We start from the raw sequence: 461,373 nt of genomic DNA, 5'->3' as shown, positions 1-461,373 counted from the left end.
CCCTTGATAGCTTCCACTGCTTCATCGGTGGAAACGACTTTGGAAAGTCCGATGAGCAGACCGAGCATTATGGTGTTTGCAGTGGGAAGTCTGAACTCAGCTGCAATGCTGTCAGCGTCAAAGGTGAGCGCACCGCCGATACTGTTTTTTGAGTTCACTATTATCTTGCCTGTGGGCTTCAGAAGTCCCTGAAGCTGCGGACTGTACAGTGTATCGTCGATTATGACGATGTAGTCAGACTTCTCGGTCTGACTTCTGTCCACAACGGGCTTGGTGTCGAGCTTTGTGAAGGCTCTTACGGGAGCGCCGCGGCGCTCCGGGCCGAATGACGGAAAGGCGAGTCCGTACTTGTTTTCGTCATCTATCGTATATGCTGCACCCAGCAGCTTTGCGGCAGTGAAAGCGCCCTGACCGCCGCGTCCGAGCCATATGATCTCCTGCATATTAGTTCTCCTATCGTTTTAGTATGTTTTAATTATACACCTGTCCGCAAAAAAAGTCCAATACAGGACTTCTATTTGAGGCAATAGATTCTGTCTATATCAAGGTGAGCCGTTGGCTTTCGGATATATATTTTGCCGTTTCGACGAGAATGACGTTTTTTAGCGTGATATAGCCTGATTTTGTTAACAGCTCCCATGGCCAATAACTGTGTATAGACAAATTTTATAGCCGAAACACTTGAAAAAGTTCTGCTGATATGTTATACTTAGTATATAAATAGGAATTATATACTAACAGTGAGGTGACGTTAAATGAGAGTATCATCAAAAGTTGAATGCGGTATAATCGCATTGGTCGATATAGCTGTCAATTCGTGGAGTGAAAATGCTGAAAGCATAGTCAAGGTGAATGCAATATCTCAGCGCAACAATATCTCTGCAAAGTATCTGGAGCAGATAATACCGCTGCTCAAACAGGCAGGACTGCTGCGGAGCATTAAGGGGTCAGGCGGCGGATATACGCTCTCGCGGGAGCCGTCGAGCATAACTCTTAATGAGATCGTTGATGCGCTTGACAGCAGTATTCTCGCGTCATCTGAATTCAACGATCAGCTTGATGCCAGAGCAACAGAAACCATCGCTGAGTGTTTATGGGAGCCTGTCAATGATTATCTCAGGAAGTTTTCCAGAAACCTCACGCTGAAAGACCTTGCCGATAAATTAACTGAGAAACAGAACGAGCAGCTTGAACTGATGTATTATATATGATATTAAGTCCCGAGGGAGCAGACAGTAAGCTCCTTCGGGACATATTTTTTATTATTACAAAAAAACAGCTCAGAATCGCTCTGAGCTGTCTGCATTATCAGTCATTGAAAAGAGGTGTGGAGTAGTATCTGTCACCGCTGTCGGGGAGCAGTGCTACGATAGTCTTGCCCTTGTTCTCGGGTCTCTTGGCAAGCTCTAAAGCTGCGTAGTAAGCTGCACCTGCTGAGATACCAACGAGTATGCCCTCCTGCTTTGCGATGAGCTTTGAGGTCTCAAATGCGTCCTCATTCGCTACTGCGATGACCTCGTCATATACATCGGTATTGAGAGTCTTTGGAACGAAGCCTGCGCCGATACCCTGTATCTTGTGGGGGCCTGCTGTACCCTTTGAAAGCACGGGAGAATCCTGCGGCTCAACTGCAATTACCTTAACATTGGGGTTCTGGGATTTGAGGTATTCGCCTGTACCTGTTACTGTACCGCCTGTACCTACACCTGCAACGAAGAAATCTACCTTTCCGTCGGTATCGTTCCATACCTCGGGACCTGTTGTAAGTCTGTGTATCTCGGGGTTGGCTGGGTTCTCAAACTGCTCGGGAACGAAGCTGTTTGGAGTTTCCTTTGCAAGCTCCTCAGCCTTTGCGATAGCGCCCTTCATGCCCTTTGAGCCCTCTGTAAGAACGATCTCGGCACCGTAAGCCTTGAGGATATTTCTTCTCTCAACACTCATGGTCTCAGGCATTGTAAGGATTATCTTATAGCCCTTTGCAGCTGCGATAGAAGCAAGACCGATACCTGTGTTTCCCGATGTTGGCTCAATGATAGTGGAGTCCTTTTTAAGGAGTCCCTTCTTCTCAGCATCCTCGATCATAGCCAGAGCGATCCTGTCCTTGACGCTTCCTGCGGGATTGAAGTATTCGAGCTTTGCAAGCACAGTTGCCTCAAGCTTCTGTGAATTCTCAATGTTTGTGAACTCCACCAGGGGAGTATTACCGATAAGACCTGTAGCACCCTTATAAATTTTTGACATAATAATTTCCTCCTTCTGATAGCAACTTTATAATTCCTATCTGTTAAGTATATTATATACCCTGATAAGAAAAAATGCAATACCTTTTATAATTGTATTTATTTATCCTGAGTTATAGATTGAAACTATAACTTGCAAATAGAAATGCACAGACTTTTCAGCCTGCTCTTACTGTGGCTATTGCATCGCAGCTCTCATTTTCACCGAGGAGCTTATGGCGGAGACTGATCAGATTGTTGAGCTCTGAATAACGCAAAAAAGGAAGATACCTCAATTCGGGGTATCTTCCTTTTAATATTATAAGAGTAATTACCTTCTGAACTTTAATGCAAATCCAAGACCGATAAGAAGAACCAGTGCGGAAGCTCCCAGCAGGATATACGCTGTGGTATTGTTCTGTGAAGCATCGCCCATAGGGGAAAAGCTTCCCATATCAGGTCTTTCGCCGCCTCTTGAGCTTCTCTCCTTGTCGGGAGCAGCATTGCCGCTTTCCTTATCGGGAGCTGTTTTTTCCTCGTTCACGGACTCATTTTCAGCCTCGGTGACCTTTTCATCAGCGTCACCGTCGTCAGCCTTTTCGGAATTGCCGAAAGGTGCAGCTCCGTCGGGCATATTGCTCGGGTCAAAATCATCGGGCATATTGCTCGGGTCGAAGTCACCCGGCATTCCGCCGCCGAAATCAGGCATATTGCTTGGGTCAAAGTCGTCGGGCATATTGCTCGGGTCGAAACCGTCAGGCATTCCGCCGCCGAAGCCCTGCGGAGGCTGACCGCCGCCGAAGCTGCCACGTCCGCCGCGCTTGGAGGAGCTGCTGTCTGAGCTGTCCTCATTTGCGAGGAACTGTATATTGCTGAGCATAGTTACAGAAAATGAAGAAGTATCAACTGTCTGCACTATCTCGTCTTTTTCTGTCTGCTCTGATACAGCGGACTTTCCTGAGCTTCTCTTCCTGCCTGACTGTTCCGAGCTTGCGGAAGTATCAGACTTATCGGAGCTCTCGCTTCTGCCGAAGCCGCCCTTCTGACCACCGCCGAAACCGCCGTTTCCGCCCATAGAGCCCATGTCTGAGGTGTTCAGACCGTCTGTGTCGATATGTGCGGAGCTGTCTTCCTTCTGACCTGCTGTTGTTGAGGGGATAGTGCCGTCAAGCTGTCCGAGGACGCTCTCCTCACGGAGAGTGCAGAACTTTGTGATAGCTTCAACGCCTGTTTTGAACTCGTCGTAGGTGCAGAACTTTGTGGGATCATTTTCAACGTACTTGTCGATGAGAGCAGCTGTTTCGGAGATAAGCTCCTCAAAGTCAACGCTGCCAAGGAATTCGCTGAAAAGCTCATGGTACTGCTCAGTATATTCCTCATTGTCGAATATCCATGATACCATAGGTCTGTCGCTCATGCCGTTTGATACGGGAGTATCGATAGGCGAATTAACGGAAGAGGAAGCATTTCCGCCCATGAATGAACCGTAGGCAAGGTTGTAGTCCCATGGGATCATTGAGAGCTGTCCGTCCTCTTCGTAGAGGTAGTAGTTGTGTATCATCTGACCTGTGTAGCTGTCGCCGTTAACAAGGAAATCATGAACTACAAAGTATCTGATGACTTCCTCAACGTCAACTGTGCTTTCAAGGTCTGACTGCTCCAGAAGCGCTTTCAGTGAACGGATAAGGCGCTTCTTGTCAGCCTTGTCAACTGCTGTCTTTGCGTTATTGAAGATATTTGAGTAGCTGTCGATATCGTCGTCGGTATACTTCAGCTTTACGTCGTCGCTGCCCATGCCGAAGCCGCCGAAACCGCCCTTGCCGCCGTCGGAGTTTTCTCCGTCGCCGCCGAACATCTTTGAGGGATCGAAGTCGCCGAAGTCCTCGGGCATATTCTCTGGGTCGAAATCAGGCATCTCTCCGCCAAAGTCGGGCATATTACCGAAGTCCGGCATTTCACCGCCAAAATCGGGCATACCGCCGCCGAAGCCTGATGATGAGTCTTTATTATCGTCTGATTTGTCGGAGCTGTCTTTATTTTCGCTCTCGTTATTCATAAAATTCCCCATACTAAAGTCTTTGCCGTTTCCTCTGCCGCCGCCGAAGCTAAGTGCATCAGGCTTGTAGAGGTCGCCGTAGTTGCTGCCGTAGTTTCTTTCAAGGAATGACTCCTCGATAGCTTCCACAGCAAGATACAGTCCCCAGTCCTCACCGTTGACTGTGATGTAGGCGTAGCTGCAAAGGGGCGAATCAACGCCGAAATCATACATGAGGGTATAAGCCAGATAATCCTTCATGTAGGTATTATCCTGAATGATGTTGTTAAGGCAGAGCTTGTCAAGTCCGTGGTAGGTCTTGCCGTTTTCGTACTGGTCAAACTCTATCTTGAAGCTGTAACGGCTGCTGTTCATGTTCTTTACTGAGCTGAGGGAGGTATTGCCCTTGGCTCTGATACCAACATTTTTCACTGCTTCTCCGTCGATGACCAGATTGCAGGCTGAGTATTCCTCGCTCTCGCAGCCCTCGATGAAGCCGTCCCAGTCATTCATGACTATGTCGATGGTATGCACCCTTGAATGATCGAACAGCCTGTTCTCATAGCCGATGGCATGGGCTGTGGACTTTACGCCCAGAGCCTGACCGTTGCAGAAAATAAAGGCTATAACAAGAGTCAGGACCGTGACCGCGATGCATATCCTGTCTATGTTCTTATGTGCTGACATTATATCACACCCTTATCCCATGTAGTCGCCGTTGTAGCTTACGAGAACTGCGCTCTGTACACCTTCCATATCAGCAAGAGTGTTTACGAAATCTGTATTGTCGTCCTTGAGTCTGATCTCCATATTGAGCTCTACAGAGCCCTTCTGAGCAGTCTTGCTCTTTACAACGCATCTTTCTGTCTTGCCGTCGAGGAATGCCTTAGCCTTTGTCTCGCTGTCGTGACCGTCGCAGCGGATAACTACGATGTATGGGTTCTTGTGAGCCTTGCGGTTTACGAATACAAGGAGGATAACGCCGATGATGACGCTGCCGATAACTGCAAGCGGTATCATGCCTGCTGCAAGGACGATACCCACTGCGATAGACCAGAACAGGAATGCGATATCAAGGGGCTCCTTAATGGCTGTACGGAAACGGACGATAGAAAGTGCGCCCACCATACCAAGGGAAAGAACAACGTTGCTTGTAACTGCCAGGATAACAACTGTGGTTATCATTGTAAGTGCAACGAGAGTAGTACCGAAGCTTGCGGAGTACATAACTCCCGAATAGGTCTTTTTGTAAACGAGGAATATGAACATTCCCAGACCGAATGCAAGAATAATGGCGATAGCCATATCGAGAATGCTGACGCTGGTCACATTGTCGATAAAATTAGACTTGAAGATATCACTGAAACTCATAATAAATTACTCCTTTATGTTTTATCCGTAGATTCGACAGGCTGCGTATTTTGAAAAAGCTCCCTCGCGCCTGTCTGCAAGGGCAACTGCATCTCTGATTATGTCGGGCAGGAAGCAGTCCCACTTGACTTCGAGTATGATAGAGTCCGACACCGGAACTGTCACACAGTCGGGGTCAAGGAAATCCGTACATCTCATGCCGCCGCGCACGTTGTAGTCCAGCGTGACGCGGACATTTCCTGCGGGATAGATGAATGGTTCTCTGGTGTAGTCCACGATAGTTTTCGGAGCTATGCCCTGGGACTTCATTTTGGAGTAAAGCTCCCGTATGAGCTGATGCTCCGAATCAAGCATCCACTCCGTATCACCGTCAACTATGCTCTGCGCCTGCTGCGCTGTTAGGGGAGCGCTCTGCTTGTTGCCAAGGTGGTCTATCTTGCTTTTCTTTTCAAGATGAATGACCGAGGTATCACCGTTGTAGTATCTTATGCGGAATTTCTCACGGCGGCTCAGACCGTTGACCTTTTCCATAAGAGCCTTGTCTGCAAGATTATCGAAGTAAAGGCTGCGGATAAAATATTTTCCGTCTATGGCATGTGGATCATGGTATGCAACTGCGCTGAGTCTGTGGCGGATCGTTATCATGTCCGAGTAGTTTATCTCATGCTTTATCTCATGTCTGAGATCCATAGTTTTCACCTCTTTTCTTGTTATAGGCACGCACACAGACCAATGAAACGGGCGACCAAGCCTGCGTGCGTTTCATCCTATGCTTTAATTATAACTGTGAACGCTGAATTGAAACTGAAAACGGGTGTGAACAGGGTAAAACCCAAGTGAAAATTAAGTGAAATAATGGCAGTTGTTCATGATTTCAGCTTGAATTCAGCTATTTGTTGTATTATAATGTTATTAAAGGCTTTAAGGGGGAAACCAATATGAAAATACTTATAATAGAGGACGAAAAGGTACTTGCAGATTCGCTGAAGCTCATGCTGGAGTCTAAGGGCTTTGAAGCAGAGGCAGTCTATGACGGCGAAAGCGGCGAGCAGTACGCTATGCTGGGTATCTATGACCTCATAATCCTTGACATAATGCTGCCGAAAAAGAACGGCTATCAGGTGGCAAAGGCTGTCCGCAGCAAGCACAATACAACGCCCATACTTATGCTGACTGCCAAATCAGACGTTGATGACAAGGTGCAGGGACTTGATACAGGTGCGGACTACTATCTCACCAAGCCCTTTGACGCAAGGGAGCTCCTCGCCTGCGTGAACGCACTTCTCCGCAGACAGGGCTCACAGGTGAACGAGCTTGCCTTCGGCAATACCCGACTTGATATGGAATCGGCTTCCCTTATATGCGGCGAAAACAGTGTAAGGCTGTCCGCAAGGGAGTTTGAGGTCATGCGCATACTTATGACCTCGGGAACGAACCACATCTCAAAGGAGACCCTGCTGACCAAGGTATGGGGCTACGACTCCAATGCTGTTGAGAACCATGTGGAGGCATATGTGAGCTTCCTGCGGAAAAAGCTTGTGAGTATCGGCTCAGATGTGCGTATCGAAGCCATGAGGCGCTTAGGCTATCATCTGGAGTGTGAAGAAAAATGCTGAAACGGCTGAGGATAAAATTCATTGCAGTAATAATGAGCATCGTAACGGTGCTGTTCATTGTCATATTCGGATTTGTGCTGCATTTTACCACGCAGAATATACAGCGTGAGAGCATACAGATGATGCGGGCCATGGTATTCCGCCCGCCTGATGCAGTGCCCATGGGCAGACCCGATAATATGCCCGATAATATCCGCCTGCCCTTATTCACGGTGAATATATCCGATGACGGCAAGCTCACTGCATTCGGCAGCGACCTTTTTGACCTGAACGATGAGACCATGCTGAAAAAGCTGGTTGACGCTGTTGAGGAGAGAAAAAAGGATACGGGCATACTTCCCGACTATGACCTGAGATACATGAGAGACGAAAACGGCTTCAGAAAAGCCATAGTTTTTGCGGATATATCCAGAGAAAAGGCAATGATAAAGGGCTTTATCAGAAATTCCCTGATAATAGGACTTATAGGCTATGCAGCCTTTTTTGTAATAAGCTTGCTCCTGGCGAAATGGGTGACGAAGCCCGTTGAAAAGACATGGAATGAGCAGAAGCAGTTCATAGCGGACGCTTCCCACGAGCTGAAAACTCCGCTTACGGTCATAATGACAAACGCGGAGATGATGAGCGACAAGAGCTACTCCGAAAGCGACAGAGACGGCTTCACAAAAAATATCCTCTCTACGTCAAAGCGCATGAGGGGACTTGTGGAAAGTCTCCTTGAGCTTGCAAGGCTTGACAATAACAGGGCTGCCGTGAAGCTTGCCACCCTTGACCTCAGCAAGCTCATAAACGACAGTATACTGCCCTTTGAGCCGCTGTTTTACGAGAACGATATGGAGCTTGCAACTGATATCGATGACGAGATAAGCGTAGAGGGCGACAAGGACAAACTGAGACAGGTGATGAATATCCTGCTGGACAATGCCCTGAAATACTCCGACCCTGCGGATAAAGCCACGGTAAAGCTGAAACGTCAGGCTGCGAACTGCGTCCTGTCTGTGTCGGGGCTGGGAACACCGCTGACAAAGGAAGAGCTTGAGAACATCTTCAAGCGGTTCTACCGCGTAGATCAGGCAAGAAACGACGGTCAGAGCTACGGTCTGGGACTTTCCATTGCCGAGAGCATAGTCGCTGAGCATAACGGCAAGATATGGGCTGAGAGCAGTAACGGGTACAATACCTTCTATGTATCTCTGCCTCTCACAGCCAAACAGGAATGACCCGAAAACGCCGAAATTAAGGGAGAAAAAATTTTTTTGAGATTTTTTTGAAAAAAAGGTGAGAGTTTTTGCATTCTCATACGTCTAATAAGTGAACGGAAAAATAAAGGGGATATCTGTGCCCCTCCGATGCCCTGCATATATATCTTTCACTGCATAAGTGATAAAGGAAGCGGGATGATATTTTGGATTATACTATCAGCATAACAAACAAATGCAATCTCAGATGCAGCTATTGCTATGAAAGACATCTGAACACGGAATACGGCTGCATAAACGATGAGACAAGAGACAGGATCGCAGATTTCATAAACAGCCGCGCCAATGCGGGAACGGTCTATCTTTTCGGCGGAGAGCCTCTGCTTTACAAGGATACCGTAAAGTATTACTGCGAGAATATAACCGCAAAGGAGTTCGTCATCACTACTAACGGTACCCTCCTTGACGAGGAGTTCATAAAGTGGTGTGCGGACAGAAAGGTCATTATCAATATGTCCCATGACGGCAGGGAGTGTACCGACCGCGGCGCTGATACTGCGCTTCTTGACGCCAATCTGAAGCTGCTGCTGAAATATCAGCCCGAGACCCTTGTACAGCTTGTCTATACGGAGCAGACGCTGCCGAAGCTTTACGACAATGTCATGTACCTTAAAGGAATGGGCGTAAAAAAGGTATCTGCTGCAATGGACGCCTTCCTCGTCCCCGATGATCCCGACAGCTTCGGCGACGTTTTAAGGGAGCAGTGGCGCAGGATAGCCGAGATACCCGATCTTTTCCTGTATGAGCTGGCTGTAAAGAAGAAAAATATCAAAGAAAACAAGCGGAGTCTTTGCGAGATATGCAAAAAGAAGATATTTATAAACTGGGACGGCACCTTTTACCCCTGTGTACAGTTCCAGAACATACCCGAATACCGCTGCGGTGATGTTTTTGTGGGCATTGAAGCCGAAAAGGCAAGAAAGGAGCACCCCGATTATTCAATGGTATCGGAGAGGTGCAAAGGCTGCGAGATAGCTGAATACTGCCGAAATTCCTGTGCCTGCCGAAAAATGGCTACAACAGGCACTGTAAGGGATATTTCGGAAGCAGCCTGCATGGAGGAGCAAGTGCATATCCTGACAGCGCTTGAAATAATATCTAAAGAAAACGGAGGTAAGGAAAAATGAGGAAATTTACAAAAGAGATAGCATCGCTCTTAGCGACTGTAACTGTCAGCGCTTCTGTAAACGCTGCCAATATTCAATCGGAAGAGCTCGTCGTGCAGCTTGCAGGTCAGGCAGTGAATCCCGACAGCATATCAGAGCCTCTGTCCGAGGAAATCCCAGATACCGCAGGTATAGTAGCTCCCCCTGATATATATACAGAGCCCGAAACAACTATACCGCCGCTTATGGGAGACATTGCACCCGAAACTACTACCACCACAACAACTGTGCCGCCGCTCATGGGTACTTTTGTTACAACAATGCCTACAACGACCACAGAGACGATACCGTCGGTGGCAGGCGGATTCTTAGAACCTGCTACGACCACCACCACAAGCACTTCTTTACCGCCGTTTGTTGGTACAATGACAGCTGCAACCACTACAACGGTTGTGACCACTACCACCACTTCTGAGGAAGAAATACCGCCTCTTATGGGAGAGATGGCATATGTCCCGGGCGACGTAAACGGTGACTATGAATTCAATGTTGCGGATATCGTAGCGCTTCAAAGATATATCCTTCATATGCCCGAGTCAAATATCAATGACTGGTATATGGCAGATCTTTGTGAGGACGGAGAGATAAACATATTCGACCTTGTGGTAATGAGACGCGAGCTTCTCCGTCATATGAGATACAGCGATACCTCGGTCTTTGACAAATAATGTGTGTTCATGACTGCTTTAAGCAAAAAAACGTCCCCCTTTTTGATAAAAGGGGGACGTTTCATTATTGCTGCTTTCAGCGGATATTTAATTCAGAGGCGAATAATCGCCGAAGGAATAGCGTCTGCCGACTTCTGTCCAGTTCTTGGAATTGAAGTTGTTTACTGCGGCGTTATATTCCTCCTCGCTGACATATTCATTGTCAACGTCATAGTAGTATTTCTGCGGATCCTCGGGATAAGCAAATTTACTCATTTGCTGTACATGCTGTACATAATGATCCTCGAATTTGCCTATAAACGCAGAGAATGAATCTGAGAAGTACTCCTTATTGATGCCCTCGGAAAAGCCGATGAGATTCTCGTCTTTGCACAGCAGGAAGGTACCGTTTCTGCCGAAGTTTTCAACAACTATATTGCCCACTATATGTGCGGAGCCGTCCTCGAAATAGTAGATATATGAACCGTAGTTGGTATTTGCCGAGATCAGGAGCTCGGGAGTTCCGTCGCCGTCCAGATCCTGAAGATCCCAGCGTGAATCACTGTTGTACTGGTCGGAGTTCATAAAATCCTTCAGTACGTATCTGTATGCAATATCATAGCTTGAAGCGACGCCGTGTGTATCTTCATATTCGCTGCGCAGCAGACGTGCCGCATAGCCGTTGCCGAAATGAAGCTCATAAGGCTTGGATTCCACATAATAAGCGCCATTCGCCTTGAAGTTATTGCCTGAGAAATCAAGCCTCGGTATTTCTGTGCCGCCTATTTCCTCAATGAATTCTGTGATCTTTCCTGTAGTGACTCTGCCGTTATTGTCGGTATATGTGTAGGTCGCATCGCTGTTTATCTGTACTGTACCCTTGGTTTCGATGGAATTCTGATCACTGAGATCGTTTACGCTTGATTCCTGATACTTCCATGTTCCCACGAAGCGGTCGATGAATGATGTATCGGTGTTTTCGCCATTGGCTGCGTCTGTATTTGTTACTGTTGCTGTATCTGCCGATGAAGCAGTTGTAACTGTTGTGACCTTGATGGTCGAGCCGTTTTTGTCTGTGGAAACTATATTTGTACCTGTTCCTGTTGAAGATGTGACTGTGACAGCAGGTGTCACACCGCCGCCTCCGCTGGGCTTGGTGTTCCTTTTCAGCATTACCGTGCTTCCGATAGCGATGCCTGCGATGAGCAGTATGGAAGCCGCTGTGCTCAGAGGAGCAAGCCATGCAGGTCTCCTGCTGTGCTCTACGCCCTCTACGGTGTCGTTTTCAGTCATTTTTATATTTTTATCTCTCTTTGTTCCATTCTCTTCTGCCCGCATTTTTATGAACTTCTTTTCGCTCTTGGCAAATATCCTATCCAGCTGTTCATCTGATATTTCGGGGCATTTTTCGATAAGTCTTTCCATTGGATCATTCTCCGCATTCTCAAGAATATCGAATATGTTTTTCTCTTTCATTATTGCTCCCCCTTATCTTCCGATTCCGACTTCCGCAAGCTTAGTGCGCAGCTTGTCCATAGCGCGGGAGCATCTCTGTCTGACTGCCGTTGCAGTCATGGAAACGCTCTCTGCTATTTCCTTGGAATTTCGGTTATAGTAGAATTTCTGTATAAGTATGGTCGAATCAGGCTCTCCCAGTTCATCTATCTTATCGAGGAGCACACGGCGGAGTTCCGAGCGGTCAACGCGTTCGTCAACGCTGAAGTCCGAGACAAGCTCTCTCATATCGTCCTCGTCGGTCTCGGATATATGGCTTCCTCTTGCGGTAAGGCTGCGGAAGTAGTCGATCGCCTTTCGTTTTGCTATAGTTGCTATAAGAAATTTTATGTCATTTTCATATGACAGATCATACTCACATTTCATAAAGAGATCGGCAAAAACGTCGCTGACACATTCCTCTATATCTTCGTTTGTGCCGCAGCCTCTCAGCTTATTGTAGGCGATAGCATAAACGTATCTGCCATATTCCTTGACGAGAGCTTTATGACAGTCGACAGGTGATCTCTGCATCATTGCTGTCAGTTCTCTGCTTGTCATTTTCATTCCTCCTGCGATTTATTTTGTAAGATCGGCCTTTCATAAACAACAATCGGAACCGTGTATCCAAGTGTTACATTGCGGGCATTATTTTTGAAAAATCATCATAACTTAATTGTATCAGATTAGCAGGCGAGTTTCAATAAAAAATGTTGTAAATATGCTTTTTGAAAAATTAACACTTCAACTATTGAAATTGTTCATGGTATTGGTTATAATGTATATATGAGCAATGCGGCAAAAATGCTGCGTACTCAAAAAAGGTATCCGTTTCGGATACATGGGAGGGTCAAACATGAGAACACACAAAAAAAGCATTCTGTCTGCTCTTGTCTCGGCGGCGGTGCTTACTGCAAGCTTTCCGATGCAGACTGCCAAAGCAGATATCGTCATCGACCACGATTGCAGCGGCGTTGACAAGGGCTACTACTACGAGATCAAAAACAACGACAAGGACAGCCAGCCCGAATTCCTTATTGATGTGCTTGGCGGTTACAGCTGCAATTGGGATAACGATGAGGACTTTATGGTACAGCGAGGGCCTAAGTTCACCGAGCCCGTAAATTATACCGAGCTGAAGAATTACAGCTGCAATTTCTGGAAATCCGTGGACATTGAAAAATTCAAGGACGAAGATGAGGGCTATGTAAGGTTCGGCTTCAGAATGAAAAATACCAAGGGCGATACGTTCACCATAATGGAATATGAGGACGTGGCAAGCAGCAAAGTGCTGAGCACCGAGGACGGATACAGTGAGATCGGCACCTGCTATGCAAGAGAGGCTCTTAATTATAATAGTATAACCGATATGACCAAGAAAGAGTGGTACACTATATACTCAAAGGAAAATGAGGACAATACCAAGTCGGTAATATGCAGCAGAAAAGTCCCTTTCAGCAAGGGAGACTATCAGAACCTGTGCCTTTCCGATATACTTCAGGCAGTAGCTGATGCAGGCATTGATCCCGGAGATCTTACAGGCGTGAACATCTTTGTTGAGGGGGCTCACTCAAAGGGCAGCGCAAGAGTTTTTACAAGCTATTATAAAGGAGATACCAGACCTGATAAAGTCTGGGAGGACTGGGAAGATCCCGAGGCTCCCATTATTTTAAAGGGCGGAGATTACGGCATCCGCACAGGATATTATTACAAGCTTACCCAGCTGAGAAATGGCGGATATATGGAAGTACTTTCACCGTCCCTTTTCAAGGCAGAATGGGATTCAACAGATATGCCATACCATTATGACGGCCCCACATTCGGACGCGGCAAGAGCTACGATCAAGGGCAGTCCTACAAAGCTGTTTCGGGTTCATCTGTGGATTATACCATGAATTTTGATGCTGAGGGCTCTTATTTTGTTGAGACCTATGCGAGAATGGTCGGTCCTGATCTTCCCGAATACGAACTTGATACAGAGGTACATATCGTAGATGCCATCAATGAATGGGTCAAAAGAGACTGGGACGAGACGATCGGTGAAGTGACCGCTGACGGCAAGAAATATGAGGCACATGAATGCTCGGTCACTAAGATCGGTACGGGATCGCCTCAGAAAACCGAGACCTACTATTTCATAAGCGAGGACGCCGAGGAAAACGGCAAAAAGGGAACAGTTACCGTTAAGCACGACCTTGCACCGTTTATGGAGTTCCTCCATGATCACGGAGCTATTCTCGGTGAGCCCGACTGTATACTTGTCCGTCTGGACGGCGATGTATCAAAGGGTACCGCAGAGCTTGTGAAGAACGAGGTGACCATACCCGACTTTATTCCCGATGACCATGAATATGACAAGGAAAAAAGAAGGATAGCTCTCGGCGGCATTAATACCGAAACTACCGTATATGGTGAGGATTACAGGATCGTAGGCTCGGAATCGACCATGAAGGGCTTCAAGGGCGAAAAGATAGACTGCGATTGGCAGCTTATCCCGTCGAAAAGCCCCGGAGTTGATATGGATGAATCTCCTCGCCGCTTCTACATCGGAGGTGAAAGGATACAGAATTCGGACGGCTCTATCGGCTATATCGAAAAGGACAGCCTGCTCATAGATTATGAGATAGATATGGGTGAAGTGACCTCAACGAAGAAGAAGCCCGCATGGATCATCGGCGGAACTATAATCTGCGGCAAGATCTTTGATAATGTTGAGCTCACCGAGGACGATTACAGTTCTACTACCATAGTTGTTGCAGATAAGTGGGACGGAGATCCTCTGAATGCACTGGGACCGCTGTACAGTACTCACCGTGATGCCGAGGAGTTCGGTGTTATCGAGTCAAACGGAGTAAAATATGATGCGGTGAAGATACTTCCCAAGGACAAGAGCAAAAACTCTCCTTACATCGTGCTTATGCGTCAGGAGCAGTTGGAAGCTGTCGATGCTGCTGATGTTCCCGAGGGATACAGCCGTTATGCAGGAACTATAGACGCAAGGGATATCGTTGATAAGATAAACGACCTTGGCTACAGGACATTCAGCATTGGCTCAGCTTATTTCTCACTTACGACAGTCCGCAATGAGGGCTCTGCTACAGTCGGAAAGGCAGAATTAAGACGTGTACCGAGTGATGATACGGTATTCACTGCCGAAGATGTTCAGAAGCTTTCCGATTTTATTCTCGGAAAAGACCCGTATATACCGTACCTGACGAGCTACGATCTGAACGGTGACGGCGTATGGGATTCATTTGATCTTTGCGCTATGAGAAAAAGAGTTGAAAAGTAAAAAACAAAGCAGGCATAAAGTTAATCTTTATGCCTGCTTTTTATGTTGCATGAGATCATTCTTCCTCGGGTACCTTTATCTCGCCCACGATCGGTACAGGGTCAATGCCCTGCTTGGTGTAGTAATCCGAGAGAGCTGCGCGGACAGCCTGCTCAGCCAGAACAGAGCAGTGTATCTTGACTGCGGGAAGTCCGTCGAGAGCCTCCACAACAGCCTGATTTGTCAGCTTCAGCGCGTCATCGATGGATTTGCCCTTGATGAGCTCGGTCGCCATTGAAGATGTGGCAACTGCCGCACCGCAGCCGAATGTCTTGAACTTAACGTCTGTAATGGTATTATCGTCTATTTTGAGATACATCTTCATGATATCTCCGCATTTTGCGTTGCCGATCTCTCCGACGCCGTCTGCGTCCTCGATCTCACCCACATTTCGTGGATTTGAAAAATGGTCCAGAACCTTTTCACTGTACAGCATAATATATATTCTCCTTTATTATTCGTAATCTTCGCCCTTCATCATTCTTTCCCATACGGGAGACATAGCACGCAGGCGCTCAACTATTTTCGGCACTACTTCAAGAATGTAGTCAACGTCATCGTCGGAGACGTCCTCCTCAATGGAAAGGCGCATAGAGCCGTGAGCAACGGCGTGTTTGAGTCCCAGAGAGAGCAGAACGTGGGACGGGTCAAGTGAGCCCGATGTGCAGGCAGAGCCAGATGAAGCACAGATACCGTTCATATCCAGCATGAGCAGCAGGGATTCGCCCTCGATGCCCTCAATGGAAATATTGAGATTACCGGGCAGGCGCTTGTCCCTGTCGCCGTTAAGACGGGTGTAGGGCAGCTTCAGTATGCCGTCGATAAGCTTGTTTCTGCGTGGAGTGATGACAGCAGCCTTTTCAGCGATATTGCGTGTTGCAGCTTCAATGGCGACTCCCAGACCTACGATAGCGGGAACATTTTCCGTACCTGCACGCTTGCCGCGCTCCTGACCGCCGCCGTGGATAAGGTTGGGGAGTATCAGTCCCTTGCGGACATAGAGAGCGCCGATGCCCTTCTGAGCGTGTATCTTGTGACCTGAGAGGGACAGCATATCTATGCCTTGCTTGTGGACGTCTATCTCAACGTGTCCCACAGCCTGAACCGCATCAGTATGGAAAAGCACGCCCTTTTCCTTGCATATTGCGGCTATCTCGTCAATGGGCTGGATAGTGCCTATCTCGTTGTTTGCATACATTATAGTAACAAGGGCAGTATCCTCGCGGATAGCATTTTTTATATCCTGCGTGTCGATGAGTCCCTTGTCACTGACGGGGATATAAGTCACCTCGAAGCCGTGCTTTTCAAGGTATTCCGTTGTATGGAGCACAGCGTGGTGCTCGAATACAGATGTGATGATGTGTTTTTTGCCCTTTTTAGCCATGAGCTCCGCAGTGCCCTTGATAGCCCAGTTGTCGGACTCGGAACCGCAGCTTGTGAAGTATATCTCGCGGGGCTCTGCACCCAGAGCCTTTGCCACCTTTTCACGGGCGGTCTCAACTGCACGCTGAGCGTCGCGCCCCAGCTTGTAAATGCTTGAAGCGTTGCCGTAGCCCTCACGGAAATGGGGGAGCATAGCTGCGAGAACTTCCTCCGATACCGCTGTAGTAGCGGCATTGTCGGCGTATATAAAACGTTTTTCCATATTTATCCTCCGGATCGTTTGAAGTATTCCTATTGACTTAGTATATTATAGCATGAAGCTTTTGGAAATGCAAGGGGTGTTACCCCTGTGAAACAAAACACGGCTGATGTTTAATTCCACGTTTTAGCGCAAAGTTGAGAGTTGAGAATTGAGAGTTGAGAATTGAGAGTTGAGAGTTGAGAGTGTAGGGGCTGGCGTCCTCGACAGCCCGACATTCTCCACACGAATTATGAATGACAATGAGTAGGGGCGAATATCTTCCGTCCGAAATGCAGTGAACGACCATGACCTGACAAAGGAACACAGTCCCTTTCTTACTGTAGTATAATAAGTAAAAGCAGAATTTTTAGTTATAGGCAAAACCTATAACTGGGTATCGGAATTATATGTTGGACAAATATATAATTCCGATGTATAATATAGACATACCAAACGAAAGGAGAGGTACAATGAAACAACTGAATATGCTTGACCGTCTCCGCTCTATCGTCAGAGGAACGGACCGAATGTGCGGTCAGCGATGTATCTGACAATTTTTAAGTGCGAATAAATCATTAAAAATCATTAATTATGAATATAAATTCTTATTTTTCAGGAGGAAATTACAATGGCTAATAATAAATTACATTTTGAGACACTTCAGCTTCACGTTGGACAGGAGCAGGCAGACCCTGCAACAGACGCAAGAGCAGTACCGATCTATGCGACTACATCTTACGTTTTCCATGATTCACAGCATGCCGCAGACCGCTTTGGCTTAAAGGACGCAGGCAACATCTACGGCAGACTGACAAACTCCACACAGGACGTTTTCGAGAAGAGAATAGCAGCTCTTGAGGGCGGTATCGCAGCTCTGGCAACAGCTTCAGGTGCAGCTGCTATCACATATACGATTCAGGCACTTGCCAAGGCAGGAGAGAACATCGTAGCTTCCAAGACTATCTACGGCGGCACATACAATCTCCTTGCACATACACTCCCACTTTACGGCATAACAACAAAGTTTGCAGACCCAGACGTTGAGGGCAGCTTCGAGGCGGCTATCGATGAGAACACAAAGGCGCTCTACATCGAGACTCTCGGCAACCCCAACTCCAACGCTATTGACATTGAGAAGATAGCAAAGATAGCACACGCACACAATATCCCTCTCGTAGTTGACAATACATTCGCAACTCCATATCTTGTGCGTCCTATCGAGTACGGCGCAGACATCGTTGTACACTCCGCTACAAAGTTCATCGGCGGTCACGGTACAGCTATCGGCGGCGTTATCGTAGACAGCGGCAACTTCGACTGGGCAGCTTCAAAGCGCTATCCATGGGTATCCGAGCCCAATCCAAGCTACCACGGCGTAAGCTTCACAGCAGCAGTGGGCGCAGCTGCATTCGTTACATATATCCGTGCAATACTTCTCCGTGACACAGGAGCTACAGTTTCTCCGTTCCACGCATTCATCTTTTTACAGGGACTTGAGACCCTTTCGCTCCGCGTAGAGCGCCACACAGAGAACGCAAAGAAGATAGTTGACTATCTTGCAAAGCACCCACAGGTAGAGGCTGTTCACCACCCCTCACTCAGCTCCGAGAAGAGCCATGAGGTATACAAGAAGTACTTCCCCAACGGCGGCGGCAGTATCTTCACCTTTGATATAAAGGGCACAGAGGACGACGCAAAGAAGTTCATCGACAACCTTAACATATTCTCGCTCCTTGCAAATGTAGCAGACGTTAAGTCACTGGTTATCCACCCTGCTTCAACAACACATTCACAGCTCACAGAGGCTGAGCTTGCAGAGCAGGGAATCAAGCCCAACACGATCAGACTCTCCATCGGTACAGAGCATATCGACGATCTTATTGCAGCACTTGACGGTGCATTTGCAGCCATAAAGTAAAAAAACGAGCCCGAAAGAAGCAACCTCGCGCTTCTTTCGGGCATTTCTGTTTTTACGCAGCTAATATTATAACATTTTTTTAAGATTTTTTCAATCAACAACACATACAATATTTTCGGGGAATTATTGTGAGTTTTACCGCTTTCAAAAACTTGATTTTGGTAATAAAATGAAGTATAATAATAGTATAAAGTGCTTGCGGCAAGCCTCTCATTATGCCTCTAAGCACGTATCGTACATATGTATTCGCAATAACAGCAGCATTATGATATGCTGTAAAAACATGAAAAGGAGTTATATTATTATGGCTTTTAAAGTAATGGGCGTAACAGCAGGAAGAAAAGACAGCAACAGTGAGATATTGACCAAGGAAGCTTTGCTTGCCTGTCAGGAAATGGGCGCAGAGGTATCCATGATCAATTTAAGAGATTTTGATCTTCTTGACTGTACGGGCTGTACATCATGTACCATGGGTATGTCCATGGGAAAGAACACAGGATGTTCACTGAAAAACAAGGACGATAAGGACAAGATAATGAAGGTCATGCTGGATCAGGACGCTGTAATATTCTCAGCTCCTACATATGCTCTCATGCCCTCATCGCTGTTCCTTAAATTCATGCACAGAAACTTGGCTTATGAGGCAGCATTCCTCACCAAGATAGGCGCTATCGCACACCGTGACCGTGTCGGAGCTATCATAGCTGTAGGCGGTTCTTACCGTTCATGGCAGTCTCTTGCCCTTGAATGTATGCAGATAACCACAGTAACAAACAGCTTCAAGGTAGTTGATATGTATATGGCAACTGCTGTTCCTGCACCTGCACAGGTGCTTCTCCACGAGGAAAAGCTTGCCCGTGCGAGAGAGATAGGACAGAATGTAATGAAGGCTCTGAATACTCCTCCTGCCGAGCGCAAGTGGCTGGGTGATCCGGATACAGGCTGGTGTCCCAACTGCCACAGCAACAGTCTCTGCCTTGGCGATGTTCAGTGGAAGGGTCTCAGATATCCTATCGAATGTACTGTCTGTGGAGCAGGCGGCGACCTTGAAAAGACTCCCGACGGCAAGTGGAAATTCGTTATCGCACCAAACGGTCTGGAGCGTGACCGTACCACAGAGGAGGGACGCGGCATACACTGTGACGAGATCGCAGAGGTGCAGGGCGGATTCTTTATGAATCCCGAGAATATGGGCATAGTTGCACAGAAGCTGGAGAAGTACAAGAAGATACAGTTCAAAGGTTTGGAATAATTACAAGAGGGCGTGATTAAGATCACGCCCTTTTTGCGTAAATAAAAAAACTTTGATTATTTTGGCTGTTAGTGTTGCTTTATTCGGGTTTATATGTTACAATAAAAAGGCTGTGAGCAACAGCTCCGTTGTTCATAAAAAGTTTACATTTTTCTCCGCACATTGTATGGGCTCCATACGTTAAGCTTTATGGCGGAGCGGAAGATGTTTCTTCCACAATGATCAGAAAGAGGAATCCAAATGATTATACATACATCAAATACAGTGCAGGAGCTGTCTGCGTAATGGCTTATAAGATCAAAAAGGAAAGAGTCGTTCTGGCGGCAGGCATCGCTGCGGCAGTATTGATCGTAATGATGGCAGTCATAATTGCTATTGCCTTAAAGGGCGGAAGATCAGAAAAGAACAGCGTGTTCTCTGAGCAGACCACAACTGCTGAAACTACCCTTACCACAACTTCGACGGTCACGACAACGATCATGACAACTACTCAGCCTGTAACTACTATCGCCCATATCGACGAACCTGAGTGCAGGGGCGCAGCTCTTTATGCTATGGGCGGAAAAAAGATGCTCTACAGCGACCATATTGACGATAAGGTGGCTCCCGCGAGCCTGACCAAGCTGCTGACAGCGGCTGTTGCGCTGAAATACGTGAATGCCGAGGCAGTATTCCGGGTAGGCTCAGAGCAGGCGCTGGTCCATGAAAATTCCAGCCTCTGCGGAGTTGTCTCAGGTGACGAGCTGACCCTGCGGGACCTTATTACGGGCCTTCTGATGTCGTCGGGCAACGACGCGGCGTACACCATAGCTGTTTCCACAGCCCGTGCTCACAGCCATGACCCCGATATGACCGATTACGAAGCCGTTGATTATTTCTGCGGCATGATGAATTCTTTTGCGGAGTTCATAGGCATGGAAAAGAGCCATTTCAGTACTCCCGACGGCTGGGACGACGCCGATCAGTATACCACGGTGTCCGATTTGCTGATACTGACGGAATATGCTCTGTCAGTGCCTGAGATAAGCGATATAGTGGGAGTTTACAGCAAGGATGTGGTCATTTCCTCGGGCAAGCCCCTTTCTTGGACGAACTCCAACGAGCTGCTTGATCCCAACGGCCCCTATTACACTGAGGGTGTTTGCGGCGTAAAAACAGGAACCACAGATGTTGCGGGAAACAGTCTCATTGCAGTTTACAAAAAGAACCGCAGGACGTATATCTCGGTCGTTGTTGGCTGTAATACGGACGATGAGCGATATCAGCTGACTAAGGAGCTTCTTTCACACTGCGAATAACGAAAAAAGTATGCTTTAACAAATAACGGGATTCCAAAGGGAGTATACTCCCTTTGGTCAGATCAAGAGCTGACAGCCCTTGCAGGGTTCGGGGCAGCGCCCCGAATACGATAGGCGCTCCGCAAGGGTGAATTTCAAAAACAGTCCAGTGGACTGTTTTTGAAAGAGGGACGCCCTGCAAGTGAGGGCGTCCCTTAAAACTGATATTCGATAAAAAAGGCGTGATAAAATATCACGCCTTTTTTACATATTAACAGCGGCCGTATAAGCCGTAGAAAAAGCAATTTGCAGATTGAAACCGCCTGTATATGCATCGATGTCGATGACCTCGCCTGCGAAATACAAGCCCTTTACCAGCTTGGACTCCATGGTTTTGGGATTTATCTCCTTTGTGGAGATGCCGCCGCTGGTGATGATAGCCTCGTCGATAGGTCGGAAGCCCGAAATCCTTACGGGAAAGGCTTTTATAAGCTCCCCGAATCTGCGGCGCTGCTCCTTTGTTATGCCGTTTATCTTCTGCTCGGGAGCTATTCCTGACAGTCTTACAGCTACGGGTATGAGCTTTGCGGGCAGGAGCTTTCTTATGCCGTTCTGGAAGTCGCGGTTGAGGTTCTCCGCAAAATCCCGCTGTATCCTTGCGTCAAGCTGCTCAGGTGAGAGGGCAGGCTTCAAGTCTATGAGGAGCTTGTACCTGTTTGGCTGCATATCACGTATATGGGAGCTTGCGCTGAGCACCAGCGGTCCCGAGACTCCGAAGTGAGTGAAGAGCATTTCCCCCAGCTCACTGTATATGCATTTTTCGCCGTCCATGAGCTTCAGGGTGACATTGCGCAGAGAGAGTCCCATCATCTCGGCGCAGTATTTGTCTGGAGAGGTGAGAGGTACAAGGCTTGGCTTCAGCTCCGTTACAGTATGCCCCAGAGCTTCTGCGAGGGTGTAGCCGTCGCCTGTGGAGCCTGTGGCGGGGTAGGACTTTCCGCCGCAGGCAATAAGTACAGAGGGTGCAGAATACTCCTCGCCGCCTGCCTTAACGCCGCAGACAGCTCCGTTTTCCGTGAGTATCCGTGTAACGCGCTTGTTTATCACCTTGACGCCCAGCTCTTTCATTTCTCTCGCAAGGGCGTCGGCGATATCGTTAGCGCAGTCGCTGACAGGGAAGACCCTGTTTCCGCGTTCGGTCTTTAAAGGCACTCCGAGCTCTTCAAAGAATCCCATGGTGCTTTCTGCGTCGAAAACTGAGTAGGAGCTGTACATAAAACGAGGATTTACAGGAATATTTTTCATGTGTTCCTCAACAGAGCTGTTGTTGGTCACGTTGCAGCGTCCCTTACCTGTTATGCGCAGCTTCCTGCCCAGCTTTTCGTTTTTCTCAAAAAGCGCTACCTTTTTCCCGAAGCGAGCCGCCTGTACCGCTGCAAAACAGCCGGCTGCTCCACCGCCTATAATAATGATATCGGTCATCTTGATTTCCTTTTGAACGTGCCGTATGCGCGTTTGAATAAATATCCTTTTATTCGGGCATTATACTTTCGGAGGTGATATTATGCCCCATAAAACGGACGAGGACGTAAAAATATACATTCCAAAGGATAATGCTGCTTCCGCAGAGGACAAGCCTCAGCCTTCCTCCTTACAGTCTGAGCAGCGTCCGTAAAAGACGGTCTGCGAATAATCAATGGAGAAGCCGTGCTCTCTCTCGATATGCTCTGTAAGCTCCGCAAGGTGGCTGCAGTCGAGATGAATGAGCTTGCCGCAGCCGAGACATTTGAGGTGAAAATGGCTGCGGCACTTTTCTTCGTCCTCTATATACTGATAGCAGGCGCTTGTCTTGCCGTCAAATGCATACTTGCGCACCAGTCCCTGTTCAACGAGACGGTCCAGCTGCCTGTATATGGTGGCAACTCCCACAGGAGTTCCTTCAGCCGATAAAAAGGCACTTATTTCCTGTACATTTGTGTGCTTTTCCTTGTTGTTTATCAGATATGTGAGCAGATTCTCCTTCTGCCTGGTATTATAGCCTGAATCCTTCTTCATTACTGCCTCCGTCCAGCCGTATAATGTTCTGTTAATTCCGATTATATCACGATTTGGCTGACTTGTCAACGGCGAAATACAGCTTTTTTCATTAAAATCTCCCGCAATTATTGGTGAGAGCACATTGCGGTTATATGTTGACATTGTAGCAAAATGGTAGTATAATGTATATATTAATGGTAAAAAGTATATATAATGTGATTAATATGCTTTTGCCAAATATATTATTGGGGGGAACATTATAATGTTCAAAAAGAAAATAAAAACATTGATAAGTGTGGCAATGGCTGACTTAATGCTTATGGCATCTGGGGTGAATGCATATGCTGTCAGTCTCGGAGATATCAACAGCGACAATGCGATAAATGCTGTCGACGCTTCCGATATACTTGCGGAATATGCCCGCGTGTCCACCAATCAGAAGTCTCAGTTCACTGAGGAGCAGCAGAAAGCGGCAGACGTTGACAACAACGGCTTTATCAATGCCGTAGACGCCTCTCAGATACTTTCGTTCTACGCTTATAGGGCTACAAGCGGAACTATGGAGTTTGAGGCTTATCTGAAGAATCCGCCTGCCACCACAACAAAAGCAACTGCAACAACAACGACTACCACCACTGCTACAACTACTACGACCACCACAACGACCACTGCCCCTGTAAAGGATACAAATATTGTGGGCGAGTGGGCTATGGAAGACTTTTCAAGTGATAGTATAGGCGCTTCGGTGCTTGTTTTCAAAGAAGACAAATACGGCAGCCTGTATTATGACACATCGAAATTGATGACTATCAATAACGACGGACTGACCATAGAGGACTCTACTATCCCAAGCGTATTCTTCTCAAGAGATAATGATATATTCATTATCCTTTACCGCGGACACAAGATAATGGAAATGAAGTGCCTTGAACAGGGTGAGGGATATTACGGAAAATACCACCTGTATGGCGGCGAGTTATATGATTCTCTGGTAGAAAACCTCACAAGCGATAAGGACATGGATCCAAGTACACTGGATTTGTCTGTTGTCTTTGATGAAGGCTACAGTGAGGTGTGGATAAACAATGTATTCAAATATGAGAATACAGATATTACAATAATATTCAGTGAGACCAACGGTTTCTTTGAAATGGAAGGCAAAGAGGGATATGTGTATTACACTATCGATGGTGATACCCTTACCATCTGGGACGATGAAACTGTTGAGCCCATTACATACAATAGAGTAAAAAAATAATATCTGATATCATTTCAGGGGGGAAAATACAATGTTCAGAAAAACAATAAGCAAAGCTTTAAGTATAGTTATGGCAGATGTCATGCTTATGACAGCGGTCTTTACAGCTTCCGCAGCAGGTCTCGGCGACGTTACGGGTGACAGTGCCATAGATGCGGTAGACGCTTCGGAGATACTTGCGGAGTATGCCCGTAAATCGACAAATCAGGCTTCAACGCTTACAGAGGAGCAGCAGAAGGCAGCTGACGTAGACAAAAACGGCAGCATCAATGCTGTGGACGCTTCACAGGTGCTTTCGTTCTACGCCTATAAAGCCACAAGCAGCGGTGAGACAGTGGGCTTTGAGGAGTTCCTTGTTGATCCGCCTGCCACCACCACAAAGGTCACAACAACTGCTGTAACGACAACGACAACAACTACTGCCACAAAGGTAACTCCCGAAGCTGCACTGGTAGGCAGCTGGCTTCCAGAACCTGATGAGGGAGAAGAGCCCGATTCCGATGGAGAGGGCATTGCTTTCACAGAGGACGGACATATCTCCATGTTCTTTGACACATCGGAAAAGTTCATTTTCCGTGAGAACGGACTGCTCTATAATGATAAGGTATATCCGTATGATATGCTGAAATGGGACGGCGATAATGTTTCTTTGACCGAAGATGATAAGACCCTGTTCGAGATGAGACGCACCGAAAAGGGCAGCGGCTATGACGGAAAATACGTTGTTTACGGCGGCGATATGTATCAGGGCATGCTGATAATCCTCCTGCTTTTGCAGACCAAGGACATAAGTGCTATAACCATTACTGCGGAGTTCAGCGGCGACCACAGCGAGATGTGGCTCAATAACTTCATGGAGTATAAGGTGGACGGCAATACTATTGAATTTGTACTGCCTGTTGAGGGCGATGCTGAACAGAAAGGCAATAATAAGCTGGAGTTCACAGTGGACGGCGATACTCTTGCCTTAACATCAAAGTCTGACGATAACTCAGAGCCTAAAACGGTTATTCTTCACAGAGTAAAGTGATATAAAAAGAGCAGTTGAAAAACTGCTCTTTTTTTGTATAAGGGTGTGAGGTTTCGGCGCTTTTCTTCGTGTAATATATGAATGGCAGAGAAATGCCAATTTGGAAAGGAGTATCTCAATGGATAACGGTGCAAGTAGCTACCGCCGTTTCCGCGAGGAGGGCGACAGGGAAGGGCTCGCCGAGATAATCAGATATTACAAGGACGGTCTTATATTATATCTGTTCAGTATCGTGGGAAATATCCATACAGCCGAGGACCTTGCCGAGGACACATTTGTGCTTCTCGGTACGAAAAAGCCCCGTGACAAGGGCGGCGGACAGTTCCGCACATGGCTGTATACCATAGGGAGGAACAAAGCTCTGGACTACCTCAGGCGCAGCAAACGTCACGCCGAGATATCCGTGGAGACTGCTCCCCAGCTAATGAGCGACGAGGAGAGCCTTGAGGAGGCATATATCCGCGAGGAGCGCAAAATTGCCGTTCATCACGCGATGCGGTCCCTCAGTCCCGAATACAGGCAGGTGCTGTGGCTCATATACTTCGAGGAGTTCAGCAATAAGGAAGCCGCGGCGGTAATGAAGAAAAGCGTCCATAACGTAGAAACTCTGGTTTATCGTGCGAGAAAGTCGCTTCGGAAACAGCTTGAAATGGAGGGCTTTGAGTATGAAAACATATGAAGAGATGAAAGATGAGGTTTTCCGCCGCGTTGATGATTTTGAGGCGGAGAAAAAGCGCAGAAGAAAGTTGTATATAAGAGCGGCTGCAGCTGTACTTCCGCTGTGTGCCGCAGGAGGGGCTGTGTTCGCACTTTGGTGCGGCGGAGCTCTCAGCAGGGATAACACACAGAGCGGTCTCTCATTAAATGCTATTGCCGAGGTGGACAGCTTTGACGTTACCTGCGCCGATGACGCTCCCACAGAGAAAATGACCATGGTGACTGCTGTGGCTGTATCAGGTGTGGACAAGCCAAAGGAAAAGACCGCCGAGAATGTCACGGGAGCTTCCGACAGTGAGGTGAAGCCCGATACAGAAAAAGAAGCGGACAAGGATAATAATGCTCCAGAGGAGCAGCCCACAGAAGCTCCCAAAGTCACTGCTGCGGAGTCTCCTAAAGCAACGACAAAAGCTACAACAGCAGCAAGGACGACCACAGCGAAGCGGACTACAGCTCCCGCAAGAACCACCACAAGGGCTGTTGAGACAACAGTTCAAGAACCTGCTACTACTCAGCGTGAAAGCAACAGTACAAATGTGTTCCCGATAATAAGGCTTTATAATTCAAATGGTTATGACAATTCTCAGTACACAGAGATGAAAGCCAATGAGGTCGTGACAATAAAAACAGATTATGATCCTCTTATGAGCAGTCTTTCGGGAATAGGCATATTACTTGAATTTGATTCCAACGATTATTTAATTTCATTATCGACCAACGAAGGTCATTTTTCAATTTGGGATATAGAAGCTGGAAGCGGAGTTATTACAAATGTTGGCAAAACACATTATGTAGGCAATAGCGGTTATATTTTCTGGACGCCTGATAACATGGATATAAAAGGCTCTGAAACAGAAATAATAATAAGCGGAGATGCGGGCGGAGAGAGAACAGAGCTTGGAAAAATTTATATCAGAAAGAAGGATGACCATACATTGTCAGCCGTGTTGAAGTGACATGTAATGACAACAAAAATGCACGAATTATCCCGAATGTATAATCGAAACAAGAATCAACCCTCTGCAAACCACCTGTATACGCGATTTTGTCCACAAATCTTTGTTGAACACGGTTCCAAAGATGGAATAATTATACAATTCGTTTAGTCAATTTTGTAGCAGAATACCGAATATGATTAACAAAATGTGACATTTCAAAAAAAGGTCTTTACAAATCGCCCATTTGAGAGTATTATAAGTACATAATTTATTTTTTATTTAGGGGGTCTTTTTTATGAGATTATTTGCAATGATGGGCGAGATTTACGACGACGTGGTGACCGGCAGAAACACCTACATGTACGACGACGATTATGATTGTCTGTACCTGCCTGTAAGCAAGGAGTACGTAACTCACACACTGGAGAAAGAATGCAACGACTGCGGAGTTCTGATCTTCACAATGGATCACGACTTCAACTACACTCTTGACAGCATTCTTATCGACAACGACGAGCAGCCGCGCGACCTGAGAGAGGAGATAGCCGAGTACGTTGATACCTACGAGATCAACGAGCAGTACTACGAGCTTAGCAGTGCTCTCTCCCACGTGTTTTGCAGAATTAATTGAATCAGAAGATGATTGAAACAGAAGGACCGCCTGCATATAAGGCGGTTCTTTTTGTTATTGTAAATATATCTAAAACGGGTGCGCACTTTTTGTACGTTTATACCTTTATTATTAAGCAATTGTAACTTTTGGAATTATGTATTGCATATATAGTATATGTGGTATATAATTAACATATAAGCTATATTATTATTTATTATATCTAAATAAGGAGTGTGGGTTTATGAAATTCAAGAAGATAATAGCAGGTATAATGTCAGGCATATGCTTAATATCGGGTTCGGTTTTTCCTGTTACAGTAAATGCAGCAGATTATAAACTTGGCGATTTAAATAATGATAGCAAAATCAATGCTGTTGATGCCTCGGAAACACTTTCGGAGTATGCCAGAACATCTACAAACAAAGAAAGTGAATTTACCGAGACGCAGAAACAGGCGGCTGATGTAAATAAAGATGGAAAGATAAATGCAGTAGATGCCTCGAATATTCTTTCTTATTATGCCTATACATCAACGAGCGGTACTATGGATTTTGAGGAATATCTTATAAATCCACCTATTTCAAAGGATAAAGTCCCAGGAAAAGTTCCTTTTAATATAAATGATGTTCCGCAATATAAAGATAAACCTTATGTTACTGTGAATAATAATAATCCATTTTTTGATGTCCACAATTATGCAGCTACTTCATTTGAATATTATAGTCCATTAGATAATCTGTCGCGATGCGGAATATGTATGGCTTGTGTTGGTCCTGATCTCATGCCTACAGAGGCAAGAGGGGAGATAGGTAGTGTTAAGCCGTCTGGCTGGCAAACTGTGAGATATGATGATATTATCGAGGATAAATATCTCTATAATCGTTGTCATCTCATAGCTTATCAATTGTCTGGGGAAAACGCTAATGTATGTAATCTTGTAACAGGTACACGATATCTTAACACAGAGGGAATGCTTCCTTTTGAGAATAAAACAGCAAATTATGTTCTTTCTACTCATAATCATGTAATTTATAGAGTTACTCCTGTTTTTGTAGAAAATGAGCTGGTTTGCCGTGGAGTATTAATGGAAGCATATTCTCTTGAAGATAAAGGCGACGGTATATGCTTTAATGTTTTTTGTTATAATGTTCAGCCAGGTATTGAGATAAATTATTCTAACGGCGAAAGCAAGGCGATTGGCACTGCCACAACAACTACAACAGCGACTACCACCACAACCAAAATAACAACTAAGCTTACAACAATAAAAGTGACGACTACAACTAAAGCAACAACTGCCAAGCCTATTGTTGTAACGACAACCTACATTCAATCAGGTTCAAAATATGTTGCAAATACAAATTCTCATGTTTTTCATTATGCTTCATGTTCATCGGTAAATAAAATGAAAGAAAGTAACAAATGGTATTTTAACGGTTCGCGAGATGAATTGATAAGGCAAGGATATACACCATGTCAGAAATGCAATCCTTAAAATGAACAAAAAAGAGCAGTCCAAGCGGACTGCTCTTTCGTTATATTCAGTAATAAATTACTTCATAGCCTCTTCAACAGCAACTGCGCAAGCAACTGTTGCACCAACCATCGGGTTGTTGCCCATGCCGATGAGTCCCATCATCTCAACGTGAGCAGGAACAGAAGATGAACCTGCGAACTGAGCGTCAGAGTGCATACGGCCGAGAGTATCTGTCATACCGTAGGAAGCAGGGCCTGCTGCCATGTTGTCTGGGTGGAGTGTACGTCCTGTACCGCCGCCTGAAGCAACTGAGAAGTACTTCTTGCCAGCGTCAACGCGCTCCTTCTTGTATGTACCTGCAACAGGGTGCTGGAAACGTGTTGGGTTAGTTGAGTTACCTGTGATAGAAACGTCAACGTTCTCCTTCCACATGATAGCAACGCCTTCTCTTACATCGTTAGCGCCGTAGCAGTTTACCTTAGCGCGGAGACCGTTTGAGTAAGCCTTGCGGAATACTTCCTTGACTTCGCCTGTAGCGTAGTCCATTTCTGTCTCGATGTATGTGAAGCCGTTGATACGAGCGATGATCTGAGCAGCGTCCTTGCCGAGACCGTTGAGGATAACGCGGAGGGGCTTCTGACGAACCTTGTTAGCCTTCTCAGCGATACCGATAGCACCCTCAGCAGCAGCGAATGACTCGTGGCCAGCCAGGAATGCGAAGCACTCTGTGTCCTCTTCGAGGAGCATCTTGCCGAGGTTACCGTGGCCGAGACCAACCTTACGCTGATCGGCAACTGAACCGGGGATACAGAAAGCCTGGAGGCCCTCGCCGATTGCAGCAGCAGCGTCAGCAGCTCTCTTGCAGCCCTTCTTTATAGCGATAGCGCAGCCTACAGTGTAAGCCCACTTAGCGTTTTCAAAACAAATAGGCTGGATACCCTCAACGAGCTTGTAGATGTCGAGTCCCTTAGCCTTGCATACTTCAGCACACTCCTCGATGGAGCTGATGCCGTATTCTTTAAGAACAGCGAGGATCTGTTTCTCGCGTCTCTCATATGATTCAAATAAAGCCATTTTACAAGTCCTCCTTAGTCTTTTCTCGGATCAACGATCTTAACAGCGTCAGCAACTCTGCCGTACTGACCCTGAGCCTTCTCAAAAGCAGTGTTAGCGTCATCGCCTGCCTTGATGAAGTCCATCATCTTACCGAAGTTGATGAACTTATAGCCGATGATCTCGTCGTCCTCATTAAGAGCGAGGCCTGTTATATAACCGTCTGTGAGTTCGAGGTAACGCGGACCCTTCTTGAGAGTACCGTATGTAGTACCGATCTGTGAACGGAGACCCTTACCGAGGTCCTCAAGACCTGCGCCGATAACGAGACCGCCCTCAGAGAAAGCAGACTGTGAACGACCGTAAACGATCTGGAGGAAGAGCTCTCTCATAGCTGTGTTTATAGCATCACAAACGAGGTCTGTGTTAAGAGCTTCAAGAATAGTTCTGCCGGGAAGGATCTCAGCAGCCATAGCAGCTGAATGAGTCATACCTGAGCAGCCGATAGTCTCAACGAGAGCCTCCTGGATAACTCCTTCCTTAACATTGAGTGTGAGCTTGCAGGTACCCTGCTGAGGTGCACACCAACCGATACCGTGTGTAAATCCGGAAATATCCTTGATCTCCTTAGCCTTTACCCACTTTGCCTCCTCAGGAATGGGAGCAGCGCCGTGAGCAACGCCCTGTGCGATTGGGCACATTGTTTCAACTTCGTGCGAATAAATCATTATAAATACTCCTTTCGGTTTTTAGGAAGCCCATTATTGACCGCATGATGCGGCAATACCTGTCCTTACGGGCGCTCTGCACAGATATTGTGCGAAGATATCATTGAGTGTGCAGAACATACCTATATAATAATACGACTTTTTCGCTGTAAAATCAAGTCCTTTTTACAAAAAACTTTGTCTGAGGGGCAGTTTTGTTTCAAAATTACCGAAAAGGCAGCTTTTTCCGTGTTAAAAAAATAACACTCCGACAAGCGCTTGCAATTTTTGTCGTTTTGGAGTATAATATAAATCATAATTTACGTTTGTAGGGGCGGATATTATCCGCCCGAAATGTAGGGGACGGCGTCTCGACGTCCCGTTTGGTAGGGACGTTTTCCGAAAAACATTAAGGGACGCCCTCTCTTGCAGGGCGTCCCTCTCCCGAAAACAATTCACTGGATTGTTTTCGGGATTCACCCTTGCGGAGCGCCTTCGTAAAGTTTCGCTGTTCTTTAAAAGCTGGGAACAGCGACCAGAGGCGCTGCCTCTGGACTCTGCCAAAGGAACACAGTCCCTTTGGAATCCCGTTCATATCCTCAGGAAGTTATTACGTTAAATTATGATTTAAACAAGGAAGGTATAAATATGGATCATGCTGATAAAGCCTGCGAGCTATTTGCAGGCGGACTTAACTGCGCTCAGTCGGTATTCGCTGCTTTTTCGGACGTTACCGGCATGGACAGGGAGCTTGCCCTGCGCCTTTCATCGTCCTTCGGCGGCGGAATGGGCAGACTTCGTGAGGTATGCGGTACCTGTTCGGCTATGTTCATGATAGCAGGCATACTCTACGGAACAGGTTATAGCTTCACTCACGAGGACAAGACCGAGCATTACAAGCGTATACAGGAGCTTGCTGCCCGTTTCAAAGAAAAACATGAAACTATAATATGCCGCGAGCTTCTCAAAGAGCTCAGCGTTACAAGCTCTCCCGAGCCCGAAAAGCGCACAGAGCAGTACTACAAGGTGCGCCCCTGCGTCAGATTCGTGCGCACCGCTGCGGAGATACTTGACAGCTATATCGCGGAAAATCCGCCTAAATACTTAAATGAATAAATAGACTTAGTTTGCTGCGATTACATTTATATATGTTGTTAACAATTTATATATTGATATTATTCTGATTTTGGTGTATAATAATTTGTATAACAACTTGAGGGGAAGTGATAATAAACATGGATTCCCGAAACGACACGTATTTTCTTAGAGAATTCGTTGCCAGCCATAAGCAGATCTTTGAAAATGAAAAAAGTCAGAAGATCATATATTCGTTCAGTAATATGTCTTGTATCTGCGCTCATATGGCATATCTGATAATGTTCTATATTCTTGGAGTACGTGAGCTTTTTCTGTTCAATATATTCAGTGTTGCCTTCTATGTGACACTTCAGATCATTATTGCACTCGGTAAAAGCGGACCAAAATTCCTTTATCTTGCGCTGATAGAAATTATAATCCATGCCGCAGTCGCGACACATTTTCTTGGGTGGCAGCCTGATTTTGCGATGTTCTTTATCCTGATAATCCCTGCCACGTTCCTGACGTATACCCAAAGGATATATATTCCGTTTATTATCTCCGGCGTCTCAATGGGACTGTTCCTTTATTATAAAATCACAATGGATTATAATGCGGAAGTGAAGTATATATTTGATGATAACAGCATTATAAAAGCAATCCAGATCATGAATGCTGTCATAGGTGTTTTTGTAATGCTTACAGGAGGAGTTTCCAATATCTTTATACGAGAGTATAAGGAATTCCAGATAGTGGAACAGAGAGAGACCTTCAGAGACCTTGCCTCAAAGGATCCACTTACTCATCTTTTCAACCGCCGTGCTATGAATGAGCATATACGCGCTATCAGAAGGGATTGTCCTCCGCGAAGCCAGTATGTGATCGGTATCGGTGATATCGACAACTTCAAGAGAATAAATGATACCTACGGACATGATGTAGGCGATAAGGTGCTTGTTTACGTATCAAATCAGTTCATCAACTTTATCCCCGAGGGCGGCTACGCTGCAAGATGGGGCGGTGAGGAGTTCCTCTTCGTAATACCCAATGCAAGCATTGAAAAGGGCGTCGCCTTTACCGATAAGATACATAAGATGCTCCGTTCCCATGTTTTTGAGATAGACGATGTTGAATTCGGAGTTACAATGACCTTCGGCGTCAGCAAGGGAATCCCCGTCGACAAGATAGACAACGTAATAACAACGGCTGACAAACGCCTTTACAAGGGCAAGAACAACGGCAAGAACCACACGGAATTCACAGATTAAAAGCTCCCGTAACGGGAGCTTTTGTCATATATATGGTCAGAAAAAATGCTTGAATGTGCCGTAAGCGAGCTTGCGAGCGTCGTCGTGGAGAGGGTGCACAGGCGCTGTGAAAGGCGAAAGGACTTCCTTGCGGAAGTCCTTTTTTGCAGCATTCTCTCTCATAATGCTGCTCTCAATTTAGAAAGAGAGGGATATAATAAAGGAGTAAGAGGGAATTATTCCTTTATTTCTGTAGGGAGCTTGTCGACCAGCTTCAGCAGATACTGCTGGATAGCAAGTGCGTCGTTGTTTGTAACACCGTCGCCCACGTTGCAGCAGTCTGCGTTTTTGAGACCCTTTTCGGTGATGTGGTGCGTGTCTGTACCGTTTACGCCGAATTTATTGGGGTTAGCCAGCTCCTGCATGATGATAACTACGTCAGCAAGGTCTACGCCGCCGTCACAGTTTGCGTCGCCGTATAAAATATCGCTGCCGTTAGCTGTAGTAGTTGCCGCAGCAGTAGTTGTTGTTGTGCTGTTACTGGCTGTAGTCGTTGTGGTTGCCTTTGATGTGGTAGTTGTCGATACTGCGGGAGCTTCGCCCTGTGCGTACTCATAAACTACCTGTATGCTGGAATACTTGACTTCTACCTTGTCATCTGCGGAGGATTCGCCCTTTTCTGAAGCGTCCCACCACTTCTGGAGCTCTATCTTGCCGTCGGCGATAGTAGCTTCAAGGTCTTCTGATACCTTGTCAGCGCCCTCGCCTGTGGTCTTTGTGAGTATGCCGTCGAACTTTACTGTAGCGGATACCTTATTGCCAAGAGGCATTGAGTAATCCTTGTATGTCCAGAAGTTCTCGCCGTCCTTGGAAACAGCGTTCATGCATACTGCGCAGCCTGCTGTAGCCCAGCTTGAACCTGCGCTTGATGTAACAGCGCCGTTGATAACTATCTTTGAGAGGTGCTTTGCGTCCTCGATAGGTACTACTACGAAGCCCTTGTCGTTGGTCATGCCCTCGATATCTGTGTATTCCTTTGTAACGAGATCAGTCTTTGTTTCCTCATATGTCTTGAGGTCGCTGAAAGCGTCAGCCTTGTCGGAAACAACTACCATAGCTGCTGAGAATGCAGGGAGGTCAACGCTTACGCTGTTGTCCTTGATATCCTTTACGATGTCAATGAGCTTTATCTTCTCGTCGTCGCCGTAGATAGCATAAACAGCTGCGGACTTGTAGTCCTTTTCAGCGTTTGTGAGGTCGATAGTTGCATTTTCCTTTTCTGTCATGTTCTTGTTTGTGACCATAACAGTTACCTTGGAGTCGTCCTTAGCGTTTACAGCTGCGTATGTGCTGGACTTGGAAACGTCCTCTGTCTTTGCAGGGATAAGGGTATCGCCGAAGCAGCCGCCCTTGCCGTCGTAGTTGGTGTAAAGGTTGATGCCTGCTACGATGAAAGGCTCGCCGCCCCAGAGCGTAGCGAAGTAAACGCCCTGATCGGCGTAGCAGCCAAGAGCCTCCACCTGAGCGATAGTGCCCGAGGTATCGTCGCCGCCGCCGAAGTTATACTCTGAGATACCAAGCTTAGTTCCGGGATAGTACTTGTCGATGGAAGCCTGTATAGTTGGGAGTATCGGTACGTTTTCCATGCACCACTGACCTATCCAGCTGTTCTCAGCGAAGCCCTTTTCGTAAAGGGTACGAACTGACTGAACTCTGTCCTCAGCGCCCTTACGTGCTGACTCTGAGTAGTAGTGGATATCCAGAACATCAAGGAGTCTTGTGCCTGCCTCCTCGGAAGCCTTGTGCATATCGTCAAGGTAGCTGTCAAGGTACCAGTGATAGTTGTTGGCAGCCTTTACAGTTTCCCATTCGGTGTGCTGATCGTCGTCATCGAGGTGGTCGAAAGCAGTGTATCCGTACAGTGCAGGACCGAATACCTCTGCGTTGGGGTCAAGCTTCTTGACGTTCTTAGCCATTTCTATGGACTTTTTGCTGAGCTCCTCGATAGTAACAGGCTCGGGGTGCATTCTGCTGTGGGTGTCGTTCCAGAGAACAGGCTCGTTGTCAAGGCTGTAGCCCTGAATACCTGTTGCGGACTTGGAATCGCCCAGCTTCTTGATGATGTAGTTTACGTACTCGTCCATGTAGACTACGCCGTCTGTGAGGTCTGGAGTATCTGCAAAGTCAGAGCCCTTTGTGAGGACTACCTTGTTCCAGCGGTCTGAGGGAGCTGTCTCCTCCTCACTTACGGGACCGTTTTTGTCAGCGGAAACATAGCCTGCAAGCTGGAGAGTTGTCAGCTTGTAGCCCACATTGTTCTTGGCTGCGTCCTTTGAGAGCTGCTGAACGCAGTCTGCGGGATCGTCGGACTCCGATAGGTTGGTGTCCGAGCTGTGCTTCCAGTCAGAGCCTGCGTTTGAAGCATTTGTCTCCCAGTTGTAGGCGGTCATACGGTTGCCTCCCTGACGTACAGAATTGGTCTTTACGTCCTTGAGAGAGGTCGTATACTGGTTCACGCCATAGATGAGAGGGGATATTTCCTTTCTTTCGCCTTTCAGGTCAACGGTTATCTTCATGTCATAGCCGTCAGCCGCATTAACGGCTGACTGAGGGATGCCGTTCATGGGCGCTGTGAGTGTGCAGCCTGTAACAACGCAGGCTGCAAGAAACGCTGCTGTTTTTTTCATATGTTTTCCTCCGTTTTTGTTCCGCCGCAGTGCAGGACGGCGGTATTATCACAGCTTTCGCTGTTTTTGCCTATAATTCGCCTTCGCTCCACCACGGTACCTGCGGGACTACCTCGTCCTGTTCGCCGTTCTCACGTCTGAAAGCTCCCTGAGACCACTCCTCCACATTGGGGTCCATATATTTCAGATAGTTGGTAATGGTCTTGGCAAGCACGAGGATCAGTGTAAGGGGTATCTGGTGTGTGTAGCCGTAGAGTATGACAGGACTGTCGTTGAGGTCGGCAGAAACACGCCATACCAGGCCGAAGCGGTCAAGCCTGTCGATGATGTGCTGGACCTTGTCGGCGGGTATCTCCAGCTTTTCCGATATCATTGCCACCGAGAACATCTTGTTTCTCACGCTTGCGCCGAGATAGCTGATAATGCTTATGGCGTCGCCGTCCGCAAGGGTATTGAAAAGCCTTATCATGTTGGTTGTGTCGCCAAAGTAGGAGTTCACGCCGTTTTCGGGAATTTCAAGGAAGCAGAAGTAACGCAGGTCCTCGCTGATACGCGACAGTGCTAACTCGCGGTCAGTCTTGAGACCTGCGTAGGTCTCATGCTCATAGCTCTCCCGAAGCCGTCCTACTGTATCGGTATTGGGATTGCAGGCACAAAGTGCAGAGTACATGATACGCATGAACTTCTCAGAGCGCTTTTCAGGCGGAGTTGCGCGGAGCTCGTCATCAACGAGCTGTTCGATGTCCCTGCGGCTGTCTGTTATCTTTACGCCGAACAGGGAGTCAAGAGAAGTATTGAGCTCCTTGGCAAGCTGTGGAAGGAGCTCGCCGTCGGGGTAGCTGGAGTTCTCCCATTTGGAAACTGCCTGAGGGGAAACGTTCATACGCGAAGCAAGCTGCTCCTGAGTGAGACCCAGTTCCTTACGGCGTTTTACGAGATTTATTCTGAAAATGCTTTTCTTGTCCATGGTACACCTCCCGCTCTCTGTGCTTTCTACAATCTATTGTATCACTACTCGCGGTTGAATACAAGCGAATAATAATAGACAGAATACAACCATTGGTTGAATTTGTAAGAAAAATCATTCAAATCAAGGTGAGCAGCAGTTATATTTCTTTTCTGATTCAAATATCAGTTCATTTTTACAGTAAAGTATAGCCATTGTTGAAAAAAAGACCCCGAAAACGACGAAGACTGAACGTAATACTCTATATAAAGCATCACAGTCGGTCGGACCGTTTTCGGGGTGTATCTTATTCCGAGCACATTCTTTCGAGTATCTCAGCGGCGTCGGTAACGCAGCCTCTGCATGAACGCAGGGGAGCGCCTGTGAGAGCTCCTTTGAGCTCACGGCATATCACCGAGCGGTTCAAATCAGTAAATTCCTTTTCAAAGGCTTCAAGCTTTTCGTCCGCACTGTCGGGGAAACGCTTGGAAAGCACATATTCCGCAGCGAGAACAGCTCCGCATTTTCCCATTTTTCCGCCTGCAAAGGGTGCAGCAGCGGCTTTTGCCTCCTGCTCGCTCATGCCTGCTGTTTCGGCAAAGGCGCAGAGCACGGAAGCGGAGCAGCTGTAGAATCGCTTGTGGTTTTCCACTGCCTTGCTGGCTTTTTCTGCCATGTTCAAACCTCCTCCAGCAGCAGGGTGCTGCCTTTTTTCAGTTGATTTTCTGTGAGGAAGCTGTCGGCGAGCCTTATGTGCTTATCGAGACCGTTTTCGTCCCGTATGAGTACAGTACACATGAGCTCCTCGCCCTCTGGAATGCCCTCGCAGCCGTAATCTTCCTCGTATATCTCGATTATTTCGTATCTCATGACAGCTCCTCCGTTCTCGGGACTTGATGAGAATATTATACCCTGATATGCGGGATTTGTCAAATACGGTCAGAACTCAACAGCTGCGGTGAATTTCTTGTCCTTGCAGTCCACCTTGACCCTGAAGCCGTTCTGTGCGGCAGCAGCCGAGGCTATGGCAAGTCCGAGACCACTGCTGCTCTTGTCGCTGCGGGCTTTATCGCCCTTGACGAATGGCATCAGCAGGTCCTTGGTGTCGATGTTTTCCGCAACATCGTTGACAACGGTGAACCGCTTCTTATTGGAAGTTATTTTAATGCTTCCGCCGTCGCGGGTGTACTTCACGGCGTTGGAGATAAGATTCTCAACGGCTGCCGCTAAGGTATACTCGTCGGCAGTTACTTCGCATTTGCCCTCAATTTTCAGGTCTATACTTCTCTCCTCGAGGGCGGTGCTGTATTTCTCCGCGGACTTCTCCGCAAGAGCCTTTATATCGACTTTCGTTTTGTTCAGTTTCTTTATCTGTTCGGTCTCGCTGAGCTGCAGTGTTTTGGCGATGATGTCGTCGGTGTAGGAAACGTTGTTCATAATGGAGCTCAGGTATTTCAGCTCTTTCCCGTCAGCACTGTTCCGCCGCATCTCCATGAGGTTCTCGGCATAGCCGCCGATGACCGCAAGGGGAGTTTTCAGGTCGTGGGCGAGGTTGTTGGTGAGAGCTCTCTGGTAGTCCTCAAAGGCGTACTGAGCCTTGTTCTTCACGTTTTTGCGCCAGCATATGAGGAAGGCGATTAAGGTCAGCAGCAGGAAGAAAAGTGCTACGAAAATGCAGTACATCTTCTTTGCAAACTCTGTCCACACATTGACCTTGTAATCCGAGAAAAGAGTATATCTTTCGCCGTTTATCAAAACGCTGCTGTGGGTCATGGATTCGTTCATGACAAGGTCGTAATCGCTTTCGTAAGTGTGACCTGACATTCCCTTGATGAAATGACTGCTTATGGCTTCGTCTACCTTTTCCTTTTCAATACCCCAGATGTTTTCAAAGGTACACCTCGGATAAGTAAACTCGTCCGAGGAGCTGGACTTGTCTGCTGAGAATTCCATGAGTTCATAGCCCTCAAGATAAGCGCTGTCAACATCTATTACTACTTCCTCTGTTCCTGTTTCTTCTGCTTCATCATCATACTCATTATATTTGTCTTTATAGTAGAGGTTTTTGACCTGAATAACATGAGGTATCATCTTATGCTCTTGCAGATCAACGTAAGCGCTGGTTATATCATAGGAATATGCGATGTGATCAGAGTATCTTGAATCCAGATGATTTTTGATAAGCTGCTGAAATGCGGGGATATCTGTTTCCTCGGGATCGCAGTATAGCCATTTGTTATGCTCGTGATTCTCGTCAAATTTTATGATGCAGAACATCTTTGCGGCATTTGAGATGAGCACGTTTCCGTCCTTGTCTATGATAGCAGTAACGGCTTTTCCGTTTTTATCATATGAAGTTACTCCTGTTTCAGGCAAAGGGAATCTGTAGCCGAAAAATTCACTGATATTCAGTGTGTTATAATATGTTCCCAGACACATTTTCATTCTTAATGAATTGATAGTGCCGCCCATTTTATCATTTTTATCCTCGGTCGCAACTGCTGCTTCCATTATGGTACTGTTTAATTGATCCTGCTGGCTCTGCGCCTGCTCGCAGGCTATCCTTTCCGTTGCGTAAAAAAGCACGAATGAGAATATCAGCGTGAATACCACAGGGAATATCATTGCCTTTGCAAACATCTTCCGGAATGTGGTGCGCTTGGGTCTGCGCTTGAAGAGCTTGTTTTTCATTTTGCTCACTCCTTTGTCAGCTTATACCCCCGTCCCACAAGAGTCTTTATCTGTGGACCTGCGCTGCCGAGGGCTTTTCTCAGTTTCTTTATGTGATTATCCACTACGCGGTCGCTGCCGAAGTAGTCATAGCCCCACACCTTGTCAAGGAGAGTGTCGCGGGTGACTACCCAGTTCTCATGCTCTAAAAGATAGCGCAGGATAGCGAACTCCTTTGGCGGGAGCTCTATTTCCGCACCGTCTGCAAAGCAGCGGAGAGTTCGGGTATCAAGGCTTATGCCGCCGCAGGTGATAACAGTATTTTCAGCGGTGCCCGATGCGCGTCGCACAAGGGCTTCACACTTGCTGTAGAGCACCGAGAGCAGAAAGGGCTTTACGATATAGTCGTCGCAGCCCAGATCGTAGCCGCTGAGGATATCCTCCTCGCGACCGCGGGCGGTGATGAATATAACGGGGATATCGCTTCTCATGCGCAGCTGTCTGCACAGGGTGAAGCCGTCGGTCTCGGGCAGCATTATATCCAGCAGCACCAGATCGTAGCCCTCAAGACCGTTCCTTATAAGGTCGAAGGCTTCGCCGCCGCTGTTGACTGCATTGACCGATGTTCCTTTAGTTTCAAAGTAGTTGCATATGACCTCACAGATGTCGAGGTCGTCCTCTACGAGAAGAATCTTATCCATAGCACGTGCTCCCTTTGTGTTCTGAGCTCATTATAGCTCGGTGATGTATCCTTTGTGTGTCCTTGAAAGGTTTTTTGTGTAACTTTTGGTCATACAAATTCAAAAGTCTCATATCAAATATTGTGATTCAATTATAACCCCTTGACTGCAAGATGTCAATTTTTGAACAGCTTTTGAATAAAAAAATAACATTTTTTGAATAAAACCGCAATTTTTGATATGGCTTAATCTTTTATTAACAATTTTTAGCTTGTCTTTTTTATGAATTTATTATATAATTTAGTCATAAATCCCCGATCGGCTCATGCTTTTCAGTTGATTACAGAAAAAAGGGGGAAATATAAATGATTTTTAAAAGCTCTAAGCAGTTCATAACGGGAACGATAGCAGCAGCCCTGTGCGTTACGGCTGTGTCGCTGAACTTCTCGCCCAATCTCAGTTCTTATGCTACTTCCGACCAAGATGAACAATACTATATTGACGGCTACCACTATGAGTTTTATAACATGAGCCAAATCGGAGAATGCTCCTTTGAACCCGACTACGAGGGCGGTTACAGCGCAAGCTGGAACGGCATCGAGAAATGTAATTTCTACAAGGGTCTCACATTCGAGGAGGTACCGAAATCCCCTGAAAGTGTCGTAATAAACTACGACATGGATTTCGAGCCTGAAATTGACGAGAAATCGCCCGAGGGCGGTTCCCGTGTGGAGGCGTATGGCTGCCTCACCCCACAGAGTATGCTGTATAACATCGAATACTCTATCGTGGATTATCAGTGCAATTTCAACGGCAAAAACTTTGCCGAAGCTTCGGAGATGCAGAGTATCGGAAGCTATGAGGTTAATGGTCTCGTTTATGACCTCTATTGCAAGAAAGCTCCGAAAAACATGTTTTCTCCCGATGCGGGCACAGTAAAGTATCTGAGCGTGCGCCGCTACAACGGCATCGGAAGCGGTGCCTGCGTAACGCTGAGAAGCTCTATCGATGTTACGAAGCATATCGAGGAATGGAACAAGCTGGGTATGGAGGAAAGTGCCGTATGCAGCGTTGTGCTCGATGTTAATGCGTGGAAATCCTGCGGCAAGGCGACGCTTAACAGCTGCGAGATAAATATTGTGGAAAAGGAAAGGGAAGCTTTCCCCGAGGACGGTTATTTTTATAATGCGGACCAGAAGAATCCTGTGGCGGATTATGAGATGACCTCCCTCGGCGGAGGCGGTTTCTCAGCAAGCTGGGAACCACTTTCAAATACAACATTCAAAAAGGGAAAGAACTTTAATGAGGATCCTGTGGACTTTACCGAGGAGGACTGCATTATTGCCGATTACGACCTGAGTTGTTCTTCTTCGGGCGGCAACGCCTGCGATGTTGCAATTCACGGCTGGATCGATGATTATGCAGGCGACATGTGGAAGGACGAGTTCAATATTGTTCTTGCAAGAAAGAACAATGATTTCCCTGTGAATTACAAAAAGATCATTGACATGCAGAACGTGGTAGAGCTTGGCACTGTCAATGACAACGGAAGAATATTCAAGCTTTACCGTTCTATACCGCTCCATTTCCAGGGCTACGGAAATGCCAACGAGCAGCCGCCCTATGCAAGATATACCTACTGGAGCGTTGTCGAGAACTACGATATGGGCACTGCCGAAAATGCAAAGCTCACAGGCAGCGTAGACATCAGGAAGCACCTCGATGCTTATATGGAAGCTGCTGCAAAGGTGGAGAAGGTGGACTACCTTTATGAGGTATCCCTTAACGTTTCCACTATGAATCTGGGTACTGATTCGCTGAGCGGAAGTGCTAAGGTCAACAAGTTCGACCTATATGTGGGCAGTGACATGGGCAGAAACAATAAGGTCTCCTTCTACAGCTGGAGCGATGCTGAGAGCGGAGCTTACAATATGACTCCCAACGGCTCGGGCGGATTCACCTCTGAGTGGAACGAGAGCGACGATTACAAGTCCTTTGTCAAGAAGCTGGAGACCACCTCAAATATCAGCATGGAAAAGTTCTCGGTGGACTATGACGCCGATCTTGAGATCGAAGCCGATAATGATACCGAGTGGGCTCTGTGCGCAAGCTGCAAATCAGGACAGTCCAATCTGGAATATTATGTATTTGAGGCTTACGGTGAGAATTGTGTGGTAAATGACAATACACTGCCCTATACGTTCCTGAAAGACCATGCTGTACTGAAAAGGAATACCGCTATCATCAACGGCGCAAAGTATGATCTATTCTATCTGCGCTACAAGGTTGGAAACGGCGGCATCGGCGGCTATGATATTTACCGCTGTGTAAGCATCAAGTGTGACGCTGCTGTCAAGAAGGGCGAAGCTATCCATGTGAGCGGAAGCGTTAACTGGGCTAAGCATATCATGGCTTGGGACAGCGTAGGCTTCCCGACGACCGCTATCGACCGCTGCGAGGTATTCTTTGAGACAAACAGCCCCAAGGGCTCATTCAGCCTCAATACATGCACATTCAATATCAATGCAAAGGAAGCTCCCCACCAGCTTTACAGCGGTGTGTCAGGCGACCTGAACATGGACGGCGCAGTAGATGCTTTTGATATCATCGCATGCAGAAAAGCTATCATCAGCGAGGACTACAGCGGATATGACGTCAAGGCAGGCGACCTGAACGGAAACGACAGGCTCGATGTGGGCGACCTCATTCTGCTGAAGAAATTCGTCCTCGGTATTGGAAACGAATGATACTTCTACCTCTTTAATAAACAGAAAGTCTCCTTGTAATGAGGGGGCTTTCTTGATTTTTGCAGCAAGACGAGTCCTTGACAAAGGGCTCGTTTTATATATAAAAAGCGCAACAAATGATGTTTTTGGTATATTTTTGCCGTTTTTGTCCAAAAAAATATAAAAAATCAGCATTTTTGCATTGAAATTTCCTGCGCAATGTGGTATAATAATATAAATTTGTAATAAGTGTTTGTGAAAAATGTAAATTGATGAACACAAAGGGGGTGCACCATGAAAGAGCTGCTTGAAACTCTGTGTGATAAGTTTCTGCTCAATCTGGGGCTGTTTACCGATTTCTGCCCTCTGGAGAGGGATATCCTTTATCCTGTATGTGCAAATGTTATGTGCACTGCGGACACGGAGTTCGACCTTGAAAAATACAGGAACAGCATGGCTCTTATAAAGGAAAACAGCAAGATGCTGTCAAGCTTCCGCAGTACCATAAGACCGCTGATAGCGTCGTGGCTCTCTGTAAGCGGCGACCCGCGGGGCGGCATGGAGAGATGTCTTGAATGCTACGATATCCTCAGGAAGTACTTTACCAATTCCGAGCACCTTGCTCTTATGGCGGTAATGCTCCAGAGGATAACGGACAAGAGCAATGCGGAGGACTACATAAAGCGCGGCAGGCAGATCTACGACCGCATGAAAAAGGAGCACCGTATCCTCACCACCAAGGAAGACGTGGCTTTTGCCATAATGCTGGCTTTTTCGGAGAAGTCCGACGACGAGCTCATCGAGGATATGGAGGAGAGCTACAAGCTTCTGAAACACAGCGCCGATAAGAACAGTATACAGACTGTGTCACATGTGCTGGCTATGGCGGGCGGAAAGCCTGAGGAAAAGTGCGCCAAGTTCATGGAGCTTTATGACAGTATGATCAAAAAGGGACGCAAATACGGCAAGCATTATGAGCTTGCAATGCTGGCAGCACTGGCTATGACAAAGTTTGACAGTGGGGAGATACTCAGCGATATAAGCGACGTTGAGAATTTCCTTTCCGAGCATAATACCATTGCCGATTTATCCGAGTTCGGCAGGAGCGAGCCCGTTAGCCATGCGTTCATGCTGCTGACCACAGCCTATGCCAGCGATGAGAACGTGGGCGACCGAAATGAAAGACGAGCGCTCCTTGCAGCAAGACAGGCTGCACTGTACTCGGTAATGGTATACAGCATGATGACCGTTGCCCCTGTTGTGCCCGAATAGCGATAAACTTAAAGCAGGAAACGATATAACTTAAAACCAAGAGGAGGACCACGATGAAAGCCGATAAATATATCATAGCAGAAAACAAGAAAACAGACATCAGAAAGCTTCCTACCAACAGCAAGGAAGACAACGTTGAAAAAGAAGATATAATTGCTAAATACGAGGCTAACAAGCAGGAGCTCATTGCCCTGCAGGATAAGTTCTACGCTGACGGCAGAGAGGGACTTATCGTTGTTATACAGGCTCTTGACGCCTCCGGTAAGGACTCGGCTATAAAATACGTTTTCAGCGGAATGAATCCCATGGGCGTAAAGGTGCATTATTACAAAGCTCCTACCGCAGACGAGCTTGCTCATGACTATCTCTGGCGTATCCACAATAATATACCTCGCAGGGGAGAGATAGCGGTTTTCAACCGCAGCCACTATGAGGACCTCGTTACCGTGCAGGCTGAGGAGATATGGAAGAATTACCATATGTCCGACCGTGTTCTTGACGATACAAAGAAGAAATTCTTCGGAAAGCGCTATGAGCAGGTGAACAACTTCGAGGAGTACCTCTATGAGAACAGCTACCGCATGGTCAAGATATTCCTTCATGTTTCAAAGGAAGAGCAGACAGGTCAGCTTCTTGAGCGTATCGAGCTTCCCGAAAAAAACTGGAAATTCCGTGCAAACGACCTTAAAGTCCGCGACAAGTATGACGCATACCTCAAATGCTTCAATGATGTTATCAATGAGACCTCAACCAAGCACAGTCCGTGGTATGTTCTGCCGGGAGACCAGAGGTGGTACACCAGATATCTCATTACCGAGATACTTCTCAGTGAGCTGAAAGCCTGCAAGCCCGAATATCCTGCACTTCCGCCCGAGGAAGCCGAAAAGCTCCCTCAGTGCAGACAGATACTTGCGGACGCTATGGCTGAGTATGAAAGCGCAAAGGATGAAAAGAAGCCGGACGAGCCGAAGAAAAAGTCCAAAAAGAAGTCGAAAAAGTAAAAGATCAGCCCCTGTTTTCGCAACGACAGGGGCTTCTCTATATAAAATAGCAATATTTGCGTTATTTCATCGTATAATCACATATTATATGTTGACTTGACAAGAAAAATATGATATAATTTTTTGTGTATATAAATTATTTATATTCTTTTATATATTTTTTTATATTTTATTTTCAGGGAGGAAGCTATGGGAAACAGTGAATACCGCAAGACTATTGATTATATACTCGACCTTATCAGAAGCGGAATGCTGCAGGTAGGGGACAAGCTTCCGACGGAGCGCAGTATATCGGAAAAGCTCGGCATAAGCCGAAATACTGTCCGTGAGGCGCTCAGGGGACTTGAGATACTTGGTATAGTCAATGGAAAACAAGGCTCGGGAAATTATCTTACGGATAATATCTCTGATTCTATCGCCTCTGCGATGGATATCATGCTTCTGATGAACAGGACTTCAAAAGAAGAGATATGTTCTTTCAGAAGAAGCATGGAAAAGACCGTGTGCAGCTACCTTGTTGCAAAGGGCTGCAGCTCGGAAAACAAGCTTAAGATCGTTGCTGCTCTCAACAGGCTCAAGGATTCCGAGGGCACTGAGGAGCAGACTGTGGCAGACAGGGATTTCCACTATTCGCTTATTTACGCTACGGAAAACAGCTTCTGGATAACCTTCATGAATGCTGTATCAGAGGTGTATATGCGCTGGATAGATGATTTTCTCACAACTGCCGACCACGATGTGCGCATGAGACTTCAGGATGCCCATGAGAAAATAGTACAGGGCATCATTACGGGTGATATCGAATTCTGCTTCCGCGCCATCGATACACACTATAATATAATAGACGAGAGCTTCGGCTAAGGAAAGGATTAGTATGAGGAAAAGAGGGTTCTTTGCCGCTCTTATGGCGGCACTGGTTGCTTTGAGCGCTGTTTCCTGCAATAATGAGCTCCATGTCGATGAAAGCCAGAAGACATCGGGCGTGCAGGATACAACTTCGGCAGAAGGGGAAAAGGGAACTGAGTCGGCTGAAAAAAATACAAATGCCAACGATCTTAACTCATATATCACAGTAAAGGAGTCAAAACCTGCACTGTGGAAGGTAACAGACCCCAATAACGGCAATTCACTTTATATGTTCGGGATGGTTTACTTCATGACCGATAATACACTGCCCCTGCCCGACTATGTTATGGACGCCTATAAAAACAGTGATTCCGTAGCAGTCGAGTTCGACATGAGCAACATGACTCAGGATATGGAAAGCATGCAGGAATTCTACAGTCATATGGTCTATACCGATGGTACCAGCATAACCGATCATATCTCCGAAGAGACCTATAATAAGGCAAAGGAGTATCTGTCAAAGTATTTCTTCTACAATAATATGATGGACGGCTATTCCGCAAGCTTCTGGGCTTCGCAGGTAAATGCAGTAGCTGTGGGAAATGTTAGGAATATTCTCATGGAGACGCTTGATTCGAGATTTGTCACTATGGCAAAAATGGAGAACAAAAAGGTGATAAGCCTTGCTGATGCAGATTCTCAGCTGAGAGCTATGGACGCAGGTACCGACGAGCTGTCTGATTTTATGATAAGCGATACTATCAGACGTGCAGAGGATATAGGCTTATTCACAAAAACTCTTGCCGAGCAGTACAACCAATGGGCAAGAGGTGACGTCGAGCCTCTTGCCGAGGAGCTCTACTGGCTCGACCGTTCGTCTGATCTTGACGACGACTACGAAGACTATCTTGAAGCTACTCTTTACCCCAAGAATGAGGCGATAACCTCTAAGGTGGAGGAGTTCCTTGCAGAGGGTGACAAGCCCTTTATCATCGTGAATATCACAAGCTTTGCGGGAGAAAAGAGCGTTGACCGTGCCCTTTCAGCTGAGGGCTACAAGGTCGAAAGAGTGGACTGAATGTCAGATATTACTAAATCAAACAAAAAAAGCGCCGAATGGTTTTCAAATTCGGCGCTTTTTTATAAATCTTCGCGGAGCCCCTTGACATGGGACAAAAACTGTATTATAATGTTATAATGTATCAATATGGAATAGTATCGCTATTTTGCAAGATATTATAGCATACAAAGCAGTGACTTGTCAATAGTTTCTGCAAAAATTTTTCTGTGGTACGATAGCAACAAACAGATCTGCTCTGCTTACACTGTGTGGGTTGGCATAGCAGCAAAAAAATACAAGGAGGTTCCGCCTATGGTGAATGTTACACCTAAGCAGCTGGGAAAGAATGTCAGAATGAGCTTCGGTAAGATTACCGAGCCTCTGGAGATGCCGAACCTTATCGAGGTGCAGAAGAACTCGTATAAGTGGTTCAAGGAAGAAGGTCTTCGCGAGGTATTCCGCGAAATGACTGCTATTACCGACTACAACGGCAATCTCGTCCTCAACTTCAAGGACTACCGCTTTGACGATACTCCCAAGTACACTCTCGCAGAATGTAAATCAAGAGGAGCTACCTATCAGGTCGCTATGAGAGCGACTGCGACCCTTGCAAACAAGGAAACTGGCGCTGTCAGCGAAAGTGAGATCTATATGGGTGACTTCCCCCTTATGACAGACAGCGGTACCTTCGTCATAAACGGTGCAGAGCGTGTTATCGTATCACAGCTCGTCCGTTCCCCCGGTGTTTACTACTCCTTCACCAAGGATAAGACGGGTAAAGACCTGTTCAGCTCACAGATAATCCCTAACCGCGGTGCGTGGCTGGAGTATGAGCAGGATTCAAACGACGTTGTTTACGTCCGCATAGATAAGAATAGAAAGATCCCGCTTACTACATTCATCAGAGCTCTCGGCGAAGAGGGTACTGACGACGAGATCTTTGAGACATACGGCGATGATGAGCGCCTCAGACAGACTATCCTCCAGAAGGATCAGACAAAGAACCGCTCAGACGCCCTCATAGATGTATACAAGAAGCTCCGCCCCGGCGAGCCTCCTACGGTCGAAAGTGCAGTAAGCCACCTCAACAACCTCTTCTTCGAGGCTAAGAGATATGACCTCTGCCGTTTCGGACGCTACAAGTATAACAAGAAGCTGGGCATAGCTTCACGTCTTTCGGGCAGAACTCTTGCACAGCCTATCATCAACGAGATGACAGGTGAGATACTCGCAGACGCAGGTGAAACTCTTACCTACGACAAGGCTTGCGAGATCGAGCAGGCAGGCGTTTACAGCGCATTCGTAAACGTTGAAGCCAAGGAATACTACACCGACGAACGCGGTGAGACAAATATCCGCATGGTGGAGAAGACTGTCAAGGTCATCGGCAACGGCATGGTAGATATCAAGGGCTACGTTGATTTCGACGCTGAGAAGTACGGCATCAACGAGAAGGTATCCTTCAGCGTCCTCAAGGATATCATGGACAATGCCGCTGACGCTGACGAGCTTGAGGAGACTATCAAGAAGAAGGCTGACGAGCTCTCACCAAAGTACATCACACTCGACGATATCAGAGCTTCTATCAGCTACTTCCTCAACCTCTGCGAGGGCGTTGGTACTGTTGACGATATCGACCATCTGGGCAACAGACGTATCCGTTCAGTCGGCGAGCTCCTCCAGAACCAGTTCCGTATCGGCTATACACGTATGGAGCGCGGTATCCGCGAGAGAATGAACCTCCAGACTCAGGACGTGAATACTCTCACTCCTCAGACCCTTATCAATATAAGACCTATATCTTCGGCTATGAAGGAGTTCTTCTGCTCCTCACCTCTGTCACAGTTCATGGATCAGAACAACCCTCTTGCCGAGCTTACTCATAAGAGACGTCTTTCAGCTCTCGGACCCGGAGGTCTTTCAAGAGACCGTGCAGGATTTGAGGTACGTGACGTTCACTACAGCCACTACGGAAGAATGTGTCCTATCGAGACTCCTGAAGGACCTAACATCGGACTTATCTCCTATCTGGCTACTTTCGCAAGAATAAACGAATACGGCTTCATCGAGGCTCCTTACAGAAAGGTAGACAAGGCTACAGGCGTCGTTACCGACGAGGTAGTTTACATGACTGCCGATATGGAGGACAACTTCGTTGTTGCTCAGGCAAACGAGCCTATCACTGAGGACGGAAAGCTTGCAAGACCCCGTGTAAACGCACGTTTCCGTGAGCAGATCCTTGAGTGCCCAAGAGAAAACGTTGACTACATGGACGTATCTCCTAAGATGGTCGTTTCAGTTGCTACCTCCATGATCCCGTTCCTCGAAAACGATGACGCGAACCGTGCTCTCATGGGCTCCAACATGCAGAGACAGGCTGTTCCGCTTCTCAAGACAGAGCGTCCCTTCGTTGGTACAGGTATGGAGTACAAGGCTGCCGTTGACTCGGGCGTATGCATTGTTTCCGACTACGACGGAAAGATCACTTATGTTGACGCTGACAAGATCACTATGGTGGATACCGACGGCGTTGAGCACAAGTACGAGCTCATCAAGTTCAAGCGTTCCAACCAGGGTACCTGCGTAAACCAGAGACCTATCGTCACAGCAGGCGAAGAGGTCAAGAAGGGTCAGGTACTTGCAGACGGTCCCGCTACAGCAGACGGAGAGATCTCCCTCGGTAAGAATGCCCTCATCGGCTTCATGACTTGGGAAGGCTACAACTACGAGGACGCTGTACTTCTTAACGAGAGACTTGTAAGAGAAGATGTATTTACATCTGTTCATATCGAAGAATATGAGATCGAGTGCCGTGATACAAAGCTCGGTCCCGAGGAAATAACAAGAGATATCCCCAATGTGGGTGATGACGCACTGGCTAACCTTGACGAGAACGGTATCATCCGTATCGGTTCGGAGGTCAATTCAGGCGATATCCTCGTTGGTAAGGTAACACCTAAGGGTGAGACAGAGCTTACCGCAGAGGAAAGACTTCTCCGCGCTATCTTCGGTGAGAAGGCAAGAGAAGTACGTGATAACTCCCTCAAGGTACCTCACGGTGAATCGGGCGTTATCGTTGATGTAAAGGTATTCACAAGAGAGAACTGCGACGAGCTCTCAGCAGGCGTAAATATGCGCGTTATCTGCTATATCGCTCAGAAGCGTAAGATCACTGTCGGCGATAAGATGGCCGGTAGACACGGTAACAAGGGTGTCGTTTCACGTATACTTCCCGAGGAGGATATGCCATTCCTTCCTGACGGTACACCTCTCGACATCGTGCTCAATCCTCTCGGCGTTCCTTCACGAATGAACATCGGACAGGTACTTGAAGTACATCTCGGTATGGCTTGTAAGGCTCTGGGCTGGCACATCATGACTCCTGTATTCGACGGCGCTCACGAGGACGATATCCGTGAGTGCTTCAAGATGGCAAACGACCACGCCATTGAGCATAAGGACGATATGTTCGAGCTCAAGGCTATGGATAAAGTTATCAACCCCAATGCTCTGGAATTCACAGAGGATTGTAAGTTTACCCTTTACGACGGACGTACAGGTGAAAAGTTCGATAACCGCGTAACGGTGGGCTATATGTACTACCTCAAGCTCCACCACCTCGTTGACGATAAGATACACGCTCGTTCAGTCGGTCCTTACGCACTGGTTACACAGCAGCCTCTTGGCGGTAAGGCACAGTTCGGCGGACAGCGTTTCGGAGAAATGGAAGTTTGGGCTCTTGAAGCTTACGGTGCAGCTTACACCCTTCAGGAGATCCTTACAGTCAAGTCTGATGATACTATCGGACGTGTCAATACCTACGAGGCTATCGTTAAGGGACAGAACGTTCCTACTCCGGGTATCCCCGAGTCCTTCAAGGTTCTTATCAAGGAAATGCAGTCACTTTGTCTCGACGTTAAGGTACTTGATGAAAATCAGGAGGAGATCGACCTCACTCAGAACTTCGACGACGAAGATCCAATGCCGCCCCGCGGATCCTACGATGATGAGGATACAGGCGACAGCTCAGACTTCAGTGAGAGCGATCTGGGCGATGCAGGCTTCGGTATCGAAGGCGAGGACGAGGACGGCGATCCTGATCTCGTTGACGGCTTCGGCGACGAGTTCGATGAAGATGAGGACGAATTCGGCATCGGTGATGATGACGATGAGGATGTTCTTGATCTTGGCGACGACGACGGTGACGGATACAGCTTCGATGACGAGGATTGATCACAGGTAAACGAATAAAAAAAGCGGATACGAATAATGATTGACCACGGCGCTGCTCCTGAGTTATACGGAGCAGGCTGCGGTGCATGATTCCGAATTCAAATTCCGAATTAATAATCAGGAGGTAGCAGTTTGGAATTTACAACTTTTGAATCGATAAAGATAGGTCTTGCGTCACCCGAGCAGATCAGAAGCTGGTCTCACGGCGCAGTTGAAAGACCTGAAACTATAAATTACAGAACCCAGAAGCCCGAGCGCGACGGTCTTTTCTGCGAAAGGATCTTCGGACCTACAAAGGACTGGGAGTGCCACTGCGGTAAGTTCAAGAAGATACGCTTCAAGGGCAAAATATGCGACCGCTGCGGCGTTGAGGTAACAAGAGCAAGAGTAAGAAGAGAGAGAATGGGCCACATCGAGCTGGCTGCTCCCGTTTCTCACATCTGGTACTTCAAGGGTACACCTTCCCGTATCGGACAGGTGCTTGAGGTGTCTCAGAAGAGACTGGAGGAAGTTCTCTACTTCACAAAGTATATCGTAACAGACCCCGGCAATACAGAGCTCCTCAAAAAGCAGCTCCTCTCCGAGAAGGAGTACCTTTCATATTTAGAGAAGTACGGCGACGACTTCAAGGCTGAGATGGGCGCTGAGGCTATCAGAAAGCTCCTCAACGAGTATGATCCCGCAAGATACGATACTCACAAGCAGAGACTCATCGAAATGGGCAAGATATCTCTCGGCGGCAAGAAGATCGAGTGCTACAACAAGCCCACAGAGTGTGAGTGCGAGGAGTGCCAGAAGTTCAGAGAGCTGGAGGACATCGACTGGAGAAACAACATTGAGATCGTTGCTGACGACCTCAAGGCTGAGCTGGTCGGTCTCCCAAGCGGTCAGAAGAAGGTAAAGCTTCTCAAGAGACTCCAGATAATCGAGGCATTCCGTCTCTCAGGCAACAAGCCTGAGTGGATGATACTCAGCGTAGTTCCCGTTATACCGCCTGATATCCGCCCTATGATAATGCTGGACGGCGGACGCTATGCAACATCAGATCTTAACGATCTCTACAGAAGAGTTATCAACAGAAACAACCGTTTAAAGAGAATGTTAGAGCTTGACGCTCCCGACATCATCGTAAGAAACGAGAAGCGTATGCTTCAGGAAGCTGTTGACGCTCTCATAGACAACGGCAGACACGGCCGACCTGTTACAGGTCCAAGCAACCGTGCTCTCAAATCTCTTTCCGATATGCTCAAGGGTAAGCAGGGACGTTTCCGTCAGAACCTTCTCGGTAAGCGTGTTGACTACTCGGGACGTTCGGTTATCGTCGTAGGACCTGAGCTCAAAATGTATCAGTGCGGTCTTCCTAAGGAAATGGCACTGGAGCTCTTCAAGCCCTTCGTATTAAAGAGACTTGTTGATAAAAAGGCCATCGCTAACATAAAGAGTGCAAGAAAGCTCATCGACCGTGCAGACAACAAGGTTTGGGACGCACTTGAGGACGTTATCAAGGATCACCCTGTAATGCTCAACCGTGCCCCCACGCTCCACAGACTTGGTATCCAGGCATTCGAGCCTATCCTCGTTGAGGGTCGTGCTATCAAGTTCCACCCGCTGGTATGCTCAGCCTTCAACGCTGACTTCGACGGCGACCAGATGGCTGTACATCTTCCTCTTTCCGCAGAGGCTCAGGCTGAGGCACGTTTCCTCATGCTTGCTGCAAACAACCTGCTGAAGCCTTCAGACGGTAAGCCTGTTGCCGTTCCTTCACAGGATATGGTACTGGGTTCTTACTACCTGACCATGGATAAGCCCGGTGAACCCGGCGAGGGCAAGGTATTCCGCGATGTTAACGAGGCACTCATGGCTTACAATGAGCATGACGTATCCCTCCACGCTAACATCAAGGTAAAGATCACAAAGGATATCGGCGACAAGAAGGTATCCAAGATCATCGACGCTACAGTAGGACGTCTTATCTTCAACGAGAATATCCCGCAGAATCTGGGCTACGTTGACAGAACCAACTCCGACAAGCAGTTCGACCTTGAAATTGCATTCCTCGTTGGCAAGAAGCAGCTCTCCGACATCATCGAGCGCTGCATAAAGATACACGGCACAACAACTACCTCCGAGGTACTTGACCGTATCAAGGCTCTCGGTTATAAATACTCCACAAGAGCAGCTCTTACCGTTGCTGTCTGCGACGCTTCTATCCCGCCACAGAAGAAAACTATCCTTGCTGAGGCTGATGCAGAGGTCGCTGAGATCACAAGCGAGTACGAGTACGGCTATATCTCCGCACAGGAGAAGTCCAAGAAGGTCATCGCTCTCTGGACTGATACAAACGACAAGGTTACTGCCGCTCTGAAGGCAAACTTTGACCGCTACAATCCTATCTGGATGATGGCTGACTCAGGTGCCCGTGGTAGTATCTCACAGATCAGACAGCTTGCGGGTATGCGTGGACTTATCGCTAATACCTCGGGCGGCGTTATCGAGATCCCGATCAGAGCTAACTACCGTGAAGGTCTTAACATCTTAGAGTACTTTATCGCGTCACGAGGCGCGAGAAAGGGTCTTGCCGATACGGCTCTCCGTACCGCTGACTCAGGTTACCTTACACGTCGTCTTGTTGACGTTTCTCAGGACGTTATCATTCGTGAGGAGGACTGCGGAACTACAGACGGTATCGAGGTATTCGAGATCAAGAACGGCAACGAGATCGTTGAGCCGTTTGAGGAGCGTCTTGTGGGAAGATTCCTCTCTGAGGACCTCCGCGACGAGTCGGGCGAGCTTATCGTATCACGCAATAAGCTCATCAATGACGCTGACGCTAAGAAGATAGTTGACAGCGGCATCGAGAGAATAAAGATACGTTCGGTTCTTACATGTAAGTCAAGAACAGGTGTATGCTCAAAGTGCTACGGTGCAAACCTTGCATTCAACAATATGGTATCAGTTGGTGAGGCTGTCGGCGTAATCGCTGCTCAGTCCATCGGTGAGCCGGGTACACAGCTTACCATGAGAACCTTCCATACCGGTGGTGTTGCTTCCGCCGACGCAGAAGATATCACACAGGGTCTTCCCCGTGTTGAGGAACTCTTCGAGAGCAGACGTCCGAAGGGCGCAGCTATCCTCTCCAGAATCGATGGTAAGATACACATCGAAGAGGTCAAGACCACAAGAAATATCATCGTTACCAACGATGAGACAGGCGAGTCCGAAAGCTATATGATCCCCTACAACCTCAAGATCAGAGTTCAGGAGGGCGAGGTCATCGAAAAGGGCACACGTCTTACAGAAGGTAACATCTATCCCGCTGATATCCTCAATATCCTCGGCACACAGGCTGTTCAGAACTACATCATCAATGAAGTTCAGAAGGTTTACCGCTTACAGGGTGTTGATATCAACGATAAGCATATCGAAGTTATCGTTCGTCAGATGCTCCGCAAGATCAAGGTAGAGGAAACAGGCAGCAGCTATCTGCTTCCGGGTACTCTTGTTGACAGCAAGGAGATCGACGCTATCAATGAAGAGCTTCAGGCTCGTATCGATGCAGGCGAGTACGATGTACAGCTTGTTCAGACAAGTCCTGTTCTTCAGGGTATCACAAAGGCTTCATCAAATTCAGACAGCTTCATGTCGGCTGCATCATTCCAGGAGACTACAAAGGCTCTCACAGACGCAGCTATCAGAGGTAAGAGCGACCGACTCCTCGGACTCAAGGAGAACGTTATCATCGGTAAGCTCATACCCGCAGGTACAGGTATGGAGTGCTACAGAAACGTTGAGGTCGTTAAGAACGAAGGCTACGGGGAGCACAATACAACAGCTCCTATGGCAAACCAGATATAACTTCAAAGCTCCCGAGGACAATTCTTCGGGAGCTTTTTATCATGTAGGGGCGGATATTATCCGCCCGTTAAATGATCATTTGCGGGACGTTGTCACAAAACTGAGCATATCATGTCCGCCAAATGCATATAATGCAGTGAGGTGAGATGTATGAAGAAATTCTTTGCAGCTGCCTGTGCGGCTGCTTTTTTGTTATCGTCAGGCTGCTCAGCCATGCCATTAGAGAGCAGCTCCGAGACACTGATAGGCTCAGTACCGCCTGCCGCAGAGCCCCTGAGAAATATTCCGCTGAACTATTCGGAGCAGGTGGGAATGTGGCTGCCGTATGTGAGATTTCCCGAGATAATGCAGGGGAAAAGCGAGGAGCAGTTCCGAAATGCTGTTGCGGAGCTGCTTCAGGACGGAGCTGCCGAGAGCGTGAATACTTTGTATTTTCACGCTCACCCTAACGGTGACGCCTACTACCGCTCGGAGATATACCCCGACGGAGCTTTTCTCGACGGGAACTACGATCCTCTCAGGATAGTCATCGAAGAAGCCCATAAACTGGGAATATCAGTCCATGCGTGGATAAATCCGCTGCGCCTGCAAACAGAAGAGGAGATGTCAGCTCTGCCCGACGACTTTATTATAAAAAAGTGGATAAATGAAGGGGAGCCATATGTTAAAGCCGTTAACGGGCGCTGGTATCTTGCTCCTGCCTATGCAGAGGCGGTCGGGCTACTTGAGGATACTGTCGGCGAGATACTGGATAATTACGACGTTGACGGAGTCCACATCGATGATTATTTTTATCCCACCACTGACGAGGATTTTGACCGCGAAGCCTTTGAAAGCAGCGGCAGTACTGACCTTGAGGCGTGGCGTACAGAGATAGTCAGCCGATATGTCAAGGCGCTCCACGACACTGTGAAGTCCCGCGATAACAGGCTGCTTTTCGGTATAAGTCCACAGGGAAATATCGACAGCGATTACAGCTCTCAGTATGCAGATGTAAGACAGTGGGGAAGAGGAGAGGGCTTCTGCGATTATATAGTTCCGCAGCTGTATTTCGGCTTTGAAAATGAGTGCTGCCCATTTCTGCCGACCCTTGCTCAGTGGGAAGAATTGGTGAATGGGGGAGTTTCGCTGATAGTTGGACTTGCTCCATATAAGCTCGGGAGAGAGGACAAGTGGGCAGGCGCGGCGGGAGAGCTGGAGTGGATAAACGACTCCGACATAATAGATAAGCAGATAGCTGCCGTGAAAGAGTCCTCAGCAGACGGATATGCGCTGTATTACTGACGCAATAATTGCATGGATATGCTGTTTATCGCGGATAATTTGCAAAATATCACGGCTGATATTGACTTTTTGCCTCAATTGTGATATAATAATTATATGCGGGGCATTAGCGCAGCTGGGAGCGCATCACACTGGCAGTGTGGGGGTCAGGGGTTCAAGTCCCCTATGCTCCACCAATGAAAAAGCCTATGTTTAGCCAAAAACATAGGCTTTGTTTTTTGATATTATGCATTGAGAAAGTAGAAAATAGTAGATTTCCGTTAAGATTTCCGTTACGGGTATCAGGAATAGCATCTTGTAACGTCAAATGCTGAAGCAATCACATAATAAAAAATAAGGCTCTCTATTACGGAGAGCCTCAATTCATTAGACCTCATCATCCTTGTGCCTTTCAAGCTTGAGTTTATCCTCAAGAGCATTAGATGCGATCTCATCTGCGGACTGAATAGCGTGAATATATATCTTACTTGTCGTAGCGATGCTGGAGTGTCCCAGCCTTCGTGAGACAGTCGGGATACTTACGCCCTCAGCAATCAGAAGCGTTGCATGAGTATGTCTGAGTGAGTGCGGCGTAAAGTACGGCAGATCATTACGTTTTACGAACTTCCGCACCCAATCGCTGACGCTGTAGGGATTCATAGGCGTTGAATCAACCTTAGTGAATAATCGGTCGTTCGTGACTATTTGCGTACTGCCATCAGCAAGAATGATCTGTATTTCGTCCTGCCAGTAATCATCAAGCTCGTTTCTTCGTTTCTGCCAATACTGCTGGTAATCACGAAGCAGATTTAACATTGTATCCGACAGCTTGATAGTGCGGTATGAAGTATCGTTCTTAGGAGACTTTGTAATTATCCCCATATGGTCTACTGCCTGGCTCGTCCTTCGTATATGTATGACTTTCTTCTCAAAATCTATATCCTTCCATTCAAGTCCGAGCAGTTCTCCTCTGCGGATACCACTGTAAATAAGCAGATACATAATTGTCTTCCATTTGATAGGTTCGTTCTCAAGCAGCTCCAGAACGTGCCTTACCTGTTCATCATCAAGGAAAGCAGCTTCCTTGCGTTCCAGCTTTGGAGCCTTCATATGGTTCCTGTCGGCGATGTTGAAGGGGATAAGCCTGTCACGGGTTGCCTGTGCCAGTATTGTGCTTATGAGCTTATGGTAGTGGAGTATGGTCTTGTCTGACAAGCCTCCCGTATCAAGATGAAGCTCAAACAATTTCTGAACTGGGGCATTCAGCCCCTTAGCTATTTTTTCTGCCGAATTGATACTGATATGACCATCAGGTTTGCAGACAGCGCAGATTGTTGCAGAGGAGACTCCGCATAATGCAGCGAACTTATCCTTAGATAGCTGCATTTCCTTTCTTATATCATCTATCTTGTCTGAAACAGCATAAGCTCCTGTTCGCTTGACACCGTTTTCGCGCAGATTGCTATAGAACATCTGTAAATGGCGAGATTGAAGCTTTATGAGCTTGATATCGCCAAGCGCTTCTTTTATGTCTCTGAACATTCCTCTGTAGCACTCATATGTTTTAGGAGCGAGCTGTGGCGGACGGTTCATCTCCAACCATTCTTCGCCGTAGTCGCCGAAACGCATATTACTGTTGTAATATTGTCCTTCTTTGACGGCGTCCTCAAACTTAACGATCTGTCTTTGCAGTTCTTTCTCAATCTGCTTATCGCTCATGCCATCTGGTGGCTTCCATGTCATAGACCTTTCGATTTGTTTACCGTAGCAGTCGTATCCATCATATGTTCGGATATAATATGCAATTGTCCCCTTCTTTGAGACGTGTTTCTTATAGGTCGCCATTATGGACTCCTTTCTATGAATAAGGGGCGTTCCGTAAAACGCCCCATGTTTAGCCTTTAAGCAGTTATTTTTCTGATTCTTGACACAGGCTCGTCCTGAGTGAGAGTATGAGTATCAAGATACTTCATAAGCGCTTCCCAGTTAACAAGTATCGAACGTCCAGCCTTAACTGACGGAATTTCTCCACTGTTGACGAGGGTTAGCAGCAATCTGCGGCTGATTCCGATATCGTGCTCGTTGCAGAGCTTAAAGGTCTCGTTTATGCTATTCATCTTCTTCATAAAAGTTTCTCCTTTCACTTGACCGAAAAGGTCATTTATCGTATAATTATTGTATACAGTGCGCCCGCTCAGGGCGCAACCAGTATTAACTTATTTTATGCCATACTCCTTCTTGAATTTCTCATAGAGCGGCGTGTCGATGAACTTGATAGCCTTTGCGTGTATAACTACAGGCTCGTTCACACCGTCTTCTTTGTTGTATAGTTCCGCGCAGAGTATGATATCTCCGATACCCATGTAACCGAATCCAGCCTCAGTCGGATTCTTATATCCGAGCTCAGTAGCTATTCTATCGTGGGATTTTGCCGGCTTAAAGAAAATCTTTATACCAGCTTCTTTAACCACGTCAATAGCGTGACTGCTTGTTGAGATATACTGCTGTGTCATACCTACGAATTTGGTATTGAACTTTCTTCCTTGCGTCAATATAGTATGCAGTGGACCGCCTTCAGCAAAACACTGGTCTTTGATTTCATCAATTACTATGCTCAGCGGAACGGTGTCGTGCTCTCTTTGCCACTCGAAAGCCGATGCTATCATTTCATCGAGCAATGAGTGAACGTTGTCGCCCGACTCGTTCCCGAAGGACACAACTGGAATCCTCTTTGATTTCTCAAAGAATTCTGCCCATCCACGCTCCTCGAAACCGATATGATCGATATCGTCAAGCGTAGAGCTGATAAGGCCGAACACATGATGACCTGTCTTGCCGCCTCTTTTTAGTGTATTACGGAGCATATCTGTAGTCACCGAGGAAACTTTTGGATACCTTTTAAGCATGTCCGAAATAATGCCTGTAAGCTCCCTTGTTTCCTCCTTGTCGAGTTTGCCTGCGATAGCTTTGATAAAACTGACGATGCGGCGCTTCTTAGCTGGAAGTCCAAGACAATCTCCGATACACAATGGGTTTACCGGTAGCTTTCTTCTACCAGCAGCAACTTCGATAAACTCAAAAAGCGCATCGACGACCTCAGCAGGCAGTGCCCTGAGGACCTCATCACGAGTGAAGGAGTCACTTACATCGCATACAAGCATCCTGCTCCCGAGCATAGCTAATGAGGGAAGCAGATTCGTAGCACAGAATGACTTTCCTTTTCCGCTTTGACCAGTGATAGTGGCCGAATCGTTAAATTTATTGCCGAATGATATATCTTTTCCAATGTAGCTTCCATCGGCAGTTATGCCAAGCGGAAGAATTTGGTTTTTCTCAAAATCGATATACTCAAGAAGGAACTTCTGATAATCGGCGAGATCGAGCCTTCTACGGTTCTCTGTATTGATGAGTTTTTTGCTGATACCATAGGTATACAGCATATACGGCTCACCATTTGAGTTTTGAACGTGAAATCTGTAACACTTGCTATTCTGATCGTTGATATTCAAGCAATCGTTTGCCTTCAATGACTCAGTAAGCGAGTTAACACTGTGAAGCTTTAGCTTACTGTGAGCAAGCTCCTTGACGACTTCAGTTTCGAGGTAGATGTAGTCGCCATCAACAATAACCGAGTTTTTGCCTTGGTTAATGACGATATACTTAGTACGCTTTATGAAATTGAAGCTCCCGCTGCATATCTCATCATTCAGGCATTTACCGAAATCAGTGAGGATCATCTCATCAACAGTTGAACCGATCTCTTTGTAGGAACTAAGCCAGCTGACTACTAACTGTTCAACAGCTGTACCAAAGAAGGGTTCATAAAAACTATCATAAACTCTTGCTGATGTTACAAGTGCTATATACAAATTTCTTCTATTGGGTGGAATGCTTTCTGGAACAGAGAATGATACTTGAGTATAATTTTCACAGTAGGAATCTTTAAAATCACTGTAATTTCCTTCGATTTTCGATAAGTATCCCGCATCGTTCCACTCAAGAGTATTTTTAACATACCTTGGCTCAATACAGCATGTAATGTTGGGAATTTTCAACGTACAACCAAGATCAGGTCGTACCTGCGCGTCAGAGTATTTTGACAAAACCACTGGAACGACATCAAGCTCCTTAGAAACTACTTTGCGTTCCATAACTGATAAAGCTGCTTTTCGCTTATCTACTTCATCAGCTTTTGTATCGTCCACAATTAGCGCAATACAGTCGTTGAGCAGTTCCACTTTCTCTTCAAGCTTCTGTGGCTTTTCTCCTAATGTGAGTACCTCATTTGAAGAAAAGGTATCATTCTTAATAAATGCCGAAATCAAAGGAGAGTTATTTTCAGATGATTTAATCGTAATGATTTGATCAAAATCAATCCCTAAACGCCTTGAAAAAGCACCATTGTAGCTTGTTATACGAAATAAGTATAACAGCTTTTTGGAAATTCCGAATTCGAATATTGAATAAAACCAATTTTTGGCTTCTTTTGCGTAATCATCGCTTTTTAGACGACGTTGCGGTCTTTCAGCATTTAATATGCTTTTGGGAAGCGTTTGATGTAATGCCTTCGGATATCTTTCCTTCGATTCATATGTAGCAGATATACCAGGCTTCAATGACCAACCACGTTTTTTTCCAATTGAAATATACGGAGCATTTTCCGATTTTACTAAAATCAAGTTATGTAACAGACGATTGCTAAGGTCGTCCATTTTCTTGTTTCCATGTGATGGTATTTCAAAGTATTGCAGAAGCTTCTTTCTGCGAATATTATTTTCAGGAATAAATACCTCTTTTATATCAGCCATTTTTTCCTTACAATACTTGACGATTCTACCGCTGTTAGTTCCATCATCTGATGCAACAGGTGTTACATCAAGAATCATTACCTGTAAAAGCGGGATTGTATTGACGCTTTTACCATTTACTATTTTCATGTAGCCCCACGCGTTTTCTAGTGAATTTGAGAAGAAAATCTCATATTCTAAATTTAGCTCTTCGCCCGAAGTCTTGATGAGTTCATCGAAATTAACAAAGCTTCCCTTTGCCATGCTGAAGACTTTTTGTCCCTTAAGGAAGGAGACATTACTTTGTCCCATTAACGAATATTGTTCCTGAGGAATTTGTTTTCCTGTGCACATATTTCGTGCTCCTTTCAAAATATTTTTTCAGTTTTCTCAAACGCAGGTGAGAATTTCAATGTTGTAAAAAAACCGCTAAATCTTGTCCGAAAAAGCTGATTTTAATTAAGCGCTATATTTTTCACCTGCTTTTATGAGCAAACCTGTTTTTTTTCGGACTTATGTGTCCTAATCAAATTATAAGAAAAAATGGTCTGAATGTCGATTAAACAAGAATATACAGAATCATACAATTACAATTGTATTGATTGGAGGGAAATAATATGGATTTCGGAGAGTTCGTTAATGCTTTTGGCACTGGATATCGTAAAATGATTGATCGTGGTACAAATAAGAGCCTGACTAAGCCATATTTTTGTAGAGATCTTCTTTGCAGTATTACAAAAGACGAAAAATTAGTATTGTATATAGATGGCATTCAAGACAAAGCCCATGAGTATGGTGAGTCAGCTTTTCAAGCATTCTATAGAAACGTAGATCGAAGATCATTACATCCAATTGCCGAGGGGATAATAAATGGTAATAACATTGATAAAAACAAGTTTAAGCATTTTCTTGAGGACTATGTTGAGAATTATGATAAAGAAAGACTGGTAACGGATTTTGAGAAGTATCTTCCTTCTACTTCCTTTTCAACACTCTTTGATGATATAACTAACGAGTTCGTTAAAATTCTTAGAGAAGAAGCAGCTATACCAGATAAAAGACGAAAAGAGCCTGTATCGCCCAATAATGCCAATCGCAGCAATGAAAGCGAAGACTCTTTAGAAGTGAAGATGGGTATACTGTTAGAAAAACTTATTGCAAACGGGCATGAAATAGCGGAATTCAAACCAACTGGTGTGGGCGATGACATTAGATATTCAAGGTTAAAAGATGCGTTGACAAATGATTTTGAGAAGTTATTAGCGCTCTCAAAGATATTGCCCCAAAACACAAGCAACGATACTTCTCCAGTTATTAATGACATACGCTGTTCTATTCAAAGTCTAAAGGCGGAAAATTTTATTCTGTCGACTACTGAATTTATGATAACATCACGTAAGAATTACCACATTCACAGGCTAATCGATCTATTATCACAATTGAATGATAATAATTAGAATGTTGCCTTTCCCATGTTGAGGCAAGTTCCTATGGATATATTTGTCGTAATATTTATCGTAAAACTTGACATCATATTCTTTGTAGTGTATAATATAAGTAGAAAATTGAAGGGAGATGATTTTATGCCGAATATAGTTCCGATTTCAGATCTCAGAAACTATTCCTCTGTGTTGCAGGACGTTGCGGTTGGTTCTCCTGTTTACCTCACCAAAAACGGCAGAGGCTGCTATGCTATTGTTGATATAGCTGAACAGGAAGAATACGAACGCACTAAGGCGGCACTCAAATTAATGTGCAAGCTTGACGAGGGCAGAAAATCTGGCGAACAGGAAGGCTGGATATCTTCTGACGATGTAAGAAAACATTTTGGAGCTAAACGCACATGAATCAAGTAGTTTATTCACCGAAGGCTTTGGCTGATCTCGATGAGATATTTGCTTATATCTCAGACAAACTCGCTAATCCAATAGCTGCAGAAAGCATTGTTAATGGTCTACTTGATACTGCGGATATACTTAAAGATCACTCCGAGATAGGCAAGCCTCTCTACTTCTCAGATGACATTTTCAGCGGTTACCGATATCTGATCTATAAGAATTATCTTGTATTCTACCGAAGCAGCAATGATACTGCTTATATCGATCGCGTCCTTTACGGAAAGCGCGACTATATCAGCTTGTTCATCAAAGACTTGGTAGATGATAATGAATAGTAAGAGAGAAGAGCCTCCAAATTAGGAGGCTCATTCATCTTTATAAATGTTTCCACAACCTGTAATAATTCGACCGCGAGATTCCCAGCTCCCGCATCGCCTCCACAGGTCTTTTGTTTCCGCAGCGGACTTCCGCCATTACCTCATGCCAGTTATCAGGTAGAGGCTTTGACGGGCGCCCGAATCGGACGTTTTTCTTCTTAGCAGCTTCTATGCCTTCACGCTGACGAGCTCGGATTTTGTTGCGTTCATTTTCAGCTATCGAACCGAGTACTTCTATCAATATTGCGTTTATCATGTCAAGCACCCAAGCCTGCTGCGGCGGGAAGTCAGTAAGCGTTGTGGGTATATCTAGTATCTTGACTCTGACGCCCATATCCTTGAAGTGCTCCAGCTCTCGCTTGATGTCAGCTTTATTTCTGCTTAGCCTGTCCAGTTCCTTGATAACAAGTGTATCTCCCTTGCGGAGTATCTGACGTTTGAGATACTGATACCCTTCACGCTCGGTATCCTTTCCGGAAGCCTTGTCGATGATGATGTTCTGCTCAGGAACGCCGAACTTGGTGAGTGCTTCAAGTTGCCTGTCCTCGTTCTGACCTGTGGAAGATACTCTGGCATAGCCATAGATCCTGTTGTCCATTTTACCTCCTGACTGTCTCAAAAAGTGGTGGCAACTTTCGGAACGTTTCAAAAGTCAGAATACCACCTTTTGAAACTGATTTTGGCCTGTTTTTTGAGTGTATCAAAACCTATACTTTTCAGAACACTCCGCAATACTGTTCATATAAACTTTCACCGGCCATATACTTTACATCCCTGACAGCCTCTTGGAACATACTATTATCCATAAGAAATTCTGCCACCTCGTCTGCGCTATAGCCATAATCGAGGAGTAGGATCACGTCATTCTCATCAACTCCGAACATGTGCGCCATTTCTACTAGTGTTTCTTCGTATGTGGAAAAGTAATCTTCGTAATCTTCGTACCACCACTTACATCTTGAATAGTGAGTATATGTCGGAGCTGGCTGAAACTGTGAGCGTGTAATGTTGCCGTTCTTGTCGATTTTGACGATATCACCCTCATCAGTCTCGATGCGTTCAGAAGCGAATTTATGCAGTCCGACACGTTTAAGTGCATTCTTCATAATGCTCTCCGTACTTGCATAAACGTATAGTCCGAGAGAAGCGAAATGCAGCAAGCATAACGGATTGGAGCCTTTCACAAGATACAGAGAGTTATTATCATCAAGCAGACTGAACGTGAAACTGCCATACACAGCCTCAGCCATGTATCTAAGGGAGTCGAAGTCAAGTTTATGCTGAGACTCGATAAGCTGCACTGCTATGTACGAATCTGTCTCAATCGTGGTAACAGGAAGCTGCTTTTCTTTCCGAAGCTCCTTATCATTATAAAGTATACCATTGTGGGCAAAGGCAAAGGCTGTGTCACCTGTGTTACCATAAAATGGGTGATTATTCGCATTGTTCTTTTCATTACCCTGCGTCGCGAGTCGAGTGTGACCGAGAACAGCTCTTGTGCCTTCCGGCGGATTGAAGTGCAGTTTGTGAGCCGCTTTCGGGCGCTTATAAATAACTATCTGACCGCCATTGACGTAGCTGATTCCGGAAGCGTCCGTGCCGCGTTCTTCAGCAGCGTTTGCTAATGCCTGTGTAAGCTTGCGGAGTACCTTATGGGGGATAATGCCCTGATAATCGAGCCAACCAAATAAACTGCACATCTTATTCGCCCTCCTTATAATTTACGTCAATATGCTGTATATTCTTCTGGTTGAGGGAATCCTCTAAGATTTCGCCAACTCGATCGAGCAGCAATGTAGCTGTGAAAAGTGCAACAAGCTTAATGATTTCTCCAGCAGGTCCTCCTGTTGGTATCTTTTTTATTATTTCTATAGGTTTCATTATACTTCCTCCTGTATTTCGATTTCTTCATTTATGTAGAGCCTGCGTTCTTTCAGGTACTGTATAAGCTCAGGTTCATTTATCGTATCTACGAACTCACTCCACGACATATTTGCTATACCTTCATCTGAAAGACTGATAGCAAGGTCACATATTGCGTTTACTAACTCCAAAGCCGCAATCAGCGTATTGTATTTGAGTGTACCACGGAAAAGCCTGAACTCTATGGTTGCCCAGTTCATGAGGTTCACAGCTGCATATCTGCCGTTGTTTCCTTTCTTAGCTTTATCCAATATTTCACGTCCTGTCTTTTCAAAGCCGTAGCGTGCTGCCCACCTACTCATCGAATACTCGCTTCTACGGCTGAATTTCAGCATCTCCGCCCAGTGCTTCTCAACGAAAAACAGTATGTGAGATATCACTAATTCCTGTTCATCAGTTGTTTCACCGAGGCAGCTGCGGTTGACATGGATATGCAGACCACAGGTCGAGGTCTGATGGCTCCTGTAGCCCATACTGATTGCCTTGGTCATGATCTCCTGCCAGCAAAAGCTCTTATGGTAATTCAATGTCATAGGATGAGTGACTATCTCCATGCCGTCGTCAAGGCTGCCATCGCCCTTGATGTAGATGTGTTCTCCGTCCTTATTAGCGATTGTCAGTATCTCATCGGCATTATCCCTATCCTTGCCCGCACCGTCTATCTCAAGCTCTACGCCGAAAAATCGGTTCGAATCATCTCCGTAGAATATTGGTTCAGGCTTGAACCCATATTCATGGATGCTTCTATTTTTATCTACTTCGTCGTCGTAGCAGTCACGACAATAGATATAACCGTCAAGATGATAAGCATCATCTTCGCGTAAAAGAGCATCACAGCAGGAGCAGCGAGTGTAGTGATTCTCATAGCAGTAACGGCAAAGATTGCTGCATTCATCGCCGTAGCTATCATCAATCCAGATGGTAGCCCCACACCTGTCACAGGTAGTAGTATGCTGTTCTACGCAGTCTGTGCATACTATATCCCCGTCGATAGTCTCATAATCCTCATCTTCGCCTATTACTGCTCCGCAGTGGGAGCAGTATAAAACTTCTCTGTTATTATCTTCCATTTTGATTTACCTCCGTAAAAACAACAATAGCCAGGCCCGAAGGCCTGGCATTACTTTTTAATATTCCTCTGCTAATAACATAGTGCTATGGGAACCGTCATCGATTATGTACAGCTTGTTGGTTATAGGTGAATCCGACGGTAATAGATGCACCCTTTTGAATTCTGGTTCTTCCGAGCTGTGGGTTATAGCCTGCATAGGACCTGACGCACTTAGTTTGAAGACCTGAAGATAGTCCTTTGGAGCAGGCATGTTGTCAACACAGCCCCATAGGAACAACTGTAAATCGAGTGGGATAGTGCTATCAACTCCGCACGTAAGATAGCGTTCATTATCGAACATGGTTACTCTCCTTTCTTGAAAATAGTGATATGGTGGTGATAATAATTACTACCATAGAAACAATATATATTTCGTTATCAAGAATAATAGAGAACCTAAGGTTGCAATTGAAGCTTAAATATGGTATAATCAATGATATGCATTAACTATTAGAAACGGCTTGAATCTTAGCATTATATATCGAATACTTTTCACTCTTTGAAAGGAGTAAACTATGAAGAAAGCACTTACACTGCTACTGTCCTTGACATTAATTGTATCAACAGTTTCCTGCGCTGGGAAAAGCCGGAACTCAGAGCCTGTTATGCCAACGGAAGCAGAGACTACAAATACGACAACATCAGAGAATATACCCCAAACAGAACCTACTACAGAAAATGCAACAAAGCCCACAGTTGAGTACTACGACGGACTTATATGCTCGGATAATATGACTGATAAGGAAAAGGAAAAGTCAAGCTTCCGCGAATTTACGCTGATCTATCCCGAAAAAGCCTTCAACATAGGAGGCTATCGCAGTACATACAATATTCCTCGTGGTACAGCATCTAAAGAATTCAAAAATATAAAGGAAATTGAGAACAGCTTTCGTGAGCTTAGATTATACGACGAGGAACTGGACATAAATTTTCTTGTCCATATAATACTACCGCCAAATTACGATGAGGATCGTGAATACCCAGTTTTTTTGATCACCGACGCACAGTATTGGCTGATAAATGTACCTGATATGTGGCAGCTTATCAGCAAAGGCGAAGCCGCTCCTGTTATATTCGTTACTCTCGGCCATGATTATGATTCAAACGGTGAAAGTGATCCTGAGCGATTTAAAGAGTTCGCTGTAAATCAGAAAAAGCTCCTTGATTTCATAACTGACAACCTTATGAGTGTTATATCCTTGAATTACAAAACAGACAATGGCAGAAGTGTTTTCTTTGGCCATTCTCTTGGCGGTCTTTTTGCTGATTATGCACTATGCAATTCAGATAAGTATGAGTATCAACCCTTTGCAAATTACATAATCGCAAGTCCGGCGGTATGGACGTATCATTATGACATAAATGTATACGATATAGAAAACATTTCGGACCCTCATGCTTATGAAAGAGAATTTGACTATTTTGAACGAAACGAGTCTATGGACAAAAAAGTGTTCATATGTGCTGGTGAAAAGGAAATATACAAATTCAATGCCCCAGAGCTAGCAACTATCCCAGAGGAATCAAAGTCTCTGTACGAAAGGCTGAATGCTCGTGGCGTTAATACGGAGCTTATAATCTATGAAGATGGCTATCACACCAATTATGTGGAAGATATGCTGAAGGACTATCTAAAGCAGAACTTTCCGCCCGAAGCATAAATATAAAGGAGAAACCAATAAAATGAAAAAATTCACAGCACTTATTCTCGGCAGCTTACTTACTGTATCTTTCGCTTCATGTAGCAAAAGTGAACCTGCCCCTGCACTCACAGAACAGACAACTACCGAAGCAGCAGCTTCCGAGACCACAACAGAAGCCGTGACCGAACCCACTACCGAAAAGGCGACCAAGCCCACAGTTGAATACTATGACGGGCTTATCTGCTCGGATAATATGACCGACAAGGAAAAGGAGCGGTCAAGCTTCCGCGAATTCACGCTCCTTGATCCCGAAAAGTGTTTCAGTCTCGGTAAATTCGGCAGAAACCGTTATTGCCTTGACCCAGACGAATTAGTAAGTGTAAGAAAAATACAGGACAGCTTTCATGAACTTGCAATTTATGACGAACAGCTGGACACGCCGTTCCTTGTACATATAATCACACCGCCGAATTACGACGAGAACAAGGAATATCCCGTATTCTTTATTACAGATGAGATATACTGGATGGAACTTATCCCTATAATGTGGAACATGATAAATGAGGGTGAAGCTTCTCCGGTTATATTCGTTACTCACGGATATGAATACAGTATAGACGGCAACGCAAACGAAACGCGCGTTGATAAATTCACCCTGCACCAGAAAGAGTTCCTTGATTTTATCACAGACGACCTGATGAAAACTATTTCTCTCAATTACAAAATTGACGAATCGCGCTCTGTTTTATTCGGGCACTCCAGCGGAGGCCCGTTTGCAGACTACGCCCTCTGCAATTCCGATAAATATGAGTATCAGCCCTTTAAGAACTACATAATAGGAAGTCCGGCGTTTAGCGATTCTTATTATGATGATAATCCATATAAGGGCGATATTGATCTGAGCATTATCAAAGATCCTTATGCATTTCAAAGAGAATTCGACTATTTTGACCGCAACGAAACTATGGATAAGAACGTGTTCATATGCGTGGGCGAAAAAGAAGATATCGAAGTAGACTGCGGTGACGGCGATGATATGGTAGAGGGCTCGAAAGCGCTCTATGAAAGGCTCAAAGCTCACGGCGCCAATGTGGAGCTGAAAATATATGAGGGCTGTTTTCATACCAATTATATCCGAGGTATGATGACGGATTACCTAAAACAGAACTTCCTACCGAATGATATAACATGAATTCCACATTAAAATAGGCGGCTCGAAAGCCGCCTTTATCTATATATTCTCTTGCGCAGACTCGCTATTTTATTCTGCTGAGTCTGCCTTTTTTTTACGATATACACTCTTTCAGATATATCCATGAGTGCCTTATCGTTATATGAATCGGTAAAGAAATAATCTATACGTTTATCTCCATATAAAGCCATATATCCTTTAACTTTGTTCTCCCCGAAATTAAGATACGCAACTTTCATCTTGTCGGTATCAAGCCTGCTGCTAATGATATGGTCGGTATTGATAAGATCTCGTATACCGTTTATCAGGAAGTCAGGTCCTGCTGTTATAATTACATCTTCGCTATTTATTTTGCTGAGCATCTTCCTGTCCAGTTTGTATCTGTTCTTCTACCAGAAGCCTTCTACAGCACCGTATAGTTCTTCCTTGCTGCGGATAACATTATTCAGGAAGTCATTGATAGCAGCAACGATCTTTCTCTTATTAACCAGACATAGTTTGTACTTTATCAGGTTTATGAAGATCTTAGGCAGGTAAAGAATGATCTTCCTGTTGTTCTTTATCATGTATAAGGCAAGATCAACTGCACTCTCTCCGTGATATAGGGTATTATCAAAATCAAAGACTTTCAAAGTATTCTTCCTCCAGAATCTATTGAGTTCATTATATCATACTCCAAAGGAAAATGCAAAAATAGACTGAGTATTTTTATTCCGAAATTTGTACTACTATGTAAATTCCGTATTACGTTTATTCTATACTTATATCCTGTAATTAATATATTTAATATTAAGATGTATTCCTAATGGGTATAGTCCGAGAGTATAGAAACAACATCTACGGAATTAATAATATGTTAGGAGTGATCTATATGTCAGATCATAATGAAAAAAACAATAATAAAGCACCAAAGGATCCCATGGTACCTTTACCGGTGAAAGTACCACAGTCTTTGTATAATGAGCTTGATAAGAATGCTAAGGATAAGGGTATTTCCTTTTCAGAAGAAACAAGATACAGACTCAAGCATTATCCAATCCCACTTACACCAGCTTTGATGTATGATCTGGAGAATGCTAAGAACAAGAAGTATGAGGATCTTAAACCCAATATGCCACAAGAGGCATTAGAAGTATACGAGGAGGTCAGAAAACTATGGAATATATTAAAGTGATAAAGCACACTAATGGCGACGATAAATGCTTGAAAAACGTCGTAAATTACCCGATTGGAAAGGATCAGGTGCTGAAAGAAGGCTTCGGAATCAATCCTAATGATTCTAAAGAAGCCATGCGCCAGTTCCAGTCCGTTGCTAAGTTCTGGGACAACCAAGACAAAACGCCTGTGTTTCACTACATGACAGCGTTCACAGGCGAAACAGCTCCAACTGCTGAGAAAGCAATGGAACTCACAAAAGAAATATTTAAAGATATCACCGATTCTCATCTTGCTGCAACCGGTACTCACTACAAGGACAGAGAGTGGAATTGGTATCATAACCATACAGCAGTGAGTCCTACAAACATAAACGATGGCTCAATGTTGTACGCTGATAATAGCACCAATTTTGCATTGGCTCAGAATATGGCTGATGTAACCGGTCAACCTACCAAACTTATTATCAGAAAAGAGGATGGAACAGAGGTTGAAATTCCTAAGGTATTCGTTCCTCATGACTATGAGGATTGATTCTTAAACTGAAATAGATATATATAATTATTGCCCCACCCAAAAGTACAGCTTGTATTATATACTTAACTTCCGGCCTTTGTGCCGGAAGAGCTGTTCTTTACTATGTTATAATTAACTACTGCAACATTTTTTCTCGAATACTTGACACTTATGCTGTGATGTGCTATTATACTCGTAAGCTACCGACTAATAATTCACCAGTGAGGTGGTATAGAACATGATCAATAACAAGCTGACTATCAATGGCCATAGGATATCAAAAGAAGATGATATCATTGCTTTTCTTCATGAAAATCATTTTTCCTGTGAAATAGAGGATTATTGTTTGGAAGTTGAATTTTCACCTGATAGAAACGCCTTTATTGGATGGCTCAACGGTGACGAAGAAGTATACTATTTTGACAACGGTAGCGGAAATACAGATAGTGTTCCTTTGATAATCAACGTATGTCCGGAAGAACGTATGATGTGTTATGACAGGAATGTTTTGAAAGATATTGTTCTGTATTTTTGTGAAACAGGTTTGCGCCATCCTGGATATCACTGGATACAGGATCAGTTTGGATATTAAGAATACCGAGACAAAAACATGTCTGATATCAATTATAATCGCAGGCGTGAAGGTTGAGGAGGAGTACATGAAACAATACATCGTTGATGCATTCACGGATAAAATATTCTCGGGAAATCCTGCTGCTGTATGCGTACTTGATAACTTCCCAAGTGAAGAAATCATGCAGAGTATAGCTGCTGAGAATAACCTATCCGAAACAGCGTTTGTAATAAAAGAGAATAATCGGTATCATATCCGCTGGTTCACTTCTAAAAGCGAAATAGACTTCTGCGGACATGCTACTCTTGCTACTGCTTTTGTCCTCTTCAATTATCAGGAGCAGGATTCTGATACACTCAACTTCTACGGCCAGATCGGTGAGTTTACCGTATGCAGGTCTGATGATATGATAAGAATGGAGTTTCCGGCTTATAAACTGGAACATATAGAGATAACTGATACCATGATCGAAGCTCTCGGTACTATACCTCTTGCTGCATACAAGGACCGAGATATACTGTTCATTCTCAGGAATGAAGACGAAGTACGAGACTTACAACCGGATATGGAGCTTATCTCCAAACTGGACGGAGCTTGTGTTGCTGTTACTGCAAAAGGTTCCGAATACGACTGTATATCCAGAATATTCGCTCCCAAGTATGGTATGAATGAAGATCCAGTGACCGGTTCAACTCACTGCATGATTGCTCCATACTGGTGCAAACGTCTGAACAAGCCCAATATAACGGCATTCCAAGCTTCCAAACGTACAGGTATCCTTTACTGCGAGTGTGCGGGAGATATGGTTATCATCTCTGGTAAAGCTGCACTCTTTTCCGTTAGTGACATTTTGTGATTAATATATTACCGCTGCCTTCGGGCAGCGTTCTATTTTTCGCTTTTTCTATACATATATTATTTATTAGAAGATCAATGTTACATTTCAAAACTGTAATGTTTCGTAAGTTTCAACACAGGACAAATGTCTTTTCATGAAGTATAATAAGATCATGGAAACGGAGATACTCCGAATACACGAAATCTTTTATACCGAAAGGAAGTATTTATCATGAAAAAGTCAGAGATCATCGTATTTACAATTTTTAAGGTTATATATGTTATGAGTGCTATCGCAGCTATTTATAACTATATTATGGATTTCATCAGCCCCACAGATACATATTGCAGCTTATCTTCAAATGATTTTGTATCTCTTATCGCTATGACAGGTGTACTTGCTCTTATCCTGAAAAAAGAGTGTGAAGCCAAGCAGCAATAAGTATGCATACTAACAGCTGTTGGTTATTTCATAATTATTATTTTATCATATTGACATCTGCTTTGAAGTGTGATAAGATATTAGCACAGGCAAAAATAAGACGTTGTATTTGAATCATTATACCTACGGGTGTAGTGTATCCAAATATAACGTCTTTTTCTTATTTCAGCAGCTTGACAAGTTCGTCGGGAAGGACGCACAAATAGAGCGCCGGGAGGCACACATAAAAAAATCTACTACTTGTTTTACTCACTCATACGTAAACCCTTTGTGAGGAGGTATTTTGGGGTCAACAAGAGATAACCATCACGATTGACGTTGCCTTGCCTAAAGGCAGAACAGGAGGAAAATATGAATAATACATGGAAAGCAACAGGAAGAAAAGTTGTTGTCAGTGACTTTGAAATGTGTCCTATTGATCCACTCGAGTTCTCTTTTCAGCAGATGCCCAAGTGCTATGGTCAGATGATCGTAGACACAGAGGCAAAAACTATCACATTTAAGCGCACAGGAGGCTCAGCCCCCGGCATATACCAAGTTCTTGTGGCGATGTTTATCAACAAGCACTGGACTCGTATCATGAAGGATCCTGCCAACAAAAAAGATATACTGACAGGCTTTCTGCTGTTTTCGTCAAACGGCAACATCTGCTATGCTGCTCACAAAGGTGAGAACGGCTTGCCTGTAATTGATAAGAAGCTGAATTATCGGCGCTATTTCATTGAAGAATTGACTTTGACTATGTCGGAATTCTATCACCTTCTTGAGGATGAAACATTGGTAACATGCTTCTTTTGCAGCAGAAAGAAGCATATTCATCAGCTAGCCAAGGAGTTCAGCTTCAAGTACATATCGCCACAGGAAGCACAGGCACACGCAGACCCAGATGAGTTATTTGAGGATTATGATAGCGCAGGATTTGGCTTTGAAGAGGACGATGTAGACGAGTTTAATATTTTCAACTTTGTTTCCGGCTACGAAGAATCGGATAACGATGCGGATGACTTCGAGTTTGAGGATTAATCTTGTTGAGCTGAAGTTTTAAATATAATAAGAGGAGCCTCCCCGTCAAGGGGAGGCCATATATGGCGCTATAAACATACAACAGAAGCACAAACATTGGAAAAGATACTGATACTGTGACTAACTGTACACAGATATAATCATAAAAAGGCTCGCTATAATGCGAGCCCTTTCACTATTCAATTATGATTATCGGATGTTTTGTACTATCAAGCCAGTTCAGAATAATAAGCATATCATCCTCAGGTACAGCCACACAGCCTGCAGTATATTCACCTGTCATACAATGTAGGAAAATAGCTGAACCTTTATATGGAACTATCGGTTCCATATTATAATTTATTACTACGGAATACTTATATGAATCAGGGTAATCAATAAGATGTTCAGCACTGTTCCAAGTGATATTATTGCTTTCAGTCCATTGATTATAAAGTGGGGATGTGGAATCATCTACCCAATAGCAGTTATCATTTATCTTCCTATATTCGACGTTCAATCTATTCATAGACTGGGTACCAAAAGCAAATCCAAGTGAGAATATACCTTTAGGAGTACAATAGTCTCCCTCATGGCTGTTTGCTGATACACCGTTTTTGCCAACGATGCCACTTGATTCAAAAAAGCAATCCCATGAACCGCTTTTAATTTCATATATTTTTACAGAACATGAACTGCCACTTGAATCAACGGTTATTACTTGCTTTGAACTGCCCATTTGTTTTGAATTTAATCCATGCTTTTCAAGGTATTCACTAAATTCTCTTCAATAGAAAGTTATATTGTTTTCATTTACCCAGCCGTAATAATCACCGTCATCAGCATCATAAAGTTCGTACCAATAAACAGAACCATCATAGTATGCATTTACTGCAACAATATGCCAACCGTCTGTTAAATCATGTCTTTCGTATGTCGCTGAACCGCCATCTATTAAGTATGATCTTGTAAGACCATCAACTTTATTTCCACTTGGAGAATATATATTTCCATATTTGTTACACGAAGTGATTGCTTTAACGTTACTTGATTCACGCGTATAGGTTGCACTTACCATATCACCTGCAATACTACTACTGTTATATGGCGTAACATTGACTACTACTTTAGTTACTCCACCAGAAAAACCTGTTATACGGATTTTTTGTTCCGAAGAACTTCCGCTTCTTGGAGAAGGATTTTGGCTATTTGGACCGTATTCATAGCTATCATAAGTATAATATGAATAGTCACCTGAAACGCTCAGATATATCTCGACTCCTTCATATAATCCTCGTTCTGCAATAAGTTGTGCTGATATATAGGGTTTTGGAGCATTAGTTGTTGTTATAAGATTATTGATATCTGCGATATTCGAGATAGGCGTTAAGGACAGTTCAATACTTTTTCCATATTGAGAGCGTAATTTTTCGTATTCGTCTGATGAAATTGAAGAAGAATTATGGCTGTATGTTTGATTAGCTAGATTACATTCAAAACTATCAACACCATCCAATTTTGTACCTCCGCTGTATTGTGAGAAAGATTCATATACTTGTGAACCGGCTCCTTCAATAGATGTCATGTGCAAATAACCTTTATCAGTAAAAATTAAAGCAGGAGGACGTAATGCACCATAAGTTCTAATTAATTCAACATAATGATTATCTATTATCCCATATATACCAGAACCATTTCCAGATTGTATTAATAATTCTGAAATATCATCACCGTTTAAATCAATAAGTGAATAATTTGCATCATTTACTGTAAATATTGATGAATCAATACATTCCTTGATTGCATCTATATATTGTGGATACTTGCTTATTTCATTCGAAGGATATTCTTTAATTTGTAATGCAGATGATTCAGTTGTAATTGCTGTAACTGTAGTTGATGCGATAGGCGTTGTCTTTGCGTTGTCGGTTGTTGCCAAATTACTTTCTGTTACGACTGCTGCTGTTGATTCATTGCTATCTGGAACTTTATTATCGGTTTTATTTTTCATCAACAACATACCGCCTAAAACCCCAATTCCTAAAAGCAAGATTCCGATTACTCCTACAAGGACGTAAATGACAGGAGATTTCTTCTCCTCTTCATAATTAAATTGCCTTGTATTGAATGATGCTTGAGGAATTTGTGTTAAAGCTGAACCTGTAGACGAAAGATTAACACCATTTCTTTCATTATCACCTACATTATCATATTCATTAATAGAAGTATTCATGTCAGAATTGTATAACGCATTTTCGTCAGTGTTGTTTTTATTATTAGCTGCAAAGCCAGTTGCTCTGTCTTTCAGTCTATTAAAAATTGAACCAGCTTTTTCTTTGGCAAAAGCTACCTTTTCTGAAGCAATGTCTGAGTTACCATAATCAACGGCTTTTTTTGATAGCTTTGATATTGCTCCTCCTGCAAATTTGGCAGCCGCAATGTGCGCACCTGAAACGGCTCTTACAGCAGTTTCAGTATCTTTACTGTCTTCATATGTCTGGCTAGTAGTCTCATTATTTATTAAAGGAATGCTTTCATTGGAGGTTTCCTTATAACTCCCGTAGATCAATTCATAATTGGTCATAAACATATCGTTGCCACCTCCGATACAAGGTATTATTAATCCTTAAAAAAGATTATCACATCTGCTTGAAAATAATTATGTCGTCCCCATATTACGCCCCATAACAAGTATTGAGCACAACCAAGTCTTCTACGGATATTAATAGGGTGGATTCCAAGAAGCTTCCATCCTTCAGCAGCTTGTTGGTTTATTACCTGTTCATACTCCGCATTTAGCTCTTGAGCTACATGATTTTTTAACCTGCATGGATGTTCAATAGTAATTGTTTTGTACTGCATAAATTCTACCTCCTTATGGTTCGTCAACGCCACCGTTAGGATAACGACAGCGTAATATGCGTTTTATCCCTCTTATAAAGCCTTTTAACGCTCCATATTTAATGACTGATATCCTCATATATTCAGAGCAACATGGCTCGAATAAACATGATGAACGTATTGTTTCTGGGGCATACTTCTGATAAAGATTAATAATAGTCAACAATAATTTCTTACCCAGTACGGCAAAGAATACAATTGCTGCTAATAACAACATCAAAGCAAATATCCAAGCGGAAATATTAGTTAAATAACGTATAGCAATCATAGTCACTGAAACTATTACAATTATGCTCAACAGCAATAATGCATCTTTCCAGACTTTTGTTTTATGACGGAAAACTATCTTCTTTGGTTCTTCTAAAGATTTTTTTACTTGAGTAAGTATTATTTGCTCGTCTAACTGAGTATTATGTTCCGGCATCTCGCCGGAATAGTTTTCGTAGATTTTATAATTACACTTCATAATTCTGAAAATATACTAAATAGGCATATTAGTAGGAAACGGTTGTATCTTACATAGTAATAATATCATTATTTTTAGATAAATTCAAATACATTTTGTTAACAATATACATATTTGTGCTTTTTGTATGTTTATACAATCTTAAAACATGTATGTTGTATAATGTGACAAGAAAAAGGCAAAGCGTATGCGACAACAATAGAAGAAATTGAAGATGCTGAGACCTTAGGCTTTTGTTTTGAGTATGATAATGTGGATGAATTCAACATTTTCAATTTTGTATCTGGCTACGAAGAATCTGCCATAGATGCAGATGACTTTGATTTTTCTGATGATCTGGATTTTGAGGATTGATTTTATGGAATCAATATCTTTTATCAGGAATTTGTTAATTATTGAAAATAAAAACTGTATGGTTGACTAATCTGGATATTAAGCTATAATATAATTAAGATCAGCTTTAAGGAGGGATTGCTTATGCTGACTAAGTTCTTGTGTCTGCGTCATGAAGGTGACTCTAAAGCTAACATCCGTAGATGGAGCAGCGCCTATGACGAAGACGACATGGATTACGATACTTTAGCAGATTTGCTCGAGGACTGGATGTAATCCATGAGGACTCTTATTATATCAACTATCATAGAATACTGAAGCTAATGCACAGGCTTATATTGTTATACTTTATACAGCACTGACGTAGTGAAATATGTAAAGGCGGGTTTATCACCCGCCTTTATTGCTCTTTAACGGTTCTTATAATCTGATACATAAAGATATTATAATATCAATAAATAGTTAAGAAGCAGTGGTATTGCCATCAGATTGAAGTTTCTTATGAAGCTCGTCAGCTTTATCCCCAACTTCACCTGCCCTTTCAAGGATAGCTTCCCACTTTGCCTTGGCTACTTCAAATTTTTCGGGAGAAGCTGCTGCCATTTCATCATAAGCGCGATCAGCTTCCAAAATAAGAGCATTGTACTCATCTACCAGACGATTGTACTCTTCATACATCTGTTCATGAGATTTTCCAGTACTTACATTATCCGAAGCATCAACAGCATTTTTATTAAATTCTGAAATATTATTTATATGAGTAAAGCTTATCTTAAGTTGTTGACCATACGAAGAAATGAGTTTATCATATTCTTCTCTGGATATGCTTTGTCCCTTATGAGAATATGTTGCTTTTGAGGTGTTAAATGAAATGCTATCAATAGTTTCTAATCCTTTACCGCCGCTATATTTATAATACGTAGTACCGCCTTCACCGTTACCAGATATCGATGTCATACCAATACAACCGTTTTCGTAAATAATAACTCCTTTTACAAGATTAGCTCCCCAGAACGGAGTCAGATTAACTGCTTCATCATTATAGATGGAATAAATATCATAATTACCTGCAGATATAACTAATTCTGGAATGTTATCCGAATTAATATCATATAATGCATATCCAACATCCGAAACATTATATATGCCTTTATACATATTTGAGCTAATATTATTCTTAAAAGCATTGATATACTGAGGATACTTGCTTATATCACTCGCAGGATATTCTTTGATCTTTTTTTGCTCAACAGTCTTGCCTTTTTTTAAGTATTCTTCAAATGAAAGAATATCTGATTGAGTGGTTGATACATAAGCATAGTAGCTCAGGACATTGGAGGCGTCAACAGCATTTACAACTCCATTACCGTCTGCATCAGCAGCTGACATCTGTACATCTGATAGTCCACTTGGCTTATTCGTAGACATATTTGCGTATGCTGTAAGAATAGAAGAAGCGTCAACTGCGTTTATTTTGCCGTCATCGTTGACATCACCAAGTGTATATACAGGTGTCGGTTCTTCATCTTTAATTTTGATATATCCTTGAACGATACCTTGGGTAAATACCCATGCTTCCATTAACTGCCCTTCTTCATCATTAGGCAAACGAACAAACTGGTCACCAATTCCATATTTTATCTGAATTGGATAAACATCACCTGGTTTACAATCAGAAGATATTGTTAATGGAAAAGACAAGATAATACCATCTTTTCCTTCGTTGTCATTCCCTGCAAATGATATAAATAATTCTTTATTTTTATCACTGGGCTCTACACCATAATTAGCCATTTTTTCTAAAGCAGAACCAAAGACGACTTTATCCTTACCGCCAGCAAATATTAGTCGTTCATCCCAAATTACTCTTAACATTGCTCCTGCGTATTCATTTTCAGCATTTTTAATTGATAATGCTATTGTCTGAGTTGGATTATCTCTTGCTTCCTCAATTGAAAGTTCTATTCTGCTTAATGACAGTATTGGCTTAACAGTTGCTTTTTTAGTATCATATTTCTCAAAAAAGCTAAGATCGCCAACAGCAGGTCCTGTATCTGCATAAGAATCATCCATTGGTAAAGGAATTGCTTCGAAATAATTCCCGTTTTTATTAGCATATTCCTCAGCCGTAGAACCTCTAAAACCATATATTTTTGACGACTTTGGAATAGCATCGATACCAATTATACATTGAGAATTCATTATTTTAATTGAGCCTAAATGTTTACCATTACTACCAGATGAATAATTAAACGCTTCATAACCGATTTCGGTAACAGAAGCTGGAATAATAATTGATTCTAATCTATTATTATAAAATGAACGTGGACCTATATTCTCAACAGAATCTGGAAATGTTAACTTTTTAAGGCTAAGACAACCATCAAACGCTCCATAACCAATCTCTGTAACAGTATCTGGAATGTTAATAGATTCAAGCTGCGAACACTGGCAGAATGTATCAATTTCGATTTTTGTAATAGAATTTGGTAAATTAACTGATTTAATACTTTGACAGTAATTAAACGCTCCTTCATCTATTTGAGTTACAGAATTTGCGATTTTTACAGATTGAACCTTGGGCAAGAAAAAGAATGCACTTTTACAAATACTGGTAATTCCATCTGAAATTACGATTTTTTTAATAATATCTCGATTTTTATCCCAAGATGTAGCTTTATATTCTATTGCTCCTGTACCATTGATATATAGCGTTCCATCTTCTTCGATTATAAAAGTTGCATTTTCTCCGCATTTGCCACTAAGGGCGTTATCTGAAGATGTAGTAGTTGTTGTTATTCTTGTTGTAGTAGTTGTTGTTGTAGTTTTTTTCTGAGTAGTAGTTGTTGTAGTTGTTGTGGTGGTAGTGGTATACGCCATAAAGTCCGTGTTAATATTTTCAAAATATTTTTCTCTCTCTACATTTAACCAAATAATATTGTCGTATTTAGTCTTTTCTGATTTATACGTTGATTCAGATACTTTTTGCTCATTAATATAATATGTCGGTGGCGTGGTACTTCCACTAACCATAAATGAATCAACATTTTCAATAGAGCCATTAACTATTTTGGAATATGTATTATAGACATATCCCCCGGCTCCACCGCCACCGCTACTATATATCAGATTTTTTTCAGGAGAGTACGATACGAAGCCTGCTCGTGGTAAAGTCATAAGCTTAACAACTTTAGAATTATAAAAAGTATATAACTCAGAATATGCAGCAGTTACAGGCTGATAATTGATAAAAAGCTCAGGAATGCCATCGTTATTCAAATCTCGTATTGCATATGTGGAACACATACTTTCACCATATACCGCCTTGCTACAATAATTTCCCTCTTTAACAATACTGGTCAGCTTATCTTTATACCCTTCCTGCCATGAATTGTAGTTTAGAGCTAAATCATCATCAGAATTTATGTCCTCAAAATATTTTTCTCTTTCTACGGTGAGCCAAATAATACTGTCATATTTGCTTTTGGCTGATTTATATGTTTCCTCAGTTACTTTTTGCTCATTAATATAGTATGTCCATGGCGAGGTGCTTGCGCTGATCATAAATGAATCAACATCTGCAATGGAACCATTATTGATTTTTGAATATGTATGATAAACATAGCCTCCGGCTCCACCGCCACCACTGCTATATATCAGATTTTTTTCTGGAGAGTACGATACAAACCCGCCTCTTGGTAAAGTCATAAGCTTAACAACTTTTGAATTATAAAAAGTATATAACTCGGAAAATGCTGCGGACGCAGGCGAATAATTGATAAAGAGTTCCGGTGTCCCGTCGTTATTCAAATCGCGTATTGCATAAGTGGAACACATACTTTCGCCATATACTGCCTTGCTACAGTAATTTCCTTCACTCATAACAGTTTTTAGTGTTTCCTTATAGCCTTCCTGCCAAGAACTATAAGTTTGATTATTATCAGCAGCAACTGCTATGCTATTTTGCATTATGGGTGCTCCAGCGAACACAGCTGTTGAAGTTACGGTAATAACCGTAGACAATACCATAGATATTATTCTCTTAAATTTCATAAATGTTCCCCCTTAAATAAAGATTAGATATCAAGTATATTCTGTTATCTCAATACCATGACTAGTAACGTATCAATCGATCTTAAATACCCCCATCTGCTATAAATTGTCTGCTAGCATATCCAAAATAGGTTATTCCATTTTCTGAATAACTAACATAACACCAATTGTTATTTTGTCCAAAAATATTTATATATGATGACTTTGGCATCTGAATAATAATCTCACTGTCAGTACTAGGTTTAGCTCTTAAGTTTAATGCTCCCTCTTCAGTCCAAACCTTTCCCAACGCTGGATCGTAAGGGCCATTAGAGAAAAATATAAAGTCAGAAGGCGCTTCACTTGTATCATAGGAAGTATAATTATTGGGCTTAATACTATCCGTGGATTGAAACTCTGTTATATTTGTTATTGGTGTGAGATTGATTGCCACTTCGGTTCCTATTTGTTCTGGACTTGGATCTTCGTATTCACCATTAGTTCCGCCATTAAACTTGTAATATGATATGCTACTCTCTCCCTGTGGAGTTAGAGATTTAACAACAAGATATCCCGTATCGGTTAATGCTAAAGACGGAGAACGAGGAACAGTATAAGTTTGTATTAACTCCGAATAAGTATTACCATTAATGGAATAAACACCATACAATGCAGTGTTTATTATCATTTCAGGAGTGTTATCACCGTTAAGATCATATAAAGCGTATCCTGAGCTTTTAGCATCAAACTTGTTTTGATCAATTCCGTCCTTTATCGCAGAAATATACTGCGGATAATTGCTAATATCGCTTGCAGGATACTCTTTGAGCACCTTTTGCATAGCAGTCGTTATCACGGCTGCAGTTGCTGTAGTTTCTGTCTGTTGCGCAACAGTTGTTGCGGCTCCTGTTGTTATTGTTGTTACAGGAATATTATTTGTAGAAGAAGTGATCGTGGAAGATACACTTTCAACTGCAGGCGTAGTAAAATTGTTGTTGCTGTCTTTATTCTTTATAAGCTTCATTCCGCCGAAAACACCTAATCCAAGCAACAGAGTTCCTATGACACCGCAAAGAATATACACTGTCGGAGATCTCTTTTGTGATTCAATGACATAAGATGTATTGAACTCGCTATCGCTCTCTTTAAACTGCGTATTCCTTGGAGATGAACTTTCAGTTTCAAGTTTTGACGTTGAAGCAGATTCTGAACGCTCTATCGTTTGTTTTGTCTGATTGATTTCTAAACCGTTTTTCATAATAAAACCTCCTGTAATTACCCATAATTTTTCTTGAATAACTTTGCCTTTTTCATGCTATAATAGTATTGACGGCTTGTATGCCGTCGCAAATTTCTCGAATTTGCGACTTCTATTCCATGGTGTAATTATAACATATTTATTTAATAATAATGATAATATTTTATGAACAATACACACATAGATAGTTTTTTGTAGTATTATACAATTATGACTACCTGCTATTGTATAATATTTCACGTGCAAGAGGCTATAAATCGTCATATTTCACTTCCTTTATACTAAACGGAAAATACAATTATCGGGGCATCAGCCCCGACATCTTTTTTGCTCTTTTTCTTGAAAATTTAACAATTATGTGGTATAATAATGCTAAATATTGTTTATTCTGATACAAGGGGTATAGAACATGGCAAACGAAAGATTTACAGTAGTTGGAACAAATATCGCTGAAAAGGCGTCTATGATATGGAACGTAGCGGATATGCTGCGCGGACCGTTCAAGCCGCATGAGTACGGACTCGTTATACTTCCTATGACAGTGGTGAAGCGTTTTCACGACTGTCTGCTCCCTACACATGATGCAGTACTGAAGTAGTACGAAAGCAAGAAGAACTTCGCAGTTATCGAGGGCTTCCTCACAAAGGCTTCCGGCTATCAGTTTTATAATACAAGCAAATACACATTCGATCTGCTCTGCGCTGATCCTGACAACATCGAGGCTAACTTCCGCGACTATCTCGCAGGATTCTCCGCCAATGTACAGGACGTGCTTGCAAAGTTTGATTTCAATGCTATTATAAACCGCATGGTGGAGAGCAACACCCTCTATCTCGTTATAAAGGAATTCAACTCTCAGAAAGGCTATCTAGGTCCTGATAAGATAAGCGCAGTTGACTGCGGCTATATGTTCGAGGACCTTGTAAAGCGTTTCTCTGAGTCCTTCGGCGAGGAGGCAGGAGCTCACTTCACCAGCCGTGACGTTATCTACCTCATGACAGACCTGCTCCTCTCGGACGCTGATCTCTCCAAGAACGGCACAGTTACCGTTTACGATATGGCTATGGGCACAAGTCAGATGCTCAGCTGTATGGAGGAGCGTATCCACGACCTCAACTCCGATATGGACGTAACCTGCTTCGGTCAGGAGTTCAACCCCTCCACATTCGCTATTGCAAAGGCTGATATGATGATAAGAGGCGGAGATCCCAACAATATGCGTTACGGTGACACGCTTTCCGAGGATCAGTTCAGCGGATACCAGTTCCAGTACATCATCTCAAATCCGCCTTTCGGTATCGACTGGAAGAGAGAGCAAAAGGCTGTTGAAGCGGAAGCTAAGAAGGGCGAGCTGGGACGCTTTGCTCCGGGACTTCCGAAAATATCCGACGGTCAGCAGCTCTTTGTACTGAATGGCCTTTCAAAGCTGGCACAGAACGGCAAAATGGCGATAGTACAAAACGGTTCTCCGCTGTTCTCAGGAGACGCAGGCAGCGGTCCTTCCGAGATTCGCCGCTACATACTTGAAAACGACTGGCTGGACGCTATAATCCAGCTCTCCACGGATATGTTCATGAATACGGGTATCAGCACATATATCTGGGTGCTGAGCAAGAACAAGCCTGCCTACCGTGCAGGAAAGGTGCAGCTCATCGACGCTTCTCACTGCGGAGAACAGCGCAGGAAGTCTATCGGATTCAAGCGCTATGACGTTACCGACCTCTGCCGTGAGCTTATCGTGAAGGCTTACGGCGAGTTCAGAAATGACGAGATATACGGCGACAAGAACGGCGTTTACTGCCACAGCAGGATATTCGACAACGAGGAATTCGGCTATAACAAGATAGTTGTTGAGCGTCCCGAACTTGACGAGAACGGTCAGCCTGTGCTGAAAAAGGGCAAGCCTGTTGCAGATGCTTCAAAGCGTGACACGGAGAATGTTCCGCTGAGGGAGGATATAGACGAGTATTTCGCCCGTGAAGTCCTGCCTTACGCTCCCGATGCGTGGATAGATACGAAGAAGACGAAGGTGGGCTATGAGATACCCATGACACGCTATTTCTATGAGTATCAGGCGCCTGAAAAGGTGGAGGATATAATGGAAAGGCTCAGCGGTATCGAAGCGGATATACAGTCGAGCCTTGACGCTCTGTTCGGGGGTGAAAAGGCTTGAGACAGATGAAAGACAGCGGTGTTGAATGGATTGGGGAAATACCTGAGAATTGGGATACCATTAAAGTTAAATATGCATCTTGGTTGAAAGGAAGAATCGGTTGGGACGGTCTGAAATCAACAGAATATACAGATACAGGAGCCTATTTAATTACAGGAGTTAATTTCAATAAAGGTGTAATTGATTGGGATAGTTGTGTTCATATCACAGAAGAACGCTTTCGTGAAGATTCTGATATTCACATAAAAGAAGATGATTTATTAATCACAAAAGACGGAACGATTGGAAAAGTTGCTATTGCTAAAAACTGTCCCGAAATGGTTTCATTGAATAGCGGTGTATTACTTATTAGAAACATCTATGATTTTAAATATCATGACAAGTATATGTATTATGTATTACTCTCCGATGTATTTTGGAGATGGTATACATTAAGCCAAACAGGACAAAGCACAATAAAACACCTATATCAAGAACAATTTTACAATTTTGAATTTACATTCCCACCTCTCCCCGAACAGCAAGCAATCTCAGCCCACCTCGACCGCCAATGCGCTCATATCGACAACATCATCGAGAAAACAAAAGCCTCTATCGAGGAATACAAAAAGCTCCGTCAGGCTGTCATCACACAGGCGGTGACAAAGGGCGTAAGGGGCGACAGACCGATGAAGGACAGCGGTATTAAGTGGATCGGGGAGATACCCGAGGAGTGGAGTATTTTAAAATCTTGGTATACAATGGAATCATTAGGAGATATTGACCATTTTATGCCTGAGTCAACAGATAATGGTAAACCATACTTGATGATTGGTGACTTAAAAGAAAAATCGAGCGAAATATGCTTTGATAAGTGTAAGAAGATTTCTGATGAAGATTTTGATAATCTTGCAGTAAAATATAAACCAGTGAACGGCGATATTATATTTGCAAGATATGCAACAATCGGAACGGTAAGTTATGTGGATACAGACAATGATTTTCTTGTTTCATATGCTTGTGTTACAATAAGACCTAACGCCAAAAACATGACAGGAAAGTTCATGTTTTATTATTTCAAATCAAGTATTTTTATTGAAGATATAAGAAGGTTCATTAACTCAAATACACAAGGAAACGTCGGCAAAGATTCATTAACTAAATTTCATATGATTGTTCCATCAATTATTGAGCAAAAAGAAATAGCCGCCTACCTCGACAAAAAATGCACCGAGATAGACAGCCTTATATCAAAAAAAGAACAGTTCCTCATCGAGCTGGAATCCTATAAAAAATCCATGATATACGAATATGTCACGGGCAAAAAGGAGGTGCCGCAGTCATGAGTGTAGTCGAGACCAACGAAAAACGCTTTGAATCCGATATCGAAGCCGATATGCTCGCAGGCGGATATACAACCAATATCGACACATACGACGCAGAAAACGCCCTCTACCTCAATACGCTGATACGCTTTGTCAAGGCTACTCAGCCTAAGTCATGGCAGCGCTTTGAGCTCCAGAGCGGCACTCCCGAAAAGTTCGCAAAGGCTTTCCAGTCGGCAGTCGATATGGACGGACTGCTCGCCGTTCTGCGTAACGGCTTCAAGCACAGGGGCATTCCGTTCCGTGTGTGCTACTTCAAGCCCGAATCCACGCTGAATCAGACCGCTGTGGAGCAGTATGCCGCCAACGAGATAACCGTCAACCGCCAGTGGTATTTCTCCGCCGAGAATAAGAAGTCGGTGGATATGGTCATCGCCGTGAACGGTATTCCTGTTTTCGCATTTGAGCTGAAGAACCAGTACACAGGTCAGGACATCGAGAACGCCAAGCGGCAGTGGATGTTCGATCGTGACCCGAGGGAGCTGTGTTTCCGCTTCAATAACCGTATCCTTGCGTATTTCTGCGTAGACCAGCTCGAAGCCTGCATGACTACAAAGCTCGCAGGCAAGAACACTTTTTTCCTGCCCTTCAATCAGGGCAGCAATGGTGCAGGCAATGACGGCGGCAAGGGCAATCCGCCCAATCCGAACGGCTACCCGACAGCGTACCTTTGGCAGAATGTCTTTCAGAAAGACAGCATGATGGATATTTTGCAGAAGTTCATGAGCTACCGCAAGGACAAGAAGCTCCTGCTGTTTCCCCGTTATCATCAGCTTGATGTTGTACGCAGCCTTATCGCTCATGTGCGGCAGTTCGGTGCAGGTCATAATTATCTGATACAGCACAGTGCTGGCTCTGGCAAATCCAATTCAATCGCATGGACGGCATACAGACTTGCGGCTCTCTTCAATGACGAGGACAAGCCTGTTTTCTCAAGCGTTATCATTGTTACCGACAGACGAGTGCTCGATGCACAGTTGCAGGAGACTATCTCAGGATTCGACCATAAGCTCGGTGCTATTGAAACAATCGACGAGAAGAAGACCTCGAAGAACCTCCGTGACGCTATCAACGACGGCGTGAGAATTATAGTCACGACCTTGCAGAAATTCCCTGTGATATATCAGGAAGTGGACAGCGTTGCAGGCAGGAACTTTGCTGTTATCGTTGACGAGGCTCACTCCTCGCAGACAGGCAGTTCCGCTCTCAAACTGAAAAGCGCTCTCGCCGATACAGAGGAAGCTCTCCGTGAGTATGCAGAGATAGAGGGCAAAGCCGAGGACGAAATCGACCGCACTGATAAGATAGTGGAGCAGATGATATCCCACGGCAAGCATAAGAACCTGTCCTTCTTTGCGTTTACTGCAACTCCGAAGGCTCAGACACTTGAAATGTTTGGTGAGCCATATCCCGACGGATCCTTCCACCCGTTCCATATATACAGTATGCGTCAGGCTATCGAGGAAGGCTTCATACTGGACGTTCTCAGCAACTACATGACTTACAGTACCTGCTTCAAGATTGCCAAGAACACAACTGAGAATCCTGAGCTCCCCGAGAGCCGTGCAAAGAAGCTCATCAAGAAGTATCAGACGCTGCACCCGTATAACATCAGCCAGAAGTCAGCTATCATCGTTGAAACTTTCCATGAGACCACACGATATAAGATAGGCGGCAAGGGAAAGATGATGGTAGTAACTGATTCGAGACTTGCTGCTGTACGCTATTTCCATGAGATAAAGCGCTACATAGCTGAGCATGGCTATGATGATATGGACGTGCTCACAGCATTCTCAGGCTCAGTCAAGGACGGCGAAAACGAGTATACTGAAAGCTCACTCAATGTCCGCAAAGACGGCAGCCATATCTCTGAAACGCAGACAAAGGCTGAGTTCCATGATAACTTCAACGTGCTTGTAGTTGCAGAGAAGTACCAGACAGGCTTCGATGAGCCTCTGCTGCATACAATGATCGTTGATAAGAAGCTGAAAGGTGTAAAGGCAGTACAGACGCTCTCACGCCTTAACCGTACCTGCACTGGCAAGATAGATACGTTTATACTGGATTTCGCCAATAAGAAAGAGGAAATCCTTGACGCTTTCCAGCCGTTCTATCAGGAGACCTTCCTCGAACAGGAGGTTAACGTTGATCTTATCTACCAGACGGAACGGGAGCTGCTGAATTACGCTATATATACTAATATAGATATAGAAGCGTTTATTGAGGTATGGAATAAGTCCGGCGGTCAGGAATCAACATCAATGGGCAAGATGACAAGCGTACTGAAGCCTGTTGCTGACAGATATAACCTCAAGAACTCTGAGGAAAGGTATCAGTTCCGCCGTCTTGTTCGTAATTTCATAAAGTGGTATGGCTATATTACCCAGGTAGTCAGAATGTTTGATAAGGATATGCATAAGGAGTATCTCTTCCTGAGATATCTGCTACATTTGCTTCCGGCAGAACCTGCTGATCCATGCGATCTTGAAGGTAAGCTGGAACTGGAATACTACAAGCTACAAAAGACATTTGAGGGTAATATACAGCTCGAACAGCTTGATGGAGAGTATATTCCTGCCAAGCAGAAAGCCGTAGGAGGAAAACAAAAGAAAACGCCTCTTGACGAGATACTTGAACAAATAAATGAGAAGTACAAGGGACAGTTCACAGATGCAGATAAAGTCATTATCGATGCACTGCATCAGAAGCTCAAGAAGAATATTAAGCTACTCAGCTCTGCAAAGACAACCGATCCTGTTATCTTCACAGAGAGTATCTTCCCTCAGATCTTCGGAGATACAGCTATGGAGAGCTATACAGAGTCTCAAGAGAGCTATGAGTCTCTGTTCAAAGACAAGAATAAGTATAACGCTATTATGAGTGCTTTGGCAGGAGTTATATATCGTGAGATGCGTAAACAAAATCCAGATAATCCGAATCAATGATATATCTATGAGATCGCCCTTACGGGCGGTCTGAAGTATACTAACCATTTAAGGTGGTGGAAATATGGCTCATTATGATAATTTAAAAGATTATATTGCTGCTAATAAAATTGATGTTATTGAACATGGGATAGAAAAGCATATCAAATCTCGTTACAGCATTGAAGTCAGTAATATAGTTAAAGATATCATTATACATACTCTCAGCTGTACGAATATTACTCATGAAAGCTTAACAGTTAGGATTGGCGTGTCTGTTAATATAAATAATTGCAACAATGAAGATATCACCCAATATTATAATATTTCATTGCAGAGTAATATAGAGAAAAAACTATCTGATTTACACGTTATTGATATTAAGGAAGTACCTTATAGCGAATTACAAACTGAAACAATCCAGTCTTTATTTGGTCTGATTGACTTTGAGGATTTAGACTTAGAAACTGTTGCAGAAACAATATATACATCTTATATTTCAGATAGAATAACTCGTAATGATAATAATAGCTTATATCAATTCCCATTAAAAGAAGTATTAAGCAAATATCATTTATTAATTAATGTTGCTGATCTTCCTGTTGGGTGCTTAGGAAGGTTTTTCTTTACAAATTCAACAGCGTGTATTTCAGATCCCAAAGCCCCATATAGTCATTCAAAAAATAGTGATATTACAGGAAGAACCATATTAATTAGTCGAAATTATTATAACGAAAAAGAAGGTTGTCTCGACTTAGTCACTATTTCACATGAAATAGTACATTGTTTTCTCCATTGGCCATATTTTCAAATATACATGATTCTTGATGAAAGTGACCATTTGGAATGTTCTTCTGTATCGATTAATTATGATGATAAGAATGCTTCCTTTGATAAAGCATATCATTACGCAGAATGGCAAGCAAATGAACTTTCAATACGACTGATTATGCCTAAACATTTGGTAGAAAAAGCAATTTACGAATTCTCAAAAAGTGTTCCAGATACTTTTTTCAGCGATAATGTTCCAAGAGATCAATATTATCATTCTTTATTATTTGATCTTTCTGAGAAATTTAAAGTATCTCCCTCTATATGTAGAAAGAGAATGCGTCAATTAGGTTATGACATCTTTGACGGAATATATATCGATTTAGGTAATAAGATAAACAAGCAGCCTTTTATATTTACTCCTGGAACACTGAAGGATGACGAGAGCTTTATTATTAATCAAATTAATTACGAAAGGCTAATTGATACGAATAAAACATTCGCTGAGCTGATAGCGACAGATAGATACATTTATCTTGGTTATGTAGTCTGTCTTAATGACAGCAAATATGTTGAAAAGAGCAAGAACCCGTACTATCATGATTTTGAACTTACAGAATACGCTCGCGAACACGCTGATGAATGCCTTATAAAATTTAGCTATAAGTCATCAAAGAATACTAAGTACAACTCTAAAATTTATGGAGAAACTTTTCTGAATAACATCCCTGAATTCTTTGAAGAGGAACCAGAGTCTTTTGAATTATGTAAAGCTAATAATGGACCAGATGAAGAATCCATGAAAAAAATTGAAGAATACAATAATATCATGAATGAATTAGCAAAATATAAAACATTTGGTAATACGCTTGTTTATCATATGAGAAGAATATCTATAACTAAACCAGATCTTGCGTCTGAAATCAAACTTTCCACAACAATAATAGACGACTATTGTAGAGGGGAAAAAGAACCTGACCCAAGGAATGTCATGACGCTGTGTATAGGATTAAATTTAGAAAAGGATTATATTTATGATATGTTTGCAAAATTAAAAAACAAATATGATATCAATGCAGATACAATGCAAAACAGAGCTTACAAGTTCATTATTAATAACGGTTATGTTGAACATGGATTGACAGAATGTAATAAAATTCTTCGTGTTTTTGGACAAAAACCACTTCCATATCATAGCAAAAAAAAGTCAAAATAGAGAACTTAAAAAACTTTTAGTTTTTTTATAAACGCGATATAACTGTAAAAGCGGTATGTAAAAAAATAATACATACCGCTTTCCCCAATTTTTCGTAATTGCGGAAAAACTTTAAGTTGGTTTTGCGTCTTGACTATTGACCTGTATAAGATGTATTATGTATATGGAAGCAAAACACTTCCTATACTAAATTGAAAGGGGGCAAAAAAATGGGAAAAGATTGTTACGATGTGAGAGATTTTCAATCTCTTGAAGAACTCGATGTTCTTGTAGAGCAGCATAGTTCTTCAGTACCTAAGTTTTACAGACAACCTGCTATTGAATTGATGTCTTTTTGCAGGATAGATGGAGAGGTTATCTGTGGCGGAAATCATATGTCAGAAGATGACTTAAGCGGAAGATATATAGATTTCTTGTTTAGGTATCTAGATCTTGAGCTTTACATAAATGAAGAACTTTCTGATGACGTAAATAATGTCAAAGAAGTTCTTATGTACCGTAAGGATCTTAGAGACGCAATAACTTGTATAGGTAAAAAGATAGGTTACTGGAGAAGAAATATTCCAACAAGTAACTACACTGAACAGAGTTTGGCATTAATTAACTCTGCGCTAACAGATGATTTTAAGGAAAACTATGCATTACGGGTTACTTTTGAAAAATTCGAATTACTCAATGTACGAGATGATGAAATATTCTATACTGTTAATTCTGTAAATGTTATCAACTTCATTGAAGAACTAAAACAGATAACAGGCCATATTATGGAAAAATATGGCCTGTTCCTCACATTTGTGGAAGACGATAAATAAACAGAATTAGTATTATAAATACTTGCTCCCACTTTTGTGGGAGCTTTTTTTACGACTATTATACCTTGACTATTATAGTCTATTATGATATAATATAATAGAACGTACATTCTGTTTTGTGCTTTGAGAGGTGATCTTCATGTGTATGTCACTGCGTATAGAGCCAAGAGAAATGGCTGAGGTTCTAATAAAGATAAGAAAAATGTCCTTTGCTCAGGAAATGTCGCTTAAACTCGGAAAGAGCTTACTTATGTCCGGCGACTTGTACCCAGCCGATATTGCACCTGTACTTGCACCGAACAAATACGGGAACATGGCTATATTTCCTATGGCATGGGGATTTACACATCAAGCTATGTCTAAGCCTCTTGTAAATTGCCGTGTAGAGACTGCTGATAGTAAGCCTTTGTGGCGGGATTCATGGTACAGACGAAGATGCGTTATTCCTGCATCATGGTACTATGAATGGGGATATCCAATATATGAAGACGATAGCCGCAGCATTGTTGAGCATCGCAATACCAAGAAAATCAAGTTCGCTATTCAGACTGAAGGCTCAGAAATCACTTATATTGCAGGGCTGTACCGTTATGAGGAACACAGCGGTATGCAGGTACCTATGTTTTCTATCCTCACCAGAGAAGCAGCAGGTACTGTAAGAGATATCCACGGCCGTATGCCGCTGATACTGGATAAGGAGAATATACTTGACTGGATACGACCTGACGGAGATCCCAGTACTATAGTTGAGAAAGCGCTGACAAATATTGTCTTTGAAAAGGCTGTGGAGTACCATAGATCCCCAAATGAGTTCATTACAATGTAAGATAAAATATCTTTGATGGCGGCTTTATGCCGCCTCATTTTATACACTTGAACAGGCTGAAAACGTGGAGTATAATACTTCCGCATGATAACATATGATATATTTTGTTTACAAAATATTCATTCAATTATGAAAATATTATGGTATAATATCACATATAAAGAATTTGATCATCTTCATATTATATAAATTCTTTATAAAAATTAGGGGGGAAGGACTGACAGTTATGCTTAGACGTGTTACAATGAGACAGCTTAGTATAGGTTATAACTGCGCCCTTTCAAAATTAAACATGGTAATACAAGCGTATCACATGAGATAGGTTCTTTTGTGGTGCGCTTTTTGTGTTATCTAAAAATAAGGAGGTATGTATTTTATGAGAAACACATGGAAAAAGACAGCGGCATTCCTGCTGGCGTTCACACTGGCGGCAGTACCGCTTTCGCAGACAGGAGCTAAGGACGGACTTTTCGGCGGCAGAAGCATTGTTGCTCATGCGATTTCAGACATCATGGGAGATTGGATTCACGTTTTTGACCATGACAGCGGAACCCTCAGCAGCGACATGGCCTGCACAGATTTGGAAGTCTCTGACCATGCCACGCTGACTATCAATAAAGGTATTACTCTGACATTGAATATTAATGATTATTTTGAGCTTTTTGATAACTCCAAAATAGAACTTCACGGCGAACTGGCAGGCAGCGTTAGCGGCGACTATGATTGGGGTGAGGATTCCTACATCAACGTCTATCTTTCCGACGGCGCAAAGTACACGGTCACAGGGCTGTCGTGCGAGGATGGAGACAACTACCTCCGCTACTACGGCTACGACGCTGCGACGGACGGTAACGGTACAGTCGGCGTAAAGAACGGTGATACAGCCGTTACTTCCGAATCAATAGGTTACAAAACGACAACCTATACTTATACTGCTACTCCTGCAAGCGGCTACAAGTTCAAGAACTGGACTAAGGGCGCAGGCGGCGAAGTAATCGGTACTGACGCAAGCATTGACGTAACTTGTGAGCAGAACGGACAGTATCAGGTTTATGCTAACTTTGAAGAAGATGTTGTTGCTCCTACAATGACCAACGCAAGCGTTACTCTCGGTGATGACCTCGCACTGAATTTCTACGTTGACAACATCACCGACGCAACAGGCTACACAGTTATGTTCGACGGCGTTTGCGACGAGAACGGCACAGAGGTAGCTCTTACCGAAAAGGACGGAAAGTTCTTCGCAACTGCCAACGTAAACGCTAAGGACTTCAAGGAGAACATCGCAGCTACTCTTTACAAGGACGGCGTGGCTACAGATGTTACATTGACAAGCTCGGTAGACGCATACCTTACAGCACTTCTTGCAACTGACGGTCTCGATGACAAGACAAAGGCTATGGTAACATCTGCACAGCTTTATGGTCTGGCTGCTGACGAGTATTTCAACGAAACAGACAACAACGTAGCTACAAGAATTGCTGCATATATGACAGCAGCAAATATCAACGACACAGCTCTGAACACGGCTCTTACGCCTTATGCTCCTACATTTACTTCCGATGACGCAAAGGTGTCAATGGTTCTCAATTCAAAGATAAAGCTCCGTGTTTACAGCGATAACGGCGCAAGCGAGAACGGCTTCGGCAAGTATTCCGAGGCAGCAGGTCTTACTCCGCTTACACTGGCACAGCCGCAGGCTATCGACGGCTTTACAGTTTCGGGCTATACATGGGTTTACCGTGTACTGAACAACACCGCAAGCGAAGCTAAGGACGTCAACATGGCAAAGGCTCTGTTCGCTTATATGACAGCTGCGGAGGCTTTGAATGCACCTGCTGTTCCTGCAGCAACCCCCGTCACCGCCATCACGCTCAACAAGACCGCGACGACCATTCAGGCCGGCCAGACCGAGACGCTCAGTGTCAGCAGCGTGACACCCGATGACGCTACCGACAAGACTGTCACCTGGAGCAGCGACAACGAGGCCGTCGCCACCGTCAACGCCACGACGGGCGAGGTGACCGCCGTAGCCTTAGGCACAGCCAACATCACTGCCACGGCCAACGACGGCAGCGGCGTGACGGCCACCTGTGCAGTAACCGTGGCTCCCGCCACCATCACCGTAACGTGGAACAACGATGATATAACCGGAACCGACACATATGGAACTTCTTTCACCAAGGACGGTGTCACTATAACTGCCGACGAAATATACTTCCCGTATAAGAATTTCATGAATGGCGGAACATTTACCACAACCCTCGGCAACTTCACCAAGATTGAAGTGACTACAGGGATTTGGGATGCATCAGGCGCAGGCTGGATTGGCAGCACCTGGACCGGCAATGCCTCCAGCGTATCGTTCAGCGACAATATTGTGGGCAATGGCATGGGCAATACTAAGTTTGTGTTCACCATTGCGCCGACGAACTGAACGCTCCCCGCTCGGGCGAGTCAGCGATTCAGCCCAAGCGAAGCTAAGGACGTCAACATGGCAAAGGCTCTGTTCGCTTATATGACAGCTGCTAAGAGTCTGGCTACATGATCGTTTATGACAACGCTTCCACAAAGCGCTATGTAAGACTTATAGAGGCTATTTAAAACTATATCTTGTTCCTGCCGACCAGTGCTTTACGGTTCGGCAGGACAATCCCAATAAACGAAAGGAGTAACCTCACATGGAAAAGTACATCACACCAGAGGTGGAGATCGTAAAATTCGATAACGAGGACGTTATCACAACAAGTCCTGCTACCGATCCTAACGAAGTAAATCCTCAGTAATAAAATATACAACAGGCAGTCCATGCGGCTGCCTGTTGCCATACAAGGAGCATCTATGAAAAAACTGATACCCTTTTTCCTTGCAGCATTAATGCTTACGGGCTGTAATGGCGGTAAAGACACATCGTCAGCACCCGTGGAAAAGCCTGCGGTCACATCAGCGGTCACGGAAGCCACTGAGCCAGCGACCGAGATTACAGCTGCGGCTGCAAGCACAAATACGACTACAAGTAAAGTAACTAAAACTATAACAGAGGGAACGACTACAGTGAAAGAAACGTATACAACTCCCGAGGTGGAGATAGTGGAATTTACAACGGAGGACGTTATCACCACAAGCGGTAAAAGTGCAAAGGTAAACGATGACGGCTCTATAGATCTGCCGATAATTCAATTGAATTAGTAAATGAAAATTATAGGCGGCTTTATGCCGCCTGTTTTTGTCTTCTCAGTTAGTAGATTAGGTTTGTGATCTCGAAGACCGCGGAGCATTCAAAATCGTTGTTATAGCTATGCGAACCGCCCTTCGAGGCGGATCTGTTTTACATATTTACATTGTATCGATGATATGCTATAATAGGGGATAAGAAACGAAAAGGAGCTATATATGGGACAGAAAGAGATTATCGACAGGGACACTTACCGAAAGATCAAGAAAATGAACCGTGAGGAACTTACAAAGTTCATTCTCCAGTATGGTGATGAGTTGCTCGGAGAACAAGGCAAAACAATTGATCTTCCCGCTCTTGAAACAGAGCTTAGTAAGATAAAGGGTATCGGCGGTAAGCGCCTTGAAGAGATAATGACCGTTATAGAGAAATTCCTAGATGTATAATATGTTTTGAATAAGAGGACACTGAAATGAGCAACATCGTAATACTAGTTGGGAGTATGAGAAAAAACGGCAATACATCTCGTCTGGTACAGAGCTTTTCCGAGGGTGCGAAAAAGAATAACAATGTAGAGATTATATCCGTCGCAGACTACGATGTGAATCCGTGCATAGGTTGTAACAGCTGTTTTACACGCGAAGGTAACAAATGTTTCCAGAATGATGATATGTTACAGATATACGAAAAGCTGAAAAATGCGGACATTGTTGTTATTGCGTCGCCTGTGTATTTTTACGGTATCAGCGCACAGCTGAAAGCTATCGTGGACAGGCTTCACACTCCCATGCGGAATACATTCCACATCAAGAAACTCGGACTGCTCCTTGTGGGAGCAGCAGAACTTCCGAATCTGTTTGACCCGGTAATCATGCAATATCAAATGGTGCTGGACTTCTTCAAGCTCGAAAGTATCGGCACAGTGCTTGTACGAGGAGTCAAGGACATCGGCGACATTGAAAACAATCCTGCTTTGAAAGAAGCGTATGAATTGGGCGATTCGATGTATTAAAATTGGAGTAGAAAAATGAAATACGCAGAAGTACAGAAAATAGCAAAAGATACGATAGAATTCATAAAAACTAAGATAACCGCAGGAATGAAACTCACGGATATCAGACAACTTTGCGAAGATAAAATGCTCGAATTAGGAGCTGATTCGTTCTGGTATTGGGACATAGGAGCTTTTGTATTTGCAGGAGATGAAACAACGGTTTCTGTTTCGGGCAGAGAATACGTTACTTCCGACAGAATTATAGCTTTAGATGATATCATAACAATAGACCTCAGCCCTCAGAACAATAACATCTGGGGCGACTATGCCCGTACTTTAATAATCGAAGACGGAAGTGTAGTTGATGATATAAACAATATCCGCAATGATGAATGGCGTACAGGTCTGCTTATGGAGGAAGAGTTGCACAAAGAGCTCATAGCCTTTGCGACACCGCAAACTACATTTGAGGAGCTCTATTACCATATCAATAAGCTTATCACAGACCGTGGTTTTATAAATCTTGATTTTCTCGGCAACCTCGGACATTCTATCGTAAAGGATAAGAATGATCGTATATACACTGAGAAAGGCAACAAAGCTCTTCTTTCATCAGTGGACTATTTTACATTTGAGCCGCATATAAGCGTTCCAAACTCGAAATACGGATATAAGAAGGAAAACATCTATTACTTCAAGTCAGGCAAACTGATTGAATTATAGGAGAATAATATGATACTCAAAGCACAAGTAAATGACCTGCAAGAGATATTACAGCTTCAATATCTTGCATATCAGAGTGAAGCAGACCTGTTCGGGAATCGTGATATTCCTCCGCTGAAACAGACTATCGATGAAGTCGTTGAGGAGTTCAGAAGCGGCACTATTCTGAAAATGTTAGATGATAATAATACTATTATCGGTTCAGTACGTGCAAGAGAAAGCGACGGAACAGTTTATATCGGCAAGCTGATGGTACACCCTGACCACCGCCATAAAGGCTATGGAACAAGGCTTCTGTCCGAGATAGAAAAATGCTTTCCCGATAAGCGGTATGAGCTTTTCACAAGTACCCGCAGTCTTGATAATATCCGCCTTTATCAGAAGCTGGGCTATTCTATATTCGCACGAAAAGCCGTAAATGATGAACTCGAATTTGTGTACATGGAAAAATGAAAGGAGCACAGCAATGGTGCTGAGCGACAAAATTGATGCTCTCATGGATAAGAAAGCATACCTGATAGACATATTCCCGAAAACGGTTCCGCAGAAGGCGGATAACCGCTATTTTGCCGTTGAGAAATTCTTTCAGCAGAACAGGTCTGAGTTTGAGCTAAAGCTGACCTCTATAATACTGAAGCTCTATTGCTACTATAATCTCACTGTCGTTATAGATGGCAATATTACTGAAAATCCACAGGTAGAGGAGCTGACTGTACTGCTAAAGAAGTGCTTCAGCGGAGAGTTCGGATATATCAACATAGTTCTGGCTGAGTGCGAGGCTATGCTATCGCTTAACTATGGGGACTTGTATATGACTGCATACAATGTCAGCGGAGAATTAAAGGAGCTTCTTGCACAGCTTGTCAATGCTGAGGGACTTTTCTTTTACGAAGCTCCACTCGACAACTTTGGAGAAGAATAATGCAAACAATTGAGATTAGCGGCAGGACCTGCCATATCATAATAAACGGAGCCGACCTTCCCACGATTTGTTGGGGTGAGATGAAGAATAGCTCCGAGACTATCGAAAAAGTCCTTACGTTGTGCGAGGACGTGATGTGCAACTATATCGTTTACGAGGTCGAGGATTGGAACTCAGACTTCTCACCGTGGGAGTTCACTCTCAACAAAAAGATGTCATTCTCAGGCGGTGGACGTAAAACACTGGATTGGCTTCTTAATGATTGCATTCCTTACTGTGAAAAAGAGTACGCTCTGACGGGCGAGCGCATTCTCTGCGGATACTCGCTGGCGGGACTTTTCAGCCTGTGGGCATTTTACGAAAGTCAGGCTTTTGGCGGAGTTATCAGTTGTTCGGGTTCGCTGTGGTTCGGGGAATGGATAAGCTACGCCGAGAGACATATCGCTCCACAGAATAGCTCCGTATATCTCAGTCTCGGCAACCGTGAGGAAAAGGCTCGTGACCATGTTATGACAACTGTGGGCGACTGCACTCGCAGGCAGTATGAGCTTGTGTGCGGTGATAAAAACGTGTCCCGACACATTCTTGAATGGAACGACGGTGGACACTTCAATGAGCCTGAAAAGCGCATAGCTAAAGGCATAAAATGGATAACTGGTGAGGTTTGATATGGAATTTGATTACTATAGTCCAAGCGATGAAAGCAGGAGCTGCGTTGTGAGAACAATGACAAAGCTCACAGGTAAGGAATACGGCACTGTCAAGGCAGAGCTTACTGCTCTTGCACAGGAACTTGGATATGAAACATATAATGACGAAGCTGTTTTTGGGCAATACATGGCAGAACACGGCATATATAAAATACAAGAATATGTTGATACGACCGTAGGAGAGCTCGAACTGAAAGAAGGTTCTTACTGTGTTTATAGTACAAATCATAAGGGATTCTTTCACTTAATACCGGTTGTGAATAATGTGATATATGATAGAAGAAACGATAGCATTGAGCTTTATGTGATAGCTGTGTATAAAAAGGAGAAAGTATGAATGACTCATTCAAAAACAAGGTTGCTGTAATAACAGGCGGCGCAAATGGTATCGGTAAGTGCATAGTTGAGGAGTTTAGCAAGAACGGTGTAACAGTATGCGTGATAGATAAGGCCGAGGGCGATCACTTTGTCGGTGACATCTCTGACAAGTCCGTGCTTGAAAAGTTCGCGGAGCAGGTCATATCAGAGTACGGACACATCGACTACCTCATCAACAACGCACTTCCGCTTATGAAAGGTATTGATGAGTGCAGCTATGAGGAATTTCAGTATGCATTGTCAGTGGGAGTGACTGCACCGTTTTACCTGTCTAAGCTGTTCGCGCCCCACTTCAACAAAGGCGGTAGTATCATAAATATCTCCTCATCACGTGATCGTATGAGCCAGCCTCAGACCGAGAGCTATACTGCTGCAAAAGGCGGTATCGCAGCACTTACTCATGCACTTGCTGTTAGCCTTGCAGGTAAAGTGCGTGTGAACTCTATCTCCCCGGGGTGGATAGATACGTCATATAAGGTTTACGAAGGGCGCGATGCCTATCAGCAGCCCTGTGGACGTGTGGGAAATCCGCTTGATATTGCTAATATGGTGCTGTTCCTCTGCTCCGACAAGGCCGGCTTCATCACAGGCGAGAACATCTGCATTGACGGAGGCATGACCAAGCAGATGATATACCACGGCGACAATGGTTGGAATCTTGAGTTAGCTGATGAATAATCGAGGCAATAATATATTTAACCAAATATGATTGAGCTTGTCCCCGCGGAAGCGGGGATGTATAGATAAAAGTTTCAATATGGTTAGTTGATTTCGAAATTCTGAAAAATGGATTTCCAAAAATTTTAAAAGTGGAACATTTCGAAAATACTGCTCCATTATTTTTATCGAGCCCAAATAAAGAGGTGATAATTTGAACGTTAGAAAAGCATTCAATACAGTAGTAGATATGTTGATGTATCTGCTTTTGCTCATTCAGATGCTATATGTATTCACAGGAAATATTATTCACGAATTTCTTGGAATCGGCTTCTTTGTATGCCTGATAATACATATGATCATAAAGCGGAAGATGCTCCCGAGCCTTTTTAAATTCAAAGATAAATCTAAAACAAGAATCATTGTGAACATCGTGACAATTCTCCTTACAGTAGTTTCGGTAATACTTATGATCAGTTCAATGGGAGTATCAAGAACTATTTTTCCGAGTGTCCATTTTGTCGACGACGTTGATCTGCATATATATCTTGCAACGGCTGTTCTTGCTCTAGCAGTCCTTCACGGAGGCATTAAATGGATTAGGATGGCAAAGAAAAAGAAGAAATTGGCCGTACTTGTAGCAGTTGGATTTATCGGATCTATAGCTATAGGTCTTGCAGTGGTTCCTTATTTAAACAGGCATTTCAATAAAGTACAGATAAAGTATTCAGAAAAAATACATGGTGAAAAGATCAAATGGAAAAGTTCAAAGCCGCTTGTTGTTTACTTTACGCGACTTGGCAACACCGACTTTGAAGATAATGTTGATGCTGTATCAGGAGCTTCACTTCTTCTTGCTGACGGCGAGCTTATGGGGAGCAATCAGCTTATTGCAGATATGATAGACGATGTCATAGACTGCGATGTTAAAACTATTACGATTACCGGTGATAAATATCCTTCAAGTTACAGCTCGACTGTGTCAGTCGCCGGGAAAGAACTCAAAAATGAGGCGCGTCCTGCAATAGAACCGATTGATACTAACGGTTATAATTCGATAATTCTGATATATCCGTTGTGGTGGGGAACTGTACCTATGCCTGTTGCTTCTTTCCTTGAAAGCTGTGATTTCAGCGGAAAGGATCTTTATCTTATCGCAACTCAGGGCAGCAGCGGCTACGGAGACAGTGTAGATGATATTGAAGATATGGCTGAGGGGGCAGATATTCATAAGGTGATGAGCATTTATTGCGAGGATATTCCTGATGCAAGAGAACGTATCGTAAAATGGCTGAAAGAACTGAATAATTAGTTTTCAGTTGCCGGAAATAACGCCAGATGTTTTGGCCAATATTTTGCGATATCCATAAATCTCTAAGTCTCACATGAAAGAAGAAGCCGAGAATACTCTTGCTAAATATCGTGGAATAATAAACATTTCTGGTTCAAGCCGTTATGCCACAAAATGGTGTCCACAAATAAGGATGGCGGATTTGATGATGCTCAAAAGGCGGCAGCAGACGTAAACCATGACAGTTTGATAAATGCTGTTGATGCTTCGTGTATTCTCTCATATTATGCATATACATCTACCACAAAGGAAGAAATCATGTCAGTTGAAGAGTATATGAAGAAGAAATAAAATTTGACCGGCTGATGAAGGCTATAGAATGCTAACATCAGTCGGTTTCTATTTTTAATATAGAATTATATATATACTGTGCCGCATTCGTGGCGGCGAGTATTCTTATCCCTGTATCAATTCATACAATGAAAATATGTTTCTTTATACAAAAGCTCCCTGTTTTTCAGGGAGCTTTTGATCAAATATCAGTGACAAAAGGTGTTATGAGTATCATTAGCATACATACAGGGCAGATGAACTTTATCATTACATTGTAAAGAAGCTTTGAGCGGAAACGCTTTTCCCCCAGCATTACCTCTTCCTCTATGTATCTTACCTTTGCAACATAGCCTATGAGTATGCATGTAAGGAAGGCAAGCACAGGCATCATAATGTTGTTTGTGATGAAATCAAAGAAATCGAGTATCTGCATTCCAAACAGCTTTATCTCTGACCATGCACTGTAGCCGAGTACAGAGAGCATACCGAGTATGAATGTTGCAAAGATGACTATAACACAGCTCTTTGTACGGCTGAATCCGAATTTCTCGATAACAACGGCTGTAACTGTCTCCATAAGTGATATGGAGGAAGTAAGTGCGGCAAGAGTTACCAGAATGAAGAATGCTGCACCGATGAATTGTCCCGCAGGCATTGTTGCAAATACCTTTGGAAGGGTATTGAACATGAGTCCGGGACCTGCGTTAAGTGAAGCACTGTCGCCGTTTGAAAAGATGAATACGGCAGGAACGATTATCATACCTGCAAGTATAGCCACGGCTGTGTCAAATATCTCTATCTGACGGACTGAGCCTTCAAGCGAATCTTCCTTGCGCATATATGAGCCGTAGGTCACCATTATACCCATTGCTATCGACATTGAGTAGAAAAGCTGTCCGCAGGCTGCTGCAATTGTCTGTAAAAATTTAGCAGGTGTGAAGTCATTAAGATTTGGAAGAAGATAATATTTAATTCCTTCGCCTGCACCGTCAAGAGTAAGGGTGTATACCGATATAGCAACGATAAGCAGAAGCAGTACGGGCATCAGAAATTTGCTTACTTTTTCAATGCCCTTTTCAACTCCGAGGAATACCGCAACAGATGTGAGCAGCAGGAATATTATGAAAAATACAGTCGGCTGCGCAAAGTTGCTGATAAAGTTATTGAAGAAAGATATGCTTTCTCCCGATGCTGTGATGTATTCAGCTGTTGAAGCCTTTTCGCCTCCGCCTGTAATGAATACAGACATATATTTCAGTACCCAGCCTCCGATAACGCAGTAATACGGTAAAATAAGTGCAGGTATCACGGCAGCAAGCAATCCGAGAGGTGAGAACCGCTTATCCACAGCCTTGTATGCGCCGATTACGCTTTTGCCTGTTTTTCTGCCGATAGCTATTTCGGTGAGCATGAGCGTAAAGCCGAATGTTATTGCAAATACGAGATATACCAGCAGAAATACTCCACCGCCGTATTTAGCGGCAAGATATGGGAATCGCCAGATGTTTCCGAGACCAACTGCCGAACCTGCCGCAGCAAGTATAAAGCCGATTTTTGAGCCGAAGCCTCCTCTTTCTGTAGCCTTGTCATTGGTTTTCATAAGCATTGTCCTTTCATTATGTCATTAGCTAAATACAAGTATAATTATAGCATCATTATGCAGAAAAATCAATCTCGAGAACAGATAAAAGAAAATCGGGGCATAACGCCCCGATAATTGCATATCCCATTTTTTCTTCATGTAGTCAGTGAGATTGACTGGGCTCTTGTATGTTGCTGTACAAACATCGGATAAGATACTACTGATTCGATCAACTGTACAGGGAGATGTAAGGGGGGGGGTATCCAATTTGCATTAGTGTAAAACACTGTATACAAAAAAGAGCAAAAGGCTGATAGGAAGCCCTGCGAAAACACTGAGTAGCGTCGTGATGCACGCCTTTGTATTCCAGACAGCCAGCATGCGTTTTCCAATCATTACTGCACCGGCAGCCAACACGATAAATACGAATAATGTTGCAATCAGGACAATTTTCTCAGCTATGGTCACAGTGGTGCCAGAATTGCCGAACAGGCTCATGTGGTCAAACAGAATCTTCGCAATTATATAATCCGCAAGCAAAAAGTAGATTGTCGAAATTCCAAGGATAATAATACTATAACGAAACGGCTTCATGACAAGCCTCCCTTCTTTCGATGCAAAATGTCAATTTTGCGCAAAATTCTTAAAATATTATAACACACGGCAAAATCCAAGTCAATAGATGATATCGATTATGAGAAGTGATCTTATGGGCATCCTGTTAATGTTATATATAAAAGCGCCTCCCATTAACGGGAGGCACAAATATAAATATTGAATGTAATTATATATACGGATATTTGTAGGGATATGTTTATGACTTGATCTCACTACCGCCCCATTCAACGACTGTAAAACCTGTTCGCTCAAAGGTTGATAACTGCTGCGGTTCGATATCAATTGCCTCCTCCAACGGAACATACGTCATGAATACACGGAGCATACTGTCGGGTGTAGGTGTGATGTTCAGTTTGGCTGAATCCGTATATACATCGCCTTGGAATGAAATGAGATTGTATTTATTATGCTCCATAAGAGGCAGCCAGTATACTATGAACTCGTTCATTTCATCTTCGGTCAGTCCCATATATGAGAGCTTTTCCTTGAGAAAACTCTCTGTATCGCTGCCTGCGACGCAGAAGCCCTTCGAGTAATCAAATCTTGTACGTGCATTCACGCTTTCCCAGAAAAGATACTTGTGATGTGTGCCGTCTGCCTTGTTAAGGAGTGAACCGTCGGGGGATGCTGTTACATCCCAGCCGTTGTTGTACCTTGGGTAGGTCGTATAAAGGTCTGAAGAAGTCAGTTCAAGCTCAACGTGAACGTCGGTCTCCTCCTCCGGATAAAGGTATATCACAGGTTTACCCCAGTTGAAGCCTACGGTGACAGGATCGATTCCTTCATTTAAATTTACCCATCCATTCTGTCCGTTATATTCCGTAAAGAACCATACATCTTTCATATCCTGAAAACCGATCTCGCTGATCTGTGTTCCTTTTGGGATAGAAGCAACAGCTTCATAGCTTTCATCAGGACCGCGGTATAGTTTTACTTCATCTCCCACAACATCATAGAATGCTACAAAACCATTACGGTTATCAGGTTCAACATACTCCAGGGAAAGTTTATTGACAAGCTCTTTTCTCATAAGACAGAGATCGTATATATCCCATTTTCCGTCACCGTTAAGGTCGTAATCCTTTCCTGCTGGAATATCTGATGTTTTGCCGAGTACGAAATCGCTCAGATCATTCAGATCGCTATCAGTGTAAATAACTTTCTTCTTATTCACCTTATCGACATCTGCCGAATTGATCACAGCCGCCCCTTCGTTGCCATAGACCTCCAGAGAAAAATAAGCGTCCCAAATGTCATATGTCTCGATGCCGAGTCCGCCAAGCTTTCTGGCAATATCTGCCGCGTCAATAGTGCCTGTATATTGATTTTCTGCCCCCGGGACTGACTCAAGCTGATTCTGCCTTTTGAGGAGAATAAACTGAAAATTATCCTCCTTTACCTCAGGAACAGTAAGTATAACGTCATATTTCACGTCGTTTGATTCGATAACGCCGACCTCCTGAGGATCGAGGCAATCATTCTTTCTGCCTGTAAGTTCTCCGTCCCATTTATCAGCAACGATGATCTCACAGCCGTCATATTCATCAGAAGGAACTGTTCCGAACATTGCTTTTTCGTTGTAGCATCTTATCCTTGCACCTGCGCTCCAGTAATGGCCTTCCTTTATCGCTGTTATGTCACCCATGCTGACGCAGTAATTAACGAGCAGGCTTTCATTGTTTCTGACGCCGTACTTCCTGTTCTCGTCCATGATATCATTGAGTCCGACATAGAAATTACGGGGATATTCGTAATCGCCTGACGCGAATGCAGGAGCTGTATAACGTCCCCAGCTGCAGTTGATATCCTCGCCTGCATAGCCCTTCATAGTCATAGAATCGCCGTTCTTTCCGTAAACAAGCCCATTCACAAAGATATCATTATGGAAACGGCTGCTGTCTATCCTTCTTGTCTCTCTTTCAAACTCACCGCCGTCTGCGGCAAAATCAGGGAAAGATACATCGCATTTTACAAGCTCTGCGGTTCCCTTGGACACACCGCCGTTCAACTGAACCACAAGAATATCGGGACAGCCGATAGGATCACCCTTATCGTAAACATACTTCATATACGGAGCCATGTCATGCTTTGCAGTAACTGTTCCTTTTATTCCGTTTGCCTCAGCGTCCTTGCTGATAAAGTAATACTTTCTCGTAAATCTCGCCTTGCCTGTGCCGATCATACCGACTGAACCGTCATAAACGTCGTATTCCATACCTTCCGCACTGAATTCTCCTATCTTTTCAGCCCTTTCCGACGGCACCCAGTTTTTGCTGCAGGCGTCTACGATATAGAATTCGTTAAACAGGTAGTATTCCGGCATTTCAATACTTGAAAACTTAGCTGCGGTACTTACCGAAAAATCGCCCTCAGCGTCGAAATTCATGGTATACTCCATAGAAGAACCCGAGACAGTCTTGTAGGACTGTCCGCTTTCGTACTGCTTTCCGCGCTCAAAATACGGATCGTTTTTGTACCTGTTTTCCCTTGAATCCCATTCAGCCTTAAAACAAGACGGTGCAATGACCTCCATCCTGTCATCGGAGAATCTGCTGTTCATGCCATAATAATAGCCTGTACGTGCTCCGTAATCGTAATCCTTGACGATAAGCGGAGACGACGCATCTTCATACTCGTCGGAAGCTATCTCTGGCATATTCTCTATAGAAATATCATACATGTATACCGTAGCCTCGCCCTTGGAATACGAACTTTCCAGAAACAGACCAATGTCCGTTATCTCTCCGAGGTCGTAGCCTGCCGCAGCTATAGCGTCCAGCTTATCGTTGATATTTATTCTTCTATCATCCTCGATATCGTTATTCACATCCATAGGTTCGTCTCTGCGGCACAGGAAGGTACTGCCCTTACCATCATCATTCCTGCGCACATAAATACTATATGCCACATCTATAGATTCCCCGTCTGTGGGACCTAAAACGCTGTAATCGTTAAGTGCTTCCTTTGAAACAAGTTCTCCTATTTTCTTGTATCCGCCCTGCTTTTCGGTAATGCTCTTCTTATCAGGCGAAGAGTCGATTTCAAGTATGTCAAATACGTCGCCTTTTGAATTGTGGAGCCTTATGCCGAATCTTACATACGACTTTCCATCAGCGCTGAAACTCTCCAAATCTATTCGCTTCCAGTATTTGTAACTTATGGCTCCCAGGTCTGAATATTCGACCGGTGAAGCGAATTTCAAAGCTCTTCCGGCTGAAAAATCCTCATCGTTATCCCAGCTGCACTTATAGTTGCCTCCGGGCATGATCATGAATTCGGGCTGACTGTCCTTATCATTATTTGCTATCTCAAAGTAGTAGCCCTTGTCGATACCGCTGCAATCATGGTCGATAATGATATCTGCATTGACAACATTAAGCGATATGTTTGCAGTACACAATGCCGCTGAAATAACAGCGGATAAAAAGCCTTTTGTGTGTTTTCTCATAATAATTCCTCCCATGCGCCCTTAACGGATACCCATAATATTATACAAATTATACACCGTTTGTGAAATATAATCAAGTATTATATTGCGAATTTCAGGGTAAAACGATTGATCTCACGACTCTTGAGGCAGACCTCAGCAAGCTCAAAGGTATAAGCATGATTAAATGTATTGTGCAGATTCAATGCTTCCGAATACATTCGCTGTTCATCTGAATAAATCATACCGGGAATTACAATCTTAAACTGAAATGGCTTCCGGATTTGTTAATAGAAACGCCATATTACTACAGACCTTACATCGAGAAGCTCTGCAAGGACAAGGAAGTGGGCGACGTTGACTTTGACGGCAGTGTAAACGCAATCGACGCAAGCTATGTTCTCAGCTACTATGCAGAAACAGCTGTAAATGCAGAGATCAGCAATGTTACTGTGGCTCATATGGAGTATATGGCAGACATCAATTCAGACGGTGCTGTAAACAGTGTGGATGCTTCCGAGATACTCTCAACTTACGCATCAAATTCAGTTAATGGCTGATACAAGCCATACAAAAATTATCCCCGTGCGGATATGACTTAAAAAGAGACCTCACAGTTTCATCTGTGAGGTCTCTTTTTTATTCCTTTACTTTTCCTGCTTTTAGTCTTGTTAAGTAATCTTTTGTCTCGGAGGATATTACTCCCGAGAGCAGGATTATCGCTACAACATTAGGTATTGCCATAAGACCGTTGAATATGTCCGCCAGATTCCAGACTGCTTCAACAGCAAGGTAAGGACCTATGAAAACAGCGGCGATGTACACCCAGCGATATATTCCTGTTATCTTTTGGTTAGCGCCTGTCAGATAAGAAAGGCAGCGCTCCGAATAATAGTTCCAGCCGAGTATGGTGGTAAACGCAAACACTGCAAGACAGGACATGAGTATGAACGAGGATATTCTCTCGCTGAACGGCAGCCCGTAGTCAAATGCATCCATAGTTATCATAACGCCTTTAAGTTCAGAGGTATTGTGGCTTCCTGACATGATTATGGCGAGACCGGTCATTGTACAGACAATGATAGTGTCGATGAATGTACCTGTCATAGTAACAAGACCTTGACGTACAGGCTCGTTGGTTTTGGCGGCAGCGGCTGCAATAGGTGCAGAGCCGAGGCCTGCTTCGTTTGAGAAGATACCTCTTGCAACACCGCTTTTCATAGCGTACATCATTACAGTTCCAGCCGCACCGCCTGCGGCAGCTTTAAGGCTGAATGCGCCTTTGATGATAGATGATAATGCCGTGGGTATCTCTGTTATATGGCAGAAAATAATGATAAGACAGCAGCCTGCATAAGCGATTATCATTACGGGGACTACTATCTCTGAAACAGTGGCAATACGCTTGATGCCGCCAATAACGATAAGTGCGGTCAGCAGAGTTATTACAGCACCTGCAATTACGGTAGTCCAAGTGTATTCCATGCCAAATACAGAAACTGTATGACTTTGCTGCGGGTCAAAAAAATTATTTGCAGCTGATGTGATACCGTTTATCTGGGTTATAGTACCTATTCCCATGATACCTGCAAGGAGCCCGAAAATTGCAAACATTTTACCAAGCCATTTCCATTTCTTTCCGAGTCCGTTTTCAATATAATAGAAAGGACCGCCGAGGATATTGCCGTTTTCGTCCTTGATACGGTATTTTACCGCAAGCATTCCCTCTGCATATTTTGTAGCCATACCGAAAAATGCGGCAAGCTCCATCCAGAACAGAGCTCCTGAACCGCCTGCCGAAATAGCCGTTGCGACTCCGACTATATTGCCTGTTCCGACGGTAGCCGAGAGAGCGGTGCAAAGTGCCGCGAAGCTTGATACTTCACCGTTGCCTTCCTCTTCATTCTTCACCATGTACTTCAATGCCTTGCCAAGTTTATGTACCTGCAAAAATCTCAGTCTGAATGTAAGTAATATTCCGCAAGCCATGATGAGGATAATAAGCGGAAGTCCCCATACATAGCTGTCGATCTGACTGATTATATCGTTGATCTTATCCATTGACACATCTCCTGTCTTAAACTTCGTTAAAATTATATCATGCTTTTGCGTGAAAGTCAACAGGATAAATGTACAGACGTGGATTTTGTCCGTAGTATTTCCATATGCCATGATATTAGCTAAGAAATAAGTAACCGTAAAAACGATATCCGCCCGTTATTTTACGAGCGGATAACTTGTTTATATTCATTTATCTGATATGTTTACGATTTTATCTTGCTGCCGCCCCATTCAACGACTGTAAAGCCTTTTCTCTCAAAGGTCTCAAGCTGCTGAGGTTCGATATCCACGGCTTCTTCAAGAGGAACATAAGCCATGAATACACGCAGCAGGCTGTCAGGTGTTGGAGTTATGTTCAGCTTTGCGGAATTTGTATACACATCGCCTTGGAAAGATATGAGATTATACTTGTTATGCTCCATTAGCGGCAGCCAGTATACGATGAATTCGTTCATTTCTTCCTCTGTAAGTCCCATATATGTGAGCTTTTCCTTGAGGAAGCTTTCTGTATCACTGCCTGCAACACAGAAGCCCTTTGAGAAATCAAATCTTGTACGGCAGTTTACTGCGTCCCAGAACAGATATCTGTGATTTGTACCGTCTGCCTTGTTCACAAGCTTTCCGTCGGGATATATCACTCATTCAGATATTTTACACTAAGACACATCATTACGACTTTTTCGTATAGCAAATAAAATACACGCTCCGATCAAAACACCGCTTGTATTTAGTATCACGTCATCAATATCTGTATGCCTTTCTGTACATAACAACTGGGAAAGCTCAATAAAGATAATAAAACAAATACCGGCAAACACAGTTTTTTTGATACTATCAAGCTTTCTAAAACAGATAGGCCATACTATTCCTACTGGTATAAACATTGCTATGTTCCCGATAATATTGATAAGCCATCCATCATATCTGTCAAAGAAAAAAAAGAACGGGATTAAACTTATCATGTCAGACAATGTAGTTGAAAATCCAATCGTTAGAGTACCTATTTTCCCGTCAGCAAAATGTAACGGGAAGTATACAAATCTTGCAATAACTACAAGGCATATGTATACAAGAAGCATCTGAAGTTCGCGTTTTACCGAAAACTTCTTGAATCTGATCGCAATTATGAATCGCACAAGTATCCAAATGAGAGTTATAAAAATAAACATCTGTAGATAGGAAATCTCGATCATAGTCACTACCGCATCCTTCCTTTAGCAGATAGCTTGATAAATCCAGTTTTATCGTATTAACCTGCTTACTATCCATATTATACACTGCACTATAGCCCAAAGTCAAGGATACATATAAGGAATACTGCTAATTGAGTATTTCTTTTTCGCGTATTTACATTGCATCAGTGATATGGTATAATAGGTTACAAGAAACGAAAAAGGAGCTATATATGGGACAGAAAGAGATCATCGACAGGGATACTTACCGAAAGATCAAGAAAATGAACCGAGAGGAGCTTACAAAGTTCATTCTCCAGTACGGAGATGAACTGCTCGGAGAACAGGGCAAAACTATAGATCTTCCGGCTCTTGAAGAAGAACTTAGTAAGATCAAAGGTATTGGTGGTAAGCGCCTTGAGGAAATAATGACTGTTATTGAGAAATTCTTAGAAGAATAAATATATCAATGATTTATTGGACGGCTCTACGCCGTCCTTTATTATAGCAATAAATGGTTTGACAATTCATTGACAATGTGATATAATACTTAAAGTTTATTATATGGAGGAATATACAATGCGGTTTAAGAAATTTTTATCATTCGCCTTAGCGCTCACCCTCTCATTCGGCGCTTTGCAGACATTTGAACGTAACGTTCCCAATTGTTTTGCGGAAGAAGATGAAGACGATAGTACCATAAATTATTTGAATTGTATCCAATTCAATAAAGAAACAGGTATAATGAAATTATATGGTAATGTTGATAAAGACGCTGTACAGAGCTTCAATAACCAATATGCTGATTCACATCCTGATTCCAAAATATATAAAAGACATGGTGTAAAAACTATAGTTACAGCTCCTGGAGCAGTTCTACCAGAAGATAGTTCTTATCTATTCTCTTATTTTACGGAAGCAACTACTATAGATCTTAGTTATTCAGATACAAGTAATGTTACAAATATGGAAGATATGTTTTGTCACGATAAGGAAGTCAGAACAATAAAAATGCCTAATATAGATACATCTAAGGTAACAAAAATGAATGCTATGTTTATTTGGTGTCGTGAGTTAAAAACCCTCGATTTGACAAATCTTGACACTTCAAATGTTACAACTATGGAAGCAATGTTTGCTGGTTGTACATCTTTAGAAGATTTTGATTTAAAAAACATAGATACTTCAAAAGTCAGAAATATGTCAAAAATGTTTCAAGATTGCGAAAAAGCCGTATTTATTGATTTAGACAATTTTGATACATCAAATGTTACAAATATGAGCTATATGTTTAGTAATTGTAAAGAACTACAGTTTGCACCCATTACTCAAACAGATGGCATAACAGGTGAGATTATTGGCGGTTTTAATACTTCTAAAGTTACAAATATGAGTTATATGTTTGAAAACTGCGAGAAGTTTGAACCAATAAATTTGCCTGGATTTGATACTACAAAAGTTCAGAATATGGAAGGAATGTTCAAGGGTTGTAAATCAATAAAAGAAATTGATCTTTCAAATTTCAAGGTAAACAATGTTGTAAATATGAGTTATATGCTCTCAGATTGCACAGGGCTTGAGCAGGTTAATATGAAAGACTTTATTCCTTCGCATAAACTCACTACTACAAGCTATATGTTTTCAAACTGCTCTTCTCTTGAAACAATATATGTCGACAATAACTGGCCTGAAAGCGTTGTAAAAAGTGTTATTTTTACTGAAAATATGTTTCTTGACTGCAAAAGTTTAAAAGGCGGCAATGGTACAAAATATAACGAAGCATATACAGGCTGTCAGTATGCCAATATCGATACAAAGCATAATCCTGGTTATCTTACAGCATATGATCCTTCTTTGACTCCTTTGGATGGAAGTGGGCATCTCGGTGATGTAAATAACGACGGAAGAATAGACGCAACTGACGCTTCTGATGTCCTTTCAAAATATGCAGAATATGCTGTTAGCAGAAAAACTCCCTCTGCTTATGATCTATATAAGTATGATGTAAATGGTGACGGTAAAATAGATGCTGTTGATGCTACATATATTCTTTCTTATTACGCATACAAGCAGACAGGCGGAACAGATTCATTTGTAGATTACATGAAAAATCACTGATTTATGAGGACGGCTTACGCCGTCCTTTATATATAATAGTATTTGATGTATATCCGTGTGACACTCGTGTGACAAACGTTGTATTTTTAGTTGATTTCATGTCTTTTCAGATTCATGTATGCAGTTTAAGTAGAAAACAGAACTAACGAAATATGCCTGTATCTCGATGCTCAACCGAAATACAGGCATAAATAAAAGTGGTGAGACATGAGGGATTTGAACCCTCATTTTTTTTAAATAGAAAATATCATTGATGTTAAAATACAGATCGATGTTCGTATCATTCATCAATTTTTTTGCCTTTATAATGAGGAAAACCTAATACATGAGGTTTATCATCAAGCGGAACATAATTATCACTATAATCTCTTGCATCGAATAATTCCGGTGCATATTCCAATTCATCTGCAGGCAACTTAACAAGGAATTCATTATTACCTAGCTTTACATTGCCTTCATCATCAAGGCAAGTATGACATTCATAATCATATGTGACTCCTATTCCTGCCTGTGAATTATTTCTTGTCAGATTAGTTTCATGGAAAATGATCTTGTCTTTTTTCTGTTCGCAGGTAAAATAAGAGATCACCCCTTCGTACGCATCCCACTCAATTCCTGTTTTCTCATCAAAAAAAGTATAGAACATTCCTTCAAACCTGTTATCATACGGAAGATCAGCATCCCTTTCTCCGTATCCTACCTCATATACTCCTTTTTCCAGCCATATGAAGTCCTCATCGTTATCTATAGAAGTCGTTGTAGTGGTTACGGAATTTGTTGTTGTTATAATTGTTGTAGTTGTAGTATGAGATGTAGTGACAGTGGAACCTGAAGTCGTTTTTACTGTTGTCGTAACAGCAGTTGTTTCTGCTTCATTTTTTTCATATTTTGATGTGCTGTTATTCTGCGAAGCACAGCCGCATAATAAAGATAATGAAAGTGTAAATATTAAAGTCTTTTTCATAGTATAAGCCATCCCTTATTGTATTTATGCTAAAAGAATTATACCACAAATTTACATAATTGACAATGCGTTTATTGCTTTTATGATGTGTATTTACATTGTATCGGTGATATGGTATAATAAAACGAAAAAGGAGTATATATGGTACAGAACGAGATCGTTGATAGGGACACTTACCGAAAGATCAAGAAAATGAACCGAGAGGAGCTTACAAAGTTCATTCTTCAGTATGGAGACGAGCTTCAATGAAATAAAAATTATTAGGACGGCTTTACGCCGTCCTTTCTTTGTGAAAATGCATATGTGATTATTTAAATGTTTTTTTGCCTTATCATACTATTGAAAGTCCCCCATAAATGTGATAAAATATTTTTTTGGAAAAAAATGTCCTACTTGATATCACAAGTACGAGTGTATATAATGAAAGCGATCGCTGAACTGAATAGGAGGAATACATATGACAGATCAGAAGTTCAAGAAATACATGGAACGATCTCCGGAAGAGTGCATGAGAGTAGTTTTCGATGAATACTGCAATTATGTATACGTAATAGCTGCAACTAAACTAAAAAACTGCGGTACTACGGAAGATATAGAGGAATGTGTGAGTGATGTTTTTACTGAGGTGTTCAAAAGGATAAATTATATTGGTGAGCGCAATGGCGACCTGAAAGGATTTATCGGAGTTATCGCCAAACGCAAAGCAATAGATATGTACAGAAAACTTAGTGTAAAAGCTGATAGGACCATATCTACTGATGATGAAGGATTCATAGAAATATCGTCCGGAGAAAACATAATAGAATCTACTGAGATGTCAGAACGTAATTCCATCTTACTTAATAAAATAAAAGAATTAGGCGAACCTGACACGACGATCATAATAAAGCAGTACTACTACAATATGACAGTAGCTGAAATAGGGAAAGCAATTTCAATGACAGCAGCCGCTGTACAGAAACGAAGCGTTCGTGCAAGAAAAAAGCTGAAAACGATGCTTTGTGAAGTCGGCATAAATTATTGAGGAGGAACATGTATGAAAAAGAACGATGAAATGTTCAATGAATTCGACATTGATCTTGAAACTGCAAACAGAATTGCGAAAGAGTACCCGTCCCTGTCAGATTCAGCCAGAGAGAGGATGTTTAATATGACTAAGGAAAAAATGAATATATCAAATTATACTGATGAGGGAAACAATAACAGCGTATATGGTGTGGAAAGATACAATCGTCCAAGATGGATAAAATTTGCAAGTATGGCAGCGACATTTGCTATAATCGCAGGCGGCATCGGAGGCGGAGGATATCTGCTCCGCAATATGAAGAAGCCGGTTCCGGCTGTAAGCTCATCATCAGAGACAGAAGTTACTACTACATCTTCTGTAACAACAAATGTTACCACAACTACAGCAGTTGCTGAGACAACTACAGCGACAACTGAGTCAAAGAGACTGACTCCTGAAGAGGCAGCGCATAAGCTTACAGATAGTTATTGGGATTATGAGTGCTTCTTTGATAGTGTTGCACATACAAAGGCTGATTATGATGCTGAAAGCTTAAAGTTCAATTACACTATGCAGTATGCTGGATATACACCTGATATTGAGCTAATATATTACAAAACTATTGATGAAAGACTTACAGAGAAAACTATGGATGGTCTGAAGGAGCTATACAATACTTATTATGGTAAAAATTATGATCCATTCTATTCTGTAAATGCTGAGTACACAAATAACTATGAGTTATTCGGACCTTCATTTACAGCAGATACTCTTCCTTCTGACGGCAAATTGGATCGTGCATATACCTACATCATGTATGAGGGTGAATTATACCAGTATTGTCCGGGTAAAGGCTATTTTGGCGGTTATTATTGGACAGATGAGCAGATAGATATATCTGATGTTACAGAAGGCTCCTTTACATTGAATAGAAAATTTAAAAATGATGGAAATGAGGTATATGAGCCATCAAAGGGCGAAGTAACATTCAGAATAGCATTCGATGAAGATGCTCAGGATTGGAGAATTGAGCAGAAGGATGTTGAATATGAATACCAAGATAATTCCACAACAACTGAGACTAATTCTACATCTATCGAATAAGCTGCACATAAGCTTACTGATGATTATTAATCAGGGCAATGGTGCTCGTCCGAATGAAGCGCCATTCAGCTTATAATACATAATAAGGAAGCCCATTACGGTAATGCCATTAAGCTAAGAAGACAAAGTAAAAGAAACAGTAGTATGTTTAATGTAAGAAGACATACTACTGTTTCTTTTATAATATACACTTCTATAGCATATAAAGTCAAGGAATCATTTGTTTTCAAACTTCTATTGAATAACACTATGCGCTATAGGGTCGCTTTTTTATATGTGTTTTTCAGTACTTTTGAGTTAGACAGCATTGAAAGTTACTTGTTGAGTTCTGCCTTTACAGTTTCATATTCCAGAGTTGTTTCCGTTTCGGGAGCGCCTGTTACCAGAGATACTATGATAATAGCTGCAAATGCGCAGAGGAATGCAGGAAGAAGCTCGTATATTGCAAGTACGCCGCCCATAGGAGCAATTGCGAACTTCCATACGAATACCATTACTGCACCTACAATAAGTCCTGCAATAGCGCCCCATTTATTTGAACGCTTCCAGAAGAGAGCTGCAAGCATTACAGGTCCGAAAGTCGCACCGAAGCCAGCCCATGCAAAGGATACTACTCTGAATACCGAGCTGTCCTGATCCCATGCGAGCGCAACGCCGCAGACTGCGATAACGAGGAGTACAACTCGTGCAACCAGCATAGAAGCCTTATCGCTCATTTTTACATTGAATACGCCTTTAAGGATATTCTCTGACATTGATGATGAAGCTGCAAGGAGCTGTGAATCAGATGTGGACATAGTACATGCAAGGATACCTGCGAATACAAGTCCTGCAATAACAGCAAGTCCCACATGATGCTCGCTCATGTACTGAGCTATCTTGATAACAACCTTTTCGGAATTGCTGCCGTCAAGAGCTTCAAGCTTTCCGCTGTCTGAAAGAGCGTTTCCGATAAAGCCGATGACTATAGCGATACCCATTGAGATAACTACCCATACAGAAGCAATTCTTCTTGAAGTCTTTATCTTGTTTTTGTTCTCGATAGCCATGAAGCGGAGGAGTATATGCGGCATACCGAAGTAGCCTAGTCCCCATGCAAGAGTAGAAGCTATGGTGAGAAATGTATATTTATCTGCTGCGCCTGTTTCTGTATTATGGATATGGCTCAGAGATAAATATCCTTTCAATGAATCGGCATTTTCAATAACATTGCCGAATCCGCCTGCTGCATTGATACCAAAGATGACGATGCTTATAAGGGCAACGGTCATTACGATACTCTGGATAAGGTCAGTGGTACTTGCTGCAAGGAATCCGCCTGTACAGGTATAGGAAATGATAATAGCAGCACTGATTATCATTGCAAGATGATAATCCCAGCCAAACAATGAGCTGAACAGTTTTCCGCAGGCAGAGAAGCCTGAAGCGGTATAGGGAACAAAAAAGATGAGGATTATGAGAGCCGAAACGCCCATTAGTATCTTGCTCTTGTCCTTATATCGCTCAGAGAAAAAGTCTGGGATAGTGATAGCACCGCAGCGCTGGCTGTAGACTCTCAGCCGCTTTGCTACAAAGAGCCAGTTAAGGTATGTACCGATAGCAAGTCCGATAGCAGTCCAGCCTGCTTCAGCTCCACCTGTGAGATAGGCGACTCCGGGAAGTCCCATGAGGAGCCAGCTGCTCATGTCTGATGCCTCTGCACTCATTGCAGTTACCAGAGGTCCAAGCTTACGTCCGCCGAGATAGAAATCGCCAACGTTTTCGTTTTTCTTTGAGAAGATAAAGCCTACTGCGACCATTAGAATGAGATAGGCGATTATCGTCCCGATAATGATGATGTCTGTCGTGTTCATGTCTTACTCCTTTATATTTTATTATACGCCCAAAAGTAATTATTATCATTATATCTCATATTTTTCAATAAGTCAACATATTCCATGATATATCGGGAGCAAACAGCGTTATGGATGCAGAGAAATACTTGTTGCCTATACAGGTAAAAATGACAAAAAGTTGATTTTAAAGGAAAGCTCCACGCCGTCCCTTAATTATAATAGTATTTAGCGAATATTCGTGCGACAAACGCTGTGTTTTTAACTGATTTCATGCAATATGGTAAATTGAGAAACGTTTCCAGAGCGACAAAGAAAGCCTTAGGAATCCAGCTGATGGCTGACTTGAAGTTACAGTCTTACTGCCTTTGAGCAGTCCTCAGATCTCTTAAGTACTTCTTAATATCTTTTGCTGTATAATTGAAACAGAAATACCGTGAATGTCAATCAATGTAACGTCATACAGCATTTTTGACAAACCCTCATGAGTACATCTGTATAAATAGCCCAAATATTATATTTTAAAAATACATGCTTGACATTGACGTTACGTCAAGTGATATAATAGTTGCATAAACCAGAAGGAGAAGAAATCAATATGGGAACTACTGAAAAAAATATATCAAAAAACAAAGCACTCATCATTTATATCATTGCTTTTTACACAATATGGGCACTATATGAATTTTTCGGAAAACCTGTCATAAATGACCTTATTCCTGGAATAGTCAGTTCAGAGATCGTAAAAGAGGTTGTTATCAAAAATCTTGTATGGATACTTCCGGCAGCACTTCTTGTACATCATTACAAAGACGATGTCTATATCGGGCTCAAAGAGATGTTTACGACAAAGGTGAAATGGCTGCATTATCTGCCCGTATTCTTGCTCTTTGTGCTCTATCCTCTTGTCAGTGCGTATCGTATGAAAGGTTCATTATCTCTAAGCAGCGATTTTGGTGCAGAACAGGTCATAGATTTTTCATTTGTCGGCATCACAGAAGAAATGGTCTTCCGCGGCTGGCTGCTAAATGCTATGGTCGGCAAGAACAAAAAGAATCAGTGGAAGGCGATACTGCTGAATTCACTGATGTTCGTGGCAATACATATCCCGACATGGACCATGCAAGGCATACTGGGAGATGCTTTTCTTCACTTCGGTTTTGTTTATATCATCATTCTAAGTATCATATTCAGTATAACTTTTTTGAAAAGCAGAAATATTCTCATTCCCGTGGCTCTGCACATGATATGGGATTTTCTGCTGAATATGTTCTGATGAATGTAGCAAAACTGAAAAACATAAACGGAGTCTGCAAAACTCACGGACGATACTGTAAACAAAAGGAGACGAAATAAATATGAAAATAAAATCAAAGAAAAAGAAAATCATATTATGCTGTTGCATTTCTTTGATACTGCTGTTGTTATTGGCGGCTGTCTATATTTTTCAATTTACGGGGTTAGGATATCGAATGTCAGTTCCGTACCGCAGTTCCTTTGAAAAAGTAGCAGATAATATTTATGTCAACAAAAACTATTCCGGTAATATCAAAGAAGCTATTCAGCTCACGGAAGAAGCATTGGAACGGGACAGAGCATTTTTCGGAGAATTACAATGTACCGATACAACGATCATAATTTTCTGCGATGATGATAAGCTGCTTTCAAAGCTTGACGGAGATCATGATACGAAAACCTCATATACGAAGAAAAACTACATTTCTGTTTCAGATGAATACCTTAATATCGACATAATAGCACATGAACTCACTCATGCAGAGCTGCACACTCGTCTTAATGTGAAAGCACTGAAAAGTATTCCCACATGGTTTGAAGAGGGACTTGCCACGCAAAATGATTATCGTGAGCAATATGGGCTGAAGGCGTGGATTGAACAGACTGATAACGGAAAAAACACGGTTCCCCTTGAAGATATGGATACAGGTTCTGAATTTTATGCAGATCCTTTAGAGGACAGGCGTTTCCGTTATCTGAATGCGAAACATGAGGTAAGCGTTTGGATGGATACGCATCAGCAGAAAGGCTTGCTGGAATTACTCGATAAACTGAACAAAGGCAAAGACTTTGATTCCGTTTATTCCAGATAATTCTTAGTTTCACAGAGTCATTGGCTCAGAAATCATTTGATAATTCATAAAAGGAGATTATTATGAAAAAAGTAATAAAAAAGGTCTTTAAGGTGATCGGCCGGATGTTCCTTGTTCTGCTGATTCTCTTTGTTATTTTAACGATCATCTTCGCCTTCATGAAAAAGTCATTGCGTCAAAAGAATATGGATATTCTTAAAGCGGACGGCTTCGTTAATCTTGTTTCCGCAGGCGACTTCGACATGAACGTAAATATCTTCGGTGACGGGAAGTATAAGATCATTTCAATGCCTGGAAGCTGGGATGCCACCTTACCTATTGAAATGAAGAAACTATCCGGGTATCTCGATGATGATATATCTATTGTTGCTGTGACCCGTCCGGGCTACGGCATATCTGGCGAGACAAAAAAAGATGTCACAACAGAGTATATAGTTGAAAGCACACGTACCGCATTGAAAAACGCAGGTGTCGAAGCACCGTACATACTTATGGCTCATTCCATGAGCGGCCCATATGTGACATACTGGGAGAACAAATATCCCGAAGAAGTATCGGGAGTTATATTTAATAACAGCATCAGCCCTGCTAATGAAGAAATGCCTGAAGAAGGCCTTCCGAAATTCATGCGGGATGCAGCCGTTACAATCGGCACGTTTGCGAACAATACGGGCTGGACGACAGTGAAGAATGCTTTATTTGCAGAAAAATATGACGAGTACGGCGAATACTCAAAAGACGCTCTGGCATTCGAGAAGGCATCTGTCCCCAATTACGGAGAAGTAAGGAACTACAATGTCAATATGAGAACAGCGTGGGATTCCATACAGGCAAACGACATTCCTAAGGTGTACATAACAAACGATTATGAAACGCTTGAAGATGCAAGAGAATACCTGATGTTCCTCTATGGAGAGGTCGATGAAGAACTTGCGCAGGAGCTTTTTGAAGAAAGCCAAAGTGAAGAGCATAAAGAACACAGGAAAAAAATAAGTGAATACTGTAAGAGCCTCGGCAACTGCGAAGAAGTGAATATCCCCGCAAGTCATGACATATCCGACCTGAAACCGGAAGAATTCGTAAAGGAAATTGAAAAGCTGATAGACAGAATAAAATGATATAGTTATGACAGCCACTGCCCGCATTGGGGCAGTGCTTATTTATGTAACTATTATCACAAGACAAAAGTCATCGCAGCCTGTTGTGTGATTTCTGTCTTATGCAATAAAAATCATTCATGCCTTTTTAAGTTGATCAATGCCTTAATAACTAAAGGCCAACAAACTGTATACGTATTGATAATCTGCATCATATATGTTATAATTGTATAAATCAGTGCGAAACGGAGGTTGCTTGTATGCCTTTCAGAATCATAAGGAACGATATAACAAAGATCAAAGCCGATGCCATAGTAAACGCTGCAAATGCATCATTGCTGGGCGGAGGCGGAGTTGACGGTGCTATACATCATGCGGCAGGTCCGGAATTGCTGGCGGAATGCAGAACTCTCGGCGGCTGCAAAACAGGAGAAGCCGGAACTGCCATATCCGCAAGGCCAGAATAGTTTTTCGATATACTTAGAAACAAAGATTTCTCGACATCAGTAAGATAAGGACTCGTTTGAATCTGATTGATCGAATTTTTACGAATATCCTGTGCTGATGGCATTGTTTCATCGTCTTCCGCTAAAAGTTGATACCGGACATAAGGTGGGTTCGTAATCACCAAATCCCATCCTTCGTTAGTAACTAATTCAGGGGTTTTGAATGCATCACCGTTTACTATAGTTGCATTTGGAACTCTTTCAGTGCAATCTTTGGCGACTGTCTCGTCGATTTCGACTCCAAGCATTAGTGGAACTGAAGTGCAATGTTGAACGGACATAAGCATATCTCCGATTCCTACCATCGGATCGACAACTGTTTTCCACTCTTGATTCTTTGGTAATAATGAGAAGAGCATATCTGCCACTTTTTCACCAGAGAAATATTGACCAAAACGTTTTTTATGTAATGCATTGAATTGAGTTTTGCTCATATAATTTCACCATCCATTACGATAATGGAGTTATATATGGGACAGAAAGAGATTATCGACAGGGATACTTATCGAAAGATCAAGAAAATGAACCGAGAGGAACTTACAAAGTTCATTCTCCAGTACGGGGATGAGCTGCTCGGAGAACAGGGAAAAACAATTGACCTTCCTACTCTTGAAGCAGAACTGAGCAAGATCAAGGGTATCGGTGGTAAGCGCCTTGAAGAGATAATGGTAGTTATAGAGAAATTCTTAGATGTTGAATAGGAGTAATGGTATGAAAAAAGTGCTTTTAGCAGCCATGTTATGTATGGCATTATTTGCGGCATGCAGCGATAATAACAGTTCGGAGTTTCCTGAAGGAGGAAAAGTTCAAACAACTACCACAACAGCTTTTTCTTCTACGACTGCTACTACAACAACTTCGACTGTAACAACTACAACAGTTACTACTACAAAAGCATTTCAAGCTGAGCATTCCGTGACATTTACGCCGAATGATCTTGACATTATCCAATTAAAGGAAGACTATAAGATTGAAGAAGGGCGTAAAAGCTCTTATCGTGAAATGCGTGATGAATACTTATCACGGCTGATAGAAAGCGGAAGTGAAATACCTGTGTACGTCGGTGACATAGCCGTGGATCATAAGAATAACTGTGTTTATGTTATTGGAATATACGACTGGTGTACTATGGAAGAGCCATATTTCGGAGATGTTGCTGTATTTCGCATAGATGAGCCTACAGGAGATATAACTCAGTGCTGCCGCAAAAAGATATCAAGTCCGGGTTGGAAAAATGGTTTTGGACTGTTTAATGTGCGTGGAAAGACCTTCATGGATTCAACAATGGGCTTATATCTGGTTGATGAAGATAACAATGAATTCAAAACGCTTGATTCAAGCTATAATCCGCAGGTTTCATCTCTTTATGTAAGCAATGAACGAGTAATTCTTCAGGAACCTGTTATGAATGAAGAAAGCAATACATTTGACGTTCACACTTATGAGTATGATTTTGATACAGATACTATGATTGAAAAAAATATTGATGCTGAGGAATTAAAGAGACTAGGTGTTCGATTAAATTACGATAAAAATGACATAAATGTTGAATACGAATATGCAATTCCTGAAAACCATTACTCAAAAACGAAGATAAAAGTAGAATGGTAGTAAAAACCATAGCTTCGCATTATATCTCCTTCAACAATCGCACGGTAAATGAAAGTACTGCTCTTACCACTTTTTTCACGCAAACTATTTTTCTGAAGCTCAAAATCTTCACAGCCGAAACTGTGTGCAAAATGGTATGAATGATAATATTAGATAATGTGAAGGTAATGTGAAAATCCGGGAATTCTTACTGCAAAACCGTTTCCGTTATATTTCCGTTATTGCAATAAAATTAGATATGTATTTGATACAAATCATGGAATAGCTGCTGTTTGAAAATGGCTAAATATCAGGGATTGCGGATTGTAAGCAACATAATGAAATTAAATCATTCTATTCTGGCAGTGTGGGGGTCACGAGTTCGAGTCTCGTATGCTCCACCAACATAAAAGGCTATAAATAGGCGTTTCTTTAGCAAAAAGAAACGCCTATTTATTTTAATATAATGCAAAAGTGTAAAGAAAGTGTAAAGATTCGATCATTAATAAGATCAATATCGTTTGCAGAAATCTACTGAAAGAAAAATAGAACGTAGTACTCGATTGGATTTTAGCGATTTTTGACTGCTGTTTATATCAACAATGACAGATTAATGACACTTTATATTTGGAAATGAAATGCTAAAGGAGGCGAAGTTATCTTTTCTTCGCCTCTTTTTAGTTGAGATATTTTTGATTCTTGTTTATTGTATAAAACGCACAAAATGCGATAATAATTTTTGAGGGAGATATGTTGGATTAATCACTTGACAAAACCGTCGAACTGTTGTATACTGTTCATATAACATATAAACAGTTGGCGTGAAAGGGGGCGACGAATTGAAAATCTACCAGAATTCAAGCGAGCCGATATATAAACAGATTGCTGCACAGCTGCGTGAGCAGATTCTGACAGGGAAGCTTAAAGCCGGAGATCCGCTGCCTTCAATCCGCGTTCTGGCACAGGACTTAAAGATCAGCGTGATCACCACTATGAAGGCCTATGAAGAACTTTCCGGAGAGGGCCTGGTTACCTCTTCAAAGGGAAAGGGATACTATGTGAATGCACAGGATGAGCGGATGCTTAAAGAACAGCATATGCGGCAGTTGGAAAAGAATCTTTCAGATGCAATTAATTCTGCAAGGATTGCCGGGATCGGACTTGAAGAAGTGCAGCAGACTCTTGAAATGCTTTGGATCATGGATGAGGGGTGATAGTATGAACTGGGTCATATGGTATCTACTCTTTATTGTTCTGTTTGCTGCTTATGCACAGCGTAAAAGACGAATGCAGCAGTTGCTACACAAACGTATGATGCAAAAGAAATCCGGAAAGGAAGTATGGAAAATGAACGAGCTTATGAAGAAATATATCGGTACTGAAGTCATTATTTCCACAGGCTTCAGCTCCACAAGCGGTACACTTACTAAAATTGAGGACGGTTGGGCAGAGATTGAAACCAGCACTGGCAACGAGATCATTAATATTGAATATATATCCAGAATCAAGGAATATCCTCACGGTAAAAAAGGAAAGAAGTCTTCCGTTCGGGCGTTTTTTGAAGGATAAGGAGCATTAGATATGAATAACGTGGTTGAGATAAATGGCATTACAAAACAATACAAGGATTTTACACTTGGCGAGGTTCACGCTGAGATCCCATGCGGATTTGCAACAGCACTGATCGGTGCGAACGGCGCAGGCAAGACTACACTGATTGATATTCTCTGCGGTGTAACGAGCAAAGCAGGCGGTGAAGCTGTCTATTTCGGGGATATGACCAATATAGACGACGATAAACTTCGTAACCGGATCGGGTACTGCTCCTCGGCAAACTTCTTCCCGCTTGACTGGACATTAAAAAAAATCGCAGATTCCATGGAACTTGGTTTTGACAATTTTAACAGGCAACGCTTTACGGAACTATGCAAGCGCTTTAAGCTTGGTGACCCGACAGACAAGAAGCAGAAAAAGCTCATGAAGCTTTCTGACGGCAATAAAATGCGAACCTATCTTGCTGCGATACTTGCAAGAAATACAGAACTGCTTGTGCTGGATGAGCCTGCATCATCGCTTGATCCGCTTGCACGTGATTTGCTCTGTGACCTGTTCAGGGAATATCTGAATGAGAGGGACGGCGAACGCTCCATTCTGTTCTCGACGCATAATATCGCCGATATGGAGTTTGCAACAGATTATGCGATCTTCATGTCAAACGGAAAAGTCATTGAGCAGGGCTTTGTTGAAGATTTGAAGCAGAAATACATTCTCATTCATGGTGATGCCGAAAATGCAGATAAAGCAAAGCCTTTCATGCTATCCTTCTCAGGCGGACGGACAGGCTTTGAGGGAATCGCGCTTGCAGAAAATGCAAAAATGCTCATGGCATACGATACTGCAATCGAAACACCCACATTGCAGCAGCTCAGTGTTGGTATCCTCAGAAAGGCGGAGGAAGATGAAAAGTAATTTGCTGACGCGCTCTCAGGCATATAAACTCTACACTGGAAACAGTATGGGAAAGGCAACTCTGATATTGAGTCTGATTGGCATACTGAGTTATCTTGCAAGTCTTCTGTTTATCTTTCTGACGTCATGGATTTCCAAGCACAATGCTTCAGATGCAATTCAGGAATTGAGTGGAACAGCTGTCGTAAACATATTTCTTACGATAGATGCTGGTATCATGCTTATGATAACAGGACTGATGAATTATGACAAACATAATCCCGGTGGAAAGTATTTTCGTTCAGTCAACGGCGGTTTTGATACGTACCGTAAAATGAAGAATGCTTCTCTCATAGTCCGTATCTCAGCACTCATCTCTGTCATGATCTTCGGCGCACTGACAGATATTTTTGGAATCATCAAACTCACAAACGGAATCGGTGATGTTGTATATATCGGTGCATTTCTTCTGATCAGTGTCGTACTTGTGAATTTCATGGGGCTCATCAAAAATCCTGCTGTTAGGGGATTTCTGTCACCGTTCGTTGTTTTTGCGGCAGGACTGTTCGGCGTGATATTGACAAGCGTTTTTGACGGAAATATCGGCATAGCACTTGCAGTGGCAGCGGTATCAATTCTGCTTATAATCATTTCTCAGAAAATTATGCTCAACGACTACAAAAAAAATCATTGGAAATAAAAAAAGGAGATTTGGAAATGAGCAAGATCTCAAGCGCATTAAAGCTATACATAAAAGCAGCAGCAAACCCATTTATCATCGGCTTCGGGTTGTTTATGATGATCGGAATGTCGATAGCTTTTATTGTTGCCCCCGACGCTGTCGGAAGCAAGGACTACATATCTATGCTGGAAGCGATTCAGATGGGAAATGTCGGAATAGTCTGCATGGTCATCTATGCAAATACAAAGATAAAGCAGAACAAGTTTTACAGTTCATGTAATTGTGCAAAGGAACTATTTGTATTCGGCCCGGTTTTCGTTGCCATAGTCCTGAATGTATTATATAACGCAGTGCTAGCGGTGTCAGCATATATCAATCTTGGGACGGTAGGACTCGCTGATTTGCTGGTATTTAACACGGTAAGCAGTGTACTGTTGATTATTATTTGCGGATCCCATGGCAAAAAAGATGTACCGTTTATAGCATTGATTCAAATAATCTCATATGTGGCTTTTATGTTGTTCCCGATTATATTAAAGATAGCATCGCGATTACAAGCTGTATTGCAGGCAATGCTGGGTCTTCCCCTGATAACATCAGTAATAATCCATCTAAGTGGCTATGTTCTTGCTGTTATTGCTACAATTGCAATTGAAAAATACTGGTGGAAAAAGGGCGACAAGTTCGTTATGCCGAATCAGGCGATGATGAATGCATTAGAAGGGGCGGAAAAAGAATAAGTCACGGTGATATTAATGCCGTTGATGTTTCATATATTCTTTCATACTATACATATAAATTCAAGGATTGCCTTGTATTGAAAAAAGTTTTCAACATAAGAAAAAGTTTTCAACAATAAGAAAATGTACAAACAAACCTTATATATTAGCAGAGCATATTAAGAGCGAAGAATATTACAAGCTTAAACTTTGGACTTGCAATTTCACGTTCAAATATCTAACCTGGATATAAAGGTGTGCTTGTATATTATATTATTGGAGGAACTATTTATGATGTTGCTTTTAAGGAAGAGAGATGTTTCTGCTTCAACAACTATCGACGATGATGTATGTGCCGAATACAGCCAAACTGTTTCTCTCGACAAGGTTAGAGAACTTCTTCAGCAGGTTAAACAGCTTAATAACTGTAGGTTAAATTTTAGGCTCAAAAGAGATGGAAACATCGTTTTGAGAGTTAACGACGTTACGTATCAGACCACAGATGATTAAGTAGATATTACATTCGCAAAAAATGCATGACGAAAAGACAGATCCGAGATCTGCCTGAAAAAAGATTGACATAATCGAAGAATTATGATAGTCTGTAGTTGAAGGGAATACAAAGCATTCAGATGCATGAGGTTATAGCCTTTTACATCATTATTTGCACGATAAAAAGTATCCTTATCATCAGGATCAGTAGGAATATGTATATCAGAACCGTCCACAGCATAAAGCCTGTAGCCGTGAAAGAAACTGTTCTGAGAAAATGCTTCATTGAATTTATGGAACAGATACTGAAAAGCAGCAGGAAGTATTTTAGCTCTTCTCTGAACGATAGCAGACACAGATACCATTTTTGAATCATAATCATAGAATTCTACAAGCTCCTTGCCAAGTGTCTGGCTGCCCATTCCGAGAATGAATCTCAATGTTTTTGAGAAAGACAGCTCACTTTTACGAACAAAATCTCTCTTAGGATCAACTACGAAATCAGAGTTATTTTTCTCCATGTTGCTGATAAGAGTATTAAGCTTGTTTTTGACGATATTACAGTATTTTTGCACGGTAAAACCTCCAATCAGATGTGTATATCTGATTAGCTGCGCCTCACATTTTTGGCTATTTGTCAATACCTTTTTGCAAAAATTTACATTATACATAAAAAAATAATCACAGGTTCTTTTTGATTCCTGTGATTATTTTACTTTTCCTTAGCTTAATGACATTACCCTCACGGGGACTCTCGATATCATTTTTTTATAAGTTTTGGATCTATCATAATACTAAGCTCATTTGTTTTGCAGGTAATCTTGACGTAAAGTGTCTTATAATCTCCTGGCGTTTTATTCCGAAGCAATTCAGTCAGCTCACACAACGGCTCGGCAATCGGCGTGAGCGCCAAATTATTCACGCCTCCTTTCAGTTTATGCGCAATATAGTAGGCTTTGTCGAAATCACCAGCTTCAAGCGCTTCTCCGAGTGCATCTGAGGAAAGCTCCTGAACGATTATACCCACGAGACGAAGATACAGAGCTTCGTTACCGGCGCAGCGCGACAGACCTGTTTTCGTATCCGCGCCATATTCCTGAAGTCTTTCAACAGTTAGCATACGTGTTCCTCCTTTTTCAGTTCATTGATGATCAATTTTTCAAATTCTTCTTTTGGAAGCGGACGGGAGAAATAATAGCCCTGGATAATATTGCAGCCCATAGCTTTCAGCTCGGCATACTGCTCAGCTGTTTCCACGCCCTCGGCGATCGTCGGTACTTCAAAGGATTTTGCAAGCCCGATCATTGTTTCGAGGAGTCTGGTATCCTTCTGCTCTTTGAATGCACTGCGTATGAACTGTATATCCAGCTTAAGAGCATCTATCGGCATATCGATCAGCATACTCAAAGAAGAATAACCGCAGCCAAAATCATCCATTTCGATGTAAAAACCAAGCTTTCGCAGATTTTTGACTGTTGTAATGATTTGATCGGTTTTTTCCGTATATGCCGATTCGGTAATTTCAAGTAAAAGGTTTTCAGTGGTCAGTCCGTTCATTTCAGTGATATTCAGGAGCTTGTCTGTCAGTTTCGGGTCGTACAGATTGATACGGGATACGTTTACCGAGACAGGCAGGGTAATATTCAAGTTTTCCTTCCAGTCTTTGATCTGTGATGCGACCTGCGACCAGACGTAGTTATCAAGCTCCTGGATCAGTCCGTTTTTCTCAAACAGAGGAATAAACACACCGGGACTAACCAGTCCAAGCGTCGGATGTTTCCAGCGTACCAGTGCTTCCGCGCTGCTTAAAACCGGAACGTCCTGTTTTACATCGAATTTTGGCTGATAGTATACGACAAACTGCTTTTCACGGAGTGCTGTGTGAAAACCGTCGATCAGCTGTTCTTCAAGGATCTCAGCTTCACGCATTGAATGATCAAAGAAGCCGATCGGAGCATTCAGATGATCACGGGCGGTATCTGCCGCCATTTTTGCGCGGTCAAATCTGCGTTCTATGTCAACATTTTTATCAGCATTGACGTAAACGCCCATTCTGAGACGCACACGGTTTCCGCTTATACTGTCCTCGTCGAGACAGGCAGACAGACGTGCGAGCAGTTCTTCGTAATTGTCTGTGTGTATGCAGTACATCATAAAGGTATCTGCTACGCTTCGGCAAACGATGCCGCCAATCTCATCCAGATATGACATTGCATTGTTTGCGATTTTTATCAGAAGCTCGTCTCCGCTGGCTTTTCCGTAACGGTCGTTGTATGTATGAAAATGATTGACGTCAAACACGATTGCATCCGTCGGCGTGTCTTTATGATACAGGTCTAATTGTGCGGCATAATGGTAGAAAAATTCCTTGTTATAAAGTCCCGTCAGCTGATCTCTTTCTGTCAGGCGGATGGTCTCCCGATCCTCAGACAGCTCTATTGTTCGAAGTATGCGGGCAAGGATCACTTTAGAAGCAGGATATGGCTTCGGTATAAAATCTATTGCTCCAAGTTTCAGACATTCAACCTCCGCCTCGTTGTCCGATGTCATCACAATGACGGGAAGACGGGAATATTGGGGATCTTTTTTTATCCTGCTAAGGACATCGATACCCTGAATGCCGGGAAGATTGAGATCGAGCAGAATGATACTGAGCGTTTCATACTGATCTTGAATGGTTTCCAGCGCTTCCTCTCCGGTTTCAGCGATTACGATTTCATAAACATCACCAAGCGTCGCCTTCAGCGTTTCCTGATTTACATAATCGTCCTCAACAAGTAAAATACGTCTTCTTTCTTCAGATATACTGAAAGCATTTTTAGCATTCATAACTATGCTCCTTCCTATTCAAAACTTCCATACATTGCGGCGGCTTCATCTATAGTAAGCTCGCCTTTTCCGACCTGAAATGACGCGACACGCATCTGGACCGTGAGCGGATCCGTGATCCCGAGCATTTCCGGTGAAATAATGCGATCGGATGGTACCTGGCCGAAAGGAGCGTAAACCGAATCAAAGGACAGATCCGTGGCAGGCGTCATCAGACGCTTCAGGGATGCCATATTATTCAGCTCTTCTTTTGTGATCAGAAATCTCATAAATTCATTTGTCATATCCGGATGATCACAGTTCTTGTTGACAGAGAACTCGATGGATGGACTGTCAATAAAGTATCCGCCATCATCTGTCAAAGGTATCGGCGAAAATGTATATTCAAAAGGCTCATTGGTGAACGCTTTCGACTGGCTTTCTCGTTTCTTCGTGCCGGATACAGTATCCCCGGTACAGATCATCATCGGTACATCGCCTTCAAAAAAACGCAGGATCACCTGGGTGTAGTTGTCTTCAATTTCATCACACGCATTGAGATCAATACATCCGTTTCGTATCAGCTGTTCTACTGTGTTCAGTGCCGGACGCATATATTCTCCTGCCGCAGGATCTAATGCATTGGCAAGTTCAAGGGCTTCCGGGTTCGATGCAAGTGTGGCTGCAAAGGCAGGATAAGCGACCGTGTTCATAAAACAGCCGGAGGACTTGAGACTGTAACCCATCATGGGACTGGTGTAACCTTTGCTGTGGAATGCTTCGCACACCGTCAGCAGCTCTGTCCATGTTGACGGGACGCTGAGACCTTCTTTTTTGAACAGATCGTTGTTCACCAGCATACCATAAGTTCTGGAAAAAACAGGTATCATCACCACTTGGTCATCTTTATCATGGTTGATCAGACCGGAGCGAATGCAGTCGAGATTCAGCGACAGCTCAGGGTCAGAAAGATCCTCCGCAAGTGCAAACATCTGATCGTATTTTGTGTTTCCTTTCATCCCGGCATTGGAGAAGAAAATGTTGGGCGGGTCATTTCCTTGCAGTGCCATCGATATCGTATTGTTATAGTCATCCAGTTTCACATAACTGAGTCGTACATTCGGATATACTTCGTTGAAGCGGTCAAACTCCGCTTCCAATGCTTCAAAGTTATCATAGCTTCCCGCTACTGTGATGCTGCAGCTGGTATTTGTATCGAGATGCGGAGCAAATCCGGCGGCGGATTTTTCATCCGTTTTGCTGCCGCATGCCGTCAGGGATACAGCTATGATTATAGCTGAAATCATGCAGGATAGCTTTTTCATACCTTTTTTTCCTCCTTAATTCTGCGAATCTCTTTGATTACGAGTTTAATGTCTACTGGTTTTGAGATATGTCCGTTCATACCGGAGTTCAGACATTCGGTGACGTTTTCGGAAAACGCATCCGCTGTCATAGCGATGATAGGAATGGATGATGCCCACGGATCATCCAGCGCGCGGATATTTTTAGTGGCATCGAGCCCGTTCATCTCCGGCATTTGTATATCCATAAAGATAAGATCATAACTTCCTTCTGCTGCAGATTTGATTTTTTCGACGCAGATACGTCCGTTTTCAGCACGTTCTGTATTGATCCCATACATTTCCAGGAGGGCTGAAATGACTTCCCAGTTGACATCAAAATCCTCTGCGATCAGGATGTTCATTCCATGCAAATCAGAATAGTCATTCTCAGGCTCAGCGGATTTTGCACCTGTGCCGAGAACATCGTTGATTGTATCGTAAAGCGTGGAGCGAAACAGAGGCTTGCTGATGAATGCGTTTGCGCCGGCTTTCTTCGCAGCACCCTCAATATCTGTTCTGTCATAAGCGGAAATCAACAGGATTGGGATGTCCGGCGAAACCGTCGAACGAATGCGGCGCGTCATTTCGATGCCGTCGATATCAGGCATTTTCCAGTCGAGTATCACAATGCTGTAATCCTGTTCAGTTTCGTGCCGATGCGAAATCATTTCGAGAGCTTTGGACGCACTTTCCGCACAGTCGGCAGTCACTCCGAGTGATTTAAGCGTATCGGCTGCGGTTTCCAGCAGTATCGGATCATCATCCACGATCAGGACATCCATCGGCTCAAGCACCATATCTTCTCTTTGTCGTTCCGCAATTGGAATATCAAGTATCACGGTAAATGTCGTTCCTTTTCCGGGTTCGCTCTGGCAGTTGATCGTGCCGTTCATAAGATCTACCATTTGCTTTGTGATGGCAAGTCCGAGTCCGGTTCCTTGAATGCTGTTTACACGACTGTCTGTCTGGCGCGAAAACGGCTGATACATATTTGCCATATACTCCGGACTCATTCCGATGCCGGAATCGGATACGATATAGGTCAGCTGCACACATCCGGGTTTCTTGCTTTCATCCTCGCGCATATCCACGCTGACATGACCGCCGGGTTCTGTGTATTTGATGGCGTTGGAAAGGATGTTGATATATATCTGATTCAGCCGAAGCTGATCGGCGTAGAGATATTCTTTTTCCATCCGACTGATGCGGAAGTGAAACTCGATGTTCTTTTCCTTGATCATCGGCTGAGAAATGTTCACAAGATTTTCCACTGCCTCGACGATAGAGAAGGTTTGCGGGCTGAGGATCAGTTTTCCGCTCTCGACCTTGGAAATATCAAGGATATCATTGATCAGAGTGAGCAAATGATTGCTCGCCAGCGTGATCTTTTGCAGATTCTCACGGACTGATTCCGTATCGTCGAGATTCTTTTTTGCGATCGTTGTCAGACCGATGATCGCGTTCATCGGCGTGCGGATATCATGTGACATCGTTGAGAGAAAATCTGTCTTTGCTTGGTTCGCAAATGCCGCTTCTCTTGCTGCTGCATGAAGTTTCTGATTGAAGTAAAGCATAACTGTCAGATCAAACACGAACAGGATCAGAAGACCGACTGAAACAATTCCGACCAGCATCCAGTTTTCAGTGTTGACGTTCAGCTCATTCATCGGCATAAAGCTGAGAAGCACCCATTCCGCTTTTGAAGCGATCGGAGTATAAGCGAGGATACATTTCTCGCCGCGGGAATTATACATAGAAAATGAACCGGTTGAAGAAGTGATTTTTTCAAATATCTCCTGTGCAGCAGTATCACCGGAATTGTAAGACCTGTAAAACTCAAAGAAATTGGAATTTTTGAAAGAATGATCCTTGATGATATAATTGCCGTCCGCATCAATCATGGAAAGCTCTGCATTTTCATACTCTTCCTGAGGAAAGATCCATTTCTGCTCCAATTCTGATATTGGCAGTACACGCAGCAATATGGCGTCTTTGGGAACATCGGTATCCGGATCGTAAAGGGTTATAAGATTGCAGAACGCCAGAGATTGTTCGCCGTTGACCGGATTCGTATATGCACGGGAGATATTAATGGAGCTTCCGATGTCAGAGATCCAGCGCACATCTTCGAGGAGAGACACCCGCGCATAAGAAACGCTGTAATCGTCAGGGGCGTCCTGCCTTGCTTTTGAAGAGAGCCCGGACAGCGAATCAAGAAACACAATATGGGCAGAAGCGTTAGGAAGCACATGAGAGATCCGGATGAAGGAAACGGCTTCGTCAATTGTCATGTTCCTGCTGTTGATATAGCGTGCCCACACATCGCAGATGCGTTGTTCGCCTTCAAGATAATTCTCAGTGACACGTTCCATCGCGATCGTGGTATTTTCAAAATGTTCTATCTGTCTTTGCGCTGTGTTTTGGCTCTGAGTATTGGAATACAGAACCACAAAGATCAGCATAGCAATCATAATGAACACGTTAACAATAATGACCATAGTTTTTTTCATAACGTATTCCGCTCCTAAATAATCTTACTTCCATGCCTCTTAGTAAAAGTTGTTTCGGAGGCTTATTTCTGATAAACGATAATGACAGTCAACATAAGTTTCTTACCAGATACGGCAAAGAACATAATATTGATAATTATATAATGGAATAGTTTTATCTTATATAGAAATAATATCATAATGTTTGAATTGATTCAAATATATTTTGTTAACAATGCACATATTTTCGTTTTTTGTATATTTGTACAATCTTAGAATATGTCTGTTGTATAATGTGACAAGATAAAAACGCTCTAAATAATGATACTTCAATTGCTTTATACTCATCGGATAATCCAATAACAGGAGCACCAAGTTCCGAATAACTATATTCTTCTTACACTTACAAAGAACCTAGATTAAGCGTAATTCATATTAATCTGAAAAGACCGCAGATTTATTTGCGGTCTTCATTATAACAAAAAGCTCTCACAGCCGAAACTGTGAGAGCCTTATTGTTTTTATTCAGATATACATCTGATTTCTTGACGGCCTTTATCTTAAACCCGAGAAATTCAGAATAGTGTCTTTTAAGATTTGTTATCTTAGACTTCTGTGGATTTACCTCTAGTTTAAGAACTTTTGCCAACCATGTTGTAACAGCTTTATAAATAGACTCAGCTTCATTGTGGCTTCTGCACAGCACCTTAGTAAGAGTGTTCAAGTTGTACCCCAAAACAGCAAATTGCATTTTATCGTGACAGAATAAAAGCGTGGCAGAATAAATAAAGAACATAGGCGGCTATCTTATGCTGATAGTCGCCTTAATTATTATTATGTACTAATTGTAGAAATGAATTATGTATCATCACACTTTTATTACAATTAAAGAAAAATCAAAAAGCAATTTGCATGTCAGCAGAGGCGATTATTAAGATGTTTTGCATTGTTGATCCTTAGAATTCAGCATAACAGTATCAAAATCCGAAATATAATTGTTCTTTTCAGAAATAGAATTCTTTAGTACTATAGGCATATCTATAACATCTATACCTATATCTGTATCAAAAATCAAATCAATAGATACAAATGGATCACTAAATACATCTGAGATTACTTTATCATCAAAAAAGATTCTATTCCACCCTTCAGAAGCTATACTTGCACAGTTATGTGTATAAACGTTATAGTAATTATTCTTGTTCCAATACTCTATGATTTTATCTAATTGTTTTTTGGTTATTGGTTTTTTGTAACCATAGGATGTTCCCCATGGTGTAGCTTTACTTAAATAACCGTCATCACTAAACTCCCAATTGATATGGATTTCTCCAGCATATGATTCTATTGTATTTTGATATAATAGATGAATAACTTCTTTTATTATATATATATATGGGTCAAGTGCAAAAATAAGATCGGCTCGATTTGGTTTAAAGCTTAGTATTAAATCTTCTGCCGATGAACCAATGCTTATTACCTCGTTTCTATTAATTTTCAAATTTTTGTATATAGTATCAATACCTGAAAGATTCATTTCTGTATTTACAGCACTTTTGAATAACAACCATGAATGTCCAAAATCAGTGATATATTCATGTTGACCATCAGCACTGGCGACAGTCAGATAACCTACTACACCACCATATAATCCAAAATCAAAAGGTGCACTATCTTCGTTATCAGGTATTCCGTCATTATCTGTATCAGGATCTACTGGACTTGATTTCAGTTTAACAGTAGTTTTTCCATCTTTTGTCTCAATTGAGATTTCATCACCGTTCTTTAACTTATCACCATCGAAATCATCGCCGCCGTTTTGTATTTCATCGTATGTTTTATTATCGAATACGCGAGTTCCTGAATCTGTTCTGAGCTTACCTTCACACATCGTCTTTGTGTAGTAATCAGAGATGCCATCGTTATTAATATCTGAGGTATAATCAATAGTTTCAGACTCTACTTCATGAAAAACATCATCAAGATCAGGAATATCATCTTTTTTAGCACCTGCTGTTGCATAGAAATATTTTCCGCCTGTTTCTGAAGCTACCTGTCTAAGTACAGATTCTGTTACATCACCCATGCCTATGGTATATATTGATATTCCTGAAACATTCGCGGTTTTAATCAGTTCATCATATGGATAGCTTATCTTGGTATCTTCTCCGTCGGTTAAAAATACGATATATTTGTATTTTGCGGTAGATTTTGAGAATAGTCTTATAGCTTCATAAAGTCCGTCTGAACCGTTAGTTCCTGATTTAGAAGTAAAGCCAAAATCATATTTAATAGAGTCAATAGCGTCTGTTACTTTGTTTTTGTCACTTGTAAGACTGCAAACAACGTCTGCCTGTTTAATGAATTTAACTACTCCCGCTTTATCTTTGTCAGTGCGAAGTTTTTCAACGAATGATTTACAAACATCACGGAAGAGCATATTCGGATCGTTCCACTCCATACTCATTGAGTAATCAACAACGAATACTATATCAAGTGAGGCATCAGGGTTATAGTTCATTTCGCGTGGCTTGATCTGATATTGCCAGGCTTTTTCAAACGCAATGCGGTTGAGGAGAATGTATTTTGAGAAATGGCTCAGCTGAGCAGTAGCTGTATTGCCTGAAACAGTAGTTTCAAGTGCTTCGAGTTCCTGTGTTTCCTCGTTGAAGTAATAGATTACAGGCTCAAATTTATCATCATCTGTGAGAGCTTCATCAAAGGTGAAGCTGAGTTTAGCGCTGATAAACGGGTTACCATCTAGAGTAAAGTCGTATGCAGGTGATGTGTAGCCAGGAATTGTATCATTCAGAAAAACATTGCTGATCTGCTCTGCTTCAAATTCAGCAGCATACTTGCCCTCGCATTCAAGCTCTATGCTCATAGCGCCATCAGTCTTTTTTATAACAAATGACTGATCAGCATTAAGCGGATCAAAGCCATTAGTCTTTTCCCAACCATCAGAAGCGCCGTCACCGTCGGTATCTTCATTTAGCGGATCAGTTCCGATAGCTTTTTCTTCACTGTCGGTAAGATCGTCCTCATCAGTATCAAACTTTAGGGGATTTGTTCCGATTTTGAACTCGTTTATATTGATTATTCCATCGTTATCTGAGTCCTCGTCTTTATCTAAGACTCCGTTACCGTCTGTATCCTTCTTTCTCGTATCAGTATTAAGGAACATGATCTCCTGATAATCAGTAATACCGTCATTATCGGTGTCCATTGTCTGATCGTTACTCTCAAGACAGTCCGGCAGACTGTTGCCATTCTTATCTATTTCATTTGTCCACATGGCATATATTGTTGTATCAGCGTTAACAGGTGTGTCAAAATCATAGATCTGCGAGAGTGATTGGTCAGCATACCAGCCAGCAAATGAGAAGCCATCTCTAACAGGTGTCTTTGGCTGTACCGCAAAGTTGCCTGCCGCTACTGTTTGATCTGCTATCTCGCTGCCGCCGTTTACAGCAAATGATACTGTGTATGAAGCAGCTGTATCTGTTTCAGGAACTGTAAAGCTCATTTCAGCTTTTACTGTATAAGCATTACCGGATACCTTTATTGTCTTATCTATGCTTATAGTTGTCTTATCAGCCGAAAATGCATTGAGTGGTGATACTGAAGTAATGAAGCCTGCACATATCATAAAACTCAGGATAGTTCTTGAAGCCTTTCTGTTCTTCCTGAGCAGAAAAGAACCTGCTCCGAGAGCGAGCATAATAAACAGAATCGTTGAGATATGGCTGTCATCACCAGTCTTGGGACTATTTACCTTTTGTAAAGCCGTAGGGCCATTTTTTACAAGAGTTATTTCCTTTTTGAACTGTTCACCTGACTTCAGAGTAATGTTTCCTGAAGTCAGTTCACCTGATTTAAGCTTTAGCCCCTCAGGAATAGTAAGTTTTACACTTGCACCGTTAATATCATATGTATTTGTATTCTTGGCACTAAAAGTAAACTTCATATCGTCTGTGTTGGAAAAGACTTCCTTATTAGACATGAGATCAGTTTCAATCCCGTCTGAAACAGCGTTTGATGCTGCGAAAGCAGTAATCGGGATATTGAGCGTAAGCATAAATGCTATAACGATTACCGCAATTAGTCCTATTTTTTTGTTCATTTTTTTCTCCTATATATCATTATTTTGTACAAGCATTTCCAAACTCTTGCAATACTATTTTATGTTTGTGATAAACGATTTGTCAAGTCGATTGTTGCTGTATTCTGTGACATCTTCTCGTGACTTCTTATAGTAACAATGACAGATTAATGACACTTTTGCATTCAGTTAAATAAATAAGCGTTTTCTCATATAGAAGAAACGCCTATTTACCACTATTTGCGTGGAGCTGATGATCGGACTTGAACCGACGACATACGCCTTACCAAAAAAAATTGGCAGAAGTGGCTTTTTATTGCTGTAGCAAAGCATTGAACCCTTTTTAAAAATGTGATAAAATATTTTTTGGAAAAAATGTCCTACCCGATGTCACAAGTACGAGTGTATATAATGAAAGCGATCGCTGAACAGAATAGGAGGAACACATATGACGGATCAGGAGTTCAAGAAACACATGGAACGATCACCGGAAGAGTGCATGAGAGCAGTTTTCGATGAATACTGTAATTATGTATATGTTATAGCTGCAACTAAACTCAAAAGCTGCGGTACTGCGGAAGATATAGAGGAATGTGTGAGTGACGTTTTTACTGAGGTATTCAAAAAGGTAAATTATATTGGTGAGCGTGAAGGCGACCTAAAAGGATTTATAGGAGTTATCGCTAAACGCAAGGCAATAGATATGTACAGAAAGCTTACTGTAAGAGCTGACAGAACCATATCTGCTGATGATGAAGTGCTCAGAGAAATATCGTCGGGAGAAAATATAATCGAATCTTCTGAGATGTCAGAGCGTAATTACATCTTATTCAATAAAATAAAAGAATTAGGCGAACCTGACACAACGATAATAATAAAACAGTACTACTACAATATGACGGTAGCTGAAATAGGAAAAGCAATTTCAATGACAGCAGCCGCTGTACAGAAACGAAGCGTCCGCGCAAGGCAAAAGCTGAAAAAGATGCTTTGTGAAGTCGGCATAAATTATTAAGGAGGGATATGTATGAAGACTAAAGAAGAAATGTTCAATGAATTCGACATTGACCTTGAAACTGCAGACAGAGTTGCGAAGGAATATCCGTCCCTGTCAGCTTCAGCAAGAGAGAGGATGTTTAATATGACTAAAGAGAAAATGAATATAACAAGCAATGCTGATGAGCCAAATAAGAACAGTGTAAAGGGCGTAGAGAATTACAATCGTCCAAGATGGATAAAGTTTGCAGGCATGGCAGCAGCTTTCGCTATAATCGCAGGCGGTATCGGCGGAGAAAGCTATCTGCTCCACAAAATGAATAAGTCAGTTCCGGGCTCATCATCTGTGACAGATACGACTACAACATCTTCCGTGACAGAGGTCACTACTACATCTGATGTGACAACAACTGTTACCACAACTACAGCAGCTGCCGAGACAACTACAGCAATAGATGAGTCAACTCCTGAGGGGATTGCACATAAGCTTACAGATAATTATTGGGATTATGAGTGCTTCTTTGATGTTACTGCACGTATAAGGGGGGATTTTGAAGGTACTGACAGTTTAAAGCTTAACTGCACTATGCATTATGACACGCTGACATCTGATGCAGAGCTGGAATATTGTAAGACTACTGATGAAAGACTTACAGAGAAAACCATGGACGGGGTAAAGAAGCTGTACAATACTTATTACGGCGAGAATTATGATCCGTTCTATTCTGTCAATGCTGAATACACAAATAACAATGCATTATTCGGGCCTTCATTTACAGCAGATACTCTTCCTGCTGACGGAAAAATAGATCATGCATATACATATATCGAGTATGAGGGTGAATTATATCAGAAATGTTTCCATAAGGATTATATTTTAGGTAATCACTGGTCAGACGATCAGACAGAGGTAACTGATGTGACAGAAAACTCCTTCACGCTTAAAAGAAAGTTTAATAACAACGCAAATGGAATGTACGATGAAACGCACGGTGAAGTAACGTTTAAAATAGCATTCGATGAAGCTGCTCAGGATTGGAGAATAGAGCAGAAGGATATTGATTATGACTATCCAAGTACTTCAGCAGTTGTAAACTGATCCTATAGCTGTGAAATAAGCGGCATATGAGCTTACTGAAAAATCATAAATATTAAAAATAAAGAAGCTGTTCGCAAAGAACAGCTTTTTTTGTAAAATTAAAGTATGTTAGTTATCCTCTAAAAATCGTTGACAATGTAGTATAAAAAGCTTATAATATTTATAAAGGAATCCATATTTTCATTGTATTATGGAGTGATAAGCTTATGGCTCATATTAAAGCAAATAAAAATAAAGCTGGAAAAGTAATCAGTTATCGAATTTGGGCTTCGGATGGCTATAATGGAAACGGAGGACAACGTCTTAAGAGTAAGACATGGAAAGTTCCTACAGATATGACTGAAAAGCAAGCAGCAAAAGAAGTTGAAAGAATAGCCATACAGTTTGAAGATGAAGTAAAGAATGGAGTTGTTGGTTCTCAGAGAAATTTAAAACTTTCTGACTTTATTCCAATGTATCTTGATGTGAAAAAAGATATTCTTGCTCCTCGTACATATGAAACATATACGAAAATCTGTAGTAATCTTATCTTACCGTTATTAGGTCATATAAAGCTCGTAGACATTAAGCCTGCTCATGTACAGCAATTCATAAAGTATATTCAGAATAACAGTAATACAAAGCCGTCACCGTCCACTATAAAGCGTAAGCTTGCTGTACTGCAATCGGTATTACATCAAGCTGTCAAACTCGGATTAATTCAGACCAATCCTGCTAACGCTGAAAGGCTTACAATGCCAAAGGTGATAACTCCGAAAGTGGAGATATTCACAAAACAGGAAGCTATCGAAATGTTATCATGTTTGGAAGATGAACCTTTACAGTATAAAGCTATTGTTTATCTTGCAATAATGAGTGGAGCACGTGAAGGAGAACTGACTGCTTTGAAATTCAGTGACGTTGTTTTTATCAATAACAGAATCACTATTGAAAGAGCCGCTTATAAGCTTAAAGGCGAACCGATAACAACAAAGCCGCCAAAGGATAACGATGTTCGAACAGTTAAAATAGATGAATACACCATAGATCTTATACGCCAATTAAAGGCAGAAAAGGAGCGGGAACGTCTGAGACTCGGTACTGCTTGGGAAGGTGACGAATGGCTGTTTACAACATGGAACGGTTCAATTATGCACCCTGCAACGCCATCACATTGGTTTCGGGATTTCTTAAACGTCATGGACTTAAACATCGTAAATTTCACGCTCTGCGCCACACATCAGCTACACTTCAATTATTAGGCGGTGTAAATATCAAACAGGTATCTGGGCGATTAGGTCACGCCGACTTGAGAGTAACCAATCAATATTTGCATTGCCTTTCAGAAGCAGATGAAGTCGCCGCTAATGTATTACAAGAAATGCTTATAACGAAAATAGAAAAAAAGGATGACATTAAAGATAACACACACCAATTTGAGGAAATCAATGAAGAAATATCATAAGAATTATACGAAATATAGATTAATGTCGATGCTAAAAAGTGTAAAGAAAGTGTAAAGAATGATATAAAAAACTATAAAACGAAACAAATGATTATGAGAAGATTTGTGATGCATTTCACGTAATATTGGCAAATATCTAAGAATATAATTATTGATAAAAGATAACATGAGTCTCTGGCAGTGTGGGGGTAAGGGGTTCAAGTCCCCTATGGTCCACCAGATTTAATGACGAGGAAATGGCTTAAAATAGCCGTTTCCTCGCTTTTACTTTTAGACGAAAAATGGCTTTGTCCGCTATTTGTCCGCTACTGCTCATTTTAGCAGCAGAAAAAGCCGATAATCAGCCCTTTTGAAGAAAGCCAAAAACACAGTCCATTGCTTCAGAAACTCTTGCCTGTGCTGTCTGGAATACATGGGAATAAATATTCAAAGTTGTAGCTGAATTACAATGTCCTAATGCCCCCGAAACAGTTGTAACGTCGATCCCTGCTGAGATCATAGATGAAGCAGCAAAGTGTCGGAATGAATGTATTCCATAAAACGGCAGCTCATTTGCGTCGCAGAGATCGCGCAGCCATTTATACGTAGTATGGCTTCCCATTGTCTCACCGTTCCACCTCGTGAAGATACGGTCGGTATCTACCCATTTGTCACCAAGTCTCAGGGCTTCGTCTGCTTGCTCATCTTGGAGATCACGAAGCATTTCAATGATCTGAACAGCTATCTTCAGAGTACGCTGTGAACGTCTTGTTTTGGTAGTATCCGTATAAGTACCTACGCCTGAGACATAGTTTGCAGTTCTGCGGACACTTATCGTGCAATTATTAAAATCAACATCTTTCCATTCCAAGCCAAGCATTTCTGCGCGTCGGAAGCCGCTGTAAGCAAGGAGAAAGAAGAAAACCCGGTATTTCAACGGCTGATCCTGCATGAGCGAAAGAAGTTTCATCATTTCTTCCTGAGAATATATCTCTTTCTTTTTGGACTCGCCTTTAGGGATTATTACCTTACTGCACGGGTTGTCAGAAACCAGTCCTGAGCGTATGGCATAACTAAATACATCTGAGATAAACGTGAGGTGGTGTATGATCGTTTTTCGTGAAAGAGGTTTTCCTGTATTTATATTGGCTCCTTCTTTGGCAAGTGAATTTATAAAGCCTTGAATGTGACGAACTGTGATTTTATCAATGCGGAGATGACCGAGCAGGGGATATACACGATGAGTGATATTTCTCATTCGATATAATGTGGTGTGGCGGAGATTAAGATTTGCATATTCTTCAAACCATTCCTCCGCAAGCTCCTGAAACTTAATTGCAGAAGTTTTGTAGCCGTAGTTGCAGGCTTCTTCAAATAAAGTTGCCTGTCTTTCTACCTCTTTCTTTATTTGCTTTGGTGTCATTCCTTTTTCGGATTTCCAGGTCATGGACTGCTCCATGTGTTTACCGTTAATATCGTAGCCGCAGCTTACCCTTATAAGGTAGCTGTCGCCGCGTTTCTTTATGGTTGCCATAAAATACCTCCTATATTTATGACATACCCTTGTACATATATAATCTTACCGTAATATGATATATATGTCAAGTAAGTTAGTGTGTCTTTATGGGGCGTGTTATTGTTTTTAGTATCTTTCGCTGCACTCGGAGAGGAAAAAACTATAAAGCCTTGTAATTATTGAGTTCTGTAAGCACTTCTCTGATCTTATCCTCATCTTTACTTTCATAGGCGATATTGTACAAGCTTTTGTCCTCTTTATTGGTGAAATAGGCGAATAAAATGTCTGAGTTAATCAGTGTGTCAAGCTGTGCCTTTGTCAGTTTCGCCTTATAGCGCAGCTTTTTTCCGCTTAGTGCAGCATTCTTTTTGAGCTTAGCGTATATCCAAGCATTTTTCTTCTGCGGAGTCTCGTCAATCTGCTTGTCTTTTGACGGATAAATAAGCTTTTTTATCAGCTCTGCCTTTTCAGGGAGAAAAGCGACATTGAACCTATCACCCTTATCAAAATAAGCGAATTTTATACAGTTATCCTCCAGTATCTTCTTCTGTTCCGCTGTTATGACAAGATACTGGAGCTTTTCGTTGTTTTGTGCAGCTGTTTCCTTTAGCTCCTTATACATGAGCTGATTTTTGATACGCTGGCTCTGATCGTCGAGCTGTTCGGACTTGCTCTGCATTTCAAGCAGCTCCAACAGGAACTTCCTGTCCTTATCCTTGATAGTGATAGTTACGCTGCTGTCAGCTCTGCTGAGCTTTGCTGAATACAGTATAGTTTTGCAACATCTACATGACGTGAAATATGTCCAACAACGATACTGTCAAGCATTGCACCATAAAATGCTGATACACAACCTAAAAGAAGTACATATGGATTATCTGTACAACAACCTGCAAGTGTTGAAAAATCAGTTAAAGCATCGGTAGCTAATTTTAAATTGTTGATTTTTTTTTTTTTTCAAGTATTGATTTCCATATATCACGAATGTATATTACTGCAACTATCTTTTCTCCTGGATCTAACTCCTCATAGGTGAATGTTTGATATTCTAAATTATTATCTTTTTGTAATAATGTTTCTTTTCCCTCTTGAATAAGCTTGCCGTTTTTATACTTGTTGAGCTTTACAGTCTGTTTAGCGCTCAATAATCAGAGAAATCCATTTCGCTGTTATCCCATGTCTAATTACCGCACTGAAAAATGCAGGCGTCGAAGCCCCGTATATACTCATGCCGAATTCAATGAGCGGTCCTTATGTGACATACTGGGAGAACAAATATCCCGAAGAAGTATCAGGAGTTATATTCTGTAACAGCATCAACTCGGCGGAGGAGGAAATGCCCGAAGAAGGAATTCCGAAATTAATGCGAAACGGATTTGTCGCGATCGGCGCTTTCGCCAACAAGACAGGCTGGACAACAGCAATGCATGCTTTGTTTGCAAAAGAAGATGAAAATTATTACGGTGAATATGCAAAAGATGCTTTAGCGTTCAAAAAGGCGTCCGTTCCGAATTTCGGAGAAGTAAAGAACTATAACATCAATATGAGAACAGCATGGGATTCCATACAGGCAAACGATATCCCGAAGGTGTACATAACGAACGATTATGAAACACTTGAATATGTAAGAGATTATCTGATGTTCACCTACGGTGAGGTCGATGAAGAACTTGCACAGGAGCGTTTTGAAGAAACTCAAAGTGAACAGCATAAAGAACACAGGAGAAAAATAAGTGAATACTGCAAGAGTTTCGGCAACTGCGAAGAAGTGAACATCCCTGCAAGTCATGACATATCCGACCGAAAGCCAGAAGAATTTGCAAAAGAAGTTGAAAAGCTGATAGGCAGGACCAAATGATATAGTTATGATAAGATAATGCTCCTGAAACACTGCTTATATGAAGAATAAATGATCATTGAGGACGGCGTAAAGCCGTCCTTTTTTTATTTATGGATTTCAAAATGCATGCAAAAAAATCTTTTCTTACCACTTATATCACTTTCATTATCTCTGTGCTGTTAAGCCCGCACCGATACGGTCAGAATTTGATCCCGTTTAAATCAAACCAATTGTGTAAATTTACATTACGATTGGTACTACCAAAAATACTTCGCGGTACATAAATTACAGTATATACAGAAACTATAAGTACAGTGTGCTTTTAATACTACAAAATGTACAGATAATATGAACATTTTTTAAACAAAAGTGAAACTGTTCTTTTATAATTGGTACTGTTTTTTGTAAAAATATACAAAATTATTCACTTACCGCCTTGCTAAGTTAAAAAAATACTTTACAAATATACCCCTATATGATAAAATTAAGTGTAATATTATTTTTGAGGACATTCAAAAATAATATGATCTGAACGAAAGGGGGCTGCTTTATGTGAGTACGATCGCAAAAGAAGTAACAGGAAAAGGTAACAGCAAAGGATTTTACGTATATACAATCATCCGAAAGGTATTTATATACTGTTTGTCTATTTTTATTGTTGTTGCAGCTGTTTTCTTTGCGGCAAGCAAAAGCCCGAATAAGTCGATTCTGGGTTTCAGGTATTATATTGTACTTACTGACTCGATGGTTCCTGAGTTTTCAAGCGGAGATATGGTCTTTGTAAAGCGTACCGATGCTGAAACGATAAATGAGGGCGATATTATTACTTTCAATCCTTCAAGCGGAAGTGATGCTTATCTGACTCACCGAGTTACTGAAAAAATAGCCGATTATGAAAATACAGGCGTGATCTGTTTCAGAACAAAGGGTGACGCTAATGATGCCGAAGATACCTTTCTGATTGATGAGAGCCGAGTTATAGGAAAGGTTCAGTTCCACATACCTAAGCTCGGGAGAATAGTCAGGTTCGTGCAGCTCAGGTGGTATTTTATTTTGCCATTGATCGCGCTGCTGTTTGTATTTTTCAGGATGATGAAGTATTATTTTGACCTGAAGGGGAAAGAGAACAGCGATCAGATAGATCAAAACAATATGACAGAAATTAAAAACAATTAAAGTAGGAGGATTAGGTATGAAAAATGACGTTTCCAAGAAGAAAACTTCTAAAGAAAAGAGAGTGCTGATAGCTGCATTATGTATTGCTGCTTCTGTAATTGCAGGAAGTACATTCGCATGGTTCACTTCTCAGGATGAGGTTACTAACCGTCTGAGTGCGAAAGGCGCATACAATACGTCAATCACTGAGACATTCACTCCCCCGGAGGATATTGTGCCTGGTCAGGAAATCAACAAGGATGCCGGAGCTGTCAATACGGGCAATATTGACTCCATAGTAAAGATGACGCCCAGTGCAACGATCAATCTGACCTATGATAAGCCGACAGATCTGCCGACTGATTTCACAGGTTTTGTTGAACTCACTGCGGAAGAAGCAAAGGCAATGCAGTCAGGCGGAATGCTAGCATTTACTGGTGGAACGGCATTAGCAGCTGTTTCTGATGCAACATCCATGACTGTCAGCGGTAAAGCTGGAACTGCTGCTTCTGCAACGGATCCGCTTGCCGTGTATGATGCGGCACTTGAAACCGTGCAGGTAAGCTCGTCTACGTTTGTGCCTAATGCTACGGGATACTATGTCTTTAAGCGTGACTTTGAGCCGGAAGGCACACCGCATTATTCCGGGTATTATGCTGTAGTGGCTGGTGCAGATGTAACTTATTATGCACTTCAAACACAAACTGAAACAGACACTACTCAGACAACAGGTTCACAGGTTGTTTCGACTCCGTATATCATTGAAGCGGATGCGGTTGCCACCAAAGCACCTAAGCTGCTCAAGACTACCACTGTGACCGACAAGGCAGTTACGCTTGCGTATGATGCAACTACACCAGGCAGTGAAGTAATCAAGGCTTCTTATACGCCTGATGGAGAGACTACACCTATCACCTTTACGATCAATCTCCAGAACATTGGTAATGGTACGGTTGCTGATAAGTGGCAGAATGTCGGCGGAAGCAATTCGTCTGCCGGTGCCTTCTATTATACGAATGACCTCGAGTCCGGTACGACATCGACTATGCTGGTTGATTCTGTTGTATTTGATTCTACGAATACATTTGCGTACTCGACACTTGACTTCGACCTGGATCTTAAGCTGGATAGTGTTCAGGTTGTCACAACGAATGAGGGTATTGAGGTGCTGCCGGGTGCAACTGCTGCTGGTTCTCAGCAGGCGATCCTGGGTGCAAAGGCAACTGCAACAAATTCCGGAAAAGAGATTAACACCATTGCGTGGGCTGCTACCACCTGATCACCGGATCTTAACAACTAAATTCTAATATGTAAAAGGAGGGAGGCTGGCTTGATGCGTGCAAAGAAAAAGTTTGCGGTGCTTGTAGGCAGTCTCCTGCTCCTTTTCTGCAACAGCCTCACGGCTTTTGCGGAGGTCACTTTGCCCGAAGGCGCGGTAAAGGGACTTCCGGAGAGGCTGACTGCTATGGATTCCGGCGGCAATGCTGTCAATTCAGAAACAGGCGAATACTTCTTCCGCGTAGAAAACATGGACTATGGTGTGGACTATACCAAGGAGATCCAGCTCATGAATCTGCGCGATGATAAGGCATATCATATATATTTCTATGTTGAACCTTTGTTCAAGGACGGCGAGATCGACCTTGAAAATGGCTGCGATTGTACATTCTGGCTGGACGGTCAGGAGTTTTATAAAGGAAAAGTGACGGGCGAACCCGACAGTGGTTATATCGACCTGAGAAATGAGGTCTATGACTGCGGTCTGTATGATCCGGGAGACAGCCATACGCTGAAATGTTCTGTGATATGGAACGACCTTGATGTTCTGGTCGGTGCGGACAATGGGCACAGGCTCGTTGATATCGATGGTGAGCATGTTTTGGTCGGATCACAGAATGCGGGCTATGTTGAGGGTGAGATAGAGTTCAAGTGGATATTCTATGCCGCTGTTGATGAGGACTATGTTCCTCCTCATACAGGACTTCTGGCTGCAAGCAGCAGATCATGGCTTATTGCAATAGCTGTTCTTGCTGCGCTGACAGGAGGAATGACACTGCTGGTATTGTTGAAAAAGAAAAGGAAGGACGCTCCGCACAATTGTCAAAAGGTGACACCTGATGAAGGTTAAAGCTGCATTAGCTGTTGTGTTTTTGCTGCTATGTGCAGCAGCGTACTGTGCATATCGGTATTATAAGGAAGATGTACTTCCTCAAAAGCAGATAGACGATGCTTATGATGAAGCGACAGAGCTTTTCGGACAAATAAGACCTGAAACTCTTAAGGCAGAAATTGATGCCGAGGCGGTAAATGATGATCTTCTCAGCAATGCTGAAAAAGTCAGCAACAGAGTTGTTGGCTGGATAAACATTCCCGATACGCATATTGATTTTCCCATCGCACAGGCAGATGATAATGATTTTTATCTTCATAACGGCTTGGACGGAACATATAATTATGAACTTGGCTGTCCCTTTCTTGATTATCGGTGTGAGTCTGATTTCAGCGGTTTCAATTCCATCGTATATGCACATCACATGACAGAACAGCGGATGTTTGCGGATATTTCATTGTTTTCAGACAGCCGATTCATGGAGGAGCATCCCAAAGGATATCTTACACTTCATGACAAGGTTTATGGTGTAAAGTTTTTTGCGTATATGAATGTTTATCCCACTGCACCTGTATACACTTCGCTTTTTATGACTTCTTCAGAGAAAAAGGAATATCTTGAATATATCTTAAAGGAGTCAAAGTACACGCAGATGACCGAAACCGAAGAGCTTGATGAAAATTCAAATCTGCTGCTTCTTTCAACCTGTACTTATGAGTATAAGGACGCAAGAGGCGTACTGGTCGGTATTATAGAACCTAAAATTGAAAAGCAGGAATGATCCCCCATGATATATCCTGTTGAAAATCAGAATTTGATCAGAGCATATCTGTGATATATTTATTATAAGTTAGACAAGGAATGATCGCCCGTAAAAGGCGGTCTCACATAAACTCGCACTTGATTCTGATGGGGGAATTGGGTGCGTTTTTGTTATTATCATGACAAAAGGCAGAAAAATATTCAATACGATCTATAAGATCATCTCTACGGTCGTTATTACTGTCGGAGCGATCATAATGATCCTTTATTTGTGCGGTATTCGGCTGTATCACGTAAAATCAGGCTCGATGGGCGAGCTTCTTCCTGTCGGGAGCGTATGTTTTGTAAGCACTTATGTCGGTTATGAGGATATAAAAGTCGGAGATGTCATATCCTTCCGTGTAAGTGACGATATCCGCGTGACACACAGAGCCGAAAGAATAACGGCAGATGGCATCATAACCAAGGGTGACGAAAATTATACGAATGATCCCGATCCTGTTACCAAAGACAACTACATTGGAAAAACAGTTTTTGCGATACCTCATTTAGGAGCGGTTTTGGGATTTTTCCGTACAATGGGCGGAATGATAGTACTTGGTATTACAGGAGTACTGATCATAGTTTCAGGTTTATTCTACAAGCAAAAATAATAAGAAAGGAGAGAATATCTGTGGAGCGTATCATGAAAGGTATTGATCGTTTTTTTCATGGAAATAAGCGTCAGATGCTGACGGCGGCTGCATTGCTGCTGATCGTATGCGTATTGCTTCTGGCAGGTATTTTCTCTTATTTTCATAGTGAAGACACCGTCACTAACAGACTGGCTGCTAAAAACGGCTCGGTAGCGATACAAGAGCCTAACTGGGATAATACGGGAAAGTTCGATGCAAAGTCCTCGGAACCCGGTATGAAAATAGCCAAAAATCCCATGGGATATAATGAAGGTCAGATATATCTTTATATCAGGCTTAAAATGACAATAGAGCTTGAAAGTCTGAAAGACGATGAAAAAGCTCTGAAAACACAGGAGTATAAGGACAATTATCTTACTGCGGATAATGATATCAGAAGATTGAAAACTATTGCAGAAAGAATAAAATATGTCGTTGATGATAACGTACAGCAGTTTATAGAACTGGATACAACTGACCCTGATGTGAAGAACTGGTCTATCACTGCCTGCCGCAACAGCAGCTTTGGATTTGAACCGAATAATCAGTCAGATGATGATAACAAGCTCGTATTCTATTTTTACTACACAAACGGACAGAAAGACAGTGACGATAATGAGCTGATGTGTCGTGTAGCACCAAATGAACTCACAAAGGAGCTTTTCCACCGTGTGGATATCCCTGAATACAAAAAGGACTATCTCGGCGTTTTTGATCTGCCGTATAAGATAACAGTTCAGGCTGAGGGTATCCCTGTAGAAAGCGCTTTACCAATGCTTGTTGATGATGCAAAGACTGAATTTGAATATTATGAAAGGTAGAGGGCGTAATGCTTGAAAAAATAACAAAACGAGTTATAGGCGGCATTGTAGCTGCTGTCATGGCAATATCAAATGTTTCGCCTATCGTACCGATATATGCTGATGAAGATATGCGGGCGACAGTCTGTGAAGAAACAACAGGCGAATTTGATCTTGAGCATAAGAGTATTGAGCTCTATCCTGATGAGCAGAACGAAGAAAAGACTGTTATGCTGGAAGGTCTTATGCCTGAGGGTGCGGAAGCACAGGCTGTTGACGTCTCAGATGAACATGAGGGAATTGCGGCTTATGAAATCACCATAACCGCAGGCGAAAGCGAATACCAGCCAGGTGAGGAAAATCCTATCCTTGTTGAGATCAGTGATCCTGTTATCCACGACAGTGACTGCCTGCAGCTCTGGCACATCAGAGATGACGGCGAAAGAGAGCAGATCTGTGATTTCTCTGTTGAGGAAGGCAAGATAAGCTTTTATGCGACTGGTTTTTCGGTATATCAGATTGTGGAAGATGCAAATTTGGTACCGGTATCTTCAAACGGAAGAGGCTGGCGGAAAATTACGGATGTTGCTGATTTGGCTAATTATGGAGAAGGAAGTAGCGGACTGTACATTAGTAGTACAAATGGTTTCTATTTCACTAATGAGACCTATAAACCTAAAAGTAATGAACCCCGAACAGGAATAAAAAAGACTTTTAACAGTAATCATAAAGGTACTACTACTGATGAGGCAATAGGATTAGGAGCAGTTCCGTATTATTTTCAAAAAGTTGAAGGAACGAATAATCAATTCTATGTATATTGTAGAAAAGCAGGAAACACCTTATATGTTGCAAATAATAATAATAATTATCTTTTGCTAGTTGACGAAAACAATAAAACTTCATTTACAGTAACTAATAATGGAAATAATTTTTCCTTTCAAAGTACTGGATATGATTATTATTGGAATATGCAAGGAAATGATAATGGAAACGGTTTTTGTTCATATTCGTCTGCTACAGATTTAAATCTTTGGTACTACGTCCCATTAGCTCCCGATCCCTACGAACTCAACGGCAAAACCTACGGTCTGATGCACTATGTCAGCGGTGCAACCGGTCATGCACTCATGGCATCAGATAACAATGCAATGGAACTGCTTGCCTACGTTATCCGTCAGAATGAGGCGGGAAATCCGGAAACAGTCTATGTAGCAGAGGACGCGGATATCTCAGAATGGAAGTTTGAAAATGTTGTGGAGGACAGATATTATATCTATGCGGATTTTGGAGACAACAGAAAATACCTGAAAATCCCCAGTGAAGGTGATTATCCTTCGTTTGTTACAGTCTCGACCGGTGATCCGATTCCGGATGGACTGGAGATTCAGGTTGTGCCGAATAGCAAGGGTAAAATCAAACTTGTAGCGAACGGAAAAAGCATCAAATTAAACACCGTATCTGATGGTGCAGGCAATGAAAGAGCAGTGTTCCAGAGTGTGGACGCAAGTCAGGGGGAATACATAAATCTTGTAGACCTCACCGAGCTTCCTGAGCATAACAAAGTTGTGACATACAAGGCAAGAGAAGTTAGCGTCAGCGATGTCAAGGACGGAGAAGAACTCATTATTTATACCCGTGTTTGGAACGATACAGCAAAGCGTTATGATTTCTATGCACTGGCAGATGACGGAACGCTTGTGCCTTGCTATGAGCGCGGCGACAGCATCATGTGGCTTTCCGGCAAGCGCAATACTTTGATCTGGAATTTTACAGAATACCACTATGATTATACGAATACCCCGAACTATTACTATGAGTTGTATAATCCCTATTCTCAGAAGTATGTTGCGCCGATCCGTCCGAACGCCAGCTTATTGGAAGGACAAGTGCTGGGAGACGAAAAGATCGGTATCAATCTGCCCGGCAGAAAAAAAGGCGATTTTTACACAGACATTCTGGCATGGGATGATGTGAGCTATTCTTATTCCGGTCTTGGCATAACAGCTGATGGTAAGCAAACCGAACCAACCACGCGCCATCTGGCGAGTACATTTTATTTTGCACGACTTGTTGATATGAAGAACGATCTGACAGAGGTTGCAACGGTCAATAACAATGACTACGGCATCACCATGAAAATGGTCAACTTTGATGAGCTCAGCAAGGAGCAGGCTCTGGCATATGTGAATGCATCGGCGGCTGAAAACGGCCTTTCGTCCACGACGATCGGAAACTACGGAACTTCAGTGAGGAGCCGTTTTACATGGGAATACCTCGGCGGTATTAGTAACGGCGGAAAAGACAGTGTGCCAAGACAGGGATTACTGTCAACAAACCTTGTGAACGGCTACCCCCTTTCTAACATCGAAACTTATCACAATGTGCAGGCTTCCGGCATTCCGAACCAGAACTATAATCAATCCATTGCCCCCGCTTTTGCAGATGCAACGACTGTCAACCATCTGTTTATCCAAAGCATCCTGGACCAGAGCGGTTATTTTGAATATGACAGCTGTCAGAATTATGCCACGCTGAAACAGGGTGACACAACCGGAACGGATTTCTATGTTTCCAAGGAAATCGGCACGCATGATGCGACGAAAAAGTCTTCATTGCAGCACGGTCAGTTTTTTCCGTATGATGATATCGATATGGATACTTACGCGACCGTGAATAATGAGAATCTATACACTGCAACCCTGGACTCGCTGGATGACAACGACCCGCGAAAATTCGAAAAGCTGCATCTGATCGAATCTCCGGACTATTATTTCGGCATGGAGCTGGAAGCAAGCTTTACACAGACACCGGACGGCAAAGACAACTGGGGGCATGATATTATTTTTGAGTTCACCGGTGACGATGATTTCTGGTTCTATGTTAATAATGAGCTGGTCATTGATCTCGGCGGTACGCACTCTGCACTTGCCGGAAGTGTAAACTTTGCAACGGGTGATGTTGTTGTAAACGGCGTTAAAACAAACCTGCGTGATGTGTTCATTAATAACTTCCGTACACGGTATCAGGGTGTGCTGGATTCGGAGGCGTATGTAACGGACCTCAATGCATTTCTGGACCAACATTTTGACTGGGATCCAAATAAGAATGAATATGAAAAAGTATTCAAAGATTACACCAAACACACCATGAGAATTTTTTACATGGAACGCGGTGCCAGTGCTTCTAATCTGCATATGCGCTTTAACCTGAGCTATGTCAAGCCGGGCGACGTTGTGCTGACCAAGGAGATTTCTGGTACAGATGACCTCGATTTTGAAATGGTTGAATACCCGTTCCAGATTTATTACCGGTTTAATGAAAATGGCGAAGAACATATTCTCGGAGATGAAACAGATGACACACAGGACGCTGCCGTTTTCATCACCTATGAAAACTCGACAAAAACCGTTGAACGTTTACAGACCTATAAACCGCCCGGTTCAATGTCAGCAGCACCTTATAAATCCGTATTTTTTGTCAATCCGCAAAACAAAGCAGTCGTTCATTTTCCGACAAATACCTACCAATATAAAATCGTTGAATGCGGTATGGATAAGGATATCTATGACCAAGCAACGATCAATGGTGTCGTATTGGACGCTACCAACGTCGGAGGCTCCAATGCTAATCAGCCAAGCGTGCGTCAAAACGGAGACAGATATGATTATGACAGCGGCTGGATGACCGTACAAACACAGGGCTTTGCAACATATAATAACCGTGTTGATCCGAGTGGTTTGCGCAGACTGAGGTTTACCAAAGAGCTTTACGACAATGATTATACGTATGCCGCAAACCTTTCCAGTGATTACAAGAATAAGCACAAAATGACGGCAGAACAGGATCCCACAACCTTTACGTTCCGTTTGTATCTTTCCAACGGTGTATCGGATGAACTGCCGCTTGCGTATATGGTGAATTATCGCGTGCTGGATCCGGAAAACTATTATTGTACGTGGAACAGTCTCGAGCAGAAGTTTGATAGGTATGTCTATAATGGAAATTATATCAAACTGGACGAACTTGACACACTTCTGGAATCGTTCTCATCAAAAGAAGAAAAAGATGCATTCCTGAGGAAGATGACATTTGAATGTTCCATGAACGGTTCGATCTCCAAGATTCCGGCATGGTATACGGTGGAAGTTCCTAATCTGCCTGTTGGACTGACCTTTATGGTTGAGGAAAGAGATACCACAACAGAACGTCCGCTTGGTTATGAGCGCGTGATTTATGAGCGTGAAGCCGGTACGTATAATCTGCTGGAGTCAGGTGTGGAAAACAAGGGAAGAATCGAAAAGGACAAATCTCCGATGCTCCGCGTCATCAATCAGAGAGGCTACGAGCTGCAAGCAGTCAAGGAATGGAGTGACAAGGACTTTGTAGCCGGCCACGATAACATTTTCATGGCGCTGTATGTTAAAAATGAAAGCGGAGGCTATGATCTTGCTTCAGGTTATATTACCTCTCCGGTCAGAAGGCTTACTTCACCAAACACCGAAATACGCTTTTTCATGAATCGACTGGGTGATAAATCTCTTAATGATTTTGCGATATTTGAAGTCTTACTGACGAATGATAATTACACTGTGGATGAAAAGGGATTTGTAACACTCGGTTCGGGTACAGAAGTAGAACCGATTGAGAATGGAGGAATGAAGCTGATCATTCCCTCAGCCGACAGAATCATTGAAGCAAACAGTACATTTGCCGTATTTCAGAATGTCGAATTCCTGGATACAGACAATGCTTCCGACTGGTCTGTTCAGAAACAGTTTGACACACAGTCCAATCTGTACGGCGACCGTTTAATCAAGGCAGGTAATGTTCCGAACTACCTGCTCGGAGCGGAATATCTGCGCACAGCTGATGATTCCAAAAGTTGTACCGGTAATCTCTGCACATTTACAGCAGGTTCAGATGCAGATATCTATGTGGCATGGGACGATCGGAGCGGTCCGAAGCCAAGCTGGTTGAACGGTTGGGTGACGCTGACAGACACCTTTACAACTGCAACAACACCTCCCGTTACAATGACACTTTTTAAAAAGACTGTCAGTCAAGGCGACACGGTCACACTTGGCAGCAACCTCGGTGACAGTACACCAACAGTCAGCTATCATAGTTATGTTGTCCTGGCGGTCCCAAAATACAGCGAAGGAAGGATTATCAATCCGAAGAACAACTGGAATGCCAACTGGACGATTCAGAAAGCTTTTGACAGCAGTTCGTTCCCTTACAATGACAGGAATGTCAGAGTGGATGACGACGATTTCCCGGAAAAATATACCGGTGCAGAGTATTTGCGCACAACCGCAAGTGCCGGATCATCAGAATTACAAGTAAAAACCAATTCGGTCGTCTATGTTGCTTTGGATTCTGAAGTCACTTCGCTTCCTGATTGGCTGAGCGGCTGGAAAATAACGAATGATACGATCAAAACTTCAAACGGAAGGACGATGGTGCTTTACAGCAAAGACAGCAGCGAAAACGATATTATATCGCTTGGAGGCAACAGCGTGACCGGCGATAAAAATCCTTATTTTGTTCTGGCACTTCCGAAGTATACATATGAAACAGAGTACAACATAGGCAGTCAAACAAATGCGATGACTGTTCTCAAAGGGACAGCAAACGCCGACGATATCACAGGGCTTTACAGCAAGGATGCAGATAATCAGTATCATCTTGCAGCAGCCTCGGAGCGTCCGGTCAGAAAATTGCAGTCAGATGAGATCAAGTATTACTTACAGTCTGACGATACTGCAATAGATCAATATAAGATCTACAAGCTGGATCTGTCCGGCTATAAATTTACAGTGGATCAGAACGGCACCGTAACGGTAAATGAGGATGACATCAATATAGGTGAAGTGCAGGAGACAACCTATTCATCACCTGATATCAATGGAAAGGCTAAGATCACAGCGACTTACAATTGGGCTTCCTCGGAGGAAAACGGTGTTTTCGTTGCACTTTATCATAATACGAACGGAACATGGAACCGATACACTGAAACTGAGATCAAGAGGCTCATTTCGCCGGTTTCAAAAGTAAGCTATACTGTGAATCTCCCGACAGATCTTCCCGAAGGAACAACTGCAGAACAATATCTGCAAAATTTCAAGGTCTTTGCGGTGACGATAGCCGGAAACGGTTATCTTATTGATAAAGACGGATATATGACGCAGATCAGCAGCAGCGGCTCCGCGGAAGAGACGTTCAGCGAAAGTCAGGTTCAGATGATCGAACAAATCACCGCAACGCCTGTAACCTTTACAACCCGTGAAGATACGATCAGCAATACCCGTCAGGGTGGCGTAGAGATTGATCTGTATAGAATGGGTACAAGAGATGTGCCGTCAAATCATATTGGCGGTAATCCGGGAATCGCCCTTCAAGGCGGTGTCTTTGAATTGTATCACGGGGATGAACTTATCGGTACCTATGTCTCAAACGAAAGAGGCAGAATCACCGTTATGTATAATTATGTACAGGACGATTATTATACCCTGATACAGACAACGGCACCAAAATCTTATATCGGTTTGCAGGAACCTGTTGTGTTTAAAGTTCGTGAATCACCAAATAAAGAAGTCAATGTTTACAGAATAACGGACAGCGAAAGTCCTGCGTATGAAACTGTGAATGATGCGTGGAGAAATTATCACTTTCCGATGTCAGAAGGCGACAAACTTGTTGCTTATATTGACGTCTACAACAAACCGTTTATATTGCAGGCGATCAAGGTCGACAGCAAGGAAGTTGACGGCGAGGGCAATCCCAAACCCATTCAAGGTGTGACATTTGCGCTGTACCACGGTGTCAAAGGTATTGACGGCTGGACTCCCGGCTCAATCGTGAAACCGGTTGAAACTTACGGTAACTTGATGACAGATGAGAATGGACATATCGCCAATATCTCTCAGGCACTTGAAGAAGGTGTCTATTTCTTGAAGGAAGTCTCTGCCAAGAGCGGATACAAATTATTAGATCGCTATATCAGGATCAACGTGACAGAAAATGATGTTGACATCGGCAACGGACAGGACGATCCGACCGCTCATGTAGTTGTTGAAGGTTCGGTCACAACGGTCACACTTAACAGCGGTATCAAGCTGATAAAAACCGATGATGATAATTCAAGAACCTGTAAGATCATAATTCCAAATGAAAAAGCGCAAAGCGATTACTATTTCGACATCGAAAAGATCATTTTCGTGGATAAAAACATCCATGACAGTGATAAAAAGCAGAAATTTGTATTCAGAGTAGATCGTTTCGATGAAAATGAGACGGCTTTCACCGACCCGAATATCAGGGGAACGTTCTATGTGACACTCAACTGCAACAAGGAAATGGTATATACAGCTGATGATAACATTACATTAGACGGAGCGAATTATAATTATAGCTTCTTCCATGAGGATGATACCGTTTCTCTTACAAACTCTAAATTCCGCACTGCTGACAGCTATGTTGAAAAACAGTATACCGCAGAAGGGAAAGCCGATAACTATGATTATCCGGCAGCAATATGGAACGGCAGAAAAACGGTACGTGTTATGAAAGAGGGAATATACCGTATTTCCGAAGTTGATAAATGGTCATCAACAGATTATGATCTCTGGTATGGTTCAAACCGTTATAAAGGTTATGGCGACGGCACTCACGAAGAGACGGTCATAACCAACGGTTTCCGTGACAGTACGACAACAGGAAGTATGGCTTTGCCTGCCGCTGATAAGAGTTGTGTATACATAAATGTAAAAAATGTCAGAGCAGGCGAGTTCGATACAGCTTCAAAAACACTGGACAGCAAAATTGTTTGGCGTCCGACAGCCAGCTTTACAAACAGCGAAACTGAATACGCATATCTCAGTTCACAGGCATATGCTGACAACACTATTTCACGTTAAAGAAAGGAGGAGCGTTTAATGAAAAAAAAGAAAAAATATGTTGTTATAATAAGCAGTATCATATCAGTTATGTTGATCGCTCCTCTTATCGCATATGCAATACTGTATAAAAGTGATGAACGGAAAAATGAATTCAGAGCTGCAAAAGCAGATATTCAGGTCAAGGAAGGCGACAAAAGCGACGACGATCTGATAAATGAAGATTATACCTGGACAGCCGATGGTGATATCTATAAAGTTGATAAACCTGTTCAGATCTACGATGTCCGTGACAATAACGATGAGTACCTGCGTGTAAGATTTGTACCGATGTGGTATGATTCAGCCGGCAACATATGCGGTGGTGCAGAGGATTTTTCTGATTACAGCAAAACAGAACTGGAAAACAATGAACTTAAATTCAAAAATTCATCCGGTACTACGCTTCTGACATTAAAGCTATCTACAGAGCCTGTCTGGAGTGACAGCTGGGAATATAAATCATCAGATGAATGTTTCTACTACAAAGGTGAGATCAAATCAGGTGACGTATCTGAAAAGCTGCTGTCAGAAGTTCAGATACCTAAGTCTGTCTATGAAAGTACAACAGAATATACTTTGCATATAGAGGTCCTTGCAGATGCAGTGCAGACCGAAGGAAATGCAAAAAAGGACAGGCGCTGGTAAACAAAAGGCTGCGGATAGAAATTGCTTCTATTCGCAGTTTTTTGCATATATAATGGATTTACGGTGCTCTCAAGATGTTTTTATTCTGAATCCTTGGTAACAGAAAAAAATATTCAGCTTTCAGTATTTAAGTATAAGATCCTCCTTATAAATACAAAGTAAACGTCATGCTTTCCCGTAGTCTCATCTGTTTTGCAGTTCTGAGTTTTCCATGTCTGCCAGCCGCCTGTTTCGCTGACATCAAGCTTACCTATGAGCCTGCCGTCTGAACTGTCAGGACGAACTTCAAGTGCTGCCCTTGCACTGTTAGAGACGATACGGAAGCAGCGCTGAGCAATTCTCATTTTCAATTTTAATGTATCCATTGACAATAAACAGAATAAATGATAGATTATAATTAAGAGAAAACCAATACGTTATATATTTTTTATTTTAACTTGAAAAACACTTAGTCTTTTCACACTCTCATAACGTCTAATATGTAAGAGCACGTGATCTGACACGAAAGGAGCCAGAACGATGGATAACGGTGAAAGTAGCTACCGCCGTTTCCTTGCAGGTGATGACAGTGGTATGGTCGAGATCGTCCGCGAATTCCGAGACGGTCTTATGCTTTACCTCCGCAGCTATACCGATGATATCGGTTCTGCGGAGGACTGTATGCAGGACGCATTTATAAAGCTTGCCATTAAGAAGCCGAAATTCAACGGCAAAAGCTCTTTCAAGACATGGCTTTATACTATCGGCAGAAATATTGCCGTTGATCATAAACGACGTTTGCTGAGACGCAAAAACGTATCACTGAACGAATGCATTGAAATTGCAGATGAGGCCGATCTTGAACGAAGTTACCTTGTGACAGAGCAAAGGATAAATCTTCGTCATGCGATATGCAGGCTTAAAGAAGACTATCAGCAGGTGCTGTATCTGACCTATTTCGAGGACTTCAGCAACGAGGAGACCGCAAAAATAACGGGCAGATCGGTCAAGCAGATAAAGAATCTCCTGTATAATGCAAGGAAAGCACTCAAAACAGAACTTGAAAAGGAGGGCTTCAATTATGAAAACATATGAAGAAACAGCTCAATACATACTTGAAGTCCGAAACGAACATGAAAAAAAGATAAAGCGCAGGAAAGCGCTGGCAATGCGCATTATACCTGCCGCTGCGGGTATTTGCAGTGCTGTGGTGATATGCTTTGCAGCTTTGAAGAATAACAGAAAGCCTATCGACCTGATAACTGACGAAAGCGTTATAACAGGCGGTTCTGTCTCAGTTGTCACAACAGTTCCCCACGGCACAGAAGAAGCAGTCACAACACAGATATCGACTGCTCAAACAATTACCCAAACAACTGCTGAAACAACTGCTAAAACGACCGCTGAAACAACTGTATCTGCCGCATCTGTCACTGCCGCAAAAGCGACAGTACAAGTTGAGCAGAGCTATGCAAAAACTACCAATGTTCTGACTGCGGCAGCCACATCCGCTGTGCATACCACAGCGGCGTCAACTACCTGTGTTACCGCGACCATGACCGCGGAGACAGTCACTGCTGATGTCACAACGCAGGTGACGACAGAGGAGCCGATCAACACAGGAGGCTGGCATTGGAACGGTAACGGAGACGGTGACTGGAACTACGGCGGCTTCGGAGGATTTGGCGGCGGAGGAAACGCCGGAGGCGGCGAGGGAGGCGGCGAAGACAGCGGCGAGGAGCAGTGGCTGCAGCTTCCCATAAACGAAAAGTACTGCTATGCCTATATCTATGGATATGACAGCGTCTATGTCAACCTGTACATGATATCTCCCGAATATGCGGGAGAGCGGATAGACAGTGCGGATATGCTCAGCGGTCAGATGATAGGGGGGCAGCAAATGCAATGCTCAGCAGATGTATACAGCGTAAACGGCATTGCCGATGCAAGTGCTGTTGCTGTAAAATTTGAGGGGAATGAGGGGTATTACTTATATTACAAGCCAAATGCAGATCTGTATAAAATAACTCAAACTGTACCACAGGCATAATAATTAATGGAAGGATGATTTTTATGAAAAAAAACAAACGAATTATTGCCGCAATGATAGCAGCATTAATGACAGCCTCATCGTCTTCGTTGGTCTTGGCAAACGCAGACAATGCTGACAGCGAGGACGGATACACTGTAACTCTGGACGCTGTTACAGAAGATACGGGCAGCGAATACACTTTTGATGACATGAAGAAAATGTCAGAAGATGAGATATCTGCACTTTTTGCCGCAAAGGGTATGACAGATGAAAAGAAATACTCCGTATGGACTAAAGAAAAGGTTGCAGAGGCTCTTGAAGAATGTTCTATTATGATAGTGCTCAGGCCCGAAGCGACATTTGTGAACTCAGACGGAGAAACTATAGTCAACGAATCCGCCGATATTGAAGAATTGACAAAAGATGACGGCTGTATCACAGAGCAGATATATTACATTGCCAACTCAGTCGGTGTGCCAAACAGCGAAGTATGGCTTTTGGACGGCCACGGCTGGAAGATACGGACAGAAGAAAACGCTGAGGGCGGCAAGATATACAGAAGATATCTGAGCTTCGGTCTGTATCCTGCTAATGCACAAGGTCCTGACAAAAGCAATATGCTCATAGCTGCCGCACTGAACTATGTCCAGCTCAGCCCATGCTATGAGATCATTGAGCTTGAAAGCAAAAATGCAATTATAACAGGAGATGTTCCCGCTGTAGTTAAGGGCGATGCAAACTGCGACGGTGATGTCGATATGGCGGACGCAGTTCTTATAATGCAGGCTCTTGCAAATCCCAATAAGTACGGCTTGGACGGTACAGCAGATAATCATCTGACAAAACAGGGCGAATCAAACGGAGATATGAACGGTGACGGACTCACAGTCGGCGATGCACAGGCAATACAGAAAAAGCTGCTCAATCTGAGTTCTGCAACTATCGATATACCGTCTTCAATGAGCACAGTCCGCCTTGATGACAAGGTAAACGTACAGGCATCGGAAGGAAAAACTGTTGATGAAGAATTTGCAGCCGCAGAAATGAATCTCGGTATCGAGCTGCTGAAAAAGAGCTTTGCTCCCGCCAAGGCAGGCGAGGAGAACCTGCTCATCTCACCTATGTCCGTCTCGGCAGCTCTTGCAATGACTGCTAACGGAGCTGACGGCAAAACACGCAGTGAAATGGAGAAGGTGCTCGGAAACGGCCTTACTCTCGGTCAGATAAACGAGTATATGGCTTATTACCTCAGCAAGCTCCCCAATAATGAAAAAGAAAAGGTGTATATCGCCGATTCCATATGGTTCAAGGACAAGCCCTCATTCAAGGTATATGAAGACTTCCTTGAGCAGAACAAGAAATACTACGGTGCAGAGCTGTACAAGGCGCCCTTCGACGATAATACAGTCACAGACATAAATGACTGGGTAAGCAGAAACACCAACGGCATGATACCGTCTATACTCAGAAACGGAGACCTTGAACCCACCGAGGAAAAGGAAATGCTCATGATGCTTCTGAATACTCTCTATTTCGAGGCAGACTGGCAGCAGCCATACACTCATGCAAACAATGATATTTTTACGGATATCAATGGGGAAAAGCGTACCATAAAGTCTCTTGTCAGCAAGGAGTACGAATACTTCGACCTCGGCGATGCCGATGCTTTCAAGAAGCCTTATGCAGGCGGTAATTACAGCTTTGTGGGAATACTTCCGCGTGATAATGATATAGTTGAATATGTAAATAAACTTGACGCAGAGAAGCTCTTTGATGGGCTGAAGGAATGTGAGGATCCTGAGTCCGTGGACCTTTATACAATGATACCCAAGTTTGAGTATGACTACGAGAAGTCTCTCAACGATATACTCAAAGAAATGGGCATGCCCACAGCCTTTGGCGGAACGGCTGATTTCTCAAAGATAAACGACCTTTCCGTTGACGGTGCTCAGGCACTGTGGATAGACAAAGTGCTCCACAAAACAAAGATAGAGCTGAACGAAAAGGGCACAAAGGCAGCAGCCGTAACATCTGTGGGATTGTATGGCGGCGGAGGTATGCCTGATCTGAAAAAAGAAGTTTTCATTTATCTGAACAGACCATTTGTGTACATGATAGTTGATAAGAACAATGTACCGTTATTCATCGGTGCTGCAACTCAGCTCGGAGAAAAGTGATCTTATTCGGAGAAAAATGGCGAGATGTTCAAAAATCGACAATAATCGGCTTGTATTGTTATAGTAAATGATGTAAAATTATTATAGAAAACTCTATTCTGATATTATCTGTTTTTTTATGGAGGTGTATTATGGCATTGAATTTTTTTAGACGGGCTGCTTCGGCAGTCACAGCTGCTTTATTTCTGACGGCTGCTATACCGACAGTTTCGCTTACGGCTAATGCGAAGCTTTCGGGAATAACAAGTAATGGAAGTACCAATGCAGACAGGACCGTCGGTACCATTGATAAGCTTGGCGCATGTAACTATGCAAAGATAGTTATGGAAGCTCCTGACAGCACACTTGAATTCAAAAATATCACCGAAAATGATCTGCAAATACAGAAGATCATAAATTACGCAGGAACTGTCGAAGCAGACGGCGAAACATATCTTGTAGCCAGAAAAAAGGGAAGTATAATGTACAATACCACCCTTGCCGAGATAGAGACAGATCATAATGATTACATATTCTATCATGTATGCAGTGAAGAAAGCCTCCCTGCCGAAGGCTTTGCATTTCCTTTTTATGAGCTTATACAGAGCGCAAAGCATTTCGGGCTCGTAACGGGTAAACTGAGCAGCGCAGTTCTTGACGGCAGCAATTATGACTGTAACTGTGAGCTTTCCGCACTGCAAAACAAGGACAAGGAGATCTCATGCAAGGTATACTCCGAGATCTCAAAGCGTTACATGGGTTATATCATTTTGGACGGCTATGATTTTTATTCTCCCGAGTATTATGTAATGCGCGGAAGTGAAATGACCGCCCGTCCGAATGGCTGTTTTACCATAAACGCCAAGGAATACGAATTAATGTATACTGAAAACTGTGTTGACTCGTATGTGGAGAAAAATCTGTCAAGAACTTCCGCATATGAACTGAATGCCAAAAACAATATCACCATTGATTATCGGGTCAGCGACAGCCTTGAAGGTAAATACGGTATCGTGTATAAATTCTATTTGCATGATATTGATCCTGACAAGCGCATATCATTCAGTATAGCCGAAAAAGTATCGGGCATGAGTGTGGAAGAGCTTTTCGGGAGCTATGAAAAATCCATGGGCATAGGCAATCAGCTTTCGTTTGTTAATGCTGAGCTTGTAAAGACATATACTGCCAACGGGCATGAATACGACCTCTATAAGGGCTTATACAGGTACAGAGGAGAATTCAGTTCTTACAATGAGGAAAGCTACATTGCAGTCAGAAAGGATACAGGCGATTCTGCATCTTATGGCAGCAGCATTGACGTTTATGCGCATATGAGCAACACAGAGGAGCTTTCTCAGGGTACAGAAGTATATTCCGTTGAGTTCTCCTTCCACAACTGCGGTGCAGCAGGTACTTTAGATCTTACGCGGAATGATATAAGCTTTGGCAGCGGCGAAGCTCCCGCAGCAAAGACGTCTGATCTGCAAGCCTATGAATATGTTTTCGAGGACGCAAATATACAGAACGTGAGCGTCTCGGAAGAATACTGCTCTGTCACCCTTACAGTGAGCGATCCGAGTTATGAGGCGAGAGAATGGGGCGGCTTTGGAGGAATGTCCTTTATAGAGCTATTCTTCTGTCCCAATACCTTGCCACCTGATACAGACCCCGATGATACCGACTGGAAAGCTGATATCATAAAAAAGAATCGTGCTCTTCTCTCGATGCTGCACGAGGGCTCTAAAGCTACCATAAGTGTATTTTCGTACAGTTACTTTCCTGAATTAGTAAGCCGTCAGTATAAGAGCGGCGCAGTATATAATTTCGAGGGCGTGATATCGGTAAAATCTCCCGATATTCATTACTACGGCGATATCAACGATGACGGTGTTGTTGACTCATATGACGCGATCGTTTACAGAAAACAGCTTTCAGGCAATACCACTGAAAAGCTCAATAAGGATCAGCTGCTCAACGGCGATATCAACTTTAATGGTGTAATAGACGGTGACGACCTGCGGCAGTTGCAGGATTACCTGCTCGGTATACAAAAAGAGTTCAATGCAGTTACCGAGATCGGCAGCATACGTCTTGACGATAAAGTAGATGTCTTAGCCTCCGAGGGAAAGGTTTCCGACGCTGATTTTGCATATGCGGAAATGGATCTGGGCGTGAAACTGATGAAAAACTGTTTTGATCCTACTCAAACGGGAAAAGAGAATTTCCTTATATCACCTGTTTCAATATCCACAGCCCTTTCAATGACTGCAAACGGTGCTGACGGCAAGACGAGAGATGAAATGGAAAAGCTTCTCGGAAGCGGTCTGACAATAGATCAGATCAACGAGTATATGGCATACTTTATGAAGGAGCTTCCCGACAAGCAGAATGAAAAGGTTTACCTTGCAAATTCCATATGGTTCAAAAATACCGAGAAATTCAAGGTGAATGACAAATTCCTTGAGACAAATAAAAAATACTACAGTTCTGAGATATACAAGTCTGCATTCGACGATTCGACCGTCAAGGACGTGAACAGCTGGGTAAATACCAATACAAAGGGCATGATACCTGTTATCCTTAACAAAGGAGATCTCGAACCCAAGGGCGATATCGAAAAGCTGATGCTGCTTATCAATACCCTTTACTTTGAGGCAGACTGGTCAGACAAATATACCACCACCTACAGCGGAAAATTTACTGACCTTAATGGCGCTGAGCATGATGTCACAAAAATGAGCAATACCGAGTATGAGTACTTCGATCTCGGCGATGCAGATGCTTTCAAAAAGCCTTATGCAGGCGGAAATTACAGCTTTGTAGGAATACTTCCGCGGGATAATGATATAGTTGGATATGTAAACAGCCTTGACTCGAAAAAGCTCTTTGACTCTCTGAAGGAATGTGAAGATCCCTCGGAATATGATCTCACTGTTATAATGCCTAAATTCAATTACAGCTTTGATACCTCACTGAAAGATGTACTTGAACAAATGGGAATGACTACTGCTTTTGATCACAATACGGCTGACTTCACAAAAATGTATGATGCAACTGTTCCATACGCTCCCATTCTTTATATCGGCGATGTGCTGCACAAAACAAAGATAGAAGTGACTGAAAGCGGCACAAAGGCTGCTGCTGTAACTGTCGCAGGAATGGACGGCTGGGGCGGTATGTCACCGCAAAAAAAGAAAGAGATCATCATTGATCTGGACAGACCTTTTGTATACATGATAGTCGATAAGAATAATATCCCGCTGTTTATAGGTGCTGCTTCCATGATCGAGGAATGAGCACTCCAATTTATTTCGTATAAAACGAAAAAGCCTATGTTTAGCAAAAAACATAGGCTTTTTTTATTCATTGATCGATCGCAGCTTACTGTACAAATAACAGGCTGCTGCTTTCTGAAGTATTATAATGTTCCTTTTCCGTCAAGAAGATACTTCTGTATCTTCAGTGCGTCGCTTACTGTAAGTCCTTTAACGGTCGTGTCGACATCGCTGTTTTCAACGCCCTGCTGGGTTATGTGAAGCTTATGTGTGCCGTTCACGCCATACTTGTTGGGATTAGCCAGCGCCTGCATGATAAGAACAACATCACCCATATCTACTGAGCCGTCGCAGTTGGCGTCGCCCTTGAGTCCTGTCTGGGGAGAGGTTTCCTCTTCATATTCTTCTTCAAGGATATTGAAGCTGAACTCCTTGTGTCTTATCTCACCGTCGAAGCCGTAGTTGATAACGAGGTTTGCTTCGCCGCTTTCCTTAGACATGAAAGTGAGAACGATATTGCCGTTTCCGTCAGTTGACTTGTTCACATCAAAGATATTTGTTCCTGATGTTGTGATAGAAGCGGGATCAACATTTTTGATTGTGACTGAGTATGGTTCACGTCTTTTATATGTGTCATTCTCAACTGAGAACCTTGGGTAGTTCTCGTCCTCATATTCTTCTTCAAGGATATTGAAGTTAAACTCCTTATGTCTTATCTCACCGTCGAAGCCGTAGTTGATAACGAGATTTGCTTCTCCGCTTTCCTTAGACATGAAAGTGAGAACGATATTGCCGTTTTCGTCAGTTGACTTGTTCACATCAAAGATATTAGTTCCTGATGTAGTGATAGAAGCGGGATCAACATTTTTGATTGTGACTGAGTATGGTTCACGTCTTTTATATGTGTCATTCTCAACGGAAAATCTTGGGTAGTTCTCGTCCTCATATTCTTCTTCAAGGATATTGAAGTTAAACTCCTTATGTCTTATCTCACCGTCGAAGCCGTAGTTGATAACGAGATTTGCTTCTCCGCTTTCCTTAGACATGAAAGTGAGAACGATATTGCCGTTTTCGTCAGTTGACTTGTTCACATCAAAGATATTAGTTCCTGATGTAGTGATAGAAGCGGGATCAACATTTTTGATTGTGACTGAGTATGGTTCACGTCTTTTATATGTGTCATTCTCAACGGAAAATCTTGGGTAGTTCTCGTCTTCATATTCTTCTTCAAGAATATTGAAGCTGAACTCCTTGTGTCTTATCTCACCGTCGAAGCCGTAGTTGATAACGAGGTTTGCCGCGCCGCTTTCCTTAGACATGAAAGTGAGAACGATATTGCCGTTTTCGTCAGTTGACTTGTTTACATCAAAGATGTTTGTGCCTGATGTTGTGATAGAAGCGGGATCAACATTTTTGATTGTGACTGAGTATGGTTCACGTCTCTTGTATGTATCATTCTCAACGGAGAACCTTGGATAGTTCTCGTCTTCATATTCTTCTTCAAGGATATTGAAGCTGAACTCCTTGTGTCTTATCTCACCGTCGAAGCCGTAGTTGATAACGAGGTTGGCTTCGCCGCTTTCCTTAGACATGAATGTGAGAACGATATTGCCGTTTTCGTCGGTTGACTTGTTTACATCGAAAATGTTTGTGCCTGATGTTGTGATAGAAGCGGGATCAACATTTTTGATTGTGACTGAGTATGGTTCACGTCTTTTATATGTGTCATTCTCAACGGAGAACCTTGGATAGTTCTCGTCTTCATATTCTTCTTCGAGGATATTGAAGCTGAACTCCTTGTGTCTTATCTCACCGTCGAAGCCGTAGTTGATAACGAGGTTGGCCTCACCGCTTTCCTTAGACATGAAAGTGAGAACGATATTGCCGTTTTCGTCAGTTGACTTGTTTACATCAAAGATGTTTGTGCCTGATGTTGTGATAGAAGCGGGATCAACATTTTTGATTGTGACTGAGTATGGTTCACGTCTTTTATATGTGTCATTCTCAACGGAGAACCTTGGATAGTTCTCGTCTTCATATTCTTCTTCGAGGATATTGAAGCTGAACTCCTTGTGTCTTATCTCACCGTCGAAGCCGTAGTTGATAACGAGGTTGGCTTCGCCGCTTTCCTTAGACATGAAAGTGAGAACGATATTGCCGTTTTCGTCGGTTGACTTGTTTACATCAAAGATGTTTGTGCCTGATGTTGTGATAGAAGCGGGATCAACATTTTTGATTGTGACTGAGTATGGTTCACGTCTTTTATATGTGTCATTCTCAACGGAGAACCTTGGATAGTTCTCGTCTTCATATTCTTCTTCGAGGATATTGAAGTTGAATTCCTTGTGTCTGATCTCACCGTCGAAGCCGTAGTTGACAATGAGCTGTACCTCGCCGCTGCTTCTGGACATGAATGTGTAAACAAGGCTGCCGTCCTCAGCAGATGATCTTTGGAGCTCCACAAAATTCTGACCGCCAAAGGTGATCGAAGCGGGATCAACATTCTTAATGATCACCGAGTATGGCTCGCGTTTTTTGCAGGTTTCCTTTTCGACGGAAAAGCTCGGCGCCTTTTCATCTTCATTTGTTACCCCAACATTGTCCTCTTTTGCTGCATCAGCTGCATAAGTCTTGCCGATGTTTCTGCTGCCTTCTGCAAATGACGTATATGCTCCCCCAATGAGCACAAGCGCCGTTACAGCAGCAATGATTCTTTTGATTTTCATACTTTTTTCTCCTTTTATATCATTAGCCTTGCGGCTTATCTTGTATTATATATGTAATTTACCATAAAAGCAATATCTAACATATGAAATTTACATTCTCTTAACATTTATAATTGCATTGTGCTGTAAAAAAATATACTTTTAAAATTTCTGTTTACTAATATTTGCTTGATAAAATAACTTTTTATGAATATGTACTGACTGCGGTATGATATTTTTATTGTGAATTTATAAAAAATCTGCACTTTATTCACTTTGGGTATAAGTTTGAAAACAGGGGCTTTTCTCAGGATACCCGTTATCACTTAGATTACGATTTTATATGAAAGCTGAGAGCAAAAATAATGTGAGTCCCTTGACATTTAGGCTAACATAAAGTATAATATACTCATTAAACAAATCAAGTGTGTTGTCTCAAATAATGACAATACCCGATGGGAGACATGAGATGATATGAAGCATTTATCACTAAAACTGCTTGCTGATACTGTCAGCAGCAGGAGAAAGGCATTAGGCATTTCTCAGGCATCTTTAAGTGAAAAAACAGGTATCAGCCGTACTATGTTCACAAGACTTGAGGCAGGAGAGTACAGCCCGTCTGTGGATCAGCTCCTTGCACTTTCGGAGGTCCTCGGCTTTAACTGCAGCGACCTTTTTGCTGAGGATACGGCAGAGATAAAGTATACTGAGCGAAAGAAGATAGCTGTGGCGGGAACAGGCTATGTGGGACTTTCTCTTGCAGTTCTCCTATCTCAGCACAATGACGTTACAGCTGTTGATATCGTGCCCGAAAAGGTGGAAAAGCTTAATAAACGTATCAGCCCCATACAGGACGATTATATAGAGAAGTATCTTGCGGAGCATGAGGAGCGGGGACTCAGTCTGAAAGCAACAACAGATGCAGAAGCCGCTTATAAAACATCAGACTATATTATCGTTGCCGCACCTACCAATTATGATCCCAAGACCAACTTTTTTGACTGCTCTGCCGTTGAAAGCGTCCTTGAGCTCATAAAAAAAGCCACAGCCAAGCAGAAGAAAAAGCCGACTGTAGTCATAAAGTCAACTATCCCTGTGGGGTATACGGTCCATGTAAGGAAAAAACTTGGCATGGACAATATCATATTCAGTCCCGAATTTCTCCGCGAGTCAAAGGCACTGTATGATAATTTGTATCCCAGCCGTATCATTGTGGGTGCTGATGAAAAGAACATGGCAGCTGCACAGGAATTTGCGGCAATGCTCCAACAGGGAGCTGTAAAGACCCATATCCCTGTACTCTATATGGCTACAACAGAGGCGGAAGCGACCAAGCTTTTTGTTAACACGTACCTTGCACTGCGCGTCAGCTACTTTAATGAGCTGGACACATATGCAGAGGTCAAGGAGCTGAATACTGCCAATATCATCAAGGGCGTATGCCTTGATCCCCGCGTGGGTGATTTCTACAATAATCCGTCCTTCGGCTACGGCGGTTACTGCCTGCCAAAGGATACAAAGCAGCTGCTTGCGAACTATCAGGACGTTCCACAGAATATGATGACTGCCATTGTTGAGTCCAACAGGACGAGAAAGGACTTCATTGCAGACCGTGTCCTCGAAAAGGCGGGATATTACAGCTACGGAAAGAACAATGAGTTCGACAGCAGCAGGGAGAAAAATGTTGTTGTGGGCGTGTATCGCCTTACAATGAAGAGCAACAGTGACAATTTCCGCCAGAGCAGCATACAGGGCGTTATGAAGCGCATCAAGGCAAAGGGCGCCACTGTTATCATATACGAGCCGACTCTTGAAAACGGAAGCACCTTCTTCGGCAGTCTTGTAGTCAATGATCTGAAAAAGTTCAAGAAAAAGTGCGGCTGCATAATCGCTAACCGCTATGATGCAGCTCTTGATGATGCAGCGGAAAAGGTATACACCAGAGACCTTTTCAGAAGAGACTAAAGCCTTTGATTTAATGGGAGATGAGATAATGAAGATAAAAAACTTAGTAGTTTCGGCTATCGCAGCTTTAACAGTTGCCGTTAACTGTGTGCCGACAGTGTCCTCGGCAGCAACAGTGGGTGATGTTATAGCCTATGCTTATCAGGTGGGAATGCCCGAGGATATGATACAGCAGTATATAGCAATGGGCAGCGGACGTGAATGGACATCTGAGCAGTGCGATCAGGCAATAGCCGCTCTAAGCACATGGGCTGCCGAAAGAGACAGTGCCATAAGCGGCGGAGACCAGTCCCAGCAGACTGTTCCCGATCCTGTTGAGCCCGAGGTATTCGAGGAAATGTCCATAGAGGAGAAGCAGGAGTATATCACAGCTGTTCCCAGCGAGCAGAAGCAGGAATACCTTGATGTTATGACCAATGACGAGAAGAATCAGCTTCTTAAAAAGCTTGATACCTCGGAGCAGGTAGAGGTCATTGCGGGTATGCTGGGCTTTGGGGATCCTTTCGGTATCAATTTCTCCATTGAAGATGTATCGGACGGCTCTGTGATGATAAGTGCAAGAGACGACGACAATAAGCTTGTGGGAGTAACTGTTCTGGGAGATTCCGTTGAAAAGACAGGCATCACTTATCCTGTGCCCATACTTGCTGCACTGGGAGCCATACTGCTTTCAGCTCTGGGTATAGGTGTACTGATAAAAAAAGGCAGGTGCGAGTGATGAAGAAAAGATCACTTCTGCCGCAGCTGCTAATGCCGCTGCTTGTAACGGTCTTATGCGGCGGAATACTGTTACTTCTCTCCATAAAGCCTTATGAGAAGGCGGAGACCTACCTGAAAGTTGCCTTTATGGACAATAACAGCGTTGTCCCACAGAGCGAGGGCATTGCGGGACTGAACATCGTTCAGACCGATATCGATACGGAATACAGCGGAAAGACCTATGAAAAGGGCGATGTTGTCTATCCCGAATACGGTACTCAGTATGCCGTCATCGAATGTGAAGCCGCTGATATATTCGCACCTGTTTACTGGGGCAACGGAGCAGAGCTCCTTGACCGCGGAGGCTGCAACACTCCGTCATCTGTGGTGGCAGGCGGAGAGGGAAATACCGTTATCAGCGCTCATGTGAATACTTTTTTTGCTGCTCTCAATAAAGTCAAGGTCGGGGACGAGGTAAAGCTCTACACTGATTACGGACGCTTCACATATACCGTATCTGAGCTTATTGAGTTTGGTTCCACCGATAAGAAGTACCTCAAAAAAGGGGACAGGGACATACTTACCCTTTATACCTGCGAGGACAATCTGCTTGCTGCTTCTGATAAGCGTATCGGCTGTATATGTGAGCTGAAAAAGCGCGAGTTCTACAATGAGCCGAAGGAGGAAAAAAGCAATGAAGAGTAAGATAACTTCGGTCCTCAGGATACTTGTGTGCATATTAACGGTATTCACTGTTATGGGAACTTTCGGCGTCATTATGGCGGATAAGCTCTATACCACAGAGTACCTTATCTCTCAGGCAGAAAAGACCAACACCTACGAAAATGCATATAACTCACTGATGAAGCGCTTTTCGGACAACTACAGCGTATCCAATATCCCCATAGATGTATATGAAAAGTCCTTTTCAGCTGAGTGGATGAAATCTTCCATAGACGAAAAAATAAGGAGCAGCTTTGAAAACAGGGAAGCAGTCATCGACTTTACGGGAGCCGAGGAGTGCATCACAGAGTATTTTGAAGAATATGCTCACGAAAAGCACGTTATAAAAGATGATATATACGAAGCCAAGCTTGCCGAAGCAGTGAGCTTTGCAAAGAAGACAGCTCTGAACGAAGCCGATGTGTATTCTCTGGACGTAATGAAAAGGGCGGGCATCACAGGAAAGCTGTCAAGGGCAGTCAGTCTGGCGAGAAAGTATAAATACGCATGCTTCGGTGCTCTGGCAGTTCTTCTCATTATCATGATACTGCTGAAAAGACCTATATACTGGGCAGGTACGGCGCTTTTTGCCTCGGGTATACTGCTTGCCGTTCCTGCGACGGTGGTCATAGCCAACAACATGATAGGTAAATTCTCTCTGAAAAGCTTTACCACCTACACCCTTGTGACGGGAACGCTGGATTCCGTAGTTGAGATCGTGCAAAAAACAGGCTTTATAATTCTGGCAGCAGGAATTATTCTTATTGCCCTGTACTGTATTTTCGGCAGGGGCGAAAAAGCAGAGCCCAAGCCCGAGAAAATCAAGGCATAAGGTCTGAATAACAGCCATAAACAGGCGCTTTCCGTACACAGGGAGTGCCTGTTTTATATTATGTGAGTAATGGCAGTGCCATTAGCTCTAATTTTTAAATGATTGTAAATTTTGGAAGACTTTGTTTAAATGACTTGAAAAAAACGCATAAAAATGATATAATATGTACAAAGCTTTATTTTGGTGTAAAGGAGGGAGTAAAATGATCGAAAAAGGCAAGGGCTGCTTATGGATAAACGACCTGCTGCGTGATCTTAAAAGCATCACATCGGACAGCGACAGGAAGTCGCTCATAGAAAGATACCGCAGTGAGCATCCGGGCGCGGCTGAGGCTATGATAATAGATGATGCCAACAGCCTTGCAGAGGAGCTTCTCCGCCTTAAAGCCGGCGGCAACGACCACAAGCTGGCGAGCCTTTCGGAGGTTGAACGCGCAGAATTGCAGGAAACAGAGCATATCATCGACGAGAACCTTTTCGATTATTACTTCCAGCCCATTGTAAATACCAAGGACGGCGAGATATTCTCCTACGAAGCTCTCATGCGCCCGAAGAGCACCATGAAGCTCACACCCTACCATATATTGAAGTATGCGGGACTTGTCAACAGGCTCCCCGATATAGAGCGAGGAACATTTCTGAACGTCCTTGGCATTATAGATATGCGAAAGGACGATTTTCTCGGCAGGTCCGTATTTATAAACAGTATCCCCGAAGCAAAGATGAATATGGACGATTTCAGGCATGTAATGAAGATGCTCCTGAAGCACGCGGATACTGCGGTAGTTGAAATGACGGAGCAGTCCGAGATAGACGATGAGAGCCTTGAAGCCCTCAAGGAGAGATACCGCAATATGGGCGTAAAAATGGCTATCGACGACTACGGCTCGGGCTATTCAAATGCAGGTAATCTTCTGCGCTATATGCCCAACTTTGTCAAGATAGACCGCTCACTGCTGACGGATATACAGAACAGTCCGAAAAAGCGCCATTTCGTAAGAGAGATAATCCACTTCTGCCACGATAATGACATACTTGCACTGGCAGAGGGAGTTGAGACCGCTGAGGAGCTACATACTGTCATACTCCTCGGAGCAGACCTTGTGCAGGGCTATTTTACTGCAAGACCTGCCCCTGAGATAATCGGTTCTATCCCCGAGGACATAAAGCAGATGATAAAGCGCTTCCATCAGGAGCGGGAGGACGGTATCGGACAGCAGGTATACATCGCCGACATCTCAGAGCGAATCATTCTCGGCAGACTTGCCGAGTCAGGCATGAAGTGCATTGTCGTCGGTGCAAACGGCAGCGGCGATATCAGTATCGAGGGCAGCTCTGAGCTTGACAGCCAGATACGCATTGAGACCCGAAAGGGCTACAGCGGCAGGATAACTCTTGAAAATGCATGGCTCAACAGTATAAGGAACAAACCCTGCATAGATCTTGGCGAGGACAACGATGTAACTCTTGTGCTCAACGGCGAAAACAAGCTGGATATGGGCGGAATACGTGTTCCGCAGTCCTCAAAGCTGACTATAGCAGGCGAGGGCAGGCTTGAAATAAACGTAAGCGGCAAGGCGTTCTATGGTATCGGCAACGGAGCAGGACTTCTTCACGGCGAGCTTGTCTTTGAACAGTCGGGCAGAATAACCGTAAACGCTCAGGGCGAGAACGGTGTGGCGATAGGCTCGGGCAACGGCGGCATCATAAGGATAAATGCAGGTCAGTACAGACTTAATATACAGGGCGACATCAATGTGGGCATCGGAGCTCTTTATGCCAGCAGTGAAATGGTCATACACGACTGTGATATCGGTATGGAGATGACATCGGCAAGAGGAACGGCGATAGGTTCTATCGGAAAGAGCGATGACATCACCATATTCAAGGCGTCTGTGAAGATATTCATATCGGGCGTGGAGCTTGTGGGCATAGGTACTCTTGACGGCGAAAAGACAAGCCTTTCTATCAGGGAGGCAAGCTGCTTCATAACTGTCAAGGGCGAGCGCTGTGCAGCTGTGGCTTCACTTGAGGGAGAAACGGAAGTTGATATACAGCAGGCTGCGATAAGTCTGACAGCGGCGGGCAAGCAGACTCTGGGAGCAGGCGGCTTTACAAAGGATACGACGGTACATGTCAGTGAAGCCGAGGTGCATATAAAGATAGATACGCCCATGAATATCAGCGAATACATAGAACGTGACGGTATCAGCTTTGAAGGCACTCTGTTTGAGGTCATTCACAACGGCGAAGAATACATAGTATTAAAATAAGAGCATAAATATTACTGGAGCGACTGACGTCGCTCCGTTTTATTGTAAAAATATAAAAATATATCCTTTTCTGTTACGCTTGAGCTGCGGAGTGGGAATAGATATTATGAAAGCCAAAACAATGCATTGCTAAGTTTTCAAGAGGTGATAAACTATGACAAATGAAGAACTACAAAATGCAGCACGCGAATCCAAGGAAAAGGCTCAGCGCATTATCTTTGATGAGTATTTCAGCTATGTCTACACTATTGTTTTCAGCAGGCTCCGCGGCTGTGCAAGCCGTGAGGACATTGAGGAGTGTGTGGGAGACGTTTTCTCGGATATATACATATATTATGAGGAGAACAAGGCAGGCAGCGGCGATATCTCGGGATTTGTGGGAACTGTCGCACGCCGTAAGGCTATAAGCGTTTTCAATCGGCTGACGCGGCACACTGTATCTACGGTATCCGTTGACAGCGATGAAGCCGCAGCCATTGAAGCTCCCGACAATACTGTTGAGACCGTGGAGCGCAAGGAGCTCCGCACAACGCTGCTGAAATGCATAGAGCGTCTCGGGGAGCCCGATTCGACCATAATCATGCAGAAGTATTTCTTCATGCGCAGCTCAAAGGAAATAGGCGAGCTTGTATCCATGACGCCCGAAAACGTCCGTGTGCGCAGCGGCAGGGCTCTTGACAAGCTCAGAAAGCAGCTGGAAACTTTAGGGATAAAGGAGTGTAATATATGAACGATAAGGAACTCGGGCTTGAAGTTTTTGAAAAGGCAGATGACGAGGAAATGAAGCGTATTGCTGCTGACTGTCCTGCTTCCGATGCAGAAAAGGAAAGGATGTTTAAATTGAGCCAGAAGATATACAGCGAAAAAACAAACGAGATAAGTGAAGCTCCCGCCGAGGTAGTATCAGGCGTTGAGCAGTATAAAAAGCCCATTTGGCACAAGATAGTTTCCGCGGCAGCTGCCCTTGCACTTGTTGCGGGACTGGGCACAGGCGGCTATTTGCTTGCAAGACGCAGCGGCGGAAACAGTCAGTTTGCAGGCGGTGATATAACTCTGTCCGATGCGGAGTCCAAGGTGAGCAATTACCCATTCGGAGAGATAGACAGGGTGCGTATGACCTGTTCGGCTATAGCGCCTGCTGTTATAGAGCTTGAACCTGAAAAGGTCTCAGAGCTTGCTTCACTCCTTGAAGAAGAGTCATGGGAGGAGACCGATGAACCGAACATGGCAGACGGCGAGTATTATATGCTGTTCTTTTATAATAACGGCAAGTCATATGAGCTTATAATAATGCCGCACAATAATATTCAGTTTGATACTCTTGTTGCTTCGGACGGAAAGATTTACATCGGCGGCAGTAGAATATACGATTTCCTGCATACTATAAAGCTTGAACCCGATGATTTCTTGTATGATATGGACGATGATTCTGCCGAGGAGGTTATCAAAGAGGTCTGGACATTTGGCAAAAAAGATATCACCATTGATGAGAGCTCAGTTAATGACGAAAAAAAGCCGATACCTGACTTTACTGCTATGAACATTGAGCTTGCAAAGGAACAGCTCAAGGAGTTGGGATTTAATTCTCAGGTGAAGAAAGAGAAAAACTCCGAAATACAGCCCAATTATGTCATAAAAACAGAGCCCGAAGCAGGTACAGAGCTGAGAAAGGGCGGTACAGTCACTCTCTATGTAAGCCAAGGCGCAGAGGACGAGAAGATCACAGTTGACGACTTTACAGGAAAGGATATTGACGAAGCAGTAAATAAGGCGGTATTTACAGGCGGTAATGTATCATATTTCTCTGTTCCCTCTAATGAAGAGGAAGGCACAGTAGTTGAGCAGTATCCTGCGGCAGGCACTGAGATAACCAAGGATACAGATATAATACTATATGTTTCAGAGGGCTCAATAACTGAGGGCGAGGTGGCTTACAGGTTCATTATCCCCAAGGATACTGTGCTTGGAAGCGGAAGATACTCCATTGACTTTATTTATGAAGATGAAGACGGCAAGATCAATGCAGTGACCGCAGGTACCCATGAATTAACGCCTGATGTACCTGTCTTCCTTTATCGTATACAGGGAAAGGGCAACGGCAAAAAGGTCACAGCAGTCATTACAGACGAGAAAACAGATAAAAAGGCAAACCTCGGACACTATATCTTTGATTTCGACAACGGCACATATACTATAGAAGATGAGGATATAGAGGGTGCATTTGAAGCAACAGGATATTAATAAGCAAAAAGGGAAGCGAAAGCTTCCCTTTTTGTAGGGGCGGATATTATCCGCCCGATAAAGTAAAGCGGGCTGTCGGGGACGCCAGCCCCTACAATGTGGCTATTTTGAGTTAGCGAATGTAGGGGACGGCGTCCTCGACGTCCCTAAACCGAATATTATCTCGCCTGAGAGCTCGCGCAAGCGGGCTCTTTTGTTATATTCCTACAAACGGCGGTATAAAGTTCATATGAACTCTTGTGCAAACGTACAATGTTGCTAAAAATCACAATATTGTATTGACAAACAATATTATACGCGATATAATATTGTCAGAGCTTAGATATTACAAGTGCTTATATATTACAGGCACTAAAATATTACAGGCTATCAAATAAGCGAAAGGAGAAGGACTATGGGTTTTTCTATCAATGCAGGGCTTCTCGACGCTATGGTGCTCTCGATCGTTCAGAACAATGACACCTACGGCTATGAGATAACCCAGTACCTGCGAAAGGCTGTGGACATTTCGGAGTCAACACTTTATCCGGTCCTCAGACGTTTGCAGAAAGGCGAGCTCCTTGAAACATACGATAAGGAGTTCATGGGAAGGAACAGGCGCTATTACAGGATAACGCCACAGGGCAACGATTCACTTGAGGAGTACCGAGAGGAATGGCGGAGCCACAAGAAAAAGATCGACAGTATTTTATTGAATGAGGGAGCTGAAAGCAATGAACAAACTTGAATTTCTAACGAGATTGAGGAACAGCCTTGAAAGAGGCGGTATGCCTGCTGATGATATAAATGACGCACTTACTTATTATGAGGAAGTTTTTATGGACGCAGGCTTTGGCAAGGAAGAGGAGACTGCCGCTTCCATGGGTATCCCCGAGGAGGTCGCCGGCAACATTCTCCGCGAAGCAGGTATCACACCGCCTCCTGCACCTGTTGCTGCTCCACAGAATATGGGCGGAGCTGCACAGCCTCAGCAGAAGAAAAAGGTATCAGGCGGAACGATCGCGCTGAGCATAATACTTGCAGTGCTCACATTCCCAATATGGCTGCCTGTACTTATCGTGGCAGTAGTAATGCTTTTCGTTATCATCGTGGTTCTCTTGTCACTTATAGTTGCGTTTATCGCAGCAGGCATCGGTCTTATCTTCGGCGGTTTCGGAATGATCTTTGAAGCACCTGCCGTAGCGCTTATGTCATTAGGTGCAGGATTCATCATAACAGGACTTGTGATACTTCTTTTCAAGCCTGTTTTCGGAGTAGCTATACCTGCCTGCGGCAGAGGGATCAAGAAGCTTTTTACATGGGTAGGCGGTTTATTTAAAAAGGGAGGAAAAGAAAATGTATGAGAATAATAATGGGGTAACACAGGAAGTTCAAGCAGCTCCTGAGAAAAAGAGCGGCGGCAACTGGGTATGGATAACATTCCTGCTTTTAGGAGTTGTTCTGCTGGTGATCGGAATAATCCTCTATAAAAACACTAATATCAAAGAGCGTGCAAAGCTCAAGGACTACAGCCAGAGCTACAGCGCTTCAGAGGTGAAGAGATTCGATCTTGATATAAGCTGGGCTGATCTCACCATAGGAAAGAGCAGCGATGAAAAGATACATGTTGAGGCAAGAAATGTTCCCGAGGGGTTTACAGCGGAAGTAAAGGGAGACACGTTTTCTGCGAAGACAGAAGATAAGAAGATGAATGTTTATCTGCTTCCAAGCTGGCTGAACGACGATGATAACAATACTGTTATAGATATAAAGCTCCCCGATAAGGAGTATGAGAGCTTCGTTCTTGATCTCGGCGCAGGAGAGGTCACAGTATCCGATATCGTCTGTGGAAAATTCAGAGTTGAAGGCGGAGCAGGCGAGATCACCTTTGAGAGTGTAGAGTGCGAGACAGGCAGCTTTGAGTGCGGCGCAGGACAGGTAAATATCAATGACATGCAGTGCGCTGAAACTCTTTATGTTGACGGCGGCACAGGCGAGATAGACATTACCAAGTCCGTACTGGGCGGCTTAAAGGTCGAGCAGGGCGTGGGCGAGTTAAATTTCTCGGGCACTATCAACGGTGACGTAGAGGTTGACGGCGGCGTCGGAGAGATAAACCTCAACCTTACAAATCCCGCAAGCGACTTCACGGGAAGCGGCAGCAAGTACAAGATGGATATAGATACAGGCATAGGCTCAAATACAGTAAACTATGATGTTTCACACTGAAAGCTATGTTTGACCACACAAAGATAAAAAAAGGCGACCGTGTCCGACACCGTCTTTTCGGCACAGGAACAGTCACCGATACCCTGCCGCTGGGCGGCGACACGGTAGTTACCATTGAATTTGACAACGGTACTACAAGAAAGCTCTGCGCGGTGATATCCGCACTGGAGAGCGCAGAAACTCCCGAACATGATATAGATGAATATACCGGATAGTCAAGAAGCCTGTGTCCCAATGGATACAGGCTTCTTTGTGCTTATTTTACTAAAATCACAAGCTGCATTTGTGCATATATACGATGTTTGAAATTTTTTTTTTGAAATTCAACCTGTTTGCGTTGAGAAATTCTTCTTTCCGAAGTGTATATGGAAGCGATTCCAAATATTGCGTGATCGTAAAGGCTGAAAACCATATTTCGGAAAGGAGAAAAAATGAAAGGTCTGTATGAAATATTCAAAACGGTCAAGCTCCTGACCGACCGCGCCTGCATACGCAGGTGTTATTTTACCACGGAGAATATGAGGTACTGCACTGACAGCGGTGAGATGTATCTTCTGAAGGAGGGCTTATAATGGCAGTATATCACGGAGCATACAGCGGATCTGAGATAGACAGGCTCCTTGCAAAGGCGGACAGCTCCGATGTATTTTCGGAGGAGCGTCTGAACGGTATGTCCTTTGAGCAGATAACCAAGGAGGACTACGACGACCTTGAGGAAAAGGACGCCGACAAGGTCTACTTCGTCTATGACACAAAGGGCAGGGTAAAGCAGTATATAGGCGAAGCCGAGCTGGGCGGAACATCTGTCACCGCAGGCTCGATAATCCCGAATATCAAAAGTCATATGAATATGGTGACAGGAACAATTACGGAGGTGCAGTAATATGGCAACAGTATGGACGCGGACTTTAACACTGGCTGAAATGGGAACGATACTCGTTCCGTATCTCAGGGATAATTTTACATGGGCAGGCGGAACGGAAACAAGCGGTCAGTACACATATTTTTATATCAACGAAGCCAAGACCATAGGCATTCGTTATTTTCAGGGCACAAATGGCATACAGGGTTCAAAAATAGCTGTTATCTTTAATGGCTCCTATTACCATGAAACAGAGCTTTACCCTAACGGCACATTTGAGGTAGAGATAACGGCTACAGCGCTTATATTGAGCTATATCAGCAATTCCAACTCGATAAGTGCGACAAACTGCGAAAAGATAATCATCTGCAATGCGCATAACAACAATAGCGACGCTGATGAACAGATAATGATCTATCTTGCTTCAAAGAGCTCATCGAATGTATCGGCTATGTACGCAAGCGACGTTACAACGCCCGCGGATATGGCGGAGCAAAACGGAAACGCAAACACAAACGCCAAAACTACAAATCTTATCCCGTTTTACAGTACAGCTTCCTAATTCATCACGACTGATGTTTTAAAGTCGCTGTGCGAGGACATAGGCTCGTGGTATTTCGGCAATGTTATGGTCAACAATAAGGCATACCGCATGAGCGGAAGTGTATTTGCACTTGATGAATAATAAGCAATGAAAAAAGTCCCGAAGCTGTCTTCGGGACTTTTTTGTATAATTTACTGCTCTTCGATCTCGGTAGCGGCACCGATAAACAGAGGAACGTTGTTCTTGTCAACGATCATGTAAACGAATGGCTTGTCAAGGTATATATTGACCTTTTTCTTTTCGATAGGCATAGCGCTTCCTGCCGCCATCATAACAGCTGTTACCGCAGCAGCCTTTGTGCCCTTTTCGGTAACTTCTATCCTTGTCTTGTGTGCAACGTCGTCGATGTACAGCGGGTCTGCATTTTCAACTGACAGGTCGTTTATCTTTGAGAAGTCTGCCTTTTCCATACTGAATGCAGTGGGCATGCCAATTTCAGAAAGCACTTTTTTCAGTGATTTGCTGTAATTGTACTTGAACTTGGGTATCATAACATTGAGCTCGATAGTTTCGGGATCTTCATATTCCTTGAGTCCCTCAAAGAGCTTTTCTGCGTCGAGGTCGTTTACGTATTCAACGATGTCCTTCTCCTTGGGCATGATGCCTACGAAGCTGTAATTGCCGCCTGCATACGACTTCTTGAAAGCGTCGGCGTCGCCCAGGTCAAAGTACTGATACTCACGGCTGAACATCTTCTTGATGGGGTGTTCTTCTCCGTTGAGGTCAGTGAACTTTCCGTCAACAGAGTTTGTATACGGAGAGGACCATTCAGCCTCAAAGTAAAGAGTATTGATGAGCATCATCAGTATTTCCTTCTGATCTGTAGGCGTAAGATCGCCTTTTTTCAGTATAGACGGGATCATTCCCTGAGTATTCTCGTTTACCCAGCTGTTTACGTCTTTGACTGTGGAATCATCAAAAGCAGCCTTATAAAGCTGTGCGTTATAGTATTTCTTGTTCTGTTCGAGGAAGCTGTCATAGACCTTGAATGAGGGCTTGTCCTTGAACCAGATAGAATCTGCCACAAGCACCTTCTGCTTTTTCTCGTTGGGAAGCTTGCTTATGTAGTAAGCCATATACTCGTTGAGCTGATCCATGGTAAGACCGTTGCCCAGTACCTTCTCCATTTCGGTCTTTGTTTCGCCGTCAGCGCCGTTTGCGGTCATGGCAAGGGCTGCTGATATTGAGAGAGGTGATATAAGAAGATTTTTCTCGTCAGGATTTGTAGGCTCGAAGCACTTCTTGAGGATATCCACGCCGAACTTCATCTCAGCGGAAGCAAATTCGGCGTCTGTTGCCTTGCCCTCCGAAGCCTGTACATCAACGGTATTGTCAAGGCGTATGCTTCCGATATCGGAAACGCCGTTGAATTCCTTTGTCCTGCCGAGGAGGTAATCCTGAACAGCCTTCAGGTCTTCCTCGTCGATCTTGTCGTCCTTGTTTATATCGCCGTTGAGGAACTGTGCCTCACTGAGCTTGTCTGTGAGAGTTCCTGCGATCTGTTTTCTGTAGGTGACAGAGTCAAAGCTGTCTACAACTCCGTCATCGTTGATGTCGCCGTAGTAGTGTATGCCCAGAGACCTGACTGATGACAGGAAATCCATGCCAAATACTTTTTTGTCCGATGAAGAGCTGCCCCAGTAGCCGCCCTCTTTATCCAATTCAGCCTGCAAAGCGTCAGCCTCATCCTTGTCATAGGTGGTGAACTTTAATGTAACGATATCTTCCTCGTCGAACAAATCATAGTTATTGCAGGTGCGTGCCCATAGATCATAATACTCCTTGTTTTCCTCGTCATTCGGACTGATACCTCTGTCTATAGGTGAGCGAAGACGTATCGTTATGCGGTCGTAATAATCGACATAACCATTTCTCTGAGGAAGGATATCAAATGCCAGATAATATATATCCTTAGGATCGCTGCTGCTGAAATGTTCGTCGGGAATTATCTTATAATAGATATAAGCGTCCTTGACCTCGACTTCATATGCTTCATTTTCGTAGTATTCTTCCGCAGCGGCAGCCTTATTGCTGCTCATCAGCGGCGGAATGTTTCCCACAGCTCCCATAGCCAGTGCAAAGCTCAGGATACCTGCGGTAAGTTTGGATAATTTTTTCATTTTTCCCATAGTACATTACTCCTCCCATAATGAATTGGATATAATATCCATAGTAACAGTATAACACTAATACAGTCCAATGTCAATTTATAATGGCTATATTGCAACAAAAAACAGTGAAATTGATATATTGTGCCGAGATGTATCACGGCTTGCTGCAAAACGTCATGTATACCCGAGCGCAGAAGCATCATCTGATAGGAGCACTGAAAAGCCTGACATAAAAGAAGCGCCGTATTCATAATTAATACGGCGCTTTTATATGCTTTTATTCGTGATAGTAAGAATCGATACCGAAGTATTCCTCAAGAGTAAGACCGCTATTGTGGATAGCATACGAAAGGTCAGTACCGACATAGCGGATATGCCATGATTCGTACTGATAGCCTGTTATGCTCTGTTTGCCCTGTGGGTAGCGGAGTATGAATCCGAATTCGTGGCAGTGGTTCTCCAGCCATATAGCCTCGGGAGTTCCGATAAAGGAGTCGTCTATCTGGTTTACGTCGATAGCAAGTCCTGTCTGGTGCTCGGAGTATCCCGGACGTGCGGAGTATGTATCAGCAACAGCTTGTCCGTCGCGTGCAACATAGTTGTTGTAAATCTGAGCCTGATAGTCGTATGAGCGGAAGCCCGACGAGAAGTATATATTCAGTCCCTGCTGAGCCGCTGCACTTGCAAGCTTGTTGAACTGAGCCTGACAGGTGGCATCGATACCGGGATTGAAGTCCGCAGGCAGACTGTAGCTCTTGTTTGCTATGAGAATGCCGTTTATGTAGGTGAGTCCCGGGATATCGTACTGTACAGGCGCAGGAGCGTAATCGGCGTCGCCCACAGAGGGTGCTTCCTGTACCTCTGCACTTGCTTCGGTGACAGTTTCGGAGCCGTCTGTGGCAGCTGCTGCGGCTGTTGTAGTTGTATCAGCGGCAGTTGTGAGCTCTTCGGTATTTGTATCGGCTGCGTTCTCGGAAGTTGAAGCAGTAGGCTGCTGAGGGATAGGGAGACTTGAACGCTCTCCTACCTTGCCGCAGGCTGTCATTGAAGCAGCTGTCATTAATAAAAGTGTGAGTTTTGATAATCTTTTCATTTTATATCTTCCTTCCGGCATAGAACGAAGCTATGCGCTGTCGGCTGTTTTGATCCGTCATAAAGAACAATCGGAACATGTATGAAAAGTGTATCATACCGACAAATATTTTTTTATATTGACAAAAAATCTTCTGTGCTTATATCTTACCACATTATTTTTCGGCTGTCAATAGTATTGAAAAATGTCGCTTTATATGAAAAAGGGCGGATTTTAGGCTGCTCTCCTTAGCGGAAAAAAGTGGGCTACCGAGTCGTAAAGTAACGGCTCATATTTGGTAACCTGCGAATCCGCCAAAGGGGGCTCCCCTTTACCCGCCCTTTTAGTTTTTAAGGGACGCCCTCTCTTGCAGGGCGTCCCTCTTTCAAAAACAGTCCACCGGACTGTTTTTGAAATTCACCCTTGCGGAGCGCTTCGTAACTGTGGGGCTTTGCCCCACACCCCACAAGGGCTGTCAGCCCTTGACCTGACCAAAGGGAGTATACTCCCTTTGGAATCCCATTCATATTGTGCTGTAAGTGATTTTTTGATTGGAATGTTGCTATTGCTCGATATATATCACAAACTCCATTTCCGAGGTCTCCTCGATACGCCGCACATGAACGCTTCCGCCCAGTGCCTTTGCGGTCTCATGAACAACGTACAGTCCTATGCCGCAGCCGCTTTTGTCGGCGGCATTTGAGCCCCGCCAGTAGCTTCTGAACACGTAGGGCAGCTCATTCTCGGGGAGCAGCTCTCCTTTGTCGCGCACTGATATGCAGAAAGAGTCGTCCTGCTTCATCATCTTTACGCTTATGCCGTTTCCGTCGCCGTATTTCATGGCGTTTTCAAGGAGCTGGCTCACAGCGCGGTACAGTGCGTACTTGTCGCTGTCCATTATTGGAGCATTTATACATTCCACAGTGAATGGTATCCTGAGCAGAGCCATTCTGTCCGTATATTCGCTGCGGACAAGGTCTGCAAGCTCCGAAAGAGGGAAGAGCTCCTTTTCGATATCACAGCCGTCGCAGGAGGCTTCCGAAGCGGTCATGAGCTCGGCTGCCATGGACTCTATCTTGGCAGTGTTGCTGTCTATCTTATCGGCTATATCCGAGGACATTCCCGTGTCGGAGTAAAGCCCCGTCCTTACAGCGTCGGTGTAAAGTCGGATATTTGCCAGCGGAGTCTTTACGCCGTGGGCTATGGAGCTGACAAGCTTCTGGTGCTCTCCCTCAAGCATATGTATCCTGTGGCTGCTGGCGGCGAGAACGTCCGTCAGCATATTCATTCCCCAGACGTATTTGCCGAAATATCGGCTCTTGCTTTCGGGGAGCTTCTGTATGTCGCGGAGTCTTGCAAGCCTTTCGGGGTAGTCGGAAAGCCTGCGGAATGGCTTGAACACAGCAAAGTGAATGAATATGACAGCGCCTGTGATGAGCAGGAAGCATACTCCGATGATAATATTCAATATCCGCCTGATGTTTGCGAAAACATCGTCGGAGCAGGTGTACTGCACAAAGCCTGCAAGCTCATTGTCTTTGCCGTAGATACTGCAAACGGCACATCTCTTGTCAACAGACGTATAGAAGGTGTTCTCGCTGCTGCTGAGGGGGATAAAGACTATGCTTCGGGGAGCGCTGCTGCCGTAGGTCTTTTTCCATGCGTCAGTCCTTTCGGCGATCAGCTCCTCGGGAGAAGCACCGCTCTCAGCCATTGTGTCGGATATTTCGCGGTTTATCCTGTTTACAGCCACATTGCAACGTTTCAGCTGCTCTTTCATGGCAGCATTGAAGCACATATTAAAGCCTGACGCAAGCACTGCGAAAAAGACGGTTATCATTATAAGTGTACGGATAAACTTTTTCATTGGCTGTCACCGAATTTGTAGCCTATTTTCCACACTGTCCGTATGAGCTGGGGAGAATTTGGGTCCTGTTCAAGCTTTTCGCGGAGCCAGCGTATATGGACGCTGACAGTGCTTGGCTCGGTGAAGCAGTCCATGCCCCATACAGCGTTGAAGAGGGTGTCCTTGCTGACAGCCTCCCCCTTATGCTCCATGAGGTAGCGCAGCAGCTCGAACTCCTTGGCGTTGAGTTTAAGCTCTTTCCCGTCACGGGTGACGGTGCGGGAGTTAGGGTCAAGGACTATGCCGCAGCAGGTGAGACAGCTGCTCTGTGTATCATCGGATCTGCGCTTTATGAGAGCCTTTATCTTGGCGGTGAGCACCTTTACGGAAAAGGGCTTGTCGATGTAGTCGTCCGCACCTGTTTCATAGCCCAGGAGCTTGCTGTCCTCATCGGTTATGGCGCTCATCATAAGTATAGGTATATCGCGGCTGTTGCGTATGGCGGTGCAGGTCTCGTAGCCGTTCATCCGGGGCAGCATAACGTCCAGCAGCACCAGTCTGAACTCCTCTTCTTTAAGCAGCGCAAGGGCGTCCTCGGCAGCTTCGCAAAGCCTTACCGAGAAGCCCTCTTTTGCTATGAAATCATTTACGAGCTGACCGAGCTCGGGGTCGTCTTCAATAATAAGAATGTCGGTCATATATTTAAATTCCTTTGCAGATCGTATATCAGTGCCAGCTTCCAAGGTCTATGAACTCGGGGGAATCCTTAACGCCGTCTGTTCCCGTGAGTACAGCCTGCATGGTATCTGTGGAGTAGTCGGCGATGAGCATATGCACAAGTCCGCCGCTGCGTATGCGGTTAAGGTCGTTGTCAGTGCTCTCGCAGGTCATGAGCTCCTTGAAATGGCCGAGAGTAAGTCCTGTCTGACCGCAGAAAAGCTTATCGTAGCGCTTCCAGCGAATAAGGTTGTTCTCTGTCTGAATGGCAGAGGTCACGTTATCATTTGTCACGAAAGCGTTTACGGCACATATATAATTGGGGTCGCTCCAGGGGTAGCATTTGTGGAGCTGTGAGGAGCTGTCACGTATGGCTGAGGCGAATTTCAGTTCTGTTTTTTCCTTATCGTCCAGCTCGTCCATGAAGGAGGAGAGCTGTTCCTCATTTAAAGCTAAGAGCTCAGCAACGAGAGCGTCCTTTTTGTCTGTGGCGATAACGTTCACGCAGTAGGGATACCTGCAGGCGTTTTTCGTGAGGTATTCCGCAGCATCTCTTGCAGTGGTGAAGTTTTCAAGGGCATATCTCATGCCGTAGGTGTAGCTGGTCTTGTTTTCGCAAGTATATTGTATCATAGATTCGCTGCCCACGTCAAGCTCTCCCAGCATTACGCCGTCATCGTTCACGGCAGTGAGTATGGTTAGAAAGCCCAGATATGTAAGGGAAGTGAAGCTCTTGCTGCCGTTTTTCATATGTACAAGTGTGTGGGCTTGGCAGATCTGATTATCGCTGCCAAGCTCCCATTCAAGGATACGTGCGGTAATGCGTTCGCCCGTTGCCGTTGCGCTGCCGTTTGCTGATATGGCGCTGCATGCTGTACCGCGGAGAGCGTCGGGTATGAACTGCATGAGCACAGCTTCATCGCGGCTGATGATGCCGTCCTCGATGAAGCCCTCCGAAGTGCCGCTCACTGCATCTGCAAAGCCGTCAAGCTCCTGTCTGTAGTCCTCGGGGAGAGAGCTGTAAAATGCGTCAGTACGCTTCTCTATGCCCGAATAGTCACCGTTGAGGTGAGTGAATGCAGCCCTGATGTTCTCATAGAGGTAGGGCTCAACTATGTCTGCGTAATCGGGAAGAGCGAGAAGCAGAGTTTTTCCGTAGGCGGCACCCACCTGCGCGGGAGAGCCCTTTTCGTAGTCAAGGGTAACATCGTAGTAGCTGTCCTTGCACTCGATAACGCAGAGCCCGTCGCTGCTGCGGACTGTCCTGTTGGTCTTTTCCTTTGTGGGAGCTGCTCCCTCATAGTGATTGTCTATGTATATATCGGATATGGGGCGGAGAGTGCTGGGACCCTGCTCGGGGACAACGAAGTCCTCATAGCCCCTGCGTCCGCAGCCTGCTGCGGCGGATAATATAACAGCGGCAGCAGTTAACAGGGATAATGATCTTGTCTTTTTCATAGTCTGCTCCTTACCAGCCCCGCTCCATGAGCCAGCTGCTGAGACAGCGCTCTCTGCTTGAGAGCTCTGATTCGTCCGTGAGCTTTCCCAGCTCTATCTCGCCCTGTATATCGCCGTCCATGAGATACAGCACCTTGTCGCTCATGGCTGCTACCTTAACACTGTGAGTTACCATCATAATGCTTGTGCCGTCGCGGTTGGCGGCAGTGAGCTCACGCATTACGTCGGCGGCAGCCTTTGAATTGAGAGCACCTGTGGGTTCGTCCGCAAATATGACCTTGGGTCCGTTGATAAGGGCTCTGCAAAGGCAGGCACGCTGGAGCTGTCCGCCCGATACCTCGCTGACCTCATGCTCGGCAGTCTCGATTATATCCAGTCTGCGCATGAGAGCTTCGGCACGCTTGTTGGCTTCACTGCGCGGCATACCCGACTGGTACGCGGGGAGTACTATATTGTCGAACACGCAGAGCTTCTTCATCATGTACATCTGCTGGAAGATGAAGCCCATTTCCGTAAGCCGCAGCCTTGACATCTCCTTTTTGTTCAGTGTGCTGATATCCTTTCCGTTGAATTCCACCACTCCCGAGGTCATATTGTCCATGCCGCTTATTGTGTACAGCAGTGTGGACTTACCGCTGCCGCTGGGACCCATGACGGTGACGAATTCGCCCTCGTTGAGCTCAAAGTTGATGTTTCTCAGTACATTGTTGCTGTTTTTCTTGATTATATATGTTTTGCACAGGTCCTTTACCTGCAGGACTTTGTTCATCTGAATGCCTCCGTTATTCCTCGGATATTTTCCATATGCCGATGTTTTTTATGCTTCTTAGATTGATGATGGCGGTGAATAGCACCGCAGCCGTTATTATCAGCGGTATGACTATGAAGCTTACGGGAAACTCGAAATACAGCTTCATTCCCGTTACCTCGTACTGCGTCATGAAGCTGCCGAATAATAAGGAGCCCCCCGTCCACAGATAAAGCTCTCCGAGAGCTATTGAGACGGCGAGAAGTATTATCATTCTCAGCAGATACCATGCCTTAATTGAGATATTGCGAAATCCGAGGCTTTTCAGCAGAGCCGTCTCGGGGACTTCCTCGGCCACGAAAATGCTCATGTACAGGTAGGTTATGAGCATCAGCACAAGGACTACAGCTCCGCCGATGACGAATTCAAACAGCTTGAACAGCGTATCGAACCGAGCTACCTGTTTTCTCATAGCCTGTAGTCCTGTCCTGACATTGTCCCCGCCGAAGAGCTCTTTCATCTGAGCTATGACAGCAGGCTTTTCACTTTCGGGGGCGTCGATAACAAAGCCTGTAAAGGTGCTCCACCATGTATAGCCGTTATCGTATTCGTCGCCCATGATGATTATGGGATCCCCGTCCTCCATGAAGTCTACAAGAGCTGTTATTACTATCTCTCTTTCGTTCTCGACGTAGCCTGTTTTGTCCTCATTTTTTTCGTTTATGGTGAGCTTAATGACGTCGCCCACGTCTATACCCAGCTTAGCGGCAGTGTATGCGCTCATTGCGGCTTCGTTTGCAAGCCTCGGCGCGGAGCCGCCCTTGCGGTAGGTGACTTTTTCGGGCTCGCCCTTTTTCCAGAATATATCAAAGTACTTATTCTTGTCGTCGTTTTTCATGTATCCCTCACCTGCATACATCGTGTCGATATGTGCAGGGATGCCTGCCTCAGACAGTCTTTGGTTTATCACCTCTGTATATATCATGCCTGTTTTCTTGCATTCATCGTTGATCTCGTCTTCCATTTCGTCGGAAAGGGTCAGAGAGAAGTCATAGCCGTGATACAGCCAGTACTGTGTATACCTCGTATTGATGACGCTGTTTCTGGTATTGAATCCCAGAAGTATTATAACTGCTCCCAGAGAGTATGATATCAGCAGGAAGATATAGCGCTTGAAGCGCATGAGTATATCCGTAAGTGCTACGAAAAACGGCACAGACATTTTCTTTCTCCTGTGCAGGAACATGGGGAAGCGCTTGCTGAATCGCTCGCCGCGGTTCTCGCCGTGGATAGCGTCGATAACGGAGATCTTTTTTATCCTGCCCATTACAAACAGTGAGAAAGCTATCATAACTATGATTATAACGAGGACTGAAAGTACTCCTATGAGTATCATCTCCCAGCGCTCGGGGAGAATGCAGTCGGGTCCGAACATATTGACGAAAGCGCCTGCTGCGGGCAGTCCTGCTATAATGCCCACAATGCCGCCGAGGATAGCGAATGCGATATATTTTGCGGCAAAGAGCCACCGGAAGCTGAATGAATCCACGCCCAGCGCCTTCATCATGCCGATTTCCTTTTCCTCAGCTTTAAGGTCGGCGATTATTGTGAAGCGGATAGTCATAAAGATTATCAGTATGAGGAACACGCTTATCAGGACTACCAGTACCGATATTATCTCCATGAGAACGATATCGTCGTTGAGACCTCTTGAATATGTGACACTGAGTATGGGGATATCCTGATCGAACAGTTTATCCTTGAAATTGGACAGCCAGTTGTCCGAGTCATCATTGGTCTGCAGATTGTAGGAAATATATGAACGGTTACTGCTGTCCGAAAGCACTTTGTAATCTGCATCGGAAACGATGTATCTTACAATGCCGTTGTCCATGTTGTCCTTGAATATACAGCAGACCTCAAGCTCATAGACCTCGCCTGTACATGCTGTGTATTTTACCTTGTCGCCGACCCTGACGCCCACGGTGGACTGTACCTCGATAGGTATTGCAATACACCCGTTTGGCACATAAAAAGGTTCATCGTTCAGGTCATAGACAAGGTCGTGCTCAAGGGGCATGGTTATCAGAGCCTGTATTTTCATCATGTACATATAGCGGTTTTCGTTCAGATCGCAGTTCGGATACTCTATTGCAGTTTCCGATATCCTTGTCATTGGCGATGTGCTCCAGCCTGTGATGTTTTCCTCTGAGTCAAGGATATCCTGAAGCTTGCTCCTTATGGCATCGTCGCGGAAATCATCTTCCATTATCCAGAACTGGGTATCGGAGGTCCTGCAAAGCTCCTTGGCAGATCTTTCACGGGTGAAGTTGGAGAATATCTGCACCGAGCCTGCAAAAACAAGTATTGAAGCTACAGAGATGAATATGAAAAGAATCACATTCAGACCTCTTTTGCGTTTTAGGTCACTTTTTAGCATTTTAAAAAACATAGCTGTTCTCCTTGAGGTTTATGGTCTGATAATATGATAGCATTTTAAAGTTTAAAAAGTCTTTAAATCCTCAAAATATACGTATTTGAACTCATTCCGTTTCAATCGGTGGCTCTGCGGTCACGGACAGACTATAAAAGTATAGCGCACCTTTGAGTTAAAGTCAATAGCCATATAGTGCGGGAGCCGTAAAGGGAACTGCCTGGAGTGAAGAAAAATGAAAAATTGACGAAAATCGCAATAAGTGTGATGACAACCGAGAAAATATGTGATATAATTAATATGAACTCAATAACCGCCGTCAGGCGGCTATTGCCCGAACTGTGTTCGGACGCTTGATATATTATGACAATCTCATTACGGAGGTAAGATCATGAAAAAGCTCATGGCTATACTTTGTGTCACCGCACTTTTATGCGGCTGTTCATCAAAAAATAAAAGCAGCAGCAACTCCGATCCCGCGGCCTCTTCCGATAATTCGGGAGCAGTGACCACAGAGGGGGATACAGGCAGCGGCTCACAGGAGGGAACTACCGCCAATAATGCTCCCACAGACCCGAATCTGGAGAACGATCCATCGGAAATAATCGTAAACGGCGAAAAGACCGATATGAGCAGTGTTGCCAATGTCAGCTGGGACAAGATATACCGCTCGGCTCTGGAGGATTTCAAAAATTCCAAGGACTACAGCGAGGATGCCCGTTTTAGCGTTTATGATGTAAACGACGACAAGGTTCCCGAGCTGATAATCTCATACGGCGGCTACGGAGACAAGACCTTCCTTGTAAAAACTCTCAGCGAAAGCGTTTATACCGAATTTGAGCCTATCACAGGCTGTGACCAGCTCTCATATGTCATGGACCGCAGCTTGCTCACAACTGTCCGCTATCACGATGATATACAGGTACAGAACGTTCAGCTTTACCGCATAAAGAGCGGTGTTATGGCTAATGTAGGCTCCTTCCAGCGCTCAGCCACAGCTGCAAAGGAGGACGGAGTTCCTGTTACCGATGAAAAGTACGATGAGGATTACAATCATTTTATCTCGGGAGTTATCAAGAGCATGGGGCTGGACTTCGGCTTTGATGACGCTACTATAGACGCGGCTCTCGGAAATATGGAAGACTGGAAGAAGGGCTATGAGGCTGTGCTTAACGATTACCTCAAGTACAAGAAAGCCAACGACGATAACCACTTCTCCCTCTATGATATAAACGGCGATGAAACCCCCGAGCTTTTCGTTTCGGGCGCCTATCACTATGCTCCCTATGTTGATATATACTCGTGGAACGGCTGCGTGGTGCCTGTAGGTTCTTTCGGTACAGACGGCACTATCGGCTTTGCAGCCGACTCAAAGGAGCTCATATCCATTGTTGACAACCCCAGCTATACCGCAGGAAGCGTTTACTCTTTTGATACTGAGGGCAATTACAAGTTCTCGGAGCTGTTCAACTACGGAAATACGGAGAACAGCAAGAATCAGGACCCGAATGTGGAGGTCATCTACAAGGTAAACGGCGAACTCACTGACAAGAGCGATTATGAAAAGCAGGTCAAGGAGAACGTCAAGAAGTCCTATTACGTGCTCGGACAGGACAACGACCTTACCGCTGATACCATAAAGAGCGTAGGCAGCGGCAAGTACAAGCAGGCTTCCAAGAACTGATGCATAAAAAATCAAAGCCATAAAGCAGACTGACTGCTTTATGGCTGTTTTTTATTGGTCTACGAATTCCATGGTAAAAAGCTTTGAGAGTATGCTGCCCGCATAGTTCTTCATAAGCTCCTCATATTCTTTTGCCTCTACGTCGCCGCCTGTGCCAAGTATCTCATAGGTGACTTTTCCCTCGCGGAGCTTCCTGTGGAGCTCCGTAAAGCCGTTGCGGAGGTAAAATCCCCGACGCTTCATGCGCTCGGCGTAGTTTTCGGCGTCCCTGTCAAGCTCCTCAATGGCGAGGAAGAGCCTGCGTCCCTTGTAGAGCTTTCGGGCTGACCTGAGTATAGCGCTGCCGATGCCCTGTCCGCGGCACTCCTCGGATACGGCAAGGTAGAATATATAGGACAGGTCACGGCGGCTGACGATATAGAGTATTCCTGCCCACTGACCGTCGCATCGGACTGTCCAGAAGTCCACGCCCTTTTTCTTTGCTTTCAGCACCAGCATGAGGAACGGAGCACGTTCTTCATCGGGAAAAGCACGCATATAGAGCTGTTTGACTTTGCGAAAATCTTCGTGGCTTGGTGTAAGCTTGGTAAAATTCAGTTTCATGACCGTATCTCCTTTCCGCGGGAGCTGTATTTGTACTCATTATAGCATATTGGAGAGGGAATAGCAATAAAATCGCGGAAAAGTGAGAGAATTTTAATAAAATATTAATATTTCATGTCCATATGAGACTATTTTCTAATACTGAACGTATTGCAACACATACAAAATACAATTAATATAATTGAGAAAAATTGTTGACTTTATGGTGCTTGTATGATATAATATAAATGAGTAATAGCGTGTTTTTTTATGCTGTTAATTAGGGGGGTGAATATATGTTTACGGCTTCTGACCTTAACCTGGGACTGTACAGTCCTGTAGGTGATATTACGGTCATGGCTCTTTGCATCATAATGGGAGTTTTCATCAAGCAGTCGTATATCGGCAGCGAAAAGAAGAAATTCCGCATAATAATGTGCATATTAACATTTATTCTCATATCAGCTATGGCAAACGTCGGGATCCAGATGCTTCTGAAAGCTTCTGTCATAAGACCTGTCCCGATATACATAATGAGGCTTGTTCATCATGTGCTGATGATGTCTGTCATTTATCTGTACATACAGTATCTTCGGGATCCTTTGTGGGTCACGCCGGGCACAAAGAAGCAGTATCAGATAATATCGGCCATTACCTTATTGGTAGCAGCTGTGTTCGATATTGCGGCTACAGTCTTTAAGGTGGGCTTTTACGTGGGAAAGAACGGAGAATACCATTCCTCATTTGATGTATTTGAGCTGGTGTATATGCTGCTTATCATTACGGTGGTCTATATACTTATAAAATACAAGGCAAGGCTTCTTGCAAGAGTGTTCTGGGGGATAATGTGCTCGATAATAATTGCCAATGTGCTTCTGTGCATACAGATGATGCACAGGCAGGTATCCTATACTACACTGAGCTTCTTCCTGCCCGTTGTGGGTATCATATTCATGTTCCATTCAAATCCTTTCAATGTGGATACGGGAGCTGTTTCAAGCGGCTTCTTTGCCAACGAGATAAAGGGCAACATCGAAAACGGCAGGGAAACTCTTATAATGTGCTGCCACATGAATGACTTTTCACGTTCACTCTCACTTTCTCCCGAGCTTAAATCGGAGTTCTACAAGTTTTTCAGAATGAATGTCAAAAAGGGAATACTCTACAGCTTCCCAAGTGAGCACTATGTTCTTACTATAGTAAAGAACAAGCGGACGAATTATGATAAAGCCGTTGAAAAAATGCTTAATGACTTCCTTGAGAGCCATTCAAAGTTCAAGATAGACTACAAGATAGTCATTATGGAGACCTGTAAGGATATACTCAGTGTTGATGACTATTATCACCTCATTGAATACTGTGAGATGAAAATGCAGTATAATACCATATACCGCATAAGTGAGCAGGACATCAAGGAATACTATGACAAGAACTATATCCTCAGTCAGCTTGAGGACATAGCCAATAAAAAGGACCTGTCCGACCCGAGAGTTCTTGTGTACTGTCAGCCCGTATACAATATCAAGACCAAGATGTATGATACTGCCGAGGCTCTTATGAGACTGAAGCTGGAAAAGACGGGAATGGTATTTCCAGACCAGTTCATACCTCTTGCAGAGCAGTTCAATCTCATACATTATCTCAGTATGATAATCCTCAACAAGACCTGCTACGCCGTCAGGGGCTTCATTGAGGAGGGCTACAGGATAAAGCGCGTTTCCGTAAATTTCTCGGCTATAGATATACGATATGATACTTTCTGCGATGAGGTAAAGACTATCATAGACCGGAACGGCATAAACTACGACAAGATAGCCGTTGAGATAACCGAGAGCCGAAGCGAGGCGGACTTCAACCTTATGAAGCAGAGAGTTATGCAGCTTCAGGATCTTGGCATAAAGTTCTACCTTGACGATTTCGGAACGGGCTATTCAAACTTTGAGCGTATCATGGAGATACCCTTCGATATCATCAAGTTCGACCGCTCAATGCTTATGGAGTCACACCGAAGCGATTCATCGCAGTACATGGTCAAGACCTTTGCGAATATGTTCTACGATCTGCGGTACGCAGTGCTCTTTGAGGGCGTTGAGAACGACAGCGACGAGGATCGCTGCATAATGATGAAAGCCCAGTATTTGCAGGGATATAAGTATTCCAAGCCCATACCTATCGAGGAGCTGAAAACATTCCTCGATGTTGCGGTAAATCAATAACAAAAAGCCATAAAGGAGATATCCTTTATGGCTTTATTTTTTGCAAAAGCTGTTTCAACTAATAATGGGATTCCAAAGGGAGTATACTCCCTTTGGTCAGGTCAAGGGCTGACAGCCCTTGCGGGGTTCGGGGCAGCGCCCCGAATACGACAGGCGCTTCGCAAGGGGTGAATTTCAAAACAGTCCGGTGGACTGTTTTGAAAAAGGGGACGCCTTGCAAGTGAAGGCGTCCCCTGATAAAACTATTGTTTTTGACAATCTGAAGCTATAAAGAATAGCACTTTATGGCTTTCTTTTTTATTCGTATCTGAGTGCGTCTATAGGGTCCAGCTTTGCAGCCTTGCCTGCGGGATAGCTTCCGAAGAAGATACCTATGAGCATGGAGAATAGCAGCGAGATAACTATAGCCTTTACAGAGGGCTGAATGGTCAGGGATACGAAATCCTGATATTCGGGGAGCTGTGCAAGGGCATAAGCTGCGATCTTTCCGATGAGCCAGCCGTTGAGTAAGCCTATGAGCACTCCGATTATACCTCCTACGAGGCAGAGTATCATGGCTTCAACGATGAACTGGATCCTTATGTGACCGTTTTTGGCTCCCATAGCCTTTCGCACGCCTATCTCGCGGGTGCGCTCTGTTATGCTCACCAGCATGATGTTCATAACGCCGATACCGCCTACCAGAAGGGATATGGCAGCTATGACAGCAATGACCAGCGTTACTACATTCAGTACCTTTGTAGTGATATCCATATCGTCCATGGGATCCTCAAACTGTACGCTCCAGTAGCGGTTGGCCTGGTACTTCTGGTCGAAGAATTCCTGAAGCTCGTTTATTGCATCATCTCTGTCATAGGTGGCTGATGAAAGCATAACGCTGCTTGTGCGTCCGCGGTCGTCTTTTTTGGTGGAAAGCTTCTTACAGGTGTTGTAGGGAATGAATACTTCCGTTTGCCTGTCCATGAAGCTTACGCCGCTCTGAACATATTTTTCATACAATTTCGGGTACCTGTATATGCCTACGATGGTGAATTCGCTGCTGACGCCCTTTGTGATGTCCACAGTGATGTCGCAGCCTATGGCGTTGGCATTTTCTCTGCCGAAATACTGCTTTACAAAGACGTCTGATACGATACAGCAGTGCTTCATGCCCTTTTCGTCATCGTTGGTGAAGCTTCTGCCCTCTATGATCTTGTAGGTATTGTCTCCGCTGATATAGCCGTCGGTGGCGCCCTCTACCGCAACATTGATATTCTGCTGCTTGCTGTTGGCGACTGTACCGACACCGTAGTTCATATTGCGGCTCCACAGATATTTGCCGGGATGCTTTTCCTCAAGCTCGTCAAGCATATCCTCGGTGATGTAGTCCTCATCTGTCATTTCGCGGAACTGAGGATATTCGCCGTTTTCATCAGGTTCATACTTGAAGGAATAATACATATTTATGTACTTTCCGCCTATCTGGTTGAATGAATTGGCGAGAGTAGCTTTTAATGAATTGCCCAGCGTAGTTATGGTGATAACAGCGGTTATGCCGATGATTATGCCCAGCATGGTGAGCAGTGCGCGCATCTTGTTTGATCTGAGCGACGCAAAGGCGAGGCGCACATTTTCAAGAAAGAACATCTTCATCGCCTCCTGTTCTGCCCGAGTCTGATACTATAGCGCCGTCATTTATGGTGATTATGCGCTCGGTCTCGGCGGCAAGCTCCTTGCTGTGGGTTATGAGCAGTATGGTCTTATGCTCTTCCCTGTGGAGCTTATGGAAGATGTCCATTACCATACGTCCCGTAGCGGAGTCAAGGGCTCCCGTGGGCTCATCGGCAAGGATAATGGAAGGAGCGTTTGCAAGAGCTCTTGCAATGGCGATGCGCTGTTTCTGACCGCCCGAGAGCTCATTTGGATTATGTGAAGCTCTGTCGCTCATATCAACGAGAGCGAGCAGCTCTTCAGCCCGTTTTCTCCGTGCTTTTTTGCTTATTCCCGCGTAGAGCATTGGTATCTCTACGTTTTCAATGGCGTTTGTTCTGGATATAAGGTTGAAATTCTGGAAAACAAAGCCTATTTCCTTATTGCGGATAGTGCTGAGATCGGAATCGTTGAGCTTGGATATATCCATGCCGTTAAGGAGATATGTGCCCTCTGTGGGACGGTCAAGAGCGCCTATGATATTCATCAGGGTACTTTTTCCCGAACCCGACGGCCCGACTATTGAGGCGAATTCGCCCTCGTTTATTTTAAGATCGAGCCCGTGAAGTATCTCAAGCTCATTAGGCATGCCTATGTAGTACTTTTTAACGATCCCGTGCATGGAGATGATAGTTTTCATTGTGATTTATTCCTCTGGAAGTTTTAATGATAATGTATCGCCGTCGGAAATTCCTCTTGGATTGGTAAGTACGATGTCGTTTTCGTTGAGATTGCCCGAAGTAACTTCAAGGTAGTAGTCACCGTCGAAGCCCTTGGTGATCTTGCGCTTTGAGATAACGTACTCGCCCTTGCTTGTGGAAGTAGCGATGAATACGTAATATCCGTCGTTGTCTCCGCCTATAACAGCGTCATAAGGAACGCTGAGAGCATCGTTGCATCTGTCAAGGATTATCTTGACGCTTGCGGACATGCCGATAAGGAGCTCGCTGTCCTCTTCGTCGATGCTTACCTCAACGGTATAGCCCTCTGAGGGATCCTTCTCGTCGGAAGAGATTATTCTTTCTATGCGCTTTACCTTGCCGCTGATGACCTTTTCGCCTGTAGCTGAGGTCTTGATCTCGGCTGGCATATCCTCGCTTATCCTGAGGATATCGGATTCGTTGACCTTGCCTGAGATGACAAGCTGTGAAGCGTTTGCAAGGGACATGATAGTTGAAGATGAGGGAACGCTTCCCACAGCAACGTTGAGCTGTGTTATAACGCCGTCCTTGGGAGCCTTTACGATACAGCGGTCGATCTTTTCCTGAAGCTCCTTGAGCTCCTTTTCCGCGTCGGAGGAATCAGCCTTGAATTTCTCGGAATCAAGTACGTCCTGTGCTTTCTGGATAGCAGCGTCGCCGTTCTTGATAGCGTCCTCGTATGCCTGCTTTGCAGCGGGGATAGCGTCCTCGTAGGAGGGGAGCTTTGCGTGGAGCTCATCGGCAGCGTCGCCTATCTTTCCTGCTCTTTCAAGGAGAGACTCCCATCTTGCCTTTTTAGCTTCGGCGTCATCGCCTGAAGCGGCTACCATTTCATCGTATGCATGATCGGCTTCGATAATGAGGGAGTTGTACTCATCGACCATATTGTTATAGTCCTCGTAAGCCTGATCGCGCCTTTTTTTGGAGTTTTCGATCTCGTCCTGAGCCTTTTTTACAGCGTCCTCCTTAGCCTTTTTGGCTTCGGTGAGGTTTCTCTCGTTAAGGGCGTGGTCGTGCTCGGAAGCTCCCTGAGCCTTTTCGCTGCTTGCCTTGAGAGAATTGTACTTCTCCTTGAGCTGAGCAGAGTCGAATTCGCAGAGAACATCGCCTTTCTTTACAGTGTCGCCCACCTTGACGTTGAGCTTCTTGACCTGGAGGTCGGATTCGCCTCTTATGCTGACATTGTCGCTGCCCGAGACACTTCCCGACATACTGACGTATTTTACCAGATCACGTTTTTTTACATAGCCGCAGTCGCTGGACTTTACGGATACCATTGACGTAGCTCCGCCAATAGCGTTCTTGAAAAAGAATACTCCGCCTGTGCCGATAATAAGGAGTATCAGCAGTGCTATAAAGATCTTGAGTTTTTTGTTGGATTTTTCCATTAAAACATCTCCTTCAGAAATGACATATTTATATTGTAATAATACCATATTTTTAATATATCGTCAATGACTTTTTCCCTGATATAAGCAAAAAACAGAAATTTTACAATTTAAGCTCTTTTTTACTGCTGATATTATGAGTATAGCACCCAAAAGTTTAAAAAGTCCTTAAATTTTGAAAAAAATTGTTTTTTTGCAGGGCATGTTGAAATTTCTCAAAAACTGTGCTATAATGCATTATTGAAAAGGCACAGGCAATGATCTTTAACATGAAAAGAGGGCAAATATGGGGTGCTTGGGTAATATTTTATGGTTCATATTCGGCGGATTTGCCAGCGGACTAAGCTGGCTGCTGGCAGGACTGCTGTGGTGCATAACGATAATCGGGATACCGATAGGCATGCAGTGCTTCAAGCTGGCGAAGCTGTCATTCTTTCCCTTTGGAAAGACGGTTGAGTACGGGGGCGGACCAATTTCGCTGACAGCAAATATATTCTGGCTGATATTCAGCGGTATACCGCTGGCAGTGGGCTTTGCAGCATGGGGAGCTCTGCTCTGCCTGACCTTCATCGGTATACCCTTTGGGGTGCAGATGTTCAAGCTGGCAAAGCTTGCGCTCATGCCCTTTGGAGCAACAGTAAAATGAAAAAGGATTTTACGCGGATATTCTTCCGCTATGTGTTTGAATTCGCCGCAGCAGGCTTTGTGGGCTGGCTGTACGAGGTGGCGACGACGTGGATAATGTTCCGCTATTACGAGAACCGCGGAATGCTCCACCTGCCCATAATACCCATATATTCAGTGGGAGCTTTCATACTTCTTGCTATGCTGAGAAAGAAGCGGCACCCGCTGTTCATATTCCTCTTTGCCACAGTAGTTACAACAGTATTCGAGCTGGGAGCGTCCTATCTGCTGGAGTTTATCTTCCATGAGCAGTTCTGGACCTATGAGACATGGTATTTCTCCATACTGGACAGATCAAGCCTGATATCCAGCGCCATATTCGGTATCCTTGCAGTAGCCTATTTCTATGGGCTCCACCCTTTGTCGGGAAAGCTGAGCGGGAAGCTGCCCGAGCCTGTGTGCCTCGGCACGGGAGCATTCATGGCAGGAGCCATACTCACGGATATCGTTTTATCATTCAGTGAACATCTTAAATAGCAGAAAAAGCTGCCGAGCCTATGAACGGGATTCCAAAGGGACTTTGTTCCTTTGGTCAGGTCAAGGGTTACTCCCCACAGGGTGGGGAGATGTCGCAATGCGACAGAGGGGACGGACCCGATTAGGGGGACAGCCCTTGCGGGGTTCGGGGCAGCGCCCCGAATACGTCAGGCGCTTCGCAAGGGGTGAATAAAAAACAGTCCGGTGGACTGTTTTTTTAGAGGGGACGCCTTGCAAGTTAAGGCGTCCCCTCATTTTTCAGGAATGCTGCTCCTATTGACAAAATGCCTGTATAATGGTATAATCAGCCTATGGGAAAGATGCTCCGTGATCGGCGGAGAGAAAATGAAATGAGGTAACTTATGAAAACTGCGGTAATGACCGATACAAACAGTGGAATAACTATTGAGGAAGGGGAGAAGCACGGCGTTTATGTGCTCCCCATGCCCGTTATCATAGATGGAAAAGACTATATGGAGGAGCTTACCCTCACACATGAGGAATTATACAAGGCACTGAACGAAAACAAGGATATAGTGTCCTCTCAGCCCTCTCCCGGAGCTCTCACTGCTATGTGGGACAAGATACTTGCGGAGGGCTATGACGAGCTGGTGTATATCCCTATGTCAAGCGGTCTCAGCGGCTCCTGCAATACCGCTAAGGCACTTGCTGTAGACTATGAGGGAAAGGTTGCCGTCATAGACAACCACCGTATCTCCATTACTCTGCTGGACGCAGTCTACGACGCGAAATACCTTGCCGACAACGGCAAGACCGCTGCGGAGATAAAGGCTTCTCTTGAGGAGAACGCCTACCAGAACGACATATATATCACGCTCCAGACCCTGAAGCGTATCACCAAGACAGGACGTATAACTTCCGCAGGAGCTGCTATCGCTACGGTGCTGAACTTAAAGCCCATACTGAAGATACAGGGCGGCAAGCTTGACGCTTATGCAAGAGTCCGCGGAATGGCAGCTGCCGAGGAGAAAATGCTTGAAGCAGTCCACAAGGATCTTGAGGGCAAGTACGCAGGTATACCAAAGGAGCATCTGAGCATCGGCGCTGCGGGAACTATGGAGACTCCCGAGGAAGTAAAGCGCTGGGTGGACATAGTGAAGAACGAGTTCAAGGGCTACAAGGTAACATACAGACCACTGGCGTGCAGTATCGCTTCCCATGTGGGAACAGGCACACAGGGCGTAGCTGTGGGACTTACAGCTCGTTCACTTGAAATAGACTGATAAAAACAAGCCCTTGCCAAATGGTAAGGGCTTTTATCATGCGTAGGGGCGGATATTATCCGCCCGCAGTTTATGATCACGGGCGGCGGAACGCCGCCCCTACAAAAACACTATGCACTAATCACTAATAACTAATAACTAATCACTTGAGGAAGCCGTTGATTATCTGCTCCTCGGCTTCTGCCTCGGTAAGTCCCAGAGTCATGAGCTTGATGAGCTGCTCGCCTGCAATTTTGCCGATAGCAGCCTCGTGAACCAGAGCTGCGTCGATGTTGTTTGCTTCAAGAGAGGGAACAGCGAGAATACGACCGTTGTCCATGATAATGGAGTCGCACTCCGTATGACCGCTGCAAGCCGCGTCGCCCTTGATACAGAGGTCAAGCTTCTGGTAGGAGTCGTCACGGGCTACAGAACGTGATACCACGTCTGCGCTTGAACCGTCGCCCAGCAGGCTGACCTTGTAGATACTGCCTGCGTACTGCTTGCCGTGGGTCATGAGCCTTTCGCGGACAATGAGCTTTGCGTCGCCTTTGAGCTCCGCAACAGTTGTTCTGTCGGTGGAGTCAACGCCCTTTATCTGCACCATTTCCATTTCCATGGTGCTGCCCTCTTCCATGTAGACCTCGGTAACGGGATTTAGTATGCGCTTGCCTGTGCCGTCGCCCGAGCCGTAGTGCTTCTCCACGTACTTGATACGGGAGTTCTTGCCGACATAGAAGCGGTGTATGCCGTCGTGCTCGGAGTCCTGAGAGCCGCAGTTGTCTATGCCGCAGCCTGCAACGATGAGCACGTCGCAGTCCTCGCCGATGTAGAAGTCGTTGTAAACGTTCTCCTTTAAGCCGCTCTGACTGAGCACAACAGGGATATGAACGCTCTCATTCTTGGTGCCGTCCTTTATGCGGATATCGATTCCGCTGACGTCGGTTTTTGAAGTTATATCAATGTTTGCGGTGGTATTTCTGCCTACTGACTCGCCGTTTGCGCGGAGATTGTAAGCTCCCTCGGGGATATTATGGAGATCGGCGACCTCCTGAAAAAGTCTTTTCTGAACTGCGTCCAAAGCTGCCATATTATCCCTCCTTACGCCATTTTGCTGCAAACATTTATTGCATTTTCGGTGCCTGTTATCTCGGGGAGAATGATATCCCTGCTGCCCTGCTTGGCTATTTTGCCGTCCGCAATGACAACTATCTCGTCAGCGATATTGAGGATACGCTCCTGATGAGAGATAACCACGATGGACCTGCCGCGGCGGTCCTTGCGCATATTCTCGAAAATACGGATAAGATTATTGAAGCTCCACAGGTCGATGCCTGCCTCGGGCTCGTCAAAGAGAGCCAGCTTCACATCGCGTGCAAGTACCGTAGCTATCTCGATACGCTTTAATTCGCCGCCCGACAGGGAAGCGTTTATCTCGCGGTCGATGTAGTCCTTAGCGCAGAGACCTACCTCGGAGAGGTACTCGCAGGCTTCGGAAACAGAAAGGCTCTTGCCTGACGCGATCTTGAGTATATCATGTACGGTCATGCCCTTGAAGCGCACAGGCTGCTGAAAAGCGAAGCCGATACCCATGCGGGCGCGCTCGGTTATGGACTTCTCGGTGATGTCCTCGCCGTCGAAGATTATCTGACCTGATGTGTTCTTGATGATACCTGCCACTATCTTGGCGAGGGTGGACTTACCGCCGCCGTTGGGACCTGTTATTACCACGAATTTGTTGTCCTCAACAGTGAGGCTCACATCGCGGACTATGCCAATGCTCTGACCCTCGTCATCAGCATTGAACGTAATATTTTTCAGTTCGAGCATTTTTAACTCCCTTCGTTATAAATCCAAATTTTGCGGAGCAAAATTATGATTTTGACATTTCTTTATCAATTATACCACGTAAAACAGTGCAAATCAACACGGCAGATGATTTGTTGCACTTGCGAAACATGAGCGATATTTGAATTTCGGCTTAAAATAGGCTTTTGTAAGTTATTGAATACTAACAACTTATAGTTTTTGTCTATAAGATGCCTTATCTGCAAAATATGAACTTCGGGTATAAGTTTTGCGGATTTCAATGCTTTTGCGTTGAAAAACTCCCCTTTACGGACTATATATGGAAGCACTTTTATAATCCGTGAAAGGAGAAATAATATGGTCGTTATTCTGAAAGAAAAATTCGTCAGCTTCGACGAGGGAGTTTCCGTGGTCATTGCGGAGCTTGCCGCAGACGCAAAGACCGAGCTCCCCACAGCAGACGGGCTTGAGGGCAGAAAGCTCTCGCCTGCGTCCCTTGCGTGGGAGATAAGCACAGGGGAGTTTTACGGCTTCGGCAGCGACGGAAAATGGGTGAACCAGACTACAGGTGAAACTTATGATCCCACACCTGCCCCTGAACCCGAGCCAGACCCCGAGCCTGAACCTGCCCCTGACCCCGAACCCGAACCTGTGGGCGAGTAAGCCCGAAAAATGCCCGAAAGCTCCATAGCTTTCGGGCATTGCCTTTATTTGTGTTTTGTGTTATAATTTTGATGAAAGGAGCGATAACAATGGCACTGAATAAAAACGAAACTCCAATACTTGAATATGACACTGATACAAAGTCGGTTTTTCAGTCCCACAAGGTAAGCACCGAGCTGCCGAGAAAGGCAGTCTACGGCTTCCTCGGCAGCTGTATAGACGAATACGCGGCAGCTCATAATGCCCGTATTGCCGACGTTATACCTACCATAACCAAGGACTATCCCATATATATCATCGAGCAGGGCGGCGAGGAGATTTGCCTCTGTCAGGCTCCTATGGGAGCTCCTGCGGCTGTGCAGAATATGGAGATACTCATCGCAAAAGGAGTTAAGCACATAATCTCTGCGGGCTCATGCGGAGTTCTTACTCCAATGGCTGAAAATGAGTTCATTGTACCTGTTCGGGCGCTCCGCGACGAGGGCTGCTCCTACAAGTATCTGCCGCCTGAGCGCTATGTGGAGCTTGATATGTCCATGACGGAGCATATCTGCGGAGCTCTTGGCAGTAAAAATATACCTTACCGCAAATGCACCACATGGACTACCGACGGGCTTTTCCGTGAAACTCCCGATATGGTCACATATCGCCGCAGTGAGGGCTGCGACACGGTGGATATGGAGTGTGCCGCACTTGCCGCCTGCGCAAAGTTCAGAGGTGTGGACTTCGGTATGCTGTTTTTCACGGCGGATTCACTTGCGGACATTGACAATTACGACATGCGCGACTTTGGCAAGGCTTCACTGGTGCCTGCTCTGGAGCTATGCCTTGACATTATCGGAAGCTGCTGATCGGGGGAGATCATCATGGCAATTATTGAAATTACAGACCTTTCCGCCGAGGAGCTGCGCCCTTATGCCTGCACCTCGGAGCTGGAGCTGCTGAGAAGCGGCATATTCATTGCGGAAAGTCCCAAGGTCATTCGTACTGCGCTGGATTCGGGCTATGAGCCTGTATCTTTGCTTATGGAGAAGAAATACCTCAGCGGACAGGCAGCAGACATAGCCGAGCGCTGCGGCGGTATACCCATATATACGGCGAGCTCGCAGCTGCTCACGGAGCTGACGGGCTACAAGCTGACGCAGGGTGTTTTATGTGCAATGGGCAGAAAAAAATTGCCTGCCCCTGCGGATATACTTGCAGGTGCAGACCGCATTGCTGTCCTTGAGGACGTTATGAACCAGACCAATATCGGAGCTATATTCCGCAGCGCGGCAGCTCTGGGCTTTGATGCGATAGTGCTCACCTCGGCGTGCAGCGACCCGTTTTTTCGACGTACAGTCCGCGTGAGCATGGGAACTGTGTTTCAGCTGCCGTGGACATACCTGAGCAGGGGGGCTCCCGACTATATCGGGGAGCTGAAAGCAATGGGCTTTGCCTGTGCGGCAATGGCACTGCGCAAAGACACTGTGCGTATCGACGATGTGAAGCTCCGCAGCGAGGAAAAGCTGGCGGTGATACTTGGCACAGAGGGTACGGGACTTAAAGAAGCTACCATAGACCGCTGCGACTATACCATAAAGATACCTATGGCGCACGGCGTTGATTCCCTTAACGTAGCCGCTGCCAGCGCGGTGGCATTCTGGCAGCTCAGCAAAAATATTAGTGAGTAGAGAGTAGTGAGTAGAGAGTAGTAGGGGCGGATATTATCCGCCCGAAACGTAGGGGACGGCGTCCTCGACGTCCCATCTGTTACGTAATGTGTTTAGCGGAACGGCTGGGCGCCGTTCCCTACAATGGGCTAATGGCTAAAGGCTAACGGCTAATGGCTTCCTCATATCTCTTTGCGGAAGCGCACGAAGTATGACTCCTCGTCCTCATGGTGGATATAGCAGCCGTTTTTCAGCATGGCTCTCAGTGACGCGGGATTGTTTCTGCGGACACGCAGGTATACCTCCTCCTCTGGGACGGTCTCGCAGGCTTTTTCAAGGAGCATTGCAAGTCCCTGCGTACCGCAGCCCTTGCCGCGGTGCTGGGGAGCTATGTAATACCCGATATGTCCTGCGCCGTTCACAAGAGACTCACAGAGGTAGTGGCGGAGCTGCAGCTCGCCGATTATCTCATTGTCATTCCACAAAAAGTATGTAGTGGCAGGCACATAGCCCTCGGGCAGACGCTCTCCCACGGAGTTGGCGATTATCACGTCAAGGGCGTCGTCGAAGTCCTCGCGGCTGATGCCGTGGTATTCGTTGATGAAGCCGTTTTCGTCCTCGGGTATGTCACGGACAAAGAGGTACTCCTTTTCGATGTCGTCTGTGTTGGCGGTTTTGAGATAAAGCATAGGCTGCTCCTTTCGTGCAGTTTTTTTTACTATTATATACCATAGCTTCGCCGAAAACAAGGCGGAGCATTTTTTATATGTGAATATTGTGTAAAATGCCACATATATTTTGTATAGTCGGGCTAAAAAATATTCAAATTATTGACAAATCTTGCATAAGATGATATAATTATCTTATATGCAGCATATAACTGCACGCCGCTTTTCAGCGGTACGACGGCGATTTTTTTAGGGGTGAGGATATGGCAAGAGTTTCTATAAAGGTGGTTTATCAGAACGAGACCTTTTTGCAGGCAGGACTGAAAAAGAGGGAGCAGATAAGCGAGGAACAGCTGAAATTCGTGAACAAGAACACGAATAAAGGACTGCTCAGCGTGAACTGGGAAAAGACCTCTTCCAAGAACCTGCTTAAATATAAAGTCAGCAATATGACAGCGCTTTCCGAGTACGTAAAGCAGAACCTGACTCAGGAGAAGTACTTTGAGCTGATACGTCAGATACAGAAGATAATGGAATTTGCCAGTGAGAACAAGCTGAGCTACGATCATCTTGTACTGACAGATCCCAAGAACGTATACTATGACATTGAGAGGAAAAAGATCGGAGTGGCATTTCTCCCCGTTAAAAGCGATGACTACAGCTGCGCAAACGTGGTGAAGTTCCTTGCGAAGCTCCATAAATACGCAAATATCACAGTCACCGATCAGGGGGTCATGCAGAAGTACGTGTTCTTCCTCAATGATTACCTGAAAACCAAAAAGAGCAGCGTGCTCACACATAATCACCTGTACAATCTGCTCCATGATGTGCTTGAAGTTTCCATGGGCACGCCCTCGCAGATACAGGCAGAGGAAAAGGCTGAACAGCCTGCCGCAGGAAGCAGTACTGCCTCAGCGGCTGATGATTCGGATCACACGATCGTAGTAAGCGGCGGAAGAAGAACGGACTGCGCGGCTTACCTCAAGGACGAGAACAACAGGGAATTCCCCATAGACCATTTCCCTTTCACTATAGGAAGAAAAGCAGACAACGACCTTGCCCTCACCGATAAGGGCACTGTGTCAAAGCTCCACGCTGTAATAACATACGAGAACGGAACGTTCTATATCGAGGATAAGGACTCCTCAAACGGCACCTTCCTCAATGATTTTGCCGAGAATGCTCAGCGCGTCATAAAGGAAAAGCTCAGCAGCGGAGATGTTATCTATATCTATAATCTGCCATATGTGTTTACTGTGAATTCCTCGGATAATGCCACCGTAGTGGTCAATGAACCTGCTGCACGGAAGAAGTCCGAGAGCAAGAGCAGCAATAAGATGAAGAATATCGCTTATCTTATCAATTCCTCCAGCAAGGAGAAGGTGCCCATATTCGTGTACCCCTTTACCTGCTCGGAGATATCGGGCATAGTTATCGGACGCGAGAACGGCCGTGACAGACACAGCATATATATCGAGAATATCTCCTGCGGCTCACTTTCCGTTGAGGGCAGCGAGGTTGCCGAGGGCAGCAGAGAGGACATATTCTCGGGCTGTAATTTTCAGTATCACGGCATACCATTTACATTTTTTGAAGAAAATTAACGGTGAGTTTTTATGAAATACGTTTTTTCCTACGTAACTACCGAGGGTGCGGTGAGAAAGATCAATCAGGACTCCCTTTTTATCGTTACCGCAAAATATAAGGACGATGAGATATTCTTCGCCGCTGTATGCGACGGAGTGGGCGGACTCTCGGGAGGCGAAAAAGCCAGCGGCTATGTGTGCAAGCGCATAAACCGGTGGTTTACCGATGATTTTTCAGAGCTCATAAGCAGCGGCGCTTCAATACTGAAGATACGCCAGTCCCTTGACGACCGCCTGCATCAGCTCAACGACAATATCAACGCCTATGCGGAGAAGAAAAACTCCGATATGGCAACTACCTTTACTGCTGTCCTTGTCATACCTCAGCTGGAGCGCATACTCACAGCCCATGTGGGCGACTCTCGGCTGTATATGATATCCGATGAGGAGATAAAGCTCATGACCTCGGATCACTCTGTGGTCATGCAGGAGGTACGAAACGGCATAATCACCGAGGAAATGGCTGAGAACGACCCGAGACAGAACCAGCTCACCAACTGTATCGGAGCAGGTCTTGAGGACACATCATACGACTACAGCATCGCGGATATAAGCGAGGGTACCTGCTATATGCTCTGCTCGGACGGCTTCCGCAAGAAGCTCTCCGCCGATGAGATACACGAGTACCTTGCGCCCTCCAACAACAAGGATGAAAAGACCATAACCTATAATCTGGAATGTCTCAAAAACAAGGTCATGAAGCGCGGAGAAAAGGACAATATCACTGCCCTTATGGTAAAGCTCTGCTGAAAGCGAGGAGATAGGTTTGCTCAACGAAGGCTTTGTGCTTGAAAACAGGTACAAGATCGTTAATATTGCGGGAAAAGGCGGTACCTCCGTGGTGTACCGTGCTCTTGACCTGAAAGCCAACAACGCTCAGCGAGCTGTTAAGGAGGTCAAAAAGACCAACGGCACCGACGCCTACAATGCAAGGCAGGAGTCGCTGCTCATCAAGGAATTCTGCGAAAAGGACGTGAAGAATTCCTACTTTCCCAATATTATCGAGATAATCGACAATAAGCCCGACGCCCTTTATATCGTTCAGGACTATATAGACGGCGTTTCCATGGAAAAGCTTCTCGCTTACTATCCCTTCCGACACAATATGGTGCTGAAATATGCCAAGGATATATGCTCTGTCATATCCTTTATCCATAAGTGCGGACTGATACACAGCGATATGAAGCCTGATAATATAATGGTCGTAAGGACTGAGGAGGATATGGAGAACTCCAAGCGTCCCGACAAATTCGGCAAGCTGAAATTCATTGACTTCGGCTCTGTTATCGAGAGGCGAGAGGGTACCTTCGCTTATACCCCTGCCTATGCCGCTCCCGAGCAGTTCCGCAAGGAGGAGCTTGACGAAAAGACCGATATATTCAACATCGGTGCTACTCTCTTCCACATGATAACGGGCAGAAAGCCCATGAACGTCTCCGTCAACGGAAAGCTGGTAAGCTCCGCGGAGCGCTTCGTGTTCGACAAGGGCACGAATGCGGGACTTGTGAGGATAATCCGCAAGTGCGTCCACGATGACAAGAACAAGCGCTACCGCTCCTGTGACGAGCTCTATGCAGACCTTGACAGGGCGGAGAACCACACATACATAAGAGTTACTGCCATACTTGCAGGTCTTGCGGTCATTTCGCTGGGAATATCCCTTTTTGCGGGAATAATGTCCCATAAGAAAGGCAGCGAGGACTTCAATACCCTACTTGAAATTGCCGAGAGCTCCAATGAATACGGCGAGAGGTCGGAGGCTTTCGAGAACGTTATAAAAGCCGACGGTTCCTATGCGAAAGCCTATCTGGAGCTTATCGAGCTCTATAAGAACGATCAGGTGTTCAAAGCAGATGAGGTGGAGCAGATACGCAGGCTCATAAACGAGAACGTCAATCTTCTGCAGCGCTCCTCGGAGTATGAGGACGTGGCTTACGAGCTGGGAATTCTTTACTGGTATTACTACTTCTACGGAAGCGATGCCGAGGATATCAAGAACCAGAATACAGGCATAACAGGCAAGATCGCTGCCGTTAAGTGGTTCAGGGAGGCTCAGACCGAAAACTTCAAGGTGAAGAGCCCCAAGAAGTATCAGATAGCCCGTGTATACTGCGCTATCGGTGACTTCTATTCACAGAGCCAGAAAAAGGAGAACGAGCTCCTCGGAAATGATATTTCCGCCGATCTCTGGAGCAGCATGAATGAGCTGGGAGAGCTGGTGGAGACTGAAAATGCAGGCTCGGATATCATTATCCTTGAGACCTACAAGACCCTTGTTAATCTTGAATATACCAATATGAACGAGTTTTCCAAGGCAGGCGTAAGCTATGCCGAGCAGAGGAAATTCATAGAGAATATCAAAGAAAAGACTGAGAAGATGTATCCTCAGGGCGGTACTGCCGCCGAAGCAAAGGACTATATTCTCGGCTCATACGATATGATAATACAGAGCATTGAGGGCTCTGAGTAAGGCAGGCGATGCGGAATGGATTCATTTGACTGGAAAATACTGTCCGAGATATTTCTGGGTATAGGGATAGTTCTGTTTATTGCCGCTGTTATCCTTACCATAAGGTACAGGGTCATATCCAACCTTATTTCTGACCTGAAGGTGGGGAAGATGTCCCCCGAGCCATTCAGAACTCCCTCTGCCATAACACTTAGTCTCAGGAGCACCGATGCAGGACTGTCAGCTCCTCCCGAGAGCGACGAGGACGGTCCGTGGACAGTGGTGGTCGCTCCCAAACAGGAGGAAAACACCGACGGTACAGTTGTGGTGGGCAATAAGAAAGGCTCTGCGGGAGACTTTTCAATTACAAGCAATATCGTAGTAATAAATGCAGATGTAGATGCAATAGATAACGGGAGAAGCAAATGATAAAACGCGTGTTTTTCGGCGGTGCAGCCGCTGCGCTGGTTTTTGCTCCTGTGGGAGCTGTCTGTGCGGCGGGGGACTATGAAGCGCCGTCGGGAATAGAGCTTTCCATAGGCGATATCGAGATAGACAGGGCTGATCTCAGCGGCGGAAGGCTTGTGGAGGTGCCTGTTTATATCGGGAACAGCAGCGGTTTCTGTTCTGTAGAGATGCTCATAGAGCTTGACAGCAGGCTCCGTTTTGATGAAGAATCGGAGCTGGGTACAAGGACTGCCGATGTTTCGGGGGTGCATATCTCCCATTACAGGGAGCTGGAAAACACAGTCACCGCAAAATTTACGTCAAAAAAGAATACACGCGTTACCGAGGACGGGGAGATAGGCTTTCTGAGAGTCCTGCTCTCTGAGGATACTCCCGTGGGAAAATATGATATATGGCTGTCCTGTTCCCCAAATGAAGGACATATGCTGCTGACATACAACAGCTATGATTCGTGGTTCGGCTCGGAGTGCTTTTCTCAGCTGAGAGGCGGGAGCATTACCGTAAAGGACGGTGACACGGAAATACAGCCCGAGCAGGCTGCTCCTCATCATGAGGATAACGGGCAGAGGAATGAAGCCCTGCAAAGCAGCTGCTCGTCTGATAATAACGAAAAAAGCAGTGAAGCTGCGTCAGCTGTCACTACAGCTGCGGCTGTGACTTCATCTCAGACAACAACTGCGTCTGAAACTACGGTCACAGTTTCAGTAACTTCAACAGCTGCCGTGAGCAGCACTTCTGAGGCTGTCCCTTCGTATTCGGCAGCTGAGACTGCGGCTGTGACCACCGAAACAGTAGCCGCAAACGATAATACAAAACATAAATCAAAAGATCTGCTGATCCCTGTTATCGCCGCAACAGTCATCGCTCTGGGAACAGCCTGTTTTATAGTCAGAAAAGGAGGTAGGTCAAAGTGAATAACGGCAGATTTGATCTAAAAAGAAAGCTCGCTTTTGTGGCGGCACTTGCTTTTACTGCAAATTCAGCATACAGTGTACCTGCGGCAGGCGCTGAAACATCTGCGGCTGTAATGAGCGTTGAGCCTGTTACTGTAGACGCACCTGATGACGTGGTCCCGCCGCCTGTGGAAAACAGCGATGACGGCAGTAATGATGTGGTATATACTGTAATGATCAATAACAGTGATATTGATGATGATACGTTCATTGATATAATGAAAAAGGTGTTCCGTACCGAAATAAAGGCTCATAGCTTTGATGAGTCCACAGGTGCGGGAAGTATTACTGTTGGCAGTCTGCCTGTTCTGAACAGGAATGACGTATACAATAACGCAGAGGATATGAAGTTCAGGATCAGCTCGGAGAACGGCTTCACCCTTGTATTTGATACCTATTACAAGGTCAGCGGCTTCGGCGGCGATGAAAGGATATCCATGAGAAACAGCGAGGGCGATGACATCAGTGACGGCTTCTGCAAGGGCGGGACTGACCTTGAATTCGTACCCTCGGACTTATATATCATCGATAACGGCACTGAGCCCGTAAGAGTACCTGTCAGCGCTCCCGTAAGCGTAAGTACCGATAATCCCTACAATGACGGCTATGAGCTCATTGTGAACAGAGACCGACATACCGTATCACCGAGAACTTTTTCTCTGGATGTTGACGGTACTGTGTTCGACGTTCTTGTGAACGGCGTATCCACCGAGCGCAGAAGCTTTGAATGGAAAGAAGTAAGCAGCGTCAGCTTAAAGACTGACGGCAAGCAGGCTCTGTACATAAAATGCGGTGATAAGGACGAGATAAGAGAGCTGTACAATAATGAGGTGAACTGTTCTGTCTTAACTCAGGAGCCCGATTTCAGCTACATAAATAAAGGCGTATTCACCATTAAGGGCATTGACAGCAGTATAACGGCTTTTGCTTCATTTGACGAGACAAACGCACAGGTATACAAGAATTATAAGGTACCTGTCACATTGGATACTGATTCTGGCTGTACGGTGAGCGTACCTTATCTTGCAGGCGACGGTTACTGCCTCAGCAGCTATACCTATGACGGCGAAACAACGGAATGTCTTGCCGAGATGTATGACGCTCTTGTAAACGGACAAAGAGCAAAGGTGATACCATATCACTATGATGTGACCAATATCAAGCTGGTCTACAGAAAGCTTGCCGATAACGGCAATGCCTATGTTTTCAAGCCCGAGGCAGACCTTTTCGAGAGGAATAAGAACTGCTATTCCGTAAGCTCCAAGGACGCTCTTGTGGACCTTATGGACTTTACCTCCCTCTTTGACGGAAGCACGCTCCTCTATGACGTATTCAGGAAAGGCAGCGGAAACAGCGTTGAGAATAAAAAATTCTACATAGGAGAGTCATCAAGAGAGTTTACCGAGTCCATGACGGACAGCTCCGAGTCTGCGCTGTACATCGTCAAGAATATTATCAGCAAGGGCGAAACAGATTCACTCATTGACGGACTTGACGGCATAATATGCTTTTACAGCGACAAGACAGCTCCCAAGGTAGAATTCACCCGCGGGCACAACTCCGATTCATGGGTGGGCAGGGAAGGTATGTCCTTTGCCATGAGGATAACCGACAAGGAGGACTGTCCCATTGCAGAAAGCGGCGATCTCACCTTTGACGAGAGTGAGATAGTTGATATATACAAGTACTACATCAACAAGGAGACCGTTGACTGCAGTGAGATATATTCCGTTGTTGTGGGAGACTACAGATTCGACAGACCCGCAAAGGGCTGGGGAGATACAGCCAATATCAAGGGCTATGTGGAAACTCCCGACATGAGAGCAAAGTATAATGCGGCGGTGGCAGAGCTTTCAAAGCTGAAGCTGTCCGACATAAACAGCAGCTACAGCGATCAGCTCAATTATGACGGCTATTACCGCAAGCTCCTCAGGGAGCATTCCGCTTCTCTCATTGACGATATGACGGAATACTATGACGCAAAGATAGCTGCCGAGATCGAAAAGGACGAGCCCGATCAGGCTAAGATAGATTCTTTCAGGGCTCAGTGCGACAAGTACGTCGGCGTAGTAAGGGCTTACATGGAAGCACAGAACTCTCCTGTCAGAGCTTCAAAGTGTATGCCTGTTCTTACTTATGACAGAGCGGCAAAGGAATTCAGAGTGTCTGTCAAGGCGGAATCAGCTCATGAAAATGAAATGATCGACGAAATGCTCAGTGTTTTCGCTTATGACGACAGCAATAATTCAAGCTGGGACAATAACAGCAAGAAGCAGATAAGGGTAAAGATAGACGGCGCACCGCCTGCTGTTGCGGATAACAAAATAAACATCTCAGGGGATACTGTCATAAAGGACAGCAATAACGCAGATGTCCACGTTCTCAAAGCAGGAAGCGTCATCAGCGTAGCTGTAAACGATATAGAGTCCTCGGTAAAAGGCTCGGGCGTAAACGATGTAAAGATATACTTCGGCGACGAGAAAGACTCCGCAGAGAGCATGACTCAGCAGAACGGAATGTATATCTTCAATATCGTCAGCGATGCTGTGAAGGACGTGAATATCAAGTCCTATATCACTATATATGCAATGGACAGCGTGGGGAACTCCGCTGTAATGAAGAGCAAGGACAGCAAATACGGCGGCTTCTATATCATTATCGATGATACGGCTCCCACCTGCTCAGTGAAGAACGTGTCGGATACCGCTGAGCCGTACATAGATGAGAATGACGGCGGCAAGGAATGGTACAAGGCTTACTCCGATGTGAAGATAGCTGTTGCGGCTGAGGATCCCAATTCTCTGGTATGCTCGGGCATCAGGGAGCTGAAGCTGGATATAAACGGTCATCACCGCACCGTGAATGTTGACGCTCAGAGCGGTATCGACAAGACTGCCCTCAAAAACGGCGGATACAATATCCTATTTGAAGCAGTTCAGGACCCCGACAGGTTCAAGGCAAAGCTTGTCAGTGCTGACGGTAAGGTTCTTATATCGGAGCTTGGAGAGTTCAGCAGAAATGACGGAGCAATAAATGTAAAGCTCAGCACAAACGACTATGCGGGAAATGAAAGCGAAGAGAGGGAAACAAAGGTTTGGATAGACCTTTCGGAGCCCACTGTCGAAAGCGTATATGCAGACGGTGCCGACCTCAGACGCGATGAGCGCTACGGCTATGTTTATTTCGCAAGAGAACAGGCTGATGTACAGGTCTCCGTGAACCGCAACGGTGCGGGAGCAGGTCTTGACCGTATCGAAGCGTCGCTTGTGAACAGCGACGGTACTCCAAGCGCTCTGGTACCCAAGATAAGCAGGAACGGCAGCTCGGACAGCTGGACAGTAACTGTTCCCGACAGATTCAAGGGCTTTATGAGAGTCAAGGCTGTCAGCTGTATGGGCAGGGAGTCAGATGTATTCGAGACGGCTCTGTTCGCCGTTGAAAACACCGACGATCACAGGGAGAACGCCCATATCAGGCTGGAGCTCCCCGAAACTCAGTATAAGGACATAAACGGATTCCCGCTGTACAGCGACGATATAAGCGCAAAGCTCACCGTTAAGGAAAACTTCTCGGGTATATCAAATGTTTATATATCATCAAGCGGAACTGCGGACAGGTATCTGTATGTGAACGAGTCGGGAGAGCTCAGCGGAAATGAAGCGGAGCTCTGGAGCATTGACGAGGACAGCAGGGATATCAACCTTGTGAACGGTCTGGAGAGAGATATCCTGCTCACAGGCAATTCAAACAACAGCGTCGCTTTCGTAAGCTTCGGCGACAGAGCGGGCAATCCCGATGATCAGGATCATACCTATGACCGCAGAAGATACAGCATAGACAAGACCGACCCTGTTATGAATGTTGTGTTCACCGACGGAAACGGATCGGCGGACAGCGAGTTCAAGCAGATATTCAAGGCATCAAGACGTGCTGTCATCACCATAAACGAGAGAAACTTCGACAAGTCTCTTGCCAATATAAGAGTAAACAACACCAGCAGACAGCTGGACTGGCGGCTCGTAAGCGGCACAGAGGGTACGGACAGCGCTACATATCAGGCTGAGATAGCCTTTGACAATGACGGCACATACAGACTTACTGCAAGCTTTAAGGATATGTGCGGCAGAGAGGCTAAGTCTTACGATTCCAAGGAATTCATCATAGACAGAACTGCTCCTGCAATGAATATCGGCTTCGACAGATCGATAGCCAACGATCATTACTACAATGAGCCCACTACGGCTACATTCAGGATATCCGACCAGAACTTCGACCCGTCAAGGATAGTCGTGACAGGTACCTACAACGACAGCGCCGAGGACTTCCCCAAGGCTTCCGAGTGGACGAAGTCGGGAAATGATTACGTATCCACTGTCAGGTTTGAAAAGGACGGCGACTATACAGTAAATATCACAGGTAAGGACATGGCAGGAAATACTCTTGAAGCATATAATGCCAAGTTCTGTATCGACAGCCAGTCACCGAAAATATCTGTCAGCGATGTCAGTGCGGCTAATAACAAGGCTGAGATCAGACCCCATATCCAGTTCAAGGACGCAAACCTTGACAAGGACAGCATACAGGTAAAGATGGAGGGCGCCAACAGAGGAAAGTCACTTGAAGTCGAGGGCGAGCTCCGCGAAAAGGACGACGGATACGAGTATGTACTGAACAATATCCCCGACAATGCCGATTACGATGACATCTATACCATTACCGCAAGCGCCAAGGACAACGCCTCCAACAAGGTTGAGACGGACTTCCGCTTCTCGGTAAACAGATACGGTTCAACATTCATGCTGGACGAGGGTACGGGCAGCTTAGTAGGAAAGTATATTTCCAGAGCTCAGGATATCGTTATCACTGAGGTCAATGCGGATAAGCACTCCGAGCCCTACAGCGTATACATTACCAAGGATTCGGAAATGTCAGTGCTCAAGGACAATGTTGACTACAAGGTGGAGTACAAGGGCGGCGACGACGAGTGGTCCGAGTACAAATACATCATCTACGCCAAGAACTTTGAGAAGGACGGCAGATATACCGTTTCCATACACTCGGTTGACGAGGCGGGAAATATCAATATCAGCACCTCGGAGAAGAAGAATACACGCCTTGAATTCTGTGTGGATACCACCGAGCCTCTTTGCATACCGCTGAATGTTACGGAGAACAGCGCATACAAGGGAGAAAGACTTGACGCGAAAATGTCCGTATCGGATAATATAATGCTAAAGGGAGCAAAGGTGTTCCTTAATGACAAGGAGATAAGGTCGAGATATATCGACGACGAGTATCTCGAATTCACTATTCCCAATGCAAAGCATTCTCAGGACGTAAAAATAGTCCTCACCGATATGGCAGGCAACGAGATAGAGTATTCCTACAAGAATATCCTTGTTACCACAAACGCTGTAAGGCTTCTTGCCCACAAGACATGGTTCAAGTTCGTCTGCGGCGGAGCCGTGCTCCTGACGGGGGCAGCTGTATTCCTTATCAGAAAACGCAAGAAGAGATTACTTTAATTGAAGAACTAAGAAAAAAGGTATCGACCCTCGGTCGATACCTTTTTCATTATTCTTTTAGCGGCGGCGCATTTACCGCCGCGCTTATTTTTCTTCTCGGTTGAGCAGATCATCAAGAGGTATAGGACGGGAATAATAATATCCCTGAAAGCTGTGTACCTCATAGTTGAGGAGTATATCTCTCATGGCAGATGTCTCTATGCCCTCTACGCAGACCTTTGCGCCGTAGTTGGCAACTAAATTTGCAATAGAGCCCACAAGCTGACGATCCTGGGGATTTTCCTCTATCTTCATAACGAGACTGCGGTCGATCTTTATGACGTCAAAGGGGAGACTTCTTACAAGTCCGATAGAGGAGAAGCCTGTTCCGAAGTCGTCAAGAGCCATTTTTACGCCTCTTCCGCGGAGATTTACTATGATGTTTTTGAGCAGGTCTATATCGAGAAGCCTGCAACGCTCTGTTATTTCAAGGCAAAGTGCCTCGGGCGGGTACTCAGTCTCGGCAAGAGCCTCCAGCACCATATCCACAAAGTTCGGCTTTTCCAGCTGATTGTAGGAGAGATTTACATTGATGATGAATTCGGGGAACTTCTCCCTCAGCTTCTTAGCTCCTATGAGAGCAGTTTTCAGTATCCACTGACCAAGCTCAAAGAAAATGGGGTCCTTTTCAAGCACGGGTATGAACTGGTCGGGCGGTACCATGCCGTATTCCTCGTTTTTCCACCTGAGGAGCGCCTCTGCGCCTATGACCTTTTCGGTCAGTGAGTCCACAACGGGCTGATACAGCAGGAAGAAGCCCTGATAATCATACATAATGGAGGTCCTGATAACGTGGAGCACCTCTGTGCGGTGGCGCTTGTCCTGATTGACGCTGCTGCCGAATTCCACCATGTCGCCCTGTCTGTGGAGCTTTGACTCGCCGTATGCATAGTTGAGGCAGGCATAGACGGTCTGGGCGTCGATGCTGAAATTGTTTATGCTGAGAAGTCCCGCATTGAGCTCCAGCATCATGAACTTATCGTCAATGGAGAATTCCTCGCGGAAATATCTGCGGAAATTCTCATAGCTGTTGTATATAGATTCGGTTTCTGTAGTCGTAGTTATAATTGCAAATTTTGTGCCGTCGAGACGGTAAACGCTGCCCTTGTTGCCTGCGTGCTCAAAGAGCAGTCTGCCGAATCTCTGGAGCACCAGATTGCCGAAGTGATAGCCGTATACCTCGTTTATCTCGGCAAACTTTCCGATGCCTACGATTATGACCTTGAAGTGATCGCCTTTGAGTATGCTTGCTTCCAGATCCTCAAAGAAGCCGTACTGATTGCGGAGACCTGTCAGGTTGTCGATATTGCCCTGCAAGCTGTGGTTGCGGATAGTTCCGCAGAAGTATTCGGGTATGCCCTTGGGACTGTACAGGACAACACCGCGGCAGGTACAGACATCGTATTCGCCGCTGAGCTTGCGGGCTCTGTACTGCATATCATGGGAATTTGCACCGCCTGCAAAAATAGCTTCGATGCCCGAATGGTATATCTCAACATCATCGGGGTGGATATGCTTCTCCCATATCTTGCCTGCGTGCAGCATATATTCTGAGGGAAGCCCGAAGAGGTCAACGGCTTTCTTTGACCAGCGGGAATAATCATAGCGCATATCGCAAAGATATACATAGGTTCCCTCTGCGAATATTGAAAAGGCGTTGAACAGCTTTTCCAGCTTTTCCTTGCGTTCAAGCGGGATAGAAACATTACCGTCGCCGACTTCAAAGGCGGGCTTGCTTTCCTCGCCGCTTTTGAGCGCTTTTTTGTCATCGTGCATGAGGTTCTCGGCGCGTGTCATTACAGCGCTGAAGCTCTTGTCCTCGGTGCTGTTGTATACTGCCATGCCTGCGGCTATGACAGGACCGTCCTGACATTTCAGATTGTCCAGAACCTGATCGTGCAGGTCCTCAAACAGAACGTTCCTGTTCTCATAGTCTAAACCTCTGAGAAACACTACGAATCTGTCACCGCCCACTCTGAAAACAGGGCTGTGTGTGAAGATGTTGCATATGAGCCTGCATGCTGCGATGATATGACCGTCGCCTGTTGCCTGTGCGAACGTTTCGTTTATGACCTTCAGGTCGTTGAGGTCACAGACTATGACTGCAAAGGGCAGATACACCAGTCCGTTGTTGATATTCATCTGTATGGCGTCTGCAAGCTCGTTGAATGCAGTCTTGTTTTTTATACCTGTGAGGGAGTCTCGCCTTGATGTTTCGTTGGCAAGGCTGAGAACGTCGGTAAGAGCGTTCTCGCGGCGTATCTCCTCGTCGGTATCCTCTACGCCGATAATGAGATGGAGATTATCGCTTGCCCATGATACAGTCGCGCGTGCGAACTTGGGCTTGCCGTCGATGAGAAGGCTGTAATCGAAGCTGTACAGCTTCTTGACCTCAAGGGCAGAGATGATATTTTCCTTTTGCAGCTTGAACTTTACACGTTCAACGTCCTTGGGAACGATGATCTTCTCGGCATTTGTCATAGCGTCCCTGAAAAAATTCTTTCCGTTCTCTTTTATGTGATTGTCACCGTATATCTTTGCCCCCGTAAATCGGGTATAATTGCCGTTATCAGCGTTGATATAGTATATGATATCATAGCTTCGCGCCAGACTTTCGGCGATATTATCAAAGATTCCCTGTTTATCCATTAAACATATCCCCCCTTCGGATATGGAATAGGAGTATTAACCACTTTTATTATAACATTAAACGCTTATTTTGTCAATGATTTATAAAAATAATGTGCACTTTGACGATAAAAAGAAAACCGCAGTATCCCTGACGAAATATCAGGAATACTGCGGCTGATGAACTTTAATATCCGGATCAGTCTGTTGCCTGGAATATGCCTCTTACGAAGCAGTAGAGTGCGGAGTGGATAGAGTCGTCACCGTGGTGACCGCCCTGAACAACGTGCCATACGTGAGGTACATTGTTCTTGTTGAAGTTGTTGTGGTAGCCCTCGGGAGTATTCAGACCTACAACGTCGTCAGCTGTACCGCCTGTGATCATTACGAGGTAAGGAGTCTCGCTCTCGCTGTTCCACTTCCATGAGCCCGAAGCACCGGGAGCAGGACAAATAGCGCCTACGTAGCCGAACTTGTCGCCGTGCTTCATACCGATCTGGAGAGACTCACGTCCGCCCATTGAGAAGCCTGTTACGGCTGTGTTCTCTCTGCCTGTAGCGACGCTGTACTTGCTCTCGATATGAGGCATGAGGCTGTCAACGATATCGTCAACGAAGTTGTCGTAGCCCTCGTTTGAGCCCTGATCTGCAAAGCCTGTAGCGTCGTTCATGGTAGCGCTGGTGAATACGAAAGGAACAACAACGATCATATCCTTTGCTGCGCCCTCGGCGATAGCGTTGCCGATGATCTGCTGGGTGTACATGGTGCCGTTGCCCTGTGTTATCATACGGTTTTCGTTCTCGAAGAAGCCGTGGAGCAGGTAAAGCACGGGGTACTTCTTGCTGGAGTCATAGTTTGCGGGGAGCAGGATATTGTACGGCTTGTTCTTGTTGGCCTTCTTGGAGAAGTAGGTCTCCTTCTTGATAGTGCCGTACTGAACGCCGTTCTTTTTGTTGTGTGAATCGTTTGGCTCGTTGTTTACAAGTGCATTCTGAACTATCTCTGTGAGTTCCTTCATGCTGTACTTGCGCTGACCTGTTGATGTGTTGATGGGCTGTGTTGTTGTGATGGGCTTATCGGGAGCCTTTGTGGTAGTTGTCACAGGTGTCTGTGTGGGAGTCTGTGAAGATGAGCCGCCCGAACCGCCGTCAGTTGCCTGGAATATGCCTCTTACGAAGCAGTAGAGAGCTGAGTGGATAGAGTCGTCGCCGTGGTGGCCGCCCTGAACTACGTGCCATACGTGAGGAACGTTGTTCTTGTTGAAGTTATTGTGGTAGCCCTCGGGAGTATTCAGACCAACTACGTCGTCCTGAGTACCGCCTGTTATCATAAGGAGATACGGCTGATCGTCGGAGTTGTTCCACTTCCATGAGCCCGAAGCGCCTGGAGCAGGGCAGATAGCTCCTACGTAGCCGAACTTGTCGCCGTACTTCATACCGATCTGGAGAGACTCGCGTCCGCCCATTGAGAAGCCTGTAACAGCTGTGTTCTCTCTGCCTGTTGCAACGCTGTACTTGCTCTCGATATGAGGCATGAGGCTGTCAACGATATCGTCAACGAAGTTGTCGTAGCCCTCGTTTGAGCCCTGATCTGCGAAGCCTGTAGCGTCGTTCATTGTTGCGCTTGTGAATACGAAAGGAACAACAACGATCATGTCCTTAGCCTCGCCCGAAGCGATAGCGTTGCCGATGATCTGCTTGGTGTACATAGTACCGTTGCCCTTTGTTATCATACGGTCCTCGTTCTCGAAGAAGCCGTGGAGCAGATAAAGAACAGGGTACTGCTTGCTCTCGTCGTAATCGGCAGGGAGCAGGATATTGTAGTTCTTGTTCTTGTTGGCCTTCTTGGAGAAGTAAGTCTCCTTCTTGATAGTGCCGTACTTGACGCCCTGCTTCTCCATGTGTGAGTCATTGGGCTCGGTGTTTACGAGCTCGTTCTGTACCTTTTCGGTGAGCTCCTCGGTAGTGTACTTCTGCTGTCCCGGAGCAGGCTCGGCAACAGGGAATTCCTTTATCTTGCCTGATACGAACTGCATAATGAGAACTGCGTCGGCGATCTCATAAACGCCGTTGCTGTCAGCGTCGGCAGCCTTCTGCATCTTCTTGTCGGTGAATGGATTGATGAGACCCTTTCTTGCAAGAATGATATCGAAGGAGTCGATACAACCGTCGTAGTTGATATCGCCCTTGTTCATCTTAACGGGAGCAGACGGTTCGTCGAAGGTGGTGCCGCTGGGAGCAGCTGCAACTTCATCAACGTAGAAATTGCACTTGCTTTCCTCGGTCTCGATGTAGAGACTGATGTTTGTAGCACCTGCGGGAATGGTGAAGCTGCTCTTTTCAAGATGTGCCCATTCGCCTTTTTTTGCTGTTACTTCTGCTATTTTTGGGTAGCTTGTGGTGCTGCCGTCACTGTACTGGAGAGTGAGATAGAATGTGATGGAGTCCTCTGCGTCTGTCATAACATATGCACTGAATGCATAGTCCTGACCTGCCTTGAAGTCGGAACCGAGACTTACGGAAGCGCCGTTCCAGGAGCTTTCGCGTCCGCTGGTGAAGAGGGAATACTCGCCCGAGCGTGATGTGCCCGAGACGGTCTTGACGGATGCCGAGCCTCTGCCGCTCCATTTATCGGTGCCTTCTTCAAAGGTACTGTGGAGCAGATAGTCGGACTCTGCAGCTGAGAGGGGGATGGCGCTCGCAGATGAAAGGGCGAGCATAGCTGCCATGATTGTGGGTATGGATTTTTTCATTTACATTCCTCCTTGTAAATTATCTCTATGTATAATTTCTACCATATTTATCGACACTTGTCAACTCAAATATTGCGGAGTTCACTAATTATGAATCAATGATTAAATAATTATGTCAGATAAACTCCACCCAAGGTGTAAAAAAGACCTTTTGCTCTGCAAAAGGTCATAAAACTCAGTTGATATCTATTATTACATACTCGGACTTGGTGCCTGTTTTGAAGAGTATCTCCCAGTCGGATATGCCCGAGGTCACTATGAAGTCTGTGTTCTTTCTCCTTTCATAGCCGTATGTTGCGTCGTTGATACGGAACCATTCGCCCACATAGGTAACGGGGAAGAGCTGTCCGCCGTGGGTGTGTCCAGAGAGTACAAGGTCGGCATTTGCCGCCGCCTCGTTATCGTAGTCGTTGGGCTCATGGTCGAGGACTATGGTGTAGCTGTCAGGGGAGACGTTCTTCATCAGTTCCGACATTTCAGCGCGGTCGCTTTCAGCTGAGTCCTTTCTGCCGATGATTGTCATACCGCCCACTGTCAGGGACTCGTCCTCAAGGACATGGACGCCGTTCTTTTCAAGCTCCGCTTCAAGGTCGTCCTTGGAGAAGCCACGCCTTTCGCTGCCGTAATAGCTTTTGTCATGGTTGCCGTAGCAGTACCACACCCCGTATTTCAGCTCTGTATCACCGAGAGCAGCGCAGGCTTTTATCATATTTTCACGGTCTGTGCTGTCGTCCACGAAGTCGCCTGCTATAAAAAGTATATCGGGAGACTGCTCCTTGATTCGTTCCATCTGCTCTGCGAAGCCATCTCCGTCAAAGGTGGTGCAGAGGTGTGAGTCCGCGAACATGGCTATGCGGAGCTTCCCGTCAAATTTATCGGTGGTGAGGTGATAGTTCTTCTGCCATATGTGGAAGCAGAGGTAACAGCCCGCGCACAGGTATACAGCCGAGGTCACAAGCGCCAGCCGGCCTGCCCAGTTGCAGGTGAAATCCTTTTTGCGGACAGCTCTTATGATACGGAAGACAAGCCCGTATATCAGGAAGAACATCAGCGTGCTGAGAAGTATGATAATGGCGTTTACCACCGAAGTCAGGAAAACCATTCCCGTGAATACTATTGCTATGATGCCGAAGGAGAGAAGTCCTTTCAGCCATTTTCTGTCTCCCGAAAGCTTTTTTATCAAGCCAAAGCGTCCCACTGCAACTGTCAGATAGACCGTTCCTGCCGCAAATGCCGCAAGAACTGCCACTAAGATGATCAGCCACATCGTCATAGAGTATCCCCCTTAATAAGTGATATATCAATTATACTTGAAAGGCAGTTTTATGTCAATGGTCATGTTGTGAACGAAATTGAAATTCTTTGTATAATCCACCTAAAATACTTGACTGCTTACTGGAAATCATATATAATAGTTGTATAATGCATATTAAAAAAGGGAGGGTTTAAAATGCATAAAAAATCAAAAAAATTAATCGCAGGTATTATGTCGCTGGCAATGACCGCGGCATCAGCAGCTGCATCATTCGCACCAATGGAGGCTTCTGCCGTTCAGGTACTGGGTGAGACGTCTTTCGAGCAAAAAGCTCTGCCGTGGTACGTCTGCAACAACGCCCCTGCAAAGCAGCAGTTTGACTTTGAGGACGGCACATTCCACATTCAGATCTTAGTACCCGAGGGCGGCGAAAAGGAAAAATGGGATCTCCAGTTCAAACACAGGAATCTCAATTTCAAGGCAGGCCATGAGTACAAGGTAAGCTTCAAGGTAAAGGGCAGCAGGCCTGGCTTCGAGCTCTGCTCGTATATCGGAAACCTTAGTGCCACTGAGGAGTATTTCGAGCTTGACGGCGGCACAAAGGATATGCATATGGGACCTGATATGGAGGGCAAGTGGCCTTCGGCTGCACTGAAGCTTACAACTGACTGGCAGACTGTTGAGGGCACATTCATTCCTACCAAAGATATTGAGGGCGCTCAGTGGACTTTCCAGTATGCAAGGGGTACAAAGTATCAGGGAAATGCCAAGGAGGGCGATGAGATATGGTTCGACGATATGTCCATCGATTGCCTTACCTGTGACGAGGATCCCACATCAGCAGTATGCGGCTGGAAAGATTACGGCAATATGTTTATAACTCCAAAGAGCGATGTCCGCCTCAATCAGATGGGTTATTTCCCGGCAGCCGATAAAATGGCGACCTATGTGACCTCTGTGGAAAAAGAGGCTCTGGACTTCAAGGTAGTCGACAAGGACGACAAGGAAGTTTACAAAGGTAAGACAGTACCTGCGGGATTTGACAAAAATGCAGGGGAATACTGCCAGATCATAGACTTCTCCGCAGTAAAGACCGAGGGTACATACAGGATCGTTGTGGACGATGATAGGATGGATTCCATGAACTTCAGTCAGGAGTTCAGGATAGGCAGGGACATCTACGACGGAGTGCTCACAAATGCGCTGAATTACTACTATCAGAAGCGCTCGGGCTCCGATATCGAGCAGGATTATATAACCTCGGGGGACAAGAAGGTGCTTGCCCATAAGGACATGAACAAGAAAGATGTGGCTTATGTACAGGACAGATGGTTTAGTTCATACTTGCCCAAGGCTTTTGAATCTGACATTAAAAAAGATATACTCCTTGATGTTTCGGGAGGCTGGTACGATGCGGAAGGCAACAGCAAGAGCGTTGTAAGCGGCGGAACTGCAGCATGGCTTCTCCAGAATATGTATGAGAGGTCAAAGAAGAACGGCACCGACAGCAAATGGACTGACGGCAAGACCATGAACATTCCCGACAGCTATAAATTATCGGGCGGCAGGGAAGTAAGCTGCAAGGGTACTCCCGATATACTTGATGAAGCAAGGTACGAGCTGGAATTCATGTTCAGAATGATAGTTGATCCCGAAAAGGATACTGTCTGGGGCGAGAAATATGCAGGTCTCGTATACAGTCAGGTAAGAGAGTTCAGTCCTCTTCCCGTTGGCTATGTTGAGTATGACTATATCAGTGAGGATAACGAAAGCTACATGAGAGCGCCCCGTATAATCAGTCCGCCTACCTACAGCGCAACGTTCAATATGATCGCCTGTGCAGCACAGGCTTCACGTCTGTGGAAGGGCATCGACGACGATTTCTCGGTCGAGTGTATTGAACGTGCAAAGAAGTCATGGGAAGCTGTTATGAAGTATAAAGATGAGTTTGAAAAGGGTCTCGGTAATCTTAACTATGATGATCAGTACACCGCTTTATCAGCTATTGATCCCGACTCTGGCAATGATGATGTCAGGGACGAGGCTTACTGGGCAGCCTGCGAGCTTTTTGCGACTACGGGCGATGAAGCTTATTATGACTATCTGAAAGACTATGACAGCTCCAATTCAGTCAGAAAAGATGAGCAGTTCCGTGCATTCGGCATACCGAGCCGTTCTGATGTTTATGGCACGCGCGGAGCGTACACTTCATTCGACATAGCCAATAAGGTGGGCTGTGGTTCGCTGTCACTTTATCTCAGCGACAAGACCTCGGATACGGACAAGGCTAAGATCAAGGACAACCTTTTGATCACCGCTGATAGGTTTGTAAACACTGAAAATGACGTGAAAACCAATGCTATGGGTGCTCCATATGAAAAGGTAGGCTGGTACGATCCTTACAGCATTGACTACATTTATTTCTCGGGCTATGATTACGGCTCCAACAGCAGGATCACGAATAATGCTGTGGTAATGGCTTATGCTTACGACGCAACAGGAGACAGCAAGTACCTTAACGGCGCTTTGCAGGCTATGGACTACATCTTCGGAAGAAATGCCCTCGGCTTCTCATATGTTACGGGCTGCGGTTCGCAGCATGTAAATTATCCTACCGATACCTACTGGGCTTATGAGATAGACAAGACCCTGCCTAAGGCTCCCGACGGAGTACTGGCAGGCGGTCCCTGCTCAGCTCTGTATGATGAATATATACGTCTCCTTGGCATTACCAGCGAAACAGCTCCTCAGAGATGCTATGCCGATACTGTTGAGTCGTGGTCTACCAATTCACATGCTCTTGACTGGCAGGCAGGCTTTGCGTGGGATATGGCTTTCTTTGAGGACATTGCAGCAAAGGCTTCCGAGGTAACGACAACTACCACAACTACAGCAGCTACGACCACTACAGTTACTGCTACGACTACTACCGTTACAGGTTCTGATATAATTGCCAAGCCCGTACATAACGGCGACGCAAACTGCGACGGACAGGTGGATATGAGTGATGTTGTCCTGATAATGCAGGCTCTGGCAAATCCGAACAAGTACGGTGTGGGCGGTTCTGACAAGAACGCTGTGATCGAGCAGGGCTGGACAGCTGCCGATGTATTTGAGGTGGGCTCGGGCGTTACCACAAATGACGCACTTTCGATACAGGAGTTCCTCCTTGGCAAGGTAAAAAGTTTACCTGTTTCATGAAAAATTAATATCTAATACAAGCCGCCGCAAGGCGGCTTGTTGCTTTTGCTGTATTATCGTGCACATTTTATAACGTTTTTGCGTTCGACATTATCATAATAACATTATTTTGTCCACCTAAGTGCTGTTTTTTGAGTTTACAAAAGATAAATTTAATGGTAAAATATACAATATATAAAACGTTATCCGCAATCAACTAAGAAATTGCGTAGAGGAGGATATTAAAATGAACATTACTCGCAAATTCAAGACTGCTGTTTCGGCAGTCATGGCGGGAGCAATGCTGGCAAGTACAGCTTCGTCACTTCCGCTTCCGTCAGCGGCACCTCTCAGTGCAGAGGCAGCAGGTGCGTGTACCATCAACACCAACAAGGAGTACCAGACGATACGCGGCTTCGGCGGCATGAACCACCCTGAGTGGCAGAGCTACAACGCTCAGAACGGAGCTCCCGGAGATATGACGGAAGCTCAGGTTCAGAAAGCTTTCGGAAACGGCGCCGACGAGTTGGGACTTACAATTCTGCGTATCTTTGTAAGCGACGACAAGAACGCATGGAAGAACGCTATCCCGACAGCTCAGAGAGCTCAGAAATTAGGCGCAACTGTATTTGCAACTCCGTGGAATCCGCCAGCTTCTATGAGAACAAACGGCACAGGCGGTCCAACAGGCGGTCAGTATGTGCTTAAACAGGGCGCAGAAGCTCAGTACGCTCAGCACCTCAATGACTTCATCAAGTACTGCAACAATCAGGGCGTTCAGCTCAACTCCATTTCTGTTCAGAACGAGCCTGACTGGTCAGGCGAGTGGACAGCATGGACACCAGACCGTGCGGCAAACTTCATTGCAAACTACGGTAAGTCTGTAACAGCCGGCACCACAACAAAGCTGATGTCACCTGAGAGTTTCAGCTATAACAAGAGCTTCTACAACGCAATCCTCAACAATTCCAAGGCTATGGCAAACTGCGATATGTTCGGCACTCATTTCTACGGAACACAGCGCAACGCTATGGACTTCCCTGCCCTTGAAAACTGCGGCAAGGAAATATGGATGACCGAGGTTTACGTTCCAAACAGCGATAACAACTCCGCAGACCGCTGGCCTGAGGGCGTAAAGGTAGCTGAGAATATCCACAATGCTCTCGTTGTTGGTAATATGAACGCTTACGTTTGGTGGTATATCCGCCGTCAGTACAGCCCAATGTGGGATACCGGTAAGATATCCAAGCGCGGATATGCAATGGCTCAGTTCTCAAAGTGGGTTCGCCCGGGCGACGTTCGTATCGACGCTACAGAGCAGCCAAATACAAACATTCTTGTATCAGCATATAAGCACAGCGACACACAGGCTACAGTAGTCGCAATCAATAAGGGCAGCGGTGCAGTAAGTCAGCAGTTCACCCTCAGCGGCAGAAACGTTACAGGCGTTGAGACCTACAGAACATCGGGCAGCGAGAATATCGCAAGCATAAACGGAGTTTCAGCAAGCGGTTCATCGTTCACAGCACAGCTCCCCGCAAACAGCGTTTCAACATTCGTTGTGGCTCTTGAAAGCGATGGCAAGGGCTTCGTGGGCGGCAAGGATCCCACACCTCCCGAGCCTATCGAGCCTGATGCAAACGGCTACTATTATCACGATACATTCGAAGACGATAACGGCAGCTGGGAGAGCAGAGGCGGTGCTACAGTTTCCACAGGCGGTTCAGCATACGCAGGCAGCAAGGCTCTTACAGTATCTGGCAGAACAAGTGCATGGCACGGCGCAATGAAGACACTCGACTACCTTACATTCAAGGCAGGCGAGTCCTACAGCTTCAGCGTTGCAGCAAAGGGTTCTGGCAACATGATGCTGTCACTGGAATACACAGCTGACGGCGAAACTAAATACGATCATATCGCAGACGGAGTTTCCAACGGCGAGTATGTACAGCTTGCAAATCCAAACTACACTATCCCAACGGGCGCCTCCAACATCAAGCTCTACGTTGAGACAGAAGAGGGCACAGATGACTTTGCTATCGACGAGGCAATCGTCGCAAAGGCAGGCACAGTTATCGACGGTCCAAAGGCTGTTACAACAACAACTACTACAACCACCACAACGACCACGACCACTACTACAGCTGCACCGATCGTTACAACAACTGCCGATCCAAAGGCTGCACTTGACGCAAAGGTCTCCAAGTGGGGCGACGCTAACAACGACGGCGGCGTGGACATGGCTGACGTTGTACTCATAATGCAGTCTCTCGCAAACCCAAACAAGTATGTTCTTTCTGAGACAGGCGCATTTAACGCAGACGTAAGCGAAGCAGGCGGCGGTATAACTGCCAACGACGCACTTGCTATCCAGAAGTTCCTCTTAGGCACTATCACAAAGCTCCCTGAGAGCTACTCCGACGACATCAAGACAGTTACCACAGCTGCAACAACTACAAAGGCAACGACCACATCGACTGCCACAACCACAACGACAACCATTGCAGCTGCTGCACATCTTTCAATGAAGGATTTCACAGCAAAGGTTCAGTCCAATATCGCTGAAAAAGAGCCTAATTCCGCAAATCAGCAGAAAAACGGCGTAACTTACGGTGAGATACAGAAGAAGAGCTACTATTCAAATACCTGCAAGAGAACCAAGAAGTACAACGTTCTTCTGCCTCCCAACTACGATCCTAATAAGAAGTACCCTGTAATGTACATTCTTCACGGCTACTATGAGAATCCTGACAGAATGCTCACGACCGGCAACGCTGAGATGCATACCCGCGAGATGCTGGGCAATGCTATCGCTGAGGGGGCTGCAAAGGAAATGATATGTGTATTCCCTGATGTATACTCAAGCGCTACTCAGGACGCAGTTACAGGTATGGACGATAATAACAACAGAGCTTACGACAACTTCATCAATCAGCTCAAGAACGACCTTATGCCTGAGATCGAGAAGAACTACAGTGTTCTCACAGGTAAGGACAATACCGCTATCACAGGCTTCTCAATGGGCGGACGCGAGTCTCTCCTCATTGGAATGCAGATGTCTGATCAGATCGGCTACATCGGTGCTATATGCCCCGCTCCTGGCGTTTCAGGCTCATTCAAGTGGGACAGCAGCAATGAGCCTTACTTCCTGATGATAACTGCAGGAAGCAACGACCAGACTGTTGGCGACAATCCCAGAAGCTATCACAATAACTTCGAGAAGAACGGCGTTCCTCATGTATGGCACTATGTAAACGGCGGTTATCACGGTGATAACTGTATCAGAGCTCACCTCTACAATTTCTTCCGTATAGCTTTCCAGAACTGAAATAAGGATAATGCTTTCAATACAAAGAAACAGCCACCCGATTCGGGTGGCTGTTTTTGCTTATTTGTCAATTCTTCTGTGTACCTCTGCGGTGAGCTCGTCAAAGTAGACCTGAGTGTCGATACTGTTATATTCTTCAAGGTATTCTTCCCATGTCTTTTCAAAGTCGTTGCTCATTACCAGCAGCGGCAGATACTTGTGCTTTGTCGCGTCTATCTGCTTCATTACCTTGCCGTAGTTTGTCTCGTCGGTAACGGAATTGCTGAAAGACCACATTGGGTACCATGGTGAGTTCTCGGGTGGATCGTTCAGCATACCCGTATAGGTCTGTACTCCGTATGCGCTGAAACATCTCTGTACAGGCTCGGAAAGGTGCTCATAGAAGATATTCGGCTGATTTGTGGACTCAAAGGCATTGATTCCGTCTGGAGCCATACCGAGATAATAGGGCATATAGTTGTAGACGCATATATGCTTTCTGCGGTATTCCTCGTTTCGCCACTGTGCGTACTGCACTTCGTCCTGATAGAATATACCGTCGTCGCCTACGGTGTAGTCAACTCCCTCGATTCCCCAGAAGCGGAGATTTAGTATCTCGGGTTCAAGGAGATCGCTTATGAACTTTACTGCTGCCTCGGGGTCTTCGCAGCTTATAGATATGCCTACGCCTGCGGAGCCGTTGAACGCAACGCGGTCACGGTATCTGTCGGGGATACTGCGGTCCATAGTAACTCCCAGAGGGATATACGTACAGTCAGGGGGCAGCTTGTTCACGGCGCTGGAGAAGTTCCAGTTCTGGTCTACCATGCCGAGGACTCTGCCTGATGCAAGCTTTGAGTAGTACTGCTCGGAGTTGAGCATTGAGAACTCCTTGTCGATGATGCCCTTCCGGTATTCCTCATTGAGAAGCCTGTACCATTCCTTTGCGGTAGGTGTAAGGTTATAGTCCTTTGCTTCGAGTGTTTCCGTATCCACGTAGCAGCAGCCGTCGTTGGGATAGCCGTCTAAAAACATGGGCGGATTGTCCATGGCAAAGAACCATGCGTCGTTTGCCTCTATCTCATAGCCGTAGTAAGCCTCGCCGTTTTCGTTTGTGGGGTTGGCTTCAAGGTAGCGCTCGATAAGGTCAAAGTACTCGTAGGGAGTTTTTATGTCGGGATAGTCTGCCCATTCAAGGACCTTTACCTGTACCCAGAAGGCTTCGCCACTGTGGGTCGGGTTGGTGTCCTTTATGTTTACTGAGGAGAACAGCGGTATATAGTAGATATGTCCGTCGTCAGCGCGGACGCTGTCCCATTCGGTGTCCGAGTACATTTTTTTGATGTTGGGATATTCGTTCCAGTAGCTGTCTATGGGTATAAATGCGCCTTCCTTTATGAGCTTCTGGCAGTTTGCAGCATCGGGGGTCATAAAGTCGGGGTACTTATTGGAGATCATCATATCACTGAATGTCTTGTCGATGTCGTCCTGATCTGAGATCCACTGCTCACGCAGGATAGCGCCTGTTTTTTCAGCTATTATCTGCTGTATCTCATTATCTCTGTCAATCTCGGCTATCCTTGCGGCAAAGATGCCTGTAAATTCTCTGATGGCTTTTTCATCATTTTTCTTTTTCCCACAGGCGCTGACGGTCAGCGTCATTGCCGCAGTAATGAGAGCTGCTGTCATTTTCTTTTTTGTCATAAGCATCCCCCTATTCTGTGTCTGTTTTTATCGTAAATACCAGCCTGAGCTTATCTGTATATGGTATTTCCAGCTCTATCCTGTTTCCGAGGCATTGTTTCAGACGCAGATACGGATTGAATCTGTAGCTTCTGTTGAAGCAGTAGTCTTCGGCTACTTCGCCGTACTCGAAAATGGCATTGAATTTCAGCATATCCTCGTTCAGGAGGGGATCGCTGCTCTCGAATGAGATGACTGCGGTATTCTCTGTTACAAGGAAATTAGCTGAAACGTCGCCGTAATGATTGTATATATCATCTGCTATAAGAGCGAAGGAATATGCAGGCACGTGCCATTTATCCTCGGGTATGTGAGTAGCAGAGTAGTTCTTTTCCAGTATGTCGGCAATCTTTGCCACCAGTCTGGCTTCCTCGCTGAGCGGTATATACTCGTCATCGCTGTCGGCAATGACGTAGGGATACTTTTCTGTCATAAGGAGCTCCGCATCGAGACGCATAGCTGTTGTGTACAGCGAAGCGTAATCGGATTCCTTGCGCATGAGAGTATCGCCGCGCTCCTTGAATTCGTAGCCCTTTTTCTGGAGCTTTTCCGACATATCGCAGCAAATATCCAGCAGCGAACCTATCTCGTCCCTGCCGTTTTTGCCTTTCTTGGTCTGCTGTATTATACCGAGGGCACGGTATTCCGCCATAGCAGCCTTGACTCTGCGCTTTACGCCGATAGCAAGCATACGTCCCAGTATTACCGAGAGTATGATTATGCCTATGAGCATTATCATGAGCTGCTTATTCATGGATATGAAGTTCTTGAAGCCCTTTCTTTGTGAGCGCGAATAGAACTCTATATCCACCGTATAGTAGTTTCTTGTGATGCAGTCAAAGTCCTGACTTATTGTGATATTATCGCTTGTGGAAGCGCTTTTATCGCTGCTGTACAGGATATGATTGCCGCTCATTATATAGAGCTCACCGTCAAAGTCAAGACTGTCAGCAAATTCGGAAATGACCTTGCTGTTCATCTCGAGACAGAGATAGCAGTCGCCTGTGTCGAGAGTGTAGTAGTCCAGCTTCCTGACGAGAATGAACTCGTTTTTGGACTGGTCTATACAGAGTACTGTGGATTTATTTATCTCCCTGAAGTACTTGTACCAGTAATCGTTTACTGCGGTATCCAGCTTTTTGATGCTGCCGCCTGCGAGAACAGTCGGGTTTGCAGTATAGAGAGTGCAGGACTTTACTATATTTGTCTCGGCGATATTCAGTACAGTATTGCGCTGAAGATGATAGTATTCTTCGTAATATTCTGCCGAAGATGAGTATTCCTTATTGAGAAAGTCGTATATAGCTTCGTTGGTGTAGATATTCTTGGCGATAGACACAGCGCTTTCCACGGAGAGATTGACTATCTGCTCCGAAGCTGTGACTACAGTGTGCTCCATTTGTCTGTATTTTTCCCGCTGGGTAATCAGTATAGTTCTTACCATAGCGCCCCATATCGTTGCTACCGAGAGCAGCATCATAATGACAAGGAGCGCTGATTTTATGCTTACGGGAGTATTGGAAAACGGAGCGAACTTGCGCCTGATCTTTTTTTCCTTTTCCAAAACTGCCACCTCGCTTTATCTGTCAGGCATTTGAAGGAGTTGTTTGAGTTCGGTCTTTTTGATGTACATGTTGTCTTCTGCTTCTGCGAGCTTTGCGTCGTAGGAGAATATGCCCTTTGCGTATGAGAAGCCGTATGACAGCGAGCATTTTATGGAATCGGTCTTTCTGCTGAGTATATACGGCGCATCGCTGTTGAGCTTATCAATTATCTTATCGAGTCTTCTGACGTCGCCTGATGTCATTACAATGAGGAATTCGTCGCCTCCCATTCTGAAACAATAGTCACCGTCACCGATAAAGCCTCTGATGTAATCAGCAGCTCTCTTGATGACGAAGTCGCCGCTTTCGTGGCCGAGGGTATCGTTCATGAGCTTGAGGTTGTTTACGTCAAAGTAAATGAAACAGATGGATTCGCACTTCCTGAAGGATTCTTCCATGTTGTGGTAGAAGCGCTTGTTCCAGTGCTGAGTCATACCGTCGTGATTAGCGTCATATATAGCCTGATTGAGAGTCTTTTCGCCTGTTATCAGGTCTCCGAGAAGAGTCTTTAGTGAGCTGCTGAGCTGTCCTATCTCGTCGTCGCGGTCCGAATTGAAGATCACGGAAGCGTCGGGGCTTTCCTTTTTGCCTGATTTTTTGTCGCCGCTGTCATTGTCCTTCTTTTCGGAGGCAGCATTATTCTTGAGTGAATCGAGATAAGATGCTATCTTTCTGATGGGAGTGAACATCTTCTTTCTGAGGAAAAGCAGAAGCATACCCACAAATACGAGTCCCAGCAGAAGGAGCACGGCGAACACAACGGCGATAATGTAGTAGTACTGGGTCTCAAAGGGCTTTTCCAGTTCAACTATCAGTGTACCGCAGAGATTGTCGTCAACAGTTCTCAGAGGGCGGTAGACTATGAGCCTGCCATTCTCGGAGGTGCTCATGGAGCTTCTGCCGTTTATCAGCTCGGCTTTTACAGATGAAGTGTACTTGTTGTAATCAAGGCGTGAGCCAAGGGTAGCTCCGCCCGAGTCAAAGATATAAACGCCTGCGGAATTGCTGAAGCTTACGAGGGAGATCCTGCTGATGATGTCGTTATTATTGCGCTGATATGCGGTTATCTTGTTCTGTACCGAGTCGTAGTCATCAGACTTTATCCTTGTTTTGTAGCTTGATCTTGCCTTGTCGGCGTTTATGGTCAGCGCCGCAAAATCGAGGGCTGAGGAAGCTGCGCGTTCACAGTACTTATTGCCTATGAAGCGCACACAGCCGTATGAAAAAACAAAGCCGATGAGAACAAAAAGGACGAGAATGCCTGCCGCAAATGCTCCTATGGATTTTTTTACAGATCTTGACATTTTGATACCTCTGTCCGTTATATCGGGGGAGAAGCTGAAAATAGGCGGGAGCTTCTCCGCATAGCTGTACTTATTTATACTACTATTTTACAATATTTGATTGCAATTGTCAACTTGTATGGCAAAACAAAGTTTGTGGTTCATAAAAATGTTACATTTGTATAAAAGAAAGCGGAAATAATACAAATGGTATAGGAATTTGTTGTCATATTGACCATAAAAAAACCGCCTGAACAGCGGTTTTTACATTTTCTCGGAAATTATCTCTCCGAAAACGTTCCTGAGCAGGGAAGTATCGCCTTGTGCAGCTTTGACAGCCGCAATGATGAGCATGTCGGGAGCACATTCGGCAAAGTTTATATCGCGCCCTGTACTGCGTACTAAAAGCGTGATGAAAAGACGCAGGGTACGGCCGTTGCCCTCACGGAACGGGTGGAGCATATTCAGCTCATGGTACAGCTCCGTCACCTCGCTGAGGAATTCGCTGTCGGGAAGTCCGCAGAGATAGTTCTGAGAGGCGAGACGCTGAAATTTCAGCTTTCCCAGCCGTTCAAGCTCGGTGTGATCGCAGAAAACGGTGCCTTTTTTGGAGATATTGATAGTCCGCAGGGTGCCTGCCCAGTCGTAGAGGTCTCCGAAAAGGGTCTTGTGGAGAGACTTGTAGAACTCAAAGTCCACATTTACGAATTCGGTCTCCTGTTCAGCCTGAATACCGCGGAGCAGGGTTATCTGCTTTTCCAGTGCGTCCAGCTCCTGCTGGTCTCTGATATCGAGCTTGTTTATGAGGACTGTGGTATCAGGGTAACAGTTCCACTGACAGCCCTCTATTTTATATACAGCCATTATTTCCTTTTGCTGTCTTTGATTATCTTATCGGTGAACTGCTTGAATGACAGCTCGCCGCTGAGACATTTTCTGACATTTTCTATCTCTTTTTCCGAAAAGCGGTATCCCTCCATACGGACGGAAGCCAGCTGGTTTTTCAGCGCTTTTTCGGTGGTGACGTTCTGCATTGCCATCAGCTCCTTTACCACGATATTATACCTTGTTTTACGCTGTTTGTCAACTATCTGCACGAAAAGTTATATTGTCAGTATCGATTGTTACTTAGTCAATTGACATTTTACACATATTTGAGCTCGAATGCTTATACAATACGCCAAAGTTTTGAAGATGTTTCACAAAAACTAAAGACAATATCTTGACACGGGCAGTAAACATGTGTAAAATGTTTACATACGCATTAATTATAATATAATTCGGCAACAATTTTTTCACATATTAATTTTAACATAAGGAGGATCTTTATCATGAAAAAGTTTCTTGCAGTACTCTCTACACTGGTGATGTTAGGCACACTCGCTTCATGTGGCGGAACAACATCCACATCTGACAGCGACGCCGGTGCAACCCCAAGCTCAAACACTGAATCAAAAACAGACGCTAAAACAGACGATTCATCAGAATCAAAAGCTGACGAGTCTTCAAGCAGCGGCGGAAAGACTGTTGGTATCGCTATGCCTACAAAGTCTCTCGAGCGCTGGAACCGTGACGGCGAATACCTCAAGGATCAGTTTGAGGCAGCAGGCTACTCGGTTGAGCTGAAGTACTCTGATAATGACACAAACCAGCAGAACAACGATATCCAGGGCATGATCGCTGATAAGGTAGATCTTCTTCTTATTGCTGCTATCGACGGAAATACCCTCTCACAGACACTTGCCGACGCTAAGGACGCAGGCATCTCTGTTATCGCTTATGACCGTCTTATCATGAACACAGACGCAGTTTCATACTACGTTTCATTCGATAACTATACAGTAGGTAAGCTCCAGGGCGAATTTGTACGCGACCAGCTCAAGCTTGACAGCGAGGCAGGTCCTTACAACATCGAGTTCACCGCAGGCGACCCTGCTGATAATAACGCAGGCTTCTTCTTCAACGGCGCTTATGACGCTCTCAAGTCATACATTGATGACGGCAAGCTCAAGATCCCGTCGGGCAAGACAAAGTTCGAGCAGGTAGCTACTCCAACATGGTCAACAGATACAGCTCTTGAGAATATGCAGAACACTCTCGCTTCTTACTATTCAGACGGCACACAGCTTGACGTTGCTCTCTGCTCCAACGACTCAACAGCTCTCGGTGTAGCTCAGGCTATCAGCTCTGACTACAGCGGAAAGAATACTGTTATCGTAACAGGTCAGGACGGCGATATCGCTAACCTCAAGAACATCGTTGACGGCAAGCAGTCCATGACAGTTTACAAGAACGTAAACGATGAGGCAGCTGCTACCCTCGAAGTTGCCAAGTCTGTTCTTTCAGGTCAGACTCCCGATGCAAGTCTCCTCAGCAATATCAAGGCAGAGGCTGCATACGATACAGAGTCATATGACAACGGCGTAAAGGTAGTTCCTTCATACCTTCTCGTTCCTTATGTTATCACCAAGGATAACCTGGATCTGCTCGTAGAGACAAATCTCTACAAGTGGGACAGCGATAACAAGTACCTCGAGTCAACAGCTGAGACCACTTGATGAAATAATATCGTTATATTGTCTGTAAAAGGGCGGGCTCAGCCTGCCCTTTTCTGAATATTTAGGCATATTCGGAGCTTTATCAGACATGGAAAAGGAGGGATATACTTGGCAGAATACATTCTCGAAATGAAAAACATAACAAAGGAGTTCCCCGGTGTCAAGGCTCTCGATAACGTAAATCTCAAGGTCAAGCCCGGCGAGATACATGCTCTCGTCGGTGAGAACGGAGCCGGTAAATCCACGCTTATGAACGTTCTCAGCGGTACATATCCTTTCGGTTCGTATACAGGTGACATCGTGTACAACGGCGAGGAATGCAGGTTCAGGACTTTGCACGACAGCGAGGAAAAGGGAATCGTTATCATACATCAGGAGCTTGCTCTTATCCCTGAGCTTTCAATAGGCGAGAATATGTTTCTCGGAAATGAACGCAAAGGTCTTTTCGGCATAGACTGGGACAAGACTTACCATGAGGCAGGAGAGCATATGCGTCAGGTAGGCCTGAAGGAAGAAGCTACTACTCTTATCAAGGACATAGGTACAGGCAAGCAGCAGCTTGTTGAGATAGCCAAGGCTCTCAGCAAGGACGTTAAGCTGCTCATTCTTGACGAGCCTACGTCCTCACTGAATGAAGAGGACTCAAAAATGCTCCTTGATCTGCTCATAAGCTTCAAGCAGAAGGGCATGACTTCTATCATAATCTCCCATAAGCTCAACGAGATCTCTTACGTTGCCGATAAGATAACCGTTATCCGTGACGGTGCGACTATCGAGACTATCGACAACGCAGACCATAATATCGACGAGGCACGTATCATCAGCGGTATGGTAGGACGTGAGCTCAGCGACCGTTATCCTGCCCGCGAGCATAATGTAAGCGACAAGGTGGGCATGGAGGTCAGCGGCTGGACAGTTCATCACCCGCTGTATACCGAGAAAAAGGTAGTGGACAACGTGTCCTTTAACGTTCGCCGCGGCGAGATAGTAGGCTTTTCGGGCTTGCAGGGCGCAGGACGCACCGAGCTGGCTATGTCGATTTTCGGCAGATCCTACGGCTCGGGTATAAGCGGAAAGATCAAGATCGACGGAGAAGAGAAAGAGCTCAGAAATGTCCGTGACGCTATCAAGGCAGGTCTTGCATACGTTACCGAGGACAGAAAGGGCAACGGTCTCATACTTGAGGAGAGCATTGCCAAGAACATAACAATGTCGCGCCTTGAAAAGGTATGCGGCAAGGGAATCATAAATATTGACAAGGAAAACGCTGTGGCAGAGGAATACAAGCAGAAGCTCCGTACAAAGACTCCTTCTGTACAGCAGGCTGTTGGAAATCTCTCGGGCGGAAATCAGCAGAAGGTGCTCCTTTCAAAGTGGATGTTCGCCGATCCTGAGGTGCTCATTCTCGACGAGCCCACAAGAGGTATCGACGTAGGTGCAAAGTACGAGATATACTGCATAATGAACGACCTTGTTGCACAGGGAAAATCCGTGGTAATGATCTCATCGGAAATGCCTGAGCTTCTCGGTATGTGCGACCGTATCTACGTTATGAACGAGGGAAAAATGGTCGCAGAGATGCCTGCTTCCGAAGCAACGCAGGAGAAGATCATGGCGGCTATCCTTCAGTCCGATAAAAAATAAATGATCGAAGGAGTATATTATGAACGTCAAAACATTCGTCAAAAAATACACCATGGTCATTGCATTGGTCGTGGTATTCATATTCTTTGCCTGGTGGACAGATCAGAGACTTCTGCTGGCACAGAATCTTTCAAATCTCTTGCTCCAGAACGCATACGTGCTTGTAATGGCATGCGGTATGCTTTTGTGTATACTCACAGGCGGTAATATCGACCTCTCGGTAGGCTCTACGGTCTGCCTCATAGGAGCTATAGCCGCTCAGCTGATGTCGAAACACCATATGAACGCCTATGCGGTTATAATACTCTGTCTGATATTATCCGTGCTCATAGGTATGTGGCAGGGCTTCTGGATAGGCTATATACATATACCGCCCTTTATCTGTACTCTCGCGGGAATGTTCCTGTTCAGAGGTATAGGACGTGCCATACTTGAATCAAAAACTATCGCTATAAATGACCAGAACTTCCTCAATACCTTTGCTTCCTATATTGAGATACCCGGACTTGACAATGATGTCAAGTGGTCGGCATTCATCGCAGGCATAGCCATTGCGTGCATACTCGTTGCAGTAACAGCATTCAGCCGCTTCAAGAAAGCAAAGAAGGGCTATAAGCAGGCTTCTGCCGTATCACAGTTCGTCAAGATCGCAGTTATAGACCTGCTTATCATCGCTTATTCATGGAAGCTTGCTCATTACAAGGGCATTCCTGTAATGGCATTGTGGGTACTTGCAGTAGTATTCATCTATGCATTTATCACCTCAAAGACAGCCTTCGGACGCTACTTCTACGCAGTAGGCGGAAACGAAAAGGCTACAAAGCTTTCGGGTATCAATACCAATAAGGTATACTTCATGGCTTATACTTCAATGTCGCTCCTTGCAGGTCTTTCGGGACTCCTTATCGGAGCTCGTATCGGCTCAGTAAACGGCGATACAGGTAACTCATTTGAAATGGACGCTATCGGCTCATGCTTCATCGGCGGCGCTTCTGCATACGGCGGAAGCGGTACTGTAGGCGGCGTTGTAGTCGGAGCTATCCTCCTCGGTGTTATCAACCAGGGCATGTCCATCAAGGGACTTGACAACAACTGGCAGTACGTAGTCAAGGGTGCAGTACTTCTCGTGGCTGTTATCTTTGACGTTGTATCCAACAAGAAGACAGGTAAGGCAGGTTAAGCCTATACCATATATGGCTCGGGTCGCTCAGTACCCGAGCCTAAAAATACAAAACAGAAAGGACAGAAATATAATGAACAGTTTAAAATTTGATGCTATCAAGCATAATAAGGCAAAGATCTCAGCGGTACTCCGCGCAATAGTTGCAGTATATCTGGGCTATCTCGGCATCAAGCTGCTGACCAACAAGGAAACTACTATGGATATGGCTACAGCATGGACCTTTGGTGCATTATTCCTGCTGGCAGCTCTTATCATTGCAGGATATTCCATTTACCGCTTCTATAATGATTATACCTCGGCTCATATCAGAAAAAAGAGCTTCGACGATGACGACGAAGAATTCACAAGAAAATGATCCTTGACCAAATCCGCGCCGTCTATGAGGAGTACAGCTCTCAGGTCGCAAAGCTTGAAGGCGAGAGAAAGGTGTGGGACGGGCTTTTCGGAATGGGGAAGAAGCTCGCCGACGATCCCTGCCATGAACGCTTTATTGAAGAGCTGGAAAAGCTTCTGAAAGGACTGGCAGAGGAAAAGCCTTCCTCGGAGGTCATACGTGAGGTGCTGGAGTTCATATACAGCACGCCATGTGATGAGGAGCAGCCTTCAGGCGCTGTAATGCCTATGAATGCGGTGCACAGTCTCACTGTGGGGCTGGCTGAGCAGCTATCGCCTGCGGACGCGGCGGAGCTTCTTGAGCAGTACACAAGGTACTACCCGAAAAGTAAGAGATTCCCTGTCCACAAGACGGTGATAAAGACTCTTGAACGGGTAAAAAACAGCTGATAACAGGAAGTATCAGAGGTGATTTTTACGAAAAGACCCATAAAGCATTTTGTTCTTGCGGCATTTATTGCCGCATCTCTTGTTTTTGGCGGAAGCGGCTGCAAAACCCACGCTCCTGCTGCTGTCATGGACGGCAAGGATGTGCTTCTTGACAGCCTGCGCAGCAAGTACGGTGATGAATTCACATTTGTGGATAACGCAGGCGGCGGTACTGCCGTTACCGACCACTGTGCCATACACGTCCGCTCGGAGAAGCTCCCGGGGGATACGGTATATGCGGTGCGCGGAGTCTTCGACGGAAAGACCGAGAACAGGGACAACTACATGGCGTATTACCTCAAAGCCGACGCAGAGGCTTATCTGAAAGCAATGGCAGAGGACGTATACGGCAGGTGCAGGGCGTTCTATGTTCCCGATGACAAAATGGTGCTTCCCGAGGATATGGGAAAGGATTCCACGGTGCAGGAGATGCTGAGGGCTTCCAAGTGCTATTATACGGTTGTTCTTCCTGCGGGACAGGATATGTCCGACAAGGGAAAAAAACTGGATATGCTCTTTGAGAAGCTGAAAGCGGATAAGATACGCTGTTATCTTTACATTGCGTATCTTGACGATGATAAGTACTATGAGAGCTTAAAGTCGGCGGCTGACATGGATAAGGCTCATGTTGCTGCGGACTGTGTTTTAGGAATGGACGATGATTTCAATATTACGGACAAGAAATGGGGGTAATTGTCTATGGCTGATTTCTTTGCAGAAAAAGGGATAACTAATGAAGCAAGAGCTTCGATAATACTCAATACATTCATGTATGTTGACAGATGTCTGAAGAGCAGCGCTCCGATAACGCTGAAAAGCATTGTTGACCAGATAAGCTTCGACGGTCTTGAAGATTCCCAGAAGGCGGCTCTGGAAATGGTCAGGCGCAGCCTTTCTCTGAAAAGAAACGAAGATGTGGGCTCACTGGAGCTGGTCAGCTTTTCCGAGCATAAGCGGCAGAAGTACAAGGGAGCCTGCGGTGCTGTATTCAGAAGCTCCGACGGCTCAAAGGTCTATGTGGTGTTTCGCGGTACAGGTACGGGACGCTGGTACGACAATGGCGACGGCCTTTCAAATACCTCGTCGGAGTATCAGAATGTGGCGCTCAGGTACTTCAACGACGTGCTTGACACACTCGACCTCAGCGGCGATGTAAAGCTTGTGGTAACAGGTCATTCCAAGGGCGGGAATCTCTCGCAGTACGTTACTCTCAGGTCTGATTACGGAGACAGGGTAAGGTACTGCATATCCTTTGACGGACAGGGCTTTTCACCCGAATTTCTCGGAAGCATAAGTCAGAGCCGCGTCAGCGAGCTAAGCAGGAGAATGTACTCCGTATGCGGCGACAACGACTACGTGAACGTCCTGGGCAACAAGATCATTCCCGACGCCAACACGGTCTATATCAGGACTAATACCTCTCCTACGGATATCTACGGCGCACATACCATAGTACCACAGTATTACAAGGACGTTGATGCCCATTACTGCGATTACCTTTTCAATTTCAGGACAAATATGTTCAACGATCAGGTAAATGTGCAGAGAGACCTTGCAATGTGCTCACGGGAGCTGAGCAGAAATGCCATGCAGCTTCCACATGAAAAGCGCGAGGATATATGCAGGACCCTTATGACTCTTTCTGAGCAGTTTGTCGGCGGAAGCAATTCTCCCGACGGACTCAACGGCGAAAAGGCTTCTCTGGAGGAGTGCGTAGGCTTCCTCACCAATCTCTATGAGATAATAGTGCCCCTGACCTCATACGCAGGAAAAAAGGCTGGTCAGGACATGGTGTTTGACCTTATAATCATACCCAACGATTCGGGAGCTGACAGCTCTCTTGCGTCTGCTTCTATCAGTGACAGGCTCAGCTATGTAATGTCTGACCCCGATCTTATGAAGCTCTACTACATCGGCGCTTCACTTGCCGTAGAGAGCATATCGGACCGTGCTTCTCAGGTGGGCTATGCAGTCGGCGACGTTTCATCGAGGCAGCTCACAGCGGAGCTGGGCTTTGTTTTGCAGAACCAGCTTTCGGCTACTGAAATGGTCTGCTCCTGTCTGAGAAACAGCGTAAATACCGTGAACAATGCGGTGGCTGCTGTTAGATCATGTATCACAGGCGCCATGAAGGTGCGTGACAGCTTTCTTAAAAGTCTGGGACAGAGCAGCCTTGCAGGCTTCGGCGTATGGAGCAGGTTCCTTGAATACCGCAACAATGAGGGCAAGGCTGTATGGCGGGTCGCAGACGGAGATAATGCAAGACACTACCCTGATTCTTCGGAAGCTATCTACGGAACAAGCGGGGAAGATCTTGTCCGCGGATTCAAGGGCGACGATGATATATACGGCGGCGAGGGCGATGACAAGCTCTTTGGACGTGAAGGCAATGACAAGCTCTACGGCAATGAGGGAAATGATACATTGTGGGGACAGGAGCATAACGACATTCTACACGGCGGTCCCGGAGACGATACCCTCAAAGGCGGAACAGGCAATGACATTCTTTACGGCAGTATGGGCAATGATCAGCTTACAGGCGATGAGGGCAATGACATGCTCTGCGGTGGAATAGGCGACGATAAGTACATCTTCCGGAAAGGCTTCGGCAGCGATATCATAAAGGATTCGGACGGTGAGGAAACCATCGTATTTGACGGTATGGAGACCTCCGATATGATATTCACCACCTCCGATGATAAAAGTCTCACCATAAAGAATATGCAGACGGGAGACAAGGTGACTATAATGAAGTATGACCCTTCGCGGTATACCTTTGTTTTCGGCACTGACAGCTATACACTTGACAAAAGCAAAGGCTACTACTCGTTCGATCTGAAATAATATGAGCCCGAAAGCGGCATTAAGCTGCTTTCGGGCATTTTGCCTTTTATTCTCCGCTGCCTGTCATGGCTTTTCTGTACTCCGAGGCTGTCATGCCCTTTTTTCTGCGGAAAAGCTTCATGAAATGTGAGGCGTCGGGGTATCCGCATCTCTCGGCTATCTCGCTGACGTTAAGAGCTGTGTTCACAAGAAGTTGCTCCGCAAGAGCGAGACGTGCGGAGATAACATCGGCGTTAAAGCTTATATTCAGAAACTGGCGGTAGAGGTGCTGGAAGTAGGAAATGCTCAAGCCTATTCTTGCAGCGGCTTTGAACGCTGTCCATTCAAGCTGGGGCTCCTCGTAGACGTTGTACTGGAGCTCGCGGAGCTTGCCGAGAAAGGCGCTGCTGCTGTCTGCTGAGGAGCTGCGCGTATCCTCCAGCTTTTTTTCAAGCTGCGCTATCATATCAGTTGGAGAGATACTGCTGTCGGTGACTGCGGATAAGCGGGCGAGCATAGGGGATATGCTCACATTCTGCTGCATCTCTATCATTTTCAGATTGGACTTCAATGAATTTATGAAGAGCTGCTCGGGAAAGTCGGAATCGTCACATTCGCCTATCATTATGAACTCCTCGCTGCCTGTTCTTGCGGCGAGCTCACCCCTTGCGCAGGACAGGTTGACTGCCTGTGCAAATGACACTATTATCTGTCGCACGTACTCATTGCCGTACTGTCCGCGGAGCTGCTCAGCTCCCTCGATGCAGTAGAGAACGCCGTAGTATCTGCGCTCGGGACTGAGGCCGTCTGTCCGTGAGATAAGTCCCTTGCGGCTGAAAAGACCCGTGAGGATATCACGCTCGGAGAGCCGCTGTATTTTCTCGTTGAGTGACCTTTCGTAGTCAAGCATGCGTATGCGCTCTATGGTATTGGCAGCGACCTGACAGAATTCGCCGTAATACTGCTCAAATACTATGCTGTCTGAATATCTGCGGACGCAGTAGCCGAAGTTCCTGTCGAGGTAGTGGAGGGGAGTGAAGATATAGGCGGCGGGCTTATCTGTGAGCTCCTGCTTGGGTATCATCATATCCAGCGGGAATTCCTGCTGAGCTATGTCACACCTGCCGTTACAGTATCTCATAGGACACAGCATAGTATCAGTGTAGCCTCTGCCAGAGCTCTCCTCGCCGCCGCAAAGGCAGAGGAAGAAATCGCTTTTGGGATAGAGAAGATAGGCATTCTGTGCCAGTACTATAGCACACTCGTCCATGTTCTTGACGTTGTTCATCATGGAGGAATAGTTACTGTGCATGAATATTCCCATGGTCATGTCCCTTGCGAACATCTTCTCGCTTATGGCGGCATCTCCCGAGGTATCAGCCCTGCAGCCGCAGCTTGCTCCAACCTTGACGGCAGGGCGGACTGCTATGCGCTTGTCGGGAGCTTTTCCGCTTATGAGCTTATGCAGGCGGCACACGGCGTTGATACCGTTTTCCGTGAAGCCGCCTCCAAAGGTGGTGAGCGACGGGTGGTAGCTGCTTACATCGGGGTTGCCGTCGTAGCCGCCCACGGCTATGTCGTCAGGGACGCTTATGCCGTTTTCCGCAAGTGAAAGGCAGAGCTGCAAAGCCATGAAATCATTTCCGCATACAATAGCCTGCGGACGTTCTATTTCGCCCTTGGCGATACGCGCCGCGAAGCTCTTTGCGTAGTTCACCCAGAAGTCGCCGTAGAAAACATGATCCTGTCTGAATGGTATGCCGTTTTCGGCGAGAGCGTCCTTGTAGCCCTCTATACGCTCTGTGGTATGTATGACGTTCTCGGGACCGCTGAGACAGTATATATTTGTGAAGCCGTGAACTTTGATGAAGTGCTCGGTGAGCTGTCGGAAGTTCTCCCTGTTGTTTTGCAGGCAGCTTTCAAAGCGTTCGCTGAAGTAATCGAGAGCGATGACAGGTATGCCCTTTTCCCAAAGCATGTCCTCCAGCTTTTTTGACAGGGAACGGCTGTAGAATGAGCCTAAGTCGATAACAGCTCCGTCAAAGCTGAGCTGTCTGATGAGGGTGTAGATATTTTCGTCACCTTTAAGGTGGTCGGACTCGTTGTCGAAGTTTACGAAATGGGTCAGCACTGCAAGATCATAGCCAAAGGCGGCGGACTGCCGCCACATCGCCTCAATAAGGCTGGTCTGGTAGAGCTTTTCCACATTTACGGTTATGAATGCTATTCGTTTTCTCATGGGCAGTCACCTCCTTGTTATGATTATACCACATGGCAGGGGAGAAATCAACTGCAAAAAGCTGAAAAGTACATAAATACAGTTGGAATTTTCATTGAAATTTACATTTATCTGCTCTATAATTATAGTAACAAAAATATAGGGGACGACGTCCCTTGATTTAATTGTACGTATATGTAGAAGTTGAGAGTTGAGAATTGAGAGTTGAAAGCTGCGGAGTCGCCTTTGGCGGTATATTTTTAATAACGTGAGCGCAGCGAACACCTAAACTCTCAACTCTGCACTCTCAACTCTAAACTGTAGAGAAAGGAAGTTTTTAACATGAATAGTTTCTTCAAGAAAGGCTGTTCCGCTGCTCTTGCAGCAGTTACCCTTGTTTCCTCGGCTATGGGAAGCACTGTTTTCACCACGTCCGCTGTAAGTGTAAGTATACAGCAGTTTGCAGGTGAAAGCTCCGACAGCACATACACAATTCCTGCCGAGGTATTGAATTCCGACATCAGCGTGACAGACGTCGGCGAATTCTCGGTACCTCTCCTTACAAGCAATAAGGTTGCAGCAGCCGATTACAATATCCCCGACCTCAATATCCCTGCAAAGTCAGTTCCCGAGACTGAGGGTATCAAGTTCGTAAAGGATATGCGCCTTGGCTGGAACCTGGGAAATACTATGGACGCTATCGACGATACAGGCTGGGTTGGCAGCGAAATGGGCATCGAGACCTGCTGGAACGGTGGCTATAAGACCTCCAAGAAGATGATAGACACAGTTAAGGCAGCAGGCTTCAGAACTGTCCGTATCCCTGTTTCATGGCACAACCACGTTGACGGCAGCTACCAGATATCCAAGCAGTGGATGGACAGAGTTCAGGAGATAGTTGACTATGCTATCGACGACGGTATGTACGTTATCCTTAACGTTCACCACGATAACGATGCAAAGTATATGTACCCCGATACTGCTCACTACGACCAGTCCAAGAAGTACATGACCACTGTATGGTCACAGATTGCTGACCGTTTCAAGGAATACGATGATAAGCTCATCTTCGAGACCATGAACGAGCCACGTCTTATCGGTCACCAGAACGAGTGGTGGATAAATCCCTCCAACGCTGACTGTATCGACGCTATAAAGACTATCAACAAGCTCAATCAGGACTGCCTTGACACTATCCGTAAGTCAGGCGGCAACAACAGCACAAGATACGTTGCAGTCCCGGGTTATGACTGCTCCGTTGACGGCGCTACAAATGAGAACTTCCAGATACCTAACGACAGTGCACAGAACAGACTTATCGTAGCTGTTCACGCATATCTGCCATACGGCTTCGCTCTTGCTGAGGAAAGCGACTCCCAGAGCGTTTCAAAGTTTAACATCAACACAGACACAAGCGAGATAAATCAGGCATTCGACAAGGTTTACCAGAAGTACACCTCAAAGGGTATCCCTGTTTATGTAGGTGAGTACGGCGCAAGAGAAAAGGGCAACAACGTACAGGACAGAGTTGACTGCGCTGCTTACTTCACAGCTTATGCTTCATCTGTAGGCGTTACCTGCTGCTGGTGGGACGATATCAGCTTCATGCTCCTTGACAGATCAAACTGCACATGGAAGCGTCCCGAGATCGTTGCAGCTATCAACAAGTACGCAAGAGGAAGCGCTGAGTCCACTATCGTTACTTCCGTTACAAATCCCAATGAGGTTGTAACTACTACTACAATGGCAAATGTATCCGAGAGCGACAAGATCTACGGCAAGGACAACGGAAACGGCACAGTGAACTTCGGTACAAGTATCGGCGAAACTGCATTCGTTGATGTTCAGTTCGCAGGAAATACAAACTTCATGAACGGCTGTCTGGGCTTCTCACCACAGCTCAACGGTAAGAGCTACTGGGTGTCATACGTATGGGAGGCTAAGAAGTCAGGCATTATCACTCTTGACATGAACAATCCAAAGCAGGTAATGGACGTATCAACAGAGCCCTCTGAGGCTGTTACAGACGCTGACGTAAAGAAGCAGCTCATCGATATGATAAAGAATGAAAAGTCCGCACTCTTACAGGCTTGGTACGCTTCCGACAAGTCGGGCAAGGAGATAACACCTCCTGCTTCGGGAGCTGAGAGCATAAAGGCATTCATCGTTGCCTCAAACGGCTCACAGCCCACAACGACTACAACTACCACAACGACAGCAACAACTACTACTTCCGAGACTACGACAACATCGACTTCAACAACCACCTCGACCACAACTACAGTTACAACAACTGTTACTTCGACAACAACGCAGACTACTACAGTTACAGAGCCTGTTACATCAACAACTACTGTTGCAGACGTAAAGGCTGACAAGTACGGCGATGTAAACTGTGACGGCGAGATAGATATGTCCGATGTTGTGCTTATAATGCAGTTCCTTGCAAATCCCAACAAGTACGGTCTCAATGGTTCTGACGCAAAGCATATCACCGAAAAGGGACTTGCAAACGGCGACGTTGACAAGTCCAGCGAGGGCATCACAGCCAACGACGCTCTCCGCATACAGGAGTATCTCCTCAAGAAGGTCGCTTCTCTTGATATTGCAGGCTGATCAAATTTGAATTTACCCCCCCATTATAAAAAAGCTCCGCTGTATTAACGGTTACAGCGGAGTTTTTTATGTTTAGATCAAGGGGACGCCTTCTCTTACAAGGCGTCCCCTCTAAAAAAACAGTCCACCGGACTGTTTTTTTATTCACCCCTTGCGAGGCGCCTGACGTATGCGGGGCTTTGCCCCATACCCCACAAGGGCTGTCCCCCTAATCGGGTCCGTCCCCTCTGTCGCGTTGCGACATCTCCCCACCCTGTGGGGAGTCACCCTTGACCTGACCAAAGGGAGTATACTCCTTTTGGAATCCCGTTCATGGGTTCAGCTTACTAAAAGCTAAAGGCTAATGGCTAACGGCTCGGGCGAACAATGTTCGCCCCTACAGGCTGACTTCACCTGTTATTGACAGTTTCGGGATACATATCATGCTGAGAGAGACGTTCCCACGCCATCTGCTCCCATTTTGTGCCTGCCTTGCCGTAGTTGCAGTAGGGGTCTATGGACAGACCGCCGCGAGGCAGGAACTTTCCCCACACCTCGATATATTTCGGATCCATGAGCTTTATGAGGTCTTTCATGATGATGTTCACGCAGTCCTCATGGAAATCGCCGTGATTGCGGAAGCTGAACAGGTAGAGCTTCAAGGACTTGCTCTCCACCATTCTTTCGGCTGGTATGTATGAGATGTATATAGTTGCGAAGTCTGGCTGACCTGTGATAGGACACAGGCTTGTGAATTCTGGACAGTTGAACTTCACGAAGTAGTCGTTGTCGGGGTGCTTGTTTGGAAAGGTCTCCAGCACTGACGGGTCATAGTCGTAGTTATACTTTGTATGCTGATTGCCCAGCAGGGTGATATCACCCTTTTCGTTTTCGGTTCTTCCGCTCATAGTCATTCTCCTTTCATGGCAGGGTCGTCCATGCCGTTGGCTCTGAATGCCGCCATTCTGTCGCGGCAGGTGCCGCATACACCGCAGGGCTTGTCGCCGCCCTCATAGCAGCTCCATGTGAGCTCGTAGGGGACGTTCAGTTTAAGTCCCTCAGCTACCACCTGAGCCTTGTTCATTCCGATAAAGGGCGCCACAACGCGGAGCTCCTCACCGCTTCCGAGGTAGATAGCGCGGTTGATAGCGTCGTTGAAGTCGCTGCTGCAGTCAGGGTAGGCGTTGCCTGCGGCGTCATCGCTGTGAGCGCCGTAGTATATCTCTGTGCAGCCATTCGACAGTGCAATGCTTGCCGCAGATGCAAGGAAAAGTCCGTTTCGGAACGGTACATAAGTTGAAACAGGCTTGCCGTCTGTCTTTTTTAGCTGTTCTGCGTAGGACTCCTTGGGGATATCCTCTGTGGAGCCTCTGAGCAGCGAGCAGTCGCTGTCCGCAAAGATGAGAGCAAGGTCAAGCTCCTTGTGTTTTACGCCGTAGTGAGCGGCTATCTTTCGTGCCGCTTCAAGCTCGCGGCTGTGCTTTTGTCCGTAGTAGAGTGAAAGAGCCAGAACTTGGTCTGCTCCGTATTTATTGACGGCGATGCCGAGACAGGTGGTGCTGTCAACTCCGCCGCTGAAAAGTACCAGTGCTTTCATGTGGTTCTCCTTAATCGAATTTTATGAGCTCTTTCAGCTCGGCATTTTTGCGGAATTCTCCCATGTAGGTGCCTGTGACGGTCTTAGCGTTTGCATTTCGTATGCCTCTTGCCGTCATGCAGCTGTGACTGCCGCGTATCATAACTCCCACATCGGGAGTGCCTGCGGCTTCGGAGATTATCTCCGCGATGTCCTTACCGAGACGCTCCTGCAATTGAAGCCGCTTTGCAGCCATATCGCAGATACGTGCTATCTTGCTGAGCCCGAGAACTTTTCCCCGTGGGATATATGCCACATTGACGCTCATATCGTACATGAGGGCGAGGTGGTGCTCGCAGTAGCTGAACACGGTGATGTCTTTCATGACTACGGCGCTGTCCATATCGGAGCCGTCGTCCGTGTCAAAGGTCTTGCCGAACATCTCCGCTATCTGATGATTGGTATAAGCAGTTCCTTCAAGGACTTCCTCCAGCATACGGGCAACACGGGCAGGAGTCTCTTTCAGTCCCTCGCGCTCAGGGTCTTCGCCGATAGCCTTGATAAGCCCGAGAACGTGATATTCTATTGCTTCTCTGTCCATTAAACGCCCCTCCTTGTGGGTTCCCAGATGAATTTGTGGAGCTGTAACTGCAAGCGGACGCCGTTCATTTTGTGCTCCTCCATGAAGTCAACTATGTCCGCAGGGTCTATCTCGCCGAAAACAGGACTGATGAAAACATGGCAGCGCTCCTTGAGCCTGTATTTGTCTATGAGCTTCGCCGCTTTTTCAAGGTCGGCAATGCTTCCCGACACGAATTTCACCGTATCGTGGCAGTTCAGCAGTCGGAAATTGTCCACGCACATGAACTCCTCCATACCGCTTGAGGGCAGCTTATAGTCCATAGTGAACACAGGGCGGTACTCGGAAGAAGCTAACCTTTCAAGGGAGATACTGCCGTTGGTCTCTATCTCCACGCGGCAGCCGTTCTTTATGAGGAGCTCAGCCAGTGCGCCGCACTCCTTTTGCAGCAGGGGCTCGCCTCCTGTGAGGGTAACATTGTGGACGCCTGTATCTGCCACCCATGCAGCAAGCTCTTCTATAGTTTCGTACTCCGCAGGGGCGTTTTCCGTATTAGCCCAACAGGTATCGCAGTAGGAGCAGCTGAGATTGCAGCCGCGGAAGCGTATGAACGCCGCAAGCTCGCCTGCGTGAGCGCCCTCGCCGTTTATACTGATGAATTTTTCAACAACAGGCAGCATTACTTTACCTCCTCATAAATAGCGCAGTTCTCGGGTGTTTCATATACGGTCACGGACTTCACGGGAAGTCCCTTTGCGGTGAGAACTTCATAGAAATCACGGGCGAAATTCTCGGCTGTGGGACGATAGTCCACCTCGATAAGGCGGAACCCCTCGTCACTGAGAGCGGCAAGGGTAGTCGTTTTCAGTGAGCCCTTTTCATATATGAGAGCGTGGTCGAAGCTGTCTGCAAGAGCACGTACTTCGTGTTTCAGGTCGCCGAAGTCTATTACCATGCCTCGCTTTTCGCCCTCGGCAATGAGAGCTTCCTCAGCCACGCAGACTTCTATCTTCCAGCGGTGACCGTGGATATTTGCGCATTTGCCCTTATAGCCCGAAAGGAAGTGGGCGCTGTCGAACTCCGCCGACGTTTTAAGTATATACATTATCACACCTCAATTTCAGTGATCAGTTGTTAGTGATTTGTAGGGGCGGATATTATCCGCCCGCTATAAAATATGCGGTGACGAGCCAGTTAAGCTCGAAATAAAATATGCGCCTGCCCAATATTGAGCAGACGCACCTGTCCTCCAATTATGTGCAGTTTAGCTGCACTTTGACACAGTATCCCTGTGTACACAGATGCCCTGGTTTTGTTTAACGACAGGATGGCGCAATCGAACTGTCGGGTATTAAAACCATTACACATTATATCATGAAAATTGCCGCTTGTCAAGCCGTTTTTATTGACAAACGGGGAGTTTTGCGTTATAATTTTACTATGATGTGATATGCTTATAAAAAACATTTCTCTTTGTAATCTTATTGTAAGGTTAATGCAGTATAATGTGATAAAACAAGTATAAAGGAGATGTTTTTATGAAAAAAGCAATAAAAGCATTTTTGAAAACACTGAAATGGTTCGGTATTATCCTTGTTTCGCTGATAATTATACTGCTGTTAGTACGGGCGATAGGCAGAATGATATACAATAAAACTCCCGAGGGCGGCATAAACGAGGAAATGTACATTGACGTCAATGGTCAGCAGCAGTGGATAAATATTTACGGCGAGGACAGGGATAATCCCGTTATGCTGTATCTTCACGGCGGTCCCGGAGGCGCTACCAGTGAAATGGACTGGAAAGTGCTGAGGAAGCTGGCAGGGGATTACACTGTGGTCAACTGGGATCAGCGAGGCTGCGGCAAGACTCAGATACACTCTCCGCAGGAGGGGCTGATAACTTCTGAGCTCATGCAAAGTGATATCGACGCAGTTGCAGACTTCATTCTTGAATATATGGGCAAGGATAAGCTGACTATACTTGGTCATTCGTGGGGAACTATGTACGGCGGAGATTTTGTTATCCGTAATCCCGAAAAGGTGGATTGTATAATCGACCTTTCACTTTCCGTGGATAAAGATGTTACTGCGATGATGAACAAGGGCGTTGAGGATTATATCTCGGGAGCAATAGATTATCAGACTGCAATAGATAAGTACGGCGAAATATCGTTTATGTACTACAACTTTACAGGTGAGAGCTCCTGCCTTGACAGCAGCGAGAAGTACAGAAAGTATTTCAGTGCTGTAAAACAGATTATGACGGACTGGACGGTAAACAGCGAAGATGACCGCGTTTTTGCCGAACAGTTTGATCCGGATAAAATGACAGAGCTGATATGCAGTTCCTCTGAGACTGATATTAAAAAAGCATCTCATATGTTTGGCGAAAGCGTTCTTCCTCTGACAGACAAGTATGTATACAGCGATGAGGAAGGACTGTTTGACGGCGATGTAAATCCACTTGCAGCAGCTTTTTTCAATCCGTATTATTCGATCACAGATCATATAAAGAATAATTTTGGAGAAGATGTTTATTATCAGCCTGTTGATCCTGCAAATGAAAAAAGCGGTGATGTGTGTGGTGTACTGCTTGATGAATTTGATCTGAGCGAAAAGACAGAGTATAAGGTTCCGGTTTATGTTTTGCAGGGCAGCAATGACGATTACTGCGGCGTAATCAAGTCATATTTTGACAGAATAAACGCTCCAGATAAAGAATTCCGGTATATTGACGGCGGACATATGTCAACTATGCTCCATTCCGAGGAGCTGGCACAGTTTGTGCATGAGATAAAAGAAAAAAACAGGTAGCTTTTGTAGGAGGCGATGCCTACATCGCCCCGTTAGTTTTTCAATAAATCGGGCTGATGTGGGCATCAGCCACTACACAGTGATCAAATAACCGATTTTTAATCGGACAGAAAGGAATAAAAACTATGAAGCTCCAACCAATTGTCGTATCACTGCTGGATACCGACCTGTACAAGTTCAACATGGATCAGGTCATCTTCCACAAGCACACCGATCTCTGCGGACAGTATTACTTCAAGTGCCGCAACAAGGATGTGGTTTTCACTGCCGAAATGGTGCAGGAGATAAACGACCAGATCGACCACCTCTGCTCTCTCACATTCAAGAAAGAAGAGCTGGACTACCTCCGCTCCATACGCTTCATCAAGGACGACTATGTTGAGTTTCTGAGGCTGTGGAGGCCTATCCGCGACTACGTTACCGCAGAGCTTGACGGAAACGGTCAGCTTCAGATAGTTGTTGACGGACCGCTGTTCTCGGCTATGCAGTTCGAGATATATCTGCTGGAGATAGTCAACGAGGTATACTTCCGTATGAAGTTCGACTATGAAAGGCTCCGCAAATCTGCCGAGGAGCGCCTTGACGCAAAGATAAAGGCACTTAACGACGGCACATATACATTCAAATTTGCCGAGTTCGGCTGCCGCAGACGCCTTTCCCGCGAGTGGGAGGACGTTGTGGTAAAGCGCCTGTGCACCGAGACTGACAAGTGCGTGGGTACTTCAAACGTTTACCTTGCAATGAAGTACAATGTAACTCCTATCGGCACATATGCCCATGAGTTCGTGCAGATGTATCAGGGCATAGACTCAATACCTCTTGCATACACTAACCACTATGCAATGAACGACTGGTACAACGAGTATCAGGGCGATAACGGTACAGCTCTTACGGATACGGTGACTACAGACCTGTTCCTGCTGGACTTCAACCGCTCAATGGTCAATAACTACACGGGAGTCCGCCACGACAGCGGTGATCCCTATGCGTGGGGAGAGAAGATAATCGCCCACTACAAGAAGTACGGCGTTGATCCCAAGACAAAGCTCCTGCTGTTCAGCGACAGCCTTGACTTTGACCGCGCACAGAAGCTCTATGAGTACTTCTGCGACAAGACCAAGGTTTCCTTTGGTATCGGAACATTCTGCTCCAATGATACAGAGGAGACAGCTCTCAATATCGTTATAAAGCTCCAGTATGTCAACGGACGTCCCGTTGCGAAGCTCTCCGACGACATCGGCAAGGCAATGTGCCGCGATGAGAGCTACCTTGAGTACTTAAAGCGCTCTGTGGAGTTCAGACTTGAAAGAGAATCCAAGAAGTAAGAAAGCACATAGCCCTTAGCCGTCAGCAAAGCCGCTAAGGGCTTAACACTATAATAAAGCGGAGGTATCATCATGAATCAGCATACAAGATTTAATCTTCCTATCTGCCTTGCAGTGGAGGAGGACGCCTTTTTTCATTCGGACGAGATAATTTCACGCTATATCCCAGAGATGATCGGTCAAAAGACCGTTATTGTCTCGGAGCAGTTCCTCATCGACATCTACAAGGAGAAGATAACCAACATCAGCCACGACTTCGGCGGTGCGGAGATAATCGCCATGGACCGCGCAAGCTTCGACGAAGCGGTAAAGATAGCCAAAAAGGTCTGTGTCGAGGACATAAAGGTCATAATCGGCATCGGCGGCGGACGAGTACTTGATACTGCAAAGTATGCCGCACACATCAGCAAGGCGGTGTATATCTGTATGCCGACTTCCCTCAGCAACGACTCACTTGCTTCGCCCTTTGCAGTCCTTGAGACCGAGGGTGTGGCGCGTAAGACCATTGAGTGCAAGATACCTACGGCTATCATCGTGGACACCAACATGATAACAAATGCTCCGCTGAACCAGACTCTTTCGGGTATAGGCGACACCATTGCAAAGCATACGGCGCTGTACGACTGGAAGCTTGCTGCGAGAAAGACGGGTACCCGTGTGGACGACTTTGCTTACGCACTCAGCAGAATGAGCTACGATTCGGTGTATCACTGCGACGAAAAGGACTTGAAGAGCCGCGTGTTTATCCGTATCCTGTCGAGAGCTCTCGTTATGGGCGGTCTTGCTATGGAGATAGCAGGCTCCTCACGCCCCTGCAGCGGCAGTGAGCACCTCTTTGCCCACGCTATCGAGGAGTACTACCCTGACATAAAGATATCCCACGGACTTGCAGTTGCAATGGGCTCCATACCTGCCTGCATCTTTCAGGGACAGACTCCCGACGGACTTATCAGCTTCTTCAAGACCTACGGAGTGGGTATCGACCCACGCTCCTACGGCATAACCGAGGATATGTTCGCTGATATGTGGGAGAAGGCAAGAACGGTACGCAAGGGCAGGATAACCGTTCTTGACGAGGTAAAGCACGACAGGGTGCAGCTTAATGAAATTTACAGCAGAATGGCGGAGGGCAAATGAAAAAGGGACTGATATTCGATATGGACGGCACTCTCTGGGACTCCTCGGAGAACGTTGCCGCATCGTGGACTGAAAAGATAAGGGAGCTGGGGCTTGAACGCCCCGACATAACAAAGAGTGACGTTATGGGAGTTATGGGACTTACCATGGACAGGATAGCGGACGCGCTTTTCGGCGACCTTTCAAAGGAGAAGCGCATGGAGCTTCTTGACCTGTGCTGTCAGCATGAGAACGACTATCTCCGCAAGCACGGGGGAGTTCTCTATCCCGACCTTGAAAAGACCTTTGTACGCCTTAAAAAGAAGTATCACCTCTACATCGTAAGCAACTGCCAGCAGGGCTATATAGAGGCTTTTCTGGAGCATTACGGCTTCGGTAAGCACTTTGACGACATTGAGTGCTACGGCAACAATCTAAAGGAAAAGGGCGACAACATCGCTCTCCTTGCCAAGCGCAACGGACTTGACAAGGCTTGGTATGTAGGGGATATACAGGGTGATTACGACGCCACCATGAAAGCGGGTCTGGACTTCATACACTCTGCCTACGGATTCGGTACTATAAAGCAGATTGTCCCCGAGCTTCAGCGCTTCAGCGACCTGCCGAATCTTATGAAAGAGCTGGATAAATGACTGTAGGGACGCGCATTGCGCGTCCGAACATTTTGATACGGATATTATAGGAAGGAACATTTCAATGAACAACAAAACAACATATATGCTGATAAAAGAACTCAGCAGCATCGAACAAAGAAAGCATCTTATGTCAGACGAAGAATTCGACGCTCTTTCAGACGCGGAGCAGGAAGAAGAGATTCGCAGAGCCACCGATACTCTTGGCAGTGACCGTGCCCTCATTCATCATGCTCGCGGTATGAGTGATCTTCCCAAAGAGAAAAGCTCTGACATAAATATTATGAAAATAACGGCTTTCTCAATGATAGCAGGCTTTGCGATAATATGTTCGGTGTTCTTTTTCTACGAATCCAATGAAGAACTTGCAGGTCTTATGGTCGCCATAGGTCTCATTCTTGCAGCAGGAGTCCCTGCGGTATGCTATATTGCCGACAAGCTGAAGATCGAAAAAACATACGGACAAACAAAGGAATATGCGGATACGAACCGCTCTGAGGGAACGCCCTCAAAGGCTGTAATGTGGACAGGCGGTATCGGCGTTGCACTTGCAGCGGCTTCACTTGTGGTCACAAGCGTGCTTCACGGGAACGTGCTGGGGATAACTTTCGGAGCTCTTTTCTTCACAGGCTTCACCCTGCTGTCAATAAGCTGTAAGCACAATAAGAAGCGTGATATGGCAATATTTCTTAATCTGCCTGCTCTGCTGGGAATGTTTATGCTCATCGCACACCTAACTTTTACATTGAAACCTGAGCTTGGCTCTGATATATTCACTAAGCTTACTGCTGTGTACGCCGCTGTTATCGTACTCATGCCGCTGATATACAATATCATCAAGCTGCTGCGGTGCAGGGTAAAGGTTGAGGCATGCTGCGTCGAGGTCAAAGTGACCTATTCAAAATATCATAGACACCCTACCTATGACCCATGCTGGGCGTACAGCTTCAATGACAGGGACTACTTACACTGGGGGCCTATGACAGGCAGAGAGATCGTGCTTGATGAAACAAGAATGATCAGGATAAATCCCAAGGATCCCCATGATGTACATTTGAAGCTGCTGCCGTACAGCTGCGCTGTCATGATGCTCATCAGCACCATTGCCGCAATGGCAGCATATAATGCGGCTGTCTGCTGACAGCGCAGCGCGGAGCCCGCGCCGCTAACGGCTCTGTCGGATAATATCCGCCCTTTTTATTTGCGTAGAAACCTGCGGGCGCCCAAAGGGCGCCCCTACACGGTTGCATTGATACATCGTATTTTTATAAAATGGCATATACGGGCGGATAATATCCGCCCCTACTACTTTCTGATCACTGATCACTAAAAACTAATCACTTAACCATATTGTTAAAATGCCACAAAAATGAGTAGAAATAATTCAAAACTGCATACGGAAACGCTTGACTTGAATTCTTAACAATGTTATAATTAATGTGAATTCAATAACCGCCGTAAGGCGGTTATTGCCCTGAACAAAGTTCAGGGAGCGCAAATTCTTTTTTACGAATAAGAATTTGCGCATTGCATTAATTTATGTCAAGCTCATTTTGTCCTAAAGGACAAAACAAGGTGCAAGGAAAAACTACAAACGACACATTTTTTCTTATTGAGCAGACATTAATTACTTTAGATAATTATGCGTACTTGAAGTACGGAATTGGAGGAATACTATGAAAGCAAAAAGACTGATCAGCGGTCTTACCTCTCTGGCGCTTTCGCTTTCAGCTTTTGCAGGACTGGGCACAGGCAGCGCAGTCAAGCCTGTTGAGGCGCAGGCTGCTCAGGCAAACTGGAAGTTCGACTTCGGCGGCAGCGGAGCGGCAGGCGGCTACACAGGCGTATCAGCCACCGACGGCTATGACGCAGGCAGAGGCTACGGCTTCGCACAGACATGGAACGTGGCAAATGTTTCCGCAGGAGGCAGCGGAGCAACAGCAGACGCAGTCCAGTTCAAGGACTACGGCACGGGCAACACCTTTAATGTTGACCTGCCAAAGGGACTTTACGAAGTCAAGGTCACTGTGGGAAATGCTCCCCGAACCACTATCAAGCTTGAGGGCATGGTCCAGATGATGAACCTTACGGGACTGGGGGCAACAGAGACAGTAAAGCTTCCCGTTACGGACGGTCAGCTGAACATTCAGGCAGTTGAGGGCATGAGCAAGCGAGAGCAGTCCATAGCCGCAGTTGAGATAACACAGGTGAACACCACAGGCGAAATGCCGCCTATGGTTTGGATATGCGGCGACTCTACCGTGGCAAATTACTACAACTCCGCAGATACCGCACAGCACGGCTGGGGACAGTTCTTCAACGGCAAGACCTTCGGCAGCAATTATGAGGTCCGCAACATGGCTACCAGCGGACAGTATGCCAAGGGCTTCGTGGACGCAGGACAGTTCGCTCCTATCGAGACCTACGGCAAGGCAGGGGACTATTACATAATCTCCATTGGTATCAATGATTCAAACTACTCCAACGAAACGGAGTACTACAATACAGTAACCGACATGACCAAACGCGCAAAGGCTAAGGGCATGGAGGTAATACTGGTCAAGCAGCAGGGCAGACGCGGCGACTTGCAGCGCAATCCAAAGCTCACAGGACGCTGGTACGGCGGCTCACTGGACAAGATAGGCAGCGAGCAGAACGTGCGGGTTGTAGACCTGTTCACCCTGTGGCAGAACTTCGGTTTCTCTGTGGGCTATGACGGTATGGCTTCCTACTACGCTATACAGGCAAACGGCTCCAATGACGACCTCCACCAGAGCAAGAAGGGCGCTCAGAAGATAGCCGAGATAATGGCGCAGGAGCTGTCCGCTCCTGCGAGAGAGCCTATCCACCCCGATGCAAATGTCAGCTACATGTTCAAGAACGTCAACAGCGGTCTTTACATGGAGGTGGCTGACGGCAGCACAGCGAGCGGTGCAAATGTCCAGCAGGGACAGGCAGGCGTTTCTGAGCTGAAAAACACATGGAAGTGCATACAGGCTACAGGCGATTACTTCTACATAAAGCCTGCGGAGTCCGAGCTCTGTCTCTATGTTGACAACGGCAGCAAGGACAACGGCGCTAATATAGTAGTTGCCGACAAGAACGGCTACAGCGACCAGTTCTTCAAATTCCAGGACAACGGCGACGGCACCGTTACTATCCTCACAAGAGCTTCCCGTGACGCTTCTGCGGTAGAGGTAGGAAGCGCAGCTAAGGATAACGGCGCCAATATCCAGCAGTGGGAGATAAACGGTCACGCCTGTCAGAAGTGGGAAATGATAGAGGTGGACGATATTGTTGCTACAACGACCACCACTTCAACTACAACTACCACAACAACTACTGTGATTACTACTCCCGAGGAAGTAAAGACCACAACAACTCTTCCGAGTGTGACTGTGAAGTACGGCGACGCCAACTGCGACGGTGCTGTTGATATGTCGGATATCGTTCTTATCATGCAGGCTCTTGCAAACCCCAACAAGTACGATGTAAACGGCTCTGACAGCCACGCTATCACCGCAGAGGGACGTCTCAATGCAGACGTTACAGGCGGCGGCGACGGCATGACAGTTCAGGACGCTATGTTCATACAGAGATGTCTGCTTGGACTTGATAAGCTTCCCGAGGCTGTTGCTATCGTACCCGAGCAGCCAACAACTACAACGACCACTACTACCACAACAACAGCGGAGACTACCACAACTACTACAGCTCCTGCTGTGCTCAAATACTATGCCGCCGACCAGACATGGAACGACGGTATAATCGAGACTACCAACTCAGGCTATACCTACGACAAGGGCTATGTTAATCTGGGCAACAACACCGACAGCAACATCACCTTTACGGTGGACGTTCCTGCCGAGGGCAACTACATGACCCATATCCGCTTCGCAAACGGTTCAACTAATGACCGTAAGATGAAGATTTTCGTGAACAACAATAATGATTTCTGCTGGATGCAGTCCTTCCCGGGCTCGGGCTCATGGACTGAATGGAAGGAGTTCGGCATAGTTCTTCCTCTCAAGGCAGGCAGAAACACTATCCTTATGCAGTCTGCAATGTCTGAGGGAGCTCCCAATCTTGACTACATCGAGCTCAGCGCTACCGACGAGCCATATGCTGAGGTTTACGACCCGTCACAGGAGCAGCAGAACACAGGCAGCGGTCAGCGTACTCTCTATATCGCAGGCGATTCCACAGTACAGAGCTACCGCGAGTCCTACGCTCCGCAGCAGGGCTGGGGCTACTATATGCAGAGCTACTTCAACAGCGATATCACTGTTGCAAATCACTCCATAGCAGGAAGAAGCTCCAAGAAGTTCTACGACGAGGGCAGATGGCAGACAATTGCGGACAGCCTTAAAGAGGGCGACTTCGTAATGATACAGTTCGCTATCAACGACGCAGGTCAGTCCAATGCGGACAGATACGCACCTACCTGCGGCAACGTTGACAATCCCTCATCGGGCTCATACGAGTGGTACATGACCCAGTTCATCAAGTCCGCAAAGGACAAGGGAGCAACTCCCATACTGGTAACAACTACTATCGGCATGAAGGCTTACTCCAACGGCAGGTTCGTGAACAGCTATACAAATTACAACGAGGCTTGCTACAACCTTGCCAAGAAGTACAGTATCCCATGCATCGATCTCAATACCCTTATGGTGAACCACTATAACTCAGTAGGCTACGACACAGCCAAGAGCTATCACCTTATGGGAGCTGTTGCAGGCTCCACCGACGGTACACACTTCTGTGAAAAGGGTGCCAATATCGTTGCGGGACTTGTTGCAGGCGAGATAAGAAAGCAGAACATAAGCGGACTGGCTCAATACCTCAAATAAGAGCTTAGAACTAAGAACTAAGTATACGGGCGGATATTATCCGCCCGTGCCTTGCACATGAACTATAAATGACACACTGTAGGGGCGGCGTCCCGCCGCCCGTGGTAATTATATAGTGACCTGCGGCGCCCACAGGGCGCCCCTACATTATTCACGTATTTTTATTTTAACACTGATAGGAATGAAAGATATGCAGAACGATAAAAAAGACCTTAACGCAATACTGGCTTCACTTGACCCGAAGCTCCGCGAGAAGATAGAGCTCCCCGTGCAGAAAAATGAGGAAAAGCCTGCGGAGCAGGCGGCGGAGACTGCTGATACTATGGCAGAGGAGATTGCCGAGGCTGTCAGCGAGACAGCTCCCGATGAGATACCCGAGCACATTTCAGAAGCTCCCACAGGTAAACTTGACGAAGCACCGGCGGCTCTTGACCCAAAGCTCAGGGGCGCTATTGACTCCGACGGTGAGAAAGCTCCCGTAAAGGACAAGCTGACGGAAGCAGAGGAAAAGGCAGCGGCGATACTGGAATTTGAGGGCTCTCATAAAGCGGGCGTTGAACAGAAGAGCAGCGCAGCATATTTAGCGGTGGAGCTGCTCGTACTGGAGATAATCGCATTTCTCCTGTTCTTTGCTACATTCAGGTCAGAGGAGTGGGGCGGCGTTGGACTTATCGCAATGCTCATGCCTGCTATCGTGGGTATATTAATGAGAATGTTCAGAGACCAGCTCTCCCTGAAAGAAGCAGTGTCGAAGTGTAAGTTCCATATCTTTCTGTCACTTTTCTTCCTGATCTGTGTTATGCTAACGGCATAAGCACGAACCTTACTGATGTAAGTGAATAGTGATTATTGTAGGGGCGGCGTAAATGCCGCCCTCACTGCAATTGAATGACATAAAAATCATTATTGTTCAAAATAGTTGTTATATTGAACAAAAATAAGAGAATATTTTTTATTTTAAGAGCTTTTAGCCCCCTTGACTTTTTCTGATAATTCTGATAAAATATAAGTGAAGATTACAGAGCTTCTGATAAATCTCGGAATATAAAAATCCAGAATAATAAAATAATGAAAGAATAAATCTTTATAATAGCCGTGAAGGAAACTTGTTTCCGCCTTTTGAAAAGAAAGGAGGTTTTTATGAAGGCTTATTTTTTAGGCATCATTGCTGTTTCAGGGCTTGCGTATATTGTGAGTCCCTTGTGTCTTGGTGTAAGCTGGGCAATTACTATTGCAATAATGCTAATATGGAAAAAGAAAGCATAAAACCTCAAAAAGGCTTCACATAAATGTGAAGCCTTTAATTATGCATTATGAATTACTCAATTGTTACCTTCTTCATTACCTGTGGAGTTGTAGGCTTGTCGTTGTAGTCTGTAGCGCACTGTGCTATCTCGTCAACAACGTCCATACCCTCTACTACCTTGCCGAATGCAGCATAGTTGCCGTCAAGGTGAGGAGCGTCCTCATGCATGATGAAGAACTGTGAGCCTGCTGAGTCGGGCATCATGGAACGAGCCATTGAGAGAACTCCTCTTGTGTGCTTGAGGTCGTTCTTTACGCCGTTTGCAGCGAATTCGCCCTTGATGTGCCAGCCGGGACCGCCTGTGCCTGTACCGTTTGGACAGCCGCCCTGTATCATGAAGCCGGGGATAACTCTGTGGAATGTGAGACCGTCATAGAAGCCCTGCTTAACAAGCTTCTCAAAGTTCTCGCATGAGATAGGAGCAATATCGGGATAGAGCTCTATCTTTATCTTCTTGCCGTTTTCCATTTCGATGATTACCATAATAATTTCTCCTTTTGTAGATCTGATATATGTTAGCTTACTCGGTTTTTTATGCCGAGAAAGTTCATCAGTATATTTCTATGGTTATATGCTCGTCTACAGTGCCGTACTCAACAGTTGGAGGGACATACTCTTCGACGCTGTGCTCCTGATTGTATGCATCAAGTATAGACAGCGTAGTTGTGGGGATAAGAGCCTCTTCCGGAGTAGTTACGGGTATTGTCTCAACAACGTCTCCGAAAATATTAGTGACGGTCACGTATTCACGCTCGGTAACAGCTTCATCAGTATCGTCCTCGACGAGATGCGGAAGATCGCCATCGTCGTTTTCATACGGAGGATCTGTAATGAGGTGGTAGCTCGGAGCTTCGGTAGTATTGCGGCTGCGCCGTGCAGCATTTTTCTCTGCTGCGTCCTTGGCACAGGACTTACCTGCCATGGCTATGAGAACAGCTGCCATAAGTGCCAGTATGGCAGAAATGATTTTCGTTACGTTCATGATATATCCTTTCACAGCAAAAAAGCCGATTGCGATTTTTTTATTATACCATATAAGCGAAGCGAATATGGTATAATCGCCCGATTGCAGGGAGCAAATCTTTGATTTGCGTATCCGCAAGGGCATTAAGATCAATTATAATGAATGCTTTTGCATTCATTATACCATATAAGCGAAGCGAATATGGTATAATCGCCCGATTGCAGGGAGCAAATCTTTGATTTGCGCATCTGCAAGGGTATTAAGATCAATTATAATGAATGCTTTTGCATTCATTATACCGTAATTTCATCACAATGTCAAGGGTTGTACACATGGGAGTCCATGCACTTACTGCTCATTATTCCAGCAAGCCGCGTATGCCCTTTTCCTTGAACTGCTCCTTGTAGTAGACCAGCTCGTCCTGTATGATATCGTCTATGACTCGCATACCCAGAAGCTCCACGGGAGCCTTATCGTCGGTGAGTATCTTTCCGCCCGAAACATAGGGGACGAGCTCCGCCTGAACGGTGTTCATCATGGCTTTCAGGGCTTGGTTGTCAAGCTTCTCCGTGTTGTCTCTCAGTAGAGTGAGCATATGGGCGTTGTTTGAAGCGAAGAGCTCGCGGTTGGTGGAGCTTTTAACGTCCACGGTGCAGACCTGACCGAATACTGCGGAGATAGTGTCCGCCAGACGGTTATTGATGCCGTCTGCGCTGTCGGAGCGCATATTCATATTGACCACCATTACGCCGTTTTCGTTGAGGTGGTCACGGACGAGAGCGAAGAACTCCACTGAGGACATCTGAAAGGGGATAGTGATGTCCTGATAAGCGTCCACCATGATAACGTCGTACTTTTTGTCACAGGCGGCAAGAAAGGCTCTGCCGTCGTAGGTGGTGACCTTTATATCCTCGGGGAGCTCGAAGTACTCCCTTGCAAGGTCGGTTATCCTGTCGTCTATCTCAACTCCCTCGGCAGTAACATCGCTGAAATAGGTAGTGCACTGCTTGGCGTAGGTTCCTGTACCCATGCCAAGGACAAGAATATCCGCAGAATCTGGCTTTTCGGTCATAAGGGGAGCTGCCATGGCGTAGTCATAGTACATACCCGAGAGCTCTCCCGACTTTACGTAGACGGACTGGACTCCGAAGAGGACGTTGGTGGAGAGATACACATTGCTGTCGTCCTCGCTGACTTGTAAGTAGTTGTATACGGACTCGCCCTCATAGGTGAGACCCTTCTCCCAGAATGCAAAGCCCATAGAGGGTGAAGCAAAGCAGCATACGATGAACAGAACAGAAGCCGCAGCAGTCTTTACTGCGCCTGTTTTGCTGCTTATGAAATAGATGATACCGATAAGGAGCATTATGCCTGCGAAGATAAGGAATGTCACGGCAGTTCCCACAGCGGGGATAGAGATGAATGTGGGGACGAATGTGCCGATAATTGAGCCGATAGTGTTGAAAGCTCCAAGAGTACCCACGGTGCTGCCGCTGTCGTCAAGGGAGTCCACGGTGTACTTCACAAGTGAGGGAGTGACTGTTCCGAGGAGGAAAAGGGGATATACGAACACAGCCATGCAGGTGATAAAGGCTGCCCATATGAGGAAGTTGGTATTGACGGTGATGACAAGAAGTCCGGCAATGCCTGCAATGGCAAGCTTGCCGATGAAAGGCACAGCCGCTATCCACACAGAGGCTATGAGTATGCGTCCGTAGAGCTTGTCGGGGTCAGGGTCCTTGTCGGCAGACCTGCCGCCGTAGATGTTGCCCAGCGCCATTGCTATCATGATAGTACCGATGATGATAGTCCAGACTATCTGCGAGGAGCTGAAATAGGGGGCGAGAAGCCTGCTTGCGCCAAGCTCCACAGCCATGACGGACATTCCTGCGAAGAACTCGGTCATGTAGAGATACCATTTGTTTTTCAGTATCTTCGGCAGGGGCTTTTTCTGCGTGGACTGTACTGTGGTTTTCTTCTTCATATAATATCTCCCTTTATTTAATTCATAATTCACAATGCATAATTCATAATTGCAGGGGCGGCGAAACGCCGCCCGAGCCGTTAGGCATTAGCCTTTAGCTCTGTAGGGGCTGCCTTTGGCAGCCCGTCTTAATTCCATTGAAACCTGCGGACGCCCAAAGGGCACCCCTACATAGTTATATATTATACCATAAGTGCGGTTGAATGTAAAGTAATAATCGCGATGTAGCAGGAATAGAATGTAGAGTAAACAAAATTGCTGCCGCTCAATGCCACCGTAATAACGGAGGGCACAGGCAATGCGCAGGAGTTGATGATATGAATAACAGAGACCTTGATACAGAAAAATACAAGCAGGAGCTCATGAAGCTCTACAGCAGAAGCGTTCCTCATGAGGAGCCGAAGAAATATGCTCCCGAGCCGCAGGAGACAGAGGACGCAAAGGAGAATGCTCCCGACGATACGGTGTATGCGGAGCACATGGACGAGGACTCAAACGGCTCTCCCGAGGACTACAACAGCCGCTATCCCGAGCCCGACCTGTCGGAGCTGGATACGGACTTCGGCACGGCAAGTACTGAGGACAATGAGCCTCCCGAGTACTTCTCAGAGGAGCTTCTCGGCACTGAAAAGGGCTATATACTGGTGAATGTCCGTACAGGCGACGACTCCTCGGCAGTTGCGGGAGCTGTAGTCGCGGTCACAGCCGTAGTTGACGGCAGACGGCTTATCCTTGCCTCGGGAGTTACCGACGAGAGCGGAGTCTCTCCAAAGTTTGAGCTTCCCGTCCCCGACCTTGTACACTCTCAGGCTCCCGACCCCGATGAGCGCCCCTACAACCTCTTTGACGTAAGTGTTTCCGCAGAGGGATTCTTCCGCGCAAGGAGCGTAGATGTGCCTGTATTCTCGGGGATAACCTCAGTCCAGAACTTCAACCTGATACCCGTGCCCCTTATGATGAACAGCTCCGACGAGACTGTGACATATTACAACGCAGAGCCGAGCTTCGGCGGCAGAAAGGAGTGACCCATGCTTACAGGCACGCCCTTTATCCCCGAGACTATCACGGTGCATCTGGGCTTTCCCGATTCCAATGCTCCCGATGTGACGGTGGACTTTGCTTCCTACGTGAAGAATGTGGCTTCCAGCGAGATATACCCCACATGGAACGTCAGCGCACTCCGCGCCAATATCTACGCCATAGTTTCCTTTGCACTGAACCGCATCTATACGGAGTGGTACCGCTCCCGGGGGTATGACTTCGACATCACCGCAACCACTCAGTTCGACCAGAAGTTCATCAACGGCAGAGAGTACTTCGAGAACATCAGCTACCTTGTTGATGACCTGTTCAACGACTACATAAGGCGGCAGGGCAGGGTGGAGCCCCTGTTCACGGCGTTCTGCAACGGAACGACTACTACCTGCGACGGGCTGTCACAGTGGGGCTCACAATATCTTGCGGAGCGTGGCTACAATTCCCTTGAGATACTGAAATACTACTACGGGGACGACATAGAGATAGTGCAGAATGCTCCCGTGCAGTCGGCAATGCCATCATACGGCGGTCTGGAGCTGAAAAACGGCTCATTCGGCAACGATGTGAAGTACGTGCAGGTGTGGCTGAACCGTATCTCGCGGAATTTTCCTGCCATACCCAAGATACCTGCCGCAGACGGAGTGTTCGACACGGCAACGGAAGCGGCAGTGAGGAAGTTCCAGCAGGTCTTCGGACTTGAACCCACGGGAACGGTGGACGCGGCTACATGGTACAAGATAACCTACATATTTACCAGCGTGAAGCGCCTTGCGGAGCTTGACTCCGAGGGAGTGCGCTTCGAGGAGATATCCCCTCAGTTCAAGGAGAATCTCAGTATCGGCATGCAGTCCATAGAGGTGAGCATGCTGCAATACTACCTTGCTGTTGTGGGAGCATACTACGAAGCGGTCATACCCGTGGAGATAACAGGCTATTTCGGCGAGCAGACAGAGCGCTCCGTGAAGTCCTTCCAGCGTGTGTTCGGACTTCCCCAGACGGGAGTAGTTGACCGTGCCACACGCAACGACCTCTACCGCGCATATCAGGGCATAGTGGAGAGCGTGCCGCCCCAGTATACCTACGTGGCACTCTATCCCAACACGGTGCTACGCGAGGGAGCCAGCGGCGACTCCGTAAAGACCATACAGCAGTACCTTACCTACATCAACAGGAGCTATCCCAATATCCCTGCAGTGAGCGATACGGGCTATTTCGGACCGCTCACCAAGCAGTCGGTGACGGCGTTCCAGCGGCAGTTCGGCATTGACCCCACGGGCATAGTGGGAGCTGTCACATGGGACAGGATAGCGGGAGTATATTCCGACCTGCGGTACGGCTTCGACAAGCGCCCCTACCAGAACCCCGGCTACACTATCAAGTAGTTGAGAGTTAAGAGTGAAGAGTTGAGAGTGTAGGGGCTGCCTTTGGCAGTCCGAGCCGTTAGCTTGTAGGGGCGGATATTAAGCAGTGCCCCAAATCTTTGATTTGGCTGGCAATGCTATATGCAAAGCTATCCGCCCGTGAATTGAGAATTGAGAATGTAGGGGCGGCGTCCCGCCGCCCGTGTATGCAAGACAAAAAAATCTCCCCTCACGGGGAGGGAAGATAAAATGATTATTTAACTTGGTAAAATGACGTTGCTTTATGCATCATATTCTCTATTTCTCGCTGAATATAGAAATTATCTGATTTGACTTCAGGGTCATTGACATTTGCACCATTTACGTCTATTTCATGCTCACCTCCTACAATACGTATCCAATGCCCAGAACCATCTGATTCAAAATAGCCCCATAAACGATATTTGCCCTCGGTAACTTTTTCCAAGGTGATTTTCTGGACAGTTATTTTACGACCTTTACCATAAAACTTTCCGTCATAAATTGCACTACAGCTAGGTTCAACTCTAGTCTTCTGTCCTCTTTGTATTGTGAAGGTACAGCTGTCATCGTCAAGATGTCCGCCTTTAGTATATATCCAGCCCTTTTTCTGATAGAGGTTTGCATAATTATTGTCTACAGCCCAATTTCCGTTTCTTGTTTTAGGAGCTATGCTTATAAAGTTGTTTGAAGTGTCATAGCCGATAAAAACATCGCCCTTTTTAAAAGTATTGATAACATTATCGGCTTTAAGAGTAGGAGTGCTTCTTATTTTTCCTGCTTTTACTGCTTTGTAGAGCTTATAATCAACGCATCTTTCTTTTTTCGCTGCATCAGCTTCCATTACATTAACGATAGAATTGTCCGAATTTGGCTTGTTGAGCGATGACGGAACAGTTACCATAGCTGAGAGTGAAACAGCTGCGAGAGCGGTACAGAGTACCTTTTTGAGTGTGTTCTTCATTTGTATCATTCCTTTTTATAAAATTTAAGGTCAATGTTTTGACCCTCTACATAAAATTATACGACGATAATAGTTCACGGTCAAGTTACAATTTGGTAATTCAATTTACAAATTAGTGAATCGAGTTACAAAGAAATGAAAAATAAATGAATAAAGTTACAAAAAAACAAATATTTTGTTAAGGAGTAATTTCATGCCATACACAGAACAGCAGAAAAGGGAGCACATACGCGAGCTCCAGACATACCTTTACGCCATATCCATGTTCGATAAGAACATACCCCAGATACTCCCCGACGGAGTATACGACGCGGATACAAAAGCCGCTGTGGAAGCCTTTCAGCGCACATACGGACTTCCCGTCACAGGCGAGACCGACGCTGCCACATGGAACAGGATAGCGGCTATCTACCGCGATTATCTTGACGGCTCTCCCGCAGCCTATCACGCCTTTCCCTCGCGGAGCTTCAAAGCCTGTGAGGGCGACAGCGGCGAACTGGTCTATATCATACAGGCAATGCTGTGGAAAGCTGCGGCGTGGTATGACAATATGCCAAAGGTGAGCGTCTGCGGCGAGTTCGACGAGGCAACGGCGGCTGCCGTGCGGAGCTTCCAGCAGTGTTCGGGACTTCCCGACAGCGGCGCCGTGGACTGTCCCACATGGAATATGCTGGTGCGTTTTCTTGAGGTAAAAGCGTGACAGCAATAATTGGGCGGGCTGGGCAATTATTGCGTATAATTGCATGGAATGTTGACAAAAAATATTTATTGTTATATAATGTGACACATAAAGTTGGCCAACTTTAAATATTATTGTAAAGAATGTAAAACAAATGAAGAACGTATTCAAAAAAGTTTCAGCAATCGCATTAGCATTTAAGCTTCTCGGTTCCGGAACAACAATCGCAAAAAATGTTAATCCAAAGTCTGTAAACACACTTACAGCAAATGCAGCTTGTCAGTATCATCGTGCAGATAATACTTATGTTGTTCAGAAATGGGAATCATGGTATTCAGATGGATATATTTATGAAGTAAAATATTTAAATTGTAATTGCTGCCGACAGTTCTATGGCTCTACAAAGAAAAAAATAGGTAGATGGGGCTATACAAAAATAAATGGAAAGATTGTTGGTACTTGGTATTATTATTTTTGATCAAAATAAAAAGCTCCCCTCACACGAGGGGAGTTTTTATGTGCCATTTATAATTCGTGTGGGATTCACAGGCGGACGCGCAATGCGCGTCCCTACTATTTTCTACTCTCTACTCACTACTTACTTGCGGACTGCCAAAGGCAGCCCCTACAGCAAGTTCATGTTAATGGCATCGTAAAGCACGGGACGTCGAGGACTTCCAACAGAAGCCGCGACCCTCTGTCCTTCGGACATCTCCCTACACTGTAGGGAGTAACCGTCCCCTACAAGCTAAAGGCTAACGGCTCGGGCGGATATTATCCGCCCCTACTATTTGACTTTATAGCTCAAGTGTGGTATAATAAATTAAATGTGTCTGTCAGCAGGCAGACGGAATTTTTACAAAGGATTGATACTATGGATTATAAAGCACTTGCAGACTACCTTTTTCCCGATGTTACGGCAACTCCCGAGGATATCGAGGCTCGTTTCCCCGAGAGGGAGCTCCCCACGGGAGCTAACGTTACCCGTATAGGTCCCAGCCCCACAGGCTTCGTACATCTTGGCAACCTCTACAACGCTATCATCGGTGAGCGTATCGCTCATCAGTCAAAGGGCGTTTTCTACCTGAGAATCGAGGATACCGACAACAAGCGTGAGGTTGAGGGAGCAGTTGAGACCGTCATCAATGCTATGGACTACTTCGGTGTTCACTTCGACGAGGGCGCTACAGCAGAGGGCGACAACGGCAGCTACGGTCCCTACAGACAGCGTCAGCGTAAGGACATCTACCACGTATTTGCAAAGCTCCTCACCGAAAGAGGACTTGCTTATCCCTGCTTCATGACAGCAGAGGAGATAGAGGCTATCCGCGAGCAGCAGACCGCAAACAAGGAGAACCCCGGAGTTTACGGCGAGTATGCAAAGTGCCGCGACCTGAGTCTTGACGAGATAAAGGCAAATATCGAAGCAGGCAAGGAGTGGGTGCTCCGTTTCAGAGGTCAGGAGACAGGCGAGACTATCGCCGTTGAGGACGCTATCCGCGGAAAGCTGGAAATGCCAAGAAACAACATGGACTTCGTGCTCCTCAAGAGCGACGGTATCCCCACATATCACTTCGCACACGTTGTGGACGACCACTTCATGCGCTCCACCCACGTTATCCGCGGCGAGGAGTGGATATCATCACTGCCGATGCACGTTGAGCTGTTCAACACTCTCGGCTGGAAGCAGCCTATCTACTGCCACACAGCAACACTCATGAAGATAGACGGTGAGACAGGCGGCAAGAGAAAGCTCTCCAAGAGAAAGGACCCCGAGCTGGCTCTGTCCTACTATCAGCAGGAGGGTATCAGCAGAGACGCTATCTGGGAGTTCCTCCTCACTCTGCTCAACTCCAACTACGAGGAGTGGAGAATCGCAAATCCCGAGACCGATTATCACGAATTCCCGTACACACTGGAGAAGATGTCCGTATCGGGCGCTCTTGTTGACCTTGACAAGCTCCGCGATATTTCCAAGAACGTTATCTGCCGTATGCCTGCACAGCAGGTCTATGACGGCTGGCTGGAATGGTGCAATGAGTACGACAAGGACTTCGCAGAACTTATCAACAAGTATCCCGAGAGAACACTTGCAGCTCTCAATGTTGGCAGAGGCGGCGCAAAGCCGAGACGTGACATCGAGACATGGAAGCAGGCATGCGACTTCATGAGCTTCTACTATGACGAGAAATTCACAGTGTCAGACCCAATGCCCGAGGAGTGCGACGAAGCAACAGTGAAGGAATTCTTCGGCAAATATCTTGCAAGCTACGACCATAACGACGACAGCGCGGCGTGGTTCGACAAGATAAAGGCTATCACCGAGGAAATGGGCTTTGCAGTAAAGCCGAAGGACTACAAGAAGAACCCCGACCAGTTCAAGGGAAGCATCGTCCATATCACAAATATGCTCCGTATAGCTCTCACAGGACATGCAAATGCTCCCGATATCTGGGAAGTGAGCCATGTTCTTGGCGAGGAGATAACACGCAGGCGTCTTCAGGCATTCGCCTGATTAGTGAGTAGTGAGTAGAAAGTAGAGAGTAGTAGGGGCGGATATTATCCGCCCGCCAATTATTCACAAATTATAAATGACACAATGTAGGGAACGCCACCCTCGGCGTTCCTCGTTAAACGATCATGTTTTGTAGGGGACGGCGTCCTCGACGTCCCACCCAAAATAAAACGAATAATGTTAAGAGGAAAATAAAATGTCAGACAATAAAGAAAAGAAAAATTTTGAGATACCCCGTCCTGTGTTCCCGAAAAGGGCTGTAGTCACAGGCGGTATGCCCTACGGCAACAAGGAGCTCCACTTCGGTCACGTGGGTGGTATGCTTGTATTTGCGGATACCTATGCACGCTTCCTGAGAGACCGCATAGGCAAGGAAAATGTCATCTTCGTCAGCGGTACGGACTGCTACGGCTCACCTATTGCAGAGGGCTGGCGCGTAAAGGTCAAGAACGGCGAGTTTGAGGGCTCCCTTGAGGATTTCGTACAGAGAAATCACAACAAGCAGAAGGAGACTCTTGCCGCTTACGGTATAGCTCCCAATCTGTTTGCAGCTTCGGGACTGGGACGTTCCAAGGAGATACACGCTTCCGTTACCGACCGCTTTATCAGCTCCCTCCACAAAAAGGGACAGCTGAACCAGATAACCACCATGCAGTTCTTCGACGAAAAGGCAGGTGTGTTCCTCAACGGCAGACAGGTAATAGGCAAGTGCCCCGTTGACGGCTGTACCTCTGAAAAGGGCTATGCAGACGAGTGCGACATGGGACATCAGTATATGCCCGAGAACCTCATAAATCCTGTCAGCACCCTTACAGGCGAAACTCCCACCATGAAGCCCGTTACCAACTGGTATTTCAAGCTCCGCGACTATGAGCAGCTCATGAAAGACTGGGTGGAGGAACTGAAAAAGCGCAAGGATATCCGTTCCGTAGTATGGAAGACCATTGACGAGTTCTTAAAGAAGCCCGTTATCTATATCAAGCGTGAGTTCGAGGAGAAGTACATGGAGCTGAAAGGCTCTATGCCCGTGCACAACTATATCGAGGAGCCGAAAAAGCCCTCCTTCACTATCGAGTTCGACAAGCTCTCCGACTGCGATGAAGCCTGCCGCGTACTCACCGAGAACGGAATACGCTACAGAACAGGCAAGACCCTTGTGCCTTTCCGTCTTACAGGAAACATCGAGTGGGGAGTACCAGCCCCCGTTATGGACGGCGTTGAGGGACTTACTGTATGGGTATGGCCCGAGTCCTTGTGGGCTCCTATCTCATTCACAGAGACTTACCTTGAATCTATCGGTCACGACAAGGAAGAATGGCGCGACTACTGGTGCAGCAAGGACGCTACAGTGTACCAGTTCATCGGTCAGGACAATATCTACTTCTACGGTATTGCCGAGCCTGCAATGTGGATGGCTCAGCAGGAGAGCGACACAAAGACCGCTTCACCTGCCGACGGAGAGCTCCAGCTCCCTGTTATCGTGGCTAACCACCATATCCTCTTCCTTGACAAAAAGGCTTCAAGCTCGGGCGCAGTAAAGCCGCCTATGGCTGACGACCTGCTCAATCACTATACTCCCGAGCAGCTCCGTATGCACTGGCTGGGACTTGGTCTGGGACAGCGCTCCGTAAGCTTCATGCCAAAGCCCTACAATCCCGACGCAAAGCCCGAGGACGCAGATCCCGTTGTAAAGGACGGACTGCTCCTGTCAAACGTTTTCAACCGTATGATAAGAACAGCTTTCTATACCGCACAGAAGGAGCTTGACGGCGTTATGCCAAACAATGCTCCCGAGGAGAAGTTCCGCGAGGACGCAAAAAAGGCAGTTCTCGAATACGAGAGACATATGTCAAAGTTTGCCTTCCACCAGTGCACCTACGTTCTGGACAGCTATATCCGCAACGGCAGCAAGTACATGGCAAAGGCGCTCACAGGCGAATATCCCGACAAGGAAGCGCTCAAGCAGGCTCTTGCGAACCTGTTCTACATGATAAGGATAACAGGAGTGCTCCTCCACCCAATGGCTCCTTTCGGCACAGAGAAGCTCCGCGAGTATCTTGAAGTTGACGAGCGAATCTGGTCATGGGATACTATCCTTGAACCGCTGACATATTTCACAGGGGAGGATCACAAGCTGAAATTCCTGCCGCCGAGAACGGACTTCTTCACACGTCACGAGAGCCAGTTCGCTTCTGCCGAAGAGTGATCAGTGCATAGTGTAGGGGGCGATGCCTGCATCGTCCCGTGAATTGCTATACAAGACATAAGTAATGATAAAGGGGTAATCCAATGATATACAACAACATTCTGGAAGCTATGGGACATACTCCCATGATAAAGCTCAGCCGAATGAACAAAAAGGGAAACGCAGACGTTTACGTTAAGTTCGAGGGACTTAACGTGGGCGGCTCCATAAAGACACGTACAGCCTACAACATGATACGCCACGCCGAAAAGGAGGGCAAGATACACGAGGGTACAATAATCGTGGAGCCCACCAGCGGCAATCAGGGTATCGGTCTTGCTCTTGTGGGAGCTGTTAAAGGCTATAAGACCATAATCATCATGCCTGATTCCGTCAGCGAGGAGCGCCGCAAGCTGGTCAAGCACTACGGTGCCGAGGTGATACTTATCCATGACGACGGCGATATCGGCAAGTGCATACAGACCTGTCTTGATACGGCTCTGAAAATGGCTGAGGAGGACGAGAATGTGTTCGTTCCTCAGCAGTTCGCCAACGTGAACAATATCGGCGCTCACAAGTACCACACAGCGCTGGAGATACTGGAGGAGACAGCAGTCAAGATAGACGGCTTCTGCTCGGGCATCGGCACAGGCGGCACTATCACAGGCATAGGCGAAGCTCTGAAAGCTCAGTATCCCGATATGGTGATTTGGGCTGTAGAGCCCGAGAACGCTGCCATACTTGCAGGCGGAAACATCGGAACTCACCTGCAGATGGGCATTGGCGACGGTATCATACCCGATATCCTCAACCAGAATATCTACGACGATATCTATATAGTCACTGACGAGGAGGCTATACAGACTGCCAAGGATTTAGCCGCAAAAGAGGGTATAATGTGCGGCATATCCAGCGGTACAAATGTTGCCGCAGCCCTGAAGCTTGCCGAAAAGCTGGGCGAGGGCAAGACAGTAGTGACCATTCTTCCCGATACTGCGGAGAGATACTTCTCAACTCCGCTGTTCGAGGAATGATATAAACGACAAACCAAATGTTCCAAGGAGGTAATCAACTATGAGCAAACTAAACGATTTTCTTACAGAAGCAGGTATCTTCTACGTTGCAACAAACGACGGTGCACAGCCTAAGCTGAGACCTTTCGGCGCACACGTTGAGGTAGACGGTGTTGTACACTTCGCAGTAGGCGACTTCAAGGCAGTCTACAGACAGATGCTGGCTAATCCTCTCTGTGAGATAGTAGCATGCAAGCCCGAGGGCTTATGGCTTCGCTACACAGGAAAGATTGTTTTCGACGAGGACGTCAAGTACGCCGATGCTATGCTGGAGAACAGTCCTGTTCTCAGAGAGATCTACAATGAGAAAACAGGCTATGTTATGAAAACTTTCCACCTTGAGGAGGCAGAGGCATATCTCATGCCGCCTATGGGTCAGCCTGAAAAGATACTGTAAAAACATGCCATGAGGCTGACAGTAATACTTATATAGGAACTTTATATGGAATTATCGGGGGAAACCTTTCTGATGTAAGATGTGATTAACGCAGAAAACTAAAAATCGAATAGGATGGTAAAATCCCGATGCTGTGCATCGGGATTCTTGCTTTATTGTAATTTGAGGTCGCGTGTTCAAATCACGTTTCCAGCTCCATTAGAACACCGCTCAGAATAGACTTCTAAGCGGTTTTTGTTTTGGCAATCATGAGTACCGCATCAGCAAGCCTTACTTAATTGCCACCATTGTACCATCGTTGCTTCTGTCTGTAAAGGCTAAAATTCTTATTATCATTGTGAATCAAGTCACATATATAAAAAAATCACAGGATTAATATGCTGCGTTTTTTAGAAATGGAACAGTAATGAATTCCTTTTCCTTCGTTGGAATTCGACTTTACGAAATCATTTGGAATATATTGACTTTTCATATGTAATATAGTATAATTTGTATAGCACATCAACTTAAATTTTTGGAAATAATAACACATTTCAAATTGAAATGAACAGGAGTATTATGGATAATAGAACGATATATTATGCGCCGCTCCCTCCAAAGCCAGCAACACTTATAATATTAGAACGCGGAGAGCCCATAAGGCTTATCAAGCTCAATGGCGACATGAGGCTTGGAAGAGAAGATGTTGAGATACGCAGTGATATTACTTTAAAGTCTCCTATTGTTTCACGGAATCATGGCGATTTTTCATATATTGACGGTATCTATTATTATAAGGATAACAACAGCTTGAATGGCACTTTCCTGAATGGACAAAAAATGGAATCATACAATGCCCGAGGAACAAAATCTGTCGCACTTCAGGACGGCGATGTTTTAAGGATCGACAGAAGTACATTGAATGACCCACACTCCTCTGCCGTTGAAATGATATTCAGCACTGCTATATCACCTGATGAACAATGGCAGAGATATCCGTTGCAGAACAGAGATATAGTTGTAATCGGACGCGAATCAGCTGATATTATCCTGTCTGACTTTATGGTTTCACGTAATCATGCGACACTAAAGCGTTCTGGGAACAGGTGGTTGATCACGGATAACGGAAGTATGAACGGAGTAATAGTGAACAAAGAGGTAATATCCGGAGAACGGTTCCTTGATCCGTTTGATGTAATAAGAATAGCAGATAAAACTCTTGTCTTTACAGGAAAAGAGATCATTTATAACGACGTTCAATCGAGTCCCTCTGAAACCTCCGGATTCTGTTACGATGAACGGCAGACAATTATGTCAGTGAATATCGCCAGGGTATATGTAAAGAAAAAACTATTCACAAAAGAAAAGGATCTTCTAAGAAATATCAACTTGGATATTGAATCAGGAGATTTTATTCTTATATTGGGTGGAGCCGGAGCAGGAAAATCAACTTTTATCAAGGCAATCACAGGTCAGAAAGTACAGGAAGGTCTTGAAGTTGACGGTTCGATCTTACTGGACGGAATGGAATTATACCATAGGCGTAATCTTCACCTTCTGAAACAGAAGATAGGAATTGTACCTCAATATCCCGATTACAGAGCAAATGATACGGTTTATCATACTATTCTCGACTCTGCACTTCTTCAATTATCTGCCGATCATAGCAGACAGGAGATAGAACAAAGAGTTGAATCGGTCATACAAAAAATGATGCTTAACAGTATTCGTGACAGCAAGCTCGCTGTGATCAGCGGAGGGCAGCGTAAAAGAGTTCAGGTCGCAATAAAAGCTGTCGGTGACATGCGTTTCTTCACATTTGATGAGCCTGATGCGGGATTAGATGTTGCCGGCCGGAAAGACCAGATAAATCAGCTCACAGCACCGATCACCAAAGAGGAATCTGAGGATAATACCAGAGAGCTCTGTTCTTCAACTGCCAACGGAGCAGCAGGTCTTATGATATCACATTATCCAGACGATGTTTTTGAGAAATACACTAAAGTTATCGTTCTGGCAAAGAGCCAGAAAGACGGCGCAGGACATCTCGCTTATTACGGTGACATACCTAATGCGCTTGTGTTTTTTGGTGTCAAGAAACTGAGCGAAATCGTTCTTGAAATCAATTATGAAGGCGGAAAAGGCCGCGGAGATGAATTTATAGAAAAGTTTGAAAAAACAAGGAGAGGCTGAAATGTCGATGCCATCAGTTATAAAGCAGATACCTGTTTATGTTTCTAAAAACTACAGACTGTTCATGAATCAAGGTGACTGGAAAAACATTATTACTGCATCTTTCATATCTTTCCTCGTATGCATCATCGTCGGGAAGGATATGTTTACAACGTATGATGATACAAAGTCAGGCTTCTTTGCAATCATTTCAGCTGCGATATGGATCGGAGTTTTTAATTCAATTCAGCGTGTCTGCAAAGAGCATGATACTATAACAAGCGAATATCGGGCAGGACTGAAAATCACCGCATACGTTCTATCTCATGTTTTTTTTGATTTTGTACTTTGTCTGATACAAAGCATTATACTGGTTTTGATCTGCACGATATTCATTGATTTCCCATCTACGGGTATTATATTTGGGTCCTCGATTATAGAATACCTTATTACGCTCTTTTTGATGATCTGGTGTTCGGATATGATGGGCATAATGATATCCTCAATAGCATCCACTCCCAATGTCGCTATGACAACTATGCCGTTTGTATTGATAATGCAACTGGTTATGGGCGGTGTATTATTTGAGCTTCGTGGGTGGTTCAAAAAGTTTGCATACATCACTTTCAGCAAATGGGGAATGTCTGCACTTGGGAGCATCGGCGACCTGAACAGCAAAGACCTGCCATATAAACTCAGTCAGGCATTTCCGAATGTTGTAAGGATAGAAGCCGAGCAGGCTTATGATGCAACTGCTCATAACCTGTTAAACTCATGGATATGTATCGTAGCAATCGGCTTAGTATGTGTAATTATTTCAATTGTCAGCCTAAAAATCAGAAACCGCGGATCATAAATGAGGTGCGATAATGGTGTTCGACTTTTTAAAAAAGAAATCGCGGAACGAAGAGGATAACTCACAAAACAATCATAGTGTTATCTTAGTTTCAGTATCTACAAATCCAGGAAGAATTCGAGAAGAAAACGAGGATAATTTTTTTGTTACGGGCATTGGTTATAAGACGAGCAAGTCCGCCTCATTTAACATAAATATCAACGCTGATTTCATAAGCTTTTTTTCGGTTTTTGACGGAATGGGCGGCGAGGCATATGGTGAAGAAGCGTCAAGGATAGCAGCTGAAACATTAAAAGAATTTGCTGATAAGCTCAGTGGCAAAAAAGCAAAAAAGATAAACCTAAAGGAATTCATTGAGCGATATATATCTGTTGCAAACAGTCGCATATGCGATATGATAATCCAAAACAGATGTAAAAGAAGTGGCTGTACTATGGCGTTGGTAGTTATCGTTAACGGAGCAGTATACACGTTCAGTGTGGGAGACAGTCGTATCTATCGCATTTCAGCGGGAGCAATAGAACAAATATCTGAAGATCAGACATTGGCTGTAAAAAAACTTAAAGCCAATATCTATAATGAAGAAGAGGCGCGTACGAGTTCCGATGCTCACAAGCTGACATCATACATCGGCTCTGATGATCGAGGTGTTGGCGTTTCATTCCATTCTTATGCACCTTTTCCTTTGTCAAATTCTGTACTGCTATTATGCAGCGACGGATTGACAGATATGTGCACGGACAAAGAAATACTTGATACAATATATGCCGACTCAGTTTCTCCATCCGCTTCCCTTGTTAAAGAAGCAATAAAAAACGGCGGCGAAGATAATGTAACGTGCGTTGTCATAAATTATTAAAGACATTTTACGGAGATTTGGCGATATGGATATTAATAAAGTCATTGATGAAGCAATCAGTCAGCTACCTCAGCCGTTATGGGAGAGCTGGTCTATAAAAGAGAAGATAGGCTCTGGTAGTTTCAGTGTGGTATACCGTGTAGAAGCGAAAAGAGCAAGTCGAATTGATACAGCTGCATTAAAAATAGAACCAATTATTCCTGATGAACGCATAGCATTAAATGATGAGCGTTGTGCCTCCTTCTTGAAACAGAAAAAAGCTGACATTGAAGAAGAAACTTCAATAATGTATAAGCTCAAAGGCTGTCCAAATGTGGTGAGCTATGAGGAAGAAGATATCAAGGAGTTCCTCCGTGATGGAAAGCTTGCAGGCTACATATTCCTCATCAGAATGGAGCTCCTGCAGAATATTTATGACCTTATGAACTCGCGGCAGCTTAACACAAATGAATCAAATGTAATCCGACTTGCAAAAGAAATAGGAAACGGACTTAAAGCTGCTCACGATATTGGTGTTATCCACCGTGACGTGAAGCCTTCAAACTTTTTCATTTCAGAAAACGGGACATACAAGCTCGGAGATTTCAACATTGCCAAGCAGACTTCATATACACGTTCATTTGCGGGAACTGAAGGATATATTGCTCCCGAGGTTTATTCAGCAAAGTCTGGAAATGCGTCAGCATATTCCGCTCAGGCAGATATTTATTCACTTGGAATCTGTCTTTATCAGCTGATGAATAAAGGACTGTTCCCGTTTGAGGACACAGAGAACACCGAAACTGCCATAGACAGGCGTATGCGTGGAGAACAGCTCCCACCTCCGAAAAATGCAAGTGCAGATTTTTCTCGAATAATCCTAAAGGCGTGTGCGTTTGCTCCTGAGGACAGATATTTCAATATGAGTGAAATGCTTGCGGATCTGGACAAGCTGAACGCTACGAAGGCCGATGCGTATGTCAGCGGTGCAGGCTTTGCTGCGCCAAAATCCACAGCAACGGTTTACGCAGGAAATACGAGCTATTCAGCAGGTAATGAAACCAAGTACGCGGACAGTTCTGTCTATATGCAGTCGCAGGCAGCTGAAGCGAGCAGGAGTTCACGCAAAAAGACTATTATTACAGTTTCGGCAATTATTGCTCTGATAGCCGTTCTTGGCGGACTTCTCTTTTTCGCGGCAAAGAGCCTGAATGATAAAAGCTCTGATAAAGAATCTAGCACCTCTGCTATTGAAGCAGTTGTTTCTGTAGAAACAACTACAATTTCTTCAATTCAAACGGCTGCTGCAACAACAGAAACTACTACAACTACTACAACAAAGGATCCGAATGAATTTGTAGGAATAATAAATACTGAATCCGATGACCTCTCTGTCAGAGCTGCTCCGTCCTTTGATTCAGAAATACTGGGAACAATTTCCAAAGGCACAGAAATAAAGGCATATTATCTTGACGACAATAAAGACTGGTTCAAGGTCGAATATGAAGAAAAGGGACTTAGCGGCTATTCTTGTTCTCATTATATCATCAACAAAGATAAGCCTGATGAAGTCGTTCCTCATGATTGGTTGGAAGCAACATATACTTCACCAAAGAAGTGCAGTGTATGTGGTGCGACTGAAGGAGTTCCTTTAACCGTTCCAGATCAAAATGAGTATTCATTCAATTATGACAATACTCTTTTCGATGGGACTACCAGTGTGCCAATATATGGTAAGTTTTCACTTAAAAATGTTGTTTATGCAGATATTGATTCTGATGGAATTGAAGAAGCGATAGCAGAATATAGTGGTGAGTACTCCGGTGAAGGATTTAGCATGTTACAAGGCTATAACGTTTTTTTGCAAGACCAGATTAGAATTTATGATAATGGAGAACTTGTTGAGAGTTATACAAACAAGATGAGTATGTCCGGAAGCGATTATTACGGTCTGATGGAAGATAAAAATACAGGTGAAAAGTTTATCGGATATTGCCATATTCCAAGAAATGCAGGTGCGTTTCAATTGTCTGAATTATATCCAGATAAATCAACGCTCTTATACTTTGATGAAAAATCATATAGCCATCCAATGTCTGAAGAAATCAATAATAAGTACACTGTACTTGTAGGCGAAGGTTTCAAAACATATTTATCATACTGATCGTTCCTTGCAGGAATACCCTGTAAGTCTACTGTTTTTCTATTTGAATTATAAGGAGCAGCCATGAACATCGATGTTATTATTGAAGATGTGTTACAACAAATCCCACAGCCGTTGTGGGAAAACTGGTACATAAAAGGGCGAATAGGCTCAGGTGGTTTCAGTGTGGTATACCGTGTTGAAGCTGAAAGAACCAAACGTGTAGATGTGGCTGCTCTGAAAATCGAGCCTATTCTCCCTGATGAACGCTTTGCTGACGATGAGGAGCGCAGTTTATTGTTTCTTAAACAGAAGCGTGCAGAAATTGAAGAAGAATCCGCGATAATGTATAAGCTCAGGAACTGTCCCAATATTGTCAGCTATGAAGAGGAAACCGTTAAAGAATTCATAAAAAACGGGAAGCTTTCAGGATATATCTTCCTCATAAGAATGGAGCTTTTGCAGAATGTCTATGAAATAATGACATCAAGGCAGCTCAACACAGATGAAGCAAATGTAATCCGACTTGCGAAAGAAATAGGAAACGGACTTAAAGCAGCTCACGATATCGGTGTTATCCATCGTGACGTTAAACCGTCCAACTTCTTTATTTCAAAGAACAGAACGTACAAGCTCGGAGATTTCAACATTGCAAAGCAGACTTCATACACTCGTTCCTTTGCTGGAACTGAGGGATATATTGCTCCGGAGGTTTATTCAGCTAAGTCAGGTTATGCTTCGGCTTATTCTGCTCAGGCAGATATTTATTCACTGGGAATCTGTCTTTATCAGTTTATGAACAACGGGCTTTTCCCATTCGAGGATACGGTTTTAACTGAAGAAGCAATAGATAAACGTATGAGCGGTGAGGAACTGCCGCCGCCTTCTAATGCAAGCGATTCTTTTTCAAAAATAATACTAAAGGCTTGTGCATATGAAGCTGATACCAGATATGCCAATATGAGCGAAATGCTTGCTGACCTGGACAAACTGAATGCTCCGAAGGTCGATGCATATGTCAGCGGTTCAGGCTTTGCTGCGACTAAATCTCCGGCAACGGTTTACGCAGGAAACACAAGCTATTCAGCAGGCAATGAAACAAAGTACGCGGACAGTTCTGCCTTTATGCAAACACAGGCGGTTGAAGCAAGCAGAAACTCACGCAAGAAAACTATCATTACAGTTTCAGTAATAATTGCATTGATAGTTGTTCTTGGAGGACTTCTATTTTTCGCGGCTAGTATTTCGAAAGATAAAAAGCATGACGACAAAGCGGTTTTTTCTGAGGTTACTGGTACATCGTTGACAACAGTAACCACTCCTTTAACAACCGATGAATCAACATTGGATGCGACTACGGCAACTACTTCCGCAACATCTAGATCAACTTCAACAGCAGAGACAACTACAACTGAAATTATAACTACTACGGCAACTCCAGTTTATGGTACTGGCTGGGATTTCGAAGGTGATTATGACTTAGATGGCGATGGTGTTTCTGAGCATATTGAAGTGTACAAGGATAAACTTATAAATTACAATATGAATAATGGTGCACGATATAGGATTTATAAAAGCACAGATAATTTCAAAGATATCTCAATTCCTATTGAGAAAACAGATAAACATTGTGATTATTTAGTATTTGATGCGAATACAAATCAATATATGCTATGCCATATTCGTTTAGAAGAGATCACAGGGTTGGAATCATATAACATACTGAGTCTGACTTCAAAATTTTATGCTGATATAGCACAGATAAATGATACATGTGACAATTATAATAATATCACTTCAGATGAATATTCAAGATACGGACAAGACGGAAGTATTCTTGGGAAGTTTAAAAACTCGTATTATATTAATGGACAAAACTATAATCAACCAGCTGCTTTGAATTATCTTAATAACTTGCATGTTATCTATACACTTGGCGGAATGGATTATTGGAATAGTATGATGAGTTTGGCAAACAACTAATCATAATCATTTAAACAGAGTGAGTATAAGGTGGTTTGTATGAATATAGATAAGATTATTGAAGAAGTATTACAACAAATACCACAGCCATTGTGGGAAAACTGGTACATAAAAGAGAAGATAGGCACGGGAAGCTTCAGCTCTGTATTCCGCGTTGAAGCAGTTAGAGCTAAGCGTGTTGATTCAGCTGCATTAAAAGTAGAGCCGATTCTGCCTGATGAACGATTGGCTTCCAACGCAGAGCGCAGCCTTTCTTACCTTAAGCAGAAAAGAGCTGACATTGAAGAAGAATCGACAATAATGTACAAGCTCAAAGACTGTCAAAATGTCGTCGGCTATGAAGATGAGGATGTTAAGGAATTTCATCGTGACGGAAAGCTCGCAGGCTACATCTTTCTTATCAGAATGGAGCTGTTGCAGAATGTCTATGACTTGATGAACTCCCAGCAGCTTAATACTGTTGAGGCTAATATCATACGACTCGGCAAAGAAATAGGAAGCGGATTAAAAGCTGCTCACGATATCGGTGTTATCCATCGTGACGTTAAACCATCCAACTTCTTTATTTCAAAGAACGGAACGTACAAGCTCGGAGATTTCAATATTGCAAAGCAAACTTCGTATACCCATTCTTTTGCCGGAACTGAGGGATATATTGCGCCCGAGGTATATATGGCTAAGTCAGGAAATGCTTCAGCTTATTCTGCTCAGGCAGATATTTATTCACTGGGAATCTGTCTTTATCAGTTTATGAACAACGGGCTTTTCCCATTCGAGGATACGGTTTTAACTGAAGAAGCAATAGATAAACGTATGAGCGGTGAGGAACTGCCGCCGCCTTCTAATGCAAGCGATTCTTTTTCAAAAATAATACTAAAGGCTTGTGCATATGAAGCTGATACCAGATATGCCAATATGAGCGAAATGCTTGCTGACCTGGACAAACTGAATGCTCCGAAGGTCGATGCATATGTCAGCGGTTCAGGCTTTGCTGCGACTAAATCTCCGGCAACGGTTTACGCTGGAAACACAAGCTATTCATCCGGTAATGAAACTAAGTATGCTGACAGCTCTGTCTATATGCAGCCACAGGCAGTTGAAGCTGGCAAGAGATCTCGTAAAAAAGCAATCATTACAGTTTCAGCAATAATTGCATTGATAGCTGTTCTTGGCGGACTTCTCTTTTTCGCTGCGAAGAAACTGAATGATAAAAACTATGACACAGAATCAAGAACCTCCGCTAATGGATTTGCAATTTCCGAAGAAACAGCTACAACTTCTTCAGTTCAAACGACTACTGTGGCAGAAACCACAACAGAAGCAACTACTACTACAACAAAAGACCCACATGAATTTGTAGGAATAATCAACACAAAATCTGATGACCTTTCAGTCAGAGCAGCGCCGTCTTACGATGCTGAAATACTTGGAACAATTCCTAAGGATACAGAAGTGAAAGCATATACCCTTGACGACAATAAGGATTGGTGCAGAATAGAATATTCTGAAAAAGGACTCAGCGGTTATTCGTGCTCGCATTATATTATCAACAAGGATAACCCCGATGAATCTGTTCCTCACGATTGGCTCGAGGCGACTTACACGTCTCCTAAAAAGTGTAGTGTATGCGGTGCAACAGAAGGGAGCACCTTATTACCGCCATCAGAGTATACTGCACATTGGACCGAAGGTCAAGGAGATGTTAAAGTTGAAGCAGGTTATATTTCATCGTGGATCTATGATATTGATAACGATGCGGTTGAGGAATGTATTGCAAAATATGACTGTTCAGGCAAAGGACTTCCCGCTAAATGCTGCTGGGTAGTGTTTGAAGGAACTGGCTTAGGTGAAGTTGCTTGTTGGAATGGATATGGGGCTAATTGGAACATTATTAAGGATAATAATATTGGACGAGTGTATCTGGCGCAAATGGGTGAAAATTATAATGGTGACCAATATGTTCAAATCGCTTATCCTATTCCGCAAAGTTCAGAAGATTATCAATCAAGTCGAATACTTATAACAGATGAATATAAGGAAAATCTAGTTATACTTGCTGAGTAGTATTATGCAGTAAATTCTGCGCAAAACTCTCCAATCTTAAAAACTTATTTAACAATTATTTAAAAGGAATGATTAAAAATGAAAAAAGTAACCACAGGAAAAGAAAAACAAGCGACATACAAAGCAGAATATTCAAGGTACAAAAAAGCCAATGATCAAGGATTTTATCTTGAAGGTCTGGTAATAGGTTATGCAATTATTGAAGACAGGCTTGTGGCTTTCCTCCATTATTGCGGTATTGTTTCAAGAGATAAAGATAATCTGGAGATTAATAAACCCGTGTATCCTTTTATTCGAGTATTGTTGAATAAACCAGAAAATTCTACAATAAAGGTTAAAGATATCCGAGTAAAAATGGATATCATACAATCTTTATTGAAATTAGACATCGAATCAGCCCAGAGAATTGATGAAGAAACTAAGGCAATAATAGATAAACAAAATGAAGGGAAAAAGCGAAAAACACGATTCATTAATGGATATATGCCAGCACTTCAGAAAAAAATGGATAATCTTAATAGAGATGACTTATTAGTAATTCTAAGTAAAGATCTGGAATCATGGAGACTTGAACGCAATACAATTATTCACGCTCTATTAAACCAAAAGATTGATGGCATTTTTAAAGCAACAAAGGAACTTTCAAAACAAGGTTATGATTTAACTAGAAAACTTGATGACAAACTTGTTGATCCTGTAAAGAAAAAAGGAACAAATATCAGAAAAAAATTCAATATTCAATGATTCTATATTCTAATTAACCTCTGATATTCCTCCATCTCCAGCTCGCCATCAGCAGCTTTCTGTCTGAGCTGAATAGCATACTCGCCCCACTCTGAAAACTCGGCTTTTGTCATTTTACCTTTCATGAAACGCGCATAGTGCTGCTTGTAGCCGCGGTTATAGATCTCCCAGATTGGATCGTTCCTGAGTTTCTCCTTGAAGTTATGGCTCATTGCATTATCACGACAAGTCTTCGGAGGATTGCTGCTGACCAGGCGCTTGCAGTAGTGTGAGAAGGTAGTGTGCTTCATGATGAACCACCGACCGCAGTTGCGGCACTTGACAGGCATAAACTTTTCTTCGATACACTTGAACAATTCAAAATACATAAAGGCTCCCAGCGATGTGAAACGATAAGTCTCACAGAGTATGGGACCTTTTTTCGTATCAATGACTGTGTGTCCCATGCACATACTGCCGCTTGAAATAACGCCTGTGTATCGTTGAAATGTGTCGATAACTTTCTGAGTTGTCGGGTAACTGTTGTGGTCACATAGCTCGTCTGCGAAGGGCATAAAAATGTTTTTAACACGAATTATGTCTTCAATAAAAGTTGAGAACTCGTTTGTCATCTGCTCAATACAAGCCGTGAAGTCTGCGGCGTCTTTTCTGTTCTCATAGTTGCTGAAAACTTTCTTGCTGTCGAATTCATAATCAGATAACGCTCGCAGCTCGTTCAAATCTTCCGTGATATACATTTCCTCATACGACACGGGAGTGCTCTCTGCGCTGACAAAGTGTTCGTTATAATCATCTACTTCAAACTCCGAGTCCTCGTAGAACGGCTCGTCGAAGATGTCATTATAGTACGCGAACAAGTTTCTCAGCAGACCATGTCTGAAATGTTTTGTGTCAAAAGGCGGAAGTGTTCTTGCTATGTCCACGATGTCATCATAGGCGAATTCTATTTCCTGTGCGCGCTCACCTATGTTCACAGGACAGAATAAGGAACTGATGTTCAGCTCAGACTTTGCACGTTCACATACGTCAAACAGTTCGCCTAAGTCATAAAAATTCATTGAAAAATAGCGCAGAAGTATCTCTCCGAGCGGATAGACTCTGCCGTCGGAAAGATATATTTTTCTGTCATGGTAGTGTGCTTCTATCTCAAACATAATGTCTCCTTTCAGAATTAGTGTTCTGTTTTGTCAGAGCGCATAACACTGCGATTTGTCTTGAAAGCAGCTGTATAAATAGCCTGAAACCAAAAATTAACAATTTATTCATAAAAATAGATTATAGATTGAACTCGGTAGAGATAGTATACTATATCTATTGACTTTTGTCAAGAGAGCGTGTATACTGAATGCAGTTAAGACGTCCGGACATTCTTGACATCACAAGTAAAAACTCGAAACGCGAAAGGAAGATGTAGATGAAAGATTTGAACGTTATCAACTGCACAGCGTACTCAAACGGTGTCAATTCACCGCTGGAGTATCTCAACATCACTACGCCTGCCGAGTTCAAGGTGGTGATGGACTTACTCTGTTACTACGACAGCGAAAAGAAAACCTCGACCATTAGCCGCACAGGTATCGCAAGAGACACTGCGATGTCGGTGAGCAATGTTGAGCGTGCATTGAAAACTCTTGCGCAGAAGGATATCATTCGCATACACAACAACTATGCTGACAATGGACGTCAGGTCGTGAACTCTTATGAGGTCGCATTTCTAAATTACGACATGGACGAGGACAAGCTCCGCGACGCAGAGTTGGCATTGAAGTTTAAGAGTTAATTGTCATAGGGGCTGTGTCATGATGTCATAGGCTTATATATTAAGTATACAAGAGAATATATACTTAATACAGAGAAGGAAGATATATATTAGCTATCAAAGATAATATAAACTATGCGCCTTCTTTTCTTTGCAATGATAACTGTGTAAAGAGCGATTATCCGAAACACGCGCAGAAAGCCCTGAGTTTGCCGTCCTCAGAATGAAAATGGTATAGTTACCCCACCGCTCGCGCTGAACGCGATTGTCGCGCAACGTGGAGCGAGTGTGGGGATTGTACGGGTATCGAAAAACGAAAGAGTTGGGGGTGCGGAAGTCGGTCCGCAAGACCGGCAAGCATAGCGGTCGGCATTCCGTTTGCCGCTGAAACGGGAGAACCCGTGCCCCTTCCCAGTTTGCAGGATAAAGGCTGGCGTCATTTGCGCCCGCCGTTCCACATCGGACGGGCAGTGCCCGCCGATTCTTCGGCATTTGCTGAGATGAGCATATAGGCGTCTTTTCCTGCGTTCTCCGAATAATCAGGCGTCTTTTTTGAGAAAAATCCATGATAAAGGCTATGATTAGGGAGATACGGGAGGCGTCTAAGGACAAAACACAGGGAGGTGTAACCGGAGTCAAAGAACCTTTATAAATTGAATAATATGTTTGAAAAAGTGTGACGTGAAAGGAGTTCATATGAAATCTGAAACGACTGAAAAACTGCTCTGCACGGACAAGAAGATGACCGTAAACGGACAAACCTTTAACGTGACGCTTGTTTTCAAACCTCCTGAAAAGCCAAGCGAATCCGTTGAGGATAAGATCAAACACTTGATAAACGGCGACAGAATCTGCTGAAAAAGTTCTGGACTTTCGGGCCGAGTAGTGATATACTGTTGGTGTATCCTATTCGGTTTGATTCCCAGAAGCGAACGCTTCGGAACAGGAGGATAGATGAAAACAGAATCAAACACGGAACAGATAACAGCGCTCTACTGCCGCCTCAGTCAAGAGGACTTGCGTGCAGGAGAGTCGCTGTCAATTGAAAATCAAAGACTAATGCTTAAGGACTACGCAGACAAGAACGGCTTCCGTAACTGTCAGTATTACGTTGATGACGGATACAGCGGTACCGATAACACCCGTCCCGAGTATGTTCATATGCTCGACGATATTCAGAACGGACTTATCGGAACGGTCATTGTGAAAGACCAGTCGAGGCTTGGACGCGATCATTTGGAAACGGACAAGCTTATGGAATTGGTATTCCCTGCATATGATGTTCGCTTCATTGCTATCACCGATAACGTGGACAGTGCAAATGGCTTCAACGAGATGTCTGGTATCAAAAACTTGTTCAATGATATGTATGCTCGGGACTGCTCGAATAAGATACGGGCTGTTCTGAGAGCAAAGGGAGAGCGTGGAGAACGTCTTGCAGCATGGATAGCATACGGTTATATGAGAGATCCAAGCAACCCAAAGCAAATCATACCCGATCCCGAGACCGCACCTGTTGTCAAGCATATCTTTGAGATGTACGCAGGAGGAATAGGTGTCAAACGCATATGTGGAACACTTGAACAGGAACAGGTACTGTCACCAAGCGCTTACAATTACAGAAAAAACGGCAGCCGTTCAAGAGACCTCAAGCTTGACAAGCCTTATGCATGGGCAAATAACACTATCCGAAAAATGCTCTCCAATCAGATATACTGCGGAGATACTGTCAATTTCAAAACGTACAGCAAGTCAAACAAACTGAAAAAGCGTATCAAGAACTTGCCTGAGAATATGAGGATATTCCCGAATACCCATGAAGCGATCATCGACAGAGCGACGTTTGACCTTGTACAGAAGCACTTTGAAGGACGCAAGCGTGCGGACAAACGTGGTGAGCTGGACAAGTATGCAGGTTACCTTTACTGTGCAGAATGCAGTTCAAGGATGTATCGTAATCGGGATAAAGCCCACGGATACGATAGCTACCGCTGCGGACACTATGAAAGCCGCAAAAGCGATTGCACTTCACATTACATTCGTGAAAGTGTGCTCGACGAGATAGTGTTAAGAGCACTGAAAAAGGTAACGAAATACGCAAGGGAGCATTCGGAAGAGTTTTACAGCGATGCAATGAAGAACGGCGAAGCTGAAGCTGCTAAGAATTTGAGAGAATCCGAGAGTCTTAGAATTGAATACGAGACCAAGATCAAGCAGCTCGACAACGCCATACAGCTTCTCTTCGTAGACAGAGCCAACGGCAAAATCACAGACGAGCGTTATGAACTTCTATCTGCAAGCTTTGAAAATGAGCAGACTGAACTGAAATCAAAGCTCAGTTCCCTCAACTCACAGCTTGATGAAGTGAAAGCGCGAGAGAAATGTATCCGTGACTTTATCACTAAGGCTAAGAGGTATGTAACAATTTCAAAGGTCACACCAGAGCTTATGAGAGCATTTATAGAGCGAATAGAAGTCCACGAAAAGGCTGTAAAACGTTCAAGGACCTGCGGTAATCATATAGTCATTTACTTTACATTTCATCCTGACAAAGCATTCAGGCTTGACGGAGAGATGGACGAGCTTGGTACGACCAAATTTACATAATAAAAATCTCCGAGGATGACCTCCTCGGAGATAATACATAATTAACTGCGTTAAGAACACCATACAGAGGAAAGGTTATCCCCCGTACTCCCTTCCAAAGACTTTTATCTGGTTTTTTCTCATATAGGGCGCATTCAGAACAAAAAAGGACTGCAAGTATATAGGGTGCGCCCTATATGAGAAAAAACAAAAACGAAAGTTTTAGGAAAGGAGTTTGAGGAAGAACCCTTTTTCAAAAGGGTTTTCCTCAATAGTTTATGTAAAAATTTCTGCATAAGCATTACTGTTATGCTTCATGGCTTTATCAGAAAAAGGACGGTGATAATATGAATTACAGGGTAATAGACAAGGAAACATATTACAGAAAGGGCGTGTTCCGACACTTCTCGGAGGACTGTAAATGCTCAACATCTATGACCGCAAGGATAGACGTTACGGAGCTGGTCAAGTACTCCCGTAAGACAAAAACTAAATTCTACATCAATTTTCTGTATATACTCTCAAAGGTGCTGAACTCCCGTGACGACTACAAAATGGGCTATCTTTGGGCGACAGACCAGCTCATATGCTACGACAGCATAAATCCCACACAGTATGTGTTCCATGAGGACACCGAGACCTGCACTCCCGTGTATACCACGTATTATGAGGACTATGAGACCTTCTACAAAAACGCTCTTGCGGATATAGACAGGGCAAAGCAGACAAGGGAATACGGTCTTGATTCCGTGAACCACCCAAACTGGTTTGACGCTTCGTATATATCATGGCTTTCATATGACTCACTGAATGTAGAGCTTCCTGACGGATATCTCTATTTTGCTCCCATTGTCAACTGGGGCAAATACCGTGAGGAGCACGGACAGCTCATGATGCCCGTCACTGTAAGACTGAACCACGCCATTGCGGACGGCTACCTCATTGCAAATGTATACCGTCTTCTGGAGCTTGAAATGGCTCATTTCATAATACACAGCATCTGATAGCAAAGTCATGAGACAGCAGGCTTTATGGCTGACGCAGCGGACTTGAACAGTAGGGAGTTATTTTATGAGATTCAAACCGTATAACTTTTTCAAGGATATAAAATCTTTTTTTCAGATCCTTGCAGCGGTGATACTGGTATTGGGAATCTTCCGGTTCGGCATTGAAGGTATCTATTTATTCATTGCGTTAGTAGTTTTTATAATTATTATGGTATGGATAAAGGTGAAGCTTTTTAAAAGCGAGCACAAGGATATTGAATACCATGACAAAGAAGATGACGACAGGTTCAGATAGTATAAAAAGCTCACCCTATATGAGGTGAGCTTTTATCTTATATTCGGGACAGGTTTAAGTGACTCTGCCCATGCTTTTCTGTTGGTTATGAGAAGCAGGCTCATTCCCACAAATGAGGTCATCATCTCTGCCGCAGGGACTGTGAGCCATACTCCCGTCATGCTTCTGAGCATATAAGCTATGAATGCAAGGGGGATGATAAGTATGGTACCGCGCAGCAGTGATATGAGCTGTGCCTGCTTGGACATTTCCTTTGATGTGAAGTACACTGAAAGTACTGTGTTTGCTCCCATAAAAGGCATAAACAGGAAGTACTCGTGGAGACCTGTTTCCGCGATGCTTTTCAGCATTGGATTGCCGCTGCTGTTGAATACTCCCACTATTTCCGAAGTGCAGAAGAAAACGGCAGTATAGGCGAAAACGGAGAATATCATTGCGGTCCTAAGCGCCAGGCGCAGTACATATCTTATTGCGGAGATGTCGCTTCGTCCGTGGTATCGGCACATAAGCGGCTGTATACCGCTGGCGATGCCTGCATATATAGCCGAAAAGACGATAGCGGCGTTGGCAATGACTCCGTATGCGGCGATGCCTGTATTGCCCGATATGCGGTAGATAACAAAGTTGAATATCATTATCACTACGCCACCCGAGACCTCGGAGAAGAAAGAGTGAAGTCCCAGTGAGACTATCTCCTTTATGACGCTCAGCGACGGACGTATCAGTCTGAACCTGAAAGCGTTCCAGCCTGTTATGAAGTGTATGCTCATTACGCCGATGCTGATGAAAGGAGAGATGCACGTTGCAAGTGCAGCGCCCTCCATTCCCATATCCATGGGGAATATAAAGACGTAATCAAGTATGACATTGGCGAGACTGCCGCTCAGCATGCCCAGCATAGCAAGCTTGGGAGCGCTGTCGTTGCGCATAAAGCAAGCCATGTGGTTATTGACAAGGAAAGCAGGTGAAAACAGGAGTATCCTCTTAATATAGCTGTGAGACATATCAAAGACAGCTTCGTCCGCGCCCAGCAGGTGAGTGACCTGCCCCGAGAAGAAAATGCCCAGTATCTCAAAAATCGCAGCTATGCCGAGGATACAAATGAAAGAATTGGAAAATACGCTGTCCGTCTCTTTTCGTTCAGTATTGCAGTATAGCATAGAGAATTTGCTTCCGCCGCCTATTCCCAGCATCAGACCGAAGCCGTTGATGAAATTGAATACAGGCAGAGACAGATTGAGAGCAGCAAGGCCTTCCGAACCCATTCCCCTTGAAATAAAAAAAGTATCGATAAGAATATATACCGATACACCTAAAGAGCTGATGACATTCGCCAATATGTACCTGAAGAAATCAAGCCGTATTGGTTTTTTGTTCATTAAATTATTTGCCCCCCAAAGCAGCACACAGTTTATGACGTTCTGTGTACCGATAAGAACTTTGCCGCTAACCGATCCAATGCTCACAGCACAAGTCCAAATGCATATCCAAATTAAATTATAGCACACTTATTCGGAAAAATCAATACCTTGTACAAAAAAAGGTGTTAATTTTTAGAAGTTATGGCAAAGCGTAGGGGCGAACAGCGTTCGCCCGTTTGAGTATTCGCAGATAATGCGTGAATTGAGAAAAAATAAGGGCGCACCGAAGTGCGCCCGTGAAACGTCATTATTCTGTGATCTTTCTTGCCTCGATGTAGAATCGCTTGTCCTCGGCGTGTCCCATAGAGAAGGTCTTTCTGGGGAGAGCGCCGTCCTTGATAACAGTGGGGAAGAGCTGAGATTTGTCCATATCGGGGAGAATGAATGCGATGCCATTGTGCTTGTCAGCCAGTGACTTAACGGTATCAGCTCCGTGGATATAGTCGATCTTGCCGCCGTTAGCCTTAATATAGCCGTCAAGGAAGTTCTGGAGAGAGCCAACGGACAGGTTCGATGACTTCTTGTTGATGTAGAGTTTCTTCTCAGTGCCCTTGCATGAGCAGATTACGTACTGGTCTGAGGCCTTTGTCTCGGAGAGCTCCAGTGCGGCTGTGAGCTTGCTTATGAGCTTGTCGCAGTCTACATCGTATACAAGGCGGTGGATAGCCTCAAATTTAAGTGCGTCGCTGTGGAGATTAACTATTTCAGCAAGAGCATAGCGAGCAGGGTGGTTTGAGAAGTCCTTATCAGGATCTGCTTTTTTCAGCTGCTCATAGAACTCCTTTGCAGTAGCAAGTGAGTGGTTTCCGTCGCCCATAGCATAGAGGAGCACGGGAGTATCACTGAGACCGTACTTCTTGCAGAATGTATCGGGATCGGCAAGTGCGCAGAGTGCCTTGTCAACTGCTTCCTGTGCAGACTTGTCTATCAGCCAGCCCTTGATGCTGCCGCCCTTCTGCATGAGCTCAAAGTCGTAGAGCTTGCTGTCGTCTGAGGTCTGTTTTGCAAGGGGCTCGATAACTGTATTGTCGGGGTCGTCAATGAGTATCATGATGTGGGGAAGCTCAAGAGGAGCGCCCTGTCTTACCTTGATACGTGGAGGTATACGCTCGATGACTGTAGCCTCGGTAGCTCTTACCTCTGAGGTGCTGCCCTTTGAGAAGTCGTACTTTTCAAGGTCGATAGCGCCTACGATGCCCTGACGGAGAATGCCGTTGCTCTGGGTGCGTTCAACGTATACCATAGCGTCCGTGTACTCGGTGAAGATACCGTCGGAGAGGTACTTGTCCATAGCTGTGTGGATATTGTCAATGCGCTGTGCAACGCCGTCCTGTTCCAGATAAAGCTCGGGGAGGATAAGGTTCAGCGTCGAGGGAGCGCTGCCCACTGTAGTGCTTACTTCGTCCCAGTATTCAGGCTCGCTGGTGTACTGGTCACAGGCGATAACGGACCACTTGTGCATATCGCAGTCCTTTGGGATAAGAATGTCAGCAGAATGAAATGCGGTTGAGTTCATGGTAAATACTCCTTTATAGTTATTAGTTTTTAGTGCTTAGTAGGGGCGGATACTATCCGCCCGAGAGTTTAGAGTTGAGAGTGTAGAGTTGAGAGTTGTTGTGTTCGCTTCGCTCACATATTTTAAATATTATCACTGCAAGCGATACCATAACTTTCAACTCTCAATTCTCAACTCTCAACTTTTTTCAGTTCATTGAAAAGACGTCCAACTGGCAGTCCTACCACATTGAAAAAGTCTCCGTCAATATGGGAGATAAGTGCCGAGCCCAGTCCCTGTATGCCGTAGCCGCCAGCCTTGTCATAGGGCTCGTCGGTATCGGCGTAGGCTTCTATCTCGGCAGCCGTCAGCTCGCGGAAGGTCACGTCGGTCACCTCTGAGAATGAGCTCACCCTGCCGTCGCTGATTATGCAGCAGCCCGTAATGACCTGATGCGTTTTGCCTGAGAGCTTTGATATATCGGCTATGCACTGGGCTCTGTCACGGGGCTTGCCCAGTATCTCGCTGCCCAGTATGACCGTGGTATCACAGCCTATCACAACGCAGTCGGGGTACTTCTCCGCAGCAGCCTTTGCTTTCAGCACCGCAAGGTACTCGGAAGCTGCTTTCGGTTCAATATCATCGGGGAGAGTCTCGTCACAGTCCGTTGATACTGCCTCGAAGTCCTCGGTTATGTATCTCATCAGCTCACGCCGTCTGGGTGAAGCCGATGCAAGTATTATCTTCATTCAAAAAACTCCTTAGTATGTGCCGCCATAGCTATTGTTACGGATTCCTCGCAAGTCATAATAATGATCCACAAGGTTAATTTTACCACACATGGGACATAGTGTCAAGGACAAAAAAGTTTCCGTACTGTTGAAATTACATCATGTTTGACAGAAAGTATTGATTTGGTTTTGGCTTTTCTGTTAAGTCTTTCTATTGTTTTTTGTTCCCGAATGATGTATAATTAATAAGTATTTTATGCTATATAAGAGAAAAGAAGGTATGAGAATGAATGACAGAGATTTAGGAGGACCGCCTCAGGGCTACGGTGGTCCGCCGTCAGGAGTTGGAGGTCCACCACCGGGAGCAGGAGGACCGCCGCCCGGTGCAGGGGGACCACCACCGGGAGCAGGAGGACCGCCGCCCGGTGCAGGGGGACCACCACCGGGAGCAGGAGGTCCACCCAGAGGAGCAGGGGGACCTCCGGGTGGAATGGGCAATCCGCTTGGATATGCTCCTGTACGCTCACTTATGATGAAGTTCGCTATCCCAAGTATTATAGGTATGCTTGTAAGCGCACTTTACAACATGGTCGATCAGCTGTTTATAGGCAATGCGGTCGGACCATTGGGAAATGCGGCAACAGGTATCGCTTTCCCGTTCACAACAGGATGTATGGCTATCGCGCTGATGTTCGGTATCGGCGGTGCGTCATGCTTCAACCTTACCCTTGGTATGGGCGACAAGAAAAAAGCTCCCTACTATGCAGGAAATGCGCTGTTCCTGCTGGTGGTTCTGGGAGTTATAATATCGGCTCTTACACTGATATTTCTTACGCCTTTGCTTAAACGCTTCGGAGCTTCACCTGTGGTGCTCCCTTACGCAGAGGAATACGTAAAATATACCGCTTTCGGCTTCCCGTTCCTTATACTTACAACAGGCGGCGGACACCTTGTCCGTGCTGACGGAAGTCCTAAGATGACCATGATATGCAACGTTACGGGAGCTGTTATCAATACTGTTCTTGATGCAGTATTCGTTCTCGGCTTCGGCTGGGGCATGAAGGGCGCGGCTATCGCAACAGTTATCGGACAGTTCATATCCGCACTTATTGTAGTTATCTACTGTATCAACTTCAAGACGGTATATCTTTTCGGCAAGCATCTGCTGCCGTCCTTCCGTATCGTAAGGAGGATATGCTCTATCGGTATGGCTTCATGCTTCAATCAGCTTGCTATTGCTATAGTACAGATAGTTCTGAACAACTCTCTGAGACACTACGGAGAGCTTTCAAAGTACGGCTCGGACGACCCTATTGCTGTTGCAAGTATCGTAATGAAGGTCAATATGATAGTATTCTCTATTGTCATAGGACTTGCTCAGGGTACTCAGCCTATTGAGAGCTTTAACTACGGCGCACAGAATTACGATCGAGTAAAGAGCGCATTCTGGATGGCAATAAAGACAGGAGCTGTGATCTCACTTATCGCTTTTGTGTTCTTCCAGCTCTTCCCGAGGCAGATACTGGGAGTATTCGCAAATTCCGACGCCAGCGAGGGCTATTATGAGTTCGGTGCGAAGTTCTTCAGGATATTCCTGTTCTTCACATGGCTCAACTGCCTGCAGCCGATAATCTCCACGTTCTTCACGTCCATAGGAAAGCCTGTAAAGGGCATTTTCCTTTCACTGACAAGGCAGATACTTTTCTTCCTGCCGCTGTTGATAGTGCTTCCTATGGTATTTGATATAGACGGTATCACCTATGCAGGACCCCTTGCCGATCTTCTTTCGGCAGCAGTCGCTATTCTCATGGCGAGAGGCGAATTCAAGGCTATACATGAGCTTGAATGGATATGATAACAATAATTAAGGGACACCTTTAGTCAGCTCCCCTTAACGGAAATAGTGGGTTACCGAGCCTGAAATTATAGGCTCGGTAATTTTATGCCACGATTTCGCCGGAGGGGGCTCCCCTCGGTGTCCCTTGTTTTTATATTCAGTCTATTTTTGTGAATCGGCTTTCTTCTCCTGCTTTACCAATGAACATTGACTTGGGTCTGGCCCACACCTCGCCGTCTTTGAGCGACTTGTATATCACAAGCTCCTCCATGGTCTCGGTATGGCGTGCAACTGCAAGGAGCTCATACTCATTGCCCTTGAAGTGGCGGTACTTTGCACCTATTACCAGCTCAGTATCCTTTTCCTCTTCTATGACGGCTTCCTCTGGCTCGTTGTTCACGATGTCGTCTGCAACAATTATCATTGCCGAATAAGGAGCCATACGCACATACGCATTGCCGTTCTCGACCTGTATGGGCATTGCTGTGAATACGTCCACAAGACCGTTCATATGGGTCTGGAAGTTAAGGTCGAACTCATAGTCACCAAGGTTGAGAGCAACGTATACTGTCTGTTCGCCCTGTATCTTCTTGAAAAGGAGCTGCTGATTGGTTATCATGATGCGCTCATAGTATCCTGTTCTCAGTGCAGGATAAGCACGGTATATCCGGCCGAGCTTTACGATGTGGTGGTAGAGGGAAACGTTTTCGCGCTCCATATCCTGTAAGTGGAGACATGGGCGGAGAGCGTCGTCGGAGTTGTTCTCCTTGCGTCCCTCGATGCCGTACTCACTTCCGTAGTAAATAGATGGTATACCGGGCATGGTGTACATGAGAGTATATACCAGCGGCAGGTGAGCATTGTTGTGGAGGGTGCTTGCCAGACGGTTAACGTCATGGTTGTCCACGAAGTTGTACAGGTCGAGATTGCGGTAGATGCCGCCGTTTGCGCCAGACTGTCTGTTGATGGAGTAATCTATCTCGAAGTAGTTTTTATCATTGTGTGAGGACCACAGTCCCTTGTAGCACTCATAGTTGGTAACGCTGTCCAGCATCTCGGGGTTAGCCCAGCGGTTGTAGTCGCCGTGGATTATCTCGCCGAGGAGCCAGAAATCAGGCTTCTTGCCCTTGCAGAAGCTTCTTATCCTCTTGAAAAAGTCAAAGTCGATGCAGTCTGCGGCGTCAAAGCGGATACCGTCGATGTTGAAGGACTCTATCCAGTAGTTGATGGCGTCGATGATATGGTCACAGACGCCTGGATTGCGAAGATTGAGCTTTACCAGATTGTAGTGACCGTTCCAGCCCTCATACCAGAACGGGTCGCCGTAAGGGCTTGGACCGCCGAAGTTAAGATTCTGGAACCAGCCGCAGTACTCCGAGCCCTGTCCCTTTTCCTGAACGTCCATGAACTGCGGGAAGCGTCTGCCTACGTGGTTGAACACGCCGTCGAGAATGACGCGGATACCGTTCTCATGGAGAGTGTCGCAGATAAAGCGGAAAGAGTTGTTATCGCCGAGACGGCGGTCTATCTTCTTATAATCTATGGTATCGTAGCCGTGTTCAACGGACTCGAAAACAGGTCCGAAGTAAACAGCGTCCACGTTCATCTCCTTTAGATGAGGTATCCAGTCGAGTACCTTATCCAGTCTGTAGGTCACATCTTCAGTTCCGTCATTGAACTTGGGCGCACCGCAGAATCCAAGAGGATAGATGTGATAGATAATGGCGTTATCGTACCAGTTCATAATAAAAACTCCTTACATTTATTTATTTTTCTGAGCCTTCCATATAGTAGGAAGCTTCCATATCGGCCACGTTCAGTGCCAGAGCGAGCGGGTACATTTCAAGTGCCCTGCCGATGGAATTTCTTTCTTCTGTTCCTCCGTATGAAAAACCCATATGATACCTTATTGCAAAGGCTTCCTCACGGGTAAGACGGTTCTCACCGTAGAAGTAGCCCGAAAGTATGTACACGGACTTTTCGCCGTGTCCGTAGGGGAGAGTATCATTGATAGCGTAGAACGGGACCTTCTCCCACTGTCCTGTTTCGTCGTTTTTCTTGTTGCGCATTTCCACAGTGTAGAAGTTCACCTTGCATACATCGTGGAGCAGGGCAACTATTGCTATAGTCTCCTCCGAGTAATCCATGCCGTAGAGTTCTTTTGTGCGGGGACGTGAGAGGTAATCCTTGAGGCAGTGGTATACGTTGAGGCTGTGCTGGACGAGCCCGCCCTCATGAGAGCCGTGGAAACGGGTACTGCTGGGAGCTGTGAAGAAGTCGCTCTTTTCGAGGAACTCCAGAAGCCTGTCTGCACCTTCGCGCTTGATGTTTTGCTTATATATGGTGATAAATTCTTCTTTTGCGGACATATTGAAACTCCTTTTGAAACTATATAAATATATTATACCACAAAATGTTAGTAAATTCAATAGGTAGTTGTTATTTTTTATTGAATTTTACTATAATTGTCAGCAGGACTGTTTTTACCGCAAAAAAGCGTTTGCAGGGCTTGAAATTTTCTCTGAAATATGGCATAATTAGTGAGTAGAAAGTAGTGAGTAGCGAGTAGTAGACAGTGCTTTAAAACGTAAACTCTTACTACTTACTACTTACTACTCACTACTTACTACTTTCTCGTTTCAAAAAACAGCTTCGCTGATTTTTGAAAACAAAAATACGGCGTCCGCTGCCGTAAAGCGGAAGTTAAGGAGGGACTTATGTCTAACCAGCTTTGTATCGTTCTCGATTTCGGCGGTCAGTACAATCAGCTTATCGCACGAAGAGTCCGTGAGTGCGGCGTGTACTGCGAGATCAAGAGATTTGACACTCCTATCAGCGAGCTCAAAGCGCTGAATCCCACCGCTATCATCTTCACAGGCGGTCCCAACAGCGTTTATGATCCCAGCTCACCTCATATCTCAAAGGAGATATTCGAGATCGGAGTGCCTATCCTCGGTATCTGCTACGGCTGTCAGCTCATGGCTTATACTCTCGGCGGCAAGGTGGAGAGCTGCGAAAAGAGTGAGTACGGCAAGATCGAGATCACTCAGAACAGCGGCAGCCTTATCTTTAAGGAAGTCCCCGAAAAGAGCGTGGTATGGATGAGCCATACCGACTTCGTAAGTCAGCTTCCCGAGGGATTCAGTGTTACGGCAAAGTCTTCGGACTGTCCCTGCGCTGCATTTGAAGCTCCCGAAAGAAAGCTCTACGCTGTACAGTTCCACCCCGAGGTAACTCACAGCGAATACGGCAAGCAGATACTCCATAACTTCCTCTATAATGTCTGTGGCTGCACAGGCGACTGGGTAATGGACGATTTCATAGAGAATACAGTTAAGAAGCTCCGCGAGCAGATAGGCGACAAGAAGGTCATTCTCGGTCTTTCGGGCGGCGTTGATTCATCAGTTGCAGCAGGACTTCTCAGCCGTGCAGTAGGTAAGCAGCTCACCTGCGTTTTCGTGGATCAGGGACTCATGCGAAAGGACGAGGGCGACTTCGTTGAGGAGACCTTCACAAAGCTCTTCGATATGAATTTTGTCCGCGTAAACTGCAAGGACAAGTTCCTCACCGCACTTAAAGGCGTTACAGACCCCGAGCAGAAGCGTAAAATAATAGGTACCGAGTTCTACAATGTTTTCTGGGATAAGATAAGAGAGCAGGGCACTGACGGCTTCTTCGCACAGGGTACTATCTATCCCGACCGTATCGAGTCGGGCAGAGGTAATCAGGCAGGTCACGGCAGCACAGCCGTTATCAAGACTCACCACAACATGGTTAAAATGCCTGATGATATCAAGTTCGCAGGCACTATAGAGCCTCTCGGCGACCTCTTCAAGGACGAGGTTAGAGCCGTGGGCGAAAAGCTTGGCATACCTCATGACCTCGTATGGCGTCAGCCGTTCCCGGGTCCCGGTCTGGGAGTTCGTATCATCGGCGAGATAACCGAGGAAAAGATAAAGATATTGCAGGAAGCAGACGCTGTTTTCCGTGACGAGATACGCAAGAGCGGTATCGAGGAGCAGCTGAAGCAGTTCTTCGCGGTTCTTCCCGATGTCCGCACAGTAGGAGTTATGGGCGACCACCGTACATACGACCACCTTATCGCTATCCGCGCAGTTACTACAGACGACTTTATGACAGCCGACTGGGCAAGGATACCCTACGATGTGCTTGCAAAGGTCTCAAACCGTCTCTGCAACGAGGTGGAGCACGTCAACCGCGTAGTGTATGATATAACCTCAAAGCCACCAGGAACTGTGGAGTGGGAATAATAAACAAGACCTCAGAAACGGCGTAGATACGCCATTTCCAAAGTCTCAAAATCTCAGTGATAACAATTTGATAACAGGGAGATAAGCGGAATTATTCTGCGTTTCAAGTGGCTTATAAGTTACGCCACTCTTTCACAGGTTCATGCTTTCCGCAGTCATCGGTCGTTTTCGGCCAATTGAGCTTCCATTCTGTATATTCGGCCTTGCTGATCTTACCGTCAGCAAGGTCTTTTTTTCGTCTCTGCCACTCAGAAAGGAGGTCAGTCATCAGGATAGAGCCGAAAACAATACCCTTTCTTCTGTTGCCGTCCTCGTCCTCGCAGTCCTCAATGCTGATCGGGTATCAGACAGGAGCTTGACAGTCTGCTTGACGGTAAGCTGTCTATCATGAAACACAAGGACGATATCATTGCCAAAGTTGAAAAGCTCGGCAAGATTGCAGCGAAAGGGTACGCTTTCAGTATGCCGTAAGATTACGAGTATCAATGCAGACGGACATGAGCAGTTAAGAGTGGACGAAACGCTCAAAACAGAAGCGAGCGTGAGAACACTTCCTCTTATACCGCAAATCGAGAAGATGCTGAAAGAAAAGCTGAAACTCGAAATGCAGTATTCTCAGCTTCTCAAGAGTGACTTTGACAGAACATTTGACGGTTTTATCTGCCGTGACAACACGGGAGCGATTATCACGCCTGAATATGTGACAAGGCACTTTAAGGAAGTAATCAGAAAGTATAAGCTCCGTCCGATCCGTTTCCATGACCTGCGCCATAGCTGTGCAAGCCTTCTGCTTGCTAATGATGTGTCCATGAAAGCAATTCAGGACTGGCTCGGTCATTCAACTTTTAATGTTACCGCAAACTTTTATAGTCATCTCGATTATAAGTCGAGAATCTCATCTGCTGAAACCATCTCCAAAGTCCTCGATGATGAAGATGAGAACGATGAGAATGAGGATAAAAAGAAAAATGCAGGCACTTAAAAAGCTCCTGCATTCTTCATGGTGCCGGTGGCGTGGGTCGAACCCGCACGGTGTTGCCACCAACGGATTTTGAGTATTCCAGTTCACTTCGTTTTGAACAGTTTTCTGTTATTCTGTGTTGCTTTCTATTCCCCATTTTACGTTGTTTTACAAGGCATAAAACACGAAAACAGGCGATAATGCGAAGATATTAAAAAATCGGGAAAAAGATCGTTTTGGTAGATGATTTGGTAGGACAGCGGTCTTCCTACCTTTGGTAGAAGACATCATAACCTTGGTAGAAAAGCTGTTGACGACCATTTTTCGATGCGGATAGTGCTTCATATTTTGGAGCATTATCCGTTTTTTATTACCCTGAAATTACCGAAACGAGAGGTATCACTATGCCAAAACTGAGAAAGAGAATGACAAAGGATTTTACGATCATCTGTAATACTGCCCTGCGGGATACCCGTCTGGGAAGCAGCGAGTGTGGGCTGTACTGCACGATGATGTCGATGGCTGAGGACTGGAACTTTTCGATCCGAGGCTTTGCTTCGATCATGCCTGACGGTGTGACAAAGATTTCCAGTGCTTTGAAGAAGCTCGAAGCGCTCGGCTATCTCCGCAGGGAACGTCAGTATGTTGACGGCAAGATCACCGACTGGATCTACTACATCTACGACGAGCCGTATGAGTCTGACAGCTCTGATGTTGAAAACTCGGAAAAATCAGCTCCGCAAGATACGGGTTTTCAAGATGCTGAAAACCTTGATACGGAAAACCTAAATCAAGGTCAGTCACATCTTGAAAAGCCGAACGATAATATAATATCAAGAAAAGAAAAATCAAAAAAAGAAATATCAAGAGATCAAGAATCAATCCATCAATCTGTTGACGCAGACGGACGGATATATCCGTGAGAAGCAGATCTATACCGAGGTCGTGAAGTCCAATATCGACTACAGCGACTATGCTCTGTGGGCAGAGGAATCGAACGGCTATATGTCCGTGGAAGAACTGGACGAGATCGTTCAAATGATCGTCAGGGCAATCTGCTCCCGAAAGAAAACAGAGCATATCTGCGGTCAGGAGTTCCCCAGAGAGGTCATCAAGGCTGCGATGCTCAAGGTGGATCGGATCTGACTTGAAAATGCCATTGAGCAGATGAAGCAGACGGATAATGTCCGCAATTACGAGAAATACCTGATCAGCACCCTGTTCAACGAAGCCAACGGCAGGAGCTTTCGAGAGAAAGCCGAGGACAGAAGTGTCGATTATGCGGTGAAAAGGGACTTCGGGCTGTAATTCTATTCCCCAAAGTTGAAATATGATTGATTTTTGGGAATAGAACACTTATCGTGAATTGTTCCCCACTTAGGGATGAATTAAGATGCAAGGATAGCACTGAGACTGTTTTCGTTCGCCTCGGGACAGCATTTTTTGTTTATTCATGCTCATCCGGTATACCGTTCCAAAATCATCTCCGTTATTGTTTGCCTATAGATCAAGCAAATCTTTTTTGAACTGCTCTAAGAATGTGCTTGCAGCCTTTGTGAAAACAGGATACCGCTTCCATATGAAATAGCTGACAGCCTCCATGCGTGGTTCAAAAGGTCGGAAGCACAGGCGGCTGTCACCGCTGACGTTGATCAGTTTATCAAGTGAGATAGCACTGCCAATGCCCTCATTTACCATGACAGAAGCGTTGTAGATGAGGTTATACTCAGCAACGATATTAGCATCAGGTGCCTGTTCTGCGATCAGTTCAGATAGCATTGTACTGTGATTCGGCTGGCGCGGAATGATCAGATCAAGTCCTGCAATATCTGCAACTGTAACTGTTTCCTTCTTCGCAAGCGGTTCGTCACGGCGCATCAGTACGCCCCAGGTATCGTGCAAAGGTATCTCAATGGCTTCGTATTTGGTTCGGTCTACATTCCCGAATATCACCCCGAAATCCATCAGCCCATGTTCGAGTTTTTCCATGACATCAGTGCCGTTGCCGCTGAAAAAGCTGTAATGAATATTGGGATAATCTTTTCTCAGCTTATGTGCAGTATCTGCGATAAGCTTGATCGCATAGGTCTCTCCTGCGCCGATATACACTGTACCGGACACATTGTCATTGCTCTGCCTGACCTCCTGCTCGGTCTTATCCATAAGCTCCACGATCTCCTCGGCACGCTTGCGGAGGATCATGCCCTCCTCAGTCAGCGTTACACCTTTGTTGGAACGTATCAGGAGAGGCTTCCCAAGTTCATCTTCCAATTCCTTCAACTGACGGGACAGCGTCGGCTGTGACAGAAACAGCCTTTCTGCCGCTGTGGAAAAGCTCTGTTCTCTTGCCACCGCAAGAAAATATCTGAGTACACGAATATCCATACACTCCGCCTCCTTTTCTATATCATACCACATATGGCTATAACTGTCAAGCATAGAAACATATTCAATATAGGTATTTGCTATTTTTAGATAACCATGTTATAATGAATACAACAAGAAAGTCGGGGGTGAGCATATGAAAGAAAGTATCAGACAAAATCTGATCGATGCCGGTTGTGATGATGTGTTTATCGAGCAATTCGATGCCTGTTCATTCGACACAAAGCAATGCGAGAAAATGCTTGCTGCTCACAGAAAAGAGTTGCTTGACGAGGTTCATGCAAAGGAACACTGCATTAGCTGCCTTGATTATCTGGTGTTTATGATGAAGAAGGAGGGCGGGTTTTAATGATGAAATTATGGAGCGCTTTCGTTGCTTGTATCACTTTACTTATGACAACGTCAGGGTGCGGACATCAGAATACTGTTAGTGGTCTGACTGAAAAGTATAGCAGTATCCCTGTGACGAATCTATCTGCAAATGTTCAGTCATCGGAAGAGTCCGCAGAATACCAGTATACCATACAGGATGTTCGCAACTTACAGGACTTTCTCCTGACAAGACCGACTGAGGAAGACCTGACCGGAAAGCCCTATGATTTGAACGACGATAATCGCTGGGATGTATTTGATCTCTGCCTGATGAAACGTGAACTTCTGTATAATATGAATATAGAAAGAGACAGCGATACGCTTGTTATCTATTTTTCACGCACAGGCAACACGGAAAAAATTGCTCAGTATCTGATTGAACTTACCAGTGCGGACAGCTATGTAATCGAAGCGGCTGTGCCTTATACAGATGCAGACATCAAATATCAGGACGATAACTGTCGTGCCAATAAGGAGCAGAACGATAAGACAGTCCGCCCTGAGATCGCAAACCCGATAGAATCTATCGCCAGCTATGATACGATCTTCCTAGGCTACCCGATCTGGTGGGGACAGGAACCGCGCATCATCGACACATTCCTTGAAAGCTATGATTTCTCGGATAAGACGGTCATTCCGTTCTGCACATCAGGCAGCAGCGGTATTGCCGCAAGTGAGAAGAATATCGCAGAACTTGTGCCGATTGGAAATCAACTCGAAGGCAGACGTTTCCCTGCAAGTGCGACAAAGGACGATGTAAAGGAGTGGGTGGAGATGCTTCCTCTGAACAATGAACAATCCGAAGTAAAACTGCTGATTTCCGTAAACGGTCAGGAGCTTACCGCTTCATTCGCTGACAGTACTGCCGCAAAAGAGCTTGCAGAAAAGCTGAAAGCAGAGCCAATCACTGTTACGCTGAATGAATACGGCGGATTTGAAAAGGTCGGCAAGCTGCCGTGGTCGCTTACCAGAACAGACGCAAGTACCGAAACAGAGCCGTGTGATATAATGCTCTATCAGGGTAATCAGATGACGATATTCTATGACTCCAATTCGTGGAGCTACACAAAGCTCGGACATATTGACAATACGACACAGGAAGAATTAAAGGCATTATTTGGTGAGGGCGATATTACTGTAACGCTCTCCCTGAAATAAAGGAGGAAACATCATGAAGAAAGTGCTTGTCATATCATCAAGTCTGCGAAAAAACTCAAACTCCGAACTGCTTGCGGTTTCTTTTGCAGAGGGCGCAAAGTCAGCAGGACATGAGGTGGAGCTTGTATCTCTGCGAGACAAGGAGATCAGGTTCTGTGTAGGCTGTCTTGCCTGTCAGAAAACACAGCGGTGCTTTATGCACGATGATGCAGATGCGATCCGTGAGAGGATGCTTCACGCCGATGTGCTTGTGTTTGCAACGCCAATCTACTACTACGAAATGAGCGGTATCCTGAAGACGCTGCTTGACAGGGCGAATCCGCTGTATTCTTCCGATTATCAGTTCAGGGAGATATATGCCCTTGCAGCGGCAGCCGAAGATGAGGAACACGTTCCCGAAAAGGCTTTCTCAGGCATTGAGGGCTGGGTGGACTGCTTTGAAAAGGCAAAACTGGTCGGTACGCTGTTCTGTGGCGGTGTTACAGCTGTCGGAGAAATAAAAGATAACCCGAAACTGAAAGAAACCTATGATATGGGCAGAAAAATCTGAGGAGGTACTGAACATGAAAGAAGAAATGCTGACTTTAACCACTGAATGGGACAAGACTTTCCCGAAGTCCGATAAAGTTGACCACAAGAAGGTCACTTTCCATAATCGTTACGGTATCACGCTTGCCGCAGATATGTATATCCCGAAGGGTGCAGAGGGCAAGCTACCTGCAATTGCTGTCAGCGGTCCGTTTGGTGCGGTCAAGGAGCAGTGCAGCGGTCTGTATGCGCAGACACTCGCAGAGCGTGGTTTTCTGACGATCGCTTTTGATCCTTCTTTTACAGGTGAAAGCGGCGGACAGCCGAGATACATGGCTTCTCCCGACATCAACACGGAAGATTTCTCCGCTGCCGTTGACTTCCTCTCCGTGCAGGACAATGTCGATCCTGAGCGAATCGGTATCCTCGGCATCTGCGGTTGGGGCGGTATGGCGATCAATGCGGCGGCTATGGATACCCGTATCAAGGCAACTGTCGCTTCCACGATGTATGATATGACAAGAGTCGCTTCAAAGGGATATTTTGATTCTGAGGACAGCGAGGAGAAAAGATATGCGAGCAAGGTGGCTATGAATACCCAGCGTACAAAGGATTACGCAAGCGGTGAATATGTCCGCGCAGGCGGTGTTGTTGATCCTCTGCCTGATGACGCACCTTATTTCGTCAAGGATTATCACGCTTATTACAAGACCGAGAGAGGTTATCACCCTCGTTCTCTCAACTCCAACAGCGGTTGGAACGTGATCGGCTGTATGTCGTTTATCAATATGCCGATCTTGCAGTACAGCAACGAGATACGCTCTGCTGTGATGATCGTTCACGGTGAAAAAGCTCACTCCTGTTATTTCGGCAGGGACGCTTACGAGAATATGACGAAGGACAGCAAATACACCGATAACAAGGAACTTCTCATTATCGAAGGAGCTTCTCATACCGATCTGTATGACGGCGGTGAAAAGAAGGTCATTCCGTTTGACAAGCTGGAGAGCTTTTTCAAGGAGAATATGTAATTATTCACATGAAGTATAAAATACCAGGTGGTGGATGTAATGAAAGCACTGAAGATATGCGGGAAAGTGCTGCTTATAATTGTGATATTGCTTGCAGTAATACTCGTGATCGGCTTGCTTTTCCTGAAATACTATCCTCCGATCGGAGATACTCCGGACAAGGAGAAGCAGAATGAATATGCCGGAAAGACAGAGCAGTACTATGACAAGCAGTTTCACAACGAGAATGATTTTACTGTAATGACCGGAGATCAGGACGAAAAAAGCATCAAGACGGTTCCCGATAAAACACTTCCTGCCGAGAAGATCGAGAGTATAGAGCGAGCCGCTGACGGAGAACTGAAAGTAACATGGCTCGGTCATTCCACCTCTCTTATTCAGCTTGGAGATAAAAATATCTTTATTGATCCCGTGCTGAGTGACCGTTCATCGCCTGTGGGCTTTGCAGGACCGGAACGTTTTTCGGAACTTGCCCTTGATATAGAGAATGTCCCCGATATTGATGTGCTTTTTATCTCACACGATCATTACGATCACCTCGATTATAATGTCATCAAGGCGATAGACGGCAGAGTGAGTCATTATGTTGTACCGCTTGGTATAGACGTTATCCTCAAAGGCTGGGGCGTTGATGAGAGCAAGCTGCACCCATTGTACTGGTGGGATAGTATCGAGCTTGACGGAATAACATATACGCTCACTCCCGCACAGCATTATACGGGCAGAAATCCGCTGAAAATGAATGTCACCCTATGGGGCGGACTGCATATCAAAAACAGCGAACACAGCGTATATTATTCGGGAGATACGGGCTACTACGATGTGTTTGAACAGGTGTATGAACGATTTGGTGAAACAGAGCTTATGCTTGCGGATTCGGGACAGTATGACAGCGGCTGGGCTGAAACGCATATGTTCCCCGAACAGACCGTGCAGGCGGCGAAGGACGCTCACGCAGAATGGCTGATACCTGTGCATTGGGGAGCATTCGTGCTATCAAATCACTCATGGTACGATCCGCCCGAAAGAGCAGTCAAGGCTGCCGAGGAACAGGGCGTGAGCCTTGCGACACCGAGACTCGGACAGACTGTAAGCTATGACGATATTTCTTCTTTCAATGAGCATTGGTGGGAGGAATATGAATGATATAACGGAGGAAACAGAGATGACAACACAAGAATTCCTTGACTTCATGAACAGCGGCAGTCAGGTCACAGCTGAATGCGATGTTCATCAGATGATGCACAAGCTCAGTCAGGAGGCTATCCGTATTACAATGGAGATCAATAATCATTATCATACTCCCGATGAGATCAACGCACTGATGTCGGAGCTTATCGGTGAGCCTGTTGAGGTCGGACTGTTTCCTCCGTTTTATACGGACTGCGGCAAAAACATTCATCTCGGCAAGGGTGTGTTCATCAATGCGGGCTGTAAGTTTCAGGATCAGGGCGGCATCTACATCGGTGACGGTGCGCTGATCGGTCACAACACGGTGCTGGCTACGCTGAACCACGGACTTCTGCCCGAAGAACGTCACGACCTGATACCGAAGCCTATTCACATTGGTAAGAATGTGTGGATCGGCTCAAACTCAACTATTCTTCCAGGCGTGACTATCGGAGACAATGCCGTTATCGGTGCAAGCTCGGTGGTCACAAAGGATATTCCCGAAAACATGGTAGCTGTGGGAAATCCTGCGAGAGTTATAAAGAGTATAAAATGATATAATCCCCCTCATCAGCAGGAAGTTGAGATGCTCCTTGCTTGGTGAGGGGGATTTTTTATTTCAATTAGATATGTGTTTTATATGGTAATGCTTGCAATTATTATGTTAATGCTGTTCCATTCACATACAGCGTATAGCCATTGGTGATGATATTGGAAACATCGCCGTCAAAGGAAGTGATATAGGTATCAGCAGTCAGTGTCCATTTGCTGGTGCTGTCGAGCTTTACATTCACTGTACCGACTTCTGTAGATACGCTTGTGCCTTTGGCATTTGTGATAGAACCGTCAATAGATCCTGTGAATGTAGAGCCATTTGTAAGGTTCAGTGTAAGCTCAGAATCGCTGCCGACCTTGATAATACCTGACAGTTCCTGACCGTCAACGTTAAGCGTTGCTATATTGCCTGCACCGCTCCAGCCGTCTGTACAGACGGAGAGCAGGATATTCTCGCTGTCTTCATTGATGATAGTAACGCCGCTGAGATTGATCACGGCGTTCGTATTCGTAACATGGAACACATGACCGTTCTTGCTTGTCAGCGTTCCGCCAGTCATTGTAAAGGAAGATGTACCGCTGTCTGCGTCACCGGACATAGACTGGTAGATCATGATCGTATCGAAGAATGTTGCATTGCCGTTGCACTTAGTGTTATTCGCTGTCATATTGCAGTTTTTCAGTTCAATGGAGTTCTTGCCTTCGATACATACGCCCTCGGAAAGATTGGATGTGAGATCTGCATTTTCAACGTGTATCTCCGCAGTAGAGTATATTGCAGGAGAACCGAGACCGTTTGATGTATAAGTGCCGCCGTTTACGTAAACAGTTCCGCCGCCGCGGTCTGTACGACTAGCCGCAGAGGACTGACCTGAAGTGTCAACATCAAGGTCATAAGCATAGGTGATACCGCCGCCTGTGGTCATGATACCGCCTGAGCCGTCGCCTGTAGTTTTGATGACTGTATCACGAATAGTCAGTGTCGTTCCGTCACCTGTTGCACCGTTCTGACCGCCGTTTCCTCCGTAGCAGAACACACCGTTTGCTCCGTCAGCATCAGAAGTGATTGTACCGCCTGTAATCGTTGTATTCGAGCCATCCTTGACCAGCACCGCTGCATTCAGACCGTAGAAGTTGCAATTGTCGCCGCCGTCAGAATCACCGGTTTTGTTGACAGTCGGATTCGTGATTGTAACTTCATCAGATGTGCTGATCAACAATGCGCTCTCATCAGCAGTACTGCTGTTATATTTCTGTCCGGACTGAGAGTCGGAAGACGTGATCTCAACAGCACCCTTGTAGTCGATATCCGCACTGCTTGAACCACCGGGACCTCCACCGCCTGGTCCTCCGCCATTCCCATCGGGAGGTGCATCAGGTCTGTCACCGTCAGGAGGATTGCCGGGACGGTTATTGTCTGTATTATCATTCGTTTCTGTAGTTGTTTCTGCTTCTGTAGTAATTGACGTAGTTGAGCTTACATCAGAAGCTGTATTTGAAGATTCTGTTGAGCCGCAGGCTGAAAGGCTGATGCATAATGTAAGAGCTAACAGAAATGCAGAAAGCTTTCTATATTTTTTCATAATGGAACCTCCTTTATAATGGTCTGGTGTCGGTTTGTTTTCTATGATTTTATTTTACATCACAAGTCTTAAAATCAGCTTAATCAAAGGTGCGAAACTAACGAAAATACGGTGAAAACTAAGTGAAGCTTTCTTAGAGAAACTGTTGGAAAAGGTAACCGTCCACAGTAATTTCTTAGAATTCCGGTTCAAGTCATGTGTGACGGTCAGCGTGGAAAAGTGAATAGATAGAGCGAACCCCGAATCAGTCAAAGTGATGCGAGGCTTTTATATCATGGCTATTACTCGTTTGGGGGTTCTTTCCTTCCAGCCAATTGACCTTTGAATCTCAATGTGGTATAATTAACCTATATTCTGCTTTGCTTGGAGGAATGGACATGGAGTTGCGTTTACTGGAATACTTCCTGACGGTCGTGCGTGAGGAAAATATATCAAGAGCTGCCGAGGTGCTTCATGTCACGCAGCCGACACTCAGCAGACAGATGAAGGAACTGGAGGACGAGCTGCACACCACGCTCTTTATCAGGGGCAAACGGCTCACGCTGACCGATTCGGGCGTGATGCTTCGCAGACGCGCCGAGGAAGTCGTATCGCTGATGAAGAAGATTGACAGTGAGTTTCAGGAGCAGGAAGAAATCAGCGGCATCATATCTGTCGGCAGCGGCGGACTGAAAGCGGCGGAGGTTCTGCCTGAACTGATCGCGCATTTCCGTGAACGCTATCCGCTTGTCAGCTTTGAGCTGCACACGGGTACGGCTGACCATGTGAAAGAACGGCTGGAACATGGACTACTCGACTTCGGCATCCTGTTGGAACCGGTCGATATTGAGAAGTTCGATTATATTCGACTGCCTGCAAAGGAGACGTGGGGCTTGCTGATGCCTGCGGATCACCCGCTTGCAAAGGAAAAGGCAATCACACGCAAGCAGTTGAAAGAACTGCCTTTGGTAGTGACAAGCCGTACAGCTCTGAAAAGCGAAATCGAAGAATGGCTGAGGTGTCCCGTGTTGGAACTGGATATTGTTGCAACAATGAACCTCATCAACAATGCCGCACCTCTCGCAGAGCGTGGGATGGCCTGTGTACTGACGATCGAGGGCGCGACAACAATGTTTGATCCTGCCCGATTTGCTTTTCGACCGCTGACACCCGAGCTGTCGTTTACATCGGTTCTTGCGTGGAAAAAACTCAGTCCCTATTCGGGCGCGGCAGGGAAATTTCTTGAATATATCAAGAGTGTTTACATCGAACATTCTGAAACGGAGGTATAACAATGAGACGCAAAGACAGAGAAATAACCGACAGCAATTCCATTGAAGCATTTATCCAAAAGGAGCAGATCATCAGGATAGCCTTTTATGATGACGGAGATATTTTCATCGTTCCTGTGAACTATGGCTATCGCAAAGAAAATGACCGCTATACCTTCTATTTTCACGGTGCAAGAGCAGGCAGAAAATTTGAGCTTGCCAAATCATCGCCCAAAGTCGGCTTTGAGATCGACGGCAGGTATGAGCTTCTTGAAGCAGAAATAGCCTGCGACTTTTCGGCAAAATTCCAGAGTGTGATCGGAACAGGCACTCTTTCTATTGTTGAGGATAAAACCGAAAAGATACTCGGTCTTAACTGCCTTATGAAGCAGACTACCAATAAAACCGAATGGGAATACAAAGATGAAATGCTGAACGGCGTTGCGGTATTCAGGCTTGATGTTGAGAAAATGTCATGCAAGGCGAAGTGATAAAAGTATACGATCTGAGCATACCAAAGTATAGAATATAAGCATTTTACATATTGGTGAAACTATGCTATAATGAGTACAGGACATAAAACCTGTACTCTTTTTGTTTTGTGGGGTGATAGAATGAAAGTGACGAATACAAGCATTACCGACAAGGAGATAGCCGAGGTATTATCGCAGGCAGGGCTGACTGACAAGCAGATTAAGGCTTTTCTTTCCGAATGCTGCGGTAAGGACTGCTGTGCCGAAAAGGTGCGTGTACTGCGAAATGCAAGGCGTTCTCTCCTTGATTCTATCCACAAGGAACAGGCTTTGCTGGACAGGCTTGATTATGTAATATGGTGTACGGAAAACAAAAATCAATAAACGGAGGTATGTATCATGTTAGGAAATTTCAGCTACCACAACCCGACCAAGCTCTATTTCGGTGAGGACTCTCTCAGCAATCTGAAAACTGAGCTTGCAAACTACGGCAAAAACATTCTGTTCGTGTACGGCGGAGGTTCTATCAAAAAAAGCGGTCTGTATGATGAAATTATTGCTATCCTGAACGACTGCGGTAAGAATGTTGCCGAGGTCGCTGGCGTTATGCCTAATCCGACTTCAGACAAGCTGAATGAGGGCGTTGCGATTGCCCGTGATCATAAGACGGATTTTATCCTTGCAGTAGGCGGCGGCTCTGTCTGCGACTACTCTAAGGCTGTATCGGTTTCCGTTCATTGTGACGATGATCCGTGGGAGAAATACTTTATTCGATTTGAGGAGCCGACCTGCAAGATCGTGCCTGTCGGCTGTGTGCTGACCATGGCAGGAACAGGCTCGGAGATGAACGGCGGTTCGGTCATCACGAACCATGAAGCCAAGCTGAAAATCGGTCATGTGTTCGGTGACGAAGTCATGCCGAAGTTCTCGATCCTCAATCCGAGATATACCATGACACTGCCGAAGTATCAGATGTGCGCAGGCATCTACGATATTTTCAACCACATCTGTGAGCAGTATTTCTCCGGCGAGGACGACAATACCTCTGACTACATCAGCGAGGGGCTTATGAAAAGCCTTATCCACGCAAGCCGTATCGCTGTCGAGAACCCGCAGGACTATGAAGCTCGTTCCAACATCATGTGGACTGCGACATGGGCGCTGAATACCCTTGTTTCAAGAGGCAAGTCCGAGGACTGGATGGTGCATATGCTCGGTCAGGCAGTCGGCGCAAATACGGACGCAACGCACGGTATGACATTGGCTGCTGTCTCCCTGCCGTATTACAGATATATCATGCCTTACGGCTTGAAGAAGTTTGCAAGATTTGCAACAGAGGTGTGGGGCATATCCCGTGACGGTAAGACCGATGAACAGCTTGCCAACGAGGGACTCTCCGCTATGGAAAGCTGGATGAAGGAGATTGGGCTTGTGATGAATCTCACTGAGCTTGGTGCGACCGAGGATATGATCGAGGGTATTGCCGATGCAACATTTATCCTGAACGGCGGGTACAAGGTACTTGACCATGATGAAGTCGTGCAGATCCTGAAAGCGAGTATGTGAGGTGTTGAAAATGAGCATCACAGTCAACATCTACTATACAGGCGAAAACGGAAAAGCCCGCAAATTCGCAGAAGAAATGGTACAAAGCGGTACGGTGGACAAGATACGAAATGCGGAAGGCAATCTCCGTTATGCCTATTTCCAGCCGTTTGATGATCCTGAAACGGTATTGCTGATCGACCAGTGGACAAGTCAGGACGCAATTGATGTCCACCATGCTTCGCCTATGATGCAGACGATAGCAGAGCTTCGGGAGAAATACGGGCTGAAAATGAAAGTAGAACGGTATATCTCCGATGAGGAGGGTATACCGGAGAAAGATAACAAATATATCGTGAAATGAGGAGGCATTCGTATGAAATCATTGATCATCTATTTCAGCAGAGCTGATGAAAACTATTCGGTAGGCTACATCGACAAGGGCAACACCGAGATCGTCGCAGAGTTCGTGCAGGAGCTGACCGGAGCAGATATGTTCAAGGTCGAGCCTGCCGTTCCCTATGCCGCAGATTACAAGACCTGTATCGAAGAAGCAAAACAGCGCATCGGCAATGCACCGATCAAGGACAAGCTGACGGATATTTCTGCCTACGACACGATCTTTATCATGAGTCCGATCTATTGGGGAACGTATGCCCCCGAAGTTGAAACGGCACTGACAGGGCTTGATTTCAGCGGGAAGACCGTCAGAGTGATCAGCACCCATGAAGGCTCCGGTCTCGGAAGTATGGTGTCTGATGTGAAGAAAATGTGCAAGGGTGCAAGTGTTGACAGCAAGGGGCTTGCTATTGTTGGTTCAAAAGCTAAGGCTTCAAAGAATACAGTAGCCGATTGGCTGTGAGGAGGTCGCACTATGGCAGAAAAGATCGTACAGACCGCAGGTAGAGATGCCCTCGGTGAGTTTGCTCCCGAATTCGCCCATTACAACGATGATATTTTGTTTGGGGAAAACTGGAACAACACCGACATTGACCTGAAAACTCGGAGCATCATCACGGTGGTCGCTCTGATGTCGCAGGGCGTGACAAGCGACGCGCTGAAATTCCACCTGATGAATGCGAAAAATCACGGCGTTTCGCAGAAGGAGATCGCAGCAGTCATCACGCACACAGCCTTTTATGCAGGCTGGCCGCACGCCTGGGCAGTGTTTAACCTTGCAAAAGAGGTATGGAATGAGAAAACGCCCGAGCTGACCGACAAGGACAGGTATCAGAACGAGATTTTCTTCCCGATAGGAGAACCGAACCCCTACGGTGATTACTTTGTCGGGCAGAGCTATCTTGCACCTGTTTCCACTGAACAGCTTGCGGTATTCAATGTCACCTTTGAGCCTGCCTGCCGCAATAACTGGCATATCCACCACGCAAAAAGCGGCGGCGGTCAGATGCTTATATGTGTCGGCGGTCGGGGCTATTATCAGGAATGGGGCAAGAAAGCAAGGGAGCTTCACCCCGGTGATGTGGTGAATATCCCTGCAAATGACAAGCACTGGCACGGTGCCGCACCTGATTCGTGGTTTTCTCACCTTGCTATTGAGATTGAGGGCGAGGACGGGAGCACGGAGTGGTGTGAGCCTGTTTCTGATGAAGAATACGGAAAACTGAAATAAACGGAGGTAACGCTATGCAGACCTATATTACATTGAATGACGGCACGAAGATCCCACAGTTTGGACTTGGCGTATATATGGTGCCTGAGGGCGAACAGACCTACAATGCCGTGATCAATGCGCTGAAAATGGGTGTACGTCACATCGACACGGCTCACGCTTATCAGAACGAGAGAAGTGTCGGCAGGCCTGTGAAGGACAGCGGTATTCCGAGAGAGGACGTGTGGATCACCACAAAGCTGTGGCCGCACGAATACGGCGAAGGCAAGACTACAGATGCGATTGACAAGATGCTTGCAAGGCTCGATACCGACTACATTGATCTGCTCCTGCTTCATCAGCAGTTCGGTGATTATCTCGGTGCGTGGAAGGATATGGAGAAGGCTGTTAAGGCAGGCAAGGTAAAGTCTATCGGTATCAGTAACTTTGAGAGTGAACGCCTTGAAGAGATATGCGAAGCCGCATCGATCAAGCCGTCCGTATTGCAGGTGGAATGTCACCCGTACTATCAGCAAAATGCGTTGAAAGAGCGTATCGCAAAGTACGGCACAGTCATTGAGAGCTGGTATCCGATCGGTCACGGCGATAAAATTCTAATCGGTGAAGCGGTATTCACAAGACTTGCGGAGAAATATGGCAAGAGCAATGTGCAGATCATTCTCCGCTGGCATATTCAGGAGAGCAATATCGTATTCCCGAAAACAACGAATCCCGATCACATGAGGGACAATTTTGACATTTTCGACTTTGAGCTGACAGCTGAAGAAATGGGCGAGATCAGAGCACTCGACTGCGGAAAGCGGTTCTTCAATATGTCGCTTGAACAACAGGAAGGACAGCTCGGAGCCTGGCATCCTGCGGACTGATGTACAGTTTATAAGTTACGAAAAGGATTCAGAGGGGGGTGAAGCCTGCGGAGATCGTGATAATTATCGGAACATAATAACTTTGAACCCAGTGGATTCAAGTTTTCATATGCCTGACGGCTCGGAGAATGCTCTCTGAGCCGTCTTTTGTATCATATGGTTGGTTGCTGTGTACAATAAGGCATACAGAGCGCTCTGGAGGCTTTCCCGCTCGTCCGAGCACGTCCTGTATAACGTGTTAAAACAGCATTCCTGCATCACCAGTAATAGCAGCTTGTTTGCCGCCTGAGATGTGAACTTCCTGCACAACTATTTCTGCGGAATGATCGGGGGCATTCCTGAGCGTTCCGACCAAAGTGATGAGATCTCCTGCCGAGAAAAGATCGTTTATCATATCAGCGTTTCTTTCATGAGCAATACAGTTGAAAAAATCGCTTCCGACAGTATCAATACCCTTGCGTTTGGGCTGATCAACAGCAATACTGATCCTACAGCATCGGCAGTCATTTTCGGTGGTAAGGGCAGGCACGGAAATGAGCCTGCCCGTCATCATAACTTTGTTCAGCATAATTCAGTCCTCGCATTCATCAAGACCGTGTATGAGCTGAATGTAAATGCACTCTGCCCGGTCACGTTCCTCGCCCTCGGTTGTCATCATCTGTCTGAGGAAGAAATTCTGCGCTTCTTCCCTGTCATCCCACACCTCTTTTTTGCCATTACAGACGGTCGTGACCTTGCGTGTTTTCGGCATCGCCAGTTCGGGTATTCTCAGCATAATAAGCACCTCCGTTTTCTGTTTGTGATTCCATTATAACCGCTGAATATCCGGAAGTCCAGCTCTGCGGAATAATTGTAACCATTTTTGTGAAGTGCGCAGCAATTTCAAAGGCAAGTCCAGTGCAACGCGCACATATTGTTTTTCACTATTTTCAGAACTGATACCGGTAGCGCTTCTGTTATCGCTTCAGCCGCAAAAGCTGAGACTGAAAATACAACAGCGGCTGCCATATTTTATTCAGCATCTCTTTGATATCGGAAAGGTCATTTTCATAGACGTTTCCGGTGCTGTTTGTGCGACGTGCAATCTGATTGACATTAAAAGCGATATTATTCATAAGCCGATGGATTTCTTTCAGCTCATTCTCGCTGAAATAAACGAGATGTCCTTCGAGGATCATTGCTCTCACGAATGCACTTTTTGACTTCATTCCGCTGTTTTTGAATTTGCGCTCAATTGCGTCAAATTCCTCCTGGCTTAACCGTACCTGAAGTACACGTTCTCTGTTATCATTTTTCTTCATTTTTCTCTCCTTTTTTGTTCGGGGTCGTAGGGGTGAAACCCTCTGCCAAGATGTGTATCGGAGCATTCAAATCTGAAAATTTGTAATGCGGAGATACCGAGCTTGCTGGGATTGCTCACGCCCCTGCGCGGCGTGTTTGCATCTGAGCCTTTCGGCTCAGTGCTTTCTCTCTGTTTTTGAGCATAACCACTGTGCGGTTTGATCCATACTGCAATTGCACGATTTCTCAGAGCATTATGATGAATATGCTCTCCTAAATATATACCGAAAAAAAGCGGGTATCGTAAAGCATTTCTGCGAAGTTTTCAATGTGATTTGGATATTTCTCTCTTATGCATAAATTCATCCTATGATTCTTGTGCAAAGTGATTGACATCTCAGCACTTCCGTGCTTATCCGTCGCTGCAATTTTTGAGAAGATAGGCTTGCACTGTATCAGATGCTCAGACAATTGACTTTATCATCGTTTTGTTCTATAATAATTCCAGAAACCCATTACGCCAAGATTGGAGCGTGAGGATACAATGAATCTTACATTGCGAACTGTCCGTCAGGATGAGCTTTCTGAATTCAAAAAAGAGATGCAAAAAGCCTTTCAGCTCGGCGCGGAAGCAGAATACGGCGAAACCGATATGCAGATACTTCCCGAAGCAGATATTGATCGTTCTCTCGACACAGATGGCGCGATTGCTTATGCTGCTGTGATTGGCAATGAAATCGTCGGCGGAGCGATCATTGTGATAAACGAGCAGACGCAGCATAATCATCTTGATTTTCTGTTTGTGAAAGTCGGTGTCCAGAGCAAGGGCATCGGGCAGGCAATCTGGTCTGAGATTGAACGCCTGCATCCGGATACAAAAGTGTGGGAGACCTGCACTCCGTATTTTGAGAAAAGAAACATTCATTTTTACATCAATCGCTGCGGTTTTCATGCTGTGGAATTCTACAATCCGAAGCACCCGGATCCGCACGAAAGCGGCAAGCCGGATATGGACAGCGATGATGACGGCTGTATGTTCAGATTCGAGAAGGTCATGGAGTGATGAATTACATACATCACTATGCTTCTCCGCTCGGCAGAATCGCCCTCGCCAGCGACGGCGAAGCCCTCACGGGATTATGGTTTGACGGGCAGAAACACTTTCCCCATAATCTTGCAGCAGAAAGTACCGAAGCAGAGCTGCCGGTATTCACGCAGACCGTCAACTGGCTCGATGCATATTTCAGCGGAAAAGAACCTGACTTCATTCCGCCGCTCAATCTGCACACCACACCGTTCCGCAGGGCAGTTTGTGAGGTGCTTCTCACCATTCCCTACGGACAGACGATGACCTATGGCAAGATTGCGGGTATCCTCGCAGAGCAGCGCGGCATTCAGCGGATGTCAGCGCAGGCAGTCGGCGGAGCGGTCGGGCATAATCCGATTGCAATTATCATTCCCTGTCACAGAGTCATCGGAGCAGACGGCAGCCTGACGGGATACGCCGGCGGACTGGACAGAAAGATCAAGCTATTGGAGTACGAAGGCATCATCATTTCCGATCAACATAATCAACGATAGAAACAAGCGCCGAGCATGAAAACTCGGCGCTGTTCTATTGATCCCCAAATTAAATCTTGAATCGAATTTTAGACGAGCACGCGAAAATAACGTAAAATCGACATTCCTTTGAATCGTGGATAAAAGCGATTCAAGAGTTAATTGGTACAGCAATATTATGTGATAAACTGATGAAATTTTGGTGTAAAGTTGCCGCACTCAGAAATAAGCATAGGAAAGAGAAAGCGCCTGATTGCGTACCTTGTACGCAATCACTGAAAGAAGCACATAAGGTTGGTCAATATAATAAAAATGCGAAAATACGTCATTTCTGAACGGTTAAGTGTTCCCGTTCGGGAACGGTGAAAACTTGATTTTCTCCAAAATATAGTTCATAATACAGATAGGCACAGAAAGTTACAGATCACTGCATCGTCCGTGGCAAGCATGATTCGTACCGCTCCCGAAAGCTCGGTGATATTCATCTTCAAAAAAACTTATATCTAACCGTTTTTCATAATCCGTCATATTCAACAAGCTGCAAAAATGGCGTAAAACCGTTATCTTCCATTTTGGGGTGATCACAGAATACCAGTCACTGCGATTAGATACCGAGAGATGCCATATCACAAAAGGGACTTTTTCTACCACGGGCAAAATCTTTGTAGGTTCATCGAATAGACAAGCATAGCTTTCTGCGCTATACTGTATACAGAAGCCGGCTGAAATCAACTGTTCGTCGGTGACAAATACGGCTTTTTATGATTTTTCGTTCTACCAAAATGCGTGTGTTTCATCATTTTGCACAAATAGGGAAAAATCACAAAACTGCGTAGATGCGTTGTCAGTGAAAAAACCGACGGATAAAAAAAGACTTTAACGGACTAAAACGGGACGAACCACAAAAGACTTCCGTCTACCGTCCGAAAAACTTTGTAGTTTCATCGAATAGACAATCGCTGTTTTCTGCGCTATACTGTATACAGAAACCAACAGAAAGCCACATAAACCGGCTTATGTTTGGCGGCAATCACTCTTATCAGGAGAGCGATTGCTTATAACAGAATCTTGACAACAGAATATGAAGCATGATTCGTTTGTTTTCCGAATTCTTCCGCTCCGAAAGGAGAATCACTATGGATAGAAATATATCGATCAGCCAGGCTTACAAGACAATGTACAGAGACTATCCCGAAGTGGTCGGGGTAAAGGACATCAGCCAGATGCTTGGCATCAGCCCGAAAAGGGTACGGCAGCTTGTTCAGGAGAATAAACTTCCTTGCATCCCTGATAACAGGACGATCAAGGTCGCAAAGCTCTTTGTGATAGATTACATCCTGCAAGGCGCACAAATCTGAGCGGGTAGAAATATCCATTGCGCCGAAAAATCATAAAGTTGGTAGAAATCACTTGCATTTGCCGTCAGACTGCGCTACAATGAAGTAGTCAACAGCAGACTTTTCTACCGCTTTCAGCATAGGAGGTATATCAAATGAAAGCAAGTCTGCCTTTTAAGTACATCATTACAAGCAAAAACGGAAAACAGTATGTAGTCTTTGATTTCAAGGACGATAACGGCGAACGCAGGCGCAAATGGGTAAGTACAGGTTTGAGCGAGAAGTGTACCAAGAAAGCACTGGCAGCAAAGGTCGAGGAGATCGTCGGTGCATTCTATGAGGACTTCCTCTCCGGCAAGGCGACCAAAGCCAAGCATAAGAGAGCAGACCGCACGGTCGTGAGTGCTGAGGCACTCGCAGAAGGCGCTGTGATAAGAGCTGGTAATTGTCTGTTTGTGGACTTCCTGAACCATTGGCTCGAAACCGTAAAGCCTACCATTGCATACACGACTTACTGTAGCTACTCACGCTATATCGAGAAAGTAAAAATTTACTTCGATGAGAAATATCCCGGACTGCTCTTGCGCGACATCACGCCCTTGCAGATCCAGAAGTTTTACAATGATATGTATAACGAAGGAAAAACGGGCAACACGGTCAAACACTATCATGCGAATATCCATAAGGCTCTGAAGTATGCCGTAAAAATGGATTTGCTTATTGTGAATCCTGCCGATAAGGTAGAACTGCCGAAATTGGAAAAATACAAGGCGTGTTTTTACAGCAAGGAGGAACTGAACAAGTTTCTTGAGGTATTCAAGGGTGACAGAATGGAGCTTGTCGTTCATATTGCAGCCTACTACGGACTCCGCAGAAGCGAAGTCATCGGTCTGAAGTGGGATGCGATCAACTTTGAGAATAAGACGATTAAGATCTGCCGCAAGGTCACGAGCCGGAATGGTTCAGGTCATGAGGAAATCATGGTGGACAATACCCTGAAAACAGAAGCAAGTGTGAGAACGCTCCCTCTGATTCCGCACATTGAGCGGATGCTCAGAGAACAGCAGCAGAAAGAGGAGATGTACTCCAAGCTCCTGAAATCCGGTTTTGACAGAACCTATGAGGGCTTTGTGTGCCGTGATGCATACGGTAAGTTGATCACGCCGAACTTCGTCAGCGATCATTTCAAGAACATGGTCAGGAAATATGGTTTCAGGAAACTGCGGTTCCATGACCTGCGACACAGTTGTGCCAGTCTTTTGCTTGCAAACGGAGAGTACATGAAAGCCATCCAGGATTGACTCGGACACTCGACATTTAACGTAACTGCGAATTTTTACAGTCATCTCGATTACTCGTCAAGAATTTCCTCGGCAGAAACCATTGCAAGAGTCCTCGGCGATGATGACGATGAAAATGAAGAAAACGAAAAAATCGCAGGCTCTGTGTAAGAACCTGCGACCGTGAAACAATCGAAAATACGCTCAAATAGGAGCAAAAAAGCGAAAACTCCCACACATCGCTGTATGGGAGTTATTACGGAAGTCGGCACCGCCGACTGGTGCCGGTGGCGGGGGTCGAACCCGCACCCTGTTGCCAGGACCAGATTTTGAGTCTGGCACGTCTGCCAATTCCATCACACCGGCTTGAATACAACAAATTAATTATATCAAATCGGCAGTAAAAAGTCAAGAGCAGAATAACAATTTTTATTTATGGGCTGATATTGTAGACTCTGAGGGCGTTGCCGCACATGAACAGCTCCCGTTGCTGCGGCGTAATATTAAGGCTTTCGGCAAATTCAAGGTGTGTCTTCTGGGAGCAGCTCCCGAAGTCGGAACCGAATATGATACGCTCTGGCATGACGGCAATGGCGGTCGCCAGCGTATTTTTTATCTGGGGATATATTTCAGCATCGTCGGCAACGGAAGAGGTATCGAAGTATACGTTTTCGCAGCTGCCGAGAGTATCGAAGCACTGTTGTAGGTCGGGATAGAAGCAGTGGCAGTAAACGAAGATATTCTGCGGACGGCGCTGAGACAGCTCCTTCATTTTTGCGGGAGCGGCGTACTGAGCGTTATCCCAGCCTGTGTGAAAAAGCACAGGGACTTTAAACTCGGCGGCGAGGTCATATACGGGAGTGAGGACTTCATCTGTGCAGAAGAAGCTCTCATGGCCTGTATAAAGCTTCAGACCGATGATATCGCCGCTTTCGAGAAGCTTCCTGCACAGGGTGAGCTGAGAGTTGAAGCTTATAAAGGGACTTATTCCGGCCACGACTTTTATCATACCGCTGCCCTTGAAAAGCTCCGCGCAGTCACGTACAGAGCCGATAACGCTTTCAAGCTCGGAATCAGCTATAACTATGCCCTTGTCCACGCCGTTTCTGCGGAGCTCGTTTATGAGAGCATTCCCTTTAGAGAGAAAGTCGGGGAAGTCAACGGGAAGATGCAGATGTGAATCTATTATCATAGAAGCTCCTTTCATTGAAAAATTGCTGTATAAGAGATAATTTAGCACGTTTTGCGGTCAAAGTCAAGCTTTTCCTTTACAATCTTGTCGATTTGTGGTATAATAAATCATGATTTTAGCCGTTAGCTATTAGCCATTAGCCGTTAGCCAATTGTAGGGGCGACGTTCCGTCGCCCGATAATATAGCGGCAAAGCCGCTTCCTAATGGCTAAAAGCTAAAGGCTAAAGGCTTCAAAATATAACGGCAAAGACGTTATATTTTGATATAGAAAGGATAATCATGAAACTAAAATATATAGTAATGCTGTCGGCGGCGCTGTGCCTGCTTACAGGCTGCGGCGGAAGAAAGGTCTCAACATCTTCCGAAAGCTCTCAGACTGTATCGGCTTCGACCACAACGGCTGTTTCGACTTCAACAACAACTGCTTCAACAACTGCTGTCACCACCACAAAAAAAGCCTGTGACCCGCCAAAGGATCTTGTTTTAAAGGGACTTGACTCCGTGGAGGTCTATGAGGATATATCTCTTGACAGCTTTATCACCGAGAAAAACGTTGACCTCAAGGACGGCGGTGTAAAGCTCAATACCTCCGATACGGGAGTATTTGAGGTGGAGATACCGTATATCTACAACGGCTGCGAGTTCAAGCAGAAGCTTCAATACTCCGTGGTGGATACTACCCCTCCTGTAGTTCTCAATGCGGGCTGGGAGCCTAATCACAAGGTGGGAACTCCCTTTGATCTCAACGACTACGTTGGCTTTGCGGACAACTTTGACAGTGATCCTGTTCTCACTTTTACAGGTGATATAGACCCGAACAAGGTGGGACTTTATCCGCTTACCGCTACTGCTACGGACAGCTCGGGAAACTACACCACATGGGACGTTACCATTTGTGTGCTCAATGAAGTGCCGCGGCCTGTGGACGACAATCCGAGAGTGGACTACAGCCAGTTCATATCCGATAACAGTGACGGCAATGTCCGCTTCGGCATCGATGTTTCGGCTTGGCAGACCAATGTTGATTACAATGCGGTAAAGGCGGCAGGCTGCAGCTTCGTTATTATCCGCGTGGGATACTTCTACAGTGAGATAACCATGGATGACTACTTCCGCGATAATATAAAGAATGCCACTGACGCAGGCCTTGATGTGGGAGTATACTTCTACACCACCGATAATACCCAGGAGGGGGTCCGCGAACACGCACGGTGGATAGCCGAACAGGTCAAGGGCTATGAGCTTCAGATGCCTGTTGCGTTTGACTGGGAGGAATTTGCAAATTTCCAGAAGTACCACATGAGCATAAAGGACATCAACGACGTATATGCAGCCTTTGCGGACGAGATAGAGAAGTGCGGCTACTCGGCAATGCTCTACAGCAGCAAGAACTTCCTCTACAATATCTGGAACGAAGAAACAAAGTCCTCGCACCCCGTATGGCTGGCGCATTTCATCGACAGGACCGATTATGACGGAGAGTACGCTATCTGGCAGGCAAGTGCCTATGGTCATATCCCGGGTATAAACGGCGATGTTGATATGGATATACAGTACCTCGATAAGAAGCTGAACTGACAGCAATGGCGGATATAAGTTAGCTGCCATTAGCGAAAAAAGCGGGTTACCGAGCCTGAAATTACGGGCTCGGTAATTTTTATGCCGCGATTTTGCCGTAGGAGGCTCCCCCTTATCCGCGCTTTTGTGTATTGCAAAAAATATATCTGCCGAAAGGAAATAAATATATCACTTTTGTGCTGATACTTCTTGACACGTCTCAGCACTATATGTTATAATATAGCAAACAGAAAGAAAAAAGAGGAGTGCATCACTTTGAGAATGGTCGAGATCGGATACAATCACAGACATGGCAGGAGCTTTTGCATAGACCGTCCTGACGGCACTGACAGCTGGCTCATGCTCATAGTCAAGACACCTGTTCATTTCAGGATAGACGGCAGGGAAAGCCGTACAATGTCACATTCGTTCATAATCTACCGCCCCACTACACCGCAATATTACTATCCTGCCAGCAATGAATACTTCGATGACTGGATGCATTTTTATCCCGACGAGGAAGAGCAGAAAATGCTGAAGGAACTGAATATCCCCCTTGACAAGCCTGTGGAGATAGGCGACATTACCGAGATGTCGTCCATGATACGCAGTATGTGCTTTGAGCACTATTCGGGAAATCAGTTCAGGACAGACAGCATAGACCTGTATTTCAGGCTGCTCATGCTTAAAGTATCGGAAAAGCTCAGGAAAAAGGAAGTCTTTCCCAACAGGACGGAGGGTATCTACTCCGAGAAGCTGCTGTGGATTCGCAAGTCTATCTATCGCTGGCCGAGCCGTGATTACTCCATCGACGATATGGCAAAGGAGCTCTCTCTCAGCCGTTCACGCTTCCAGCACCTGTACACCGAGACATTCGGCGTAAGCGTAAACAGGGACGTTATCACCAGCCGACTGAATAAAGCGGCGGAGCTTCTGAAAACCACAGACCTCTCCGTAAAGGACGTTGGTATAAACGTGGGCTACGGCAATACCTCGTATTTTGTAAAGGCATTCGGTAACTTCTACGGACTGACCCCTTTGCAGTACAGACAGGCAGAGATGAAATAAAACAGGCAGTTCAGCCTTTATACATAATGAAAAAGCCCCTTTTGAAAAGGGGCTTTTGTTTTGCATTGGCGTTATTATTCTCCGCTTGCACCATAGTTTGAGAGTACACGGGCTGAGGGGTCGTTTACATTGCAGCCCTCCCACTCCTTGTTGGGCATCCAGAAATCAACTACCATTTCGCTGTTGCCGCTGTAGTATTTCTCGAATATCTCACGGTAAAGGAGAGACTCCTTAGTGAACGGCTTTGCGTGAGTATATTTTGTGCAGTCAAGCTCGAACTCCTCGTCGGAGTAATAGCTGTTTGCGTATTCCTTGAGGTAGTCCACCATTGAGTGTCCCACAGCGTCTGAGAATGCAGCCTTTTCACGGTAGAGTATATCGTGCGGCAGGTAGTCTCCCTCGAAAGCGTGACGGAGCAGATACTTGCCCTTGTTGTATTTGTTGAGCTTCATCTCAGGGTCGATTGCCATGACGTACTTTACGAAATCAAGGTCGCCGAATGGCACACGGGCTTCAAGAGAATTTACGGATATACAGCGGTCTGCACGGAGCACATCGTACATATGGAGCTCATGTACACGCTTTACGGATTCCTGCTGAAAAGCCTCTGCTGAGGGAGCAAAGTCCGTATACTTATAGCCGAAGAGCTCGTCTGAGATCTCACCTGTAAGGAGCACGCGGATATCGGTCTGCTCGTGGATATCCTTGCAGAGCAGATACATGCCCATACTTGCGCGGATAGTGGTTATATCGTAAGTACCGAGAAGGTGTATAACATCTTCAAGAGCCGATATAACGTCGTCCTTGGTTATGATGACCTCGGTGTGGTCGCTGCCGATGTAGTCTGCCACCTGCTTTGCGTACTTGAGGTCGATAGCGTCGGTGTTCATACCGATAGCAAATGTACGGATAGGCTTGTCACTCTCGCGCTGAGCGATAGCGCAGACCAGTGAAGAGTCAAGTCCGCCCGAAAGCAGGAAGCCTACCTTTGCATCAGCGTCAAGACGCTTCTTTACGCCTGCCACAAGCTTATCGTGGATATTCTTGCAGACTGTATCGATATCGTCGTGTATGACCTTGTCAACTGCGGTAATATCGCAGTAGCAGTGGAACTTACCGTCCTTGTAATAGTGTCCCGGAGGGAAAGGCATCACCTTTTTGCAGATATCAACCAGGTTCTTTGCTTCGCTTGCAAAGACCATAGTACCGTCATCGGACTTGCCGTAATACAGCGGACGTATGCCTATGGGATCACGGGCAGCTATGAACTGGCGCTCTGTGCTGTCATATATCACGCAGGCAAATTCTGCGTCGAGCATAGCAAACATATCAGTGCCATATTCTCTGTATAAGGGCAGAAGTATCTCGCAGTCGCTGTCACTTCTGAAACAGTAGCCCATATCGGTAAGCTTGTCTCTGAGCTTGCGGAAGCCGTATATCTCACCATTGCATACTGCGAAATCACCGTCCAGCTCAAAGGGCTGCATTCCCTCGGGAGTAAGTCCCATTATGGACAGTCTCTGAAAGCCGAGTATTCCATCAGGTACTTTCACTATCCTCTGGTCGTCAGGACCGCGGCTGACGGTTGCTTTCAGCCCATCCATAACTTTTCCCGTACCGCCGCTGACGCCGCAGTATGCCATTATCGTACACATAGTTAATCCCTCCGAATAATAGGTATATTGTAATTGGATACACTTGTACATCGCCATTGATGTACAGCGTTTATTGCGGGCGGATATTATCCGCCGCTGCTACTGCGCGGACTCCGCGCTGTGTATCTTTTCGTCGAATTTATTCTTGCTGCCTGCGCCTGAAATGTCCACAGGATAATTGCCTGTGAAGCAGCCCTTGCAGTAACCGAAGCGGTTGTCAACAAGCTCGCCGAGACATTCTGTGGGCAGATACGCAAGGCTGTCAGCGCCTATGTACTGCGCTATTTCTTCCGTTGAACGGCACTTGCCCGCAATGAGGTTTTCCTCAGAGTCGATATCCGTACCGAAGTGGCAGGTGTGCAGGAAAGGAGGCGACGAGATACGAACATGGACTTCCTTTGCTCCCGCATCGCGCAGAAGCTTAACTATCCTCGCACTTGTTGTGCCGCGGACTATGGAATCATCTATCATTATGACGCGCTTGCCCGCAACGCTCTCGCGGACAGCGTTAAGCTTTATCTTTACTGCGTTCTCGCGCTGGTGCTGTTCGGGCTGAATGAAGCTGCGTCCGATGTACTTGTTCTTGATGAAGCCGATACCGTAGGGGATACCGCTTTCGTTTGCGTAGCCAAGAGCTGCGTCAAGTCCAGAATCGGGAACACCTATGACTATATCCGCGTCCACTGGACTTGTCTTTGCAAGGAGCTGTCCTGCTCTGAGACGTGCGTGGTGAACTGATACTCCCTCTATTACCGAATCGGGACGGGCAAAGTAGATGTACTCGAAAATGCAGATATTACGCTTGTTTGTACAGTTGGTACGTATGGACTGCAAGCCGTCCTTTCCTATGACGACTATCTCTCCCGCGTCAACATCGCGCAGGAACTCCGCACCCACTGTTTCAAGGGCGCAGGACTCCGAAGCCACAACATATGCTCCGTCATGTGTCCTGCCGATACACAGCGGTCGGAAGCCGTCAGGGTCGCGGAAGGCTATGAGCTTTGTGGCTGTCATAAGTATGCAGGAATAAGCTCCCTTGATGAAAGGCATTGCCCGTTCCACAGCCTGCTCGGTGGAGCTGCTGGTCAGGCGCTCGCGGACTATTGAATAGGCTATGGCTTCCGTATCCGAGGTGCCGTGGAAGATAGCTCCCGACATCTCAAAGGAGCGGCGGAGCTCCGGTGCATTGACCAGATTTCCGTTGTGTACAAGAGCCATATTGCCCTTGATATGACGTATTACAAGTGGCTGTATATTGTTGTGGTTGTGACCGCCTGTTGTGGAGTAGCGGACGTGTCCCACAGCCATATTGCCGCTGCCCAGCTTATCCAGTTCTTCTCTGCTGAACACCTCCGAGACAAGTCCGTCCGCACGTTTATGTCTGAAGATACCGTCGTCACAGACAGTTATTCCGCAGCTTTCCTGACCTCTGTGCTGTAGTGCATACAGTCCGAAATATACCGATGCGGCAACGTCAGAGGTCTTGTTTTCGTATATGCCGAAAACGCCGCATTCTTCGTGGATACTGTCAAACATTGTTTGCGCCTCACTTATAAGTATTGCTCACTGAGCTTATCTATTATCGCCAGTGCCGCAAGACTCTTCTTCTTGCGCTTGTTCATGGCGTACTGTTCAAGATAAGAATGTGCTTCCTCCTCGGTCATACCCTTGTACTGCATGAGCATGAACTTTGCCTTGTCGATTGCCTGCATCTCCTCGATCTTTGCTTCGAGCCGACGGTTCTCCTCGTATAGTTTAAGGGAGCGGTTCACGGCAATGTCAAGGGTCTTTACCAGCTGATAGAGCAGAGTGCGGCTGAACGGCTTTCCGACAATGATTATACCTGTCTTGTCGGCACGTCCCGCAATTTTTTCGGTCTGCTCCTCCTTTATCATAAATATGCAGTTCGCTGTGGTATTTTCGATGATGTATTCCGCAAGCTCAAAGCCAGATTCGTCCATAAGAGGGGAGTTGATAACTGCAAGCTCCACGGACGGGTCGGCGTCGAAAAACGTCTTTGCCTGATAGGCTGATTCGACCAGCTTGGGCATACATCTGAACGAATCGCGGAGGAAATTCACAAGAGCTTCAGAGGCATTTTTATTACTTGAAACTACAAGGATTTTTTCCAAAGCTTACCTCCGTCAGAGACTGTAAAAATATTGTTTGTCCTCAAATGCTCCCTTGTCGTAAGCGGAAGAATACTCGCGCCATTCCTCGCTGCTGTAATCCAGCAGGACTTTAAGGATATTCTCGGGCACGTACTTCTTCACGAACTCAGAGCCCTCTGCGCAGGAAACTGCTTCCTCAAGAGTCGAGGGCAGGCGCTCGGAGCCTGTGTTTTTCTCAGGCAGCGGGAGCTGTGCAGCTATGCCCTCAAGTGCCGAGTATATCATCAGACCGAGAACAAGATAAGGGTTGCAGACGCAGTCCGCAGCGCGAAGCTCAACGCAGGCGTTGTCGCTGTCGTGATTCATGCGGATAAGCTGAGAGCCCTCCTCATCCGACCAGATAATGTCACGGGGAGCAGTGAATTCGCCAAGTCTCGCATAGGAATTCACCGTAGAATTTGTAAACAGCGTAAACTCACGGATATGCTTCATTATGCCTGACGCAGCATATTTCAGAAGCTCATTGCCGCCCTGCTTTGTCTCCTCAAGAATATCATTGTCAGGGAAAACATTGAAGCTGATATGCATACCGTTTCCGCAGTCGTTGCGGAGGGGCTTCGGCATAAAGCTTGCGTGGACATCGTGAGTCTCGGCAACTGATTTTACCGCAGACTTGAAGCTGAGGAAGGTATCTGCGGCTTTCAGTGCGGACGAAGCATTGAAGTCTATCTCGTGCTGACCGCAGCCGCTCTCATGGCGTGATGATATTGGGTGGATACCCATCTGTTCGAGAGTGAGACATACATCGCGGCGGATATTCTCTCCCTTGTCGTCGGGAGCCACATCACAGTAGCCTGCATAATCATGGGGAGTCTTAGTGGGCAGACCCTTATCGTCCTTATGGAAGAGTGTAAACTCGCAGGAAGTTCCGAAGCGGAAGCAGTAGCCTGCACTGATGGCAGTTTTCATTGCCTTTTTAAGGAAGTATCTGCCGTCCCCCTCAAAGGGAGTGCCGTCCTCATAACGGATATAGCAGAACATTCTGATAACTCTGCCCTGCTGAGGTCTCCACGGGAGAACGGTCATGGTCTGAGCGTCGGGGAAGAGGAAAAGGTCTTTTCCGCCTGCTGCCTCAAAGCCTGCAATTTTCTTTGCGGTTATGCTGACACCGCGTTCAAAGGTGACTGCAAGCTCAGATGAAAGGACAGAGATGTTTTTCAGTCTGCCTTTCAGATCGCAGAATGTGAGCTTGACGAATTTGACATCATTTTCCTCTATATACTGCAATATCTCATTTTCTGAATAGATCATTTTAGCCTCCGTATCATAAATTGGTGTAGCCCATAAGGTATTCGTCCACCTCTGCTGCTGCGTCGCGTCCCTCACGGATAGCACGAACTACAAGGGACTGTCCGATGTGCATATCGCCTGCGGTAAATACCTTTTCAATGTTTGTGGAATGTTTGCTGGGTGCTGTTTTTACGTTTGTGCGCTGATCCAGTGATACGCCGAAAGCGTCAGCGATATACTGCTGACAGCCTAAAAAGCCTGCCGCAATAAGACAAAGCTCACATGGGAGCGTCTCCTCGCTGCCTGCTACCTCGTTCATGGTGCGTCTGCCTGTTTCGGGATCTGTACCGAACTGGAGCTTTACTGTCTTTATGGCTGAAAGTTTGCCCTTTTCGTCCTTGATGAACTCCTTGACCGTTGTGCAGTAGATACGGGGATCGTGTCCGAATACTGCGATAGCTTCCTCCTGACCGTAGTCAGTCTTGCATACGCGAGGCCACTCGGGGAAGGGATTGTTCTCGGCTCTCTCGTCGGGGAGCTTTGGCATCATTTCAAGCTGAACAACTGACTTGCAGCCGTGGCGGACAGAGGTTCCTACACAGTCATTGCCTGTATCACCGCCGCCTATGATGACAACGTTCTTGTCCTTTGCGGAGATGAACTTGCCATCCTTCAGCTCGGAGTCAAGCAGGCTCTTTGTAGTAGCTTTAAGGAAATCAACTGCGAAGTATATTCCCTCTGCGTCTCTGCCCTCAGCCTTGATGTCACGTGGATTTGAGGAGCCGCAGGCAAGTACCACAGCATCGAAGCTGCTCAGTATATCGTCGGCGGAAACATTTTCGCCAACGTTGGAATTTGTCCTGAACTGTACGCCCTCTGCCTTCATAAGCTCCACACGGCGCTCAATGATGTGCTTTTCAAGCTTCATGTTGGGGATACCGTACATGAGCAGTCCGCCCACACGGTCGGAGCGCTCGAACACAGTCACGCTGTGACCGCGCTTGTTGAGAGTATCGGCAGCTGCAAGTCCCGAGGGACCCGAGCCGATGACTGCAACACGCTTGCCGCTTCTGACTGCGGGTATCTGTGGCTGCATAAGACCGTTTGCAAAGCCGAATTCAATGATGGAGTTCTCGTTCTCTTTAGTAGTTACGGGTGAATCGTAAACTCCGCAGATACAAGCCTTTTCGCAGAGTGCGGGACATACTCTTGATGTAAATTCGGGGAAGTTGTTGGTCATAAGCAGACGGCTCAGCGCCTGTTCTTTCTGACCGTGATAGAGTAAGTCGTTCCACTCGGGGATAAGGTTGTTCAGGGGACAGCCCGACATCATTCCGCAGAGCATTTTGCCGTTCTGACAGAACGGAACTCCGCAGTCCATACAGCGTGAAGCCTGTTCCTTGCGCTTTTCTTCACTGAGCGGTACGTGGAATTCGTTAAAGTCCTTTATACGCTCAAGAGGTTCCTTTGCTGCTGTTTCTGTTCTTGCATATTCAAGAAATCCTGTTGCTTTTCCCATGGCTCACGCCTCCTTTCTGATGAGCTCGAAGGCTTCTATCATAGCCTGTTCGCTGCTCACGCCTGATTTTTCCAGCTTGGTCACTGTCTTCTGTATCTTTGCATAATCGTGAGGTATTACCTTCTTGAAGCATGGCAGATAGCGCTCAAAATCAGCAAGTATCTGCTTTGCCTTTTCAGAGCCTGTAGCCTCTGCGTGCTCGGTGATGATAGCTTTCAGCTCGGCTATATCATCTTCCTCGGACACTATTTCAAGGGAAACAAGAGCCTTGTTGAGACGGGTGTAGAGGTCGTGCTCCTCGTCGAGAACATATGCTATACCGCCTGACATACCTGCGGCGAAGTTCTTTCCTGTGCGTCCGAGGATAACAGCGCGTCCGCCTGTCATGTACTCGCAGCCGTGGTCACCCACGCCCTCACAGACTGCTGTAGCTCCCGAATTTCTTACGCAGAAGCGCTCGCCTGCAACGCCGCTTATGAATGCCTTGCCCGAGGTAGCTCCGTAGAGAGCTACGTTGCCCACGATGATATTTTCGTCAGCCTTGAATGTGGAAGCCTTTGGCGGATTGAGTACAAGCTTGCCGCCTGAAAGTCCCTTGCCGAAGTAGTCGTTGCTGTCGCCCACGAGCTCCAGTGTAAGACCCTTTGGTATGAAAGCACCGAAGGACTGGCCGCCGCTGCCTGCACATTTAACAGTGAATGTGTCGTCAGCAAGTACGTTTTCACCGTGGATACGTGTTATCTCCGCACCTGTGAGAGTTCCGACAGAGCGGTCTGTGTTCACAACGTCAATGGAGATAGACTTGGAAGTTCCGTTTTTCAGCGCACTTCCCAGCTTCTTTATTATAACACGGCGGTCTATGGTGTTGTCAAGCTCAAAATCGTAAATATCTGCTGCATCGAAGTGCTTTTTGCCGCTCGCTGTGCTGTTTGCAAGTATATTTGTGAAGTCGATGTTCTTCTCAGCGGCGCTGTTCTTTATGCGGAGAAGGTCTGTGCGTCCGATGAGCTCGTCAACTGTGCGTATGCCAAGCTTTGCCATGTACTCGCGGAGCTCCTGTGCGATGAAGTGCATGAAGTTCACGATGTACTCGGGCTTGCCGCGGAAGCGCTTTCTCAGCTCGGGGTTCTGGGTAGCGATACCCATAGGACATGTATCAAGGTTGCATACTCTCATCATAACGCAGCCCATAGTTACCAGCGGAGCTGTTGCAAAGCCGAATTCCTCAGCTCCGAGAAGTGCTGCAACAAGTACATCTCTGCCTGTCATGAGCTTGCCGTCAGTCTCAATGCGGACTCTTGAACGGAGACCGTTGAGCATAAGTGTCTGGTGTGCTTCTGCAAGTCCAAGCTCCCAAGGAAGTCCTGCGTTGTAGATAGAGCTCTTTGGAGCTGCGCCTGTACCGCCGTCGTAGCCTGAGATAAGGATTACCTGAGCGCCTGCCTTTGCTACGCCTGCCGCAACAGTTCCAACGCCTGCTTCGGAAACAAGCTTAACGGAGATGCGAGCCTTGTCGTTGGCATTTTTCAGGTCGTAGATAAGCTGTGCAAGGTCTTCGATAGAGTATATATCATGGTGAGGCGGAGGTGAGATAAGTCCAACGCCTGCTGTTGAATGACGTGTCTTAGCGATCCAGGGATATACCTTTCCTGAGGGAAGATGTCCGCCCTCACCGGGCTTTGCGCCCTGTGCCATTTTTATCTGGATCTCCTGTGCGGAAACGAGGTACTCCGATGTAACACCGAAGCGTCCCGAAGCCACCTGCTTGATAGCTGAACATTTATCGGATTTCAGACGCTCGGGGCTTTCGCCGCCCTCACCGCTGTTAGACTTTCCGCCGATGCTGTTCATGGCTACAGCCATGCACTCGTGAGCTTCCTGAGAAATAGAGCCGTATGACATAGCGCCTGTCTTGAAGCGCTTGCAGATGCTCTCAACCGACTCTACCTCGTCGAGAGGTATCTCTGCGGCACTGTCAAAATTGAAGTCAAGGAGACTGCGGAGTGTGAGCTCGTTGTCCTCACGGGTAAGAGCCTCGGAATATTTCTTGAATGTATCGTAGCTGCCTGTCCATGCTGCCTGCTGGAGCAGATGTATAGTCTCGGGTGTGTAGAGGTGGTCGCTCTTGCCGCTGCGGAGCTTGTGGCTGCCTGCGCTCTTTACGTCGCTGCCAACGTGGAGACCAAGCGGGTCGTATGCGGCTGTGTGGAGAGCCTCTGTGCGGCGGCTGATCTCAGCAAGACCGATGCCGCCGATACGGCTGACAGTACCTGCGAAATAGCTGTCGATAAGCTCCTGAGAAATGCCCACAGCCTCAAACAGCTTGCTGCCCTGATAGGACTGGATTGTGGAGATTCCCATTTTTGAAGCTATCTTAACGATGCCGTGGAGAATTGCGCTGTTGTAGTCGTCCTCGGCTGCGTAGAAGTCCTTGTCAAGTGAGCCGTCCTCAATAAGTGAGCGGATAGTCTCATGTGCGAGATATGGGTTAACAGCACATGCGCCGTAGCCTAAAAGTGCTGCGAAGTGGTGTACCTCTCTTGGCTCTGCGGATTCAAGGATCATTGCAACAGCCGTGCGCTTCTTTGTGGAAACGAGGTGCTGCTGGAGTGCTGAAACTGCAAGGAGCGAAGGTATCGGACAGTGGTATTCGTCCACGCCGCGGTCGGAGAGTATAAGGATAGAAGCTCCGTCGCGGTAAGCCTTGTCAGCATCAATGAAAAGGCGCTCAATAGCCTTGTCCAGAAATGTGCCGATGTAATATGTGATGGGTATGACTGCACTTTTCAGTCCCTGCTGATTAAGGGCTTTTATTTTGAGCATATCCGTCTCGGTGAGGATAGGATTTTCGATCTTGAGAACGTGGCAGTTCTCGGGGCGCTCCTCAAGGATATTTCCGTCCTTGCCGATGTAAACGCTGGTGTCTGTAACGACCTCCTCACGGATAGCGTCAAATGGCGGATTCGTTACCTGAGCAAAAAGCTGGCGGAAGTAGTTGAAAAGGGGAGGAGACTGCTTGTCCAGCGGCGGCAGCGGGATATCGCTTCCCATGGAAGCAATGGGCTCTGCGCCTTTTTCAGCCATTGGCAGTATAGATGTGCGGATATCCTCATAGGAATAGCCGAATGCCTTGTGGAGTCTTGCAAGCTCGTCCTTTGAGTAAGTCTTTACGCCCTTGTTTGGGATATGGAGGTCGTGGAGGCGTACAAGATAAGCGTCCAGCCATTCGCCGTAGGGCTGGCGTGAAGCATAAGTGTTCTTGATCTCGTCGTCCTCGATGATGCGTCCCTGCTTTGTATCGGCAAGAAGCATCTTACCGGGACGGAGACGGTCCTTCTTTACTATCTTCTCAGGTGCGATATCGATGCAGCCTGTCTCGGAAGAAAGAATGAGGAAGCCGTCATTTGTTATGCAGTATCTTGACGGACGGAGACCGTTTCTGTCAAGGACTGCTCCCATAACGTCACCGTCAGAGAAAAGTATGGACGCAGGACCGTCCCATGGCTCCATCATAGTTGCATAGTACTGATAGAAATCGTACTTTGCCTTGGAGATTGTCTTGTCGTTCTTCCAGGGCTCGGGGATAGTTATCATTACTGCCAGCGGCAGAGGCATGCCTGACATTACCATGAATTCAAGGGCATTGTCAAGTCTTGCGGAGTCCGAACCTTTTACATTTATTGCAGGAAGTATCCTGTGCATATCGGCGCTGAGCGTCTCGCACGCCATTGTTTCCTCACGGGCAAGCATCTTGTCAGCGTTGCCTGTGATAGTATTTATCTCGCCGTTGTGTACGATTAAGCGGTTGGGGTGAGCCTTCTGCCAGCTTGGATTGGTATTTGTGGAGAAACGTGAGTGTACCATTGCGATAGCCGATGTGAAGTCCTCGCTCTGGAGGTCTGTATAGAATCTTCTCAGCTCATCAACGAGGAACATTCCCTTATATACGATAGTACGGCTTGAAAGCGAGCATACATATGTGTCCTCGTTGGACTGCTCGAATTCGCGTCTTGCAATAAAGAGCTTGCGGTCGAAGTCCAGACCCTTTTTGCAGCTGTCGGGACGCTTTACGAAAGCCTGCATGATACACGGCATGCTGTCAAGAGCCTTGTGTCCGAGGATAGAAGACGAGGTGGGGACCTTACGCCAGCATATGAACTCCATGCCGTTGTTGTCGATGATCTTTTCAAAGAGCTTCTTTGCGCGGTCGCGTCTCAGCTCATTCTGGGGGAAGAAGAACATGCCAACGCCGAAATCTCCGTCCTCACCAATGCTGTGACCGAGCTTTGCGGCTTCACTTATAAAGAAAGAAGAGGGCATCTGTACAAGTATTCCTACACCGTCGCCTGTCTTGCCCTCAGCGTCTTTTCCTGCACGGTGTTCCAGCTTTTCAACGATAGTGAGAGCATTTTCCACAACATATCGTGACTGTTCGCCATTGATGTTCACTACTGCTCCGATACCGCAGTTGTCATGCTCAAATCGGGGACTGTAAAGTCCCTGCTGCTGGTAAGGAGCCTCTGTTCTGAAATTGTCCATATCATTCACTAACCTTTCAATAATCCGAGCGCCATTGATCGGATTATAATAAAAAAGACGTTCATACAGACAGTATGCCTGCACGAACGCCCTTGTTGCTAAAATATATCTTATCACGTTAAAGCGCAAATGTCAATAGGCAAAACGTGGGTTTTTTAGCTTTCGTGAAATATATACAGTTATAATCTGCTAACATTGGTATAAAAATATGCGATACGTCAAATTTCAGAAAAGCTATTGACAAACTTCCTGCGAAGGACTATAATTTCATTGTAAACAGCAAGGGAGCTGCGGATATGGAATCCGTGGCTCTTTTTTTGAGTTTTTAGCGCTAATTCCATACACGAAGGGGTGTATGAAGTCTCAGGACTTCTGCACCCCTTTGATATTTATGCTGACTAAGGCGTCTGCGGATAACACAAAATGTATATCTTAAAAATCTCCCAGTTCCGCAGACTGCCTTTTTCATAAATGTATTTCAAGGAGCATAAGGAAAAATGTCAAAGTTCATTTTTGTAACAGGAGGAGTCGTTTCGGGACTCGGAAAAGGTATCACGGCTGCTTCGCTGGGCAGACTTCTCAAACAGCGGGGCTACAAGGTCACCATACAGAAGTTCGACCCGTACATCAATGTAGACCCCGGTACTATGTCACCCTTCCAGCACGGTGAGGTCTTCGTAACCGACGACGGTGCTGAGACAGACCTTGACCTCGGTCACTATGAGCGTTTCGTTGACGAAAATCTTTCGGTGCACTCCAATGTGACTACAGGAAAGATATACTGGAACGTCATTACCAAGGAACGCCGCGGCGATTACCTGGGCGGTACGGTGCAGGTAATTCCCCACATCACCAACGAGATAAAGGACAGAGTTTACAGCGCCGCAAATGAAGCAAACGCAGATGTGGTCATTACCGAGATAGGCGGTACTGTGGGCGATATCGAGTCCACACCTTTCCTTGAAGCCATAAGACAGGTATGCACAGAACAGGGACGCGAGAATGTATGCTACATACACGTTACTCTTGTGCCCTACATCACAGGCTCTGAGGAACTGAAATCCAAGCCCACACAGCACTCCACCAAGGAGCTCCTTTCAATAGGCATTCAGCCTGATATAATAGTCTGCCGCACGGAAAAGCGTATCCCCGACGATATGGCAGAGAAGATAGCCCTTTTCTGCAATATCCGCAAGGAGGACGTTATCCAGAATCTCACAGCGCCGTCGCTGTATGAGGTCCCGCTGTGGCTTGAGAATGAGGGACTTGCACATTCGGTATGCCGTCACCTCGGCATCGCAGACAATGCTCCCGACCTTACAGAATGGACAGAAATGGTCCGCCGCGCAGAGAACGCCCACAAGACAGTCACCATAGGACTTGTAGGCAAGTATGTAGAGCTCCACGACGCTTATCTCTCAGTTGCGGAGGCTCTGAGACACGGCGGTATCATCAATGATGCGGCAGTTGATATAAAGTGGATAGACTCCGAGAACGTTACCGCCGGAAATGCGGCTGAGACCTTCAGAGACTGCAACGGTATCATCGTTCCCGGCGGCTTCGGTCACAGAGGTATCGAGGGCATGGTTGAGTCCATACGCTACGCCCGTGAGAATAAGATACCATTCTTCGGTATCTGTCTCGGTATGCAGATGACAGTTATTGAATACGCCCGCAATGTGTGCGGACTTGCAGGTGCGGATTCAGCAGAGTTCGGTGAGACTCCGTACCCCGTCATCGACATCATGGACGAGCAGAGGAACATCGACCAGAAGGGCGGTACAATGCGTCTGGGACTTTATCCCTGCAAGCTGACAGAGGGGGCAAAGTGCCGTGAGCTTTACGGCGAGGAGCTCATATACGAGCGTCACCGCCACCGCTACGAGTTCAACAACGCATACCGCAAGATACTTACACAGAACGGACTTCACATCGCAGGAATGTCTCCCGATGAAAAGCTCGTTGAGATAGTGGAGCTCCCCGACCACCCATGGTTCATAGGAGTGCAGTTCCACCCAGAATTCAAATCAAGACCCAACAAACCACAGAAGCTCTTTGCGGACTTTATAAAAGCTTCCCTCGAGAATAAATAAGCCATTAGCCTTTAGCTATTAGCTATGGTGTCCCTTCGGGACAAAAAAACATAAATAATATCGCCCAGCGATACCTTTGGCTAACGGCTAAAGGCTTGACAAACGGAGGTAAATATAATGGAAAAGGTAACAGAATATTTTGGTTCAATGGTATTCGACGAGAGAGTCATGAAAGCTACTCTCTCCGAGAAAGTTTATAAATCACTGAAAAGAACGATAGACAGGGGTACTCCCCTTGATATCTCAGTTGCAAACGCTGTAGCAGCTGCTATGAAGGACTGGGCTATCGAAAAGGGCGCTACTCACTATACACACTGGTTCCAGCCAATGACAGGCGTTACTGCCGAGAAGCACGACAGCTTTATTACTCCGGCTCCCGACGGAAGAGTTATCATGGAATTCTCGGGCAAGGAGCTGGTCAAGGGCGAGCCCGATGCTTCTTCCTTTCCGTCAGGCGGACTCCGTGCAACCTTTGAGGCTCGCGGCTATACGGCATGGGACCCTACCTCATATGCATTCATCAAGGACGGCACACTTTACATTCCAACTGCATTCTGCTCATACACAGGTGAAGCACTGGATAAGAAAGTACCGCTTCTCCGTTCCATGGAAGCCCTCAACAAGCAGGCAATGCGTGTGCTGAAGCTCTTTGGCAACGAAAGCGTAAGAAGCGTCCGCACATCAGTAGGTCCCGAGCAGGAGTATTTCCTTGTTGACCGCGAGATGTGGAAAAAACGTAAAGACCTTATCATGACAGGACGTACACTTTTCGGCGCAATGCCTCCAAAGGGACAGGAAATGGAGGATCACTACTTCGGCTCTATCAAGTCAAGAGTTTCCGAGTACATGGCTGACCTTGACAAGGAGCTGTGGAAGCTCGGTATCCTCGCTAAAACAAAGCATAACGAGGTAGCTCCAGCACAGCACGAGCTTGCTCCTATATACAAGACCACAAACATTGCTGCTGACCACAATCAGCTCACAATGGAAGTAATGAAGAAAGTGGCAGAGCGCCACGGACTTGTTTGCCTGCTTCACGAAAAGCCTTTTGAGGGCGTAAACGGCTCGGGCAAGCACAACAACTGGTCTATCTCCACTGATACAGGCGTGAACCTGCTCTCTCCCGGTGAAACTCCCTACGAGAATGCACAGTTCCTGCTCTTCCTTGCAGCAGTTATCAAGGCTGTTGACGACTATCAGGATCTGCTGAGACTTTCAGTTGCTACCGCAGGCAACGATCACCGTCTCGGCGCAAATGAAGCTCCCCCCGCTATCATCTCTATCTTCTTAGGGGACGAGCTCACAGCTATTCTCGAAGCTATCGAGAACGACAAGCCCTACGGCGGTACTGCCAAGGAGAAGATGAAGCTGGGCGTTGATGTTCTTCCTCAGTTCAGCAAGGACACCACAGACCGTAATCGTACATCTCCTTTCGCATTCACAGGCAACAAGTTTGAGTTCCGTATGCTTGGTTCCTCCAACAGTATCTCCTGCGCAAACATTCACCTCAATGCTGCTGTTGCAGAGGTATTAAAGCAGTTTGCCGACAAGCTTGAGGGCGCCAAGGACTTCAACAAGTCACTCCACGACCTTATCAAGAAGACTATCAAGGAGCACAAGCGCATAATCTTCAACGGCAACGGCTATGACGACGCATGGGTAAAGGAAGCTGAAAAGCGCGGACTTTCCAACCTGAGAACTACAGCCGACTGTATGCCTAAGATATGCGACAAGAAGAACGTTGAAATGCTCACCTCCCACGGTATCTTCACCGAGGCTGAGATCTACTCACGCTGCGACATCATGCTTGAAAACTATGTCAAGTCCGTAAACATCGAGGCTCAGACAATGGTGGATATGGCTCGCAAGGAGATAATCCCTGCCGTTGCAAAGTTCGCCGCTGATACAGCTTCCGCAGTTGCAGTGAAGAAGAGCGTTTCCAAGGCTGCCTGCAAGTACGAGACAAAGCTGGTCGAGGAGCTGTCAGTCCTCATTGACGCAATGGACGATGCAACAACAAAGCTTGAAGCAACAGTTGCTAAGCTTAAAACTATCGGCGATATCAAAAAGGAGTCCGAATTCGTTCGTGACAAGATGATACCTGCAATGGATAAGCTCCGTGCAGCTGCCGACAAGGCTGAGACGATCACAGCTGAGGACTACTACCCATTCCCGGCATACGACAAACTTCTTTTCGGAGTGTGATATAAATGAGATTCACAAAAATGCACGGCTGCGGCAACGACTATGTGTATGTCAACTGTTTTGAGGAGAGCGTAAGCTCTCCCCAGCAGCTCGCAAAAGCAGTCAGCGACCGACACTTCGGCATAGGCTCGGACGGACTTGTGCTGATACTTCCAAGTGATACAGCAGACTGCCGCATGCGCATGTTCAATCCCGACGGCAGCGAGTCCGAGATGTGCGGAAACGCCATACGCTGTGTTGCAAAGTACGTCTACGACAAGGGCATTATTCACAAGCCTGTTGTAACTGTAGAGACGCTTGCAGGCATAAAAATTATCGAGGTCCACACCGACGAAAACGACATTGCACAGACACTTACAGTAGATATGGGAGCTCCCGTCATTGAGGCTGGGGAAGTTCCTGTTATTGCCGAAACTTCACCTGTTACCGATCTTATGCTATCGGCTTGGGGCAGGGAGTTTCGGTTTACCTGCGTTTCAATGGGCAACCCTCACGCTGTAACTTTCATCAGCGAAAATGTGAGTGAGTTTGAGGTCGAAAAATACGGAAAGGTATTCGAGTGTGACGAGCATTTTCCCCGCAGAGCGAATATTGAATTCGCGGAGATAGTTTCCCCCGAGCGCCTGAAAATGCGCGTGTGGGAGAGAGGCACAGGGGAGACCCTTGCCTGCGGCACAGGCACCTGTGCAACAGTGGCTGCGGCTTGTCTTAACGGCATATGCCCCCGCAAGCCCGTGACCGTTGAGCTGCTTGGCGGCGAACTGGTCATAGAGTGGAAAGAATCAGACGGACATATCTATATGACAGGTCCTGCGGAATATACATTTGAGGGAGATTACTATGGCAAGGTTTAATGAGAGATTTCTTGATCTGAAAGAGAGCTACCTGTTCAGCGAGGTGGCAAAGAGAGTAAGCGTATTCAAGGAGAATAATCCTGACAGGGACGTTATAAGGCTGGGTATCGGCGATGTTACACTGCCGCTTGGCAAGTCTGTAGTGCAGGCTATGCACGCTGCTGCCGATGAAATGGGAAAGGCTGAGACTTTCCGCGGCTACGGTCCCGAGCAGGGCTACGACTTCCTCAGAAAGGCTGTTGCAGGACACTATAAAGAGATAGGCGCAGATATAGACGAGGACGAGATATTCGTATCCGACGGTGCAAAGTCCGACACGGGAAATATCACCGACCTCTTTTCTGCTGACAATACAGTCCTCATTCCCGATCCTGTATATCCCGTGTATGTTGATACCAACACCATGAACGGCAGAAATATCGTCTACATGGACGGCAGTGCCGAGAACGACTTCCTCCCCATGCCCGACAGGAGCGTTCACGCGGACATCATTTATCTCTGCTCCCCAAACAATCCCACAGGCGCCTGCTATAACAAGCAGCAGCTTGAGGAATGGGTGGACTATGCTCTTGAAAATGGCGCTGTGATACTCTTTGATTCGGCTTATGAGAGCTTCATTTCCGATGATGACCTCCCGCGCACTATCTACTGCATCGAGGGCGCTAAGAAGTGTGCAGTTGAGTTCTGCTCGCTGTCGAAAACAGCAGGCTTTACGGGAACACGCTGCGGATATACCATAGTTCCGAAGGCTATAAAGTCACTGTCTCCTGACGGCAGAGAAATGAGCCTTAACAAGATGTGGAACAGACGTCAGACCACAAAATTCAACGGCGTTCCCTATGTGGTCCAGAGAGCTGCCGAGGCTGTATTCAGCCCCGAGGGACAAAAGGAATCAAAGGCTATGACAGCCTGCTATATGGAGAATGCACGCATCATCTCCGAAACCATGAACGAGCTTGGCATACGCTATACAGGCGGCGTCAATTCGCCATATATATGGTTTGAGTGCCCATTCGGCATGGACAGCTGGACATTCTTCGACCATATGCTTGAAAAGGCAGGCGTTGTAGGAACTCCGGGAGCAGGCTTCGGCAAGAACGGCGACCGCTGGTTCAGATTGACGGCTTTCAACAACAAGGAAAACACCATAGAAGCTATGAAGCGTTTCAGAAAGCTGTTTGAATAAGGGCTTCGATAAATACAAAAATAAAAGGACAGATGTCACGATTGTGAAGCATCTGTCCTTTTCTTATTATTTGGTATAGCAGAATCCGTCGTTTATTCGAGTCTCGAAATCCGTAACGGGAAGCGGTCTGTCAAAGTAGAAGCCCTGCGCAAGGTCGCAGCCGTTAGCGCTGAGGAGATTGACCTGCTCGATAGTCTCAACGCCCTCTGATATACATTCAAGACCTATTTCCTCTGTCATGGCGACTATATACTTGAACATTATGGTCTTTTGCATATAGTTTTCGGTGGTCCGGTCGGGTAGCAGGCTCTTGTCCAGCTTTACCACGTTCCACGGTATCTCTTTCAGGAGATTCAGTGAGGAGTAACCCGTTCCGAAGTCATCGACTGCGGTTGAGATGCCAAGCTCCTGCAAGCCGCTGATGATGCGCTTCAGGTCCTTGAACTCCACATCGGTGGTGGTCTCGGTGAGCTCTATCTCGATATATTCATGTGGAACATTATGTCTGTCGATTATATCGGTGATATGCTTTATAAGGTCCATATCCGACAGGTGACGGCGGGAGAAGTTGACCGATATCCTTACAACGTTCCTGCCGCTTTCCATCCACCTGCGTATATCGCGGCATACCGAGTCCAGCATATAGAAGTCAAGCTTGCATATGTCGCGTCCCTGTTCAAGAACGGGGATAAAATCTATAGGCGGCACAAGCCGTCCGTTGTGGAACCAGCGGCACAGAGCTTCCGCACCTACTACTTGGCGGCGCTGGATATCCACCTTTGGCTGATAGTATACAAGGAACTCCCTGTCCTCGAGAGCTCTCGGGAAGCAGGAGGTTATCTCGTTGTTGCGCTTGCTTCGGGCAAGGAGGGCGTCATCGAAGTACACGATGTCCTGCTTGGACGAGCCCTTGGCAAGGTGGAAAGCAATACTTACTCTGTCCATTATATCCGTGGGCAGGATAAAGCTGTCCATATCGGGTATAACGTAGACGCCTGCGGTGGCTGAGATAAGTATGCGCTCACCCTTAGCTTCGTCATAGACTATGCCCGTACCGTTGAGGAGGTGCAGTATTGCAGGGAGCTTTTCCTGCTTAATGAGAGTTATGAAGTTATCGCCGCCGATACGGCAGACGTTCTCGTATTCGTCGTCGAGCTTATCAGCGATAAGACCGATGAACTTCTTCATTACCATGGTGCCGTTTTCTCTGCCTATCTGCTGATTGACAAGGGAAAAGCGTTTCAGGTTGAAGTAAATGGCGGTATATTCGTCTACGCGCTCAGCCTTGTACAGTATCTTTACACACTTCATGAACTGGCGCATATTGAACATATCCAGATCGGTATCATAGAAGGTCAGGTGATGAGCGATACCGATAAGACGACTCTTGGCATGACTTAAGGTGAGAATATCCAGCAGGACGTCTATCCTGTGTTCCTCTGTCATGTCCCATGAGTAGTCGTCGGTGGACCATATCCTGTATATAGCTATATTTTCGTCACCTGTAGTAAATCGTTTGTTCAGGCAGACATCGTTCTCCCTGACGTGGTGTCTTTTTCCGTAAAAGCAGTAGTAATTGTAGATGTTGAGCTGCTCGGCAGCCTCGTTGTCGTAGGCGAACATCTCTATCTTGGTTATTTTCAGTACGGAGCAGATACCCTTCATTGCGGGAGTGATGTCGGAGTTGAGTGTGTCGGGATATTTTTGCAGATCTGAAATAAAATTTTCCAGTGCGGTCAGATAATCAATTTTTTTCATGCATATCCCCTCCGAACAGATGGTCATCTGTCAGATTTTTGAGCTCACCACATATATGCGGTGAACAGTCAGGAAAACTTAAAAAATTCCTGTGAACTCTATAAATATTTCATCACTATTATATCACAGTAATAACTTACAGTGATAAACATTTTATGAACTCCTTGTTAAATTTGCAGTGACCGTCCAAATTTTAAAAGAAAATTTGTGAATATTCTACAATGAGAGCCTGAAATTGTCTGCCAAAGGGTCATATTAAGGTGACATATTAAATTTCATCGGGTAAAATCTTTAAAGCAGAAAAGTGTTGACAGTTTTAATAGTGTATGGTATAATTTTTCTGACGGATAACGCTGTGTATATGCAGCGTTGGATATTTTTTTTGGAGGCTTTGATATGAAGAAAATAAGCGTAAAAACCAGCCGCCCCTATGAGGTGCTCATCGAGCGCGGAGCTCTTGCAAAGAGCGGAGAATACATCGCTCAGGTGACAGGCTCGAGAAAGGCTGCCATAATAACCGATGATAACGTGGAGAGACTTCATCTTCCCACAGTTCTTGAGTCCATGAGAGCAGCGGGCTTTGAGTGCTCGGTTTACGCTTTTCCAAACGGCGAGCAGTCAAAATGCATCGAGAATTTAGCCGAGATATACGACTTTCTCTGCAGCAGCGGCATCACAAGAAGCGACATCATCGTTGCTCTGGGGGGCGGAGTTGTGGGCGATATAACAGGCTTTGCGGCTGCTTCCTATCTCCGCGGAGTTGATTTTGTACAGATACCCACCACGCTTCTTGCACAGGTGGATTCCTCTGTGGGCGGCAAGACCGCAATAGACATCAGAGGCGGCAAGAACTTGGTAGGCGCTTTCAAGCAGCCTGCTCTCGTTATCTGCGACAGTGACGCCCTGAAAACTCTTCCTGACGAGGTGCTTTCCGAGGGCATGGGCGAGTGTATAAAGTACGGCATGATACGTGACGAGAAGCTCTTTGAGCTCATGGAGTCCCATAATCTTGACACAGTTGACGAGATAATGGACGAAATGGTATACAAGTGCATAGATATAAAGCGTCAGGTAGTTGAAAACGACGAGTTCGACAGGGGAGAGCGCATGATACTCAACTTCGGTCACACTCTCGGCCATGCTCTGGAGGGCTGGCATAACTACAAGGACTACGCTCACGGAGCAGGTGTTGCGGCAGGTATGTGCATGATAACCGATAAGCTGGCACCTCAGCTCTCGGAGAGACTGAAAAAGTGCTGTGCAGCCTATAAGCTCCCCACAGGAAGCGATATCCCCATGAGCGAGCTGCTTCCGTTCTGCTCAAAGGACAAGAAGAACGAGAAGAAGGACATTAACTACATAATCTGCAAAGAGGTCGGCAAGTGTGAGATAGTAAAGGTGCCTTTCACCGAGTTCTGCCGACTTATGGAGGGCTGAGCATGGATATAAGCATAAGACCATCAAAGCTCAGCGGCGACCTCAGCGTCCCCGCGTCGAAAAGCTGCGCTCACCGCTCTATAATATGCGCCGCTTTGGCTCAGGGAGTTTCACATCTCAGCGGAGTTACCATGTCCAAGGACATTGAGGCTACAATAGGCGCTATGACAGCCCTCGGAGCTGAATTCACCGTTAACGGCGGCGATATCACCGTTAAGGGAGCAGGTGGCAGAAAGGCTCAGGACTGCGTTATCGACTGCAACGAGAGCGGTTCCACACTGCGCTTCATTATCCCCATTGCAGCTGCTGTGGGCAGCAATACTGAGTTCCGCGGCAGAGGCAGACTTCCTCAGCGTCCTATCGACATATTTATCCGTGAGCTTGGCAAAAACGGTGTTAACTTCGACTACCAAAATACAATGCCTTTCATGGTCTCAGGCGGACTTAAAAGCGGCAGATTCGAGATAGAGGGCGATGTGTCCTCACAGTTCATTACGGGACTGCTCTTTGCACTTCCGCTTCTTGACGGGGACTCGGAAATAGTCCTTACCTCACATCTGGAATCCCGTCCCTATGTGGATATAACCATTGATACTCTGCGCCGTTTCGGCGTTTCCGTGGACGAGTCCGAAAACGGCTTCCGCATAAAGGGCGGTCAGTGCTACACCGCAAGGGACGAGCACATAGAGGGAGATTACTCTCAGGCGGCCTTCTTCTGCGTGGCAAATGCCCTCGGCTCTGAGGTAAAGCTTCACAATCTGGACGAAAACAGCGTTCAGGGTGACAAGAAAATCCTTGAAATTATCAGCGATATGTGTTATAATGGCAATATCGGCCATTACAGAACCGACTGCTCGGATATCCCCGACCTTGTACCCATTTTAGCTGTTCTGGGAGCCTTCGGCAGCGGCGATTCGGTAATATATAACGCAAAACGACTTAAAATAAAGGAAAGCGACCGACTTCAGACTACTGCGGCACTTCTGAACTCCCTCGGAGGAAATGTGGAGATAACCGACGACGGACTTATTATCCACCCCACGGGCGCTATGCACGGCGGTACTGTTGACAGCTTCGGCGACCACAGGATAGTCATGGCAGCTGCTATCGCTGCTACTGCTATCGACGGCGAGGTCATCATCAGAGGAGCTGAGGCTGCGGAGAAGTCCTATCCTGCTTTCTTTGACGATTACAGAAAACTCGGAGGTAAGGCAAATGTCATCATTCTGGAATAATAGGATATCTGTGTCCATGTTCGGTGAAGCTCACGGACCGGCCATAGGCGTTACTGTGGACAATCTCCCCTCGGGAGAATATATCGACGCCGAGGAGCTTGCACGTTTCATGGCAAGAAGATATTCGGGCGGCAGCGCACCTGCTGTGAATTCCATGCCCCACATCATGTCGGGCATATTCAATGACCGTACTACAGGGACTCCGCTGTGTGCTTTTCTCCAGAATACAGATACATCTGCCCCTCAGCACGATAATCTTGACAGCCTTGCCCGTCCCGGTCATGCCGATTATACGGGCACTATGCGCTACAGAGGCTTCAACGACGTCCGTGACGGCGGACACTTCTCCGACAGACTTACAGCGCCCCTCTGCTTTGCAGGAGCTGTCTGCGCCCAGATACTTGAAAGGCGCGGCATCTATACGGGAGCTCATATACTTCAGATACACAACATCAAGGACAATCCCTTCGACCCTGTGAACATCACCCGAGACGGTGTACTCAGTGTGAGAAACAAGGATTTTCCCGTTATCAACGACCGCAAGGGCTGGGCTATGATAGAGGATATCAACAAGGCTCACGAGGGCGGCGAATCACTGGGCGGAGTCATCGAGTGCGCTGCGGTAAATGTTCCCGCGGGTATAGGCTCGCCTATATTTGACGGACTTGAGAACAACATCGCACAGCTCATCTTCGGTATCCCCAACGTCCGCGGACTTGAATTCGGAGCAGGCTTCCTCTCAGCAAAAATGGTGGGCAGCCAGAACAATGACGAGTTCTATGTAAACGACCACGGTCACGTACTCACAAAGACCAATAATCACGGCGGTATACTTGGGGGTATATCCTCGGGAATGCCCATAACTCTCAGGGTGGCTTTCAAGCCCTCGGAGTACGTGGCAGGAGAGCAGAATGCTGTGAATTACCGCGATATGACCAGCGAGACCGTTGAGAGCGTAAAGCATATCCCGTGCAGCGTCCCTGCGGCAGTACCCTGCGTAGAAGCTGCTGTGAATATAGCCCTCCTTTCACATATGCTGGACTATCCGAATTTCTGTTAAGGTGACATTTATGCAGGACGAAAACATCATGAAAATGGCAAAGCGTGCGGATACGGAAATAAAGGATATCCCCACGCTGAATATACTGCTGTGCTATCTGCTTTATAAGATAGACCGTCCCGTAAGTCCCGACCAGCTTTACGATATAGCTATCGGCACAGGGATAATCAATTACTTTTACTATCAGGATTCTATCGGCTATCTGCTGAAAAACGAGCTTGTAACTATCGAAAAGGACAATAACGGCTCGGAGACCTATATTCTTCAGCCAAAGGGCAGAGAGTGTGCAAAGCAGCTGAAAAACTACGCTCCCAAGTCCTACAGGGACAAGCTGGTGCTGGCGGCGCTCCGTTACTTTGCCCGCATCAAGTACGAAAAGGAGCTGAAAATAGAGTACGAGCCTGTAGGCAACGGCTATTACGTCCATGTAAGGTGCATAGACAATACCTTTGACCTTATGGACCTGAGGCTTTATGCTCCCGATATGACACAGGCGAAGCTCATAGGCGAGAAGATACTTCTCAATCCTGCGGGCTTTTACGGAAAGGTCATAGAGGTAGCCCTCTCCAATGAGGAGCAGCCCTACGACCTCAGCGACAATTGACGACATAAGGAGCTGTTTTTTGCAGCTCCTTTCTTAGTTAGTTATTAGTTAATAGTGATCAGTGCTTAGTTTGAGGAAACATAAATGAAGTACATTTTAAGACATTTCCGAGAGAGCGAATATCCCCTTCTTGAGGACTTCCTGTACGAAGCTATATTTATCCCCGAGGGAGTCGAGCCTCCGCCCCGTGATATAGTCAGTAAGCCCGAATTGCAGGTATATGTTGTGGATTTTGGCAGCAGAAAGGGCGACCTTGCGCTCTGTGCGTTTGCAGACGGGAAAATAGTCGGAGCTGTATGGGGCAGGATAATGAACGACTACGGTCATATCGACGACGAAACGCCCTCCCTTGCCATTTCGCTGTATAAGGAGTTCAGAGGAAAGGGCATAGGTACTGCGCTTATGAGAGCTGTAATAGCTGCTTACAGAGAGGCAGGCTATAAAAGGCTGTCGTTGGCAGTTCAGAAAGCCAATTACGCAGTGAAAATGTACGAAAAGGTCGGATTTAAGACAATTTCGGAAAACGATGAAGAATACATAATGACCATAAATAGAGAGTAGAAAGTAGAAGGCAGCTCATGAAGCTGTCATGCTGACTGACAACTGATCACTAACCACTGATCACTGAACAGGAGAAATATATGAAATACGGACTTGTACTTGAGGGCGGCGCTATGCGCGGACTTTTTACCGCAGGCGTTATTGACGTCCTAATGGAAAACGAAATAACATTCGACGCGGCTGTGGGAGTTTCCGCAGGTGCGGCATTCGGCTGCAACTACAAATCGGCACAGATACGCCGCGCTATCCGCTATAATACCCGATTCTGCAAGGACAAGCGCTATTGCAGCACCTGGTCGCTGATAAAGACGGGGGATATGTTCGGGGGAGAGTTCTGCTATCACACTATTCCCGACAAGCTTGACCTTGTTGACACTGAGACTTTCAACAACTCGCCCATGGACTTCTGGGTGGTGTGCACCGATATAACAACAGGCAAGGCGGTCTATCACAAGTGCGGACACCTCTGCTACGACGAGCTTGAATGGATACGCGCATCGGCTTCCATGCCGCTGGCGGCACGTATCGTAGAGGTAGGGGGCTACAAGCTGCTTGACGGCGGTATTTCCGACTCGATACCCCTGAAATTCATGGAGAGCCGCGGCTGCGAGCGCAATGTGGTGATCGTGACCCAGCCCCGTGACTATGTGAAGAAGCCTGCGGGAGCTCAGAAGCTCATAAAGCTGAAATACCGCAAGTATCCCGAGCTTATAAAGTCCATAGAGAACCGCCACAAAATGTACAACGGAGAGCTTAAATATATCCGCTCCGCTGAGGAAGCAGGCACAGCCTTTGTTATCGCTCCGCCTGAGGCGCTGCCCATTGGACATATCGAGCACGACCCCGAGGTAATGCTGGAGGTCTACCGCATAGGCAGGCGCATAGCCAACGAAAATCTTGAAGCGCTGAGAGATTTCCTTGGCATAGAATAAGCTGTAGGGGCGGATATTATCCGCCCGTTAAGGGACGCCCTCTCTTGCAGGGCGTCCCTCTTAAAAAAACAGTCCACCGGACTGGTTTTTTAATTCACCCTTGCGGAGCGCCTGTCGTATTCGGGGCGCTGCCCCGAACCCCACAAGGGCTGTCAGCCCTTGACCCGACCAAAGGGAGTATACTCCCTTTGGAATCCCATTCATAGTTATTTTTAGTATCAAAAAAAGCCGAAGAACGTGATGTTCCTCGGCTTTTTTATAAGCGTGGCATTACATTTTTTTTAAAGCTGATTTTACAGGCTCGGTTATGAGCAGGCTGAGTACAAGCTTACCCAGGTCAAATGGGATAAACGGGAAAACGCATATTTTCATGGCATTAAGGAAGCTCATATGGTTTTCGCCCTTGGAATAGCCGAAAACGAACCATACTGTTCCGAAAGCGTAGCATACCGCAAGTCCTGTGAGCATGAGAGCAATGCGCCACGGCAGCTTGTCTCCGAGAAGCTTTGTCCCTGCCCAGTAAATAAGAGCGATAAATATAAATCCTATGATATAGCCGCCCGTAGGACCTGCGAGGACGCCAATTCCGCCCTTGAAGCCTGAGAATACGGGAAGTCCCACTGCTCCCAGAAGCAGGTAAACCAATATGGAGAAAAGTCCGTTTCTGCCGCCGAGAAGATTCACTGCGCAGAATACCGCAAAGATCTGGAGAGTGACCGCGATAGCTCCGATGGGTATGGATATCCATGCGCAGACCGCTGTAATTGCGGCAAACATGGCTATGAGTACCAGCTCCTTTGTTGAGAATTTGTTTGTGTTCAATGCTGTCTGATCGTTCATGGTAAGAACTCCTTTTGTCTGAGATGAGTATATTATATCACAGCTTTTTATGAATGTCAACCCCTTACAATAAATTTGGTTGACAATGACTTGAGATAGTTTTGCTTGTTAGTATTGATATTTCAGAGAAATTATGTTATAATTATAAGAATAGATTTTGCGAGGTGTTAAAAGACATAATGAATAAAACCAGTGAATTCCGCGACATTATAGATATAAAGCGTATCAAAGCCGACTATGACACGGGACTTACCTCTGAGCAGGTGCAGCAGAGAGTGGAAGAGGGCATGGACAACAAGCCCGTGGAAGCTCCCTCAAAAACGGTCAAGGAGATACTGGCAGACAATATCTTCACGTACTTCAACCTTATTTTCGTTATACTGTCAGTTCTTCTTATAGTTGTGGGCTCTTACCGTGACCTTACATTCATGCCCATAATCATTGCCAATGCTCTTACGGGTATCATTCAGGAGCTGCGCTCCAAGTCCGTACTGGACAAGATATCGGTGCTGAACGCTCCCGTAACTACTGTAGTCCGTGACGGCGAGGTCAAGACAGTTCCCTCAAAGGATCTTGTTCTTGACGATATCGTTATATTCAAGGCAGGCAACCAGATAAGTGCCGACGCCATAATAGTTGAGGGAAACGTGGCTGTCAATGAGTCCCTCCTTACAGGTGAATCCGACGAGATAAACAAAAAGCCCGGGGACACCCTCATGTCGGGAAGCTACATCGTTTCCGGCTCATGCCGTGCAAGACTTGAAAAGGTGGGCAGAGAGTCCTACATCTCACGCCTTACCATACAGGCTAAAAAGTCCAAAAAGGGTGAGCAGTCCGAGATGATACGCTCACTGAACAGGATAGTAAAGTTTGCGGGCTTCGCCATAATACCTATCGGAAGCCTACTGTTCTATCAGTCCTACTATATAAACCATGACACTATCAAGGAAAGCGTGCAGTCAATGGTTGCTGCTGTTATCGGTATGATACCCGAGGGACTTTTTCTCCTTGCCAGTGTTGCTCTCGTGATCAGCACCATGAAGCTTGCTCTCGGCAAGGTTCTGGTCCATGACATGAAATGTATCGAGACCCTGGCGCGAGTTGATGTGCTTTGTGTGGACAAGACGGGTACTATCACCGAGAACACCATGAATGTTTCCGCAGTAGTTCCTGCCTCAGATGAGTATGACGATGACGTTATAGACGGACTTATCAGTGACTTTGCCGCAGCTCAGGACTCCGACAACGAGACAATGGCAGCCATAAAGAACCACTTCCACAGACCTGCGGGAAGATATGCAGTAGCTTCTACGGGCTTCTCCTCAGAGTTCAAGTACAGCAGCGTAACATTCGAGCGTGACTCCTACGTAATAGGAGCTCCCGAATTTGTCATGAAGGACAGGATAAAGGAGCACAAGGAGCTTCTTGACTCCTACAGCCGCAAGGGCTACAGAGTGCTTGCCTTTGTGAAGTACAGGGGCATACCCGACGGAAAGGCGCTGAAAGACGCCGTAGAGCCTGTGTGCTTTGTCATAATGTCCAATCCTATCAGAAAGAACGCTCCCGAGACGTTCAGATACTTTGCCGAGCAGGGCGTGGAGATAAAGGTAATATCGGGCGATAATCCCGTGACCGTATCCGAGGTGGCCAAGCAGGCAGGCATCAAGAATGCAGGGGAGTACGTTGACGCGACGACCCTTACAACAGAATCCTCTATAAAGGACGCAGTAAAGCGCTATACAGTATTCGGCAGAGTTACTCCCGAGCAGAAGCGCAAATTCGTCCGCGCACTGAAAAAGGCAGGCAAGACTGTTGCTATGACGGGCGACGGCGTAAACGACGTGCTTGCACTTAAAGATGCGGACTGCTCCGTTGCTATGGCTTCGGGAAGCGACGTTGCGGCGCAGGCTGCACAGCTTGTGCTCCTTGAGTCTGACTTCTCAAAAATGCCCGATGTTGTAGCCGAGGGACGAAAGGTAGTAAACAACCTTGAGCGCTCGGGAAGCCTGTTCATCGTAAAGAACATCTTCTCGCTGATAATATCCGTGCTTTTCATTTGCTTCGGACTGGCTTATCCGCTGAAGCCCTCACAGATATCCCTCATAAGCATGTTCACCATAGGACTTCCCGCATTTGTACTGTCACTTATGCCCAACCGTGATATAATCCGCGGACGGTTCATAATGAATATCCTGCTGAAGGCGCTTCCTGCGGCACTTACGGACGTGCTTGTGGTCTGTGCAATGGTATTCTTCGGCAACATCTTCAATGTTGCCCCCACGGATATAGCTACGGCTTCCACCATACTGATGAGTATCGTTGGCATGATGATAGTGTTCCAGATATGCAAGCCTATGGATATGTACAAGATGTGGATGTGCATAGGCTGTACGGTTGGACTTGTGTGCTGTATGATATTCGTAAGCGACCTCTTCGCCATAACCTCTATGTCAAACCGCTGTATACTTCTCTGCGTGAACTTCTCTATCATCGCAGAGCCCTGCCTGAGATACCTGACGCTCATAACCAAAAAGGTGCAGGACTTCTTTATCAGGGAAGAATGATAAAAACAGTCCCGAAAGCTGAAAAACATATGCTTTCGGGGCTTATTTTTTATACTGATACTGCCATTTCACATGGTTTTCACAAAAGTGCGCGGAAATTCCACATTTCAGACGGGATATTCCACTTTCGCTCCATTTATCTCTCAAATACCTGCGCTATAATACAATCATAGAAACAAACACAACTCCGATGTGAAAGGAAGTAGTATTATGAAAAAAACATATATAACATCAGCTTTGATCATGGCAGTAATGGCAGTCTCAATGACAGGCTGCGGAAACAGCTCCGTAAAGAATACATCAGCCGATACCAAGGAAAAGACCGTGGTATCAGAAAGCACAGAAACCACCGAAAAAACAGCAAAGTCTGAAAAAGCTTCTGCTGACGAAAAAAACAATACCGCTGAGATAAAGCAGCTTTTAAGCACTTCGCAGGAAACAACATTTACTGAGCGCGACCTTGAACAGACTGCGGATACCAGCGAATCGAAAAGCATAACCGTTTCCGACAGCAAGACTATCGATATAACCGATGAGGTCGTGTATATCGTAAGCGGAAGTGCTGAAAACTGCACTATCAGGATAGAAGCAGACGATAACGCAAAGGTACAGCTGGTCCTTGACGGCGTTGAAATAGAGAACGATGACTTCCCTGCAATATATGTAGTTTCGGCTGACAAGGTATTTGTGACAACCACCGACAGTGAGAATACTCTCACAGTCAGCGGAGAGTTTACAGCAGACGGTGACACCAACACCGATGCGGTCATCTATTCCAAGGACGACCTTGTACTCAACGGCACAGGCACACTTAACGTAACATCGTATTACGGCAACGGTATCACCTGCAAGGACGATATGAAGATCACAGGCGGCACATACAATGTAAAGTCTGCTCTGGACGCATTTGAAGCAAACGACTCTATCTCGGTATATGACGGTACCTTCAATATCACCGCAAACAAGGACGGTTTCCACTGCGAGAATGACGAAGCCGAGGGAAGTATCACTATTTCAGACGGCACATTCACTATCAACGGTGGAAGTGACGGTATACAGGCTTGCGCAGTTCTCCAGATAGACGGCGGCGACTTCGATATCACAGCCGCAGAAGGTCTTGAAGCTACATACATAGTTATCAATGACGGCAATATCACTATAGATGCCAGCGATGACGGTATCAACGCTTCAACAAGCACCAGCGCTTACGAAACAGCGATCGTTTTCAACGGCGGAAACGTAAATGTTTCAGTAGGTCAGGGCGATACGGACGCAATAGACTCCAACGGCTCGATATATGTTAACGGCGGAACGATAAATGTTACAGCTCAGATGTCCTCATTTGACTACGACAGAACTGCCGAATTCAACGGCGGTACAATCATAGTCAACGGACAGGAAGTCTCAGAGATACCTCAGAGCATGATGGGCGGCGGTATGCGTGGCGGTATGGGCGGCGGCTTCGACGGCGGCTTCGGAGGCGGACGCAGCGGCAGATTCTAAGTGGACAATTTGAAAAAGTCAGATAATTCTAAGCAAGGGATTCCAAAGGGACTTTGTTCCTTTGGTCAGGTCAAGGGCTGACAGTCCTTGCGGGGGTCGGGGCAGAGCCCCGGATTCGACAGGCGTCTCGCAAGAGAAGGCGTCCCCTAATAAAAAAGCTGTTAACAAACGGGGCGCTCTTTACAAAAGGGCGCTTTTCGTGTATAATATTAACAATAAAAACTGCGGAGGTGTATTATGCCGAGGATACTTATAGTTGACGATGAACCCAATATAGTCACTCTCATAAGCCGATATGCTCAGAGAGAGGGCTATGATACCGTTTCGGCTTCTGACGGAAGAGAGGCTATAGACAAGTGCAGAAAAGAGGATTTCGATGTTATTGTCATGGACGTTATGATGCCTGATACGGACGGATTCACTGCCTGCAAGAAAATAAAGGAATTCAAGGATATTCCCGTTATAATGCTCTCTGCAAGAGGTACGGAGTTCGATAAGCTCTTTGGCTTTGAGGTGGGCGTTGACGACTACGTTACAAAGCCCTTTTCTCCTGTGGAGCTCATGGCGCGTATAAAAGTAGTCATAAGCCGCAAGCCCGTGCAGGCTCCCGACAATGACAGCAGGCATATCATGGTGGGCGGCGTAGATATAGACACTCTCGGCAGAACAGTTGTGATAGACGGAGAGAAAGCCGACCTTACCGCAAAGGAGTATGCGCTGTTTCTTTTGCTTGTAAAGAATAAGGGCATAGTCCTTTCCCGTGACAGGATACTCAATGAGGTATGGGGCTACGACAGCTTCGGCGTGGACAGAACTGTTGACTGGCAGATAAAGCTGCTTCGCAGCAAGCTGGGAGCCTACCGCGACAGTATAAAAACAGTCCGAGGGGTGGGATATAAATTTGAAACGTAAGACAAATTCATTCCGCATAAAGCTGCTCAGCTATTTTGTGTTTTTTACTGTTGTGATATTCACTGTCCTGTGGCTTTTGCAGACGGTATTCCTGCAAAAATTCTACAACAGCATGATAATCAGGAATACAGTCAGGGTGGCTGATAAAATAGGTGCCGAGAGCAATAACACCGATATAAGGTCATATATCGATGATATTTCAAGGAACAACTCCATACTTGTATTTGTTACGGATACAAGCGGAAATATTCTTTACAGCTCCGATGAATACAAAAAGGGGCATAAGTTCCGCGATGACCGTGACGACTTCCGCGGCAGTGAGGGCGGGAATGATATGGAAATGCGCTTCCGCTACAGGGAGCTCCCCGATAACTACTCCGAATTCCTCAAGGCTGTCAATTCCTCCGACAGCGGTGAAGCCGAGATACAGACAAACGACCTCTACGTATACGGCAGGTTCATAGACTTCTGCGGCAGCGACGAGAAAGCTGTCCTTTATATCGGAACGACACTTAATGCAGTGGGCTCGACTGCCCGTATCATACGGGTACAGCTGATATGGGTGACTTTGCTGTCCATAATTATCGGCTTTGTGCTTGCACTTTTCATGTCAAGAAGCTTTTCACGTCCTATCTCACAGCTCAATGAAAAAGCCCACAGGCTTGGTGGAGCCGATGACGATGTGAATTACAATGAGGGCTTCTGCACAGAGCTCGACGAGCTGAACAGGACTCTTGATACTACCTCCGAGAAGCTGAAAAAGAACAAGGAGTTCCAGAATGAGCTCCTTGCAAATGTGTCCCACGATCTGCGCACTCCTCTTACCATGATAAAGGGCTATGCGGAAATGATTAGGGATATCTCACGCGAGGACGAAAAACAGTGTGCGGAGGACGTTGCGGTCATCGTTGAGGAGGCGGACAGACTGACTGCACTGGTGAATGAGATACTTGAGTACTCCGAGCTACAGATGTCCGACAGTGAGCCTGTGATGAACGATGTTGACCTTTGCGAGACAGTATCGTCAGTCGCCGACAGCTTTGAAAAGCTGTACTCTAAGGACGGATATGTTTTCGAGCGCAGTATCGCCGAGAATGTCCATGTAAAGGGCAACGCTTCAAGGCTTCGGAGAGCTGTATACAATCTTCTTGACAATGCTGTGCGCCATGCAGGCGAGGATAAATGGACAGGCGTCACATTAAGGACAGACAGCGGAAAAGCGATAATCGAGATATCCGATCACGGAAACGGCATTGCTGCCGATGAGCTTGAACGTATCTGGGACAGATACTATACCAAGCGTCAGCGCAGCGGAAAGGGCGTCTCGGGACTGGGACTTGCTATCGTAAAGCAGACAGCCTCTATGCATAACGGCAGCTGCTCGGCTGAGTCTGAGCAGGGGAAGGGAAGTACCTTCCGTATTGAACTGGATATGAAATAACAGAAAGGAGCAGTCATAAGACTGCTCCTTTTATTACTTCCTGCCGAAAAGGCCTTTTTTCACATATGGCTCTGAGGTTATATCCAGCACCTTGTAGCCGTCCTTTTCGATAACCTCCCTGAGTGCAGCGCTGTCAAGCTCGTTTTCGGAGATGACCTCGGTAATGCCCTTGCTGTGTGAGGAATTGACTTTTTTGGGTGAAACTGCGGCGCGGACAGCGTCGTTTACGTGAGCTTCGCACATGCTGCACATCATGCCCTCGATCTTTATAATAGTTTTGACCATAGTATGTTCTCCTTTAAGTTAGTATTAACTGACATATTAATTTTACTCCTTTTTTTAGGCAATGTCAATAGAAATCCCCAAAAAGAATGTACACTCTGACTTGTGCGAATCCACGGAATCGGATTGACTTTTTGCGGAAAATATGGTAAAATATGTATTGTCAGTTTGATCTTTCTTTGAGAGGAGAAAAAACCATGATAACGAAAACCAAGAGAGCTGCGGCTGTTATTGCAGCTTTATTTATGATATTAACACTAATGATGATATATCCTTTCGGACTCTCGGCTCACGCTGCTGCATATGCGGTATGGCCTACAGAGCCCAAGTTCAGGAATATAACCACATACTTTGACGCTGCGAGAAATGTGAACGACGTTTCGGGATACCACAACGGTATCGATATAGAAGCCGACGGCGGGAGCAATATCTATGCGGCTGTCAGCGGTAAGGTAGTAGCTGCTGAGTGGATGGACGCTTACGGCTATACTGTCATAATCCAGCACCCTGACCTTGGAGTTTATACCTTCTATGCACATGCTTCACAGGTGCTGACCAGTGCAGGAGCTCAGGTCAATCAGGGCGATGTTATCGCACAGGTTGGAAGCACGGGTAATTCCTCAGGCAACCATCTTCACTTCGGTATCTGCGATTCCTTACAGGCAGGCTGGCCTGCACGTACATATTATGACCCGATGACATTTTTCGCCTATTCCGATAACAACGGCGGCGGAAACAGCAGCAATGCTCCGAGCAGCTCCGCAGCTAACAAGTCCGACTGTAACTGCACCGAGGATTATGCAGGTGAGTATACCACAAAGGGCGTAGTTACATATCTTAACATCAGAGCCGACCACAATACGTCTTCCGCTGTTGTGGGAGAGATACCCGCAGGTGCTGAGTTCATCGTAACAAAGGGCAACGGCGAGTGGGCTCACGTTGAGTATAACGGCAAGACGGGATTTGCTTCCATGGCTTACATGGAGAAAAAGGCAGAGCTCAAATCCGAAATAAAGATCGATAATGTTACTGCTCCCGAGGGAACACTTGAAAAGGGCAAGACCTTTTCCATAAAGGGAAATATCACCTCAAATCTTGTGCTTACCAAGGTATACGGCGGTGTTTATTTCCGAGACGGTGAGGCTACGAGCCAGTGTGCCGAGGCGGCTCCCAATACCATAAAGTATGATCTGTCAGCATATTTTGACAAAAATATCGCGTTCAATGCTCTGGGCGACGGTGAGTACACCTACAAGATAGTTGCTGAGGACAAGAGCGGCGCAAGCGTTGAGCTGGTAAAGAGCGACTTTACTATCGGAAAGGTGGAAACTGTCAGTGTTCTCGGTGATCTCAACAACGACGGCAAGCTCAATGTGTCGGATATAGTTGCACTCCAGAGCTATATTCTCGGCAAGAGCAAGGATTTCACCAAGGAGCAGTACCTTGCTTCCAACATGAATAAGGACGGCGCAGTGGATATATTTGATCTTACAGAGCTCAAACGGGCAGTAGTCAAGGCAACAGAATAAACAATAAACAGCCATAAGGAAAATATACTCCTTATGGCTGTTTATGATGAATATTGACTGTATCCCCTGACAACGATATTATAAGTGCTCAGAAGTCGTATTCGTAATTGAGATACTGTGAGATAGCCGCATAAAGCTCGGGGTGGGAGTGCTTTGTGCGCAGAGGCTTCATGTTCATATCGGTGAAGCAGTGTGTTGAGCTTCCCTCAGCGCATACTTCTCCGCTCCTGCGGCTTACTACCTTGTATACAAGGTGAATGGTAGCTCCGTTGAACTTATCCATTTTTATGTATACCGCAAAGGGCTCGTCGAAGGTAAGGGGACGCTTGAAGCTTGAATCAAGGGCAAGGCAGGGCATAAGTATACCCATTGCCTCTATTTTTTCAAATGGCAGACCTGCTTCTGACAGGTAGTGCATGCGGGCTTCCTCAAAAATGCGGATATAGTTAGAGTGGTGTACTACTGCCATTTTATCGGTCTCGTAGTAGAATACTTTTCTTTCATATGGTCTGAGCTTTTTCAAAAAAAGACTTCCTTTCATTGTAAAAATATGATATAATGAATGCAAGTATTCATTATAATTAGCGGGGTGGATCATGAAGCTTAAAAAATTTCTCAGCAGTATACTGAGTTCAAATGCGGCATTTGTCATACTGCTTTTATTGCAGATAGGCTTCCTTATGCTTGCCGTAACAAGTCTGGGCGAGCGTTTTGTGTTCTTCTATATCGCGCTTATAGCGCTGGATATCGTTCTGGTCATATACATTACCAACAAGAGCGAGCCCATATCCTACCGTGTGGCATGGATAGTAATGATAAGTGTTTTCCCGCTTCTCGGCGGAGTATCCTATCTGTACATCAAGCTCACACAGCAGTTTCCAAAATCTCTCGATATGCGCAATCAGAAGCAGACCCGTGAGCTCCTTGTGCAGGACGAGGAGGTCATGGCGGAGCTGGAAGTCAGATGTCCCGATTCGGTGAATCTTGCACGGTACGTGGCTAACTACGGCATGTATCCCGTTTACCGCAGTACCTGTGCGGAGTATTTCAGCCTTGGAGAAGAACAGTTTTCAAAGCTGGTGGAAGAGCTTGAAAAGGCTGAGCGCTTCATATTCCTTGAATTCTTCATAATAACCGAGGGCTATATGTTCGATGTTATGTCGGAGCTCCTCATACGCAAGGCGAAGTCGGGAGTTGACGTGCGGCTGATGTACGACGGCATAGGCACGGGAATGCTCAACTCCATGAAGCCATTCAGAAAGCTGTCTGAAAACGGCGTCAAGTGCAAGGTGTTCAACCCTTTCCGTCCCATGGTGTCATCGGTACAGAACAACCGCGACCACCGCAAGATAGTCATAATCGACGGTCATACCGCATTCAACGGCGGTACCAATCTTGCCGATGAGTATATCAACCGTAAGGAGCGCTTCGGACACTGGAAGGATACCGCTGTAATGATACGGGGGAAAGCCGTGTGGAATTACACGGTCATGTTCATGCAGCTCTGGGAGAAGTCCGAGAGCAAAGAGATACGCAGATTTGCTCCCGTAATAAAAGCTGATGCGGTACCTGCCGTCAGTGACGGCTTTGTGCAGCCCTTTTCGGATTCTCCTCTTGACGAAGAGCCTGTTGGCAAAAGCGTGTACCTTGAGCTTATCAACAACGCAAGGAGCTGCGTGTGTATTACCACGCCCTATCTGATACTGGACGAGGAAATGACCAATGCACTGGGCTTTGCGGCAAAAAAGGGAGTGGACGTGCGCATAATAACGCCACATATCCCCGACAAGTGGTATGTTCACATGATAGCGTGGAACAACTACAGCCGTCTCACGGCTATGGGAGTGAAGATATATGAGTACACTCCCGGATTTATCCACGCCAAGACCTGCATAGCCGACGGTACATCTGCGGTAGTAGGCACCATAAATTTTGACTACCGAAGCTTCTACCTGCATTTTGAGTGCGGCTCTGTGCTTTACAACAGCTCTGTTATCGGAGACATATATGCGGATTTTGAACGCACTGCGGCTGTATCGGAGCTAATTACCGCCGAAGCCTGCGAGAAACGTTCTGTATACAAAAAAATAGCGGGAGCAATACTTAATATTTTTGCTCCCTTGCTGTGACGGATTTTTTAGTGTGATGTGTGATGTGACTTAGTAGAAGAATTAAAGAGCAGCAATTGAAAGGACAGCTTAGGGCATAGCCCTGAGCCGTCCTTTTTGTTGTGTCAGAAGTAATCCCTTGCAAGGATACTGTATATGCATACGTCAGTGATACCCGACTGAATGAGCTCGGAGCTTCTGAGGGTCCCCTCATAGGTGAGACCGCATTTTTCCAGAACACGCCCCGAAGCCTTGTTTCTGGTATCGTATTTGGCTTCTATCCTGTTGGCGCCGACCTCCTCGAAGAAGAACTGTATCACAGCGGCGCATGCCTCCGTAACATAGCCCATGCCCCAGTAGCCCGAGCCGATGCAGAATCCCACCTCTACGGTCTCGGTATCGTTGTTTACGGCAGCGGCAGAGATAGTGCCGATAGGGAAGCCGATCTCCTTAGGTTCGATGACCCAGTGATACCACTGAGGGTCATTGTAGTTATTTATCCATTTAAGTCCCAGCTCTTTCATCTGCGTCAGGGAGCGGTGATTCTTCCAGCGCAGGTACTGAGTTACCTTCGGGTCGCTTGTCCACACGGAGAAGGCAGTTTCCGTATCGCTTTCCTCAAAGCGTCTGAGGACAAGCCTTGGTGTTTCAAGTCTGATCGTCCCAAGATGATTCATGATCGTGTACCTCTGTCGGGTCGGTATGTCTGAGGTAGCGTGAAGTTCTCTTGCGCTTCTTCTTGGCATACATTGTTTCGTCAGCCATTGTTATAAGATTGAATAGAGTTACATCGTCTGCTATCTCGCTGACGATAGTTCCTATACTTGCGGTTATCCGGTAAGGCTTCTTGATAATGCTGTTTATATTTTCCAGCTGTGCCTCGAATACTGTCTCCAGAGCCTTTATGTCCTCCTCGCAGGCATTTTCGCCGATGATGATGAACTCGTCACCGCCGAAGCGTGCGCATATCCTGCCGCCCTTACAGCAGTCGGAAATCACTCCTGCAAGGCGCTGAAGTGCAAAGTCGCCCTCATTATGACCGTAGCAGTCGTTGATGATCTTCAGACCGTCCATATCGATAAATGAGATAAGGAGCTTCTGCTTGGTCTCCTTTGTATGCTTGAACATAGGATCCGCATTTCTGATAAAGCCGTTTCTGTTGTAGATATTGCAGAGCGGGTCTATTACGTACAGCTTATCAAGCTCCTTTATCATGCTCTTGAGGTGAACGAGCTTGCGTATATTCTCGATAGAGTTGCTTATGCTGAGCATGAGAGCATGGCACATAAGGCTCTTTGTGGGGAATTTGCTGTTTGTGAATATATAGTAGCCGAGACAGCGCTCGCCGAAATGCAGCGGTACAAAGAAGCTGATGCTGCCGCTTTTTTTCACGGGAGCAGGGTACATATCGGCACTGTCGAATAGCGCAACGGGGTCATTGATATTTTTTTCAAGCACCAGTGGGGCTATCATTTTCTGAGTATAGCCGTGTACCTGATAGGCAGTGTTGTCGCTTGGATCGATATTAAGCCCGTTAGATACCACCTGATCCCAGTTAGAGCAGAGGCAAAGGCAGAACATGTCGAATTTTATCTCGTTGATTATCTTGGATACTGTGTGTATGGTGGAGTTGGCGTCCTGAGTATCCGCAAGCTCCGTAGTCATACGGTTGAGCAGGGAAACGTCCCTCTTGCAGGTGGTGAGCAGCTTGTATGCGGAAACTCTGTATTCCGAAATATCTGTCTCCGAAGCGGATACGCAGCCGCAGCTCTCCGAGAATACGGGGGAAGCATGGAGAATAGTATTTTTAGGATATTCTCTGCCGATGATAAGCCCTATGAGTATCTCACACGCCTTGAAGCCTGCATCGTCAAGAGGACGTGATACAGTTGTCAGTGCAGGGAGATGGTGACGGGCGTTATAGGTGTTGTCAAATCCCGTAACGATAATATCATCGGGTATCTTATAGCCGAAGTTGCCAAGCTCCTCCACAGCAGCGAGAGCCATAGCGTCGTTTGCGCATATGATAGCCTGAGGACGCTGCAAGCCCGAGCTCATAAAGGTATCGACAGCATTTTTGCCGTCTGTACCGCGGAAATCTCCGAAATAGACGCGGTCATATTCCTCGGGTATTGAGTACTCCTTTATGGTGTCGCAGAAGGCTTTGTATCTTTCGGCAGCCTCTGGATTTGCCATAGGCCCCGATACGTAATTGATACGCTTAACGTTGTGTTTTTCGATAACGTGTCTCACGATAGCCTGCATGGCGGTATAGTTATCGATGCTGATATTGTAGAATTCGGGGTGCTCATCGCAGTCGAGGATAGTAACGGGCAGACCTGTAGCCTTGACCTTGGATATTATATTTTCTTTATCGACAGGTGAGCTTATAGTGTTGGTCATAAGAATAACGCCGTCGAATTTGCTGTAATTTATAAGAGAGTAGATGTTGTATTCGCCCACATCGAATTTACTGTTGGCAAGGATACCGCCAAAAGCACAGAAGCATGATATGTTGGCGTTGTTCATTTTGGCACAGTGCCTGATGCCGTCGATGACTCCGTTCTGGTATTCCTCGTCTATTCCCGCGACGATAACGGCAATTTCAATAGTTTTATCCATATTGAACTCCTTTGCATTAAGCGTGATTGCGAGTGGTATGAAACTAAAGCAATAATCAAGTATATAATATTATAACATATTTTTAATTGAAATTCAAGTAAAAATAGTGAAAAAGGCTGTCGATTTTGCAATTCTTGACGTGGAATCACCAAATATTGCGGTCTTGTCCTGCGCGGAGAAATAAAAAAACAGCCGACATTTTACGACGGCTGTTCCCTTATAGGGTGAATGGTTATTTTATTTCCTCAACTCTTACGTTTGAGATATAGACTGTAGCAGTGGAGCCTCTCTTGCCCATATTGAATTCAAGGCGTCCGTTATTGTCGTCCTTGTCCTTCATCTCGAATTCATAGGTGAAGGTCTGCTTCTCGGTGGTCAGAGCCAGCTTTGTATCCTTCAGATAACGTATCCAGCCTGCGGAAGGAGCAGAAACACATACCACTATGTCGCGGTCCTCGTCAGCGTATGCATCAAAGGTAACACGGTACTTCTTGCCCTTTATCATAGGAAGATCGGGCTGTACCAGCTGAACTGAGTACTCCTCGGTGCCTTCCTTTTCGGAGGTGATAACTATCATGTTATCCCTTATCTCAGCGGAGCCCTCGCCGCCGTTGAACAGCAGGAACTTCCAGTTAACATCATCTGTGAGATCCTCAGCTTCGGAGAAGTCTCCGTTAAAGATGAAGTTGCCGTCCTCCAGAGCCTCGCGGAATACCTTTTCGGGCTTCTTTACGTTAGTATCGTATTCGGGCTTCTGGTAAACTCTCACGTAGTCAATCTCAAACTCAGCCTTGTCAAAATCTGTAGTCTCATCAGGATTGCCAGGCCATGTTCCGCCTACAGCAAGGTTCATCTGAACGAAGAACGGCTGATCGAAAGGAGCAGGGTAGGGCTTTTCGTCCTCGCCCTTGACAGCTGTGAACCAGTCGTTGGCGGTATTGTAGAGGTTGCCGTCGATGTACCAGCGGATCTCTCCCGGCTCCCACTCAACGGAATACTCATGGAAGCTGTCGGCGTAGCTGCCCTCAGTCAGTCCCCATGTACCCTGTATCTCGCCGTGGGGCTCACCGTAGTGGAGTGTACCGTAAGCAGTGTTTACGTCGTTGCCGAGGACCTCCATAATGTCGATCTCGCCGCACTTAGGCCACTGACCGTAGTGTCCCTCATCGGTGGGCATCATCCATATAGCAGGCCATAAGCCCTGTCCCTCGGGGACCTTGGCACTTACCACAACTTTACCGTAGGTGAAATCGGTCTTTTTCTTGCCTGTTACCTTACCCGAGGTATAGGTGATGTACTTTGTTCTGTTTTCCTTTTCGGTCTTGATAGCCTTGATGACCAGCTTGCCGTCACGTGTGAACACGTTGTCGGTAGAGGTGGTGTACTCCTGTAACTCCTCATTTGTCCAGCCGGGCTCATGGGGCTCATAGTTCCACTTGCTCTCGTCCAGAGCGTCGGCGGTGAATTCATCATTCCAGAGCAGGCTGTAGCCCTCTATCTCGGGAACATCAACGGAATCGTCGATCTTCGGGACAGCCGCTGTTGCTGCCTCTGTAGTTGTTTCAGCCTCTGCGGCAGTTGTTGCCTCGGCAGTTGTGGCTTCGGTATTTTTTTCGGGCTCTGAGTTATTCTTTTCGCCGCAGCCTGCCGCACATGTGAACATTGAAAGAGCAGCGGCAATGGATAAAGCCTTGGATATTTTCATGTTAACTCCTCCTTGGGAAAAAGTCAGTTTATCTTATGGTACTATTATAACATTTTGTGACTGAAATTTATAGCAAAATCCGCAGATTTATAGTAATCATATGATATGACCAAGCCGCACTCCGAAAGGAGTGCGGCAAATAACATCAGCAGTAGCCGTAGCCTGTAATTACCCAGTTATCGGTGTCCTTTGTTCTTGCGAGAAACCATTGCCAGTCCTTGTAGGTATAATCATGGTTCCATGCGTCATTGCAGGTGTGGAATATAGATTCGGGATTTACATAAAAATCTGAATGCAGCACCATGATCTCCTCATTTGGAGCGGTTTTCTGATCGTTTTTTGTCTCCATGAGGGATTTATCATCGCCTGCATAGCGCAGCTCTAATAGGTTACAGTTCTCAAACTCGGGGAAGAAATCTATAACGCGGTTTACGGCATTTTCGTAGTCCTCCTCCGAGTAAATATCAGATGATATGGGTTTTACAACAACCTTATCGGCAGTTCCAGCAGGAATCGGTTTGCTTAGCTGATATATCCAGAAACCTGTGAAGAGTGCGGCTGAAACTGTAAGAACTCCTGCTGCGGTGATAATTATATTACGTTTTTTCATAGTATGCTCCTTTCTGATATGGGCTTATTCATTGTAAATATGATAGCATATCAGAATGACAGCAGAGTGACTTTTTTATTACAAAAATGTCATTTAAGGAGCCCCAGCTTTTCTTTTCTTTCGAGGATCCTCATAACGCTCTCGTCGATGCGGGATTCGGGTATCTCTCCGCTTTCCACAGCCTTGCATACCTCGTCAACAGCAGCTCTGTAGTCCACGGGCATGAGTATGATGTCGATGCCTGCCTTTACAGAAAGCTTTGCGGCTTCTCCCGAGGTGTATACCTGTGAGATAGTGAACATCTGCTGAGCGTCCGTAATGGCGATGCCCTTGAAGCCCAGCTCGCCGCGGAGCATTTCCGTTACTGCCTTGTAAGACAGGTCGCATGGGAGCTGATCACCGAAGCTTGTAACGGACATATGTCCCACCATAACGAAGTCGGTACCATTGTCGATACCTTTTTTGAACGGTACGAATTCTGTGCTGCGGAGCTCATCTAAAGTCCTGTCGATAACAACAGTTGAATTTGTATGTGTATTGCCGCTTTCGGCACCAAGTCCCGGGAAATGCTTGAGTGTGGAGCTTACGCCGTTGTCCTGCAAGCCCTTTGATACTCCGCAGACCATATTTGCAACTACTTCTGGGTCGCTGCTGAAAATACGGTCGCCGAGCTCGTTGCCCTTGTTGATATTTACGTCCGCCACTGGAGCAAAGTCCACGTTGAAGCCGAGACTCCGCAGGTCCTTGGCGAGGGTAGAGCCGATATCGTATGCGGTATTGTAATTGTTTTCGCTGCCGTAGTACTCCATGGATCTGAAAGCAGTGGTGCCAAGCTTATCGGCACATCTTGCCACCTTGCCGCCCTCCTCATCTATGCCTGTGAAAATTCCCACGCCGCAGGCTTCCCGTGAGAAGCTCTGGGTATTGGATATCATGGTCTTTATCTGATTCTTGGAGCTTAGATTCTGGGCGAAGTAAATTATTCCGCCCACAGGGTATTCAGCCATGGCTTTTTTGGTGCCGTTGCCCACCTCCACCATTGGTGATATGCCCGTTATGGCCTCGGGAGTCACCATGAACATCTGGCAGACCTTTTGTTTAAGCGTCATTTTTTTCAGCACGCTTTCCGGAGTGGCCTTACAGGTGGTAGTAGTCGTGGTGGTCATGCGCTTTGCGGTGGTGGTATTGGCTGTAGAGAGCTTTGAGGTATGTACATAAGCCGCAGCAGTTACAGTCGGGGTATATTCCTCATGACTTGGCTCGTTATAGCTCTGCTGAGACTGCTCGGACTTTTCTGAACTGCTGCTGTTATTGCTGCCGCTGCTGCTGTCAGTTGGCTGCGAAGTGGTATTTTCGTTACCATCAGTTGCTGCGGCAGTTGTTTCCGCAGCGACAGTTATGGGAGCAGTTTCAGCTGCCGCAGGAGCAGCAGCCTGTGTGAGCATTGGCTTTGTGGCAAATTCCTCTGATATGCTCTCAGTCGTATCCTGCTTGTTGTTTATATGTTCAGCAGTACTGCCGCAGCCTGTAAGAAACATGCTGAGACCAAGGAGTACCGCGGTAAATCTTCTGTATTTCAAGGTGTAGAACCTCCTGTGGATATTGTCTATTAATATCTTAGCATATCAGGCAAAAAATGTCAATATAAAACAAAAATCGCAAGACTCGTTTTTTGAAGTCTGCGAGTGTATAAATCATAATTTATATTTGTAGGGAACGCCGCCCTCGGCGTTCCGTGTAGGGGACGGCGTCTTTGACGTTCCGCTAATATGACAATGTAGGGGCGCCCTCCCCTACATATGGGTTCATGTTATTTATTGCGTAAGGCACGGGCTGTCGAGGACGCCAGCCCCTACATTCCGGGCGGATAATATCCGCCCCTACAAGCTAACAGCTATTTTATCGCTGCAAACGCCTGTTTCAATGTGCCTGCGGGGATTATTTCTATATCATAGTCCTTAGGGTCTATAGACGACATGGACTGCCTGGGCACTACACAGGTCCTGAAGCCCATGCGCTCAGCCTCGCGGATACGCTGAACTATGTGTGATACGGAGCGTATCTCGCCGCCCAGACCTATCTCGCCGAATGCCACAAGCTGCTCGTCTATCTGCTTGTCCATTATGCCCGAGTAAAGCGCCATAGCCACGGGAAGGTCTCCTGCTGGCTCGTCCAGACGGAAGCCGCCTACGATATTGAGGTACACGTCAAGGCTGCCCATGAATATGCCCAGCCTTTTTTCAAGAACTGCGATTATGATATTGAGCCTGTTGAAGTCAAAGCCCGTCACCATACGCCTTGGTGCTGAGTAGCTTGTCTTTGCCGCAAGCGCCTGCACCTCTGCAAGGATAGGTCTGCTTCCCTCCATAACGCAGGCAACGCAGGTGCCCGAAACGTTGTGGGGGCGTCCTTCAAGGAGCATCTGTGAGGGATTGTCAACCTCACGGAGTCCCTTGTCTATCATCTCAAATACGCCTATCTCGTTGGTAGAGCCAAAACGGTTCTTGACAGCGCGGAGTATGCGGTAGCTCTGGTGGCGTTCGCCTTCAAAGTAGAGCACAGCGTCCACGATATGCTCCATGACCTTAGGACCTGCAATAGCGCCGTCCTTGTTGACATGACCGACGATTATGATAGGTATCTCCTGATTCTTAGCGGTATGCATGAACAGGTTTGTACATTCGCGCACCTGAGTGATACTGCCCGCACTTGAAGCGATGCGGCTTATGCTCATGGTCTGTATGGAGTCTATGATAGCTATATCAGGAGCGCTGGAAGCGATAGTCTGGGAAATGGCTTCCGCGTCGGTAGCCGTGAGTATGTACAGGTTCTCCGTGTCAACGCCAAGGCGCTGTGCGCGGAGCTTTATCTGTCTTGCGGATTCCTCTCCCGATACATAGAGTACCGAGTGATCCTCCCCGAGAAACTGGCATATCTGGAGCAGGAGAGTGCTTTTTCCGATGCCCGGTTCACCGCCGAGAAGAACAAGAGAGCCTTTCACAAGGCCTCCGCCGAGGACTCTGTTCAGCTCTCCTATGCCTGTATCATAGCGGACGTCGCTGTCTGCGCCGATATCCTCCAGTTCAAGGATACTGTCCGAGAGGTCGGGAGCAGCCCCTGACGAGGCAGAACTCCTTACGCCCACGGGAGCTTCCGCAAGCTCCTCCTCAAAGCTGTTCCACGCACCGCAGGAGGGGCATTTGCCGTTCCATTTTGTGCTTTCGTAGCCGCACTGATTACAGGTGTAAACAAATTTTGATTTAGCCATTTCTTACCTCATTACATAAAGGCTTTTTCGATGCTTTCCTTTGTGAGCAGGTGCTTTCTGCCGCATTTCATGCTGCTTTCCGAGGGAGTAAAGCTGCTGACGTCGGTGCCTGCCATTGACCAGCACTTCATCTCGCCGTAAAAATCGGTGGCGTAAAATACCTTTGAAGTCATATCGTAGTGGATACTGCCGTCGGTATCGCAGGAGCAGTCTATCTCCTTGACGTCGTTGGTATCAAAATAGAATATCCTTACCTGAGAATCAGTGAGTATGCCTGTTGAGACCACCATCTCGGGGAGACCGTTGAGGTCAAGGTCAACTATCTCGAAAGCGGCGTCTTTAAGGTCTGCGTTTTCAAGAACAGCCGAGAGCCTGTCGCGGAAAGCCTGCTTCTGCTCGTCCCTGAGAACAGAGCCCCAGCTCTCGCTGTAGTATATAGCGTATTTAATGGCATCGTCGCCGAAGGTGTACTTTCTTCCCGTAACGAAAGCTGTAGCCTCCTTATAGGGCTGGAGAGCCTCCTCGTATTTGGCAAGGGTCACGTCATCGGTGTTGATCTGGTATTTGATAACAGCTCCCGACGAAGCACTTTCCGAATTGTTATAGAAGCTGACAGCCTGCTGGAAAAAGCCCTCCTGCAGGGTCTGGTATTCTCCCACGACAAAGCCGTCGCCCTTGTAGGAATAGCCTATAGCGCCTGCCTCGGGGAGATAATCAAACTGTCCGTATGAGCCGAAATTAGCGATATTTTCAGTAACAGTGCCCATCATTGAATAGATTATGCACTGAGAGCTTACATCATCGGACGGGGAGATTATCAGCTCGGGAGTACCGTCGTCTGTTATATCTGTCAGATCGAACATTGAACTCTCGGAGTACTGCTCGGAATTCTTGAAGGAGTTGAGAAGAGCTTCGTAGTCCTTCTGCCATTTGAGCTCCACGTCCTGAGGAGCCAGATTCGTATCCAGCAGAGTAAGGGGAAGGCTCTCCACCTTCTGTGTCTTCGAGCAGCCTGCGCAGGATGATAAAACGGCGCCTGCCATGAGTATGGAAATCTTTTTATTTATAGTCACTTTTATTGCCTCCTGAAAAGATCCTTTGAAAATCATATACATTAATATTCTATCACGTTTGGCGAAGAGTGTCAACAAATAATAGTATATGTCAAAATAAAAAATTCCCATGAAAAACTGTTGGTTTTCGTTGAAAAATCACGTCTCTGCACCGAGCTCCCAGAAATACTTCCTTTTGCACTGCGGAAAGTCCGTGAGTACGCCGTGTTCGGGGTCGTAGAACGTGCCCTCACAGTACAGCGACCAGTGCCAGCACCGCGGAGTTTCAAGGCTCAGCAGACACAGGGACGGCAGCTCCTCCTTGCTGCAAGCCTGTTTCCTCTCATCGGATATACGTACACCGTGCTCGCGGAGTGTGCGCTTCATTTCTTTCAGGTCGGTCTCGCGGTCATTGCCGAGAAAGCTGCATATATATTCGGGAGTTTTGCCCAGTACCATAGCCAGAACAGCCTGTCCGCACTGGAGGTCTGTAGGCTCATGGATGTAAGTAACCTTCACATTATCACCTCAGAAATATTCTAACACATATTCAATATGATGTAAAGATGCTATTTGTGGTAAAATGTCCACCTATTCTTCGCTAAAAGGGTTGATTTTTTGGCGATAATGCGCTATAATTCCTGTAAGGGAATTAAAATTTTCACCAAGAAGCCTGATAAATTATAAAATCTGCACATAAAGATATGCAGACGCGGCTTCAAAGTAAAGGAGGAATACTTATGAGGGAAAACTTGATCAAACGAGCAGTGGGGACTGCGGCGGCTGTCTGCGTTATGGCACAGCCCTTTACGGGCGTGATGCCGAGGCATAATACCGCGGACGCGGCTGTAAGCTACTACAACGCCAAGGTAGCCAATCAGGGCAGCGGCGATGGAAACGCCGTTATCAAGGGCTCAGATGCGTCTGTAGTCTACGACAGCGACCTGAAGTCCAATGTGCTTGATCTCCACGGCAGCGGCTTCGGAAGCGGCTGGTTACAGCTGCCTTCCATGTTTGAAAAGGGCTGCGGCAATGGATTCAGCTTCTCACTGAAATTCAAGCTTGACAGCGGAGCGGGGAACTACACCAGACTGTATCAGTTCTCGCCCGTGCCATTCGGCGCAGGAGCAGCTCCCAGCTATTCGTCGCCCGATATATCCGTTGATCTCAAGGATAAAAAGGCGTACAGAACGAGCATTTTCGTGGGCAAGGGAACTACTACCGAGAACGACGACAAGCACCGCGCTATCTTCGATATCGAGACTGCTCCCGACAGCGGCAAATGGCATGAGCTGACGGCGGTCTATTCAACTGACAATGCGGAGTTCTACATGGACGGAAAGCTGCTGAGCAAGAGCGAAAGCGACACTCTTTCCGACACCATGAAGAGCCTTTTCAGCGAGGGAGCTCTTCCCTCATATACATACAACTCTATCGGACATTCGGTCTACTCGGACGATGATATAATGGCCTGCGTGGACGACGTTATGCTGTATGGCTACGCTCTGACGGCGGCTCAGGCGGCGAAGCTTCCCGACGATCCGCTGTATCGGTACACATTTGAGCCCGATACCATTACCGAGGGCGAGGCTGTTCCCGACGAGGAGACTGCCACAGCCCGTGACGGCACGGCTCTGACCAGTATCCCCGAGTATGAGACTGTTTCTCCCGACGGCACTCTGGTCACAAAGTTCTGGAAGGACAGCAAGGGCAGCTATTACTACTCTGTAAGAAAGCAGAGCCGCGGCACATGGGGCACAGTTATCGAGCCCTCAAAGCTGGGACTTGTCACTACTACCGAGGACTTGTCCTCGGGCTTCTCGCAGACAGCTCCTGCGGCTGCAACTGTGGAGCATGACGAGACCTACTCCATGCCATACGGCAAGCATTCAAAGATACGGGACAACTACAAGGAAATATCCTTCCCGCTGAAAAAGGGCAATTCCACGCTGACAGTCTATTTCCGCGTTTACGACGACGGTATGGGCTTCAGATATGCCCTTGACCACGGCGCTTCCATAAAGGAGGAGACCAGTCAGGTCATATTCCCAAGCAAGAGCAAGTTCTGGGGCAACTGGCCAAATGCCACCTACGAGTGGGACATGGTGGAGCTTCCCAGAGACCGCGCAAACGAGACCAATGCAACTTATTCCTGCCCCTATACAGGCGTTATCAACGATAAGTACTGGGTAACTGTCACCGAGGCAAGCGTTTTCAACGAGGATAACCCGTACTGTGCAGGTTCTTTGCAGTTCATCGGCGACTACCACAGCCTGCGTTTCAAGGGCGGCGTAAAGGTCAGCGGCATCACAATGGGCAGTGCTTTCCATACTCCGTGGAGAGCAGTAGTCATCGGCGACAGCCTTGATCAGATGTCATCAAGCGACCTTGTGCTCAACCTGAATCCACCCTCTGTCATTGAGGATACAAGCTGGATAAAGCCCGGCAAGACAGCATGGTCATGGTGGAGCAGCGGCGGCGATTCTCCGGTTGAGTACCACACTCAGAAGGACTACATCGACTTCGCAGCAGACAACGGCTGGGACTTCGTATGTCTCGACTTCGGCTGGGCTCTCTGGGACGACAGCGAAGCAAAGGTCAAGGAGCTCTGCGACTATGCTTCCGCAAAGGGCATAGGCATCTACCTCTGGTACGGCGTAAACAACAAGGGACACTCTGGCTACAAGGACAGCAAGGGAAATCCAGCATATCCTTATTATTCGCTGCTTGACGAGGCGACTATAGTCCGCGAGTTCAAGCGCATAAGAGGTCTGGGCGTCAGCGGCGTCAAGGTGGACTACTATGAGAGCGACACTCAGGAGACCATGAAGCAGATGAACCTCTGCGCAAAGATAGCTGCCGAGAACCACCTTATGGTGCTTTTCCACGGCTGTACAATACCACGCGGCGAGAGCAGAACTTACCCCAACATAGTATCCTATGAAGCTGTGAACGGCACGGAGTACTACAAGTGGTTCGATGCTCCCGCACTGGCTAACAGAGTATCCTACACATTCACAAGAAACGTGGCAGGTTCGGCGGACTTCACACCTACAGGCATACCGATATATGGCATAAAAGCTACAGCAGGCTTTGCTCTTGCGGATGTAGTCACTATCGAGTCGGGCATACAGCACTTCGCACACTCGGTATACACCTATCAGGGCAACAAGGCTCTGCCATTCCTCAATGACGTTCCCGTTGCATGGGACGATATGAAGGTACTGGACGGCTATCCCATGCAGTTCAACGTTACCGCAAGAAGAAGCGGCAGCAGCTGGTACGTTGGAGCTTCTACACTGTCCGCAAGAAAGGTGAGCGTAAAGCTCTCCGAGCTCATCGACGATGACGGAACATACACCGCATATATCTTCGGCGACAACAAGGACGGAAGCGAGATAGAGTTCAGGATAATCGAAGACCTTACCAAGGACCACGTTATAGAGGAGCTGCTTCTTGATAACGGCGGCTTTGCAATGAAGATAACAAAGAGCGGCATGAAGCTTACAACACCTTACAGCAATTTCAAGTTCTATGAGGCTGAAAAGGCAAAGATAACAGGCAAGGCTTCAATTACATCAGGCAAGCAGGGCAAGTACAGCTCAGGCAGCGCCTATGTGGGCTACATCGGCGGCGGAGCTAACAATGCTGTTACATTTGAGAATGTGAATGTTGACAAGGCAGGAGAGTACACTCTCCGTATCTACTATGTTTCGGGCGAGAGAAGAAGCCTCAGCGTAGACGTTAACGGCACAAATGCAGGCAGACTGGATAATCTCTACGCAAACAAGAACGACTGGTCGGGAATCGCGGCTGCTGATACCAAGGTAACTTTGAAAGCAGGCAATAACACTATCAAGCTTTACAACGCAAGCGGCAATGGTCCATCAATAGACCGTATCGCAGTGGCTATACCAATGGAGGAGGTCATGGGCGACGTAAATCAGGACGGCAAGTTCAGCGTTGCAGACCTGCTTCTCATGCAGAAGTATATCCTGGGCGCAGAGACCTTCAACAAGGAGCAGTTCCGTATTGCGGACATGAACGGCGACGGCAATGTTGATCCGTTTGATCTTATACGCTGCCGTAAGGAATTGATCAAATAACAGCGAAAGGGCGGATTATTCCGCCCTTTTGCAGCGTGACGCTGCACCCTTGCCACGTTGTCGCTCGTAAACTCGCTCACTTTTACAGCAAATGATAATCGTACATCGCTTATAGCACTATAATTATGCTGAGCCCATGAACGGGATTCCAAAGGTACTGTGTTCCTTTGGCGGAGTCCAGAGAGGACGGACCCGATTAGGGGACCCTGCAAGAGAGGGCGCCCCTGCAAAAGAATCAAAGCTCCCGATAGTTTATTGCTATCGGGAGCTTTGTCATGCTTATGAATTCGGGTCAAGGGACTTTATCTTGCCAAGGAGGAATTCCTGAATGCGGAGCGCATCGTTGGAGGTTATTCCCTTTGCGGAGATATCAACGTCGCCGTTGAGCTGTCCCTGCTCTGTGATGTGGTTCTTGTCTGAACCCTCAAGACCGTACTTGTTGGGATTTGCAAGGCTCTGCATGATGAGTACAACGTCGGACATATCCACGCCGCCGTCGCAGTTTGCGTCGCCGTAAGCTATCTCGGGCTCGGGCTCGTCGGGACCTGCCTCAGCCATGTTGTCGAAGTCTATCCATAGCTGTACAGCGTCATTGTCGGGACCGTACTTTGGTGATGCTGTGTTCTGTGAAGCAAGCTCGGAAGCGTCAAGTGCCTTGCTGTAAACTCTCAGGTCATAGAACTGAGCCTGTGAGTTTCTGCCTGTTTCGGGACAAGCGCCCAGTGTGAGGTTATAGCCCGAATGTGCCACGCCTGCTGTTGTGCCTGTTGACTTTTCGCCCAGCATCTTGCCGTCCAGATAAACACGAACCATATTGTTCTCGGCGTCGTAGATGCCTGCCACCTGATGCTTTTTGCCTATGAAGCCGTCGCCTGTGGAGAATGAAGCCATGCGCCACTCGCCGCCTGCGTATACGAAGAAATCAAGTGATGAAGTGCCTGCTCTCAGACCGAAGGAGTAATCGCCCTTGCCTGCAAACATATTGAACTGCTGTGAGCCTGTGGGAACAACGTTTACTTCAACTGTAAAGGAGTTGCTGCCCTCCAAAGCTGAATCCAGCTTGCTGTTGTGAGGTATTGTAACTGAGCCTGTTACATAGCTGTCGCCGCTGCTGTCCTTGCCAAGCTTAGCGGAAGCGCCAACTGGAACTGTGAGAGCATTGCTGCTCTTGTCCTGTATAACTGCGCCGTCCGAGCGGAGCTTAGCTGCGATAGTGGTCATATCCTTGCCTGTGCTTGTGGAAGCAACAGGGATAATGGTGTATTTCCAGTTATACTGTCTGCCTGAAGGAAGTCTGTACTGTTCAAGAGTACCCTGACCGCAGGTAGCGCTTCCCGTACCCATTGAGCCGTAGTCAACGCTGAGGATAGTCTCGCTTCTTGGCTTCAGCTTGTATGGGTGGTCGGCATTCTGGAGATCCTCGGGCATGAAGTGGAGAGCGCTTGCCTCTACTTTTCCGTCAGCGGCAATGAGAAGGCTTGAACCCTTGCTCTCGTTCTGAACGGCTATCCACTTGACGTCTGTGAGGTTTCCGCAGTCGTCAGCCTTGAGGTAAGGATAGAACATTTCTGAAACTGTGGATTCCCATACGCCCTGTCTGCCGTTGGTCTTACGGTCGTTGAATGTCTCGACAGGACCGTTTCCGTACCAGCTGAGCTTCTCTGCGCCTGCGGGGAGCTTCATAAACGAGCCCACGCGGATAAAGTTGCCCAGTCCCTTGTTTATTGCGTTTACGTTGAACTCAACGTCAACTGTGCCGTTGCAGTGGATAGTGTATGTGATGTCAACTGTAGTGCCGCCAGCATTCGGAAGTGAAAGGTGTGAGATTATCTGCTTCTCGCCGCCGTCTAAGTCCTTGACGTCGATAGCGTTGCACTTTGCGCCCTTCATGGCGTCGCGCCACTTTTTGTCGTATAAGCCGTTAGCGCCCCAGCCTGTGTCGTTCTCTACATTGCCGCGCCAGAAGTTGGGAGTCGGTCCCTCGTCGATGAGTGCGTCGCCCTTGTATGCATAGGTCTTCATAAGACCTGTTGACTTGTCGATGATGAAGTTGAAGTCCTTGCCTGTAGGAACATAGCCGCTTGGAGTATCAACAATAGTTACAGGCTCGCTGCCCTTGTCGAATTTAGCTGTAGTGCCGCTGCCCTGAAGTGCTATCTGTCCGTAGGATATCTCTGTGCCCTCGGGAACGAGCTCTGTGCCGTCCTTTGTAGCAACTGAGATCTCGATGAAGAATTCATCGCCTGCAAGGTATTTCTTTGGAAGTGAATACGGAACGCTGATAGTTCCTCTTGTGAGAGGAGCAACATCGGGATTTTCTACCTTGCCGCTCTGTATCTCGATACCGTTCTGGAGCAGCTTCCACGTAACATCGAAGCTGCTGAGATTCACGAAGTTGTTTTCGTTATATACGCCTACCTGTTTCTTTTCCAGCTGTGAAGCATCAGCAGAGAACCAGAAGTTCTGATACTGATACTTTACCTCGGCAAGCTCGGGCTGAGGAGTTCTGTCAGGGCTGATGAGTCCGTTCTCACAGAAGCTTCCGTCATTTGGACGGTCACCCCAGTCGCCGCCGTAGCCGTAGTAATTACCTTTAGCCTCGTCCTTGTAAAGGTTAGCCTGTGCGTAGGACTCCGAGTAATAGTCCCAGCCGCCGTTAGGTACCTTGACAGCTCTTGACTGGTCAACCCAGTCCCAGATGAAGCCGCCCATCATATTGTCGGCTTTTCTGATGTTGTCCCAGTACTCCTTGAGAGCGCCCACGGAGTTGCCCATAGCATGGTCATACTCGCACATAACGTAGGGCATCTTGCCCTGACCTGCATTGTAGGCTATATTGCCCGAGCCCGGATACATATTGCTCTTCATGTCAACGCCCATTGCATTGTCCTGACCTTCACTGTGTACAGGACGGGTGTAGTCGTTCTTCTTGAAGTACCATATCATATCGCGGAACATACCGCCTGCGTCGCTTGCGTTGCCTGTATAGCCCATTTCGTTTCCGATAGACCATGCAACGATAGAAGGATTGTTTTTCAGACGCTTGAAGGCTGTTTCTGTTCTGTCCATAGCCAGCTCATAGAACAGAGCCTTTGTATTGTTGTTCTTGCCGTCCTGAAGGGCATGGCACTCCATATTTGTCTCGCCCATAACATACATACCGTACTTGTTGCAGAGCCAGTAGAGGTAAGAATCGTTGCTGTAGTGTGATGTTCTTATAGCGTTGATGTTGTTCTTTTTCATGATAGAAACATCTTCGCGTATCGTATCCTGCGGAACAGCTTTTCCGTAGAAGGGATCGGTATCATGGCGGTTTACGCCTTTAAGGAGCAGGCGCTTGCCGTTGATAGTTATAGGCTGCCACTTATTCGTGGTCAGCTTGTATGAGCCGTCGATCTCTGCACGGGTGAAGTTTATCTCGCGGAAGCCCAGCTGTGATGAGAGTATCTCCTGTACGTTTCCGCTGCCGTCGGTGAGCTTAAGAACGAGAGCGTAGATGTTGGGAGTCTCAGCTGACCAGAGCTTTGGTGAGTTGACTGAGGTCTTGATAGTGCAGGTGCTCTTGCCGCCGCCGTTGAGGTTGTCTATTTTTGTGGAGGCGCCGCTGAGGATATTGTTTCCTTCCTCATCGTAAGCCTCGGCAGTAACGCTCCAGCCGTTCTTGGCATTGCCTGAGCGGTTCAGTATATCCAGAGAGATCTCAAGGCTTGCATTGGTGAAGCTGCTGTCAAGGTCTGTCTTGACGGTGTAGTCCCTTATCTGCATTTCGGGAGCGCTTACAAGGAATACATCACGGAAGATACCGCCGTCGTAGATCATATCCTGATCCTCGAACCATGTACCGTCGCAGAACTTGTGCACCTCGACTGCAAGAGTGTTCTCGCCGTCTGTGAGGGCGTCAGTGATATCGAAGCGGTGAGGGCTGAATGTGTCCTCGCTGTAGCCGATAGCCTTTCCGTTGACATATACATAGTAAGCGGACTCAACACCGTCGAATTCGAGGTAAATGCGTCTGCCCGAAGCCTTCATTGTACTGTCAACAGTGAACTTTTTGCGGTACAGTCCAACAGGGTTATAGTTTGTGGGAGCCTGTGGAGCAGGTACGTAGCTGTCGTATTTTGACTGCCATGGCTGACCGACATTGGTGTAGATAGAGAAGTCAAATCCCAGACGAGTCCAGCTTCTCGGAAGCTGCACCGTTTTCCACCCCTGTGCGGAAGACGGCTGATAATTGGGATTGAAGCAGCCTGCATTGATGTGATTCTGAGCCTGCTGAGAGTTCTGAACGACTACCAGATCCCAGTTTTCGTTCTTTCCTGTGAGCATCTGAAGATATTCTGACTGTTCACGTGCATTGTAGTCCCAGACTGCATTTACAGCGGATTCGGTGTCCTGGAATGGTACGGGATTGCAGGAAGCGGCTTCGCGGTTTATTGCGAAAACGTCCTCTGCGCCGTTTTTACCTGTCCACTCGTTGCCTGAGAATCTTACATCTGCGGCTGTTACTGTTTGAGGAACAATAGTTCCCATGGACATAGCTGCTGTCATAATGGCAACAACTGTTGAAACGAAACGTTTCATAAGTAATTCCTCCTTATTTAATTTTAATATTCCCCTGAAGTATGTAATTAATCTATAATTATCAATTGTTAATACATACTTATTATGTTTAATATACCACAAATGTGAACAAATTGCAACTACTATTTTACGAAATATGTAGAAAAAATATGATTTTTTCTATTTTTGTGCGGTATTTTACCAAAAAGCCCCTTCTCAGTGCAAGAGAAGAGGCTTTTTTCAGTCATGTTCGATTATATTCTTGATAGCCTGCATACGGATATCCCACTGTGCGCTCTGGTCAGCACATTTTTTTAGGTCGTCCGTCAGCATATCCAGCTTATACTGGGGCAGGTCTTTCTTATAGCGGAGCTTGTGCTCCAGACTTGCCCAGAAGTCCATGGCAATGGTTCGGAGCTGTACCTCGGCTTTCACGAGGCGCTTCTCGTTTTCGAGGAAGATAGGCACCTCAACGATAAGGTGAAGACTTCTGTAGCCGTTGGGCTTGGGATTTTCTATGTAGTCCTTTTTCTCAATGAGGAAAATATCGTCCTGTTTCAGAAAGCAGTCCGCAAGGCGGTAGATGTCCTGCACAAAGGAGCAGACTACTCTTATGCCTGCGATGTCGGAAATACTTCTCTCCATAGCCTCCAAGTTCCGCGGTATGTTCCTTGCTATCATCTTGCGGTAGATGCTGCCGTAGCTCTTTATGCGGGACTGTATGAACTCTATGGGATTGCTCTCGCCGTTTATGGAGAACTGCTCGTTGAGCACGCGGAATTTGGTCTCTATCTCCATTATGGCGCACTTGTAGTATGAGAAGAACTGCTGCATGGGGATAAGGTTGTTTTCCACCGAGCGGAGAAACTCCGTCTCGGTCATGCTGCCGTCTGCAAGTTCGATAAGAGCGTTGTTTTTTATATTCATGGGAATCTCCTGTTTTTCAATATTACTTGTATTATAGCATTTATATCCCGAAAGGTCAATCGCTTTGGACAAGTTTCATTCGTTTGACACAGAACGACTGTAGTGCTATACTTAGTACATATCAATGAAAGGAGCACAGTCATGGCATTTGATTATAAAAAGGAATACAAGGAATACTATTTACCCAAGAATAAACCCGAAATAGTGGATATACCGTCCATGAACTTCATAGCTGTCCGCGGAAAGGGCGATCCCAACGAGGAGGGCGGCGAGTACAAGCAGGCTCTGGAGCTTCTCTATGGCATTGCATACACTATCAAAATGAGCAAAAAGACCGACTACCGTATCAATGGCTATTTTGACTACGTTGTGCCGCCGCTGGAGGGCTTCTGGGAGCAAAAGGGCAGGGTAGGCATCGACTACAGCCGCAAAAGCGACCTTAGCTGGACTGCTATGATAAGAGTGCCTGATTTTGTGACGGAGAAAGACTTTGACTGGGCAGTCAAGCAGGCAACTGTGAAGAAAAAGCAGGACTTCTCAAAGGTGGAGTTCATTACCGTGGAGGAGGGGCTCTGTGTTCAGTGTATGCATCTGGGCTCCTATGACGACGAACCTGCAACTGTTGCGCTCATGGACGGCTATGCAGTTGATAACAGCTATGATATCGACATCGACCATAAGCGTCAGCACCATGAGATATATCTTTCAGACCCGAGAAAAACAGCTCTCGAGAAGCTGAAAACAGTAATACGCCACCCTGTTAAGAAGCACGGCTGATTCCATTGGAAGAAAATAACAAATTTGCAGTTGCGATTTTGTAACTTCCTACAAAGATAAAAAATACTATTGACTCTCACGTTACGTCATGGTCTATACTGAGATCACACGAGAGGAGTGGATAACATGATGACGGTCAAGCAGGTCAGTGAGCTGACGGGAGTGAGTATACGCACTCTGCGATATTACGACGAGATTGGACTTCTAACCCCGGCGTCACATACCGAGGGCGGATACAGGCTGTATGACGATACGGCACTGGAAAGGCTCCAGCAGATATTGCTTTTTCGCGAACTGGAGTTCCCACTAAAGGATATAGTGCGCATAGTGAGCAGTCCCGATTTCGACCGCAAAAAGGCTCTTGAGCAGCAGATAGAGCTGCTGGAGCTGAAAAAGCAGCGGCTTGATGAGCTTATCAGCTTCGCTCGCGGAATAAAATTAATAGGAGTGAGAGCAGTGGATTTTTCTGCATTTGACACATCAAAAATTGACGAATACACGAAACGCGCCAAGGAAAAATGGGGCAATACCGACGCTTACAGGGAGTTTGAGACCAAGAAGCGCTCCGAAAGCGAAAACAGGCAGGTCGTGGAGGACTTCATGCAGCTTTTTGCGGAGTTCGGCAAGCTGAAAAGCGGCAGTCCCGAAAGCGCGGAAGCTCAGGCTATGGTTAAGAAGCTTCAGGACTACATAAACGAGCATTTTTACACCTGTACAGACGAGATACTCAGCGGTCTGGGGAAGATGTATGCCGCAGACGGCGAGTTCAGGGAGAATATCGACAAGGCAGGCGGCAAGGGCACAGCGGAGTTCGCAGCGGCGGCTATCGCAGTATATTGCGGCAAATAAGTTTCAGAAGGGCGGAGCAATCCGCCCTTTTTGCAGCGTGATGTGTAATTAATTTGTAGGTGCTGACTTAGAAGTGCTATAAGCGATGTACAAGTAACGATATTGATAAATGTGAGCGAGTGAAACAAGCGCCAACGTGGCAAGGCGGCGCGGGCTCCGCGCGCCCGCCTGTGCGAAAATATACAATGTGTTTGCGGGCGGATAATATCCGCCCCTACTACTCTCTACTTTCTACTCACTACTCACTTGCGGACGCCCAATGGGTGCCCTACAAGCTAACGGCTAATGGCTAAGGGCTCATGATATGACACATTGCGTCATGAAAAATTAAAAATTACTGCATAATTTTGCATAAGCTCCCCGATTGTGTACAAAAAAGTAGTAAAAAGATACAATAAATCATTGCCAAATTATGAATAATCATGTATAATAATATGGATAGGGGACTTATGTCCCAAGATCGTGAAAAACATACACAGGGGGAATTAAAATGAACCTAAAACTCAAAAAAATCGCGGCTGCTGCTGCCTCTCTCGCAGTTGCCGTGAGCTCAAACCTGAGCACGCTGCTCACAGCTGATGCCGCATACGGAGTTGGCGGCAACGGCACAGCTATCATGGAGTACCTCGACCGCGGCATTTACGCTATCAAGTCGGGAAACGGCATGTTCATCAGCTGGCGATTCAACGCCAACGATGACGACAATGCGGAGTTCCGGCTATTTCGCGATGATCAGCTCATCTACACAAGCAAGGCAGGCGAAGCCACTAACTACTGGGACGCACAGGGCAGTTCAAGCTCAAAGTACCGCGTTGACACTCTCGTTAACGGCAATGTGGTGAACTCTGAGGACTGCCGCTTTACATCGGGTACGAACTACTTTGATATCCCGCTGAAAAGTCCCGGAAGCATCTACTCGCCCAATGACTGCTGCGCAGGCGATGTTAACGGCGACGGACAGTACGAGATAATCGTAAAGTGGGATCCAAGCGACTCACAGGATAACTCCAAGACAGGCGTCACCAGCAATGTATATATCGACTGCTATACCCTTACAGGTCAGCAGCTCTGGCGTATTGACCTTGGCAGGAATATCCGTGCAGGTCAGCACTATACACAAATGGCTGTTGCGGACTTTGACTGCGACGGAAAGGCTGAGCTTGTGACCAAGACCTGCGACGGTACTATCGACGGCACAGGTAAGGCAATAGGCAATGCAAGCGCAAATTATGTTGACAGCTCGGGACTTGTTCTTCAGGGACCCGAGTACATGACACTCTTTGAGGGCGCAACAGGAAAGGCTCTGGATACCATAGATTTCCCTGTTCCGAGAGGCGTGGCTACAGGCAACGAAGCCAAGTCAACATGGGGCGACAACTACGGAAACCGCTGTGAGCGCTACAACTGCGCTATCGCTTATCTTGACGGAGTTCACCCCTCTGTTATCTACGGCAGAGGCTACTATACAAGACTTACCCTTTCGGCTGTTGACGTTGTGAACGGCAAGCTGTCAAAGAAATGGGTATTCGATACGGGCTTCAACACCAACGATCCTGCTTACGGCTGCGGAAACCACAACGTAATGGTTGCGGACTTCGATAACGACGGCAGACAGGAGGTCTGCATGGGCGCCTGCTGTATCGACGACAACGGAAAGCTGCTCTGGTCTACAAAGCAGAAGCACGGCGACGCTATGCACGTTGGCGACCTTGATCCCAACCACGAGGGTATAGAGGTCTTCATTTGCCATGAGGACGGCAAGTATGGTATCTCACTGGTTGACGGCAGAAACGGAAATATTATATGGCACTACGACGGCGATAAGGATACGGGACGCTGCTGCGCGGACAATATCGTTGCAGGCAACAGCGGCGCTGAGTTCTGGGGTTCAAGACCTGCCAATGCAGTATTTGATGTGTCAGGCAAGCAGATAGGCAACAAATGGCCTTCTACAAACTTCCTTATCCACTGGGACGGCGACTTGGAGCGTGAGCTTCTTGACGATATCACCATTACAGACGGTGCGGCAATAAATAACTATCCAGTTATATTTACAGCTACAGGCTGTGCTTCAAACAACGGCACAAAGGCAGTACCCTGCCTTACAGCAGATCTCTTCGGCGACTGGCGCGAGGAGCTTGTCCTCAGAACTGAGGATAACTCAAAGCTCCGCGTATGGTGCACAAATACCGAGACAAAGTACCGCATAACCACTCTCATGCACGATATGCAGTACCGTATGCAGTGCGGCTGTCAGCAGTCCTCATACAATCAGCCTCCACATACAAGCTTCTACCTCGGCACAGAGGCTCCGCTCCCTGCAAGACCTAATATCAAGCTGAACAATACTCCTCCCGAGCCTGTAAACGGCAAGCTGGTGAAGAACTTCCTCGTCAAGGACAGCGCTAACTCAGGCGCATGGAAGCTCATGGAGTCCAACAAGACAGGCGGAGCTATCTACGGCGACAGAGACTTCACATACACAGCTCTCCCAGCTGAGCTTGAAAACTGCGAGTACATAATGACAGCCTGCAATTCAAAGAATACAGACGCTGATCTTGCGGAGTTCACCACAGCTGACAAGTGCGAGGTTTATGTCCTCGTTGATACCCGTGAGGAGGACGCAAACTCAGTTCCCTCATGGCTTAGCGGCTACATAAGAACAGACCTTACAGCAAAGTCCAGCAACGATGTTAACTTTGTGGCTTACAAGAAGGAATTCGAGGCAGGTCAGAAGGTAGTTCTCGGCACAAACGGAATGACAGGAAACGTTATCAACTACACTGTATTCGTCAAGGAGCCCGAGGCAGTCACAACGACTACAACTACAACGACTACTACTACCACCACAACAACAACGACCACTGAGAGTACAACTACAACGACCGAGACAACAACTACTACAACTACCGAATCTACAACTTCCGCCACAACTACTACAGAGCCTGTGACAACGACCACTACAAACGGTGATGTAACAGTAACTGTATGGGGCGACGCTAACTGCGACGGCGGAGTTGATATGTCCGACGTAGTTCTTATCATGCAGAGCCTTGCAAACCCGAATAAGTACGGACTCAGCGGCTCTGACGAGAAGCACCTTACAGATAAGGGCTCGGCAAATGCCGACGTTGATACTTCAAGCAAGGGCATCACAGCAAATGACGCTCTCCGCATTCAGGAGTATCTCCTCAAGAAGATAGCAAGCCTTGATCCAAATAAATAAGCAAAAAACAGGCATAAAGGTCGTACCTTTATGCCTGTTTAAGTTTATGGTGTGATAGATCAGCGTTTAGAGGGGACGCCTTCACTTGCAAGGCGTCCCCTTTTTCAAAACAGTCCACTGGACTGTTTTGAAATTCACCCCTTGCGAAGCGCCTTCGTTTTTTGGGCTCTGCCCAAACCCGCCAGAGGCGCTGCCTCTGGACTCCGCCAAAGGAACACAGTCCTTTTGGAATCCCTTGCTTAGTTTTATCCGACTTTTTTTACAAGCCGTATTTTATTCATTAGGGAATCTCATTCCCCATTGTTTTCTGCATTCGTCCATTATTTTCATGACTTCTATAGTATCGCTGTGTGGCACAAGGGGACTTTCGGTAAGTCCTGCATCGAGACAGCTGTGAACCTCGTCCACCTCGTACTCGTAGCCGTTTATCTCGTCCTTGTACACGAAGCGCTCTACCTCGCTGCCGCGGCGGTCATAGAGTATGCCCTCGTCGGTGCAGTGGAACCAGTTGCCGAGAGTGATGAAGCCCTTGCTGCCCGAGATAATTGCGTTGTTGCGGAGCTGTATCTCAAAGCCGTTATCCGCAGAAACGAATGCACCGTTTTTATATCGGAGCATGATTGAATTGCTCATATCAATGCCGTTCATCATGTGTGCGGAGGTTATTATCTCGTCGGGCATACCCAGCAGGTCGTGTGCAAGGGTGAGGGGATAGATACCCAGGTCAAGGAGACAGCCGCCGCCGCAGTCCGCGCGGAAAAGGCGGTCGTTTTCATCGTAGGGGATAAAGTTGCTGAAATCCGCCTTGATGTATTCGATATCGCCGATTAGTCCCGAAGCTATCCACTCCTTCATCTTACGGTAGACGGGGCGGCACTTCATCCACATGGCTTCCATGAAGAAAACGCCCTTTTCCCTTGCGAGAGCCAGAAGCTCCTCTGTCTGTGGGGCGTTGAGGGTGAGAGACTTTTCGCAGAGTACGTTTTTGCCCCTTTCTATACAGAGCTTTGCGTCTGCAAAGTGTGAAGCCATTGGAGTTGCGATGTAAACTATCTCCGCGTCGCAGTTAGCTGCGAAGTCAGCGTAGCTGCCGTAGTATTTCTCAAAGCCGAACTCCTCGGCGAATTCTTTTGCCTTGTCGTCTGTTCGTGAAGCAACGCCGCAGAGCTCGGCTCTGTCGCAATGCTTCAGTGCTGTTGCAAAGGTGTGGGCTATCTTGCCTGTTCCGATAACGCCCCATTTGTACTTTTTCATAATAATGCTCCTTTTAGTTATTTGACTGGTCGATAACGCAGTCGATTGCGATTATGACTGCAAGTGCCATTATTGTATCCTGTTCGTGAGCTATGTCAATTTCAAAGCTGTCGCCCCATGTCATCCAGTGCTTGTGGATAGAAGCAAGGTACTGTCCGCCGCAGCTGATACTGTAATCGTGAGCAAGGAAGTCACCGTCGATATGCCAGCTCAGTCCCTCTACGCGGTAGTTGTTCTTGAAAAATGTGAACTCCCTGACTACGTCGGCGATGTACTGACCGTTGATGTATACCGAGAATCTGGGCATAAGGTGGAGAAGCTTCTGCTGTACGAATCCGACTTCATATCTGTTGCGGTCGTAGATGTGCATTCTTCTTCCCAGTGAGAACAGCTCGCCCTCAGCGGTGAACAGCACGTTTCCGAACTCGTCGAAAATATCCGTGCGCTGCTTGAATGTAAAAACCTTCTGCTTAAAATAAAGTTTCATATAAAAACCCCCATATCATTATATAACTGTTACTGTTAAGGTCTGCCCAGCTGCCAGAATGCAACTGCGCTTGCGGCTGCAACATTCAGCGAATCCACGTCATGTGACATTGGTATCTTCACTGTGTAGTCGCAGTCCGCAATGGTCTTGTCGGCAAGTCCCTCGCCCTCAGTACCGAGGACTATTGCCAGCTTGTCAATTGTTTTCAGCTCGGGAGCTTCGATGCTCACCGAGTTATCGCTGAGAGCCATAGCAGCCGTGATGAACCCCATATCACGGAGCTGCTGCGGGTAGTCGTTATTGCTTGAAAGGTAAGCCCACGGTATCTGAAACACCGTCCCCATGCTGACCCGTGATGAGCGCCTGTACAGCGGATCGCTGCATGCGGGCGTGAGAAGCACAGCGTCCATATTGAGAGCTGCTGCGGAACGGAAGATAGCTCCGATGTTTGTGGGATTGACCACGTTTTCAAGGACTGCCACTCGCCGTGCGTTTCTGCACAGCTCAGTTATGTCGGCAGGCTGTCTGCGTCTGAAAGCGCAGAGCGCTCCGCGGATAAGCTTGAAGCCCGTGACCGCGGTTATCTCGTCATAGTCTGCGGTGTACACGGGAACATCTCCGCAGCGTGGAATGATGTCATTCATCTGTCCGTCAACGTCCTTGTGCTCCATGAGCAGAGCGTAAGGCTCGTAGCCTGCATTGAGAGCACGCTCGATGACCTTGGGACTTTCCGCAATGAACAGTCCAAGCTCAGGCTCAAAGTAGTGGAGCAGCTGCGGCTCGGACAGCAGCGCGAATATCTGCAGCACTTCTGTATTGCTGTTGTTTATTTCGATTATGTTTGACATAGTTTGCCTTTCTGTCTGTATGGGCTGATATTATCCGCCCGAATTGCAGGGAACGTCGCCCACGGCGTCCCGCAAGTTGAGAATTGAGAGTTATGAGCTGCTGAGGCAGATCACTTTTTATGTTTGAAGAAGCCGCTGTTGCCCCATGTATTGAGTATTTCCGCAAATTCATCAATGTTTGAGCTCTGCATGGTAAGATCTGCTCCGAGTATCTTCCTTGACAGGTTTAATTTCATAAATATACTTTTTTGTTCGCTGTCTGTAATTTTTGCTTTTATTGAATAATTGCCGAAAATCGTTTTTGTGACCTTGCAATATTCAAAACGCAGCAATGGATATTCCAAGAGATAGACTGTACCGTCAAGATAAACTGACATTTTAAGGGGAACCAGCAAAAGTGTGCGATATTTTGAAATTGCTGCAAATGCAGAATGATAGTCCCTGCCTGTTGAAAAAAAGCTGTCAATGACAGAAACTGTACAGAGCACGGGAAGTTCATATTCAAGTTCAAATCCATCGAGACATTGTTTCATCAGGTCGTCCGTGATCTTCAGCATTTCTTTCTCCTTAAATGTATTTCAGCTCCACTAAAGCCCAGTCATCAGTGGTTATCTCATACTTGCTTCCGCAGTACGGACAGTTCCTGTTTTTGGTCGCATCAAAGCTTGCGCCGCAGGACGGGCATGAGATCTTGGTCATTGAAAAGTTGAAATTCACAGGGATATCAGTGCGGCGCTTAAATGACGCGCTGAAGATCTGTTTTTTGAAGTATACCTTGTCTCCGCTTGCATAAAGCACGTCAAAATATGCCTTTGTTTCAACGGTTACGAAATTCCCGTTCTCATGTATATTCTTGCAGCCTAATGCATCGCCGTAATTCAGATCTATAATGTCCTTCATCTTAGGGTCAAGCTTTGCACCCTCATAAAACAAAAGCTCGCTCTCGTTCTCAGAAAACACAGCTGTTTTGATAAGGGACAGTGCCTTGCTGGTAAAGTACTCATAAGAAAATTCGGGACTGATCTTTTTCATGCGTTTCTCAAATTTGCTTCGTGAGCCAGCGGTACCCATTTTTCCCGCAGAGGATATTGCTCCCACGATAAGCTTTATAAGCAGGAAATAAGCATAATGAACATATGCCAAAAAGAAGCCTCCTATGGCAGCGCCGATATAATATCCTATACTGTTGTGAAATACAAGGCAAAGAATAAACAAGGCAATGACAGTAATGGCATATGAAACCATATATCCCGACATGAATTCTTTTTTTGTCATTCCCGGGGTATCTAAGAAATAGTACGACGTGACCTTTGGAAAGAGGTCGTCCATCTGAAACATAGTCCCACAGTGAGCGCAGCCGTTCCGGAGCTCGGCAACAGTGGATACTGCACCGCAGTTCGGACAGCAGAAAGGGTCATTGTCAGGGTGAGTACCCGTGATAACATCGGTTATTGTTTCGTACAGAACGCTCCTGTGGTCGTCTTTGTACCTGATCTTTCCGTTCTTTCTGACTTTTCGTTTTATTCCGCTTTGATTGAAGCAGACGGTGCTTTCATAGTGCGCATCTCTCCAGCTGCTGCCTGCGATGAACTTGTTTTTGCCCTCATCTCTGGAATAGATATCATAGTCCAGCTCGAGCCCTTTCTTTGAGAGCCTGTCATGCTGGAGCTTCAGCGTATATGTGATATCATTATCTGCAAAGGTTATGTTCTTCCCCTTGCCTACAGCAGCTCCCAGTGATGCTCTGAACTCATTTAATTTGCTGCTGAAAGCACCTGAGACCTCTTTGATGTTAAAAAGATTGTACCCCATAATGAATCCCTGTCCTTTCAATTGATTATACCCCATGACATATGCTGATATGTCTTATCAGCCGACAGCACAAAAGGCTGACGGCTTAAAGCAATTATACCAGATTCCCCTGATTTCGTCAATATCCGCAGTCATAACTCTTTTTATCTTTTGGTATGGCAATTTCATTGCATTTGTGTTATAATAGTATTACTATTATTAAGGAGTATTCACTATGGCTAATAATGATATAAACAGAATGAAGGAGCTCAACGAGCTGCTTGCAAAGGCTGCGGACGCATACTACAATACGGGTGTGGAGATAATGTCCGACAAGCAGTACGATGAGCTCTACGACGAGCTTGAAGCTCTTGAAAAAAAGACGGGAGTTGTCCTCAGCGGCAGCCGTACTCAGCAGGTGGGCTATGAGGTATCCTCGGGACTGCAAAAGATACGCCACACTACAAAAATGCTGTCCCTTGACAAGACCAAAAGCGTCGAGGAGCTGAAAAGCTGGCTGGGTGAGCACAAGGGCTTCCTCAGCTGGAAGCTTGACGGACTTACACTGGTGCTGACCTACAGCAATGGTGAGCTGGAGCAGGCTGTTACACGCGGAAACGGCGAGATAGGGGAGGACATAACCGCAAATGCCCGCCATATCAAGGGTATCCCTGCACGTATACCCTTTATGGGACGTCTTGTTGTCCGCGGCGAGTCCCTGATGAAGTACAAGGATTTCGAGCGCGTCAATGCTGAGATAGACGACGGCTCAAAGTACAAGAATCCCCGTAATCTCTGCGTGGGAACAGTTCGCAATCTGGACTCCCGTGTGACTGCGGAGAGAAATATCAATTTCTTTGCATTCAATCTTGTGTCTGCCGAGGGCTATGAGGAGAACTCCTTCTCAGCCCGTCTTGACTGGCTTGAAACACAAGGATTTCAGCGCGTTTACGGCTTGACAGTGACCTCTGATACAGTGGAGGGAGCAGTTGCGGACTTTGAGAAAAGTATCGCCGATAACGAGTTCCCCTCGGACGGTCTGGTGCTCATGTATGACGACGTGGCTTACGGTCTGAGTCTGGGCGAGACCTCTCACGCGCCCCGTAACGGCATTGCGTTCAAGTGGCGTGATGAGACTGCGGATACCACTCTCCGCGAGGTGGAGTGGTCTGCAAGCCGCACGGGACTTCTCAATCCCGTGGCTATATTTGACCCTGTGGAGCTTGAGGGAACAACGGTGTCGAGAGCTTCCGTTCACAACCTCAGCATAGTTAAGCAGCTCCGCCTCGGCATAGGCGATACCCTGACCATATTCAAGGCGAATATGATAATCCCGCAAGTCCTTGAAAACAAGACAGGCTCGGGCAGTCTGGAGATACCTGCGGTCTGTCCTGTCTGCGGAGAGCCCACAGAGGTGCGCACCTCCGACGAGGACGTGGAGACACTGGTTTGTCCCAATAAGGCATGTGCAGCCAAGCATATAGGCAAATTCGAGCATTTCGTCCAGCGTGATGCCATGAACATCGTGGGAATGTCCACTGCTACAATAGAGACTCTCGTCTCAGAGGGCTTTGTCCGCGAGTTCCGCGACTTCTACCACCTTGACGACTACAAGTTCAAGATAGTTGTACTGGAGGGCTTCGGCGAGAAGTCTTATCAGAAGCTTGCCGACGCAGTTGAAGCTTCACGAAATACGGAGCTGAGCCGAGTTCTCTATGCTATGGGCATACCCAATATCGGCAGACAGGCTTCAAGGCTTATCTGCGCACAGTATCCTACAGCCGTGGAGCTTGAACATCTCACCGCCGCTGAGCTCACCTCTATCGACGGCATAGGCGAGGTCCTTGCCAATGACTATGTGAAGTTCTTTGCCGACGAGAAGAACCTAAATGAGTTCCACGATCTGCTGGCGGAGCTCCACATCGAAGAAGCAGCCACAGTAAACAGCGAGTCCGCCATTGCAGGCAAGACCTTTGTTATCACGGGCTCTGTCCATATCTGGAAGAACCGCAACGAGCTGAAAGCCTTCATCGAGCAGAACGGCGGCAAGGCGGCAGGCTCGGTGTCCTCAAAGACGGACTACCTTATAAATAACGACAATACCTCCAATTCCACCAAGAACAAGACCGCCAAGGAGCTGGGCGTGCCCATAATCACCGAGGAGGAGTTTCAGGCGCTTGCCAATGCTTAATTCATAATTCATAATGCATAATTAAAACTGTAGGGGCGGCGTTTCGCCGCCCGCAGGCTACGATTATATTAGCAAGGGCGAGAGGCACTCGCCCTTTACAAATCAATATTCACTGATCACTGATCACTTTCGGGCGGATAAATATCCGCCCCTACTATTTTGAATTTTCCTGTAATAAAACATAAAGTCATTCGTCTATATAAGTGAAGGGGGTGAGAAGATGAAGCAGGAACTGCATGAGATATACGAAAAATACAGCTCCGATCTTTATGCCTTTATCCTGCGAATGTGCCGCAGCGAGCAGCTTGCAAGGGACATTTTGCAGGACACCATGCTGAAAGCCATGACAAGTGCCGACAGCTTCAAGGGGGACTGCTCCGTAAAGACATGGCTGTATACTATTGCAAGAAACCTCTGGTACGATCATCTGAAAAAAGCTGAGAACCGCAATCAGCCGCTTGATTCCGTCAGCGAGCCTGCTTCTCAGGTCAGTATCGAAGCCTGCTTTGCGGACAAGGATACAGCCCTGCATATACATCATCTTCTTCACGAGCTTGACGAGCCGTACCGCGAGGTATTTACCCTGAGAGTTTTCGCGGAGCTTAAATTTGCCGACATCGCCAAGGTGTTCGGCAAAAGCGAGAACTGGGCAGGCGTGACATATTACCGAGCCAAGCAGAAGCTTTTACAGCTTCTGAAAAAGGAGGGACTTTTATGACAGAGAAAAAAAATACCCTGCAATGTCATAGTTGACCTGCTGCCGCTGTACAAGGAGGACATTTGCAGCGAGGAGACCAAGGACATAGTTGAGGAGCATATCCGCGGATGCGAGGACTGCCGACTGCTGTGCGAAAACATGACAGTGCCCGAGATAAAAGCAAAGGAAGCTCCCACAGAGAGGGAGACCTTCAAAAAAGTGGGGAAGAAGCTGAAAAAGGGAAAGCTTTACAGACGAGTGCTGATATTCCTGTTTGCAATCATAGCGGCTGTAAATGTGGCATGGCTCAAACTGAAATTCTTTCCGTACAAGGATTTTGCATTCGGTATGGCTGAATACTATACAGATGACGGAAAGCTTTATCAGGAATCTGACGGCAAATATTATTATAATGTAGTTATGCCGAATTATTTTGAATTTTTCAGAGGAGATCTTTATATTTGGAAATCAGGGAATTATAACGAAAAAAAAATACATCGAACTGAGGATAATTCCGAGAATTATAGGTGATATCAAGTATGTGGCCGTAATAAGAACGGATTCCGCGGGTTACAGTATACCTATAACCGAGTCCGTTGAATTTGACCCAAGTGGGTATAAAGTGCATGATAACGATGAGAAAGCCAAGCAGATAATAAGTGAAAACCATGACCAGATAGAAGAGCTTATGAGAGCCGCACAGGACAAATGGGGAGAATACCTTAAATAAAACAACGCCCGAGAGTACTCGGGCGTTTTCATTATATATTCGGTATCTCGTTGACCAGCTGAGGGTCAGCAGCTTTCATGCGAGCCTTGTCCTCGTACATCATAGCGTCTACCTCGCGGAAAACATTGTCGAAGTCCATACCCTTCTTGTATTCACCGAAGCCTATGGCGATACTGTAGCCCTTTTTTGCTACGGCGTCTTTGAGCTTCTGCATGGTGAGCTCCACATCGGAGTAGGCAGCATTGGGATAGAGTATCTCGAACTCGTCGCCGCCCATTCTGTAAAAGCGGCACTTCATGGGAAGTATATCTTTGATCATAGGCATCACGCTCCTTTGATGTAATGATTAAGTATAATTATTATAACATATAAACCATTAAAAATCAAGAGATTTTAATAAAATCCGCGTTTATCGAATGACATTTTTGTGCAAATATACAAAACGTCCTTACATCTGTTTTTCAAGGATCGCAAGCGCCCAGTCAGTGTCAATGATGACCTCATCGTCTGCTGCAAGAGCTATCTTGAAGGTCTTGGCGATATGGCTGTAGTTGCCGCTGCTGAATTCAGCACGTCCCCACTGTTCTCCCTGAAGCTTTATGGCGAAATTGACAGTGCCGTCCTTTTCCTTGTTGAAGTAGACCTGTTCAATGATCTTGTCGGGTTCGCTCTTCTTTAGCTCTGCAATGAGGAAGAGCTTCTGGAGCTCGATAATTCTGTCGTCGTATTCATGGTCAAGGATAAGGAGCTTTTCGCGGAAGCTGTTCATGTCGGTGACTACGCGCTTGCGGCAGCCCTTTTCAAGCTTGATCTTCTCGTCGTATGGGTCATGGGTGAGCTCCTTCATAAAGCTTATTGCCATGGCGGGAGCGTCGGGGATATAGTGGATAAGAGCCTTGGCGTCGGGCTGGTGATAGTAGGTAGGGTAGAAAACTATGCAGTTGTTTCCGCATTTGGGACACTTCCACATAAAGAGCTCACCGCTTCTGACAAGGTCCTTGAGCTCGGGATCATCCTTGGTATTGATGCTCTCCCATACCTTAAAATCACCCTCAGTACCGCACTCAGGGCATTTTATTATCTCGTTGTGATTTTTTGACATAGTGATTCCTCTTTTCTTGATTATAAGTATAACGCTTTTACGTTAATATGCTTTATTTGTCTGGTTGAAGCAGGTCGTAAATGCCGTCCTCGGAGAGAACTCCCCGTTTCAGCTCAGCAGGAAGAAGTCCTGCTTCATCGGCAGCAAGATCACGTTTCCATGCGCTGCCTGTATAGTATTTTTCAAGCTCTGCAAGAGCTTTTTGACACTGGACACTGCCTTTTGGAAGCTTCTCGGCAGTATCCATGAGCTCCTCGTAATAGGTGATACGCTTTATCTGCTCTTTCAGAGCCTCGGATGTCACAGGCAGTTTTTTCTCGAACCTGAACATCTCAGCAAGCTCGCCGTCTTTTTCATTGGGATCGCAGTTGTGCTCGTTGTAGTATTCAACGATATGGAAGCCGCAGCGGTTAACGTAGAAGTGGATATTGCGCTTCTCGAAATATGGGGTAACTGTCTCCCATACAGTGACTTCCGGGTGCATATTCTCAATTTCCTGCCATGCCGCCTGACCAATGCCCTTGCTGTGGACAGAGGGGGATACGAACAGCAGCTCCAGGTCTCCGAAGTCGTATTCGGTCTTTATGACAACTCCGCCTACAGGCTTGCCGTCGTGGATTATGCGGTAAGCGGCTCCCTCGTCTATGGAGCGCTCAATAGTATCACGGGAGATTATCTCGCCGTCCTCCTCGAAATGGTCGTCACGCTGTCCGAATTCTTCCGTAGCACCGAAGCGGAATGCTTCCTGATTGTCCTTTATGAATTGCTCCCTGTCTGATCCTTCCAGCGGGAGAAGCTGTACTTCTGTCATGATTTTGCTCCTTTGGGGTCAAGACTGTTTTGCAGGGGCTGACACTTTCATGCGATCTGCAACAGGCTTTTTTATGAAGCGGTTATATATTTGTTTAAGCGCTAATGAACCGAATAGTCCGACTAAAAAGTATGCGTATCTGAACTGAGGAAAATGTTCCCAGCGATACCAGTTCGATCCTTGAAATGTCTCAATATCAAATCCTGGGATCTCAATAAACTTGTTGATGATAAAAAGAATACAGTTAAGAAGATTAAACATAATAATATGGAATCCCATGATAAAAAATGTGTTATCAGAAATATAATTTATAATTCGGTTTCCGTAAAGCGGCGAGCCTATCATTTCTATGATCTCCAGCCAGAAAAGAATGCCTATAATTGATGATATCATGGGGGTTATAGGGTAAGGACTGCTAAAACCGCTTAATTCAAATAAACTATTAAAAGCGATATCATAAGAAGAAGGCAGGATCATTGTCCTTATCATATTGATGAGCAGCAAACAAGACAGCAGTAAAATAGGAGAGATTTTTTTTAGCTTTTCTTCAAGTACATTGCGATAGATAATTCCCAATTCAATAAAAGGGATAAAAAATATGATTTTGAAAAGAAAAAGTTTGTAAGTTGCTACTCCATATTCTTTTACATACCAAACAATATAAATATGCAGTGTGAGGAAAAAAATCAAGATTGTTTTGCTGTTCCATTGTTTATACAACGCTTTTTTCAATAAAGCATAAATGATTTGAACACTGAAGAGCATGGGAACAAACCACATTGGAGAAACAATATCATTTATGATTCCGCTGGTAAAAACTTTTCCACATGATCGTAAAAAGTAATTAAATGATAAAGGTGGAATAGTACCTGTTTTAAAGATTTTTAAAAGCCAATCTATGAAAATAGCCGGAATAGAAATACCAAAATAAGGTAACATCAGTGTCTTGAATTTTTTTATTGTATATTTACTGAGATCTGTATTCTGATCTATCTTGTTAAAATACCCCGAAATGAACACGAACATTGGCATAAAAAACGAATTGAAAGGGAAGTAATTAGTTAGAATTCCAAAAGCGCCCCATGTGTGGGCATCAATGACCATGATAATTCCTATAGCAGAAAGAAGCATGAATTTTTTGTTTTCCTTTGCCAAAAAAATCACCCCTAAAAAATAGAAAAATTATGCTTTGCTGATGTCAGTTATACAGCTTTTTCAGACATTGCCTGTATGATCTGTATTTTTGTATCTATTGTACAGAGAACAGAAACACCTGTACGCCTGATAAAGCTTAACATCTTCATCAGGATCAATTTCAGGATTTGTTATCCATAAATTTCGTTTGCTCTTATATCCTGTTGCTTTGTCGTTCAGGATCAGGTGCTTACCGGAGTCCAGTGTAAAGATCAGCTTAGAACGAAGGCGAGGACCAATGGTATAGATATCAGAACCATCAGAAGCATTTTCATTATCATAATAATGTGTATATTTTGCTTTTACGATGTTATCAAAATATAATCGCTTGCGGCGGAACAGTATTCTGATGTCAACAAGATCGTTTTGAACGGTTATAGTTGTACCGAATATCATTTGAATTATAAACAAGACGGTGAAAATAACAACAGATATACTGCAAAGGATCAATACACATAACAGGACAAGTGCCGCGGTTTTATCTTCTATTGTAAATCCTAAAGCTATGAATATGATAATTGCAGTTAATGCAGCTATCCACGGGACAATAATTCCGTAATGGAACAATTTTGATTCATGTTTGATCCTGAATTTCATTTTTGCAGTCTCCTGAATTTAAAGGGTTCTGTTTTTCCTTGACATCAAAACTACGCACTCAACGTGCCGCGACTTACTCGATTTGATGTTTTCCTGCAAAATACTGTGCTTTCGAGTAGCGGGGGATATGTTCAATACTCTTATCACTACGGGGAAACATAGCTGAAATAGTGCCAAGGTCGGCGTTCATACGCCCAGATGCTTTTCAAATACTGCCATGATTTCTTCGACGCGCTTATCGCCGATCCCCTTGATCTGTCGGAGGTCTTTTTCAATCTCACGTAGGTCAATGGACTTGCCATCTTTCTCCAGTAGCCCGTCAGCATAGCGCATCAGAAAGGCTTGCAGCTCCTCACGGCTCATTTTCTTTATTGCACGATAGGTATCTCGGTCTATTATTTGTTTACTCATAATTACACCTTAGTATTTCAACATTTTCTCAAAAATTGAATCAACTCCGACATTGGGCGAAGATCACGAAGTTTAATTTTAGGTGCTTTTCTCTCTTCTGTTGCATATGCGCCATAATCAACCGACGTTAGATCATGTTTCCCAGCCCATCCAATCACAGCCATGTTTTGTTCGGACGGAAGTGTAACTCTATGTTCGCCACTTAAAATATACCAAAAATATACTTGGATATTAATTTCTTGAACTTCTTTCTTTGTTGTTGAAATCGTGAAATTGTCTAATATCTCTTCTATTTTTGATTTATACACTGATAATGAGGATTTAACTGAACAATGGACTTCTCTATTTTTTTCAGTATAGATAATTATATCATAGCCTGAATCTGGTTGTCCAGAATTCTTATCAACCGCTGAGACCGCATTGATTCCCTGAGAAATTAACCACTTGAGAACAAGGGTTTCAGCTAATTCACCCATAAGTATGTTGTTAAAACGTTCAGTAACACTTCTTTTATGAAGGTCTTTACGATCTTTCATCGTCTTTAGCAACGATTCTTTTGTAGTGCTAATACAGTCTAAAACATCTTGATTCGACAGAAAAGAATTCAAAATCGCATCAGTTCCTTTAATAGGTTTTTTACTTAATGACATATAAACACCTTCCGTGAAAAAATTATTGATTCTCTTCTTATTGTATGGTTAACGCTGTAAACTCTGAGTCAAATTCTTTCATTCGATTATCCTGATTAAAGAAATGGAGACCCCATATCTTATAATTGTTATCGTCCGTAAAAATAGTAACTGGTACAGCCTCTGTTTTTAGTTGAAGCAAAAATGCCTCTTTCCATGCATCTTTTTCAAGAAGTTGCGATCCTTTGGGTTCAATAAAAATCTGGAGTTGCTCAAAGCCATCAGATACATCTCTTTGGAGGAATAGCACATAGTCAGGTTCAAATCGTTCGCCATCTTCAAATGAGTAAATGTGAAAAACACGTTCATTTCTTACAAGATAAATACGGTTATACTTGTTTCGTAAATTATCCACATATGAACGGAAGTAGGCTACAAATGCCTTTTCTTCTGAAGTTCCATAGTTATCTGTGTAAACAAACCAATCTTCTGTAGAAAGATCTATTTTCCAATCGGTTTTAACTGATGGATCATTTTGTGAGATTCCAATTCCACCGTCATGTGGATCTGTATAATTGACAGTCTTGTTACGAAAAACATCTCTAATATTTCTTGCCCTAAATTCTTTTGTGCCTCTGTAAGTCTCTTCAATACCAGAAATTGAATCTGCTATTTTTCCAAGTACATAGAACACAGCTGAGTATAGGTTTTTCATAGTTGGATGCTCATCCTTACTCTGAATGTCAATACGTACAGAACCGAGATATTCATCATCCATTATAAATTGACGTGTAGATACAATATTCGGAAAATAGGAGTGAAGTGTACTAAACTTGAATATTGGATATTTCATCAATGCTTTATTAATAACAGCATAGTTTATGGTGGCAATCTCCTTAATGGTCATATGTGCAGTTTTCATGTCGACAACGAGCTCAGAATCTTGTGTGCCTTCTACCATAACAGAATCAACGCCTGAAGCACCTGTTGCGGTTTTGAACCGATATATGTCATCACGAACTGTTGGAGACAGACCATGAACATCTTTTCGGTCTTTCACTTCTCTGTCGTTTAAGAATATTAAGCCCTGTCTATACAGCTCGGTGGCTTTAAAACCTTCCTTGAGAATATATTCACGCTGTACGATTTTTTCAGTATCCAACCCTATTTCACGAAGTGCATCACGAAGCTCAGTCACATATCGATGATCATTCTGACAATGATAATAAAGCGTTTCACAGACACGCAGTTCGTTGGTAATATCATCGTCATATTTTCTCTGAAATCTTGGCTGCTCATTATCAATTTGGAATGGGCAATATCTTGCTCCTCGTCCTATTAGCTGTGCTTCTGCAATTGTTGCTGGAGATAGCTTTTTTCTTCCAGACTGTCTTGTTTCATATAAGCGGACAATGTCAAACAAATTCAGTACATCCCAGCCCTCATCAAGTTTCTTAACCTCGAAAATAGCACGATATGGGTTATTGGCGTCTTCAAGCGTATTAAGGAGGATCTGGTTTTTCGTTGCATCGTCATCCTTATTAACAGAAATGCAATGTTCTTCTGAAAAATCGTCTCGCAACTCAGCTGCTAATGTATCAAAGGAGATACCATTGTTAGCAAAATATGCAAAAGCAGAACGCACTATATCATTATTAACAGCATTGGAAAGATCTTGAAGTTGTGCACCAGTTAGATTGTGTATTTTTTCGATAAAGCTCGCCATAAATTCTTGGCTATCAGCGATTTTAGCAGCTTTAAATAGAACAACAGGCTTTATGCTCAGACGGTGGTCTTGAAAGATTTTAAGACGATATTGGCTAAGCACAAGAGCCAGTAAGGCTCTTTCCATAATTGTTAAGTCAGAACGAAGGGTGAGGATATCCTTGGAATATCTGTCGCCATAAAATCTTGCTAATGCGTAGTCAAATATAATCTTATTTTCGTATGCAGCGCGAATTGCTGGATTTGCAAGATCACAAGTTGCAGTAAATTCTAAAAGAATATTATCCGAATTCCTGTTAAATATGTTTTTTACTGTCTGCTCCCAAGAATGATAACTTGATTCTTCTTCAGCAGACAGTTTCTTTTTTGTGTCAACGTTTAGATGATGCGCTTCATCAGAGATTAGCACGACCTTCTGCTCGTCAAAATCGTCAAAAGACATACCATTTTCTTTTGCCATCCACATATCCATATGGAGTCCTTGGGTGGTAGCAAAGCAAATATTGATTGCATTATTATCAGCGTATTGAAAGTTGTCTACTTGATTAATACGTATACGTTCACCATCAAGTACAATTTCATCAGCAAACAGGTACTTAGAAGAAGCGGCGTTTGTAAAATTCTCTTTTGTTTTCTCTACAATGTTTGAGAGATTAACAAAAAACAAGAAATTACGATACCCTTGTTTGTAAAGATACAGCATAAGCCCTGCCATAATTAGTGTCTTGCCACTTCCAGTAGCCATGTGGAAAAGAACCTGAGTAGGCTTAGGACGTTTGTTGCTCTCAAAATGTGTTATAAAGTTTTCAAATGCCTGCTTTTGATATGGACGCAATTCAAAATTGGGATTTAAATTTTCAGAAATATAGGGTGGGAAAACAGCATTGCTACCATATTCACGCAGTGTGTCTATCTTTTCATATAAGAACGCCATTAATTATCCCTCCCTATAAAAGCTCCTTGTAAATGCTTTGTCTTCTTCAGTTATTCCAAATTCTTCGTCGTCCATATCGCAATAGTTCACATACAATAGATTTTTATCAAGTATTTCCATCAGGAAACGTTTTTTATCAGTTAATGAGAGAGAATCGTATTCGCCAACTGTTTCTGCTATCTTGGCTGGATTGACCTTATAACTTATAAAACCAGAATTTATCATTTTCTCGTAGATTGATGACAAAGTTTCGTCATCGGTTGCGGCTTCTATCTCATTAATGACTGCTTGATTGAGTTTAGCAAGTTCGCAATAAACAAATGAACCTCCGCCGTGCCAATTAACGGCTTTGGAAATACCACCTTGCTCGCCAAGTAATACTTTTTTTTGACGTTCTATGTCAAGGGACTCAACGTATTCGAGTTGTTCGACGCCTATAAATCTTCTATTCATTTTCTGAGCTACTGCGGCAGTTGTTCCTGATCCAAGGAAAAAGTCTAAGACTATATCACCTTCATTTGTCGCAACATCCAGAATTGCTTTAATCAGATTTTCAGGCTTTGAATAGTTAAAAGCATCTATTCCAAACAGCTCATCAATGTGTGAATTACCTTCTGAATTTTTAGCTCCGTTGAGAACGACATTTAAAAAATCTTGCATTAGAAAATCCGATATAACCGCACTCAACTTTCCGGTTTGTTCATCTTCGTCTTTAAATTTACGAGAATATGGCTTTGATATATTTAGGAACTCATAATCATCCGGAAATACTATATAACCCTTATCATAATACTCCTGAAAGGTGTCTTTTGAAACGCACCATGTTCTCTTTTCACTTGCCGGATATTGCTTTCCAGTTTTAGGATCAATCATTGTAAAAAAAGAATTAGGTCTTTCTTTGGCAGAGGTTTGCTTTGTTAAGTCGGCAAGTCTCCAAGGTCTACCCGGAAAGTCCTCGGTTTCATAGTATTGACGTTCAATCGATCTTCCCATTACTTTATTATCGTCGCCCACATTAGTGTAAACCAACACCCAATCAAAGTCTTGTGACAAATTAAACGGGACGTCAGATTTTCCATTTCTCGTTCGACGAGGAATCGTAGCTACGAAATGTTCCTTACCAAAAATATCGTCTGCCATTACTTTTAGATAATGCATTCCGTCTTCACTTATATTAATCCAAATTGTTCCGCCTTTACAGAGTAGCTTTTTTGCTACTGTAAGTCGATCTTTCATAAATACAAGCCATGTCGATAAATGAAAATTGGAATTGTACTTAAAAGTGTCTGTTGCAGTTGTTTTATCGAAATAGTAAGGCGGATCAATATAAATACATTTTATTTGACCTTCAAATCGTTTCAATAGTGAAGAGATAGCAAGGAGATTGTTACCTTTAACAATGAGATTGTCTGTGTCCTCAAATGTCGTTGCTATTTGGGAAGACACAGTTATTGAGTCTATGATAGGTTGTCCCGTAAGATCTGTGTTATAAGCTGTAGTATATCTTGTTGCGCCAACAAAAACCTTAGGGTAAAGTAAGCGATCAATTTCATCAGGTGCAAGCGTTTCGTTATAGAATATTTCCGAACGCTTTTGTTCTTCTGTTGTCTGCCCACCTTCTAATACACAATCTTTATATGGGAATACAAGTTCCACTTTTTCTGAAGAAGCAATTATGTCACCATTTTCATCTGCCAGTCCAATGTGGTTTTTGAAGCGCGTATAGCTGTCAGGTAAAAATTGACGATTATTGATTACCCAAGAAAACCCCGTTTTATCAAAAACCTTTATATCATCTACATCCGTAAAAAAACGAGAACTTGTTTCTTCATTTGAAAGAAGGAGCTTAATTAGCCCCGCATCCATTTTCATTGCTGCCTCATAGACTGCATTGCGAAGAAATGTTCCATCTTCAGCTACAAACCGCGCATCTGTTTTCAGTAACGATAGTAAGGTTTCATAAAAATTCGCCATTTTAATCTTCTCCTTCTTCAATGAACAATTCCGGTACATTGTACTGGATTTCTTCGGTATCGCGTTTAACAAGTTCGTTAGGACAATCCAACAATGCTTTTTTTAGCAGCTTCGGATTGTCTGGAGTACCTCTTACATATTTATCAGCATTTCGGCGTATATATTCAGTTGATTCCCGTTTAAATCCGCTGCGTTGAAGGATAATCCGAAGAGGGTTTGTAGTCCCATACTCTACAAATTCAAACCAATCGTGCTTCAATGGTTCATCTGGGTGTTGCCGATTATATTCCTCCGAGAATTTTAGGAAGTAATTTGATAGTCTGAAAAGAATGACATCTTCAATTGCCTCTAATGTATCAGCAATGATGATGTTTTTATGCTTTTGTGAACCATCAAATATTTCCCATTCTTTAAAATCAACTCTAACTTTTCTTTTTTTATCATCATAGTCTTTGATGCTTTGATTGATTATATTGCTTAAGCCGTGTCCTTGTATCCATTGAAGGAGCAAGACGGCATACCATGTTAGCTTAGTATAGTTTTGTCCTTCGCCCGCTCCGAGAGTACGACTCTCATAAATACGCCACTTAAAAGCAACTGCCAGCTTGTTGAGAAATTCCAATGTTTCAGAGTAATCCGCTCCTCGTTTAGTGTCTAATATTTTAGGATAAGAAACACCTTCGCTGATTAGTTTTGCTACACCTTGCATCTGATCGAATGATACATTTATATCGTCACTGGGTTTTCGTTCATCTGCTGAAAACTGTTCACGAATTTGTCTTTCAATTTCATTTGTTAGGTAAGGAGCGAATTCGCGTCGAATTCTACTATTTCTGTTGTGCACTATATCGCCAACAAGAATTAGCATAGTCTTTCTCATCAGTTCGTAATTATCCTCACTCTGCTGTTTATTGGATTTGTGTATTTCTATATTACCTGAAATGAGGGTATCTATTATTAGCCTTTTTTGGTTGGAGTTTAGTTCTATCTCAATTGATAATTTTTGTGGCGGAACTTCATCTTTTAGAAGGCATTCGTATTTTTGCAAATCTTCCTCTCGCTCCTGTTTCTGTAAACGAACAATAAAGACATTTCCATATAAATTATATTTTGCTCGTCCAACGCGCCCAACAAGGTTTTTGAAATCAACCTCTGAAAATGTACTCAATCCTTTTTTATAGCTTGTAATAAACAAATTCTCTGCCGGTAGATTAACTCCTTCAAGAAGTGTACTTGTGCAGAACATTGTTTTTATAAGCCCATCGCGATAATAATCTTCAAGCTGCATACGGATATTAGCTGGGAGATAACCTATATGATAGGCAACCCCTCTTTCTACCAACTCAGCAAGATAATACTCTCTGTGAACATCGGTTCGAATTGCCTCTGCAAATGCTTGTAATTTTTTATCGCCCATTATTGCTTGTGTTTTTGCATAATCTCTGGCAAATTGAATAGCATCATTTTTCGACTTGCAGTACACTATGTTATGACGTTTGTCACCGATACGAGCAATGATTTCGCTTAGGGAATATTGCCGTTTCATTTGATGAAGCAAAATAAACTTTTTTGTATATGAATCAAAGATACGGATATTTCTCTCCCACAAATCAACAATATACTTCAATTGACTGACCGGGGCATATCTACACGCAACAATGGAATTGTCGTCAAGGCGTTTTTCATTTGTCAGTGTATCAAGATACACATTGGGATTAGGTATATTTGGAGAAGCAAACACAATATGTGTGTCGCTATGACGCTCTTCTAATTGATTGATTACTTTATAATAGAACGCGCTTCTTTTATCACCAGAAGATATTTTGTGTGCTTCATCCACAAATAGATAGTCGATTTTTATTTTTGGATCATCAATCAATATGTAAAGCATTCGTTCAGGCGTCAGAACAAAAATATAGTTGTGTTTTGTTTCAAGTGCCATTGAGCCTGATGAAGTGACAATACGATAATCCGTTTCCTTTAAAAGTGTAGTAAGACTTTCAATCAATTCACTCGTTACTTCGTTTATTAATGCTTTTGTTGGAATTAGCAGGGCAAAGTTCTTCTTAGCTCCGTTCATAATTTGTTGTTTAATAAAAACACGCATCATGAATGATTTGCCCATTGATGTAGGAGCTGAGTAACTGAAGCATGACTTTGAAAGCCTATCATATATTTCCTTCTGTGCCGGAAAGAAATGAGAATCATCTTCCGAAGGAACCGATAAGTAGTTCATATTAAAATGCATAAGGATCTCATCAAGAAAAGATGCACTTGCATATTCGGGAGTTAGACGGCGCATTCCTAAAAAATGTCCAGTATTCGCAAGCACAGAACCGAGATAATATTTTATCTGTTCATCATGCGGATACATATCATACAGAAGAGCTACAATTTCCTGCGCTCGCGTTTTATGTATATCTGAGAGATTTGTGCCACAAGATTTTGATAGAACATCAGCAAAAGTTAGGGCATGTCCAATATTGATCGGCATTTCTTCTATTTCATCTAATTGAAATAGACGCTTTGAATAATTCACGAGAATGCTATGGTATATTTTTTGCAGATACAAATTCTCATCTATTCTGGAAAACAAATGCTCTCCGAAGGTGACATCTCTGAAATTACTCATGACATACCTCCTCCGGACTGTAGTAACTTATCCATGATATTCTTCTTATCCTCATCTGCATCAGTAAATGGAAGCATATAGATATACAGTGAATAACCATCGAGACCATATTGCATAATTTTCGATTCAATATAAGGAACTTGTTTCAATATGTCCTGTTTAAGTTGCTCGCGCACATCAGTCTGATAGTCGTCAATTGTTTTTCCATTTGAAGAAACCCCATTTAATGTGTAACCAAGAAATAAACCGAATGCGGTTGCAGGTTTATTTGCATTAGCTTCAGTTGGTAGAATTATTGCTTCAAGTTGATTATACACTTCTGCAGGAAAAGATGCTGCAAAAATACTTGATTCAACAAATCTTCGCTCATCCTTTTTTCGGTTTTTAAGTTTTTGCGCATACGAAAAGGCGGAATCAATAGCAGACTGAAGGTCACCATCAATAAAAGAAGTCCCCAGTATTATTTGATTAAATGGGACAGTAGCATCAGCAGTCAAAAGGTGTATACCAACACTTTCACTTGTAAAAAGACCGCCATGGTTACTGAATTCCACCTTGCTCATTAATTTCGGGGCATTGAGGACTTGCTCTAAAAAGATATAAAGAAGAAGTTCACCAAGTTCATTTCCAGATGATAAGTGACCTTTTGCCATTAGTTCTTTGATGTGTGCTATAGCATCGTAGGCAAGTGCGGAAATCTCATCTTCTTCCATATACTGCTTTATTAGCCGCCTTGAATAAACATAGTACCCGATATTGTTACGTAGATGTTTCCAAAGGCAGTGATAATCGAAGTCATAATCATCAAATTTCAAACAGAATATCTGAAGGTCATGGGTTGCTGATATGCTTAGACATTCACTTGATATAGGTGTAAAAACCTTATTAAATGTTCCTTTGCTGGTAAGGGGGATTGAAGCCTTTGTTTTAGGTTTCGTAACTTCATATAACGTGATAGTATCAGTCATTGGGCTGTAAGCAGAAGAATAATCTTTTTTGATCGATTTTGTAAAATCAGCCTCAATAGTATTATCTGTTTTGGCAATAGCGTAAATGAAAATATCTGTCAAGAATTCAGACAATACAAACTCGTTTTTGCTTTTTAATTCATGTTTTGTAAGGCTGCTGATTGCCCCGAGTTGAGTATTATCAGCAATGGCATGGTCTTTAAGAATAATGCTTTTTAGTGCAAGGACAGCATTCTTTTTTCGTGCTTCTTCCATAGCAGGTATAATAATAGTAATAAAATATCGCTCGATAGCACGGGCATCCTTTGTTAGAGCCATTTGCATGACTTCTGTGGGAAGGTTTTGACTTGAAGAGTGAATCTTGTTGAAATTAGGATATGAATAGGAAACCTCATATCCATCAGCTGATGTGTATGAGAAAGCCTTTGCTCCGTCTTTGCATAACGATATCATAAGCTTCTCGCAGAAGGAATCAAATTTTCGCTCTGCAGGAATAGTACATGATGTCATGATTCTTACGTAAGAGCCTACGCAAAGATGCTCCATTTGATTACCTCCTATCGCTATTACTGGATATTCAGATTATTTCTTAATAACATCTACGATATCGCCTATGTTACAATTCAATGCTAAACATATCTTACCAAGGACTTCCATGCTTACAGCTTTATTCTTACCCATCTTTGCAATTGTAGATGAAGTTATGTTTGTTATTTCCATTAGGTCTTTTTTCATCATATTCTTATCAATCAATAGTTTCCATAATTTATTATAGCTAAATTCCATCCGCGATCCTCCTAACAAGTATTGTAACTCCTCATTTTTACATTATAGCATATTTCTTTAGAGATTTCAAGACAAAATTGAAAAATGTCGTTTTAATCTTTGCAAAGTCAAAGTTATGAAAACAAACCGATGAAGCAAAAAGGCTCCTGCAAAAACTGCAGGGGTCTTTTTCATTCTGAAAATCTTCCGACAATATTCTTTTTTGATTCGTTTTTCTAAAACGCCTTTTTAAGTACAATGAGAAATAAGGATAGTGTTGGCAGATAGGATTAGCTCGCATTAAAATCTTTTCTGCGGCTTTAATTTGAGAAATTGTCAAAGGAGCAATAAAAATGGAAAATAAAGGAAAATCATTCAAAGAAAGAATGGCGGCTGACCTGCTCACTGCCGTAAGCACCTATCACTCCCCGGAAATCGCCACTTCCGTGATTGACCACTACGGTGATCTCCGCAGTATAAGCCGCTGGAGTCAGGAAGAAATGATCGACGATCTCATCAGCAAGATGAACGATTTGGACTGACCATTTGCTAAAAGCGCAGAAAGTGTCCTATTGTATGTGGAGGCAGTTTTTTGCCACCAGCATTTTCGATAAAAAGTGTTCAGAAACATCTGTTCGCATCAGTCGAAACAGCGATTTTATTTTGTAATATCAAAAAAGTTGCACACAAACGTGCAACTTTCGGGCTTATCGGAGCTATTTATGGAGGGCTTTATAAAAAATATCGTCCGGAGGTTAATAATCTGACACCTTTCTTGGACTGTATTTCAGGAAGGCAGATGTAAATTTTCCGTGAACGATTTCCAATAATCAACGGTTTCCCGTTGTATGAACCCGCTTTTCTGCCCCTTTATAGAAGCACATCGTCCAATGCCGCTGGTTATCTCCAGTGGTAATAAAAGACACCCGTCCCGGACAAGACGTTAAACTGTCTGCTGCTGCATACTGCGCCGAGTGATCAACGGTGGCTCAACGGTCTGCGGTGGCACAAATGAATACACCGGCTGTCAATTGAGCTGACGGCTGCAATCCTGAATGGAGTAATCCATCTGGAATGCGGTCTGATTTGTCATGCCCATTTGCCGGTAGAGATTCCTCCATTCGCAAGTCAAATGGAGGATTTTTTATGTCAAAACAGTTTTACCTGCCAATGCGTGATGCCAATGATCCGCACAAAGTTACCCTGATTCCCGTTTCCGAGGAAGTCTATACCAATATCACACCGGAAACAAACCGTATCCGCAGCCGTCGCCAGTATCATGGGCAGTGCTGCTGCACGAAGCAGTACCTTTGGAAATGTGACGGAGACTGTGACGTCTGCGAGTATCGTGCTGCCGGGGACAACCTTTCCCTCGATTATGAGACGGAAATGCACGGCGACACCTTCGCAGATACATTTGATACCGAAGAAATCGCAACTGACCAGATTCTGATGCGTCAGCTTCTCGAACGGCTGAAAGAACTGATGCCCGAAGCCATCACTGTCGGTCAGATGTGCCTTGATGAAGATATGTCCGAGCGGAAGTGTCTGGAACAGCTCAATCTGAAGCGAAGCACCTATCGTTCACAGCTTGAAAAGACACGGAAACAGCTTGAATCCGAGTTCGGAAAATTTTTCTGAAAAAGTTTCGTCCAAAACGCCCTTGATCCTGTAGTGGGTTGTGAAGGGAGGTGAACGACACATGAACAGGAAAACCCAAGAACTGATCGACACCCTGATGGCAATCTCTGTGGTGTCAAAGAGACTTGCAAAAAATCTGGCAAAGGAGGACAAGCATAATGGATCCGATGATGGAACTGGTAAACGCCCTGAATGCACTTACTGCTGCATTACAGAAATTCTCGTCGCAGACAACTAACGCCTATCTTGACACGTTCGAGGAAATCTACGATCCCGATAAGGACGAGCCGCAGGCAGCGGAAGCACCGAAGGAACAGCCGACACCGAAGAATGAAGAAGCGACTGTCACCTTTGTGCAGCTCCGCAGCCGACTTTCGGAGATTTCCCGCAGCGGCAAGACGGCGGAGGTCAAAGAACTGATCGCCAAGTACGGTGCATCCAAGCTCTCGGATATTGCCGAAAGCGACTACGCCGCTGTGCTGGCAGAAGCGGAGGGATTGTGATGCCCGGAACACACGCGATTCTGTCACCGTCAAGCAGCGAGCGCTGGATCAACTGCCCGCCCTCCGCAAAGGAGAACGCGGGCGGCGACACCGGCAGCACTTACGCGCAGCAAGGCACAGATGCACACGCCCTCTGCGAGTACAAAGTCAAGAAGGCACTCGGCTTCAAGGTGCGCGATCCCACTGACGATCTGGAGTACTTCGACGAAGAAATGGCAGAATGCACTGACGCTTACTGCGAATTCGTCATGGAGCAGGTGCAGGAAGCTAAGCAGTCCTGTCCCGATCCGCAGGTATTGGTCGAGCAGCGCCTCGACTTCACACGCTGGGTTGCTGAGAGCTTCGGCACCGCAGACTGTATCATTGTCGCCGATGGCACGATGACCGTCATCGACTTCAAATACGGTCTCGGCGTACTTGTCGATGCCAATGGCAACAGCCAGATGCGGATGTATGCGCTCGGCGCTTTGAATCTCTTTGAGAGCCTGTATGACATCCAGACCGTCCGCATGATCATCTTCCAGCCCCGCCGGGATAATGTCAGCATTGCGGAGGTCACGAAGGAGAAACTGCTCGGCTGGGCGGAGGAAGTTCTTATCCCTGCTGCGGCACTTGCGGCAAAGGGCGAGGGTGACTATAGCGCGGGAAAGCACTGTCAGTTCTGCAAGATCAAGGCGACCTGCCGCAAGCGGGCGGAATATAATCTCCAGATGGCGCAGTACGACTTCGCTGTCCCGGACACACTTGCCGACGATGAGATCAGCATGATTCTCGATCGCGCCGACACCTTCATCGGCTGGGTGAACGATGTCAAAGCCTATGCGCTCGAACAGGCAATCAGCGGCAAGCAGTATCCCGGCTTCAAGGTCGTGGAAGGACGCAGCAACCGCAGATACACAAATCCCGATGCAGTTGCAGCGGCTGTCACCGATGCGGGCTACGATCCCTTTGAGAAAAAGCTCATGGGCGTGACTGCCATGACCAAGCTGCTCGGCACCAAGAAGTTCAACACCCTGCTCGGCTCCCTGATTGAAAAGCCGCAGGGCAAACCCACACTCGTACCAGAGTCGGACAAACGCCCGGCATGGACAATCAATGATTTTCAGGAGGAAGATTAACATGGCAAAGATTATCAATCCCACAAAGGTCGTTACTGGCAAGAACACCCGCTTCAGCTACCTCATCGTGAATGAACCGAAGGCGATCAACGGCGGCACTCCGAAGTACAGCGTGAGCCTCATCATCCCGAAGTCCGATACCATGACCGTCGAGAAGATCAAGGCTGCGATCAAGGCTGCCTACGACGAGGGGCAGGGCAAGCTCAAGGGCAACGGAAAGTCTGTGCCGCCGCTGAAGGCAATCAAGACTCCGCTGCGTGACGGAGACGAGGAACGCCCCGATGATGAGGCATACGCAGGCTGCTACTTCATCAACGCCAACAGCGCTACGAAGCCCGGTGTCGTGGATGCTTCCTGCCAGCCGATTCTCGATACCAGCGAACTGTACTCCGGTATCTACGGCAGAGCGTCAATCAACTTCTACGCGTTCAACACCAACGGAAACAAGGGCATCGCCTGCGGTCTAAACAACCTCCAGAAGCTCCGCGACGGTGAGCCTCTCGGCGGAAAGTCCCGTGCTGAGGACGATTTCGCAGACATGGACGATGACGACGACGATTTCCTTTCGTGAGGTGACGGTATGAATACAGTATTCACGATGATTATGGGTGTGTCCGGCTGCATTATGATGCTCTGCTGGACAACCATCTCGATCACTATTCTGATCGACACCTTCAAGAACCGTAAGAAATAACAACGCAATGTCGGGAGGGCGACTGGCGGGATACCGTCCGGGTGGGTTTAAGGAAGTGTTACCATGAAAATCATAGAAATTGATCTGGAGACTCGGAGTGACCGTGACATCACCAAGTGTGGTGTGTACGCTTACGCCGACTCTCCGTATTTTGCTATCACGCTGATGAGCGTCTCAGTTGATGACGGCGCAGTGCAGCTTTATGATCTGGCGAACGGCGATCGTGTACCCGAAGATATCTTGACTGCTCTCACCGATGAATCGGTCATCAAGCGGGCATTCAACGTGCAATTTGAGCGTGTATGTCTCTCCAGATATCTGCGGGAAGAATATCCGCAGATCTTCCGCAGCTACAGCATTGATGCCGATACCGTCGGTGATTATCTGAGTCCTGTCGGCTGGCAGTGTACCATGATCCATTGCAGGACGCTCGGTCTGCCATCGACACTGGCTTCTGCAGGTGCTGCGCTGAAACTGGAACAGCAGAAAATGCCGGAGGGCAAGGCGCTCATCAAGTATTTTTGTGTACCCTACGAAACGGTGAACGGTATTCCGAAGTTCCACACCCCTGCCGATGCACCGGGTAAGTGGGAAACCTTCAAGGCGTACAACAAACAGGATGTGGAGGCGGAGCTTGCCATTGACCAGCGCCTTTCACGTTTCCCGGTACCGGATTTTATCTGGGAACAGTTTTATCTCGATCAGGAGATCAACGATCGCGGCATCTGTGTTGACATGGAACTGGTCGATGCAGCGCTTACGCTTGATGCTCAGGCGAAGGCAACGCTGTCGGCGGAAATGCGCAGGCTTACTGGTATCGAGAACCCAAATTCCGTGTATCAGCTTCTGGAATGGCTCGGTGAACAGGGATATAAGTCGGACTGTCTTGACAAAGCTGCCGTGAAGGAACTGCTCAAGACAGCGAAAGATCCGGTGAAGTCGGTGCTGGAGCTGCGGCTTATGCTTTCAAAGTCCAGCGTCAAAAAGTATCAGGCGATGCAGACAGCTGCCTGTTCCGATAACCGCGCAAGAGGAATGTTCAGCTTTTACGGCGCTTCCCGCACTGGACGCTGGGCAGGGCGCATTATTCAGTTACAGAACCTGCCACAGAATCATATTCCTGACCTGACCGAAGCGAGAAATACAGTCAAGTACGGTTATTACGATGAAGTCGAGATGTTCTATGAGGATGTGCCAGATACGCTGTCGCAGCTCATCCGCACCGCTTTTGTACCCAGACCGGGATATAAGTTTATTGTTGCGGACTTCTCAGCGATCGAGGCGCGAGTTATAGCGTGGATCGCCGGAGAGCAGTGGCGCATGGATGCATTTGCGAACGGCGCAGATATTTACTGCGCGTCGGCATCAAAGATGTTCGGTGTTCCGGTCGTGAAGCATGGCATCAACGGCGAACTGCGTCAGAAGGGCAAGGTCGCAGAGCTTGCCTGCGGTTACGGCGGAAGCGTCGGCGCAATGAAAGCAATGGGCGGCGATGCCCTGAACCTTTCCGATGCCGAGCTGAAGCAGATCGTGACCGACTGGCGGGATGCCTCACCAAATATCGTCAAGCTCTGGTGGGCTGTCGATGATACGGTCAAGAAAGCGATAAAGCAGAAAACCACCACAGAAACACACGGATTGCAGTTCAGCTACCAGAGTAAGATGCTTTTTATCACGCTGCCTTCCGGTCGTAAGCTCTGCTACGCGCACCCGCAGATCGGTGAGAATCAGTTCGGTGGCGAGTCCGTCACTTATATGGGCGTGGGTGCATCGAAGAAATGGGAGCGTATCGAGAGCTACGGTCCGAAGTTCGTCGAGAATATTGTTCAGGCAGTCGCTCGTGACCTGCTCATGTTCTCTATGCAGACGCTGTCGCACTGTTTTATCGTCGGTCACATACACGACGAAATGATCATCGAGGCAGACCGCAGGATGTCACTTGATGAGGTCTGCCGACAGATGGAACGAACGCCTGCATGGGCGGAAGGTCTGCTCCTGCGGGCTGACGGATACGAGTGCGAGTTTTATAAAAAAGACTGATTGTTTCGTCCAAAACGCCCCTGATTCTGTAGTGGGTTGTAGAGCAGAGATGCTCTCCCCACTTCTGGGGGCAGCAAAGAATGAAGGGAGAATGGCTATGTTTTATGTGAAGGAAAAGACCGATGAAATCGAGGTCAAGGTGGAGCTGAACAGCGAGAACGTGTTCTGTGCCTGCCCCGACTGCGGTAAAGAGGTCGCCGTTGACCTGTCGTGTGTGTTCGCCGACGGTCTTGGTGATATGTACGGAACGGCAGTCCTCTGCAACGAGTGCGCTTGGAAGAGACTGCACGTGAAGCTGAAAAGAAAAGAGGGATAAGATGAAATACAGTATTGAATGGTTTTATGCACTGGTCAGCGGTAAGCTGGTCAAGCCGGAGAACGTCTATGTGAAATGCCCCCGCTGCGGAAAGCTGTGCAACAAGGGCTGCGACAGGAAGCCCTGCGGCAGAAACGAGGTCAAGCATGGCTGATTTCTATAACAACGAAGGCTATGCCAGCCCGACCGAGTATGAGGCTTTCACGCATATCGAGAAGGAGGAGAAGGCTGCGGCAAAAGCTGCTGCCTTCCGTCCGGTCGTGTATATCTGTTCGCCTTACTCCGGTGATACCGAGAGAAACGTAGAGAAGGCTAAGAGATACAGCCGCTTTGCTGTTGACCGGCACTATCTGCCGATCACGCCCCATATATACTTCACGCAGTTTATGGACGACAATATCCCGGAAGAACGGGATACAGCCATTTTCATGAACTGGGTGCTGATGAGTAAGTGCGTGGAGCTGTGGGTGTTCGGCGAATATATCAGCCCCGGCATGAAAGCGGAGATCGACCGTGCAAAACGCAAGCACATGAAAATCCGTTATTTTACGGAGGATTTGGAGGAAAAGATATGAAGTTTACCCTGTACACTGCCGATTGTACCGGCAACGCAAAGAATACGATTTACCCGAATCAGAAGGTCATTACCTCGGAAGCGGATCTCCGCAAGGCAGTCACGTTCGACCATGTGTGTGCGCTGTATGTGAATAATGCCCGCAGCGATGCCAATTTTCAGCTTTCAGATGTTGTGCCGATGGACTGCGACAATGACCACAGCGACAATCCCGATGAGTGGATCACGCCGGAAAAGCTGTCCGAGATGCTCAGCGATGTGGAGTATGCAATCACATACAGCCGTCATCATATGCTGGCGAAAGGCTCTGTAACAGCCCGCCCTCGTTTTCATGTATTTTTCCCGACTACGCCCTGCAAGGATGCCGCATTCCATAAGAACATCAAAGCCCGCATCTACAAGGAACTGCCATTCTTTGACGGCAATGCACTGGACGCTTCACGCTTCCTGTATGGCTCGAAGGGCGATGTGGTCTGGCACGAGGGCAGCCTGTCGATTGAGGACTGGCTCACGCTCATGAAGTCGAACCGCAGTATTCCGCAGGGACAGCGCAACAGCACCATGTCCCGTATGGCGGGCAAGCTGGTCAAGCGTTTCGGTGTGACGGATGATGCCCATGCGAAGTTCCTCGAAAAGGCAGCGGAATGCGATCCGCCCCTCGACGATGAAGAGCTGGAAGGCATCTGGGCAAGCGCCTGCAAGTTCGGCAAAATGGTCACATCACAGGAAGGATATGTGCCGCCCGACCAGTTCGGTGATAATGTGCTGATCCCGGACGATTTCTCAGATGTCGGTGAAGCCCGCACATTCGTAGAGTGCTTTGGTGATGAGATCGCATTTACGATTGCTACGAATTATCTGCGCTATAACGGCACCTACTGGGAGGAATCAGAACAGGCGGCTGTCATGGCGATGATCGAACACACGGACGTTCAGCTTGCTGAGGCAGAACGCAAAATGGAAGATGACCTATGTGCATTGGAGAAGCTGGGCGTTCCGAGAGCGTTGGCGAAGGCAGGCGGCAAGAAGTTTCGTGATAGCCTGACTCCGGAACAGGGCGCTGCATACGGGCTGTTCAGATTTTCCGAGCTGTATCATGATTTCGTATTGAAATACCGTCATATCCGCAGCCTGAACCATGCCCTTGATGCCGCAAAGCCGCTGGTGCTGAAGCACCCGGAGCAGCTTGACGGTGATCCGATGCTGCTGAACACTCCCGGCGGCACCTACGACCTTGCCAAAGGTCTCGACGGCTGGAGAGCGACTGATCCGACCGACCTGATAACGAAAGTGACGGCGGTCGTGCCGAATGAGGAAGGTCGCCAGATCTGGGAGGACGCCTTGCAGGTTTTCTTCTGCGGTGACCAGAGCCTGATTGACTATGTGCAGATGATCTGCGGTCTCTGTCTGATCGGCAAGGTATACACGGAAGCGATGATTATTGCTTATGGTGACGGACGCAACGGCAAGTCTACCTTCTGGAACGTCATCTACAAGGTGCTGGGCAGTTATTCCGGCAATATCTCCGCCGATGCGCTGACCGTCAATTGTAAGCGCAACGTAAAGCCTGAAATGGCAGAGCTGAAGGGCAAGCGACTCATCATTGCGGCGGAGCTGCAGGAAGGGATGCGCCTGAACACCAGCGTGGTAAAGCAGCTCTGTTCGACTGATCCCATTTTCGCCGAGAAGAAGTTCAAGGCTCCGTTCTCCTTTGAGCCGAGCCATACGCTGGTGCTGTACACGAACCACCTGCCGAAGGTGGCGGCTTCTGATGACGGCACTTGGCGCAGACTGATCGTTATCCCGTTCCATGCAAAGATTCAGGGGCAGGACGACAAGAAGAATTATACACAGTACCTGATCGACAATGCAGGCGGTGCGGTTTTGTCGTGGCTGATCGAGGGTGCCATGAAAGTGGTTGCCGCCGATTTTAAGGTAGACCGCCCGCAGTGTGTGTTAGATGCAATCGGAGCCTACCGTGAAGGCAATGACTGGCTCGGCTCTTTCATCAATGATTGCTGTGAGGTCGATAAGAGCTATATGGCAAAATCTGGAGATCTCTACAAAGAGTATCGTGATTATTGTACAGCAAACGGAGAGTATGTTCGTAGCACTACCGACTTTTATGGCGCATTGGAGCAGGCAGGTTTCAAACACAAAAAGACCAATAGCGGAAGGTATATCATGGGACTTTGTCTCAGGGTTGACTTCCTCGACTGACACTTTCATCATACGAAAAGCAACGTAAAATCGGGAAAGTGACAGTCGGTGAACCTCATATCCAGACCTTACGCAGGCGAGAAAAATATGTATTTTTTCTTCCTATGGAAAGGTTTGCAAACGACATTCACCGACCGTCACTTTTGCCCGGAAAGGTCGAATCTATGCGAGAAAAATCAATTGAAGAAAAAATGGTCGCTGCCGTGAAAGCAGTCGGCGGTGTCTGCTGGAAGTTCACATCTCCCGGAACAGCAGGTGTGCCTGACCGCATCGTATTGATGCCGTCCGGCAGAATCGGCTTCGTGGAGGTCAAGGCTCCCGGCGAAACGCCCCGTCCGCTGCAGCGCTTGCGTATCAGAACACTTCGGCGGCTGGGCTTCAAAGCCTTTGTGCTGGACAATCCGGAGCAGATAGGAGGAATCATTGATGCAATACAAACCTCATGATTATCAGAAGTTTGCCGTGGACTTCATCGAAACACATCCGCAGGCGGCGGTATTATTGGAATGCGGATTAGGCAAGACGAGCATAACGCTGACGGCGCTGAACGATATGATGTTCGACCGCTTCGAGGTCAGAAAGGTTCTTATCATCGCACCAATCCGTGTATGCAAGAATAGCTGGGCGGCAGAAATCAGCAAGTGGGATCATCTCAAAGGGCTGACCTACAGTTTGGTTCTCGGCAGCCGCGACCAGCGCCTTGCAGCTCTCCGGCAGAAAGCTGACCTGTATATCATCAACCGCGAGAACGTGCAGTGGCTCATCGAAAGCAGCGGAATGCCGTTCGACTTTGACATGGTGGTGATCGACGAGCTGAGTTCCTTCAAGAACCATCAGTCCAAGCGCTTCAAGGCTTTGCGGAAGGTGCGCCCCTTCGTGAAGCGCATTGTAGGGCTGACCGGTACACCATGCAGCAACGGTCTCATGGATCTGTGGGCGCAGTTCCGCCTGCTGGACAAGGGAGAACGCCTCGGAAAACGTATCGGTCAGTACCGCGATGCCTACTTTACACCGGACTGGAACGGCTTTACCTATTCTCCCAGACCGGGTGCAGAGAAACAGATATACACCAAGATTGCCGACATCAGCATTTCCATGAAAACAACCGACCACCTGAAAATGCCGGAGCTTGTGATGACGGCTGATTCCGTGGAGCTGGATGAAGCGGCAGCGACATTCTACAGGGAAATGGAACAGGAAATGTGCGTGGACTTCGTGCGTGATTCCATAACGGCAGCAAACGCAGGTGTCCTGTGTGGAAAGCTGACACAGCTTGCCAGCGGTTCGGTTTATACCGACGGCGGCAGCGTGATGCGGATACATTCCCACAAGCTGGATGCGCTGGAAGATCTGATCGAAGCGCAGAACGGCAAGCCGGTACTGATTGCGTACTGGTACAAGCACGAGCGCGACAGCATTATGGAGCGCTTCGACTGCCGGGAGATCAAGAGCGATGCCGACATCGCCGACTGGAATAAGGGCAAAATCCCAGTCGCACTGATTCAGCCTTCTTCCGCAGGTCACGGTCTGAACCTCCAGTCCGGCGGCAGCACCATCATCTGGTACACGATGCCGTGGTCGCTGGAGCTGTACCAGCAGACCAATGCCCGACTCTGGCGACAGGGGCAGCAGTCCGAAACAGTCGTCATCCATCACCTTGTTGCGGCGGGAACGATCGACGAGGACATCATGAAGGTTCTGGAAAACAAGGACAAGACACAGGCGGCGATGATGAAAGCCGTGAAAGCGAGGGTTAAATGACGGAAGGATACAAATTACTGGCGGCAGCAATTATCAAGCAGTGTCTCTTGGATTACCGGGAGGCGCTGCAATCACACGATATCATAACAACGCTTGAATGTGAACAGTTCCTGCGGTCGCAGTGGTTTGACTTCATGTCGGATATGAACGGCGAAAAGCTGATAAAAATGATGAGGGAGGAATTTGCATGAAAGAATACTGGGAGCAGGCAGAACGACTCCGCAGACGCATCCAGCGTAAGATACACGAAATCCATCTGTTGCGGCAGAGGGCGGAGGGCATGAACGGCAGTGGCATCAATGATATGCCGAGGACGGTATCACCTGACCGCAGCAAAATGGAAGGCACCGTTTTTAAGATCATGGCGCTGGAGCAGGATATACAGGAAACGCAGGCAGAATACGATGCGCTGATTGCTGGTATGGAAACCCGCATCAATGCAGTACAGGACAGCGATGCCCGTGACCTTCTTTCCAAACGCTATCTGGAGTTCAAGCCGTGGAGTGCCGTTGCTGCGGAGATGTTTATCAGCAAGCGCAAGGCTTATTATATCCACGCAAAAGCCCTTGAAAGTTTGCAGTCCGATGCAGTCCAATTCACTTGAAAACACTGGAAATGTGTGCTATAATGTATAATAGAAGAATATGTAAAAAGCCGTTGTGGGTATCCGCAGCGGCTTTTGTTATGCCCGAAGGAGGTGTCGGCGATGCCGAGGAAGGCACTGAAACCATGCAAGCACCCCGGCTGTCCGAGACTGACCGAGGGTGCGTACTGTGACGAACACAAGCCCCTGCACCCTGAGCGTCCGTCAGCCGCCAAGCGTGGCTACGGCAGCAAGTGGCAGCGTGTCAGCAAGGCGTACCTGCGGAAGCACCCGCTGTGCGTGAAGTGTCTGGCGCAGGGAAAGTATGTGACCGCAACGGTCGTTGACCACATCGTTCCGCACCGAGGTGACCATTACCTGATGTGGAGCGACACCAACTGGCAGGCGCTATGCAAGGCGTGTCACGATAAGAAAACCGGAACTGAAGACAGCAGACCGGAATACTCCTACTAATTTCCGCTTTCTCCTAAAATGATATGCTTTTTAGGAGAATGGGGAGGGCTGGGGGCTGCCCGGTGGGGGTATCGAAATCTCTACGGTGCAACGATCACAAGACCGGCGCCCCCTCTCACGCACAAAAAGTGCAGTTCAAACACCCGATTAACCCCCCTCGAATATTTTACAAGCCGAAATCCGCGTGGTTTCGGCATTTTTTATAGGCAGGTGATGATATGGCAAAGGACGGTACAAACCGTGGCGGACGACGTGTCCGTGCAGGTGACAAGCCGAAGCCTCTCGCCGAGAAAATTGCCGCAGGAGAGGATGCCGACATCATCGAATTCACCCCGACCGCGCTGGAAGGTGCTGACCTTGATGATGCCGCTGACCTTGTCGGTGAGGATATGCCCTCGCCGAGTGAATACCTCTCGGCACGGCAGAAGGACGGCAAGCCCCTCGGCGCTGATGAAATCTACAAGGAAACATGGATATGGCTGAAGAATCGCGGCTGCGAAAAGCTGGTGAACAAGCGACTGCTCGAAAGCTACTCGCTGGCGTTCGCTCGTTTCATCCAGTGCGAGGAAGCGCTCTCAACCTACGGTCTGCTCGGCAAGCACCCGACGACCGGCGGCGTGGTCGCTTCTCCGTTCGCATCCCTCAGCCAGTCCTATCAGAAACAGGCAAATCTGCTCTGGTACGAGATTTTCGATATCGTGAAGCAGAACTGCACAACCAAATTCGACGGCTCTCCGCAGGACGATATGATGGAGCAGCTACTCCGCAGCAGGAAGTGAGGTACACATGAAAACAACGACAGACTTTCAGCTTGTCAGCACAGACAAGCTCATACCTTATGTGAATAACGCCCGCACTCACTCGCCGGAGCAGATCAAGAAGCTGCGTTCCTCGCTGCGTGAGTTCGGATTCGTCAATCCGGTCATCATCGACCGGGAATACAATGTCATCGCAGGTCACGGTCGCCTGATGGCGGCGAAGGAGGAAGGCATCACGGAGGTGCCGTGTGTATATGTTGACCACCTGACCAATGCGCAGAAGAAAGCATACATCCTTGCCGACAACCGAATGGCGCTGGATGCGGGCTGGGACGAGGAGCTTCTCGCCGTGGAGATGCAGGAACTGCAAGACCTCGGCTACGACCTCTCTATGACCGGCTTCGATGAAAAGGAACTGGCTGACTTGTTCTCCGACGGAACCGGAAGCGATGCGAAGGACGATGATTTTGACCTGACCGCAGCGCTGGAGAAGGCAGCGTTTGTGGAGCGCGGTGATGTGTGGATGGTCGGCAGGCATCGCCTCATGTGCGGTGATGCGACCAGTCCCGATGATGTAAATACACTTATGGGCGATACGAAAGCAAATCTCATTCTGACCGATCCGCCCTACGGTGTATCTTTCAAAAGCTCCAGCGGTCTGACCATTCAGAACGACAGCATGAAGAACGAGGAGTTCTACAACTTCCTGCTGGCGGCATTCCAGTGTATGGCGGCACACCTCGAAAAAGGCGGTGCGGCTTATGTGTTCCATGCAGACACCGAAGGGCTGAATTTCCGTCGTGCATTCGTCGATGCGGGATTCCACCTTGCAGGCTGCTGCATCTGGGTGAAGGACAGCCTTGTCCTCGGACGCTCCGATTACCAGTGGCAGCACGAGCCGGTGCTGTACGGCTTCATGCAGAACGGCAAGCACAAGTGGTATTCCGACCGCAAGCAGACGACCATCTGGAATTTCGACAAGCCGAAGCGCAATGCGAACCATCCGACCAGCAAGCCTCTCGACCTGCTCGGCTATCCCATTGGAAACTCCACGCAGGAGAACGCCGTGGTCATCGACACCTTCGGCGGCAGCGGCTCGACGCTCATGGCGTGTGAGCAGATGAACCGCATCTGCTACATGATGGAACTGGACGAAAAATACGCCTCCGTCATCCTCCGGCGCTACGTTGAGGACACCGGTGATGCCGAAGGCGTGTATGTAATTCGTAACGGACAGCAGATTCCTTATTCCGATCTGGTTAAAGAAGTCGAGACGAAGGAAGGCTGATGGTGTATTATTCGCGTAAACCAGAATTTGTTAGTCTGCTTTATCTGCCATAATTACGATATACCTGTTCATTCACCTGCCAGATTCTTTCAAGACTTCCCTCGAAATATCTTTTTGTACAGGAAACGACTCAGCATCCCGATCACCACATTGAACACAATTAACAGAATGATAAGGAGCGCGATATCATTATCGATCTGGACAGTTGCATCAACAATTCTGATTACAAACCTTGATGTGATCAGCATTATAAAAACAGTCGTGATAATAAATATAGCCTTTTTCATTTGCGGTATTTTTCATAGCACCATCTTGCAATGTTGGCAATAAGGTCTTTAGGAAGAGGTGAAATATACGGAATCCGTATAGTACCTTTACTCACGTCATACCCTGCAAGTTGATCAGCAAAGACAACAGGGGCTTCATCGCCGGGATAGAGTCCGATATGTTTTTTTGATGCGGCAAAATGTATAATGTTCGCGCCCTTCCAGTATGTTGGCATACTCCACGATATCTTTTCCTGTGCTTCAGGAATAGCACTGCGAAGTATTTGCCGAATTTCATTCAAATAAGGCTTTACACTTTCATCCTGCGCATCAATATACTCATCTATCGTTTCGACTTTTCCACAATAGTGCCCCTGGCCTGTCCGGCTAAAACTACGGCCGCACTTTGGACACTTCCACTTATTATCTTTCATAATCGAATAACCCTCACAAATTCCGATTTCTATTACTATGATTATACAGCACATCCGCCGATATGTCAATATCTGGAGCCGTTGTAATATGCACAAATATCGGAAAATCCTCCCCGCACATATTCTCCGTTTTACAGTCTTGCTATCTGTGCGGTTCAGAGTTAATATGTGACTACAATCAAAACCGCAGCAAGCGGTGAAAAACAGGAGGTCACATCATGAATATCAGATTCAATATTGAAAAGAACCAGCGCAAGGCACTGGCGCAGAAGATCGGCGAGCTTGCTGAGATGGATGTCCGCTACTGCGGTGTTCCGAGCTGCGCCTACGAGATCGGATTCTTCACCCTGAGCAAGGATGCGGTGCTTTCCTTCGCTGACCGCATGGACACCGAGGTCATCGAGAGGGTTTTGGACGGGCTGGACAAGGCAGGCTACACTTCCGAGGACGAGCCGGAAGCCCTGACGATTTCGATGCCGAGGGATTTCTTCACGGAGCAGTCGATGAACAATCTGCTCCAGCTCATCGCCAACAAGGAAACGCTCCTGAAACACGCGCTGAACACGGAGAGCCTTGCGGTCAACAAGTGCGAGGAAACGGTTGAGTTCCCGTGGTTCACGGTCGAGAAGGACGGCGACGGCGATGCCTACACTCGCTTCATTACCGCCCTTTGTGAGTTCGCAAAGAACCTCAAGCGCGTGGTCAACAAGCCGGACACCAGTGACAACGAGAAGTACGCATTCCGCTGCTTCCTCCTGCGCCTCGGCATGATTGGCGAAGAGTACAAGCCGGTGCGCAAGGTTCTGCTCCGCAACCTGACCGGAAGCTCCGCCTTCCGTCACGGCAAGCCCGAAGGAGGTGCTGACGATGCGGTTTCCGAATGATGCTGAACTGAAAGCCCTACGGGAGCGCTATCCCGCAGGCACTCGCATCCGCCTGATTCGCATGGCGGACGACATCGCGCCAGTGCCGCCCGGTACAACCGGAACAGTTGCAATCATCGACGATGCAGGCAACATTCATATGAAGTGGGACAACGGCAGAAGCCTTGCGCTGATCGAAGGCGCAGATGAGTTCGAGGTCATCTCCGGCGGCTGATTTTACAGCCTCCGGGGGCTTCCGGAAATGTGACGACCTATTCCATCGTACCCCATATTACCACACTATTGCAAGTAAGTCAAGGGTGTATACTACACAATCATCAAGGCTGTATTTTCCTCGATATTCTGTGGTTTTAGCGGCTTGATATATCCTCGGTTTAGAGTTAATATGTGACTACCGAAAGGGAAAACACACCAAAAACCAAACAGGAGGATACCACCATGAACGCAAAGACACAGGCACAGATCAACAGAATGAAGGAGCAGACGATCGGGGTTGAGGTTGAGATGAACAACATCACCCGCAAGGCTGCCGCAAAGCTCGCCGCCGAGTTCTTCGGCACAAACCGCAGCGAGTACACCGCACACCGCAACGGCTACGAAACCTACAGCGCCTGGGACGCACAGGGACGCGAGTGGAAATTCCAGCGCGACTGCAGCATCAGCGGACCGGACAGCGAAAAGTGCGAACTGGTCACACCGATCCTGCACTACGAGGACATCGAAACCCTGCAGGAGCTGATCAGACGCCTTCGCAAGGCGGGCGCAAAGAGCGACTACACCAGAGGCTGCGGAGTTCACATTCACATCGGCGCAGCGGGACACACACCGCAGAGCCTGCGAAACCTCGCAAACCTGATGGCAAGCCACGAAACGCTGATCGCCGAAGCAATCAAGGTTGACAGCAGCCGTATGAACCGCTACTGCAGAACGGTAAACCCGAATTTCCTGCAGCAGCTCAACAAGAAGAAGCCCACCACGATGGCGCAGCTTGCAGACATCTGGTACGGCGCACAGGGATGCGACTACGGCAGAACCCACCACTACAACGACAGCCGCTACCATATGCTGAACCTCCACGCCACCTTCACAAAGGGCACGATTGAATTCCGCCTTTTCCAGTTCGACAAGCCCGCAAACGGAAAGCAGAACGGGCTTCATGCAGGCAAGCTCAAGAGCTACATTCAGCTTTGCCTTGCAATGAGCCAGATGGCAAAAGACCTGCGCAGCGCAAGCCCGAAGGAACAGCAGAAGGAAAACAAAAAGTTCGCGATGCGGACTTGGCTGATGAGAATGGGCTTCATTGGCGACGAGTTCGCCACCGCAAGAGAAACCCTGACGCAGAACCTTACCGGCGATAACGCCTTCCGATTCGGCAGACCTTGAGCCTGCCGAGCCGCCGACCGCCCACCACGGGCGGTTTGGCGGAATCCGGAAAAGCCGCACACAGCGCCCACGTTGCCCCGTGTGGGGCGGGACGGGTATCCTCCAAGTAACTGCCCCTTTCGGTGAAAGCCCGCACACGGGCGCACACGGCGCAAACAGCGGCAAGGCATATTCTACACAAAGAACGGCACATTTTCCCCAGCGATGTTTTGTACATTTAGCGGCTTGCTATTATCCCCGAAAAGAGTTAATATGTGACTACCGGAACGGAAAACGACCGGAAAACAAAACACGGAGGAACGAGCAATGAGCAACATCGAATGGGGAACGGAAACCGACAAGAAGCTGGAGCAGATCGCAATGAAAGCGGACTACGCACTGGAACAGCGCGGCGGGCTGGACACACGCTGGAACGACACCGAGGACTTCCCGGAGGTGAGCGTCTGGGGCATCCGAGAGATGCTCCGCAAGGCATACGAACTGGGCAAGGCGGAAAAGTAACCGCCGCCTTTCCCCACCTGCCGCCTACGGGCGGCTCAGGGTGGTAGAAGGAGACTTCCTTCGGAAAGGACGATTGACATGGAAAAAAAGTACTACCTTGCCTACGGCTCTAACCTGAACATCCGCCAGATGCGGTACCGCTGCCCGACCGCAAAGCCCATCGGCATCACGGTGATTCCCGACTACGAGTTGCTTTACAAGGGCAGCAAGACCGGCGCGTACCTGACCATCGAACCGAAGAAGAACGGCATCGTTCCGATCGCGGTCTGGGAGGTCACCGCAGCCGACGAGAAGCGGCTGGATGCCTACGAGGGCTACCCGACCTTCTACTACAAGAAGGAAGTCCGCCTGCCGGTGAAGCTGGCAAGCGGCAAGACCAAGAAGCTGACCGCCTTCGTGTACATCATGCATGAGGAGCGCAGCCTCGGAATTCCGTCGCTTGCCTACATCCGCACCTGCGAGGAAGGCTACCGGAACTTCGGCTTCGACACCAAGTTCCTCGATGCTGCCTACGAGACCAGCGCAAAGGAGGTACAGCGATGAAAGACCGCAACAACGAGCCGCGCATCTGCCCGAAATGCGGGCAGGCGTACACCGCCAGACCAGCCCTTTCCCGCGTGGATAACAGCCCAATCTGCCCCGACTGCGGAACGCGTGAGGCGCTTGAAAGCATCGGCGTCGGACGCGAGGAACAGGACAAGATTCTCGGCATCATCCACGAGAAGTACGAAGGCGAAGAATAAGGCGCACAGAGCTGCCACGTTGCAACGTGTGGCGCGGGACGGATATCCTCCAAACGGTATCCCTTTCGGTAACCCGCCCCACACAGCGCACGTGTGCGGCTCTTGTGCGATGTACAATACGGCGCTGAAATGCAGGCAATGTTTGTCACATTTATTTTGCCGATATTGCTTGATATATCCTCGGTTCAGAGTTAATATGTCACTACCGCAGGAGAAGCGGAATAAACACAAAGGAGCATTCACATGAACATTTTAGTTGTTGAACCGGGCAAGCGCCCCTATGCAAAGGAGATCAGCGGCGAGCTTGAAAGCCTGCAGCAGACGGTCGGCGGATACATTCAGGCGATTTACCCCTTCGATGATCCGGTCGCACTGGTGTGCGAGGAGGAAGCCCTCTACCACCCGGAGCAGAAGTGGAACCGCCCGATCAAGGGCTACGGCGTCATCAAGGGGACATTCTTCCTTTGCGGCTTGGGCGAGGATGACTTCACCGACCTGCCGCAGGAGCTGACCGAAAAGTACACGGAGTTCTTCCGGCAGGCATACGATTTCGTGCTGGTCGGCAACATTCTGATGCCAATTCCCCTCGGCGAATAACCGAAAAGCGGCGGGTGTAATATACACAACACCCGCCGCACATTTTCCCCGTATCTTCTGTAGTTTTAGCGGCTTGATATAATGTGCTTTCAGAGTTAATATGTACACAACGGAAGGGCAAAGCCCGCCGGAAACTACGAAACACGGAGGAAAAAACAATGATCAGCTACGGAATGGCAAAGGCAAGAGCAATGGCAGGCAGAGACGACTGGAACGAGCGCGAGGCGATCAAAAGCGCCACGATCCTTTGGTACGACACCGAAGAGGAAGGCTACGAACTGGAGATCGAGAACGAGGACGACCTCAACGCAGAGGACTTCAGGGCTTGGGTTGAAGAAAACGCCGACAGCCTTGCGCAGGAAGACGCAGCCGCAAACGGCACGACCTTCGAGGGCATCGAGGAGATCGAGTACGAAACCGAATGGATTGACGACGATGCCCTTTTTGACGAAGACTACGCAGCCGCCTGCGAAAGCGAATGGGAATGGATGACCGGCAGATAAGCCGGTCGCCCCACCGGGGCGGCATAGCGCCGCCCTGTGCGCGGGCAGCAGGTTCCGCGCAAACGGATGCCATGCCAGAACAAGCCCCACACAGCGCATTTACGCGGCTCCTGTGGGCGGGCGTAAAGTACACAAACAAGCGGAAAATACCGCAGCGATCATTGTTATTACTCACACTTGATATATCCGCCGTTTAGAGTTAATATGTGTACAACGGAAGGGCAAAGCCCACCGGAAACTACGAAAAACGGAGGAAAACATTATGTGGCACGAAGGTACGATTGGAGTTCCGAAGGGCGACGGAAAGTACACGGTCGTTCATTACTGGGTGAAAGCCTACGACGAGGGCAGCCAGTACGGGATCGACGGCGGCAAGATCAGCAAGGCGACGCTGAAGATCAACGGCGAGGTTGTTTACAACTACGACCGGGGACTGGATGTTCCGCCCCAGAACGAAGCCGCAGAGATGGCGCTGGCGATCATGATGCACGAATACAACTAAAAACACGAAGGCGGCTACCGGAGGGCAGCCGCCTTTCTCATGGAGGTGAGGCACTTGCGAAAGCTGAAAGATTATACACCGACGCAGTTCATGGCGGAGGATTCCCATTACGACAAAGCCGCCGCTGATTACGCAGTCCGGTTCATCGAGTGCCTTGCCCATACAAAAGGTACATGGGCGGGAAAGCCGTTCGAGCTGATCGACTGGCAGGAGCGCATCATCCGCGACCTGTTCGGTGTTCTGAAGCCCAACGGCTACCGGCAGTTCAATACCGCATACATCGAAATCCCGAAGAAGAACGGCAAGTCTGAGCTTGCCGCTGCGGTCGCCCTGCTGCTGACCTGCGGCGACGGTGAGGAACGTGCCGAAGTATACGGCTGCGCTGCTGACCGTCAGCAGGCGGCAATCGTGTTCGATGTCGCCGCAGATATGGTGCGGATGTGTCCTGCGCTGAATAAGCGCGTCAAAATCCTGACCTCGCAGAAGCGCATCGTGTATGCGCCGACCAACTCCTTCTATCAGGTGCTTTCCGCCGAGGCTTACAGCAAGCATGGATTCAATATTCACGGAGTCGTGTTCGATGAGCTGCATACCCAGCCCAACCGGAAGCTCTTTGACGTTATGACAAAAGGCTCCGGTGATGCACGAATGCAGCCGCTGTATTTTCTGATTACAACGGCAGGCACGGACACCAATTCCATCTGCTACGAGCAGCACCAGAAGGCGCAGGATATTCTGGAAGGGCGCAAGATCGACAAGACCTTCTATCCGGTCATCTACGGCGCACCCGATGATGCCGACTGGACTTCTCCGGAGGTCTGGAAGAAATCGAATCCGTCCCTCGGTGAAACCATCGGCATGGACAAGGTGGAAGCCGCCTGCGAATCCGCCAAGCAGAATCCCGGCGAAGAAAACGCCTTCCGGCAGCTCCGTCTGAATCAATGGGTGAAACAGACCGTCCGCTGGATGCCAATGCACAAATGGGACGCCTGCAAGGTCGATTTCGACGAATCGCTGCTGGAAGGGCGTGTATGTTATGGCGGTCTCGATCTCTCGTCCACGACGGATATAACCGCATTTGTGCTGGTGTTTCCGCCGACCGAAGAGGACGACCATTATTATATTCTGCCGTATTTCTGGCTGCCGGAGGAAACGCTTGACCTCCGTGTCCGGCGCGACCATGTGCCGTATGACCTCTGGCAGCGGCAGGGCTTTCTGATGACGACCGAGGGCAACGTCGTTCACTATGGCTTCATCGAAAATTTCATCGACGAGCTGGGTACACGGTTCAATATCCGGGAGATCGCCTTCGACCGCTGGGGCGCAGTGCAGATGAGCCAGAACCTTGAGGGGCTGGGCTTCACGCTGGTGCAGTTCGGTCAGGGCTACCGTGATATGTCGCCGCCGACCAAAGAGCTAATGAAGCTGACGCTGGAGCAGAAGATCGCCCACAACGGGCATCCGGTTCTCCGCTGGAATATGGACAACATTTTCATCAAGCGTGATCCCGCAGGCAACATCAAGCCGGATAAGGAGAAATCCACGGAGAAGATTGACGGAACGGTCGCCACGATCATGGCTCTCGACCGTGCAATCCGCTGCGGGAACGACTCTGGCGACAGCATTTATGACAGCAGGGATATGCTTGTTTTGTAATGTCTATATACACAACACTGGCGGCTGATTTTTCCCGATTCTTCTGTGGTTTTAGCGGCTTGCTATTATTCCGGTTCAGAGTTAATATGTACACAACGGAAGGGCAAAGAAGCCCGCCGGAATAAAAACACGGAGGAAACCACAATGAAAAACATCACGAAGAAGGAACTCAACCGCATCGCAAAGGAGTACGGCTACGATCCGCAGTACCTTGAGGATCAGGTTCTCGACTGGGAGAGCGACGGCATCCGGGTGGATGCGCAAGACCTCGAAGACTACTGCGCAAACGGCGACATCTGAAAAGAAGGCAGCCCTTCCGGACGGAGGGGCTGTCTGCATAAAAAAATATTATTAGCGATTATTCAGTCTGGTTTCAAGTGTTTCCTTAAATTCAGCATTATTACATTTTGAGATCAGCATTCGATATCGTTCAATATTATCTGCATCAAAAACGCTCTCAATTGTATGCAGCAATCCCCAGTTCAGGTCATCACAATCGTCAGAGAACAGCGTAATCAGTAATTCTGCTTCTTCAAATGTCAGCGGTTCATCAATTTGAATCAGTTCATCATACTGATTGAATAATTCATCCGACATTTCGCTGTCATTTGGAATTTTACCGAGATTTACTAACTTCATAACGTTCTCTTTCATTTTTATCTCACCTCAGGATACATGATTTTCAGCGGAAACCTCCGCTTTTCCATATTATAACATACGCCCATAGAAAAAGTCAACCGAAAGGAGTGATGCACATGGGTATTTTCAGCGGACTGTTCCGGTCACGGGACAAGCCGAAGGACAGCTACGACAGCCCGTCCTACAGCTATTTCTTCGGACGGACTCATGCAGGCAAGCGAGTCAACGACCGCACGGCAATGCAGATCATCGCAGTTTATGCCTGCGTGAGAGTTTTGTCGGAGGCGATTGCACAACTGCCCCTGCACGTTTACCAATACACCGACAGCGGAAAAGAGCGAGTGCCGAGGCACCCGCTATATTTTTTGCTTCATGATCAGCCGAATCCCGAAATGACATCCTTCGTGTTCCGGGAAACGCTCATGGCGCATCTGCTGATTTACGGCAACGCCTATGCGCAGATCATCCGGAACGGCAGAGGCGACGTCATCGGACTGTATCCGCTGATGCCGGATAAGGTGCGTGTTGACCGTGACGATCGCGGCAGACTCATTTACTGCTACAGCCGATACGACGAACACAATCCGAATTTCAAGCAGCAGGGCGAGATCATTTTGCCGATGGAACAGGTGCTGCATATTCCCGGCTTGGGCTTTGACGGTCTGGTCGGATACAGCCCCATTGCAATGGCAAAGAATGCACTCGGTTTGGCGGTCGCCTGTGATGAGTACGGCTCGTCCTTCTTCGCAAACGGCGCTGCACCTTCTGCGGTGCTGGAGCATCCGGGCGTGATCAAGAATCCGGAGCGTGTGCGTGAGGCTTGGCAGCGGGCTTACGGCAGCAGCAATGCGCATAAAACTGCGATCTTGGAGGAGGGCATGAAATACACGCCCATCTCCATTCCAAACAACGAGGCGCAGTTTCTTGAAACCAGAAAGTTTCAGATTGAGGAAATTGCCCGCCTGTACCGTGTGCCGCTGCATATGATCGGCGACCTCGATCATGCTACTTTCAGCAACATCGAGCATCTGTCGCTCGAATTCGTAAAATACACCCTTGATCCGTGGCTGGTACGCTGGGAACAGGGACTACAGAAGGCGCTTCTTTCGGATTCCGAAAAGGGGCGCTATTTCATTAAATTCAATGTGGAAGGTCTGCTGCGCGGCGATTATGCAAGCCGAATGCAGGGCTATGCGACTGCAAGACAGAACGGCTGGATGTCCGCCAACGATATCCGTGAGCTGGAGGATATGAACGCTATTCCCAATGAGGAAGGCGGCAATCTGTATCTGGTGAACGGCAGCTTCACAAAGCTGGAGGACGCAGGCGTTTTCGCAGAGAAAGGAGGAAATGCAGATGAATAAGTTCTGGAACTGGGTACGCAATGAAGACACCGGCGCTGCCGAGCTGATCTTCAACGGACCGATTTCGGAAGACACATGGTTCGGCGATGAGATCACGCCTGCCATGTTCCGTAACGAGCTTTCAAAGGTCAGCGGCGATCTCACTGTCTGGCTAAATTCTCCCGGCGGAGATGTATTTGCGGCATCGCAGATCTATACGATGCTCCGCAGTCACAAGGGCAAGGTCACGGTCAAGATCGACGGTATTGCGGCAAGTGCAGCTTCTGTCGTTGCAATGGCTGGCGACGAAACGCTCATCGCACCGACGGGTATGCTGATGATCCACAACCCCTCGACCGTCGCTTTCGGCAACAAGGAAGCGATGCAGAAAGCCATCGAGCTGCTGGATGAGGTCAAGGAAAGCATCATCAACGCCTACGAGGAAAAGTCCGGTCTGAGCCGCAGCAAGATCGCCCGCATGATGGACGAGGAAACATGGCTGAATGCGAAAAAGGCGCAGTCTCTCGGACTGGTGGACGGTATTCTGTTTGCAAGCGGACAGCCGTCAGCCAGACTCCGGTCGCAGCCGAAGCCGGAGGAAGATGAACCGGATGAGGATGAAAATACACCGAAGCAGGACGAGCCGAAGGAAGATAACCTGACGGCGATGTCCTATTCCCGTGCCGCTACGATGCAGAGCCTCATGCAGAAGGTCTCCGCCGAGCGCAGGGGTACACCCGTGGATCAGCTCATGAGTCGGCTGAATCTGCTGAAATACTGATTGGAGGTATGTATAATGACTATTCAGGAACTTCGTGAAAAGAGAGCGAAGGCGTGGGATACCGCCCGTGACTTCCTCGACAGCAAGAGACAGGCAGACGGTACGCTTTCCGAGGAGGACAGCAAGACCTATGACGCAATGGAGGCGACCATCGTCAACCTCGGCAAGGAAATCCAGCGCATGGAGCGTCAGGCGGAAATTGAAGCGGATATGGCGAAGGCTACCACTTCTCCCATTCTGACTGCGCCTGCTGCACAGAACACCGAGCCGGAAAAGACCGGAACTGCATCTGCAGCATACAGTGATGCCTTCTGGAACAGCATCCGCAACCGCAACTGGATCGATGTCCGCAATGATCTTCATGTCGGCACAGACACCGAGGGCGGCTATCTTGTGCCGGATGAGTTCGAGAGAAAGCTCATCGAGGCGCTGGAGGAAGAGAACATCTTCCGCCAGATGGCGACCGTTATCAAGACTTCCAGCGGCGATCGCAAGATTCCGATCGTCACATCGAAGGGCGATGCGGTCTGGATGGATGAGGAGGAGCAGTACACGCTTTCCGATGACACCTTCGGTCAGGCATCGCTCTCCGCATACAAGCTCGGTACGGCAATCAAGATCTCTGAAGAGCTTCTCAACGACAGCGTGTTCGACCTTCCGTCTTACATCGCCCGTGAGTTTGCCCGCAGAATCGGTGCAAAGGAGGAGGAAGCCTTCTTCATCGGCAACGGCACCGGCAAGCCTACCGGCATCTTCAATGCAACCGGCGGCGCACAGGACGGCGCGACTACCGCAGGCGCAAGCATCACCTTCGATGATGTGATGGAGCTGTTCTATTCGCTCCGCAGCCCTTACCGCAAGAAGGCTGTCTGGGTGCTGAATGATTCTACGGTCAAGGCACTCCGTAAGCTCAAGGACGGCAACGGCAACTACATCTGGCAGCCTTCCGTTGCGGCAGGCGTTCCCGATACCATCCTCAACCGTCCTTACAAGACCTCCAGCTATGTTCCGGAGATCGGCGCTGGCAAGAAGTGTATGGCATTCGGCGATTTCAGCTATTACTGGATCGCTGACCGTTCCGGTCGTACCTTCAAGCGTCTGAATGAGCTGTTCGCTATGACCGGTCAGGTCGGCTTCCTTGCAATGGAGCGTCTTGACGGCAAGCTCATTCTCCCCGAAGCGATCAAGACACTCAAGGTCAAGAGTGGCAGCGGTGCATGATCACTCTGGCTGAGACAAAAAACTATCTTCGTGTGGATCATACAGAGGATGACAAGCTCATCCTCTCGCTGATCGACACTGCCAAGCGGCTGGTGCAGGACGTCGGCAGAATGGACGATGCGGCACTTGCGGTCAATGAGGAAACCACCCGGCAGGCTATGCTGTATACTGTTTCTTACCTCTATGAGAACCGCAACGGCGCTGACTACCACAAGCTGACGCTGACACTCCGGTCGCTGTTATTTGCGCAGCGTGAAGGGGTGATCTGATGGAGATCGGAACGCTGAATCAGCGCATCGCCTTTCTGGAACACAGCACGAAGATAGACGGCATCGGCAACCACAAAGCCCGGTGGGAGGAAGCCTTCTCCTGCTGGGCTGCCGTGTCCGTAAAGACATCGACGGAAACAACCGAGGCGGGAGTAACGCAGGAAGTCGTATCGCTGGAATTCACTGTCCGGCAGACACCCGATACCAAACGCATCAATACAACGACGCACAAGTTGCGCTTCCGTGGACTGGTGTACGACATCAACGGTGTACTGCCGAATTATAAATCACTCGACTATATGAAGATCACGGCAGGTACACGAAAGGCTGGTGAGCAGGATGACTTCGATTGACGATATGGCGGCGGAGATCATGCAGGGGCTGACAGAATATGCAGACCTTGCGGATACCGCTATGAAAGCCGCTGTGAAAAAGACAGCAACCTCCGTCAAGAAGGAAATCTCCGCCAATGCTCCGAAGCGCAGCGGCAAGTACCGCAAGAGCTGGACGACCAAGAAAACGAAGGAGAACAGCCATACACTCGAAATGACCGTTCACTCCAAAGACCGCTACCAGCTTGCGCACCTGCTGGAAAAAGGTCATGCAAAGCGCAACGGCGGACGTGTATCCGGCAAGCCGCATATCGCGCCTGCGGAAGCGCATGGCGAAGAAATGCTCACGCATCTTATCGAGGAGGCGCTGTCATGACCTATGAAGAAATCAATGAAATGATGCAGGAGATCGGGATGCCGTTCGCCTATCATCATTTTGCCGAGGGCGAGTCTCCGAAACCGCCTTTCGTTATTTTTCTCTCACCTGGCGAGGATACCTTCGGCGCGGATAATCTGATGTATCACAGCTTCAAGCAACTCGATATTGAACTGTATACAGATGAAAAGTCACCCGATACGGAAAGCCGTGTGGAGGAAGTGCTGACGCAGCACAATATCTATTACACGAAAACTGAAAGCTGGATCGAGAGCGAAAAGCTCTACGAGGTGCTTTACGAAATGGAGGTATAACAATGGCACTGCAGAAGAATAAGGTAAAATTCGGTCTGAACAAGGTGCATTGGGCAAAGATCACAGCATGGAGCGATGATGGCGTTCCGACCTTCGCAACGCCTGTACGCCTGCCCGGTGCAGTTTCCCTGAGCATTGACGCAAACGGCGAAAATGAGAATTTTTATGCCGATAACAGCGTGTATTATGTAATCAATAACAACGCAGGCTACGACGGTGATCTGGAGGTCGCACTCATCACAACCGACTTTGCTACGGCGATTCTCGGTGAGCAGCTCGATGCAAAGGGCGTTCTGGTGGAGCGTAACGATGCGGAAACATCGCAGTTCGCACTCATGTTCGAGTTTGACGGCGACAAGAACCACATCCGCCATGTGCTGTACTGCTGCTCTGCATCCCGTCCTGCGACTGAGGGTGAGACCACGGAGGAAAGCAAGAGCGTCAAGACGGAAAAGCTCTCCCTCAAGGCATCGGCGCTGCCGAACGGTCTGGTGAAGTCCAAGACCTGCGAAAGCACTGACCAGACCACCTATGACAACTGGTACAATGCTGTGTATATGCCGACTGCTGCTACCAACAACAGCACCGGCACACGTTCCGCAGGCACAACCAAAAGCAGCAGCACGACCGAGTAAGGAGGTACAGCATGGCTATTAAAAAGACGATCACCGTTGACGGTATCGAGGTTCCTTTCAAGGCGAGTGCCGCTGTGCCTCGCCTTTACCGTATCAAGTTCCGCAGGGATATTTACAAGGACTTCGCTGCACTTCAGACTTCCGTGCAGGAGGGTGACGAGGAAAGTTCTGCTCTTGACATCGAGAGCCTTGAAGTGTTCGAGAATATCGCATACATCATGGCGAAACACGCTGATCCGGAAAACGTCCCGGACAACCCCGACGAGTGGCTCGAAGCGTTCAACACGTTCTCCATCTACGAGGTGCTGCCGCAGCTCATCGAGCTGTGGGGACTCAACGTGGAAACGCAGGCGGAATCTAAAAAAAACATCGAAAAACTGACCGCCCGATGACAACGCCCCTCTTCCTTCTCCGATGTGTGCAGATCGGGCTGTCCCTTTCGGAGCTTGATCTGCTCACGATCGGAGTCGTGAATGATATGTTTACCGAAAAGGAAAATGACGAATATGACGGCTGGCATGAGGTCGCTGGACAGGCAGACTTTGATGCGTTCTGATTGACTTTTTCTTCCTACTGTGTTATAATTCTGTTGTGAAGGAAACATGAAGCTTCCTTCGCTAAATCGGGATTTATCTTAGAGATAATTGATGGACGAGAATTACCAGAATATATGACAATGAATAAGGGGAAGATATGTGGCTGATCATGGCGGCTTTGTCCGCGCTCTTTGCCGGACTTACGGCGATACTTGCGAAATGCGGAATCAAAAAGACTGATTCAGACGTGGCGACTGCTCTGCGGACGGTCGTTGTACTCCTTTTTGCCTGGATCATGGTGTTTATCGTTGGCTCTGCTGGAACGATCACGGAAATATCGGCAAAATCTATCATCTTCTTAATTCTGTCCGGCTTTGCGACAGGAGCCTCGTGGATCTGCTATTTTAAAGCCCTGTCCGTCGGCGATGTGAACAAGGTCGTTCCCGTCGATAAATCCAGCACGGTTCTGACAGTGCTTATCGCAATCATCCTTTTCAGTGAGACAGAACATCTGGCGGTCAAGCTGATCGGTACTGCACTTCTTGCGGCAGGCGTGTTTCTGATGATCGAAAAGAAGAAAACTGAAGCAAAGGACACAAAGCGCACGTGGCTGCCCTACGCGATCGGTTCCGCTGTTTTTGCTGCCCTGACCTCTATTCTGGGAAAGATCGGCATAACGGATGTAGAATCAAATCTCGGGACGGCGATCCGTACTGGTGTTGTTCTTGTTATGGCTTGGCTGATCGTCTTCGTTAAAGGCAAAGGTGCTGAACTGAAAAATACTGATTCCAAAGAACTTGTATTCATAGCTCTGTCCGGGATTGCCACAGGCGCATCATGGCTCTGTTACTATTACTCCATACAGAACGGCGTTGTCAGCGTTGTCGTACCGATTGATAAGCTCAGCATTATCGTTTCCGTCGCTTTTTCCTATTTCGTATTCAAAGAAAAGTTGAGCAGAAAGGCGCTTGCCGGGTTGATTCTGATTGTTGTCGGCACTTTGGCGATGGCGATCTGGGCATAGGAAACAAATAACGGCAAATTCTGATTTAGCTTAGTAACTGAATATACACTGAGCAGTCCTTCGGGGCTGCTTTTTTCATGCCCTCACAGAGGAGGTGAAACCGCATGGCAAACAGAATCAAGGGCATCACGGTCGAAATCGGCGGCGATACGACCAAGCTGTCGAAGGCGCTGGAAGGTGTCAACAAAAACATCAAGAACACGCAGACGCAGCTCAAGGATGTACAGAAGCTGCTGAAGCTCGATCCCAGCAACACGGAACTGCTCTCGCAGAAGCATAAGCTCCTCGCCGATGCGGTGAAGGCTACCAAAGAAAAGCTGGAAACTCTGAAAACGGCAGCAGAGCAAGCAAATCAGGCGCTTGCGAACGGCGACATTTCGCAGGAGCAATATGATGCCCTCCAGCGTGAGATCATCGAAACGGAACAGGAGCTACAAAACCTCCAGCGTGAGGTAGAGGCTTCCAGCACGGCTCTTGCCAAGCTCGGTCAGGCGGGTGAAATGCTCGAAAAGGCAGGCGACAAAATCGCCGATGTCGGTACGACACTGACCACCCATGTGACCGTTCCCATTGCGGCTGCGGGTACAGCCGCCGTAAAAACAGCAGCGGATTTCGATTCTGCAATGTCGAAGGTCGCTGCTGTATCCGGTGCGACTGGTGATGAACTGGACGCACTGCGTGACAAAGCCCGTGAAATGGGCGCAAAGACCAAGTTCTCCGCTTCCGAGGCTGCCGATGCCATGAACTACATGGCGATGGCGGGCTGGAAAACCGGAGATATGCTGGAAGGTATCGAGGGCATCATGAACCTTGCTGCTGCTTCCGGTGAGGATTTGGCGACAACATCGGATATTGTAACAGACGCTCTGACCGCTTTCGGCTTATCTGCTGCCGACAGCGGTCATTTTGCTGATGTTCTGGCGGCGGCATCTTCCAATGCGAATACCAATGTCAGCATGATGGGCGAAACCTTCAAATACTGTGCGCCTGTTGCGGGTTCTCTCGGATTCTCCTGCGAGGATACAGCGCAGGCAATCGGTCTGATGGCGAACAGCGGTATTAAGGGTTCGCAGTCCGGTACGGCGCTCCGTGCAATCATGACTGCCCTTGCGGGCGATGTGAAGTTCTGCGGTGAATCCTTCGGCGAAATCGAAATTGCAACGACCAACACCGACGGTTCGATGCGTGAACTGAATGACATTCTGGCGGACTGCCGTGTGGCTTTCGCACAGATGTCGGAATCGGAACAGGCATCGGCGGCGCAGGCTCTGGTCGGCAAGAATGCTATGTCCGGCTTCCTTGCGCTGATGAATGCTGCGCCTGCGGATATTCAGAAGCTGGAGGGTGCGATCAGCACTTGTTCCGACGAGATTGACGGCTATAACGGTGTCACTGAGAAGATGGCTGCCGTCATGCAGGATAACCTCGGAGGACAGCTTACCATTCTGAAATCACAGCTTCAGGAGCTTGCTATCTCTTTCGGCGAAATCCTGATGCCTGCAATCCGTTCTATTGTCAGCAAGATTCAGGGCTTCATTGACAAACTGAACGCTATGGATCCCGCCACAAAGGAAACCATTGTCAAAATCGCACTTGTAGCGGCGGCACTCGGACCTCTCCTTGTGGTGGTCGGCAAAACAATGGTCGGTGTCGGCAAGCTGATGCAGCTTGTAGCAAACCTGCCAACGATCATCGCAGGCGCAAAGGCGGCATTCACTTCCTTCGGTGCTGCGATCGGCGGTATCAGTGCGCCAGTGGTCGCTGTCATTGCAGTTGTTGCTGCACTGGTGGCGGCTTTTGTGCATTTGTGGCGTACCAACGAGGACTTCCGCAATAAGATCACTGCGATCTGGGAGCAGATCAAGAGCATTTTCTCCGGCTTCTGTCAGGGCATTGTTGACCGCATCAATGCGCTGGGCTTCGATTTCAAAAACATCACCGAGGTCATCAAGGCTGTATGGGACGGACTCTGCAAGTTCCTGAAACCGATCTTTGAGGGGCAGTTCCAGCAGATCGCAAATATCTTCAAAGCTGTGACAGACATTATCCTGAGTGTTCTGGATATTTTCGTCGGCATCTTTACCGGCGACTGGAGCAGAGTGTGGGATGGTATCAAAGGTATCTTTGTAGCGGTATGGAATTTCATCAAGGATACACTGAAAAATGCGCTGAATATGATCTGCGGTATTTTCGGCACCGATCTTGGTGAAGTGAAGGAATTCTGGGTGAACGTCTGGACGAGCATCAAGAACTTTTTCGTCAACATCTGGAACAGTATAAAGAACTTCGTAAGCACCGTTCTCAACGCGATCAAGAACTTTTTCACAACTATCTGGACGGGTATCAAGAATTTCTTTGTCGGCATATGGACGGCTATTTACAACAGTGTCGCTGAGAAAATCAACCTGATTAAGACGGTTATTACTGTTGTCTGGAATGCGATTCATACAGCGATCAGCACGGTGCTGAATGCGATCTGGTCTGTTATCACAACTGTGTGGCAGACCATTTACGACTTTATCTCTCCGTTGCTGGAAGCGTTCAAATATCTGTTTGAGACGATTTTTGAAGCGATCCACGTTATCATTTCCCGTGTCATGGATTGGATTTACGAGAAGATCACCACGGCATGGGAGAACATCAAGGCTGTTGTAACGATTGTGCTTGAGGCGATCAAGGCTGTGATTGAAACTGTATGGAATGCGATCCATACTGCGATCACTACGGTGCTGGACGCGATCAGCAATGTCATTTCTACAGTCTGGAACGCGATCTCCGGCTTTATCTCCGGCGTGGTCAATGCGATATGGTCAGTGATTTCAAGCATCTGGAACAGCATTAAAGATCATATCACAAATACACTGAATGCGATTCATGCGGTCGTATCGGCTGTGTGGAATGCAATCAGCGGATTTATTTCCGGGATGCTGAATACCATTTCTTCTGTGGTATCCTCGGTATGGAACGCGATCAAAAATACAGTCAGCACCGTGATGAACGCGATTAAGACGACGGTATCGAATATCTGGGACAGCGTAAAAAATGCCGTTACCCAGAAGATAACGGAGATCAAGGATACGATTGTCAACGGCTTCAATGCTGCTGTCAGCTTCATCAAAAATCTTGCTTCGCAGGCGTTCCAGTGGGGCGCTGATATTATCAACGGTATTGTCAACGGTATTAAGAGCTGTATCAACAAGGTTTCAGATGCAGTCAAGGGCGTGGCAAATAAGATCAAGTCCTTCCTGCACTTCTCTGTACCGGATGAGGGACCTCTTGCGGATTTCGAGAGCTGGATGCCGGACTTCATGCAGGGACTTGCCGATGGTATCAACGCAAATACCAGCGTGGTGAACGATGCGGTCAACAGCTTTGCAGGCGGTCTTGCTGAGAAAATCAGCAGTGTAATTCAGAGCGCACTATCCAATGTGGTAACATCGGTGCAGGGCTTCATGACGCAGGTGTTTGATACGGTCAAAACAGTCTGGACAAACGCCAATACTGCGATTGATGCGACAATGTCGCAGATCAGAAACGGCATCACTTCCGGCTGGAAAACGATCGTCAGCACCATTAAAACGGCGCTTGAAAATATCCGCAATGTCATCACGACCACATGGAAGGCTGTATCTTCTGTGATTTCCGCAGCGCTGGACGATATCAAAAAAATCGTCACGGCGGTGTGGACGGTGCTGAAGAACCTCATCAAAACGGGGCAGCTTGACATCAAGTCCGTGGTGACGACAACGTGGGAAGCTGTATCCGGTGTGGTTCGGACAGCAGTCAACGGAATCAAATCCGTTGTGCAGGCGGTCTGGGATGCAATGCCGGATACCGTGCGCAGCGCTATGAACCGTGTCAAGGAAGCCGTGCTGTCTATCTGGGACGGCATCAAAAGCGGCATCGGCGACAGGCTCGGCGGAGTGCGGGATGCCGTGACGGGCGCGATGAATGCTGTATATCAGGCGGTCATGGATAAGGTCAACAGTTCGTGGTCGTGGGGACGCGACCTCATGCAGAACCTCATCAACGGCATCACCTATATGCTCGGCAGCCTGATCAATACAGTCGCGGATGTTGCTCGTTCCATCTGGGAATACCTGCATTTCTCCGTACCTGAAAAGGGTGCGCTGACCGATGTGGAGGAGTGGATGCCGGACTTCATGAAGGGACTGGCAAAGGGCATCAACAAGAGCAAGAAATATGTCGAGGCGGCTGTGTCCGGTGTGGCAGATGCCATGACGCTGACGATGCAGTCCGGGCTGAATGTCGATATGGACGGCATTTCCGGTGCCATGATGAACGGCGGCAGCGGCGGTGTGGTCAATAACTACTACAACAACGACAACAGCCGGACAGTGAATCAGACTAATAATAGCCCGAAATCACTGTCACGGCTGGAGATTTATCGTATGACACGCAATGCGCTGAATGTGTGAAAATAGTCTTGTCAATGATCAAGTAAACCACGATACGTTTTATCAATCCCAATTGCGCCAAGCGGAGCGGTTATAAGAATTGCCAATACAGCTACCGATAGTACGATTTTACCGCATGGAAGACCAAGCGAAAGCGGTACAGAGCCAATAGCAGCCTGCACTGTGGCTTTGGGGAGATATGCGATAATACAGAATAATCGCTCCTTTGCGTTAAGGTTAGTACCGAGCAGACACAGAAATACACCGACAGCCCTGAATATGAGAGCTATAAAAATCATCAGTACAGCCGCACCACCTGCTGATAAGGTATAACGCACATCAACTGCCGCACCCACAAGCACAAATAGCATAACTTCTGCACCTATCCACAGCTTTCCGAATTTCTCCGAAAGACGTGCTGAAACAGAATTGACGGACTTCAGCTTTATAATACAAGCTGCAGCGACAACAGCGAGGAGTCCCGAAACAGCAACATAAGGCTTCACGAGCGTTTCTACGCTCATAAGCAGAAACGAAACACCAAGTAAGATAATGACTTTAGTACTGTTTCTGATCATGAAGTGATGTTGATATGATTTTTCAAACAGAAGATAGATACAATAGCCCGCAATCGCTCCGAGTAATATGCCAAGCACTATTGATACGGGAATATTCAAAAAGTCTGCCATTCTTGCCGATCCGCCCTGTGCCATCGTCACGAATGTGGAGAACAGAACAATAACAAAGATATCATCGCAGGATGCTCCAGCAAGAATCATTTGCGGTATACTTTTTTGTGTACCGCATTTTTCTTCAATCAGTTTTACCATTCTCGGCACAACTACCGCAGGAGATACTGCGCTTAACACTGCTCCCATAACGGCAGCTTCAACCCGGTTTACGCCGAGCAGAAGCGGGGCGAAAACAACGTAACCGATTATTTCACAGCAGGCAGGTACAAATGACATCATAACTGCTGGTCTGCCAACACGTTTCAGATCTGATAAATTGAGTGAAAGTCCTGCTTTTACAAGTATTATGATAAGTGCTATTTGTCGCAGTTCTGATGATATTCCAAGTATCTTCGGATCAAGCAAATCAAGCACATATGGACTTATGATAATACCTACACCAAGCATTCCTATGATGCGAGGCAGCCCGATTTTATCAACAATAGCAGCAACAGAAAGCCCTAAAAGAATAATAATAGCAAGTGATAATAGCATTGTAATACCTCCAAAATAAAAAAGCTGACAACTTCTGCGTATAAGGCAGAAGTCATCAGCTTGATAAGCGGTTTAGGTTTCCCAAGGGAGAGCATCATTCCCTGTATTCTATTATTCATATTATAGCATCAATCTGCTTACGTGTCAAGTACACAGGAGGTGATTTCGTGTTTTTTACACTAATTCTTGAAAATGCCAATGGCGACCGTGTAGACATGACCGCCACGGCAAATCGGTATATGACCTCAAAGGTGGAAGGGCTGAATCCTCCCACCGGCACAATCAGCACCTCCAGCTATGCGGGCATGGACGGCAGCTATTTGAATAACGCCTTCATTGAGAAGCGGAATGTCGTCATTTCCTTTGAGATGCGTGGTGTGGGCGTGGAAGCTCGCAGGCATCAGCTCTACAAGGTGGTGAAGCCGTCGCGCTACATCAAGATTTACTACGCGACCGCAGGTATTGATGTGTTTGCGGAAGGCTATGTGGAAACCTGCGAGGTGCAGAATTTTGAACAGCTTACAACCGGGCAGATTTCTATTCTCTGCCCGGATATTTATTGGTACTCCACGACCTCGGTCATGGCGTACTATTCGCAGATCACCGGCGCTTTCACATTTCCGTTCCCGACGGAGAGCAATCCGGAGCCGTTTATCCTCGGTAAATACAACACGCAGAACATGATGACCATTGTCAACGACGGTGACGAGATCGGCTTCACGCTGGTGATTGAAGCGCTGGAGGATGCACGTTCTCCTACGCTGTATAATGCTGACACGGACGAATACTTGCAGATCACCGGCGACATTCTCGCGGGAGATATTATCACAGTGACTACCAAGACAGGCAACAAGACAGTCACGCTTGATCGCGGCGGTATCAAGACTAATATCATCAACCGGCTTGTTTCCGGCTCGACATGGCTGACGCTGCGTGAAGGGAGAAACCGTTTCTACCTGCGCGGTACGGGACTGCAAAACCTGAAAGTCACAATCGTCCACACGAATGCGTATCTGGGGGTGTAATATGCAGATTGAAGTTTATAGAATGGAAGCTGCGGAGGACGCCCTCACGATTACCCTTGAGGCTGTCTGCGACACCTTTTCCTCGCTGCTATGGGATATTGAATACTACAAATGCGGCAGTTTTGAGGTGTATATCGCTGCAAACCCGCAGAACATTGAAATTTTCCAGACCGGCAGAATCGTCGGTCGTGATGACGATAATCAGCACTTCGGCATCATTGAATCTGTGCTTATAAATACAGATATTGAAAACGGCGACTACCTGACAGTGCGTGGTCGTTTTTTGATGTGCCTGCTGGAACGGCGCATCATTCACCCGACATACAACGTTACAGCGGCAAAGGCATACAGCGAGATCGTCCGGGAGGTCGTGACGCAGAATGCGCTGCTCACGGACAACCGCAGGATTCCGGGGCTTTCCCTTGGAACGGTTACCGGCGCTTGCTGGGAGCTGACTGCTACACTCCAGATCAGTTATGCAAACCTCATGGACTGGGTGTATACGATCTGCGAGAAGCTCGGCGGCACGGCAAATATCCGGCTGGTGAAAAGCAGCGGTGAGCAGTACCGCATGGTATTTGATTTATCGGAGGGCGCTGACCGCTGCATTATGCAGGAGGATAATCCGCATATTATCTTCTCTGACGCATACAGTAATCTGCTCTCGTTCAGCTATGCGGAGGACAGCAGCGTCCAGAAGAATTTTGCCTATATCTTCGGTCAGGGCAAGGGTGATGAGCGCAAGCGCACCACATATTGTGACGGCGATGAGCCGACCTATCTTGACCGCTATGAAGTGTATGTGGATGCGGACGATATTTCCGAGACAGAGCAGGTCGAGGGAGAAACGATCCCGATTCCGAAGGAGAAGTATATCGAACTGCTGAAAACAAGAGGCTCGGAACGGCTGGTGCTGCCGAAAACCGCATCAGAGTCGGACATCGCTGCGCACAACACACAGTATGTGTACAACCGCGATTATTTCGTCGGCGATTATGTTACTGTGCAGCACCGACGCTTTGGCATGATGCAGCCGCAGATACAGCTCATCGGCATGATTGAGGGCTTCGACCAGAACGGGCGCAGCCTGACACCAACTTTCAAGGAGGCATGATATATGGCTTTTTACAGCGGATTTTTCAATTCAAATGGGCTCGACCGCACCTATACGGCGGAGGACTTCACGAGCTACCTCTCCAGCATCATCTGCAACGGTATTCTTGACACCTACGGGCAGAACTTCAAGCTGACAGCGGCGAACAGCGGTCTTGGTGTGGTTCTTGGTACCGGTAAAGCGTGGATCGACGGACACTATTTTATCAACGATTCCAGATATGTAATCGACCTCACATCGTATCAGGACGAGTCTTTGCCGAGATATGTCGGTATTGCAATCTATCTTGACACAACAGAATCTGTTCGCAGTGTTTCTCTCAGGCTATTCGCCGGAACCCCGGCAGAGAATCCGTCGCTTCCGTCCATTCCACAGGATGAAAATCATGTCCGCCTTTTGATGTATGCGGTACGTATGAATCCGGGAGCCACACGAATTACAGAGAATGACTGGTACGACTACCGCGAGGACAAGAATGTCTGCGGCTATTGTAAGTGCATTCTCGGCAAGTGTAAGGTCACGGAACTGATGTCGCAGATGGCGCAGCTTATCGCGGAGGTGCAGGAAAACAACGAGACCATTGCAGAGCTGACAAATAAAGTTGAGGAGCTTGAGGCGGAGGTTGAGGATATTGGTGACATTGTCGCTGTCGGTCAGTGCGGTGAAAACATCTTCTATGCACTGTACTCCAACGGCAAACTGCTCCTGAAGGGTACCGGAGATATGTATGATTACGATTCTCCGCTCAGTCCGACCGGTAATGACTCTCCGTTCTTCAATAATCAGGATATTAAAAATGTGATTGTATCCAACGGCATCACGGATATTGGCGTATATGCATTCCGTTACTGCGATGCTCTTGAAACCGCATCACTGCCGGGAACGCTGACAAAAATCAGCGATTTTGCCTTTTATCCGCATCCTGATGATATGGCAACTCCGACAATTACACACGGTCTGACAGAGGTCACAATTCCAAGCAGCGTGACGGAAATCGGTTATTGTGCTTTTGCATACAACAGGCTCACAACACTGACAGTTCCGAGAACAGTAACAACCATCGGAGAACGTGTCTTTGCTGCTTGCTCAAACCTGACGACAGTTCGCTATGAAGCGCCTGTTATTAATGAGTTCATGTTCGTCAACTGCAATCATCTTGAAAATGTAACGCTTGCAAGGACAGTGACGGAGATCAAATCGCACTGGATCAATTACTGCCGTTCTCTGACTGAAATCACATACGAGGGCAGTCTGGCGGACTGGGCAGCAATCAGAAAGGGTGGCAATTGGGACGCTCATGCCGGTTCTATCAGCACGACAAATCTCACGAGAATCAACTGCCTTGACGGATATATGCAGTATAATTCTGAAACAGGAGAATGGACGGAGGTGCATGAATAATGTGGAAATTTCTTGTAAAGAACCAGAGCATTGAGATTCTGGAGCGCGAGGTGCTGGCGGATCATCAGATTCAGTATGTGCAGTTCCGGTTCACCTTTGACGGTGACTGGCGGCGCTTTCATAAGGTCGTGCAGTTCACGCAGTGTGACGAAACTTATAACATCGTCCTCGGCATGGATGGCACATCTCTGTATCTGCCTGCGGAGCTTCATGTCGGCGCGGCAAAAATGTCCGTGTTCGGCTATGATACCGAAAGCGATACGACTGTTCGTGCAACGACTGTGCCAGTCACGCTGAATATCCGTCCTTCCGGCTTTGTGGGCGATGACGAACCGCCCATTCCGCCGACGCCTGATCTGTATGCGCAGCTTCTGAAGAAGATTGAAGAAGCGGGACACGGCGCTGACGGCAAGTCCGCTTATGAGATCGCTGTCGAGCATGGGTATGTCGGCACGGAAACCGAGTGGCTTGCATCGCTCAAAGGTGAGCCGGGTGAAACACCGGATATGTCTGAATACCCGAAAACATCAGAAGTCACAATCATGATCGAGCGTGAGATCGAGGCGGCGACCGGAGATTTTCATTCTCATGCGAACAAGGCAACACTTGACTCACTGACACCAGAGCTTCTGACGGAGCTTCAGGGCTTGCAGCAGTTTGAGGACAGCACGATTTATGATATTCAGACGATCAATGAGGAACTGCTGACGCTGAATGCGCAGCGACATACGCATAACAACAAGGATGTGCTGGACAGTATCACACAGGAAATGCTTGACGGTATCGCAAGCGCAGCGAGACAGGCGCATTCACATCACAATATGACCACGCTGAACGGCATCACGGATTCCCATGTTGAACGTTGGGAATTGGCGTATACCAGTGCTATGAACCTCAATGAGCGCGTAGGCGTGAATGAGGGTGTATTCGAGCGCTTCAAGACAGAGATTCTCTATGATATGCAGGGATGCAGGACTTCCATTTCGGATATCCTTACCCGCCTGTCTGCCGTGGAGACTGAACTATCCGGCGTGGAGACCGCACTTGCGGCAATCGTGGAGGTGACGACATGAGCATTGCAAATTATCTGATAGCGCTGGATGCGCAGCGCGATCAGCTTGCCCGGAATCTTACGGCAATGGGTGTTCAGGCATCCGAGAGTGAAAAGCTGAATACCCTCGTGCCGAAGGTGCTGCAAATCCCGTCCGGCAGACCGGAGATCACTCTGTTTCAGTCCGGCAATGATGCTCTTGCCACCTACGGTGAGAGCATCTACACCTTTTATATTGACGGCTACCGCAGCCTTGCGGGATTCGCCGATGTATACCCGTATTTCTGCTGCGCTGACAACGGCTATGCGATCTACTATAACCAGCCCGACTTTAACTGGGGCGCTACCATTTACACGATGTGTATCACTCCGGTACGCATCACGCCTGCAAAGAAGATTCTGCTCACCTATAAGTGCGGCAATACCGAAAGCGGCGAGATGTGGCTGGTACGCAAGAGCAGTCAGCAGATGTCCGCTGCGGAAACTGCCCGGTATATCCACGAGAAGATCACCGGCGGCGAGGCTATTTCCGTTCCGTTCGGCTGGCTTTTCACCGTGGACAACTATGTTGCCGTTCTGCACGACTGCGGCAGTGTATCTGCCGACGACTATTATCTCGCGTGGAAGGCGGTAACGGACAATACACATCCGATGATCAGAACGGTCAAGATACTGGAGGTGACAACATGAAAGGAAGTATTTGTACGGTGATCGGTGCGATCGGCGGCGGAATCGCAGCGCTTTTCGGCGGCTGGGATTCCGCACTGGTGACGCTCATCATCTTCATGGGCATTGATTTTGCAACCGGAATGATTACCGGCGCAATGGGCAAGTCCAAACACAGCAAGACCGGAAAGCTGAACAGCAAGGCTGGCTGGTACGGGCTTGCGAAGAAGTGCAGTATCCTGATGCTCATTATCGTGGCGGTGCGTCTGGATATTCTTCTCAATACGAATTATGTGCGTGATGCTGTCTGCATTGCGTTCTGCGTGAACGAGCTGCTCTCTATTGTAGAGAACACCAGTCTCATGGGTATTCCGTATCCGCCTGCACTGAAAAACGCCATTGAGGTGCTGCAAAAGCAGACCGGCAGAAAGGATGATAACGATGATTAAGACCTACAGCTATACAGATAACACGCAGCTTTCTCCGCACTTCAATGCGCAGGAGTTCCGCTGCAAGTGCGGCAAGGCACATGATTTTCAGATCGATGATGATCTCATCACCAAACTGGAGGCACTCTTTTCTAAGCTGAACTGCTCTAAGATCATCGTCACCAGCGGCTTCCGTTGTGCTGCTCATGATAAGGCAGTCAAGGGCAGCGGCACGGGACAGCATACACTCGGCAAGGCAGCGGACATCTGCTGCTACGGGCAGGACGGACAGCCCATCAGCAGCAAGACCGTCTGCTGCAAGGCGCAGGACACCAGCTTCACCGGAATTGCAAATATCACTGCCGCTTACATCTATACACACGTCGATGTACGTTCCGGCGGCAAGTGGTACGGTGATGAGGTTCACGGCAACAGCTCTGTGACCGATGATTTCTATAAATACTTCGGAGATGATGGTATGAAGGGCATCGACGTCAGCGTTCACAACGGCAAGATCGACTGGCAGAAGGTCAGAACTGGCGGCATTGAGTTTGCGATTCTCCGCGCAGGATACGGCAGGCTGGCATCGCAGAAGGATGATCGTTTTGAGGAAAATTATGCGGGTGCAAAGGCTGCCGGTATTCCGATCGGTGCTTACTGGTACAGCTATGCCATGAGCGAGGACGAGGCTCGTCTGGAGGCTGATGTGTTCCTGTCCGTCATCAAAGGAAAACAGTTCGAGTTCCCGGTATATTTTGATCTGGAGGAGAAGAAGCAGTTTGACCTCGGTAAGGAGAAGGTGTCGGCGATCATGCGGGCGTTCCTCGAAAGAGTCGAGGCAGCGGGCTATTTTGTCGGTCTGTACGGCTCTGCGTCCTCTCTCAAGACACATACCGCCGATGACATCAAATCCCGCTACACGATCTGGCTGGCGCACTGGTGTGACCAGACGAATTACAGCGGCGCATACGGTATCTGGCAGCATTCCGAGAAAGGCAGAGTGAATGGCATCAACGGCAATGTTGATCTTGACATCTGCTATAAGGATTTCCCGACCATTATCAAGGGTAAGGGGCTGAATGGATACGGCAAGGAGAAAGCCCTGACAAATCCGCCTGCACCTGTTTCGGATGACGGCATCACAGTAGAAGTCACTGTTGACGGCAAGAAGTACAGCGGAAAACTGAATAAGGCGTGAGACATGGGCTGTCGGAGATTAGTATTCTCTCCGGCAGCCCATATTATACTTTTATAGAAAATATGCTTTGTAGTATTTCTTTTTTCTTTTCCGCCTCTATTATTTCGTCTATAATGATCTCGCCTTCAGAAAACTCCTGATAATGTCCGTCCCATATCCGTATATTACTGTGATCGGTAAATATAGATACCTTCTCAAACTTGTTTATCCCCGAAAGTGGGTGAATATCGCAAAAGTTACACGGCATTATGTAGTCAATATCGAGCTGAGGTTCTTCGGTGAACCCATACAGCCTGCGCCAATCATTGTTTTTTAGTTTCTGCCACAATATCCAGCCGAAGAAATCGTCTTTTTCAAGGCGGTATTCCGAGATACCGTCGTTTTGAATAAGTCCCTCTGTAAGCAACAGCGGCTTTCTTGAACACTCGGAATTTACGCCTACATCGGTCAGATATCTTTCTCCGCCTACTGTGACGGTCATTACTCTGTGTGTTCGCTTATGTATCTCGCCTTCAGGAATTATATATCTGCTGAGATGGCTTTTTACATTGAACCCGATGCTTTTCAAAAGCCACGCATACAGCCCGTTCAGTTCAAAACAGATACCGCCTCTGTGTTCGGTTATCAGCTTGCGGTATAATTCCTTATGATTGAGTGAAGTAATCCTGCGTTCAAGGCAGTCATAGTTTTCGTATGGAATATGAGTAAGATGAGCTTTTTGCAGTAATGCAAGGCTATTCAGGTCTGTATTTATATCACACTCTATCCCGATACGTTTCAAATATCCCATGATCTCATCAGCGGTCATTGGAGTGTCATCAATACTGTATTCTATTTTATTGTCAGACATAGTAATCGCCTCTGTATTGCGTGTTCTTAGTATTTTTATTATATCACAAGGCATATATAAAGTCAATCTGCAAAGGTTTATCCGGATTCAGCCTGATTGACTTTTTGAAGCAATTGAAGTATAATAATCATTAAGCAAGCACTCGGCTTACTATGTTTGTTACAATATAGGAGGATACAATGAGAAGAAACGACAGAGAAATAACAGATAACAGCGTGATCGAATCCTTTATTGCAAAGGAACAGATCATAAGGATAGCTTTCTGTGATAACGGAGATATTTACATCGTACCTGTAAACTACGGATATATCAATGATAACGGAAAATACTGTTTCTATTTTCATGGAGCTAAGGCTGGCAGAAAGTATGAGCTTGCAAAAAAATCACCGAAAGTCGGTTTTGAGATAGACGGCAACTATGAACTGCTTGAAGCAGATATAGCCTGTGACTTTTCGGCTAAGTTCCGGAGTGTTATCGGAACAGGTACTCTCAGCTTGGTAGAGGATAGTAGTGAGAAGATCAAAGGTCTGAACACTCTTATGAAACAGACTACCGCAAGACCTGAATGGAGTTATGATGACGCGATGCTGGGTGGCGTTGCGGTATTCAGGCTTGATGTTGAGAAAATGTCTTGCAAGGCAAAATAAGATCAACTCCCATCCTGCTGCCGATGACGGCATCACGGTTGAGGTCACCGTGGGCGGCAAGAAGTACAGCGGAAAACTGAATAAGGCATAACATCAGCGCCCGTCGGGATTTTTTTCTCGGCGGGCGCATTTTTTTCGTCCAAACGCACCTCGATTCTGTAGTGGTATATGAAAGGGTTGACTTTTCCGGCTATCAATAGGAGGTGCGATATGGAACAGCAGAAAATCATTGATGAGATCAACTATCACAGGGCGCAGGTACTCACGGAACTGCTCTTTGCCAAAGGTATGATTACAGTTGTCGAGTATGACAAATTAACGGAATTAAACCGCAAATCTTTCTCTCCGCTATACGCGGACTTATTACCGAAAACGCTTGATAAATCATCGGTTCAGAGTTAATATTGTATACTGACAAAGGAGGGACAACCATTGAAAATCAAGAAAATTGAAGCCCAGCCTGCTGTGGTGAAAAAGCTCCGGGTGGCTGCCTACTGCCGAGTCAGTACCGAGAATGAAGATCAGAAGGAAAGTCTGGAAGCGCAGCGTGAGCATTATGAGTCGTGGATCAGAATGCACGATGACTGGGAATGCGCGGGCGTGTTCTATGATTTCGGCATAAGCGGCACAAAGGCGGATGCCCGTGAAGGCTTACAGGCGCTGTTATACGCCTGCCGCACTGGAAGCGTCGACTATGTGCTGACAAAATCCATCAGCCGATTCTCCAGAAACACATCCGACTGCTTGTCACTGGTGCGGGAGCTGCTTTCATATAATATCCCGATCTACTTCGAGAAGGAGAACATTGATACCGGCAGCATGGAGAGTGAGCTGATTTTATCAGTTCTCAGCAGCATGGCTCAGAGCGAATCCGAGTCCATTTCCAAGAATGTGAAGTGGTCGGTGAAAAAGCGAATGGAAGAAGGCACCTTTGTTTTCGGCTATCTTCCATACGGCTACACAAAGGACGCAGCCGGAAACATGGTCATTGATCCGGTCGAGAGTGAGATCGTCAGGCTGATTTTTGATCTTGCGCTGAACGGTATGGGGACATACAAGATCGCGCAATTGCTCGACAAAAGGAAGGTTCCTACCCGAAAGGGCGGAAAGTGGTCAGGTTCGACGGTCAAGGGTATTCTTGTGAATGAGAAGTACTACGGCGCTGCTGCTTTTCAGAAAACCTATACCGACAGCAACTTCCGGCGTCATAACAATCATGGTGAGGTCGATAGCTTCATAGCGGAAGACCACCATGAAGCGATTATCAGCAAGGAGGATTTTGACCGGGTACAGGTCATGATACAGAAGCACATTGATGAACATGGCATCGTAAAGGATATGGGAAAGTACCATAACAAATATCCTTTTTCCGGCATCATCATCTGCGGTGAGTGCGGCGGCAAGTTCAAGCGGCAGACGCAGAGTGGCGGTATCGCATGGGCTTGTTCTACACACCTTTATAATAAAGACGCCTGTTCCATGATGTTTATCAAGGATGAAGCGATAAAAGCAGCATTCTTGACGATGATGAACAAGCTGATTTTTGGCTGCAAGCAGGTTCTCGTGCCTTATTACGATGCGCTCCGCCTTGCTGATACAGACGAGAGCCTGCAAGGGATACTGGATCTGAAAAATGAATTGCAGCGCAACAGCGACCGCAAGAATGATCTGCGGAAGCTGCGTGTCAAGGGCTTCCTTGATGCGGCGATGTACAATCAGGAGCTGCGGCGTGTCGAAAAGGAGAGCGAGGAAATCCGCGCTAAAATGAAATGCATTGACAGAGCCGGTGAGAACGGCGATATCAAGGAAACGAAAAAGCTCCTTCGCTTCGCAGAATCGGCAGAAATGCTCACAGAGTTCAGCGACGAACTGTTCACCGAATACGTTGACAGCATCATTGTATACACCAGAACCTGCATCGGCTTCCGGCTGAGATGCGGGCTGACGTTGAAGGAGGAAGTATGTACGGGTACAAGATAGTGGACGGTAAAGTGATCGTTGACGAGCAGGAAGCCGCAGTTGTTATAAACATCTTCAACGGATACCTTTCTGGCATGAGCCTGCGGGATGCTGCTGTCAATGCTGGCAGACCGATGGTTCACAGCATGGTGAAGCGCATCATCAGTAACTTCTGCTATGTCGGTGATGATTTCTATCCTGCGATCGTCAGCCGTCAGACCTTTGCGAGAGCAAATGCGGAACTGATACGCAGGTCAGAAAAGCACGGCGGCAAGAAGCGTCTGCAACTGCCGCCGGTCTATACGGAGTTTGAGATTTCCGAGCCGGAGATGCACTTTGACGATCCGATAAAACAAGCTGAATACATCTACAGTCTGATCGGGGTGAGAAAATGAATGTTATAAAAATACCTGCCAAGCCGCAGAAAGGCAATAATGCGGCGAAGCAGGAAGTCAAGAAGCTGCGTGTTGCAGCCTATTGCCGTGTTTCGACTGACAACGAGGAACAGGCTACCAGCTACGAAACACAGATCGAGCATTATACCGAGTTTATCAATAAGAATCCGGAATGGGAGCTTGTCAGGGTGTATGCCGATGACGGTATCAGCGCGACCTCGACCAAAGGCAGAGAGCAGTTCAACGCTATGATCGAGGACTGCAAGAAGGGCTTGATCGACATGATCTTCACAAAGTCGATCAGCCGATTTGCCCGCAATACTGTTGACTGCCTGAACTATATCCGAATGCTCAAGGAGATGAATATTCCGGTATTCTTCGAGAAGGAGTCCATAAACACGATGGACTCGAAGGGAGAAGTCCTCCTGACCATTATGGCATCTCTGGCACAGCAGGAATCTGAATCGCTCAGCCAGAACGTCAAGATTGGTGTGCAGTACCGCTTCCAGCAGGGGAAAGTGATGGTCAATGCTCGCCGCTTTCTCGGATATGACAAGGACGATGAAGGACACCTGATCATCAATCCGGAACAGGCGGAAATCGTCAAGCGTATCTTCCGGGAGTACCTTGAGGGCGCAAGCTGCAAAAAGATCGCTCAAGGACTGCAGCGTGATGGTATTCCGAATGCTCGCGGTAGCACAAAATGGCATGATAACAGCATACGCCTGATTCTCGGAAATGAGAAGTACATGGGTGATGCGCTCCTGCAAAAGACCTACACCGTGGACTGCCTCAGTAAAAAACGGGTAAAGAACTCCGGCATCGTGCCGCAATACTATGTCGAGGACGACCACGAGGCTATTATATCGAAAGAGACATTCCTGATGGTGCAGGAGGAAATGGCACGACGAGCGAGAACGCAACTCCCGTTCGGCGGAAAGAAGGGCTATAGCGCCAACCACGCATTCTCGCAGATAATCTTCTGCGCCGGATGCGGAGAGCAGTTCCGCAGAATACACTGGAACAACCGTGGCAAGAAGTCGGTCGTCTGGCGCTGCATCACACGATTGAAGGAGAAGGACAAGTGCCGTGCCAGAACCGTCAGCGAGGAAACCTTAAAGGCAGCCTTCCTTGAAGCCCTCAACGAAATGGTCTGTGACAGCGACGTATACCTGAACAGGCTCCGGGAGAACCTTGAAGCCGCGATCAATTCAGCTAATCCTATGTCGGCGGAAGCCCTCTCAGCAAAAATGGCTGAACTGCAGCGGGAGCTGATCAACCGGACGGAGCGCCGTGAGAACTACGATGACATCACCGAGGAAATCTTGCGCCTGCGTGAACTGCAGGAGCAGAAAGGCATGGACGACGCTACGCAGAAGGAACACACGAAGCGTATCAGGGAGCTTCAGAAATTCATCCAGTCTCAGCCGAGTGAGATCACGGAGTTTGATGATTCTCTGGTGAAGAAACTGCTGGAAAAAGTGACCGTCCATGATGACTACTTGGAGTTCCGGTTCAAGTCAGGCGTGACGATCAGTATTGAAATGTGAATAGAAATGAGCAACCCCGCATCACAGTTAGTGGTGCGGGGTTATGCTGTTTTATCCGTCTGCGTTTTTTGATGATTTCTTAGACTATGAACCCAATGAGTTCAAAGTTAAAATTATTTGACAGCCTTACGCTTCCCCGTTACGCTTTCAACTTCCAAAGCATACACAAGTGTCCTCGGAATAGCTACCGTGCTGAACGGCACATCTTTTCCGTCATGATAATGCGCCATCAGCAGTTTCAGTGCTGGGAGCTTTTCCTCATCGGGAAGGATACGGATACGCCCTCTGCCGATAACGCTCTCATACGCCATTGTGCAGTAACCCTTATCCTCAAAGTATTGAAGTTGGTGCTTGCAGTCCATCTCAAAGGAAGCTCTGTTGTCGTTTCGGATAAGACCGACCTTGTATCCCTCTAAGGCACTATGAAAATACAACGTTATCTTATCACCGTTCACAGCCATACCGAAGTTCAGTGGCAGGATATACGGATAGCCGTCATCGTTCAGTGCAAGCCTGCAAACATCGCAGTTTTTCATGATCTCTATGATTTCGCTGAGATCGGTCACTTCACGGTCTTTTCTTCTCATAAGCCGAAAATCCTCATATCCTCGTCAACGGTTGTAATTCCTGCAATGCCGAAGCTGTCTACAAGAACCTTTGCCACATTCGGAGACAGGAACGCAGGCAGAGTTGGCCCGAGGTGGATATTCTTAACACCGAGATACAGCAGAGCCAGCAGTACGATAACGGCTTTCTGCTCATACCACGCAATATTATAGACAATAGGCAGTTCGTTCACATCGTCAAGTCCGAACACCTCTTTCAGCTTCAGGGCGATAAGAGCAAGTGAATAAGAATCGTTGCACTGTCCTGCATCAAGCACTCTGGGGATACCGCCGATGTCACCGAGGTTCAGCTTGTTGTACTTGTATTTCGCACAGCCTGCTGTCAGTATAACGGTATCTTTCGGCAGAGCCTTTGCAAAATCCTCATAGTAGCTTCTGGACTTCACCCTGCCGTCACAGCCTGCCATGACTACGAATTTGCGGATAGCCCCCGATTTTACAGCTTCTACAACTGTATCGGCAAGTGCAAATACCTGTTCATGGGCAAAGCCGCCGATAATAGAGCCGGTTTCGATCTCGGTAGGCGAAGGACATTTCTTAGCCTGTTCGATGATTGGCGAGAAATCCTTTACTTCGCCGTAGGGTGCGTCAATATGCTTACAGCCCGGATAGCCTGCGGCACCTGTTGTCCAAAGCCTGTCCTTGTAGCTGTCCTTCGGCGGAACGATGCAGTTTGTGGTCATCAGCACCGGACCGTTAAAGCTCTCAAATTCCTCTTTCTGCTTCCACCACGCATTGCCGTAGTTTCCTGCGAAATGCGGATACTTTTTGAAGAACGGATAATAATGAGCAGGTAGCATTTCCGAGTGCGTATAAACATCAACTCCCGTATCCTTTGTCTGCTCAAGGAGCATTTCAAGGTCTTTCAGATCGTGACCTGAGATCAGTATTGCAGGATTTTTGCGGACACCGATATCAACTGTCGTGATCTCAGGATTGCCGTATGCTGTAGTATTTGCAGCATCAAGGTCAGCCATACCCTGAACACCGTACTTGCCGACTTCCAGCGTGAGAGCCACAAGGTCATCGACCGACAGACTGTCATCAAGTGTTTTAGCAAGAGCCGACTGTAAGAAAGCATCAAGCTCCTCATCATCATTCAGCAGAGCATTTGCGTGCTTGGTGTAAGCCGCAAGTCCTTTCAGACCGTAGGTTATCAGCTCACGCAGAGAGCGTATATCCTCATTCTCTGTTGCAAGAACGCCGACAGTCTTTGCTTTCCCGGTATAGTCCGAACCGTTCCAAAGAGCTGCTTCGGGGAGTGATTCTTTATTCTGCACCTGTCCGAGCAATTCTTCTTTGACTGCAAGTGTTTCAGTAACCTTAGTGGTAATGCTGTCGAGATCGAAATTTGCATTGGTGATCGTGATAAACAGGTTCACACTGATAAGATGATTGACAGCCTTATCGACTGCCTGTCCCTCTGCACGGAGCTGAGTTGTCAACGCAGACAGCCCCTTTGTAACGTACACAAGCAAGTCCTGCATTGTTGCGACTTCAGGCTGTTTACCGCAGACACCGCAAGCGGTACAACCCTTACAGCCTGCTGTTTCCTGACACTGATAGCAAAACATTTTCTGTTCCATGATATATTCCTCCATTATTTTCTTATCTCAACGATACTGCCGTCCGGCGATATAACAGCAACTTTAAGCGGGATGTCCTTACCGCTTGCTTCGATTGCTTTTTTTATAGCATACTCCATACCGCCGCAGCACGGCACTGTCATTCTTGTGAGGGTAATACTCTTTATATCGTTATTACGGAATATCTCTGTCAACTTTTCGGAGTAATCAACGGCATCGAGCTTTGGACAGCCGATGAGAGTAATCTTCCCACGGATAAAATCATGGTGGAAGTTCCCGTAGGCGTAAGCTGTACAATCGGCAGCGATAAGCAGATCAGCACCGTTGAAGTATGGTGCATTTGTAGGCAGGAGCTTTATCTGTATCGGGAACTGTCGCAGACAGCTTGGAACACGAACATCGCTGTCATCTTCTTTTGGCGTAAAGCTCTGCAATGCAGAACCCGGACAGGTGAAACCGCTGCAAGCGGACTTCTTCTGCTTGTTTGCCTGCACTGCTTTTTCGTCATAAGCTGCCGCTTCACGCTCGGTGAAGTGGATAGCATCCATAGGACAGGCAGGGAGACAGTCACCGAAGCCGTCGCAGAAATCGTCACGCATGAGCTTAGCCTTGCCGTTCACAATAGCGATGGCTCCCTCATGGCAAGCCTTAGCACACAGACCGCAGCCGTTGCATTTTTCTTCGTCTATTTCAATTATTTTCCGTATCATAGCAATACCTCCTTGACTTTCTGTATTCATTATAGTATAATCAAAGGAGAAAGTATGTTGTAATTACAACATTTTGGGAGAAAAATATGGATATTTCAGTTTTGCACAATTCGATACTGTTCAAGGGCTTTGATGAAACCGAAATATCGGAGCTTATGAAAGCCCTTAATGCAGCCGAAAAGAAATACAATAAAGGTGAGATGATATTTTCATCGGGAGAGATCACCGATAAGCTCTGCTTTGTAACGGCAGGCGGCGTTACTATTGAAAGCAATGATATGTGGGGAAACCGCACGATACTTAACCTTGTAGGTAAGGGACAGTTCTTTGCGGAGAGCTATGCACTCCTGCCTGATGTGCCTATGCTGGTCGATGTCTGCGCCGCTGAGGATTGCACTGTTGTTTTTCTGAGCATGAAGTCGCTCGCTGACCTCAACGATACGATAAGGGCGAGACTTCTTGCAAATCTTCTGACTATCACCACAAGAAAAAATCTGCACCTGTCGAGCCGGAGCTTTCATACTGCTCCGAGACAGGTGCGTGGACGTATTATGGCGTATCTTAATACCGTATCGGTTCAGAAGCATTCCCGTGAGTTTGATATACCCTTTGACCGTCAGCAGCTTGCGGACTACCTCAATGTGGAACGCTCTGTGCTATCAAATGAATTGAGCAAGATGCAGAGGGACGGACTGATACGATGCAGGAAGAACCATTTTGAGATCATAACTGTTACCTATCTTCCAGGATGATTTCATCTGCTAAAAAACGCCCCGTATCACTGGCGTTCAGTGGTGCGGGGTTATGCTGTTTTATCCGTTGTTCCAGTCATTGAAAGTGAAATCGGGTTTTACATCACCAATAAGCTGACAGAGATAATTCATTGCATCTGAAATCATAAACGAGATCCATGCTTCATCGCCAAAGTCCACCACGGAAATACGATGCAATTTCAGATGAGAGAGATAGTATTCAAAATTAAACATCGGATACTCCTCCCGATATGAAATTTCCATGTGTCCGGCATTTTCCGGAATATAAACAG

At 46.1% G+C, this 461,373-nt stretch carries 406 protein-coding genes, 2 tRNA genes, 3 pseudogenes and 1 riboswitch (2 of these 412 only partly in view); of the genes and pseudogenes, 263 read left to right on the top strand and 148 right to left on the bottom strand.

Annotated elements, in window-relative coordinates:
• Positions 1–443, bottom strand: partial view of a 2-oxoacid:acceptor oxidoreductase family protein gene (locus N774_RS0107140; RefSeq protein WP_024860582.1) — the 5' portion only. It extends 73 nt beyond the left edge of the window; only the first 443 of its 516 coding nucleotides appear in the window; its start codon is at positions 441–443; its stop codon lies off the left edge, out of view.
• A gap of 312 nt (positions 444–755) precedes the next feature.
• Here N774_RS0107140 and N774_RS0107135 point away from each other — a divergent pair, with 312 nt between their 5' ends.
• Positions 756–1,211: an RrF2 family transcriptional regulator gene (locus tag N774_RS0107135; RefSeq protein WP_024860581.1), complete on the top strand. Its 456-nt coding sequence runs from the start codon at positions 756–758 to the stop codon at positions 1,209–1,211.
• Positions 1,212–1,308: 97 nt separating this feature from the next.
• Here N774_RS0107135 and cysK (N774_RS0107130) read toward each other — a convergent pair whose 3' ends face one another.
• The 4 genes from cysK (N774_RS0107130) to N774_RS0107110 all read right to left on the bottom strand — a co-directional run bounded on the left by cysK (N774_RS0107130) (position 1,309) and on the right by N774_RS0107110 (position 6,315).
• Positions 1,309–2,241 carry a cysteine synthase A gene (gene cysK / locus N774_RS0107130; protein ID WP_024860580.1) on the bottom strand — a complete coding sequence of 311 codons (933 nt, stop codon included), beginning with the start codon at positions 2,239–2,241 and terminating at the stop codon, positions 1,309–1,311.
• A 309-nt stretch (positions 2,242–2,550) separates the two neighbouring features.
• On the bottom strand, positions 2,551–4,941 hold the full coding sequence (locus N774_RS17115) for a CotH kinase family protein (RefSeq protein WP_024860579.1): 2,391 nt from the start codon (positions 4,939–4,941) through the stop codon (positions 2,551–2,553).
• A gap of 12 nt (positions 4,942–4,953) precedes the next feature.
• Positions 4,954–5,625, bottom strand: coding sequence for a DUF4956 domain-containing protein (locus tag N774_RS0107115; protein WP_024860578.1), 672 nt, complete (start codon positions 5,623–5,625; stop codon positions 4,954–4,956).
• Positions 5,626–5,646: 21 nt separating this feature from the next.
• Positions 5,647–6,315 (bottom strand): polyphosphate polymerase domain-containing protein, encoded by a 669-nt coding sequence (locus N774_RS0107110; RefSeq protein ID WP_024860577.1) that lies wholly within the window; start codon positions 6,313–6,315, stop codon positions 5,647–5,649.
• A 248-nt stretch (positions 6,316–6,563) separates the two neighbouring features.
• Here N774_RS0107110 and N774_RS0107105 point away from each other — a divergent pair, with 248 nt between their 5' ends.
• From N774_RS0107105 to N774_RS0107090, 4 genes are all read left to right on the top strand, one after another.
• Positions 6,564–7,241, top strand: a complete 678-nt coding sequence (locus N774_RS0107105; RefSeq protein WP_024860576.1) for a response regulator transcription factor — start codon at positions 6,564–6,566, stop codon at positions 7,239–7,241.
• Positions 7,235–8,461, top strand: coding sequence for a sensor histidine kinase (locus N774_RS0107100; protein ID WP_024860575.1), 1,227 nt, complete (start codon positions 7,235–7,237; stop codon positions 8,459–8,461). The genes N774_RS0107105 and N774_RS0107100 overlap by 7 nt, the downstream gene beginning before the upstream one ends.
• Before the next feature lie 185 nt (positions 8,462–8,646).
• Positions 8,647–9,627 (top strand): radical SAM/SPASM domain-containing protein, encoded by a 981-nt coding sequence (locus tag N774_RS0107095; protein ID WP_024860574.1) that lies wholly within the window; start codon positions 8,647–8,649, stop codon positions 9,625–9,627.
• Positions 9,624–10,334: a dockerin type I repeat-containing protein gene (locus N774_RS0107090; RefSeq protein WP_024860573.1), complete on the top strand. Its 711-nt coding sequence runs from the start codon at positions 9,624–9,626 to the stop codon at positions 10,332–10,334. The genes N774_RS0107095 and N774_RS0107090 overlap by 4 nt, the downstream gene beginning before the upstream one ends.
• 87 nt (positions 10,335–10,421) lie before the next feature.
• Here the strand turns inward: N774_RS0107090 and N774_RS0107085 are convergent, their stop codons facing one another.
• Together N774_RS0107085 and N774_RS0107080 are read right to left on the bottom strand one after the other, a co-directional pair.
• Positions 10,422–11,789 (bottom strand): hypothetical protein, encoded by a 1,368-nt coding sequence (locus tag N774_RS0107085; protein ID WP_024860572.1) that lies wholly within the window; start codon positions 11,787–11,789, stop codon positions 10,422–10,424.
• A 12-nt stretch (positions 11,790–11,801) separates the two neighbouring features.
• Positions 11,802–12,368, bottom strand: coding sequence for an RNA polymerase sigma factor (locus N774_RS0107080; protein WP_024860571.1), 567 nt, complete (start codon positions 12,366–12,368; stop codon positions 11,802–11,804).
• A gap of 295 nt (positions 12,369–12,663) precedes the next feature.
• Here N774_RS0107080 and N774_RS0107075 point away from each other — a divergent pair, with 295 nt between their 5' ends.
• Entirely contained in the window at positions 12,664–15,099 is a 2,436-nt protein-coding gene (locus N774_RS0107075; RefSeq protein ID WP_024860570.1) for a glycoside hydrolase family 11 protein, read from the top strand.
• Between the two features lie 55 nt (positions 15,100–15,154).
• On the opposite strand, the gene nifU is transcribed toward N774_RS0107075, so the two are convergent.
• Both nifU and nifS read right to left on the bottom strand, forming a co-directional pair.
• Positions 15,155–15,574 (bottom strand): Fe-S cluster assembly scaffold protein NifU, encoded by a 420-nt coding sequence (nifU, locus tag N774_RS0107070; protein ID WP_024860569.1) that lies wholly within the window; start codon positions 15,572–15,574, stop codon positions 15,155–15,157.
• Between the two features lie 18 nt (positions 15,575–15,592).
• Positions 15,593–16,783, bottom strand: a complete 1,191-nt coding sequence (nifS, locus tag N774_RS0107065) for a cysteine desulfurase NifS (RefSeq protein WP_024860568.1) — start codon at positions 16,781–16,783, stop codon at positions 15,593–15,595.
• 607 nt (positions 16,784–17,390) lie between these two features.
• On the opposite strand from nifS, the gene N774_RS0107060 reads away from it, so the two are divergent.
• The 3 genes from N774_RS0107060 (at position 17,391) to N774_RS0107045 (ending at position 21,230) form a co-directional block, all read left to right on the top strand.
• Positions 17,391–18,680, top strand: a complete 1,290-nt coding sequence (locus N774_RS0107060; RefSeq protein WP_024860567.1) for an O-acetylhomoserine aminocarboxypropyltransferase/cysteine synthase family protein — start codon at positions 17,391–17,393, stop codon at positions 18,678–18,680.
• Between the two features lie 304 nt (positions 18,681–18,984).
• Positions 18,985–19,932: a flavodoxin family protein gene (locus N774_RS0107055; protein WP_024860566.1), complete on the top strand. Its 948-nt coding sequence runs from the start codon at positions 18,985–18,987 to the stop codon at positions 19,930–19,932.
• A 218-nt stretch (positions 19,933–20,150) separates the two neighbouring features.
• On the top strand, positions 20,151–21,230 hold the full coding sequence (locus tag N774_RS0107045; protein WP_024860565.1) for a D-alanyl-D-alanine carboxypeptidase family protein: 1,080 nt from the start codon (positions 20,151–20,153) through the stop codon (positions 21,228–21,230).
• Between the two features lie 243 nt (positions 21,231–21,473).
• On the opposite strand, the gene N774_RS0107040 is transcribed toward N774_RS0107045, so the two are convergent.
• Together N774_RS0107040 and N774_RS0107035 are read right to left on the bottom strand one after the other, a co-directional pair.
• Entirely contained in the window at positions 21,474–22,691 is a 1,218-nt protein-coding gene (locus N774_RS0107040) for an NAD(P)/FAD-dependent oxidoreductase (RefSeq protein ID WP_024860564.1), read from the bottom strand.
• A gap of 156 nt (positions 22,692–22,847) precedes the next feature.
• Positions 22,848–23,264: a Fur family transcriptional regulator gene (locus tag N774_RS0107035; RefSeq protein ID WP_024860563.1), complete on the bottom strand. Its 417-nt coding sequence runs from the start codon at positions 23,262–23,264 to the stop codon at positions 22,848–22,850.
• A 244-nt stretch (positions 23,265–23,508) separates the two neighbouring features.
• Between N774_RS0107035 and N774_RS19445 the strand changes: the two genes are divergently transcribed.
• The 6 genes from N774_RS19445 (at position 23,509) to N774_RS17105 (ending at position 29,297) form a co-directional block, all read left to right on the top strand.
• Positions 23,509–24,504, top strand: coding sequence for a dockerin type I domain-containing protein (locus N774_RS19445; protein WP_024860562.1), 996 nt, complete (start codon positions 23,509–23,511; stop codon positions 24,502–24,504).
• A gap of 31 nt (positions 24,505–24,535) precedes the next feature.
• Positions 24,536–25,534, top strand: coding sequence for a dockerin type I domain-containing protein (locus N774_RS19440; RefSeq protein ID WP_024860561.1), 999 nt, complete (start codon positions 24,536–24,538; stop codon positions 25,532–25,534).
• Between the two features lie 118 nt (positions 25,535–25,652).
• Positions 25,653–26,213, top strand: coding sequence for an RNA polymerase sigma factor (locus tag N774_RS0107020; RefSeq protein WP_024860560.1), 561 nt, complete (start codon positions 25,653–25,655; stop codon positions 26,211–26,213).
• Complete coding sequence (locus N774_RS0107015) at positions 26,200–27,207, top strand: hypothetical protein (RefSeq protein ID WP_024860559.1); 1,008 nt, start codon at positions 26,200–26,202, stop codon at positions 27,205–27,207. The genes N774_RS0107020 and N774_RS0107015 overlap by 14 nt, the downstream gene beginning before the upstream one ends.
• Before the next feature lie 277 nt (positions 27,208–27,484).
• The gene (locus tag N774_RS0107010; RefSeq protein WP_024860558.1) at positions 27,485–27,820 is read left to right on the top strand and encodes a hypothetical protein; all 336 of its coding nucleotides are present in this window, start codon (positions 27,485–27,487) and stop codon (positions 27,818–27,820) included.
• Positions 27,821–28,043: 223 nt separating this feature from the next.
• Positions 28,044–29,297 (top strand): DNA/RNA non-specific endonuclease, encoded by a 1,254-nt coding sequence (locus N774_RS17105; RefSeq protein WP_024860557.1) that lies wholly within the window; start codon positions 28,044–28,046, stop codon positions 29,295–29,297.
• A 57-nt stretch (positions 29,298–29,354) separates the two neighbouring features.
• Here the strand turns inward: N774_RS17105 and N774_RS0107000 are convergent, their stop codons facing one another.
• Entirely contained in the window at positions 29,355–30,353 is a 999-nt protein-coding gene (locus N774_RS0107000; protein ID WP_024860556.1) for a GGGtGRT protein, read from the bottom strand.
• A 14-nt stretch (positions 30,354–30,367) separates the two neighbouring features.
• Positions 30,368–31,060, bottom strand: coding sequence for an iron-sulfur cluster assembly scaffold protein (locus N774_RS0106995; protein ID WP_009985666.1), 693 nt, complete (start codon positions 31,058–31,060; stop codon positions 30,368–30,370).
• Between the two features lie 627 nt (positions 31,061–31,687).
• Between N774_RS0106995 and N774_RS0106990 the strand changes: the two genes are divergently transcribed.
• Entirely contained in the window at positions 31,688–32,155 is a 468-nt protein-coding gene (locus N774_RS0106990) for a C-GCAxxG-C-C family protein (protein WP_037280167.1), read from the top strand.
• Positions 32,156–32,400: 245 nt separating this feature from the next.
• A complete protein-coding gene (locus N774_RS0106985; protein ID WP_207640550.1) occupies positions 32,401–33,384 on the top strand; it encodes a GGDEF domain-containing protein in 984 nt (327 codons plus the stop codon).
• 36 nt (positions 33,385–33,420) lie between these two features.
• On the opposite strand, the gene N774_RS19950 is transcribed toward N774_RS0106985, so the two are convergent.
• The 7 genes from N774_RS19950 to N774_RS0106950 form a co-directional block, all read right to left on the bottom strand.
• Entirely contained in the window at positions 33,421–33,546 is a 126-nt protein-coding gene (locus tag N774_RS19950; RefSeq protein WP_278245154.1) for a hypothetical protein, read from the bottom strand.
• A 53-nt stretch (positions 33,547–33,599) separates the two neighbouring features.
• Positions 33,600–36,050, bottom strand: a complete 2,451-nt coding sequence (locus N774_RS0106975; RefSeq protein ID WP_024860553.1) for a glycoside hydrolase family 44 protein — start codon at positions 36,048–36,050, stop codon at positions 33,600–33,602.
• Between the two features lie 70 nt (positions 36,051–36,120).
• Positions 36,121–37,017 carry a helix-turn-helix domain-containing protein gene (locus N774_RS0106970; RefSeq protein WP_024860552.1) on the bottom strand — a complete coding sequence of 299 codons (897 nt, stop codon included), beginning with the start codon at positions 37,015–37,017 and terminating at the stop codon, positions 36,121–36,123.
• A gap of 286 nt (positions 37,018–37,303) precedes the next feature.
• Positions 37,304–37,672, bottom strand: a complete 369-nt coding sequence (locus N774_RS0106965; protein ID WP_024860551.1) for a C-GCAxxG-C-C family protein — start codon at positions 37,670–37,672, stop codon at positions 37,304–37,306.
• A gap of 2 nt (positions 37,673–37,674) precedes the next feature.
• Entirely contained in the window at positions 37,675–37,866 is a 192-nt protein-coding gene (locus N774_RS0106960; protein ID WP_024860550.1) for a hypothetical protein, read from the bottom strand.
• Between the two features lie 69 nt (positions 37,867–37,935).
• The gene (locus N774_RS0106955; protein ID WP_024860549.1) at positions 37,936–39,687 is read right to left on the bottom strand and encodes a sensor histidine kinase; all 1,752 of its coding nucleotides are present in this window, start codon (positions 39,685–39,687) and stop codon (positions 37,936–37,938) included.
• Between the two features lie 5 nt (positions 39,688–39,692).
• Positions 39,693–40,367, bottom strand: coding sequence for a response regulator transcription factor (locus N774_RS0106950; protein WP_024860548.1), 675 nt, complete (start codon positions 40,365–40,367; stop codon positions 39,693–39,695).
• A 344-nt stretch (positions 40,368–40,711) separates the two neighbouring features.
• Here N774_RS0106950 and N774_RS0106945 point away from each other — a divergent pair, with 344 nt between their 5' ends.
• From N774_RS0106945 to N774_RS0106900, 9 genes are all read left to right on the top strand, one after another.
• A complete protein-coding gene (locus N774_RS0106945) occupies positions 40,712–43,093 on the top strand; it encodes a dockerin type I repeat-containing protein (RefSeq protein ID WP_024860547.1) in 2,382 nt (793 codons plus the stop codon).
• A gap of 273 nt (positions 43,094–43,366) precedes the next feature.
• Positions 43,367–44,344: a DUF4003 family protein gene (locus N774_RS18160; RefSeq protein WP_024860546.1), complete on the top strand. Its 978-nt coding sequence runs from the start codon at positions 43,367–43,369 to the stop codon at positions 44,342–44,344.
• Positions 44,345–44,397: 53 nt separating this feature from the next.
• Positions 44,398–45,345: a PPK2 family polyphosphate kinase gene (locus N774_RS0106935; RefSeq protein ID WP_024860545.1), complete on the top strand. Its 948-nt coding sequence runs from the start codon at positions 44,398–44,400 to the stop codon at positions 45,343–45,345.
• Between the two features lie 189 nt (positions 45,346–45,534).
• Positions 45,535–46,206 (top strand): FadR/GntR family transcriptional regulator, encoded by a 672-nt coding sequence (locus tag N774_RS0106930; RefSeq protein ID WP_024860544.1) that lies wholly within the window; start codon positions 45,535–45,537, stop codon positions 46,204–46,206.
• 13 nt (positions 46,207–46,219) lie between these two features.
• Entirely contained in the window at positions 46,220–47,269 is a 1,050-nt protein-coding gene (locus tag N774_RS0106925; RefSeq protein WP_024860543.1) for a TraB/GumN family protein, read from the top strand.
• 294 nt (positions 47,270–47,563) lie between these two features.
• On the top strand, positions 47,564–51,484 hold the full coding sequence (gene rpoB / locus N774_RS0106920; protein WP_024860542.1) for a DNA-directed RNA polymerase subunit beta: 3,921 nt from the start codon (positions 47,564–47,566) through the stop codon (positions 51,482–51,484).
• Between the two features lie 132 nt (positions 51,485–51,616).
• Positions 51,617–55,339, top strand: coding sequence for a DNA-directed RNA polymerase subunit beta' (gene rpoC / locus N774_RS0106915; protein WP_024860541.1), 3,723 nt, complete (start codon positions 51,617–51,619; stop codon positions 55,337–55,339).
• Between the two features lie 150 nt (positions 55,340–55,489).
• Positions 55,490–56,623: a glycoside hydrolase family 10 protein gene (locus N774_RS0106905; protein WP_051463385.1), complete on the top strand. Its 1,134-nt coding sequence runs from the start codon at positions 55,490–55,492 to the stop codon at positions 56,621–56,623.
• Positions 56,624–56,723: 100 nt separating this feature from the next.
• Positions 56,724–56,799: transfer RNA gene (locus N774_RS0106900), tRNA-Ala, on the top strand.
• A 190-nt stretch (positions 56,800–56,989) separates the two neighbouring features.
• Here the strand turns inward: N774_RS0106900 and N774_RS18155 are convergent.
• The 3 genes from N774_RS18155 to N774_RS0106885 all read right to left on the bottom strand — a co-directional run bounded on the left by N774_RS18155 (position 56,990) and on the right by N774_RS0106885 (position 61,701).
• Positions 56,990–58,447: a tyrosine-type recombinase/integrase gene (locus N774_RS18155; RefSeq protein ID WP_024860539.1), complete on the bottom strand. Its 1,458-nt coding sequence runs from the start codon at positions 58,445–58,447 to the stop codon at positions 56,990–56,992.
• Between the two features lie 56 nt (positions 58,448–58,503).
• Positions 58,504–58,728, bottom strand: a complete 225-nt coding sequence (locus N774_RS0106890; RefSeq protein ID WP_024860538.1) for a helix-turn-helix domain-containing protein — start codon at positions 58,726–58,728, stop codon at positions 58,504–58,506.
• Positions 58,729–58,818: 90 nt separating this feature from the next.
• Positions 58,819–61,701 (bottom strand): hypothetical protein, encoded by a 2,883-nt coding sequence (locus tag N774_RS0106885; RefSeq protein ID WP_155250375.1) that lies wholly within the window; start codon positions 61,699–61,701, stop codon positions 58,819–58,821.
• A gap of 305 nt (positions 61,702–62,006) precedes the next feature.
• Here N774_RS0106885 and N774_RS0106880 point away from each other — a divergent pair, with 305 nt between their 5' ends.
• From N774_RS0106880 to N774_RS0106870, 3 genes are all read left to right on the top strand, one after another.
• Positions 62,007–62,846 carry a hypothetical protein gene (locus tag N774_RS0106880; RefSeq protein ID WP_024860536.1) on the top strand — a complete coding sequence of 280 codons (840 nt, stop codon included), beginning with the start codon at positions 62,007–62,009 and terminating at the stop codon, positions 62,844–62,846.
• 126 nt (positions 62,847–62,972) lie between these two features.
• The gene (locus N774_RS0106875; protein ID WP_024860535.1) at positions 62,973–63,236 is read left to right on the top strand and encodes a type II toxin-antitoxin system prevent-host-death family antitoxin; all 264 of its coding nucleotides are present in this window, start codon (positions 62,973–62,975) and stop codon (positions 63,234–63,236) included.
• Positions 63,233–63,562, top strand: a complete 330-nt coding sequence (locus N774_RS0106870; protein ID WP_024860534.1) for a type II toxin-antitoxin system RelE/ParE family toxin — start codon at positions 63,233–63,235, stop codon at positions 63,560–63,562. The genes N774_RS0106875 and N774_RS0106870 overlap by 4 nt, the downstream gene beginning before the upstream one ends.
• Before the next feature lie 40 nt (positions 63,563–63,602).
• Here N774_RS0106870 and N774_RS0106865 read toward each other — a convergent pair whose 3' ends face one another.
• The 5 genes from N774_RS0106865 to N774_RS0106845 all read right to left on the bottom strand — a co-directional run bounded on the left by N774_RS0106865 (position 63,603) and on the right by N774_RS0106845 (position 66,939).
• The gene (locus N774_RS0106865; RefSeq protein WP_024860533.1) at positions 63,603–64,202 is read right to left on the bottom strand and encodes a recombinase family protein; all 600 of its coding nucleotides are present in this window, start codon (positions 64,200–64,202) and stop codon (positions 63,603–63,605) included.
• 118 nt (positions 64,203–64,320) lie between these two features.
• Complete coding sequence (locus N774_RS0106860; protein WP_024860532.1) at positions 64,321–65,304, bottom strand: class II glutamine amidotransferase; 984 nt, start codon at positions 65,302–65,304, stop codon at positions 64,321–64,323.
• A 1-nt stretch (position 65,305) separates the two neighbouring features.
• Complete coding sequence (locus N774_RS0106855) at positions 65,306–65,485, bottom strand: hypothetical protein (protein WP_024860531.1); 180 nt, start codon at positions 65,483–65,485, stop codon at positions 65,306–65,308.
• Positions 65,485–66,597: an amidoligase family protein gene (locus tag N774_RS0106850; protein ID WP_024860530.1), complete on the bottom strand. Its 1,113-nt coding sequence runs from the start codon at positions 66,595–66,597 to the stop codon at positions 65,485–65,487. The genes N774_RS0106855 and N774_RS0106850 overlap by 1 nt, the downstream gene beginning before the upstream one ends.
• Before the next feature lie 57 nt (positions 66,598–66,654).
• Positions 66,655–66,939 (bottom strand): DUF960 domain-containing protein, encoded by a 285-nt coding sequence (locus N774_RS0106845; RefSeq protein WP_024860529.1) that lies wholly within the window; start codon positions 66,937–66,939, stop codon positions 66,655–66,657.
• Positions 66,940–67,243: 304 nt separating this feature from the next.
• On the opposite strand from N774_RS0106845, the gene N774_RS18150 reads away from it, so the two are divergent.
• Positions 67,244–68,299 (top strand): alpha/beta hydrolase, encoded by a 1,056-nt coding sequence (locus tag N774_RS18150; protein ID WP_196231535.1) that lies wholly within the window; start codon positions 67,244–67,246, stop codon positions 68,297–68,299.
• A gap of 22 nt (positions 68,300–68,321) precedes the next feature.
• Complete coding sequence (locus tag N774_RS17085; RefSeq protein ID WP_024860527.1) at positions 68,322–69,473, top strand: alpha/beta hydrolase; 1,152 nt, start codon at positions 68,322–68,324, stop codon at positions 69,471–69,473.
• A gap of 35 nt (positions 69,474–69,508) precedes the next feature.
• Here N774_RS17085 and N774_RS19785 read toward each other — a convergent pair whose 3' ends face one another.
• Both N774_RS19785 and N774_RS19780 read right to left on the bottom strand, forming a co-directional pair.
• Positions 69,509–69,835: a hypothetical protein gene (locus N774_RS19785; protein ID WP_242836586.1), complete on the bottom strand. Its 327-nt coding sequence runs from the start codon at positions 69,833–69,835 to the stop codon at positions 69,509–69,511.
• Between the two features lie 27 nt (positions 69,836–69,862).
• A complete protein-coding gene (locus tag N774_RS19780) occupies positions 69,863–70,039 on the bottom strand; it encodes a hypothetical protein (protein WP_242836585.1) in 177 nt (58 codons plus the stop codon).
• Positions 70,040–70,344: 305 nt separating this feature from the next.
• On the opposite strand from N774_RS19780, the gene N774_RS0106825 reads away from it, so the two are divergent.
• The 6 genes from N774_RS0106825 to N774_RS0106800 all read left to right on the top strand — a co-directional run bounded on the left by N774_RS0106825 (position 70,345) and on the right by N774_RS0106800 (position 74,020).
• Positions 70,345–70,647 (top strand): hypothetical protein, encoded by a 303-nt coding sequence (locus N774_RS0106825; RefSeq protein ID WP_024860526.1) that lies wholly within the window; start codon positions 70,345–70,347, stop codon positions 70,645–70,647.
• Positions 70,629–71,162, top strand: coding sequence for a relaxase/mobilization nuclease domain-containing protein (locus N774_RS0106820; RefSeq protein ID WP_024860525.1), 534 nt, complete (start codon positions 70,629–70,631; stop codon positions 71,160–71,162). The genes N774_RS0106825 and N774_RS0106820 overlap by 19 nt, the downstream gene beginning before the upstream one ends.
• Positions 71,163–71,382: 220 nt before the next feature.
• Complete coding sequence (locus N774_RS0106815; protein WP_024860524.1) at positions 71,383–71,736, top strand: hypothetical protein; 354 nt, start codon at positions 71,383–71,385, stop codon at positions 71,734–71,736.
• 67 nt (positions 71,737–71,803) lie between these two features.
• Positions 71,804–72,574 carry a PhzF family phenazine biosynthesis protein gene (locus N774_RS0106810; RefSeq protein ID WP_024860523.1) on the top strand — a complete coding sequence of 257 codons (771 nt, stop codon included), beginning with the start codon at positions 71,804–71,806 and terminating at the stop codon, positions 72,572–72,574.
• A gap of 213 nt (positions 72,575–72,787) precedes the next feature.
• On the top strand, positions 72,788–72,997 hold the full coding sequence (locus tag N774_RS0106805) for a hypothetical protein (protein ID WP_024860522.1): 210 nt from the start codon (positions 72,788–72,790) through the stop codon (positions 72,995–72,997).
• 351 nt (positions 72,998–73,348) lie between these two features.
• Positions 73,349–74,020 (top strand): hypothetical protein, encoded by a 672-nt coding sequence (locus N774_RS0106800; protein WP_024860521.1) that lies wholly within the window; start codon positions 73,349–73,351, stop codon positions 74,018–74,020.
• A 175-nt stretch (positions 74,021–74,195) separates the two neighbouring features.
• Here N774_RS0106800 and N774_RS0106795 read toward each other — a convergent pair whose 3' ends face one another.
• From N774_RS0106795 to yidD, 4 genes are read right to left on the bottom strand one after another with little or no spacing between them, the layout of a single operon-like run.
• The gene (locus N774_RS0106795) at positions 74,196–74,738 is read right to left on the bottom strand and encodes a L,D-transpeptidase family protein (protein WP_024860520.1); all 543 of its coding nucleotides are present in this window, start codon (positions 74,736–74,738) and stop codon (positions 74,196–74,198) included.
• 48 nt (positions 74,739–74,786) lie between these two features.
• Positions 74,787–76,589 (bottom strand): hypothetical protein, encoded by a 1,803-nt coding sequence (locus N774_RS0106790; RefSeq protein ID WP_024860519.1) that lies wholly within the window; start codon positions 76,587–76,589, stop codon positions 74,787–74,789.
• A 29-nt stretch (positions 76,590–76,618) separates the two neighbouring features.
• Complete coding sequence (locus N774_RS0106785) at positions 76,619–76,861, bottom strand: DUF4177 domain-containing protein (protein WP_024860518.1); 243 nt, start codon at positions 76,859–76,861, stop codon at positions 76,619–76,621.
• A 13-nt stretch (positions 76,862–76,874) separates the two neighbouring features.
• The gene (gene yidD / locus N774_RS20125; protein ID WP_242836583.1) at positions 76,875–77,366 is read right to left on the bottom strand and encodes a membrane protein insertion efficiency factor YidD; all 492 of its coding nucleotides are present in this window, start codon (positions 77,364–77,366) and stop codon (positions 76,875–76,877) included.
• Positions 77,367–77,843: 477 nt separating this feature from the next.
• On the opposite strand from yidD, the gene N774_RS19945 reads away from it, so the two are divergent.
• Positions 77,844–77,975, top strand: a complete 132-nt coding sequence (locus N774_RS19945; RefSeq protein ID WP_278245153.1) for a hypothetical protein — start codon at positions 77,844–77,846, stop codon at positions 77,973–77,975.
• A 186-nt stretch (positions 77,976–78,161) separates the two neighbouring features.
• Here N774_RS19945 and N774_RS18145 read toward each other — a convergent pair whose 3' ends face one another.
• Entirely contained in the window at positions 78,162–81,752 is a 3,591-nt protein-coding gene (locus N774_RS18145) for a leucine-rich repeat protein (protein WP_024860516.1), read from the bottom strand.
• 82 nt (positions 81,753–81,834) lie between these two features.
• Entirely contained in the window at positions 81,835–82,989 is a 1,155-nt protein-coding gene (locus tag N774_RS0106765) for an SH3 domain-containing protein (protein WP_024860515.1), read from the bottom strand.
• Positions 82,990–83,398: 409 nt separating this feature from the next.
• Here N774_RS0106765 and N774_RS20065 point away from each other — a divergent pair.
• The 19 genes and pseudogenes from N774_RS20065 to N774_RS19170 all read left to right on the top strand — a co-directional run.
• Positions 83,399–83,827, top strand: a pseudogene (locus N774_RS20065) (type I restriction-modification system subunit M N-terminal domain-containing protein); the annotation flags it as partial.
• Positions 83,828–83,896: 69 nt separating this feature from the next.
• Positions 83,897–85,162 carry an HsdM family class I SAM-dependent methyltransferase gene (locus tag N774_RS17065; RefSeq protein WP_347496230.1) on the top strand — a complete coding sequence of 422 codons (1,266 nt, stop codon included), beginning with the start codon at positions 83,897–83,899 and terminating at the stop codon, positions 85,160–85,162.
• A gap of 5 nt (positions 85,163–85,167) precedes the next feature.
• Positions 85,168–86,487, top strand: coding sequence for a restriction endonuclease subunit S (locus N774_RS18140; RefSeq protein ID WP_155250374.1), 1,320 nt, complete (start codon positions 85,168–85,170; stop codon positions 86,485–86,487).
• A complete protein-coding gene (locus N774_RS0106750) occupies positions 86,484–89,471 on the top strand; it encodes a type I restriction endonuclease subunit R (RefSeq protein ID WP_024860513.1) in 2,988 nt (995 codons plus the stop codon). The genes N774_RS18140 and N774_RS0106750 overlap by 4 nt, the downstream gene beginning before the upstream one ends.
• A 64-nt stretch (positions 89,472–89,535) precedes the next feature.
• Positions 89,536–91,437 (top strand): ImmA/IrrE family metallo-endopeptidase, encoded by a 1,902-nt coding sequence (locus N774_RS0106745; RefSeq protein WP_024860512.1) that lies wholly within the window; start codon positions 89,536–89,538, stop codon positions 91,435–91,437.
• 209 nt (positions 91,438–91,646) lie between these two features.
• Positions 91,647–92,249: a hypothetical protein gene (locus tag N774_RS0106740; protein WP_024860511.1), complete on the top strand. Its 603-nt coding sequence runs from the start codon at positions 91,647–91,649 to the stop codon at positions 92,247–92,249.
• A gap of 145 nt (positions 92,250–92,394) precedes the next feature.
• The gene (locus tag N774_RS0106735; RefSeq protein ID WP_242836581.1) at positions 92,395–93,075 is read left to right on the top strand and encodes an SOS response-associated peptidase; all 681 of its coding nucleotides are present in this window, start codon (positions 92,395–92,397) and stop codon (positions 93,073–93,075) included.
• Between the two features lie 376 nt (positions 93,076–93,451).
• A complete protein-coding gene (locus N774_RS18135; RefSeq protein ID WP_024860509.1) occupies positions 93,452–95,512 on the top strand; it encodes an Ig-like domain-containing protein in 2,061 nt (686 codons plus the stop codon).
• 404 nt (positions 95,513–95,916) lie between these two features.
• Positions 95,917–96,264 carry a lipoprotein gene (locus N774_RS0106720; RefSeq protein ID WP_024860508.1) on the top strand — a complete coding sequence of 116 codons (348 nt, stop codon included), beginning with the start codon at positions 95,917–95,919 and terminating at the stop codon, positions 96,262–96,264.
• 204 nt (positions 96,265–96,468) lie between these two features.
• Positions 96,469–96,696: a hypothetical protein gene (locus N774_RS0106715; protein ID WP_024860507.1), complete on the top strand. Its 228-nt coding sequence runs from the start codon at positions 96,469–96,471 to the stop codon at positions 96,694–96,696.
• A gap of 26 nt (positions 96,697–96,722) precedes the next feature.
• Positions 96,723–97,262, top strand: a complete 540-nt coding sequence (locus N774_RS0106710; RefSeq protein WP_024860506.1) for a flavodoxin family protein — start codon at positions 96,723–96,725, stop codon at positions 97,260–97,262.
• A gap of 15 nt (positions 97,263–97,277) precedes the next feature.
• Positions 97,278–97,967 (top strand): M24 family metallopeptidase, encoded by a 690-nt coding sequence (locus tag N774_RS0106705; RefSeq protein WP_024860505.1) that lies wholly within the window; start codon positions 97,278–97,280, stop codon positions 97,965–97,967.
• Positions 97,968–97,976: 9 nt separating this feature from the next.
• Positions 97,977–98,420, top strand: a complete 444-nt coding sequence (locus N774_RS0106700; RefSeq protein ID WP_024860504.1) for a GNAT family N-acetyltransferase — start codon at positions 97,977–97,979, stop codon at positions 98,418–98,420.
• A 43-nt stretch (positions 98,421–98,463) separates the two neighbouring features.
• The gene (locus N774_RS0106695) at positions 98,464–98,889 is read left to right on the top strand and encodes a hypothetical protein (RefSeq protein WP_242836578.1); all 426 of its coding nucleotides are present in this window, start codon (positions 98,464–98,466) and stop codon (positions 98,887–98,889) included.
• A complete protein-coding gene (locus N774_RS0106690; protein ID WP_024860502.1) occupies positions 98,889–99,557 on the top strand; it encodes an alpha/beta hydrolase in 669 nt (222 codons plus the stop codon). Before N774_RS0106695 ends, N774_RS0106690 begins: the two co-directional genes overlap by 1 nt.
• A 1-nt stretch (position 99,558) precedes the next feature.
• Entirely contained in the window at positions 99,559–99,936 is a 378-nt protein-coding gene (locus tag N774_RS0106685) for a hypothetical protein (protein ID WP_024860501.1), read from the top strand.
• Complete coding sequence (locus tag N774_RS0106680; protein WP_024860500.1) at positions 99,933–100,655, top strand: SDR family oxidoreductase; 723 nt, start codon at positions 99,933–99,935, stop codon at positions 100,653–100,655. Before N774_RS0106685 ends, N774_RS0106680 begins: the two co-directional genes overlap by 4 nt.
• Before the next feature lie 193 nt (positions 100,656–100,848).
• On the top strand, positions 100,849–101,946 hold the full coding sequence (locus N774_RS0106675) for a flavodoxin (protein ID WP_024860499.1): 1,098 nt from the start codon (positions 100,849–100,851) through the stop codon (positions 101,944–101,946).
• A gap of 153 nt (positions 101,947–102,099) precedes the next feature.
• The gene (locus tag N774_RS19170) at positions 102,100–102,276 is read left to right on the top strand and encodes a hypothetical protein (RefSeq protein WP_196231534.1); all 177 of its coding nucleotides are present in this window, start codon (positions 102,100–102,102) and stop codon (positions 102,274–102,276) included.
• Between the two features lie 181 nt (positions 102,277–102,457).
• Here the strand turns inward: N774_RS19170 and N774_RS0106665 are convergent, their stop codons facing one another.
• From N774_RS0106665 to N774_RS19165, 3 genes are all read right to left on the bottom strand, one after another.
• Positions 102,458–103,858 (bottom strand): sodium-dependent transporter, encoded by a 1,401-nt coding sequence (locus N774_RS0106665; protein ID WP_024860498.1) that lies wholly within the window; start codon positions 103,856–103,858, stop codon positions 102,458–102,460.
• A 255-nt stretch (positions 103,859–104,113) separates the two neighbouring features.
• Positions 104,114–104,434 carry a hypothetical protein gene (locus N774_RS0106660; RefSeq protein ID WP_024860497.1) on the bottom strand — a complete coding sequence of 107 codons (321 nt, stop codon included), beginning with the start codon at positions 104,432–104,434 and terminating at the stop codon, positions 104,114–104,116.
• Between the two features lie 220 nt (positions 104,435–104,654).
• Complete coding sequence (locus tag N774_RS19165; protein WP_024860496.1) at positions 104,655–107,906, bottom strand: SH3 domain-containing protein; 3,252 nt, start codon at positions 107,904–107,906, stop codon at positions 104,655–104,657.
• A gap of 263 nt (positions 107,907–108,169) precedes the next feature.
• Here N774_RS19165 and N774_RS0106650 point away from each other — a divergent pair, with 263 nt between their 5' ends.
• Positions 108,170–108,445 (top strand): dockerin type I domain-containing protein, encoded by a 276-nt coding sequence (locus tag N774_RS0106650; RefSeq protein WP_024860495.1) that lies wholly within the window; start codon positions 108,170–108,172, stop codon positions 108,443–108,445.
• Between the two features lie 79 nt (positions 108,446–108,524).
• Here the strand turns inward: N774_RS0106650 and N774_RS0106645 are convergent, their stop codons facing one another.
• From N774_RS0106645 to N774_RS0106635, 3 genes are all read right to left on the bottom strand, one after another.
• A complete protein-coding gene (locus N774_RS0106645; protein WP_024860494.1) occupies positions 108,525–109,946 on the bottom strand; it encodes an alanine/glycine:cation symporter family protein in 1,422 nt (473 codons plus the stop codon).
• Positions 109,947–110,149: 203 nt separating this feature from the next.
• Positions 110,150–110,584 (bottom strand): hypothetical protein, encoded by a 435-nt coding sequence (locus N774_RS19770; protein WP_024860493.1) that lies wholly within the window; start codon positions 110,582–110,584, stop codon positions 110,150–110,152.
• Positions 110,585–110,602: 18 nt separating this feature from the next.
• Positions 110,603–111,025: a VanZ family protein gene (locus N774_RS0106635; protein WP_242836576.1), complete on the bottom strand. Its 423-nt coding sequence runs from the start codon at positions 111,023–111,025 to the stop codon at positions 110,603–110,605.
• Between the two features lie 326 nt (positions 111,026–111,351).
• On the opposite strand from N774_RS0106635, the gene N774_RS0106630 reads away from it, so the two are divergent.
• Together N774_RS0106630 and N774_RS18130 are read left to right on the top strand one after the other, a co-directional pair.
• Entirely contained in the window at positions 111,352–111,579 is a 228-nt protein-coding gene (locus tag N774_RS0106630) for a hypothetical protein (protein WP_024860491.1), read from the top strand.
• Between the two features lie 118 nt (positions 111,580–111,697).
• A complete protein-coding gene (locus tag N774_RS18130; protein ID WP_024860490.1) occupies positions 111,698–113,236 on the top strand; it encodes a BspA family leucine-rich repeat surface protein in 1,539 nt (512 codons plus the stop codon).
• A gap of 280 nt (positions 113,237–113,516) precedes the next feature.
• On the opposite strand, the gene N774_RS0106620 is transcribed toward N774_RS18130, so the two are convergent.
• Complete coding sequence (locus tag N774_RS0106620; RefSeq protein WP_024860489.1) at positions 113,517–114,200, bottom strand: hypothetical protein; 684 nt, start codon at positions 114,198–114,200, stop codon at positions 113,517–113,519.
• 457 nt (positions 114,201–114,657) lie between these two features.
• Between N774_RS0106620 and N774_RS0106610 the strand changes: the two genes are divergently transcribed.
• Together N774_RS0106610 and N774_RS0106605 are read left to right on the top strand one after the other, a co-directional pair.
• Positions 114,658–115,224, top strand: coding sequence for a sigma-70 family RNA polymerase sigma factor (locus N774_RS0106610; protein WP_024860488.1), 567 nt, complete (start codon positions 114,658–114,660; stop codon positions 115,222–115,224).
• Between the two features lie 12 nt (positions 115,225–115,236).
• On the top strand, positions 115,237–116,310 hold the full coding sequence (locus tag N774_RS0106605; RefSeq protein ID WP_024860487.1) for a hypothetical protein: 1,074 nt from the start codon (positions 115,237–115,239) through the stop codon (positions 116,308–116,310).
• A gap of 314 nt (positions 116,311–116,624) precedes the next feature.
• Here the strand turns inward: N774_RS0106605 and N774_RS0106600 are convergent, their stop codons facing one another.
• Complete coding sequence (locus N774_RS0106600; RefSeq protein WP_024860486.1) at positions 116,625–118,163, bottom strand: sodium/proline symporter; 1,539 nt, start codon at positions 118,161–118,163, stop codon at positions 116,625–116,627.
• A 577-nt stretch (positions 118,164–118,740) separates the two neighbouring features.
• On the opposite strand from N774_RS0106600, the gene N774_RS0106595 reads away from it, so the two are divergent.
• The 4 genes and pseudogenes from N774_RS0106595 to N774_RS0106580 form a co-directional block, all read left to right on the top strand.
• On the top strand, positions 118,741–119,418 hold the full coding sequence (locus N774_RS0106595) for a CPBP family intramembrane glutamic endopeptidase (protein ID WP_024860485.1): 678 nt from the start codon (positions 118,741–118,743) through the stop codon (positions 119,416–119,418).
• Between the two features lie 82 nt (positions 119,419–119,500).
• Positions 119,501–120,250, top strand: a complete 750-nt coding sequence (locus tag N774_RS0106590; RefSeq protein ID WP_024860484.1) for a hypothetical protein — start codon at positions 119,501–119,503, stop codon at positions 120,248–120,250.
• 62 nt (positions 120,251–120,312) lie between these two features.
• Positions 120,313–121,368: an alpha/beta fold hydrolase gene (locus N774_RS0106585; protein WP_024860483.1), complete on the top strand. Its 1,056-nt coding sequence runs from the start codon at positions 120,313–120,315 to the stop codon at positions 121,366–121,368.
• A 239-nt stretch (positions 121,369–121,607) separates the two neighbouring features.
• Positions 121,608–121,784 (top strand): annotated as a pseudogene (locus N774_RS0106580) (macro domain-containing protein); the annotation flags it as partial.
• Here N774_RS0106580 and N774_RS20120 read toward each other — a convergent pair.
• The gene (locus N774_RS20120) at positions 121,718–122,287 is read right to left on the bottom strand and encodes an N-6 DNA methylase (RefSeq protein ID WP_155250372.1); all 570 of its coding nucleotides are present in this window, start codon (positions 122,285–122,287) and stop codon (positions 121,718–121,720) included. The pseudogene N774_RS0106580 and the gene N774_RS20120 sit on opposite strands and share 67 nt — an antisense overlap.
• Positions 122,288–122,323: 36 nt before the next feature.
• Here N774_RS20120 and N774_RS0106575 point away from each other — a divergent pair, with 36 nt between their 5' ends.
• From N774_RS0106575 to N774_RS0106540, 8 genes are all read left to right on the top strand, one after another.
• On the top strand, positions 122,324–122,554 hold the full coding sequence (locus N774_RS0106575; RefSeq protein WP_024860481.1) for a hypothetical protein: 231 nt from the start codon (positions 122,324–122,326) through the stop codon (positions 122,552–122,554).
• 10 nt (positions 122,555–122,564) lie between these two features.
• Positions 122,565–123,464 (top strand): hypothetical protein, encoded by a 900-nt coding sequence (locus N774_RS0106570; protein ID WP_024860480.1) that lies wholly within the window; start codon positions 122,565–122,567, stop codon positions 123,462–123,464.
• A gap of 818 nt (positions 123,465–124,282) precedes the next feature.
• Positions 124,283–124,657: a GntR family transcriptional regulator gene (locus N774_RS0106565; RefSeq protein WP_024860479.1), complete on the top strand. Its 375-nt coding sequence runs from the start codon at positions 124,283–124,285 to the stop codon at positions 124,655–124,657.
• A gap of 4 nt (positions 124,658–124,661) precedes the next feature.
• A complete protein-coding gene (locus N774_RS19765) occupies positions 124,662–125,012 on the top strand; it encodes a DUF6897 domain-containing protein (RefSeq protein WP_242836574.1) in 351 nt (116 codons plus the stop codon).
• A 12-nt stretch (positions 125,013–125,024) separates the two neighbouring features.
• A complete protein-coding gene (locus tag N774_RS0106555) occupies positions 125,025–125,912 on the top strand; it encodes an ATP-binding cassette domain-containing protein (RefSeq protein ID WP_024860477.1) in 888 nt (295 codons plus the stop codon).
• Positions 125,913–126,129: 217 nt separating this feature from the next.
• Positions 126,130–126,591: a hypothetical protein gene (locus N774_RS0106550; RefSeq protein WP_155250371.1), complete on the top strand. Its 462-nt coding sequence runs from the start codon at positions 126,130–126,132 to the stop codon at positions 126,589–126,591.
• Between the two features lie 17 nt (positions 126,592–126,608).
• Positions 126,609–127,313, top strand: a complete 705-nt coding sequence (locus N774_RS0106545) for a hypothetical protein (protein ID WP_024860475.1) — start codon at positions 126,609–126,611, stop codon at positions 127,311–127,313.
• A 270-nt stretch (positions 127,314–127,583) separates the two neighbouring features.
• Positions 127,584–127,802: a hypothetical protein gene (locus N774_RS0106540; RefSeq protein WP_024860474.1), complete on the top strand. Its 219-nt coding sequence runs from the start codon at positions 127,584–127,586 to the stop codon at positions 127,800–127,802.
• On the opposite strand, the gene N774_RS17040 is transcribed toward N774_RS0106540, so the two are convergent.
• The 7 genes from N774_RS17040 to N774_RS0106505 form a co-directional block, all read right to left on the bottom strand.
• On the bottom strand, positions 127,799–128,305 hold the full coding sequence (locus N774_RS17040; protein ID WP_155250370.1) for a hypothetical protein: 507 nt from the start codon (positions 128,303–128,305) through the stop codon (positions 127,799–127,801). The genes N774_RS0106540 and N774_RS17040 overlap by 4 nt on opposite strands.
• A 239-nt stretch (positions 128,306–128,544) precedes the next feature.
• Entirely contained in the window at positions 128,545–128,904 is a 360-nt protein-coding gene (locus tag N774_RS0106530) for an Hpt domain-containing protein (RefSeq protein WP_024860472.1), read from the bottom strand.
• Complete coding sequence (locus N774_RS0106525) at positions 128,898–130,613, bottom strand: putative bifunctional diguanylate cyclase/phosphodiesterase (protein ID WP_051463384.1); 1,716 nt, start codon at positions 130,611–130,613, stop codon at positions 128,898–128,900. Before N774_RS0106525 ends, N774_RS0106530 begins: the two co-directional genes overlap by 7 nt.
• Before the next feature lie 14 nt (positions 130,614–130,627).
• Positions 130,628–131,917 (bottom strand): ABC transporter substrate-binding protein, encoded by a 1,290-nt coding sequence (locus N774_RS0106520; RefSeq protein ID WP_024860470.1) that lies wholly within the window; start codon positions 131,915–131,917, stop codon positions 130,628–130,630.
• The gene (locus N774_RS0106515) at positions 131,914–134,448 is read right to left on the bottom strand and encodes a response regulator (protein ID WP_024860469.1); all 2,535 of its coding nucleotides are present in this window, start codon (positions 134,446–134,448) and stop codon (positions 131,914–131,916) included. Before N774_RS0106515 ends, N774_RS0106520 begins: the two co-directional genes overlap by 4 nt.
• Positions 134,449–134,884: 436 nt before the next feature.
• Positions 134,885–135,151, bottom strand: a complete 267-nt coding sequence (locus N774_RS0106510) for a hypothetical protein (protein WP_155250369.1) — start codon at positions 135,149–135,151, stop codon at positions 134,885–134,887.
• A 207-nt stretch (positions 135,152–135,358) separates the two neighbouring features.
• Positions 135,359–138,550, bottom strand: coding sequence for a VWA domain-containing protein (locus N774_RS0106505; protein ID WP_024860467.1), 3,192 nt, complete (start codon positions 138,548–138,550; stop codon positions 135,359–135,361).
• 427 nt (positions 138,551–138,977) lie between these two features.
• On the opposite strand from N774_RS0106505, the gene N774_RS0106500 reads away from it, so the two are divergent.
• The 4 genes from N774_RS0106500 to N774_RS19760 all read left to right on the top strand — a co-directional run bounded on the left by N774_RS0106500 (position 138,978) and on the right by N774_RS19760 (position 142,068).
• Positions 138,978–139,544, top strand: a complete 567-nt coding sequence (locus tag N774_RS0106500) for a sigma-70 family RNA polymerase sigma factor (RefSeq protein ID WP_024860466.1) — start codon at positions 138,978–138,980, stop codon at positions 139,542–139,544.
• A gap of 12 nt (positions 139,545–139,556) precedes the next feature.
• Positions 139,557–140,624: a hypothetical protein gene (locus tag N774_RS0106495; protein ID WP_024860465.1), complete on the top strand. Its 1,068-nt coding sequence runs from the start codon at positions 139,557–139,559 to the stop codon at positions 140,622–140,624.
• A 206-nt stretch (positions 140,625–140,830) separates the two neighbouring features.
• Positions 140,831–141,865, top strand: coding sequence for a tyrosine-type recombinase/integrase (locus N774_RS0106490; protein WP_024860464.1), 1,035 nt, complete (start codon positions 140,831–140,833; stop codon positions 141,863–141,865).
• On the top strand, positions 141,778–142,068 hold the full coding sequence (locus N774_RS19760) for a tyrosine-type recombinase/integrase (RefSeq protein ID WP_242836572.1): 291 nt from the start codon (positions 141,778–141,780) through the stop codon (positions 142,066–142,068). The genes N774_RS0106490 and N774_RS19760 overlap by 88 nt, the downstream gene beginning before the upstream one ends.
• A 340-nt stretch (positions 142,069–142,408) precedes the next feature.
• On the opposite strand, the gene N774_RS0106485 is transcribed toward N774_RS19760, so the two are convergent.
• The 3 genes from N774_RS0106485 to N774_RS0106475 form a co-directional block, all read right to left on the bottom strand.
• A complete protein-coding gene (locus N774_RS0106485) occupies positions 142,409–143,581 on the bottom strand; it encodes a site-specific integrase (RefSeq protein ID WP_024860463.1) in 1,173 nt (390 codons plus the stop codon).
• A gap of 142 nt (positions 143,582–143,723) precedes the next feature.
• The gene (locus N774_RS0106480; RefSeq protein ID WP_024860462.1) at positions 143,724–144,257 is read right to left on the bottom strand and encodes a hypothetical protein; all 534 of its coding nucleotides are present in this window, start codon (positions 144,255–144,257) and stop codon (positions 143,724–143,726) included.
• A gap of 238 nt (positions 144,258–144,495) precedes the next feature.
• Positions 144,496–144,708 carry a hypothetical protein gene (locus N774_RS0106475; protein ID WP_024860461.1) on the bottom strand — a complete coding sequence of 71 codons (213 nt, stop codon included), beginning with the start codon at positions 144,706–144,708 and terminating at the stop codon, positions 144,496–144,498.
• 95 nt (positions 144,709–144,803) lie between these two features.
• Here N774_RS0106475 and N774_RS0106470 point away from each other — a divergent pair, with 95 nt between their 5' ends.
• The 9 genes from N774_RS0106470 (at position 144,804) to N774_RS0106430 (ending at position 159,492) form a co-directional block, all read left to right on the top strand.
• Positions 144,804–145,421: a hypothetical protein gene (locus tag N774_RS0106470; protein ID WP_207640549.1), complete on the top strand. Its 618-nt coding sequence runs from the start codon at positions 144,804–144,806 to the stop codon at positions 145,419–145,421.
• 534 nt (positions 145,422–145,955) lie between these two features.
• Positions 145,956–146,579: a signal peptidase I gene (locus tag N774_RS0106465; protein ID WP_024860459.1), complete on the top strand. Its 624-nt coding sequence runs from the start codon at positions 145,956–145,958 to the stop codon at positions 146,577–146,579.
• A 16-nt stretch (positions 146,580–146,595) separates the two neighbouring features.
• Positions 146,596–147,837 carry a BsaA family SipW-dependent biofilm matrix protein gene (locus tag N774_RS18125; RefSeq protein WP_024860458.1) on the top strand — a complete coding sequence of 414 codons (1,242 nt, stop codon included), beginning with the start codon at positions 146,596–146,598 and terminating at the stop codon, positions 147,835–147,837.
• Positions 147,838–147,891: 54 nt separating this feature from the next.
• Positions 147,892–148,686 carry a hypothetical protein gene (locus N774_RS0106455; RefSeq protein ID WP_024860457.1) on the top strand — a complete coding sequence of 265 codons (795 nt, stop codon included), beginning with the start codon at positions 147,892–147,894 and terminating at the stop codon, positions 148,684–148,686.
• Positions 148,676–149,449, top strand: coding sequence for a class B sortase (locus N774_RS0106450; RefSeq protein WP_024860456.1), 774 nt, complete (start codon positions 148,676–148,678; stop codon positions 149,447–149,449). Before N774_RS0106455 ends, N774_RS0106450 begins: the two co-directional genes overlap by 11 nt.
• Before the next feature lie 160 nt (positions 149,450–149,609).
• Complete coding sequence (locus N774_RS17030; RefSeq protein ID WP_024860455.1) at positions 149,610–150,083, top strand: signal peptidase I; 474 nt, start codon at positions 149,610–149,612, stop codon at positions 150,081–150,083.
• A 32-nt stretch (positions 150,084–150,115) separates the two neighbouring features.
• Positions 150,116–150,925 carry a hypothetical protein gene (locus N774_RS0106440; RefSeq protein WP_155250368.1) on the top strand — a complete coding sequence of 270 codons (810 nt, stop codon included), beginning with the start codon at positions 150,116–150,118 and terminating at the stop codon, positions 150,923–150,925.
• An 8-nt stretch (positions 150,926–150,933) separates the two neighbouring features.
• Positions 150,934–158,826, top strand: a complete 7,893-nt coding sequence (locus N774_RS0106435; protein WP_024860453.1) for a SpaA isopeptide-forming pilin-related protein — start codon at positions 150,934–150,936, stop codon at positions 158,824–158,826.
• 18 nt (positions 158,827–158,844) lie between these two features.
• Positions 158,845–159,492, top strand: coding sequence for a hypothetical protein (locus N774_RS0106430; RefSeq protein WP_024860452.1), 648 nt, complete (start codon positions 158,845–158,847; stop codon positions 159,490–159,492).
• Positions 159,493–159,605: 113 nt separating this feature from the next.
• Here the strand turns inward: N774_RS0106430 and N774_RS0106425 are convergent, their stop codons facing one another.
• Positions 159,606–159,857, bottom strand: coding sequence for a carbohydrate-binding protein (locus N774_RS0106425; RefSeq protein WP_080770448.1), 252 nt, complete (start codon positions 159,855–159,857; stop codon positions 159,606–159,608).
• A 154-nt stretch (positions 159,858–160,011) separates the two neighbouring features.
• Between N774_RS0106425 and N774_RS0106420 the strand changes: the two genes are divergently transcribed.
• From N774_RS0106420 to N774_RS18115, 4 genes are all read left to right on the top strand, one after another.
• Entirely contained in the window at positions 160,012–160,566 is a 555-nt protein-coding gene (locus tag N774_RS0106420) for an RNA polymerase sigma factor (protein ID WP_024860450.1), read from the top strand.
• A complete protein-coding gene (locus N774_RS0106415; RefSeq protein WP_024860449.1) occupies positions 160,553–161,521 on the top strand; it encodes a hypothetical protein in 969 nt (322 codons plus the stop codon). Before N774_RS0106420 ends, N774_RS0106415 begins: the two co-directional genes overlap by 14 nt.
• A gap of 23 nt (positions 161,522–161,544) precedes the next feature.
• Positions 161,545–163,680 (top strand): serpin family protein, encoded by a 2,136-nt coding sequence (locus N774_RS19755; protein WP_051463383.1) that lies wholly within the window; start codon positions 161,545–161,547, stop codon positions 163,678–163,680.
• Positions 163,681–163,811: 131 nt separating this feature from the next.
• On the top strand, positions 163,812–166,955 hold the full coding sequence (locus N774_RS18115; protein ID WP_024860447.1) for a serpin family protein: 3,144 nt from the start codon (positions 163,812–163,814) through the stop codon (positions 166,953–166,955).
• 122 nt (positions 166,956–167,077) lie between these two features.
• On the opposite strand, the gene N774_RS0106400 is transcribed toward N774_RS18115, so the two are convergent.
• The gene (locus tag N774_RS0106400; RefSeq protein ID WP_024860446.1) at positions 167,078–169,660 is read right to left on the bottom strand and encodes a dockerin type I repeat-containing protein; all 2,583 of its coding nucleotides are present in this window, start codon (positions 169,658–169,660) and stop codon (positions 167,078–167,080) included.
• A gap of 453 nt (positions 169,661–170,113) precedes the next feature.
• Between N774_RS0106400 and N774_RS0106395 the strand changes: the two genes are divergently transcribed.
• The 14 genes from N774_RS0106395 (at position 170,114) to N774_RS0106330 (ending at position 182,003) form a co-directional block, all read left to right on the top strand.
• Positions 170,114–171,604 (top strand): nucleotide sugar dehydrogenase, encoded by a 1,491-nt coding sequence (locus tag N774_RS0106395; protein ID WP_024860445.1) that lies wholly within the window; start codon positions 170,114–170,116, stop codon positions 171,602–171,604.
• Between the two features lie 28 nt (positions 171,605–171,632).
• Positions 171,633–172,322, top strand: a complete 690-nt coding sequence (locus N774_RS0106390; protein ID WP_024860444.1) for a magnesium transporter MgtE N-terminal domain-containing protein — start codon at positions 171,633–171,635, stop codon at positions 172,320–172,322.
• On the top strand, positions 172,322–173,008 hold the full coding sequence (locus N774_RS0106385; RefSeq protein WP_024860443.1) for a class D sortase: 687 nt from the start codon (positions 172,322–172,324) through the stop codon (positions 173,006–173,008). Before N774_RS0106390 ends, N774_RS0106385 begins: the two co-directional genes overlap by 1 nt.
• On the top strand, positions 172,998–173,858 hold the full coding sequence (locus N774_RS0106380) for a hypothetical protein (protein WP_024860442.1): 861 nt from the start codon (positions 172,998–173,000) through the stop codon (positions 173,856–173,858). The genes N774_RS0106385 and N774_RS0106380 overlap by 11 nt, the downstream gene beginning before the upstream one ends.
• Positions 173,859–174,060: 202 nt before the next feature.
• Positions 174,061–176,130 carry an EAL domain-containing protein gene (locus N774_RS0106375; RefSeq protein WP_024860441.1) on the top strand — a complete coding sequence of 690 codons (2,070 nt, stop codon included), beginning with the start codon at positions 174,061–174,063 and terminating at the stop codon, positions 176,128–176,130.
• A 154-nt stretch (positions 176,131–176,284) separates the two neighbouring features.
• Positions 176,285–176,860: an RNA polymerase sigma factor gene (locus N774_RS0106370; protein ID WP_024860440.1), complete on the top strand. Its 576-nt coding sequence runs from the start codon at positions 176,285–176,287 to the stop codon at positions 176,858–176,860.
• Positions 176,857–178,371 (top strand): PASTA domain-containing protein, encoded by a 1,515-nt coding sequence (locus N774_RS0106365; RefSeq protein WP_024860439.1) that lies wholly within the window; start codon positions 176,857–176,859, stop codon positions 178,369–178,371. Before N774_RS0106370 ends, N774_RS0106365 begins: the two co-directional genes overlap by 4 nt.
• 394 nt (positions 178,372–178,765) lie before the next feature.
• On the top strand, positions 178,766–179,098 hold the full coding sequence (locus tag N774_RS0106360; RefSeq protein WP_024860438.1) for a PadR family transcriptional regulator: 333 nt from the start codon (positions 178,766–178,768) through the stop codon (positions 179,096–179,098).
• Positions 179,085–179,714 (top strand): DUF1700 domain-containing protein, encoded by a 630-nt coding sequence (locus N774_RS0106355; protein ID WP_024860437.1) that lies wholly within the window; start codon positions 179,085–179,087, stop codon positions 179,712–179,714. The genes N774_RS0106360 and N774_RS0106355 overlap by 14 nt, the downstream gene beginning before the upstream one ends.
• Positions 179,707–180,579: a DUF4097 family beta strand repeat-containing protein gene (locus N774_RS0106350; RefSeq protein WP_024860436.1), complete on the top strand. Its 873-nt coding sequence runs from the start codon at positions 179,707–179,709 to the stop codon at positions 180,577–180,579. Before N774_RS0106355 ends, N774_RS0106350 begins: the two co-directional genes overlap by 8 nt.
• 5 nt (positions 180,580–180,584) lie before the next feature.
• On the top strand, positions 180,585–180,794 hold the full coding sequence (locus tag N774_RS0106345; RefSeq protein WP_024860435.1) for a hypothetical protein: 210 nt from the start codon (positions 180,585–180,587) through the stop codon (positions 180,792–180,794).
• A 216-nt stretch (positions 180,795–181,010) separates the two neighbouring features.
• Positions 181,011–181,151, top strand: a complete 141-nt coding sequence (locus tag N774_RS19155) for a hypothetical protein (protein WP_155250367.1) — start codon at positions 181,011–181,013, stop codon at positions 181,149–181,151.
• Positions 181,151–181,462: a hypothetical protein gene (locus N774_RS0106335; RefSeq protein WP_024860434.1), complete on the top strand. Its 312-nt coding sequence runs from the start codon at positions 181,151–181,153 to the stop codon at positions 181,460–181,462. Before N774_RS19155 ends, N774_RS0106335 begins: the two co-directional genes overlap by 1 nt.
• A 1-nt stretch (position 181,463) precedes the next feature.
• Positions 181,464–182,003 carry a hypothetical protein gene (locus tag N774_RS0106330; protein ID WP_024860433.1) on the top strand — a complete coding sequence of 180 codons (540 nt, stop codon included), beginning with the start codon at positions 181,464–181,466 and terminating at the stop codon, positions 182,001–182,003.
• A gap of 173 nt (positions 182,004–182,176) precedes the next feature.
• Here the strand turns inward: N774_RS0106330 and N774_RS18110 are convergent, their stop codons facing one another.
• From N774_RS18110 to N774_RS0106295, 7 genes are all read right to left on the bottom strand, one after another.
• Positions 182,177–184,174, bottom strand: coding sequence for a serpin family protein (locus N774_RS18110; RefSeq protein ID WP_024860432.1), 1,998 nt, complete (start codon positions 184,172–184,174; stop codon positions 182,177–182,179).
• A 259-nt stretch (positions 184,175–184,433) separates the two neighbouring features.
• Positions 184,434–185,249, bottom strand: a complete 816-nt coding sequence (locus N774_RS18105; protein ID WP_024860431.1) for a M15 family metallopeptidase — start codon at positions 185,247–185,249, stop codon at positions 184,434–184,436.
• 541 nt (positions 185,250–185,790) lie between these two features.
• Positions 185,791–187,095, bottom strand: a complete 1,305-nt coding sequence (locus N774_RS0106315) for a sensor histidine kinase (RefSeq protein ID WP_024860430.1) — start codon at positions 187,093–187,095, stop codon at positions 185,791–185,793.
• Positions 187,092–187,772, bottom strand: a complete 681-nt coding sequence (locus N774_RS0106310; RefSeq protein WP_024860429.1) for a response regulator transcription factor — start codon at positions 187,770–187,772, stop codon at positions 187,092–187,094. Before N774_RS0106310 ends, N774_RS0106315 begins: the two co-directional genes overlap by 4 nt.
• 28 nt (positions 187,773–187,800) lie before the next feature.
• Positions 187,801–189,249 carry a C45 family autoproteolytic acyltransferase/hydolase gene (locus tag N774_RS0106305; RefSeq protein ID WP_024860428.1) on the bottom strand — a complete coding sequence of 483 codons (1,449 nt, stop codon included), beginning with the start codon at positions 189,247–189,249 and terminating at the stop codon, positions 187,801–187,803.
• 10 nt (positions 189,250–189,259) lie between these two features.
• On the bottom strand, positions 189,260–190,018 hold the full coding sequence (locus N774_RS0106300) for an ABC transporter ATP-binding protein (RefSeq protein ID WP_024860427.1): 759 nt from the start codon (positions 190,016–190,018) through the stop codon (positions 189,260–189,262).
• Positions 190,019–190,031: 13 nt separating this feature from the next.
• Positions 190,032–192,449 carry an ABC transporter permease gene (locus tag N774_RS0106295; RefSeq protein WP_024860426.1) on the bottom strand — a complete coding sequence of 806 codons (2,418 nt, stop codon included), beginning with the start codon at positions 192,447–192,449 and terminating at the stop codon, positions 190,032–190,034.
• 373 nt (positions 192,450–192,822) lie between these two features.
• Between N774_RS0106295 and N774_RS0106290 the strand changes: the two genes are divergently transcribed.
• Positions 192,823–194,115, top strand: a complete 1,293-nt coding sequence (locus N774_RS0106290; protein ID WP_024860425.1) for a hypothetical protein — start codon at positions 192,823–192,825, stop codon at positions 194,113–194,115.
• A 51-nt stretch (positions 194,116–194,166) separates the two neighbouring features.
• Here the strand turns inward: N774_RS0106290 and N774_RS0106285 are convergent, their stop codons facing one another.
• A complete protein-coding gene (locus N774_RS0106285; protein ID WP_024860424.1) occupies positions 194,167–194,718 on the bottom strand; it encodes a GNAT family N-acetyltransferase in 552 nt (183 codons plus the stop codon).
• Positions 194,719–194,993: 275 nt separating this feature from the next.
• Between N774_RS0106285 and N774_RS0106280 the strand changes: the two genes are divergently transcribed.
• On the top strand, positions 194,994–196,913 hold the full coding sequence (locus N774_RS0106280; RefSeq protein WP_024860423.1) for an EAL domain-containing protein: 1,920 nt from the start codon (positions 194,994–194,996) through the stop codon (positions 196,911–196,913).
• Between the two features lie 297 nt (positions 196,914–197,210).
• On the opposite strand, the gene N774_RS0106270 is transcribed toward N774_RS0106280, so the two are convergent.
• Genes N774_RS0106270 through N774_RS0106260 form a run of 3 tightly spaced genes read right to left on the bottom strand, consistent with a single transcriptional unit; the run spans position 197,211 to position 200,691 of the window.
• Entirely contained in the window at positions 197,211–198,539 is a 1,329-nt protein-coding gene (locus N774_RS0106270; protein ID WP_024860422.1) for an ABC transporter permease, read from the bottom strand.
• Positions 198,526–199,242 carry an ABC transporter ATP-binding protein gene (locus N774_RS0106265; protein WP_024860421.1) on the bottom strand — a complete coding sequence of 239 codons (717 nt, stop codon included), beginning with the start codon at positions 199,240–199,242 and terminating at the stop codon, positions 198,526–198,528. Before N774_RS0106265 ends, N774_RS0106270 begins: the two co-directional genes overlap by 14 nt.
• Positions 199,243–199,248: 6 nt before the next feature.
• Positions 199,249–200,691: an efflux RND transporter periplasmic adaptor subunit gene (locus tag N774_RS0106260; protein ID WP_024860420.1), complete on the bottom strand. Its 1,443-nt coding sequence runs from the start codon at positions 200,689–200,691 to the stop codon at positions 199,249–199,251.
• A 286-nt stretch (positions 200,692–200,977) separates the two neighbouring features.
• Here N774_RS0106260 and N774_RS0106255 point away from each other — a divergent pair, with 286 nt between their 5' ends.
• The 3 genes from N774_RS0106255 to N774_RS0106245 all read left to right on the top strand — a co-directional run bounded on the left by N774_RS0106255 (position 200,978) and on the right by N774_RS0106245 (position 203,096).
• Positions 200,978–201,337 (top strand): YccF domain-containing protein, encoded by a 360-nt coding sequence (locus N774_RS0106255; RefSeq protein ID WP_024860419.1) that lies wholly within the window; start codon positions 200,978–200,980, stop codon positions 201,335–201,337.
• On the top strand, positions 201,334–201,852 hold the full coding sequence (locus N774_RS0106250) for a putative ABC transporter permease (protein ID WP_024860418.1): 519 nt from the start codon (positions 201,334–201,336) through the stop codon (positions 201,850–201,852). Before N774_RS0106255 ends, N774_RS0106250 begins: the two co-directional genes overlap by 4 nt.
• 362 nt (positions 201,853–202,214) lie before the next feature.
• Positions 202,215–203,096 carry a DegV family protein gene (locus N774_RS0106245; RefSeq protein ID WP_024860417.1) on the top strand — a complete coding sequence of 294 codons (882 nt, stop codon included), beginning with the start codon at positions 202,215–202,217 and terminating at the stop codon, positions 203,094–203,096.
• 142 nt (positions 203,097–203,238) lie between these two features.
• On the opposite strand, the gene N774_RS0106240 is transcribed toward N774_RS0106245, so the two are convergent.
• A complete protein-coding gene (locus N774_RS0106240) occupies positions 203,239–204,165 on the bottom strand; it encodes a SufB/SufD family protein (protein WP_037280161.1) in 927 nt (308 codons plus the stop codon).
• Between the two features lie 11 nt (positions 204,166–204,176).
• Positions 204,177–204,905 (bottom strand): ABC transporter ATP-binding protein, encoded by a 729-nt coding sequence (locus tag N774_RS0106235; RefSeq protein ID WP_024860415.1) that lies wholly within the window; start codon positions 204,903–204,905, stop codon positions 204,177–204,179.
• A 336-nt stretch (positions 204,906–205,241) separates the two neighbouring features.
• Here N774_RS0106235 and N774_RS19435 point away from each other — a divergent pair, with 336 nt between their 5' ends.
• From N774_RS19435 to N774_RS0106220, 3 genes are all read left to right on the top strand, one after another.
• Entirely contained in the window at positions 205,242–205,547 is a 306-nt protein-coding gene (locus N774_RS19435; RefSeq protein WP_024860414.1) for a hypothetical protein, read from the top strand.
• Positions 205,548–205,636: 89 nt separating this feature from the next.
• Positions 205,637–206,398 carry a nucleoside phosphorylase gene (locus N774_RS0106225; protein ID WP_024860413.1) on the top strand — a complete coding sequence of 254 codons (762 nt, stop codon included), beginning with the start codon at positions 205,637–205,639 and terminating at the stop codon, positions 206,396–206,398.
• Positions 206,399–206,413: 15 nt separating this feature from the next.
• Positions 206,414–207,220: a TrmH family RNA methyltransferase gene (locus N774_RS0106220; protein WP_024860412.1), complete on the top strand. Its 807-nt coding sequence runs from the start codon at positions 206,414–206,416 to the stop codon at positions 207,218–207,220.
• 161 nt (positions 207,221–207,381) lie between these two features.
• Here the strand turns inward: N774_RS0106220 and N774_RS0106215 are convergent, their stop codons facing one another.
• Positions 207,382–207,888 (bottom strand): GNAT family N-acetyltransferase, encoded by a 507-nt coding sequence (locus N774_RS0106215; RefSeq protein ID WP_024860411.1) that lies wholly within the window; start codon positions 207,886–207,888, stop codon positions 207,382–207,384.
• Between the two features lie 242 nt (positions 207,889–208,130).
• Here N774_RS0106215 and N774_RS18100 point away from each other — a divergent pair, with 242 nt between their 5' ends.
• The 6 genes from N774_RS18100 to N774_RS0106185 are packed head-to-tail and all read left to right on the top strand — an operon-like array spanning position 208,131 to position 218,908.
• A complete protein-coding gene (locus tag N774_RS18100; RefSeq protein WP_024860410.1) occupies positions 208,131–209,471 on the top strand; it encodes an FHA domain-containing protein in 1,341 nt (446 codons plus the stop codon).
• 12 nt (positions 209,472–209,483) lie between these two features.
• A complete protein-coding gene (locus N774_RS0106205; protein ID WP_024860409.1) occupies positions 209,484–210,263 on the top strand; it encodes a PP2C family protein-serine/threonine phosphatase in 780 nt (259 codons plus the stop codon).
• Between the two features lie 16 nt (positions 210,264–210,279).
• Complete coding sequence (locus N774_RS0106200; protein ID WP_024860408.1) at positions 210,280–211,983, top strand: serine/threonine-protein kinase; 1,704 nt, start codon at positions 210,280–210,282, stop codon at positions 211,981–211,983.
• A 15-nt stretch (positions 211,984–211,998) separates the two neighbouring features.
• On the top strand, positions 211,999–212,391 hold the full coding sequence (locus tag N774_RS0106195; protein WP_024860407.1) for a hypothetical protein: 393 nt from the start codon (positions 211,999–212,001) through the stop codon (positions 212,389–212,391).
• Complete coding sequence (locus tag N774_RS0106190; protein WP_024860406.1) at positions 212,388–213,344, top strand: hypothetical protein; 957 nt, start codon at positions 212,388–212,390, stop codon at positions 213,342–213,344. Before N774_RS0106195 ends, N774_RS0106190 begins: the two co-directional genes overlap by 4 nt.
• Positions 213,341–218,908, top strand: a complete 5,568-nt coding sequence (locus tag N774_RS0106185) for a hypothetical protein (protein ID WP_024860405.1) — start codon at positions 213,341–213,343, stop codon at positions 218,906–218,908. Before N774_RS0106190 ends, N774_RS0106185 begins: the two co-directional genes overlap by 4 nt.
• Positions 218,909–218,992: 84 nt before the next feature.
• On the opposite strand, the gene N774_RS0106180 is transcribed toward N774_RS0106185, so the two are convergent.
• The 3 genes from N774_RS0106180 to N774_RS0106165 all read right to left on the bottom strand — a co-directional run bounded on the left by N774_RS0106180 (position 218,993) and on the right by N774_RS0106165 (position 225,600).
• Entirely contained in the window at positions 218,993–221,596 is a 2,604-nt protein-coding gene (locus tag N774_RS0106180) for a bifunctional diguanylate cyclase/phosphodiesterase (protein WP_024860404.1), read from the bottom strand.
• A gap of 178 nt (positions 221,597–221,774) precedes the next feature.
• Positions 221,775–224,327: an alpha/beta hydrolase-fold protein gene (locus tag N774_RS18095; protein WP_051463382.1), complete on the bottom strand. Its 2,553-nt coding sequence runs from the start codon at positions 224,325–224,327 to the stop codon at positions 221,775–221,777.
• Between the two features lie 175 nt (positions 224,328–224,502).
• Complete coding sequence (locus N774_RS0106165; protein WP_024860403.1) at positions 224,503–225,600, bottom strand: metallophosphoesterase; 1,098 nt, start codon at positions 225,598–225,600, stop codon at positions 224,503–224,505.
• A gap of 177 nt (positions 225,601–225,777) precedes the next feature.
• Between N774_RS0106165 and N774_RS0106160 the strand changes: the two genes are divergently transcribed.
• Together N774_RS0106160 and N774_RS18745 are read left to right on the top strand one after the other, a co-directional pair.
• Positions 225,778–228,783 carry a glycoside hydrolase family 9 protein gene (locus N774_RS0106160; RefSeq protein ID WP_024860402.1) on the top strand — a complete coding sequence of 1,002 codons (3,006 nt, stop codon included), beginning with the start codon at positions 225,778–225,780 and terminating at the stop codon, positions 228,781–228,783.
• 226 nt (positions 228,784–229,009) lie between these two features.
• On the top strand, positions 229,010–232,090 hold the full coding sequence (locus tag N774_RS18745; protein WP_024860401.1) for a carbohydrate binding domain-containing protein: 3,081 nt from the start codon (positions 229,010–229,012) through the stop codon (positions 232,088–232,090).
• A 60-nt stretch (positions 232,091–232,150) separates the two neighbouring features.
• On the opposite strand, the gene N774_RS0106150 is transcribed toward N774_RS18745, so the two are convergent.
• The 5 genes from N774_RS0106150 to N774_RS19145 all read right to left on the bottom strand — a co-directional run bounded on the left by N774_RS0106150 (position 232,151) and on the right by N774_RS19145 (position 237,796).
• Positions 232,151–233,773, bottom strand: coding sequence for an extracellular solute-binding protein (locus N774_RS0106150; RefSeq protein ID WP_024860400.1), 1,623 nt, complete (start codon positions 233,771–233,773; stop codon positions 232,151–232,153).
• A 10-nt stretch (positions 233,774–233,783) separates the two neighbouring features.
• Positions 233,784–235,376 (bottom strand): hypothetical protein, encoded by a 1,593-nt coding sequence (locus N774_RS0106145; RefSeq protein WP_024860399.1) that lies wholly within the window; start codon positions 235,374–235,376, stop codon positions 233,784–233,786.
• Positions 235,377–235,391: 15 nt separating this feature from the next.
• Positions 235,392–236,720 carry a GGDEF domain-containing protein gene (locus N774_RS0106140; protein ID WP_024860398.1) on the bottom strand — a complete coding sequence of 443 codons (1,329 nt, stop codon included), beginning with the start codon at positions 236,718–236,720 and terminating at the stop codon, positions 235,392–235,394.
• Between the two features lie 243 nt (positions 236,721–236,963).
• Complete coding sequence (locus N774_RS16985; RefSeq protein ID WP_024860397.1) at positions 236,964–237,563, bottom strand: Fic/DOC family protein; 600 nt, start codon at positions 237,561–237,563, stop codon at positions 236,964–236,966.
• Entirely contained in the window at positions 237,563–237,796 is a 234-nt protein-coding gene (locus N774_RS19145; protein WP_196231533.1) for an antitoxin VbhA family protein, read from the bottom strand. The genes N774_RS16985 and N774_RS19145 overlap by 1 nt, the downstream gene beginning before the upstream one ends.
• Positions 237,797–238,030: 234 nt before the next feature.
• Here N774_RS19145 and N774_RS0106125 point away from each other — a divergent pair, with 234 nt between their 5' ends.
• The 7 genes from N774_RS0106125 to N774_RS18090 all read left to right on the top strand — a co-directional run bounded on the left by N774_RS0106125 (position 238,031) and on the right by N774_RS18090 (position 245,750).
• On the top strand, positions 238,031–239,257 hold the full coding sequence (locus N774_RS0106125; RefSeq protein ID WP_037280157.1) for a substrate-binding domain-containing protein: 1,227 nt from the start codon (positions 238,031–238,033) through the stop codon (positions 239,255–239,257).
• 108 nt (positions 239,258–239,365) lie between these two features.
• The gene (gene mmsA / locus N774_RS0106120; protein ID WP_024860395.1) at positions 239,366–240,901 is read left to right on the top strand and encodes a multiple monosaccharide ABC transporter ATP-binding protein; all 1,536 of its coding nucleotides are present in this window, start codon (positions 239,366–239,368) and stop codon (positions 240,899–240,901) included.
• Between the two features lie 19 nt (positions 240,902–240,920).
• The gene (locus tag N774_RS0106115; RefSeq protein ID WP_024860394.1) at positions 240,921–242,081 is read left to right on the top strand and encodes an ABC transporter permease subunit; all 1,161 of its coding nucleotides are present in this window, start codon (positions 240,921–240,923) and stop codon (positions 242,079–242,081) included.
• A gap of 73 nt (positions 242,082–242,154) precedes the next feature.
• Positions 242,155–242,439, top strand: coding sequence for a DUF1206 domain-containing protein (locus N774_RS0106110; RefSeq protein ID WP_024860393.1), 285 nt, complete (start codon positions 242,155–242,157; stop codon positions 242,437–242,439).
• Positions 242,436–242,867, top strand: coding sequence for a hypothetical protein (locus N774_RS0106105; RefSeq protein WP_024860392.1), 432 nt, complete (start codon positions 242,436–242,438; stop codon positions 242,865–242,867). The genes N774_RS0106110 and N774_RS0106105 overlap by 4 nt, the downstream gene beginning before the upstream one ends.
• Positions 242,868–242,885: 18 nt before the next feature.
• Positions 242,886–243,599, top strand: a complete 714-nt coding sequence (locus N774_RS0106100; protein ID WP_024860391.1) for a hypothetical protein — start codon at positions 242,886–242,888, stop codon at positions 243,597–243,599.
• A 6-nt stretch (positions 243,600–243,605) separates the two neighbouring features.
• Positions 243,606–245,750 (top strand): Mbeg1-like protein, encoded by a 2,145-nt coding sequence (locus tag N774_RS18090; RefSeq protein ID WP_024860390.1) that lies wholly within the window; start codon positions 243,606–243,608, stop codon positions 245,748–245,750.
• 46 nt (positions 245,751–245,796) lie between these two features.
• Here N774_RS18090 and N774_RS0106090 read toward each other — a convergent pair whose 3' ends face one another.
• A complete protein-coding gene (locus N774_RS0106090) occupies positions 245,797–247,968 on the bottom strand; it encodes a helix-turn-helix domain-containing protein (RefSeq protein WP_024860389.1) in 2,172 nt (723 codons plus the stop codon).
• A 321-nt stretch (positions 247,969–248,289) separates the two neighbouring features.
• On the opposite strand from N774_RS0106090, the gene N774_RS18085 reads away from it, so the two are divergent.
• Positions 248,290–250,563, top strand: a complete 2,274-nt coding sequence (locus N774_RS18085; protein ID WP_024860388.1) for a cellulase family glycosylhydrolase — start codon at positions 248,290–248,292, stop codon at positions 250,561–250,563.
• A gap of 389 nt (positions 250,564–250,952) precedes the next feature.
• On the opposite strand, the gene queF is transcribed toward N774_RS18085, so the two are convergent.
• The 5 genes from queF to queD are packed head-to-tail and all read right to left on the bottom strand — an operon-like array spanning position 250,953 to position 253,803.
• The gene (queF, locus tag N774_RS0106080; protein WP_431767930.1) at positions 250,953–251,456 is read right to left on the bottom strand and encodes a preQ(1) synthase; all 504 of its coding nucleotides are present in this window, start codon (positions 251,454–251,456) and stop codon (positions 250,953–250,955) included.
• A complete protein-coding gene (gene queC / locus N774_RS0106075; protein WP_024860386.1) occupies positions 251,453–252,139 on the bottom strand; it encodes a 7-cyano-7-deazaguanine synthase QueC in 687 nt (228 codons plus the stop codon). Before queC ends, queF begins: the two co-directional genes overlap by 4 nt.
• Positions 252,140–252,149: 10 nt before the next feature.
• Positions 252,150–252,719: a GTP cyclohydrolase I gene (gene folE, locus N774_RS0106070; RefSeq protein WP_024860385.1), complete on the bottom strand. Its 570-nt coding sequence runs from the start codon at positions 252,717–252,719 to the stop codon at positions 252,150–252,152.
• Positions 252,719–253,378, bottom strand: a complete 660-nt coding sequence (gene queE / locus N774_RS0106065; RefSeq protein WP_155250364.1) for a putative 7-carboxy-7-deazaguanine synthase QueE — start codon at positions 253,376–253,378, stop codon at positions 252,719–252,721. Before queE ends, folE begins: the two co-directional genes overlap by 1 nt.
• Entirely contained in the window at positions 253,378–253,803 is a 426-nt protein-coding gene (gene queD / locus N774_RS0106060; RefSeq protein WP_024860383.1) for a 6-carboxytetrahydropterin synthase QueD, read from the bottom strand. Before queD ends, queE begins: the two co-directional genes overlap by 1 nt.
• A gap of 433 nt (positions 253,804–254,236) precedes the next feature.
• On the opposite strand from queD, the gene N774_RS18080 reads away from it, so the two are divergent.
• From N774_RS18080 to N774_RS19940, 8 genes are all read left to right on the top strand, one after another.
• On the top strand, positions 254,237–255,514 hold the full coding sequence (locus tag N774_RS18080; protein WP_024860382.1) for an alpha/beta fold hydrolase: 1,278 nt from the start codon (positions 254,237–254,239) through the stop codon (positions 255,512–255,514).
• A 125-nt stretch (positions 255,515–255,639) separates the two neighbouring features.
• Entirely contained in the window at positions 255,640–256,839 is a 1,200-nt protein-coding gene (pncB, locus tag N774_RS0106050) for a nicotinate phosphoribosyltransferase (protein WP_024860381.1), read from the top strand.
• 72 nt (positions 256,840–256,911) lie between these two features.
• Positions 256,912–257,976, top strand: a complete 1,065-nt coding sequence (locus N774_RS0106045) for an iron-containing alcohol dehydrogenase family protein (protein WP_024860380.1) — start codon at positions 256,912–256,914, stop codon at positions 257,974–257,976.
• On the top strand, positions 257,973–258,608 hold the full coding sequence (locus N774_RS0106040; RefSeq protein WP_024860379.1) for an HAD family hydrolase: 636 nt from the start codon (positions 257,973–257,975) through the stop codon (positions 258,606–258,608). Before N774_RS0106045 ends, N774_RS0106040 begins: the two co-directional genes overlap by 4 nt.
• 64 nt (positions 258,609–258,672) lie before the next feature.
• Positions 258,673–259,749, top strand: a complete 1,077-nt coding sequence (locus tag N774_RS0106035) for a hypothetical protein (protein ID WP_024860378.1) — start codon at positions 258,673–258,675, stop codon at positions 259,747–259,749.
• Between the two features lie 535 nt (positions 259,750–260,284).
• Positions 260,285–263,461, top strand: coding sequence for a GDSL-type esterase/lipase family protein (locus N774_RS0106030; protein ID WP_024860377.1), 3,177 nt, complete (start codon positions 260,285–260,287; stop codon positions 263,459–263,461).
• A gap of 190 nt (positions 263,462–263,651) precedes the next feature.
• Positions 263,652–264,275 carry a hypothetical protein gene (locus N774_RS0106025; protein WP_024860376.1) on the top strand — a complete coding sequence of 208 codons (624 nt, stop codon included), beginning with the start codon at positions 263,652–263,654 and terminating at the stop codon, positions 264,273–264,275.
• Positions 264,276–264,601: 326 nt separating this feature from the next.
• Complete coding sequence (locus N774_RS19940) at positions 264,602–264,727, top strand: hypothetical protein (RefSeq protein WP_278245152.1); 126 nt, start codon at positions 264,602–264,604, stop codon at positions 264,725–264,727.
• A 52-nt stretch (positions 264,728–264,779) separates the two neighbouring features.
• Here the strand turns inward: N774_RS19940 and N774_RS0106015 are convergent, their stop codons facing one another.
• From N774_RS0106015 to N774_RS0106005, 3 genes are all read right to left on the bottom strand, one after another.
• The gene (locus tag N774_RS0106015) at positions 264,780–265,250 is read right to left on the bottom strand and encodes a peptidylprolyl isomerase (protein WP_024860375.1); all 471 of its coding nucleotides are present in this window, start codon (positions 265,248–265,250) and stop codon (positions 264,780–264,782) included.
• A gap of 67 nt (positions 265,251–265,317) precedes the next feature.
• Complete coding sequence (locus tag N774_RS0106010; protein WP_024860374.1) at positions 265,318–265,749, bottom strand: hypothetical protein; 432 nt, start codon at positions 265,747–265,749, stop codon at positions 265,318–265,320.
• Positions 265,750–266,089: 340 nt separating this feature from the next.
• Complete coding sequence (locus tag N774_RS0106005) at positions 266,090–267,715, bottom strand: spermidine synthase (RefSeq protein WP_051463381.1); 1,626 nt, start codon at positions 267,713–267,715, stop codon at positions 266,090–266,092.
• A gap of 317 nt (positions 267,716–268,032) precedes the next feature.
• On the opposite strand from N774_RS0106005, the gene N774_RS0106000 reads away from it, so the two are divergent.
• Together N774_RS0106000 and N774_RS0105995 are read left to right on the top strand one after the other, a co-directional pair.
• Positions 268,033–268,740 carry a hypothetical protein gene (locus N774_RS0106000; protein ID WP_024860372.1) on the top strand — a complete coding sequence of 236 codons (708 nt, stop codon included), beginning with the start codon at positions 268,033–268,035 and terminating at the stop codon, positions 268,738–268,740.
• A 3-nt stretch (positions 268,741–268,743) separates the two neighbouring features.
• A complete protein-coding gene (locus tag N774_RS0105995; RefSeq protein WP_024860371.1) occupies positions 268,744–270,135 on the top strand; it encodes a peptidoglycan-binding domain-containing protein in 1,392 nt (463 codons plus the stop codon).
• Between the two features lie 232 nt (positions 270,136–270,367).
• Here the strand turns inward: N774_RS0105995 and N774_RS0105990 are convergent, their stop codons facing one another.
• On the bottom strand, positions 270,368–271,096 hold the full coding sequence (locus N774_RS0105990) for a hypothetical protein (RefSeq protein ID WP_024860370.1): 729 nt from the start codon (positions 271,094–271,096) through the stop codon (positions 270,368–270,370).
• Between the two features lie 193 nt (positions 271,097–271,289).
• On the opposite strand from N774_RS0105990, the gene N774_RS0105985 reads away from it, so the two are divergent.
• The 13 genes from N774_RS0105985 to N774_RS0105925 all read left to right on the top strand — a co-directional run bounded on the left by N774_RS0105985 (position 271,290) and on the right by N774_RS0105925 (position 288,724).
• Positions 271,290–271,796 carry a peptidoglycan-binding domain-containing protein gene (locus tag N774_RS0105985; protein ID WP_024860369.1) on the top strand — a complete coding sequence of 169 codons (507 nt, stop codon included), beginning with the start codon at positions 271,290–271,292 and terminating at the stop codon, positions 271,794–271,796.
• A gap of 133 nt (positions 271,797–271,929) precedes the next feature.
• The gene (locus tag N774_RS0105980; RefSeq protein WP_024860368.1) at positions 271,930–272,253 is read left to right on the top strand and encodes a hypothetical protein; all 324 of its coding nucleotides are present in this window, start codon (positions 271,930–271,932) and stop codon (positions 272,251–272,253) included.
• A 396-nt stretch (positions 272,254–272,649) separates the two neighbouring features.
• Complete coding sequence (locus N774_RS0105975; RefSeq protein WP_024860367.1) at positions 272,650–274,290, top strand: glutamate--tRNA ligase; 1,641 nt, start codon at positions 272,650–272,652, stop codon at positions 274,288–274,290.
• Between the two features lie 196 nt (positions 274,291–274,486).
• Positions 274,487–276,496: a class I tRNA ligase family protein gene (locus N774_RS0105970; RefSeq protein WP_024860366.1), complete on the top strand. Its 2,010-nt coding sequence runs from the start codon at positions 274,487–274,489 to the stop codon at positions 276,494–276,496.
• 83 nt (positions 276,497–276,579) lie between these two features.
• Positions 276,580–277,509 (top strand): cysteine synthase A, encoded by a 930-nt coding sequence (cysK, locus tag N774_RS0105965; protein WP_024860365.1) that lies wholly within the window; start codon positions 276,580–276,582, stop codon positions 277,507–277,509.
• A 40-nt stretch (positions 277,510–277,549) separates the two neighbouring features.
• Positions 277,550–277,945: a pyridoxamine 5'-phosphate oxidase family protein gene (locus tag N774_RS0105960; RefSeq protein WP_024860364.1), complete on the top strand. Its 396-nt coding sequence runs from the start codon at positions 277,550–277,552 to the stop codon at positions 277,943–277,945.
• Positions 277,946–278,503: 558 nt separating this feature from the next.
• Positions 278,504–280,117, top strand: coding sequence for an FHA domain-containing protein (locus N774_RS0105955; protein ID WP_024860363.1), 1,614 nt, complete (start codon positions 278,504–278,506; stop codon positions 280,115–280,117).
• Positions 280,095–280,952 carry an ABC transporter permease gene (locus N774_RS0105950; protein WP_155250363.1) on the top strand — a complete coding sequence of 286 codons (858 nt, stop codon included), beginning with the start codon at positions 280,095–280,097 and terminating at the stop codon, positions 280,950–280,952. Before N774_RS0105955 ends, N774_RS0105950 begins: the two co-directional genes overlap by 23 nt.
• 13 nt (positions 280,953–280,965) lie before the next feature.
• Positions 280,966–281,811: a PP2C family protein-serine/threonine phosphatase gene (locus tag N774_RS0105945; RefSeq protein ID WP_024860361.1), complete on the top strand. Its 846-nt coding sequence runs from the start codon at positions 280,966–280,968 to the stop codon at positions 281,809–281,811.
• 25 nt (positions 281,812–281,836) lie between these two features.
• The gene (locus tag N774_RS0105940; RefSeq protein WP_024860360.1) at positions 281,837–283,954 is read left to right on the top strand and encodes a serine/threonine protein kinase; all 2,118 of its coding nucleotides are present in this window, start codon (positions 281,837–281,839) and stop codon (positions 283,952–283,954) included.
• Between the two features lie 63 nt (positions 283,955–284,017).
• The gene (locus N774_RS0105935) at positions 284,018–285,916 is read left to right on the top strand and encodes a serine/threonine-protein kinase (protein WP_024860359.1); all 1,899 of its coding nucleotides are present in this window, start codon (positions 284,018–284,020) and stop codon (positions 285,914–285,916) included.
• 39 nt (positions 285,917–285,955) lie between these two features.
• Complete coding sequence (locus tag N774_RS0105930) at positions 285,956–287,980, top strand: serine/threonine protein kinase (RefSeq protein ID WP_024860358.1); 2,025 nt, start codon at positions 285,956–285,958, stop codon at positions 287,978–287,980.
• Between the two features lie 78 nt (positions 287,981–288,058).
• On the top strand, positions 288,059–288,724 hold the full coding sequence (locus N774_RS0105925; RefSeq protein WP_024860357.1) for a hypothetical protein: 666 nt from the start codon (positions 288,059–288,061) through the stop codon (positions 288,722–288,724).
• Positions 288,725–288,726: 2 nt separating this feature from the next.
• Here N774_RS0105925 and N774_RS0105920 read toward each other — a convergent pair whose 3' ends face one another.
• The gene (locus N774_RS0105920) at positions 288,727–289,878 is read right to left on the bottom strand and encodes a DUF6076 domain-containing protein (protein WP_024860356.1); all 1,152 of its coding nucleotides are present in this window, start codon (positions 289,876–289,878) and stop codon (positions 288,727–288,729) included.
• Positions 289,879–290,138: 260 nt separating this feature from the next.
• Here N774_RS0105920 and N774_RS0105915 point away from each other — a divergent pair, with 260 nt between their 5' ends.
• The 5 genes from N774_RS0105915 (at position 290,139) to N774_RS0105895 (ending at position 294,371) form a co-directional block, all read left to right on the top strand.
• The gene (locus N774_RS0105915) at positions 290,139–290,504 is read left to right on the top strand and encodes a hypothetical protein (RefSeq protein ID WP_024860355.1); all 366 of its coding nucleotides are present in this window, start codon (positions 290,139–290,141) and stop codon (positions 290,502–290,504) included.
• 675 nt (positions 290,505–291,179) lie between these two features.
• Positions 291,180–291,341: a hypothetical protein gene (locus N774_RS19140; protein ID WP_155250362.1), complete on the top strand. Its 162-nt coding sequence runs from the start codon at positions 291,180–291,182 to the stop codon at positions 291,339–291,341.
• 96 nt (positions 291,342–291,437) lie between these two features.
• The gene (locus N774_RS0105905) at positions 291,438–293,090 is read left to right on the top strand and encodes a recombinase family protein (RefSeq protein ID WP_024860354.1); all 1,653 of its coding nucleotides are present in this window, start codon (positions 291,438–291,440) and stop codon (positions 293,088–293,090) included.
• Between the two features lie 326 nt (positions 293,091–293,416).
• Positions 293,417–294,073: a CatA-like O-acetyltransferase, family 3 gene (locus N774_RS0105900; protein WP_024860353.1), complete on the top strand. Its 657-nt coding sequence runs from the start codon at positions 293,417–293,419 to the stop codon at positions 294,071–294,073.
• A gap of 67 nt (positions 294,074–294,140) precedes the next feature.
• On the top strand, positions 294,141–294,371 hold the full coding sequence (locus tag N774_RS0105895; RefSeq protein ID WP_024860352.1) for a hypothetical protein: 231 nt from the start codon (positions 294,141–294,143) through the stop codon (positions 294,369–294,371).
• A gap of 32 nt (positions 294,372–294,403) precedes the next feature.
• On the opposite strand, the gene N774_RS0105890 is transcribed toward N774_RS0105895, so the two are convergent.
• From N774_RS0105890 to N774_RS0105880, 3 genes are all read right to left on the bottom strand, one after another.
• A complete protein-coding gene (locus N774_RS0105890; protein ID WP_024860351.1) occupies positions 294,404–295,750 on the bottom strand; it encodes an MATE family efflux transporter in 1,347 nt (448 codons plus the stop codon).
• A gap of 289 nt (positions 295,751–296,039) precedes the next feature.
• On the bottom strand, positions 296,040–297,308 hold the full coding sequence (locus tag N774_RS0105885) for a DUF1015 domain-containing protein (protein WP_024860350.1): 1,269 nt from the start codon (positions 297,306–297,308) through the stop codon (positions 296,040–296,042).
• A gap of 170 nt (positions 297,309–297,478) precedes the next feature.
• Positions 297,479–298,036 (bottom strand): Maf family protein, encoded by a 558-nt coding sequence (locus N774_RS0105880; RefSeq protein WP_024860349.1) that lies wholly within the window; start codon positions 298,034–298,036, stop codon positions 297,479–297,481.
• 268 nt (positions 298,037–298,304) lie between these two features.
• On the opposite strand from N774_RS0105880, the gene N774_RS0105870 reads away from it, so the two are divergent.
• A complete protein-coding gene (locus N774_RS0105870) occupies positions 298,305–299,873 on the top strand; it encodes an MATE family efflux transporter (RefSeq protein ID WP_080770553.1) in 1,569 nt (522 codons plus the stop codon).
• A gap of 139 nt (positions 299,874–300,012) precedes the next feature.
• Here the strand turns inward: N774_RS0105870 and N774_RS0105865 are convergent, their stop codons facing one another.
• Positions 300,013–301,599 (bottom strand): DUF1653 domain-containing protein, encoded by a 1,587-nt coding sequence (locus tag N774_RS0105865; RefSeq protein WP_051463380.1) that lies wholly within the window; start codon positions 301,597–301,599, stop codon positions 300,013–300,015.
• A gap of 22 nt (positions 301,600–301,621) precedes the next feature.
• Entirely contained in the window at positions 301,622–302,224 is a 603-nt protein-coding gene (locus tag N774_RS0105860; RefSeq protein WP_024860346.1) for an HD domain-containing protein, read from the bottom strand.
• Positions 302,225–302,572: 348 nt separating this feature from the next.
• On the opposite strand from N774_RS0105860, the gene guaA reads away from it, so the two are divergent.
• The gene (guaA, locus tag N774_RS0105855) at positions 302,573–304,126 is read left to right on the top strand and encodes a glutamine-hydrolyzing GMP synthase (RefSeq protein ID WP_024860345.1); all 1,554 of its coding nucleotides are present in this window, start codon (positions 302,573–302,575) and stop codon (positions 304,124–304,126) included.
• Between the two features lie 112 nt (positions 304,127–304,238).
• Here guaA and N774_RS19135 read toward each other — a convergent pair whose 3' ends face one another.
• Positions 304,239–304,394: a hypothetical protein gene (locus N774_RS19135; protein ID WP_155250360.1), complete on the bottom strand. Its 156-nt coding sequence runs from the start codon at positions 304,392–304,394 to the stop codon at positions 304,239–304,241.
• A gap of 141 nt (positions 304,395–304,535) precedes the next feature.
• On the opposite strand from N774_RS19135, the gene N774_RS16960 reads away from it, so the two are divergent.
• From N774_RS16960 to N774_RS19130, 4 genes are all read left to right on the top strand, one after another.
• Entirely contained in the window at positions 304,536–305,108 is a 573-nt protein-coding gene (locus N774_RS16960) for a site-specific integrase (RefSeq protein WP_242836568.1), read from the top strand.
• 383 nt (positions 305,109–305,491) lie between these two features.
• Positions 305,492–306,010 carry a helix-turn-helix domain-containing protein gene (locus N774_RS0105835; RefSeq protein WP_024860343.1) on the top strand — a complete coding sequence of 173 codons (519 nt, stop codon included), beginning with the start codon at positions 305,492–305,494 and terminating at the stop codon, positions 306,008–306,010.
• The gene (locus N774_RS0105830) at positions 305,982–306,233 is read left to right on the top strand and encodes a DUF6017 domain-containing protein (RefSeq protein WP_024860342.1); all 252 of its coding nucleotides are present in this window, start codon (positions 305,982–305,984) and stop codon (positions 306,231–306,233) included. Before N774_RS0105835 ends, N774_RS0105830 begins: the two co-directional genes overlap by 29 nt.
• A 21-nt stretch (positions 306,234–306,254) precedes the next feature.
• Positions 306,255–306,395 (top strand): hypothetical protein, encoded by a 141-nt coding sequence (locus N774_RS19130; protein WP_155250359.1) that lies wholly within the window; start codon positions 306,255–306,257, stop codon positions 306,393–306,395.
• Between the two features lie 192 nt (positions 306,396–306,587).
• Here the strand turns inward: N774_RS19130 and N774_RS0105820 are convergent, their stop codons facing one another.
• Positions 306,588–307,472, bottom strand: coding sequence for a LysR family transcriptional regulator (locus N774_RS0105820; protein ID WP_024860341.1), 885 nt, complete (start codon positions 307,470–307,472; stop codon positions 306,588–306,590).
• Between the two features lie 136 nt (positions 307,473–307,608).
• Here N774_RS0105820 and N774_RS0105815 point away from each other — a divergent pair, with 136 nt between their 5' ends.
• From N774_RS0105815 to N774_RS0105790, 6 genes are read left to right on the top strand one after another with little or no spacing between them, the layout of a single operon-like run.
• Positions 307,609–307,821 carry a hypothetical protein gene (locus N774_RS0105815; protein WP_024860340.1) on the top strand — a complete coding sequence of 71 codons (213 nt, stop codon included), beginning with the start codon at positions 307,609–307,611 and terminating at the stop codon, positions 307,819–307,821.
• A complete protein-coding gene (locus tag N774_RS18075) occupies positions 307,821–309,002 on the top strand; it encodes a flavodoxin (protein WP_024860339.1) in 1,182 nt (393 codons plus the stop codon). Before N774_RS0105815 ends, N774_RS18075 begins: the two co-directional genes overlap by 1 nt.
• A gap of 13 nt (positions 309,003–309,015) precedes the next feature.
• Entirely contained in the window at positions 309,016–309,552 is a 537-nt protein-coding gene (locus N774_RS0105805) for an NAD(P)H-dependent oxidoreductase (protein WP_024860338.1), read from the top strand.
• Positions 309,553–309,565: 13 nt separating this feature from the next.
• On the top strand, positions 309,566–310,561 hold the full coding sequence (locus tag N774_RS0105800) for an alpha/beta hydrolase (RefSeq protein WP_024860337.1): 996 nt from the start codon (positions 309,566–309,568) through the stop codon (positions 310,559–310,561).
• Between the two features lie 39 nt (positions 310,562–310,600).
• Positions 310,601–311,707, top strand: a complete 1,107-nt coding sequence (locus N774_RS0105795) for an MBL fold metallo-hydrolase (protein WP_051463379.1) — start codon at positions 310,601–310,603, stop codon at positions 311,705–311,707.
• A 19-nt stretch (positions 311,708–311,726) separates the two neighbouring features.
• Entirely contained in the window at positions 311,727–312,287 is a 561-nt protein-coding gene (locus tag N774_RS0105790; RefSeq protein WP_024860335.1) for a sugar O-acetyltransferase, read from the top strand.
• Positions 312,288–312,390: 103 nt separating this feature from the next.
• Here N774_RS0105790 and N774_RS0105785 read toward each other — a convergent pair whose 3' ends face one another.
• Positions 312,391–313,869, bottom strand: a complete 1,479-nt coding sequence (locus N774_RS0105785) for a hypothetical protein (protein WP_024860334.1) — start codon at positions 313,867–313,869, stop codon at positions 312,391–312,393.
• 377 nt (positions 313,870–314,246) lie between these two features.
• On the opposite strand from N774_RS0105785, the gene N774_RS0105780 reads away from it, so the two are divergent.
• The 8 genes from N774_RS0105780 (at position 314,247) to N774_RS0105745 (ending at position 319,633) form a co-directional block, all read left to right on the top strand.
• Complete coding sequence (locus N774_RS0105780) at positions 314,247–315,140, top strand: LysR family transcriptional regulator (RefSeq protein ID WP_024860333.1); 894 nt, start codon at positions 314,247–314,249, stop codon at positions 315,138–315,140.
• Positions 315,141–315,142: 2 nt separating this feature from the next.
• Entirely contained in the window at positions 315,143–315,610 is a 468-nt protein-coding gene (locus N774_RS0105775; protein ID WP_024860332.1) for a pyridoxamine 5'-phosphate oxidase family protein, read from the top strand.
• Positions 315,611–315,733: 123 nt separating this feature from the next.
• Entirely contained in the window at positions 315,734–315,976 is a 243-nt protein-coding gene (locus tag N774_RS0105770) for a hypothetical protein (protein WP_024860331.1), read from the top strand.
• Between the two features lie 15 nt (positions 315,977–315,991).
• Positions 315,992–317,158 carry an iron-containing alcohol dehydrogenase gene (locus N774_RS0105765; protein ID WP_024860330.1) on the top strand — a complete coding sequence of 389 codons (1,167 nt, stop codon included), beginning with the start codon at positions 315,992–315,994 and terminating at the stop codon, positions 317,156–317,158.
• Between the two features lie 10 nt (positions 317,159–317,168).
• On the top strand, positions 317,169–317,501 hold the full coding sequence (locus N774_RS0105760) for a putative quinol monooxygenase (RefSeq protein ID WP_024860329.1): 333 nt from the start codon (positions 317,169–317,171) through the stop codon (positions 317,499–317,501).
• A 12-nt stretch (positions 317,502–317,513) separates the two neighbouring features.
• Entirely contained in the window at positions 317,514–317,999 is a 486-nt protein-coding gene (locus tag N774_RS0105755; RefSeq protein ID WP_024860328.1) for a flavodoxin, read from the top strand.
• A gap of 12 nt (positions 318,000–318,011) precedes the next feature.
• Positions 318,012–318,767 carry a carboxymuconolactone decarboxylase family protein gene (locus tag N774_RS0105750; RefSeq protein ID WP_024860327.1) on the top strand — a complete coding sequence of 252 codons (756 nt, stop codon included), beginning with the start codon at positions 318,012–318,014 and terminating at the stop codon, positions 318,765–318,767.
• A 14-nt stretch (positions 318,768–318,781) separates the two neighbouring features.
• The gene (locus tag N774_RS0105745) at positions 318,782–319,633 is read left to right on the top strand and encodes an aldo/keto reductase (RefSeq protein ID WP_024860326.1); all 852 of its coding nucleotides are present in this window, start codon (positions 318,782–318,784) and stop codon (positions 319,631–319,633) included.
• A 238-nt stretch (positions 319,634–319,871) separates the two neighbouring features.
• Here N774_RS0105745 and N774_RS0105740 read toward each other — a convergent pair whose 3' ends face one another.
• The 3 genes from N774_RS0105740 to N774_RS0105730 all read right to left on the bottom strand — a co-directional run bounded on the left by N774_RS0105740 (position 319,872) and on the right by N774_RS0105730 (position 320,934).
• Positions 319,872–320,201, bottom strand: coding sequence for a single-stranded DNA-binding protein (locus tag N774_RS0105740; RefSeq protein WP_024860325.1), 330 nt, complete (start codon positions 320,199–320,201; stop codon positions 319,872–319,874).
• Between the two features lie 3 nt (positions 320,202–320,204).
• A complete protein-coding gene (locus N774_RS0105735; RefSeq protein WP_024860324.1) occupies positions 320,205–320,408 on the bottom strand; it encodes a hypothetical protein in 204 nt (67 codons plus the stop codon).
• A gap of 181 nt (positions 320,409–320,589) precedes the next feature.
• A complete protein-coding gene (locus N774_RS0105730; protein WP_024860323.1) occupies positions 320,590–320,934 on the bottom strand; it encodes a plasmid mobilization protein in 345 nt (114 codons plus the stop codon).
• Positions 320,935–321,458: 524 nt separating this feature from the next.
• Between N774_RS0105730 and N774_RS0105725 the strand changes: the two genes are divergently transcribed.
• The 4 genes from N774_RS0105725 (at position 321,459) to N774_RS16950 (ending at position 325,112) form a co-directional block, all read left to right on the top strand.
• On the top strand, positions 321,459–321,977 hold the full coding sequence (locus tag N774_RS0105725) for a GNAT family N-acetyltransferase (RefSeq protein WP_024860322.1): 519 nt from the start codon (positions 321,459–321,461) through the stop codon (positions 321,975–321,977).
• The gene (locus N774_RS0105720; protein ID WP_024860321.1) at positions 321,977–322,495 is read left to right on the top strand and encodes a methylated-DNA--[protein]-cysteine S-methyltransferase; all 519 of its coding nucleotides are present in this window, start codon (positions 321,977–321,979) and stop codon (positions 322,493–322,495) included. Before N774_RS0105725 ends, N774_RS0105720 begins: the two co-directional genes overlap by 1 nt.
• Before the next feature lie 1,115 nt (positions 322,496–323,610).
• Positions 323,611–323,832: a helix-turn-helix domain-containing protein gene (locus N774_RS0105715; protein WP_024860320.1), complete on the top strand. Its 222-nt coding sequence runs from the start codon at positions 323,611–323,613 to the stop codon at positions 323,830–323,832.
• A gap of 134 nt (positions 323,833–323,966) precedes the next feature.
• Positions 323,967–325,112 carry a tyrosine-type recombinase/integrase gene (locus N774_RS16950; protein WP_051463378.1) on the top strand — a complete coding sequence of 382 codons (1,146 nt, stop codon included), beginning with the start codon at positions 323,967–323,969 and terminating at the stop codon, positions 325,110–325,112.
• Between the two features lie 258 nt (positions 325,113–325,370).
• Here the strand turns inward: N774_RS16950 and N774_RS0105705 are convergent.
• Both N774_RS0105705 and N774_RS0105700 read right to left on the bottom strand, forming a co-directional pair.
• Positions 325,371–325,457: transfer RNA gene (locus tag N774_RS0105705), tRNA-Leu, on the bottom strand.
• Positions 325,458–325,524: 67 nt separating this feature from the next.
• Positions 325,525–326,283 (bottom strand): amidohydrolase family protein, encoded by a 759-nt coding sequence (locus tag N774_RS0105700; RefSeq protein WP_051463377.1) that lies wholly within the window; start codon positions 326,281–326,283, stop codon positions 325,525–325,527.
• Positions 326,284–326,563: 280 nt separating this feature from the next.
• Between N774_RS0105700 and N774_RS0105695 the strand changes: the two genes are divergently transcribed.
• A complete protein-coding gene (locus N774_RS0105695; protein WP_024860318.1) occupies positions 326,564–327,862 on the top strand; it encodes a GH25 family lysozyme in 1,299 nt (432 codons plus the stop codon).
• A gap of 261 nt (positions 327,863–328,123) precedes the next feature.
• Positions 328,124–328,909: an AraC family transcriptional regulator gene (locus tag N774_RS0105690; RefSeq protein ID WP_155250358.1), complete on the top strand. Its 786-nt coding sequence runs from the start codon at positions 328,124–328,126 to the stop codon at positions 328,907–328,909.
• A gap of 74 nt (positions 328,910–328,983) precedes the next feature.
• Here N774_RS0105690 and asnB read toward each other — a convergent pair whose 3' ends face one another.
• From asnB to gltB, 6 genes are all read right to left on the bottom strand, one after another.
• Positions 328,984–330,564: an asparagine synthase B gene (asnB, locus tag N774_RS0105685; protein WP_024860316.1), complete on the bottom strand. Its 1,581-nt coding sequence runs from the start codon at positions 330,562–330,564 to the stop codon at positions 328,984–328,986.
• A gap of 99 nt (positions 330,565–330,663) precedes the next feature.
• Positions 330,664–332,100: an amidophosphoribosyltransferase gene (gene purF / locus N774_RS0105680; RefSeq protein WP_024860315.1), complete on the bottom strand. Its 1,437-nt coding sequence runs from the start codon at positions 332,098–332,100 to the stop codon at positions 330,664–330,666.
• A gap of 14 nt (positions 332,101–332,114) precedes the next feature.
• Complete coding sequence (locus N774_RS0105675) at positions 332,115–332,696, bottom strand: ANTAR domain-containing response regulator (RefSeq protein ID WP_024860314.1); 582 nt, start codon at positions 332,694–332,696, stop codon at positions 332,115–332,117.
• Between the two features lie 12 nt (positions 332,697–332,708).
• Positions 332,709–333,986: a glutamine synthetase family protein gene (locus tag N774_RS0105670; protein ID WP_024860313.1), complete on the bottom strand. Its 1,278-nt coding sequence runs from the start codon at positions 333,984–333,986 to the stop codon at positions 332,709–332,711.
• Between the two features lie 13 nt (positions 333,987–333,999).
• Positions 334,000–335,484 (bottom strand): glutamate synthase subunit beta, encoded by a 1,485-nt coding sequence (locus N774_RS0105665; RefSeq protein WP_024860312.1) that lies wholly within the window; start codon positions 335,482–335,484, stop codon positions 334,000–334,002.
• Between the two features lie 3 nt (positions 335,485–335,487).
• Positions 335,488–340,023: a glutamate synthase large subunit gene (gene gltB, locus N774_RS0105660; protein ID WP_024860311.1), complete on the bottom strand. Its 4,536-nt coding sequence runs from the start codon at positions 340,021–340,023 to the stop codon at positions 335,488–335,490.
• Positions 340,024–340,520: 497 nt separating this feature from the next.
• Between gltB and N774_RS0105655 the strand changes: the two genes are divergently transcribed.
• From N774_RS0105655 to N774_RS0105640, 4 genes are all read left to right on the top strand, one after another.
• Positions 340,521–342,116 carry a CTP synthase gene (locus N774_RS0105655; protein ID WP_024860310.1) on the top strand — a complete coding sequence of 532 codons (1,596 nt, stop codon included), beginning with the start codon at positions 340,521–340,523 and terminating at the stop codon, positions 342,114–342,116.
• 117 nt (positions 342,117–342,233) lie between these two features.
• Positions 342,234–344,321, top strand: coding sequence for a glutamine synthetase III (locus N774_RS0105650; protein WP_024860309.1), 2,088 nt, complete (start codon positions 342,234–342,236; stop codon positions 344,319–344,321).
• A 5-nt stretch (positions 344,322–344,326) separates the two neighbouring features.
• Positions 344,327–345,175, top strand: coding sequence for a diaminopimelate epimerase (gene dapF / locus N774_RS0105645; protein WP_024860308.1), 849 nt, complete (start codon positions 344,327–344,329; stop codon positions 345,173–345,175).
• A complete protein-coding gene (locus tag N774_RS0105640; protein WP_024860307.1) occupies positions 345,162–346,361 on the top strand; it encodes an LL-diaminopimelate aminotransferase in 1,200 nt (399 codons plus the stop codon). Before dapF ends, N774_RS0105640 begins: the two co-directional genes overlap by 14 nt.
• A 66-nt stretch (positions 346,362–346,427) precedes the next feature.
• Here N774_RS0105640 and N774_RS0105635 read toward each other — a convergent pair whose 3' ends face one another.
• Positions 346,428–348,119, bottom strand: coding sequence for a bifunctional diguanylate cyclase/phosphodiesterase (locus tag N774_RS0105635; protein WP_024860306.1), 1,692 nt, complete (start codon positions 348,117–348,119; stop codon positions 346,428–346,430).
• 396 nt (positions 348,120–348,515) lie between these two features.
• Between N774_RS0105635 and aroB the strand changes: the two genes are divergently transcribed.
• The 6 genes from aroB to N774_RS0105605 all read left to right on the top strand — a co-directional run bounded on the left by aroB (position 348,516) and on the right by N774_RS0105605 (position 353,948).
• On the top strand, positions 348,516–349,556 hold the full coding sequence (aroB, locus tag N774_RS0105630; protein WP_024860305.1) for a 3-dehydroquinate synthase: 1,041 nt from the start codon (positions 348,516–348,518) through the stop codon (positions 349,554–349,556).
• A gap of 2 nt (positions 349,557–349,558) precedes the next feature.
• Entirely contained in the window at positions 349,559–350,791 is a 1,233-nt protein-coding gene (gene aroA, locus N774_RS0105625) for a 3-phosphoshikimate 1-carboxyvinyltransferase (RefSeq protein ID WP_024860304.1), read from the top strand.
• Positions 350,772–351,851, top strand: a complete 1,080-nt coding sequence (gene aroC / locus N774_RS0105620) for a chorismate synthase (protein ID WP_024860303.1) — start codon at positions 350,772–350,774, stop codon at positions 351,849–351,851. Before aroA ends, aroC begins: the two co-directional genes overlap by 20 nt.
• 10 nt (positions 351,852–351,861) lie before the next feature.
• Positions 351,862–352,455 (top strand): DUF4364 family protein, encoded by a 594-nt coding sequence (locus tag N774_RS0105615; RefSeq protein ID WP_024860302.1) that lies wholly within the window; start codon positions 351,862–351,864, stop codon positions 352,453–352,455.
• 84 nt (positions 352,456–352,539) lie between these two features.
• Complete coding sequence (locus tag N774_RS0105610) at positions 352,540–353,016, top strand: GNAT family N-acetyltransferase (RefSeq protein ID WP_024860301.1); 477 nt, start codon at positions 352,540–352,542, stop codon at positions 353,014–353,016.
• 80 nt (positions 353,017–353,096) lie between these two features.
• A complete protein-coding gene (locus N774_RS0105605; RefSeq protein WP_024860300.1) occupies positions 353,097–353,948 on the top strand; it encodes a patatin-like phospholipase family protein in 852 nt (283 codons plus the stop codon).
• Between the two features lie 270 nt (positions 353,949–354,218).
• Here the strand turns inward: N774_RS0105605 and N774_RS0105600 are convergent, their stop codons facing one another.
• Positions 354,219–354,788: a biotin transporter BioY gene (locus N774_RS0105600; protein ID WP_024860299.1), complete on the bottom strand. Its 570-nt coding sequence runs from the start codon at positions 354,786–354,788 to the stop codon at positions 354,219–354,221.
• Between the two features lie 179 nt (positions 354,789–354,967).
• Here N774_RS0105600 and N774_RS0105595 point away from each other — a divergent pair, with 179 nt between their 5' ends.
• From N774_RS0105595 to N774_RS0105580, 4 genes are all read left to right on the top strand, one after another.
• Positions 354,968–357,352, top strand: coding sequence for a cation-translocating P-type ATPase (locus N774_RS0105595; protein ID WP_024860298.1), 2,385 nt, complete (start codon positions 354,968–354,970; stop codon positions 357,350–357,352).
• A 210-nt stretch (positions 357,353–357,562) separates the two neighbouring features.
• A complete protein-coding gene (locus N774_RS0105590; protein WP_024860297.1) occupies positions 357,563–358,855 on the top strand; it encodes a carbohydrate-binding domain-containing protein in 1,293 nt (430 codons plus the stop codon).
• 237 nt (positions 358,856–359,092) lie between these two features.
• The gene (locus N774_RS0105585; RefSeq protein ID WP_024860296.1) at positions 359,093–359,767 is read left to right on the top strand and encodes a response regulator transcription factor; all 675 of its coding nucleotides are present in this window, start codon (positions 359,093–359,095) and stop codon (positions 359,765–359,767) included.
• Positions 359,757–361,208, top strand: a complete 1,452-nt coding sequence (locus N774_RS0105580) for a sensor histidine kinase (RefSeq protein ID WP_024860295.1) — start codon at positions 359,757–359,759, stop codon at positions 361,206–361,208. The genes N774_RS0105585 and N774_RS0105580 overlap by 11 nt, the downstream gene beginning before the upstream one ends.
• 33 nt (positions 361,209–361,241) lie before the next feature.
• On the opposite strand, the gene N774_RS0105575 is transcribed toward N774_RS0105580, so the two are convergent.
• A complete protein-coding gene (locus N774_RS0105575; protein WP_024860294.1) occupies positions 361,242–361,493 on the bottom strand; it encodes a heavy-metal-associated domain-containing protein in 252 nt (83 codons plus the stop codon).
• 194 nt (positions 361,494–361,687) lie between these two features.
• On the opposite strand from N774_RS0105575, the gene N774_RS18070 reads away from it, so the two are divergent.
• Positions 361,688–363,019: a peptidoglycan DD-metalloendopeptidase family protein gene (locus tag N774_RS18070; protein ID WP_024860293.1), complete on the top strand. Its 1,332-nt coding sequence runs from the start codon at positions 361,688–361,690 to the stop codon at positions 363,017–363,019.
• Between the two features lie 88 nt (positions 363,020–363,107).
• On the opposite strand, the gene N774_RS0105565 is transcribed toward N774_RS18070, so the two are convergent.
• Positions 363,108–363,542 carry an acyl-CoA thioesterase gene (locus N774_RS0105565; protein WP_024860292.1) on the bottom strand — a complete coding sequence of 145 codons (435 nt, stop codon included), beginning with the start codon at positions 363,540–363,542 and terminating at the stop codon, positions 363,108–363,110.
• A 73-nt stretch (positions 363,543–363,615) separates the two neighbouring features.
• Between N774_RS0105565 and cls the strand changes: the two genes are divergently transcribed.
• Positions 363,616–365,148, top strand: coding sequence for a cardiolipin synthase (cls, locus tag N774_RS0105560; protein ID WP_024860291.1), 1,533 nt, complete (start codon positions 363,616–363,618; stop codon positions 365,146–365,148).
• A gap of 104 nt (positions 365,149–365,252) precedes the next feature.
• Here cls and N774_RS0105555 read toward each other — a convergent pair whose 3' ends face one another.
• From N774_RS0105555 to N774_RS0105520, 8 genes are all read right to left on the bottom strand, one after another.
• Positions 365,253–365,804: a GNAT family N-acetyltransferase gene (locus N774_RS0105555; RefSeq protein ID WP_024860290.1), complete on the bottom strand. Its 552-nt coding sequence runs from the start codon at positions 365,802–365,804 to the stop codon at positions 365,253–365,255.
• Complete coding sequence (locus tag N774_RS0105550) at positions 365,776–367,749, bottom strand: substrate-binding and GGDEF domain-containing protein (protein ID WP_024860289.1); 1,974 nt, start codon at positions 367,747–367,749, stop codon at positions 365,776–365,778. The genes N774_RS0105555 and N774_RS0105550 overlap by 29 nt, the downstream gene beginning before the upstream one ends.
• A gap of 232 nt (positions 367,750–367,981) precedes the next feature.
• Entirely contained in the window at positions 367,982–369,454 is a 1,473-nt protein-coding gene (locus N774_RS0105545) for a family 16 glycosylhydrolase (RefSeq protein ID WP_024860288.1), read from the bottom strand.
• A gap of 145 nt (positions 369,455–369,599) precedes the next feature.
• Entirely contained in the window at positions 369,600–370,064 is a 465-nt protein-coding gene (locus N774_RS0105540) for a hypothetical protein (RefSeq protein ID WP_024860287.1), read from the bottom strand.
• 89 nt (positions 370,065–370,153) lie between these two features.
• The gene (locus tag N774_RS16940; RefSeq protein ID WP_024860286.1) at positions 370,154–371,644 is read right to left on the bottom strand and encodes a glycoside hydrolase family 3 protein; all 1,491 of its coding nucleotides are present in this window, start codon (positions 371,642–371,644) and stop codon (positions 370,154–370,156) included.
• Between the two features lie 314 nt (positions 371,645–371,958).
• On the bottom strand, positions 371,959–373,332 hold the full coding sequence (radA, locus tag N774_RS0105530) for a DNA repair protein RadA (RefSeq protein ID WP_024860285.1): 1,374 nt from the start codon (positions 373,330–373,332) through the stop codon (positions 371,959–371,961).
• 11 nt (positions 373,333–373,343) lie between these two features.
• Positions 373,344–374,405, bottom strand: coding sequence for a hypothetical protein (locus N774_RS0105525; RefSeq protein ID WP_024860284.1), 1,062 nt, complete (start codon positions 374,403–374,405; stop codon positions 373,344–373,346).
• Positions 374,406–374,543: 138 nt separating this feature from the next.
• Positions 374,544–374,903: a hypothetical protein gene (locus N774_RS0105520; RefSeq protein WP_024860283.1), complete on the bottom strand. Its 360-nt coding sequence runs from the start codon at positions 374,901–374,903 to the stop codon at positions 374,544–374,546.
• Between the two features lie 221 nt (positions 374,904–375,124).
• Between N774_RS0105520 and N774_RS0105515 the strand changes: the two genes are divergently transcribed.
• On the top strand, positions 375,125–378,490 hold the full coding sequence (locus tag N774_RS0105515; protein WP_024860282.1) for a glycoside hydrolase family 97 catalytic domain-containing protein: 3,366 nt from the start codon (positions 375,125–375,127) through the stop codon (positions 378,488–378,490).
• Positions 378,491–378,769: 279 nt separating this feature from the next.
• On the opposite strand, the gene N774_RS0105510 is transcribed toward N774_RS0105515, so the two are convergent.
• Complete coding sequence (locus tag N774_RS0105510; protein ID WP_024860281.1) at positions 378,770–383,071, bottom strand: glycoside hydrolase family 2 TIM barrel-domain containing protein; 4,302 nt, start codon at positions 383,069–383,071, stop codon at positions 378,770–378,772.
• Between the two features lie 219 nt (positions 383,072–383,290).
• Entirely contained in the window at positions 383,291–383,977 is a 687-nt protein-coding gene (locus tag N774_RS0105505; RefSeq protein ID WP_024860280.1) for a GTP pyrophosphokinase, read from the bottom strand.
• A gap of 141 nt (positions 383,978–384,118) precedes the next feature.
• Here N774_RS0105505 and N774_RS0105500 point away from each other — a divergent pair, with 141 nt between their 5' ends.
• The 3 genes from N774_RS0105500 to N774_RS0105490 all read left to right on the top strand — a co-directional run bounded on the left by N774_RS0105500 (position 384,119) and on the right by N774_RS0105490 (position 388,829).
• Entirely contained in the window at positions 384,119–384,754 is a 636-nt protein-coding gene (locus N774_RS0105500) for a GyrI-like domain-containing protein (RefSeq protein ID WP_024860279.1), read from the top strand.
• A gap of 126 nt (positions 384,755–384,880) precedes the next feature.
• Positions 384,881–385,603, top strand: a complete 723-nt coding sequence (locus N774_RS0105495; protein WP_024860278.1) for a MerR family transcriptional regulator — start codon at positions 384,881–384,883, stop codon at positions 385,601–385,603.
• A gap of 490 nt (positions 385,604–386,093) precedes the next feature.
• Positions 386,094–388,829 (top strand): hypothetical protein, encoded by a 2,736-nt coding sequence (locus N774_RS0105490; protein WP_024860277.1) that lies wholly within the window; start codon positions 386,094–386,096, stop codon positions 388,827–388,829.
• 273 nt (positions 388,830–389,102) lie between these two features.
• On the opposite strand, the gene N774_RS0105485 is transcribed toward N774_RS0105490, so the two are convergent.
• The 5 genes from N774_RS0105485 to N774_RS0105465 all read right to left on the bottom strand — a co-directional run bounded on the left by N774_RS0105485 (position 389,103) and on the right by N774_RS0105465 (position 393,230).
• A complete protein-coding gene (locus tag N774_RS0105485) occupies positions 389,103–390,083 on the bottom strand; it encodes a Gfo/Idh/MocA family protein (protein WP_024860276.1) in 981 nt (326 codons plus the stop codon).
• Positions 390,084–390,096: 13 nt separating this feature from the next.
• Positions 390,097–390,570, bottom strand: coding sequence for an LURP-one-related/scramblase family protein (locus N774_RS0105480; protein ID WP_024860275.1), 474 nt, complete (start codon positions 390,568–390,570; stop codon positions 390,097–390,099).
• 35 nt (positions 390,571–390,605) lie between these two features.
• Positions 390,606–391,418 carry a TrmH family RNA methyltransferase gene (locus N774_RS0105475; protein WP_024860274.1) on the bottom strand — a complete coding sequence of 271 codons (813 nt, stop codon included), beginning with the start codon at positions 391,416–391,418 and terminating at the stop codon, positions 390,606–390,608.
• A 110-nt stretch (positions 391,419–391,528) separates the two neighbouring features.
• On the bottom strand, positions 391,529–391,975 hold the full coding sequence (locus tag N774_RS0105470) for a hypothetical protein (protein WP_024860273.1): 447 nt from the start codon (positions 391,973–391,975) through the stop codon (positions 391,529–391,531).
• Positions 391,976–391,985: 10 nt separating this feature from the next.
• Positions 391,986–393,230, bottom strand: a complete 1,245-nt coding sequence (locus N774_RS0105465) for a zinc ribbon domain-containing protein (protein ID WP_037280153.1) — start codon at positions 393,228–393,230, stop codon at positions 391,986–391,988.
• A gap of 214 nt (positions 393,231–393,444) precedes the next feature.
• Here N774_RS0105465 and ligA point away from each other — a divergent pair, with 214 nt between their 5' ends.
• The 5 genes and pseudogenes from ligA to N774_RS0105445 all read left to right on the top strand — a co-directional run bounded on the left by ligA (position 393,445) and on the right by N774_RS0105445 (position 396,827).
• On the top strand, positions 393,445–395,400 hold the full coding sequence (gene ligA / locus N774_RS0105460) for an NAD-dependent DNA ligase LigA (protein WP_024860271.1): 1,956 nt from the start codon (positions 393,445–393,447) through the stop codon (positions 395,398–395,400).
• Positions 395,401–395,620: 220 nt separating this feature from the next.
• A complete protein-coding gene (locus N774_RS0105455; protein WP_024860270.1) occupies positions 395,621–396,118 on the top strand; it encodes an RNA polymerase sigma factor in 498 nt (165 codons plus the stop codon).
• A gap of 12 nt (positions 396,119–396,130) precedes the next feature.
• A pseudogene (locus N774_RS20115) lies at positions 396,131–396,229 on the top strand (zf-HC2 domain-containing protein); the annotation flags it as partial.
• Positions 396,230–396,262: 33 nt separating this feature from the next.
• Positions 396,263–396,628, top strand: coding sequence for a hypothetical protein (locus N774_RS0105450; protein WP_242836566.1), 366 nt, complete (start codon positions 396,263–396,265; stop codon positions 396,626–396,628).
• 10 nt (positions 396,629–396,638) lie between these two features.
• Positions 396,639–396,827: a hypothetical protein gene (locus N774_RS0105445; protein ID WP_024860268.1), complete on the top strand. Its 189-nt coding sequence runs from the start codon at positions 396,639–396,641 to the stop codon at positions 396,825–396,827.
• 31 nt (positions 396,828–396,858) lie between these two features.
• Here N774_RS0105445 and N774_RS0105440 read toward each other — a convergent pair whose 3' ends face one another.
• From N774_RS0105440 to N774_RS0105385, 12 genes are all read right to left on the bottom strand, one after another.
• Complete coding sequence (locus N774_RS0105440) at positions 396,859–397,146, bottom strand: GGDEF domain-containing protein (RefSeq protein ID WP_024860267.1); 288 nt, start codon at positions 397,144–397,146, stop codon at positions 396,859–396,861.
• Between the two features lie 129 nt (positions 397,147–397,275).
• A complete protein-coding gene (locus N774_RS18065; RefSeq protein WP_024860266.1) occupies positions 397,276–397,929 on the bottom strand; it encodes a CpXC domain-containing protein in 654 nt (217 codons plus the stop codon).
• Positions 397,930–397,981: 52 nt separating this feature from the next.
• Positions 397,982–398,740 (bottom strand): GNAT family N-acetyltransferase, encoded by a 759-nt coding sequence (locus N774_RS16930; RefSeq protein ID WP_196231532.1) that lies wholly within the window; start codon positions 398,738–398,740, stop codon positions 397,982–397,984.
• Positions 398,741–398,758: 18 nt separating this feature from the next.
• Positions 398,759–399,895: an acyltransferase family protein gene (locus N774_RS0105425; protein ID WP_024860264.1), complete on the bottom strand. Its 1,137-nt coding sequence runs from the start codon at positions 399,893–399,895 to the stop codon at positions 398,759–398,761.
• A gap of 60 nt (positions 399,896–399,955) precedes the next feature.
• Positions 399,956–400,531, bottom strand: a complete 576-nt coding sequence (locus N774_RS0105420; protein WP_024860263.1) for a hypothetical protein — start codon at positions 400,529–400,531, stop codon at positions 399,956–399,958.
• Positions 400,532–400,717: 186 nt separating this feature from the next.
• Entirely contained in the window at positions 400,718–400,942 is a 225-nt protein-coding gene (locus N774_RS0105415) for a hypothetical protein (protein ID WP_037280151.1), read from the bottom strand.
• Between the two features lie 17 nt (positions 400,943–400,959).
• On the bottom strand, positions 400,960–401,592 hold the full coding sequence (locus tag N774_RS0105410; protein WP_024860261.1) for a hypothetical protein: 633 nt from the start codon (positions 401,590–401,592) through the stop codon (positions 400,960–400,962).
• A 37-nt stretch (positions 401,593–401,629) separates the two neighbouring features.
• Entirely contained in the window at positions 401,630–404,230 is a 2,601-nt protein-coding gene (locus N774_RS0105405) for a DEAD/DEAH box helicase family protein (protein WP_024860260.1), read from the bottom strand.
• A 3-nt stretch (positions 404,231–404,233) separates the two neighbouring features.
• The gene (locus N774_RS0105400) at positions 404,234–406,204 is read right to left on the bottom strand and encodes a DNA methyltransferase (protein WP_024860259.1); all 1,971 of its coding nucleotides are present in this window, start codon (positions 406,202–406,204) and stop codon (positions 404,234–404,236) included.
• A gap of 1 nt (position 406,205) precedes the next feature.
• The gene (locus tag N774_RS0105395; RefSeq protein ID WP_024860258.1) at positions 406,206–408,836 is read right to left on the bottom strand and encodes a DEAD/DEAH box helicase; all 2,631 of its coding nucleotides are present in this window, start codon (positions 408,834–408,836) and stop codon (positions 406,206–406,208) included.
• Entirely contained in the window at positions 408,833–410,350 is a 1,518-nt protein-coding gene (locus N774_RS0105390; RefSeq protein WP_024860257.1) for a HamA C-terminal domain-containing protein, read from the bottom strand. Before N774_RS0105390 ends, N774_RS0105395 begins: the two co-directional genes overlap by 4 nt.
• Before the next feature lie 36 nt (positions 410,351–410,386).
• A complete protein-coding gene (locus N774_RS0105385) occupies positions 410,387–410,590 on the bottom strand; it encodes a helix-turn-helix domain-containing protein (protein WP_024860256.1) in 204 nt (67 codons plus the stop codon).
• A 332-nt stretch (positions 410,591–410,922) separates the two neighbouring features.
• Here N774_RS0105385 and N774_RS0105380 point away from each other — a divergent pair, with 332 nt between their 5' ends.
• From N774_RS0105380 to N774_RS0105290, 18 genes are all read left to right on the top strand, one after another.
• Entirely contained in the window at positions 410,923–411,111 is a 189-nt protein-coding gene (locus tag N774_RS0105380; protein WP_024860255.1) for a hypothetical protein, read from the top strand.
• Positions 411,112–411,161: 50 nt separating this feature from the next.
• Positions 411,162–411,374 (top strand): hypothetical protein, encoded by a 213-nt coding sequence (locus N774_RS0105375; RefSeq protein ID WP_024860254.1) that lies wholly within the window; start codon positions 411,162–411,164, stop codon positions 411,372–411,374.
• Positions 411,375–411,715: 341 nt separating this feature from the next.
• Positions 411,716–412,210: a hypothetical protein gene (locus tag N774_RS16925; RefSeq protein WP_024860253.1), complete on the top strand. Its 495-nt coding sequence runs from the start codon at positions 411,716–411,718 to the stop codon at positions 412,208–412,210.
• A 158-nt stretch (positions 412,211–412,368) separates the two neighbouring features.
• On the top strand, positions 412,369–412,713 hold the full coding sequence (locus tag N774_RS18060; RefSeq protein ID WP_024860252.1) for a hypothetical protein: 345 nt from the start codon (positions 412,369–412,371) through the stop codon (positions 412,711–412,713).
• Positions 412,713–413,831, top strand: a complete 1,119-nt coding sequence (locus N774_RS0105360; RefSeq protein ID WP_024860251.1) for a DUF2800 domain-containing protein — start codon at positions 412,713–412,715, stop codon at positions 413,829–413,831. Before N774_RS18060 ends, N774_RS0105360 begins: the two co-directional genes overlap by 1 nt.
• A gap of 1 nt (position 413,832) precedes the next feature.
• On the top strand, positions 413,833–414,402 hold the full coding sequence (locus tag N774_RS0105355) for a DUF2815 family protein (protein WP_024860250.1): 570 nt from the start codon (positions 413,833–413,835) through the stop codon (positions 414,400–414,402).
• Between the two features lie 186 nt (positions 414,403–414,588).
• The gene (locus tag N774_RS0105345) at positions 414,589–416,565 is read left to right on the top strand and encodes a DNA polymerase (protein WP_024860249.1); all 1,977 of its coding nucleotides are present in this window, start codon (positions 414,589–414,591) and stop codon (positions 416,563–416,565) included.
• Between the two features lie 97 nt (positions 416,566–416,662).
• Positions 416,663–416,881: a hypothetical protein gene (locus N774_RS0105340; RefSeq protein WP_024860248.1), complete on the top strand. Its 219-nt coding sequence runs from the start codon at positions 416,663–416,665 to the stop codon at positions 416,879–416,881.
• 1 nt (position 416,882) lies between these two features.
• On the top strand, positions 416,883–417,035 hold the full coding sequence (locus N774_RS19125) for a hypothetical protein (RefSeq protein WP_155250356.1): 153 nt from the start codon (positions 416,883–416,885) through the stop codon (positions 417,033–417,035).
• Positions 417,028–417,456 (top strand): DUF4406 domain-containing protein, encoded by a 429-nt coding sequence (locus N774_RS0105330; RefSeq protein ID WP_024860247.1) that lies wholly within the window; start codon positions 417,028–417,030, stop codon positions 417,454–417,456. Before N774_RS19125 ends, N774_RS0105330 begins: the two co-directional genes overlap by 8 nt.
• Positions 417,453–419,675, top strand: a complete 2,223-nt coding sequence (locus tag N774_RS0105325; RefSeq protein WP_024860246.1) for a phage/plasmid primase, P4 family — start codon at positions 417,453–417,455, stop codon at positions 419,673–419,675. Before N774_RS0105330 ends, N774_RS0105325 begins: the two co-directional genes overlap by 4 nt.
• A 164-nt stretch (positions 419,676–419,839) precedes the next feature.
• Complete coding sequence (locus tag N774_RS0105320) at positions 419,840–420,121, top strand: VRR-NUC domain-containing protein (RefSeq protein WP_024860245.1); 282 nt, start codon at positions 419,840–419,842, stop codon at positions 420,119–420,121.
• Positions 420,102–421,436: an SNF2-related protein gene (locus tag N774_RS0105315; protein ID WP_024860244.1), complete on the top strand. Its 1,335-nt coding sequence runs from the start codon at positions 420,102–420,104 to the stop codon at positions 421,434–421,436. Before N774_RS0105320 ends, N774_RS0105315 begins: the two co-directional genes overlap by 20 nt.
• Positions 421,433–421,627 carry a hypothetical protein gene (locus N774_RS0105310; protein ID WP_024860243.1) on the top strand — a complete coding sequence of 65 codons (195 nt, stop codon included), beginning with the start codon at positions 421,433–421,435 and terminating at the stop codon, positions 421,625–421,627. The genes N774_RS0105315 and N774_RS0105310 overlap by 4 nt, the downstream gene beginning before the upstream one ends.
• A complete protein-coding gene (locus N774_RS0105305; protein WP_024860242.1) occupies positions 421,624–422,040 on the top strand; it encodes a hypothetical protein in 417 nt (138 codons plus the stop codon). The genes N774_RS0105310 and N774_RS0105305 overlap by 4 nt, the downstream gene beginning before the upstream one ends.
• Positions 422,041–422,142: 102 nt before the next feature.
• The gene (locus N774_RS0105300; RefSeq protein WP_024860241.1) at positions 422,143–422,493 is read left to right on the top strand and encodes an HNH endonuclease; all 351 of its coding nucleotides are present in this window, start codon (positions 422,143–422,145) and stop codon (positions 422,491–422,493) included.
• Between the two features lie 218 nt (positions 422,494–422,711).
• The gene (locus N774_RS0105295) at positions 422,712–423,272 is read left to right on the top strand and encodes a terminase (RefSeq protein WP_024860240.1); all 561 of its coding nucleotides are present in this window, start codon (positions 422,712–422,714) and stop codon (positions 423,270–423,272) included.
• 7 nt (positions 423,273–423,279) lie between these two features.
• On the top strand, positions 423,280–424,539 hold the full coding sequence (locus tag N774_RS0105290; RefSeq protein ID WP_024860239.1) for a site-specific DNA-methyltransferase: 1,260 nt from the start codon (positions 423,280–423,282) through the stop codon (positions 424,537–424,539).
• 283 nt (positions 424,540–424,822) lie between these two features.
• Here N774_RS0105290 and N774_RS0105280 read toward each other — a convergent pair whose 3' ends face one another.
• A complete protein-coding gene (locus N774_RS0105280; protein WP_024860237.1) occupies positions 424,823–425,239 on the bottom strand; it encodes an iron chaperone in 417 nt (138 codons plus the stop codon).
• Positions 425,240–425,457: 218 nt separating this feature from the next.
• Between N774_RS0105280 and N774_RS0105275 the strand changes: the two genes are divergently transcribed.
• From N774_RS0105275 to N774_RS19120, 11 genes are all read left to right on the top strand, one after another.
• Positions 425,458–426,123, top strand: a complete 666-nt coding sequence (locus tag N774_RS0105275; RefSeq protein WP_024860236.1) for a hypothetical protein — start codon at positions 425,458–425,460, stop codon at positions 426,121–426,123.
• Positions 426,107–426,337, top strand: a complete 231-nt coding sequence (locus tag N774_RS0105270; protein WP_024860235.1) for a DUF4314 domain-containing protein — start codon at positions 426,107–426,109, stop codon at positions 426,335–426,337. The genes N774_RS0105275 and N774_RS0105270 overlap by 17 nt, the downstream gene beginning before the upstream one ends.
• A gap of 224 nt (positions 426,338–426,561) precedes the next feature.
• Positions 426,562–427,506: an amidoligase family protein gene (locus tag N774_RS0105265; protein WP_024860234.1), complete on the top strand. Its 945-nt coding sequence runs from the start codon at positions 426,562–426,564 to the stop codon at positions 427,504–427,506.
• Between the two features lie 306 nt (positions 427,507–427,812).
• Complete coding sequence (locus N774_RS0105260) at positions 427,813–428,007, top strand: DUF6900 domain-containing protein (protein ID WP_024860233.1); 195 nt, start codon at positions 427,813–427,815, stop codon at positions 428,005–428,007.
• A 78-nt stretch (positions 428,008–428,085) separates the two neighbouring features.
• Entirely contained in the window at positions 428,086–428,550 is a 465-nt protein-coding gene (locus N774_RS0105255; RefSeq protein WP_024860232.1) for a gamma-glutamylcyclotransferase family protein, read from the top strand.
• Positions 428,547–428,750, top strand: coding sequence for a hypothetical protein (locus tag N774_RS0105250; RefSeq protein ID WP_024860231.1), 204 nt, complete (start codon positions 428,547–428,549; stop codon positions 428,748–428,750). Before N774_RS0105255 ends, N774_RS0105250 begins: the two co-directional genes overlap by 4 nt.
• Before the next feature lie 243 nt (positions 428,751–428,993).
• Positions 428,994–429,347 carry a DUF3846 domain-containing protein gene (locus tag N774_RS0105245; RefSeq protein WP_024860230.1) on the top strand — a complete coding sequence of 118 codons (354 nt, stop codon included), beginning with the start codon at positions 428,994–428,996 and terminating at the stop codon, positions 429,345–429,347.
• A gap of 158 nt (positions 429,348–429,505) precedes the next feature.
• Positions 429,506–429,850, top strand: coding sequence for a hypothetical protein (locus tag N774_RS0105240; RefSeq protein ID WP_024860229.1), 345 nt, complete (start codon positions 429,506–429,508; stop codon positions 429,848–429,850).
• A 262-nt stretch (positions 429,851–430,112) separates the two neighbouring features.
• A complete protein-coding gene (locus N774_RS0105235; protein ID WP_024860228.1) occupies positions 430,113–430,352 on the top strand; it encodes a DUF7678 domain-containing protein in 240 nt (79 codons plus the stop codon).
• A 54-nt stretch (positions 430,353–430,406) separates the two neighbouring features.
• Positions 430,407–432,008, top strand: a complete 1,602-nt coding sequence (locus tag N774_RS0105230) for a terminase large subunit (protein WP_024860227.1) — start codon at positions 430,407–430,409, stop codon at positions 432,006–432,008.
• A 144-nt stretch (positions 432,009–432,152) separates the two neighbouring features.
• Positions 432,153–432,308, top strand: a complete 156-nt coding sequence (locus tag N774_RS19120; RefSeq protein ID WP_155250355.1) for a hypothetical protein — start codon at positions 432,153–432,155, stop codon at positions 432,306–432,308.
• 51 nt (positions 432,309–432,359) lie between these two features.
• Here the strand turns inward: N774_RS19120 and N774_RS0105220 are convergent, their stop codons facing one another.
• On the bottom strand, positions 432,360–432,662 hold the full coding sequence (locus N774_RS0105220) for a hypothetical protein (protein ID WP_024860226.1): 303 nt from the start codon (positions 432,660–432,662) through the stop codon (positions 432,360–432,362).
• Between the two features lie 101 nt (positions 432,663–432,763).
• Between N774_RS0105220 and N774_RS0105215 the strand changes: the two genes are divergently transcribed.
• From N774_RS0105215 to N774_RS16915, 12 genes are all read left to right on the top strand, one after another.
• Positions 432,764–434,011, top strand: a complete 1,248-nt coding sequence (locus N774_RS0105215) for a phage portal protein (RefSeq protein WP_024860225.1) — start codon at positions 432,764–432,766, stop codon at positions 434,009–434,011.
• Entirely contained in the window at positions 434,004–434,771 is a 768-nt protein-coding gene (locus tag N774_RS0105210) for a head maturation protease, ClpP-related (protein WP_024860224.1), read from the top strand. The genes N774_RS0105215 and N774_RS0105210 overlap by 8 nt, the downstream gene beginning before the upstream one ends.
• 12 nt (positions 434,772–434,783) lie before the next feature.
• A complete protein-coding gene (locus N774_RS0105205; protein WP_024860223.1) occupies positions 434,784–435,992 on the top strand; it encodes a phage major capsid protein in 1,209 nt (402 codons plus the stop codon).
• On the top strand, positions 435,989–436,261 hold the full coding sequence (locus tag N774_RS0105200; protein WP_024860222.1) for a head-tail connector protein: 273 nt from the start codon (positions 435,989–435,991) through the stop codon (positions 436,259–436,261). Before N774_RS0105205 ends, N774_RS0105200 begins: the two co-directional genes overlap by 4 nt.
• Positions 436,261–436,614, top strand: a complete 354-nt coding sequence (locus N774_RS0105195) for a phage head closure protein (protein ID WP_009986404.1) — start codon at positions 436,261–436,263, stop codon at positions 436,612–436,614. Before N774_RS0105200 ends, N774_RS0105195 begins: the two co-directional genes overlap by 1 nt.
• Positions 436,601–436,969, top strand: coding sequence for an HK97 gp10 family phage protein (locus N774_RS0105190; protein WP_037280144.1), 369 nt, complete (start codon positions 436,601–436,603; stop codon positions 436,967–436,969). Before N774_RS0105195 ends, N774_RS0105190 begins: the two co-directional genes overlap by 14 nt.
• On the top strand, positions 436,966–437,283 hold the full coding sequence (locus tag N774_RS0105185) for a hypothetical protein (RefSeq protein WP_024860220.1): 318 nt from the start codon (positions 436,966–436,968) through the stop codon (positions 437,281–437,283). The genes N774_RS0105190 and N774_RS0105185 overlap by 4 nt, the downstream gene beginning before the upstream one ends.
• A 2-nt stretch (positions 437,284–437,285) precedes the next feature.
• Positions 437,286–437,918: a major tail protein gene (locus N774_RS0105180; RefSeq protein ID WP_024860219.1), complete on the top strand. Its 633-nt coding sequence runs from the start codon at positions 437,286–437,288 to the stop codon at positions 437,916–437,918.
• Positions 437,919–437,929: 11 nt separating this feature from the next.
• On the top strand, positions 437,930–438,310 hold the full coding sequence (locus tag N774_RS0105175; protein ID WP_024860218.1) for a hypothetical protein: 381 nt from the start codon (positions 437,930–437,932) through the stop codon (positions 438,308–438,310).
• Between the two features lie 26 nt (positions 438,311–438,336).
• Positions 438,337–438,474 (top strand): hypothetical protein, encoded by a 138-nt coding sequence (locus N774_RS19425; protein WP_175541940.1) that lies wholly within the window; start codon positions 438,337–438,339, stop codon positions 438,472–438,474.
• Positions 438,475–438,611: 137 nt separating this feature from the next.
• Positions 438,612–439,478 (top strand): EamA family transporter, encoded by an 867-nt coding sequence (locus tag N774_RS0105165; protein ID WP_022785503.1) that lies wholly within the window; start codon positions 438,612–438,614, stop codon positions 439,476–439,478.
• Positions 439,479–439,582: 104 nt separating this feature from the next.
• On the top strand, positions 439,583–443,917 hold the full coding sequence (locus N774_RS16915; protein ID WP_024860217.1) for a phage tail tape measure protein: 4,335 nt from the start codon (positions 439,583–439,585) through the stop codon (positions 443,915–443,917).
• 11 nt (positions 443,918–443,928) lie between these two features.
• Here the strand turns inward: N774_RS16915 and N774_RS0105155 are convergent, their stop codons facing one another.
• A complete protein-coding gene (locus N774_RS0105155; RefSeq protein WP_024860216.1) occupies positions 443,929–445,122 on the bottom strand; it encodes a cation:proton antiporter in 1,194 nt (397 codons plus the stop codon).
• 39 nt (positions 445,123–445,161) lie between these two features.
• Positions 445,162–445,233: riboswitch (Fluoride riboswitch) on the bottom strand.
• Positions 445,234–445,289: 56 nt separating this feature from the next.
• Between N774_RS0105155 and N774_RS0105150 the strand changes: the two genes are divergently transcribed.
• The 7 genes from N774_RS0105150 (at position 445,290) to N774_RS18735 (ending at position 452,005) form a co-directional block, all read left to right on the top strand.
• On the top strand, positions 445,290–446,147 hold the full coding sequence (locus tag N774_RS0105150) for a phage distal tail protein (RefSeq protein WP_024860215.1): 858 nt from the start codon (positions 445,290–445,292) through the stop codon (positions 446,145–446,147).
• Position 446,148: 1 nt separating this feature from the next.
• Positions 446,149–447,261, top strand: a complete 1,113-nt coding sequence (locus N774_RS0105145; protein ID WP_024860214.1) for a siphovirus ReqiPepy6 Gp37-like family protein — start codon at positions 446,149–446,151, stop codon at positions 447,259–447,261.
• Positions 447,262–447,264: 3 nt separating this feature from the next.
• The gene (locus N774_RS18055; RefSeq protein ID WP_024860213.1) at positions 447,265–448,662 is read left to right on the top strand and encodes a leucine-rich repeat domain-containing protein; all 1,398 of its coding nucleotides are present in this window, start codon (positions 447,265–447,267) and stop codon (positions 448,660–448,662) included.
• Between the two features lie 77 nt (positions 448,663–448,739).
• On the top strand, positions 448,740–449,735 hold the full coding sequence (locus tag N774_RS18050; RefSeq protein WP_242836564.1) for a hypothetical protein: 996 nt from the start codon (positions 448,740–448,742) through the stop codon (positions 449,733–449,735).
• Positions 449,732–450,403: a hypothetical protein gene (locus N774_RS0105130; protein ID WP_024860211.1), complete on the top strand. Its 672-nt coding sequence runs from the start codon at positions 449,732–449,734 to the stop codon at positions 450,401–450,403. Before N774_RS18050 ends, N774_RS0105130 begins: the two co-directional genes overlap by 4 nt.
• A complete protein-coding gene (locus N774_RS0105125) occupies positions 450,400–450,828 on the top strand; it encodes a phage holin family protein (RefSeq protein ID WP_024860210.1) in 429 nt (142 codons plus the stop codon). The genes N774_RS0105130 and N774_RS0105125 overlap by 4 nt, the downstream gene beginning before the upstream one ends.
• Positions 450,821–452,005, top strand: a complete 1,185-nt coding sequence (locus tag N774_RS18735) for a GH25 family lysozyme (protein ID WP_207640548.1) — start codon at positions 450,821–450,823, stop codon at positions 452,003–452,005. The genes N774_RS0105125 and N774_RS18735 overlap by 8 nt, the downstream gene beginning before the upstream one ends.
• A gap of 43 nt (positions 452,006–452,048) precedes the next feature.
• Here the strand turns inward: N774_RS18735 and N774_RS0105115 are convergent, their stop codons facing one another.
• Positions 452,049–452,855: an arylamine N-acetyltransferase family protein gene (locus N774_RS0105115; RefSeq protein ID WP_175541946.1), complete on the bottom strand. Its 807-nt coding sequence runs from the start codon at positions 452,853–452,855 to the stop codon at positions 452,049–452,051.
• 179 nt (positions 452,856–453,034) lie between these two features.
• Between N774_RS0105115 and N774_RS0105110 the strand changes: the two genes are divergently transcribed.
• The 6 genes from N774_RS0105110 to N774_RS0105090 all read left to right on the top strand — a co-directional run bounded on the left by N774_RS0105110 (position 453,035) and on the right by N774_RS0105090 (position 457,406).
• A complete protein-coding gene (locus tag N774_RS0105110) occupies positions 453,035–453,502 on the top strand; it encodes a pyridoxamine 5'-phosphate oxidase family protein (protein ID WP_024860207.1) in 468 nt (155 codons plus the stop codon).
• Complete coding sequence (locus N774_RS19930) at positions 453,471–453,593, top strand: hypothetical protein (RefSeq protein ID WP_278245151.1); 123 nt, start codon at positions 453,471–453,473, stop codon at positions 453,591–453,593. The genes N774_RS0105110 and N774_RS19930 overlap by 32 nt, the downstream gene beginning before the upstream one ends.
• Before the next feature lie 119 nt (positions 453,594–453,712).
• On the top strand, positions 453,713–453,904 hold the full coding sequence (locus N774_RS0105105) for an SHOCT domain-containing protein (RefSeq protein ID WP_024860206.1): 192 nt from the start codon (positions 453,713–453,715) through the stop codon (positions 453,902–453,904).
• 30 nt (positions 453,905–453,934) lie between these two features.
• A complete protein-coding gene (locus N774_RS0105100; protein ID WP_024860205.1) occupies positions 453,935–455,482 on the top strand; it encodes a recombinase family protein in 1,548 nt (515 codons plus the stop codon).
• Entirely contained in the window at positions 455,464–455,856 is a 393-nt protein-coding gene (locus N774_RS0105095) for a hypothetical protein (protein WP_024860204.1), read from the top strand. The genes N774_RS0105100 and N774_RS0105095 overlap by 19 nt, the downstream gene beginning before the upstream one ends.
• A complete protein-coding gene (locus N774_RS0105090) occupies positions 455,853–457,406 on the top strand; it encodes a recombinase family protein (protein ID WP_037280142.1) in 1,554 nt (517 codons plus the stop codon). The genes N774_RS0105095 and N774_RS0105090 overlap by 4 nt, the downstream gene beginning before the upstream one ends.
• A gap of 113 nt (positions 457,407–457,519) precedes the next feature.
• Here the strand turns inward: N774_RS0105090 and N774_RS0105085 are convergent, their stop codons facing one another.
• Genes N774_RS0105085 through N774_RS0105075 form a run of 3 tightly spaced genes read right to left on the bottom strand, consistent with a single transcriptional unit; the run spans position 457,520 to position 460,328 of the window.
• On the bottom strand, positions 457,520–457,993 hold the full coding sequence (locus N774_RS0105085) for a pyridoxamine 5'-phosphate oxidase family protein (RefSeq protein ID WP_024860202.1): 474 nt from the start codon (positions 457,991–457,993) through the stop codon (positions 457,520–457,522).
• Positions 457,990–459,618: a hydroxylamine reductase gene (hcp, locus tag N774_RS0105080; RefSeq protein ID WP_024860201.1), complete on the bottom strand. Its 1,629-nt coding sequence runs from the start codon at positions 459,616–459,618 to the stop codon at positions 457,990–457,992. The genes N774_RS0105085 and hcp overlap by 4 nt, the downstream gene beginning before the upstream one ends.
• 14 nt (positions 459,619–459,632) lie before the next feature.
• On the bottom strand, positions 459,633–460,328 hold the full coding sequence (locus N774_RS0105075) for an ATP-binding protein (protein WP_024860200.1): 696 nt from the start codon (positions 460,326–460,328) through the stop codon (positions 459,633–459,635).
• A gap of 86 nt (positions 460,329–460,414) precedes the next feature.
• On the opposite strand from N774_RS0105075, the gene N774_RS0105070 reads away from it, so the two are divergent.
• Positions 460,415–461,080, top strand: a complete 666-nt coding sequence (locus tag N774_RS0105070; protein WP_024860199.1) for a Crp/Fnr family transcriptional regulator — start codon at positions 460,415–460,417, stop codon at positions 461,078–461,080.
• Between the two features lie 60 nt (positions 461,081–461,140).
• Here N774_RS0105070 and N774_RS0105065 read toward each other — a convergent pair whose 3' ends face one another.
• Positions 461,141–461,373, bottom strand: partial view of a hypothetical protein gene (locus N774_RS0105065; RefSeq protein WP_024860198.1) — the 3' end only. Its footprint extends 388 nt past the window's final position; the window shows 233 of its 621 coding nt (coding positions 389–621); its start codon lies off the right edge, out of view; its stop codon occupies positions 461,141–461,143.

Origin of the sequence: Ruminococcus flavefaciens AE3010 (genome assembly GCF_000526795.1) — a bacterium.
Classification (GTDB): Bacteria; Bacillota; Clostridia; order Oscillospirales; family Ruminococcaceae; genus Ruminococcus; species Ruminococcus flavefaciens_D.
Note: the sequence above shows the minus strand (reverse complement) of the source record. Positions and strands in the feature narration are given on the sequence as shown.

Bases quoted from the DNA above. Each gene is read 5' to 3' on its own strand.
- N774_RS0105500 (WP_024860279.1), top strand. From the start codon at position 384,119: ATGGCATTTGATTATAAAAAGGAATACAAGGAATACTATTTACCCAAG.
- N774_RS0105295 (WP_024860240.1), top strand. From the start codon at position 422,712: ATGGCAAAGGACGGTACAAACCGTGGCGGACGACGTGTCCGTGCAGGT.
- N774_RS0105465 (WP_037280153.1), bottom strand. From the start codon at position 393,230: ATGGGGTACAATCTTTTTAACATCAAAGAGGTCTCAGGTGCTTTCAGC.
- N774_RS0107080 (WP_024860571.1), bottom strand. From the start codon at position 12,368: ATGACAAGCAGAGAACTGACAGCAATGATGCAGAGATCACCTGTCGAC.
- N774_RS0105125 (WP_024860210.1), top strand. From the start codon at position 450,400: ATGAAAGGAAGTATTTGTACGGTGATCGGTGCGATCGGCGGCGGAATC.
- N774_RS0105410 (WP_024860261.1), bottom strand. From the start codon at position 401,592: ATGTCATTAAGTAAAAAACCTATTAAAGGAACTGATGCGATTTTGAAT.
- N774_RS0105415 (WP_037280151.1), bottom strand. From the start codon at position 400,942: ATGAGTAAACAAATAATAGACCGAGATACCTATCGTGCAATAAAGAAA.
- N774_RS0105115 (WP_175541946.1), bottom strand. From the start codon at position 452,855: ATGTCTGACAATAAAATAGAATACAGTATTGATGACACTCCAATGACC.
- N774_RS0106180 (WP_024860404.1), bottom strand. From the start codon at position 221,596: ATGGATAAACAGGGAATCTTTGATAATATCGCCGAAAGTCTGGCGCGA.
- N774_RS0106935 (WP_024860545.1), top strand. From the start codon at position 44,398: ATGAAAGCCGATAAATATATCATAGCAGAAAACAAGAAAACAGACATC.
- N774_RS16930 (WP_196231532.1), bottom strand. From the start codon at position 398,740: ATGACAGAAGTACAGCTTCTCCCGCTGGAAGGATCAGACAGGGAGCAA.
- ligA (WP_024860271.1), top strand. From the start codon at position 393,445: ATGGCTAATAATGATATAAACAGAATGAAGGAGCTCAACGAGCTGCTT.
- N774_RS0105575 (WP_024860294.1), bottom strand. From the start codon at position 361,493: ATGGTCAAAACTATTATAAAGATCGAGGGCATGATGTGCAGCATGTGC.
- N774_RS0105650 (WP_024860309.1), top strand. From the start codon at position 342,234: ATGGAAAAGGTAACAGAATATTTTGGTTCAATGGTATTCGACGAGAGA.
- N774_RS19120 (WP_155250355.1), top strand. From the start codon at position 432,153: ATGAAAAACATCACGAAGAAGGAACTCAACCGCATCGCAAAGGAGTAC.
- N774_RS0106690 (WP_024860502.1), top strand. From the start codon at position 98,889: ATGCAAACAATTGAGATTAGCGGCAGGACCTGCCATATCATAATAAAC.
- N774_RS0106290 (WP_024860425.1), top strand. From the start codon at position 192,823: ATGAAAAAGCTCATGGCTATACTTTGTGTCACCGCACTTTTATGCGGC.
- guaA (WP_024860345.1), top strand. From the start codon at position 302,573: ATGTCTAACCAGCTTTGTATCGTTCTCGATTTCGGCGGTCAGTACAAT.
- N774_RS0105835 (WP_024860343.1), top strand. From the start codon at position 305,492: ATGCCAAAACTGAGAAAGAGAATGACAAAGGATTTTACGATCATCTGT.
- N774_RS17105 (WP_024860557.1), top strand. From the start codon at position 28,044: ATGAAATTCAAGAAGATAATAGCAGGTATAATGTCAGGCATATGCTTA.
- N774_RS0106025 (WP_024860376.1), top strand. From the start codon at position 263,652: ATGCAGAACGATAAAAAAGACCTTAACGCAATACTGGCTTCACTTGAC.
- N774_RS0106030 (WP_024860377.1), top strand. From the start codon at position 260,285: ATGAAAGCAAAAAGACTGATCAGCGGTCTTACCTCTCTGGCGCTTTCG.
- gltB (WP_024860311.1), bottom strand. From the start codon at position 340,023: ATGGACAATTTCAGAACAGAGGCTCCTTACCAGCAGCAGGGACTTTAC.
- N774_RS0105935 (WP_024860359.1), top strand. From the start codon at position 284,018: ATGAACATCGATGTTATTATTGAAGATGTGTTACAACAAATCCCACAG.
- N774_RS0105155 (WP_024860216.1), bottom strand. From the start codon at position 445,122: ATGCTATTATCACTTGCTATTATTATTCTTTTAGGGCTTTCTGTTGCT.
- N774_RS0105940 (WP_024860360.1), top strand. From the start codon at position 281,837: ATGGATATTAATAAAGTCATTGATGAAGCAATCAGTCAGCTACCTCAG.
- N774_RS0105485 (WP_024860276.1), bottom strand. From the start codon at position 390,083: ATGAAAAAGTACAAATGGGGCGTTATCGGAACAGGCAAGATAGCCCAC.
- N774_RS0105330 (WP_024860247.1), top strand. From the start codon at position 417,028: ATGGCTGATTTCTATAACAACGAAGGCTATGCCAGCCCGACCGAGTAT.
- N774_RS0105400 (WP_024860259.1), bottom strand. From the start codon at position 406,204: ATGGCGAATTTTTATGAAACCTTACTATCGTTACTGAAAACAGATGCG.
- N774_RS0105615 (WP_024860302.1), top strand. From the start codon at position 351,862: ATGCAGGACGAAAACATCATGAAAATGGCAAAGCGTGCGGATACGGAA.
- folE (WP_024860385.1), bottom strand. From the start codon at position 252,719: ATGGACAGAGAAGCAATAGAATATCACGTTCTCGGGCTTATCAAGGCT.
- N774_RS0105380 (WP_024860255.1), top strand. From the start codon at position 410,923: ATGGAAAATAAAGGAAAATCATTCAAAGAAAGAATGGCGGCTGACCTG.
- N774_RS0106245 (WP_024860417.1), top strand. From the start codon at position 202,215: ATGAAAACTGCGGTAATGACCGATACAAACAGTGGAATAACTATTGAG.
- N774_RS0106665 (WP_024860498.1), bottom strand. From the start codon at position 103,858: ATGAAAACCAATGACAAGGCTACAGAAAGAGGAGGCTTCGGCTCAAAA.
- N774_RS18070 (WP_024860293.1), top strand. From the start codon at position 361,688: ATGATAACGAAAACCAAGAGAGCTGCGGCTGTTATTGCAGCTTTATTT.
- N774_RS0106500 (WP_024860466.1), top strand. From the start codon at position 138,978: ATGACGGATCAGGAGTTCAAGAAACACATGGAACGATCACCGGAAGAG.
- N774_RS0106610 (WP_024860488.1), top strand. From the start codon at position 114,658: ATGACAGATCAGAAGTTCAAGAAATACATGGAACGATCTCCGGAAGAG.
- N774_RS0106975 (WP_024860553.1), bottom strand. From the start codon at position 36,050: ATGAAAAAAACAGCAGCGTTTCTTGCAGCCTGCGTTGTTACAGGCTGC.
- N774_RS0105885 (WP_024860350.1), bottom strand. From the start codon at position 297,308: ATGAACTCAACCGCATTTCATTCTGCTGACATTCTTATCCCAAAGGAC.
- N774_RS0105725 (WP_024860322.1), top strand. From the start codon at position 321,459: ATGAATCTTACATTGCGAACTGTCCGTCAGGATGAGCTTTCTGAATTC.
- N774_RS0105245 (WP_024860230.1), top strand. From the start codon at position 428,994: ATGAACATTTTAGTTGTTGAACCGGGCAAGCGCCCCTATGCAAAGGAG.
- N774_RS0106260 (WP_024860420.1), bottom strand. From the start codon at position 200,691: ATGGAAAAATCCAACAAAAAACTCAAGATCTTTATAGCACTGCTGATA.
- N774_RS0106905 (WP_051463385.1), top strand. From the start codon at position 55,490: ATGAAGAAATTCTTTGCAGCTGCCTGTGCGGCTGCTTTTTTGTTATCG.
- N774_RS0105740 (WP_024860325.1), bottom strand. From the start codon at position 320,201: ATGCTGAACAAAGTTATGATGACGGGCAGGCTCATTTCCGTGCCTGCC.
- N774_RS18735 (WP_207640548.1), top strand. From the start codon at position 450,821: ATGATTAAGACCTACAGCTATACAGATAACACGCAGCTTTCTCCGCAC.
- N774_RS0106715 (WP_024860507.1), top strand. From the start codon at position 96,469: ATGGGACAGAAAGAGATTATCGACAGGGACACTTACCGAAAGATCAAG.
- N774_RS0106335 (WP_024860434.1), top strand. From the start codon at position 181,151: ATGGCAGTATATCACGGAGCATACAGCGGATCTGAGATAGACAGGCTC.
- N774_RS16925 (WP_024860253.1), top strand. From the start codon at position 411,716: ATGTCAAAACAGTTTTACCTGCCAATGCGTGATGCCAATGATCCGCAC.
- N774_RS0107045 (WP_024860565.1), top strand. From the start codon at position 20,151: ATGATCAGAAAGAGGAATCCAAATGATTATACATACATCAAATACAGT.
- N774_RS0105085 (WP_024860202.1), bottom strand. From the start codon at position 457,993: ATGAGAAGAAAAGACCGTGAAGTGACCGATCTCAGCGAAATCATAGAG.
- N774_RS0106110 (WP_024860393.1), top strand. From the start codon at position 242,155: ATGAACAGTTTAAAATTTGATGCTATCAAGCATAATAAGGCAAAGATC.
- N774_RS0105800 (WP_024860337.1), top strand. From the start codon at position 309,566: ATGAAAGAAGAAATGCTGACTTTAACCACTGAATGGGACAAGACTTTC.
- N774_RS0105870 (WP_080770553.1), top strand. From the start codon at position 298,305: ATGAATGACAGAGATTTAGGAGGACCGCCTCAGGGCTACGGTGGTCCG.
- N774_RS0107110 (WP_024860577.1), bottom strand. From the start codon at position 6,315: ATGGATCTCAGACATGAGATAAAGCATGAGATAAACTACTCGGACATG.
- N774_RS0106355 (WP_024860437.1), top strand. From the start codon at position 179,085: ATGAACAAACTTGAATTTCTAACGAGATTGAGGAACAGCCTTGAAAGA.
- N774_RS18105 (WP_024860431.1), bottom strand. From the start codon at position 185,249: ATGAAAAGATTATCAAAACTCACACTTTTATTAATGACAGCTGCTTCA.
- N774_RS0106255 (WP_024860419.1), top strand. From the start codon at position 200,978: ATGGGGTGCTTGGGTAATATTTTATGGTTCATATTCGGCGGATTTGCC.
- N774_RS18150 (WP_196231535.1), top strand. From the start codon at position 67,244: ATGCCAACGGAAGCAGAGACTACAAATACGACAACATCAGAGAATATA.
- N774_RS0106300 (WP_024860427.1), bottom strand. From the start codon at position 190,018: ATGAACAAAGTCCTGCAGGTAAAGGACCTGTGCAAAACATATATAATC.
- N774_RS0105700 (WP_051463377.1), bottom strand. From the start codon at position 326,283: ATGATAATAGATTCACATCTGCATCTTCCCGTTGACTTCCCCGACTTT.
- N774_RS0105505 (WP_024860280.1), bottom strand. From the start codon at position 383,977: ATGAATATAAAAAACAACGCTCTTATCGAACTTGCAGACGGCAGCATG.
- N774_RS0105265 (WP_024860234.1), top strand. From the start codon at position 426,562: ATGAACGCAAAGACACAGGCACAGATCAACAGAATGAAGGAGCAGACG.
- N774_RS17115 (WP_024860579.1), bottom strand. From the start codon at position 4,941: ATGTCAGCACATAAGAACATAGACAGGATATGCATCGCGGTCACGGTC.
- N774_RS0106505 (WP_024860467.1), bottom strand. From the start codon at position 138,550: ATGAACAAAAAAATAGGACTAATTGCGGTAATCGTTATAGCATTTATG.
- N774_RS0105130 (WP_024860211.1), top strand. From the start codon at position 449,732: ATGAGCATTGCAAATTATCTGATAGCGCTGGATGCGCAGCGCGATCAG.
- N774_RS19780 (WP_242836585.1), bottom strand. From the start codon at position 70,039: ATGATAAAGAACAACAGGAAGATCATTCTTTACCTGCCTAAGATCTTC.
- N774_RS0105515 (WP_024860282.1), top strand. From the start codon at position 375,125: ATGAGGGAAAACTTGATCAAACGAGCAGTGGGGACTGCGGCGGCTGTC.
- N774_RS0105805 (WP_024860338.1), top strand. From the start codon at position 309,016: ATGAAGAAAGTGCTTGTCATATCATCAAGTCTGCGAAAAAACTCAAAC.
- aroA (WP_024860304.1), top strand. From the start codon at position 349,559: ATGGATATAAGCATAAGACCATCAAAGCTCAGCGGCGACCTCAGCGTC.
- N774_RS0106865 (WP_024860533.1), bottom strand. From the start codon at position 64,202: ATGGACAACAGGATCTATGGCTATGCCAGAGTATCTTCCACAGGTCAG.
- N774_RS0105110 (WP_024860207.1), top strand. From the start codon at position 453,035: ATGAGAAGAAACGACAGAGAAATAACAGATAACAGCGTGATCGAATCC.
- N774_RS0105970 (WP_024860366.1), top strand. From the start codon at position 274,487: ATGTCAGACAATAAAGAAAAGAAAAATTTTGAGATACCCCGTCCTGTG.
- queD (WP_024860383.1), bottom strand. From the start codon at position 253,803: ATGTATATACTTAAAACGTCGGCGGAGTTCGACAGCGCCCACTTCCTT.
- nifU (WP_024860569.1), bottom strand. From the start codon at position 15,574: ATGCTGTACAGTGAAAAGGTTCTGGACCATTTTTCAAATCCACGAAAT.
- N774_RS17040 (WP_155250370.1), bottom strand. From the start codon at position 128,305: ATGGAGAAAAATAACTCTGATTTCGTAGTTGATCCTAAGAGAGATTTT.
- N774_RS0106635 (WP_242836576.1), bottom strand. From the start codon at position 111,025: ATGCTTCTTGTATACATATGCCTTGTAGTTATTGCAAGATTTGTATAC.
- N774_RS19755 (WP_051463383.1), top strand. From the start codon at position 161,545: ATGAAAAAAAACAAACGAATTATTGCCGCAATGATAGCAGCATTAATG.
- N774_RS0105760 (WP_024860329.1), top strand. From the start codon at position 317,169: ATGAGCATCACAGTCAACATCTACTATACAGGCGAAAACGGAAAAGCC.
- N774_RS0105640 (WP_024860307.1), top strand. From the start codon at position 345,162: ATGGCAAGGTTTAATGAGAGATTTCTTGATCTGAAAGAGAGCTACCTG.
- N774_RS0105180 (WP_024860219.1), top strand. From the start codon at position 437,286: ATGGCACTGCAGAAGAATAAGGTAAAATTCGGTCTGAACAAGGTGCAT.
- N774_RS0105745 (WP_024860326.1), top strand. From the start codon at position 318,782: ATGCAGACCTATATTACATTGAATGACGGCACGAAGATCCCACAGTTT.
- N774_RS18080 (WP_024860382.1), top strand. From the start codon at position 254,237: ATGAAAAAAGCAATAAAAGCATTTTTGAAAACACTGAAATGGTTCGGT.
- N774_RS17030 (WP_024860455.1), top strand. From the start codon at position 149,610: ATGACAAAAGGCAGAAAAATATTCAATACGATCTATAAGATCATCTCT.
- N774_RS18145 (WP_024860516.1), bottom strand. From the start codon at position 81,752: ATGAAATTTAAGAGAATAATATCTATGGTATTGTCTACGGTTATTACC.
- N774_RS0105905 (WP_024860354.1), top strand. From the start codon at position 291,438: ATGAAAACAGAATCAAACACGGAACAGATAACAGCGCTCTACTGCCGC.
- N774_RS0106820 (WP_024860525.1), top strand. From the start codon at position 70,629: ATGGAATATATTAAAGTGATAAAGCACACTAATGGCGACGATAAATGC.
- N774_RS0106680 (WP_024860500.1), top strand. From the start codon at position 99,933: ATGAATGACTCATTCAAAAACAAGGTTGCTGTAATAACAGGCGGCGCA.
- N774_RS0105320 (WP_024860245.1), top strand. From the start codon at position 419,840: ATGCGAGAAAAATCAATTGAAGAAAAAATGGTCGCTGCCGTGAAAGCA.
- N774_RS0105695 (WP_024860318.1), top strand. From the start codon at position 326,564: ATGAAACTAAAATATATAGTAATGCTGTCGGCGGCGCTGTGCCTGCTT.
- N774_RS19940 (WP_278245152.1), top strand. From the start codon at position 264,602: ATGAAGGCTTATTTTTTAGGCATCATTGCTGTTTCAGGGCTTGCGTAT.
- N774_RS0107115 (WP_024860578.1), bottom strand. From the start codon at position 5,625: ATGAGTTTCAGTGATATCTTCAAGTCTAATTTTATCGACAATGTGACC.
- N774_RS0106685 (WP_024860501.1), top strand. From the start codon at position 99,559: ATGGAATTTGATTACTATAGTCCAAGCGATGAAAGCAGGAGCTGCGTT.
- N774_RS0106885 (WP_155250375.1), bottom strand. From the start codon at position 61,701: ATGGGACAAAGTAATGTCTCCTTCCTTAAGGGACAAAAAGTCTTCAGC.
- N774_RS0106875 (WP_024860535.1), top strand. From the start codon at position 62,973: ATGCCGAATATAGTTCCGATTTCAGATCTCAGAAACTATTCCTCTGTG.
- N774_RS0106705 (WP_024860505.1), top strand. From the start codon at position 97,278: ATGAAATACGCAGAAGTACAGAAAATAGCAAAAGATACGATAGAATTC.
- N774_RS0106390 (WP_024860444.1), top strand. From the start codon at position 171,633: ATGAAGATAAAAAACTTAGTAGTTTCGGCTATCGCAGCTTTAACAGTT.
- N774_RS0106765 (WP_024860515.1), bottom strand. From the start codon at position 82,989: ATGAAAAACGGTTTAGAAATCAATCAGACAAAACAAACGATAGAGCGT.
- N774_RS17065 (WP_347496230.1), top strand. From the start codon at position 83,897: ATGTTCGAGGACCTTGTAAAGCGTTTCTCTGAGTCCTTCGGCGAGGAG.
- N774_RS0105670 (WP_024860313.1), bottom strand. From the start codon at position 333,986: ATGATCTATTCAGAAAATGAGATATTGCAGTATATAGAGGAAAATGAT.
- N774_RS0105360 (WP_024860251.1), top strand. From the start codon at position 412,713: ATGCCCGGAACACACGCGATTCTGTCACCGTCAAGCAGCGAGCGCTGG.
- N774_RS18100 (WP_024860410.1), top strand. From the start codon at position 208,131: ATGGCAAGAGTTTCTATAAAGGTGGTTTATCAGAACGAGACCTTTTTG.
- N774_RS19930 (WP_278245151.1), top strand. From the start codon at position 453,471: ATGTTGAGAAAATGTCTTGCAAGGCAAAATAAGATCAACTCCCATCCT.
- N774_RS0106525 (WP_051463384.1), bottom strand. From the start codon at position 130,613: ATGAATGCTAAAAATGCTTTCAGTATATCTGAAGAAAGAAGACGTATT.
- N774_RS0105480 (WP_024860275.1), bottom strand. From the start codon at position 390,570: ATGAAACTTTATTTTAAGCAGAAGGTTTTTACATTCAAGCAGCGCACG.
- N774_RS0105185 (WP_024860220.1), top strand. From the start codon at position 436,966: ATGACCTATGAAGAAATCAATGAAATGATGCAGGAGATCGGGATGCCG.
- N774_RS18155 (WP_024860539.1), bottom strand. From the start codon at position 58,447: ATGGCGACCTATAAGAAACACGTCTCAAAGAAGGGGACAATTGCATAT.
- aroC (WP_024860303.1), top strand. From the start codon at position 350,772: ATGTCATCATTCTGGAATAATAGGATATCTGTGTCCATGTTCGGTGAA.
- N774_RS0106555 (WP_024860477.1), top strand. From the start codon at position 125,025: ATGAATAACGTGGTTGAGATAAATGGCATTACAAAACAATACAAGGAT.
- N774_RS0106515 (WP_024860469.1), bottom strand. From the start codon at position 134,448: ATGAAAAAAACTATGGTCATTATTGTTAACGTGTTCATTATGATTGCT.
- N774_RS16985 (WP_024860397.1), bottom strand. From the start codon at position 237,563: ATGGCTGTATATAAAATAGAGGGCTGTCAGTGGAACTGTTACCCTGAT.
- N774_RS0105895 (WP_024860352.1), top strand. From the start codon at position 294,141: ATGAGATTCAAACCGTATAACTTTTTCAAGGATATAAAATCTTTTTTT.
- N774_RS0106810 (WP_024860523.1), top strand. From the start codon at position 71,804: ATGAAACAATACATCGTTGATGCATTCACGGATAAAATATTCTCGGGA.
- N774_RS0105980 (WP_024860368.1), top strand. From the start codon at position 271,930: ATGAAGAACGTATTCAAAAAAGTTTCAGCAATCGCATTAGCATTTAAG.
- N774_RS0105340 (WP_024860248.1), top strand. From the start codon at position 416,663: ATGTTTTATGTGAAGGAAAAGACCGATGAAATCGAGGTCAAGGTGGAG.
- N774_RS0106165 (WP_024860403.1), bottom strand. From the start codon at position 225,600: ATGACGATGTGGCTGATCATCTTAGTGGCAGTTCTTGCGGCATTTGCG.
- N774_RS0106010 (WP_024860374.1), bottom strand. From the start codon at position 265,749: ATGAACGTAACGAAAATCATTTCTGCCATACTGGCACTTATGGCAGCT.
- N774_RS18055 (WP_024860213.1), top strand. From the start codon at position 447,265: ATGGCTTTTTACAGCGGATTTTTCAATTCAAATGGGCTCGACCGCACC.
- N774_RS0107000 (WP_024860556.1), bottom strand. From the start codon at position 30,353: ATGGCTTTATTTGAATCATATGAGAGACGCGAGAAACAGATCCTCGCT.
- N774_RS19765 (WP_242836574.1), top strand. From the start codon at position 124,662: ATGAACTGGGTCATATGGTATCTACTCTTTATTGTTCTGTTTGCTGCT.
- N774_RS0105175 (WP_024860218.1), top strand. From the start codon at position 437,930: ATGGCTATTAAAAAGACGATCACCGTTGACGGTATCGAGGTTCCTTTC.
- N774_RS0105975 (WP_024860367.1), top strand. From the start codon at position 272,650: ATGGATTATAAAGCACTTGCAGACTACCTTTTTCCCGATGTTACGGCA.
- N774_RS0106785 (WP_024860518.1), bottom strand. From the start codon at position 76,861: ATGCAGTACAAAACAATTACTATTGAACATCCATGCAGGTTAAAAAAT.
- N774_RS0105730 (WP_024860323.1), bottom strand. From the start codon at position 320,934: ATGAAGAAAAATGATAACAGAGAACGTGTACTTCAGGTACGGTTAAGC.
- N774_RS0106795 (WP_024860520.1), bottom strand. From the start codon at position 74,738: ATGGGCAGTTCAAAGCAAGTAATAACCGTTGATTCAAGTGGCAGTTCA.
- N774_RS18075 (WP_024860339.1), top strand. From the start codon at position 307,821: ATGATGAAATTATGGAGCGCTTTCGTTGCTTGTATCACTTTACTTATG.
- N774_RS0106190 (WP_024860406.1), top strand. From the start codon at position 212,388: ATGATAAAACGCGTGTTTTTCGGCGGTGCAGCCGCTGCGCTGGTTTTT.
- N774_RS0107060 (WP_024860567.1), top strand. From the start codon at position 17,391: ATGGCTAATAATAAATTACATTTTGAGACACTTCAGCTTCACGTTGGA.
- N774_RS0105995 (WP_024860371.1), top strand. From the start codon at position 268,744: ATGCTTACAGGCACGCCCTTTATCCCCGAGACTATCACGGTGCATCTG.
- asnB (WP_024860316.1), bottom strand. From the start codon at position 330,564: ATGTGTACGATAATGGCATACTGCGGCGTCAGCGGCGGTACGGGAAAA.
- N774_RS18135 (WP_024860509.1), top strand. From the start codon at position 93,452: ATGAGAAACACATGGAAAAAGACAGCGGCATTCCTGCTGGCGTTCACA.
- N774_RS0106425 (WP_080770448.1), bottom strand. From the start codon at position 159,857: ATGGATACATTAAAATTGAAAATGAGAATTGCTCAGCGCTGCTTCCGT.
- N774_RS0106720 (WP_024860508.1), top strand. From the start codon at position 95,917: ATGAAAAAACTGATACCCTTTTTCCTTGCAGCATTAATGCTTACGGGC.
- N774_RS0106225 (WP_024860413.1), top strand. From the start codon at position 205,637: ATGGCACTGAATAAAAACGAAACTCCAATACTTGAATATGACACTGAT.
- queC (WP_024860386.1), bottom strand. From the start codon at position 252,139: ATGAAAGCACTGGTACTTTTCAGCGGCGGAGTTGACAGCACCACCTGT.
- N774_RS0106420 (WP_024860450.1), top strand. From the start codon at position 160,012: ATGGATAACGGTGAAAGTAGCTACCGCCGTTTCCTTGCAGGTGATGAC.
- purF (WP_024860315.1), bottom strand. From the start codon at position 332,100: ATGTTTGACAGTATCCACGAAGAATGCGGCGTTTTCGGCATATACGAA.
- N774_RS0106345 (WP_024860435.1), top strand. From the start codon at position 180,585: ATGTTTGACCACACAAAGATAAAAAAAGGCGACCGTGTCCGACACCGT.
- N774_RS0106215 (WP_024860411.1), bottom strand. From the start codon at position 207,888: ATGCTTTATCTCAAAACCGCCAACACAGACGACATCGAAAAGGAGTAC.
- N774_RS0106440 (WP_155250368.1), top strand. From the start codon at position 150,116: ATGAAAGGTATTGATCGTTTTTTTCATGGAAATAAGCGTCAGATGCTG.
- N774_RS0106545 (WP_024860475.1), top strand. From the start codon at position 126,609: ATGAGCAAGATCTCAAGCGCATTAAAGCTATACATAAAAGCAGCAGCA.
- N774_RS0105990 (WP_024860370.1), bottom strand. From the start codon at position 271,096: ATGAAGAACACACTCAAAAAGGTACTCTGTACCGCTCTCGCAGCTGTT.
- N774_RS18115 (WP_024860447.1), top strand. From the start codon at position 163,812: ATGGCATTGAATTTTTTTAGACGGGCTGCTTCGGCAGTCACAGCTGCT.
- N774_RS0106040 (WP_024860379.1), top strand. From the start codon at position 257,973: ATGAAAAAGGGACTGATATTCGATATGGACGGCACTCTCTGGGACTCC.
- N774_RS0106570 (WP_024860480.1), top strand. From the start codon at position 122,565: ATGAAAAAAGTGCTTTTAGCAGCCATGTTATGTATGGCATTATTTGCG.
- hcp (WP_024860201.1), bottom strand. From the start codon at position 459,618: ATGGAACAGAAAATGTTTTGCTATCAGTGTCAGGAAACAGCAGGCTGT.
- N774_RS0107135 (WP_024860581.1), top strand. From the start codon at position 756: ATGAGAGTATCATCAAAAGTTGAATGCGGTATAATCGCATTGGTCGAT.
- N774_RS0106385 (WP_024860443.1), top strand. From the start codon at position 172,322: ATGAAGAAAAGATCACTTCTGCCGCAGCTGCTAATGCCGCTGCTTGTA.
- N774_RS0105985 (WP_024860369.1), top strand. From the start codon at position 271,290: ATGCCATACACAGAACAGCAGAAAAGGGAGCACATACGCGAGCTCCAG.
- N774_RS0106350 (WP_024860436.1), top strand. From the start codon at position 179,707: ATGTATGAGAATAATAATGGGGTAACACAGGAAGTTCAAGCAGCTCCT.
- N774_RS0105190 (WP_037280144.1), top strand. From the start codon at position 436,601: ATGACTTCGATTGACGATATGGCGGCGGAGATCATGCAGGGGCTGACA.
- N774_RS19135 (WP_155250360.1), bottom strand. From the start codon at position 304,394: ATGACTGACCTCCTTTCTGAGTGGCAGAGACGAAAAAAAGACCTTGCT.
- N774_RS0106380 (WP_024860442.1), top strand. From the start codon at position 172,998: ATGAAGAGTAAGATAACTTCGGTCCTCAGGATACTTGTGTGCATATTA.
- N774_RS0106240 (WP_037280161.1), bottom strand. From the start codon at position 204,165: ATGGCAGCTTTGGACGCAGTTCAGAAAAGACTTTTTCAGGAGGTCGCC.
- N774_RS0106295 (WP_024860426.1), bottom strand. From the start codon at position 192,449: ATGTTTTTTAAAATGCTAAAAAGTGACCTAAAACGCAAAAGAGGTCTG.
- N774_RS0106985 (WP_207640550.1), top strand. From the start codon at position 32,401: ATGGCATATCTGATAATGTTCTATATTCTTGGAGTACGTGAGCTTTTT.
- N774_RS0105215 (WP_024860225.1), top strand. From the start codon at position 432,764: ATGGGTATTTTCAGCGGACTGTTCCGGTCACGGGACAAGCCGAAGGAC.
- N774_RS0105470 (WP_024860273.1), bottom strand. From the start codon at position 391,975: ATGCTGAAGATCACGGACGACCTGATGAAACAATGTCTCGATGGATTT.
- N774_RS0105210 (WP_024860224.1), top strand. From the start codon at position 434,004: ATGAATAAGTTCTGGAACTGGGTACGCAATGAAGACACCGGCGCTGCC.
- N774_RS0105495 (WP_024860278.1), top strand. From the start codon at position 384,881: ATGATGACGGTCAAGCAGGTCAGTGAGCTGACGGGAGTGAGTATACGC.
- N774_RS0107100 (WP_024860575.1), top strand. From the start codon at position 7,235: ATGCTGAAACGGCTGAGGATAAAATTCATTGCAGTAATAATGAGCATC.
- N774_RS0106960 (WP_024860550.1), bottom strand. From the start codon at position 37,866: ATGAGATACGAAATAATCGAGATATACGAGGAAGATTACGGCTGCGAG.
- N774_RS0106270 (WP_024860422.1), bottom strand. From the start codon at position 198,539: ATGTTCTTTCTTGAAAATGTGCGCCTCGCCTTTGCGTCGCTCAGATCA.
- N774_RS0105420 (WP_024860263.1), bottom strand. From the start codon at position 400,531: ATGAAATTCAGGATCAAACATGAATCAAAATTGTTCCATTACGGAATT.
- N774_RS0105715 (WP_024860320.1), top strand. From the start codon at position 323,611: ATGGATAGAAATATATCGATCAGCCAGGCTTACAAGACAATGTACAGA.
- N774_RS0106870 (WP_024860534.1), top strand. From the start codon at position 63,233: ATGAATCAAGTAGTTTATTCACCGAAGGCTTTGGCTGATCTCGATGAG.
- N774_RS0105390 (WP_024860257.1), bottom strand. From the start codon at position 410,350: ATGGAGCATCTTTGCGTAGGCTCTTACGTAAGAATCATGACATCATGT.
- N774_RS0106330 (WP_024860433.1), top strand. From the start codon at position 181,464: ATGGCAACAGTATGGACGCGGACTTTAACACTGGCTGAAATGGGAACG.
- N774_RS0105790 (WP_024860335.1), top strand. From the start codon at position 311,727: ATGACAACACAAGAATTCCTTGACTTCATGAACAGCGGCAGTCAGGTC.
- N774_RS0106890 (WP_024860538.1), bottom strand. From the start codon at position 58,728: ATGAAGAAGATGAATAGCATAAACGAGACCTTTAAGCTCTGCAACGAG.
- N774_RS0106600 (WP_024860486.1), bottom strand. From the start codon at position 118,163: ATGAACACGACAGACATCATCATTATCGGGACGATAATCGCCTATCTC.
- N774_RS0105355 (WP_024860250.1), top strand. From the start codon at position 413,833: ATGGCAAAGATTATCAATCCCACAAAGGTCGTTACTGGCAAGAACACC.
- N774_RS0106435 (WP_024860453.1), top strand. From the start codon at position 150,934: ATGCTTGAAAAAATAACAAAACGAGTTATAGGCGGCATTGTAGCTGCT.
- N774_RS0106740 (WP_024860511.1), top strand. From the start codon at position 91,647: ATGGGAAAAGATTGTTACGATGTGAGAGATTTTCAATCTCTTGAAGAA.
- N774_RS16950 (WP_051463378.1), top strand. From the start codon at position 323,967: ATGAAAGCAAGTCTGCCTTTTAAGTACATCATTACAAGCAAAAACGGA.
- N774_RS0106450 (WP_024860456.1), top strand. From the start codon at position 148,676: ATGAAGGTTAAAGCTGCATTAGCTGTTGTGTTTTTGCTGCTATGTGCA.
- N774_RS0106965 (WP_024860551.1), bottom strand. From the start codon at position 37,672: ATGGCAGAAAAAGCCAGCAAGGCAGTGGAAAACCACAAGCGATTCTAC.
- N774_RS0106695 (WP_242836578.1), top strand. From the start codon at position 98,464: ATGGATAAGAAAGCATACCTGATAGACATATTCCCGAAAACGGTTCCG.
- N774_RS0105915 (WP_024860355.1), top strand. From the start codon at position 290,139: ATGAAAGATTTGAACGTTATCAACTGCACAGCGTACTCAAACGGTGTC.
- N774_RS0107020 (WP_024860560.1), top strand. From the start codon at position 25,653: ATGGATAACGGTGCAAGTAGCTACCGCCGTTTCCGCGAGGAGGGCGAC.
- N774_RS0107035 (WP_024860563.1), bottom strand. From the start codon at position 23,264: ATGAAGAAGGATTCAGGCTATAATACCAGGCAGAAGGAGAATCTGCTC.
- N774_RS18110 (WP_024860432.1), bottom strand. From the start codon at position 184,174: ATGGGAAAAATGAAAAAATTATCCAAACTTACCGCAGGTATCCTGAGC.
- N774_RS0105545 (WP_024860288.1), bottom strand. From the start codon at position 369,454: ATGAAAATATCCAAGGCTTTATCCATTGCCGCTGCTCTTTCAATGTTC.
- N774_RS18140 (WP_155250374.1), top strand. From the start codon at position 85,168: ATGAAAGACAGCGGTGTTGAATGGATTGGGGAAATACCTGAGAATTGG.
- N774_RS0106375 (WP_024860441.1), top strand. From the start codon at position 174,061: ATGATCGAAAAAGGCAAGGGCTGCTTATGGATAAACGACCTGCTGCGT.
- N774_RS0107015 (WP_024860559.1), top strand. From the start codon at position 26,200: ATGAAAACATATGAAGAGATGAAAGATGAGGTTTTCCGCCGCGTTGAT.
- N774_RS0106790 (WP_024860519.1), bottom strand. From the start codon at position 76,589: ATGTTTATGACCAATTATGAATTGATCTACGGGAGTTATAAGGAAACC.
- queF (WP_431767930.1), bottom strand. From the start codon at position 251,456: ATGACTATGAGCGGAAGAACCGAAAACGAAAAGGGTGATATCACCCTG.
- N774_RS0105955 (WP_024860363.1), top strand. From the start codon at position 278,504: ATGGATAATAGAACGATATATTATGCGCCGCTCCCTCCAAAGCCAGCA.
- N774_RS0105405 (WP_024860260.1), bottom strand. From the start codon at position 404,230: ATGGCGTTCTTATATGAAAAGATAGACACACTGCGTGAATATGGTAGC.
- N774_RS0105250 (WP_024860231.1), top strand. From the start codon at position 428,547: ATGAAAGACCGCAACAACGAGCCGCGCATCTGCCCGAAATGCGGGCAG.
- N774_RS0105900 (WP_024860353.1), top strand. From the start codon at position 293,417: ATGAATTACAGGGTAATAGACAAGGAAACATATTACAGAAAGGGCGTG.
- N774_RS0105070 (WP_024860199.1), top strand. From the start codon at position 460,415: ATGGATATTTCAGTTTTGCACAATTCGATACTGTTCAAGGGCTTTGAT.
- N774_RS0106930 (WP_024860544.1), top strand. From the start codon at position 45,535: ATGGGAAACAGTGAATACCGCAAGACTATTGATTATATACTCGACCTT.
- N774_RS0106750 (WP_024860513.1), top strand. From the start codon at position 86,484: ATGAGTGTAGTCGAGACCAACGAAAAACGCTTTGAATCCGATATCGAA.
- N774_RS19440 (WP_024860561.1), top strand. From the start codon at position 24,536: ATGTTCAGAAAAACAATAAGCAAAGCTTTAAGTATAGTTATGGCAGAT.
- N774_RS0105440 (WP_024860267.1), bottom strand. From the start codon at position 397,146: ATGATCAAAGATATACTTCCCATGAAGTGCCGCTTTTACAGAATGGGC.
- N774_RS0105780 (WP_024860333.1), top strand. From the start codon at position 314,247: ATGGAGTTGCGTTTACTGGAATACTTCCTGACGGTCGTGCGTGAGGAA.
- N774_RS18745 (WP_024860401.1), top strand. From the start codon at position 229,010: ATGAACATTACTCGCAAATTCAAGACTGCTGTTTCGGCAGTCATGGCG.
- N774_RS0106470 (WP_207640549.1), top strand. From the start codon at position 144,804: ATGAGCGGTCCTTATGTGACATACTGGGAGAACAAATATCCCGAAGAA.
- N774_RS0106955 (WP_024860549.1), bottom strand. From the start codon at position 39,687: ATGAAAAACAAGCTCTTCAAGCGCAGACCCAAGCGCACCACATTCCGG.
- N774_RS0106015 (WP_024860375.1), bottom strand. From the start codon at position 265,250: ATGGTAATCATCGAAATGGAAAACGGCAAGAAGATAAAGATAGAGCTC.
- N774_RS0106285 (WP_024860424.1), bottom strand. From the start codon at position 194,718: ATGAAACTGAATTTTACCAAGCTTACACCAAGCCACGAAGATTTTCGC.
- N774_RS0105235 (WP_024860228.1), top strand. From the start codon at position 430,113: ATGTGGCACGAAGGTACGATTGGAGTTCCGAAGGGCGACGGAAAGTAC.
- N774_RS0105195 (WP_009986404.1), top strand. From the start codon at position 436,261: ATGGAGATCGGAACGCTGAATCAGCGCATCGCCTTTCTGGAACACAGC.
- N774_RS19165 (WP_024860496.1), bottom strand. From the start codon at position 107,906: ATGAGAAAACACACAAAAGGCTTTTTATCCGCTGTTATTTCAGCGGCA.
- N774_RS0105275 (WP_024860236.1), top strand. From the start codon at position 425,458: ATGAATATCAGATTCAATATTGAAAAGAACCAGCGCAAGGCACTGGCG.
- N774_RS0106105 (WP_024860392.1), top strand. From the start codon at position 242,436: ATGATCCTTGACCAAATCCGCGCCGTCTATGAGGAGTACAGCTCTCAG.
- N774_RS0105345 (WP_024860249.1), top strand. From the start codon at position 414,589: ATGAAAATCATAGAAATTGATCTGGAGACTCGGAGTGACCGTGACATC.
- radA (WP_024860285.1), bottom strand. From the start codon at position 373,332: ATGGCTAAATCAAAATTTGTTTACACCTGTAATCAGTGCGGCTACGAA.
- N774_RS0106305 (WP_024860428.1), bottom strand. From the start codon at position 189,249: ATGAAAAAGACAAGATCATTATCCCTGTTAACTGCTGCCGCTGTTATA.
- N774_RS0106800 (WP_024860521.1), top strand. From the start codon at position 73,349: ATGAATAATACATGGAAAGCAACAGGAAGAAAAGTTGTTGTCAGTGAC.
- cls (WP_024860291.1), top strand. From the start codon at position 363,616: ATGAAGCTTAAAAAATTTCTCAGCAGTATACTGAGTTCAAATGCGGCA.
- N774_RS0105655 (WP_024860310.1), top strand. From the start codon at position 340,521: ATGTCAAAGTTCATTTTTGTAACAGGAGGAGTCGTTTCGGGACTCGGA.
- N774_RS0105315 (WP_024860244.1), top strand. From the start codon at position 420,102: ATGCAATACAAACCTCATGATTATCAGAAGTTTGCCGTGGACTTCATC.
- N774_RS0106205 (WP_024860409.1), top strand. From the start codon at position 209,484: ATGAAATACGTTTTTTCCTACGTAACTACCGAGGGTGCGGTGAGAAAG.
- N774_RS0105595 (WP_024860298.1), top strand. From the start codon at position 354,968: ATGAATAAAACCAGTGAATTCCGCGACATTATAGATATAAAGCGTATC.
- N774_RS0106125 (WP_037280157.1), top strand. From the start codon at position 238,031: ATGAAAAAGTTTCTTGCAGTACTCTCTACACTGGTGATGTTAGGCACA.
- N774_RS19125 (WP_155250356.1), top strand. From the start codon at position 416,883: ATGAAATACAGTATTGAATGGTTTTATGCACTGGTCAGCGGTAAGCTG.
- N774_RS0106630 (WP_024860491.1), top strand. From the start codon at position 111,352: ATGGGACAGAAAGAGATCATCGACAGGGATACTTACCGAAAGATCAAG.
- N774_RS0106700 (WP_024860504.1), top strand. From the start codon at position 97,977: ATGATACTCAAAGCACAAGTAAATGACCTGCAAGAGATATTACAGCTT.
- N774_RS0106950 (WP_024860548.1), bottom strand. From the start codon at position 40,367: ATGGATAAGATTCTTCTCGTAGAGGACGACCTCGACATCTGTGAGGTC.
- N774_RS0105455 (WP_024860270.1), top strand. From the start codon at position 395,621: ATGAAGCAGGAACTGCATGAGATATACGAAAAATACAGCTCCGATCTT.
- N774_RS0105300 (WP_024860241.1), top strand. From the start codon at position 422,143: ATGCCGAGGAAGGCACTGAAACCATGCAAGCACCCCGGCTGTCCGAGA.
- N774_RS0105255 (WP_024860232.1), top strand. From the start codon at position 428,086: ATGGAAAAAAAGTACTACCTTGCCTACGGCTCTAACCTGAACATCCGC.
- N774_RS16915 (WP_024860217.1), top strand. From the start codon at position 439,583: ATGGCAAACAGAATCAAGGGCATCACGGTCGAAATCGGCGGCGATACG.
- N774_RS19140 (WP_155250362.1), top strand. From the start codon at position 291,180: ATGAAATCTGAAACGACTGAAAAACTGCTCTGCACGGACAAGAAGATG.
- pncB (WP_024860381.1), top strand. From the start codon at position 255,640: ATGAAGCTCCAACCAATTGTCGTATCACTGCTGGATACCGACCTGTAC.
- N774_RS19130 (WP_155250359.1), top strand. From the start codon at position 306,255: ATGAAGCAGACGGATAATGTCCGCAATTACGAGAAATACCTGATCAGC.
- N774_RS0105880 (WP_024860349.1), bottom strand. From the start codon at position 298,036: ATGAAGATAATACTTGCATCGGCTTCACCCAGACGGCGTGAGCTGATG.
- N774_RS0106925 (WP_024860543.1), top strand. From the start codon at position 46,220: ATGAGGAAAAGAGGGTTCTTTGCCGCTCTTATGGCGGCACTGGTTGCT.
- N774_RS0106370 (WP_024860440.1), top strand. From the start codon at position 176,285: ATGACAAATGAAGAACTACAAAATGCAGCACGCGAATCCAAGGAAAAG.
- cysK (WP_024860365.1), top strand. From the start codon at position 276,580: ATGATATACAACAACATTCTGGAAGCTATGGGACATACTCCCATGATA.
- N774_RS0105260 (WP_024860233.1), top strand. From the start codon at position 427,813: ATGAGCAACATCGAATGGGGAACGGAAACCGACAAGAAGCTGGAGCAG.
- N774_RS0105395 (WP_024860258.1), bottom strand. From the start codon at position 408,836: ATGAGTAATTTCAGAGATGTCACCTTCGGAGAGCATTTGTTTTCCAGA.
- cysK (WP_024860580.1), bottom strand. From the start codon at position 2,241: ATGTCAAAAATTTATAAGGGTGCTACAGGTCTTATCGGTAATACTCCC.
- N774_RS0105145 (WP_024860214.1), top strand. From the start codon at position 446,149: ATGCAGATTGAAGTTTATAGAATGGAAGCTGCGGAGGACGCCCTCACG.
- N774_RS0107075 (WP_024860570.1), top strand. From the start codon at position 12,664: ATGAGAACACACAAAAAAAGCATTCTGTCTGCTCTTGTCTCGGCGGCG.
- N774_RS0106590 (WP_024860484.1), top strand. From the start codon at position 119,501: ATGAAAATAAAATCAAAGAAAAAGAAAATCATATTATGCTGTTGCATT.
- N774_RS0105555 (WP_024860290.1), bottom strand. From the start codon at position 365,804: ATGAATCATCTTGGGACGATCAGACTTGAAACACCAAGGCTTGTCCTC.
- N774_RS0106360 (WP_024860438.1), top strand. From the start codon at position 178,766: ATGGGTTTTTCTATCAATGCAGGGCTTCTCGACGCTATGGTGCTCTCG.
- N774_RS18160 (WP_024860546.1), top strand. From the start codon at position 43,367: ATGAAAGAGCTGCTTGAAACTCTGTGTGATAAGTTTCTGCTCAATCTG.
- N774_RS18125 (WP_024860458.1), top strand. From the start codon at position 146,596: ATGAAAAATGACGTTTCCAAGAAGAAAACTTCTAAAGAAAAGAGAGTG.
- N774_RS0105550 (WP_024860289.1), bottom strand. From the start codon at position 367,749: ATGGATAAAACTATTGAAATTGCCGTTATCGTCGCGGGAATAGACGAG.
- N774_RS0106140 (WP_024860398.1), bottom strand. From the start codon at position 236,720: ATGTCAAGATCTGTAAAAAAATCCATAGGAGCATTTGCGGCAGGCATT.
- N774_RS0106880 (WP_024860536.1), top strand. From the start codon at position 62,007: ATGGATTTCGGAGAGTTCGTTAATGCTTTTGGCACTGGATATCGTAAA.
- N774_RS19945 (WP_278245153.1), top strand. From the start codon at position 77,844: ATGCTGACTAAGTTCTTGTGTCTGCGTCATGAAGGTGACTCTAAAGCT.
- N774_RS0105770 (WP_024860331.1), top strand. From the start codon at position 315,734: ATGAAAGTGACGAATACAAGCATTACCGACAAGGAGATAGCCGAGGTA.
- N774_RS18085 (WP_024860388.1), top strand. From the start codon at position 248,290: ATGAATAGTTTCTTCAAGAAAGGCTGTTCCGCTGCTCTTGCAGCAGTT.
- N774_RS17085 (WP_024860527.1), top strand. From the start codon at position 68,322: ATGAAAAAATTCACAGCACTTATTCTCGGCAGCTTACTTACTGTATCT.
- N774_RS0105475 (WP_024860274.1), bottom strand. From the start codon at position 391,418: ATGTCAAACATAATCGAAATAAACAACAGCAATACAGAAGTGCTGCAG.
- N774_RS18095 (WP_051463382.1), bottom strand. From the start codon at position 224,327: ATGAAAAAATCCATACCCACAATCATGGCAGCTATGCTCGCCCTTTCA.
- N774_RS19155 (WP_155250367.1), top strand. From the start codon at position 181,011: ATGAAAGGTCTGTATGAAATATTCAAAACGGTCAAGCTCCTGACCGAC.
- N774_RS0106005 (WP_051463381.1), bottom strand. From the start codon at position 267,715: ATGAAGAAGAAAACCACAGTACAGTCCACGCAGAAAAAGCCCCTGCCG.
- N774_RS0105240 (WP_024860229.1), top strand. From the start codon at position 429,506: ATGATCAGCTACGGAATGGCAAAGGCAAGAGCAATGGCAGGCAGAGAC.
- N774_RS0106265 (WP_024860421.1), bottom strand. From the start codon at position 199,242: ATGAAAACTATCATCTCCATGCACGGGATCGTTAAAAAGTACTACATA.
- N774_RS0105600 (WP_024860299.1), bottom strand. From the start codon at position 354,788: ATGAACGATCAGACAGCATTGAACACAAACAAATTCTCAACAAAGGAG.
- N774_RS0105865 (WP_051463380.1), bottom strand. From the start codon at position 301,599: ATGAACTGGTACGATAACGCCATTATCTATCACATCTATCCTCTTGGA.
- N774_RS0106530 (WP_024860472.1), bottom strand. From the start codon at position 128,904: ATGCTAACTGTTGAAAGACTTCAGGAATATGGCGCGGATACGAAAACA.
- N774_RS0106045 (WP_024860380.1), top strand. From the start codon at position 256,912: ATGAATCAGCATACAAGATTTAATCTTCCTATCTGCCTTGCAGTGGAG.
- N774_RS18130 (WP_024860490.1), top strand. From the start codon at position 111,698: ATGCGGTTTAAGAAATTTTTATCATTCGCCTTAGCGCTCACCCTCTCA.
- N774_RS0105610 (WP_024860301.1), top strand. From the start codon at position 352,540: ATGAAGTACATTTTAAGACATTTCCGAGAGAGCGAATATCCCCTTCTT.
- N774_RS0105290 (WP_024860239.1), top strand. From the start codon at position 423,280: ATGAAAACAACGACAGACTTTCAGCTTGTCAGCACAGACAAGCTCATA.
- N774_RS0106825 (WP_024860526.1), top strand. From the start codon at position 70,345: ATGTCAGATCATAATGAAAAAAACAATAATAAAGCACCAAAGGATCCC.
- N774_RS0105540 (WP_024860287.1), bottom strand. From the start codon at position 370,064: ATGAAAAAACGTAATATAATTATCACCGCAGCAGGAGTTCTTACAGTT.
- N774_RS0106280 (WP_024860423.1), top strand. From the start codon at position 194,994: ATGTTTACGGCTTCTGACCTTAACCTGGGACTGTACAGTCCTGTAGGT.
- N774_RS0106970 (WP_024860552.1), bottom strand. From the start codon at position 37,017: ATGGACAAGAAAAGCATTTTCAGAATAAATCTCGTAAAACGCCGTAAG.
- N774_RS18090 (WP_024860390.1), top strand. From the start codon at position 243,606: ATGGCTGATTTCTTTGCAGAAAAAGGGATAACTAATGAAGCAAGAGCT.
- N774_RS0106490 (WP_024860464.1), top strand. From the start codon at position 140,831: ATGGCTCATATTAAAGCAAATAAAAATAAAGCTGGAAAAGTAATCAGT.
- N774_RS0106595 (WP_024860485.1), top strand. From the start codon at position 118,741: ATGGGAACTACTGAAAAAAATATATCAAAAAACAAAGCACTCATCATT.
- N774_RS0105945 (WP_024860361.1), top strand. From the start codon at position 280,966: ATGGTGTTCGACTTTTTAAAAAAGAAATCGCGGAACGAAGAGGATAAC.
- N774_RS0107010 (WP_024860558.1), top strand. From the start codon at position 27,485: ATGAGATTATTTGCAATGATGGGCGAGATTTACGACGACGTGGTGACC.
- N774_RS0106495 (WP_024860465.1), top strand. From the start codon at position 139,557: ATGAAGACTAAAGAAGAAATGTTCAATGAATTCGACATTGACCTTGAA.
- N774_RS0105090 (WP_037280142.1), top strand. From the start codon at position 455,853: ATGAATGTTATAAAAATACCTGCCAAGCCGCAGAAAGGCAATAATGCG.
- N774_RS0107085 (WP_024860572.1), bottom strand. From the start codon at position 11,789: ATGAAAGAGAAAAACATATTCGATATTCTTGAGAATGCGGAGAATGAT.
- N774_RS0105605 (WP_024860300.1), top strand. From the start codon at position 353,097: ATGAAATACGGACTTGTACTTGAGGGCGGCGCTATGCGCGGACTTTTT.
- N774_RS0106035 (WP_024860378.1), top strand. From the start codon at position 258,673: ATGAACAACAAAACAACATATATGCTGATAAAAGAACTCAGCAGCATC.
- yidD (WP_242836583.1), bottom strand. From the start codon at position 77,366: ATGAAGTGTAATTATAAAATCTACGAAAACTATTCCGGCGAGATGCCG.
- N774_RS0106365 (WP_024860439.1), top strand. From the start codon at position 176,857: ATGAACGATAAGGAACTCGGGCTTGAAGTTTTTGAAAAGGCAGATGAC.
- N774_RS0106620 (WP_024860489.1), bottom strand. From the start codon at position 114,200: ATGAAAAAGACTTTAATATTTACACTTTCATTATCTTTATTATGCGGC.
- N774_RS0105920 (WP_024860356.1), bottom strand. From the start codon at position 289,878: ATGTTTGAGATAGAAGCACACTACCATGACAGAAAAATATATCTTTCC.
- dapF (WP_024860308.1), top strand. From the start codon at position 344,327: ATGAGATTCACAAAAATGCACGGCTGCGGCAACGACTATGTGTATGTC.
- N774_RS0106000 (WP_024860372.1), top strand. From the start codon at position 268,033: ATGAATAACAGAGACCTTGATACAGAAAAATACAAGCAGGAGCTCATG.
- N774_RS0105075 (WP_024860200.1), bottom strand. From the start codon at position 460,328: ATGATACGGAAAATAATTGAAATAGACGAAGAAAAATGCAACGGCTGC.
- N774_RS0106395 (WP_024860445.1), top strand. From the start codon at position 170,114: ATGAAGCATTTATCACTAAAACTGCTTGCTGATACTGTCAGCAGCAGG.
- N774_RS0105165 (WP_022785503.1), top strand. From the start codon at position 438,612: ATGTGGCTGATCATGGCGGCTTTGTCCGCGCTCTTTGCCGGACTTACG.
- N774_RS0106540 (WP_024860474.1), top strand. From the start codon at position 127,584: ATGATGTTGCTTTTAAGGAAGAGAGATGTTTCTGCTTCAACAACTATC.
- N774_RS0107090 (WP_024860573.1), top strand. From the start codon at position 9,624: ATGAGGAAATTTACAAAAGAGATAGCATCGCTCTTAGCGACTGTAACT.
- N774_RS0106850 (WP_024860530.1), bottom strand. From the start codon at position 66,597: ATGGAAGATAATAACAGAGAAGTTTTATACTGCTCCCACTGCGGAGCA.
- nifS (WP_024860568.1), bottom strand. From the start codon at position 16,783: ATGGAAAAACGTTTTATATACGCCGACAATGCCGCTACTACAGCGGTA.
- N774_RS0105310 (WP_024860243.1), top strand. From the start codon at position 421,433: ATGACGGAAGGATACAAATTACTGGCGGCAGCAATTATCAAGCAGTGT.
- N774_RS0105890 (WP_024860351.1), bottom strand. From the start codon at position 295,750: ATGAACAAAAAACCAATACGGCTTGATTTCTTCAGGTACATATTGGCG.
- queE (WP_155250364.1), bottom strand. From the start codon at position 253,378: ATGCTGCCTGTTGTTGAAAAATTCATCAGTATAAACGGCGAGGGCGCT.
- N774_RS0106195 (WP_024860407.1), top strand. From the start codon at position 211,999: ATGGATTCATTTGACTGGAAAATACTGTCCGAGATATTTCTGGGTATA.
- N774_RS0105820 (WP_024860341.1), bottom strand. From the start codon at position 307,472: ATGGATATTCGTGTACTCAGATATTTTCTTGCGGTGGCAAGAGAACAG.
- N774_RS0106455 (WP_024860457.1), top strand. From the start codon at position 147,892: ATGCGTGCAAAGAAAAAGTTTGCGGTGCTTGTAGGCAGTCTCCTGCTC.
- N774_RS0105795 (WP_051463379.1), top strand. From the start codon at position 310,601: ATGAAAGCACTGAAGATATGCGGGAAAGTGCTGCTTATAATTGTGATA.
- N774_RS0105690 (WP_155250358.1), top strand. From the start codon at position 328,124: ATGGTCGAGATCGGATACAATCACAGACATGGCAGGAGCTTTTGCATA.
- N774_RS0105590 (WP_024860297.1), top strand. From the start codon at position 357,563: ATGAAAAAAACATATATAACATCAGCTTTGATCATGGCAGTAATGGCA.
- N774_RS0106315 (WP_024860430.1), bottom strand. From the start codon at position 187,095: ATGAAAAAGTTTATCCGTACACTTATAATGATAACCGTCTTTTTCGCA.
- N774_RS19435 (WP_024860414.1), top strand. From the start codon at position 205,242: ATGGTCGTTATTCTGAAAGAAAAATTCGTCAGCTTCGACGAGGGAGTT.
- N774_RS0106160 (WP_024860402.1), top strand. From the start codon at position 225,778: ATGCATAAAAAATCAAAAAAATTAATCGCAGGTATTATGTCGCTGGCA.
- N774_RS0106605 (WP_024860487.1), top strand. From the start codon at position 115,237: ATGAAAAAGAACGATGAAATGTTCAATGAATTCGACATTGATCTTGAA.
- N774_RS0106585 (WP_024860483.1), top strand. From the start codon at position 120,313: ATGAAAAAAGTAATAAAAAAGGTCTTTAAGGTGATCGGCCGGATGTTC.
- N774_RS0106235 (WP_024860415.1), bottom strand. From the start codon at position 204,905: ATGCTCGAACTGAAAAATATTACGTTCAATGCTGATGACGAGGGTCAG.
- N774_RS19950 (WP_278245154.1), bottom strand. From the start codon at position 33,546: ATGAGAGAGAATGCTGCAAAAAAGGACTTCCGCAAGGAAGTCCTTTCG.
- N774_RS0106660 (WP_024860497.1), bottom strand. From the start codon at position 104,434: ATGAAGCCGTTTCGTTATAGTATTATTATCCTTGGAATTTCGACAATC.
- N774_RS0106845 (WP_024860529.1), bottom strand. From the start codon at position 66,939: ATGTTCGATAATGAACGCTATCTTACGTGCGGAGTTGATAGCACTATC.
- N774_RS0105960 (WP_024860364.1), top strand. From the start codon at position 277,550: ATGAGCAAACTAAACGATTTTCTTACAGAAGCAGGTATCTTCTACGTT.
- N774_RS0106945 (WP_024860547.1), top strand. From the start codon at position 40,712: ATGATTTTTAAAAGCTCTAAGCAGTTCATAACGGGAACGATAGCAGCA.
- N774_RS0106415 (WP_024860449.1), top strand. From the start codon at position 160,553: ATGAAAACATATGAAGAAACAGCTCAATACATACTTGAAGTCCGAAAC.
- N774_RS0105815 (WP_024860340.1), top strand. From the start codon at position 307,609: ATGAAAGAAAGTATCAGACAAAATCTGATCGATGCCGGTTGTGATGAT.
- N774_RS0105925 (WP_024860357.1), top strand. From the start codon at position 288,059: ATGAAAAAAGTAACCACAGGAAAAGAAAAACAAGCGACATACAAAGCA.
- N774_RS0106995 (WP_009985666.1), bottom strand. From the start codon at position 31,060: ATGATTTATTCGCACGAAGTTGAAACAATGTGCCCAATCGCACAGGGC.
- N774_RS0107055 (WP_024860566.1), top strand. From the start codon at position 18,985: ATGGCTTTTAAAGTAATGGGCGTAACAGCAGGAAGAAAAGACAGCAAC.
- N774_RS19170 (WP_196231534.1), top strand. From the start codon at position 102,100: ATGGTGTCCACAAATAAGGATGGCGGATTTGATGATGCTCAAAAGGCG.
- N774_RS0105930 (WP_024860358.1), top strand. From the start codon at position 285,956: ATGAATATAGATAAGATTATTGAAGAAGTATTACAACAAATACCACAG.
- N774_RS0105665 (WP_024860312.1), bottom strand. From the start codon at position 335,484: ATGGGAAAAGCAACAGGATTTCTTGAATATGCAAGAACAGAAACAGCA.
- N774_RS0105095 (WP_024860204.1), top strand. From the start codon at position 455,464: ATGTACGGGTACAAGATAGTGGACGGTAAAGTGATCGTTGACGAGCAG.
- N774_RS0106855 (WP_024860531.1), bottom strand. From the start codon at position 65,485: ATGAAACCTATAGAAATAATAAAAAAGATACCAACAGGAGGACCTGCT.
- N774_RS0106815 (WP_024860524.1), top strand. From the start codon at position 71,383: ATGATCAATAACAAGCTGACTATCAATGGCCATAGGATATCAAAAGAA.
- N774_RS0105270 (WP_024860235.1), top strand. From the start codon at position 426,107: ATGCGGTTTCCGAATGATGCTGAACTGAAAGCCCTACGGGAGCGCTAT.
- N774_RS0105785 (WP_024860334.1), bottom strand. From the start codon at position 313,869: ATGAAAAAATATAGAAAGCTTTCTGCATTTCTGTTAGCTCTTACATTA.
- N774_RS0105220 (WP_024860226.1), bottom strand. From the start codon at position 432,662: ATGAAAGAGAACGTTATGAAGTTAGTAAATCTCGGTAAAATTCCAAAT.
- N774_RS0105775 (WP_024860332.1), top strand. From the start codon at position 315,143: ATGAGACGCAAAGACAGAGAAATAACCGACAGCAATTCCATTGAAGCA.
- N774_RS0105765 (WP_024860330.1), top strand. From the start codon at position 315,992: ATGTTAGGAAATTTCAGCTACCACAACCCGACCAAGCTCTATTTCGGT.
- N774_RS0106485 (WP_024860463.1), bottom strand. From the start codon at position 143,581: ATGGCAACCATAAAGAAACGCGGCGACAGCTACCTTATAAGGGTAAGC.
- N774_RS0106710 (WP_024860506.1), top strand. From the start codon at position 96,723: ATGAGCAACATCGTAATACTAGTTGGGAGTATGAGAAAAAACGGCAAT.
- N774_RS0105200 (WP_024860222.1), top strand. From the start codon at position 435,989: ATGATCACTCTGGCTGAGACAAAAAACTATCTTCGTGTGGATCATACA.
- N774_RS0105510 (WP_024860281.1), bottom strand. From the start codon at position 383,071: ATGAAACGTTTCGTTTCAACAGTTGTTGCCATTATGACAGCAGCTATG.
- N774_RS0105305 (WP_024860242.1), top strand. From the start codon at position 421,624: ATGAAAGAATACTGGGAGCAGGCAGAACGACTCCGCAGACGCATCCAG.
- N774_RS0105490 (WP_024860277.1), top strand. From the start codon at position 386,094: ATGAACCTAAAACTCAAAAAAATCGCGGCTGCTGCTGCCTCTCTCGCA.
- N774_RS0106575 (WP_024860481.1), top strand. From the start codon at position 122,324: ATGGGACAGAAAGAGATTATCGACAGGGATACTTATCGAAAGATCAAG.
- N774_RS0106550 (WP_155250371.1), top strand. From the start codon at position 126,130: ATGCTTATGATAACAGGACTGATGAATTATGACAAACATAATCCCGGT.
- N774_RS0105860 (WP_024860346.1), bottom strand. From the start codon at position 302,224: ATGTCCGCAAAAGAAGAATTTATCACCATATATAAGCAAAACATCAAG.
- N774_RS19445 (WP_024860562.1), top strand. From the start codon at position 23,509: ATGTTCAAAAAGAAAATAAAAACATTGATAAGTGTGGCAATGGCTGAC.
- N774_RS18065 (WP_024860266.1), bottom strand. From the start codon at position 397,929: ATGTCAAAAAATCACAACGAGATAATAAAATGCCCTGAGTGCGGTACT.
- N774_RS0106745 (WP_024860512.1), top strand. From the start codon at position 89,536: ATGGCTCATTATGATAATTTAAAAGATTATATTGCTGCTAATAAAATT.
- N774_RS0106115 (WP_024860394.1), top strand. From the start codon at position 240,921: ATGAACGTCAAAACATTCGTCAAAAAATACACCATGGTCATTGCATTG.
- N774_RS0106220 (WP_024860412.1), top strand. From the start codon at position 206,414: ATGGCAATTATTGAAATTACAGACCTTTCCGCCGAGGAGCTGCGCCCT.
- N774_RS20120 (WP_155250372.1), bottom strand. From the start codon at position 122,287: ATGAGCAAAACTCAATTCAATGCATTACATAAAAAACGTTTTGGTCAA.
- N774_RS0105385 (WP_024860256.1), bottom strand. From the start codon at position 410,590: ATGGAATTTAGCTATAATAAATTATGGAAACTATTGATTGATAAGAAT.
- N774_RS0105280 (WP_024860237.1), bottom strand. From the start codon at position 425,239: ATGAAAGATAATAAGTGGAAGTGTCCAAAGTGCGGCCGTAGTTTTAGC.
- N774_RS0105635 (WP_024860306.1), bottom strand. From the start codon at position 348,119: ATGAAAAAAATTGATTATCTGACCGCACTGGAAAATTTTATTTCAGAT.
- N774_RS0106805 (WP_024860522.1), top strand. From the start codon at position 72,788: ATGAAAAAGTCAGAGATCATCGTATTTACAATTTTTAAGGTTATATAT.
- N774_RS0106735 (WP_242836581.1), top strand. From the start codon at position 92,395: ATGTCACTGCGTATAGAGCCAAGAGAAATGGCTGAGGTTCTAATAAAG.
- N774_RS0107105 (WP_024860576.1), top strand. From the start codon at position 6,564: ATGAAAATACTTATAATAGAGGACGAAAAGGTACTTGCAGATTCGCTG.
- N774_RS0105105 (WP_024860206.1), top strand. From the start codon at position 453,713: ATGGAACAGCAGAAAATCATTGATGAGATCAACTATCACAGGGCGCAG.
- N774_RS0106645 (WP_024860494.1), bottom strand. From the start codon at position 109,946: ATGGATAAGATCAACGATATAATCAGTCAGATCGACAGCTATGTATGG.
- N774_RS0107040 (WP_024860564.1), bottom strand. From the start codon at position 22,691: ATGACCGATATCATTATTATAGGCGGTGGAGCAGCCGGCTGTTTTGCA.
- aroB (WP_024860305.1), top strand. From the start codon at position 348,516: ATGAAGAAAATAAGCGTAAAAACCAGCCGCCCCTATGAGGTGCTCATC.
- N774_RS0106520 (WP_024860470.1), bottom strand. From the start codon at position 131,917: ATGAAAAAGCTATCCTGCATGATTTCAGCTATAATCATAGCTGTATCC.
- N774_RS0106400 (WP_024860446.1), bottom strand. From the start codon at position 169,660: ATGAAAATCAAAAGAATCATTGCTGCTGTAACGGCGCTTGTGCTCATT.
- N774_RS0106310 (WP_024860429.1), bottom strand. From the start codon at position 187,772: ATGACCGACATTCTTATTATTGAAGACGACCCCGAGCTCGGTCAGCTC.
- N774_RS0105325 (WP_024860246.1), top strand. From the start codon at position 417,453: ATGAAGTTTACCCTGTACACTGCCGATTGTACCGGCAACGCAAAGAAT.
- rpoB (WP_024860542.1), top strand. From the start codon at position 47,564: ATGGTGAATGTTACACCTAAGCAGCTGGGAAAGAATGTCAGAATGAGC.
- N774_RS0106090 (WP_024860389.1), bottom strand. From the start codon at position 247,968: ATGAGAAAACGAATAGCATTCATAACCGTAAATGTGGAAAAGCTCTAC.
- N774_RS0105735 (WP_024860324.1), bottom strand. From the start codon at position 320,408: ATGCTGAGAATACCCGAACTGGCGATGCCGAAAACACGCAAGGTCACG.
- N774_RS0106250 (WP_024860418.1), top strand. From the start codon at position 201,334: ATGAAAAAGGATTTTACGCGGATATTCTTCCGCTATGTGTTTGAATTC.
- N774_RS0105720 (WP_024860321.1), top strand. From the start codon at position 321,977: ATGAATTACATACATCACTATGCTTCTCCGCTCGGCAGAATCGCCCTC.
- N774_RS0105585 (WP_024860296.1), top strand. From the start codon at position 359,093: ATGCCGAGGATACTTATAGTTGACGATGAACCCAATATAGTCACTCTC.
- N774_RS0106430 (WP_024860452.1), top strand. From the start codon at position 158,845: ATGAAAAAAAAGAAAAAATATGTTGTTATAATAAGCAGTATCATATCA.
- N774_RS19785 (WP_242836586.1), bottom strand. From the start codon at position 69,835: ATGCTCAGCAAAATAAATAGCGAAGATGTAATTATAACAGCAGGACCT.
- N774_RS0106150 (WP_024860400.1), bottom strand. From the start codon at position 233,773: ATGACAAAAAAGAAAATGACAGCAGCTCTCATTACTGCGGCAATGACG.
- N774_RS0106990 (WP_037280167.1), top strand. From the start codon at position 31,688: ATGGATCATGCTGATAAAGCCTGCGAGCTATTTGCAGGCGGACTTAAC.
- N774_RS0105755 (WP_024860328.1), top strand. From the start codon at position 317,514: ATGAAATCATTGATCATCTATTTCAGCAGAGCTGATGAAAACTATTCG.
- N774_RS0106860 (WP_024860532.1), bottom strand. From the start codon at position 65,304: ATGTGCAGTTTATTTGGTTGGCTCGATTATCAGGGCATTATCCCCCAT.
- N774_RS18060 (WP_024860252.1), top strand. From the start codon at position 412,369: ATGGATCCGATGATGGAACTGGTAAACGCCCTGAATGCACTTACTGCT.
- N774_RS0105750 (WP_024860327.1), top strand. From the start codon at position 318,012: ATGGCAGAAAAGATCGTACAGACCGCAGGTAGAGATGCCCTCGGTGAG.